At 62.6% G+C, this 455830-nt stretch carries 430 protein-coding genes, 5 tRNA genes, 1 other RNA gene and 6 pseudogenes (2 of these 442 cut by a window edge); 199 read left to right on the forward strand and 243 right to left on the reverse strand.

The genetic code is table 11. The annotated features are described in order from the left end of the window. The 3 genes in view from NO357_RS01660 to NO357_RS01670 are tightly spaced (at most 13 nt apart) and all read left to right on the forward strand, a layout consistent with a single transcriptional unit that may run on beyond the window. Positions 1-872: the 3' portion of a YicC/YloC family endoribonuclease gene (locus NO357_RS01660; RefSeq protein ID WP_306733871.1), read on the forward strand. The gene continues 19 nt to the left of window position 1, outside the view; only the last 872 of its 891 coding nucleotides appear in the window; the start codon falls outside the window, past its left edge; the stop codon is at positions 870-872. Positions 873-885: 13 nt separating this feature from the next. After that, positions 886-1530, forward strand: a complete 645-nt coding sequence (gene gmk, locus NO357_RS01665; protein WP_306733872.1) for a guanylate kinase — start codon at positions 886-888, stop codon at positions 1528-1530. Then, complete coding sequence (locus NO357_RS01670; RefSeq protein WP_306733873.1) at positions 1527-2051, forward strand: gamma carbonic anhydrase family protein; 525 nt, start codon at positions 1527-1529, stop codon at positions 2049-2051. The genes gmk and NO357_RS01670 overlap by 4 nt, the downstream gene beginning before the upstream one ends. Before the next feature lie 29 nt (positions 2052-2080). Here the strand turns inward: NO357_RS01670 and NO357_RS01675 are convergent, their stop codons facing one another. After that, entirely contained in the window at positions 2081-2485 is a 405-nt protein-coding gene (locus NO357_RS01675) for a hypothetical protein (protein WP_306733874.1), read from the reverse strand. 228 nt (positions 2486-2713) lie between these two features. Here NO357_RS01675 and NO357_RS01680 point away from each other — a divergent pair, with 228 nt between their 5' ends. From NO357_RS01680 to phoB, 7 genes are all read left to right on the forward strand, one after another. Continuing rightward, positions 2714-3772, forward strand: coding sequence for an ATP-binding protein (locus NO357_RS01680; RefSeq protein ID WP_306733875.1), 1059 nt, complete (start codon positions 2714-2716; stop codon positions 3770-3772). A gap of 141 nt (positions 3773-3913) precedes the next feature. After that, positions 3914-4954 carry a substrate-binding domain-containing protein gene (locus NO357_RS01685; RefSeq protein WP_306733876.1) on the forward strand — a complete coding sequence of 347 codons (1041 nt, stop codon included), beginning with the start codon at positions 3914-3916 and terminating at the stop codon, positions 4952-4954. Positions 4955-5014: 60 nt separating this feature from the next. After that, positions 5015-6475, forward strand: coding sequence for a phosphate ABC transporter permease subunit PstC (gene pstC, locus NO357_RS01690; RefSeq protein ID WP_306733877.1), 1461 nt, complete (start codon positions 5015-5017; stop codon positions 6473-6475). Further along, the gene (pstA, locus tag NO357_RS01695) at positions 6472-7833 is read left to right on the forward strand and encodes a phosphate ABC transporter permease PstA (RefSeq protein WP_306733878.1); all 1362 of its coding nucleotides are present in this window, start codon (positions 6472-6474) and stop codon (positions 7831-7833) included. Before pstC ends, pstA begins: the two co-directional genes overlap by 4 nt. Before the next feature lie 61 nt (positions 7834-7894). Beyond that, the gene (pstB, locus tag NO357_RS01700; protein WP_376744354.1) at positions 7895-8641 is read left to right on the forward strand and encodes a phosphate ABC transporter ATP-binding protein PstB; all 747 of its coding nucleotides are present in this window, start codon (positions 7895-7897) and stop codon (positions 8639-8641) included. A gap of 13 nt (positions 8642-8654) precedes the next feature. Next, positions 8655-9377, forward strand: a complete 723-nt coding sequence (gene phoU, locus NO357_RS01705) for a phosphate signaling complex protein PhoU (protein ID WP_306733880.1) — start codon at positions 8655-8657, stop codon at positions 9375-9377. Positions 9378-9381: 4 nt separating this feature from the next. After that, positions 9382-10071 carry a phosphate regulon transcriptional regulator PhoB gene (gene phoB / locus NO357_RS01710; RefSeq protein WP_306733881.1) on the forward strand — a complete coding sequence of 230 codons (690 nt, stop codon included), beginning with the start codon at positions 9382-9384 and terminating at the stop codon, positions 10069-10071. A 302-nt stretch (positions 10072-10373) separates the two neighbouring features. Here phoB and NO357_RS01715 read toward each other — a convergent pair whose 3' ends face one another. Next, a complete protein-coding gene (locus NO357_RS01715) occupies positions 10374-11282 on the reverse strand; it encodes a LysR substrate-binding domain-containing protein (RefSeq protein WP_306733882.1) in 909 nt (302 codons plus the stop codon). Positions 11283-11390: 108 nt separating this feature from the next. On the opposite strand from NO357_RS01715, the gene NO357_RS01720 reads away from it, so the two are divergent. Together NO357_RS01720 and NO357_RS01725 are read left to right on the forward strand one after the other, a co-directional pair. After that, the gene (locus NO357_RS01720) at positions 11391-12611 is read left to right on the forward strand and encodes an acyl-CoA dehydrogenase (protein ID WP_306733883.1); all 1221 of its coding nucleotides are present in this window, start codon (positions 11391-11393) and stop codon (positions 12609-12611) included. Positions 12612-12892: 281 nt separating this feature from the next. Then, entirely contained in the window at positions 12893-13648 is a 756-nt protein-coding gene (locus tag NO357_RS01725) for a helix-turn-helix transcriptional regulator (protein WP_306733884.1), read from the forward strand. A gap of 365 nt (positions 13649-14013) precedes the next feature. Here NO357_RS01725 and tsf read toward each other — a convergent pair whose 3' ends face one another. From tsf to NO357_RS01740, 3 genes are all read right to left on the reverse strand, one after another. Then, the gene (gene tsf, locus NO357_RS01730; protein WP_306733885.1) at positions 14014-14895 is read right to left on the reverse strand and encodes a translation elongation factor Ts; all 882 of its coding nucleotides are present in this window, start codon (positions 14893-14895) and stop codon (positions 14014-14016) included. A gap of 75 nt (positions 14896-14970) precedes the next feature. Further along, positions 14971-15777: a 30S ribosomal protein S2 gene (gene rpsB / locus NO357_RS01735; protein WP_306733886.1), complete on the reverse strand. Its 807-nt coding sequence runs from the start codon at positions 15775-15777 to the stop codon at positions 14971-14973. Between the two features lie 178 nt (positions 15778-15955). Next, positions 15956-17104, reverse strand: coding sequence for a HupE/UreJ family protein (locus NO357_RS01740; RefSeq protein ID WP_306733887.1), 1149 nt, complete (start codon positions 17102-17104; stop codon positions 15956-15958). Between NO357_RS01740 and NO357_RS01745 the strand changes: the two genes are divergently transcribed. From NO357_RS01745 to NO357_RS01765, 5 genes are all read left to right on the forward strand, one after another. Continuing rightward, positions 17085-17888, forward strand: coding sequence for a DUF4198 domain-containing protein (locus NO357_RS01745; RefSeq protein ID WP_306733888.1), 804 nt, complete (start codon positions 17085-17087; stop codon positions 17886-17888). The genes NO357_RS01740 and NO357_RS01745 overlap by 20 nt on opposite strands. Before the next feature lie 39 nt (positions 17889-17927). Then, positions 17928-18821, forward strand: coding sequence for a PfkB family carbohydrate kinase (locus NO357_RS01750; RefSeq protein WP_306733889.1), 894 nt, complete (start codon positions 17928-17930; stop codon positions 18819-18821). After that, complete coding sequence (locus NO357_RS01755; protein WP_306733890.1) at positions 18818-19729, forward strand: pseudouridine-5'-phosphate glycosidase; 912 nt, start codon at positions 18818-18820, stop codon at positions 19727-19729. Before NO357_RS01750 ends, NO357_RS01755 begins: the two co-directional genes overlap by 4 nt. Positions 19730-19819: 90 nt before the next feature. Further along, a complete protein-coding gene (locus tag NO357_RS01760; protein ID WP_306733891.1) occupies positions 19820-20287 on the forward strand; it encodes a hypothetical protein in 468 nt (155 codons plus the stop codon). Positions 20288-20392: 105 nt separating this feature from the next. Beyond that, positions 20393-21220, forward strand: coding sequence for a DUF502 domain-containing protein (locus tag NO357_RS01765; RefSeq protein WP_306733892.1), 828 nt, complete (start codon positions 20393-20395; stop codon positions 21218-21220). Here NO357_RS01765 and NO357_RS01770 read toward each other — a convergent pair. Both NO357_RS01770 and NO357_RS01775 read right to left on the reverse strand, forming a co-directional pair. Then, the gene (locus NO357_RS01770) at positions 21211-22239 is read right to left on the reverse strand and encodes a patatin-like phospholipase family protein (RefSeq protein ID WP_306733893.1); all 1029 of its coding nucleotides are present in this window, start codon (positions 22237-22239) and stop codon (positions 21211-21213) included. The two genes, NO357_RS01765 and NO357_RS01770, sit on opposite strands and share 10 nt — an antisense overlap. Then, positions 22217-22990 (reverse strand): 3-hydroxybutyrate dehydrogenase, encoded by a 774-nt coding sequence (locus NO357_RS01775; protein WP_306733894.1) that lies wholly within the window; start codon positions 22988-22990, stop codon positions 22217-22219. The genes NO357_RS01770 and NO357_RS01775 overlap by 23 nt, the downstream gene beginning before the upstream one ends. A gap of 273 nt (positions 22991-23263) precedes the next feature. Here NO357_RS01775 and NO357_RS01780 point away from each other — a divergent pair, with 273 nt between their 5' ends. Genes NO357_RS01780 through NO357_RS01790 form a run of 3 tightly spaced genes read left to right on the forward strand, consistent with a single transcriptional unit; the run spans position 23264 to position 26252 of the window. Continuing rightward, on the forward strand, positions 23264-25090 hold the full coding sequence (locus NO357_RS01780; RefSeq protein WP_306733895.1) for an extracellular solute-binding protein: 1827 nt from the start codon (positions 23264-23266) through the stop codon (positions 25088-25090). A 41-nt stretch (positions 25091-25131) separates the two neighbouring features. Continuing rightward, positions 25132-25608 carry an arsenate reductase ArsC gene (locus NO357_RS01785; RefSeq protein WP_306733896.1) on the forward strand — a complete coding sequence of 159 codons (477 nt, stop codon included), beginning with the start codon at positions 25132-25134 and terminating at the stop codon, positions 25606-25608. Further along, the gene (locus NO357_RS01790; RefSeq protein WP_306733897.1) at positions 25605-26252 is read left to right on the forward strand and encodes an aquaporin; all 648 of its coding nucleotides are present in this window, start codon (positions 25605-25607) and stop codon (positions 26250-26252) included. Before NO357_RS01785 ends, NO357_RS01790 begins: the two co-directional genes overlap by 4 nt. 42 nt (positions 26253-26294) lie before the next feature. Here NO357_RS01790 and NO357_RS01795 read toward each other — a convergent pair whose 3' ends face one another. Next, the gene (locus NO357_RS01795) at positions 26295-27134 is read right to left on the reverse strand and encodes a hypothetical protein (protein ID WP_306733898.1); all 840 of its coding nucleotides are present in this window, start codon (positions 27132-27134) and stop codon (positions 26295-26297) included. 201 nt (positions 27135-27335) lie between these two features. Here NO357_RS01795 and NO357_RS01800 point away from each other — a divergent pair, with 201 nt between their 5' ends. The 3 genes from NO357_RS01800 to NO357_RS01810 all read left to right on the forward strand — a co-directional run bounded on the left by NO357_RS01800 (position 27336) and on the right by NO357_RS01810 (position 30424). Then, a complete protein-coding gene (locus NO357_RS01800; protein WP_306733899.1) occupies positions 27336-28319 on the forward strand; it encodes an LLM class flavin-dependent oxidoreductase in 984 nt (327 codons plus the stop codon). A 153-nt stretch (positions 28320-28472) separates the two neighbouring features. After that, entirely contained in the window at positions 28473-29789 is a 1317-nt protein-coding gene (locus NO357_RS01805; protein ID WP_306733900.1) for an ATP-binding protein, read from the forward strand. Next, positions 29786-30424, forward strand: coding sequence for a response regulator (locus NO357_RS01810; RefSeq protein WP_306733901.1), 639 nt, complete (start codon positions 29786-29788; stop codon positions 30422-30424). Before NO357_RS01805 ends, NO357_RS01810 begins: the two co-directional genes overlap by 4 nt. 6 nt (positions 30425-30430) lie before the next feature. On the opposite strand, the gene NO357_RS01815 is transcribed toward NO357_RS01810, so the two are convergent. The 3 genes from NO357_RS01815 to NO357_RS01825 all read right to left on the reverse strand — a co-directional run bounded on the left by NO357_RS01815 (position 30431) and on the right by NO357_RS01825 (position 34647). Further along, positions 30431-31141, reverse strand: coding sequence for a hypothetical protein (locus NO357_RS01815; RefSeq protein ID WP_306733902.1), 711 nt, complete (start codon positions 31139-31141; stop codon positions 30431-30433). A 269-nt stretch (positions 31142-31410) separates the two neighbouring features. Further along, positions 31411-32781 carry a calcium-binding protein gene (locus NO357_RS01820; protein WP_306733903.1) on the reverse strand — a complete coding sequence of 457 codons (1371 nt, stop codon included), beginning with the start codon at positions 32779-32781 and terminating at the stop codon, positions 31411-31413. Between the two features lie 942 nt (positions 32782-33723). Continuing rightward, positions 33724-34647, reverse strand: a complete 924-nt coding sequence (locus NO357_RS01825; protein ID WP_306733904.1) for a peptidoglycan-binding domain-containing protein — start codon at positions 34645-34647, stop codon at positions 33724-33726. On the opposite strand from NO357_RS01825, the gene NO357_RS01830 reads away from it, so the two are divergent. Then, positions 34637-34906 carry a hypothetical protein gene (locus NO357_RS01830; RefSeq protein ID WP_306733905.1) on the forward strand — a complete coding sequence of 90 codons (270 nt, stop codon included), beginning with the start codon at positions 34637-34639 and terminating at the stop codon, positions 34904-34906. The genes NO357_RS01825 and NO357_RS01830 overlap by 11 nt on opposite strands. Before the next feature lie 91 nt (positions 34907-34997). Here the strand turns inward: NO357_RS01830 and NO357_RS01835 are convergent, their stop codons facing one another. Further along, positions 34998-35924 (reverse strand): hypothetical protein, encoded by a 927-nt coding sequence (locus tag NO357_RS01835; protein WP_306733906.1) that lies wholly within the window; start codon positions 35922-35924, stop codon positions 34998-35000. A 448-nt stretch (positions 35925-36372) separates the two neighbouring features. Between NO357_RS01835 and NO357_RS01840 the strand changes: the two genes are divergently transcribed. From NO357_RS01840 to NO357_RS01865, 6 genes are all read left to right on the forward strand, one after another. After that, positions 36373-37641, forward strand: a complete 1269-nt coding sequence (locus tag NO357_RS01840; RefSeq protein WP_306733907.1) for a tyrosine-type recombinase/integrase — start codon at positions 36373-36375, stop codon at positions 37639-37641. A gap of 42 nt (positions 37642-37683) precedes the next feature. Beyond that, on the forward strand, positions 37684-38013 hold the full coding sequence (locus tag NO357_RS01845; protein WP_306733908.1) for a hypothetical protein: 330 nt from the start codon (positions 37684-37686) through the stop codon (positions 38011-38013). A gap of 330 nt (positions 38014-38343) precedes the next feature. Then, positions 38344-38529 carry a helix-turn-helix transcriptional regulator gene (locus tag NO357_RS01850; protein WP_306733909.1) on the forward strand — a complete coding sequence of 62 codons (186 nt, stop codon included), beginning with the start codon at positions 38344-38346 and terminating at the stop codon, positions 38527-38529. A 423-nt stretch (positions 38530-38952) separates the two neighbouring features. After that, positions 38953-39996, forward strand: coding sequence for a bifunctional DNA primase/polymerase (locus tag NO357_RS01855; protein WP_306733910.1), 1044 nt, complete (start codon positions 38953-38955; stop codon positions 39994-39996). A gap of 512 nt (positions 39997-40508) precedes the next feature. After that, entirely contained in the window at positions 40509-41519 is a 1011-nt protein-coding gene (locus NO357_RS01860) for a hypothetical protein (RefSeq protein WP_306733911.1), read from the forward strand. A 106-nt stretch (positions 41520-41625) separates the two neighbouring features. Then, positions 41626-42150 (forward strand): terminase small subunit, encoded by a 525-nt coding sequence (locus tag NO357_RS01865; RefSeq protein WP_306733912.1) that lies wholly within the window; start codon positions 41626-41628, stop codon positions 42148-42150. 215 nt (positions 42151-42365) lie between these two features. On the opposite strand, the gene NO357_RS01870 is transcribed toward NO357_RS01865, so the two are convergent. Further along, positions 42366-42442 (reverse strand) — tRNA-Arg (locus NO357_RS01870). A gap of 93 nt (positions 42443-42535) precedes the next feature. Between NO357_RS01870 and NO357_RS01875 the strand changes: the two genes are divergently transcribed. Continuing rightward, on the forward strand, positions 42536-44029 hold the full coding sequence (locus tag NO357_RS01875; RefSeq protein ID WP_306733913.1) for a fused MFS/spermidine synthase: 1494 nt from the start codon (positions 42536-42538) through the stop codon (positions 44027-44029). A gap of 47 nt (positions 44030-44076) precedes the next feature. Here the strand turns inward: NO357_RS01875 and NO357_RS01880 are convergent, their stop codons facing one another. The 12 genes from NO357_RS01880 to iscR all read right to left on the reverse strand — a co-directional run bounded on the left by NO357_RS01880 (position 44077) and on the right by iscR (position 53911). Continuing rightward, positions 44077-44208 (reverse strand): hypothetical protein, encoded by a 132-nt coding sequence (locus tag NO357_RS01880; RefSeq protein WP_306733914.1) that lies wholly within the window; start codon positions 44206-44208, stop codon positions 44077-44079. Positions 44209-44325: 117 nt separating this feature from the next. Then, positions 44326-45546 (reverse strand): cysteine desulfurase, encoded by a 1221-nt coding sequence (locus tag NO357_RS01885; protein ID WP_306733915.1) that lies wholly within the window; start codon positions 45544-45546, stop codon positions 44326-44328. After that, complete coding sequence (locus NO357_RS01890; protein WP_306733916.1) at positions 45539-46165, reverse strand: YIP1 family protein; 627 nt, start codon at positions 46163-46165, stop codon at positions 45539-45541. Before NO357_RS01890 ends, NO357_RS01885 begins: the two co-directional genes overlap by 8 nt. Continuing rightward, complete coding sequence (locus NO357_RS01895; protein WP_306733917.1) at positions 46162-46644, reverse strand: YIP1 family protein; 483 nt, start codon at positions 46642-46644, stop codon at positions 46162-46164. The genes NO357_RS01890 and NO357_RS01895 overlap by 4 nt, the downstream gene beginning before the upstream one ends. Then, positions 46644-47960: a Fe-S cluster assembly protein SufD gene (gene sufD / locus NO357_RS01900; protein WP_306733918.1), complete on the reverse strand. Its 1317-nt coding sequence runs from the start codon at positions 47958-47960 to the stop codon at positions 46644-46646. Before sufD ends, NO357_RS01895 begins: the two co-directional genes overlap by 1 nt. Next, positions 47957-48715 carry a Fe-S cluster assembly ATPase SufC gene (sufC, locus tag NO357_RS01905; RefSeq protein ID WP_306733919.1) on the reverse strand — a complete coding sequence of 253 codons (759 nt, stop codon included), beginning with the start codon at positions 48713-48715 and terminating at the stop codon, positions 47957-47959. The genes sufD and sufC overlap by 4 nt, the downstream gene beginning before the upstream one ends. A 78-nt stretch (positions 48716-48793) precedes the next feature. Next, positions 48794-49330 (reverse strand): hypothetical protein, encoded by a 537-nt coding sequence (locus NO357_RS01910; RefSeq protein WP_306733920.1) that lies wholly within the window; start codon positions 49328-49330, stop codon positions 48794-48796. 152 nt (positions 49331-49482) lie between these two features. Beyond that, positions 49483-49797 (reverse strand): heavy metal-binding domain-containing protein, encoded by a 315-nt coding sequence (locus tag NO357_RS01915; protein ID WP_306733921.1) that lies wholly within the window; start codon positions 49795-49797, stop codon positions 49483-49485. 103 nt (positions 49798-49900) lie between these two features. Then, positions 49901-50782 carry an FkbM family methyltransferase gene (locus tag NO357_RS01920; RefSeq protein ID WP_306733922.1) on the reverse strand — a complete coding sequence of 294 codons (882 nt, stop codon included), beginning with the start codon at positions 50780-50782 and terminating at the stop codon, positions 49901-49903. Between the two features lie 22 nt (positions 50783-50804). Continuing rightward, on the reverse strand, positions 50805-52328 hold the full coding sequence (gene sufB, locus NO357_RS01925; protein ID WP_306733923.1) for a Fe-S cluster assembly protein SufB: 1524 nt from the start codon (positions 52326-52328) through the stop codon (positions 50805-50807). A gap of 25 nt (positions 52329-52353) precedes the next feature. After that, on the reverse strand, positions 52354-53397 hold the full coding sequence (locus tag NO357_RS01930; RefSeq protein ID WP_306733924.1) for a cysteine desulfurase family protein: 1044 nt from the start codon (positions 53395-53397) through the stop codon (positions 52354-52356). A gap of 52 nt (positions 53398-53449) precedes the next feature. Then, positions 53450-53911 (reverse strand): Fe-S cluster assembly transcriptional regulator IscR, encoded by a 462-nt coding sequence (gene iscR, locus NO357_RS01935; protein WP_306733925.1) that lies wholly within the window; start codon positions 53909-53911, stop codon positions 53450-53452. 185 nt (positions 53912-54096) lie between these two features. Here iscR and NO357_RS01940 point away from each other — a divergent pair, with 185 nt between their 5' ends. From NO357_RS01940 to NO357_RS01950, 3 genes are all read left to right on the forward strand, one after another. Beyond that, positions 54097-54750, forward strand: coding sequence for an alpha/beta hydrolase (locus NO357_RS01940; RefSeq protein WP_306733926.1), 654 nt, complete (start codon positions 54097-54099; stop codon positions 54748-54750). Next, positions 54750-55016, forward strand: coding sequence for a hypothetical protein (locus NO357_RS01945; protein WP_306733927.1), 267 nt, complete (start codon positions 54750-54752; stop codon positions 55014-55016). The genes NO357_RS01940 and NO357_RS01945 overlap by 1 nt, the downstream gene beginning before the upstream one ends. Positions 55017-55115: 99 nt before the next feature. Further along, complete coding sequence (locus NO357_RS01950; RefSeq protein ID WP_306733928.1) at positions 55116-55697, forward strand: HD domain-containing protein; 582 nt, start codon at positions 55116-55118, stop codon at positions 55695-55697. A gap of 45 nt (positions 55698-55742) precedes the next feature. Here the strand turns inward: NO357_RS01950 and NO357_RS01955 are convergent, their stop codons facing one another. From NO357_RS01955 to NO357_RS01965, 3 genes are read right to left on the reverse strand one after another with little or no spacing between them, the layout of a single operon-like run. Continuing rightward, entirely contained in the window at positions 55743-56333 is a 591-nt protein-coding gene (locus NO357_RS01955; RefSeq protein WP_306733929.1) for a GNAT family N-acetyltransferase, read from the reverse strand. Positions 56334-56372: 39 nt separating this feature from the next. Continuing rightward, positions 56373-59858, reverse strand: coding sequence for a transcription-repair coupling factor (mfd, locus tag NO357_RS01960; RefSeq protein WP_306733930.1), 3486 nt, complete (start codon positions 59856-59858; stop codon positions 56373-56375). Positions 59859-59862: 4 nt separating this feature from the next. Continuing rightward, on the reverse strand, positions 59863-60393 hold the full coding sequence (locus NO357_RS01965) for a component of SufBCD complex (protein WP_306733931.1): 531 nt from the start codon (positions 60391-60393) through the stop codon (positions 59863-59865). 121 nt (positions 60394-60514) lie between these two features. Here NO357_RS01965 and hemB point away from each other — a divergent pair, with 121 nt between their 5' ends. Further along, positions 60515-61510, forward strand: a complete 996-nt coding sequence (hemB, locus tag NO357_RS01970; RefSeq protein WP_306733932.1) for a porphobilinogen synthase — start codon at positions 60515-60517, stop codon at positions 61508-61510. Positions 61511-61706: 196 nt separating this feature from the next. Then, on the forward strand, positions 61707-62264 hold the full coding sequence (locus NO357_RS01975; RefSeq protein ID WP_306733933.1) for a lipid-binding SYLF domain-containing protein: 558 nt from the start codon (positions 61707-61709) through the stop codon (positions 62262-62264). Positions 62265-62505: 241 nt separating this feature from the next. Here NO357_RS01975 and NO357_RS01980 read toward each other — a convergent pair whose 3' ends face one another. Beyond that, positions 62506-62769, reverse strand: coding sequence for an usg protein (locus NO357_RS01980; protein ID WP_306733934.1), 264 nt, complete (start codon positions 62767-62769; stop codon positions 62506-62508). Between the two features lie 194 nt (positions 62770-62963). Between NO357_RS01980 and gyrA the strand changes: the two genes are divergently transcribed. Both gyrA and NO357_RS01990 read left to right on the forward strand, forming a co-directional pair. After that, positions 62964-65717, forward strand: coding sequence for a DNA gyrase subunit A (gene gyrA, locus NO357_RS01985; protein ID WP_306733935.1), 2754 nt, complete (start codon positions 62964-62966; stop codon positions 65715-65717). 160 nt (positions 65718-65877) lie between these two features. Further along, a complete protein-coding gene (locus NO357_RS01990) occupies positions 65878-66054 on the forward strand; it encodes a DUF6614 family protein (protein WP_306733936.1) in 177 nt (58 codons plus the stop codon). Between the two features lie 90 nt (positions 66055-66144). Here the strand turns inward: NO357_RS01990 and NO357_RS01995 are convergent, their stop codons facing one another. From NO357_RS01995 to NO357_RS02005, 3 genes are read right to left on the reverse strand one after another with little or no spacing between them, the layout of a single operon-like run. Then, the gene (locus NO357_RS01995; protein WP_306733937.1) at positions 66145-67620 is read right to left on the reverse strand and encodes a carboxypeptidase M32; all 1476 of its coding nucleotides are present in this window, start codon (positions 67618-67620) and stop codon (positions 66145-66147) included. A 4-nt stretch (positions 67621-67624) separates the two neighbouring features. Further along, entirely contained in the window at positions 67625-68764 is a 1140-nt protein-coding gene (gene ctaA, locus NO357_RS02000; protein WP_306733938.1) for a heme A synthase, read from the reverse strand. A 48-nt stretch (positions 68765-68812) separates the two neighbouring features. Next, positions 68813-69550, reverse strand: coding sequence for an RNA methyltransferase (locus tag NO357_RS02005; protein ID WP_306733939.1), 738 nt, complete (start codon positions 69548-69550; stop codon positions 68813-68815). A 142-nt stretch (positions 69551-69692) separates the two neighbouring features. Between NO357_RS02005 and NO357_RS02010 the strand changes: the two genes are divergently transcribed. Together NO357_RS02010 and NO357_RS02015 are read left to right on the forward strand one after the other, a co-directional pair. Then, positions 69693-70022 carry a TfoX/Sxy family protein gene (locus NO357_RS02010; RefSeq protein WP_306733940.1) on the forward strand — a complete coding sequence of 110 codons (330 nt, stop codon included), beginning with the start codon at positions 69693-69695 and terminating at the stop codon, positions 70020-70022. Between the two features lie 79 nt (positions 70023-70101). Continuing rightward, positions 70102-70725 carry a thiamine phosphate synthase gene (locus NO357_RS02015; RefSeq protein ID WP_306733941.1) on the forward strand — a complete coding sequence of 208 codons (624 nt, stop codon included), beginning with the start codon at positions 70102-70104 and terminating at the stop codon, positions 70723-70725. Positions 70726-70749: 24 nt separating this feature from the next. On the opposite strand, the gene olsA is transcribed toward NO357_RS02015, so the two are convergent. From olsA to NO357_RS02030, 3 genes are all read right to left on the reverse strand, one after another. After that, positions 70750-71580: a lyso-ornithine lipid O-acyltransferase gene (olsA, locus tag NO357_RS02020; RefSeq protein WP_306733942.1), complete on the reverse strand. Its 831-nt coding sequence runs from the start codon at positions 71578-71580 to the stop codon at positions 70750-70752. Beyond that, positions 71577-72344, reverse strand: a complete 768-nt coding sequence (olsB, locus tag NO357_RS02025; protein WP_306733943.1) for an L-ornithine N(alpha)-acyltransferase — start codon at positions 72342-72344, stop codon at positions 71577-71579. Before olsB ends, olsA begins: the two co-directional genes overlap by 4 nt. A 94-nt stretch (positions 72345-72438) precedes the next feature. Then, on the reverse strand, positions 72439-72624 hold the full coding sequence (locus NO357_RS02030) for a DUF3553 domain-containing protein (RefSeq protein WP_306733944.1): 186 nt from the start codon (positions 72622-72624) through the stop codon (positions 72439-72441). Positions 72625-72645: 21 nt separating this feature from the next. Between NO357_RS02030 and NO357_RS02035 the strand changes: the two genes are divergently transcribed. Continuing rightward, entirely contained in the window at positions 72646-73248 is a 603-nt protein-coding gene (locus tag NO357_RS02035) for a histidine phosphotransferase family protein (RefSeq protein ID WP_306733945.1), read from the forward strand. A 17-nt stretch (positions 73249-73265) separates the two neighbouring features. Here NO357_RS02035 and NO357_RS02040 read toward each other — a convergent pair whose 3' ends face one another. The 6 genes from NO357_RS02040 to NO357_RS02065 all read right to left on the reverse strand — a co-directional run bounded on the left by NO357_RS02040 (position 73266) and on the right by NO357_RS02065 (position 78418). Then, on the reverse strand, positions 73266-74531 hold the full coding sequence (locus NO357_RS02040) for a glutamate-5-semialdehyde dehydrogenase (RefSeq protein WP_306733946.1): 1266 nt from the start codon (positions 74529-74531) through the stop codon (positions 73266-73268). A 46-nt stretch (positions 74532-74577) separates the two neighbouring features. Beyond that, complete coding sequence (gene proB / locus NO357_RS02045; RefSeq protein WP_306733947.1) at positions 74578-75684, reverse strand: glutamate 5-kinase; 1107 nt, start codon at positions 75682-75684, stop codon at positions 74578-74580. Continuing rightward, on the reverse strand, positions 75672-76709 hold the full coding sequence (gene obgE / locus NO357_RS02050) for a GTPase ObgE (RefSeq protein ID WP_306733948.1): 1038 nt from the start codon (positions 76707-76709) through the stop codon (positions 75672-75674). The genes proB and obgE overlap by 13 nt, the downstream gene beginning before the upstream one ends. A gap of 31 nt (positions 76710-76740) precedes the next feature. Then, positions 76741-77280, reverse strand: a complete 540-nt coding sequence (locus NO357_RS02055; protein ID WP_306733949.1) for a GNAT family N-acetyltransferase — start codon at positions 77278-77280, stop codon at positions 76741-76743. A gap of 181 nt (positions 77281-77461) precedes the next feature. Beyond that, complete coding sequence (gene rpmA / locus NO357_RS02060) at positions 77462-77731, reverse strand: 50S ribosomal protein L27 (RefSeq protein ID WP_306733950.1); 270 nt, start codon at positions 77729-77731, stop codon at positions 77462-77464. Between the two features lie 21 nt (positions 77732-77752). Beyond that, complete coding sequence (locus NO357_RS02065; protein ID WP_306733951.1) at positions 77753-78418, reverse strand: 50S ribosomal protein L21; 666 nt, start codon at positions 78416-78418, stop codon at positions 77753-77755. 397 nt (positions 78419-78815) lie between these two features. On the opposite strand from NO357_RS02065, the gene NO357_RS02070 reads away from it, so the two are divergent. Next, entirely contained in the window at positions 78816-79235 is a 420-nt protein-coding gene (locus tag NO357_RS02070; protein WP_306733952.1) for an SET domain-containing protein, read from the forward strand. A 24-nt stretch (positions 79236-79259) separates the two neighbouring features. Here the strand turns inward: NO357_RS02070 and NO357_RS02075 are convergent, their stop codons facing one another. Both NO357_RS02075 and NO357_RS02080 read right to left on the reverse strand, forming a co-directional pair. Next, entirely contained in the window at positions 79260-80180 is a 921-nt protein-coding gene (locus tag NO357_RS02075; RefSeq protein WP_306733953.1) for a hypothetical protein, read from the reverse strand. Beyond that, positions 80177-81034: a DUF2059 domain-containing protein gene (locus tag NO357_RS02080; protein WP_306733954.1), complete on the reverse strand. Its 858-nt coding sequence runs from the start codon at positions 81032-81034 to the stop codon at positions 80177-80179. The genes NO357_RS02075 and NO357_RS02080 overlap by 4 nt, the downstream gene beginning before the upstream one ends. A gap of 121 nt (positions 81035-81155) precedes the next feature. On the opposite strand from NO357_RS02080, the gene NO357_RS02085 reads away from it, so the two are divergent. Continuing rightward, positions 81156-81245: transfer RNA gene (locus NO357_RS02085), tRNA-Ser, on the forward strand. 597 nt (positions 81246-81842) lie between these two features. Here the strand turns inward: NO357_RS02085 and NO357_RS02090 are convergent. The 6 genes from NO357_RS02090 to NO357_RS02115 all read right to left on the reverse strand — a co-directional run bounded on the left by NO357_RS02090 (position 81843) and on the right by NO357_RS02115 (position 88993). Continuing rightward, on the reverse strand, positions 81843-83732 hold the full coding sequence (locus tag NO357_RS02090; RefSeq protein WP_306733955.1) for a bifunctional sugar phosphate isomerase/epimerase/4-hydroxyphenylpyruvate dioxygenase family protein: 1890 nt from the start codon (positions 83730-83732) through the stop codon (positions 81843-81845). Between the two features lie 82 nt (positions 83733-83814). Further along, on the reverse strand, positions 83815-84753 hold the full coding sequence (aroE, locus tag NO357_RS02095; RefSeq protein ID WP_306733956.1) for a shikimate dehydrogenase: 939 nt from the start codon (positions 84751-84753) through the stop codon (positions 83815-83817). Continuing rightward, on the reverse strand, positions 84750-86264 hold the full coding sequence (locus tag NO357_RS02100; protein WP_306733957.1) for a tripartite tricarboxylate transporter permease: 1515 nt from the start codon (positions 86262-86264) through the stop codon (positions 84750-84752). Before NO357_RS02100 ends, aroE begins: the two co-directional genes overlap by 4 nt. Then, positions 86261-86836 (reverse strand): tripartite tricarboxylate transporter TctB family protein, encoded by a 576-nt coding sequence (locus NO357_RS02105; protein ID WP_306733958.1) that lies wholly within the window; start codon positions 86834-86836, stop codon positions 86261-86263. Before NO357_RS02105 ends, NO357_RS02100 begins: the two co-directional genes overlap by 4 nt. A gap of 107 nt (positions 86837-86943) precedes the next feature. Continuing rightward, positions 86944-87945, reverse strand: a complete 1002-nt coding sequence (locus NO357_RS02110; RefSeq protein ID WP_306733959.1) for a tripartite tricarboxylate transporter substrate binding protein — start codon at positions 87943-87945, stop codon at positions 86944-86946. A 121-nt stretch (positions 87946-88066) separates the two neighbouring features. Further along, positions 88067-88993 carry a LysR family transcriptional regulator gene (locus tag NO357_RS02115; RefSeq protein ID WP_306733960.1) on the reverse strand — a complete coding sequence of 309 codons (927 nt, stop codon included), beginning with the start codon at positions 88991-88993 and terminating at the stop codon, positions 88067-88069. Between the two features lie 111 nt (positions 88994-89104). Between NO357_RS02115 and NO357_RS02120 the strand changes: the two genes are divergently transcribed. Together NO357_RS02120 and NO357_RS02125 are read left to right on the forward strand one after the other, a co-directional pair. Beyond that, positions 89105-90805, forward strand: a complete 1701-nt coding sequence (locus NO357_RS02120; protein ID WP_306733961.1) for an FAD-dependent oxidoreductase — start codon at positions 89105-89107, stop codon at positions 90803-90805. Continuing rightward, positions 90802-91635: a sugar phosphate isomerase/epimerase family protein gene (locus NO357_RS02125; RefSeq protein ID WP_306733962.1), complete on the forward strand. Its 834-nt coding sequence runs from the start codon at positions 90802-90804 to the stop codon at positions 91633-91635. Before NO357_RS02120 ends, NO357_RS02125 begins: the two co-directional genes overlap by 4 nt. 268 nt (positions 91636-91903) lie before the next feature. On the opposite strand, the gene NO357_RS02130 is transcribed toward NO357_RS02125, so the two are convergent. Both NO357_RS02130 and NO357_RS02135 read right to left on the reverse strand, forming a co-directional pair. After that, positions 91904-92122: a transposase gene (locus NO357_RS02130; protein WP_376744337.1), complete on the reverse strand. Its 219-nt coding sequence runs from the start codon at positions 92120-92122 to the stop codon at positions 91904-91906. Between the two features lie 423 nt (positions 92123-92545). Continuing rightward, on the reverse strand, positions 92546-93244 hold the full coding sequence (locus NO357_RS02135) for a winged helix-turn-helix transcriptional regulator (protein ID WP_306733963.1): 699 nt from the start codon (positions 93242-93244) through the stop codon (positions 92546-92548). 151 nt (positions 93245-93395) lie between these two features. Between NO357_RS02135 and NO357_RS02140 the strand changes: the two genes are divergently transcribed. Continuing rightward, positions 93396-93575, forward strand: a complete 180-nt coding sequence (locus tag NO357_RS02140; protein ID WP_306733964.1) for a hypothetical protein — start codon at positions 93396-93398, stop codon at positions 93573-93575. Between the two features lie 862 nt (positions 93576-94437). Here the strand turns inward: NO357_RS02140 and NO357_RS02145 are convergent. Both NO357_RS02145 and NO357_RS02150 read right to left on the reverse strand, forming a co-directional pair. Continuing rightward, positions 94438-95010, reverse strand: a complete 573-nt coding sequence (locus NO357_RS02145) for a DUF4453 domain-containing protein (protein ID WP_306733965.1) — start codon at positions 95008-95010, stop codon at positions 94438-94440. 133 nt (positions 95011-95143) lie between these two features. Next, on the reverse strand, positions 95144-95638 hold the full coding sequence (locus NO357_RS02150; RefSeq protein ID WP_306733966.1) for a DUF3592 domain-containing protein: 495 nt from the start codon (positions 95636-95638) through the stop codon (positions 95144-95146). A gap of 563 nt (positions 95639-96201) precedes the next feature. Here NO357_RS02150 and NO357_RS02155 point away from each other — a divergent pair. Further along, complete coding sequence (locus NO357_RS02155) at positions 96202-98667, forward strand: VWA domain-containing protein (RefSeq protein WP_306733967.1); 2466 nt, start codon at positions 96202-96204, stop codon at positions 98665-98667. Positions 98668-99015: 348 nt separating this feature from the next. Here the strand turns inward: NO357_RS02155 and NO357_RS02160 are convergent, their stop codons facing one another. Beyond that, a complete protein-coding gene (locus NO357_RS02160) occupies positions 99016-99546 on the reverse strand; it encodes a GFA family protein (protein WP_306733968.1) in 531 nt (176 codons plus the stop codon). A 495-nt stretch (positions 99547-100041) separates the two neighbouring features. Between NO357_RS02160 and NO357_RS02165 the strand changes: the two genes are divergently transcribed. Continuing rightward, positions 100042-101316: an NADH:flavin oxidoreductase/NADH oxidase family protein gene (locus NO357_RS02165; protein ID WP_306733969.1), complete on the forward strand. Its 1275-nt coding sequence runs from the start codon at positions 100042-100044 to the stop codon at positions 101314-101316. Positions 101317-101797: 481 nt separating this feature from the next. On the opposite strand, the gene NO357_RS02170 is transcribed toward NO357_RS02165, so the two are convergent. Beyond that, entirely contained in the window at positions 101798-101968 is a 171-nt protein-coding gene (locus tag NO357_RS02170; protein ID WP_306733970.1) for a hypothetical protein, read from the reverse strand. 468 nt (positions 101969-102436) lie between these two features. Between NO357_RS02170 and NO357_RS02175 the strand changes: the two genes are divergently transcribed. After that, positions 102437-102820: a DUF4345 domain-containing protein gene (locus NO357_RS02175; RefSeq protein ID WP_306733971.1), complete on the forward strand. Its 384-nt coding sequence runs from the start codon at positions 102437-102439 to the stop codon at positions 102818-102820. Between the two features lie 433 nt (positions 102821-103253). On the opposite strand, the gene NO357_RS02180 is transcribed toward NO357_RS02175, so the two are convergent. Next, positions 103254-104687 (reverse strand): LuxR C-terminal-related transcriptional regulator, encoded by a 1434-nt coding sequence (locus tag NO357_RS02180; RefSeq protein WP_306733972.1) that lies wholly within the window; start codon positions 104685-104687, stop codon positions 103254-103256. Then, positions 104684-105490 (reverse strand): LuxR C-terminal-related transcriptional regulator, encoded by an 807-nt coding sequence (locus NO357_RS02185; protein WP_306733973.1) that lies wholly within the window; start codon positions 105488-105490, stop codon positions 104684-104686. Before NO357_RS02185 ends, NO357_RS02180 begins: the two co-directional genes overlap by 4 nt. A gap of 185 nt (positions 105491-105675) precedes the next feature. On the opposite strand from NO357_RS02185, the gene NO357_RS02190 reads away from it, so the two are divergent. The 5 genes from NO357_RS02190 (at position 105676) to NO357_RS02210 (ending at position 110873) form a co-directional block, all read left to right on the forward strand. Then, on the forward strand, positions 105676-106089 hold the full coding sequence (locus NO357_RS02190) for an ester cyclase (RefSeq protein WP_306733974.1): 414 nt from the start codon (positions 105676-105678) through the stop codon (positions 106087-106089). Beyond that, positions 106089-107261: an MFS transporter gene (locus tag NO357_RS02195; protein ID WP_306733975.1), complete on the forward strand. Its 1173-nt coding sequence runs from the start codon at positions 106089-106091 to the stop codon at positions 107259-107261. Before NO357_RS02190 ends, NO357_RS02195 begins: the two co-directional genes overlap by 1 nt. 2 nt (positions 107262-107263) lie before the next feature. Continuing rightward, positions 107264-107809 (forward strand): amino acid synthesis family protein, encoded by a 546-nt coding sequence (locus tag NO357_RS02200; RefSeq protein WP_306733976.1) that lies wholly within the window; start codon positions 107264-107266, stop codon positions 107807-107809. A gap of 175 nt (positions 107810-107984) precedes the next feature. Next, positions 107985-108617: a tyrosine-type recombinase/integrase gene (locus NO357_RS02205; protein ID WP_306733977.1), complete on the forward strand. Its 633-nt coding sequence runs from the start codon at positions 107985-107987 to the stop codon at positions 108615-108617. A gap of 450 nt (positions 108618-109067) precedes the next feature. Then, positions 109068-110873, forward strand: a complete 1806-nt coding sequence (locus tag NO357_RS02210; RefSeq protein ID WP_306733978.1) for a zinc metalloprotease — start codon at positions 109068-109070, stop codon at positions 110871-110873. A gap of 347 nt (positions 110874-111220) precedes the next feature. Here NO357_RS02210 and NO357_RS02215 read toward each other — a convergent pair whose 3' ends face one another. Beyond that, positions 111221-111448 (reverse strand): helix-turn-helix domain-containing protein, encoded by a 228-nt coding sequence (locus NO357_RS02215; RefSeq protein ID WP_306733979.1) that lies wholly within the window; start codon positions 111446-111448, stop codon positions 111221-111223. A gap of 229 nt (positions 111449-111677) precedes the next feature. Continuing rightward, positions 111678-112286: a rhodanese-like domain-containing protein gene (locus tag NO357_RS02220; RefSeq protein WP_306733980.1), complete on the reverse strand. Its 609-nt coding sequence runs from the start codon at positions 112284-112286 to the stop codon at positions 111678-111680. Positions 112287-112470: 184 nt separating this feature from the next. Between NO357_RS02220 and NO357_RS02225 the strand changes: the two genes are divergently transcribed. Next, positions 112471-113133, forward strand: coding sequence for a response regulator transcription factor (locus tag NO357_RS02225; protein ID WP_306733981.1), 663 nt, complete (start codon positions 112471-112473; stop codon positions 113131-113133). Between the two features lie 4 nt (positions 113134-113137). On the opposite strand, the gene NO357_RS02230 is transcribed toward NO357_RS02225, so the two are convergent. Continuing rightward, positions 113138-115879 (reverse strand): hybrid sensor histidine kinase/response regulator, encoded by a 2742-nt coding sequence (locus tag NO357_RS02230; protein WP_306733982.1) that lies wholly within the window; start codon positions 115877-115879, stop codon positions 113138-113140. 668 nt (positions 115880-116547) lie between these two features. On the opposite strand from NO357_RS02230, the gene NO357_RS21395 reads away from it, so the two are divergent. Together NO357_RS21395 and NO357_RS21400 are read left to right on the forward strand one after the other, a co-directional pair. Beyond that, entirely contained in the window at positions 116548-116730 is a 183-nt protein-coding gene (locus NO357_RS21395; protein ID WP_376744338.1) for an SH3 domain-containing protein, read from the forward strand. 94 nt (positions 116731-116824) lie between these two features. Continuing rightward, positions 116825-117199, forward strand: a complete 375-nt coding sequence (locus tag NO357_RS21400; protein WP_376744339.1) for a dienelactone hydrolase family protein — start codon at positions 116825-116827, stop codon at positions 117197-117199. Between the two features lie 39 nt (positions 117200-117238). On the opposite strand, the gene NO357_RS02240 is transcribed toward NO357_RS21400, so the two are convergent. Beyond that, on the reverse strand, positions 117239-117616 hold the full coding sequence (locus NO357_RS02240; protein ID WP_306733984.1) for a RidA family protein: 378 nt from the start codon (positions 117614-117616) through the stop codon (positions 117239-117241). A 127-nt stretch (positions 117617-117743) separates the two neighbouring features. Here NO357_RS02240 and sigJ point away from each other — a divergent pair, with 127 nt between their 5' ends. Together sigJ and NO357_RS02250 are read left to right on the forward strand one after the other, a co-directional pair. Further along, the gene (sigJ, locus tag NO357_RS02245) at positions 117744-118661 is read left to right on the forward strand and encodes an RNA polymerase sigma factor SigJ (protein WP_306733985.1); all 918 of its coding nucleotides are present in this window, start codon (positions 117744-117746) and stop codon (positions 118659-118661) included. A gap of 204 nt (positions 118662-118865) precedes the next feature. Beyond that, entirely contained in the window at positions 118866-119309 is a 444-nt protein-coding gene (locus NO357_RS02250) for a carboxymuconolactone decarboxylase family protein (RefSeq protein WP_306733986.1), read from the forward strand. A gap of 204 nt (positions 119310-119513) precedes the next feature. Here NO357_RS02250 and NO357_RS02255 read toward each other — a convergent pair whose 3' ends face one another. Next, positions 119514-120398 carry a LysR family transcriptional regulator gene (locus NO357_RS02255; RefSeq protein WP_306733987.1) on the reverse strand — a complete coding sequence of 295 codons (885 nt, stop codon included), beginning with the start codon at positions 120396-120398 and terminating at the stop codon, positions 119514-119516. Between the two features lie 110 nt (positions 120399-120508). On the opposite strand from NO357_RS02255, the gene NO357_RS02260 reads away from it, so the two are divergent. Both NO357_RS02260 and NO357_RS02265 read left to right on the forward strand, forming a co-directional pair. Next, positions 120509-120904, forward strand: a complete 396-nt coding sequence (locus NO357_RS02260) for a DUF6326 family protein (RefSeq protein WP_306733988.1) — start codon at positions 120509-120511, stop codon at positions 120902-120904. Between the two features lie 61 nt (positions 120905-120965). Further along, on the forward strand, positions 120966-121436 hold the full coding sequence (locus NO357_RS02265) for a class I SAM-dependent methyltransferase (RefSeq protein ID WP_306733989.1): 471 nt from the start codon (positions 120966-120968) through the stop codon (positions 121434-121436). Positions 121437-121667: 231 nt separating this feature from the next. Here the strand turns inward: NO357_RS02265 and NO357_RS21470 are convergent. Further along, positions 121668-121850 (reverse strand): annotated as a pseudogene (locus tag NO357_RS21470) (IS30 family transposase); the annotation flags it as partial. A gap of 308 nt (positions 121851-122158) precedes the next feature. Further along, the gene (locus tag NO357_RS02270) at positions 122159-123067 is read right to left on the reverse strand and encodes a DMT family transporter (RefSeq protein WP_306733990.1); all 909 of its coding nucleotides are present in this window, start codon (positions 123065-123067) and stop codon (positions 122159-122161) included. Between the two features lie 98 nt (positions 123068-123165). Here NO357_RS02270 and NO357_RS02275 point away from each other — a divergent pair, with 98 nt between their 5' ends. Next, entirely contained in the window at positions 123166-124800 is a 1635-nt protein-coding gene (locus NO357_RS02275; RefSeq protein ID WP_306733991.1) for an AMP-binding protein, read from the forward strand. 90 nt (positions 124801-124890) lie between these two features. Here the strand turns inward: NO357_RS02275 and NO357_RS02280 are convergent. Together NO357_RS02280 and NO357_RS02285 are read right to left on the reverse strand one after the other, a co-directional pair. Beyond that, positions 124891-125334, reverse strand: a pseudogene (locus NO357_RS02280) (IS30 family transposase); the annotation flags it as partial. A gap of 178 nt (positions 125335-125512) precedes the next feature. Then, positions 125513-126403, reverse strand: coding sequence for a LysR family transcriptional regulator (locus NO357_RS02285; RefSeq protein WP_306733992.1), 891 nt, complete (start codon positions 126401-126403; stop codon positions 125513-125515). 113 nt (positions 126404-126516) lie between these two features. Here NO357_RS02285 and NO357_RS02290 point away from each other — a divergent pair, with 113 nt between their 5' ends. From NO357_RS02290 to NO357_RS02300, 3 genes are all read left to right on the forward strand, one after another. After that, positions 126517-128067, forward strand: a complete 1551-nt coding sequence (locus NO357_RS02290; protein WP_306733993.1) for a proton-conducting transporter transmembrane domain-containing protein — start codon at positions 126517-126519, stop codon at positions 128065-128067. A gap of 14 nt (positions 128068-128081) precedes the next feature. After that, positions 128082-130490: a YbcC family protein gene (locus NO357_RS02295; RefSeq protein WP_306734755.1), complete on the forward strand. Its 2409-nt coding sequence runs from the start codon at positions 128082-128084 to the stop codon at positions 130488-130490. A gap of 238 nt (positions 130491-130728) precedes the next feature. Next, entirely contained in the window at positions 130729-131889 is a 1161-nt protein-coding gene (locus NO357_RS02300; RefSeq protein WP_306733994.1) for an IS30 family transposase, read from the forward strand. A gap of 114 nt (positions 131890-132003) precedes the next feature. Here the strand turns inward: NO357_RS02300 and NO357_RS02305 are convergent, their stop codons facing one another. After that, complete coding sequence (locus NO357_RS02305) at positions 132004-136452, reverse strand: S8 family serine peptidase (RefSeq protein WP_306733995.1); 4449 nt, start codon at positions 136450-136452, stop codon at positions 132004-132006. 201 nt (positions 136453-136653) lie between these two features. Here NO357_RS02305 and NO357_RS02310 point away from each other — a divergent pair, with 201 nt between their 5' ends. Further along, positions 136654-136911 carry a hypothetical protein gene (locus NO357_RS02310; protein WP_306733996.1) on the forward strand — a complete coding sequence of 86 codons (258 nt, stop codon included), beginning with the start codon at positions 136654-136656 and terminating at the stop codon, positions 136909-136911. Between the two features lie 249 nt (positions 136912-137160). Next, positions 137161-140829 carry an eCIS core domain-containing protein gene (locus NO357_RS02315; protein ID WP_306733997.1) on the forward strand — a complete coding sequence of 1223 codons (3669 nt, stop codon included), beginning with the start codon at positions 137161-137163 and terminating at the stop codon, positions 140827-140829. Positions 140830-140960: 131 nt separating this feature from the next. On the opposite strand, the gene NO357_RS02320 is transcribed toward NO357_RS02315, so the two are convergent. From NO357_RS02320 to NO357_RS02410, 19 genes are all read right to left on the reverse strand, one after another. Continuing rightward, the gene (locus tag NO357_RS02320; RefSeq protein WP_306733998.1) at positions 140961-142373 is read right to left on the reverse strand and encodes an ATP-binding protein; all 1413 of its coding nucleotides are present in this window, start codon (positions 142371-142373) and stop codon (positions 140961-140963) included. Positions 142374-142502: 129 nt separating this feature from the next. Beyond that, positions 142503-144935, reverse strand: coding sequence for a VWA domain-containing protein (locus NO357_RS02325; RefSeq protein WP_306733999.1), 2433 nt, complete (start codon positions 144933-144935; stop codon positions 142503-142505). Between the two features lie 44 nt (positions 144936-144979). After that, positions 144980-146554, reverse strand: coding sequence for a contractile injection system tape measure protein (locus NO357_RS02330; protein WP_306734000.1), 1575 nt, complete (start codon positions 146552-146554; stop codon positions 144980-144982). Positions 146555-146558: 4 nt separating this feature from the next. Beyond that, positions 146559-149984, reverse strand: coding sequence for a hypothetical protein (locus tag NO357_RS02335; RefSeq protein WP_306734001.1), 3426 nt, complete (start codon positions 149982-149984; stop codon positions 146559-146561). Between the two features lie 7 nt (positions 149985-149991). Further along, the gene (locus tag NO357_RS02340; protein WP_306734002.1) at positions 149992-151083 is read right to left on the reverse strand and encodes a tail fiber domain-containing protein; all 1092 of its coding nucleotides are present in this window, start codon (positions 151081-151083) and stop codon (positions 149992-149994) included. A gap of 33 nt (positions 151084-151116) precedes the next feature. Beyond that, positions 151117-154434 carry a baseplate J/gp47 family protein gene (locus NO357_RS02345; protein ID WP_306734003.1) on the reverse strand — a complete coding sequence of 1106 codons (3318 nt, stop codon included), beginning with the start codon at positions 154432-154434 and terminating at the stop codon, positions 151117-151119. Beyond that, a complete protein-coding gene (locus NO357_RS02350) occupies positions 154427-154831 on the reverse strand; it encodes a gp25 family contractile injection system sheath assembly initiator (RefSeq protein WP_306734004.1) in 405 nt (134 codons plus the stop codon). Before NO357_RS02350 ends, NO357_RS02345 begins: the two co-directional genes overlap by 8 nt. Before the next feature lie 3 nt (positions 154832-154834). Continuing rightward, entirely contained in the window at positions 154835-155125 is a 291-nt protein-coding gene (locus NO357_RS02355; RefSeq protein WP_306734005.1) for a PAAR domain-containing contractile injection system baseplate protein, read from the reverse strand. 19 nt (positions 155126-155144) lie between these two features. Beyond that, positions 155145-156887, reverse strand: coding sequence for a type VI secretion system tip protein VgrG (gene vgrG / locus NO357_RS02360; RefSeq protein WP_306734006.1), 1743 nt, complete (start codon positions 156885-156887; stop codon positions 155145-155147). Continuing rightward, entirely contained in the window at positions 156884-157657 is a 774-nt protein-coding gene (locus NO357_RS02365; protein ID WP_306734007.1) for a CIS tube protein, read from the reverse strand. The genes vgrG and NO357_RS02365 overlap by 4 nt, the downstream gene beginning before the upstream one ends. Beyond that, positions 157657-157824: a DUF5908 family protein gene (locus tag NO357_RS02370; RefSeq protein ID WP_306734008.1), complete on the reverse strand. Its 168-nt coding sequence runs from the start codon at positions 157822-157824 to the stop codon at positions 157657-157659. The genes NO357_RS02365 and NO357_RS02370 overlap by 1 nt, the downstream gene beginning before the upstream one ends. Before the next feature lie 24 nt (positions 157825-157848). Continuing rightward, complete coding sequence (locus tag NO357_RS02375; RefSeq protein ID WP_306734009.1) at positions 157849-158346, reverse strand: phage tail protein; 498 nt, start codon at positions 158344-158346, stop codon at positions 157849-157851. 3 nt (positions 158347-158349) lie between these two features. Further along, positions 158350-158781 (reverse strand): phage tail protein, encoded by a 432-nt coding sequence (locus tag NO357_RS02380; protein ID WP_306734010.1) that lies wholly within the window; start codon positions 158779-158781, stop codon positions 158350-158352. Between the two features lie 42 nt (positions 158782-158823). Beyond that, entirely contained in the window at positions 158824-160866 is a 2043-nt protein-coding gene (locus NO357_RS02385) for a phage tail sheath C-terminal domain-containing protein (protein WP_306734011.1), read from the reverse strand. 37 nt (positions 160867-160903) lie between these two features. Continuing rightward, complete coding sequence (locus NO357_RS02390; RefSeq protein WP_306734012.1) at positions 160904-162364, reverse strand: contractile injection system sheath protein; 1461 nt, start codon at positions 162362-162364, stop codon at positions 160904-160906. A 9-nt stretch (positions 162365-162373) separates the two neighbouring features. Further along, the gene (locus NO357_RS02395; protein WP_306734013.1) at positions 162374-163738 is read right to left on the reverse strand and encodes a hypothetical protein; all 1365 of its coding nucleotides are present in this window, start codon (positions 163736-163738) and stop codon (positions 162374-162376) included. Continuing rightward, on the reverse strand, positions 163739-164362 hold the full coding sequence (locus tag NO357_RS02400; RefSeq protein ID WP_306734014.1) for a contractile injection system cap protein: 624 nt from the start codon (positions 164360-164362) through the stop codon (positions 163739-163741). 3 nt (positions 164363-164365) lie between these two features. Further along, positions 164366-164572: a hypothetical protein gene (locus NO357_RS02405; RefSeq protein ID WP_306734015.1), complete on the reverse strand. Its 207-nt coding sequence runs from the start codon at positions 164570-164572 to the stop codon at positions 164366-164368. Between the two features lie 309 nt (positions 164573-164881). Further along, the gene (locus tag NO357_RS02410; protein ID WP_306734016.1) at positions 164882-165745 is read right to left on the reverse strand and encodes an AfsR/SARP family transcriptional regulator; all 864 of its coding nucleotides are present in this window, start codon (positions 165743-165745) and stop codon (positions 164882-164884) included. 1209 nt (positions 165746-166954) lie between these two features. Here NO357_RS02410 and NO357_RS02415 point away from each other — a divergent pair. Together NO357_RS02415 and NO357_RS02420 are read left to right on the forward strand one after the other, a co-directional pair. Continuing rightward, complete coding sequence (locus NO357_RS02415) at positions 166955-168307, forward strand: MmgE/PrpD family protein (protein ID WP_306734017.1); 1353 nt, start codon at positions 166955-166957, stop codon at positions 168305-168307. Between the two features lie 144 nt (positions 168308-168451). Then, positions 168452-168679, forward strand: a complete 228-nt coding sequence (locus NO357_RS02420; protein WP_306734018.1) for a hypothetical protein — start codon at positions 168452-168454, stop codon at positions 168677-168679. Positions 168680-168701: 22 nt separating this feature from the next. On the opposite strand, the gene ntrX is transcribed toward NO357_RS02420, so the two are convergent. From ntrX to dusB, 5 genes are all read right to left on the reverse strand, one after another. Next, complete coding sequence (ntrX, locus tag NO357_RS02425) at positions 168702-170117, reverse strand: nitrogen assimilation response regulator NtrX (protein ID WP_306734019.1); 1416 nt, start codon at positions 170115-170117, stop codon at positions 168702-168704. Between the two features lie 9 nt (positions 170118-170126). Continuing rightward, entirely contained in the window at positions 170127-172391 is a 2265-nt protein-coding gene (locus NO357_RS02430) for a sensor histidine kinase NtrY-like (RefSeq protein ID WP_306734020.1), read from the reverse strand. Between the two features lie 99 nt (positions 172392-172490). Further along, positions 172491-173855 (reverse strand): response regulator, encoded by a 1365-nt coding sequence (locus NO357_RS02435; protein ID WP_306734021.1) that lies wholly within the window; start codon positions 173853-173855, stop codon positions 172491-172493. Between the two features lie 4 nt (positions 173856-173859). Further along, positions 173860-174945 carry a two-component system sensor histidine kinase NtrB gene (locus NO357_RS02440; protein WP_376744341.1) on the reverse strand — a complete coding sequence of 362 codons (1086 nt, stop codon included), beginning with the start codon at positions 174943-174945 and terminating at the stop codon, positions 173860-173862. After that, on the reverse strand, positions 174942-175925 hold the full coding sequence (gene dusB / locus NO357_RS02445; protein WP_306734022.1) for a tRNA dihydrouridine synthase DusB: 984 nt from the start codon (positions 175923-175925) through the stop codon (positions 174942-174944). Before dusB ends, NO357_RS02440 begins: the two co-directional genes overlap by 4 nt. Before the next feature lie 168 nt (positions 175926-176093). On the opposite strand from dusB, the gene NO357_RS02450 reads away from it, so the two are divergent. The 4 genes from NO357_RS02450 to NO357_RS02465 all read left to right on the forward strand — a co-directional run bounded on the left by NO357_RS02450 (position 176094) and on the right by NO357_RS02465 (position 179631). Continuing rightward, entirely contained in the window at positions 176094-177224 is a 1131-nt protein-coding gene (locus NO357_RS02450) for a bifunctional 2-C-methyl-D-erythritol 4-phosphate cytidylyltransferase/2-C-methyl-D-erythritol 2,4-cyclodiphosphate synthase (protein ID WP_306734023.1), read from the forward strand. A gap of 90 nt (positions 177225-177314) precedes the next feature. After that, positions 177315-177815, forward strand: a complete 501-nt coding sequence (locus NO357_RS02455) for a phosphatidylglycerophosphatase A family protein (RefSeq protein WP_306734024.1) — start codon at positions 177315-177317, stop codon at positions 177813-177815. Further along, the gene (locus NO357_RS02460; RefSeq protein WP_306734025.1) at positions 177812-178279 is read left to right on the forward strand and encodes a CinA family protein; all 468 of its coding nucleotides are present in this window, start codon (positions 177812-177814) and stop codon (positions 178277-178279) included. Before NO357_RS02455 ends, NO357_RS02460 begins: the two co-directional genes overlap by 4 nt. Before the next feature lie 173 nt (positions 178280-178452). Beyond that, on the forward strand, positions 178453-179631 hold the full coding sequence (locus NO357_RS02465) for an ammonium transporter (RefSeq protein WP_306734026.1): 1179 nt from the start codon (positions 178453-178455) through the stop codon (positions 179629-179631). Between the two features lie 51 nt (positions 179632-179682). On the opposite strand, the gene NO357_RS02470 is transcribed toward NO357_RS02465, so the two are convergent. Together NO357_RS02470 and NO357_RS02475 are read right to left on the reverse strand one after the other, a co-directional pair. After that, positions 179683-180972 (reverse strand): MmgE/PrpD family protein, encoded by a 1290-nt coding sequence (locus NO357_RS02470; protein WP_306734027.1) that lies wholly within the window; start codon positions 180970-180972, stop codon positions 179683-179685. Between the two features lie 134 nt (positions 180973-181106). Beyond that, positions 181107-181556, reverse strand: a complete 450-nt coding sequence (locus NO357_RS02475; RefSeq protein ID WP_306734028.1) for a type II toxin-antitoxin system RatA family toxin — start codon at positions 181554-181556, stop codon at positions 181107-181109. A 70-nt stretch (positions 181557-181626) separates the two neighbouring features. On the opposite strand from NO357_RS02475, the gene hpt reads away from it, so the two are divergent. From hpt to NO357_RS02525, 10 genes are all read left to right on the forward strand, one after another. Then, positions 181627-182172 (forward strand): hypoxanthine phosphoribosyltransferase, encoded by a 546-nt coding sequence (gene hpt / locus NO357_RS02480; RefSeq protein WP_306734029.1) that lies wholly within the window; start codon positions 181627-181629, stop codon positions 182170-182172. 22 nt (positions 182173-182194) lie between these two features. Continuing rightward, a complete protein-coding gene (locus NO357_RS02485; protein ID WP_306734030.1) occupies positions 182195-183319 on the forward strand; it encodes a site-2 protease family protein in 1125 nt (374 codons plus the stop codon). A 94-nt stretch (positions 183320-183413) separates the two neighbouring features. Beyond that, entirely contained in the window at positions 183414-184154 is a 741-nt protein-coding gene (locus tag NO357_RS02490) for a DUF1538 domain-containing protein (protein WP_306734031.1), read from the forward strand. Continuing rightward, positions 184151-184957: a DUF1538 domain-containing protein gene (locus NO357_RS02495; protein WP_306734032.1), complete on the forward strand. Its 807-nt coding sequence runs from the start codon at positions 184151-184153 to the stop codon at positions 184955-184957. The genes NO357_RS02490 and NO357_RS02495 overlap by 4 nt, the downstream gene beginning before the upstream one ends. Further along, positions 184954-185307, forward strand: a complete 354-nt coding sequence (locus NO357_RS02500; RefSeq protein ID WP_306734033.1) for a P-II family nitrogen regulator — start codon at positions 184954-184956, stop codon at positions 185305-185307. Before NO357_RS02495 ends, NO357_RS02500 begins: the two co-directional genes overlap by 4 nt. Continuing rightward, the gene (locus tag NO357_RS02505) at positions 185307-185780 is read left to right on the forward strand and encodes a CBS domain-containing protein (protein ID WP_306734034.1); all 474 of its coding nucleotides are present in this window, start codon (positions 185307-185309) and stop codon (positions 185778-185780) included. The genes NO357_RS02500 and NO357_RS02505 overlap by 1 nt, the downstream gene beginning before the upstream one ends. A gap of 10 nt (positions 185781-185790) precedes the next feature. After that, a complete protein-coding gene (locus NO357_RS02510; protein ID WP_306734035.1) occupies positions 185791-185979 on the forward strand; it encodes a hypothetical protein in 189 nt (62 codons plus the stop codon). A gap of 176 nt (positions 185980-186155) precedes the next feature. Beyond that, positions 186156-186638, forward strand: coding sequence for a c-type cytochrome (locus NO357_RS02515; protein ID WP_306734036.1), 483 nt, complete (start codon positions 186156-186158; stop codon positions 186636-186638). Between the two features lie 56 nt (positions 186639-186694). Then, positions 186695-187585 (forward strand): cytochrome c, encoded by an 891-nt coding sequence (locus tag NO357_RS02520; RefSeq protein ID WP_306734037.1) that lies wholly within the window; start codon positions 186695-186697, stop codon positions 187583-187585. Between the two features lie 59 nt (positions 187586-187644). Beyond that, positions 187645-188535 carry a COG3904 family protein gene (locus tag NO357_RS02525; RefSeq protein WP_306734038.1) on the forward strand — a complete coding sequence of 297 codons (891 nt, stop codon included), beginning with the start codon at positions 187645-187647 and terminating at the stop codon, positions 188533-188535. On the opposite strand, the gene NO357_RS02530 is transcribed toward NO357_RS02525, so the two are convergent. Continuing rightward, positions 188517-189797 carry a tetratricopeptide repeat protein gene (locus NO357_RS02530; protein WP_306734039.1) on the reverse strand — a complete coding sequence of 427 codons (1281 nt, stop codon included), beginning with the start codon at positions 189795-189797 and terminating at the stop codon, positions 188517-188519. The two genes, NO357_RS02525 and NO357_RS02530, sit on opposite strands and share 19 nt — an antisense overlap. Positions 189798-189894: 97 nt before the next feature. After that, positions 189895-190845, reverse strand: a complete 951-nt coding sequence (lipA, locus tag NO357_RS02535) for a lipoyl synthase (RefSeq protein WP_306734040.1) — start codon at positions 190843-190845, stop codon at positions 189895-189897. Between the two features lie 192 nt (positions 190846-191037). Between lipA and NO357_RS02540 the strand changes: the two genes are divergently transcribed. Further along, positions 191038-191766, forward strand: coding sequence for a VIT1/CCC1 transporter family protein (locus tag NO357_RS02540; RefSeq protein WP_306734041.1), 729 nt, complete (start codon positions 191038-191040; stop codon positions 191764-191766). A gap of 13 nt (positions 191767-191779) precedes the next feature. Here NO357_RS02540 and NO357_RS02545 read toward each other — a convergent pair whose 3' ends face one another. Beyond that, positions 191780-192922 carry a DUF6456 domain-containing protein gene (locus NO357_RS02545; protein ID WP_306734042.1) on the reverse strand — a complete coding sequence of 381 codons (1143 nt, stop codon included), beginning with the start codon at positions 192920-192922 and terminating at the stop codon, positions 191780-191782. A 231-nt stretch (positions 192923-193153) separates the two neighbouring features. Between NO357_RS02545 and NO357_RS02550 the strand changes: the two genes are divergently transcribed. Next, positions 193154-193450 carry a DUF6477 family protein gene (locus NO357_RS02550; protein WP_306734043.1) on the forward strand — a complete coding sequence of 99 codons (297 nt, stop codon included), beginning with the start codon at positions 193154-193156 and terminating at the stop codon, positions 193448-193450. A gap of 12 nt (positions 193451-193462) precedes the next feature. On the opposite strand, the gene NO357_RS02555 is transcribed toward NO357_RS02550, so the two are convergent. Continuing rightward, on the reverse strand, positions 193463-195007 hold the full coding sequence (locus NO357_RS02555) for a trimethylamine methyltransferase family protein (protein ID WP_306734044.1): 1545 nt from the start codon (positions 195005-195007) through the stop codon (positions 193463-193465). A 306-nt stretch (positions 195008-195313) separates the two neighbouring features. Between NO357_RS02555 and NO357_RS02560 the strand changes: the two genes are divergently transcribed. The 3 genes from NO357_RS02560 (at position 195314) to NO357_RS02570 (ending at position 198933) form a co-directional block, all read left to right on the forward strand. Beyond that, complete coding sequence (locus NO357_RS02560; RefSeq protein WP_306734045.1) at positions 195314-196540, forward strand: OmpP1/FadL family transporter; 1227 nt, start codon at positions 195314-195316, stop codon at positions 196538-196540. 169 nt (positions 196541-196709) lie between these two features. After that, positions 196710-198281, forward strand: a complete 1572-nt coding sequence (gene guaA / locus NO357_RS02565) for a glutamine-hydrolyzing GMP synthase (protein WP_306734046.1) — start codon at positions 196710-196712, stop codon at positions 198279-198281. A gap of 4 nt (positions 198282-198285) precedes the next feature. Next, the gene (locus NO357_RS02570; protein ID WP_306734047.1) at positions 198286-198933 is read left to right on the forward strand and encodes a sulfotransferase family 2 domain-containing protein; all 648 of its coding nucleotides are present in this window, start codon (positions 198286-198288) and stop codon (positions 198931-198933) included. An 18-nt stretch (positions 198934-198951) separates the two neighbouring features. Here NO357_RS02570 and NO357_RS02575 read toward each other — a convergent pair whose 3' ends face one another. Beyond that, positions 198952-199884 (reverse strand): hypothetical protein, encoded by a 933-nt coding sequence (locus tag NO357_RS02575; protein ID WP_306734048.1) that lies wholly within the window; start codon positions 199882-199884, stop codon positions 198952-198954. A gap of 191 nt (positions 199885-200075) precedes the next feature. Further along, a complete protein-coding gene (locus NO357_RS02580; protein WP_306734049.1) occupies positions 200076-201692 on the reverse strand; it encodes an AMP-binding protein in 1617 nt (538 codons plus the stop codon). An 82-nt stretch (positions 201693-201774) separates the two neighbouring features. On the opposite strand from NO357_RS02580, the gene NO357_RS02585 reads away from it, so the two are divergent. The 7 genes from NO357_RS02585 to NO357_RS02615 all read left to right on the forward strand — a co-directional run bounded on the left by NO357_RS02585 (position 201775) and on the right by NO357_RS02615 (position 208019). After that, entirely contained in the window at positions 201775-202662 is an 888-nt protein-coding gene (locus NO357_RS02585) for a DMT family transporter (protein WP_306734050.1), read from the forward strand. 41 nt (positions 202663-202703) lie between these two features. Next, positions 202704-203609, forward strand: a complete 906-nt coding sequence (locus NO357_RS02590; RefSeq protein WP_306734051.1) for a DMT family transporter — start codon at positions 202704-202706, stop codon at positions 203607-203609. A gap of 52 nt (positions 203610-203661) precedes the next feature. Next, positions 203662-204522: an ATPase gene (locus tag NO357_RS02595; protein WP_306734052.1), complete on the forward strand. Its 861-nt coding sequence runs from the start codon at positions 203662-203664 to the stop codon at positions 204520-204522. A gap of 47 nt (positions 204523-204569) precedes the next feature. Further along, positions 204570-205514, forward strand: coding sequence for a homoserine O-succinyltransferase (locus tag NO357_RS02600; protein ID WP_306734053.1), 945 nt, complete (start codon positions 204570-204572; stop codon positions 205512-205514). 61 nt (positions 205515-205575) lie between these two features. Beyond that, positions 205576-206487: an alpha/beta fold hydrolase gene (locus tag NO357_RS02605; RefSeq protein WP_306734054.1), complete on the forward strand. Its 912-nt coding sequence runs from the start codon at positions 205576-205578 to the stop codon at positions 206485-206487. Positions 206488-206524: 37 nt separating this feature from the next. Next, the gene (ppk2, locus tag NO357_RS02610) at positions 206525-207400 is read left to right on the forward strand and encodes a polyphosphate kinase 2 (protein WP_306734055.1); all 876 of its coding nucleotides are present in this window, start codon (positions 206525-206527) and stop codon (positions 207398-207400) included. A gap of 1 nt (position 207401) precedes the next feature. Continuing rightward, positions 207402-208019, forward strand: coding sequence for a TetR/AcrR family transcriptional regulator (locus tag NO357_RS02615; protein ID WP_306734056.1), 618 nt, complete (start codon positions 207402-207404; stop codon positions 208017-208019). 71 nt (positions 208020-208090) lie between these two features. Here the strand turns inward: NO357_RS02615 and NO357_RS02620 are convergent, their stop codons facing one another. The 5 genes from NO357_RS02620 to rplM all read right to left on the reverse strand — a co-directional run bounded on the left by NO357_RS02620 (position 208091) and on the right by rplM (position 212875). Beyond that, complete coding sequence (locus tag NO357_RS02620) at positions 208091-208849, reverse strand: acyl-homoserine-lactone synthase (RefSeq protein ID WP_306734057.1); 759 nt, start codon at positions 208847-208849, stop codon at positions 208091-208093. A gap of 289 nt (positions 208850-209138) precedes the next feature. Beyond that, positions 209139-210416, reverse strand: coding sequence for a sensor histidine kinase (locus NO357_RS02625; RefSeq protein WP_306734058.1), 1278 nt, complete (start codon positions 210414-210416; stop codon positions 209139-209141). A 177-nt stretch (positions 210417-210593) separates the two neighbouring features. After that, a complete protein-coding gene (locus NO357_RS02630) occupies positions 210594-211649 on the reverse strand; it encodes a response regulator (RefSeq protein ID WP_306734059.1) in 1056 nt (351 codons plus the stop codon). Positions 211650-211916: 267 nt separating this feature from the next. After that, positions 211917-212408, reverse strand: a complete 492-nt coding sequence (gene rpsI, locus NO357_RS02635; RefSeq protein WP_306734060.1) for a 30S ribosomal protein S9 — start codon at positions 212406-212408, stop codon at positions 211917-211919. Positions 212409-212413: 5 nt separating this feature from the next. Beyond that, positions 212414-212875: a 50S ribosomal protein L13 gene (gene rplM / locus NO357_RS02640; RefSeq protein WP_306734061.1), complete on the reverse strand. Its 462-nt coding sequence runs from the start codon at positions 212873-212875 to the stop codon at positions 212414-212416. Positions 212876-213347: 472 nt separating this feature from the next. Between rplM and NO357_RS02645 the strand changes: the two genes are divergently transcribed. Continuing rightward, positions 213348-213644 (forward strand): hypothetical protein, encoded by a 297-nt coding sequence (locus NO357_RS02645; protein ID WP_306734062.1) that lies wholly within the window; start codon positions 213348-213350, stop codon positions 213642-213644. After that, positions 213644-213838 (forward strand): hypothetical protein, encoded by a 195-nt coding sequence (locus tag NO357_RS02650; RefSeq protein WP_306734063.1) that lies wholly within the window; start codon positions 213644-213646, stop codon positions 213836-213838. The genes NO357_RS02645 and NO357_RS02650 overlap by 1 nt, the downstream gene beginning before the upstream one ends. A gap of 1 nt (position 213839) precedes the next feature. Here the strand turns inward: NO357_RS02650 and NO357_RS02655 are convergent, their stop codons facing one another. After that, a complete protein-coding gene (locus tag NO357_RS02655) occupies positions 213840-214748 on the reverse strand; it encodes a DMT family transporter (RefSeq protein ID WP_306734064.1) in 909 nt (302 codons plus the stop codon). 168 nt (positions 214749-214916) lie between these two features. Then, positions 214917-215339 carry a PaaI family thioesterase gene (locus NO357_RS02660; RefSeq protein WP_306734065.1) on the reverse strand — a complete coding sequence of 141 codons (423 nt, stop codon included), beginning with the start codon at positions 215337-215339 and terminating at the stop codon, positions 214917-214919. A gap of 31 nt (positions 215340-215370) precedes the next feature. On the opposite strand from NO357_RS02660, the gene NO357_RS02665 reads away from it, so the two are divergent. Both NO357_RS02665 and NO357_RS02670 read left to right on the forward strand, forming a co-directional pair. Next, positions 215371-216183 (forward strand): enoyl-CoA hydratase, encoded by an 813-nt coding sequence (locus NO357_RS02665; protein WP_306734757.1) that lies wholly within the window; start codon positions 215371-215373, stop codon positions 216181-216183. Between the two features lie 22 nt (positions 216184-216205). Then, positions 216206-217063: an EamA family transporter gene (locus tag NO357_RS02670; protein WP_306734066.1), complete on the forward strand. Its 858-nt coding sequence runs from the start codon at positions 216206-216208 to the stop codon at positions 217061-217063. Here the strand turns inward: NO357_RS02670 and NO357_RS02675 are convergent. Both NO357_RS02675 and NO357_RS02680 read right to left on the reverse strand, forming a co-directional pair. After that, a complete protein-coding gene (locus tag NO357_RS02675; protein WP_306734067.1) occupies positions 217060-217836 on the reverse strand; it encodes a carbon-nitrogen hydrolase family protein in 777 nt (258 codons plus the stop codon). The genes NO357_RS02670 and NO357_RS02675 overlap by 4 nt on opposite strands. Next, on the reverse strand, positions 217833-218987 hold the full coding sequence (locus tag NO357_RS02680) for a M24 family metallopeptidase (protein WP_306734068.1): 1155 nt from the start codon (positions 218985-218987) through the stop codon (positions 217833-217835). Before NO357_RS02680 ends, NO357_RS02675 begins: the two co-directional genes overlap by 4 nt. Before the next feature lie 205 nt (positions 218988-219192). Here NO357_RS02680 and NO357_RS02685 point away from each other — a divergent pair, with 205 nt between their 5' ends. From NO357_RS02685 to gluQRS, 4 genes are read left to right on the forward strand one after another with little or no spacing between them, the layout of a single operon-like run. Then, entirely contained in the window at positions 219193-220494 is a 1302-nt protein-coding gene (locus NO357_RS02685; protein WP_306734069.1) for a cytochrome-c peroxidase, read from the forward strand. A gap of 39 nt (positions 220495-220533) precedes the next feature. Further along, on the forward strand, positions 220534-221880 hold the full coding sequence (gene trmFO / locus NO357_RS02690) for a methylenetetrahydrofolate--tRNA-(uracil(54)-C(5))-methyltransferase (FADH(2)-oxidizing) TrmFO (RefSeq protein ID WP_306734070.1): 1347 nt from the start codon (positions 220534-220536) through the stop codon (positions 221878-221880). Between the two features lie 12 nt (positions 221881-221892). Then, entirely contained in the window at positions 221893-222507 is a 615-nt protein-coding gene (locus NO357_RS02695) for a class I SAM-dependent DNA methyltransferase (RefSeq protein ID WP_306734071.1), read from the forward strand. Beyond that, entirely contained in the window at positions 222504-223379 is an 876-nt protein-coding gene (gene gluQRS, locus NO357_RS02700; RefSeq protein WP_306734072.1) for a tRNA glutamyl-Q(34) synthetase GluQRS, read from the forward strand. Before NO357_RS02695 ends, gluQRS begins: the two co-directional genes overlap by 4 nt. A 16-nt stretch (positions 223380-223395) precedes the next feature. Here gluQRS and hisI read toward each other — a convergent pair whose 3' ends face one another. Beyond that, positions 223396-223755 carry a phosphoribosyl-AMP cyclohydrolase gene (gene hisI / locus NO357_RS02705; protein ID WP_306734073.1) on the reverse strand — a complete coding sequence of 120 codons (360 nt, stop codon included), beginning with the start codon at positions 223753-223755 and terminating at the stop codon, positions 223396-223398. 80 nt (positions 223756-223835) lie between these two features. On the opposite strand from hisI, the gene NO357_RS02710 reads away from it, so the two are divergent. Further along, positions 223836-224285, forward strand: a complete 450-nt coding sequence (locus NO357_RS02710; RefSeq protein WP_306734074.1) for an iron-sulfur cluster assembly scaffold protein — start codon at positions 223836-223838, stop codon at positions 224283-224285. Positions 224286-224289: 4 nt separating this feature from the next. Here the strand turns inward: NO357_RS02710 and NO357_RS02715 are convergent, their stop codons facing one another. Then, positions 224290-225603, reverse strand: a complete 1314-nt coding sequence (locus NO357_RS02715; RefSeq protein WP_306734075.1) for an HlyC/CorC family transporter — start codon at positions 225601-225603, stop codon at positions 224290-224292. An 88-nt stretch (positions 225604-225691) separates the two neighbouring features. Between NO357_RS02715 and NO357_RS02720 the strand changes: the two genes are divergently transcribed. Then, entirely contained in the window at positions 225692-225901 is a 210-nt protein-coding gene (locus NO357_RS02720; RefSeq protein WP_306734076.1) for a hypothetical protein, read from the forward strand. Positions 225902-225997: 96 nt separating this feature from the next. Continuing rightward, positions 225998-226360 (forward strand): hypothetical protein, encoded by a 363-nt coding sequence (locus NO357_RS02725; RefSeq protein ID WP_306734077.1) that lies wholly within the window; start codon positions 225998-226000, stop codon positions 226358-226360. Here the strand turns inward: NO357_RS02725 and NO357_RS02730 are convergent. The 3 genes from NO357_RS02730 to NO357_RS02740 are packed head-to-tail and all read right to left on the reverse strand — an operon-like array spanning position 226357 to position 228987. Further along, positions 226357-227298, reverse strand: coding sequence for a site-specific tyrosine recombinase XerD (locus tag NO357_RS02730; RefSeq protein ID WP_306734078.1), 942 nt, complete (start codon positions 227296-227298; stop codon positions 226357-226359). The genes NO357_RS02725 and NO357_RS02730 overlap by 4 nt on opposite strands. 2 nt (positions 227299-227300) lie before the next feature. Further along, complete coding sequence (locus NO357_RS02735) at positions 227301-228857, reverse strand: hypothetical protein (protein ID WP_306734079.1); 1557 nt, start codon at positions 228855-228857, stop codon at positions 227301-227303. After that, positions 228838-228987 carry a hypothetical protein gene (locus tag NO357_RS02740; protein ID WP_306734080.1) on the reverse strand — a complete coding sequence of 50 codons (150 nt, stop codon included), beginning with the start codon at positions 228985-228987 and terminating at the stop codon, positions 228838-228840. The genes NO357_RS02735 and NO357_RS02740 overlap by 20 nt, the downstream gene beginning before the upstream one ends. 135 nt (positions 228988-229122) lie before the next feature. Here NO357_RS02740 and NO357_RS02745 point away from each other — a divergent pair, with 135 nt between their 5' ends. Together NO357_RS02745 and aroB are read left to right on the forward strand one after the other, a co-directional pair. Then, positions 229123-229671 carry a shikimate kinase gene (locus NO357_RS02745; protein WP_306734081.1) on the forward strand — a complete coding sequence of 183 codons (549 nt, stop codon included), beginning with the start codon at positions 229123-229125 and terminating at the stop codon, positions 229669-229671. After that, on the forward strand, positions 229671-230786 hold the full coding sequence (gene aroB, locus NO357_RS02750) for a 3-dehydroquinate synthase (protein ID WP_306734082.1): 1116 nt from the start codon (positions 229671-229673) through the stop codon (positions 230784-230786). Before NO357_RS02745 ends, aroB begins: the two co-directional genes overlap by 1 nt. Before the next feature lie 257 nt (positions 230787-231043). Here aroB and NO357_RS02755 read toward each other — a convergent pair whose 3' ends face one another. Next, entirely contained in the window at positions 231044-233464 is a 2421-nt protein-coding gene (locus tag NO357_RS02755) for a GcvT family protein (RefSeq protein WP_306734083.1), read from the reverse strand. Positions 233465-233616: 152 nt separating this feature from the next. Here NO357_RS02755 and NO357_RS02760 point away from each other — a divergent pair, with 152 nt between their 5' ends. Both NO357_RS02760 and NO357_RS02765 read left to right on the forward strand, forming a co-directional pair. After that, positions 233617-236034, forward strand: coding sequence for a GcvT family protein (locus tag NO357_RS02760; protein WP_306734084.1), 2418 nt, complete (start codon positions 233617-233619; stop codon positions 236032-236034). 9 nt (positions 236035-236043) lie between these two features. Further along, a complete protein-coding gene (locus tag NO357_RS02765) occupies positions 236044-236667 on the forward strand; it encodes a nucleotidyltransferase family protein (protein WP_306734085.1) in 624 nt (207 codons plus the stop codon). A gap of 10 nt (positions 236668-236677) precedes the next feature. On the opposite strand, the gene NO357_RS02770 is transcribed toward NO357_RS02765, so the two are convergent. From NO357_RS02770 to NO357_RS02780, 3 genes and pseudogenes are all read right to left on the reverse strand, one after another. Next, a complete protein-coding gene (locus tag NO357_RS02770) occupies positions 236678-237001 on the reverse strand; it encodes a hypothetical protein (protein ID WP_306734086.1) in 324 nt (107 codons plus the stop codon). A 314-nt stretch (positions 237002-237315) separates the two neighbouring features. Further along, a pseudogene (locus NO357_RS02775) lies at positions 237316-237948 on the reverse strand (Hint domain-containing protein); the annotation flags it as partial. A 912-nt stretch (positions 237949-238860) separates the two neighbouring features. Then, a tRNA-Leu gene (locus NO357_RS02780) sits at positions 238861-238947 on the reverse strand. Positions 238948-239132: 185 nt separating this feature from the next. On the opposite strand from NO357_RS02780, the gene NO357_RS02785 reads away from it, so the two are divergent. Together NO357_RS02785 and NO357_RS02790 are read left to right on the forward strand one after the other, a co-directional pair. Continuing rightward, entirely contained in the window at positions 239133-239711 is a 579-nt protein-coding gene (locus NO357_RS02785) for a YqaA family protein (RefSeq protein ID WP_306734087.1), read from the forward strand. Next, positions 239711-240193 (forward strand): disulfide bond formation protein B, encoded by a 483-nt coding sequence (locus NO357_RS02790; protein WP_306734088.1) that lies wholly within the window; start codon positions 239711-239713, stop codon positions 240191-240193. The genes NO357_RS02785 and NO357_RS02790 overlap by 1 nt, the downstream gene beginning before the upstream one ends. A gap of 33 nt (positions 240194-240226) precedes the next feature. On the opposite strand, the gene NO357_RS02795 is transcribed toward NO357_RS02790, so the two are convergent. After that, entirely contained in the window at positions 240227-240658 is a 432-nt protein-coding gene (locus NO357_RS02795) for an Lrp/AsnC family transcriptional regulator (protein WP_306734089.1), read from the reverse strand. Positions 240659-240771: 113 nt separating this feature from the next. Between NO357_RS02795 and rocF the strand changes: the two genes are divergently transcribed. Both rocF and ocd read left to right on the forward strand, forming a co-directional pair. After that, positions 240772-241701 carry an arginase gene (rocF, locus tag NO357_RS02800; RefSeq protein WP_306734090.1) on the forward strand — a complete coding sequence of 310 codons (930 nt, stop codon included), beginning with the start codon at positions 240772-240774 and terminating at the stop codon, positions 241699-241701. An 11-nt stretch (positions 241702-241712) separates the two neighbouring features. Continuing rightward, the gene (gene ocd / locus NO357_RS02805; RefSeq protein WP_306734091.1) at positions 241713-242774 is read left to right on the forward strand and encodes an ornithine cyclodeaminase; all 1062 of its coding nucleotides are present in this window, start codon (positions 241713-241715) and stop codon (positions 242772-242774) included. A gap of 83 nt (positions 242775-242857) precedes the next feature. Here ocd and NO357_RS02810 read toward each other — a convergent pair whose 3' ends face one another. The 3 genes from NO357_RS02810 to NO357_RS02820 all read right to left on the reverse strand — a co-directional run bounded on the left by NO357_RS02810 (position 242858) and on the right by NO357_RS02820 (position 248144). After that, positions 242858-243106 (reverse strand): EF-hand domain-containing protein, encoded by a 249-nt coding sequence (locus tag NO357_RS02810; RefSeq protein WP_306734092.1) that lies wholly within the window; start codon positions 243104-243106, stop codon positions 242858-242860. A 451-nt stretch (positions 243107-243557) separates the two neighbouring features. Then, positions 243558-244166: an ImmA/IrrE family metallo-endopeptidase gene (locus NO357_RS02815; protein ID WP_306734758.1), complete on the reverse strand. Its 609-nt coding sequence runs from the start codon at positions 244164-244166 to the stop codon at positions 243558-243560. A 267-nt stretch (positions 244167-244433) separates the two neighbouring features. After that, positions 244434-248144, reverse strand: a complete 3711-nt coding sequence (locus tag NO357_RS02820; protein ID WP_306734093.1) for a vitamin B12-dependent ribonucleotide reductase — start codon at positions 248142-248144, stop codon at positions 244434-244436. A 549-nt stretch (positions 248145-248693) separates the two neighbouring features. Here NO357_RS02820 and NO357_RS02825 point away from each other — a divergent pair. Both NO357_RS02825 and NO357_RS02830 read left to right on the forward strand, forming a co-directional pair. Next, positions 248694-249233 (forward strand): hypothetical protein, encoded by a 540-nt coding sequence (locus NO357_RS02825; RefSeq protein WP_306734094.1) that lies wholly within the window; start codon positions 248694-248696, stop codon positions 249231-249233. Positions 249234-249243: 10 nt separating this feature from the next. After that, entirely contained in the window at positions 249244-249996 is a 753-nt protein-coding gene (locus NO357_RS02830; protein WP_306734095.1) for a hypothetical protein, read from the forward strand. A gap of 101 nt (positions 249997-250097) precedes the next feature. Here NO357_RS02830 and NO357_RS02835 read toward each other — a convergent pair. From NO357_RS02835 to NO357_RS02885, 11 genes are all read right to left on the reverse strand, one after another. Next, positions 250098-250174, reverse strand: a tRNA-Pro gene (locus tag NO357_RS02835). Positions 250175-250266: 92 nt separating this feature from the next. Next, positions 250267-251256 (reverse strand): ABC transporter substrate-binding protein, encoded by a 990-nt coding sequence (locus NO357_RS02840; protein WP_306734096.1) that lies wholly within the window; start codon positions 251254-251256, stop codon positions 250267-250269. 43 nt (positions 251257-251299) lie between these two features. After that, complete coding sequence (locus tag NO357_RS02845; protein ID WP_306734097.1) at positions 251300-252142, reverse strand: ABC transporter permease; 843 nt, start codon at positions 252140-252142, stop codon at positions 251300-251302. Then, entirely contained in the window at positions 252139-253068 is a 930-nt protein-coding gene (locus NO357_RS02850; protein ID WP_306734098.1) for an ABC transporter permease, read from the reverse strand. Before NO357_RS02850 ends, NO357_RS02845 begins: the two co-directional genes overlap by 4 nt. Positions 253069-253158: 90 nt before the next feature. Next, entirely contained in the window at positions 253159-253941 is a 783-nt protein-coding gene (locus tag NO357_RS02855; protein WP_306734099.1) for an ABC transporter ATP-binding protein, read from the reverse strand. Then, the gene (locus tag NO357_RS02860) at positions 253938-254357 is read right to left on the reverse strand and encodes a VOC family protein (RefSeq protein WP_306734100.1); all 420 of its coding nucleotides are present in this window, start codon (positions 254355-254357) and stop codon (positions 253938-253940) included. Before NO357_RS02860 ends, NO357_RS02855 begins: the two co-directional genes overlap by 4 nt. Before the next feature lie 5 nt (positions 254358-254362). After that, positions 254363-255820 (reverse strand): dihydropyrimidinase, encoded by a 1458-nt coding sequence (gene hydA, locus NO357_RS02865; RefSeq protein WP_306734101.1) that lies wholly within the window; start codon positions 255818-255820, stop codon positions 254363-254365. Then, positions 255817-256140, reverse strand: a complete 324-nt coding sequence (locus NO357_RS02870; RefSeq protein WP_306734102.1) for a putative periplasmic lipoprotein — start codon at positions 256138-256140, stop codon at positions 255817-255819. Before NO357_RS02870 ends, hydA begins: the two co-directional genes overlap by 4 nt. 18 nt (positions 256141-256158) lie before the next feature. Continuing rightward, positions 256159-256521 (reverse strand): hypothetical protein, encoded by a 363-nt coding sequence (locus NO357_RS02875; RefSeq protein WP_306734103.1) that lies wholly within the window; start codon positions 256519-256521, stop codon positions 256159-256161. Between the two features lie 52 nt (positions 256522-256573). Further along, positions 256574-256855 carry a GIY-YIG nuclease family protein gene (locus NO357_RS02880; RefSeq protein ID WP_306734104.1) on the reverse strand — a complete coding sequence of 94 codons (282 nt, stop codon included), beginning with the start codon at positions 256853-256855 and terminating at the stop codon, positions 256574-256576. Between the two features lie 126 nt (positions 256856-256981). Beyond that, positions 256982-258232 (reverse strand): Zn-dependent hydrolase, encoded by a 1251-nt coding sequence (locus tag NO357_RS02885; protein ID WP_306734105.1) that lies wholly within the window; start codon positions 258230-258232, stop codon positions 256982-256984. A gap of 219 nt (positions 258233-258451) precedes the next feature. Here NO357_RS02885 and NO357_RS02890 point away from each other — a divergent pair, with 219 nt between their 5' ends. Together NO357_RS02890 and NO357_RS02895 are read left to right on the forward strand one after the other, a co-directional pair. Further along, positions 258452-259069 (forward strand): TetR family transcriptional regulator C-terminal domain-containing protein, encoded by a 618-nt coding sequence (locus NO357_RS02890; protein WP_306734106.1) that lies wholly within the window; start codon positions 258452-258454, stop codon positions 259067-259069. A gap of 89 nt (positions 259070-259158) precedes the next feature. Then, positions 259159-261087: a tetratricopeptide repeat protein gene (locus tag NO357_RS02895; protein ID WP_306734107.1), complete on the forward strand. Its 1929-nt coding sequence runs from the start codon at positions 259159-259161 to the stop codon at positions 261085-261087. 289 nt (positions 261088-261376) lie between these two features. Here the strand turns inward: NO357_RS02895 and preA are convergent, their stop codons facing one another. From preA to pobA, 8 genes are all read right to left on the reverse strand, one after another. Next, a complete protein-coding gene (gene preA, locus NO357_RS02900; protein WP_306734108.1) occupies positions 261377-262684 on the reverse strand; it encodes an NAD-dependent dihydropyrimidine dehydrogenase subunit PreA in 1308 nt (435 codons plus the stop codon). 13 nt (positions 262685-262697) lie between these two features. Continuing rightward, positions 262698-264011, reverse strand: coding sequence for an NAD(P)-dependent oxidoreductase (locus tag NO357_RS02905; protein ID WP_306734109.1), 1314 nt, complete (start codon positions 264009-264011; stop codon positions 262698-262700). A 133-nt stretch (positions 264012-264144) separates the two neighbouring features. Beyond that, the gene (locus NO357_RS02910; protein WP_306734110.1) at positions 264145-264834 is read right to left on the reverse strand and encodes an ABC transporter ATP-binding protein; all 690 of its coding nucleotides are present in this window, start codon (positions 264832-264834) and stop codon (positions 264145-264147) included. After that, positions 264831-265586 carry an ABC transporter ATP-binding protein gene (locus NO357_RS02915; protein WP_306734111.1) on the reverse strand — a complete coding sequence of 252 codons (756 nt, stop codon included), beginning with the start codon at positions 265584-265586 and terminating at the stop codon, positions 264831-264833. Before NO357_RS02915 ends, NO357_RS02910 begins: the two co-directional genes overlap by 4 nt. Next, positions 265579-266586: a branched-chain amino acid ABC transporter permease gene (locus NO357_RS02920; protein ID WP_306734759.1), complete on the reverse strand. Its 1008-nt coding sequence runs from the start codon at positions 266584-266586 to the stop codon at positions 265579-265581. Before NO357_RS02920 ends, NO357_RS02915 begins: the two co-directional genes overlap by 8 nt. A 4-nt stretch (positions 266587-266590) precedes the next feature. Beyond that, positions 266591-267508, reverse strand: a complete 918-nt coding sequence (locus NO357_RS02925; RefSeq protein ID WP_306734112.1) for a branched-chain amino acid ABC transporter permease — start codon at positions 267506-267508, stop codon at positions 266591-266593. A 98-nt stretch (positions 267509-267606) separates the two neighbouring features. Next, complete coding sequence (locus NO357_RS02930; protein ID WP_306734113.1) at positions 267607-268746, reverse strand: ABC transporter substrate-binding protein; 1140 nt, start codon at positions 268744-268746, stop codon at positions 267607-267609. A 97-nt stretch (positions 268747-268843) separates the two neighbouring features. Further along, the gene (gene pobA / locus NO357_RS02935) at positions 268844-270019 is read right to left on the reverse strand and encodes a 4-hydroxybenzoate 3-monooxygenase (RefSeq protein ID WP_306734114.1); all 1176 of its coding nucleotides are present in this window, start codon (positions 270017-270019) and stop codon (positions 268844-268846) included. A gap of 89 nt (positions 270020-270108) precedes the next feature. On the opposite strand from pobA, the gene NO357_RS02940 reads away from it, so the two are divergent. Further along, positions 270109-270966 carry a helix-turn-helix domain-containing protein gene (locus NO357_RS02940; RefSeq protein ID WP_306734115.1) on the forward strand — a complete coding sequence of 286 codons (858 nt, stop codon included), beginning with the start codon at positions 270109-270111 and terminating at the stop codon, positions 270964-270966. Here the strand turns inward: NO357_RS02940 and NO357_RS02945 are convergent. The 6 genes from NO357_RS02945 to NO357_RS02970 all read right to left on the reverse strand — a co-directional run bounded on the left by NO357_RS02945 (position 270963) and on the right by NO357_RS02970 (position 275622). After that, positions 270963-271811: a class III extradiol dioxygenase family protein gene (locus NO357_RS02945; RefSeq protein WP_306734116.1), complete on the reverse strand. Its 849-nt coding sequence runs from the start codon at positions 271809-271811 to the stop codon at positions 270963-270965. The genes NO357_RS02940 and NO357_RS02945 overlap by 4 nt on opposite strands. 11 nt (positions 271812-271822) lie before the next feature. Beyond that, positions 271823-272179: a protocatechuate 4,5-dioxygenase subunit alpha gene (locus NO357_RS02950; RefSeq protein WP_306734117.1), complete on the reverse strand. Its 357-nt coding sequence runs from the start codon at positions 272177-272179 to the stop codon at positions 271823-271825. 14 nt (positions 272180-272193) lie between these two features. Further along, on the reverse strand, positions 272194-273087 hold the full coding sequence (locus NO357_RS02955) for an amidohydrolase family protein (RefSeq protein ID WP_306734118.1): 894 nt from the start codon (positions 273085-273087) through the stop codon (positions 272194-272196). Then, on the reverse strand, positions 273084-274130 hold the full coding sequence (locus NO357_RS02960; RefSeq protein WP_306734119.1) for a 4-oxalomesaconate tautomerase: 1047 nt from the start codon (positions 274128-274130) through the stop codon (positions 273084-273086). Before NO357_RS02960 ends, NO357_RS02955 begins: the two co-directional genes overlap by 4 nt. Positions 274131-274195: 65 nt before the next feature. Then, positions 274196-274888: a 4-carboxy-4-hydroxy-2-oxoadipate aldolase/oxaloacetate decarboxylase gene (locus NO357_RS02965; RefSeq protein WP_306734120.1), complete on the reverse strand. Its 693-nt coding sequence runs from the start codon at positions 274886-274888 to the stop codon at positions 274196-274198. Next, on the reverse strand, positions 274885-275622 hold the full coding sequence (locus NO357_RS02970; RefSeq protein ID WP_306734121.1) for a PIG-L deacetylase family protein: 738 nt from the start codon (positions 275620-275622) through the stop codon (positions 274885-274887). The genes NO357_RS02965 and NO357_RS02970 overlap by 4 nt, the downstream gene beginning before the upstream one ends. 111 nt (positions 275623-275733) lie before the next feature. Between NO357_RS02970 and NO357_RS02975 the strand changes: the two genes are divergently transcribed. The 5 genes from NO357_RS02975 (at position 275734) to NO357_RS02995 (ending at position 280931) form a co-directional block, all read left to right on the forward strand. Then, on the forward strand, positions 275734-276939 hold the full coding sequence (locus NO357_RS02975; protein WP_306734122.1) for a LysR family transcriptional regulator: 1206 nt from the start codon (positions 275734-275736) through the stop codon (positions 276937-276939). A 124-nt stretch (positions 276940-277063) separates the two neighbouring features. Continuing rightward, positions 277064-277456: a protocatechuate 4,5-dioxygenase subunit alpha gene (ligA, locus tag NO357_RS02980; protein ID WP_306734123.1), complete on the forward strand. Its 393-nt coding sequence runs from the start codon at positions 277064-277066 to the stop codon at positions 277454-277456. After that, a complete protein-coding gene (locus NO357_RS02985) occupies positions 277456-278301 on the forward strand; it encodes a class III extradiol dioxygenase subunit beta (RefSeq protein ID WP_306734124.1) in 846 nt (281 codons plus the stop codon). The genes ligA and NO357_RS02985 overlap by 1 nt, the downstream gene beginning before the upstream one ends. A 21-nt stretch (positions 278302-278322) precedes the next feature. Further along, positions 278323-279264 (forward strand): Gfo/Idh/MocA family oxidoreductase, encoded by a 942-nt coding sequence (locus tag NO357_RS02990; protein WP_306734125.1) that lies wholly within the window; start codon positions 278323-278325, stop codon positions 279262-279264. 125 nt (positions 279265-279389) lie between these two features. Further along, positions 279390-280931, forward strand: coding sequence for a class I adenylate-forming enzyme family protein (locus NO357_RS02995; protein ID WP_306734126.1), 1542 nt, complete (start codon positions 279390-279392; stop codon positions 280929-280931). A 7-nt stretch (positions 280932-280938) separates the two neighbouring features. Here the strand turns inward: NO357_RS02995 and NO357_RS03000 are convergent, their stop codons facing one another. Further along, on the reverse strand, positions 280939-282276 hold the full coding sequence (locus NO357_RS03000) for an NAD(P)H-dependent oxidoreductase (protein WP_306734127.1): 1338 nt from the start codon (positions 282274-282276) through the stop codon (positions 280939-280941). A gap of 191 nt (positions 282277-282467) precedes the next feature. Here NO357_RS03000 and NO357_RS03005 point away from each other — a divergent pair, with 191 nt between their 5' ends. The 4 genes from NO357_RS03005 to NO357_RS03020 are packed head-to-tail and all read left to right on the forward strand — an operon-like array spanning position 282468 to position 286038. Further along, positions 282468-283319 carry a transketolase gene (locus tag NO357_RS03005; RefSeq protein WP_306734128.1) on the forward strand — a complete coding sequence of 284 codons (852 nt, stop codon included), beginning with the start codon at positions 282468-282470 and terminating at the stop codon, positions 283317-283319. Beyond that, positions 283316-284377 (forward strand): transketolase family protein, encoded by a 1062-nt coding sequence (locus NO357_RS03010; RefSeq protein WP_306734129.1) that lies wholly within the window; start codon positions 283316-283318, stop codon positions 284375-284377. The genes NO357_RS03005 and NO357_RS03010 overlap by 4 nt, the downstream gene beginning before the upstream one ends. After that, complete coding sequence (locus tag NO357_RS03015; RefSeq protein ID WP_306734130.1) at positions 284374-285279, forward strand: NAD(P)-dependent oxidoreductase; 906 nt, start codon at positions 284374-284376, stop codon at positions 285277-285279. The genes NO357_RS03010 and NO357_RS03015 overlap by 4 nt, the downstream gene beginning before the upstream one ends. Before the next feature lie 3 nt (positions 285280-285282). Further along, the gene (locus tag NO357_RS03020; RefSeq protein WP_306734131.1) at positions 285283-286038 is read left to right on the forward strand and encodes an SDR family NAD(P)-dependent oxidoreductase; all 756 of its coding nucleotides are present in this window, start codon (positions 285283-285285) and stop codon (positions 286036-286038) included. 314 nt (positions 286039-286352) lie between these two features. Here the strand turns inward: NO357_RS03020 and NO357_RS03025 are convergent, their stop codons facing one another. The 3 genes from NO357_RS03025 to NO357_RS03035 are packed head-to-tail and all read right to left on the reverse strand — an operon-like array spanning position 286353 to position 288849. Next, positions 286353-287321 (reverse strand): LysR substrate-binding domain-containing protein, encoded by a 969-nt coding sequence (locus NO357_RS03025; protein WP_306734132.1) that lies wholly within the window; start codon positions 287319-287321, stop codon positions 286353-286355. After that, complete coding sequence (locus tag NO357_RS03030; RefSeq protein ID WP_306734133.1) at positions 287318-288157, reverse strand: fumarylacetoacetate hydrolase family protein; 840 nt, start codon at positions 288155-288157, stop codon at positions 287318-287320. Before NO357_RS03030 ends, NO357_RS03025 begins: the two co-directional genes overlap by 4 nt. Continuing rightward, on the reverse strand, positions 288154-288849 hold the full coding sequence (locus NO357_RS03035; RefSeq protein WP_306734134.1) for a GntR family transcriptional regulator: 696 nt from the start codon (positions 288847-288849) through the stop codon (positions 288154-288156). The genes NO357_RS03030 and NO357_RS03035 overlap by 4 nt, the downstream gene beginning before the upstream one ends. 233 nt (positions 288850-289082) lie before the next feature. On the opposite strand from NO357_RS03035, the gene NO357_RS03040 reads away from it, so the two are divergent. The 10 genes from NO357_RS03040 (at position 289083) to NO357_RS03085 (ending at position 299946) form a co-directional block, all read left to right on the forward strand. Then, a complete protein-coding gene (locus NO357_RS03040; protein WP_306734135.1) occupies positions 289083-290096 on the forward strand; it encodes a TRAP transporter substrate-binding protein in 1014 nt (337 codons plus the stop codon). A 103-nt stretch (positions 290097-290199) separates the two neighbouring features. Next, positions 290200-291006 (forward strand): TRAP transporter small permease subunit, encoded by an 807-nt coding sequence (locus NO357_RS03045; RefSeq protein ID WP_306734136.1) that lies wholly within the window; start codon positions 290200-290202, stop codon positions 291004-291006. A gap of 1 nt (position 291007) precedes the next feature. Next, positions 291008-292636 carry a TRAP transporter large permease gene (locus NO357_RS03050; RefSeq protein WP_306734137.1) on the forward strand — a complete coding sequence of 543 codons (1629 nt, stop codon included), beginning with the start codon at positions 291008-291010 and terminating at the stop codon, positions 292634-292636. A gap of 79 nt (positions 292637-292715) precedes the next feature. Next, a complete protein-coding gene (locus NO357_RS03055) occupies positions 292716-293804 on the forward strand; it encodes a mandelate racemase/muconate lactonizing enzyme family protein (protein WP_306734138.1) in 1089 nt (362 codons plus the stop codon). 10 nt (positions 293805-293814) lie between these two features. Next, positions 293815-294756, forward strand: coding sequence for a phytanoyl-CoA dioxygenase family protein (locus tag NO357_RS03060; protein WP_306734139.1), 942 nt, complete (start codon positions 293815-293817; stop codon positions 294754-294756). Positions 294757-294764: 8 nt separating this feature from the next. Beyond that, positions 294765-296258: a D-arabinonate dehydratase gene (locus NO357_RS03065; protein ID WP_306734140.1), complete on the forward strand. Its 1494-nt coding sequence runs from the start codon at positions 294765-294767 to the stop codon at positions 296256-296258. Positions 296259-296328: 70 nt separating this feature from the next. Then, positions 296329-297405: a Gfo/Idh/MocA family protein gene (locus NO357_RS03070; RefSeq protein ID WP_306734141.1), complete on the forward strand. Its 1077-nt coding sequence runs from the start codon at positions 296329-296331 to the stop codon at positions 297403-297405. Between the two features lie 16 nt (positions 297406-297421). Continuing rightward, positions 297422-298315 (forward strand): NAD(P)-dependent oxidoreductase, encoded by an 894-nt coding sequence (locus NO357_RS03075; RefSeq protein WP_306734142.1) that lies wholly within the window; start codon positions 297422-297424, stop codon positions 298313-298315. Further along, positions 298312-299034: an SDR family oxidoreductase gene (locus tag NO357_RS03080; protein WP_306734143.1), complete on the forward strand. Its 723-nt coding sequence runs from the start codon at positions 298312-298314 to the stop codon at positions 299032-299034. Before NO357_RS03075 ends, NO357_RS03080 begins: the two co-directional genes overlap by 4 nt. 24 nt (positions 299035-299058) lie before the next feature. Next, positions 299059-299946 carry a DMT family transporter gene (locus tag NO357_RS03085; RefSeq protein ID WP_306734144.1) on the forward strand — a complete coding sequence of 296 codons (888 nt, stop codon included), beginning with the start codon at positions 299059-299061 and terminating at the stop codon, positions 299944-299946. A gap of 405 nt (positions 299947-300351) precedes the next feature. On the opposite strand, the gene NO357_RS03090 is transcribed toward NO357_RS03085, so the two are convergent. Next, entirely contained in the window at positions 300352-301098 is a 747-nt protein-coding gene (locus NO357_RS03090) for a hypothetical protein (protein WP_306734145.1), read from the reverse strand. Between the two features lie 253 nt (positions 301099-301351). On the opposite strand from NO357_RS03090, the gene NO357_RS03095 reads away from it, so the two are divergent. Further along, entirely contained in the window at positions 301352-302458 is a 1107-nt protein-coding gene (locus NO357_RS03095) for a fatty acid desaturase (protein ID WP_306734146.1), read from the forward strand. Continuing rightward, positions 302445-303707 (forward strand): SAM-dependent methyltransferase, encoded by a 1263-nt coding sequence (locus tag NO357_RS03100; RefSeq protein ID WP_306734147.1) that lies wholly within the window; start codon positions 302445-302447, stop codon positions 303705-303707. Before NO357_RS03095 ends, NO357_RS03100 begins: the two co-directional genes overlap by 14 nt. Positions 303708-305485: 1778 nt before the next feature. On the opposite strand, the gene NO357_RS03105 is transcribed toward NO357_RS03100, so the two are convergent. From NO357_RS03105 to NO357_RS03115, 3 genes are all read right to left on the reverse strand, one after another. Continuing rightward, positions 305486-306277: an NAD-dependent epimerase/dehydratase family protein gene (locus NO357_RS03105; protein ID WP_306734148.1), complete on the reverse strand. Its 792-nt coding sequence runs from the start codon at positions 306275-306277 to the stop codon at positions 305486-305488. 193 nt (positions 306278-306470) lie between these two features. After that, positions 306471-307208: an SDR family oxidoreductase gene (locus NO357_RS03110; RefSeq protein ID WP_306734149.1), complete on the reverse strand. Its 738-nt coding sequence runs from the start codon at positions 307206-307208 to the stop codon at positions 306471-306473. A gap of 9 nt (positions 307209-307217) precedes the next feature. Then, on the reverse strand, positions 307218-308999 hold the full coding sequence (locus NO357_RS03115; protein ID WP_306734150.1) for an IlvD/Edd family dehydratase: 1782 nt from the start codon (positions 308997-308999) through the stop codon (positions 307218-307220). Between the two features lie 130 nt (positions 309000-309129). Between NO357_RS03115 and NO357_RS03120 the strand changes: the two genes are divergently transcribed. Genes NO357_RS03120 through NO357_RS03135 form a run of 4 tightly spaced genes read left to right on the forward strand, consistent with a single transcriptional unit; the run spans position 309130 to position 311374 of the window. Beyond that, positions 309130-309612: a hypothetical protein gene (locus NO357_RS03120; protein WP_306734151.1), complete on the forward strand. Its 483-nt coding sequence runs from the start codon at positions 309130-309132 to the stop codon at positions 309610-309612. Continuing rightward, on the forward strand, positions 309609-310334 hold the full coding sequence (locus NO357_RS03125; protein WP_306734152.1) for an AzlC family ABC transporter permease: 726 nt from the start codon (positions 309609-309611) through the stop codon (positions 310332-310334). The genes NO357_RS03120 and NO357_RS03125 overlap by 4 nt, the downstream gene beginning before the upstream one ends. Then, positions 310331-310660, forward strand: coding sequence for a branched-chain amino acid transport AzlD family protein (locus NO357_RS03130; RefSeq protein ID WP_306734153.1), 330 nt, complete (start codon positions 310331-310333; stop codon positions 310658-310660). Before NO357_RS03125 ends, NO357_RS03130 begins: the two co-directional genes overlap by 4 nt. Positions 310661-310675: 15 nt before the next feature. Continuing rightward, positions 310676-311374, forward strand: a complete 699-nt coding sequence (locus NO357_RS03135) for an RraA family protein (RefSeq protein ID WP_306734154.1) — start codon at positions 310676-310678, stop codon at positions 311372-311374. A 52-nt stretch (positions 311375-311426) separates the two neighbouring features. On the opposite strand, the gene NO357_RS03140 is transcribed toward NO357_RS03135, so the two are convergent. The 4 genes from NO357_RS03140 to NO357_RS03155 form a co-directional block, all read right to left on the reverse strand. Beyond that, positions 311427-312596: a mandelate racemase/muconate lactonizing enzyme family protein gene (locus NO357_RS03140; protein WP_306734155.1), complete on the reverse strand. Its 1170-nt coding sequence runs from the start codon at positions 312594-312596 to the stop codon at positions 311427-311429. Between the two features lie 47 nt (positions 312597-312643). Further along, positions 312644-313534: a phytanoyl-CoA dioxygenase family protein gene (locus tag NO357_RS03145; RefSeq protein ID WP_306734156.1), complete on the reverse strand. Its 891-nt coding sequence runs from the start codon at positions 313532-313534 to the stop codon at positions 312644-312646. Positions 313535-313599: 65 nt separating this feature from the next. Continuing rightward, positions 313600-314523, reverse strand: coding sequence for an NAD(P)-dependent oxidoreductase (locus tag NO357_RS03150; RefSeq protein ID WP_306734157.1), 924 nt, complete (start codon positions 314521-314523; stop codon positions 313600-313602). A gap of 24 nt (positions 314524-314547) precedes the next feature. Then, a complete protein-coding gene (locus tag NO357_RS03155) occupies positions 314548-315306 on the reverse strand; it encodes an SDR family oxidoreductase (RefSeq protein ID WP_306734158.1) in 759 nt (252 codons plus the stop codon). Between the two features lie 139 nt (positions 315307-315445). Here NO357_RS03155 and NO357_RS03160 point away from each other — a divergent pair, with 139 nt between their 5' ends. From NO357_RS03160 to denD, 5 genes are all read left to right on the forward strand, one after another. Continuing rightward, positions 315446-316477 carry an L-idonate 5-dehydrogenase gene (locus tag NO357_RS03160; RefSeq protein ID WP_306734159.1) on the forward strand — a complete coding sequence of 344 codons (1032 nt, stop codon included), beginning with the start codon at positions 315446-315448 and terminating at the stop codon, positions 316475-316477. Positions 316478-316725: 248 nt separating this feature from the next. Then, a complete protein-coding gene (locus NO357_RS03165; RefSeq protein WP_306734160.1) occupies positions 316726-317877 on the forward strand; it encodes a fumarylacetoacetate hydrolase family protein in 1152 nt (383 codons plus the stop codon). 2 nt (positions 317878-317879) lie between these two features. After that, a complete protein-coding gene (locus NO357_RS03170; protein WP_306734161.1) occupies positions 317880-318722 on the forward strand; it encodes an SMP-30/gluconolactonase/LRE family protein in 843 nt (280 codons plus the stop codon). Next, a complete protein-coding gene (locus tag NO357_RS03175) occupies positions 318719-319645 on the forward strand; it encodes a sugar kinase (protein ID WP_306734162.1) in 927 nt (308 codons plus the stop codon). Before NO357_RS03170 ends, NO357_RS03175 begins: the two co-directional genes overlap by 4 nt. Further along, complete coding sequence (denD, locus tag NO357_RS03180; RefSeq protein ID WP_306734163.1) at positions 319642-320610, forward strand: D-erythronate dehydrogenase; 969 nt, start codon at positions 319642-319644, stop codon at positions 320608-320610. Before NO357_RS03175 ends, denD begins: the two co-directional genes overlap by 4 nt. Positions 320611-320681: 71 nt before the next feature. Here denD and NO357_RS03185 read toward each other — a convergent pair whose 3' ends face one another. The 9 genes from NO357_RS03185 to NO357_RS03225 all read right to left on the reverse strand — a co-directional run bounded on the left by NO357_RS03185 (position 320682) and on the right by NO357_RS03225 (position 333554). Then, positions 320682-321455 (reverse strand): HpcH/HpaI aldolase family protein, encoded by a 774-nt coding sequence (locus NO357_RS03185; RefSeq protein WP_306734164.1) that lies wholly within the window; start codon positions 321453-321455, stop codon positions 320682-320684. Between the two features lie 11 nt (positions 321456-321466). Then, positions 321467-322405, reverse strand: a complete 939-nt coding sequence (locus NO357_RS03190) for a 2-hydroxyacid dehydrogenase (RefSeq protein WP_306734165.1) — start codon at positions 322403-322405, stop codon at positions 321467-321469. 263 nt (positions 322406-322668) lie between these two features. Continuing rightward, positions 322669-324993 carry a TRAP transporter permease gene (locus NO357_RS03195; protein WP_306734166.1) on the reverse strand — a complete coding sequence of 775 codons (2325 nt, stop codon included), beginning with the start codon at positions 324991-324993 and terminating at the stop codon, positions 322669-322671. An 81-nt stretch (positions 324994-325074) separates the two neighbouring features. After that, on the reverse strand, positions 325075-326130 hold the full coding sequence (locus NO357_RS03200; protein WP_306734167.1) for a TAXI family TRAP transporter solute-binding subunit: 1056 nt from the start codon (positions 326128-326130) through the stop codon (positions 325075-325077). 53 nt (positions 326131-326183) lie between these two features. Beyond that, positions 326184-327854, reverse strand: coding sequence for a sulfatase-like hydrolase/transferase (locus tag NO357_RS03205; protein WP_306734168.1), 1671 nt, complete (start codon positions 327852-327854; stop codon positions 326184-326186). A gap of 134 nt (positions 327855-327988) precedes the next feature. Then, positions 327989-328906, reverse strand: a complete 918-nt coding sequence (locus NO357_RS03210) for a LysR substrate-binding domain-containing protein (protein ID WP_306734169.1) — start codon at positions 328904-328906, stop codon at positions 327989-327991. Between the two features lie 322 nt (positions 328907-329228). Beyond that, on the reverse strand, positions 329229-330824 hold the full coding sequence (locus NO357_RS03215) for a gamma-glutamyltransferase family protein (protein ID WP_306734170.1): 1596 nt from the start codon (positions 330822-330824) through the stop codon (positions 329229-329231). Positions 330825-330846: 22 nt separating this feature from the next. Then, positions 330847-331824 (reverse strand): 2-dehydropantoate 2-reductase, encoded by a 978-nt coding sequence (locus tag NO357_RS03220; RefSeq protein ID WP_306734171.1) that lies wholly within the window; start codon positions 331822-331824, stop codon positions 330847-330849. A 143-nt stretch (positions 331825-331967) separates the two neighbouring features. Next, positions 331968-333554 carry a gamma-glutamyltransferase family protein gene (locus NO357_RS03225; protein WP_306734172.1) on the reverse strand — a complete coding sequence of 529 codons (1587 nt, stop codon included), beginning with the start codon at positions 333552-333554 and terminating at the stop codon, positions 331968-331970. Between the two features lie 199 nt (positions 333555-333753). On the opposite strand from NO357_RS03225, the gene NO357_RS03230 reads away from it, so the two are divergent. From NO357_RS03230 to NO357_RS21405, 11 genes and pseudogenes are all read left to right on the forward strand, one after another. Further along, a complete protein-coding gene (locus tag NO357_RS03230; RefSeq protein WP_306734173.1) occupies positions 333754-334704 on the forward strand; it encodes an acetamidase/formamidase family protein in 951 nt (316 codons plus the stop codon). Positions 334705-334717: 13 nt separating this feature from the next. Beyond that, a complete protein-coding gene (locus tag NO357_RS03235; protein ID WP_306734174.1) occupies positions 334718-335683 on the forward strand; it encodes a Gfo/Idh/MocA family protein in 966 nt (321 codons plus the stop codon). A 962-nt stretch (positions 335684-336645) separates the two neighbouring features. Beyond that, positions 336646-337086, forward strand: a complete 441-nt coding sequence (locus NO357_RS03240) for a VPLPA-CTERM sorting domain-containing protein (RefSeq protein ID WP_306734175.1) — start codon at positions 336646-336648, stop codon at positions 337084-337086. Between the two features lie 682 nt (positions 337087-337768). After that, on the forward strand, positions 337769-338989 hold the full coding sequence (locus NO357_RS03245) for a thiamine pyrophosphate-dependent dehydrogenase E1 component subunit alpha (RefSeq protein WP_306734176.1): 1221 nt from the start codon (positions 337769-337771) through the stop codon (positions 338987-338989). A 31-nt stretch (positions 338990-339020) separates the two neighbouring features. Continuing rightward, the gene (locus tag NO357_RS03250; RefSeq protein ID WP_306734177.1) at positions 339021-339989 is read left to right on the forward strand and encodes an alpha-ketoacid dehydrogenase subunit beta; all 969 of its coding nucleotides are present in this window, start codon (positions 339021-339023) and stop codon (positions 339987-339989) included. After that, positions 339949-340338, forward strand: coding sequence for a type II toxin-antitoxin system MqsA family antitoxin (locus tag NO357_RS03255; RefSeq protein WP_306734178.1), 390 nt, complete (start codon positions 339949-339951; stop codon positions 340336-340338). The genes NO357_RS03250 and NO357_RS03255 overlap by 41 nt, the downstream gene beginning before the upstream one ends. Next, positions 340325-340888: a hypothetical protein gene (locus tag NO357_RS03260; RefSeq protein ID WP_306734179.1), complete on the forward strand. Its 564-nt coding sequence runs from the start codon at positions 340325-340327 to the stop codon at positions 340886-340888. Before NO357_RS03255 ends, NO357_RS03260 begins: the two co-directional genes overlap by 14 nt. A gap of 37 nt (positions 340889-340925) precedes the next feature. Beyond that, entirely contained in the window at positions 340926-341495 is a 570-nt protein-coding gene (locus tag NO357_RS03265; RefSeq protein WP_306734180.1) for a hypothetical protein, read from the forward strand. 33 nt (positions 341496-341528) lie between these two features. After that, complete coding sequence (locus NO357_RS03270; protein WP_306734181.1) at positions 341529-342959, forward strand: MBOAT family O-acyltransferase; 1431 nt, start codon at positions 341529-341531, stop codon at positions 342957-342959. A gap of 10 nt (positions 342960-342969) precedes the next feature. After that, a complete protein-coding gene (locus NO357_RS03275; protein ID WP_306734182.1) occupies positions 342970-343935 on the forward strand; it encodes a hypothetical protein in 966 nt (321 codons plus the stop codon). Positions 343936-344163: 228 nt separating this feature from the next. Further along, positions 344164-344435 (forward strand): annotated as a pseudogene (locus NO357_RS21405) (IS5/IS1182 family transposase); the annotation flags it as partial. Positions 344436-344993: 558 nt separating this feature from the next. Here NO357_RS21405 and NO357_RS03285 read toward each other — a convergent pair. The 23 genes from NO357_RS03285 to atpD form a co-directional block, all read right to left on the reverse strand. Then, a complete protein-coding gene (locus NO357_RS03285; RefSeq protein WP_306734183.1) occupies positions 344994-346367 on the reverse strand; it encodes a sigma-54-dependent transcriptional regulator in 1374 nt (457 codons plus the stop codon). Next, positions 346364-348247 (reverse strand): sensor histidine kinase, encoded by a 1884-nt coding sequence (locus NO357_RS03290; protein ID WP_306734184.1) that lies wholly within the window; start codon positions 348245-348247, stop codon positions 346364-346366. The genes NO357_RS03285 and NO357_RS03290 overlap by 4 nt, the downstream gene beginning before the upstream one ends. Then, complete coding sequence (locus tag NO357_RS03295; protein ID WP_306734185.1) at positions 348244-349011, reverse strand: 4Fe-4S dicluster domain-containing protein; 768 nt, start codon at positions 349009-349011, stop codon at positions 348244-348246. Before NO357_RS03295 ends, NO357_RS03290 begins: the two co-directional genes overlap by 4 nt. A 5-nt stretch (positions 349012-349016) precedes the next feature. Beyond that, positions 349017-349769, reverse strand: coding sequence for a TorD/DmsD family molecular chaperone (locus NO357_RS03300; RefSeq protein ID WP_306734186.1), 753 nt, complete (start codon positions 349767-349769; stop codon positions 349017-349019). Beyond that, positions 349759-350433, reverse strand: a complete 675-nt coding sequence (locus NO357_RS03305) for a 4Fe-4S dicluster domain-containing protein (RefSeq protein ID WP_306734187.1) — start codon at positions 350431-350433, stop codon at positions 349759-349761. Before NO357_RS03305 ends, NO357_RS03300 begins: the two co-directional genes overlap by 11 nt. A gap of 21 nt (positions 350434-350454) precedes the next feature. Further along, positions 350455-353013, reverse strand: coding sequence for a molybdopterin-containing oxidoreductase family protein (locus tag NO357_RS03310; protein WP_306734188.1), 2559 nt, complete (start codon positions 353011-353013; stop codon positions 350455-350457). A gap of 11 nt (positions 353014-353024) precedes the next feature. Next, entirely contained in the window at positions 353025-354035 is a 1011-nt protein-coding gene (locus NO357_RS03315) for a hypothetical protein (protein ID WP_306734189.1), read from the reverse strand. Positions 354036-354110: 75 nt separating this feature from the next. Then, complete coding sequence (locus NO357_RS03320) at positions 354111-354554, reverse strand: hypothetical protein (protein WP_306734190.1); 444 nt, start codon at positions 354552-354554, stop codon at positions 354111-354113. Positions 354555-354661: 107 nt separating this feature from the next. Next, complete coding sequence (locus NO357_RS03325; RefSeq protein WP_306734191.1) at positions 354662-355603, reverse strand: hypothetical protein; 942 nt, start codon at positions 355601-355603, stop codon at positions 354662-354664. A gap of 194 nt (positions 355604-355797) precedes the next feature. Beyond that, the gene (locus NO357_RS03330) at positions 355798-356091 is read right to left on the reverse strand and encodes a hypothetical protein (protein WP_306734192.1); all 294 of its coding nucleotides are present in this window, start codon (positions 356089-356091) and stop codon (positions 355798-355800) included. A 551-nt stretch (positions 356092-356642) separates the two neighbouring features. After that, complete coding sequence (locus NO357_RS03335; protein WP_306734193.1) at positions 356643-357350, reverse strand: IS6 family transposase; 708 nt, start codon at positions 357348-357350, stop codon at positions 356643-356645. A gap of 67 nt (positions 357351-357417) precedes the next feature. Then, positions 357418-358377 carry a 2-hydroxyacid dehydrogenase gene (locus NO357_RS03340; RefSeq protein ID WP_306734194.1) on the reverse strand — a complete coding sequence of 320 codons (960 nt, stop codon included), beginning with the start codon at positions 358375-358377 and terminating at the stop codon, positions 357418-357420. A 1-nt stretch (position 358378) separates the two neighbouring features. Beyond that, positions 358379-358576: a hypothetical protein gene (locus tag NO357_RS03345; protein ID WP_306734195.1), complete on the reverse strand. Its 198-nt coding sequence runs from the start codon at positions 358574-358576 to the stop codon at positions 358379-358381. A 15-nt stretch (positions 358577-358591) separates the two neighbouring features. Beyond that, entirely contained in the window at positions 358592-359605 is a 1014-nt protein-coding gene (locus NO357_RS03350; RefSeq protein ID WP_376744345.1) for an amidase, read from the reverse strand. A gap of 159 nt (positions 359606-359764) precedes the next feature. Further along, positions 359765-360655, reverse strand: a complete 891-nt coding sequence (locus NO357_RS03355; protein ID WP_306734196.1) for a F0F1 ATP synthase subunit gamma — start codon at positions 360653-360655, stop codon at positions 359765-359767. Further along, positions 360642-362189 (reverse strand): alternate F1F0 ATPase, F1 subunit alpha, encoded by a 1548-nt coding sequence (locus NO357_RS03360; protein ID WP_306734197.1) that lies wholly within the window; start codon positions 362187-362189, stop codon positions 360642-360644. The genes NO357_RS03355 and NO357_RS03360 overlap by 14 nt, the downstream gene beginning before the upstream one ends. Beyond that, positions 362186-362971 carry a F0F1 ATP synthase subunit B family protein gene (locus NO357_RS03365; RefSeq protein WP_306734198.1) on the reverse strand — a complete coding sequence of 262 codons (786 nt, stop codon included), beginning with the start codon at positions 362969-362971 and terminating at the stop codon, positions 362186-362188. The genes NO357_RS03360 and NO357_RS03365 overlap by 4 nt, the downstream gene beginning before the upstream one ends. A 4-nt stretch (positions 362972-362975) precedes the next feature. Continuing rightward, positions 362976-363254: a F0F1 ATP synthase subunit C gene (locus tag NO357_RS03370; protein WP_306734199.1), complete on the reverse strand. Its 279-nt coding sequence runs from the start codon at positions 363252-363254 to the stop codon at positions 362976-362978. 2 nt (positions 363255-363256) lie between these two features. Then, a complete protein-coding gene (locus NO357_RS03375) occupies positions 363257-363955 on the reverse strand; it encodes a F0F1 ATP synthase subunit A (RefSeq protein ID WP_306734200.1) in 699 nt (232 codons plus the stop codon). Between the two features lie 25 nt (positions 363956-363980). Beyond that, positions 363981-364256: an N-ATPase subunit AtpR gene (locus NO357_RS03380; RefSeq protein WP_306734201.1), complete on the reverse strand. Its 276-nt coding sequence runs from the start codon at positions 364254-364256 to the stop codon at positions 363981-363983. After that, positions 364249-364560 carry an AtpZ/AtpI family protein gene (locus NO357_RS03385; RefSeq protein WP_306734202.1) on the reverse strand — a complete coding sequence of 104 codons (312 nt, stop codon included), beginning with the start codon at positions 364558-364560 and terminating at the stop codon, positions 364249-364251. The genes NO357_RS03380 and NO357_RS03385 overlap by 8 nt, the downstream gene beginning before the upstream one ends. Beyond that, the gene (locus tag NO357_RS03390) at positions 364557-364949 is read right to left on the reverse strand and encodes a F0F1 ATP synthase subunit epsilon (RefSeq protein ID WP_306734203.1); all 393 of its coding nucleotides are present in this window, start codon (positions 364947-364949) and stop codon (positions 364557-364559) included. The genes NO357_RS03385 and NO357_RS03390 overlap by 4 nt, the downstream gene beginning before the upstream one ends. Then, positions 364939-366345, reverse strand: coding sequence for a F0F1 ATP synthase subunit beta (atpD, locus tag NO357_RS03395; RefSeq protein WP_306734204.1), 1407 nt, complete (start codon positions 366343-366345; stop codon positions 364939-364941). The genes NO357_RS03390 and atpD overlap by 11 nt, the downstream gene beginning before the upstream one ends. A 246-nt stretch (positions 366346-366591) precedes the next feature. Between atpD and NO357_RS03400 the strand changes: the two genes are divergently transcribed. Together NO357_RS03400 and NO357_RS03405 are read left to right on the forward strand one after the other, a co-directional pair. Beyond that, the gene (locus tag NO357_RS03400) at positions 366592-366921 is read left to right on the forward strand and encodes a CBS domain-containing protein (RefSeq protein WP_306734205.1); all 330 of its coding nucleotides are present in this window, start codon (positions 366592-366594) and stop codon (positions 366919-366921) included. A 465-nt stretch (positions 366922-367386) separates the two neighbouring features. Continuing rightward, on the forward strand, positions 367387-367845 hold the full coding sequence (locus NO357_RS03405) for a hypothetical protein (RefSeq protein ID WP_306734206.1): 459 nt from the start codon (positions 367387-367389) through the stop codon (positions 367843-367845). A gap of 420 nt (positions 367846-368265) precedes the next feature. Here the strand turns inward: NO357_RS03405 and NO357_RS03410 are convergent. Continuing rightward, a pseudogene (locus tag NO357_RS03410) lies at positions 368266-368973 on the reverse strand (IS6 family transposase). Positions 368974-369165: 192 nt separating this feature from the next. Between NO357_RS03410 and NO357_RS03415 the strand changes: the two are divergent. After that, positions 369166-370149: an acetamidase/formamidase family protein gene (locus tag NO357_RS03415; protein ID WP_306734207.1), complete on the forward strand. Its 984-nt coding sequence runs from the start codon at positions 369166-369168 to the stop codon at positions 370147-370149. A 46-nt stretch (positions 370150-370195) separates the two neighbouring features. Further along, the gene (locus tag NO357_RS03420) at positions 370196-370957 is read left to right on the forward strand and encodes an SDR family NAD(P)-dependent oxidoreductase (RefSeq protein WP_306734208.1); all 762 of its coding nucleotides are present in this window, start codon (positions 370196-370198) and stop codon (positions 370955-370957) included. Positions 370958-371027: 70 nt separating this feature from the next. On the opposite strand, the gene NO357_RS03425 is transcribed toward NO357_RS03420, so the two are convergent. From NO357_RS03425 to NO357_RS03500, 16 genes are all read right to left on the reverse strand, one after another. Continuing rightward, entirely contained in the window at positions 371028-372740 is a 1713-nt protein-coding gene (locus tag NO357_RS03425) for an AMP-binding protein (RefSeq protein ID WP_306734209.1), read from the reverse strand. A gap of 23 nt (positions 372741-372763) precedes the next feature. Then, complete coding sequence (locus NO357_RS03430; protein ID WP_306734210.1) at positions 372764-375154, reverse strand: amidase; 2391 nt, start codon at positions 375152-375154, stop codon at positions 372764-372766. Next, on the reverse strand, positions 375151-375879 hold the full coding sequence (locus tag NO357_RS03435) for an ATP-binding cassette domain-containing protein (RefSeq protein ID WP_306734211.1): 729 nt from the start codon (positions 375877-375879) through the stop codon (positions 375151-375153). The genes NO357_RS03430 and NO357_RS03435 overlap by 4 nt, the downstream gene beginning before the upstream one ends. Then, a complete protein-coding gene (locus tag NO357_RS03440; RefSeq protein WP_306734212.1) occupies positions 375876-376919 on the reverse strand; it encodes a branched-chain amino acid ABC transporter permease in 1044 nt (347 codons plus the stop codon). Before NO357_RS03440 ends, NO357_RS03435 begins: the two co-directional genes overlap by 4 nt. Then, entirely contained in the window at positions 376916-377785 is an 870-nt protein-coding gene (locus NO357_RS03445; RefSeq protein WP_306734213.1) for a branched-chain amino acid ABC transporter permease, read from the reverse strand. The genes NO357_RS03440 and NO357_RS03445 overlap by 4 nt, the downstream gene beginning before the upstream one ends. 56 nt (positions 377786-377841) lie before the next feature. Continuing rightward, the gene (locus tag NO357_RS03450; protein WP_137703222.1) at positions 377842-379089 is read right to left on the reverse strand and encodes an urea ABC transporter substrate-binding protein; all 1248 of its coding nucleotides are present in this window, start codon (positions 379087-379089) and stop codon (positions 377842-377844) included. Between the two features lie 57 nt (positions 379090-379146). Beyond that, positions 379147-380784: a flotillin family protein gene (locus NO357_RS03455; RefSeq protein ID WP_306734214.1), complete on the reverse strand. Its 1638-nt coding sequence runs from the start codon at positions 380782-380784 to the stop codon at positions 379147-379149. A 308-nt stretch (positions 380785-381092) separates the two neighbouring features. After that, on the reverse strand, positions 381093-381731 hold the full coding sequence (locus NO357_RS03460) for a pyroglutamyl-peptidase I (RefSeq protein WP_306734215.1): 639 nt from the start codon (positions 381729-381731) through the stop codon (positions 381093-381095). 64 nt (positions 381732-381795) lie between these two features. Continuing rightward, positions 381796-382674, reverse strand: a complete 879-nt coding sequence (locus NO357_RS03465; RefSeq protein ID WP_306734216.1) for a nitrilase family protein — start codon at positions 382672-382674, stop codon at positions 381796-381798. A 653-nt stretch (positions 382675-383327) separates the two neighbouring features. Then, a complete protein-coding gene (locus NO357_RS03470; protein WP_306734217.1) occupies positions 383328-384194 on the reverse strand; it encodes a transglutaminase family protein in 867 nt (288 codons plus the stop codon). 220 nt (positions 384195-384414) lie between these two features. Then, on the reverse strand, positions 384415-384723 hold the full coding sequence (locus tag NO357_RS03475) for a hypothetical protein (RefSeq protein ID WP_306734218.1): 309 nt from the start codon (positions 384721-384723) through the stop codon (positions 384415-384417). Positions 384724-384792: 69 nt separating this feature from the next. Next, on the reverse strand, positions 384793-385284 hold the full coding sequence (locus tag NO357_RS03480; protein WP_306734219.1) for a hypothetical protein: 492 nt from the start codon (positions 385282-385284) through the stop codon (positions 384793-384795). A gap of 117 nt (positions 385285-385401) precedes the next feature. Continuing rightward, positions 385402-386244 (reverse strand): transglutaminase-like domain-containing protein, encoded by an 843-nt coding sequence (locus NO357_RS03485; RefSeq protein WP_306734761.1) that lies wholly within the window; start codon positions 386242-386244, stop codon positions 385402-385404. 34 nt (positions 386245-386278) lie between these two features. Then, complete coding sequence (locus tag NO357_RS03490; protein ID WP_306734220.1) at positions 386279-387088, reverse strand: hypothetical protein; 810 nt, start codon at positions 387086-387088, stop codon at positions 386279-386281. Beyond that, on the reverse strand, positions 387085-387471 hold the full coding sequence (locus NO357_RS03495; protein WP_306734221.1) for a hypothetical protein: 387 nt from the start codon (positions 387469-387471) through the stop codon (positions 387085-387087). Before NO357_RS03495 ends, NO357_RS03490 begins: the two co-directional genes overlap by 4 nt. Positions 387472-387588: 117 nt before the next feature. After that, positions 387589-388797, reverse strand: a complete 1209-nt coding sequence (locus NO357_RS03500; protein ID WP_306734222.1) for a DEAD/DEAH box helicase — start codon at positions 388795-388797, stop codon at positions 387589-387591. 474 nt (positions 388798-389271) lie between these two features. Between NO357_RS03500 and NO357_RS03505 the strand changes: the two genes are divergently transcribed. The 4 genes and pseudogenes from NO357_RS03505 to NO357_RS03520 all read left to right on the forward strand — a co-directional run. Then, complete coding sequence (locus NO357_RS03505; protein WP_306734762.1) at positions 389272-389427, forward strand: cold-shock protein; 156 nt, start codon at positions 389272-389274, stop codon at positions 389425-389427. 118 nt (positions 389428-389545) lie between these two features. Next, positions 389546-390019 (forward strand): tryptophan-rich sensory protein TspO, encoded by a 474-nt coding sequence (tspO, locus tag NO357_RS03510; RefSeq protein WP_306734223.1) that lies wholly within the window; start codon positions 389546-389548, stop codon positions 390017-390019. 58 nt (positions 390020-390077) lie between these two features. Beyond that, positions 390078-390698, forward strand: coding sequence for a hypothetical protein (locus NO357_RS03515; protein ID WP_306734224.1), 621 nt, complete (start codon positions 390078-390080; stop codon positions 390696-390698). Between the two features lie 89 nt (positions 390699-390787). Further along, a pseudogene (locus tag NO357_RS03520) lies at positions 390788-391141 on the forward strand (transposase); the annotation flags it as partial. Positions 391142-391685: 544 nt separating this feature from the next. Here the strand turns inward: NO357_RS03520 and NO357_RS03525 are convergent. Further along, a complete protein-coding gene (locus tag NO357_RS03525; RefSeq protein ID WP_306734225.1) occupies positions 391686-392033 on the reverse strand; it encodes a hypothetical protein in 348 nt (115 codons plus the stop codon). Between the two features lie 316 nt (positions 392034-392349). Here NO357_RS03525 and NO357_RS03530 point away from each other — a divergent pair, with 316 nt between their 5' ends. Beyond that, complete coding sequence (locus NO357_RS03530) at positions 392350-392787, forward strand: SH3 domain-containing protein (RefSeq protein WP_306734226.1); 438 nt, start codon at positions 392350-392352, stop codon at positions 392785-392787. Positions 392788-393163: 376 nt separating this feature from the next. Here NO357_RS03530 and NO357_RS03535 read toward each other — a convergent pair whose 3' ends face one another. Both NO357_RS03535 and NO357_RS03540 read right to left on the reverse strand, forming a co-directional pair. After that, positions 393164-394486, reverse strand: a complete 1323-nt coding sequence (locus NO357_RS03535; protein WP_306734227.1) for a hypothetical protein — start codon at positions 394484-394486, stop codon at positions 393164-393166. A 685-nt stretch (positions 394487-395171) separates the two neighbouring features. Beyond that, positions 395172-395723 carry a Hint domain-containing protein gene (locus tag NO357_RS03540; protein WP_306734228.1) on the reverse strand — a complete coding sequence of 184 codons (552 nt, stop codon included), beginning with the start codon at positions 395721-395723 and terminating at the stop codon, positions 395172-395174. 365 nt (positions 395724-396088) lie between these two features. On the opposite strand from NO357_RS03540, the gene NO357_RS03545 reads away from it, so the two are divergent. Next, positions 396089-396634 (forward strand): hypothetical protein, encoded by a 546-nt coding sequence (locus NO357_RS03545; RefSeq protein ID WP_306734229.1) that lies wholly within the window; start codon positions 396089-396091, stop codon positions 396632-396634. Positions 396635-396819: 185 nt separating this feature from the next. Here the strand turns inward: NO357_RS03545 and NO357_RS03550 are convergent, their stop codons facing one another. Continuing rightward, positions 396820-397119, reverse strand: coding sequence for a hypothetical protein (locus tag NO357_RS03550; protein ID WP_306734230.1), 300 nt, complete (start codon positions 397117-397119; stop codon positions 396820-396822). A 103-nt stretch (positions 397120-397222) separates the two neighbouring features. On the opposite strand from NO357_RS03550, the gene NO357_RS03555 reads away from it, so the two are divergent. Then, complete coding sequence (locus NO357_RS03555; RefSeq protein ID WP_306734231.1) at positions 397223-398839, forward strand: winged helix-turn-helix domain-containing protein; 1617 nt, start codon at positions 397223-397225, stop codon at positions 398837-398839. A 450-nt stretch (positions 398840-399289) separates the two neighbouring features. On the opposite strand, the gene NO357_RS03560 is transcribed toward NO357_RS03555, so the two are convergent. Continuing rightward, positions 399290-400594: a four-carbon acid sugar kinase family protein gene (locus NO357_RS03560; protein ID WP_306734232.1), complete on the reverse strand. Its 1305-nt coding sequence runs from the start codon at positions 400592-400594 to the stop codon at positions 399290-399292. Further along, the gene (locus NO357_RS03565) at positions 400594-401850 is read right to left on the reverse strand and encodes a ribulose-bisphosphate carboxylase large subunit family protein (protein WP_306734233.1); all 1257 of its coding nucleotides are present in this window, start codon (positions 401848-401850) and stop codon (positions 400594-400596) included. Before NO357_RS03565 ends, NO357_RS03560 begins: the two co-directional genes overlap by 1 nt. Before the next feature lie 91 nt (positions 401851-401941). Between NO357_RS03565 and NO357_RS03570 the strand changes: the two genes are divergently transcribed. Beyond that, entirely contained in the window at positions 401942-402766 is an 825-nt protein-coding gene (locus NO357_RS03570) for a phosphogluconate dehydrogenase C-terminal domain-containing protein (RefSeq protein WP_306734234.1), read from the forward strand. 13 nt (positions 402767-402779) lie between these two features. Further along, positions 402780-403514 (forward strand): transcriptional regulator NanR, encoded by a 735-nt coding sequence (nanR, locus tag NO357_RS03575; protein WP_306734235.1) that lies wholly within the window; start codon positions 402780-402782, stop codon positions 403512-403514. 369 nt (positions 403515-403883) lie between these two features. Here the strand turns inward: nanR and NO357_RS03580 are convergent, their stop codons facing one another. From NO357_RS03580 to NO357_RS03590, 3 genes are all read right to left on the reverse strand, one after another. Further along, on the reverse strand, positions 403884-404606 hold the full coding sequence (locus NO357_RS03580) for a DUF5681 domain-containing protein (protein WP_306734236.1): 723 nt from the start codon (positions 404604-404606) through the stop codon (positions 403884-403886). Next, on the reverse strand, positions 404603-405328 hold the full coding sequence (locus tag NO357_RS03585; protein ID WP_306734237.1) for a DNA-methyltransferase: 726 nt from the start codon (positions 405326-405328) through the stop codon (positions 404603-404605). Before NO357_RS03585 ends, NO357_RS03580 begins: the two co-directional genes overlap by 4 nt. 168 nt (positions 405329-405496) lie before the next feature. Then, complete coding sequence (locus NO357_RS03590; protein WP_306734238.1) at positions 405497-405910, reverse strand: ParB/Srx family N-terminal domain-containing protein; 414 nt, start codon at positions 405908-405910, stop codon at positions 405497-405499. 392 nt (positions 405911-406302) lie between these two features. Between NO357_RS03590 and NO357_RS03595 the strand changes: the two genes are divergently transcribed. Then, entirely contained in the window at positions 406303-406719 is a 417-nt protein-coding gene (locus tag NO357_RS03595; RefSeq protein WP_306734239.1) for a DUF2924 domain-containing protein, read from the forward strand. Beyond that, complete coding sequence (locus tag NO357_RS03600; protein ID WP_306734240.1) at positions 406716-408380, forward strand: recombinase family protein; 1665 nt, start codon at positions 406716-406718, stop codon at positions 408378-408380. Before NO357_RS03595 ends, NO357_RS03600 begins: the two co-directional genes overlap by 4 nt. Before the next feature lie 377 nt (positions 408381-408757). Here the strand turns inward: NO357_RS03600 and NO357_RS03605 are convergent. The 17 genes from NO357_RS03605 to NO357_RS03685 all read right to left on the reverse strand — a co-directional run bounded on the left by NO357_RS03605 (position 408758) and on the right by NO357_RS03685 (position 424721). Then, positions 408758-408847 (reverse strand) — tRNA-Ser (locus NO357_RS03605). 107 nt (positions 408848-408954) lie between these two features. Further along, on the reverse strand, positions 408955-409557 hold the full coding sequence (locus NO357_RS03610; RefSeq protein WP_306734241.1) for a hypothetical protein: 603 nt from the start codon (positions 409555-409557) through the stop codon (positions 408955-408957). Between the two features lie 153 nt (positions 409558-409710). Further along, a complete protein-coding gene (locus NO357_RS03615; RefSeq protein ID WP_306734242.1) occupies positions 409711-410427 on the reverse strand; it encodes an alanyl-tRNA editing protein in 717 nt (238 codons plus the stop codon). Next, on the reverse strand, positions 410424-412844 hold the full coding sequence (locus NO357_RS03620) for a DUF3772 domain-containing protein (RefSeq protein WP_306734243.1): 2421 nt from the start codon (positions 412842-412844) through the stop codon (positions 410424-410426). The genes NO357_RS03615 and NO357_RS03620 overlap by 4 nt, the downstream gene beginning before the upstream one ends. Before the next feature lie 5 nt (positions 412845-412849). Beyond that, complete coding sequence (locus NO357_RS03625; RefSeq protein ID WP_306734244.1) at positions 412850-413893, reverse strand: cysteine synthase A; 1044 nt, start codon at positions 413891-413893, stop codon at positions 412850-412852. 60 nt (positions 413894-413953) lie between these two features. Then, positions 413954-415090, reverse strand: coding sequence for an NUDIX domain-containing protein (locus tag NO357_RS03630; RefSeq protein WP_306734245.1), 1137 nt, complete (start codon positions 415088-415090; stop codon positions 413954-413956). A gap of 28 nt (positions 415091-415118) precedes the next feature. Then, on the reverse strand, positions 415119-415550 hold the full coding sequence (locus NO357_RS03635; protein ID WP_306734246.1) for a TrgA family protein: 432 nt from the start codon (positions 415548-415550) through the stop codon (positions 415119-415121). 8 nt (positions 415551-415558) lie between these two features. After that, the gene (locus NO357_RS03640; RefSeq protein ID WP_306734247.1) at positions 415559-416773 is read right to left on the reverse strand and encodes an SAM-dependent methyltransferase; all 1215 of its coding nucleotides are present in this window, start codon (positions 416771-416773) and stop codon (positions 415559-415561) included. A 66-nt stretch (positions 416774-416839) separates the two neighbouring features. Next, on the reverse strand, positions 416840-418252 hold the full coding sequence (locus NO357_RS03645; RefSeq protein WP_306734248.1) for a cryptochrome/photolyase family protein: 1413 nt from the start codon (positions 418250-418252) through the stop codon (positions 416840-416842). After that, the gene (locus NO357_RS03650; RefSeq protein ID WP_306734249.1) at positions 418249-419469 is read right to left on the reverse strand and encodes an aminotransferase class V-fold PLP-dependent enzyme; all 1221 of its coding nucleotides are present in this window, start codon (positions 419467-419469) and stop codon (positions 418249-418251) included. The genes NO357_RS03645 and NO357_RS03650 overlap by 4 nt, the downstream gene beginning before the upstream one ends. 11 nt (positions 419470-419480) lie before the next feature. Further along, on the reverse strand, positions 419481-419906 hold the full coding sequence (locus NO357_RS03655; protein WP_306734250.1) for an HIT family protein: 426 nt from the start codon (positions 419904-419906) through the stop codon (positions 419481-419483). Between the two features lie 56 nt (positions 419907-419962). After that, complete coding sequence (locus tag NO357_RS03660; RefSeq protein WP_306734251.1) at positions 419963-420424, reverse strand: GNAT family N-acetyltransferase; 462 nt, start codon at positions 420422-420424, stop codon at positions 419963-419965. A gap of 190 nt (positions 420425-420614) precedes the next feature. Further along, positions 420615-421607: an acryloyl-CoA reductase gene (gene acuI, locus NO357_RS03665; protein ID WP_306734252.1), complete on the reverse strand. Its 993-nt coding sequence runs from the start codon at positions 421605-421607 to the stop codon at positions 420615-420617. A gap of 85 nt (positions 421608-421692) precedes the next feature. After that, positions 421693-422799 (reverse strand): dimethylsulfoniopropionate demethylase, encoded by a 1107-nt coding sequence (locus NO357_RS03670; protein ID WP_306734253.1) that lies wholly within the window; start codon positions 422797-422799, stop codon positions 421693-421695. Beyond that, entirely contained in the window at positions 422790-423305 is a 516-nt protein-coding gene (locus tag NO357_RS03675; protein WP_306734763.1) for a DinB family protein, read from the reverse strand. The genes NO357_RS03670 and NO357_RS03675 overlap by 10 nt, the downstream gene beginning before the upstream one ends. A gap of 30 nt (positions 423306-423335) precedes the next feature. Beyond that, positions 423336-423971, reverse strand: coding sequence for a DUF1326 domain-containing protein (locus tag NO357_RS03680; RefSeq protein ID WP_306734254.1), 636 nt, complete (start codon positions 423969-423971; stop codon positions 423336-423338). A gap of 12 nt (positions 423972-423983) precedes the next feature. After that, positions 423984-424721: a DUF2182 domain-containing protein gene (locus tag NO357_RS03685; protein WP_376744355.1), complete on the reverse strand. Its 738-nt coding sequence runs from the start codon at positions 424719-424721 to the stop codon at positions 423984-423986. Positions 424722-424836: 115 nt separating this feature from the next. Here NO357_RS03685 and NO357_RS03690 point away from each other — a divergent pair, with 115 nt between their 5' ends. The 8 genes from NO357_RS03690 (at position 424837) to NO357_RS03725 (ending at position 429428) form a co-directional block, all read left to right on the forward strand. Next, the gene (locus NO357_RS03690) at positions 424837-425571 is read left to right on the forward strand and encodes a FadR/GntR family transcriptional regulator (protein ID WP_306734257.1); all 735 of its coding nucleotides are present in this window, start codon (positions 424837-424839) and stop codon (positions 425569-425571) included. Positions 425572-425605: 34 nt separating this feature from the next. Beyond that, positions 425606-425836 (forward strand): aspartate aminotransferase, encoded by a 231-nt coding sequence (locus NO357_RS03695; RefSeq protein WP_306734258.1) that lies wholly within the window; start codon positions 425606-425608, stop codon positions 425834-425836. A gap of 127 nt (positions 425837-425963) precedes the next feature. Further along, positions 425964-426318, forward strand: a transfer-messenger RNA (tmRNA) gene (gene ssrA / locus NO357_RS03700). 104 nt (positions 426319-426422) lie between these two features. After that, complete coding sequence (locus NO357_RS03705; protein ID WP_306734259.1) at positions 426423-426881, forward strand: SspB family protein; 459 nt, start codon at positions 426423-426425, stop codon at positions 426879-426881. A 4-nt stretch (positions 426882-426885) separates the two neighbouring features. Then, on the forward strand, positions 426886-427245 hold the full coding sequence (locus tag NO357_RS03710; protein ID WP_306734260.1) for a RidA family protein: 360 nt from the start codon (positions 426886-426888) through the stop codon (positions 427243-427245). A gap of 74 nt (positions 427246-427319) precedes the next feature. Next, positions 427320-428714, forward strand: a complete 1395-nt coding sequence (fumC, locus tag NO357_RS03715; RefSeq protein ID WP_306734261.1) for a class II fumarate hydratase — start codon at positions 427320-427322, stop codon at positions 428712-428714. A 319-nt stretch (positions 428715-429033) separates the two neighbouring features. Continuing rightward, positions 429034-429210: a DUF4169 family protein gene (locus tag NO357_RS03720; protein ID WP_306734262.1), complete on the forward strand. Its 177-nt coding sequence runs from the start codon at positions 429034-429036 to the stop codon at positions 429208-429210. After that, a complete protein-coding gene (locus NO357_RS03725; protein ID WP_306734263.1) occupies positions 429207-429428 on the forward strand; it encodes a ribbon-helix-helix domain-containing protein in 222 nt (73 codons plus the stop codon). The genes NO357_RS03720 and NO357_RS03725 overlap by 4 nt, the downstream gene beginning before the upstream one ends. Before the next feature lie 45 nt (positions 429429-429473). On the opposite strand, the gene NO357_RS03730 is transcribed toward NO357_RS03725, so the two are convergent. Both NO357_RS03730 and NO357_RS03735 read right to left on the reverse strand, forming a co-directional pair. Beyond that, a complete protein-coding gene (locus NO357_RS03730; protein ID WP_306734264.1) occupies positions 429474-429869 on the reverse strand; it encodes a cell division protein ZapA in 396 nt (131 codons plus the stop codon). Then, positions 429869-430348 (reverse strand): hypothetical protein, encoded by a 480-nt coding sequence (locus NO357_RS03735; RefSeq protein ID WP_306734265.1) that lies wholly within the window; start codon positions 430346-430348, stop codon positions 429869-429871. Before NO357_RS03735 ends, NO357_RS03730 begins: the two co-directional genes overlap by 1 nt. Positions 430349-430680: 332 nt before the next feature. Here NO357_RS03735 and tkt point away from each other — a divergent pair, with 332 nt between their 5' ends. The 4 genes from tkt to NO357_RS03755 all read left to right on the forward strand — a co-directional run bounded on the left by tkt (position 430681) and on the right by NO357_RS03755 (position 436805). Further along, on the forward strand, positions 430681-432696 hold the full coding sequence (gene tkt / locus NO357_RS03740) for a transketolase (protein WP_306734266.1): 2016 nt from the start codon (positions 430681-430683) through the stop codon (positions 432694-432696). Between the two features lie 297 nt (positions 432697-432993). After that, positions 432994-433410, forward strand: a complete 417-nt coding sequence (locus NO357_RS03745; RefSeq protein ID WP_306734267.1) for a c-type cytochrome — start codon at positions 432994-432996, stop codon at positions 433408-433410. Between the two features lie 457 nt (positions 433411-433867). After that, the gene (locus NO357_RS03750) at positions 433868-435397 is read left to right on the forward strand and encodes a carbon-nitrogen hydrolase family protein (RefSeq protein WP_306734268.1); all 1530 of its coding nucleotides are present in this window, start codon (positions 433868-433870) and stop codon (positions 435395-435397) included. Positions 435398-435761: 364 nt separating this feature from the next. Further along, complete coding sequence (locus tag NO357_RS03755) at positions 435762-436805, forward strand: serine hydrolase domain-containing protein (RefSeq protein WP_306734269.1); 1044 nt, start codon at positions 435762-435764, stop codon at positions 436803-436805. A 230-nt stretch (positions 436806-437035) separates the two neighbouring features. Here NO357_RS03755 and NO357_RS03760 read toward each other — a convergent pair whose 3' ends face one another. Together NO357_RS03760 and NO357_RS03765 are read right to left on the reverse strand one after the other, a co-directional pair. Beyond that, positions 437036-438001, reverse strand: coding sequence for a DUF808 domain-containing protein (locus NO357_RS03760; protein WP_306734270.1), 966 nt, complete (start codon positions 437999-438001; stop codon positions 437036-437038). 76 nt (positions 438002-438077) lie between these two features. Continuing rightward, a complete protein-coding gene (locus tag NO357_RS03765; RefSeq protein ID WP_306734271.1) occupies positions 438078-439634 on the reverse strand; it encodes a trimethylamine methyltransferase family protein in 1557 nt (518 codons plus the stop codon). A 436-nt stretch (positions 439635-440070) separates the two neighbouring features. On the opposite strand from NO357_RS03765, the gene gap reads away from it, so the two are divergent. From gap to NO357_RS03780, 3 genes are all read left to right on the forward strand, one after another. Continuing rightward, a complete protein-coding gene (gap, locus tag NO357_RS03770) occupies positions 440071-441069 on the forward strand; it encodes a type I glyceraldehyde-3-phosphate dehydrogenase (RefSeq protein ID WP_306734272.1) in 999 nt (332 codons plus the stop codon). Positions 441070-441144: 75 nt separating this feature from the next. Beyond that, the gene (locus NO357_RS03775; protein ID WP_306734273.1) at positions 441145-441288 is read left to right on the forward strand and encodes a hypothetical protein; all 144 of its coding nucleotides are present in this window, start codon (positions 441145-441147) and stop codon (positions 441286-441288) included. A 64-nt stretch (positions 441289-441352) separates the two neighbouring features. Continuing rightward, positions 441353-441775, forward strand: coding sequence for a RidA family protein (locus tag NO357_RS03780; RefSeq protein ID WP_306734274.1), 423 nt, complete (start codon positions 441353-441355; stop codon positions 441773-441775). Positions 441776-441794: 19 nt separating this feature from the next. Here the strand turns inward: NO357_RS03780 and coaD are convergent, their stop codons facing one another. From coaD to NO357_RS03795, 3 genes are all read right to left on the reverse strand, one after another. After that, positions 441795-442289, reverse strand: coding sequence for a pantetheine-phosphate adenylyltransferase (gene coaD, locus NO357_RS03785; RefSeq protein WP_306734275.1), 495 nt, complete (start codon positions 442287-442289; stop codon positions 441795-441797). A gap of 91 nt (positions 442290-442380) precedes the next feature. Then, on the reverse strand, positions 442381-442815 hold the full coding sequence (locus NO357_RS03790) for a CBS domain-containing protein (protein ID WP_306734276.1): 435 nt from the start codon (positions 442813-442815) through the stop codon (positions 442381-442383). Positions 442816-442896: 81 nt separating this feature from the next. Continuing rightward, complete coding sequence (locus NO357_RS03795) at positions 442897-443793, reverse strand: LysR family transcriptional regulator (protein ID WP_306734764.1); 897 nt, start codon at positions 443791-443793, stop codon at positions 442897-442899. Between the two features lie 243 nt (positions 443794-444036). Between NO357_RS03795 and NO357_RS03800 the strand changes: the two genes are divergently transcribed. Continuing rightward, complete coding sequence (locus NO357_RS03800; protein WP_306734277.1) at positions 444037-445536, forward strand: CoA-acylating methylmalonate-semialdehyde dehydrogenase; 1500 nt, start codon at positions 444037-444039, stop codon at positions 445534-445536. 67 nt (positions 445537-445603) lie between these two features. On the opposite strand, the gene NO357_RS03805 is transcribed toward NO357_RS03800, so the two are convergent. Next, on the reverse strand, positions 445604-446050 hold the full coding sequence (locus NO357_RS03805) for a DsrE family protein (RefSeq protein ID WP_306734278.1): 447 nt from the start codon (positions 446048-446050) through the stop codon (positions 445604-445606). A gap of 179 nt (positions 446051-446229) precedes the next feature. Between NO357_RS03805 and NO357_RS03810 the strand changes: the two genes are divergently transcribed. From NO357_RS03810 to NO357_RS03845, 8 genes are all read left to right on the forward strand, one after another. Further along, positions 446230-447363: a carboxylate-amine ligase gene (locus NO357_RS03810; RefSeq protein ID WP_306734279.1), complete on the forward strand. Its 1134-nt coding sequence runs from the start codon at positions 446230-446232 to the stop codon at positions 447361-447363. A gap of 55 nt (positions 447364-447418) precedes the next feature. Further along, positions 447419-447745: a cupredoxin domain-containing protein gene (locus tag NO357_RS03815; protein ID WP_306734280.1), complete on the forward strand. Its 327-nt coding sequence runs from the start codon at positions 447419-447421 to the stop codon at positions 447743-447745. Between the two features lie 192 nt (positions 447746-447937). Then, positions 447938-449083, forward strand: coding sequence for an acyl-CoA dehydrogenase family protein (locus NO357_RS03820; protein ID WP_306734281.1), 1146 nt, complete (start codon positions 447938-447940; stop codon positions 449081-449083). 90 nt (positions 449084-449173) lie between these two features. Next, the gene (locus NO357_RS03825) at positions 449174-450199 is read left to right on the forward strand and encodes an enoyl-CoA hydratase/isomerase family protein (RefSeq protein ID WP_306734282.1); all 1026 of its coding nucleotides are present in this window, start codon (positions 449174-449176) and stop codon (positions 450197-450199) included. A 13-nt stretch (positions 450200-450212) separates the two neighbouring features. Further along, positions 450213-451085 carry a 3-hydroxyisobutyrate dehydrogenase gene (gene mmsB / locus NO357_RS03830; protein WP_306734283.1) on the forward strand — a complete coding sequence of 291 codons (873 nt, stop codon included), beginning with the start codon at positions 450213-450215 and terminating at the stop codon, positions 451083-451085. A gap of 103 nt (positions 451086-451188) precedes the next feature. Further along, positions 451189-451557, forward strand: a complete 369-nt coding sequence (locus NO357_RS03835; protein WP_306734284.1) for an excinuclease ABC subunit A — start codon at positions 451189-451191, stop codon at positions 451555-451557. 77 nt (positions 451558-451634) lie between these two features. Then, positions 451635-452294, forward strand: a complete 660-nt coding sequence (locus NO357_RS03840; protein WP_306734285.1) for a Crp/Fnr family transcriptional regulator — start codon at positions 451635-451637, stop codon at positions 452292-452294. A gap of 78 nt (positions 452295-452372) precedes the next feature. Beyond that, entirely contained in the window at positions 452373-452564 is a 192-nt protein-coding gene (locus tag NO357_RS03845) for a YgaP family membrane protein (protein WP_306734286.1), read from the forward strand. A gap of 21 nt (positions 452565-452585) precedes the next feature. Here NO357_RS03845 and NO357_RS03850 read toward each other — a convergent pair whose 3' ends face one another. Together NO357_RS03850 and uvrA are read right to left on the reverse strand one after the other, a co-directional pair. Beyond that, entirely contained in the window at positions 452586-453485 is a 900-nt protein-coding gene (locus tag NO357_RS03850; protein ID WP_306734287.1) for a patatin-like phospholipase family protein, read from the reverse strand. Positions 453486-453489: 4 nt separating this feature from the next. Beyond that, positions 453490-455830, reverse strand: partial view of an excinuclease ABC subunit UvrA gene (gene uvrA, locus NO357_RS03855; RefSeq protein WP_306734288.1) — the 3' portion only. 521 nt of this gene lie beyond the right edge of the window; 2341 of the gene's 2862 nt are visible here — the last part of the coding sequence; its start codon lies off the right edge, out of view; the stop codon is at positions 453490-453492.

Consider the following 455830-nt stretch of genomic DNA (forward strand, 5'->3'; position numbering starts at 1 on the left):
GCTTCGCCTCGGCCAAGGGGCAATGGGACGGGTTTTCCTGGAACTGGGAGCTGCGCTCGGTCAATTCCAAGGGGCTCGACCTGCGCCTGCGAGTGCCGGACTGGGTCACCGGGCTCGAAGCCGCGTTGCGGGGGCGTCTCGGTCAGGCGCTGACGCGCGGCGCGGTGACCCTGTCGTTGCGCCTGGCGCGCGACGAGACGGCCGGGCAACTGTCGGTCAACCCCGGCCAGCTCGACGCGGTACTCGATGCGCTGGCCCAGGTCGAAACACGGGCGCTTGAGAAGGGCATATCGCTGGCCCCGTCCCGGGCCGCTGATGTCGTCGCGCAACGCGGTGTGCTCGAAAGCGCCAGCGAGGACGCCGATACCGAGCCGCTGAAAGCCGCTCTGATGCAGGATTTCGAGCCGCTGCTGGCGGATTTCCTGACGATGCGCAAAACCGAAGGCGCCGCATTGAAGGAGTTGATCTCGGCTCAACTCGAATCGGTTGCTGCGCTCACCGGTCAGGCGGGCGAAGCCGCCGAGGCCCGCCGCGCCGATCAGGCGCAGGCACTGGCCACGGCACTGGCCCGGGTGATGGAAGGCGCCGCCGGCGCCGACGAGGCCCGCGTCGCCCAGGAGCTTGCTCTGATTGCGGTCAAGGCCGACATCACCGAAGAACTTGACCGGCTTTCCGCCCATGTCGCCGCCGCGCGCGATCTGCTCGCCGTCCGGGGGCCGGTCGGGCGCAAATTTGATTTTCTCGCCCAGGAGTTCAACCGCGAGGCCAACACGTTGTGTTCCAAGTCCGGTTCGACCGTGCTCACGGCCATCGGGCTTGAGCTGAAAGCGGTCATCGACCAGATGCGAGAGCAGATTCAGAACGTCGAATAAGGCATTGCAATAAATGAAAAACCGTCGCGGACTTCTCATCATTCTCAGCTCACCCTCCGGAGCGGGCAAATCCACATTGACCCGTCGCCTGCGCGATTGGGATCCGACGATCCGGTTTTCGGTCTCCGCCACCACCCGCAAGCCGCGGCCGGGTGAGGTTGACGGCAAGGATTACCATTTCATGTCCGAGGAAGCCTTCAAGCGCGACGTGGCCGAAGGCGACATGCTCGAACACGCCCACGTCTTCGGTAATTTCTACGGCTCGCCCCGGCGTCCGGTCGAACGCGCCATCGAGGCTGGTGAAGACGTGCTCTTTGACATCGACTGGCAGGGGGCGCAACAGATCCGCAACTCGGCGTTGGCGCCGCACACGCTGTCGATCTTCCTGTTACCGCCCTCGATCACTGAATTGCACCGCCGCCTCGTCAGCCGCGGTCAGGACAGCCCGGAGGTGATCGCCAAGCGGATGCAGAAAAGCTGGGACGAGATTTCACACTGGGGCAGTTACGACTACGTGCTGATCAACGACGATCTCGAGAAGACCGATACCGATCTCAAGGGCATCGTCACCGCCACCCGCCTGCGCCGCATCCAGCAGCCGATGCTGCTCGACCACGTGCGCCAACTGCAGGCCGAATTCGAGGAAATGCAGTCATGACCCTTTACGCTCTCGACGGCCACGCGCCGCACTGCCACGCCGACAGCTGGGTGGCGCCGGACGCCAATCTGATCGGCCAGGTCGTGCTGGAAGAGGGGGCCTCGGTCTGGTTCGGAGCGACGCTGCGCGGCGACAACGAGCCCATCGTCGTCGGCGCTGGCTCGAACGTTCAGGAAAACTGCGTCTTCCATACAGACATGGGCTTCCCGCTAAGCATTGGCAAAAACTGCACCATCGGCCACAAGGTCATGCTGCATGGGTGCACCATCGGCGATGGGTCTCTGATCGGCATGGGCGCCACCATCCTCAACGGCGCGAAAATCGGCAAGGGTTGCCTGATCGGGGCCGGGGCGCTGGTTACCGAGAAAAAGGTAATCCCCGACGGCAGCCTTGTGATGGGCGCTCCCGGCAAGGTCGTACGCGAGCTTGACGGACCGGCGCGCGCCATGCTCGAGGCGAGCGCCAAGCACTACCAGGACAATATGCGCCGTTTCCGCGACGGGCTGGTCTCACTCGACTGACCAGCGCTCCGCTCGCGGGCCGGTCCCGTTCAGGCCAGCGCTATCCCCAGACCCGGCGCCGCCATGCTTTCGTGGTAGTCTGCCACCTCGCGCGACAAGTTCGCCGGGCAATAGATGTCGAAATTGAGCCCGGGAAAAGCGCGCCGGATCTCGCGCGCCACGGCTGCCTTGTTGGGCAGCGCCGGAGCAATCGCGCGGTAACGGCCGCGAAACCCGCACCCGGTCAGGATATGCGCCACGTCATGGGCGTCATAAGCCGTGCAGAACAGCCAACTGACGACCTGGTCCGGGTCGGTCTGGCGCAACAGTTCGCGGGTCAGCTGGTTGAAATCCAGAAAAAGCGGCGTGTGGCGGCCCAGCGGCGCCGGTCCGTTCCGTCCACCGAAGCCGATGCTCACGGCAAGCGGGTCAAGTGGCAGCTCGATCGTCGTCATTTGTCTCGTTTCTCCTGTCCCTTCTCCTGCCCGGCGCACGCCTCACATGTATTCCTGCATCGGGCTCCCCAGAAACGGTAGTTTACCCTCTCCCGGGCCGGTCGCAATTCCCCTAAATACGCGACTTATGGCTGCATGGGCTTTGCGCTAGGGCCGACCGCGTTTGCCAAGACGGTCTGTCTATGCCATGCACGGCAGGTACATGACATGCCGCGGCCAGACACCTGCATGACGACCCCGACTGATCCCCGACAGGCCCTGCTCGATGCGCTGCCGATGGCGGCCTGCCAGGTTGCACCGAACCAGCGAATCGCAGCGCTCAATGCGCCGGGGCAGGCCCTTCTTGGCAGCGGCGTTGCCGGTCAGAACTACATCACCGCGTTGCGCCAGCCTGACCTGCTCGGGGCGATCGAACGTGCTGCGGCGACCCACGAGCGCCGTACCGCGCGCTATGTCTCGCGCGGCGGCGGCCAGCGCGATGTCATCTACGAGGCGAGCTGCGCTTGGCTCGGCCTGCTGGGGGTCGAGGGCGTGCTGGTGTGTTTCGAAGACCGCAGCCCGCTGGAACATGCCGGCCAGATGCGGCGCGATTTCGTCGCCAATGTCAGCCACGAACTGCGCACGCCGCTGACCTCTTTGCTGGGGTTCATCGAAACCCTGCGTGGCGCGGCCCGCGACGATCCGGCGGCGCGGGATCGTTTTCTCGATATCATGGAAGCCGAAGCGATGCGCATGGAGCGCTTGGTCCACGACCTCCTGTCGCTCAGTCGGGTCGAGGCACAGGAGCGGATGCGCCCCGACGACAGCGTCGATCTCGCCGCCATTCTGGCATCGGTCCTGTACCGTCTCGCGCCGCTGGCGGAGCAGTCGGGGATTGCCTTCGATCTGCGCTTGCCCGAGGACGATGACGCCGCCGTCATGGTGATCGGTGACGAGGACCAACTGCGGCAGCTGGTTGCCAATCTTGTCGAGAACGCCGTCAAATACGGCGGGGCAGGGGGCAAGGTGACGCTCCGGCTCTCCCGCATCGCGCGCGAGCCTGTGCTGCGCAGCCCGGCGGTCATGCTCGAGGTCATCGACTATGGCGCCGGCATCGACCCGCTGCATATCCCGCGCCTGACCGAGCGTTTCTACCGGGTCGATTCGCACCGCTCGCGCCAGGTTGGCGGCACCGGGCTGGGGCTGGCCATCGTCAAGCATATCGTCAACCGCCATCGTGGTCGGTTGCGAATCGACAGCGCCACCGGCAAGGGCAGCACCTTCACCGTCATCCTGCCGACCGCCTGACCGATCTCCGGCCTGTCAGAATGTCGCGGTGAGCGTCATGAAACTGTTACATCCCTGTCACAAAAGCATTGCCGAACGGGTCTAGCACCCGCGGCAAGGCCTCCGGCAATGGGGGCCAGTCAAAACACTCAGGAGAGATCGATGAAATCCATCAAACTCGCAACCTCGGCCGCGGCCATCGTCGCCGTGTCCGCAAGCGCCGCGATCGCCCGTGACCAGGTGCAGATCGCCGGGTCGTCGACCGTGCTGCCCTATGCCGCGATCGTTGCCGAAGCCTTTGGCGAAAACTTCGACTTCCCGACCCCCGTTGTGGAAGGCGGCGGCTCGGGCGCGGGTCGCAAGAAGCTCTGCGAAGGCGTTGGTGAAAACACCATCGACATCGCCAACTCGTCGTCGCGCATCAAGCAATCCGACATCGATCTCTGCGCCTCGAACGGTGTCACCGAAATCCAGGAAGTCCGCATCGGCTATGATGGCATCGTCTTTGCCAGCGACATCAACGGCCCGGACTACGCGTTCGAGCCGGCCGACTGGTACAACGCCCTGGCCAAGAAGGTCGCGGTCGACGGCAAGCTGGTCGACAATGCCAACAAGACCTGGGCAGACGTCAAAGACGGCTTCCCGGCACAGGACATCCTCGCCTTCATCCCCGGCACCAAGCACGGCACCCGCGAGGTTTTCGACGTCAAGGTGATCGAAGCCGGCTGTGAGGCCACCGGCGCGTTCGACCTGTTCAAGGACGCCAACGGCGGCGACAAGAAAGCCGCGGAAAAGGCCTGCACCGCGCTGCGCACCGACGGCGCGTCGGTCGACATCGACGGTGACTACACCGAGACCCTGGCCCGGATCGAGGCCAACCAGAACGCGATCGGCGTGTTTGGCCTGTCATTCTACCAGAACAACACCGACAAGCTGCGCGTCGCCACCATGGGCGGTGTCGTGCCCTCGGTGGAATCGATCGCCAGCGGCGAATACCCGGTGTCGCGCCCGCTCTATTTCTACATCAAGAACGCGCATCTCGACGTGATCCCGGGCATGCAGGAATATGTCGAGTTCTTCGTCTCCGACGACATTGCCGGCCCCGACGGCCCGCTGGCCGAATACGGCCTGGTGCCCGATCCCGAACTGGCCAAAACCCAGGAAGCGGTTGCCAACCGCACCCCGATGGGTCCATTGAACTGAGTGAAGCTGCACGGGCAGCGCCCCCGGTGCTGCCCGTTACTCTGACCGGAAGACGTCCAGATGAATGTTGGCATCCTCTCCCTGATCGTTCTGGGCTTGGCCGCACTCGGCTATGTCTTGGCCCGGCGGCGGGCGCTTGCAGTGGTTCAAGGCGATGCACGGCTGCTGCATTCCCGTACCGGCTACTACGGCCAACTGGTCTTCCTGCTGACCGCCGTGCCGGCGTTCCTGGTCATGGCCATCTGGTTGTTCCTGCAACCAATCCTGATCGAACAGCGCGTCGCCGAAAACATTCCGGGCACTGCGATTCCTGAAGGCGGAGACCTCACCCTGGTGATGAGCGACGTGCGCCGGATCGCCGGCGGCATCGACGCCATGATGGCCGACGGCAGCCTCGGCGAAGCCCAGCTGAAAGACATGCACGCCGATCAAACTGACATCCGGGCGCGCCTGGCCGGTGTCGGCATCGCCCTCGGGGCAGAGGTCTCGCCGGCTGTCTTCGAAGCCGCCAAATCCTATCGCAAGATGCAAAAGACCGGGGCGCTGGCGATGACCGTCGTCGTGCTGGGTCTCGCCCTGGGCATGATGGGGCTGGCGCTGTCGCGCATTTCCGCCACGCTGCGCGCCCGCAATCTGGCCGAAAGTTTCGTCCTGTCGCTGCTGATCGGCGCCTCGCTGGTGGCCATCGCCACCACGGCCGGCATCGTGCTGTCTCTGCTGTTCGAGACGTGGCATTTCTTCCAACTCTACCCGGCACGCGATTTCTTCTTCTCGCTCACCTGGAATCCGCAATTCCGCGGCGGGTCGGATCTCGGCTTCGCGCCGCTGATCTGGGGCACGCTCTATGTTTCGCTGGTGGCGCTGATCGTGGCGGTGCCGATCGGACTGATGATCGCGATCTACCTGGCCGAATATGCCGGCAAGCGGGTGCGCAGCCTGGCCAAACCGGCGATCGAGGTGCTGGCGGGAATCCCCACCATCGTCTACGGTCTCTTTGCCCTGATCACCGTGGGGCCCTTTATCCGCGACTGGATCGCCCAACCGACCGGTTTGGGCGACAGTTCGTCGTCGGTGCTGACCGCCGGGCTGGTGATGGGCATCATGCTCATTCCCTTCGTCAGCTCGCTTTCCGACGACATCATCAACGCCGTGCCGCAGGCCCTGCGCGACGGCTCTTACGGGCTCGGCGCCACGCAATCAGAAACCATCAAGCAGGTGATTCTGCCCGCCGCGCTGCCCGGCGTGGTGGGGGCGATCCTGCTGGCGGCATCGCGCGCCATTGGTGAGACCATGATCGTGGTCATGGGGGCAGGGGCGGCGGCCAAGATGAGCCTCAACCCGCTCGAAGCGATGACCACCGTGACGGTCAAGATCGTCAGCCAGCTGACCGGCGACACCGAGTTCGCCAGCCCCGAAACACTGGTCGCCTTCGCGCTCGGCCTGACGCTTTTCGTCTTCACGCTGGGGCTCAACGTGCTCGCGCTCTACATCGTGCGCAAATACCGGGAGCAGTATGAATGACCGACATCGCCCGAAACGGCAGTTCTGCCCCGGCGCCGGCCCGCAGAAACCGCTCGCTGCTCGAGGTCGACGACCGCACCCGACGGCGCAACGCCGCCGAAGCCCGGTTCAAGCTCATGGGCAGCATCGCCGTGATCATTGGCTTGCTGGCGCTTGTCGGGCTGCTTACGTCGATCCTCCTGAACGGGATGTCGTCTTTCCGGCAGACCTATGTGTCGCTCGAGGTCTATCTCGACCCGGCCAAGCTGGACAAGGACGGCTCGGGCAATCTCGAGAAGATCGCCAAGGTCACGACCTTCGGTTACAAGCCGCTGATCCAGAAAGCGATGGTGGCGACCGTCGCGGCGAACGGGGTCGACGACCAGGGCCTCAAGGCCAAGAAGATCGCCGACATGATCTCGCCCGAAGCCCCGGCCACGATCCGCGACTACGTCTTGGCCAATCCCGACAAAATTGGTGAAACCGTACGCTTCGACTTGCTGGCCGGCGGCCGGATCGATGGCTATTACAAGGGCCGGGTGACGATGGAGACGGCGGCGCTCGATCGCAACGTCTCGCCCGAGCAGCTGCGCATCGCCGATGCCCTGCGCGACGCCGGCGTGCTGGACACCCGCTTCAACTGGGCCTTCTTCACCGCGCCCGACGCCTCCGACACCCGCCCCGAGGCCGCGGGCCTGGGCGTCGCGATCCTCGGCTCGGCCTATATGATGCTCGTGGTACTGGTGCTGGCGCTGCCGCTTGGCGTGGCGGCGTCGATCTATCTCGAGGAATTTGCGCCGCAGAACTGGTTCACCGATCTGATCGAGGTCAACATTTCCAACCTCGCCGCCGTGCCGTCGATCGTGTTCGGCATCCTTGGCTTGGCGGTTTTCATCAACTATGCCGGGCTGCCGCAATCGGCGCCGATCGTTGGTGGGCTGGTTCTGACGCTGATGACGCTGCCGACCATCATCATCGCCACCCGCGCCGCGCTCAAGGCGGTGCCGCCCTCGATCCGCGAAGCCGCGCTCGGGGTAGGGGCCTCGAAAATGCAGACCGTGTTCCACCATGTGCTGCCGCTGGCCATGCCCGGCATCCTGACCGGCGCGATCATCGGTCTGGCCCAGGCACTTGGCGAAACCGCGCCCCTGCTGCTCATTGGCATGGTCGCCTTCGTGCGCGAATACCCCGCCGCGCCACCCGAGGGGCTGTTCGATCCCGCCTCCGCGTTACCCGTGCAGATCTACAACTGGACGACCCGCGGTGATCCCGCCTTCGTCGAGCGCGCCTCCGGCGCCATCATCGTGCTGCTGGTGTTTCTGCTAATCATGAATATTCTGGCTATCATCCTGCGCCGGCGTTTCGAGCGCCGTTGGTAAGGAGGTCCCCATGTTCGACACGCCAAAGAGAGAGGCCGCCGTGACCAAGACCGATATCAAGATGAGCGCGCGCAACTGCCAGGTCTTCTATGGCGACAACCAGGCCATCAAGGACGTCGATGTCGATATCGACGACAAGACTGTCACCGCCTTCATCGGTCCCTCGGGCTGTGGCAAGTCGACCTTCCTGCGCTGCCTCAACCGGATGAACGACACCATTCCGATCTGCCGGGTTGAAGGCACCATCACGCTCGACGGCGAAGACATCTACGATCCCAAGGTCGATCCGGTGCAGCTGCGCGCCAAGGTCGGCATGGTGTTTCAGAAACCCAACCCGTTTCCCAAGTCGATCTACGACAACATCGCCTATGGGCCCCGGATTCACGGTCTCGCCAGATCCCGCGCTGAACTCGACGACATCGTCGAGAAATCCCTGCGCCGCGGCGCCCTGTGGGACGAGGTCAAGGACCGGCTGCACGAGCCCGGCACCGGCCTGTCGGGCGGCCAGCAACAGCGGCTCTGCATCGCCCGCGCCGTGGCGACCGAACCCGAGGTTCTGCTGATGGACGAACCCTGCTCGGCGCTCGACCCGATCGCCACCGCCCAGGTCGAAGAGCTGATCGACGAGCTCAAGCAGAACTTCTCGGTCGTCATCGTCACCCACTCGATGCAGCAGGCCGCCCGGGTCAGCCAGAAAACCGCCTTCTTCCACCTCGGCAATCTGGTCGAATACGGCGAAACCGGGCAGATTTTTACCAACCCGCGCGATCCGCGCACCGAATCCTACATCACCGGCCGGATCGGCTGAACAGGGCAGGGACATGACCGAAAAACACCACCACATCGCCTCGGCCTTCGACCGCGACCTCGAAGAGGTCCAGGCCGAGATCATGAAAATGGGCGGGCTGGTCGAAAACGCCATCCTCGCCGCCGCCGACAGCCTCGAGGCCCGCGACGAGGAAATGGCCGAGAAGGTCCGCGAAAACGACCGCGCCATCGACGAGCTGGAAGAGCTGATCAACGACGAAGCCGCCCGCATCATCGCCCTGCGCGCGCCTACCGCCATCGACCTGCGGCTGGTGCTCAGCGTGCTCAAGATCTCGGCCAATCTCGAACGTATCGGCGACTATGCCAAGAACATGGCCAAACGCACCGGCATCCTGGTTCAGATGGCTCCGATCGAGGGCGCCACGGTGTCGCTGAAACGCATGGCCCGCGACGTGCAGCTGATGCTCAAGGACGCGCTCGATGCCTATATCCAGCGCGACGCCGCGCTGGCGATGGACGTGATCCATCGCGACCGCGATGTCGACCAGCTCTATAACGCGCTGTTCCGCGAATTCCTCACCTTCATGATGGAGGATCCGCGCAACATCACCCCCTGCATGCACCTGCATTTCATCGCCAAGAACACCGAGCGGATGGGGGATCACGTCACCGCCGTCGCCGAACAGGTGGTCTATCTGGTCACCGGAGAAGTGCCCGACGAAGATCGCAAAAAGCGCGACGTCACCTCGACGGATGCCAGCCTGAGCGAGGACTGATCCGATGACAGCGCGACCGCCCAGCGTGCTTCTGGTTGAGGACGAACCGGCGCAGCGCGAGGTATTGGCCTACAATCTTGAGGCCGAAGGCTTCGAGGTTCTGCGTGCCGCCGACGGGGACGAAGCGTTGATGCTGCTGGAGGAAGCCCCGCCCGACATCGTACTGCTCGACTGGATGCTGCCGAACGTCTCGGGCATCGAGGTGTGCCGCCGGATCAAATCCCGCTCCGGCACGCGCGCGATCCCGGTGATCATGATCTCGGCGCGCTCGGAAGAAGTCGACCGGGTGCGGGGCCTGGAAACCGGGGCCGACGACTACGTGATTAAACCGTATTCCGTCGCCGAGTTGATGGCGCGCGTGCGAGCCCAGTTGCGACGGGTGCGGCCGGCGTCGGTCGGCGAACGGTTGGAATATGAAGACATCCTGCTCGACGCCGAAACCCACCGCGTGACCCGGGCCGGCAAGGAACTGAAGCTCGGGCCCACTGAATTCCGCCTGCTGACGACGTTCATGGAGAAACCCGGCCGGGTGTTTTCACGCGACCAGTTGCTCGACCGGGTCTGGGGCCGCGACATCTATGTCGACACCCGCACCGTCGACGTGCATATCGGCCGTCTCCGCAAGGCTCTGATGGCGCACGGTGGATCCGATCCGTTGCGCACCATCCGCGGCACCGGCTACGCGTTGGGGTAGGGGGCAGACCAGCCTGTCACCCGTTGGATTGGGGAGTCTGCGCTCGTACGACGGGGGCCCGGTCCCCTCGCAGAGCGCATTCTGGCACACAATGCCGGAGCCAGGCGTCGGCTATGCGCAAGCTGGATTTCAGCCGGGCGGAAAACCTGCCGTCGCCGCACACCCCGTTAACCCGACCCATTTACGAAACCTTGGGCCACCGCGCGCCAGACGGGATGCCAGCCAGACTGCCAGCCAGGTTGCCAGACCGGCACTTTCCGCCGCCCCGAGGGCTTAACCATTCCGTCAGCGCATAAGCGGGATTAACGCGGCAGCATCTCGTCCTCGTTCACCTGCTCGGCCAGCCAGTCGCGGAATGCCGCCAGGGCAGGGGCCCCGCGCCGCTCCTGTGGCCAGACCAGCCAGTAGGCGCCGATGCTTTCCTCCGGCCCGTCCAGTGCCAGGTGCAGGCGCCCATCGGCCAGTTCCTGTTCAACCAGGTAATCCGGCAGCAGCCCCACACCCAACCCGTGCAGCGCGGCCTGCACGATGGTGGTGAACTGGTCATAGACCATGCCCGGCACCGGTCCGGTCTTCAGCCCCTTGGCGGCAAACCAGCGTTGCCAGATACGCGGCCGGGTCTGGAGATGCAAAAGCGGCAGTCGCAGCAGATCGTGACCGGTCTCAACGTGCCGTCCGGCCAAAAGGCCGGGGGCCGCCACCGGCACCAGCACCTCTTTCGCCAGCAACAGCTTTTCCGTTTCCGGCCAGTCTCCATCGCCAAAAGTTATTGCAGCATCAAAGGGTTGAATGTCAAAGTTGAACATCTCCATTACGGTGGTCATATTGATGGTGACTTCGGGATAGGCCTTTGAAAATTGCGGCAAGCGTGGCACCAACCAGCGCATTCCGAAGGTTGGCAGGATCGCCAGATTCAGCGCGCCGCCGCTCGGATTGGTCTGCAATTTCAACGCCGCCTGGGCTATCTTCTGCAGTCCGGCGCGGACCTCCTCGGCATAGGCCGCTCCGGCGGGCGTCAGCGCCAGGCGTTTGCCGGCGCGGTTCAGCAACGCTACCCCCAGCTGCGCTTCCAGCGCCTTCAATTGCCGCGACACCGCGCCCTGGGTCAGCGACAACTCGGCGGCCGCTGCCGTGGCGCTTCCCAGCCGCGCCACAGCTTCCAGAGCCTGCAGGGCAGAGATCGAAGGCAAGAACCGCCTTGGCGCAATCATGTATTCCGTTACCTCATGAAACTATGCGTAATTGTCGATTTATCATGCAAAATACTCAAGATAAACTATTGAAGAATTCCCAACCCACCGGACGCAGGAGCCCACAACATGCTCGACAAACCCCACCTCCGCCTCAAGGACGCGCCCGATCTCGGGCAGTTTACCTGGGACGATCCGTTCCGCTTCGATGACCAGCTCACCGAAGAGGAGCGCATGATCCGTGACAGCGCGCATGCCTACGCCCAGGAAAAGCTGCAACCGCGCGTGCTCGACGCCTTTCAGAACGAAACCACCGATCCCGAGATTTTCCGCGAAATGGGCGAGATGGGGCTTCTGGGCGTCACCACTCCCGAGGAGTATGGCGGGCTCGGGTCGGGATACGTTTCCTACGGTCTTGTGGCGCGGGAAATCGAAAGGGTAGACAGCGGGTATCGTTCGATGATGAGCGTGCAGTCCAGCCTGGTGATGTACCCGATCTACGCCTATGGCTCGGAAGAACAACGGAAAAAATACCTTCCGAAACTTGCCTCGGGCGAGTGGATCGGCTGCTTTGGCCTGACCGAGCCTGACGCCGGTTCGGATCCGGCCGGCATGAAGACCCGTGCCGAAAAAACCACCGACGGCTACCGCCTGACAGGTTCAAAGATGTGGATTTCCAACGCGCCGATCGCCGATGTGTTCGTCGTCTGGGCAAAATCCGAGGCGCATGGCGGTAAGATCCGCGGCTTTGTGCTGGAAAAAGGCATGCAAGGCCTCAGCGCACCCAAAATCCTGAACAAAATGTCTCTCAGGGCGTCGATCACCGGCGAGATCGTGATGGACGGCGTCGAGGTGGGCGAGGGGGCGTTGCTGCCCCATGTGGAAGGGCTCAAAGGCCCGTTCGGCTGCCTCAACCGTGCCCGTTACGGTATCAGTTGGGGCGCTATGGGTGCGGCCGAGGCGTGCTGGCACGGCGCGCGGCAATACGGGCTCGACCGACACCAGTTCAAGCGGCCGCTGGCGCAAACCCAGCTGTTCCAGCGCAAGCTGGCCGACATGCAGACCGAGATCGCGCTTGGCCTGCAGGCCTCGCTCCGGGTCGGACGCCTGATGGACGGGGCCAACGCTGCGCCCGAGATGATCTCTATCGTCAAGCGCAACAATGTCGGCAAGGCGCTCGACATCGCACGGATGGCGCGCGACATGCACGGCGGCAATGGTATCAGCCTCGAATTCCAGGTGATCCGCCACATGCTCAACCTTGAGACCGTGAACACCTACGAAGGCACTCATGACGTGCATGCACTGATCCTGGGCCGCGCACAAACCGGCCTGCAAGCCTTTTTCTGAGAACCCTCCACAGCAGGGGAGCGCCATCCGGCGCTCCGCTCCTGAATCCTATAAGCGCATAATCAGTATTATGGTAACTACGTTATTTGCCAAATACGGCTTGCTTTCCGAGACTTCAGTTTCAGAACCAGATTAAGAAAAATCCAACCGCACGCTCGACAGGTCCCGCTTTAAAACGTTAAAGTTAATGAACCATTTACGGAACGAAATCAGGCAATGTCTCCGGTTAACGCCCACCACCCGCTACCGGCGTGAACGGCAGACTGAAGGGGATGCCAAACATGAGTCTGGTGGAGTATCTTGACGAGATCACCAACGCCCCGTCGGTCGAGGCGCTATGGGATCAGCATGTGCGCAAGATGGCGGAATTCGGGTTCGATCGGCTGTTCTACGGCTACACCAACTTCCGCCATGGCACGTCGCTAGGAGATCCCGACGATTTCATCATCCTGACCAACCACCCGAAAGAATACACCGACTGGTTTCTGGGTGAACAGATGTATTTCCACGCACCAATGGTGAAATGGTCGCTGGAAAACGAAGGCTGGACCAGTTGGGGTATGCTGGGCGAATTGTTGGAAAACGGCGAGTTGCCGTCGAAGGCGATCGAAGTCTTTGAATTCAATAAGAAAATGCACGTTACCTGTGGTTACACGATTAGCTTCAAATCGGTGTCACCGCGCTCCAAGGGCGCGATTGCCCTGACCGGTGCCAAGGACATGAGCCAGGCCGATGTCGATGCCATCTGGGCCGAACACGGTCCCGATATCATGGTGATGAACAACGTCGCTCATCTCAAGATCCAGTCCCTGCCCTATGTCCGGCCGACCCGCGGCCTGACCAAGCGCCAGCTCGAGGCATTGCATTGGGTTGGTGACGGAAAAACCACGGCCGATATTGCCATGTTGATGGGCCTGACGCCGGCGACGGTGGAAAAACATCTGCGGCTGGCCCGCGACGTGCTGAACGTCGAAACCACCGCCCAAGCGGTGCTGAAAGCGGCGCTGCAGAATCAGATGTTCGTCGTCGAATACTGATCTCCAACCCGTTTTCTAACGCAATTACTGGGAAACAGACTGTTTTTGTCCAAAAGGTAAGGATTCCCTTACTTTTCGTAATCCCATCCCGATGGCATAGTTGAGTTGTTCCGTGAGTGGTGGCTTAAAGCCTGGGAACAAACAGGATGTAACCTTGAGATTTCAAGGCGCTGCGTTTTGTCCGGTTCAACCGGTGCTGGCCAGAGGGTTTATTCCTCGACCTGATGGCCAGCGAACATTGGGACCGCCCTTCTCATCCCCATTTGCCGGGCGGGATCAAGAAAGAAACGGCGTCGGATCTCTCCGGCGCCGTTTACCTTTTCTAAACAGGTTGTTGCGCGCGTTTATTCACGCAACGCTCAAGGTCAGCCCTGGGCCGCCTTGGCCACCTCGGCAGCAAAGTCTTCCTGCTTTTTCTCAATGCCCTCGCCGACTTCGAGCCGGACATAGCCGGTGATCTCGATGCCGCCCTCTTTCGCGGCCTGGGCCACGGTCAGATCGGGGTTGACCACGAAGGCCTGGTTGAGAAGCGTGATCTCGGCGAGGAATTTTTTCATCCGTCCTTCGATCATCTTCTCGATCACCTGCTCGGGCTTACCCGATTCCCGCGCGATGTCGATCTGCACCTGACGTTCCTTCTCGACGATGGCCGGATCCAGCGCATCCTCGTTCAGGGCCTGCGGCCGCGGATCGGCGGCGGCGACGTGCATGGCAACCTGGCGGGCGAGGCCTTCGTCATCGCCAGAGAACGCCACGAGAACGCCGATCTTACCCATGCCCGGCGCTGCTGCATTGTGGACGTAAGCCACCACGTTCTGGCCTTCGACCGCGGCCATCCGGCGCAGGGTCATGTTCTCGCCGATGGTGGCGATTGCGTCGGTGATGGCGGTTTCCACCGGCTTGCCACCCAGATCGGCCGCTTTCAGCGCCTCGATATCGGCGGTACCAAGCGCGGTCGTGGCGACATCGCCGACCAGCTTCTGAAACTGATCGTTCTTTGCCACGAAATCGGTTTCCGAGTTGAGTTCGATAGCCACGCCGCGGCCGCCCTCGACGGCAACGCCGACCAGGCCCTCGGCTGCGGTGCGGCCCGATTTCTTGGCGGCCTTCGCCAACCCCTTGGTGCGCAGCCAGTCGACCGCGGCTTCCATGTCGCCGTCGGTTTCAGTCAGCGCTTTTTTCGCGTCCATCATGCCTGCGCCGGTGCTGTCGCGCAGTTCCTTAACCATTGCTGCTGTGATCGCCATGTTCGGCTCCTCTCAACTTTTCAAAGCGGTGTGCGGGCGCGCTCTTGGCACGCCCGCATGACATTGCGGTGACCCTCAGGCCTCGGCAGACTCTTCGGCCGGCGCGGCAGCTTCCTCGGCAGGCGCCTTTTCGGCCACGGCCTCTTCCACTGGCGCTTCTTCCATGGCTCCCAGGTCGACCCCGGCAGCACCCAGTTGGGCACTCATGCCGTCGAGCGCGGCGCGGGAGGCCAGATCACAGTACAGCGCGATGGCGCGCGCGGCGTCGTCGTTGCCGGGGATGATGTAGTCAATGCCTTCGGGCTTGCAGTTGGTGTCGACAACGGCCACCACCGGGATACCCAGCTTGTTGGCCTCGGCCACGGCCAGAGCCTCTTTTTTGACGTCAATGACGAACAGCAGGTCCGGCACACCGCCCATTTCGCGGATGCCGCCAAGCGACGCCTGCAATTTGGCCTGCTCGCGCTCCATGCCAAGCCGTTCTTTCTTGGTCAGACCCTCGGCGCCGCCTGCAAGCTGTTCGTCGATCGCCTTGAGGCGGTTGATCGACTGCGACACGGTTTGCCAGTTGGTCAGGGTGCCGCCGAGCCAGCGGTGGTTCATGAAATACTGCGCCGATTTCTCGGCGGCGTCGGCGATCGGGCCCGACGCCTGTCGCTTTGTACCGACGAACAGCAGCCGGCCACCCTTGGCAACGGTTTCACGGATCGCGTTCAGCGCCGCGTCGAGCATCGGCACGGTCTGGGTCAGGTCGATGATATGGATGCCGTTGCGCGCGCCATAGATGAACTCGCCCATGCGGGGGTTCCAACGCTGCGTCTGGTGGCCAAAGTGAACGCCCGCTTCCAAGAGCTGGCGCATGGTGAACTCGGGAAGAGCCATGTCCTAGTTTCCTTTCCGGTTTACGCCTCGACACGGGATGAGAAGCCTCTGCTTCAACCGGTGGACCGTTGGGGATGTCTCCCCCAAAGGCCCGCCCATGCCTGCGGATTGAATGGCGGGCGTATAGAGGTGTTTGCCGGCATTGGCAACCCCCTGCCCGGCCCGTTATGTTGGCGGGTCAGAAAACGGTGCGCTCGAGCACCCAGAATACCCCGATCGCGGCAATCGCCAGCGACACGGGATTGGTTATACGGGCCCGGTACCAAGGCTTGTCGCGGAACCACGCGCCAACGGCGAGAAACGCCAGCGCGATCACGGTCAACTGGCCGAACTCGACGCCGACATTGAACCCCAGCAGCGCCGGAACGAATTGCGCCTCGGGCAGGCCGAATTCCTCCAGCACGCTGGCAAAGCCCAGGCCGTGCAAAAGGCCGAAGCTGAACACGATCATGGGCCGCCAGGGGTTCAGGTGATCGGTAAAGAGGTTCTCGATCGCGACATAGACGATCGAGGCGGCGATCAGCGGCTCGACGATGCTGCCCGGCACGGTCACCCAGCCGAGCGCGCCCAATGCCAGCGTCACCGTGTGGGCCGCGGTAAAGGCCGTGACCTGCCACAACAGCGGCCGCAGATGCGCCGCCAGCAGAAAAAGCCCCAAAACGAACAGGATATGATCCAGACCCTTGGGCAGGATGTGATCGAAACCGATCGGAATGTAGCCGGCAAAGACCTGCCAGCCGGTCTGGGTCGTGCCACCCGTCAACGCGAAAGAGGCACTCGTTTCCCCCCCCGCCAGTGTCGCCGTAAACGGGGTTTGGACCGTGCCCACCTGCCGTACGATCAAGGTTCCATAGCTCCTCGACCAGCCGATCGCGGCCTGCCCTGCTCCCGCCGGCAGTGGCGCAGAGAAGCGCAGAAGAGTCTGACGCACCAGCTCCGGGTCGCCCGGGTCACGGATCTCCTGGCCGTCGAATGCCATAGCCACGGCGGTGCCATCGACCCGCAGATCGACATTGGCTGCGAAAATCGGCGCGAAGACCATCAGCCGTTCAACCAGCGCCGCCGGCGGCAGCATCCGCAGCGCGTCGTAATCGGCTGCTTGCGGCGCGGCGTTGGTATCCTCGACCTCAGACAGGTCGATCCCTGCCATCACCGCCTCGAGTGTCACCTCGAAAGCCAAGTGCAGCACGCCGTCTCGGGCCTCGATCTCAACGATTGATGGGAAAACCTCGTGCGCGCGCGATTGTGACCCGCTCAGCCATAGGAAAACACTTGCCAGCAGCCCGGCAATCAGGCCCCCTGCGCCAATGACACCATTTCTTCGCATGACCCTCGTCTTCGTCCTGTTGTCGTTCGCGCGTCCGGCACTGTCGCACGAGTTTTGGATAGAAGCACAGACCTATCAAGTGCGACCCGGCGGACAAATCGAAGCGGGGCTTTACAATGGTCAATATTTCACTGGCGTCGAGATGGCCTGGTTCGAAACCCGCATCTCCCATGCCGGCTGGATGCAGGGCGCCGACAGCGGTGGGTTCGACAGCCGCAGCGGCGACCGTCCTGCGCTGAAACTACCCGCCCCCGGCCCGGGACTGGTGCAGCTTCTCTACCAGTCCACGGCGCGCAAGTTGACCTATACCGATTGGGGGAAATTCGAGAATTTCGCCGCGAGCAAGGGCAATGGCTGGGCCATAGCCCGCCATGCCGAACGCGGCCTGTTGCGCACCGGGTTCTCCGAAAGCTACACCCGCTACTGCAAGGCGTTGGTGGCCGTGGGCGACGGCGCCGGAGCCGATCGCGCAACAGGTATGGAAGTCGAACTGGTTGCACTGTCGAACCCTTACACCGAGCCGCCGCAGGCGGGTCTGCGGGTCGAGATGCGCTACAAGGGCAGGCCCCTGCCCGAGACGCAAATCGACGTGTTCGAAAAGAAAGACGATGGCCCGGCCGAGAGCTTCCACGTCATCACCGATCTGGCGGGTCGCGCAACGGTGCCGCTCAAGCCCGGCCATCGCTACCTGCTCGATTCCGTGGTTCTGCGCGAGCCTGAAACCGACGGCCCGCACGTTTGGGAAAGCCTCTGGGCTTCGCTCACCTTCGAGGTGCCGCGATAAGCCCTTGCAGCGAACCCGCACGGCGGGCAGGAAGACGCCATGGCCAAAACGCATGATATTCTTTGCATCGGGTCGGTCCTGTGGGACGTGATCGGCCGTTCCCCCAATCATATGTGGTTGGGGGTGGACGTACCGGGACGGATCGAACGCCTGCCCGGCGGCGTCGCCATGAACATAGCGATGACACTGGCGCGCTTTGGCATGCGCCCGGCGCTGCTCTCGGCCGTCGGCCGCGATGCCGAAGGCGAGGACCTGGTGCGCGCCTGCGAGGCCTTCGGTTTGGAAACCGCCTATCTCTACCGCTCCGACGATTTTCCGACCGACCGCTACGTCGCGGTCGAAGGGGCCAACGGCCTGATCGCGGCGATCGCCGATGCACATTCGCTGGAACAAGCCGGCGCAAAGATCCTGTCCCCGCTGGAGGACGGCCGGCTCGGCTCGGCGCAGACACCGTATCGCGGCCTCGTCGCGCTCGACGGCAACCTGACGCTTGAAATACTCGAAGAAATTGCCGTAAGTCCGTTGCTTTCAAAAGCGGATCTGCGTGTCGCCCCGGCCTCTCCCGGCAAGGCGGAGCGGCTCCGGCCCTTTCTTACCCATTCCCGTGCGGTGCTTTACGTCAATCGTGAGGAAGCGGGCCTGCTCTGCCAGAAAGACTTCGCGACCGCCTGTGCCGCGGCCGAGGGCCTGCTTGCCCGCGGCGCGGCGCGAACCCTGGTGACCGACGGCGCCAATCCTGTGGCCGAAGGTCACAACGGCGGCATCATCGAACTTCCCCCGCCGCAGGTGACGGTCACCCGCTTGACTGGTGCCGGCGACACGTTCATGGCCGCCCATATTGCCGAAGAGGCCCGCGGCGAGCGCGGCCTGGTCGCGCTGGAGGCCGCGCTGAAAGCGGCCGCAGACTATGTTTCACGGGAGACAGCCCGGTGATCACGACGGTGTTTTCACAGGAGGTCGAAGAGGCGCGCGATGCCGGCACACCGCTCGTGGCGCTCGAGTCGACCATCATCACTCACGGCATGCCCTGGCCGCAGAACGCCGACACCGCCCGCGCGGTCGAGGCCGAGATCCGCGACGCCGGTGCCGTGCCCGCCACCATGGCGGTGATGGCAGGCCGCCTGCATGTCGGGCTTGAACCGGAACAGCTCGACGCGCTGGCGCGGGCCGAGGGCGTCGCCAAGCTTTCTCGCGCTGACATGGCCGCCTGTCTTGCCGCCGGCGGCACCGGGGCCACCACCGTCGCCGCCACGATGATCGCGGCGCGCCTGGCCGGCATCCCCGTTTTCGCCACCGGCGGAATCGGCGGGGTGCATCGCGGCGCCGAGACCAGCTTCGATATCTCCGCCGATCTCTACGAACTGGCGCAAACCCCGGTCACTGTGGTCGCGGCCGGGGCTAAGGCCATCCTCGACCTGCCAAAAACACTCGAGCTGCTCGAAACCCTCGGCGTGCCGGTCATCTGCTATGGCCAGGACAGCTTTCCGGCCTTCTGGTCGGCCACGTCCCCCCTGCCCGCGCCGCTGCGCATGGACCATCCCGAAGAAATCGCCCGCGCCCACCTTGCCCGCGCCGCGCTCGGCCTGCCCGGCGGCCAGCTTGTCGCTAACCCGGTGCCGTCCAAGAACGAAATCCCCCGCGCTGAAATGGAACCAGTCATCGCCCGCACGCTCGATGAAGCGTCGGCCCTGGGCGTCACCGGCAAGGCCGTGACCCCCTTCCTGCTGCAGCGCATCTTTGACCTGACCGGCGGCCGGTCGCTCACCGCCAACATCGCGCTAGTCAAGAACAACGCGCGCCTCGCGGCCCGGATCGCTGCGGCGCTTTCCACCGCTTCTTGAAAGGTCTGGCTCTGCCATGCGACACCGCGCCACGCGGACCCGAGCGGGATCGACCTTATGTTATTCTAAGAGAAATAGAGGGAGAGTGCCATGAAACGGTTGTCTTTTGCCCTTGCGACCTTGGTCGTTGCGGTCCCGGCGTTGGCCCAGGATGTCACGCTGACCCCGATCCCGCTGGATGCCGCGACGCTCGATATTTCCGGCACCTGGTCTTACGATACGGTCGTGACCGGCAACACCGGTCCCTGCCCGCCAGTTCCGGCGAAGAAAGGCGAGCTCAGCATCGTCGCCAAGGACGGCGTTCCAGTGCAGGTGGACGTTTTGTCTGGCGAGCTCTGCGGCAAGCCCATGCACCTGATGGCCGGTGACATTGAATGGGGCAACCTCGTCGTGGGCAACGCCAAGACGGTCGACAACGAAGGTGGCCGCGCGTTCAATTCGATGGTGGCTTTCTTCTATTCCGACAAGAGCGCCTCGGGCCATGTCGAGTCGCAATATGTTCATCCCGGCGGCATGAGCTGTAGTTGGAGCTACCGGATCGAGCTCAAGCGCCCGTAACGCGCGCCAAGGCGGGCAAAACCCGGTCAGACACCGCGCAGGCCATTGCCGCGGGGTGAAAATGCTCCTATGTGACGGTGACCTCCTGAGGAGCTGCAACTGCGCATGACCACGCCCTTCGACGACCTCGACCCCCATCCGCGCCGACGATGGCGGCCATTTGCCGGGCTGCGGAACAACTTCCTCGCCGGGCTCGTCGTCGTCGTGCCGGTGGCCATCACGATGTGGTTGATCTGGACCTTCGTCGGCTGGATCGACAGTTGGGTGCTGCCCTTCGTGCCGACCTACTATCATCCTGATGCGCTGATCAACCGCTGGTTCGGTCAGGCCGAGTGGTTCAAGTGGATCTTCGGCGAAGAAGATGTCCACGTGAACATCCGCGGCGTCGGCGTGGTGCTGTTCCTGGTTTTCACCATTGTGGTGGGCTGGATCACCAAGGGACTGATCGGCCGCAGCTTCCTGGCCTGGGCCGAAGGCGTGGTCGACCGCATGCCGGTGGTGCGCTCGCTCTACAATGGTATCAAGCAGATCGCCGAGACGGTTTTCGCCCAGACCGAGTCGAAATTCGACAAGGCCTGCCTGTTGGAATACCCGCGCAAAGGCATCTGGGCGATCGCCTTCATCTCGACCAAGGCCAAAGGCGAGATCGCCGGTAAAATCCCGGTCGACGAAGATATCATCTCGGTCTTTCTTCCGACCACTCCGAACCCAACTTCGGGCTTCCTGTTGTTCGTGCCTCGCCACTCGGTGATCGAGCTCGAAATGAGCGTGGAAGACGCCGCCAAGCTGGTGATCTCGGCGGGCCTGGTTTACCCGAACAAGAAAGATCCCAGCCAGCCGGCGAAAGCGGGCAGCCCCAAGGCTGGCACCGATGCGGCCGCGTCCGCCCCTGTCACGCCGAGCCCTGCAGCGCCGGAAACAGATCAGCCGTAAAGCGCCGGCAGACCAACGCTGCTGCGGCGCCCAAGATCGTCACCATGCGCGGCAAGAAACGTGTCGGCCGCCGCCCGCCCCGCCGCCTTGAGCCGTGCCATCACCTCCGGCAGGGGCACGATCTTGGTCGCGACCGACAGTTCGTTCATCAGCGCATCATCGGCGATCATGTGGACGTGCACGCGCTTCATCGCACCCTCATCCACCGCCCCCTGGTCGAGCAGCCGCTGCACAAAAGCAATCGCCCGAAGCTCACGCAGCAGCGAGGAGTTGAAGCTGATCTCGTTGATCCGGTTGCGTATGTCCTGCGGCGTCTTCGGCACATCGTCACGCTCAAGCGGATTGATGTTGACGATCACGATATCGCTGGGCAGCGTCTCGTTGAACAGCGGATAGAGCGCCGGGTTGCCGGTATAACCGCCGTCCCAGTAAGCCTCGCCGTCGATCTCGACCGCTCGGAATAGGCTCGGCAGACAGGCCGAGGCCAAAAGCGAGTCGGTGGTGATGTCTTCGCCCTCGAACACCCGGATCTTGCCGGTGCGCACGTTGGTCGCGCCAACGTACAGCACCGGCCCCTCGGCGGCACAGACCCGCTCGAAATCGAACCGCTCGGCGACCCGGCGCAGCGGGTTGGCATAGAACGGCCCCGAGGCATAAGGCGATACCAGCCGCTCCCAACTCTCGGCCCAGAGATACGGCAACGACGCCTCCAGCGCGCTGGAAAACTGCCCGAGCCCCATCCATTGCGGAAAGACCGGACTGTCGATGGCGCCCATCTGGCGCCACAGCCAATCCAGGTTTTCGCGCGCGCCCTCACACCCGTCTGTCAGCCAGCCAGATTTCAGAGCCGCACCGTTCAGCGCCCCCGCCGATGTGCCGGATATGCCGGCAACCTCCAGCCCGGGCTCTTCCAGCAGCCGGTCGAGCACGCCCCAGGTAAAGGCGCCATGGGCGCCTCCACCCTGAAGCGCCAGGTTGATCCGAACGGCCGCCACCTCAGAGCGCGGTCCAACCGCCATCCACGCTGATCGTCGTACCGGTGATCTGCTCGGCCGCGTCCGAACACAGGAACACCGTGGTGCCGCCGATCTGCTCGACTGTCGCCATCTGTTTCGACGGTTGCCGCTCCAGCATCACCTCGCGAATGACCGTTTCGCGGTCCATGCCGTGGGCCTTCATCTGGTCGGGGATCTGTGCCTCGACCAGCGGGGTCAGCACGTAACCCGGGCAGATCGCATTGCAGGTGATCGGCTCTTCCGCGGTCTCCAGCGCCACGGTCTTGGTCAGTCCCACCATTCCGTGCTTGGCCGAGACATAGGCCGACTTGAAAGGCGACGCAGTCAGCCCGTGCGCCGACGAGATATTGATGATCCGCCCCCAGCCCGCGTCACGCATCATTGGCAGCGCCGCCGCGGTGGTGTGGAAGGCCGAGCTCAGGTTGAGAGCGATGATAAGGTTCCATTTGTCGATCGGGAACTCCTCGACCGGGCAGACATGCTGAATGCCGGCGTTGTTGACCAGGATATCGCAGGCGCCGGCCTTGGTGATCAGGTCGCGGCAAGCCTGCGCGTCGGACAGGTCAGCCTGGATGTAGCGCACCTCGGTGCCGAACTCGTCGCTCAGCTCGCCCGCCTGGGCCTGAGGATCGCCCTTGCCCGAAGACGAGTTCAGCACGACATTGGCCCCGGCCCGCGCCAGCTCGCGGGCAATCCCCAGCCCGATCCCCGAGGTGGACCCGGTAATGACGGCGGTCTTGCCATTGAGCGACATATCTTTCTCCCTGATCTGTTTAGCCGGAAGAAACCCTAAAAGCCCAACGGGGAGATGACGAGAGCCGATGGACTCACTGGCCAAAAAAAAACGCCGGCACGAAGCCGGCGTTAAGTTATTGAGGCAGGTTTCATACAGGCAAGAAACCTATCGAGCAGTAACTCCTTTATAAGCAATCCGACGCGCGTGTCCAAGCTAAAAGTTTGATAACGTGTGAATCCCTCGTTAGCGTATTCTTTAACAAAACAAGGGCCGAGCGGGATTGTTGCCGAAATGAGACCAGATATTTTCCGACGCGACCGGGCGCGGACCGGGCTTCTCGGGCTCCTGATCTCCACCCTTGCGCTCGCCTCTCCCGCCATGGCGGAACCGGCGCATGGGCTATCTATGTATGGCTCTCCGGCCCTGCCACAGGATTTTGTGTCCCTGCCCTACGCCAATCCGGATGCCCCCAAGGGCGGACGAATCGTGGTTGGCAATACCGGCGGCTTTGACTCGCTCAACCCGTTCATTCTCAAAGGAACCCCGCCCTGGCAACTGCGCTTTCTCGGCTATGAAAGTCTGATGGGTCGGAATTACGACGAACCCTTCGGGCTCTACGGTCTGCTCGCCGAATCGGTCGAGACCGGCCCGAATCGCGAGTGGGTCGAATTCATCCTGCGCGAAGAGGCGCGGTTTTCCGACGGAAGCCCGGTCACGCTCGAGGACGTGATCTGGTCCTACGAGACACTGGGCGAGATGGGCCACCCGCGCTACCGTCGCGGCTTCTGGACCGCCGTTGAGAAAATTGAGCCCACCGGCCCGCGCTCCTTACGTATCACCTTCAACACGCAGGACCGAGAGCTTGCCCTCATCGCCGGGCTGCGCCCGATCCTGAAAAAGGCGCAATGGGATGGCCGTGATTTCACTGAATCTGGCTTCGAGGCCCCGATCGGCACCGGGCCCTATGTTGTCGCCGATGTCGAGCCCGGCCGCTACGTTGGCCTGCACCGCAATCCCGATTACTGGGGCCGCGACCTGCCGCTGATGCAGGGTGTCGCCAATTTCGACGAGATCCGGATCGAGTTCTACGGCGACGACGCGGTATTGTTCGAAGCCTTCAAGGCCGGTGCCTTGACCGTCCTGCGCGAAAGCAATGCCGAAAAATGGGCCATGCAATACGACTTCCCCGCTGTGCAATCCGGCGAGGTTGTCAAATCCGAGATTGCCGATGGCAAGCCCTCGGGCATGACCGGCTTCGTGATGAACACCCGCCAGCCGCCGTTCGATGACTGGCGCGTGCGGCAGGCCATGCTGCTGGCCTTCAACTTCGAGTACATGAACGACACCATCACCGGCGGCCGGCAGAGCCGCATCCCATCCTATTTCTCTGGCACCGATCTCGGCCTGCGCCCCGGCCCGGCGACGGGCCGCGTCCGTGAATTGCTCGAACCCTTCGCCGGTCAACTTCTGCCCGGCACGCTCGACGGTTACACCCTGCCCGTCTCGGAGGGCTCCGAGCGCAACCGCAAGAACCTGCGCCGTGCCGTGAACCTGCTCGCACAAGCCGGCTGGACCGTGCAGGACGGCGTCATGAAGAATGCTGATGGAACACCGTTCGAGTTCGCTGTGCTGCTGCGCCAGGGCGCGCGAGAGAAGCAGGCCTTCATCAACATCTTTATCCAGGCGCTGGCCCGCATCGGCATCTCCGCCCGGATCGAGACTGTTGACAATGCACAATTCTACCAGCGGCTCGAAACCTACGATTTCGAGATGACCGACTTCCGCCGCGGCTTTTCGCTCTCACCCGGCAACGAACAGAAGCTCTACTGGGGCTCTTATGGCGTCGACACACCCGGCACCCGCAACCTGATGGGCATGGCCTCGCCCGCGGCCGAGGCGATGATCGACGCCATGCTCGCCACCGACGACACGGAAGAGTTCACTGCCGCCGTCCGCGCCCTCGACCGCATCCTCACTGCCGGACGCTACGTGATCCCAACCTACGATTTCGGCGTCGGGCGGATCGCACATTCGCGGCATTTGCGGTACCCTGACCGGGTCCCAGTCTACGGCGATGGACCATGGTTCATGCCCGATGTTTGGTGGTATGAAGACTGACCCGTCATGAAACCGTTACAGAACCATCATAGGCGAGGCCCATGAATGTTCTCGTCCTCTGCACCGGCAACTCGGCCCGATCGATCCTTCTCGAAGCGCTGCTGAACCGCCTCGGCGACGGCCGCATCACCGCCTACTCCGCCGGTTCCCAGCCCACAGGCGCGGTCCATCCGCAATCGCTCAAACTGCTTGCCTCTAAGGGTTACGACCTGTCATCGGTCCGCTCGAAAAGCTGGGACGAGTTCGCCGAGCCGGGCGCTCCGAAGATGGATGCGGTGATCACCGTCTGTGCTTCCGCTGCCGGCGAGACCTGCCCGATCTGGCCGGGTGCTCCGGTGCGCGCTCATTGGGGCGTCGACGACCCGGCCGCGACCGACGAAGCCGACTGGGACGAGGCGTTCCACGCCGCCTATGCCAGGCTCGAACGCCGCGCCCGGGCATTTCTCGATATGCCGGTCGAAGACATGGAGGCGGGCGAGCTAAAGCTGCATCTCGACCGCATCGGAGAGCTGCCATGACACAGAGAATTGCCGCTGAACTGATCGGTACTGCCTTCCTGCTCATCGGCGTGGTGGGTTCGGGCATCATGGCCGAAACCCTCTCCGACGGAAATGTCGCGCTTGCCCTTCTGGCCAATGCCATCGCCACCGGTGCGATGCTCTATTCCATTATCACCACGCTCGGCCCGGTGTCGGGAGCGCATTTCAACCCTGCCGTCACACTGGCCTTTGCGCTCCGCGGCGAACATGCCTGGAAAGACCTGACACCCTACGTGATTGCGCAGATCACCGGTGCGATCCTCGGCGTCTGGGCGGCACACGCGATGTTCGACCTGCCGATCCTGCAAACCTCCACCACGATGCACCGCACCGGCGCGGCGCAATGGTTCTCCGAGGTCATCGCCACCTTCGGCCTCTTGTTCGTGATCTTCGGCGGCATCCGCCACAAGCCCGACACCGTGCCGACCCTCGTTGCGCTCTACATCACCGGAGCCTACTGGTTCACCTCGTCGACCAGCTTTGCCAACCCGGCGGTGACCATCGCGCGCGGGCTCTCGGACACCTTTGCCGGCATCTATCCAGGACACATCGCGATGTTCGTCGTGATGCAGATCATCGCGGTTTTTTTCGGCCACGCGGTTCTTACACGGCTTTTCAGGTAATTATTCCAACGAGTCCCGGGCGTGACCCGAAACGCGAAGCGGTCACGTCCAGGTCAGCACCTTGTGCCCGACGGGGGTGATGAACCGTCCGGCGGTGATACGGTAATTCGTCGGGCTGTTCTCGACCCCGTGCAGATACGAGGCGTTCATGAAATAGAGATCCCCCCGACGGATCTTCACCCGCAGCTTCTGGAACCGGTCGGCATAGTCGATCGGATACGGATAGCCGGTCATTTCCAGCCCCATCTCCTTGCGCACCGTATCGTCGGGACAATGGTTCCAAAGCACCGTCGCGCTGCCTTCTGCATCATCGGCGATGCAGAGATTGGCAGCGATGGTGTGCGGGCCGCCGCCGATCTCGAACCCATCCTCTGCACCCTGCGCGATCTGCGCGGTGTCCTCATGCGGGTGCAGCGTCATTGCGCCATTGTCGAGCCATTTCCGCGTGGTGGCGAAATTCCCGGTGCCGCCAAGGTGCCGCGCCTGGCGATAGACCTTGCCGCGCTTCAAGAAGGCCCGTTCCAGGTCGTCGTCGAGAAACAGGTTCCCCACCGTCGTGGCATCGAGCACCGAAAACAGGTCAATGACGTGGTCGAGATGTTTCACTGTCTCGCGCACGTAGTCTTCGCCGTTGCGCTGGAACTGGGTCGAGCCGACTTGCTGGTTGCGCACCACGCCGTCCTCACCGCGGTTTGAGCCAAAGGCGGCGATGATCTCGTTGAACCGCGCCTCGAGCTTGCGGCAATCCTCCTGGCGCGCAAAGTTCCGCAGCACGATCAGGCGGACATTGTCGACCCCACCCTCTTCGATGAAACGCGCAATAGTGTCGGCATCATAATCGCCTTCGACTTCGAGAAAGTCGATCTCTGTATCATCGAACATTTTGTCCCTCAGCTGTTTTTCGTTTTGCGGGTTTTACCCGAGGCGTTTCCCCTCTACCGTGTGCGCAGCGTCACGACCACAGAAAAATCCAGTGCCTCGACACACGTGGAACCGTCTCTGCATATGTCGACCTGACAAAACAGTCGAACTCGCCTAACCTGCACCAGCCACAACAAGTTTCATCCCGAGCAGAGGTCCCCGATGATCCCGTTTTCCGTTCTCGATCTGTCCCCGATCCCAGAAGGCGGAAGCGCCGTCGATGCGCTGCGCAACAGCGCCGATCTCGCGGCTCATGCCGAGACCTGGGGCTACAAGCGCTACTGGGTGGCCGAGCATCACAACATGCCGGGAATCGCGTCTTCGGCCACCACCGTTCTGATGGGGCATATCGCCAATCACACCAAGACGATCCGCGTCGGGTCGGGCGGGATAATGCTGCCCAACCATCCCCCGTTGGTCATCGCCGAGCAGGTCGGCACGCTGGCCTCGATCCACGGGGACCGGTTCGACATCGGCGTCGGCCGTGCGCCCGGCACTGATGCCCGCACGGCTTGGGCGCTGCGCCGCGGCCGGATGGAAGAAAACATGTTCCCCGACGAGGTGATCGAACTGATCGGCTATCTCAACCCGTCCCAGCCCAATCAACCGGTGCGGGCGATCCCCGGCGAAGGCACCCAAGTGCCGATCTGGATGTTGGGAAGCTCACTTTACGGTGCCAAGCTGGCGGCGCATCTCGGCCTACCTTACGCCTTCGCCTCGCATTTCGCTCCCGACGCGCTGGAACCGGCGATCGAGACTTACCGGCAAGATTTCCAATCCGGCATCACCGACGCTCCGCGCTTCATGCTCGCCGTCAACGTCTTCGCCGCCGATACCGACGACGAGGCCCAGCGGCTAAGGACCTCGCAGCTCCAGGGCTTCATCAACCTGCGCACGGGCATGCCGGGTCCCCTGCCCCGGCCTGTCGATTCTCTCAACGGCATCGCCCCGCGCGAAGTGATCGCCACCGCCTCGGCCGCCTTGCGCGTCGCCGCGGTGGGTGCGCCCGAAACCGTGCGCGACAAGCTCGCGGCGCTGATCGAGCGCCATAAACCAGACGAGCTGATCCTGTCGGGACAGATCCACGACCATGCCGCCCGGTTGAAAAGCTTCGAGATCGCCGCTGACGTGCTGAAATCGATGTAGAGACAGACCGCTGCAGTGCGGGTTATCCGACGAAAGTCCCTATGCGCTTTTCGTATTTCGTCTAAGGTCCCGGTAATGAACCGGTCCGCCCTCCTGCGCCGTTGGCGCCGATTGTCGTTGCCCGGCCAGTTTCTTCTGGCTGGCGGGGCTGTCATGTTGGTGACCATGTTGCTGGTGGGGTCCTGGGTCTCGCGCCGGATCGAACAAGCCACTGTGCAGAACTTTGCGATCATCGCCGCCAACTATGTCGAAAGCTTCATCGCGCCCCTGACTCAGGACCTCGCCGAAGGCGACGCGCTGTCGGTGCCGGCGCAACAGGCAATGCTGGAAATCTTCCGCGACACCGCCCTCAGCGAACGGATCGTGTCCTACAAGATCTGGAAGGAAGGCGGCTTGGTCGTGCAAGCCTCGGATACCGCCCTGATCGGTCAGCGTTTCGCGCCCTCCGAAGATTTGCAGGCGGCTTGGCGCGGCGAATTCGCCGCCTCCTTCGAAGACCTCAACGACCACGAGGATGCCGGCGAAGCCGCCCTCGGGGTGCCCCTGCTCGAGGTCTATTCACCAATTCACGAGGTCTTCAGCGGCCGGGTCATCGCCGTGGCCGAGTTCTATGAACGCGCCGAACCGCTGCAGGCCGACTTGCGCGATGCCCGCCGGACCGGCTGGCTGGTTGTCGGCTCGGCATTCGTCGCCAGCGGCATACTGCTCTTTGGCATCGTCCAGGCCGGCGGCCGCACCATCCGGACCCAGCAGAAAGAGCTCAAGGCCCAACTCACCGCCTCCGAGGAACTGGCAGAGCAGAATGCCGCGCTGCGCCGCCGCGCCATTAGCGCCAACCTGCGGGCCACCGCCCAGACCGAACAGGCGATCCGCCGAGTCGGCTCCGACCTGCATGACGGCCCGGCGCAATATCTCTCGCTCGCCGCGCTGCGCCTCGAGTCGGCGCTGGCGCGGGATGCCAAGCCAGGCGCGCGTGACGAGATCCGCAATTCGCTCGAACGCGCTATGGAGGAGATCCGGTCGATTTCGCGCGGGCTTGCCCTGCCGGATCTCGAAAGTCTGGATCTGCCGACGCTCGTGCGCCGCGCGGTGTCGGACCACGAGAAACAGACCGGGATGCAGGTGCAACTGAGCTTCACCGGTTCCGAACCCGCGGCACTCGGCTACACCGAGAAACTCTGCATCTATCGCTTCCTCCAGGAAGGACTTTCGAACGCCACCCGCCATGGCAAGGTAGATCGGGCAGACATCGTAATCGACGGAGCGGCCAACGACGTGCGGGTCACGATCCACGACGCCGGTGCCGGCTTCGACCCGGCGCAGGAACCGCAATTGCGCACCGATGGCGGCCAGGGGTTGCGCGGGCTCAAGGACCGGGCCGAAAGCATCGGCGGCGCCGTCACCATCGACAGCGCCCCGGGTCGGGGCACGACACTGACACTGGTATTGACGAGCGAGGGACAGGCATGACCATCCGACTTATCGTGGCAGACGACCATCCGATTTTCCGCGAAGGCCTGGTCCAGAGCATCACCGAAACCTGTGAGTTCGATATCGTTGGCGTTGGCGGCTCGGCCGACGAGGCGGTGGCACTGGCCGCCGAGCACCGTCCCGACATCGCCCTGCTCGATCTGTCGATGCCTGGCAACGGCATCAACGCCGCACAGAAAATCGTCGAAGAAAAACTTGCCGGCCATGTTGCGATGCTGACTGTTTCGGAGGACGACACGGACGTGACAGCGGCGCTGCAGGTTGGCGCCATCGGCTACGTGCTCAAGGGCGTCTCGGCCGAAGAACTGCGCCGTATTCTCAAAGGTGTTGCCCGCGGTGAGGCGCATGTCTCGCCCGGCCTCGCCGCCCAGGTGCTGAAGATCATGCAGGCCCCGAAGAAAAAGGAAAACAACCCGATCGATGACCTGACCAAGCGTGAAGAAGACATCCTGCGCCTGGTTGCGGTCGGCCAGTCGAACCGTGAAGTGGCCGAAGCGCTGAACCTGCAGGAAAAGACCGTGAAACACTACATGACGGCAATTCTCGGCAAGCTGCACGCGCGCAACCGTGTCGAGGCCGCCCTGATAGCGCATGAGGCCTGGAACAAGTCCTGATCCGGTTTACTTACGATAACGGCCCAGCCGCTGGCGGTCATCCCGCGTGGCTTTGCGCGCCACCACCTTGCGGCCATACTGGTCGGTCATGGTATAGCGACTGCCGACGATCCGCTCGCGCCACCCGTTCGAGAACAGCACGTCAACGTCGCGCCCGCGATACGTTACCATCACCACCCGCGTGACATGTTCTGCCTGCGGCGCGGTGTTAACCGCCGATTGACTGCCGAATAAGCTGCGTATCCGCGCCACGTCCGAGCCGCGGGCCTTGCGGCGTTCCCGAACCCGCCCATCGCGGTCGACTCGCTGGAATACACCGTTTACGATCTCCTGCCGGCTGCCGTCTGAAAAAGTAACGCGCGCGCCGTTTGCCAGCTTCTCGGCACTGACGCCGTTACGGACGTCGCCACCTTTCGCCGCAACCCCACCCGAGGCGATCCCGGGACCATCGTCGTCAACATCGTTCCCGTCATCGCCTCGGTCGCCGCCGCCGCCCGGGCCCGAATTGCCACCGCCTGAGCCTGAGTTGCCCCCGTCATCTCCCCCGTCATCTCCCCCGTCGTCCCCACCGTCGTCGCCGCCTTCGCCGCCGCCGCCTCCGTCGTCTCCACCATTCTTGGCCATCGCGGAGGATGCTGACAGGGTAAACTCGGCTCCGCCCGGCAGGTCGATGTTGATATGCCAGGGAAACAATAGTGCGGCGGCTAAAATCGCCACCCGCAGACTCCCCCATGGCCTTGCGCCGCCAGACATTCTTGTTCCCCCTTCCGCCGCGGCGCGCCGCGATCTCCGCAGCACGCCACTATTTATGTTTTAACATAGTTTGCGGTTCGGCTCATCGGACGATGGTCTGGCGGTCGGCAACTGAAACCAAGAAACGGGAGGCGGTCGTTCGCTGTGTCAGCAGCCAAGCTCTCCTGAGCCAAGCAATGCAGACAATCCCGGTTTCCGGGTAACTTCTGTTTCGGCCCCGGAGTCCGGCGTCTTCAGAATATGAAGTCGCTCACGTCGAGATCGGAAAGGCTCACGCCAAGCAACGTGATCGAATTGCCGCCGCCGGTGTCGATTACCACGTCCGCGCCGACCTGGGTCATGTGGTTGTTCGAAAGATCGGTAAAGCCGGTAATCGCCGTGACATTGGACAGGTCGATCTGCTCGCCGCTGTCGAGAGCGTCAAAATCAGTCACCGCATCCGCGCCGTGCCCATCCGCGAAAACGAAGGTGTCCGAATTACCGCCGCCAGTGAGCGTGTCGTTTCCAGTGTCGCCAAAAAGCCGGTCGGCGCCGTTGCCGCCTTCGACGACATCGTGCCCTCCACCGCCGCGGACGAGATCATTGCCGTTGCCGCCATAGACCGAGTCGTTACCGTCGTTGCCATTTACCGTGTCCCAACCGCCATTTCCCCGCACGACATCGTCCTGAGCGCCGCCCCGAAGCATGTCGCGGCCGGTGCCGCCAATCACGAGGTCCTCTCCGATGCCGCCATCTGCAACGTCATCGTCGTCGCCCCCGTTAAGCGTATCGTTTCCGGCGTTGCCGTTCAGCGTGTCGTTTCCGCCATTTCCATTGACCCGGTCGTATCCACGTCCGCCACTGGCCAGGTCGTTTCCGTTGCCACCGGTAACAGTGTCGAACCCGCCCCCACCGTATAACCGATCTGACCCCATGCCGCCGTTCAACAAGTCTGCGCCCGCTTCGCCAAACAGCCGGTCGTTGCCCCTGAAACCCGAGATACTGTCGCTGCCGGTCCCGCCGAATACCGCGTCAAACCCGGAGCCGGCCGAAATCGAGTCGGCGCCGCCCTCCCCCAGGATTCTGTCGTTTCCGACGCCGCCAACAAGCGTGTCGCCAAGTCCGGAGCCCACGATGAGGTCATGTTCGGTGAGATCGATCCCGGGAATCGCTGAAAGGTCGATCGGAGCACCCTGCGAATACTGGGTGCCGGCCGGTACGTCCTCGAACGTGCTGTTTTGCAGAAAGTCTTCAACTGCCGCCGGTGTCGTCAAAGAGATAGGTGCGCCGCCGACATAGAACAGATAGACAACGCCGGGATTGGCCGCGAGTTCGAAGGTCATAACGTATGAAACGTTGCCGCCGCCCCAGGTGACCTGCTGAAACAAACTCTCCCGCGCCGGATCGGTGACGAATACACCGTCAAGCGCGATTCCATAGAAATCCGTGCCGACCGCGTCGAACTCGAAAGGCGTGGGCGTGCCGGGAACCTGCGGAGAGGTGTAGCTGTAGCTAAAAGAGCCGACGCCCGGAGCAACTGTCAGCCAAAGTGTTGACGTTGAGACGCTGGAAACTGATCCATCACTGATCGAATATTGAATCCCGTCCTGAATGTATGTGGTCATCGTTCTTGCCCATAGCTAGTCGTGCCCCCACACACGTGTGCTTATGCCTTGGCGGCGCAACTTTGGTTAGCGAAAAATTCCGATTCCACGCTTGTGGATATTTACGAAACGGGCTTGCGGTTTCCGATTCACGGCCGAAATGTCGCTTTTTCACAATGTGAAAAGTTCGATTTTCCTGTAAACGCCGACCATACTTGGCTCAGCAGGCGACGTCGGACGCGTCGAGATCACAGGGAGCAACACCCGGTCGCGGAATCGAGTTTGCATCTCGCATGCCGATCAGAACGTTGCTGCCATTGTGCAATTGCCGCGCCGGCTCCTTCTTCAATACCGCCTGCTACGTGTCGCTTCACGGGTCTCGATCAAGTTTGCTCCCATTTTGGGATTCGCTGTCCAAGTCACGTTCGGAAAGTCGCTCTTCTCCCGAAAGACGCTTGTTGCGCGGCTGCATCTACGAATTGTTTTGCGCGGAAAATTGTTACGCCGGGCACAGAAAGCGTCCATTCCGGTTCCGTGTCGAGGCTGTCACGCCGACCGTCGTGTTCGAAGGAAAGAACGTGGGAACGGTTAACTCGCCAAACCGTTCAATCCGAAGAGCCCTGAGAAACCACGTTTTCCCTGGGAACGTGAACGCATGGAACCATGTCCCCAAGCAGCGCCGGGTCGCAAGAGCCCCGAAACATCTCGAGCCGGGTGACCCCGATGGGAACCGCAGGTCATCGGACGGATTAGTGACAGCTGATCGGCCTGTTTTCAGGGCGCTGGATTTCCGCCGTTACCGGTCAACGGGCTTTTCCAACTTCGCGCACGCAACGGTTCAGCTTTTCCTCTCGGCGGTTGTCGCCTTATGCGGTGCCACACCTGCGTCACTTGGGCTCCGCACTCATCTGGCAGAGCGTCCGGTAATGCGTCGGGCACCGAGAAAGGTAATAGAGACGAAACTCAGTACCAGCGGTATTCGTAGTGACAGCGTTTGATGCCCAATATTCCGATCCGCTGGCAGACCTCAATGCGACGTCGCTTTTTCTTTTTCGGGGGATTTCTTGCGACGTATTCGGCATAGTCTGCCTCGCTTTGGGCGTTCAGGGCCAACAATTGAACCGCGCTTAGGAAACCGGTGACTGGGAAACCCTTGTCGTCCTGCCACGCGGAAATCGAATTCCTGGAATTCTGTCCGAACACGCCATCCACGCCTTTCGGATCGAACCCTAGAACAAGCAGTCTCTGCTGTATTTCCGAGCGTTGAGCGCGGGTCAGCGAAAGCTCTTGTTCGGTCTGACTGGTTGCCGGTTTGTTGACTGCGGTTGCGGCTTTGCGAAGCGCAGGATCGCGAATGTCGGGCGCCTCCGACATACGGTTGAGAGACAGAATGCCGGTGTTCGACAAAACCACCTCGAAACGGGAAGTCTTCCTTTCCGGAGGGAAAGGCTCGCATTCGTCCAGTGCACTGGCGCCTCGCAGGAAAAGCCGCCTCATATCCGCTGTCACTGCCGACTTGCCCTTATACTCCGGAATGCCGGTCAGCCGTCCCTCCCCGTCGAGACCAAAGCCGACGGAGACACGCGTGTCCGGAGAGATTTCCGGCGATCCCCCGAAGCAACCGCCCAAAGCCATCTTCAGCGATTGAACATATTGCTGGGACCGACCGGCATCAGCCTCCTCGGGCTTATCTCCTTCTTCCGACGGTATTTCATTTCCGGATCGTTTCTTCGCAACGTCGACAGCGCCTTCGGATGACGTTCCGGCATTTTTGGTGTTTGTCGCCGCGATCTCCGACGCCACCGGGCTGACCAAAATTCCAAAGGTCGCAGCCCCGAACAGAAACACGAGGGCGCCAAAAACATATGATGTCCGGTTGAAAATCACGCCTATCCTTCCTGAGATCACCCTCGCGGCCTTGCAGATCCGCACCCGGTTCAACCACTTCGCCCTGATCTTACCTGTTCGTGCGGGGAATGGCAGCTTACCGGTCATGAGAACGCCGGATCGGCTGTTAGTTGCGCATCATAACGCCGGCCGGCGTTTTCTGGGGCGCCTGGGTTTCCCGGCCAAGGTAAAAGGTTTCATCGTCGGCCTGTTGCGCCAATTGGCTGCGAAACGGCTATCCGCGCGAACAAATGGATAACCAGAGACAAGCGAAAGCCCGTTACCGGAGCCCGGGATGCCTCGGGTCCCTGGGACCTGGCGCCGAAACAGCGAACGTCCGACATCGAACCTTATTTGCTCGCCAATTCGCCATGGAATGCGGCCAGCGCCTCGTCCGACAGGGTGTCGAGACCGATGGCCGTACCGGTTTCGTCAACCGAGTCCTCTGCCTCGGCGACTGCATCTTCGGCATCTTCCGCAGCGTCCTGCGCATCGGCCAGATCGGCTTCGGCGTCTGCCAGATCGGCCTCTGCCTCAGCCAGCGCATCCTCAGACTCTGCCAGTGCGTCAGCGTCCGGCGCGTTGTCGACGGCCTCCTGAGCTGCGGTAACAGCATCCTGCGCCTCGTCGACGGCATCTTGCGCCTCTGCCACAGAGTTTTCGGCTTCGGCTTGTGCATTCTGGGCTTCAGCCAGATCATCGAGGGCTTCACTATACGAGGCGATTTGACCAACCATGCTGTTGGGTGACGCATTCGCAAATGCGGTCGCGCTGGCATGAACTGCGTTGAGGCCTTTCAATTCAGAAGAGATGGCGCCTTTCCCTGGGTTCGCAGCGCTCTTGCCCCTGGCCTGCGCGCTCTTGCCTTTTGCGGCCTTTCCCTTTGCAGATCGGCTTCCTTTGGCGGATTGGCTGGCCGACCCTTTCGCGTGCCCTCTGGCGTTTCCGACACCATGCCCGCTGCCATTGCCCGCGCCGTGACCCACGCCGTTCCCGCCGCCGTTGCCGCCGCCATTGCCGCCGCCGTTGCCGCCACCACTACCGCCGCCGTTGCCGCCACCATTCCCTTTGGCGGAAACCTCGGTCGCAATCATTGAAACGGTGGACGCGACGCCAAATCCGACAACAGTCAGGACGATGGCGGATGCCTTGAGAAACCTTCTCGAACGGTGCTTCATGCCTTCTTCCTCCGGGAAAGGTAAAGATTTTCCCCATTTCTCAGCCATGACAAAGGCCAGAATATGGCAAAACTTCTCGGTAAGCTGACCGTCGCGCATGGCGCACGCAATACCGCCCGTTGCGACGGCTGCTCGGGCTGTCGCCGAGGTCCGAATTGGATCGCAGCGGTCTGTTTGACGGTTTCTTCCAGTCAGTAGATCGCTAAGCGAGTGATCCTTTCCGAACAGGATGCAGGCATGCGCGTCAGGGGGATTGCAGGCGTTTAGAGCCTAAAGGTCGGAAGTCTCCGAAACAGTCCCCGTCTTCTCCAAGAGGATCGCATCTTGAGAGGCAAGGCCTTCCAGAAAACAGCAACCCCGTCGTTTTCCAGCACCGCAAAGAAGTTAGTGGCGGACCCAAGAGCCGCCATGCCTTGATCTGACAGCATCCTGCAAGATCCGATAATGCCCTATTATTTAGAATATTTTGGTCTGGAACTGTCCGGCATGATCCACCATATTCCCATACAATCCACGTCTATGTGGGGGATATACTGGGGGATTGAATATGGAAGCAAGAGGTGCGCGAAAGCCTGAGAAGGCGCTGACCACACGCTTCGTCGAAACCGTGAGCGCGCCGGGCAAATACTTCGATGGCCACGGGCTGTTTCTCCGCGTCCGGCCCAACGGCGGCAAGCAGTGGGTGCAGCGCATCACTATCCGCGGCAAGCGATGTGAACTTGGTCTGGGCAGCCCCCCCGCCGTGCCGTTGGCCAAGGCGCGCCAGATTTCCTTGGAGAACCGGGGCATAGCGATGCTGGGGGGCGATCCGCTTCAAGATAAGCGCGAGGCTGCCGCCGAACTGCGCTTTGAGCAAGCGGTGGAGATGTATCTGTCCGCCAAGCTGTCGGAGTTTCAGAATGAAAAGCACCGCAAACAGTGGCGCTCTACGCTGGAGACCTACGCCCTACCCGTGCTGGGTCCAAAGAAGGTCTCGGAAATCACTGTGCAGGACGTGCTGCGCGTGTTGGAGCCGATCTGGCTGACCAAGACCGAGACGGCGAAGCGGCTCCGCGGGCGAATTGAAAACGTGCTGTCATGGGCGACGGTGGCGGGCCACCGCGCGGGTGACAATCCGGCCCGGTGGAAAGGCAACCTTTCTGAGATCCTGCCGAAGCCAACCAAAGTAGCGAAGGCCGTCAATCAGCCTGCGCTGGCGCTGAGCGATGTTCCCCGCTGGTGGGTCGACCTGTCCGCCCGTGACGGCATGGGAGCTCAGGCGCTGGCGTTCCTCATGCTGACGGCTGCTCGCTCCGGCGAGGTCCGCGGCATGACCTGGGGTGAAGTCGACCTTGAGGCGGGTCTCTGGACGGTTCCCGCCCCCCGCATGAAGAACAGCCGAGAGCACCGCGTGCCCCTGTCACCGCAAGCGACGGCGCTGCTGGAGGGGCTGCCGCGCATGGCCGGGTCTCCATACGTGTTTTTTGCTCCGCGCGGCGGCATGCTGTCGGACATGAGCGTTTCCGCCGTCATGCGGCGCATGCACGAGGCGCAGGTCAAGTCGGGCGATCCGGGCTATCTGGACCCACGCAGCAAGCGCCCAGTGGTGCCGCACGGGCTCCGCTCGACATTCCGGCAATGGGCGGCGGAGCGTGGCTATCCTCGCGACATGGCAGAAATTGCGCTGGCGCACTGGATCGGCTCCGAGGTGGAGCGCGCCTATCAGCGTGCCGATATGCTGGAGCGGCGGCGCGACATGATGGTGGCGTGGGCGGCGTTCTTGCGTGGCGAGGAATCCGAGGGCGTTGTGGCGCTTTTTTCAGGAGCCGAAGCATGAAATCGGCAAAAAAGGTCGGTATTTGGTCCGGGAGTGTATTCCATGCAATCAGATAACGTCACGGCTGCCAGAGATTGGGCAAATGGATACGTGCAAAACCTTGCTCCACAATTGGATGATCTGCTCGGTCCCGCAAGCTGGTACAAACGAGAACACATGCAGGAAGCGTTGGGGATATCGGAAGAAAACGGCGTTTACACCGTTCCGTTTGTTGCCGCCCACGCACTGCGCGAACAGGCACAAACTGACAAGGCTGCGCACAGTCTAGCCAGCCGCATCGTCGAGCAAAACCGGTCTCGAAGCGCGTCTATTCCCGAGCCGCTCGAGGATATCGCAAGTGGTCGACTGCCTCGACCGAAAAAAGAGGAATGACTGGTGCAGAACACGGCGTGCGAGACCTGATTTTCAAGGTTATGGCGGTAACGCTGCAGAAGGAATTTGACCTTCCGCTTGGGCGGAACGACGAGAAGACAGGCTCCGGAGAACGCATCTCTGCGTGCGAGATCATTCACGATGCCTTTCGGGGGATTGGGCGGCATGTGCCCGACGACCGATCTATCGAAAAAGCGATCCGGAGATGTTCGTAACCACCGTAGCAGTCGCCCCATGAATTTTGTCCCATGAACCTGTGTAAGTCGCCGTTGATGATTTCCACCAGGCGCCACGGAAATCCCGCTGTGGCCAGATTACAAAGGAAATCACATGGCCGACACTCTGCTACGGCGTCCCGAGGTAGAAGCCCGCACCGGGTTGTCCCGCTCGACGCTTTACGTTTGGATGAAACGAGGGGAGTTCCCCCAGCCGGTGAGGCTTGGCGCCCGCCTCGTGGCGTGGCGCGAGAGCGATGTCACGGCGTGGCTGGAAAGCCGCGAAATCCGGGTGGCTTGAGATGGGCGGCCCGAACGAAGCGACCCGGAACCTGCACAAACAGGAACCGGGCCGGGGATGTCGTATCAGGGATGAACTTAACGACCTAAAAAAAGTAACAGCGCCCCCGGAAAAAAGCCAGACCCGAGAGACCTCGGATGATTATGCGAAAGTTGTTGTGCAGCTGTGCCCCCGCCACCGGGTGATCGTCTGCAAAGATGGAATCCAGTGGGTTTTGCAAAAACGGGACGGTGAGAGGGCCGGCCGGCCGCGATGGACCGGCCTCAGCTACCACCTGACCCGAGACAGCCTCATCCGAGCCTGCCGGCGGTTGTGTGGGCCCTGCGACCCGTTGGCTTTGCAACGGCTGTCAGAGCTGCCCGAAAAGTTTCCGGTGAAATCATGAGGGCTGCGTCAGCTGAACCAGTTCCCCGCGACGAAATCTTGGCCGAGATTTCGCGCCTGTACGAACACGGGTTTTCGCTCATTCCTCTCGGCGGTGTTGACGGCAAGAACCCCGTGGTCAAGTTCGGGAATCGCAATCGCCTGCCCGTAGACATGGTCTTGGAAAAGGTCCGAACCGGTAAAGCAACAGGCTACGGCATCCGGTTAGGCGGACTGCTGGTTCTCGACATCGACTCGACCGATCCTGCCATCGTGCGGCAACTGGAACAGCACTTCGGCGAGACACCCGTCAAGACCCGGACACCCAGTGGCGGAATGCACCTGCTTTATCGGTACGACGGCACAGGCGCTATCAACCTCAAGAAAGAGGGATTGCCCGTGGATGTGAAGTTCGGGCGAAATCAGTACGTGGTCGGCGCGCAATCTCGACGCCCTGATGGGGCGACATACATGCCGGTCGGAGTCCAGTTAGAGTGGGCCGCCCTGCCTTTTATCCAACTCGACGATGCTGATGTTTTCCCGAGCAGCCCGAGTGTCGAGCCACAACAGTTGACCATTCCGAACCGTGTGCCAGTTGGGCATCGCCACTACCATCTGCTTTCTGTGGGCAGAAACCTCGTTACCGAGGTTGGATCAAGTGATGAACTCATTCAGCGGCTCAAGCATGAGCGAGACACCCGATGTGCCGTGCCTGAATCGAAATCAGATCAAGAAATCGAGAAGTTGGCTGACTGGTGGTGGCAAAACCGCTGCGGCAACAGAATTTACACGGGACGAAACAGCGAGTTCCGGGTGTCCCGTATTGCGCTCGACCTCCTGCAAGGCAACGCCGACGCGGAACACCTGTATGTCAGGCTCATCAGTGCTCATGGCCACACCCCCGGAAAAAAATTCGCCATAAACCACGCGGCCATGAAGGAAGCCGGGCTTACTGACCTCAGCCGAGACAGATTCCATCGGGCACGGGACAAGCTTGTTGAGGTTGGCCTTCTCGAAAAAGCTGAGAACCACGTTGGCGGAAAACGGATGCGGCAATACAGGCTCCTAAGACCGCTGCCTTCTCCAAATGATTTGCCCGAATAAACCCTGCTGGGAAGGGGGGAAAGGGTCTATTAACTTACATATGTTGACGGGATTCCGTCTTTACGGCTTCAGGGCGGCTTGTCCCTATTGGTAAAGTATCCAGTCTCGACCCTGGCACTCGAAAAAACCGCCGGCCGGGAGCCTCCCGCGCCGCTGAGGTGGTGAACCCCTGCGTAGATCGTTGCGCGGCTGGGCCGGCGCTTTCAGGCGCTCAGACGGCCTTCCGGTGCGCCGTTTGGGTAGCCGTAGGCAGATACGCAGACGGGGTACCTTCGGTAATCCGACAGACCGGGACCGTACGCCCGGGGCACCCCCCTATTCCCGGCGCGCCTCAGGCTTGCACTGCACAGTATTTGGCGCGTTCAGATGCTGTTCTGGGCAATCCATCTTTGCTACCAGATGCGGCATCACGAACCTGCGCCACTTCGGCGGCCGCTTGTCGAATGTATTTTTTTTTTGCATGCTCGCCGCATATGGAAAAATAGATCTAAGAAGACGATGGAGCGGAAGGGATGCTGGCGTCACTGCGAATCATTGCCGGTTTTTTCTTTTGGCTCTCAATCCCCGCAGGGTCACTGCACGCGGCCGACTTTCGCAAGGAGTGCTTGGCCTCTTATTGCGATGTCTTGCTCTATGGAGCCATCCAAGAGGGCGACGCAAAGAAGTTCAGGGATTTCGTTTCCGGCATCGTTCGGCATGACCAGCTCGTCAACAAGCTGTTACTGATGTCGCCCGGGGGACTGGTCGATGAGGCGATTAGTATTGGACGCATTGTTCGCAAAGGTCTGATCGAAACGTGGGCCCCGCATCCCGTGCTTTATTTCCCATTTGATGTCAGCGGACTTACAGACGCTCAGATACGGGCCCGCTGTGTCGTCGATGAATGCTATTGGGTTATGTATTTTGAAGCACATAGGTTTGGCGGGCCCTATACCAATTCGGCAGAGGCATCGGCCAGTAAGTTCAGCAATTACAGTGAAGTCAAAGGAGCATTTGTCGACGAAAACACGATATGCGCCTCTGCATGCGCGTTGATTGCTCTTGCCGGAGTTGACAGAAGAGGGATGATCGGTCTTCACCACATTTCTATTCGTTCCAACGATCTCGACTATTTCGACCTTGAGCGTCGACTAACCGGCGGGACTTCTATATTAGAGGAATACCTTCGTGAAATGCGTATACCGCAAGCGGTTATCGACAGGGTGTTTTCGACGGGTTCTGGCAGCATTGACGGGTTATGGCTGGGTCGGGATTTACCCGGAAAGGATTCGATATTTCTAGAGTTTTTAAACAGCAAATGCACGCCATTTACAGATGAAGAGTACTCGCGCCTAACCGACCTCGAATTTCTCAGGGACTTTGGCTTTTTCCTGGATGACAACGGCAACCTGGTTTCCCGTAAATTCACGCGCACGGATAACGAGCAACTTGCCAGCCTAGAGACGCGAAAAGATGAGTGGCATTCATGCACTTTTGACGTCAAAACAGAAGCTCGAAAAAAAGCCCAAGCGAGGCTCAGATAGCGCTTCAGCGTCAACCGTAAAGCGGCGTTCCGTGAAGACGTAGATACGGTGAGGTCGCCGAATATGAGCCCACAAGGCAAAGAAGTTATAGCGCATCAGAAATCTGATGTATGATGCCACCATGACCGAGTGGAACGAAGCGACGGGAACTACTACCGCCTGCAAGGCATCTGCCCCGGTCTGGTCGGGCCTGACGGAAAAGCAGGAACGCTTCGCGCTCCGAGTCTCCGAGGGTATGAACTTCAGTGCCGCGTACCGCGAGAGCTACGACACGTCGGGTATGTCACAGCCGTCGGTGTGGCGAGAGGCCCATCGTTTGAGCCGAAACGACAAGGTTGCCATGCGCATCGCCGAACTGGTTGCCGTCCGGGAAGAAGAAGAACACCTTCAGTCCCGTATACGGGCCTACAGGGTAACTGCCCATCTGGAAGAAATGATGCGAACCGCCAAATCTGAGTCGGCGCGGCTTCGGGCAGCCGAACTTCTCGGCAAAACCGTTGGATTGTTTATCGACAAGACCGAGGTCAAAGACGCACGTGAACCAACGATTGCTGAACTCGAGGAAAAGCTGAAGAAGCGGCTGAAGTCCCTGAAACCCGTGAATCCGATGGAAGGGCACCCCAAGGATTAGAGAGAAAACAGGGGGTTTTCCGGCTTTTCTCGGTATGGAGGGGGGGAGGCCAATCAAAGTTCGCGTTCGAAAAGGTCTTCAGGAAATAGAAAACCAGTCTGTTAGCATCCAGCACGTTCCGGAGCGATCCAGGTCCATGTGGGGGACCAACTGGGGGGCACCAGATCAAAAAACAGGAAATTCTGATGGATTTTCAGCACATTAGAATAAGTATATGGCGGACCCAAGAGGATTCGAACCTCTGGCCTCTGCCTTCGGAGGGCAGCGCTCTATCCAGCTGAGCTATGGGTCCGGCTCCCGCGCTCTATAGCTGCCTCGCCGACGTCCCGCAATCATCAATTCGCTTTTCGCTGGACTTCGCCGGCCACCGTCGGAAGATGGCGCCATGCGCGATGTCCATGCCCCGCTCTGGCTGCTGATCCTTCTGCAGGGCGCCGTCTCGGCGGCGTCTCTGGTGGTCGAAATCGTGGCCGGTCGGACGCTGGCACCTTATGTCGGGATGTCACTTTATACTTGGACCTCGGTCATCGCCGTGGTCCTGGCGGGGTTTTCGCTGGGCCACTGGATCGGCGGGCGGTTGGCCGAACGTCGCGCCGTCTCGGCGCTCGCGGCCACCGGCTGGGCCTTGATCGCTGCGGCCCTGACCACCGCGCTGGCGCTCGCCGCCCTGCAGGCGCTCGCGGGTCCCGTACTGGCCGCGATCGGTCACCCGATCTGGGGCATTGCGGCGCTGGCAACGCTGGTGTTTTTCCTGCCCTCGACCTTTGCCGGCATCCCCGCGCCGGTGCTGGCCAAGGTTGCGGTCGACACCCAGACCAGGCCCGGTCAGGCGCTCGGTGCGATCTTCGCTGCCGGCGCCATCGGCGCTATCGCAGGAACGCTGCTGGCTGGTTTCCTGTTCATCTCCTGGCTCGGCTCGGCCCTGACCCTGGCCTGCGTGACAGTGACCTACCTGCTGGCGGCACTGGTCAGTTTCCGCCTCGCCGGCACGCCGCTGGCGCCGCCGCTTCTGGCTGCGCTCGTCGCCCTCGGTCTGGCGGGAGCCGCTCTCGCTGCCCCGGCGCCTTGCACGGTGGAAAGTCGCTATTTCTGCCTGCGCTCTGTCGATGTCTCGGCCAATCCCGATCAGCCCGCCCGGCTAATGGTAATCGACCACCTCGCCCACGGCATCTCGGCCCGCGATGCGCCGCTGGTGCAGTTCACCGAACACGCCGCCATGCTTGATGCGCTGGCCCGGCTGCGCGCTCCGCGCCCGGACTTCACCAGTTTCTTCATCGGCGGCGGCTCCTATTCGATTCCCCGCGCCTTTCACCTGCGCGGCACCGGCGCCCGAGTCGTGGCCGAAATCGACCCGGCGGTCACGGCGATGGCGGTGCGCGATTTCTGGTTTGATCCGACCACCGCCACGATCCTGCACATGGACGCGCGCCGTGCCCTGCGCGAGCGGCCCGACCGCTATGACGTGATCGTCGGCGACGCCTTCACCGATGTCGCCGTTCCCGCCCACCTGGTCACACGCGAGTTTTTCCAACTGGCGCAATCGCGCCTGACCCCGGACGGCACCTTCCTGATGAACGTGATTGACTACGAAGGCCGCCTGTACGCGCTGGCCTCGGTCGTGCGCACGGCGCGCGCGGTCTTTCCATCGGTCGAGGTCTGGACCAACACCACCGCGCCCGAACCCGGCGGACGCGTGGTGTTCGTCATCGCCGCCGGGGCGGAACGTAGCCCGGCCTCGCGCGTTACCGTCCCAGCGCCGGACCGCACCACTTTCGGGGCGATGGACCCAGGTTGGATCGCCGATCTTTCAGAAAAAGCCGGAATAACCCTGACCGATGACTTCGCGCCAATCGACAGGTTAATAGGACGGCCGGACTAGTCGTCCGGCCGTCCTGTGAGGTAAGACTGTTCCCGGCTGTTGCCGGATCAGTTCACTTGGTTACCGTACTTGTCGTAGACCGGTTCCGGCTCCACCATCACCACGGGCTCATCCTGCTGACCGCAGGACGCGAGGATCGATACGCCGACGAGGAAGAGGGCAGCTTTGAAAAATTTCATGATTGAGCTCCGTATTTTGCAGATGCAACAAGCTTAACGTCGGTTGCGACGCGAGTCGATTGTTCAAATGCAACGCTGGGCAATTTCCTGCCCGCTGGTGCCGATTTAACGCGGTCGTCAGCCGAAAAGCTGGTGCGCCAGCTCCAGCGCCTCGATCAGCGTGTCGACCTCCTCGCGCGTGTTGTAGAGTCCGAAGCTCGCCCTGCAGGTCGCGGTCACGCCGAACTGTTCCATCAGCGGCCCGGCACAATGGTGCCCGGCGCGCACGGCCACGCCCTTCTTGTCGAGGATGGTCGAGAGGTCATGGGCATGCGCGGCCCCTTCCATGGTGAACGAAAAGATCGCCGCCTTGCCCGGCGCCGTGCCCTGCAGCCCCAGCCAGTTCAGCCCCTTGAGCCGCTCGCCGGCATAGGCCGCAAGTTCCGCCTCATGCGCGGCAATCTTGTCCATCCCCAGATCCATCAGGTACTCCAGGGCCACGCCCATCCCGATCTGCTGCACGATTCCCGGCGTACCGGCCTCGAACTTCATTGGCGGATCGTTGTAGATCACCTCGTCGCGGCTGACTTCCTTGATCATGTCGCCGCCACCGAGAAAGGGCCGCATCTCGTCCATCCGCTCCTTGCGGATGTAGATCGCACCCGAGCCCGACGGCCCGTAAAGCTTGTGTCCGGTGATGGGATAGAAATCGCAGCCCAAGTCCTCGACATCGACCGGCATATGCACCGCTCCCTGGCTGCCGTCGACCAGCACCGGCACGCCCTTTGCACGCGCCGCATGGCAGATCGTCTTTACGTCAACAACGGTGCCCAACACGTTGGAAACATGGGTGATCGCTACCAGCTTTGTCTTCGGTCCCACAGCGTCGATCACGGCCTGCGGGTCAAGCGCTCCGGTCGCGTCACAGTCGACCCATTTCAGCACCACGCCAAGCCGCTCGCGCAGGAAATGCCAGGGCACGATATTGGCGTGATGCTCCATCACGCTGAGAACGATCTCGTCGCCGGCCTGCATCCGCGGCGCGGCCCAGGCATAGGATACCAGGTTGATCCCTTCGGTGGTGCCGGAGGTGAAAACGATTTCGTTCTCGTCCGCCGCGCCCAGGAACTTCGCCACGATCCCGCGCACCGCCTCGTATTTCTCGGTGGCCAGGTTGGAAAGGTAGTGCAGCCCACGGTGCACGTTGGAATATTCTTGGGAGTAGGCCCGTGTCACCGCTTCGATGACGCATTTCGGCTTTTGGGCCGAAGCGCCATTATCGAGATAAACCAAAGGCTTGCCATTCACTTCTCGCGAAAGGATGGGAAAATCAGCGCGGATCTTCTCAACGTCATACATTTCCCATTCCTCCTTCTGCGCCCGCGCCCAACAGGACCAGGACAACAACCATGATTGCGAACAGCATCGCTGGCCCTAACAGCAGCGTGCCCACCGCCTTGAGCGGATTGCCGAAGCCATGAACCCGGTCGACGAAGGCAACCAGGATCCACAGGCCAAGAAGACTGATGGCGAATTCAATGAGCCCCGCCAAAGGCGCCGAGACCAGCGCCAGCAACAGAATCAGCACCATCGCGGAGGTCTGCAGCACCTGAAGCCAAAGGAACACCGCCGCCATGTCGTGCAACTCGCCCTCTCCGCCCAGAAGCCGCCCGGCCCAGTGCAGGATGTTGATCGCCAGCACGATCGAGCCGGCGAAAAGGACGGCCAAAAGCGCCGGCCGCGCCACGAAGCGCGCCATCCGTTGCTGGAAGGCCAGAACCTCAGGATCCGGCGATGGCATCGGCGGGAAGACCTGCCACGACAGCCAGATGGACAGCGCCATCAGGGCCGCCACCAGAACGACCATGCTCCACAGCATCGCATGAGACAGGTTGCGGCGCAGCGCCATGATCTTCTCCGCCGCCTGTTTCGGATCGAAAATCGTCAATTTAACAAGAGCTTGCCAGTCGACCGTCATGTTGACCTCCGGGCTTCGGCCAGCCCTGACATCCAGAACCACAGAAAGGTGAAACACCACAGCACCCCGACCACTGTCAGGCCCGGCCCCGATCCCGCGAACCCGGCCATCAACCCCCAAAGCAGGATCAGCGGCCCCGAGGCCAGGAGCGCCCAGAACAGCGCCATCCGCGCTGCAAAAGGCTCCCCCGTCCCGCCGGTCGCCCGCAGTAGCCAGTGGCTGAGCAGCGCCAGGGTATAGAACACCAGCGGCATGATCAGCAGCCACGCCATCAGCGTGCCGCCCAATTTCATGGTCAGATCGCCGCCTGTCAGATGCGACTCGCGCGCCAAACGCGGCCATTGCGCCACGAACACCACGGCGCAGCCCGCCATCAGGATGGCGAGCGCCCGGTCCTCGCGCGGACCGGCCGCGATGATTCGGCGAATCACCCGGCGCGGCCCGCGATAGGTGGCCACGATATCGGTGACCACCGACATCAGCCGCGGCGATGCCGCTTCAGCCAGCCCTCCAGCCGGCCGACGATCTCCTCGGCCAGCCGCGGATCCTCGATCTCGTCCACCGCCTCCGCCAGGAAGGCCAGCGTCAGCAGGTCGGTCGCGTCATTCGTCGGCACCCCGCGCGAGCGCAGATAGAACAGCGCTTCCTCGTCGATCGCGCCCGAGGTAGAGCCGTGCGAACAGGCAACGTCATCGGCATAGATCTCAAGCTCCGGCTTGGCCAGGAACTGGCTGTCCTCGTCCAGAAGCAGCGATTGCGACTTCTGATAGCCGTCGGTCTTCTGCGCGCCCGGCTGAACCAGGATCTTGCCCTGGAACACGCCGGTCGCACCGTTGCGCAGCACCTTCTTGAACACCTGCCGGCTTTCGCAGGCTTCGGCGTCGTGGGTGACGAAGACCGTATCGTCGTGATGGAACGCACCGTCGCCCAGGCAGGCGCCGGCAACATGGGCCACCGCCTCGTCGCCGGTGAATTCGACAACGCATTCATTGCGCGTCAGCACGCCGTTGACCGTCAACGTGAAGCTCTTGAAGGTGCTCTCCTTACCCAGCCGCGCGAAGATATGGGTCGCCGCCCGGCGCTCGTGATCGCGGCCCTGGGCCCGGACATGATGGAAGCCCGCACCATCAGCGACGTCGACCTCAAGCACCTTGTTGAACCGCGCCGCCGCCGGGCCGTTCTCCAGCAGTGTCAGGTCGGCGCCCGGCTCCAGCTTGATCACGTGGTGCAGCACCGCATCCGAGCTATCGGAACCATGCCGATAGATCAGGCTCACCGGTTTCTCGGCCCGGCCCGTCACCCGGATCAGCACGCCATCGCTGGCCAGCGCGGTATTGAGCGTCGCCAGGGGGCGTTCCACCGGGTTCTGGCCGCGCGCTTCCAGCACGCCGTAAAGCTCCTTGCCCCAGTGGATATCAGCCGCGCCGGCCTCGGCCAGCCGCTCGACCTCAACCCCTGCCAGTTCCAGCGGATCGGACTCGTCGGCCGAAAACACCCCGTCGACAAAGACGATCTTCACCCGGTCGATGCCATCGAACACCGGCGTTTCCTCTGGATCGAACACCCCGGCCTTGGGCGCCTCGGCCTGGGTCAGCGTGTCTGGACGGGTGTATTTCCAGTACTCGTCCCGCCGTCCCGGCAGGCCCATCTGGCGCAGCCGGGCCAGCGCGTCCTCGCGCGCCGCTGTGATCCAGGCGCCGCCCGCCGGCAGCGCCACCCCTTCCAGCCGTTCGGCCGTCGCCGACAGCTTGGCCTCTTTCAGCTGTGCGCGTCTCGACTGGGCCGGGGCACTCATGCCGCCACCTCGGCTAGAATGTCGGCATAGCCGTTGTTCTCAACTTCCAGCGCCAGTTCCGGCCCGCCGGTCTTGACGATCCGGCCATCGGCCATGATGTGCACGACGTCGGGTTTGATGTGATCCAGAAGTCGCTGATAGTGGGTGATCACCAGAAAGCCCCGATCCGCCGAACGCAGCGCGTTCACGCCCTCGGCCACCAGTTTCATCGCGTCCACGTCGAGCCCCGAGTCGGTCTCGTCGAGAATGCACATCTTCGGCTCCAGCATCGCCATCTGCAAGATCTCGTTGCGCTTCTTCTCGCCGCCCGAAAAGCCCACGTTGACCGGACGCTTGAGCATGTCGGCGTCGATCTTAAGCGTCTTGGCCTTTTCGCGGATCACCTTGAGGAAATCGGTGGCGCTCATCTCTTCCTGTCCGCGGGCCTTGCGCTGCGCGTTCACCGCGGTGCGCAGGAAGGTCATGTTGCCGACACCGGGGATTTCCACCGGATACTGGAAGGCCAGGAACAGGCCGATTGCCGCCCGTTCTTCGGGTTCCATCTCCAGCAGATCCTCGCCATCCAGCGTCGCGCTGCCGGCGGTCACCTCATAGCCGTCCCGGCCAGAAAGCACATAGGACAAGGTCGACTTGCCCGAGCCGTTGGGACCCATGATCGCGTGCACCTTGCCCGGCTCGACCGTCAGGTCGACACCCTTGAGGATCTGCTTGTCCTCGTCTTCCAGTTTGACTTTCAAACCCTTGATTTCCAACATGTCGCGTTTCCTTTCATATGCACGCGCCGACGCGGCCGCCTTGCGGCGGCCTCGCGGCAGGTTGTTCTGTTTCGGGTGTTATCCCAGCGAAAGCTGGCTGAGCGGAATCGAGGTTCCGCGGAAATACAGCGTGCCGGGCCGTGTCTGCGCCCGCACTTCCTCGACCCAGCCGGTCGAGAAGACCTGCGCCCAGGGTTCGGGCGCGATGTGCACGAGGTTGTGTGACATGCTTATGCCTGCGGCCAGCCCGGCCAGGCAGAGCAAGAGGTGCGTCTTGGCGTTGAGATTGAAGAACAGCTTTGCGAACAGCACCATCAGCAGCGCGACCACCGATTGCGCCGCCAGGATGTAGTCGGGGTCTGAAAACTCTTCCGGGATCTCGCCGATTCGAAAGGTCAGGTACTGTGCCAGAACGAAGGACAGCGCTCCCACGGTCAGCGCCAGCGGCAGCTTCAGAAACCAGGCTGCGATCCCCGGGCCACGGCGCGGATTGTGCACCTGCAGCCGGGCATGCCGCCGATCGGCGTTGAACACCTCGGCCACGCCGCCGCCCCGCGTCTCGATGCGCGCGACGCGTGCAGCGAATTCCGCTTTGCCCTGCGTCGTCCAAGCCATCGGTATCACCCGTTCCCGAATATTGTCCCCTTGAAAAGCTTAGGATCGAAAAAAGGCAATCCCGCGGCGAAAGCGCGGAAAAAAACGCATAATACCCGACTGGGAGACTGCCCGTTGAAGATAATGGGAGATTGCAGGTCATCGTCGGTGTCTCAGTCTACCACCACCGCCGTGCCGCTGGCCGAAACCATCAGCATCGACTGGCCGACCACCTCATAGTCGAGATCGACCCCGACCACGGCATTCGCGCCCAATGCGCGGGCCTTGTCTTCCAACTCGCGCAGTGCCGTCTGGCGGCCGTCCTCGAGCTTGGATTCATAGGCGCCTGACCGGCCACCGACGATATCGGTGATCGACGCAAAGACATCGCGCACCACGTTGGCGCCCATGATCGCCTCGCCAACGACAATGCCGCGGTAATCCCGGATGGTATTGCCTTCGATATTGGGGGTTGTGGTCACGATCATGCGTTGTCCTCCTCAGGGTTCGGCACCAGCACGAAATTGGCGTAATTCCGATAATGTCGGACCAGGGCGCGCTGGTCGTTTGGTTTGGGAGCCGTCCGGCGTTTCATATCCGCCCCTTTCCCACCTGTTGCGCCAGCAGAGCGCCATAGCGTTGTGCCGCCACCGCCGCAATCTCGCCCCGGGCCGCCAAAGCATCCACCGCCGCCGCCGCGAGATCGTAGCTGGCGAATACTGCGTCAGCGAGAATGGCGAGGTGCTTGAGCGCCTCGCTCTTCATTTCGCGGAATCCCATGAGGTCGCGCACGAAAACGGCATCGCCGTCCAGAAGCTGGCTGCGCGCCGCCGGCCCATGCATCGTCCGACCCAGCGGGCTGCGCAGTTTTAACTGCTTGAAAAACAGGAACTTGTGCAGATGATAGCCGGTCTTGCGCAGCTCGGCCATTTGCTCATCCAGAAGCGGCTGGTCGCGGTAGACCGGCACCGCCGCCACTTCTGTGATCACCGTCAGGGCGCCCCCGAGCACCCGCTTGCCGTGCCGGAACACGTCGCGCTCGCCGCCCTGAATGTCGATCTTGATCAGGTCGGGTTGCGGCATGTCGATCCCGTCGAGCCGTTCGGTCTCGATCTCGATCCGCTCAACCACATTAAGATCACGCTCGAAGTGACGGGTAAATGGAGTAAATTCTGGATTCGGCTCCAGCAGAGACGTAAACCCGTCGGTGGCGCAGACAGACAATGTCGCCTTGCCACCCTGCCCGACCGCGGCATTGACGTAATGTTCGGTTTCGCCGGCCGTTGCGACCAGCCTGTCGAAGGCCGGTTTCTGCGGTTCGAACCCCCAAAGCTCGCAGCCGCCGATCCGCAACAGCGCCCCATAGGGCGGATCATCCAGCGGGTTGGCGCCGATATCGACCACACGTGTGCGCCGCTCGGGGCGCAATGCCTCAAGCAGATGCTCCACTCGTGACTGGTCGAATCCGGCCATCCTCGCGTCCTCTGGGTCGGCGTCAGCCGACCGAGCCTTCCAGCGAAATCGCCACCAGCTGCTGCGCCTCCATGGCAAACTCCATCGGCAGCGCCTGCAGTACCTCCTTGGCGAAACCGTTGACGATCAGCGCCACCGCCTCTTCTTCGTCCATGCCCCGCTGGCGACAATAGAACATCTGCTCGTCGTCCACCTTCGAGGTCGTCGCCTCGTGCTCGACGCGCGAGGAATTGTTCTTGACCTCGATATAAGGCACCGTGTGTGCGCCGCATCTATCGCCGATCAGAAGGCTGTCGCACTGGGTATAGTTTCGGCTTGCCTTCGCCTTGGGGTGCATGCTCACGAGCCCGCGATAGGTGTTCTGCGCCACACCCGCCGAGATCCCCTTCGAGACGATCCGCGATTTGGTGTTCTTGCCCAGATGCACCATCTTGGTGCCGGTGTCGGCCTGCTGATGGTTGTTGGCGATCGCAATCGAATAGAACTCGCCCTGGCTATCATCGCCGCGCAGGATGCAGCTGGGATATTTCCACGTCACGGCAGAGCCGGTTTCCACCTGCGTCCACATCACCTTGGAACGATCTCCGCGGCAATCAGCCCGCTTGGTGACGAAGTTATAGATCCCGCCCTTGCCGTTCTCGTCCCCGGGGAACCAGTTCTGCACGGTCGAATACTTCACCTCGGCATCTTCCTCGACGATGATCTCGACCACCGCGGCATGCAGTTGCGCCACGTCGCGCTGCGGCGCCGTGCAGCCCTCGAGATAGGACACGTAGGAGCCCTTGTCGGCGATGATCAAAGTGCGCTCGAACTGGCCAGTATTCTCGGCGTTGATCCGGAAATAGGTGCTCAACTCCATCGGGCAGCGCACACCCGGCGGCACGTAGACGAACGACCCGTCGGAAAACACCGCGCTGTTCAGCGTGGCATAGAAATTGTCCGACTGCGGCACGACCGACCCAAGGTATTTCTTCACCAGTTCGGGATGATCCTTGATCGCCTCGCTGATCGAACAGAAGATCACGCCCGCCTTTTCCAACTCGTCCTTGAAGGTGGTGCCCACCGAGACCGAATCGAAAACCGCGTCCACCGCCACCTTGCGGCCCTCCGCCGGTGCGGCCTCGGCCCCTTCGACCCCGGCCAGGATCATCTGTTCCTTCAGCGGAATGCCCAGCTTTTCATAGGTCGCCAGCAGTTTCGGGTCGACCTCGTCCAGCGATTTCGGCTTGGTCTCCATGCTTTTTGGGCGGGCATAGTAATATTGGTCTTGGAAGTCGATTTCCGGATAGTTGACCATTGCCCAGGTCGGCTCTTCCATCTGCAGCCAGCGCTCGAATGCCTGAAGCCGCCATTCGGTCATCCACGCGGGCTCTTCGTTCTTTTCCGAGATCAGCCGCACGATATCGGGTGACACACCCTTGGGGGCATATTCCATCTCGATCTCGGTTTCCCAGCCGTACTTGTATTTCTCGCCCAGAGAGCGGACGGCCTCGACCGTTTCCTCCTCGACGCCTTCCTTCACCTGTACGTCATCTGCGCCAGCCATATCTCAACCTTTCGTCCTTTTCGCTTCACGCCGCTTTCGCGCGAAATCTCTTGTAAGCCGCGCCCCACGCCTCAGCGAAACGCTCGACTTCTTGTTTCGTCGTCTCCAGCCCCAGCGACACGCGGATCGCGCTTTTCGCCGTTGCCTCGTCATATCCCATCGCCGTCAGAACCCGGCTCGGCCGCACCTTGCCGCTGGAACAGGCCGACCCGGCACTGATGGCAACTCCAGCCAGGTCCATCTGCATCACCTGCGTCTCGCCCTTCCAGCCCGGAACGGCAAAACACGAGGTGTTCGGCAACCGCGGCACAGATTTCCCGACAAAAATAGTCTCTTTTGCCAGAGCCGCAATAGATGATTCTAGAATATTTCTAAATTCCTCGGTCTCGGTCCAGCGGCCTTCCGCCACATCCCGCACGGCCGCCTCGGCGGCCGCGCCGAACCCAGCGATGCCGATCACGTTCTCGGTGCCGGCGCGCCTGCCCATCTCCTGGCCGCCGCCCTTCAGCACCGGGTCCAGATCCAGCCCGCGCCGCAGCACCAGCGCGCCGACACCTTTCGGCCCGCCCAGCTTGTGCGCCGACACGACTCCCATCAAAGCGCCGGATGCCAGAAAATCCACCGGCACCTTGCCGAACGCCTGCGTCATGTCGCTGACCGCCAGCGCCTCCGGCAGGGTTTGCAGCACCCCGGTCTCGGAATTGGCAAGTTGCAGCGTACTGCTGTCCGGCGCCGCGATTGTTACGAAGCCGTTTGCATCGACCGGCAGACTGTCGTCGACCCAGGCTGCCACCGCGTCATGCTCCACCGCCGCACCGTGCAGGCCGCGCCCGCGCAACGCCAACGCCGCCGCTTCCGTCGCGCTCGACGTGAAGACGATCTCCGCTCCCTCGCCCCCAAGCGCCCGAGCGACCTGCTCCCGTGCCGCCTCGACCAGCGCCTTCGCCGCACGGCCCTCGGCATGCACCGAGGACGGGTTACCCACCACGTCCATCGCCGCAATCATAGCCGCGCGGGCTTCGGGCCTCAGCGGCGCCGTCGCGTTGTGATCGAGATACACCCGGCCCATGTCAGCGCCGACGCCTCCAATTCATCTTTCCGAAAACACGCAAACCCCGCCCTCAGTCTTCATCAACAACCGAGAAAATGCCGGGCACCGCCGGACACGGGGCGAGTTCGTTCTCGATCACGTCCGATAGCCGCGCCTGGTGCAGGAAGACATAGACATGCGCTGAAAGCCCCTCCCACAGACGGTTGGTCAGCGACTGCGCCCGGCTGCCGGAAGAGCCGCCGCTTGCGCCCGCCCCTTTGTGCATTGCGTCCACGGTCTCGTCGACTGCGGCCAGCACATCCACCACGCGGATGTCGTTCGGGCTCTTGGCCAGCCGGTACCCGCCACCGGGCCCGCGCACCGATTCCACCAGACCGGCGCGGCGCAGCTTGACGAACAGTTGCTCGAGATAGGGCAGCGAGATGTCCTCGCGTTTCGAAACTTCGCCCAGAGTCACCAACGTGCCATCGGGCTGCAGCGCTATATCTGCCAGCGCCACCATCGCGTACCGTCCCTTGGTGCTGAGTTTCATGCCCCTCCCTCGCGCAACCGCCCCAATCGCTTGGGTATTTATTGACCTTGTGCAGGCACTACACTATCTCGGACAAACTTGCCTGCGCCGCCCCCGGCCAGAGGCGTAATTTAGAAATGTTCTAAGGTGTCTGAGGGATTTCGTCAAGAATATCCCGGACCCACCCGAGGAGAAGAAGTCAGTCCATGCCCGAGGTGATTTTTCCCGGACCCGAAGGCCGCCTCGAAGGCCGCTACCATCCGCAACGCGAGAAAGACGCGCCGATTGCCATCGTGCTGCACCCGCATCCGCAGTTCGGCGGCACGATGAACAACAAGGTGGTCTACAACCTGCACTACGCGTTCTACAACATGGGCTTCACCGTGTTGCGCTTCAATTTCCGCGGGGTCGGGCGCTCTCAGGGCGAATACGACCAGGGCGTGGGTGAACTCAGCGATGCCGCCTCGGCGCTCGACTACCTGCAGTCGATGAATCAGAATTCCAAGCATTGCTGGGTCGCGGGGTTCTCCTTCGGGGCCTGGATCGGCATGCAGCTGCTGATGCGGAGGCCCGAGATCACCGGCTTCGTTTCGGTCAGTCCGCCCGCCAACATGTACGACTTTTCCTTCCTCGCCCCCTGCCCGTCTTCGGGCCTGATCATCAACGGCACCGCCGACCGGGTGGCGCCGCCGGCCGACACCACGGCTCTGGTCAACAAGCTGCACGAGCAGAAGGGTATCACCATCACCCATGTCGAGGTCGAAGGCGCCGGGCATTTCTTCGAAAACGACCACATGGAAACGCTGACCGGAACGGTCACCGACTACGTCAAACGCCGCCTGACGGAGACCACACGCTGATGGCCGGCACCGCCGATAAGATCGCCTCCGACCTCGCCGACAAAACCGTCGCGATCATGGAGAAAACCGGCGAAGATCGGCTGCATTACGAGGTGGCCAAGGTGCTCGGCGCCTCCTCGCAAACGCTGGAAGAGGCCTACCTGACCGAGGTCCGCGTGCGGCTGGCGGGCAAGGCGGCCAACGAATTCCTCAAAGAAAAGGTGAAAACCATCGCCGAGTCGCTGAAATCCGGCAAGGCCCCGAAGGTGTCGAAGCCCAAGGCTTGATCGGCGAAGCCGCAGTTCGGGCAGCCATCGCACCACCTGCTCTGGCGCGCGCCCATTCTCTGCCACCGAATTCACCTGACTGACCGGAGTCTGTCACCCGTGACCGAACGCCTTGATGCGCAAATGTCCTTCCTCACCGAGGCCTGCCGGCTCAAATCCATCACCCGAGGCACGACGCTGTGCGACGGTTCGCGCTACGAAAACTCGGGCGAGCATTCCTGGCACATCGCGCTTTACGCCCTCACCCTGGCCGAACACGCGCCCGACGACGTCGACATCCATCGGGTGATCAGTATGCTGCTCCTGCACGACCTGGTGGAAATCGACGCCGGCGACGCCCCCGTTTTCGGCGATCACGACCCGACCGAGATTGCGGCCAAAGAACAGGCTGCGGCGGACCGCATCTTCGGCCTGCTTCCGCTCGATCAGGCCACGCGTTTCCGGGCCCTGTGGGACGAGTTCGAGGCCAACGCAACGCCGGACGCGCAATTCGCCAAATCGCTCGACCGGTTCCAGCCGCCCAACCAGAATCTCGCCTCGGGCGGCGGCTCTTGGGTCACCTACAGGGCCACCTACGAGCGGTTCGAATCCCGCGTCGGCTCGAAAATTGCCCGCGGCGCGCCTACCTTGTGGGCTTGGCTCAAACCCCGCGCCGTGGACTGGTTCAAAACCAACCGATAACCCTCGGATTTTTCTATAAATACCCGATCTCTGGCGACTCGAGGGTCAACGCAGCAAAGGCACCTGCGGCGCGGCATTTTCGGGCAGCAGCCCCCTGAGCCGGGGGTCTTCAGCGATTTCGATCTCACGGGCGAAGGGCGTGAACCCCGAGCGGAGATAAAACTCCAGCGCCGCCGGGTGATCCAAACTACAGGTATGCACCCAAACCCGGTCGACGCCGTCGCGCCAGGCGCGCCGGATCGCCCGGTTCATCAGCCAGCGACCGGAACCACCCCCGACATACCCCGGCGCCAGCCCGAAATACGCCAGTTCGCATTCGGTTGGAGTGCGGAAATCGAGTTCCAGCAGCCCCGCCTCCTCCGAGCCGTCGCGTACCGCATACACCTCGACCTTCGGATCGGCCAAGATCGCCGCCAAGTCGGCATCGGTCATCTCCAGCCGCCCGAACCACAGGTAATCCGCCCCGACTGTCCGGAACAATCTCCGATACCAGTCCGGATCCGGCCGCTCGACCCGCTCCAGCGCCAGCGAAACCTTCGCCTCCGGCCTCGGCGCCGGCCGCGCTCGCATCTCCAGATGCGTCACGACCGCAGCGATATGGCCCTTCGGCACCCGATGAAACCCCGCGTCCAGCATATCTATCCCCTTGCGAGACGGCCCGTCAGCGCCGGCGAGCTACCCCGACTTGCGTTTCTCTTCTTCCGCCACCTTGGCCGCCAGGTCGCGCGCGATGGCAAACGCGCCCTTGATCTTGTCAGACTCTTTTTTCCAGTCGCGTCGCACCACGATCTTGTTGTCTTTCACCTTGGCCAGCCCGCGTTGGTCCTGGATAAACTCGACCAGCCCCTGTGGCGAGGCGAACTTGTCGTTGTGGAACTGGATCGTCGCGCCCTTCGGTCCGCCATCCAGCTTGGCGATTCCGGCGCGCTTGCACATTTCCTTGATCCGCACGATCAACAGCAGCGTGTTGACCTCGCGCGGCAGCTTGCCGAACCGGTCGATCAGCTCGGCGGCAAAGCCTTCCAGTTCAACTTTACTGTGCAAGCCACTGAGACGACGATACAAACCCAGGCGCACATCGAGGTCGGGCACGAAAGTGTCCGGGATCAGAACCGGCACGCCCAGATTGATCTGCGGCGCCCATTGTTCGTCCGTCTCTGTCAGCCCCTCGAGCTCGCCGGCGCGGATCTTGGCAATCGCCTCCTCCAGCATCTGCTGATAGAGCTCATAGCCCACATCGCGCATCTGCCCCGACTGCTCCTCGCCCAGAAGGTTGCCTGCGCCGCGGATATCGAGGTCCTGGCTGGCCAGCGTGAATCCGGCACCCAAGGTGTCGAGCGAGCCCAGCACCTTCAGCCGCTTTTCTGCCGCCGGCGTCAGACGCGCCCGCGGTTTCGTCGTGAGATAAGCATAAGCCCTGGTTTTCGAGCGGCCGACTCGCCCGCGAATCTGATAGAGCTGGGCCAAACCGAACATGTCGGCGCGGTGTACCACCATCGTGTTCGCCGTCGGGATATCGAGGCCGGACTCGACAATCGTCGTCGCCAGCAGCACGTCGTACTTACCGTCATAGAACGCATTCATCCGGTCATCCAGCTCGCCCGCGGCCATCTGGCCATGCGCGGTCACGAAGCTCACCTCCGGCACCTGCTCGCGTAGGAACTCCTCGATCTCCGGCAGGTCGGCGATCCGCGGCACGACGTAGAAACTCTGTCCGCCGCGGTAGTGTTCGCGCAGCAGCGCCTCACGAATCGTCACCGCGTCGAATTCACTGACATAGGTGCGGATCGCCAGCCGGTCGATCGGCGGCGTGCCGATGATCGACAGATCCCGCACCCCGCTCAGACTCAACTGCAAGGTCCGCGGAATCGGCGTTGCCGTCAGGGTCAGCACGTGCACGTCCGATTTGAGCTGTTTCAGCCGTTCCTTGTGGCTCACGCCGAAATGCTGCTCCTCGTCGACGATCAGAAGACCCAGCTCCTTGAAGCGGATATTCTTGGCCAGAAGCGCATGGGTGCCGACCACGATATCGACCGTGCCATTGGCCAGCCCCTCACGCGTCAACGATGCGTCGCGCACCTTCACAAACCGCGATAAGGTCCTGACTTGTAGTGGAAACCCCCGGAACCGATCGGCAAAACTCTTGTAGTGCTGGCGCGCCAGCAGCGTGGTCGGTGCAATCACCGCCACCTGAACGCCCGACATCGCGGCGACAAAGGCGGCCCGCATGGCCACTTCGGTCTTGCCGAAACCGACATCGCCGCACACCAGCCGGTCCATCGGCCGCCCTGCGGTCAGATCCACCAGGACATCCTCGATCGCCTTCAGCTGATCGTCGGTCTCCTCGTAGGGGAAGCGCGCCGCGAACTCCTCCCAGGCGTGATGCTGCGGCTCCAGCACCGGCGCTTTGCGCAGTTCGCGTTCGGCCGCCACCCGGATCAGGCGATCGGCCATCTCGCGGATACGTTCCTTGAGCTTGGCTTTCTTGGCCTGCCATGCGCCCCCACCAAGTTTGTCGAGCAGCCCCTCCTCGTGGCCGTATTTGCTCAGCAGCTCGATATTCTCGACCGGCAGGTAAAGCTTGGCGGACTCGGCATATTCAAGCGCCAGGCATTCATGTGCCGCGCCAGCGGCGGTGATCACCTCCAACCCCTGATACCGGCCGATGCCGTGATCGACGTGCACCACCAGATCACCCGGGCTGAGGGCGTTGGCTTCGGTCAGGAAATTCTCTGCCCGCCGTTTCTTGCGGGGACTGCGGATCAGCCGGTCGCCCAGCACATCCTGTTCGGCGATCACCGTCAACTGCCGTCCGGCTTTTTCGCCGTCCGCCGTCAGGGGCGCCACAAACCCCGCTTCCAGCGCCCAAACCGCCAGGTGCAGCCCGTGTTTGCCGACGCCGCCCATGTCCCGGACGGTGACGGCTCCGATCAGCCCCTCGTCCTCCAACAGCCCCTCGATCCGCTCCCGCGCGCCCTCGGAATAAGTCGCGAGCAGCACTGGCCCCTCTGCCATCCGTGCTTCAATATGATCTTTCAGCGCACTGAAAAGATTTACGTTCTCGATCTTTCGTTCCGGTGCGAAATTGCGACCGATGCGGCCGCCGGCATCCGCGACCTGCGGTCCGGAGGCCTGCGGCAGGGAATGGAACTGCACCATCCGCCGCCCGGCCACCGCTTTCTCCCAGGCGGCATCGTCGAGATAGAGCTGCTCCGCCGGTACGGGCTTGTAGACCGTATCCATCCGGCCCTTGTCCTCCAGCGCCAGCCGGCGGGTCTCGTACTGGTCGGCGATGCTTTCCCACCGTGCCAGCCGTTGCGGCGTCAGCGCTTCGTCAAGCGTGATCGCCGCCCGTGGCAGATAGTCGAGGATCGTCTCGAGGCGCTCATGGAAAAACGGCAGCCAATGTTCGACCCCGGCATGCTTGCGACCGGCGCTGACGGCTTCGTACAACGGATCGTCCGTCCCCGCGGCGCCGAACTCGATGCGATAATTCTGCCGGAACCGCAGCACTGCCGCCTCGTCGAGAATCACCTCCGACACCGGCGCCAGTTCGACCTTGTCGAGTTGCTCGGTCGTCCGCTGGCTCACCGGATCGAATCGCCGTGCCCCGTCCAGCACGTCGCCGAAAAGATCGAGCCGCACCGGCCCGGCCTCGCCCGGCGGGTAGATGTCGATGATGCCGCCGCGGATCGCATAGTCGCCCGGCTCCATCACCGTCGGCGCCTGAGAAAACCCCATCCGCACCAGGAAGGCGCGCAGCGCGTCCTCGTCGATCCGCCTCCCCACCTCGGCGACAAAGGCGGCATCCCGCAGCACCGCCCGCGCCGGCACATATTGCGTCGCGGCATTCAGCGAGGTCAACAGAACGAACTGTTTCGGCACTGCTTCCGAGGCCAGCGCCGCCAGCGTTGCCATCCGCGCCGCGGATATGTCGGCATGCGGGCTCACCCGATCGTAAGGCAGGCAATCCCAGCCCGGGAACCGCACCACCGGCATGTCCGGCGCGAAAAACCGCAGCGCGGCCTCCATCGCCGCCATGCGCTTGTCGTCACGGGCCACATGCACCACCGCGCCGGCCTTGGCCACCTCGTCGAGCACCAGCCGCGCGTCGAATCCCTCGGGCGCCCCGCCCAGCGTTATGTGCCCTGCCGTGGCCATGCCTTCAGCCCGGCCCGAACGGCCCGAGATTGAGATTCTGGAACATGCCCCACAGGGCCGTGACAAAGATCGAAACCATGCCGATCGCCTGGGTGAAGATCCGATGCTTCAGAAGCCGCCGGTAAAGCGCATCGCCGGTTTCCTGCCGCCCGCGGATCAGCCGCGCGGTGTTGAGGCTCAGCGCCCCCACCAGCGATAACGGGAACAGCAGCAGGAACACCGCCTGGCCGAATTCGAAGGCATAGAAAAAGCCCAGGCCGCCCAGAACCGTCAGGAAGAAGCAGACGAACCCCAGGATCCATAACCCCGACACCCGCGCGATATAGAGAAGCCGGTTGGTATAGATCCGCACCAGATCCTCGAGATCGGTCGCGAACTGCCCGCCTTCGCGCCGCGCCCGCACTACCATGTCCCAGGGAACGCCCAGCACCCAGTGCGAGGCGGTCGACCACACCACCGCCAGCGCGATCCAGAACCAAAGGTTCGAAAAGCTGCGCATGTCGATCAGCGTGAAAACGGATTCGTACCAGTCCAAGGCCACTCTTCCTCAGTTCGTCGCCCGCTCTAATAACCGCGGTTTGCGGCAATTCCTACCCTTGAAGGCAAGGCCGCTTCCATGCCATCCCAAAACGGTCAAATCAAGGAGGAGATCGCCCATGCGCCCGGTTTCGGCCCCGTTCCCACTCACCCGTCTGCGCCGTACCCGCCAATCCGCGGCGATCCGAGCTCTGGTTCAGGAAAACGACCTTTCGGTCAGCGATCTGATCTGGCCGGTTTTCATTTGTGACGGCGACGGCGTCGAGCAGGACGTCCCCTCCATGCCCGGCGTTAAACGCCGCTCGGTCGACCGCGTCGCCGAGGCCGCGAAAGAAGCCCAGAATCTCGGCATCCCGGCGATCTGCCTGTTTCCCTATACCGATCCGTCGCTCAAGACCCAGGATTGCGCCGAAGCCTGGAACCCGGAAAACCTGTCGAACCGGGCCACCCGCGCCATCAAGACGGCCGCGCCCGACATCGCCATCATGTCCGACGTGGCGCTCGACCCCTACAATGCGCTCGGCCATGACGGGTTCGTCGTGAACGGCGAAATCGTCAATGACGAAACCGTCGAGGCGCTGGTCAAGCAGGCGCTCAGCCAGGCCGAGGCCGGGGTCGACATCATCGGCCCCTCCGACATGATGGACGGCCGTATCGGCGCGATCCGCGACGCGCTGGAAGACAAGGGCTTCACCAACACCATGATCCTGTCTTATGCCGCGAAGTATGCATCAGCTTTTTACGGCCCGTTCCGCGATGCGGTCGGCGCATCCGGCGCGCTCAAGGGCGACAAGAAAAGTTACCAGATGAACCCGGCCAATACCGACGAGGCGTTGCGCCTGATCGAGCGTGACCTGCGCGAAGGCGCCGACATGGTGATGGTCAAGCCGGGCATGCCTTATCTCGACATCTGCCGCCGGGTGAAAGACACCTTCGGCGCGCCGACCTTCGCCTATCAGGTCTCGGGCGAATACGCGATGATCATGGCCGCCGCCCAGAACGGCTGGATCGACGGCGACAAGGCGATGATCGAGTCGCTGATGTGCTTCAAGCGGGCGGGTTGCGACGGCATCCTGACGTATTTCGCCCCCGCCGTCGCGCGGGCTCTCGCCTGACGTTAACGGAATCTGAGGACATCGCGCAGAGCCTGCCACTTTTGGACGCGTGTCGCCTCGGAATGCGGCTCGCACGCACCTTTTCGCCCATGTCCTCATGGCCTAGTGACAGCCACGACTGCGCACTTTATACTGCGCTCAAGACCGGAAAACCGGCTTATGAGCAGTCAGGCAAAAGAGACAGGCGGATACACCTATGACAATCTTTACCCGGCGCGGTTTCGCGCTCTCGATGATGGCCACCGGCGGGCTAGCGGCCTGCGGCAACGGCGTCGGCTCCGATGGCGGGCCGCGGATCGACGCGCGCGTCAACAAGACGCTCGACTATCTCTACACGACCTATCCCGCCACGCAGGAGCTGGCGCAGAAATCCCACGGTATGCTGGTGATGCCGCTGGTGACCGAGGCCGGGTTCGGCTTCGGTGGCGGCTATGGCCGCGGCGCGCTGCGTGTCGACGGCGTGACGGTGGATTACTACTCGGCCACCAAGGGCAGTTTCGGCCTCCAGATCGGGGCACAGCAATATGCCCACGTTTTGTTTTTCATGACCGACGAGGCACTGCTGCGCTTCCGCCGCTCGCAAGGCTGGGCCGCCGGGGCAGATGTCGAATACGTCTTCAAGGACCAGGGGCAAAACATTCGCGCCGAAACCACCACCTCGACCGCCCCGGTGATCGCGGTGATCTTCGGACAGGCCGGCGCGCTTGTCGGCGCCACGCTCGAAGGCGTGAAATACACCCGCATCATTCCCTGATCCTCCGGTCCTGTGATCGTCACCTCACGCCCCGGACTTGATCCGGGGCCTCGCCCCTGCGCCACCAACACGTGGGTAGGCGAGCTATCCTTGTTCTGCCAGCGCACGCTGCGTTAACCCGTTTGCTGTCCAAAACTTTCCCCACCGCGCGCCAGATAGGATGCCAGCCAGAGTGCCAGCCAGCCCGCCATACCCGCGGTTTCGCGCCCTCGCGCGGCATTAACCACCCGGAACAGTGGGCTTAATGAAGTCTGAACTCACCTACCACGTTGCGCCATTCCCCCGGTGCGACCAGTTTGCGGTGGGTGAACTGGACCGAATGCAGCGGCCCATCGATTTCGCGATGCCAGAACTCAATGAAATCAAACAGTTTCGGATGATCCGGCGCCAGATCGTAGTCCTGCCAGACGAAGCTGTTGAGGACGTGAATGTGATCCGGCATGTGATAGAAGAACTCCGCCGTTGTCAGCCCGTACCCTTTCAGCAGCATCTCGGATTCCGTCATCTTTCATTTCTCCTGTTCGACCTCGTGAAGAAATCATGCCACGGACAAATTAATTTACAACAAAAACAGTGTATTAGCAGCATGTCCCGGTGGCTGCCAATGATCCCGCGCATGCGCCATTGCGCCCCATATGCTGGCTCTGATATAGTTTTTCTTACTAGATATTGAGTGCATGCAGCGGACAGGCCGACCACGTGAGCGATACGCCCGAACCCCCTGAAAACGAAGACGAAATGGCAACCGAACGCCCGCCTTACGATGGTCCGACCATCTCCATCACCGAGGAGATGAAATCGAGCTATCTCGACTATGCCATGTCGGTGATCGTCTCGCGTGCCATTCCCGATCTGCGCGACGGGCTGAAACCGGTGCATCGCCGCATCCTCTATGCGATGCACGAAACCAACAACGCCCACGACAAGCCCTACCGCAAATCGGCCCGCCCGGTCGGCGATGTGATGGGGAAATATCACCCCCACGGCGACTCGGCGATCTACGACGCGCTGGTGCGGATGGCGCAGGATTTCTCGATGTCGCTGCCGCTTCTCGACGGCCAGGGCAATTTCGGCTCGATGGACGGCGATAACCCCGCCGCCATGCGCTATACCGAGGTCCGCATGGACAAGCCGGCGGCCTATCTGCTGGCGGATATCGACAAGGAAACCGTCGATTTTCAGGACAATTACGACGGCAAGGACCGTGAACCCACTGTCCTGCCGGCACGTTTCCCCAACATGCTGGTCAACGGCGCCGGAGGTATTGCCGTCGGCATGGCGACCAACATTCCGCCGCATAATTTGGGCGAGGTGGTCGACGCCTGCCTGGCACTGATCGACGACCCCGATCTGTCCAGCGAGCAACTGATCGAATACGTCCCCGGCCCCGATTTCCCGACCGGTGGCATCATGCTGGGCCGCTCCGGCGCCCGCAAGGCCTATCTCGAAGGCCGTGGCAGCGTCATCATCCGGGCCCGCACGCGGGTGGAAGAAATTCGCAAGGATCGCTATGCCATCATCGTCGACGAGATCCCGTACCAGGTGAACAAGGCCTCGATGATCGAAAAGATCGCCGAACAGGTTCGCGACAAGAAGATCGAAGGCGTCGCCCACGTCCAGGACGAATCCGACCGCAACGGCGTCCGCGTGGTGGTCGAACTCAAACGCGACGCCACGGCCGAGGTGGTGCTGAATCAACTCTACCGCTTCACACCGATGCAGACCTCGTTCGGCTGCAATATGCTGGCGTTGAATGGCGGCCGGCCCGAAACCCTGACGCTTAGAAATTTCCTGACTTATTTCATAGACTTCCGCGAGGAAGTTGTGGCGCGTCGCACCGCTTTCGAACTCAGAAAAGCGCGCGAACGCAGCCACATCTTGTGTGGCCTCGCTGTCGCTGTAAGCAATGTCGACGAGGTGGTCGCCACGATCCGCAGCTCGGCCGACGCGGCCGAGGCGCGGCAAAAGTTGATGGAGCGCCGCTGGCCTGCCGCCGACATCGCCGGCTACATCAGGCTGATCGACGACCCGACCCACACGATGAACGAGGACGGCACTTATAACCTGTCCGAGACCCAGGCCCGCGCCATTCTGGAATTGCGCCTCCAGCGCCTGACCCAGATCGGCGTCAAGGAAGTTACCGACGAACTGGAAGAACTGGCCGGTAAGATCAAGGAATATCTGGATATTCTGTCGTCGCGCGAGCGCATCATGGGGATCATCGGTGATGAACTGCGCGAGGTCAGAGAGCTCTTCGCCGTACCCCGCCGCACCGAAATCGTCGACTGGTCCGGCGACATGGATGACGAGGACCTGATCGAACGCGAGGACATGGTCGTCACCGTCACGGCCGGCGGCTATATCAAGCGCACGGCCCTGGCCGATTTCCGCGCCCAGAAACGCGGCGGCAAGGGGCTCGCGGGCATGGCGACCAAGGAAGAGGACGTGGTCACCACCCTCTTTGTCGCCAACACCCACACGCAGCTTCTGTTCTTCTCCACAGACGGCATGGTCTACAAGCTTAAAACCTGGCGCCTGCCGTTGGGCGGTCGTACCGCAAAGGGCAAAGCGATCGTCAACATCCTTCCGATTCCCCAGGGCGTCAGCGTGGCCGCGATCATGCCCGTAGACGTGCCCGAGGAAGACTGGAATGACCTGCAGATCGTCTTCGCCACCAGCGCCGGTGATGTCCGGCGCAACCGGCTGAGTGATTTCACAAACGTGAAATCCAACGGCAAGATTGCCATGAAGCTGCCTGAGGATGGCTCCGTAAGTTTGGTAAATGCAAGGATTTGTTCCGAAGAGGACGATGTGATCCTGGTCACGAATTCGGGTCGCGCTATTCGCTTCCCGACCACGGATGTCAGGGTTTTTGCCGGCCGCAGTTCGACTGGCGTGCGTGGCATCCGGCTCTCAGACAAGGACCACGTCGTTTCGATGGCCGTGATCCGCCATTTCAAAGCCACCCCGGAAGAGCGTGCGGCCTATCTCAAGATGCGCCGCGCCATGGCCGGCCTCGCCGATGATGCCGAGATCGAAGATGAAGAGGCCGCCCCCGGCGAGCTGTCACAGGAGCGCTATGCCGCGATGTCAGCGGTCGAGAACCTGATCCTGACCATCACCGCGCAAGGCTCGGGCAAGCTCTCGTCCTCACACGACTACCCGGTCCGCGGCCGCGGCGGCATGGGGGTGATGGCAATGGACAAGGCAATGCGCGGCGGCGAGATCGTGGCCGCCTTCCCCGTCGAGATGGACGATCAGATCATGCTCGCTACGTCGAAGGGCCAATCGATCCGTGTGCCGGTTGATGGTATTTCCTTCCGGTCGCGCTCGGCCGGCGGCGTCCGGGTGTTTGACACCGGCCGCGGCGAAGAGGTCGTCTCGGTCGCCTGGATCGCTGACAAGGGCGCCGAGGACGACCCGGAAGACGCTGGCACGGAACCCGAAACCTGATCGGCTCGGCCGGTTAACCCGGTCGTAGGTTTTCTCAGCGACAATCCGTTGCGGCTGGTTCGCAACGGGATAATTCGAATTACCCACACGATCGATCTGAAAGACGACGCCAAGGCACTGGTCTTCGCCCTAAGGAGGAGCGCCTTCAGAAACCCGCGGGGTGGTCCTCGACCGGCAGTTGTTGCAGTGCCAACCCGGTTTTGCCGACACACCGTATCGTGACGTCCTGCTGGAAATCGCGGTGAAGGATCTCGCAAAACTCCACAAGGCGTTCCGCGTCTCGGGCCAGGAGGACGAAACCGTCAGTACGTATCGTCGCAACCTCCATACCCCCTGATCCACACGGCCGAATCCGCGCTCTACCGTTCCTTCTCCGCCTCCGAACGGATGGAGCGGATGGGGCTGCTGTGAACTGTCCCCACCGACCTCATATCTCGTACAGCGCTTCGAACTTCGCCTCGATGTAATCGAGTAGCGGCTTTTCCGACGGCGCGGCGCCGCTGGCCCGCTCGATCACCTGCCGGGGACGATAGAGGCCACCATGGCGCTGGACGTTTTGTTTCAGCCAGTCCGTCGCCGACGCCAGATCGCCCTTGGCCAGTTGCGAATCGAGTTCCGGCACCGCCTGGCGAAGGGCTTCGTGCAGGCAACCGGCATAAACGTTTCCCAGGGAGTATGTCGGAAAATACCCGAACAAGCCCACCGACCAGTGCACATCCTGCAGGCACCCGTTCGAGGGCTTGTTGACCGCATAGCCGAAATCCGCCTTGAACCGATCGTTCCACGCCGCTTGCAGATCGACCACCTCGAGATCGCCCGCGATCATCGCCCGCTCCAGATCGAAGCGCAACATGACGTGCAGGTTATACTGCACCTCGTCGGCCTCGGTGCGGATAAAACCCCGGTGCAGCCGGTTCACCGCGGCATAAAACACGTCTTCCGTGGCGACACCAAAGTCACCGAATGCATCTTTCATCTGCCCAAACAGCCAGCCGGTGAAGGCGCGCGAGCGACCGAGCTGGTTTTCGTAGATCCGGCTCTGGCTTTCATGTACCCCCATCGACACGCCGCTACCCAACGGCGTGAAGCCATAATCCTGGTCGATATTTTGCTCATAACAGGCGTGTCCCACCTCGTGAATTGTCGAATAGAGGCAGTTGAAAGGGTCGGCTCTGCTGGTCCGCGTGGTGATGCGCACGTCATTATGCGCCCCGCTTGAGAACGGATGCACCGCCTTGTCGATCCGGCCACGTTGCATGTCGTAGCCGAAGGTCTTCGCCAGCTTGCGCGCCAGCTTCATCTGCGCCTGTTCGTCGAAATCCCCCGAAAGTCCCTGTGGCGCTGGCTTGCCCAAGGCCGCCGCTCGCACAGCCACCAGCCGCGGCCGCATCGCGTCGAACATCGTCTGCAGATCCGCCGCCTTCGCCTCTGGCTCGTAGTCGTCCAGGAGCGCGTCATAGATATCACCGCCATCGGCCAGAGCTGCCCCTTCCTCGCGCTTCAGCCGCACGATTTCTTCGAGCAGCGGCAGAAAGCGGTCGACATCTTCGTCAGCTCGCGCTTCGGCCCAGTGGCCTTGGGCCCGACTGGTCAGATGCGCGAGCCGCGTCGCCAGGTCCTCTGGCACCCGTTGCATCCGCTCATAGCTTCGCCGGATATGGCGCAGATTGGCCTGCCCGACCTCGTCCAGATCACTGTTGTGAATCGCCGCCAGCCACTCACCGATCCTCGGGTCGGTGCGCCTTGCATGAAGCACCGCCTGCATTGCCGCGCTTTCATCGGCCCGTTGATGCGCCGCGCCACGAGGCATCACTGTTTCCTGGTCCCAGCCCAACCGGCCCGCTACCTGCGCCAGCGCCCCGGTCTGGCGCTCGAAAGCCATCAATTCCTCGTATGCGGACATCGGCCTACCCCCTGATTGACTGTTTCGCCGGATATTGCGCCGCGAACCGGGCCCGGATAATCAGCACCCAGACCGCCACCGCTCCCAGCTGGTGCAAGATCGCGACCTGCCACGGCGCCGCCGTGATGACGGTGTAGATTCCAAGTCCGATCTGGATCGCCACGGCTATCGCGGCCGCGGCGAAGGCGACTTGCGTCGCCCGGTTGGCGCTCTGCCGCCCCTTGAGCCAGGCCAGAATCGTGAAGGCCGCCAGCAGGTACCCTACCACCCGGTGAATGAACTGCACCAACCCCGGGTTCTCAAAGAAATTGCTCCACCAGGGCTCCAGCATGAACGGCCCCGGCGGGATTACCTGTCCCCCCATCAAAGGCCAGTCGGTATAGCTTCGGCCGGCGTCGATCCCGGCCACCAGCGCGCCCAGCAGGATCTGCAGAAACGCGAAGTGCATCCAACCGGTGCCGAGCGAGAACAACCGCGTCTCGCGCAGACGACGCGCCTGCATCAGGTCGCGTTCCTCGCGCCCGAGGCTGAGGACAAACCAGGTGATGAAGCCGAGGATCACGAAGGCGAGCCCCAGATGCGTGGCCAGCCGGTAACTGGCGACGTCGGTCATCGAGCCGGTAAGCCCACTCGCCACCATCCACCAACCAATCGCTCCCTGCAGCCCGCCTAGCGCGCCGATCAGGACAAGCCGCCCGGTCCAGCCCGGCGGAATCCGCTTGGTCAGCCAGAACACCAGCAGCCCCAAAGCCCAGACCAGGCCGATCACGCGACCCAGCTGGCGATGCCCCCATTCCCACCAGTAGATGACCTTGAAATCCTCGAGTTGCATCCACTGGTTCTGGATCTGGAACTCCGGAATCACCTGGTATTTTGCGAACTCCGCCTGCCAGGCCGCCTCGCTCATCGGCGGCAACGCCCCGGTCAGCGGACGCCACTCGGTGATCGACAATCCGCTGTCCGTCAGGCGGGTCAGCCCGCCGACCGCGATCATGATCACCACCAGCGCGAACAACACCGTCAGCCAGCCCCGCACCGCGCCACGCGCACCGCGCCGACCGGCGTCGATCATCCCGGCCTGCGGGGTAGCTCGGACCTTTGTCTCCTCGCCTACCTCTTCGAAAATCGAGCGCTTCTCCGCCATTCGCCGCCTCCTTGTTCTGGGGAAATCTATGCCGGACAGGCACGGCCTTCAACGGCTCTTCCAGCGCACCATCTGCCGCATGATCCCGTGCAGCATCTGCACATCCGCCCGCGTCAGCCGCATCCGGCTCCAGAGGTTGCGCAAGTTCACCTTCATGCCCGCCGCCTTGTCTTCCGGAAAAAAGAAACCGGCTGCCTCCAGCCTCTCCTCGTAGTGCGCCGCAAGAGCCTCGATCTCCCGCCCCGTCGCCCAATCGCCCCTGGGGTCGTCTTCGAAATGCACCACGGTGCCGCTGTTGCGCATCCACTCGTAGGCCGTCAGCAGCACGCATTGTCCGAGGTTGAGCGAGGGAAACGCCGGGTTCACCGGTACCGAAATGATCGTGTTGGCGCGTGCTATGTCGTCGTTTTCCAGCCCGGCCCGTTCGGGGCCGAAAAGCACCGCCACTTTCTCACCGGCCGCGATACGTTTCGCGGCCTCCGCCATGCCGTGTTCCGGACTCAACACTGGTTTGGTCAGTTCCCGCGGTCGCGCGGTCGTGGCATAGACAAACGTACAGTCCGACAATGCCCCGGCCAGATCATCGTAGAGCCCCGCCTCGTCCAGAAGCCGGCCGGCACCGCTCGCCATCGCCACGGCGCGTTCGCTGGGCCAGCCGTCGCGGGGCGCCACCACCCGCATCCGGTCGAGTCCGAAATTCCACATCGCCCGGGCGGCGGCACCGATGTTCTCGCCCATCTGCGGACGCACCAATACAAAGGCGGGCTGGGGTGTTGCAGTCGGCATCTCTTCCCTCCAGGTTCCCGCGCCGGATAACCGACCCGCTGGCTGCGGAAAAGCCCCGGACCGTCTTTCTTGGCAAAAATACTCATAGGACCGGCTGGACGCCCACGCTACGCTGACTGAAACGGACAGAAGGGTCCACAACATGGCATACGACGAAGCCCTGGCACAGCTCCTGCGCGCCGATCTTTGCCATTTCGACGGCGTACGTGAAAAGAAGATGTTCGGCGGCCTCTGCTTTCTGCGCCATGGCCATATGATCTGCGGTGTGCATGCCGGCGGTGCCATGTTCCGCGTCGGCAAAGCGCGTGAAGCCGCCGCTCGCGCCATCTCGGGTGCCGGCCCGATGCAATTCACCGGTCGGCCGATGGGCGGCCTGATCGAGGTTACGGACGACGCCATGGCCGACGACGTCCGCCGCGGTCGATGGCTGGCGATGGCCATCGAAAATGCCGCGTCCTTGCCCCCCAAGTAAACACGGGCCAAGGAACCCCTTGGCCTTGCGCGCTTTTCCGCGCTATAGCAGCATGACGACCAATCTCAGGAGCCGCGCCATGGCCGCGCCCGAACAGCCCCAGCTTTACCTGATCACCCCGCCCGAATTCGAACTGTTCCACTTCCCCGAAACGCTGGCGAAAGTGCTCGATTGTGTCGAGTTTGCCTGTGTCCGACTGGCGCTTTCGAGCCATGATGAGGACACCCTATGCCGCACGGCGGACGCGGTACGCGAGGTGACCATCGCCCGCGACATCGCGTTGGTGATCGAACGCCACATCCTGCTGGTCGAGCGGCTCGGGCTCGACGGCGTGCACCTGCCCGACGGCCCGCGCTCGGTGCGCAAGGCACGCAAGGAACTGGGTCGGGACGCCATCGTCGGCACTTTCTGCGGCGCCTCGCGTCACGACGGCCTGACGGCCGGCGAAGCCGGTTGCGATTACGTCAGCTTCGGCCCGATCGGCGACACGCCACTCGGTGACGGCACCGTGGCCGAGCGCGACCTGTTCGCCTGGTGGAGCGAAATGATCGAGGTACCGGTCGTCGCCGAAGGCGCACTCGACACCGAGCTTGTCGAGAGCCTTGCCCCGGTGACCGATTTCTTCGGGATCGGCGACGAGATATGGCTCGCCGACGATCCCGTCATGGCCTTGAAAGAGCTGATCGCGCCGCTCAGGGTATAAGCCGAGTATGCCATCCGCCGTCGGCTATTCGTCCCGCAGTTCGGCGGGAAACCCGCTCCGCACCGCCGCCTCCGCCGCTAGCGCCAGCGCTTTGCGATCGGTGAAGTCGTCGACTTTGAGCGGCGGGTGATAGATCACCGTGACCGAGCCCTGGCGCCATGCTGCCAGCACCTGCAAGAGGTGCGGCCCGAACTCCATGTCGCCCCACCAGCCATAGAACCGCTGGTCCGCAGCGACGGGCGCGCGATAGACCAGTGTCACCGGTTGAATATACATCTCATGCACCAGATGTGGCGTAAAGAACGCCTGAAAAAGCGTTGGTTTAAATGATAAAACCCGGCGTCCGTCGGTTGAGGTTCCCTCCGGGAAGAAGAGCAGCTTGTGGCCCGCCAGCAACCGATCTTCGAAAATCTGTTGCTGCGCCTTGGCTTCACGCGGGTTGCGGTTGATGAAAACCGTCCCCGTCGCCCGGGCTAGCCATCCGATACCGGGCCAGTCGGCAACTTCCGATTTTGAAACGAAATAGACCCTTTTGCGGGCATTCAGCGCGAAAATGTCGAGCCAACCAACATGGTTCGATACAACCGCTCCAGGTTGTTGCATCCTCTGCCCTTCGACATGATAGCGGATGCCCAGTATGAAGAAAGCGGTGGCGCAGACGAATTGCACGATCCACGGCGTCCAGGGGCGATGCAGTCCATGAAGCGGCCGTTCGACAAGTCGCACCAGCAGCAAGAGACCCAGGCAACCAAAGGTCACCGTACCGAGGATCAGCCCGCGCAAACTCACCAAAACCCAGCCCAGCGGCCGGATCGGCACGTGCGGCGGCTCGATATCCGGGGTCCAGAGGGTCATGCCCGGTCCTTCCGGACATAGATACCGCGCCGTTTTGCGTTCATCCGTGCGGTGTCCATGATCAGGCAGATATCGGTGGTGTTGAACGCGTGGTCGATGAACGCCCCCTCGCCCACCACGCCGCCCAGCCGAAGATAGGCCTTGATCAGTGCCGGCACCTTCAACATCGCCGCCCGACGGTCCAGCGCCGCTTCCGGCACCAGGTCCATGCGTTGGAAGTCCTTAGAGCGCACCCGCAACGCCTCGGGCGCCAGGTGCCTGTGGTGCAGCAGGGTCAAAGGTTGCGCCAGCGACATCACGTCGGTGCCGTGGAAGCTCGCCACACCGAACAGCAACTCGATGCCATGGTCCTCGACATAGCCGGCGAGGCCATTCCACAAATGATACATCGCCGCGCCGCCGCGGTAGTCGGGCAGAAGGCAAGATCGCCCCAACTCCAGCAGTCGTCGACCCGAGGCTCTGAGCGGGGTCAGGTCGTATTCGCTTTCGGAATAAAAGCGACCAGCGGCAGCTGCGTTTTCCTCGCGCATCAGGCGATAAACGCCGACCACGTGTTCCAGCGCTGTGGTACCGCGGTTGTGGTCGATCAGAATCATGTGATCGCTGACCGCGTCGAAGGCGTCTCGCTCGAGCCTCTCGGCGTGATCGACCATCTCACCGCCGCCGCCCAGTTCCTCGACGAAGACGTGATAGCGCAACCGCTGCGCCGCCCGCAGGTCCTGCTCGCTCTCTGCCAGCCTCACTTCGAATTGTGGCTCTGCCATGTGCCCGATGTTCTGGATTGCGGTGGGCGCGGTTTTAGGCCGCCGCGGCGCAAGGGGCAAGACAGGTTAATTTTCGTTAACCTTTTGAAAACTTTCAGGCGTCATCAAAGACGGGTAACAGGGCGATCCGTGCCCCGTCGATGACAACCTTGCCGGCTTCGGGGAAATTCACAGTGATTTTGCCACCCACGTTCGACTGCACTTGCCCTTTGCCCCAATCGGGACGGTCGGGGTGGCGCACGAACATCCCAGGTGCAAGTATCGCGTTGAGTTCGTTCATTATCCCTCCACGGAGTGACGCATGATCCAGTATACCCTGAACGTCGCCTCGCTGGTAGGCTCGCGCATCTGTCACGACCTGATCAGCCCGGTCGGCGCTATCAATAACGGCCTCGAGCTCATTTCCATGGGCGGCCCGCTGGAAACGCCCGAGTTGCAGCTGATCTCGGACAGCGTTATGAACGCCATGGCGCGAATCAAGTTCTTCCGAATCGCCTTCGGGTCATCGGCAGGCGAACAGTTACTGGGTGCCCCCGAGATCGCCAAGATCGCCCACGACGCCTTCGCCTCGGGCCGCCACCAGGCCGACTGGCACGCCCACGGCGACATTTCCCGTGCCGAGCTACAGGCGGTATTCCTCGCAATGCTGTGTATCGAGATTGCCCTGCCGCGCGGCGGCACCATCGCGGTCACGCGCCAAGCCGGGATGGTTCGGATCACTGGCAGTGGTCCGCGTGTCGCCTGCGATCCGGCGCTCTGGGTTCCGCTCGCCGGGGCTGCCACGCCCGCTGCCGATATCCGCCCGGCGCATGTACAATTCGCCCTGCTGCCGTTGGCGCTGGCCAGCCTCGGCCGCACGCTCACGGTCTCGGAAACGCCGGAACAGATCGACATCGCGTTCTGAGCGCGCCGCGTGCGACGTCAGGCCCGCACCGTACCGTTGCCCTCGACAATGTATTTGAAGCTTGTCAGCTGTGCCGCGCCAACCGGCCCCCGCGCGTGCATCTTACCAGTGGCGATACCAATTTCGGCCCCCATGCCGAATTCACCGCCATCGGCAAACTGGGTCGAGGCATTCCGCATAAGGATAGCACTGTCGAGCCGCTCAAAGAACCGCGCGGCGGTGGCGTCATCCTCCGTGATAATACAGTCGGTATGGTTCGAGCCGTAGCGGCGGATATGGGTAATGGCCTCGTCGACGCCGGCCACCATCTTGGCGGCTATGTCCATGTCAAGGTATTCCCGGCCCCAGTCGTCGTCCGTCGCCGGCATCGTGCCTTCGATCTTCTGAAGCGCCTCGTCCGCATGGACCCGCACACCGGCGTCAATCAACGCCCTGATCACGCCTTGCCCGATTGTATCAACGATGCTTTCATGCACCAGCAGGCACTCGGCGGCACCGCAGATCCCGGTCCGGCGGGTCTTTGCGTTCAGCACCACGTTCAGCGCCTTTACCGGGTCGGCGGCAGCATCGAGATAAACATGCACGATGCCTTCGAGGTGAGCGAAAACCGGCACCCGTGCCTCGCGTTGGACCAGCCCGACCAGCCCTTTGCCTCCGCGCGGCACGATCACATCGATGAATTCGGTCATCGTCAGCATTTCCGAAACCGCAGCCCGGTCGCGCGTCGGCACCAGTTGGATCGTGTCTTCCGGCAGGTCTGCGGCCTTCAACCCGTCGACCAGGCAGGCATGAATTGCCATGCTGGAATGAAAGCTCTCCGATCCGCCGCGCAGGATCACCGCGTTGCCGGCCTTAAGGCAGAGTGCACCGGCGTCCGCGGTGACGTTGGGGCGGCTCTCATAGATCACCCCGATCACCCCCAGCGGGGTTCGCACCCGCTTGATATGCAGACCGCTAGGCCGGTCCCATTCCGCCATCACCTCGCCCACCGGATCGGGAAAATCGGCCACCGTGCGCAAGCCTTCGACCATGCCCTCGATGCGCGCTTCGTCCAGCATCAGCCGGTCCATCATCGCCGAGCTCAGCCCCTTTTCGCGGCTATAGTCGAGGTCTTTCGCGTTGGCCACGATGATCTCGTCGCGCCGCGCCCAGGCGGCATCGGCCGCCGCATGTAACGCCTCGGTCTTGGTCTCGGCACTGGCAAAAGCCAGTTGACCCGCCGCCGCGCGGGCCTTTGCGCCCATGTCCTGCATCAGCGCGTGAATATCGGCTGCATCCTTCATTGTCTCGCCCTTTCCTTTGCGCCCGCCCGTTCTAACCGAACGGCCCCTACAGCGCCATGTCGTCGCGGTGGATCAGCGCCGCCCGGCCCGGGTAGCCGAGAACCGCCTCAATCTCCTCGCTGCGTCGCCCGCGGATCTTCCCGGCCTCGGCCGAGTCATAGCGGCACAGCCCCTGGCCAATCTTGTGGCCAAGCGCGTCGAGGATCTCGACCGGATCACCGCGCCCGAAGGTGCCGGTGATCAGCGATACTCCGGCCGGCAGAAGCGACGTGCCGCGCCGCAGCGCGCGCGCGGCTCCGTCGTCGACCGTCAGCGCTCCCTTAGGTTTCATCGAAGCGATCCAGCGCTTGCGGGCGACATGCGGATCGCCTTGCGCAAGAAACCAAGTGGCCGGCGCGCCATTATCAAGCGCTTTCAGTGGGTTGCGCGGCACACCTTCAGTGATCGCCATGGCGCAACCGGCCGCTGTCGCGGTCTTGCCCGCCATCAGCTTGGTCTTCATACCGCCCTTGCTGAGTCCGGACCCGGCATCGCCGGCCATGGCCTCGATCTCGGGCGTGATCCGCTCGATCACGTCAAACCGGCGCGCCGCCGGGTCCTCGGCTGGGTTGGCCGAATAGAACCCATCCACGTCGCTGAGTAAGATCAACATGTCGGCCTCGACCGTGACCGCCACTTGCGCCGCTAACCGATCGTTGTCGCCGTAGCGGATCTCATCGGTGGCAACCGTATCGTTCTCGTTGACAATCGGAACCACGCCCAGCCGGATCAGTTGTTCCATCGTGGCGCGCGAATTGAGATAGCGCCGCCGATCGGCCGAATCCTCCAGCGTGACCAACACTTGCCCAGTGGTGATTCCATGCGGCTGCAGCGCCTCTTCATAAGCCCGCGCCAGACGGATCTGCCCCACAGCCGCCGCCGCCTGCGCCTGTTCCAGTGCCAGTTCCGTGGCCGGCAGCCGCAACACCCGGCGTCCCAGGGCGATGGAGCCCGACGATACCAGCACTACGTCCTTGCCCATATCTTTGAGCCAGGCCACATCCTCGGCCAGCCCCGTCAGCCAATCGGCCCGCAAGCCGCCGCTCGCCTTGTCGACCAGCAGGGCCGAGCCAATCTTGATGACCAGCCGCTTAGCCTCTCTCAGGGATGCCACGGCTCGGCCTCCTGCCGGACCTCGCGATAGCGTAGCCGGTCTTCCTCGATCTCGGCGCGAAGCGCCCGCAACACCTCGGTTAACCCCTCGCGCGAGACCCCCGACATCATCAACACCGGTCCACCAACCTCGGCGGTGAGCGCCGCCCGGGCTTCGTCCCGCTGATCGGCGTCCAGCGCGTCGATCTTGTTGAGTGCCGTCACTCGCGGCTTGTCGGCCAGGTGTCCGCCATAGGCTTCGAGTTCGCGGATGATGGTGCGGTAATCCTCGGCAATAGTCTCCGATGTGCCGTCGACCAGATGCAGCAGCACCGAGCAGCGCTCGACATGGCCGAGGAAGCGGTCGCCGATCCCCTTGCCCTCATGAGCGCCCGCGATCAGGCCTGGAATATCTGCAATGACGAACTCCACCCCGTCGACACCGACGACGCCCAGGTTTGGGTGCAACGTGGTGAACGGGTAATCGGCGATTTTCGGTCGCGCGTTTGACGTCGCGGCCAGGAAGGTCGACTTTCCGGCATTGGGCAAGCCCAGAAGACCGACATCGGCAATCAGCTTCAGCCGCAGCCACAGCGTCCGCTCCACGCCTGGCTGACCAGCATTGGCCCGGCGCGGCGCCTGGTTGGTCGAGGTCTTGAAATGCAGGTTACCGAAGCCGCCATTACCGCCCTTGGCGAGCAGGACACGCTGGCCTACTTCGGTGAGATCGGCAATCACCGTTTCCTCGTCCTCGTCGAGGATCTCGGTCCCCACCGGCACCCGCAGCACGATGTCGTCACCATCCTTGCCGGTGCGCTGACGACCCATGCCGCCCTGCCCGTTCTTTGCAAAGAAATGCTGTTGATAGCGGAAATCGATCAGTGTGTTGAGCCCGTCCACCGCTTCGGCCCAGACATCGCCGCCGCGGCCGCCATCGCCACCGTCTGGCCCGCCATATTCGATGTATTTTTCGCGGCGGAAACTGATGCAACCGTTGCCGCCAGATCCGGAGCGGATGTGGACCTTTGCGAGATCAAGAAATTTCATATCATCCTCTTACTCAAAGGCCCATTCCGGCTCAACTGAGTTTAAGACTGTAGGTCCAAGTGGGCACGTTCGCCCCGCGGGCCACGGAATAGGTCTCGGCATCGCCGAGGTATTGGAACCCCTGGTTGGTCAGCACCCGGGCCGAAGCGGGGTTATCCTGGAACACGCTGGCAAAAATCGTGTCGCTGCCCAGCGGATTGGCCGTGATGACCACCGCCACAGCCTCTTGCGCGATGCCGCTGTTCCAGAAGGCAGGCGCCACCCAATAACCCACTTCCGTCTGTTTCCGCCCGAGACGCTTGAGCCCCAGCACGCCCATCAGTTCATGTCCACCACTTCGGGTGCTGTCCATCGCCCACACGTCCTCGACGCGGTCATCCGATTGCGACCGGCGAATGAAGTCTTCGGTCATGCCCGGCGGCAACGGGTGTGGGATGACAGCGGTCTGCCGCGCCACCCGTTCGTCGCCAGCGTAAAGCTCGATGAGGCCCATATCCGACATCCTCAGCGGACGCAGGTCGAACCGCTCAGTCTCGATCACTGGCTGGTTTATTACTTTCTCGAAAATCATGCGTATGTTTCCTCCGCAACGCGCGTGGTGCGCGCTGCCCTGACTTACAACTTTTCCGGGGCCCTCTTGCAGTCGCGCCGCTTCACTTTCCGGTGTCGCGGACGGCCTCCCTCCCGAAACGAGGAAGGGGACCGGCCTTGTTTGCCGATCCCCTCCGTAGTCCTGAAACCTTAAGGTCGGCTTACTCTGCGGCCTCGGCTGCTGGGAGCACCGAAATGAAGGTGCGGCCCTTGAGGCCTTTGTGAAACTTCACGTTGCCGTCGACGGTGGCGAAGATGGTGTGATCCTTGCCCATGCCGACGCCTTCGCCCGGCCACATCTTGGTGCCGCGCTGACGCAGGATGATGTTGCCGGGAATGACGTTTTCACCACCATATTTCTTCACGCCAAGACGGCGTCCGGCAGAATCGCGGCCGTTGCGGGAGCTACCGCCTGCTTTCTTGTGTGCCATATCGCTTCTCCTTTGTCCGTCTTACTTGGCCAGTTTCTTGGCCTGTTCAACCCAGCCTTCGCGCTCGATACGGCCCTTGAAGCTGAGTTTTTCGTCCATCGCCGCGATGTCGTCCGCTGACCACGCCGCGATCTGGGCGAAAGTGGTGACACCGGCTTCGTGCAGTTTCTTCTCCAACGCCGGGCCCACGCCCGAAAGCTGTTTCAGATCGTCGGCACCGGCCTCGGGTTTGGCGGCCTTCTTCGGTGCGGCTTTCTTTTCCTCCGGCTTCGGCGCGGCTTTCTTTGCCGGCTTCTTGGCTTCTGTCGCGGCCACGGCCACGGCGGCGACCGAACCTGCGCCCACGGCAGCCTTCACGCCGCTCTTGTCACCGCCGGATGCCAAGATCTCGGTGATCTTGAGCATGGTCAGCTGCTGGCGGTGGCCCTTGGTGCGCTTCGATGAGTGCTTGCGGCGGCGACGCACGAAATGGATGACCTTGTCACCCTTGATCTGGTCCACCACCTCGGCCTGCACGGCCGCGCCTTCAACGAACGGAGCCCCGACGACAACCTTGTCGCCACCGAGCATCAGCACTTCGTTGAACTGAACTTTTTCGCCTGCGTCTGCGGCCAGCTTTTCAACCGTGAGCGTGTCGCCCGATTGAACCTTGTATTGCTTTCCGCCGGTTTTCATCACCGCGAACATATCGCATTTCCTTTTTTTCCGCGTCCTGTGGCTCCGGCTTGCCGGCATTTCCGGGGCGTGCCCCGCCTCGAACGGCGCGCCCGTGCGGGCGTCATTGAATCACAAACCCGGGCAAGAGGTCCTGCCCGGTTGCGCGCTTATCTTCAATCGCGGCGCCCCTGTCAAGGGCGAAACCCGGGCGGCCACGCCTGGGGGGTGACCCGGTCAGCAGGGACCGGCCAGCAGGTTCGGCGCGCAGGCCCCGATCACGTTTTCGTTTCATCGCCGAAACCCGCTTGTGGGAATCGCCCGGCTGGCCTTTGGATTTGCCTGCGCTGTCCGTCCGGCGCGCGAAGCCCGGCTTCGCTCCCGACATGGCTGCCTCGGACGGCTCCAGCCCCGAAAAAGGAATATGCGCATGATGATGGTGCGCTGTTGTCTTAGTTCCTCTTCGATCGAGGGGCTCGGCGTTTTCGCTACCAAGGCTATCAGTAAAGGCACGTTGGTCTGGCTCTACGATCCGCGGTTCGACGTCAGCTATTTCCGCGATGAGGTCGAAATGGCGCCGGCGCATTTCCGCGAATTCCTCGAACGTTACACCTACGAGCACCCGACCGACTCCGACCGGGTCGTGCTCGATTGCGACGAGGGACGTTTCATGAACCATGCCGAAACCCCGAATGTGGATCTGTCCGACCCGGCCCGCGGCATCGCCACGCGCGGCATTCGGGCGGGCGAAGAGTTGACCTGCGATTACGGCCAGTTCACTCTCGGGGCCGTGGCCTTCCAACCGTCGCGCCATCAGGTCGGCAACCAGTTCCAGCTCGTCGCGGAATAGAGCCTGCGGGCAAACGGGCGGGGATCACAGATCCTCGCCCTGCATCTGCACCGCTGCGGCGAGCCCGAGCGCATAGCTGAGATCGGCATACATCCGGTCGAACCCGGCAAACAGCCCGCGATTGAGCGCCCGCCCGGCGGGCGTTTTTGACAACGCGACATACGCCTCTATGTCGCCATCCGACAATGGCGCGTAGGCCATCAGCAGATAGGCCATCAACCACTCGGTGGTATCGACCCTGATCTCGTCCTCCTGAGCCCAGACCTCGGCCAACATCTCGTCCTCGCTGACCGTCCAACCGCCGCCATCGGCCAATCCGCGATAGAACCGGTAATTTGAGGTCAGCGCCCCGGCAACGTTGAAGTCCACCAAGTCGTTTTCGTCGACATAGGCTTGCAGCAGCTCCAACCGGCGCGCCGTCGCGGCATCGGTCTCGGCCGCGCCCTCAGCCTCGGCCAGAGCAGTGCGCGCGGCCTCTTCCGTCGCCGGGTCGAGAAACGCTTCCCGGGCCAAAATTTCCTGACGCACGATCTGTCGGCCTCGCTCCGAGGCGAAGAAGACGTTCAGCTCCGCCAATTGTTCATCGGCGATCTCGCCTTTCAGTCCTGTCATGACAGCGGTCAGCATCTTGTCGCGATCATAGATACGCGCCACCACAGCCTGCCAGCTGCCGCCGCCATCAGCAAGAAATTCGGCACCGATCTCGTCACCGTAGCGGACACCTTCTATGCGCATCACTTCTAGCAACTCCGGCACCGCGATTGCCTCGGAAAGCCGCCGCCACTCCGTCGCCTGCCCCTCGACGCCCAACTCTGTCTCGGCCCGAACCGCACCGCGCTCGGGCAACACTCCGGACGCAACCGACATGCAAACCGCCGCCAACAGCGTCAGAATGCCGGTCATGCCGTGCCAGTGCGGCGCCCGACGCCGGGCGGCAGCGATCACAGTTCCTCACCCCGCGTCATCCCGGCCATACGAACCGCGAGGGCCTCGAACCGGTTGGCCATGATCTCCCATTGGATCGCGTTCATCAGGTCATAGACCTGCTGCATGCGCTCATCTTCCAGTGCCGCGGCATACGTTTCGATCTCTTCCGTTGAAAAATCACGATAGGTCCAGGCCGAATTCGCCATGGCCGAAGCCTGCATCGACTCCCGCATCTTGTCCTCATCCTGGCTCAGAAGCTCGCGCAACTCGTTTTCATCGAAGGTCCGCCCGATCACGCCGGCCTGCCCCGCGGCCATCAGAAAGCGCAACTGAATCTCCTGCACGGCCCGCACCGCCAGCCCGGCACCGTCGATGGCATCGTTCATCCGCTTGATCTGCGCCAGGCGCTCGGGATCGGTCTCGGTAATCTCGGCCAACAGTCGCTCGCCTTCGGCCCGCTTGGGCTCATCCTCGGCCATGTGGCTCGCGTTTTCCACCTCGACCAGCCGCAGTCCCAGCGGCGTGGCATAGAACGCGGCGGCATGATTCAGCAACGCGTCGTTGAGAGTCTTTTCCAGGATGTCGACGGCCATCCCTCGCATGAGCGTCGAATCGAACACCTCTTCCGCGGCGCTTTTCCACTGATAGCCGAACTCTTTTGCCCGCATCCCCAGCATCATCGGTGCGTCCTCGGCCGCCAGCGCGATCGAATCTAGCGCCACGTCGAACCCGGTCACCTGCAGAAACGCCACGAGCTTATCGCGGTCCGCCGCCCGCGCCGGCAGGGTCAATCCCAACACCAGAGCCAGAAAGGCCATGGCTATTACCCGGCCGGATGCATTGACTGTGGCTCTGAAAGCCCTCTGTTGCATATGCGTCTCCCTGCTCAGATGCGCCTAGGCTGAAATCTAAGCCTTTTGCGCGCCAAAACAATGTAAAACGGTCCTTGCATGGGGGGGCAAAGCCGATTAAACGAAGCGCTCAGACCCCCGCGGAGAGGTGCCGGAGTGGTCGAACGGGGCGGTCTCGAAAACCGTTGTGGGTTCACGCCCACCCAGGGTTCGAATCCCTGTCTCTCCGCCACTAACTCCCCAGCAATATGCTGTTTTATTTCAATTTTTTCGCACCTAGCGAATTCCAATCCCCCACTCTGTCCCCCACATGAACGCGTCCACCCAGAGTTCCAACGCTTATTGCGAGCCAATCTGCCCGAATGCGATTTACCAAGGCGCAGGCCAAGTCACCCGTGCTTGAAGCGCTCAGACCGCCGGTGGAAAGCGATCAAGGGGTCGCAGGTGGGTTGAGTCTCATGACGGCGCAGAACGAGTCTGCCGGAGATCATATCCGCTGTGCCAGCGCCTGTGCAGCGAGGATGAAGAATAGATCAAAGATTAACGGGGGGCTTTGGAAATCAACTCGTCCCTAACCCCACCCCGGGGGTACACCCCCTTTTTGACGGTGTGCCTCGTATAGGTACAGCATGGTATTTTCCACAAACAAACACCATTGAATTTCACGCCGTCCTTTTGGTGTTGACCACCAACGGCTCCAAAGCCGTCCTTATTGCAGGCTGCTGCGAAAGCCCGGAATGAGCCCTTAGTTACTGATTACGGCACGTCGAACGTCCGCATTTCTGGCCCCTCGCAAGCCAATTGGGATAGCTGGAATCATGTTTGCACGCTATCGCCTTGGCATCCCCTTTGGCCGCATATGTCGCTTCTGTGCGGCGATCCGGAACGGGGCGTTCGGGGCACCGTAGCCGTCATAGTCATCGACCCGTTGCACGATCTCGAAGAACAGACCACCTTGAAACGGTTTGCTGTAGAACTGGTAGAAGGACCCTCGTTCGTCTTCATCGTAGAGGATGTTCAGTGCCTTCAATTCGTCGAGCTGGGGAGTGTCCAAAGCAAATCGTGCCCGAAGGTCGTGGTAGTAGTTTTCCGTCATTGGCAGGGGCCGAAAGCCCAGTACCGCCATTTGGCGGGCGGTGCTGAAAATGTCGTCCGTGGAGAAGGCGACGTGTTGGACCGCACCGCCGAAACTGTCGGCCAGGAAGCTGCCCGCCAGGGTGCGGTGGGTCTCGGCCCCGTTCAGGGTAATCCGGGCGGCTCCGTTACGGGCCTTGATCGCCTGGCTGCGGACCAGACCGTCCGGATCGATGACATCGACCATGGGGGTGCGGTGCATGTCGAAGATCGACGTGTAAAACAGCGACCAGCTTAGCATCTCATCGTAGTTCATCGTCTCGGCCACGTGATCCACACGGCTGAGACCGGCATCGCCATGGGACTGGGCACTTGTGCCCCGGAACTCCACCGACCAGACATCGACCAGACCACTTGCCTCATCAATGAAATGCAGGACGCTGCCGCCGACGCTGCGAATAGCCGGGATTTCCAACTCTCCGGGTCCGACGGACTGATTAAAGGGTGAGGCCCCCAGAGCGATAGCCCGTTCGCTTGTGGCGGTGGCATCTTCGACCATGAGCCCGATGTCACAGACCGACGTTCCGTGCATGGTGTAGGCGGAACTGGCGAACCCAGTGGTTTCCTGGTTCAGGATGATCCGGATATCGCCCTGTTGCCATAGCGCGACCTTCTTGGAGACGTGGTCACCTGCATGGGTGAACCCCATCGACGAGAGCATTGCGGCCAGAGCTTTAGCATCATCGCCGCGGGTGGTGAATTCGATGAACTCGATACCATCGACGCGCACCCGTTCCGGCATCTGCGGCAGGTCAATTGAAATGTCGGGCTCGGCCCTACGAACATCGTCCATCACCGAAATCAGAGACCGGTATCCATCCCGGGCCAGACTCTCGGGTCGCCCGCCCCGGAACTGGTCGTTGAATATCTCCAGACTGATTGGACCGTCGTAGCCCGTGGCGACAACAGCCTGCATGAAATCTTGCACCGGCAGGTCGCCCTCTCCGGGCATGTTTCGGAAGTGCCGGGACCAGTAGAGCAGGTCCATGTCGATGAGCGGTGCATCGGCCAGTTGGACAAAGAATATCTTGTCGCCGGGGATGCGACGGATGGTGTTGGGGTCGATCTTGCGGGCCAGCGTATGGAAGCTGTCAAGGATCAGACCGATGTTCGGGTGGTCGGCCCGCCGCACAATCTCCCAGGCATCGCGATGGTCGTTCACGTGCCGTCCCCACGCCAGAGCTTCGTAGCCGACCCGCAGGCCCCGGTCTGCGGCGATGGCCCCCAGTTCGGCTAAATCGTCCGCTGCCCGGTCAATGCCGCCCAATGCGCTAGGGTGGACGGACGAGCAGACCAGCATCAGGTCGGTGCCGAGTTCGCTCATCGTGTCGAACTTGTATTTCGCCCGGTCGAAGGCCCGATCTCTGGCCTCGCCAGTCAGACCTTCGAAGTCCCGGAAAGGCTGGAACAGGGTGATCTCAAGCCCGTGGTCACGGACAATCTGACCGATGTCTTTCGGGGTACCTTCATCCGCGATGAAGTCCTGCTCGAAAATCTCGATGCCGTCGAAACCGACCTTGGCGATGGCTTCGAGTTTTTCCCGGAGGTTTCCGGAGATCGATACTGTCGCAATGGAAGTCTTCATGGGGCGATACCCTCTGTTGACGATGGGCCGTCAGACGGCCCCTCTGCGAAAATCATCCTGGGCCTCGAACCGTAGACGGCCATCACGGGTCTGCTCTCGACCGAAGGGTGGCACGGGCGATGGTCAGGTCCATCTTCTGCCCGGTCCACATTTCGAAGGCAGGAGCCGCCTGGAAGAGTTGCATACCCATGCCCGATACGATCTTGCACCCTCGTGCACTCGCCTCTTTCAACAGGCGGGTCATCTCCGGGACATAGACAAGATCGCAAACCACGAGCTCGGGCCGTAGTAGGTCGAGGCCGGGCAGAGCCGTCTGATCGATGGTGGCCTTCATCCCGATTGGCGTTCCATTGACCAGGATATCAGCGGTCGCCATCTGCTCTTTCAACAGTCTTTCATCGTCCAGATCGTGCAAGGCGAAAGTGCAATCGAGGCGGTCGTTCAGACGTGAAATCCGCTCCTCGGCAGCGTCGAAGAACGGGTCTTTCCGGTTGAAAATGGTGATACGGCGAACACCGTCGAGCGCAGCCTGGACCGCGACCGAAACCGCAGCCGCTCCAGCACCCAGAATGACCATGTGCCCGCCCGCATATTCCACACCAGCCTCGGCCAGAGACAGCATAAAACCCTCACCATCCGTGACATGGCCAGTCAGAACCCCGTCGTCATTCACGACAACATTGACGGCCCCGGCAAGCTCCGCCGCTGGCGTGAGACGGTCGAGATGGGGTATCACCGTCCGCTTGATCGGCATGGTGATGTTTGCGCCCCTCAGGTTCAAAAGGCGAATGGCCTTAACCGCGTTTTCGGCGTCTTCCTCTTTTACATCGAATGCCAGATACGCGAAGTCGAACCCCATCGCTTCAAAGCAGGTATTGTGCATCGTCGGCGAGTGGCTGTGAGATACCGGCGAGCCGAACAGACCGATCAACCGGGTTTTGCCGCTGATGCGGGAGGGTGTGAGTCCGGCTCCTTCGCCTGGCAATTCTTGATGATCTTTCACTGCGGCCTCCTGCGTCATTTGGCATTCTCTTTCCGCCCGAAAACTCGGGCCTTGGCCCAGGTCCAGAGAGGTGTCTGGGACACGAAGATCAGGATCACACCGAGGAAGAGGATGAGCGATAACGGGCTGGTCACGATGCTCTCGAAGAACCTGCCCAGGTCTTCGCGTTCGGTGATGATCGCCCGCCGCCAGTTGTCATCGAGCAGGCGCGATAGGATCACGCCCAGGATCACTGGGCCGAGCGGATAGCCATAATGACGCATGAAATAGCCGAAGATGCCAAAGCCCAGCATCCAGTAGACATCGGTGATCGAGTTGTTGACAGCGTAGGCCCCAACGATGCTGAGCAGCATGATCAGCGGGATCAGGACCGAACGGGGCATCTCGACGATCTTTGTGAAAAGCCGGATGCCGGTCAGGCCGAAGAACAGCATGAAGAAGTTCGCCATGACCAGGCAACCGACGATGAACCAGAACATGTCCGGCTGGTCGATCATCAGCATCGGTCCCGGGTTCAGGCCGTGAATAAACAGCGCCCCGATCATGATTGCGGTGACCGCATCGCCCGGAATGCCGAGCGTCATCATCGGGATAAAAGCCCCACCGACAGCGGAGTTATTGGCGGTCTCGGGGGCGACCAGGCCCTCCATGGCCCCATCTCCGAATTCCCGCTCTGGGTTCTTGGTGACACGCTTGGCGTGGTCATAGGCCATGAGGGCCGCGATATCGCCACCAGTGCCGGGAAGGGCCCCGATCACCACACCGATGGATGAGGTCTGCAAGGAAAGCGGAAGGTGTTTCTTGACCGTGGCCAGTGAAGGGACGATACGTTTGATCTTCTGTCGCACCGCATCTTTGTCCACGTGGTGCAACTGCAGAAGCGCCTCGGAAACCCCGAACATACCGATCATCACGGCGATGAAGGAAATACCGCCTTCCAGAAGCTGGAAATCGAAGGTGAACCGTTCGGCGAAAGTCAGCGGGTCACGGCCGACGGCACCAATGGCAATCCCCAAGGCACCGGCGAAGATGCCTTTGAGCAGGCTGCCTTGGCTGAGCGAGCCGACAAGCAGGATGCCGAGGATCGCCAGGAGCATGTAGTCCCGTGGCTGGAACCGCAGGGCGAAGTCCGAGACCAGCGGAGCGGCGAGGGCCAACACACCGATACCGATGAAACCACCAATGAAGGACATGACCGTGGTCACGCCGATGGCGGTTCCAGCCTCGCCCCGTTTGGCCATCGGATAACCGTCCAGAGCAGTCGCAATGGCCGAGGGCGCACCTGGGATATTCAGGAGGATCGCCGTGCGGGAGCCGCCGTAAACCCCGCCCATGTAGATGCCGATCATCAGGGCAATCGCCGGATACACATCCCAAGAGAAAGTGAAGGAGATCAGGATCGACACCGCCATGGTGACGGAGAGCCCGGGGATTGCTCCGACATAAACCCCAGCAAGAGTCCCGAGACCGACCAGCAGAAGAAGTTGCGGTTGGGTGAAAACCGTCAGGAAATCCATCAATGCAGTCATGACGCACCTCCGGACATCAGGCCCCGGAAGAATTGGATCACCTCGGCCTCAGGCACGATCCCGGACGGCATCAGAACAGTGAAGACGATCCGGAAGATGAGCCAGATCAGAAGCAGACTGAAGAGCGATACCGAAAGCGTCCAGACCCATCCTCGCCGGGCCAGGAGCTTGATAGCGATGACCAGGAACAGAGCGGATGTGGGCAGGAAACCGAGAGGTTTCAGCAAAACACCGTAGAGGACCAGGAAGGCAGCAAAGAGCATGACTGTCACGGGCAGGATGTCACGCAGGATGGTCTCGGTCTGGTCAAGCGGCAGGCGGGCGGTGTTGACCAGGACCAACAAGGCCGAGATGACCATGACGCTCGTGGTGGCCAGAGGAATGGATCGGGGGGAGGACAAGCCGTTGGGGCCAAAGGGGTTCTCGATCCCCCAAGCATTCCATACCAGATAGGCACTGGCCAGGACCATGACGGCGGCAAAGACCATCTCGCCTGGGCGACGCTTGTCTGGCTCTCCGCCCGGCGTTGCGTCAGATGTCCCGTCGTGATGCTCCGGATCGATGCGTTCCATTGGCTTGCTCTCCACAAAGCTGAATAGAAGGAAAAAGGCGTCGCACAGCCTGTTCGGTCATGCGACGCCCTTGGGTGTGACGGGACCAAACAGTCCCGTCTGGGAGATTACTCGCCCGGACGTGCGATACCGAAGTCCGCAGGCGACGCTTTGCTGAGGCCAGCGTCGTGCAGGAGCCAGGCCGTGCCCTGCTGCCATTTCGACAGGAACGCACTGGCCTCGTCACCCGAGATACCCATCAGGGTGAAGCCACGGCCTTCCATCAGGTCGATGAATTCCTGGTTCTTGGCACCTTCGGCATAGGCTGCGCCCAGCTTGGCGACAACATCATCCGGAGTGCCCTTGGGGGTGAAGACACCGAAGAACGGACCCCAGGGCAGGTAGGTGTTGTAACCGGCATTGGCGGCGGTCACGGCCTCGATGCCCGGAAGGTGCTTGTTCTCGGCGGTGTCGAAGACAGTCAGGGCCTTCATGTTGCCCGCACGGATACCTTCGATGGCGGCACCCAGAACGGCGGGCATCACGTCGATGGCACCACCTTGCAGGCCGGTCAGGGCCGGGCCATCGCCGTCATAGGGAACGCTGATCACGTCAAGTTCACCTTCGACCGCGCCGATCATGGCGTTGACGACCGACGGAAGTCCGCCGGGGCCGGTCGAGCCGAAACGAACCGTGCCGGGGTTGGCTTTGATGTGAGCGATCATCTCGCCATAGGTGTTGAAGGGCGCGTCGTTGTTGGCCACCAGCATCGGGGTGCCACGGGCCAGGATGTTGATCGGGATGAATTCGTTATAGTCCTTGTCGCCAAGACCCATGACTTTGTAGAGCATCGGGTTCTCGGCACCCATCAAAAGGGTGTAACCGTCAGCCGCCGAACCGGCGACGTGGTTCAGGGCGATGGCCCCAACCGCACCGGTCATGTTCTGCATGACGACTGTACCGCCCAGTGCCTTTTCGGCATGAGGCGTGACCGAGCGCATCACAGTGTCAGTAGAGCCACCGGCCCCCCACTGGATGATGCCTTGGATTTCTTTTTCGGGGTATTCGGCAACAGCCATGGTTGCCGAGAGTGCAAGCGCACCAACTGCGCTGATCAGCATTCGCTTCATGATGTCCTCCCATTGGGTCGCGAATAGATTTCACCGGGTCAGCCCGGTAGACGACATGGGGACAATCTCTAACGGGTGAAGTAACGTCAAATACAGATTTTTCACTCACATTAACTTGAAGTTAATTCGAGCGTCGGAACCAGGGGCCGTCTTCGACGGCTTTTGTGAGTTCACGGCGAAACTGACTGATCGTGAATTCCGCAAAGCCGGATAGGACGCGGCCCTTCTTCTTCGCAACGAAAGTCGAGATGCCTACGTCGTCGGAAAACGGTTTGCGCACCACACCCGGCATATAGACCTCGGCCACCGAGAACTCGTCGATCAGGGCGACACCCATGCCGTGTCTGACCAGACTGACAACCGTCTGTGCGAACCGCCCCCGCATCGAATGCTTTGGCTCCACCCCAGCGTCCCTGAACGGTTGTGCCAAAAGCCTTCCATAAGGATCATTGGGGTCAACGCCAATAAGGTCTTCCTCCACCAAGTCCTGAGTTGAGACAGAATCCTTGTTTGCAAGGGCATGGCCATCAGGCAGGATGACAACCAGACGGCCCTGGGCGATCTTCTCGTTTTCGATGGCCGCGTTCTGAACTTCCGTGCTCATGATCACAAACTCGCCACGTTCCAGAAGCAGGTAGTCCACCGTTTCCTCGATCTTGAGGATGTTCAGGTCGATGAACAGGTCGGGATAACGCGACCGCACCCGCTGCAACGCCCTGGCCGCAATGAACTGTGCAATCGATGGAGCCGAGGCAAAGGAAAGACCAACATCTTCGCCGCGTTGCAGGTCGTTGACCGCCGCCTGTAGGTTCTCGACGTTCTTGTAGACCTCGCCCACCTGGTCGAAGACCTTGCTGGCTTCAATCGACGGGATGAACAACCCGGCCTTGCGTTCAAAGAGGCGGATGCCGAGCGACTCCTCTGTATGTTTCACAAGCCTGCTGATCCCGGGGGCAGACACGTTCAACTGCTCTGCCGCACCACTGATCGTACCGGTCATCATGACGGCCCGCACAACTTCGATCTGTCTGAGTGTCAGTTCCGCCATGAAGCCCTCCCTGGAGTGAGATTAACATTAGGTTACGACATCACAAGAATAAACATTTGACGTTATGCGGGCCTGGCGAAATTTTGGGGTGACTAATACACGGGGAGTCCCTTGAGCCAATCACCAGAAACCCACGAAAGCTGCGATCTGCTGGTTGCCGGGTCTGGAGCGTCCGGCCTGGCCGCAGCAGTGACTGCTGCCCACATTGGTCTGAAAGTGATCGTCGCCGAGAAGGCGGATGTTCTGGGGGGCACGACGGCCTTGTCGGGCGGGTGGATATGGGCACCGTGCAATCCGGTGGCCAAGGCGCATGGTATCAATGAAGACCCAGAGGCACCACGTCGCTATCTCGAAGCTGTCCTCGGCAACAACTTCAATCCCGAACTCGTCGATGCCTTTCTGGCGGCGGCCCCTGAAATGGTCGGGTTCTTCGAGCAGAACACGGTCCTTCGTTTCGACCCAGGGTTGCACATACCCGACACCTACGGACACCAGCCCGGCGCGGGCACCGGCGGTCGATCCGTTATCGCCAAACCATATGACGGTCGCGATTTGGGGCGGGATATCAAACTGCTTCGACGACCGCTTCGGGAAACCAGTTTCTGGGGCATGACAATCCAGGCGGGGCCAGACCTGAAAGCCTTCATGACGGCGACCCGATCCCTGTCATCGGCCTTCTATGTGGCCCGCAGGCTCGGGTGGCATGTCCTCGATCTTGCGTTTCAGGGGCGCGGCATGCAGCTTCGCAACGGCAACGCCCTCGTTGCCCGCCTTGTTCGGTCCGCCATGGATGCCGGTGTCGAGTTTCGCCCCAGCCACGAGATCATTGATTTGGTGAGTGGACCGGATGGGGTCGCCGGTGCCGTCCTGAAAGACCGGCAAGGGGCTGTGTCAATCGACACCAGGCACGGCGTCATCCTCGCCAGCGGCGGATTTGCCAGCGATCCGGTGCGACGGGGCAAGAAGTTCCCATTCCCCGACATTCATCAGACGCTTGCTGTGCCGGAAGTGACCGGCGACGGAATGCTGTTGGGCGAGAAATCTGGCGGGTCCCAGTCAAGCTCTCTGGCCTCACCCGGCTCATGGTGCCCGGTCTCCGAAGTAACCTGGCCCGACGGATCGAAGGGTGTCTTCCCCCACATCATCGAACGCGGAAAACCCGGCGTCATCGGAGTTCTTCGCAGCGGGTCCCGGTTCTGCAATGAGGGCTTGGGGTACCATGATTACGTCAACGCCCTGATCGCGGCGACACCGGAAGGCGGAACGCCTGAGTCCTGGCTGATCTGCGATCATCGGTTCATCCGCAGATATGGGCTCGGCATCGTTCGCCCGGCCCCGGTTCCTCTTCGTCCCTGGTTGAAATCGGGCTACCTGAAGTCAGGCACGACCATCGCCGGTTTGGCCGAGATGTGTGGGATCGACCAGGACGGGCTGGACCAGACAATCGCAAGATACAACGCGGACGCCGAGCGTGGCGAGGACACCGAATTCGGGCGTGGAACCACGCCCTATATGAGGCTGCAAGGCGACCCTGATATCGGCCGCAACCCCTGCATGGCCCCCATCGCGAAGCCCCCATTCTATGCGGTGAAGGTCATTCCCGGTAGTTTCGGCACCTTCGCGGGGCTCCGCACCGACGGCTCTGCCCGAGTTTTGGATGATGCCAACCAACCGATTCCCGGCCTCTATGCGGTCGGCAACGACATGGCCAGCGTCATGGGCGGGCACTATCCGGCAGGCGGAATCAACCTTGGGCCCGCCCTCACCTTCGGGTTCATCGCCGGTCGCCATGCTGCGGGACAAGCACCATGACCCGTTTGCTTTCCCTCGCTCATCTGACGGCCATCGACCTGTCGCCGCCCGACCTGATCCACGAGGCTGCAAGAGCGGGCTTCGACGCGGCGGGGTTGCGTCTGATCCGAGTGACCGACACCAGCCCCGGCTATCCCCTGATGCGAAATCCGAAGCTGATGAAGGAAACCAAGGCCGCAATTCGGGAAACCGGGCTCCTCGTCCACGACATCGAGTTCGTCAAGATCGAACCGAACACCGACATTGACGCCCTCCTACCTTTCCTCGACGCCGGGGCCGAACTCGGTGCCCGAGAGGTCATCACCGCCCCATACGACCCCGACTTGTCACGATTGGCTGACCGGCTGGCCGCTTTGGACGAAAGGGCGAGAGATCGCGGTCTTGGTGTATCGCTGGAGTTCTTCCCCTGGACGGTCGTCCCTGACCTTGAGGCAGCATTGTCGGTGGTGACCGAGGCCGGACCGAATATCGGCATTCTGGTTGATTCTCTCCACTTCGACCGATCCTCCAGTTCACACCGGCTACTTGCTGACCTCCCGAGAGATCGGCTGCGCTTCGCCCACCTTTGCGACGCCCCTGTCTCCCCGCCATACTCGTCCGAGGACTTGCTCTTTGCAGGTCGTGACGAGCGCCTTCCCCCGGGGGAGGGCCAGATCGACCTCGTTTCATTCCTGAGTTTACTCCCGCGTGACCTTCCTCTGGGCTTGGAAGTGCCGATGACCAGGCGCACCAAAGAGGAAGGGAACCGGGCCGTTATCCAAGCCGCGTTTGCTGGTGCGAAGCACGTTCTTTCCGACTTGTCCGAAAAAGCTCACGATCTTCGTGAATGAATGAGATCATGAGAATAACCCCTTGCTTCATTGGGATCTTCGCGGTTTCCTGGAGCCCCCCCTACGGAACCCAATCTTTCCTAAAGCGGACTTCCGCTAAATGACGGGAAAGTCCCGCTTTTCTGACCTTAATGCCAAACGCGGCGAACGTCCGGTTCTTGCTGGTGCCTGAAGTGAAGGCATGATCGCGGCTTTATGTGTCAGGTTTTCTGACGTAATATGTCGGCATGGTCGAGAGAATTGATAACACGGCAGGATTCACCGCTGGTCAGGTATCCGCCCCTGTCTGGTCCGGCCTGACCGAAAAGCAGGAACTGTTTGCCCTCCGGGTCTCTGGTGCATCGCGCCATCGCAGACCATTGCGGATGACATGGATGATACCACTGAGAACCTTGCGGTCGTCAGACCTAGCAACGCCGCGTGGTTTCGGGAACAAATGCTTGAGGCGGTTTATGTGCTCTTGGTCGAGCCAGAATAGATGCGACATGGACGATCCTCCTGTCGCCCTTGAATCATGACGGCGTCGCCGATGGAAACGACCGACTGATGTTCGCTCAGTGTGGAGAACCCGTCATCCGACAAAAACCGTCAGATGACGGCAGAGAGCCCTTTCCGGAAGTGGCCCAGCCGGGGTCTTCGCAGATGCGGCATGAGCCCGACTGAACCTGACAGCTGCATCGCAGAAGGAATATAGGTCATTCGTGACCAGCGCAGCAATATCTCTGCCCCCGAAGTCCGCTTTGCGGACGAAGCAGCCATTCGTTGCGCCTGCGCCAAGGGCGGCTTTTGGGTCGACGGTCAAAACGGTCGCCTTGGCAGGCGGCGGACGCGTGTGAGCTTTGACGCATTCTGCTTGTGGCGCAGAGCAGACGTGTCTCTGAATGGCCCGTCTTTCTGATATGGTGCCCAGTCACAATTGCCAGATTTCGCTCGGGTCTTCCTTTGTGCGATGATACAACCATCGGTCCATGGTACGGGCCAAAAGGGCATCGCCGCTCAGAAACAGTCGCCCTTCATCCAGTTCCCGGGAGATTGTTGTTCGGCTCAGGAGGATTGCCGACAGTGAAACCCGATCCGTTTCGACGTACAGATCAACGTCGAGGCCCGGAATGGTCGTGCAAATCTCTGTCGCCGCGCCCGGCCGGATGAGCGCCCAGTAGGTGTCGTAGGCCAGTCCGGGATCGGAAAAACGAAACTGAATGACCACCTGCCGCTTTGGCAACTCATCCGTGTGGATGAGGTTGCGCATTTTCCACATCAAATTGGACACGTCAGTGTCAGCCAGCGCCGTCCTTGCTTCGATATTGCACTGCGCCCATGCCGCAAGGGCATCGAGCGCCGGTTCAAGATCGATCGCGCGCTGGGTCCGGATGTAGTCCACTTGACCGGTTGCAGGGTCTTCTATTCTCTCGATCAATCCATGCCCTTCGAGTTCCTTCAGTCGCTTTGACAGCAGCGCCGGAGAAATACTGCCAACGCTTCGTCTGATCTCGTTGAACTTGGTCGAGCCGCCCCACATCTCGGAGAGGATCGGAATGGTCCAACGCGGCTCCAAGACTTCGCAAGCGTGCGTAATCGCGCACAGAATTCCATATGGCTTGATTTTCACGGGATGTCTCCTTTCCCGTCAATGCTACAGTGCCAATGCCAATGCGATCCAGTTCACAATCTGTATCAGGGACGCTTCACAACCTGCACTACCCGGCACTCCGGCGTTTGCGTCAGTGTCAGTCCAAAGCCTGATGGAGAAGGACGAACCGATGCAGGACCCACATTTCATTGCTCACAAGACCTACCTGAAAGACTTGGAAGCTGCGGCAAGCTCAACCCATTTGCTCAGCCAGAGGGTTGGCAAAAACACTCCTCTGCTGAACAACAAGACAGCGGTCGTGCTCACTGTTTTCCTGGTGTGCGCCACGGTGCTTCCGTTCGCGATATGATCAGCACGCGGGTCTGTCCGCGCACCAAAGAGCGGACATAAGTACGCAGTGCAGCATCGCGTGAATTGGGCTCTTGGCCGCCGTTCGCTGCAGTCATTTCGAATGACCGCTGAGCGGACAAAGCCGCCCTCCGCATGTTTCTGCTGAATGTCCGGAGACGGCCCATACCGATGTTTTCGGTGGTGCCGCCCGCGGGTTCCGCACCGCCTTGGTAACCGATCACGGTTTGTTTTCCGGTCGCGATGCGATGCTTCATATCAAGCAAACCGACATTGTGCCTCACTATATCGCTCCAGCAGTTTGACCTTTTCCTAAGCCAGATATTCGTTTTCGCCTCGTCGACCGCTTGTCTAAAATACCTTTGTCAAAGCTGCGCGTGCAGCGAAAGTCCGGTTCTCCCGCCGTTCGTGCCGTTTGCTGCAGAGCTGTCTCCAATGACCAAGAAGGGCTCGTTCCGGACCTTCGCTGCAGACTGCACGGAGGTCTGGTAGGCGGACTTTGCTGCCGTTCGTATCGATCACACAGCCAAGGGCAGCAGCGCAACCAAAGCCACAAACACTGCAAAGGTTGCTGCCGCCTTTGGGATCTGAGCTGCCGTTCGCTGCGACCGGGTGAATCGACCGCTGTGCGGTGCAAAGCGTTTCTTGCTTCATGTGCTTATTTACCCGATCCCTCCGAGAGTCAGGCCTATTCGTAGGTCCATAGTTCCTGGTCGTATCTTTCCCATGTTCCATCTGGCCGTTCTCTACTCTCGAAATTGTAGGGGAACTGATTCCAAAGAACGACTTCGTTGGTTGGCGAGTTTAGAAGATAGGTCCGATTTGTTGTTTCCACCAAAAGGACCGCGTGATCGCCCCTTGGGTCAGCCAGCCCAGTTCCGGCAGCTTTTCTCGTTGGTCGAAAGACCCAGCCATCCTGCACTCTTGAACCTCGGCGAGTCGGGCGACCAAACAGTCACAAAGAGCCACGGATCATTGTCGGCCGTCCAATGCCCGTAGAGGACATTGTCGCCCGGCTCGATCCAGCCGACGATTGCGGATGCGGAATCCCGGCCGGAATGGAGAGACGTAACCGGCTCAAGCCAGCCGATGCAGCCGCTCTCGTATTCGTCCGCGACGGGCAGGTCGCGAAGGTTCCAACGGATCGCAATGTCCGGCAGATCCAGATTCCGTCGCTTGGTGTCGACTACGCAGCCGAGGGCACTCTCTCGTGCTCGGATGTCTTCAACCTGACGCCTTGCTTGCGCATTCAGGCTCACCTGCTCTCCTATACAACCACTGTTGTCGAACACTGACTGGCCCAATGGTGTGCGAAAACAGTAGCCGGCCCGATCCATGATCTGGTTCCTGGTGAACCATAGGTCGTCACAGACATCGGCTGATGCCGGCGTTGAAGCAGCGAGCAGCAGGGCAGATAAAAGTCGACGCATCATCATACATGCATGACAACAGCTTGCCGGAACGTCAATTGGGTTGAAGAGCCAGGCTACTTTCCAATTGGGAACAAGCCGGAGGTTGTTTCACGACCTAACCGGCTGGCATTATATTTTGCGACCGGTACTACGCCCGCTAGTCGAAATCGGACATTTCGAGCCCACCGTCGCTGTCGCCGGCGTTCCGAAGAAAACGAACGACTATAAATCCCAGGCCTATGAGGAGTACACCGACGGCAACGAAGACGATTGGAAGCAAATAAACAGACCAGAACCCACTCACACGAACAGTCTGCGGATCGTCCGGATTATAAAGAATCTGAACCCTTGCGCCGATCGGATAATCGTACGACGAGGATGCCGCAACGGTCTTAGCATTGCGCTTGACGCCATCTACGGCGGAGTATTCGAAAGTTGGCCGATAAGTAACCGACTCTGAACCGGTTTCGGAATCAAAGCTGCGGTCGATCTCGATGTCGACGACGGTCCCGGTTGTCGTCACTGCGACAGCAGCGAACTGCGTGGCCTGGTACAGCATGAAAACCCCGATCACCGTGAACAAAAGGCCGAAACCCGCCAGGCTGCTACCGACTATAGCGATCGTCTTTGTCTTGGAGCCCGAATTGCTCATGCTGAGTCCCCCATTATGCAAAGTGAAGGAAAAGTATTGCTGGTAGACACGGGTAATCAAGCCATGTCTTGACTTTCCTTGCTTTGCCAGACGTGTGAAATCGATAATCGGCAATTTTGCGGGTTTGGGTCAACACGACAAAACAAAATTCTGGAAAACAGGATCTAGCTTCAGGTCCGCTTCGGGCTCGATCCGGCCGTTCGCTGCGGCTGTGCGGCAGCGACCCTGCCAACCAGACCGGCATCAACGCCGTTCACGGCCCATACCTGCCAATCACCGCCTGTCTGGTCGCTGCAGCGCAGCTTCCCCGAACCGGACGTTCACATGAAGAATCAGCATTTGCCCAGGGCGAACGACCGCAACGCGGGACGTAGCGGTCGTTCGGACCTACATGGTCGCGCGATTTTTTCGGACGTTGAAAAAGGGCGCTAGAGTGTGGTTCACTAAGTGTTATTCGACGCATTTTTCGGAAGGGGCCCGCCATGCGGTGGAGATATTTTCTAGCCACTGTGATTTCAGCAGTATTCGTTTCAACTTCGTCCGTCAGGGCCAGTGAAAACGTCATGGTCGTTTTCGACGGCTCAAATTCCATGTGGGGCCAGATCGACGGAAAGGCCAAAATCGAAATTGCCCGCGAGGTGATGGACAAACTGCTTGGTGAGTGGGTTGATGATCGAAATGTGGGCCTGATGGCCTACGGACACAGGCGTCGCGGCGACTGCGGTGACATCGAGGTTTTAGTGGCGCCGGGCCTCGGCGCGCTGCAGAGCATTCTGGACCAGGTGAACTCCATCTCGCCAACCGGGAAAACGCCATTGACGGATGCCGTCGAGCAGGCCGCGCAGGCGCTTTCCTATACCGATCAACCGGCAACGGTTGTTCTAATTTCCGATGGCCTAGAAAGCTGCGACCGTGACCCATGCGCGTTGGCGGCGGCGCTGGAGAAGAGCGGCGTTGCTTTCACCGCACATGTCGTTGGCTTCGGGCTCGGCAGCGACGATGACGTCAGTTCGCTGGCCTGTATCGCGGAAAACACCGGCGGCGAGTATATCACTGCCACCAATGCTGAAGAGCTTAGCAAAGCATTTGACGTGGTCGGCGCAGCCGTTGCCGAAGCGGCGCCGAAACCCGAGCCTGAACCCGAACCGCAACCAGACGTGCCATCCGTGGCCGTGACCGGGCCGGAGACCGCCGTCGGCGGATCGGAGATCACGGTAACCTGGGATCCGACCATCGAAGAGGGCGACTATATCAACATCGTCCCCGTCGGCTCGGACCCCGACGTATTCGGGCCCTATACCCGCATTGGCAATTCGACAGAGGTCAAATTGTCGGTTCTCGGCGAGCAAGGTCTCTATGAAATCCGCTATGTACACGGGACCAGCAAAAAGGTTCTTGGACAATCTGATCTCGAAATCACCAGGCCGGAAGTGGAGCTTTCGGCTGTCGATGTCGTGGAAACCGGCGCATCGTTCGAGGTCTCCTGGACACCGACAATCAATCGCAGAGACTATGTCTCGATCGTCCCCTTGGGCGCGGATGCGGGCGAGTTCGGGAATTACCTGACGGTCAGAAAAGAATCCGAAGGCGACCTGCGTGCACCGGCCGACCCGGGACTCTACGAGATCAGGTACATCCTGAATGTCGACAAACGCACCGTTGCCTCGCGTCAGATCGAGGTCAGCGATCCTCAGGTGACCTTGCAGATACCTGACGCTGCACAAACCGGCGCGTCCTTCGATGTCAGCTGGGCGGGAACCGTCAACAGCCAAGACTATATCACGATTGTCCCCCTGGGGGCCGACGAAGGGGAATTCGGTAAATACTTCGTCGTCCGTGACAAGTCCGAAGGCGAACTTAAGGCTCCGGCCGAGGCCGGGATGTACGAGGTACGCTACGTGCTTCGTGAGGGGAAAAAGACCTTGGCCAGTGAAACGATGGAGGTCACGACACCATCGGTTAAGGTTTCCGGTCCGGCCTCGGTGATCACCGGTGCGAAGTTTGATGTGTCCTGGACCGGTACCGTCAGCCCGCAAGACTACATGGCCATTGTGCCCGCCGACTCAGATGAGGGTGAGTTTGGAAACTACATTGTTGTTCGCGACAAAGGAACCGGAACGCTCACAGCGCCGGCAGATCCGGGCCTCTACGAGTTGCGCTATATCCTTCGCGAAGGGCAAAAAACGATCGCCAGCGCGAACATCGAAGTAACAGAGCCCGAGGTGACCATCACCGCGCCTGAAACCGCTCTGGCGGGTGGCAAGTTCGAGGTTTCCTGGACCGGCGCCATCAGTCCCAATGACTATATCAATATCGTGCCCATGGGCACCGACGAAGGCGAATTCGGCAACTATTTCGTGGTTAGGTCCAACAGCAAGGGCGATTTGCAGGCCCCCGCCGACACCGGGCTCTATGAAATCCGGTATGTTCTGCGAGAGGGAACGAAAACCATTGCAACAACAATGGTTGAGATTGTCGAACCCGAAGTCTCTGTTTCCGCCCCAAGTGAAGTTCGCGCCGGCGCGGAATTGCGGGTCACTTGGACGGGTACAGTCAGCACGTCCGACTATATCAACTTCGTGTCCGCGGGGACGCCCGACGACGAATTCGGCACGTACAAACAGGTCGGGGACAAGTCGAAATACGACATCACCGTCCCAGACGAAACCGGCCTCTACGAGGTCCGTTATGTGCTGCGGGAGGGGTCTCGTGTTCTGGCACGGGCGACGGTCGAGGTTCTGGCCAAAGACGCGCAGCTGAGCACCGGCGCAGCCATCGATGCGCCCGAATCCGCGGCGGCCGGATCGACGATTAAGGTGGGTTGGACAATCGACAACGCCAGTGCTGATCAGCGCATCACCGTGGCGCGTGGCGAGCAGGCGATTTTCACCTGGATTTCAGCGAAAAAGATCTCCGGCGACCCGCCGATGGAAATCACAATGCCAGATGAGCCTGGAGTCTACGAGATACGAATTCTCGACCTTGCGAACAAGGAGGTCCTGGCACGCAAGGCGATCCGCTTGGAATAGGTCGGCCGCTCAAATCAGCCCCATGGCGCACGTGTTGTGACTACCCAACCGGTTGACCACCCTGACAGAACTAAAAGCGACTGATGATGCAGGGCTATTCAAGGCCGGGTTCGGGCTCGAAGCCGCCGTACGCTGTGACAGGTGCTGATGGCCGCTACGCGGACAAACCGCCGCGTAGAATTGACCCGCCGATCTGATAGACCGACGGGCCGGACATATCGAAATTGTCCGCTCACGGACACCTCTTGCTAGTCCAACAAAATGTAAACCATGTGACCGTTTTCTGGATCATCAGTGACCTTCTTGAGAAGGCCCACTCTGCGTACCAAGCTGCCGCTACGTTGCGCGTCACTCGGCGGTTCGCCTCAGGTGCCGCCAAGGCTTTTCTATACCCGCCGCAGCATCCAGTGCATCCAAACGTCGAAGGCTTTCCGGTGACCAGGTTGCATCCACGTCATAGAAGACTTCCGAGGACTTGTCCTTGGGTGGCAGAATAACCCAGTCCTGTTTTGCTGACGTAAAGATATGCACGTCAGGCGGCATCAGGTTCGGGCGATCCAGCGACCCAACGCGTATTAACCTGATACGATCTTTTAGTCCGCCCATATAGTAGTTACTCCAAACTGCTACCCGACAATTCGGACAACGAGCTATGGTCTGCCCCTTGCCGCTTGGAGACGGGACGGTGATTTCTTTGACCTCTCCAGATGTGAGTTCCACGCGATCTGCTTCTATTAAGGCATTTACAGCAAATGCGCTTCCGCTTTGGCGCTGACACCAACTGCAATGGCAGCAGTGAACGATCATCGGTTCGGAAATTACCTGATAACGCACGTGGCCACAGGTGCAGCCGCCTTCACATGTCTCGTATTGTTCCACTGACTCTCCCCCCGCAATTGTCATTTCCAAGCGGTTACACCCTCGGCGGTCCAGGGCGGTGTGTCCACCGGACTTTGGGTGAAATCCCATTGACCGCTCTGGGCTCCTAGCGGTCATGCGGCGATGCAGAGGAATCCTTGAAATCGTCTAGGGTGCCAACGTCGATCACGGCCTAAACGGGCCGTTCACGGCCTTCCCGGTCGCTGCAGCGCAGCTTCCCCAAACCGGACCTTCGCGGGCCGATGCGGGATTTGCCCAGGGCAAACGACCGCTACACGGAACGAAGCTGCCATCGGCGTGGCAGCTGCCGACATCAGTTTCCAGTCAGTTTCGTGGCTGATTGGGGTTACAGGCGATTTTTGCAGAGATTTGGACCAAGGTACCTAATCCGGGCGAGGCAACTGCAAGCTGTAGGCGAAATCGATAGCCACTTGCTCGTTTGTACCGGAAAATACCATCATAGCACGGCATCAATCTGGTGGAGTTACAGAGCCAATGAACAATTCCGTGCTCGCTACATCGGTGGCGCTTCCATGCGGCACAACGCTGCCCAACCGGATTGCCAGAAGTGCCATGACCGAGGCGCTGGCGGATAGATACGACAACCCGACCGAGGCGCTTTGCCGTCTCTACCGGAGATGGTCCAATGGCGGTTATTCGCTTCAGCTAACAGGCAATGTAATGGTCGACCGGCGCTTCCTGGAGCGACCTGGCAATGTTGTCGTCGAGGATGAGCGAGCCTTCGACTCTTTGCGTAGTTGGGTGGATGCAGCCAAATCCGGAGGCAGTCAGGTGTGGATGCAAATCAGCCATCCAGGACGGCAGTGCCCGATGGTCGTCAACGCTCACCCGCTGTCCCCATCTGAAGAAAAGCTCAGAATTCTAGGTTTCTATGGCCGCCCCCGGGCAATGACGCCTGATGACATAGAGGAGGCCATCAACCGTTATGCGAAAACCGCAGTCATCGCCCGGAAAGCGGGTTTTGACGGCGTCCAGATTCATGGCGCTCACGGTTATCTCATTAGCCAGTTCCTATCGCCTTTGACAAATCGCCGCACCGATGAATGGGGTGGCTCACTGGAAAATCGCGCTCGCTTCTTGCGGCGGGTCTATGCGGCTATGCGTGAGGCGGTCGGACCCGATTACCCCGTCGCCGTTAAATTGAACTCAGCAGATTTCCAGAAAGGTGGGTTCTCACTTGGAGACTGCGCGCGGGTGGCGCGTTGGCTGGAAGCAGACGGAATTGACCTGATTGAACTTTCTGGCGGAACCTATGAACAGATGAGTATGTTCAGGGGTCCGGTTGAGGATCAGCGTGAGAGCACCAGGCGTAGAGAAGCCTATTTCATGGAATATGCCCGTGAGGTACGAGCCGCAGTACGCATTCCGATCATGGTCACAGGTGGATTCCGCAGCAGCGAAGCAATGGAACGCGCCATCAGTGAGGACGGGATCGACATGGTCGGGATCGCGCGACCGACCTGTGTTCAGCCAGATGCGGCTTCGCGATTGCTTAAAGGGGATGTAGCGCGGATTGGGATAGATGAGGCCGGGCTAGCTATGGGGAAGGGTCGACTCGGGCTCAACACGAACAACTGGCTTGTCAACCTGGTCAATACTGTGTCGCGGGTCGAGTACCACTGTTGGCAAATGACCCGAATGTCACGCGGCGAAGAACCTCAGACACATGGCCGCGCAAATGCACTGGGATATTTCTTATGGTACCTCGGAAGAACGACTTTTCTAGCTATTCGACGGAGGATCCCATGATCGAGAGGCTGAAGAGAAAATCAGTTCTTAGATTGATCTTTATGCTCACCATTGGAGTCAGTCGAGATGCGATGACTCACTGGTGAGCAATCTTTTACCTGAAGCTCGGAATGGCCCTCAGCGGCCAAGTGAATCAGGGTATGCTTTGGGCCGTTTGTGCTGGTTCTGCCTTAGCCCAAGAAAACTGATTTCTCCGCGTAGCTCAGATCTTTTTCTACTGCAGGGATTGACCGCCAGGAGCCCAGTGCGACGATTGGTGTCCGCTTCCGATTACCCATCTATGGATGCAGCGGTAGTGTGTCTCTCCAACAGAGTTTCGGCGGACATCAGAGTGGTGAAAACAGCTGGCAAAACTGTGATCGCCCAGAGTTGAGGTGATAGCCCCCAATGCACGAAGGTCAGGCTTCCTGCAACAATCACGGCAAAAGCAACGTGAACCGTAGCTCTGTCAACAAGTCCGATTAGATTAGCCGATCGCCCATTAAGCCAAATGGGTAATAGCAGAAGACAACACGCTGGCATGAGCAGAAGCACGGAAAACAGGTGAGTCTTTAGCAAGAAAAACGCTGACCAAAGCGTCGAACTGCTCCCTATATTCGCCGGTATCATTAGAACAAAGAAAACTGTCATCAGGACTGTTGTAATCATCCATGCAAAAATGGCTGCCGCTAGCACAAAGACCAGTGAATTAACAGAAACGCGCAAACCAACCATGCCGTCGCCTCCTGAATGCCTTTGCAGGGTACTACAAATCGACGCTTCCTCCAAATCCGATGCCGGCACTTCGACGCAACAATTAGAAATACTGCCTGACTGGAAACCGCTAGATGCAGCCTGAAGCTACAGGCCGCCTAATTTGGAACCCAGCTGGACGGATTCACTCAAGATCTTGTCAAATGCGCATTCGGCAGGGTGAAACATGGTTCTTGCCACAAACGCCCTGATCACGATTTTCTCCTGCGTAGGAACCTTAACAGCTGCTAGGAGGGCTAAGTATGCTTTCGCTGCAGTTGCGCCTATGAACGCTTTTGTCTTGGGGACCGAAACCGTTCGTGTTCGCCTCGGCTATCGGTTAGATTCCGAGAATGCACGGGACAAACCGGCGACATGGAGGGACTAAATGCGGCGTAGATTACAAATCGTAATGGGGGTGCTCAGCGTCGTGCCTTTAGCCTTCGGCCTCATGAACACCGTCGGCGGCGCCGGGCTCCTCGTGCCACAAGATGCCGTAACTGCAGCGATGGACAGCCAGTTCCGTTTTCAGTCAGCCTGGTATCTAGCGCTGGCAGTCATAATTTGGTGGATGATCCCGCAGGTCGAGCGGCAGACGGCGTTGTTTCGCATCATTGTCGCGTTCCTGTTTATAGGAGGGCTGGCACGCGTATGGTCAGCGACAACCTTGGGAATGCCACCGGGCGACATGTTCGCGGGGATGGTGCTAGAACTGTGCTTGCCTATCTTGATCCCTTGGCAGGCGCGTGTTGCCCGCGAAGCCGCCAGCTAAAGCATGGCAGGGCTGATGCCCTCAACTGCTCAAATGATCGATGACGGTCTCGATCCTGAGGACAAGGCCTTTGCTCATCGAACAAGGTGTTCTGTCCGCCGTTTCTCGAATACGAACCCGTGGTCAAAATCGAATTTGATGTTGTCACTTCAATACTGATACCGAATCTGCCATTAACCCTGATTGAAACATGTGGCATTTTAGGGTTTTTAACCATCATACGGTAGTGCAGAATCTGCCCGGGATTCGCCTGGCAAACCAGCGATGCGAACGGCCCAAAGCCGTCCTCTACAGGTTGGTCTGGATGCCGCCGTCGCAGCCCGCATTGCCGACATTCGCTGCACTTGCTCGATCTCAACGGTGGTAGATATCCCGACCGCGGACAAAGGGCGCTTTCGCGGCAACCGCTCCCAAGACTGTTTTCGCGAGCTTGCTATCGCCTAGTATAACCAGCTTCGCGCAATCGTTCGCGCAGTTCGGTCATTTTGTTAGGATCTTTCAGAGGAATACGCTCAAGATCCTGAATGCAGATGTCAGGCAATACATCCCGACAGGCATTGACAGCCAGGGCAGCTTGTTCGTGCTGTTCAAGCGCAACGTGGCTGGCGGCCAAAACGAAATGTGCGAAGAACCAGCGAGGCATGCGGTGAATCGCGCGCTCGGCCCATTCGATGGCGCTCTGGTATCGTCCGGCCATGTAATTTGCCAGGGCGAGGCCAGAAAAGCGGAAGAAGATACTCGGGTCCAGCGGGTTTGAGCGGATCGCGATTTGCTGGTTTTCAATGGCTTCTTCCGAACGCCCCAAAATGCCCAGTAAAGTGCCGAGACTTCCATAAGCCAGAGAACAATTAGGGTTCAGGTCAACGGCGCGCTCCAAAGCCGCCAGCGACTCGTCATATTTGAGCAGCCCCCAACAACTGATCCCCAAAGCCCAATGCGCATACTCATTGCGATCGTCCAGCTGGATGGCGCGGCGCGCCAGCGCATAGGCCGCTTCCATCGGCGGTCTTACATCGGGAACAAACCCCATGATTGCGATGTGGTGGTTGATCAGAGACAAGATCATGTTTGCCTCTGCGCTTTCGGGGTCAAGAGCCAATGCCCGCTCCAGCAGGGTCTTGGCATATGCATAACTTTTGGGATTGAAATCATACAGCAGATGCCAGGACCGCATTGTTAGCTCCCAAACCGTCAGATCGGGGCGAGACGCGCGTTCGACGGGTTCCTGAATTGTGCTTAGGTGGACGGTTGTCTGAATCGAGGCCACCACATTTCGGGTGATCTCATCCTGAAGATCGAACACATCCTCAAGCCGCCCATCATAGCGTTCCGACCAGACGTGCCCACCAGTCGCGCCATCGATCAACTGTGCCGTGACGCGTACCCTGTCACCCGACCGCCTGACACTCCCCTCCAGAACAAAACGGACGCCAAGTTCCTCGGCCACGCGCCGGACGTCGACGCTGGATCCCTTGAAAGTAAAGGTCGTGTTGCGTGCGATGATGAAGAGCCAGGGCGAGCGAGACAAGGCCGTTATGATATCGTCACTGATGCCGTCCGAGAAGTATTCCTGTTCAGGGTCTCCCGACATGTTTTCAAAAGCCAGCACGGCGATAGAGGGCTTTTCCGGGCGTGCCGGAGTTTCTCTGGCCCACAAGAGCTGTGCGGGAGAGAGCGCGTCGCGTAGTTCCAGTTTCGAGGATACGCCCAGTTTTCGATAGATCGTCGCCAGGTGCGTGCGCACAGTGGAGGGGGCAAGGCACAGCCGGTCAGCGATCTGCTGATAGTTTTCGCCGCGTGCGTAGTCTTCGGCGATCTGACGTTCGCGGTTGCTGAGGTCGCTTGCGTTCGATGGTTCCTGGGTCACGGGCCGGCCTCTTGAATGGCTCTGATCATACGTGCGTTTTCGAGGGCAATCACACTTTGGGCCGCGAACATCTGGGCAAGCCGGGTGGTGTCTTCGGAAAATGGCCGCACGGTTTGCCGGTAAAGGGCGAAGGCGCCGACGAGTTCGTTCCCAGCAAGCATCGGAATAGCTACAAACGACCGTGCTCCGCCTAGATCGGCGGTGGCATGGCGCAATGGATCGTCGCTCTTGTATACGTCCTCGGATTTAACGTCGAAGATATTGATCACCTCGCGTTGCGCATCCATGCGACCAAGGCCGGTACGGGGGCTGACCGTGAACCAGCCCTGATCGTCAAACCAGGTTTTGAAAGCCGGCGGAATCCCAAGGGTGAAGGTCGCGTGAAATTTCCTGTTCTGTCCGTATTCGAACATGACACCAAATTCTGCATCACAGAGTTCAAGCGCATAGGACAGGATTGACGGCAGCACGGCGTCCAGGTCACCCCTCGTCGTGCTGATAATCCTCAACACCTCGCTGAGTGCTTTTTCACGACTGATCGCTTCTTCGAGGCTCAGCGCCAGTTCTGAAATCACCGAGGTCATTTCGGACTGGCTCCGGGACTGAGGGGGCTCGCCATTCAAGCGCGTTGCCAGTTCCTGTTTCGAGGACACTTCCAGCTTTCGATAAATGGTCGCCAGATGAGTGCGCACCGTCGATGGTGCTATACACAATGTATCGGCAATCTTTTGATAGGTTGCTCCCGCGGAATAGGATTGCGCGATTTGCAATTCCCTTGGAGTAAGATCGACCGGTGATGACATGCTTGATGCCCCCTGAAATTCCCTAGGTTTCAGTGTGGGTACCGCTGGCGCAACAAGCAATCCTACAAATGCTGTAGTCAAAATACTGCACGAGGAACGCCGGTTTTACCGCATCTGCACGATTCCGGGCATCCGCGCCACTGGCCTAGGCTGATCCCCATAACTTAATCATGGAGGATACCAGGATGTCACAAATTGAAACCGCGCAGACCTTTTTCGAAGCCTGTGAAACCGGCAAGGGCTGGGACGGCTGCAAGTCCTGGTGCCACGAAGGGGCTACGTTTTCCTGCCAGGCGGATGCCCTGGCCGACACGACGACACTCGCCGCCTATGCAGACTGGATGAAGGGACTTTTGACGCCTGTTCCGGATGGTCATTACGAGCTGACCGCCTTTGCGGCTGACGAGACACGCGGAAAAGTTGTCGCCGCGGCGAGGTTTCACGGAACCCAGACTGGCGACGGGGGTCCGGTGGCGCCGACAGGCAATTCGGTTATGTCCGACTACGCCTATGTCATCCAGTTCGACGGCGACAAGATTTGCCACATGACCAAGATCTGGAACGACGTGCAGGCGCTGCGCGGGCTGGGGTGGGCGTGATGCGCTGGCGCATACTTGCTCTGCTGTTTCTGGCCCGCGTCGGACTTGGGGTTCAGTTTCAGACAGTGGCGTCCGTGGGCGACGACCTGGTCGTCGCCTTCGGGCTCGATTATGTGGGTATCGGTTTCCTCATTGGGCTGTTCATGGCGCCTGGTCTGTTTCTGGCGATGCCTGCCGGGTATTGGGGCCGCTTCGTTTCAGATCGCATCATGGTCGTGTTTGGATTGGGTGCGCTGGCTTTGGGTGGGACCGTGTCATCCCTTGCGACGGAAAGCTGGACCATCGGGCTGGGCCGTGTCGTAGCCGGGGCCGGTTTCTTGTTCTCGACACTTTATTTCACGAAAATGGTCGCGGACTGGTTTGAAGGCCGTGAAATTGCTACCGCCATGAGCGTTCTGGTGATGAGTTGGCCCTTCGGGATTGCGATGGGCCAGGTCGGTCATGCCTGGCTTGCGCATGCCCATGGCTGGCAGGTCCCGTTTCAGGTGGCTTCTGTCTATTGCCTGGTCGCGGCGCTTGGGGTTTTTCTGTTTTATCGGCCACCGCATGAATTGCCGCATGCAACAATCGGTTCGAGCGCGGTCATGACGGCTCAGGAATGGCGCTTGATTTTCTGCGCCGCTGCCGCCTGGGGCACGTTCAATGCCGCCTATGTCACGTATCTGTCCTTTGGGCCAAAGGTTCTTGAAGGCCTTGGACAATCCGCTATCGCCGCCGCTGGTATCATCAGTATTGGAAGCTGGATCATGATTTTCTCGGGCGCCTTGTGCGGGCAGATTGTGGACCGCTTCGGTGGGCGGAACACCGTCTTGGCCATCTGCATGGGCGGAGCGGTCGCAGCGCTTTTGTTGCTTGGCCTGCCCGGGGCCGGCTTTGGCGCAAGCCTGTTGTTCGGCCTTATCGGCATGGCACCTGCAGGGGTGATCATGGCAATGGCAGGCCAAGCCTTGCGTCCACAGGTACGGGCCTTTGGAATGGGCATCTTCTTCACCGTGTACTATGCGATCATGTTGGTCACCCCACCGGTCGCGGGTGCGATCCTGGATGCCTCAGGCAATGCTCAGGGGCCCATATGGCTTGCCATCATCTTGTTCGCTTCAGTGATCCCGCTTGCGCTGGCATTCCAATATTTCAAGACCGCGCCATTTTGGGGTTTCGAAAGGAAAGTCTGATCATGGATATTCGAAAAACCGTTTTCACCAGGGAAATCATTGCTTCTGATGAAATGGGCAATCCCTGTGAACCGATCACGCGTGTCGCCGCGATGGCGGTCGTGAGAAACCCATTTGCCGGGATCGATCAACAAGACCTGTCGTGGCTGTTCAATGTCGGAGCGCGGCTTGGTCAATCTTTGGCACCCGAGCTTGTAGAGATGTTGGGTGGACAGCCCGTTTGCAACGGCAAGGCCGCACTCATTGGGTCTTCTGGCGCGATGGAGCATGGCGCGGCGGTGCTGCACCCCGCACTCGGCAAACCCGTGCGTGCAGCCGTGGGCGGCGGCAAGGCTCTTATGCCATCCAACCACAAGGTCGGGGCTTTGGGGGGCTGCATCGATCTGCCGCTGGGGCACAAGGACGAGCCCTGGTCGTTCGATTACATCGACACGATGACCATCTGGGTTCCTGACGCGCCTCGTGCTGACGAAATTGTGCTTTGCACCGGGATGTCGGACGGAACCCGTGCGTATCCAAGAGTTGGAAGCGGCCCAAGCGCGACTTAGAAAAGCGATTTCGGTTGATGCAGATCGCGCGACTGCCGTCATTCTTGATGTGCTCAGCATCGCGCACTTTGCGCTCTCACCCGACCTTCTACGCACGCGCACATGTGCATGCTAAGCTGAGGTGCCAACGTCTGGTTGGCGCTGTGGTGGATCGAGGCGGATGAGAGGAACCATCATGACCATTGCAAACTTACCTGCCATTCGAGCCTGCCGCCCTGCTTGGAACAAGGGCGGCGTTGTCGGCCAAAAACGCCCGCTGATGCCGAAACATGTCTGGGCCATCCGCGTGCGGCTAGAAATCGCCAAGAGCCATCGTGATCTAGCTCTGTTCAACCTTGCCATCGACAGCAAGCTTCGCGGTTGCGATCTGGTGAAACTGAAAGTCGCGGACATCTACGCCTCGGGTCAGGTCAAGGAACGGGCTTCGATTGTCCAAAGCAAGACCCAGCGACCCGTGCGGTTTGAGATCACCGAGGGCACACGCAAATCAATTCTGCGATGGATGGAGGAGCCGCTGATGGTTGGTTCGGAATACCTGTGGCCCGGTCGGTTTCACGAACGGCTGCATATTTCGACCCGGCAATATGCGCGGCTTGTCCGTGAATGGGTCAAATCTATCGGGCTCGATCCCACATCTTTCGGAACCCATTCTATGAGACGAACCAAGGTTGCACACATTTATCGCAAAACCGGCAACCTGCGTGCGGTTCAACTATTACTCGGCCATACGAAGATGGATAGCACCGTTCGATACCTTGGCGTCGAACTCGAAGATGCGTTGGCGATCTCAGAAGCCGTTGAAATCTAAAGACATGGGCCGTCTTCGCGGACGGCCCATACCTGCCGTTCACGGCCTCCCTGGTCGCTGCAGCGCATTCCCTAAACCGGACCTTCATGCGACCATGCAGCATTTACTCAGAGCAAACGACCACAACGCGGACGAAGCGGGCCTTCAAGTTAAGCGCCAGAATGCATCAGCGGGTTTCTCTGGTCGGGAAACAGCCTTCCGCCTAAACCCGTGGGTTTCAAGAAACCAAGCGTACAAGGCCAACTCAAATACCTAAGCCGGTTTCATGCGTATCATGATCAGGGGGGCCCCACGGCGCAGTCTGCAATCATATGACTCACCTTCTTAATTATGTTATGCTAACACAAATTGGGTAAATGGTCTTGCACCATCCAATGCGCCTTTTTGCTTTGTCGGGCGCCCTGCCTGACTGCCGATTTAGGTAAGTTTTGTTTCAAGGAATTTCAGCACATGAATTTTCGATCCCTTACGATCTTAACTTTACTCACCTGCGCTGCTCCAATTTCGTCCGCCCTTGCGGCTCCTGACGCGCCGCGCGAGGTCACAGCGACGGTTTCCCACAAAACCGGTGGACCCTTCTTTCTGATCTGGCGTGGCGATGAAGAAACCGGCTTCTATCGGGTTGAGAAAAAGCGACATGGCAGCGATGACGCCTCTTGGGTGTCCGTCGGCGAAACCGATATGCCGCACTGGATTTTTGACAAGGAACCCTTTGGCCGACAACAGTACCGGATTCAAGGCTGCCTGGATCAATATTCATGCAGCGACTGGGTCTATAGCTCCGAGATCGAAATCTCATCACAGAACCAGTCTTACCCGGTGGCCGAAGGCACGCAATGCGGCCACGCACACCCGCCGACAGAGCTTGCACAGAAATGGGCCCAGTATTTTCAGAAGAGAATGGAATATGCTTCCACGTTGGTGCCCGACGAAGAAGACAGATCACCCGACATTGATCCAAAACGGCTGTTGCTGGACAAGTGGAAATTTGCCGAGATGACCGACGCGCCTAACCACAGCATCGCTGCCGGCCCATTTACAGATGCAGATGGGGATTGCCTGTTGGATGCCAACGATCCTGATCCGTTTGATTCAGACAGCGACGATGACGGTTGGTTTGATGGCCCCTGCAATGCCCGCATCAACCTCGTGTTGACCGGCGTGAAAGCAGAGGACGAAACCGAGGATACTGGAAAAGACGAATTCTATCTAATTGTCGACAAGGCCCGCTTTCCAAATCGGTCGAGTTCCAACGGCTATTGGAGCCTTGATGACGGAGATACGAGAGAAACCGAGATCATTGTTGCAAGTCGAACCCGGGGATTCCTTAGAAACCAGTCACTCGCACAAGTATCTGTGTTCGGCATGGAAGACGACGTTGACCCTTTCGGAGATTGGCAGGCGGATGACACTCTGTTTTCACATGATCTCAACCTGGATGATTTCGACGATGGTCAGTCGTTCACGCTGACGCAATCGGGAAATGATTTCAAGTACGTGCTGACTTTCCGGGTGGATGTGGAGCCCTTTGCGGATCCTGATGTCCAGGACGCTACCGCTGATCGGGATGGCGACGGCGTCTCAGATGAAGATGAGGCCGAGATTGCCCGGGTCTTTGGCGGGGTCGCTGATCCGTTTCGAAAGGACATTGTCGTGGAGGTGGACAACTTTCGAAGCGGCCGCACCTACATCGATGCGATGCGCCAGGTTCACACGGCCTTTGCCCGCAAAGGGGTGGCGCTTTACACCCTTCAGACCCAGCTCGATCGCGACACCTGCCTCAGCCGGGCAGAAGTCAGGGATCACTACAACAACAGCTTTGATTTTGCGCCGCTCAGAGGTGTCCGCTACGCGATGCTGGCAAATGGCATTTACAATGATCGCTCAGGGGTTGCGCTTGGTAGATCCTTTGTCAGTTCCAAGCCAACGGTCCGGTTTGGACTTGAGCGGGCCATGGCTGGGACATTCATGCACGAGTTGGGCCATACGCTGGGGCTGCGGCAGAGCGACTTTCACCTGATCGACAAGTTCTCGCTGGTCAACCTGGACTACCAAAGCTCCATGACCTATTTCTTCCAGCCGCTGCTTGTCAGGTTTTCGTCGAATGGTGGTGGGTTCACCGACAATTTCGACGATTGGGAGCATATCTCGGTTGATACATCTCCCAACCCGCAGTCGGGAAATCAGTCGCGATTCACGCTCTCGACAACGGGGTTTGGTAATCTGATGCAGACGGGATCTGACGTCTGCCAGTAGAGCCAGCCTGAACCGCGAAATAGACGGCGAAGGCGGCGCTGATTGCAGAAAAAATGGCGGGTTTCGGCCCAAACCTGCCGCTCACGGGCTCGCTTGTCGCTGCAGCGCAGGTTCCACTAACCGGACGTTTATGTTACGACGCAGCATTTGCTCAGTGCAAACGACCGCAAAGCGGACGTAGCTGCCGTTCGCTGCTGCGCGGCGTTGATAGACCGGCTGTACGACCGTTGTGCGGACAAACCTGTTTTTTGTCTCGGGTGCACATGCCGAGGGAGACCCATGACCGCTCTGGAGGCTGTCTAGCCAACAGGTCACAGCGCCAGGAACATGGAAATCAAACAAGTGACTTATTCGCCAACAATGTCAGACAGCGAACAATCCAACCGATCACAAAGCCGTGGCAGTTCTTCCGCGTAAAGCCGCAACCTTCCCAATTCGATCTGGTTGATCCGGGTCGACGAGGAATGTCCCAGCGCCGCGGCCAAGTCACCTTGGGTGAGACCGTTTTCCAGTCTGAGGCGTCTGAGGCGCTTGCCAATTTCGACCCGCGTTCGCTGCATGTCTAAATCAAACATGGGAAGGCGCCGCCGAATATCGTGCTTAGCTTTCCGCAGCGCGCAGTGTCATGTACGGCCAAGCAGGAATTAAACGCTAAGTGTTTAGGGGTGTTGAACACGCCAAGCAGCCTCAGTCATGTCTGGATCGGTTGCAGAGAAGGTTAACCGAGGCAGCAACGCAGGCCCCTTCCAAATTGCCGCGCCCGGTCGCGCCCGTACAGGTCGGCGGGCGCGTGCGATGCGTTGGTCAGTAGGCCTGCTCATTGCGGATCTTGTACGTCCAGGCCAGCTTCGCGTTCTTCCAGCCGTTCACACTCCGCACACCATTGGGGTCCTTGTCGCCCTCAAAGCCGTCCACGACCGAATAGACGGACGTGTATCCGAGTTGACCAAGCAGATCGGCAGCGCGCGCACTGCGGCTTCCCGAACGGCACATCAGGATGATCGGTGCCTCTTTCGACAAGCCACGCTCCTGCAAGAAGCCCGCGACCTCGTGATCGAAGTTGGAATTCACCTCCATCTTGTATGTGCCCTTCTCGGCGTCGAACTCCCAGAATTCATCCATCACCATGTAAGGAATATTCTTGTCGACCTCCGCCGCGATGCCCACGAAAGACACCTCGGCACGGGTGCGGATGTCGATCAGGACCGCATCATCGTTTTGCGCCAGAAAGTCCGAGGCCTCTTGCGCGGTCAGGTACAGGTTCAATGCGCTACGTTTCTTTTCAGGCACGGTGGCCGGGTCCACGGCCGAAACGAATTTTACGGTACTTTCTGCTACAACGGCCGAAGGCACCAAGACCAGGCCAACGGCAAAAGCGACATACAGGCCGCGACACTTATCAATGATTGTCATTTGAAAATCCTCCGCTCACTCTGGGCGTATCCAAACGCGTGAACCCGAGGGGGCCTTTCGCGCAAGTTGACGTTACGTGAAGGATATTGCTTGCTTTTAGCATAGTTGTTGCACGAATGTTAAATCGTGTTTCATGCTGGGGGGAGGCAACGTGGCACAGGGCGCAAACGCCGACAGAGTTCTCGTGATCGAAGACGATCTCTTTGTGCAGGGATTGATGAGTTCGCTGCTTGAGAGCGAAGGGTTTGCAACAGCGCGCGCTGGAACCGCGATGCAAGCTCTGGCCGAACTCGAACGTGTTTCCATCTCCGCCATTCTGCTGGATCTTGGGTTGCCGGACGAAGAGGGTCTTGCGCTGCTCCGAAAGCTGCGCCTGCGTACGGCAGCGCCGGTCATTGTTGTTACGGCCTCCGAAGGCATCGATGAACGTCTTGCCGCGCTGGAACTCGGGGCCGATGACTTTGTCGTCAAACCGGTTGAGCCACGTGAACTTATCCTGCGTCTGAAGCACGCGATCAGCGGGTCGGCTCAGTCAGAGAAAACCAGATTTGAGGCAGCGGGCTGGTGTCTTGATCTTGCAAGCCGCGTTTTGCGCGACCCCGAGGGGACCAGTGTCGAGCTGCGCCGTGCGGAATTCAATCTTCTTGCTGCGCTGTTCCGGGCGCGGGGACGCGTTCTGACGCGGGATGAGCTTCTGGACGCGATCTCGACCGGGCCCGAGGCGCCTACCGAACGCACCGTGGACGTTCTGGTTAGCCGGATCCGCAAAAAGACAGGCGCCTTGGGAACCGGATTAATCGTGACAGTCACCGGGGTGGGCTACACGTTACGCCCGTTCTCGCCGTAGAGTTTCAAGTCAACCGTGCGCTGCCGGTTTCGCCGCGGTGGGCCATATGGTCATCAATCTCGGCCCGCGCGCGATCGAGATCTGCGCTGAGCGCGGCCAGATCGATCGTCGTCCCTTTGCCTGATCGGAGCAAAGCCGACCGAGTTTCGAGAGTCTTGCCCAGACGTAGTAGCCCAACCGTGGATAAAGCGCCCGCCAGTTTGTGCAGCCCGACGGCCATGGCGGTCTGATTGCCGGACTGGAGCGCGCCGGCAAGCCGTTCAAGCTCAGCCTCGACCGTTTGGTTAAACTCGGCAATCAGTTGCCGGGTGTGCGCTGCCCCAAGCATCTGGACATATCCTTCGAGATAAGACGGCTCGAAATGCGCAATCTGCGCCTCATCGGCCTGTTCGTCAGCCCGCTGAAGGTCCAGAACACCGAGAATCCCGCGATGCAATGTCTCGCCGCTCACCGGTTTGGCAAGAAGCAGGTCAAACCCGATCGAGGCGCTTTCCATTCTCAGGTCATCGTCATAGGCGGCCGTCAGGCCGATCAGCCGGGCCTTGTCCTTGCGGCGGCGTAAGCGGCGTCCCAATTGCAGACCGTCCATGTCAGGCATGTAAATATCGGTGACAATGGCATCGAACTGATGGGCAGAGGCACGCTCGAGCGCCACCGTACCAGACTCCGCAGTTTCAACCACATGCCCGTAGTGCGTGAGCAACTCTCTGACAACGTCCCGGTTGAGTGGCACGTCGTCCACGACAAGAATGTGCAAGGACTCGCTCGTACCATATTGGTCCGAAGACCGCGCCACTTCCGTGGTCTCTAGCGCCGGGGCGGTAGCACTATGCAGGTCCAAAGAGAAATAGAACCGACTGCCCGCGCCCTGCCGGCTTTCCACCTCAAGGTTTCCGCCCATAGCATGCACCAACTCGTGGCTGATCGACAGGCCCAGACCCGTACCCTCGGACGCTCCGCGCCCTGCATTTGAAAGCTGAACGAAGGGCTTGAAAAGGCGCTCCTTGTCCTGCTCCGCGATGCCAATGCCCGTATCTGCCACCGAGAACGTAATGCGCGCCTTGCCGGCGTCCGCGCTTTCGCTTTTCAACACAACCTCGACGCGGCCTTTGTCGGTGAATTTCACAGCATTGCTGACCAGATTGAGGAGAACCTGCCGTAGCCGTGCTTCATCGGCCTCGACATATTCAGGCACGTTGCCTTCAGTTCTGAAGACAAGATCCAACCCCTTGTCGGCAGCCCTCGCGGACATCAGATTGCACATACTCCGCGTCACATCCACGAGTGCCACTCGGGACAGTTTCAGTTCATCCTTTCCGGCCTCTGATTTCGCCAGCTGCAATACGTCGTTCAGCAAGGACAGCAACGCGTTGCCCGCATGTTTGAGATTGTTCACATGGTCCCGCTGAGCGCGGTCGAGCCGCGTGCGTCCGAGCAATTCCACCGTGCCCATGATCCCGTTCAGCGGTGTTCGAACCTCATGACTGAGCATGGCGAGGAACGTGGATTTCTCACGCCCTTCCTGGATCGCGCGCTCCCGCTCGCCTCGGAGTTGGCGCACCCTGTCGGCAAGAGCAAGCGACAGGATGAGCATTTCGAGAAGAACGGACGAGTTGATCGCGGCGCCCGAGGGCGGTCTTTCCAGATACCCCATCATGGCAATCATCGCGATGAGCGTCATCGCGACCATCGGCGTCCATCCGATAAGAATGAACAGCGATTGCCGGACACCGCGAAAAATGCCGATCAATGACGCTGCCAGCACGAGGAAGGGCACCAGTGCGTAGGTGATCATCCATAGCTCGGCCATGACCAGATAGCCTGCAAACGGGGTGGCGATCACCAAGGCAATCAGGAAGGCAAGGCAGCCCAGCATCAGCCAGGACAGAACCGGACTCCAGTCCCGGACCCGCAGGAACCGCCAGACGAATGCGATCCCGAAAATCTCGATTGCAAACCCGGCGAAGACCGTGATCCACGGGTGTGCGGTCCAGCCCAGCAGCGTCGCGGCAAAGCCGTAGCTGTTGAAGAAAAACAGGAAATAGCTCAACCCGTGCGCCGAGTAGAGAAAGTAATCGAATTCCCGCAAGGCCACGCCCAGAAACAGGTTGTAGAGAACCAGAAAGATCATCCCCCCCATCAGGGAGTAGACAATGAAATGCCGGTTAACGCGGGGGGTATTCAGCGCATAGTCCGGACCGGCCTTGATCGAATAGTTGATCAGACTGCGTGATTGCACACGAAGCGCAAGCGTCCGCTCTTCATCCGGCGGCAGTGAAAAAGTCAGCACATGGCTCCCCATACTCTTGACTACCCTCGGGTCGGAAACCTGCCTCAAAAGGCCAGCCTTCACGTGCTGCTCGACGACGCCATCTTTCAAAACGTATAGATCGATGTAATCAGAGCGCGCAGCGAAGACCTCCACCCACCAGCTGGGCACATCGCCGGGGTTAGTGACTTTCTCGACAAGCCAATAGGCATTTCCGCCAGCGGCAACCCGCTGTCGAGGCTGATCTGCGAGCGCTTCGGCTTCCGCGAGCGCCTCCTCCAATGTTAACGTCCCGTCGCGATCCAGCACGATCGTGCCTTCGTAGAAGATGTCCCGCACCTCTGCGGTTTCCAGGGCGGCCGCTGTCGTTGCGCACATCAAGGCGAGCAAGACGATGGCTACACGTCTGACACAATGCATGAGATCATATCCCCCCAGATACACGAGAACTTTGACGCTCTCAGGGAAAACGGTCAATCTTCTCTATTGCTATAACTGCATCGGAATACGCAGCCGCCCGGCTATATAGAGGTGCCGCACCTCAATATTTGCCGTTTCGGCCTAACGGGCGCCTTTCGCCTCAGCTGCGAACAAATGAAACGTCATCTAGTCTGCCAAGTGCTCAAACTGCCGCTCGCTGCATAGCAGCAGCCTATGACGAATTTTACGTCTCCTTTGGGCTCTAAGCCGTCATACGGTAATGCGGAATCTGCCCGGGATTCGCTTGGCAAACCAGCGATACGAACGGCCCGTAGCGGTCATTGAGCTGAACGCAAGCACGCTGGGCTGTGTTCCACCAATGCTGCCGTTCGGGTTGGTTGCTAAAACAGTTGCGACCAACTCCCTCCTCGAAAGAAGTTGCCGAGATGACTTGTCCGCGCAAATTCCTCAACCCACGGTGGCAGCATAGCACAATGGGGTATTCTCAGATGAGTCTCCGTAGGTGGGCTTTGGTTTTCGGTGTTGCTTGGGTCGGCTTGGCAACCATAGACACAGACGAGGCTGACAAAACACGAGCAAGGCCTGCCGCACCTTCTACGGTTCCTGCACCAAGAGTTACTTTTAAGCCTATCGAACAGATAGCAGCTCCAAGGGCCGTCCCGAAGCCTGAGATGCGCAGAACTCTCTATGTAACTGGATAGGTTGTGAATGTCCGAAGTGGCCCCAGTACCGCCTACAATAAATTGTTTCAGTTGCGCAAAGGTCAAGCCGTCAAGGAACTCGAGACTCGCGACGGCTGGACAAAACTGTCTTCAAATAACCACTCGGGATGTCCTTGCCATCGACGCGCGCAAGCATGGCGATCGCATCACGTCTACGGATTATGAGGACCCGGGTGTCTATCTTCAGTCGGGTTACCTGGACGCTGCGGGCAAGTTCGCGGCGGAAACCGCTATCGACGTGCGCAGCGCGATAGACGCCTTGGACCAGATCGAAGGCATCGATGCAAACAAGATTGGCGTTGCCGGCTTCTCTCTCGGCGCCATCGTTGGATATCTGGCGACGGCCGTGGACCCAAGGGTCGACGCGGGGCTCTTCATCGGGATGCCACTTCTGCCGATCACAGAGGGCGAGGCCGCTTCGTTCACATCTCCTTTTGCCTACGCTGAGGGTTTTGGCGAACGGAAGGTGGCGCTCGTGGCAGGCACCGAGGACCAGATGTACAGCCGCGAAGGGGTCGATGCCCTAGTTGCTCAGATGCCTCCCGGCACCCAGACATACTGGATCGAGAGCGGTCATGATTTTCCCGACGACACGGCGGGAATCTCGGTCGCGTTTTTCAAAGATGCGTTCTGAAAATGCGAGATGGGCTGGCCGGATTCGGCCAGCCCATGTTCAACGTTGCGCCGTCGCTTCGATTTCGATCAGCATTCGAGGATCGACCAGATCGCAGATGACCATCGTCGCGGCGGGGCGTATATCTCTGAAAATCTTGCCGACTTCTTCGAATACAACGGGAACGTGGGCACGATCTGTTACGTAGTAGTTGACCCTGACGACCTGCTCCAAGGTGAACCCACCTTCGCGAAGTGCCTCGGAAATCGTTTGAAGGCAGTTTCGGGTCTGAGTCACAACACAATCCGGCATTTTCATTTCTTCGTAATTGTATCCTGTGGTTCCCGCGATATGTGCAAAGTCCCCATGGATGACTGCCCGGGAATATCCGGCAGTCTGCTCCATTGGCGATCCCGTCGAGATGAGCTTTCGTTTCATGTCCGCCTCTCCTCTGTTGTGCATGGACGTCCGGGAGACGAGTTTAACAGGGGTCGTGTGACCCGTGAGTGTCACATTCGGTTGCCCTGTTTCGTCGATACGTCATGGACCAGAAGCGGAAGCGTTTATGAAACTTTCTGCGGAAAACGAATTCGAGGCCATGCGGCCAACGCTGATGGGCATCGCCTATCGCTTGCTCGGCACGCGCAATGACGCCGAAGATGCGGTGCAAGACGTGTTCATCCGGTGGTACGAACAGCAGGCTTCGGCGAATCCAGTCGATAATCCACAGGCCTGGCTGACAAAGGTCTGTACCAACCGTTGTCTCGACATCCTCAAGTCTGCACATCACAAGCGCATGACCTATGTTGGCCCATGGCTGCCCGAACCCCTTCAAACGGAAATGGTGGGTTCGACCGAGGAAACGGCTGAGCGCGGCAACTCGCTTGATTACGCCTTCATGGTTGTTCTGGAAAGGTTGTCACCGAAAGAACGGGCGGCTTATCTGCTAAGAGAGATCTTCGATCGCGACTATGGTGAAGTCGCCGATATCCTGGCGATCAGCGAGGTCAACTGCCGCAAAATCGTGTCGCGCGCGCGGCGGCGGGTGAGCGATGGTTCCGTGCGCGTGGAAAACTCGGCCACGATGCAAAAAGCCTTGTTGGTGGCGTTCAGGAAGGCTCTTCACACGGGCGACACAAGGTCATTTGCCAATATGCTGAGCCGCTCGATCGAGTTGCATGCAGATGGTGGCGGCAAGGTTGTTGCCGCACAGGACGTGCTGCGGGGCGATAAGTTGATTGTCAATTTCGTCCGGCATGGCCTGTACCACGCGTGGCGTAGGCTTGACCTGATCGAGGTACAGGTCAACGGCGGGCCCGGTCTCCTGTTGCGACGGGGCGAAGAAATCGTCGGCTGCGTGACTTGTGAAATCGACGGCGATAACCATGCGGACCGCCTGTTCATTCTGCGAAATCCAGAGAAGCTGGCCCAGCTCGGCATGAGATCACGGGTCGATCTCATGAAGGGTGAGATATCGTTCTAGCGGGTATCAGACCTGAATGGTCTCGCTTGGGGTATTGGCCAGGGATTTCGTGCACGCCGTTTCTCTTCCGGGCCTGGCACGATGCGTCAGAGCCCAGTTCAAACCATGAGGCTGAAATCGAGATTGAACAAAGATGCCATGGCGTCACAAACCACCGACGACGTTCGTTGGACCTTCACTGAACACAAGCGAAGGAAAACCAAAATGGACCAAATTGCCTTGGACAAGAAACCCATCAACCTGCTGCAACACGCATCTGGCGCACTTCCTGCCTTGCAAGAGGTGGAAAACTGGATTGCGAATTCCAGCCTGGACCGGGACTTCGTACACCTCCTGAAACTACGTGCATCCCAAATGAATGAATGTGCCTACTGCGTGAAAATGCACACGCGCGACGCACGCGACGCTGGCGAAAAGGACGAACGTCTCGATCATCTGGTGATTTGGCGTTATTCGCCGCAGTTTTCCGACGCCGAAAAGGCCGCGCTGGCATGGATGGAGGCAATGACCTCACTCAAGCCGGCAATGGACTATGGATCCCTGCGCGGTGAGCTGCGCAGGCACTACGACGATGCTGCTATCGCCGCGCTCACATTGGTCGGGAGCATGATCAACCTTTGGAACCGGGTGCAGGTCTCAAACCACTGACCGGAGCGGAACGCTGGGCTCTCGGGCTGGGGCTTTTGCTTGACTGTTTGATCAATGAATGCCCCAGCCCACTTTTCGGTGGAAAATCCGAGTGTGGTTTCATGTGTCCAGCCTGATGTGCGGTACGCTGACGGATCTGTGTACTCTAGAGTATCCAGTCGAGCCGACAACAACATGCTACGCGTGTCTGTCTGAACGTCGAGCTCAAAGCAGGTTTTCAGCCAACAGATCGAAGACCACACGTATGCGGCGGCTGGTGTGCAATTCACGGTGCGTGACAAGCCATACAGGGATTGGCATAGGGTCGAGTTCGGGCAAAACCGGCACCAGATCCGGCATCTGAATGGCGGTTTCGGATTCGAAAACGCCGATGCCAAGCCCTTCGCGCACCATGGCTAAATAGGCGGTACCGTTGGCGCAGGAGTATTTGAAGTTCTTTTCTGTCAGGGGTAACCCGCGCGCTTTCAACGCCGAAAGCATGGGTTCTGCACCGCCGAAACCGATGATGTCCGCCTGGGCCATGTCGGCCGCAGCTACGGGCTGCCCATGTGACTGCAAGTATTCACGCGAAGCATAGAATTGCGCGGACAACTCGCCGATCTTCCTGCACACGAGGTCAGGTTGATCAGGTCGCACATGCCGGATCGAAATATCTGCTTCGCGGTGTAACAGGTCGTGCACCTCGTTGGATGTGACGATGTTGATGGTGACGCCGGGCGCTTGTGCTTTCAGCAGCCGTAGAACACGCGGCAGGTGATAGGTTGCCATGACATCGGTGGTCGTGATGATGACTTGCCCCTCTATGTCCTGAGACTGACCAGTTGCGGCCAACGCAGCAAGATTTGCCGCCGCTCCCATCGCCTTGAAATGTTTGAGCACTTCGAGGCCCGCCTGGGTCAGTTCCAGCCTGCGGCCAATGCGTTCAAACAACATGACGCCCAGATCTGTTTCCAGTCCAGACACCTGCCTGCTCAGGGTGGGTTGACGCTGTCCAAGCTTGCGGGCGGCCCCCGACAGCGAGCCCTCCTCGGCAGTGGCAAGGAAGGCCCTCGCCTGGTTCCAATCGAACGATTTGGGGCCCTGCTTCATCGTTACGCGTATATACGAAAGACGAATTTAGGCAATATTCATCGAATTACTCATATGTCATTGCGCCTGCAACGAAGCATTTCACGCTTTCTGAAAGGAGACGATCACAAATGTGGAACCAAGAATTCAACAGATACACGCTGCTTTCATCGCTTTGGGTGTTCGTGATGATCAACTTCTTCGCTCGCGGCCTGCACGAGTTGGGTCGGCCGGGGATGATCGAGCAGATCATGTCGGGCGAGGTCAATGGCGTCGTCGTCACCGAAGGGCTGATGCTGTTTGCCGGCGTGACGTTCGAAATCCCGATCCTGATGGTGGTTCTATCCCTCGTCGTTCGTCGTGGACTGAATCGTTGTCTGACCTTCTTCGCGGTGCCCGCAACCATCGTCATGATCGTGATGGAGAACCTCAATCCGGATCTCGACAACATCTTCTTCATGACCATGCAGATCGGGGCCCTTCTCGTGGCCTTCCGGGTTGCCTGGAAATGGAACGAAGCCGCCTGATTATTCGGTCTTCAGCCGTCAACCGCCACCGTTTCCCATTGGAATTTGAAAGCAGGTCAGCATGTCTACCCGAAAACCCAGCAACAGGTTCTGGAACCGGATCGCGAATTTCTACGCCAGGCAACCCATCGCGGACCCGGCGTCTTACAAACGAAAGCTGGAAATCACCGCCCGGTTCCTACGCCCGGACGTGCGCCTTCTGGAATTCGGATGCGGCACTGGCGGGACGGCTCTGCATCACGCCGCCTATGTGAAAGAGATCCACGCCATCGACTTTGCCTCGCGCATGATCGAGATTGCCAAGCAAAACCAGCAGGCCGCCGGGGTCGCGAACGTCAGCTTCATGGTTGGTGATCTGCACGACTTTGCCCCCGGACAGATGCGTTATGACGGCGTGCTTGCCATGAGCCTTCTGCATCTGGTCGGCGACAGAGATGCGGCGCTGGCACGGGTTCGAGATCAGCTCCACCCCGGCGGCCTGTTTGTCAGCAGCACAAAGTGCATTGGCGACGACGGGCGGCTGTCCGGTTGAGACACCCGCATCGGCGTGGCGCTGGGCCTCTTCCCTATGGTGCGTGTCTGTCTGACGTCAGCACCAATGGGACAGTTTAGGCTGATTTGATAAGAGAGGGTTTCTGGCTCATCGTAACCACCAAGGAGTGAAGATGAGACAGAAACCCGGAACCAAGCAGAGCCACGGCGCAGTGATGTATGATCAAGCGACGGATAGTTTCCCCTTCACAACCATCGTCGTGCGCCAAAAGAGGCGGGATCCGGTGCGCGCAGGTGGGCGAATGCCACCAGTCAGAGCCGGATGTGGAAAGATCGACGAAGATGCTCGATCAAACCTGCGCCCAGTTGAACTCAGCGACGCCCCGCGTTGCCACCGGTCCCACATCTCTGGTTTCTGTTTGTCCGTATAAAAGATCCTCGTACGGTACTTCATGTCTCAACACTCCAGCTTTCAGAAAAGACTAAAGTGTTGCGACCACTCGTTGAATCCGCACCCGCAGAGCTGACGTTGAGGTTTTGTCACGACCGGAAAGCCTGACCAGAGCTGTTAGATGACCGCTCGGAGTCCATCGCTGCCGTTTAAACAATATGCAGCGCAGGACAGTTCCGAGGTTTTTTGCTTGAGCCAGGTCAACGCCTACAGTGAAACTCAACGTGTCTGGATGATCTGACTGGAGCTTCTCCAAAATGATTTGGTTCTTCTCCTTCGGGCTCATTGCCGACATCCACGCTCCCGTGTAGTCACCGCGACCGCAGCGCAATGATCACCCCGGCCAGCACGACCAGCCCGATCCCGAACAGTTGCAGCGCGCCCAAGGTCTGACCGAACAGAAGGAAGGCAAATCCCGGCCCGAACACCATGATCGAATACTCGAACACCGTGACATAGCTCGCCTCGCCGATCTGATAGGCCCGGATCAGGCAAAACACCCCAACAAACGAGCCCAGCACCTGGGCCGCCATGTAGGGCCAGATCTCTCCGTCGGGCGGCCACACCCAGCCGCGAGTCAGGAACCCCTCAGCCCCGGCCGCGGCCTCGGTCCCGGCAAACCCCAGCCCGGCCATCGCCAGCAGCCCGATCATACCCTGCATCACGAAGGTCATGGCCAGCATCACCAGCGTGCTCTCCTCTGCGCACCACAACCGCGTCACGATATTGCCCAGCGCATATAGCACCGCACCGCAGACCGGCAGCAGCATCGCCTGCGAAAACCCGGCCCCGCCAGGTTGCAGCACCATCAGCACCCCAGCGAAGCCGATCCCGACCGCCAGTACGCGCCACATTCCGATGCTCTGCCTGAGAAAGGCGACCGTGATCAGCAGGACGAAAATCGGCGCAGTGAACAGCCCCGCCAGCGCCTCGCCCAGGGTGACGAAGGCCAGCGCCCCGAAATAGAACACCATGCCACCCGCCAGCAGAAAGCCCCGCGCCGCCACTTTCGGCCAGCTTTTCGCCCTGAGCTCCCCGACACCGATCCACGCCCCGAACACCAGCAACGGCAGCGAACAGACCATCCGCAGAAACAGAAACTGCCAGACACTGATATGTCGCGCCAACTGGCTGACGAAATTGTCGACGAACCCGATCACCACCATGCCCGCCAGCATGTAGAGTGCCGCCGCCATCGGTCGCGTTCCCGGCTGCCGCATAATGTGTCCGTCCCTTCCGCTTGCGTCTTCCAAAGCCTTTCGACAATTCATAGTCTGTCCCGAAACCGACATCGCCGCAGAATCAAGGGGGAAATCCAATGGGCTGGCTCAAAGACGAAACCGGACTGGAAAAGAATTCCGCAAACTACACCCCGCTGACGCCGCTGACCCACCTGAACCGCGCCAAGGATCTCTTTCCCCACGAACTCGCCGTGGTCTATGGCAGCCAGCACCGCAAGACCTACGCCGAATACCACGACCGCGTCACCCGCCTCGCTTCGGAACTGGCGAATATGGGCGTGAAGCCCGGCGACGTGGTCGCTACCATCATTCCTAACCTGCCCGCCCATGCCGAGGCGCATTTCGGCGTGCCCGCTTGCGGCGCCATCCTGAACGCTATCAACACCCGCCTCGATGTCGGTACGGTGGCTTATATCCTCGGCCACGGCGAGGCCAAGGTCGTGCTGGTCGATACCGGCCACCTGGCGCTGGCCAAGGATGCCGTCGCCCAGATGGACGGCCCGGCGCCGACGATCATCGAGGTCGCCGACCCCTCCGCCGGCCTGGACGCCACCGGCGAATTCCGGGAATACGAGGATCTGCTGGCGTCAGGCGACCCCGACTTCCAATGGATCATGCCGCAGGACGAATGGGAAAGTATCGCGCTCAACTATACCTCGGGCACCACCGGGCGGCCCAAGGGCGTGGTCTATCACCACCGTGGCGCGCTCTTGAACACCTATGGCCAGACCGTCAGCTGGCGCATGACGCTGCGGCCGCGTTACCTGACCATCGTGCCGCTGTTTCACTGCAACGGCTGGTGCCACACCTGGATGATGCCGCTTCTGGGCGGTACCGTGGTCTGCTGCCGCGACATCACGGCAAGGAACATCTACGACGCCATCGCCGACGAAGGCGTGACCCATTTCGGCGGCGCCCCGATCGTGCTGAATTCGATCGTCAACGCCCGCGACGAGGACCGCCGCGCCTTCGACCATATCGTCGAGGTCTTCACCGCCGGCGCGCCGCCCCCTGCCGCCACCCTGCGCGCGATCGAACCGTTGGGCTTCAACGTCACCCAAGTCTACGGTCTCACCGAAACCTACGGTCCCGCCACTGAATGCATGTGGAAGCCGGAATGGGACGGGCTCGAGGACGAGCAACGCTACGAGATCAAGGCCCGCACCGGTGTGCTGATGCCAATGATCGACGAGAACACCGTGATGGACCCCGAAAGCATGAAACAGGTGCCGATGGACAGCCAGACCCAGGGTGAGATCATGTATCGCGGCAACGGCGTGATGAAAGGCTATTTCAAGAACCCCGAAGCCACGACCGAGGCCTTCCGCGGTGGCTATTTCCACACCGGCGATCTCGCGGTGCAACACCCCGACACTTATATGAAAATCCTCGACCGCTCGAAAGACATCATCATCTCGGGCGGAGAAAACGTCAGTTCCGTCGAGGTCGAAGGCGTGCTGATGATGCACCCCGCCGTGTCACTCTGTGCCGTGGTGGCCAAGCCCGACGAGAAATGGGGCGAAGTGCCCTGCGCCTTTATCGAGCTCAAGGACGGCGCCGAGGCTACTGCGGAAGAAATCATCGCTTTCACCCGCTCGAAACTGGCCGGGTTCAAGACTCCGAAACAGGTGATCTTCCACGAACTGCCCAAAACCTCGACCGGCAAGATCCAGAAATTCGAGCTGCGCAAGGAGGTTTCGGGTTCAGGATAAGACGGGCGCACCGAAACTCCCGGGTTTTCAGGCGAAAGTTGAACGCCTCTTCATTTGCGAGGTCTCACTGGCTGCTCTGCGGGTGCGGATTCAATGGATCGCCGCAACACACTGGTCAAACCTTTCTGCAGGGGTTTGGTGTTGCATGGTCTTTCTCGGTGGTTCGTTGAGTTGTCTCGCGACTGCGCTGAGCTTGGCCTGACTGAAGGTCGTCATATCCAGACCTCTGGGAAAGCACTGGCGCAGAAGCCGGTTCGTGTTCTCGTGACTGCGGCGTTGCCACGGCGACTGCGGATCGCAGAAGTAGACGTCGATCTTGGTCGCCATAGTGAACGTCACATGGTCGGTCATCTCTGAGCCACGATCCCAAGTCAGTGATCGGTACAGCTCTTTGGGCAGCTTGCTGGCCTGTCTGATCAGTGCCGTGATGACGCTTTGCGTGTCCTTGTTCGCACCCTTGGCCAGCATCACGAAGCGGGACTGCCGTTCGACCAGCGTGGCGATGTAGCTGTTGTTTGCCCCGACGATCAGGTCATTCGATCTGATCGCAGCGCGCGGCTGCTCTGAGCCCGTTGCGAACATGCTCCAATCTCCAATTTTGCAGATGCAGCAATCTTGTCGACAAAGCCAAAGCAAGAGAATTTCCCGGTCGCAGCAAGTCAAACAGCCTTTGGTAGCTCGGCAGTATGCGGATTGCACGCATGTTTGCACTTCAAGACAAAAATGCGGAACCGGTACTTCGTTCGAGAAGATCCTGCACCAAGGGGTTCGGGAACCGGCGCCGAAGCGTGATGGCGAAAAAGGTTTCCTTGATCAGAGGGTGCTCTTTGGCTTCCTTGAGCCGACCGGAGTTCAATTCGTCCTTCACGACGATCGGTGCTACAAGCGCAAGCCCGATATCCTCTCGTGCCAAAAGACGCATCATGGCCATGTCGTCCACCTCAGCGGCGATTTGCGGGCGCACGGATAAACGGCTGGCCATGGCGTCGAAAGCTGTGCGCACGCTGCTGTCGGTCGTGGGCAGAATAAAGGGCTGGTCGAGGAGAAGTTCCCTGATCGGACGGTCCGGATCGAGCCGCTCAGGGGTTCCAACGATGCTGACGTCCTGCTCCCCAATCTGGTGCGTTTCGTATGGTGTCAGACTGTCGTCTGGTGGCGGTCGGTTCATAAGCACCAGGTCGAGATTGAGGGTTCCCAATCCCTCAAGCAATTCAGTCGGACTACCCGAGCGCAGGATCACCTCAACATCCATGCGTGACAGAATCGGTCTGAGAAACCCGATCTGAAAGTTGCGCGACAGGGTTGCGAGCGCGCCCACGCGCAACGCCTTGCGGCTTTGAACGGTACCCGTCAGGGTGGCGACAAGTTCCTGGCCGGTCGAGAAAATCGCATCCGCGTGGTCCAACGCAATACGTCCGGCCTCGGTCAGATGAAGCTGCCGCCCACGCCGTTCGAAAAGAGCATGGCCAAGACGTTCTTCCAATTGCTTGATCTGAACCGACAAGGCCGACTGTGACAGGTTCAACCGCTGTGCCGTGCGCGTCAGGTTCCCGTCATGCGCAACGGCCCAAAAATATCGGAGGTGATGATAGTTCAATGGCATTTCGTTCTATTTATTAGAACGATAACTCAAGAACAATGAATTTTTATTGCAAGAGGTTCTATCCTAACAGGTTTCCAAAGGTCTTTGGCCGCGAAAACTGAAGGATCCCGATCATGGCTTATCTCTTTTTGCCCCTTGTCAGTCCACTCGTCCTGCTGGTGGCGGCACTTCATGCGGCGCGACATCCAGGGAAACGTCCCGGACTGGTGCCGAAATTGACCGAGGCGGCCGCATTCGCTGCCTTCGCGATCGCGGCGGTGGCTGCAACGCTACTTGTGGTTAAAGGCCCCGGCACATCGGCAATGATCGGGCTGTACGGCGTTGGCCTGTCCGTGCGGCTCGACGCAGTGAGCGCGGTGATGCTGGTTCTGGTCAGCTTCATCGGCTGGATCGTGCTGCGCTATTCGAAGACCTACATGGATGGAGAGACCCGGCAGGGCGCATTCACAAGCTGGATGTCCGCGACGCTGGCCGCGGTCTTGCTCATCGTGATGTCTGGTAATCTCTTTCAGCTTTTCGCGGCCTGGACGCTCACCAGCGTGTCACTGAACCGGCTGCTCCTTTTCTACCCTGAACGCGCAACGGCGCGCCGCGCCGCCCGCAAGAAAGCCATTGTCGCGCGGCTGAGCGAAGGCGCTCTGGCCGGTGCTGTCATCCTGTTGATCGCCACGACTGGGACCAGCGACATCGAAACCATCCTTGCGACGATCGAAGCCAACTGGCTGACAATGGTGGCGGCCCTGCTGATCGCCGTCTCGGCGGTGTTGGCATCGGCGCAATTCCCGGTACATGGCTGGTTGACCGAAGTGATGGAGGCCCCAACACCGGTATCCGCCCTTCTGCATGCGGGTGTTATCAATGCGGGCGGGTTCCTCTTGATCCGGTTCGCGGACGTGATGCTTCTGGCTCCGGGGGTCATGGCGCTCCTCGTCATGCTCGGCGGTTTCACTGCGCTGTTCGGTGGTCTGGTGATGCTGACCCAGCCGGCGGTCAAGACGTCGCTGGCATGGTCGACCGTCGCGCAGATGGCCTTCATGGTCATGCAATGCGGCCTGGCGCTGTTCCCGCTGGCCCTGCTGCATATCGTGGCGCACTCGCTGTACAAGGCGCACGCTTTCCTCAGTTCCGGTGAGGCCGTGCGCAATGTCGCGGCGATCCGCCGCCCCGGACCGATTGCAGCGCCGAGTGCTCGCAACGTCTTGCAGGCCTTTGCCATTGCCATCGTGATCTACGGTCTCGTCGGCACCATTCTGGGGTTTGATGGGAAATCGATCCAAGCCATAGCTTTGGGCGTGATCCTGATCTTTGGCGTTGCCTACCTGCTGGCGCAGGGCTTTGCCGATGCAGCGCCGCGCGCGTTGATGCGACGCACTGTAATCTATGCCTTGGTGACTTCGGTGAGCTATTTTGCCCTTCAGGTCGTCGCGCAGTCTCTCACCGCCGGTAGCCTGCCCCCGACCCCGAGCCCGGGTCCCCTGGAGTGGGCTCTCATCATCCTTGCGCTTTTGAGCTTTGGTTTTGTCGCTGTGGCTCAGGCGACATTCCCACTGTGGGCATCGCACCCGGCTGCAGCCGGACTCCGCGTTCACCTGACCAACGGTCTCTATGCCAATGCAATCTTCGACAAGCTTCTGGACGGATGGTCCAAGCGTTCGGTAGCCTGAAAGGAACAAACCTCATGTTTGCAAAACTCGAGTCCTACCCCGCCGCCCTGTTGGAACTTGTCGCCGAGGCCAACAATGCCGCCAAGGCGATCCCGCCGCTTTTTCCACTTTCTGCGAATGTTGCGGTGAACCCGTTCCTGGGCCAGACAGGTGAAACCCTGGCGGTCACCGCTGCGCGTCTGGCGCGGGTAGGAGGCGCCCGGATTACACCTTCGCGCGCGCACTGGGCCAGCAAACTGGACGCAGGTGAAATCGCCGAAATGGATCTGCTGGATGCATTGACTGCGGTCGAAGGGCGTTTCAATGTGCTGAGCCTGCAGGACATCAAAGCCGCTCTGGAGAATGACGCACCCGAGCCCAAAGCCCTTCCCACCGTGGCTGAGTTGGCGGCGGACGTTTCGGGCGTTGACTGGCCGGGGCTGATCGAAGACCGCATTGGAGCATGGGCAGCCAGTCATTTTGACCAGGGACAAGCTCTCTGGCAGCAGGCCAACACCGGCGGGCCCTTCAGCGCCTGGCGGGATTTCGCCTCGCGCGATCTGACGCCCGAGATCCAAGGCCTGAAGGGCTTTTGTGCCTTTGTCGCTGAAACCAACCGGTCGCATTGGCGCGCCATAGGCCGCGCTTCGGAAAGGCTCGGAGTGACCACCGGTGCCGCGACGACCGCGTTCCACCGTTGGCTGATGACGCTGGGTGGATGGGCCCAATACGGGCGCTATCTTTTGTGGCAGGCAGAACTTGATGGCGAACAGGAAAGCACCGTGACCGAGCTTCTGGCTGTCCGCATGGTGTTCGACGAAGCGCTGTTCGAACTCTATGAAGACCAGATCGCGGCGCGTTGGGCAGAGGCTATCGCGGCCCACCAGACCCCTGTCACCCCGTCAAGGGACCTTGTCATCGACACGGTGCTCCAGGACGCGGCAGAAAGGGCACAACAGCGTGTTCTGGCCGACAAACTGCTTCAGGGCAAACCGCGCAGGGCCCCAGGCCGTCCGGATGTGCAGGCGGCCTTCTGTATCGACGTTCGTTCCGAAGTCTTCCGTCGCGCACTGGAAGCGCAGGACGAAAACATCGAGACTATCGGTTTTGCCGGGTTCTTCGGGCTGGCCAGCGCGCACAAGGCCGCCGGCTCGGATGTGACCGAACAACGCGGCCCGGTGCTCCTGCAACCCGGCGTGACATCACAGGCGGCCGAACCCAGGAAGGCCGACCTCGACCGCCGCTACACCGCACGGGCCAAGCGGGCCTGGGGCCGGTTCAAGCTGGCAGCTGTCTCGTCTTTCGCCTTTGTGGAGGCCACAGGACCGCTCTACGCAGGGAAACTGGTTCGGGATTCGCTGGGTCTTGGCGGCAAGGCCACGGCAGAACCTGCGCCTGGGATAGACCCGGCGATCGACCTGGAAACGCGTGTTGGACTTGCGAAGTCAGTGCTGACGGCCATGTCGCTTACGGACAATTTTGCACGGATCGTATTGCTAACCGGTCACGGCGCCGACGTAACCAACAATCCGCACGAAAGCGCGTTGCACTGTGGCGCCTGTGGCGGTTACGCGGGGGACGTGAACGCCCGGCTTCTGGCGGGCCTGTTGAATGATCGTGACGTGCAGCTTGGGTTGCGTGAAGACGGGATCGAGATCCCTTCGGATACGGTGTTCCTGCCCGCGATGCACCATACAACGACCGACAAGGTGACCCTCTTCGACCGGGATTTGCCGCATGGCGTAGCAACGGGCGGGCTCACACAGCTGAAAAAGTGGCTGGCCGCAGCCGGGAGCCTCGCCCGTGCAGAGCGTACGCAACGTCTGCCGCGCGCGGCTGGAGCAGCGACCGTGCCACACCGGGCACGGGACTGGGCCGAAACACGCCCCGAATGGGGGCTGGCTGGATGCCGTGTCTTTATCGCCGCGCCGCGCCACCGCACGGACGGTGCGGACCTGTCCGGGCAGGTATTCCTGCACAACTACGACTGGCGTCGCGATGACGGGTTCGGCGTTCTTGAATTGATCATGACCGCCCCCGTGGTCGTCGCCAGCTGGATCAGCCTGCAGTATTACGGCTCGACCGTGGTGCCGACCCTGTTCGGCGGCGGCAACAAGCTGCTGCATAATGTGGTGGGTGGCATCGGCGTTCTAGAGGGCAACAACGGCGCCCCGCGCCCGGGTTTGCCGTGGCAATCAGTCCACGACGGCAGCGGGTTCCAACACGATCCGCTGCGCTTGTCCGTGATCGTCGAAGCCCCGCGCGAGGCAATGTCCGAGATTCTCACGCGCCATCCCGGTGTGTGCGAGCTTTTCGATAACGGTTGGCTTCACCTGATCGCCATGGATGACGAAGGCAAGCTGGCCTGGCGTTATCACGGAAATCTGAAATGGACACGATTCAAAGATCAATCCGATGTCACGCGCGCAATAGCAGCGGAATAGTCCATCTTTCCGCCCGCGTGGATATGACTTTGGGGGCAACTCCATTCTGCTTCAAACAGAAATGGCGTCGCCCCGTTTTGCTCCCCATCGGTAATTCAAGTGACCCGCGACGCTACCGACACAGAGATGCGCCAGCGCAACAGGCTTCTCTGCACGTGTATAAGTCAGCTCTGCGGGTGCGGATTCAACGGGTGGTCGCAACACTTTAGTCTTTTTTTGAAAGCTGGAGTGTTGAGACATGAAGTACCGTACGAGGACCTTTAATACGGACAAACAGAAACCAGATATGTGGGATCGGTGGCAACGCGGGGCGTCGCTGAGTTCAACTGGGCGCAGGTTTGATCGAGCATCTTCGTCGATCTTTCCACATCCGGCTCTGACTGGTGGCATTCATCCACCTGCGCGCCCCAGATCCCGCCTGGCACTGAGTTTGGAGGCGCGCGAAGAAATCTCCCGGGGGTTGGCAACCGGAGGTTCAATGGGTTCAATTGCTTTCGATCTCCAACGTGCCCCAGCGACCTTCAGCCGGGAAGGTCGCAGGAACGGTGGGCGCGAGGCCTATCGTGCAGCGCAGTCCGACCAACGCGCCGGGGACTGCGCAAGACGGCCCGAAGCCTGTAAGCTCTCTTTCAACGAACCCTTGTGCGCGTTCATCGCGCGAAAGCTGCGGCGGAAGTGGTCGCCGCAGCAGATTGCGGGAAGGCTGATGCCCAGGCACCCCGACGAAGAGCAAGAGCGGGTGAGCCACGAAACGATCTGTCGCAGTCTTTATGTGCAGGCCCGCGGGGTTCTGAAGAAAGAACTGCAGCAATGCCTGTGCAGCCCCCGAGCGATCCGGCGCTCACGACATGCGACCCAGAAGGGGTTGAAATTGCGCAGGATCAAGGACGCCATTCCAATCAGCGAGCGCCCGCCAGAGATCGAAGATCGCGCCGTGCCAGGCCATTGGGCAGGTGACCTGATCGTCGGGGCAAACAGCAGCTACATCGCCACGCTGGTCGAACGGCAGTCCCGCTTCGTGATGCTGGCCAAGGGTGCGAACAAGGACACGCAAAGCGTCATCACGGCACTGGTCAAACAGGCCAGCAAGTTGCCCAAAGGGCTTTACCGATCACTGACTTGGGATCGTGGCTCAGAGATGACCGACCATGTGACGATCACCATGGCGACCAAGATCGACGTCTACTTTTGCGATCCGCCGTCGCCGTGGCAACGCCGCAGTCACGAGAACACGAACCGGCTTCTGCGCCAGTGCTTTCCAAGAGGTCTGGATATGACGACCTTCAGCCAGGCCAGGCTCAGCGCAGTCGCGAGACAACTCAACGAACCACCGAGAAAGACCATGCAACACCAAACCCCTGCAGAGAGGTTTGACCAGTGTGTTGCGGCGATCCATTGAATCCACAGGGACGAAACCGTCGTTCGTCCCAGTCGCTGCCAGCGACCGCTCAACGGGACGGAGTAGAGGCGCGAGCGCGAGCGCGCCGGAACCCCGGCGGGCGCGATACTCGCGTCACCGCCGCCGGACGAGATCGCTCAACTCACCGCGGAAAAGGGTTACGTTCGCAACTTCCACAGCGACCGCCGGATCACTGCCTGCCGGGATTACCGTTTCGCCAATGTAGCGGCCATTACCCAGGTCCTTCAAACCCTTAAGTGGCTTTCCGTCCAGGAGGATGCGGATAGCATCCGAGTAGTCCGGTCCCATGAAGTTGCCGTAGCGATCGACCGGGGTCACCGCCAAAGTTACGTTCAATCGGCGGCCGAATCCGCGGACCTCCGCGAACAGGTCGGAGGCGCGTGCATCGGCCGGACCTACGCGCAGGGCGCGACTCAGCGTCTCGACACGTGTGAATTTACCAATGCTTTCCGCCGCGCCCTCGAACAGGAACTCGATCTTGTAGGCGCCCGCGACCTTGGTTTCCGGGTATTCCGCGGCAAAGGAACCGTTGCCCAGATCCCTGAGATCGACAAAATCGACCACAGGTCGGATTTCCTCGAGGAATTCGCGATCGAGGAGCAGACGTTCAAGCTTGACCTGACCGAGTGTCGCACCAGGCTCGTGCTTGATGTCGAGCTGTTGCGGCATTTCGAACTTGGACAGAAGCGTCCCGATACTCACGGGCGGGCGATGGACGCGTGCCGTCACTTTCGCGTCGCCTTTTATCGGGCGGCCGCCTTGTGACAAGCGGGCCTGCAAAAGCAGAGGCAAGCCGACGGTTCCAGTCTTGGTCTCGATCGACGCATTAATGTCGAGCTCGGGTTCCTCGGAAATTGCGGCGGCCTCATAACGCGAGCCTTCTTCGCCGCGGATACTGAGTGTCCAGACCCCCTCGATCTGGATACCCGCTCCGTCAAGGCGCGGCTTGTCGAAAATGTAGATCGTGTAGAAGTCGCCCTTGATCACCTCCGCGTCGGCTGTCAGTTCCTTGTTGTCCTTGATCACCTCGGCCTGGAGTTGCCGCCCGCGCTGCCAACTGAGCTTGAGCACGACCTGGCGTGATGAGGCGTTGACCACGAAATCCTCGGTTTGCGAGCGCTCGCGCAATCTACCGGTGGCGTAACGGATTAGCTGCGGGCTGCCGTTGCGCAAGACGTTGACCAGTTCCTCGACGAAAAAGCGGCGCAGGTCGTCGTCCGGTGCGGTGGTCAGCTTGGAAACACCGTCAGTTTCGCTCGCGATGTCGCTGAGCATCTCGACAAACGGTGGCGTGGCGCCGATGCCGATCGTGTTGACGGTGATCCCGAGTCCCGAGTCGAGCCGCGTGGGCGGGACCGTGGGTGGGACGTTGCTGTCGATCCGCCCCGGTTCATCGGCGATTTCAAGATGGAACGCGCCGGGGGGCGGGCTGTCGTCGACGTTGACCACCATCGGATTGCGGTTCTGCATGCCGTCGGTGAACAACACGATGCCACGCGGGCGCGCTGGATCAGTCAGCCGGTTGATCGCGTTTTGCACGCCGCCGCCCATAGCCGTGAAACCTCGGTCGGACTGGGCGTTCACGTCGGCGATGATCGCCGCGGAATGCGTCAAAACGTCAAGCAGAACGTCGCCGCCGACGGAGAACTCGCTGATGTTGGAGTCGAAATACGCGACGCCGAGATTGTCGCCGGGCACGGCGACGGCGGTCCAGAGCTGCGTGAAGATCTCGACCGCCTCCTGCAGAACCTGCAGTTTGGTGTCGCATCCCGCCGGGCAGGCGGGCTGGCCCATCGATCCAGACATATCGAGCACGAGCATCGCGTCGACAGGATCACGGTCCACCAGAATACCGCCTGCCAGTGTGGCGATGGCGAAGGGCTGCGGGCCCTGAGGCGCGTTTGGTGCGTCGACGGTGATCGTGTAGGTCCCGAGCTCGACATCCGCGACGGCCTGGCGGACACGTTCGACGTTGTTGTTCATGTCGACCGCCGCGCCGCCATTGGGAAAGAGCGTCGTGCCGCTTGGCGTCGTCACGGTGAGATTGAGCTGATTGACGATGCCCGCACCTGGATAATCATGGTAGACCATCGTGATCGAAAGCGGCACCGAATTGTCGGTCACGTCGAGCTCGTAACTGAGGGAATCCCCGGTGTTCAGCCCGGCAAGTTCGTCCACATGGTCAAAGACCTGCGGCGCGGTCGGCAGAACCGATCCGGCCACATCCGCGTGGCCCCAGCCGGTCGCGTTGTTCGGGCCCGCGGCGTATTCCTGCGTCGCGCCGACCCCGTATTGCCCCGGCGCATTATCCGCCGCGCCGTTGAGCAGCGTCGCGCGCAGCAGTGCGGCGGACACGTAAGGAATGCCCAACTCTTCGGTGAAATACTCGCGGACCAGAGCCGCCGAGCCGGCAGCCAGCGGGGCGGACATGCTGGTGCCGTTCGACATCAGATAGGCCGTGTCGATGGCATCGCCGCGCGTCGACAGGCCGAAATCAGAGGTCAACGCTGTCAGGAACGCGCCTTCGACGACCTGTACGTCATCAAGCCAGACACCGTCGCCGACATCGCCATCATTGTCAGTCAAGAGGCGGAACCGGACCACGAAATTCGCGGAATTGGAGAACGGGCCTAAACCGACCTTCAGAAGCTCCCAATCGGTCTGAAGGCCGGTATACTCGATCGTGCTGCTCCAGGTCGCGCCGCCATCTGCGGAGACCTGAAAACTGAAGACGTCGCCATCGCCCAGATCGAGGCGCATCCAGAAGCGCAGCGCTTCGGGGATGAGAGTCCCGCCGCTCAGATCGATCGTCGGTGAGGTGAGCGTGATGTTCTGCCCCTGGGCATGATCGCCTGCGGGGCTGTCGGTCCAAGAGGTTGTGCCGGAATGGGCCGATGCCGCCGATTGCGTCCAAGTGCCGGTGGCCGTCCAGCCACCAACGCCACCTTCCATGTCGTCCTCGAAGACGAAGGTGTTCGGCGGTGCGCTGGATCGGATCGACGTGACCAGCGTGCCGGGGGCCACGATGTCGGGCTTGATGCGGCCGTCATCCGTTGGACCTCGGCTCGAAAAGGCGGCCAGCCCGGTGGTGTCGTCGGCCTCCTGATCGAAATTGATCACGTCGCCGTAAGAGTCCGAATAGGTCTCGAGGATCGTCGGGCGGTTGTTTTCGCTGGCGCCGACGGTCAGCGCATTCTTGGCCACGGCCGGATGGCCGATGGAATCCGCATCAACGATGCTATCGCCGTTTGTGTCCCGCCCGCGATTGCCGGCGGAAAACAAGATGAGCAAGTCCGGATTGTCCCAGACGAACTGGTCGAGCTGCTCTTCACGCGTGGTGTAGGCGCCGGGATTGGAACTGCCGCTCCAGCTGTTGGTGTGGATCCGCGCACCGGCGTCGTAGGCTTCCTGAAAGAAATCTTCCAGGTCGCCGGGGATCCCGTAAAGGCCATATCCGTCACAGTTCGTACCAGGGAAATCGCCCCATTGCTCGGTTGCCTGAAAGACCAGCTGCGCTTCGGGCGCGACCCCGGCATAAAGCCCGCCGGACACCGTGCCATCACCGAGCGCAGACCCCGCGACATGCGTGCCATGGCCGCTGTTGAGTCCGGCCGCACCGTCATCCGCGCCGACATTCACCGGAACACCGCAGCTGAAAAAGAGATTGCGCACCGGTTGGCTCAGAATGCTGACGATCCGGCCTTCGACATCGTCGTGCATCGTGGCATTGTCGACCCCGGTATCGAGGCCGGAATCCCCGACCGCGATGATCTGGTTCGTCCCGCGCAGGTTTTCAGGCGCGCTCCACGCCCCCGGAACGCCGATGACCGGTCGAGCGAGATCGTTGTCGAGCGTGAACTCCATCGCATCCTCGATCCACAGGATGCCGTCGATCTGTGCGAGGCTCGGCAGGTTCTCTGGCGCCACGGCGACCTGGAGCGAGGATGGCTTGTCGTCGCCCCGCGCACTGAAGAGCACGGTCCCGCCGAATTCCTGCACCGCTTCGGCGATCTGGCCCAGATCCTCGCCCTGGAAGACCTGAACCGATAGCCCGAGTCGCGCGGTCTCCTCGTCCGGCTGGACGCGGAAGGCCGGGTGCACAGGATCGATTTCGACCTCAGGTTCCGGCAATAGGCGGTCTTCGGCGGCGCGGAGGGCGAGATCCGTGGAGATGCGGAAGGCCGGCTGATAGATATTGACGAATGCCACTACCTCGAGCGCGGCCACCTCCTCGACCCGGTCGGGGGGAATGCGCGAAATGAAGGTCGATGGCCGGGTGAACGTCAGAAGCTCCGCCCCCGCCGCTTCGACGCGGCGCTTGGCGTCTTCGGTGATCGGGTCCGTGAACTGCACGAAGTAATAGTTCGACTCCGCCGGAGCCCGATCGAATGCCCGGAAGTCTGACGCCAAGGCATCGGAAGAGCCGTCGGGGTTGATTGTGTAGCCACGCCACTGGATGGCCTCCTGCGCGAGCAACGGAGACGCAAAAAGCAGGGTCAGTGCGGCAATCGAGATGATGCGGAGCGGTGAAAGTGACGTCATGTTACAATCCTCGTGTCTAAGAACAGGCACTTGCCTGGAATGCGCAAAGCGCAAAGGAGTCGAGTTTCGACTTTTTCAAACCGTTCACTGCGTACCGCGCGCGTAGCCGACCGATCGGCCGTACTCGCAGCCTGATTGCCCCCAACCTGGGCGGGCCAGCGGCAAAATCCATTCATTGAAGTCAATTTCAGCATAGTCGCGATGACCTTCATCGACAACAACCAGGACGTGTGTTGGCGGGTTTCTGCCGGCTCGTTGCTCCAAAAGTGTACATCTCAAGCACACGCAACGAGACAGCTAGTTCAGAGTCCGGCCTTCTTCTTTTCAGGGGCCACAAGCAGTGCGGTGCGTTTTCAGGTGCGTGCCATCGATCATCAGCGCGGTCGTCTCGCCGCCCTAATCCGCAAGTTCGAGCAGCATCCGGGCGAAAATGCCCTTGTCGCTCCAGCGCCGGATTGAACGCGGCCCGTTGCGATTGCTGCATCCAGCACAGACCATGGGGGCCACACACGTCACACAGTGAACCGTTCAGATCGCGCATCTGTAACGGATAGCGGGGAATTGCGGAAATTGCTTCGAGGGCAGGTGACGGTTTCTGACTTGATGGGCGGTTTTACGCGACCCAGGGCTTTGGGATTCGGGGTTTTTCTGCTATAGTTTTCGAATATTTGGGCTCCGGCCCCGAAACGATTTTGAAAGGTGTTTGTCGTGCCCGAGGTATCGCAAAAAATCGCCCGGAAATCCGGCGCGCGCGCAGGTACGGCACGGCCTTTCTTCTCCACCACCAAATCGGTTCAGCGCGCCTGCGCAGGCTGTTCCGAAGGCAGCTTTTTCACCGCACCCAAGATCCAGCGCGAAACGCAGGACGGCGGCGGCCAGGACCTGGAAATCCAGTCGGAAGAGCCGGTATCGGTCCAGCCCCAGCTCGAAATCGGCGCCGTCAATGACCCACTTGAGACCGAAGCCGACAGGGCGGCCGATCAGGTGGTACGCCGGATGCCGGTCGCCACGGCTGGGCAATCCGACGAAGGTACGATCCAACCCAAGCGCGACGACGAAGACCTTGTCCGGCCCAAGGCCGCGGCGGACGGGTCCGGTCCGGCCAATCCCGAGCTTGCCGCTGGCATCACCCGGGCGCAGGGTTCGGGTGCGCAGTTGGCGCCCGACGTGCGCGGCGCGATGGAGGACAGTTTCGGCCTCGATCTGTCGCCGGTGCGCGTCCATACCGGCCCGTCATCGGCGCGGATGAACGACAGCATCGGCGCGCGCGCATTCACCTATGGCACCGACATCCATTTCAACAGCGGCGAATTCAATCCTTCCAGCCGCGAAGGCACCCGGCTCCTGGCGCATGAAATGGCACATGTTGTGCAGCAGACCCGCGGCCTGAAACGCAAACCCAAGGCCCAGCACGGAACCGTCCGACGCGCCGCCAAAGGCAAGATCATCCGCCGTGCCACCCGGGTGTTGGGTCCGGTCGGCGGCTTTCCCTCGGGCACGTTGATCCACGGCGCCACGCTACCGAAATTCCTGAAGAAAAACGTCGCCGCGCCAATGGCCGTGCTCAATCCCGACTTGACCATCGAACCCAAGGTCCCCGGCGGCAACAAGCGGGGCGGCGGAACCGACCTGGCCTCTTACGGCTACCCAGATTTCTACGTCGGCAAGTCGCTGGTCGGCGTCAAGCTCACCGATAGCGGCGACTTCGAGGACATCAACCAGACTAAGAAGACCAAGGCCCGCGGCCCGACCGCGCCGGAGAACTCCGGTGACGCGATGGGGGCGATGGGCGACGCACCGCAGAAGGTCGGCCTCGGCGATCTCAAGCCGGGTTTTTCCGGCGAGATGTTCCTCGGCAGCGACCAGATCAGCAACTACGTCAAGGGCATCAAGGGCACCGCTGCCGCGGTCAACGCCTATCAGAATACCCATGGTCATTCGCCGCGCTGGTCCTTCGTGCCGGTCAAGAACAACCCGTCCGCCGATACCAAGATCAAGATCCCCGACAAACTCAAACGGCCCGACTCGACCAGCGGCGTCAGCCGCGGCCCGCTTGCGGTCTGGGATTTCTCGACCGGACGCGCCAAATATCCGCGCCCGACCGGGATGAGCGGCAGCCTGGTCATCTATCACAGCGAAGTCGACGGCATCTACGCCTATGAATGGATGCCCGATCAGACGTCGCTATCGGGAACTCATGTCGATCCGGTCGTCGAAGAGGTGCTGAACCGGCTCAGGACGGATGTGATGCCACGGATCACCGGGCGTCAGAAGAAAAAGACCGCCTCGCCCAAGCGCAAGCCGGGCGCCCGCGCCGTCCCGGCCGTTCGCCGCGGCCCGGCCGCCACGGTCCGGCGCGCTCCGGCGCGGCCCTTCGTCCGGCGCAACATCAAAGATCCCGCCAAGTTCGACAGATCCGGCTGGACACGGGACTATGGCAGTTGGAAGAAACGCGCCGGCGAAGCGCTCGGCCCCAAAGGCAAGGAAAAAGACGCGCTTTACGACGCGCTGCACGGCATGCGCCGCCGCGGCGGTTATCCCGGTACCATCCCGAAACATGTGCGCGAAACCGGCAAGGCCTACAAGTCGATCCGCCACTGGCATTCGCATGGCTCGAAATACGCCTGGTTCCGCGAGAAGTTCGGCAAGGTCTTCGTCCGCATCCAGGGGTTCGTCGAGAAGGTGAAGAGAAAATTCGCCGGCTTGCGCAAAAGCGGCGGCGCGGCATTCGGAAGCTGGGCCAAGGCGGCGGCCAAGGCGATCATGAAGGTGGTCAAGCTGTACGCCAGCTGGGCGCTCGACCAGATCGCCGACAAGCTCGTAGGCTCGTTGCAGAAGGGCATTTCCGACATCGCCGCGCATATCGTCGATGCGGTCCTGCCCGACGATGCGAAAAGCGCGGTCGAGGTCATCCGGGATAAGCGCAAACAGATCAACGGACTGATCTCGGGGGCGCAGAAAACGCTCGAGGACTCGATTTTTGGCGACGCGATGAAATTCGTTCAGAATTTCGCCGCGTTCGAGAAGGTCGTCGACGGAATCTCTACAATCATCGGCGTGGTCGAATGGGGCATCCGCATCGCCGCCTGCGCGGCGCCGCCGCTGATCGGCTGCCTTTGGAACCTGGCGATGTCGGCCCTGCAATGGGCGTTCTCGAAGATCATGGATACTTGCTGGTTCCAGAAGAAGGTGTTCGGCTGGTTCAAGCAGATGCGCAACCACGATCTCGTCAAACCGTTCTACGATTTCCCCACCAATGCGGCGACAACCGTGGTCGAAAAGGCCAATGCGCTCATCCCGCTGCCCGAAGGATTCCCGCCGGTCTTCGCCAAGGTCGAGGGGATTCAGGGCCAGGAGGTTGACTGTGCCGGCGGTGGCGGCGGCGAGGGTGGCGGCATACCCCTTACTCCCGAGCAGAAGGCGCTGATGGATCTGTCGACCAGGCTCGAAAGCCAGGAAAAGGGCAAGTTCGAAGCGCTGGTCAAAATGCTGGCCGCCCGCGCGCCGGATCATGCGACCGAGCTCGACGCGAACCGCATCGCCAAGCTCGCCGATCTGGCGAAAGATCTGACCATCGCGCGGATGGAAAAGATCGCCAAGGGAGACATGTCGGATGTCTCGGTCCCGGTCGAGGAATTCCTCAAGAGCCTCTCCACCCCCACCGAGGGCGACAAGAAGCGCCGCAAGACGCGCAAGATCGACTATGAGAAGGCGCAGAAGAACAACAAGCTGTTCAAGGATTCGATCGGCTGGAAACCCAAGACCTTCGCCCGCGACGGCATCGACCCCGGCTCGAAAGAGTTTGCCGACACCGTCTACGACGTCCAGGAAGCGCTCGGCATCAAGGCCGACGGCATGGCCGGACCGAACACCACCAAGGCGCATTACGACCGCCAGGGGCTGAAGAAGGACGGCGCCTATCGCAACGCGGTGGCCGAAATCGAAGCGGCGCGGATCGCCAGGGAGAACGTCAAGGCGATCGAAAAGGCCAAGGCCGAACCGTTCCCGGCAAATACCCAGTTGGTGAAGGACCTGAAAGGGCTCGGCTGGCCGACAGGCACCGACACCCGCGAATGGTATCCCACGGTCGACGGCCGCAAACTCATTGCCATCATCACCAGCGACGGCAAGCGGATCGGCGGCTACTACAAGACCGCTAATATCAGAGTTAAGGAAAAGAAGCGGGACGTGATCGTCGAGATTTCAGACTTCTACGCGCTCGACGCCATCGCGGAAGCCGACGTGTTCTCGGTCGGAAAGTCCTCGCTCGCCGAAGAGAAGCTGATCATCATCGAAAGCTACCGGTTCGACAAGGCCGTCCCCGCCAATTCGTTCGTCAAGGTCGCCAACCTGTGGTTCATGGCCGCCGTCAACTAAAGCCCCGCCGGTTTTGACGGAAACACGACCGTTTGGCGTAAGGAGCTGAAATTGCCGGTTCCGAGTATGCCGGCCCGGCGTGTCTCCCGCCTGCCCCCTCCCCTCCGGGCCAGAAGAAAATCTGGGATCCGTCAGAGGCTGCGGCCGTCCTTGGCCAGTTCGCGGCGCACACCTTCCTCCAGATCGGCGCCGCGCAGAACCGCCTCCTCGTCGCGCATCGCGGCGCGCAACGCGGCGTGGCGCACCGCGTTGATGATGCTGCCGCCACTCAGTTCCGCCCGCTCGGCTAGCACCGCCAGCCGATATCCCGGCTCCAGCGGAACCGACGCCGGCAACGCCTTGCGCCAAAGCGCGAGCCGCTCGTCGGCCCGCGGCATCGGGAAACTGATCACGTGCTCGAACCGCCGGGCGAAGGCCTGATCGACATTTCCGTCCAGGTTCGACGCCAAAATCGCCAACCCGTCGAAAATCTCGATCCTTTGCAGCAGGAACGATATTTCCTGGTTGGCATAGCGATCGCGGGCTTCCTTGACCGAACTGCGTTTGCCGAACAGCGAATCCGCCTCGTCGAAGAAAAGCAACCAGCCTTTGCGCTCGGCCTTGTCGAAGATCGCCGCCAGGTTCTTCTCAGTCTCGCCGATATACTTCGACACCACCATCGCCAAATCGATGCGCAGCACCGGCTGCTCGCAGGCTTGGCCAATCAGCGCGGCTGTCAGGGTCTTGCCGGTGCCCGGAGGGCCGATGAACAGCGCCCGGCAACCGGGTCGAAGCTGCGCGCGTAGGCCCCATTCGTCAAGCAGCCGTCGCGAGTACCGCGTCCAGGCCATCAATTCCTCGACCTGCCGCAAAGTGGTCGTGGGCAGAACCAGATCGCGCCAACTCAACGCGGTTTCCAGCGGCCGGGCGGGAAACTGCGACGACAATTGCGGCACCAGGTGGTGCCCGGCCAACAGCAATTCGGCAGTGTCAGGCGCCAGCATCAGTCGCCCGCTCATCGGCGGCTCGCCGGCTTCGGGTGGGTCCAGCCGCAGCAGGCCTTCGCGCATCAGCCGCCCTTCGCCCAGAAGATAGCCCTGCCAGGTCAGCCGCGCCCCGATTTCGGGTCCGGCCAGCAGGCACAACGCTGTGTCGCCAGTGGGCATCATGCCGCGATGCTGGCGCCCCCGGGTGCCGCCAAGCGCCTCCAACTCGAATCCCCCCGCACCGGCGCCGGCCACGGCGCGATCGAAAAGATCAGGCCGCAGCAATGGCACTGCGGCGATGACAAAAAGCGTGGTTTCGACCGGCGAAAGGCCGTACTCGCGCACCAGTTTCGGGAAATGCGCCTCGTCAGAACGACCTGGTAGCGGGGGCGGCGCCGGAATTTCGCCCGTGGCATCGGAGTTTGTAAGGGTCACGACCCGCGCCGCAGTCAGCGCCGCGACATAGGCGAGCCAGCGTTCGAGTGCGACTTCGTTGCGGTGGGCCGCCTCTTCCTTGGGCTCACCGTCCCGGGAGGGGTAGGCTTGCCAGCCTGGTTCGGACCGCGCTGTCGCAGCCATGTCGCCCCCTTCATTTCCGGCAGTGTCGCCTGTCGACTGAACGATATATTCCGGCTGGTCCATACGCGGTGCTGCCTTTTTGTGTTCGGGCGCCCGCACCCCTGCCGGGATGCGGGTCGCGTTGTCGGGTTACGGCGTGCTTGGGCGCAGCACCCGCATCAGGATCCACAGCAGGATGAACAACAGCAGGATCAGCAGCAGCCAGCCCCACCAGGGCAGGTTCTGCAGGATCTGTACGATGCTCCTTCCCGGCCCCTTGCCCCAGCCGGCGGGGCCTTCATAGACGGTCTCGCCGCCCAAGCTCACCTTGATCGGCGTATCCGCCGCGGCGCCGGCCAGCACGAATTCATAACGCCCGTCCTGCAGATCGCGCGCCGAATCCAGCGTCGCCCCGTCGAAGCTGAAACCGCGCACCTGTCCCGGCCCGATCAGCTTGCCGCCGGGCCGGCGGAATTTGGCGTTCAGCACCAACCCATCTCCTTCGAACTTCGAAGCAAGCTCGGATGCGGCCAGGTCGATCTCGTCCCAGGTGGCATAGACCGTCTCGTACCAGTGGCGCTGGATCCGACCGTAAAGCCCCGCATTCTCGCCGGCCACGTCATAGACCAGGTGCACCGCGCCCACCGTGTCGGGCAGTACGAAGTCACCGGTATAACGGCCGCCGCCCTGATGGGTCATTGCCACCGCGTTGGGCGACAACGCCAACGCCGCCAAGAACCCAGGGTCCGTCGCCGTCAGTTGGTCGTATTTCTGCACCCCGGCATTCGGCGTGCCGTCATTGCCGACCGATGCGGTGTCGATCGGGTCTCCGGCCGACAGAAGCTCGCCCATGTCGGCGCCGGGCAAAAAGGCGCGCACCACGACTTGGGCATCCTCGATTGGCAGGTTGATCCAGTCGAGCTGCACCGACACTTCGACCGGGTCGTTGACTTTGCGAACGTTGGTACCGACATCGCTGGTCGCATCGAAACGTCGATCCTCGGCATAGGCGTAAAGCCGGAACGGCGTGCTGGGTTTCACCCCGCTGTTCTGCGGCGCGGTGATCGTCACGGTGTATTCGCCATCCAGATCGCGCGGCGCGGTGCCATCCACCAACCGCGGGGCTACCAGCGTCAGCACATCCGAGAAATTGCCGTAGATTCGGGGCTGGAACTGGCTTGTGACGTCGGCGCCGTCGCGGCTGATCGTGATACCCCCGGCCAGCATCGCCAGATTGGGCGTCTCGAAACGCTGGCCCAGCGCGAAGGACAGTGCCACAGCGTCGACCTGGCGGTTGACAACGAAGGCATCAAGCTCATTCGGTTGCGCCGGATCAGGCTGCAGAGTACCGCCGTATTTGGCGATAAGCTGTGGGCTGTTGTCCTCTAGCGCCGCCCCGATCGAGTCGCTGAACACGCCGCCGATATCGGTGGGCACCGGCGTCGGTCCGTTGAAGGCGGCGCCGTTGTCGGTCACGAAATGGGTGCCCCGGTTGTTGGCCGCCAGGTTGGCCAACGTCGCAAGGTAATCGCCGCTCGGACTGCCGACCCCCATGGTGATGATCTTGTGCCCCTCGGTCGCCGGGCAATTCGGCGGGTTGATGTCCGAGGCCGGGTTCTCGAAGCCGCAGCCGTCAAGCGCGACCTCCGGATCGACGTTCTGCTCGCCATCGGTGAACAGCACCACGACCCGCGGCCGCGAGGCGTTGTTGGCCTTGGCAATTCCGTCCTGCAGGCCCTGCCCCATCGCGGTTGCGCCACCCGGGCCGGTACCGGCCAGAACGCCGACTATACCGGCAAACTGGGGCGTCGGATTGCCCGACCCATCCAAGATGTCGAACATCGCGGTCGTGGGCGGCGTCGCGACGCTGCTGTCGAAGAAGGTCAGACCCAGGCGGCTGCCCAATGGGGCCGGCGCCCCGGCGGCATCCTCGATGAACGGAAGGAAGGCCGTCACCCCGGTGCGAAGCGCATCCCAGCGGGTGCCGCTTCCCGAGGCCGAGGACATGCTGCCCGACTTGTCCAGTGCGAAGACCAGGTCGAACGCCTTTTTCGGCGCCAGTAACTCGATCTGGTAAAACATCTGGCAGGTTTCGAACCCGCCGCCGTCCCGGGTCGCCGTCAGCGAAAACAGCGCCACGCCTTCCGTCGCCGTCACCGGTGCGGTCACCGTCACCGGTTGGGCCGAACTCACCGAAACCAAGTCCGTCGCCCCGGCCGGAAGGGCAATCTCCAACCCGTTGTCGCAGGAATAGCCGGTCACGAATGTCCCTGCGGTCGAAGCCGTGCAGGACACGGTCGAAGGCGCGTTCGGGTCAAAGCTCACTTCCCAGAAAACCGGTTCTCCGGCTGGGTTGGTCAGCGCCAGGATGTTCTCGTTCAGCGCCGTTCCCGAGTCAAACGTGCCGGTTACGGTGCTGGTTGGCACACAGGCCGGCGATCCGGGGTCGTTGAGGTTGAGATCGGCAAGCTGGCCGCTGGCCGCGCTGGCCCAGAAGGCGAACGCCGCAGCCGCGGCGGCGCCGCTGGCCATTTTTCGGGCCGGGTATGCGGCGGGTCGGGTCCGGGTCGATCTTTGTTCCATGGTCAGCCTCACTTTCTTCCTTCTCTGTCATTTCGCGCCGCTCGTCAGTCGAGCCAACGCACGTGAATCGGAGCGCCCATCCAGGGCAGGACAACCGTGCCGAAACCCCAGGGCAGCCCGGCCAGCAGAACGTCTTGAGCCCGAGTTTCGACCTGCAGCGACCAGCCCGCATCGACCGTGCGCAAAAGCCCGTCACGTTCGAGGAACTGCGCCCGCAGCCAGTCCGAACTAGCCGAGCGTAGCGCGGCCCAATGGCTCAGAACGGCCGCCAGCATCGCCTCAGCGGCGGCGATCGCCTCAGCCGCCGGCGGATCGGGCAGCAAGGCCTCGTCCTCGGGAACGCCAGCAAGAAGCCGGGCCAAGGTCAGGCGAGCTTCGTCGGCCTCGGCGTCGCCAAGGCCGACATGTCCCAACAGCCGAGCGGCCTTATGGCGCGCTTCGCCTTCGGCCAGGCACCCGTCGGATGCATATCTGGCACGCTCGAACAGCTCCGGTAGGAAAGGATGAAGCAAAACAAGCCCTGCCGCTTCGACCGCGATGGCCTCGCCGGCGCCGGGTTGCGCCGGCGCCGGGGATCCAACCGCAGCCAGCGTCGCTACGGCCGCCTCCGGAGGCGTTCCCGGCGGCGTAGCCGCACCTGGCGCGCGTGCTTGCAGCGGCTGTGCCGCCGGGGCGCCTTCGGTTCCGGCAGATTTTTCGTTCCCGGCCCGACCGGCATCGGCTCCCGGTCCCGAATGTGAATTCCCGGTCTGTCCGGAAACCGCCTCGGCCACATCCTGCAGCGATTGCTGCCAGTTGCGAGGCAGGTTGGCGGCCGCTTCGCGCAGAATGGCGGAGATCGCCCCGGCGGAATTGCTCATTGCGGCAACCTCGGCGATCGCACGACAGACGGTAAGGCGCAGCGCCTCGGTACTGGCGGGTCCCTTTTCGGCGAAACCCGGGTGCCATACGGCCCGTAGCATGGCATCGCGCGATGCCCCGTTTGCGGTCCGTGCACAGGCCGCCGCCAGCTCCGGCAGAACTTGTGATGCCTCGTCCCGCCACCGCGCCTCGGGAAGCAGGCGCGCCAATTCCGCGGCCGGCATCGACCTGATCAACCGCGAGAACGCCGCCCCTCGCCGCGCAGCATTTTTTGCAAGCGCGGCTGCCGCAGCCGGCGCAAGCGCCGCAAACTCGATCCCGAACCAATCCGGCAGCGCCGGGTCGATTTCGGACCACCACGGCAGTCGCCCAATCTCCAGATAGGCGGCCAGTGCCTCGGCCCGTGTTTCTGCGGCGGTCAAATCGCGTGCGCCCGCCGCACGGGCGCGCGGGCCTTCCGCATTGCCCGCGTCTTCCTGCGGTTCGGCAACGTCATGGCAGCGCTGTAGCCCGTCCTGCACCGCTACCCGCAGCCGCGCCAGGAATTCCTCGGTCCAACCCTCGCCCGCCATGATCCCCAGATCGATCTCGAGCCGGTCAAGACGCAAGACACGGTCCCTCCCGATCCGGTCGAAAACCTCTGCCAGCGCCGCCGCGCCGCGACCTTTGGCCAGATCGCCAATCACCGCCTGGACTTCGCGCGCGCCTGCCTCGGTTGCGGTGGAAACTTCCAGAGTTTGGCGCAGGATCCGATGCATCTGCCTATCCCCTCAGCAAGGCGTTCAGACTGGCGATCAGCGCCGCACGCGCGTTGGTCGCGCTCTGCACCGATGCGCCCGGCAACAGTTCCGTCACCAGCCAAGCGAAATGGCGCTGCTCGAAGACCTCGAAACTTTCCTGTGCGGCAATGCTACCGGGCGCGCGCCGATCAACCCAGCGGATTTCCGGCACGATATGCGCCGGGCAGCTTTGCCGGATCATGCGCAGTGCATGCGCCCGGAATTCCGGGTCGCGGAACCGGTGCGGCCGGGCCGGAATGCGCGGTGCATCGACCAAACCAAAATCGCGGGCGTAACCCGAAGGCAGCACGAACACGATGCGATGCGAATAGGGATCGCTCAGCACTCCGCCATCGCCGTCCGGCACCTGTACGAAGGGATCGGTGTTGGTACGCGGCCGCAGCAGCAGCGTCTCCACCATGTGATAGCCTTCGCCGCCATAGTGGTCATAGATCAGTGACACGAGTTCGGCCTGCGCCGCCTCGGCGGCAGCGCGGGTGCCGAAACTACCAGTCTGGGCCAAAGGCTGGCCGCCGGTATCACTCAGAACCCCCACGAAACTGCCGGTTACAGGCTCCTCGACGTGCCAGTTCCAAGGATCAAGTGCGACGGCCAGCGCCTGTTCAATCCCCTGCTGGGCGTTGGCTACCGCTGTCGCCTCAACCGGATCGACAAATGGCACGGCGGCGCTCAGCAGCACCTGCCCTGCCGGCCCGGAATTGGCTCGCAGCTGCCATATCTTGGCGAAAGGCGGCAGCGCTGCGGCGTCGACTATCTCGAACCGGTCCGTCAGCGGACCCGCCAGACGGCGCCGCGCCCGGCTGGTCAGCCCGATCTGGTGATCGATCCGGCGTTCCATCGCCGTGCGGCTGTCGCGCAGGATGCGATCGGCAAAGCGCTGGCGCAGTGCACTGGCGGCGGTGTTGGCGGCGGCTAGCGAATTGAAGCCTATCGGCGACCGTGCGATCACAGGATCGGCCGCGTCCTGCCCGCTGCGCAGCACATAGCGGCGATTGCCCGGGCCACCGCCGAAATCCTGCGCTCCCCAAAACCCCGCGCGGCCGGTCAGGCGCAGCGCCTCACGCGCCCGCGTCACCGCTTCGCCGCGCGTGGGATAGGCCGCCGGCCCTTCCAATACCGGAACGCTGTCCTGCATCATGCTCCAGCTGTATTGCCCGGCATCGCCTGATACGGTGATCAGCCCGGGATCCCATTGCGACGGGTCGCCATAGGCCATCAGCCGCAGCGCATGCAGCCGTGGCAACTCGGCCAGGTATTCGGACTTGCCGCGCAGTAGCGCCGCATTCGTGGCCCGACGGCGCTCGGCGATGCGGGCCGGCAAGGTCGCGGGCGGCACATCCGCCGCCAACAACGCCTTTTGCGCCCAGCGGTGCAACTCCTGGCCCCAGGCGGTCATATCCTCGCCATGTCGCGCAAGTAGATGGTCCAGCATTCGGTTGCGGCGACCCAGCGCGATGTCCGGCTCATCGGTGACCCCGGCCAGCGCCCCCGCATAGCTGTTTTCGGGGTCTGCGATGAACCCGTCCCAAGGTTGACCGGCATCGTGACGCACGATCGCTTCCATGTCCTCGATCTGCAGCAGCGCATCGGAAGTGAAATAGCTGCGCTGCTCGTCCGCCGACGGTGAAAACAGTCGATTGACGCTGGCCAGTTGCTCGCTTGCGTCAGCCAGCACCTGCTCCATCAGCGTCAGATATGCCCGCAGCTGCCGCGCCGCCTGCCGCCTGGCCGTACCGGCAGACGCCGGCAACCCGGCCTCGGTCACACCGTAGATCGCCGGCAGATCGTACTGGAACGGGTAATAGTCGCCCACATCCGCCGCAACGCCGCGCGGTGCAGCCGGCTCGGGGTCGTGTTCTGCCAAACGCGCAGTCGCCTCGGCCTCGGCGACCCGGGCCTCGAACAACACCGCTACGCGCGTCAGGTCGAATTCGACCTCCACGTCGTCCCGAACGAACTGAATTCGGCATTTCGGCACACTCAACCGTGGCTTGTGCCGCGCCACGTCGATCAGTTGCAGACAGGCCTTGGCCCCCGAGGTCACCACGCTGTTGTTGATGAAATTCGACAACGAAAGCTCGGTCACTGCAACGATGTCGCGGCCGAGTGGGTTGTCAGGACCGGCGTTCTCTGCCGAGGCGAGGCCGCGCCGCATGACAAGATTGAGAATATCGGAAAGGAAAATGCGCCCGTCGCGCACCAGCGGCTCGCCCGGAGGATCGGCCAGCACCCCGTGCAGTAGAAGCGGGCCGTCGAAAATGTCGCTGCTGGTCCGGCCAGCTGCTCGCTGCTGCGCTGCTTCCTCGAAGCGCAGGGGCGGCGACAATCCTTCGTCGATAGCAAACAGGATATCGGCCAGCATTTCTTCCAGCCCGGTGGTGGCCGCCACTTCGATCCGGGCGTTGACGGCAATTTCCTGTACCCGCGAAACCGCGATGGTCACCTGCGCTTCGGTCAAGTTGCGCCTTGTGGCCAGGTCGTGCTCCACGGCGCGCGCGGCGGCGGCAGCCTGCGCTACGCGCTGAAGAAACAGACGGAACAGCCCGCCTGCGGCCAGACTTTCCACAACCGTTCTTGCCGCGGCCAGGATCGGCGGCAGTGCCAGCGCCTGCAACTCAGGTCCGCTGGTCAGGCGCAAGACCGCCCATGTCTCGATCGCGCCTGGCCCCGTCGGTCGCGTGAACGCCACCTTCGCCCGGCCGTAATAGGACACGCTGTCCTCAAGCTTGCGCCACGGCGAGGCCGGGTCCAGCATTGCCACCGCGTTCAGCACCGCCGACCCAGCAAGAAAGGGCTCGGCCTCGGGCTCGTCCCAGTTGGGCAGCGCGATCTCGAACCCGATCGGATTGCCGGCCACCTGGACCTGGAATGCATATGTGTTGGAGTTCAGCACCGGATTTCGGAACGACAACATCACGTCGTAAAGCCCGCTCGGCGTGATCCGTTCGCCGGATCCCAGAGCCGGCGGGGCATAGCCAAAGGGCGGAACTTGTCCCGGCAGCGCGTAATAGGCCAGGCTGTCGGAGACGCCAGTATCGATCCGCGCATCGCGCAGCAGGTAGTTGTCAAGCAGCTGGCGGCGCAGATCCTCGGTCGTGACCGGCGCATTGGGCAGCACGGCCGAAGCCGGCAGTAGCGCGGCCGCGGCGCGGCTGGCACCGCTGGCCAGGAGATCAGCCATGTCGAGATCAAGCTTCAGCCCAAGCTCGGTCATGGCATAGCAGAACGCCTCCATGACTGTGATGCCGGGATCGTGATGGTTATGGTCGGTCCAAGTTCCGGCGGCCAGCGTCCGGACACGCTCCATCGCGGTCTCGCGCAGGCGTTCGAAATCCTGCGCCGCGCGGGCCGGCCGCCCGCGGGGGATGAAGGGGGCGCCGTCCGCCATCGCCGCCTCAGCCCGCCGCCGGGGCCTGCGGCACCGTCCGCGTCTCAGTGTCGCCGGTCTCCAGCGCCTCGACCCGCTCGGCCAATTCCTTCACCGCGTTGACCAGCGCATAGATCAGCGCGTCGGCGTTATAGATCCGCATGTCCGGCACCTCGTGCGCCGCGCCCTCACCATTGGCCGGCATCCGGCTGACGGTTTCGGGGATCACCGTTTCCATCTCCTGGGCGATCACGCCGATGCCGGGCTCGCCGCGCGCGGTGCCGGCCTGCCCGTTCCAGCGGAACCGCACCGGCCGCACCTGGCGCACCGCTTCCAGCCCGGTGGTATAGTCGCGCACATCCTCCTTCAGCCGCGCATCCGACAGCGAATCCCAGCTGGTGCCGCCCTGCGACTTGCCGGCCCGCCCCGACACTTGGAAGACATGGCTGGCGGTCGCTCCCGGAAGCGGCTGGGTCGTTCCCACCAGCACCGAGCCGGCCGAGGTGATGGCGAGCCGCGTGTTGGTGCTGACCCCACCCTGGGTGAAGAACATTGCGACATTGGTGGGCGTATTGAAATTGACCTCGCCGGTCGGGCGCTGGCGGATCGCGAAATCGGTGTTCGAGGCGCGCGATCGGTGTGAGAAATGGGCCGCCGGCGTCTGTGCACCGGTGCCCTGGTGGATCACCGCCTCGCCGAAACGCGCCTGCCGCGTCGTGCCGGTATTCGCGCCAAGATCCACTTCGAAACCGAAGGTCGGCGGGTTGCCGGCGAAACTCGTGCCGATTCCGACATTGCCGCCACCGGTAAAGGCGGCGTCACCGGTTGGCAACAACGCGAATGCGCCGCCGCCCCCGCCGGTGCCGACATCGACGAAATTCGCCCCGTCATGCACCTGAAGCGCCGCGCCGTTGAACCGCAGCGTTCCTGCGGTTCCGTCGTTGCTCGCGCCGATCCGCAGCCCGGAATTGATCACCAGCGTGCCCTGCACGGCATCAACCGACAGCCCGTCATCCTGCTTGGCCAGGAAACTGTCGAAAACATCGGCGAAATCGCTGCCCGAAGGGCGCTCGCCGTCCTGGAACTCCTGTTTGAGGTGGACCCTTGTGCGTTCGGCCATTGGTGTTGCCTCCTTTTGGCAGGTTGGCGCCGGTCAGCTGGCGGCGGACTGGAAATCCAGGCCGACGATCATCTGGCCGATACTCAGTTGGGTGACCCCGGTGCATGTTTCGCTGCCGGGGAAGACGGGTTCGATAAAATGTTGCGGATGCGAGACGAGGACCGCCCGCGCCCGGGCGCTGGCCGCGGTCTGAACCGGGCGGCCGACGATGAAATCCTCGCCGATGGTCATGGCTGACAGGGCCGGTTCGGGGTCGCTGCCGACGACGAAATCCAGTCCCACCTCCATGTTGCCGATTCCGTCGCGGGGCGGGCCGTCGAAAGCATGGTAGACATCGAACCGGGTGACATAGTCGACATAGTCCCGATCCTCGACGAATTTCAGCAGTTCCGAACGATAGATCCGGGTGCCGAAAACGATGTCGCGCCCCTCCTCGAAGGCCCAGGGCGACAGAAATCGTTGGATATCCCCGTTCAGTTGCTCGGAATAGAAACCCGGATCGCGGCCCGGGCGGAAGGCAATGCCGGCGTCTACGCGGACCCGTTCGTAAACCGGGTGCACCACCTGGATATCGGCAAAGGGCGAGGCGATGCCATCAGTGATAAAATCGCGAATCTCCTGCATCAGCGTCTCGCCCGCCCGCGGCTCCAGCGGGTTGGCGGATTGCGAGGCGCGCAGGTTCGGTACGATGACGATCGAAAGCACACCCGGGGCGGCGTCGTTTTCGGCAGTGCTGTGCGGCAGTGCGCGCGCCTTGAACACACCGGGAAACCGCTCCAGCACCCGGCGCTCGAAATCCCAAGGCGTCACCGCCCGGTTGCGATGGCGCAGCCGTTCGGCATTGCGCTCGAAGTAACCGGCATCCGCTTCGACACCGCGCCCGCCGAAGGAAGGCTGCGGCTGGCGAACCGCCTTGATTCCCAACCGTCGCTTCGACAGGCGCGTGATGGTCCCGGCAGCAAGACCCTCGGTAAGGTGTTCGGAAAAATCGGCAAGCGCACTGCCTTCGGGCGGAGCGAATGCCGCCGTCGCCGCCGGCGCATCCACCGCGGCGGTGCGTGCCGCAACCCCTGGTGGCGCCTGCAAAACCACGCGCAGCCACGTCATCCCGGCCGGCATCAACGTGCTGTCCTGCACCGCGTCGTGGCCCACCGCGACGGCAACGACGCCGGGCGTCTGGAAACCCCGGGTCTCATCGGCCACCAGCGCCGAAGCCGGCAACTCGACCCAGCCTTCGGCACCGAGATAAGACCAAGCCAATTCTTCCGGCCCGGGTGGCGCCGCGATCCCGGCCGTGCCTTCCTGAAGCTGGAACAGGAACGACGCAGTGCCGGGGGGCGTGAACCCTTCTAGTCCCAGATGCAGCACCGCCGCCTCGGGCGGGGCATCGGCGAGCCGCGCAAGTGCCCCGCCGCCCCCGGCCTCTGTGTATCCGAATACGCCGATGGTGAAAAACGAGCCCGCCGCCTGGGTATCACCCGGCGCGAATTGCGAATGCGAGCCGTATCCCAGCCGGAGCTCTGACAGCATCGGCGTCCAGGGTTCGTTGGGCAGAACCGGCTCGGGCCCGGCACCGGGCGCCTCGGAGTCGTATTGTGCCAGAGCAATCGCCGCCTTGGCATAGCGGCGGGCAAAGGCGTCTTGGCCGAAAGCCTCGAACGGCACGTCCTGGGCATAGGTCACGCCGCCATTGGCGATATCTTCATTGCGCGGACCGGTCAGGCGCAGCCGCAGAAACCCGCGCTTGATGCCCGTCCCGTAGCGGTCGGCCTCGGCCAGGTCTGGCGCCGGCTCGTAAGCCCGCCCGGCATAGGCATTGTCGAAGGCCGCCGCGCCGAAGCTGATGCCTTGGCTTTCACCCTGTGGCGCGAACAACTGCAGCACCCCAACCGGCCCGGTTAGGCGATGGTCCCACGATCGTCGGTCAAGCATGTCGACCACCGCGGTGAAGCTTGGCCGGAACACGCTGGCCAGCACCGAGTCAGTCCAGTCGAAATATCCGGCGTAATGCGACAGCAAGTCCTGGGGCATTCCATCCCAAGTGAAATCGACCGACAGCCGATCCAACCTCTTGGCGAAGATTTCCTGTGCGCCGACATAGAAATTGGCCCCAATCCGCGGCCGCTGTGTGAAAAGCGGCATCGGCTTGGCCGGGTCCAGCGTACGCTCATCGTTCTGCACCACCAAGTCGGTCAACCCGTCAGCCTCGACCGCAATCTGCACATCCGTGACTGCCAGCCCGTTCCACAGTCGCGCGTGACCGCTAGGCGACTTAACCAGACATCGCAGCACCGGCGCCGCCCGATCGGGCCGCGGTGCAGGCGCTGTTTCATCGACGTGTAGCGCCGGATCGAAGTCTACGACCGCAGGGGCCTCGACCGGCAGCGCTGCGGTCAGGTTCAGCACCGGGTCCGGGCCGGAGACATCTAATTCCGCGGAAAACTCTTCCGGCACCAGCCAGCCCTCGGCCCCAGAAAATTCCAGCGTCACGAATGGCGTCAACGTCAGACCAGGCGGTGGCGCGGCCGACTCGACTTGCGCCAGCGTCAGTGTCACCGCGATCTGCCTTTCGCCCTCTGCCAGCCGCAGCACCGGGTCGGCCAGTGCAAAACCGGGGTCGACCTCGGTCATGCCTTCGGCGGCGGCCTCTGGCCCAAAAGGATCGGCACCGAACGTGGCGAACCCCGCCCCGCCTGGCGCCTCGGCCCGGAACAGCCGCAACCGCCCCTGCGGGTCTTCGGCCGTCAGACTGCGCGCCACCTGCCCGACCAGCGCCGGGGAAATCACCGTCTCGCGTTCCAGCGCATAGCGCAGCGGACGTCCCTGCGCATCGGTTCCTGCCTCGAAACTGGTCCCGGATTCGAGCAACACCCGATCGGCCCCGGGTGCCATCTCGAAGACCAGATGCACCTGGTCGGGCACCGCCGCGGCGCGGTCCAGCTTCAGAATACCCTCGTACCAATGCGTCAGGTGCCGCGCTGGTAGTCGGTCGAACTCGTCGCGAATATGACCGTAGGCGGCGAAAAATGCGAACAGCAGTGCCAGTTGCGGCGGCAGATCATCGCGCCCGGCCGCCAGCGCCTCCAGCGCTGCGGTGTTCAGAAGCTCCCCGGCACCGTCGCGCAGCGGATCGAACAGCGGTGCCCAATCGCCTGCCGCCTGCCCCGACTCGGTGTGAAAACGCAGCTCGGCGGCCAGCGCCGCCACGTTGGCGAACAACTCGCCAAGGTTGCGCTCGTCCGGCCGGACATAGTCGGGCTCCAGCGCCGGCGGCGTACGCTGCAGGCGGTTGGTTCCCCCCGCCCTCAGCAGCGCGCCATAGCGATCAAGAAGACCGGCGGCGTCAAGCATTCGTCGCCTCCTCGAGATAGAAGGGCAGCACCAGGTTGTTTCGGGTATTGGTGGCGCGAACCGTGTAGTCGAGCCGCATCTCGATCACCCCTTCCATGCTCGCCAGCCGCTCGAACCGCACCGTGTCCAACTTGATCCGAGGCTCGAAAAAAAGCACTGCGCCTTCGATCTCGCGCCGCAGGACCGCCGCCATAGTTGTCGACAAAGGCTCGAATACCAGCGTGTCGCGGCGCCAACCGAAGGTCGGTCGCATGACCCGCTCGCCCAGTGTCGTGTGCAAAAGCAGAAGCAGGCTCTGACGGATGTCCTCCTCCCCCTCGACCATGGCAAGGCTTCGCCCCTGGTCATGGAAAACCGGGGGAAAGCTCCAGCCGCGTCCGAGAAAGCTTCTGTCCATGGCTCAGCCTCCGATCAACACTGTGAACTCGCCGGCGACGATGGACCCGCCATGCGCCGTGCTGTCACCCATCCGCGCCGCCGGCATGCCGCCGATCAGCACCGTGCCGCTTCCCATGATCACCGTGTCGGGCGGGCCGGAACAGCTCAGCATGTCGCCCATACGCAGAGCCGGCATGCCGCCGATCAGCACGGTCGGCTCACCGGGCGGAAGAGCCGGACCGCCGACATGCGGCACCGTTCCGGTGACCATCGGGCAGACATGCATGTCTCCGGCCCTTGCTGCTGCTGACATTTGCGCCCTCCTTCCGCGCTTAGTTAATCTTCACCAGGGATCCCGAAACCTCGACCATCCCGCTTGACGTCACCGCCGCCGAGGCCGAACCCTCGGCTTTCAGTTCTGCATTGGCGGCCAACCCGATATTCGTGCCCTCGATCTCTACGTCACCGCTCGCCGCGATGATCACCCCACCGGCGCTGTCAAACGTGATCCCGTCGCTGGTTAGAGCAATCGAATTGCCGTTCTGGTCAGCCAGCAGGATGCCACCATCGCTGTCCGACAGCGTCACCGAATTGCCCGCCGGCGTCTCCACGATCACTGCGCCGTTCTCATCGTCGAAAACCAGCCGCAGTTTGGTGCGCGAGACGTAACCCTTGAGATGGTTTTCGGCACTCGGTTCCTCTGGAGGAGCCTGGGCCGAGGAATGCAGCGCGCCCAAGATGACCGGGAAGGCGGGATCGTCGTTGAAGAAGCCCACCACCACCTCGTCATCGACCTCGGGGCGGAAGAACGTGCCGCGCTCGGCACCGGCATCGAGCGTCGCCAGCCGCGCCCAGACGCCTTCGCCATCGGGCGCCGAAACCGGCAGGCGTATCCGCACGCGATGCTCTCCGCCCGGGTCGTCGGCGATCGCGGTCACCACGCCGACCTGCAAACCCGAAACCGCCGGGCTAAGCGCCGAAGCCGGCGGCGCGCTGATCGCGAAACGTTCGGCATGGGTGCGGGGGTCGGCGCCGAATTCCACATCCAGCGTCCAAGTATTGCCTGAAATCGCGTGCCGCAGCCCGGTTACCAGAACACCGCCGTTGAACCGTGCCCCCACCCCCGAAAGCTGCAGCGTCTGGCCCAGCATGATCGGCGCGAAACCCTGGAACCGCACGCGCCCGCGGGCACCGGCAATCCGGCTGCGTCGCAGCGCCCCGTCAGCCCATGCTTGCAGCGCATCGGCCATTAGCGCCCCGCCATGCCAGACCTCTTCGCCAGTGCGGCCGGTGGCGCCGATCATATCCGCATCGTTCTGGTCGCCCGTAAGGATCCAACCCGGATCGGCCGCCTCGCTTTCGCCAGCCGCCTGTGCCGCCGGATCCCACGCCCGCGCCACGATTCCGCCAGTCTGACTGCGGGCGTCGAACTCGGCATCCAGCTCGATCAGGTTGGCGCCGAACAGCGCCTCGGCAACCGGCGCATCAGGGTCGAGTTCGGGAATGAAACTGCGCAGCGTACCATCCTCGACGGCCATGAATTGGCCATTAGCGTCCAGCCGCGCCATGACGAAATCCCAGTCCGTCGCTTGGTACTGGAACAGTTGTGGGTGGGTTACCTCGGTGGCAGCCAGATCGGCGCCGATGCCGTATTCGCCCAGGATTTCGGCAATCACGTCGCTGTCGGTCATCTCCTCGAACAACCGGTTGCGGCGGCTCAGCGTCATCTTCGACGCGACGTCGCGGCACTCGACCTCGAGCCAGCTCGAACAGTCGCGCACGCCCAGCCGTTGCCTTAGCACCACGCCGCTGAAGATCGGCACCACCTCGCCGTGGTAACCGGCCTCCACCGTTATCTCCTGTCCGGCCGCGAAAAGCGCGCTGGCGCTGGCGGCGAAATCCGCCGTCGCCGGATCGCCGTCATCTATCTGCAAACGCGCGAACGGAATGCGGTTAACGCTGCGTTGCACCTCGAGTGCGGCCAGGCGCACCCAACCGGGCAGAGCCGTACCGCCGGTGGTGACGGTGACTGAAGTTACGTCGGTGTTCTGGGTGATCGGCAGCAGGCGTGTCATACGCCGCCCTCCGTCTCGCCCATCCGCGGCAGTTCCAGTCGGGTCCCCGCCGCCGGACGGCGGAAATTGACCAGCCTGTTGTGCCGCGCGACACTGATGTAATGCCGCGGATCACCATAAATCTCATGCGACAGAAGCGGCAGGCTGTCGCTTTCCCGCAGCGTCCGGACATGGGTCAGATCGGGCGAACTCTTGGCCTCGCGCAACTCGCGTTCCATCTCCGTTATCGACTCGCGGAAGGCGCAGGTCGCCATCGCCCGCAGCGGCGTACCATCTGGCTGGAACAGCTTGAAATCGTAACTCAGCGAGGTTAGCGCGCCGTCGAAGGTGAAGCTGCCCCAGAACAGCATGACCTTGCGTGGCCGGTGCACCTCGCCGTCGAAGTCATAGACAACATGGTTGAACTTGGCGATCTCGTCAGCGACGACATATTCATCCTGGTCGCTCAGCGCCGACTCGATGGCGCCGGCAATCGGGATGCCGGTCAGTGCGCCGGGCGGCGGCGGCACCACGCCGGTGCCGTCGAACACGAAAGTGAAATTTACACTGCGCGCCGGCGCGCGGTTGAACACGGCCTCGCTGCCTGACGCCCCCTGCGCCGCCTTCGAAGAGTAGTCGATGGTCTGGTCCAGGCTATACGAGGCCGGGTTGATCTGCACCACATAGGCGTCTTCGGGCGCGTCTGACAACTGTGGCACTTCCTCGATCTCGCGCGTCGGTTTGTAGGCGCGAACCGTCATTTTTTCCAGCTTGCCCTGCTCGAACAGCATCAACGTTCCTCCCGGTCGACCAAGATGCGCGCCAACTCGTCGGGACCGAAGCCCGACCCGCAGCCGCAATCCTTCTTGTTATCGCCCCCGCCGCGGTGTGACGGCGAGACCGTACGGTCGGGATCGACCCGGGCTTTGATGACCAGTTCACGGATTTCTATGGGCATTCCCGGCCTCCTCTTGCGCCGACCTCAGACCGACACGCTCACTGACCCGCTGATCGCCCCGGCGGCATCCAGCGCCGCGCTGACCGGGTCGGCATAGGTGAAATACTGATAGCTCAGCACCAACGTTTCGATGACGATCTCGGACTGCATCGCATCGAAGGACGACATTTCCAGTTGCTTCGGCACCGCGCCCACCACATACCAGTTCCAGATCGGCAGGTGCTTTTCGTTCAGCAGGGAAATCAAAAGGTTCGCCGGTTTGAAGCTGAACTCCTCGAGCGCCTTACGTGCCCAATAGCTGACCCCTGAGCCCAGCGGCGCACCGCGTCTCAGCGTTAGGTCGCCATAGTTGAGCCGGGTCGGAAGCTGATGTGTGAACCGGTTTTCCCCGCCTTCCGACACGCTTTCGAACTCGGTCGAAACCGACAGCCCCGACACCTCCTTGAAGCGGATATCGGACGGAAACTGCGGCAGTTCGAACACGACCGAGAAGTGAAAAGCGGCGGGCGGCGGGGCAAACATGGCTCAGGCGTGCTCCATCGTCAGACCCTCGTGGGCCAGCTCCAGCGTCTCCACCGCGACCTCGTTGCCGGTCGAGTTCAGATCGGTCGAGGTAACCTTGGTCGGCCAGGCGTTCTTCACTTTCCACACCACCACCGGGTCGTGCTCTTCGTTCAGCAAGCTGATTGTAATGTCGCGTCGGTCGATGGTGTTCAGCGCCACCGTGTTCCACCAGTCATAGAACTCGTTGTCGCCGGCAAAGATGCCGCGCTTGAGCGTGATCTGGCTCTGGGTCTGCATGCCCGGCATCTGCAACTTGACATATTCCGGTGAAACGCCATCCCGGTATTCGATTTTCTCGGTTGAAACCTCCAAACCGGAAACTTCGGTGAAGCCGATCTTGGTGCCGCCCCAGTCGACCTGGAAGTGAAACTTGGGGATCGGATATTCTGCCATGACTGTCTCCTTTGTCCGCAGGCAAGGCTTTGGCGCAAGCCCTTATGTTTCCTGCATTTTGTGTGAAAATTTCAGGATGATGAACTCGGCCGGTCGCACTACGGCCATGCCGATTTCGACGATCATGCGACCTTCGAGAATGTCCTCGGCGGTCATCGTTTCGCCCAGCCCGACCTTGACGAAAAAGGCTTGCCCGGTGGTGGCGCCCATCAGCGCCCCCTGCCGCCATTGGATGGTCAGAAAATTCTCGATCATCGCCTTCACACGCACCCAGGTCGCGGCGACATTGGGCTCAAACGTGAAAGGTTCGCTCGCCTTTCGAATTGACTCCTCGGCCATGTTGAAGAACCGACGGACATTAATGTAGCGCCATTCGTTGTCGTTGCCGGCCAGCGTGCGCGCGCCCCAGACCAGCGTGCCCTTGCCGGTAAAGGCGCGGATCGCGTTGACCGACTTGCCGGTGCTGGTCACGTTCAGCCGGCCCTGCATCGCGTCATTGACCTTCACCGCCGGGCCGATCACCTCGTTCAGCGCGACATTGGCCGGCGCAACCCACACACCCTGATTGCGGTCCTTCATGGCATAGATCCCGGCAATCGTGCCGCTCGGTGGTTGCAGTGACATCTCGTGGATCACCCGATCCCGCGCCGCGCGCATTACCGAATGCCCCGCGAACAGCCGTGTCTCGCCCCCCCGCGAAAGGAAATCCGCCGCGTCAAACACCGCCGTCACTGCCGCGCTCAGCCGGTCGAAATGCGACCGCAGACCGGCGGCTGCATTCAAGGCGCTTTCGATGTTGTCCGCCCCGGCATAGTTCGCCGGATCGACCGGAACGGCACCGGTATTGGCCACCGATATCCAGGTAGTGCCGTCCAGCGCGGCGTAATCCGTGGCGACGTTGGGTTCGGTGCGCCCGGCGGCGACCAAGGTGCGAACGGTGGCGTTCTTCTCCCAGCCGATCAGCCCATCAATTGCCGCCTGCACCTGGCTGTCGGTAGAAAGTGACGTCACCGCCAGGTTGATTTCGGCCGCCAGCCCGGCGGCACCGGCTTGCAACGTCTGTAGCCCCATTGTTATCGCGCGGGCCAGGATCACCAGGTTGCCGAACCGCGGCCGCACATCCGTAACGTTGGTCGACGGCGCCGCCTCGATATCGGCCAGAAGCGCGTTGAAATGCGTTGCCATCTCGCGGAAATTGCGTCGCCCCAGCGTGATCGGAGCGTTGGTCCAGCCGCTCACGTCGACCGCCGCGACCACGGCATCGACACCAGCATCCGCTGCGCGCATCGCGGTCAACAAGTCCTGCTCGTCCTGGCCCAGCAAGGCGTCGATTACCGCATCGGCGATTGCGGCATCAGCCGGGGTGCGGAACCGCAGGTCACGGAAATGCACCTCGGCCTCGTAGATCGTGCGCAGCCACGGGTAATATGCCGCGCCATAACGCAGGTTCTCGGTGCCCGCTTCAGAGCGGAAAATCGCCGCCGGATCGGTGCCGACGGCTGGCGCCGCATTGCCGCTGCGCAGATCCATAATGGTGAAACGGTCCTGCAGGTCGCCGCATTGCGCAAGCGCCGCCTTGTGCAGGCTGCCCTGCTGCACGTCGCTCAGGATTACCGCATCCGGGAACAGGATCAATGTCGGCGCATCGATGCCGCGCAACGCCTCGACCCCACCCTGAAGCCCGGTTGTGCTGGTGCCCAGCGACACCTGCGCCGGATAGGTGCCGACCGACACAACGAAGCAGGGTCCGCCACCATTGGCGAAATATTGCCGGAGCGCGGTGAACATGTAGTACCGCCGCGCGGCCAGCGTGTCGTCCAGGGGCGTAACCGCGCCGATGGCGTTACCGGCCGCGGTATCGAGTTGCACATTCCACGCCGCGGGGCGGAAGCCGCCGCCGAAACGGGCTTCGAAATCAAGAAGCGAGGAGATCCGCGTCGGCACGCGGTTGAGCGACCCGCCATCCGCGCCGGTGGCGCGCTCGGTATAGCCCACGAAAGCAGGAACGGCGGTTTCCACCGGCACCACCGATGGGGGGAAAACGCTGATCTCTTCGATAAAGACACCGGGTGTCGTATAGTTCATTTTGGGACCTCCTGACTGGTCCGGGCACTCGCGGCCCTCATGCGGTTGGCAGGATGTGCGAGAAGCGCAGCACGATGAATTCGGCCGGACGGACCACGGCCATGCCAATCTCGACGTTCAGCCGTCCTTCCAGCACGTCCTGGGCGGTCATGGTCGTGCCCAAACCGACACGGACGAAAAACGCCTCGCCCGGGGTTGCCCCGGCCAGCGCGCCGTCGCGCCACTGGTTGGTGAGGAAATTCTCGATCATGCCTTTCACCCGGGCCTGGGTCGCAGCATTGTTCGGCGCAAAAACAAAAGGATAAGATGCTTTTTTGCAGCTTTCCTCGACCATATTGAAGAACCGCCTGACACTGATGTAGCGCCATTCGTTCGAGTTTCCGTCCAGCGTACGTGCACCCCAGACCATCGTGCCGCGACCGGTGAATTCGCGGATCGCATTGACCGACTTGCCGGTCGAGTGCACGTTCATATGGTCGTTCAGCGCCTTATCGATCTTGACCGTCAGGTCGCGCACCCCGGTCAGGCTCACGTTGCCGGGCGCCTTGAACACGCCGCGGGTGCGATCGACCGTGGCATAGGCACCGGCGATCGCCGGTCCCGGTGGCAGCGTGACCGAGAATGCATCGAGCGAAGCACGAATCCGGCCGTATAGCGCCGGGTTGGCATTGGCGCCCTCGCGCAGTTCGGCCAGCGTGCGCCCATTGGCGGGGCTCGGCGGCGGCTGAATCTCGCCGCTATCGTCGCGGAAGGCACCCTGAGACACGGTGATCGTCGACTCGTCCCAGGGCCAACCGATCGTCGTGCGGATTTGCGGGTGATAGACTGCGCCATATTTCAGGTTCGACGTGCCAATACCGTTACGGAACTCGTCGATTTCGCCCTGCCCCGGCTGATCGCCGCCCAGGATGTCGCCAATCAGGAACCGGTCGCCCAGATCGGCGCATTGCTTCAGCGCCGTGCTCAGTACGGTGTGGTAAAGTGCCCGGTTGGTGGCGTTGACCGGTGTCATCATCGACAGGTCTGGCATGACGATCAGGGTCGGTTCATCCTCCAGCGCAAGTGCTGCCAGCCCGGCGGTGTGGGTATCGGCGATCTCGCTCGCATTGCGCGCCGAATGATCCCCAAGCGACACGACGTAACAGTCGCCGCCGCCATTCATGTAGAAATGCCGCAGCGCGTGGTTTAGCGTGAAGCTGGCCGCCGTTGCCACCGTGCCGCCCATGCCGCGCGGATCGCCAACACCCGAAGCCGGAACCCCGTCGGCATCCACCGCTACCTCGAACCCGCCGATCGACGGCGCGGCGCCGAATAGCAGTTCGAATTCCAGCAGGCTGGTAATCCTCCGCGGCTGGTTGACCAAGGGCTCGCCGCGGTATTGGGTATTGCGTGTATAGCCCAGAAAGGCCGGCACTGCCGTCTCCACCGGCACCACCGACGGAGGGAATTTCGTGATTTCTTCGACATAGACGCCTGGGGTTCGGTACGTTTCGGCCATGGGTCTCGCTCAGCTAAAGGGTGGAAGGTTGGAAAGATGGACGTCGGCGAACCATTCGCCGGCCTCCTTGCTCAGGCCCGACGGATCGGCGCGCGCCAGAAAGATGCGTTCGTCGATGCCAGCGGTGGCAGGGTCGTCCTGGCGCAGAAGCGTGCCCGCGCCGATCCGGGTCAGGGCCCGCATATCGGTCCCAAGAAGAATGTTCGCATCGGTCGTGTCGGCAACAACCTCGGCGCCGGCGCCGACCGGCTGAGGTGCCGCGAAACGATAGCGCAGCCGGGCAGCCGCATTGGCAAAGCGCAACTCGTAGCGCGGCGAACGGATCAGTCCGGTATTGTCCAGAAGCGCAAAGTCGCCAACGCCTGGGCCGATCTCGATCACGCCCAGCCAGCGGGCGGAGAACGCCGCCGCATCGAGATAGAAATCAAGCCCCAGCGCCGGCAAAGCCGCGCCTGTGCCGTCATGCACATCCAGCCGGTATCTCCCCGGCGGCAGGTCGCCCAGCGCCACCGGCAGCCGGACCAGCGGGTCGGTGTCCTCGAAGCTGCGGCGCCGCAGAACCGGGCCGCCGCCGGGCCGCCGCACCCGGACTTCAAGCCGTGTCGCCGCCGCTGCACCGACATCGATCTCGAAGTTCGGCGGGCGCAACACAACCTGATCCGCGCCGGTCGCGTACTGGTTGGCGACGGGACCCAGATCGGCCCAGTCGGCGGCGTTGCCGAGATTGGCGCCCGGCGCGTTCTGCAGCGCCCGGAACAGGTGATCGCCGCTCATCACCACCGCTCCCACCGCGTAGCTTTCGGCTGGGTCGTGTGTAGCGGTCGGGCGCCGCTGCCAGTCCGCCGCCAATGGCAGCGCCGACGGCCCGGTATCGCGCCGTGCCTGGAACAGCCGTGTGTCAGCGCCTAGATATTCGGCACGCAACTCACCGGCTTGCCAAACCCGCACGGGGTCATGCGCCGGCACCTGCCGGCTCAGATGTAACTCACCACCGCGTGCATTGCCGCTGGCGTTGCCGAACACGTGAAATCCAACGCCCAAGCCCGCCGTATAGGCGGTAAAGCTCGGATCGGTGACCTCAAGTGCGAAACGCAGCAGATCGCTGCCAGCCATCGGCCGGCGTGGCGCCGTACTTCCCCGTGCAAGCTCTACACCCAGCCTAGCGCCTTCAGCCGTTGTCTTGAACAGCAGCCCACGACCGGCCATCAGCCGACGGGTTTCGGCGGTAGGCGCGATCCGCATCCATTTTGCCGCGGGCCGAGCCCGGCGCAGCCGCATCTGCGTGTCTTCCGGCAGCGCCTCGTGCAGCACGGCGTCCGAATTCAGCCAGTAGTCGTGCCGCAATCGCAGGTCGAAAAGCACGCCGAACGCCATTCAGCCGCCCTCCCGCGCCAGCGACGCCTGGGTGTCGTGCAGATGCAGAGGGATATCCAAAATCTCTCCACCGCCGCGCGCCGGTCGATCCTCGGACAGCCCAACCAGCCGCGCGCGATATGCCAGGAATGGCAACCCCTTGCCGCCCAGTGCACCCCAGATGAAAGAGGTCTCTTCCAGTGACACGGTGACCAGTTCGAGTGTCACCTTCAGTTCCGTCCCCGGCGCCAGCGCCGGCAACGCCCCGGGGTAAAGCCCCGGATCGAAGCGCCGCTGCGACTGAAAAAAAGCCGCCACCTGTCCAATCCGCGTCAGGGCGGTTCCGTAGTTGGAAAAATTGGCCGAAAAGACCAGGAAAAGGTTCAGGTGAACCGGTCGATTGCGTACCACCACCCCACCGCTTTCGACAAAGGCAGTCGGCCCGTTTTTCAGTGCGCCTTCTTCCTCGACATTCAGAAGCGTCAGCAGAATCTTGTTGTCCAGTCCCGACGTGCCGTTGCCCCCGTCGATCTGGGCCGGGCTACCTGGTACCGCTATGTCGGCGCTGCCTACCACGTTGCCCTCGCGGGCGTGCAGGTACTGGTTCAGCCCGAACAGCAATAGCGTGGCGGTTTCGGAAATCATCGGTTACTCGCCCCGCTCGTCGTCTTCGGGAAAACCCGGCGCAAGTTCGTGCAAGGCCCGCCCCAGCCCTGCCAGTGAACGGAAATGGCGCAATGCGCCGGATTCCACGCAGCGGGCGCTGCCACGCCAGAGCGGTGGGCCCGGCTGCTCGCGATGCTCGCACCAAAGGGTGACCACATAGACCTCTGCGTCAAAGGTTTCATCTTCCATCGCCCCGAATGACCTGTGCGTGGTTTGCACTCAGAGTGACGGGGCGCCGTCACCGGCCGGTCACGGCCTCGTCACAGAAGCGTCACGGGCGAAAAAATCCGGCCGGACTTCGCCGGTTATTTCGCGCTGCCCGAGTTACCGGGGATCTGTGGGGTCAAGTGGATCTCGGAACCGCCGCACGCTCGGCGGCTTCCGGCTTGGGGCCATCATGCGCACCCCGCGCGGACAACGGGTTCTGGGCGCCAGGTCTTGCCTGGGTGCCATGGCCATCGAAGCGCACTTCGGACCGACCCCGTCAGTGCTTTGAAGTTAATGTGTGACCGGGCGGTCATCCCGCTCGGAAATCCGCGCAGCAAGATCGGCATGCGACAGCGCCAGTTCCTGAAGCGCCGCCTCGACCCGGCGCAGCGCCCGGTCAAGCTCGGCATCGGCCGAACAGGAATGCGTCTTCGGCGCTGCCAATGCCTCCCGCGTCGCAATCTCCGCCCTGAGCGCGCGAGTCTCCGGCATCGGCGCAATGCCCAGTTCCTCGGCGATAATCCGGGTGCAGAATTCGTATTGCCGCAGCGCCTGAACTCTCTGGCCAAGTTTCAGATACAGCCGGATAACTTCTCGATGCACCGATTCGCGCAGCGGGTCACGGTCGAGAATGCGCCGCCCGTAGATCAGCGCTCGTTCGTATTCGCCGGCATCGCGGGTCGCGACCATCAGCGCGAAAAGCGCCCGCGACCGCGCCGCGTTCAGCCGTTCGCGCTCCAGGATGACCCAATCGTCGTAATAGCCTTCCAGAAGCTCGCCCTCCAACCCGGCCACCCCGGAATCCAGCGCCGCAAAGGCATCCGGACAGCGCGAGATATCGCCGCGGCGTGCATGCGCTCGCTGGAACGCGACTGCATCGCACCGGATATCGGCCGACCAGTTCAGCCCGATCTCGCCCGCCGTCGCCGTCAGGAACCGACCGCGATCGGCGCGGCCGGGTTCGATCGCCCGGCGCAACCGCCACAGTGCGGTCTTGAGCGCACCGCGTGCCCGCTCGGGCGGCGCATCGCTCCACAATTGTGCAGCCAGTTTCTCGCGCGCATGCGGGCAAGCGTTGTTCAGTGCGAGAAATCCCAGAAGACGGACCTCGGAACGGGTGGTGGGGCTCGTCCAGCCGGTTCCATGAAGCGACACGGCCGGCGCCCCGAAAAGGCGGATGTTCAATGCAACCATGGACCTGCAATCTCAGGTAAAAAAAGCATGACAAGTCGCAAAACGCGATCACGTGTAAATATGACCCTGACTACCATGTATGGGCGAACCGCGCAACGCGCGCACCGGTCCTGTCCCGGGGGTTGGCGGGTCTCCGCCCGTGCTACGTTCTACTCCTTCCCGCAAGGCAGCGCCGGCGCGCGCACCCGAACCCGAAGGTTCCGTCGGTGACTGCGAAACTTTTGGCGAAGGTGCCCTTTTCACGTTTTTGCTCGCGGCAACGCAGCAGCGATCGCTTCTCGACGCACGACCAGTCCGCATCGCGCGTCACCCGTCGCGCTGGAACGAGACCTTGTGCCGGTGGCGCGCACTTCGCGGGTCGCATCAACCCGGTGCATTCTCTGCCCGACAAGTTTATCAACCCGCCGCAGCTTCGTGACAATTTCCTCCGGCCTGTGCCTCTTCATAGCCCCCCTGATCCTCCGTTTTCCTGAACATATCGGCGGACCCCTTCAGTTGGGGAGGATGAATTATCCACTCGGCTGACCGTCGTTGATGGCCTTCATGCAGGCGCTCATGGCCATGTCCGACCACCCGCCAAAAAGACGTCTGCGCAAGCACGGTCGCCTTCTCCTGGGCTGAATCGCCCGAAGAGAACCTAGCGGTAACGCGCCAAGCACGCCCTATCAGTTCAGCGGCCGCGGCCACGCAGCGAAAACGTGAGCCCGCCTGGGTCACCGGCACCGTCAGGATATCTGGGCACAAGCTGCCGATTGCCGGTACCCCCAGAAACCTTCCTGTTGTCGGAAGAGGTTTCCCTGAACCTGGAAGGCAAATTCCCTGTTGCTAAAAAGAACAGAGAACTGAGCCCTAAGGCATTGTTCCCGCCTCCATACTCAGGGACCAATTCCCGGGATCGGGCCGATATCGCGTCGAAACCGGCGGATCTCCTGAAAATTCCCTGCAACCAGGGAGTTCAAGGTCGAGACCGGTTCGCTCAAGACTGCCTGCACCGAGATGAACTGCTCGATCTGGTCGCAGGCCAAGCTTCCGGCCAGCAGGGTCCGTCGCGCCGATACCGATGGTGCCCGCGGTGTAAACCGACCGGCTTTTGTCGCTTCCCGGCAAGCGCTGGCGCTTCCCCCGACGCTCAATGGCGGCACCCGTTCCACCGCTGGAAAGGCCGGTTACATGAGCTTCGCCCCGATCGCCGATTTCGTTCTCGGCGCTCCCGATATCCCCGACAGCGCCTATGACATGGCTGCCACTCTGCTCATCGACACCATTGGAATCACCGCTGCAGCAGCCGGGCTCGACGCCGGGCAGATCGCCCGCGACCACGCGGCAGCCTTCCACGCCGCTGGAGCGCCCGAGCACGCCGCGCCCATGCTGTTCGATGGCCGCCCGGTCTCGATCCCCGGGGCAGCCTTTGCCGCCGCGACCCAGACCGACAATCTCGACGGCCACGACGGGCTCAACGCCACCAAGGGCCATATCGGCTGCGCCGTGGTGCCGGCGCTGTTCGCCTTTGCCGCCCAACGCCCCGACCTCTCGGCCCGCGAAGCCCTGACGGCAATGATCCTCGCCTACGAGATCTCGGCCCGTGCTGCGATCACTCTGCATGCGACCGTCAGCGACTACCACACCTCCGGCGCCTGGAACGCGCTCGGGGTCGCCGCACTGGGGGCGCGGCTCCTGGAACTCACCTCGGACCAACTCCGCCAGGCGCTCGGCATCGCCGAGTACCACGGGCCACGGTCGCAGATGATGCGCGAGATTGCCCATCCCACCATGCTGCACGACGGATCCGGTATGGGCGCGCTGGTCGGCTCGATGGCAGCGCTGCTGGCGCAGCAAGGCTTCACCGGCGCGCCGGCGATCACCGTTGACAGCGCCGAAGCGGTCCCGTTCTGGGCCGACCTGGGCACCGACTGGACCATCAAGAAAAACTACATCAAGCCCTACCCGATCTGCCGCTGGGCCCATGGCGCGCTCGAAGCGCTGGAGCAGATCCGGCGCCGGCAGAACTTTACCGCCGACGACGTGACCGCGATCGATGTCGCCACCTTCGCTCAGTCTGCCGCGCTCTATCCCGGCCTGCCGGAAACCACCGGTCAGGCGCAATATGCCCTGCCCTTCCCCTTGGCGGTGCTGATGGTGCATGGCGCCATAGGTCCCGATCACATTTCGGGCCCCGGCTTGCGCGACCCACAGGTCGCGGCATTACTACCGCGCATCACCGTGCGTGAGGAACCGCGCCATTCCGCCCGCTTTCCCGCCGGGCGCTGGTCGGATGTCACCGTCACGCTGCGCGATGGCACGCGGCTGGACTCGGGTGACACCAACGCCCGCGGCGGCCCCGAAGCCCCGCTGACACTCGACGAAATCGCGACCAAGTTCCGCACGATGACCGTCGGGCTTAGCCCCACCCGCACCGAGGCACTCTGGACGATGCGGGCTCGCCTGCTTGATCCCGGCACGGCTTTCGCGGACCTGGCCGCGCTCAGCCTCGACCCGCCGGAAACCGCGTCGCCACCGGGCTAAGCCTCGGTCAGGCCGCCGCATTTCCGCCGCGATTGATGCGAAATTTCCTCGAAATTGTTTCCATTTTGCGCACAAGGCGCCGCATTTCCCGCCAATCCTGCGTCCAGGCAACCAAGACGACCACCGCGCAAGGACTGTTTAACGATGACAAATGTTACCCCGACCGCAAGGGACCGGAACGGCGCACGCCACGCGCGCCTGTTCGAACTGATCCGGCAGAACAACATCGCCGCGCAGCACGGTCAGAACCAATCGCTGTCGGCCCCCGCGGCCCCACAGCACACGATCCGGCAATTCGCCCAGGCCGCCCGCACATCGCTGCTGCCCGAAGAGCAACAGGCATTGGGTATCTCCGCCAGCTTCGGCCGCTGAGTACTCTTCTCCAACGCGCCCGTTAGCCTGCGCTTTCCCGCGCCGCTTCGTCCACCGTAGCGATCCGGGCGCCGGCCTTGTTAGTCGTCACCACCCCCAGCGATTTCAGCTTTCGGTGCAGCGCCGAACGCTCCATGCCAACGAACTGCGCCGTGCGGCTGATATTGCCGCCGAACCGGTTGATCTGGGTCAGCAGGTACTCCCGCTCGAATGCCTCGCGTGCCTCGCGCAGCGGCAGTGTTGCCAGCACCCCCGACAGGATCACGCGCCCGCTGTCGCTGGTTTTTTCCTCTTCCGACGGCAACTCGCGCGCCTCGATCTCGCCGGTGCCGTCCCCCAGGATCAGCAGCCGTTCGATCATGTTTCTGAGTTGGCGCACATTGCCCGGCCAAGTCATGGTCTGCATCAGCGCCACCGCTTCGTCGCTCAAGGGCCGCAGCGGCAGACCCTGGCTGCGGTTGAATTCGCCAATGAAATACTCGGCCAGAAGCGGGATATCCTCGCGTCGCTCTTCCAGGCTCGGAACCGAAACCGGCACCACATTGAGCCGGTGATACAGCTCCTCGCGGAACCGGCCGGCCTCGATCTCGGCCATCAGGTCCCGGCTGGTCGAGGAGATCACCCGCAGATCGACTCGAACCTTGTCGGCACCGCCCGATCGCAGAAATTGCTGGTCGACCAGCACGCGGAGAATCTTGCTCTGCGTGCCCATGGGCATGTCGGCGACCTCGTCGAAATAGATCACGCCACCATGAGCCTCTTCCAGCAGGCCGGGCTCAATGCCGCGTTCTGGGCCTTCGCGCCCAAACAGCACCTCTTCCATCCGGTCAGGCTCGATCGAGGCGCACCCGACCACCACGAAGGGCCCCTCCTTGCGGTTCGACTGAGCATGAATATAACGCGCGGCGATTTCCTTACCGACGCCCGACGGTCCCGACAACATCACCCGCCCGTTCGATTTCGTCACCTTATCGAGCTGACTTATCATGGCGCGATAGGCGGCACTGGCGCCGATCATCTCGGCGCTGACCGTTTCCTTGCGCTTCAGTTGGGTGTTTTCCCGGCGCAGGCGCGAGGTTTCCATCGCGCGGCGGATCACCACAAGAAGCTGGTCGATGTTGAACGGCTTCTCGATGAAGTCGTAGGCCCCCTGCTTGATTGCCGCGACGGCGATCTCGATATTGCCATGGCCGGAAATGATCACCACCGGCACGTCCGGGAAATCGCGCTTGGTCGCTTTCAGGATATCGATCCCGTCCATCTTGCTGTCCTTCAGCCAGATGTCGAGGATCAGCAGCGCCGGCGGGTCCTCGGCGATGGCCGCCATCGCATCGTCGGAATTTCCGGCCAGCCGCGTGGCATAGCCTTCGTCTTCGAGGATATCGGAAATCAGTTCCCGGATGTCGCGTTCGTCATCAACAATCAGAATGTCGCTCATGGTCCTGTCTCACACCGCTTGTTTTTCTCTGTCCAAATCAATTTGCTCAGCCGGAGACACCGGCAGCCGGATCACCGCCATGGCGCCGACATGGGCACCGTCCGCAAAGGCCGGTGCGTTTTCGAGGGCAAGGCTGCCGCCATGCTCCTCGATAATCTTCTTCACGATCGGCAGGCCGAGGCCGGTGCCCTTGTCGCGTGTGGTTACGTAAGGCTCGAACAACCGGGCCCGGTCTTCCGGCAGCCCGATGCCGTTGTCGGCAATGGTAATCACCGCATGGCCATCCTCGCGCACCGTCTCTACCCGGATTTCGGGGCGGTAATCCGCATCCGGCCCGTGGGTTTCGCGCCAGGTCTCGGTGGCCTCGCCGGCATTCTTGATCAGATTGGTCAGCGCTTGGCTGATCATCGTGGCATCGAACTCGCCCTGCAACACATCCTCGGCCAGGTCCGACGTGATCATCACCTCCGGCTGCCCCGACTGCTGCAACACCACCGCGTCGTTGACCAGCTTGGTCAGGCTCTCATGCCGCCGGTCCGGTTCGGGCATTCGGGCGAATTTGGAAAACTCGTCGACGATCCGGCGCAGATCATTGGTCTGTCGCACGATCACGTCGGTAAGCTCGGCAAGGCTCTGCGCCTCGGCTTCTTCCAGGTGGCGCGAGAATTTGCGCTTGATACGTTCCGAGCTCAGCTGAATCGGCGTCAGCGGATTCTTGATCTCATGGGCGATGCGCCGAGCCACATCCCCCCAGGCGGCCATCCGCTGGGCGCTGACCAGGTCGGTCACGTCGTCGAAGGCCACGACGTAACCTTCCAACTCGCCGGCCTCGCCTTCGCGCGTGGCCATCCGTACCAGCAGGTTCTCCAGTCGGCCACCCCGCGTCACCCGCACTTCGCCCTGCACCACCCGCTGCGGTCCCGCCCGCAGGCTGTCGAACAGGGCGGCAAATTCCGGCACCGCCACGCTCAGAGCAATCTGCGACTGGTGTTCGCGCCAGTCGAGCAGCCGTTCGGCCGAGCGGTTGACGAATGTGACCCGGCCCTCCGAGTCCACGCCAACGACACCCGACGTCACCGAGCTCAGCACCGAATCGAACAGCCGTCGACGTCGCTCGATCTGCTCGGTGTTGGACAACAGCGCATCGCGTTGACCCTTCAATTGCCGTGTCATCTGGTTGAAATACCGCCCCAACATGGCGATTTCGTCGTCACCGTCTTCCTCGATCACTTGCACGTCGAGATCACCGGCGCCGACCTGCTGGGCGGCGCCGGCCAGCCGCCCAACCGGCCGTGACAGCCGTTCGGCAAACCATAGGCCCAGCCAGATCGCCGCCAGGATCAGGATCACCGCGAAACCGAGATAGAGCAGCCCGAACTCGAACAGCACCCGCCCGCGTTCGGCTTCAAGCTGCTGGTACAGCCGCACCGTTTCCTGGGTTTCGTCCAGCAGCTTGAGGATCTTGCCGTCGACCTCGCGACTGACATAGACCAGCCGGTCGGGAAAATTCTCCAACGGCACGATGGCCCGGAACTCGTTGTTGTCCCAGTCCGGGATCATCGCGATACCTGCCTCGCGCGCCTCGGCGATCTGCTCGGTCGACGGTTTCTCGAAGTCGAACAGGTACGAGCGTTTGCCCCGCGCCCTGAGTTCCCCGGTGCCGTCGATGGCATAGGCTTCACGCATCTCCGGCTGGAAGCGCTGCTGGCCCAGTGTCAGCACCTCGCGCACTTCCGGGTCCTGCATGAAAGGTGTGGCGGTGCGCGCCAGGTCGATCATCCGGGCAAGCGACCGCGCACTGTCATCCAGCGACGACCGGTGCTCGGCCTCATAGGCTCGCGCCGCCGAAAACGACGAGCCCACCACCGAGCGCACCCGCTCCGAGAACCAGCCCTCGAGCCCGATATTCAGCATCAATACGGCAAAGATCGCCACGATCACCGTCGGGATCAGCGCCATGATCACGAAAACCCCGGTCAGCCGCATGTGCAGACGCGACCCTGCCGACCGGGCCCGGCGGGCGATGATCATCCGCGCCACCCGGCTCATCACCAGCGCGGCGACGATCACCACATAGACGAGATCGGCCAGAATCACCAACCGCAATGGCGTCGAGCTTGCGCCCTGCTGGATCTGCAACAGGATCAGTGAGGTCGCCAGCACCAGCACTGGCGCCAGACTCACCAGACCCCACGTTGCCAGCGTCTGCGCGCGCCGCAGACGCCGCAGACGCACAAGCCTGTTCCACCAGCCTGATTGTGCCCGGGATGCCACCCGCTGCCCTCTTGATCTTGTGACGCCCGCGCGCCCACACCGCTTATTTTGTGGCTTGTTCCGGCGTTGAGGCGCCGATGCCACTCTTCTGTTGCGGTTTTACATCAATTTGCGGCGGCGTGTCACGCGAATATCCAGATCGGTGATCTTCTTGCGCAAAGTATTGCGATTGATGCCGAGCAGGTCGGCGCATTTCGCCTGGTTGCCGCCGGTTGCATCCAGCGCAATCTCGATTAACGGCAACTCCACCTCGCGCAGGATGCGGGCATAGAGCCCCGGCGGCGGCAGCATGTTGCCGTGCAGGTCGAAATAGCGCCGAAGGTGCCGCGCCACGCTGGCCGACAGCTTGTCACCGTCGGAAATCCCCAGCACCGGCTCGTTGCCCGGTTGGTTGCCCAGCACCGCCTCGACCTCCGACCGCGCGATCTCGTCGGCCCGCGCCGTCAACCCCAGTCGCCGCACCGCGTTCTCAAGTTGCCGCACATTCCCGGGCCAACTGTATTTGCGCATCAAGGCTATCGCGTCCTCGGAAAAGAAACGTTTCGGCGCCCCCTCGCGCTCGGATTTGGCCAGGAAATGCTCGGCCAGAAGCGGAATGTCATCGACCCGCTCGCGCAGGGACGGCACGTGCAGTGCTGCCCCGTCGAGCCGGTAATAGAGATCTTGACGTAACCTGCCATCCTCCATCGCCTGGGCCAGATCGCCCTGGCTGGTGGCCATGAACCGCGGCACGTGTTCGCCGGGATTGTCAATCATGCGTACAATCCGCGCTTGAAGATCCGGATCTATATCGCTGATTTCATCAACTAAAACCGTTCCCCCCTTGGCCCGTGCCAGAACCCGGGCCGGGCCTTCGAGATCCTGCAGATCCGCCCCCGTCACGGTCACGAAGGGCAGCGTGCGGCGGTCCGAGAAATCGTGGATCGCACGGGCGATCAGGGACTTGCCAGTGCCGCTTTCGCCCGAGATCATCACCGCCATGTCGGTGTTCATCACCCGCGCCACCAGCCGATAGAGCGCCTGCATCGCCGGTGTCCGCCCCACCAGGGGCAGTTCGTCGGGCCGCTCGTTATCCTCGTTCCGCGGTCCCGGCGCGCGGCGGCGGTTCTCCAGCGCCCGCGCGGTTCGTTTCATCAGGTCCGGCAGATCGAACGGCTTCGGCAAATAGTCATAGGCCTCGGCTTCAGCCGCCTGAATCGCGGTCATGATCGTGTTCTGCGCCGAAATCACGATCACCGGCAGGTCAGGTCGGTCCTGCTGGATCTTCGGCAGCATCTCCAGCCCGTTTCCGTCCGGCATCATGACGTCGCTGATCACCACGTCGCCCTTACCCTCGCCCACCCATCGCATCAACGTGGTCAGCGATGAGGTCGCGTGCACCTTGCACCCGGCCCGCGTCAACGCCTGGGTCAGAACGGTGCGGATCGTGCGATCATCGTCGGCAACAAGTACGGTGCCATCCATAGGCTCACTCCTTTTTGTCCTTTGCGGCCAGCGGCAGGGAAATGCGGAAAACCGTGCGGCCCGGCACGGATTTCACAGAGACCCAGCCTTCATGGTCGGATATGATCTTGGCCGTCAGCGCCAGCCCCAGACCGGTGCCGTTCTCGCGCCCCGACACGAACGGGTCGAACACATCCGCGGCAATCTCCGGTGGAAGGCCCGGGCCGTCGTCGATGATCTCGATCTGAAGCGGCAGGCTTTCGGATCGACCATCGGACCTGCGCAGACGGAAAGAGTGTTCATAGAACGTGTGCAGGGTGATCGTGCCGCCGTCCTTGCCTGCCGCCTCGGCGGCGTTTTTCAGCAGGTTCTGCATCACCTGCAGCAACTGATCCTGGTCGCCCCAGGCCAACGGCAGGGACGGATCATAGTCCTCGCGGATCGTCATGTGGGCGCCAAAGCCCAGCAGCGCCGAACGCCGCGCCCGATCGAGGACATCGTGGACATTGACCGGCCGGAAATCCGGCTGCGACAGGTTGCCGAACTGCTCCACCTGCTCGAGCAGCTTCACGATCCGCCGGCTTTCGTTGACGATTAAGTCAGTTAGCTCAAGGTCTTCCGGTCCGAGGCTCATGCTCAGAAGCTGGGCAGCGCCGGTGATTCCGGCCAGCGGGTTCTTGATCTCATGGGCCAGCATCTCGGCCATGCCGATGGCCGACTTGGCTGCAGATTTCACCGAATGCGACTGTGTCATCCGTCCAGCCAGTTCGCGCGGCGAGATCAGGAACAGCATCTGCCCCGGACGCCCTTGCACCGGCGCGATCTGCAAGTTGCAATGGAGCGGCGCCCGTTCACCCGTGCCGACGTCGACATCATTGACGAAAAGCGGTGTCGTGTTGGTTCGCGCGCGCTCGAACGCCTCCTCCAGCGGCGCATCAATGGTCAGCCTGTCCCAGACCGGTTGCCCCCGCATCGCCTTGACCGAGGACAGCATGAAGCCTTCCGCCGCCGGGTTGATATCGACGATCACGTCGTCTGCATCAACGAGGATCGCCGGCACCGGCAACGAAGCCCAGATCGAATCCTCCATCGGGATGTCCTCCGCCCTCATGCCGCCACCTGTTCGGTATCAAGGATCGCCTGCGGGATCAGCGCCAGCACGCGCCGCGGCTCGCGGCAGGTCAGCAACTCGCGCCGCAGCCCGGGCGGCGTGCCGGCCTCGTCCATGTACCAGCCCAGATGCTTGCGCCCGACCCGATTGCCCAGATCCGCCCCGTAGAAGCTCAACATCGCCTCGTAATGCTCTGTAATCATGTCAACAAGTTCTTTCCCTTTTGGGATCTCCGGGGCCGGCGTGCCATAGAGCTCATGCGCCACCTGCGCCAGCAACCACGGCCGTCCCTGCGCCCCCCGCCCGATCATCACGCCGGCCGCGTCCGAATCAGCCAGCGCATCGCGGGCCTCACCCGCCGAGCGAATGTCGCCATTGGCGATCACCGGCACCTGAACCGCCTCGGTGACCGCCCGGATCGCCGTCCAGTCAGCGCGCCCCTTGTAGAACTGGCATCGCGTTCGCCCGTGAACGACGATCCGCCGCACGCCCGCTGCTTCAGCCCGCCGGGCCAGTTCCGGCGCGTTCAGGGTGGTGTCGTCCCAGCCGAGGCGCGTTTTCAGCGTCACCGGCACACGCACCGCCTCGGCGACCGCCTCGATCAGGCGCAGAGCGTGATCGAGATCGCGCATCAGGGCCGAGCCCGACATGCCCCCCGTCACCTTCTTGGCCGGGCAACCCATGTTGATGTCTATCACCGTCGCCCCCATCGCTTCGACCATCCGCGCGGCCTCGGCCATCGGACCCGGCGCGCACCCGGCGATCTGCACTGCGCTGTTTTCGATCCCGGCGCCCAACTCAGCCTTTTCCCGCGTGCCCGGCCGCGCGGTCAGGAATTCGCCGCTGGCAATCATCTCCGACACCACCAGCCCCGCCCCGAACCGGCTCACCAGGCTACGGAACGGCAGGTCGGTGATCCCCGCCAACGGCGCCAGCGCCACCGGTGGATCCAGGATCAACTCATTCGGAGACTCGGTCAAAGCGCTTAATCCTTGTGCATATCGGATGACCTAGGCCGCGCCGGCCCAATTCACAACAAAACAACGCCGAAAAAGTGGCCATCCGCGGCAATCTGCCCATTTATTAAGCACATACTCGGAATGTCTGCACAATTGCTCTCCTCCGGCTCAGGCCGTAAGTAGTGGCTGATGACCACCGCCATTCTCATAGTCGCAGCCGGGCGCGGCACCCGCGCGGGCCCCGGCGCACCGAAACAGTGGCGCCCGCTGGCTGGCCGCCGGGTGATCGACTGGACACTCGATGCCTTCCTTTCGACCCCAGGTATCGGCCCGGTAATGGTGGCCCTGCATGCCGAGGACATTGCCGGCTTCGTCGCACCTAAAGGAGTGTTGACCTGCACAGGCGGCGCCACCCGCGCCGCCTCGGTCCGCGCCGGGCTCGAAGCGCTGGCGCCTCTGACCCCGGACAAGGTGCTGATCCACGATGTCGCCCGGCCCTGCCTGTCGCAGTCGGTGATCGCGGCTGTGGTCGCCGCGCTCGACCAGGCCCCCGGCGCCGCGCCCGCCCTGCCCGTAACCGACGCGCTCTGGCGCGGCGTGGACGGTCGTGTCTCCGGCAGCGCCAACCGTGAGGGCCTGTTTCGAGCCCAAACGCCACAGGGCTTCCGCTTCGATGCCATCCTCGCGGCGCACCGCTCCCATGTCGGCGAGGCCGCCGACGATGTCGAAGTCGCCCGTGCTGCGGGGCTTGAGGTTGTGATCGTTCCGGGGCATGAGGACAATCTCAAGATCACCCATGCGCCCGATTTCGCCCGGGCCGAACAGATTCTACGAGGGACCATGGATATCCGCCTCGGCAACGGTTTCGACGTCCACGCCTTCGGTCCCGGCGACCATGTGATGCTCTGCGGTGTCGCGGTGCCACACGACCGTGGGCTCAAGGGCCATTCCGACGCCGATGTCGGCATGCATGCGGTGACCGACGCGCTCTACGGCGCGCTGGCGCAGGGCGATATCGGCCGCCACTTCCCGCCTTCCGACCCGCAATGGAAAGGTGCCGCAAGCCACATCTTCCTCGCCCATGCCACCGCGCTCGCCGGTGACCAAGGCTTCACCGTTTCCAACGTCGACGTCACGCTGATCTGCGAACGCCCCAAGATCGGCCCCCTTGCCACCGCCATGCAGGCCCGCATCGCCGAAATCCTCGCTCTCGACCCCGCCCGCGTGTCGGTCAAGGCCACCACCACGGAGCGACTGGGCTTCACCGGCCGCGAAGAAGGCATCGCCGCCCTTGCCACCGCCACCCTCATCAGACCATGATCCAGCTCTTCATCTGACCCCAGACTATCCCAGGGAGGGGCCAGGAGCTGGCCCCGCGCACCCGCCCCCGCCACGTATCGGACCGCAACCATGACCCGCCTCATCGCCACCTTCTTCTACACCGGATATCTCAAACCTCTCTCCGGGACCTGGGGCTCGGCCGCCGCGGTTGTTGCCGCCTTCCTGCTCTATCTTCTCGGCGGCTGGCTGCTGGTCGCCATCCTGATCCCGATCGCATTCGTCGCCGGGCTCTGGGCGACGGCGCGCGAAACCGCGGGCAAGGACAACCACGATCCGTCCGAGATTGTCATCGACGAGGTCGCCGGCCAGTGGATCGCGCTTCTGCCGGTGCTGATCGGCGCCAGCCATGCCGGCTATACCGGTCCCGATGCGCTGGCGCTCTGGCCGGGTTGGGTCACCGCCTTCCTTGCCTTCCGCTTCTTCGACATCCTCAAACCCGGGCCGATCGGCTGGGCCGACCGCCAGAAAGGTCCGATTGGCGTCATGCTCGACGATATCCTCGCCGGCATAGCCGCGGCGTTGGTCGTGGGGGTTTTCGCCTACGCGGCACATGGCTATCCTGGGGCATGACTGCTGCACATGTTCTCGAACAGGCCCGCAAGCACGGGGTGATGATCGCCACCGCCGAAAGCTGCACCGGCGGCATGGTCGCTGCCGCGCTCACCGACGTCGCCGGGTCTTCGGACGTGTTCGAGCGCGGCTTCGTCACCTATTCCAACGCCGCCAAACAGGAGATGCTGGGCGTATCCCGCACCACGCTCGAGCGCTGCGGCGCGGTCTCCGAAGAGGTCGCCCGAGAAATGGCCGACGGCGCGCTCGCCCGTGGCCATGCCCAACTCGCCGTCGCCATCACCGGCATCGCCGGCCCCGGCGGCTCCGAGCGCAAACCCGAGGGCCGGGTCTGCTTCGGGCTCGCTTTCGAGGGCCGGGTAACCGACACCGAAACGCAGGAGTTCGGCCCTCGCGGCCGCGACTGGGTGCGCAAGGCCGCTCGTGACCACGCGCTCTTCCTGCTGCTTTCCGCCCTGCCTTGATCGATCCGGTTTTCGCCCGGTTTGCGGGCACCACCCGGCGAATCGCGCCAAAAAAACAGTCGTTTTGCAAACCGGCGGGTTTTTCACCGTCCCGGCGCCGCTTGCCTCTTTTTTCCGCGCCGCCGTTCCGCTTTGAAGCCACAAAACCAACAACACGCGGAAGGGATTTTCACATGGTTGGAGCGGATACCGCCTGGATCATCGTCGCCACGGCGCTGGTGCTGTTCATGTCACTGCCGGGCCTGGCGCTGTTCTACGGCGGGCTGGTGCGGGCGCGCAATGTGCTCAGCGTTTTCATGCATGTCTACGCCATTGCCTGCCTGATGAGTGTTTTGTGGCTGGCCCTGGGCTACTCCATAGCCTTCGGCGACGGCAACGCCTGGTGGGGCGGACTTGGCAAGGCTTTCCTGTCTGGAATCGACGCTGACACAGTGAGCGGTACGCTACCCGAGGTCCTGTTCTTCGCCTTCCAGATGACCTTCGCAATCATCACCCCCGCGCTGATCGCCGGCGCCTATGTCGAGCGCATCGGATTCGGCTTCGTGCTGCTTTTCTCGGCATTGTGGATGCTGATCTGTTACGCCCCGGTGACCCATTGGATATGGGGCGGCGGCTTCCTCGCCGATGGCGGCATCTTCGGTGAAACCGGCGTCAAGGATTTCGCCGGCGGCATCGTCGTGCACGAAACCGCGGGCCTCGCCGCGCTGGTGATCGCCGTTTTCCTCGGACCGCGTCGCAACCGTACCACCCCGCCGCACAATCCCGGATTCGTGATGATCGGGGCGGCGATGCTTTGGGTCGGCTGGTTTGGCTTCAACGGCGGCTCGCAACTTGCCGCCGATGGCGGCGCGGCGATGGCGCTGACCGTCACCCACATCTCGGCGGCCACCGCCTCGCTCTCCTGGGCGCTGTGGGAAAAGATCAAGTACGGCAAGGCCTCGCTCGTGGGCCTCGTCACCGGCACCATTGCCGGGCTGGCCTCGATCACGCCCGCGAGCGGTTTCGTCGGTCCCGTCGAAGCGCTGATCATCGGCGCCGTCGCCGGTATCCTCTGCCAGGAGGCGGTGAGCCTCATCCGCATGAAGCTCGGTATCGATGACACGCTCGACGTCTTCGCGGTGCACGGGGTTGGCGGTATCTTCGGCACCATCATGATCGCCGTCTTCGGGGCCGGCAATTGGGCGGCCCAGCTCGGCAGCCTGGTTATTGTCGGGATCTTCACCCTGGTGGTTACGACGGTGCTGGTCAAAGTGGTTGGCCTCATCACCCCGCTGCGGGTCGATGCCGAGACCGAGACCAACGGCCTCGATCTCTCGGTGCACGGCGAACGCGCCTACGAGTTCAACTCCTGAATCCGGATCGGCGGAACAGACCGGAGAGCGGGCCCCAACCGGGGCCCGTTCTTATTTGCCAAGTTCGGCCGCGATCTCGGCGGGCGCGGCCTGCCCCTCGACCAGCGCGGCCACCCGCGCGGCCCGGGCCAGGCCCAGAAGTGAAGCCGCCTTGGCGCCGATCTTCGCCCGGCGCGCCTCCAGCGGCAGCGGCGCATCGAGGTCATGAAAGGCGCGCAGGATCGCACCCGAGGCCAGCTCGACTTCCAGCCGTGCCTGCCCCTCACCCACATCCTCCGCGGCGCTGACCGCCACCCTCCGGCGCAACGCCACCAAATCCGGTTCGGCGCAAAGCGCATCGGAATAACTCTCCAGCCGCGCCGTGTCGCGGCCGAGAAAGTGCATCGGCAGCACCGTGGCATAGGAAAACTTCGCCCCCAGCCCGGTCTGCGGTGCCGGCTGATTGCAGACGCTCATCCAGCGCGGATGGGTCTCGACCCGGATCGCTGCGATCTCGTTCGGCGTCACGTCGAGCGTCGCGGCCGCTTCCAGCACCGCGTGCAGACCGTGGCAGCAGGCATGGAACTTGTGACTCACGGTTTCAAATCTCCAGATCTCGCCCAACCCCGCCAAGGCCGCGTCGTTGCCCTCGCCATGATGTGTCGGTCCCAGTCCCAACGGCCCCTCCAGCGCCTCCAGCCGCGCCTCCATGCCCAGCCGCGCCAGCAGCGCCGCCTCGACACCGTTGGCTGCGGACAGCCCGGCGTTGAACGGTTTGGCCATGGTACCGAACTGCGACTTGAGCCCGCTCGCCCGCGTCGCCACCAGCCCCAATGCGGTACGCATCTGCGCAAAATCCAGCCGCATCAGCCGTCCGGCGGCCACGGTCGCTCCCACCGCGCCGGCGGTTGCAGTCTGGTGAAAGCCGACCTGGTAGTGGCTGCGGCCCAGCCATTCGCCCGCCCGAATCGAGGCTTCCATGCCGATCAGACCTGCTTCCTGCAGCGCCGCGCCGTCCGCGCCGACGTGCTCGGCCACCGCCAGCGCCGCCGGGATCACCCCGACCGAAGGGTGACCGATATGCGCGAAATGCGTGTCGTCATAGTCGAGCGCATGCGAAATGGTGCCATTGACCAGCGCCGCCATCCGCGCCGGCGCCCGCCCGCCGCCGATCAGCGTCGCCTGCTCCGCGCCGCCCTCCTCGGCGGCAAAGGTCCGCAGCACGTCGGCAACCGGCTCGCCCGCCCCGGCGATCCCCACCGCCATCCAGTCGATCAGCGACAGCTGCGCCACCGCCCCAACCTCATCCGGTGCGTCGCACCCGGCCAGCGCGAACTCCGCCAATGTCTCAGATATGCCCATCCCGGCCTCCCGTTGAGTTGCCGAACAGTATCACTCGCGATCCGAGATGAAACGATCCAGCCTCTTCATCTGACCAGAAATATCCCGGGGGTGTGGGGGCAGCGCCCCCACGCACGCCGCCGCCTGCACGCCGCTCAGCCGTAAAGCGCCTGCGCCCGCTCCTCGAAGGCCCGCACGATGCGCATCATCGCGTCGTTGAACACCAGCCCGATCGCCTTCTGCAGCACGAAGTTGCGGAACTCGAAATCGACGAAGAACTTGACCTCGCAGGCCCCGTCATCGACGTCGCGAAACGCCCAGGTCGAGCGCATGTATTTGAACGGCCCATCGAGATATTCCGTCTCGATCCGCTCGTCGTCGCGGTAAAGTCGCACCCGCGACCCGAAGCGCTCGCGGAACACCTTGAAGGAAATCACCAGGTCGGCCAGCATCTCGTCGCCACCGTCCGCCATCGGCGTTACCGATCGCACCCGCGCCGCGGCGCACCATGGCAGAAACTGCGGATAGGCCGCCACATCGGCCACCAGATCGTACATCTGCCGGGCGTGATAGGGCAGGACGCGGGTTTCCGAATGGGTCGGCATGTCGCTCCATTTGATCCGTGACAGGCGCGCCCCATGTCGTATGCTGGGCGCGCGGATTCAAGGGGAAATCATGCCACACCGACCCTATGTCATCGACGAGATGATTTCGGCCAAGGCCATCGCCGCCCGGATCGAGGCGCTGGCCCGCGAAATCCGGGCGGAATTTTTCGACACCGACAAGCTGGTCGTGGTCGGCCTGCTGCGCGGCTCCTTCGTCTTCATCGCCGACCTGGTACGCGAGCTCGACATGCCGGTCGAAGTCGATTTTCTCGAGGCCTCGTCCTACGGCGACGCGACGGAATCGAGCCGCGAGGTTCGCATCCTCAAGGACATCCGTGGCCAGATCGAAGGTCGCGACGTGCTGGTGGTGGAAGATATCGTGGACACCGGCTTTACACTCGAACATGTCCTGCACGTGCTCGAAAGCCGCGGCCCGCGCAAACTGCGCACCATCGCCCTACTCGACAAACCCTCGCGCCGCGAGGCCGATATCCGGGCCGACTGGGTCGGGTTCGAAATCCCGGATGCTTTCGTCGTCGGCTATGGCATCGACTTCGCCCAACGCAATCGCAACCTGCCCTATATCGGCAAGGTGCGCTTCACCGGCGAAACCTGACCCCGGTGAACGGAGACCGCCCATGCTGACCAACCGTTTCGAACTGTTCTCCATCCTGGGCTTCCGCGTCAGCCTCGACCTCAGCTGGGTGTTTCTCGCGGTGCTGGTGACCTGGTCGCTGGCGACCGGCTATTTCCCGCAGGCCGTCCCCGGTGTCGATCCCGCTGCGGCCTGGTGGCTCGGTGCGGTCGGCGCCCTGGGGCTCTTTGCCTCGATCATCCTTCACGAGTTGTCGCATTCCTACGTGGCACGCCAGTTCGGCATTCCCATCCATGGGATCACGCTCTTCATCTTCGGCGGCGTGGCGGAAATGGAGGACGAACCGCCGAGCGCCCGGTCGGAATTCTACATGGCAATCGCCGGACCGATCATGAGCTACGTTCTGGCCGGCCTGTTCTACTTGCTGGCCGTGCTGCTCGCGTCGCAACACCTGATGAGCGCGCTGTTCGGCTATCTTGCCTTGATCAACGCCGTGCTTGCCACCTTCAATCTGGTGCCCGCCTTCCCGCTCGACGGCGGCCGCGTGTTCCGCGCCGCGATGTGGTGGTGGACCGGTGATTATGTGCGCGCCACTCGCACCGGCGCCACACTGGGCCGGCTGTTCGGCATCTTCCTGATCGCCTATGGCGTGATGAACCTGATCGCGGGTTTCTCCGTCATCGGCATCTGGCAGGCGCTGCTCGGGCTTTTCATCGTCGCCGCCTCGCGCTCGTCCGAGATGCAGCTCACCCTCAAGACCGGGCTCGAAAAGGTCACGGTCGGCCAGATCATGGTGCGCGATCTGGTCTCGATTCCGGCCGACATGCCGCTCGACGCGGTGGTCGAGGAATATTTCTACCGTCACCACCACAAGGCCTTCCCGGTGCTGCGCGACGGCACGCTGCTGGGGTGCATCCGGATCGAGGATGTCGGCCGCATCCCGCGCGAGGATCGGGCGCAGGCGACCGCGGTTTCTGTGATCGACGACGGCCGCCCCGTGGGCATGGTCACACCACAAACGCCGGTGATCGACGCGCTGAAAGAGATGAACCTGCGCCAGAGCAGCCGCCTGCTGGTCACCGAGAACGGCCGACTGCGGGGCATGTTGACCATGCGCGACATCATGAATTTCCTTACCATCCGCAAGGAACTGCGCGACATCCCCTGACCGGCTCGATGGCGGGAGATATGGCTATTTGCCACACGGTTGCTACAGTATAGCTGTGCAACGGTCCGCGCAGGACCAGTATGAATGACGGACCATGAGCAGTTCCGCCAAGGACATGATTCGACTGCTGGGCGAAACCGCCCGCGATCTCGCTCCGATCCTGGTGATCGTCGGGTTCTTTCAGCTTGTCGTCCTGCGCCAGCCGGTCGACAACCTCGGTCAGATCGCGGCCGGGTTCGTCTTCGTGCTGCTCGGGCTTGCGATTTTCATCCGCGGGCTGGAAATGGCGCTGTTCCCCCTCGGCGAAGCGCTGGCCGACGCGTTGGCGCAGCGCGGGTCTCTGACCCTGCTCATTCTCTTCGCCTTCGGGCTCGGGTTCGGGACAACCGTCGCCGAACCGGCGCTGATCGCAGTCGGTGAGGAAGCGACCGAAGTGATGGCCGTGGCCGGGGTCATCGCCGATGACGAGTCCACGCTGGCGCGCACCGCCACCTCGCTGCGCTATACCGTGGCGGTCTCGGTCGGCTCGTCGCTGGTGCTGGGCGTCTTCCGTATCCTCAAGGGCTGGCCGATCCAGTGGCTGATCATCGGCGGATACATCGTCGTGGTGGCGTTGACCACCATCGCGCCGGCAGAGATCGTCGGTATTGCCTATGATTCCGGCGGCGTCACCACCTCGACCATCACCGTGCCGCTGGTGACTGCGCTCGGTGTCGGCCTTGCGTCGGTCATCAAGGGGCGCAACCCGATGGTTGACGGCTTCGGCCTGATCGCCTTCGCCTCTCTGATGCCGATCATCTTCGTGCTGCTCTTCGGCTTGGTGATCGCGGCATGACGCTCTGGTCCGACATATCCGAGCTGTCCTGGAGCTTCGTCGGCGTCCTGCGCGACGTCGCGCCGATCGTCGTGGTGATGTTCGTTTTCCAACTCGTCATCCTGCGCCGCAAAATCCCGCACCTGCGCCAGGTTCTGTTCGGCTTGCTCTACGTCGTGCTCGGCCTCGCCTTCTTTCTTTTCGGTCTGGAACGGGCGCTGTTCCCGCTGGGGCGCGAAATGGCCGCTCAGCTCACCGATCCTACCTTCGTCGGCATCGCCGAAGGCGACACCGTCAACTGGCTGGCCTACTACTGGGTCTACACCTTCGCCTTCGCCATCGGCTTTGCCACCACCATCGCCGAGCCGTCGCTGATCGCCGTGGCGCTGAAGGCGCAGGAGGTCTCGGGCGGCGGCGTCAAGGCCTTCGGGCTGCGCCTTGCGGTGGCGCTCGGCGTGGCGCTCAGCCTGGCCGTCGGCACCTTCCGCATCGTCACCGGCACGCCGCTCTATCTCTACATGATCGCGGGCTACATCATCGTGGTGATCCAGACGCTGGCCGCCCCGCGGATGATCGTGCCTCTGGCCTACGATTCCGGCGGCGTCACCACCTCGACCGTCACCGTGCCGCTGGTCGCCGCACTTGGCCTCGGCCTTGCCGGGTCGGTGCCCGGCCGTTCGCCACTGCTCGACGGTTTCGGCTTGATTGCCCTGGCCTCGCTCTTTCCCATGATCACCGTCATGGGCTATGCCCAGATCAGCGGCTGGCTTGCCCGCCGCGCCGCTGCCCGGGCCTCCGCCCCGCCGCAAGGAGACACTTCATGAAGTTCAAGCTGATCATCGTGCTGACCCAGGACGAGCTTACCGACACCGCGATCGAGGCGGCCCGCGCCCATGGCGCCACCGGCTCGACCGTGATCACCTCGGCCCGTGGCGAAGGGCTGAAACCGGCCAAGACCTTCCTCGGTCTGTCCGTTGCCGGCCAGCGTGACATGATCCTGTTTCTGGTCGAGGAGCACCACAGCCGCCAGATCCTGGAATCCATCGCCGCCGCCTGCGGGTTCGAGGAAAACCCCGGCGCCGGCGTTGCTTTCCAGATCGACATCGAGGACGCGATCGGACTCAAGACCCAGATCGACGCGATTCGCGAAGAAATCAGCAAGGAGGACCTGTGATGCCCGGTTCCGACACCCCCCCTGTTGCCGCCCCTCACCAAGCCGCAGACCAGCCCTTGATCAAGGTCGAAGACGTGATGCAGACCGAACTGCACATGATCAGCGGTCTTGCCTCGGCGCGCGAAGCGGTGAACCGGATGAAGGCACTCGGCGTCAGCGCGCTGATCATCGAGCGCCGCCATGACGGCGACGAATACGGCTTCGTTTCGGTCGACAAGATCGCGGCGCGGGTCGTCGCGCCGAACAAGTCGCTCGACCGCACCTCGGTCTACGAAATCATGGACAAGCCCACCCTTACGCTGAACCCGCATATGGCGGTGAAATATGCCATCCGCCTGCTCGCCCGGCTCGATCATCGCCGGGCGCTGGTGGTCGACGAGAACGGCGCCCGCGGGCTGGTGACGCTGCGCGACCTGATCCATTGCTATGCCACACAGGCCGAACTGCCGGCCGCCACGCCCGACCAGGATTGATCGGCGCGCCATGATCAACCTGCGCCATTTCCTGCGCATGTCGCGCTGGGCGCGACGCCCGCCGCCGGCCTGGCGGATCAAGCTGGTGCTGACCGTGATCGTCCTGGCGCTTCTGATCGCAGGTGTCGAACGTTTCATCGGCTGGCCTGACGTTCTCACCCTCGATCCGAAGCAGCCGCGCCGCCTTCCGACGAACTGATCCTCGACGCAACGAAAACACATCTGTCAACGGACCTTGGTCCGAAAATCGCGTCACAAACCTGCGATCAGCTGTGCATCGCCGAACATCTGCCCTGCGCGAACGTCTTGTAGGCGGGCGGCCAGCGCCCGGTATACTGGCGAGCAATAGACCATCGACAATCAGGGAGATCATCGATGAAAAAGACTGTTACCGCCCTCGCCGCGCTGTTCCTGGCCGGCACCGTTACCAGCCCGGCCATCGCCGAAAGCCACATGGACCCGGCCGTTGAGGCCGCGATCAAGGCGCGCAAGGCCCAGATGCAACTCTACGCCTTCAATATCGGTTTACTCGGCGGCATGGCAAAAGACGCGATTCCCTATGATGCCGACGCCGCGTCCAAGGCGGCGGCGAACCTGGCCGCGCTTTCGAAGCTCGACCAGTCGCGCCTGTGGCCGCAAGGCTCGGACAATTCAGCGCTCGGCGAAGCCACCGCCGCCCTGCCCGCGATCTGGGCAGAGGGCAGCGACATCATGGCCAAGGGCATGGCCTTCGTCGAGGCTTCGGCGGCGATGGAACAGGCCGCTGGCGGCGGGCTCGATTCGCTCAAGGCGGCAATCGGTCCACTCGGCGCCAGCTGTGGCGGCTGCCACAAGGCCTACCGTCAGCCGAAAGACTGATCCCTATCGCAGGGGCTCCGGGCGGCGGCGTGTCCGTCGCCCGGAGGTCGTAAACAATGATCCGCAAAGTCCTCTCTTTCCTGCCTTTTCTCGCCGTCGCCGGGCTGGCTCTGTTCTGGTGGCTGACGGTCCCCGGTCGGATTGACAGCGCTCGGCTCGGCGGGCTTGCGGGCGACCCCGCCCGCGGCGAACAGGTATTCTGGGCCGCCGGATGCGCGTCCTGCCATGCGGCACCGGAGTCTCAGGGCGAGGCCCGTATGGTCCTGGCTGGCGGCATGGCCTTCCCCTCACCGTTTGGAACCTTCTACGCCCCCAATATCTCGCCCGACCCCGACCGCGGCATCGGCGGCTGGACGGTGGCAGACCTCGCCAACGCGATGCTGCACGGCACCTCGCCCGAGGGTGCACACTACTACCCCGCTTTCCCTTACACCTCCTATGCTAGGGCCGAGTTACAGGACATCGCCGACCTGCACGCCTTCCTCGCCACCCTGCCCGCCTCGGAAACGACCAGCCGGGCGCATGATGTCAGCTTTCCGTTCAACATCCGCCGCAGCCTTGGCGGCTGGAAGCTGCTGTTCTCCCGCCCTGCCTGGGTGACGGAAGCCACAAGCCCCGAGATCACACGCGGCCGCTATCTCGTTGAGGCACTCGGCCACTGCGGCGAATGCCACACCCCGCGCAATACCCTGGGCGGGCTCGACTACACCCGCTGGCTGCAAGGCGCCCCCACGGCCGACGGCAAGGGTCGCACCCCGGCCATTACGCCGGACAAGCTCGACTGGTCCGCCAATGACATCGCCGCCTATCTCGCTACCGGTTTCACCCCCGAATATGACGTCGCCGGCGGTCACATGACCGAGGTGGTGCAGAACCTCGCCCACCTGCCCGAAACCGATCTCAAGGCCATTGCCGCCTACCTCAAAACCCTGCCCGGCGGTGGCTAAACCGGGGTGGTGCCGCTTTTCCGGCTTTTCCGCGTGACGAATCCCGGTAAGTTCCGAGCATGCTGATCCGCCTGCGCCACTTTCTGACTCATCACTGGCATGGCCGTGTAGCGCTACTGCCCACTCTGCTGATTACCCTGCTCGGCCTGCGCCTCGTCCTGTCCTGGTCCAGCCGGTTGAAACCGCCTGACTGGCCGCTCGCGGTTTTCGTCCTGCTCACGGCGCTCAGCATGCTTTTACTGGTCTGGCAGGTGGTCGGCAGCCTGCGCGCCATCCGGCGCAGCGAAGGTGGTGGCTTGGCGCTGACCACCGGTGGCGCCGCGCTGGTCGTCGCGGTGATCCTGTTCCTCTCAGCCGAACTCGACGGCTATGCCTCGCGCGCCGCCGATGCCGCCGGTCTGCCGCCCGTGATGCCGCTGCCGGTCCGCGACGGCACTCTCGAGCTCACGGGTCCGCTCGATTGGCCGCTCTATGCCCGGTTCTGCACCACGCTCCATCGCCACCCGGACCTCGACAGGGTCGCGCTGACCAGCGACGGCGGACTGGTGCCCGTGGCCCGGGCCATGGCCGCACGGATCACCGAGACCGGGCTCGACACCCGCGCCACCGGGCTCTGTGCTTCGGCCTGTACGCTGGTGTTCATGGCCGGCACGACCCGCAGCCTCGGGCCCGAAGGCGAACTGGGCTTCCACGGCTACGCCCTGCGCCGCACCGACCCTTTACAGACCACAGCCGAGGAAGAGGCCCGTGACCGTGCCTGGCTTGTCGCCCGCGGCGTCGATCCGGGTTTCGTCACCCGCGCCTTCGCCACCGGCCCCGACAGGCTGTGGCGTCCCGATACCGCGACGCTGCGCGAGGCCGGCGTGCTGCGCGACGCGCTGCCCGATCGGGATCCCGGCTCAGACGGCCCCGAGTGCGGTCCGATCCCTGATCAGGCTGCCAGCCCCTGAACCGCGCCCGAACTGTCGGTCAGCGGTCGCCGCAGCGACAGCAGCCGGCGCGCCTCGTCCGCCTTGCCCTGTCGGATCAGCGCGTGCAGCAACGTGTACTCCAGCAGATCTCGCTGCGCCCGGCTGCCGCCCAGCCGGGCGTGATCGGCCATCACCGGGATCAGTTCCGCCTCCGCCCCCGCCCAGTCCTGCACCGCAATCGCCCGAAAGGCACGCGCGCAGGGGGCCACCTGATCGGCAGCGGGCCCCTTCGCCCCCTCGACGATCCGCATCAGAGGTTCATCCTGACCGGCCATCGCATGCGCCAGCGCAGCATGGATATCGGCAAAACCCAGCCCCGGTCTGGGAAAGGCGCCAGCCGCATAGTCCGACAACTGCACCCACCGCTCGGGCGCGATCTCGACGCCGGTCAGCCCCGCCCGGTAATAAAGCGAGGCGAGGTCAGTGAGAATGTTCAGCGCCGGACTCTGCGAGCGTTCGGGCTGCAGATCGCGGTCGACGATCTGCCACATCCGCGCATCATCGCCGGACAGGACCGACCAAAGCGCGCAATGCCACGAGTTGTGGCAATGCATCATGCCGCTGCGGTCATACCCGGTCATCCAGTCGCTGAGATAGGCGAGCCCGTCCCCCGTCTGGCCAGCCTCGTAATAGAGATGCGCCCGGATATGGCTGCCATGCGCCGACCGCGGTCGCAGGGCCAGCGCTGTCTCGATCGAGCTTTCCGCCGGTCCCAGTTGCCCGGCCTCCATCTGCGCGAAGGCCAGTTGGCCCAGAAACCAGCCGTCCTGCCCATAGGCCGGCGCCAGCATCTCGGCCAGCGCCAGGTGCTCGGCCTCGCGCCCCGGCTGGCCGGAAAACCCGATCAATGAGAACACCCCGAGACAGCTCTGCGCCACCAGGGCATCGCGCGGAAACTCCAGCAGATGCGCCCGCACCGCGGTGTACCCCTCGCGAACGCGGCTGTTGATCAGGTGATCGAATATTTCGAGATGAGCCAGCGCCTGTCCGGTCAACCCCGCGCCCTTTGCCATCGCCTCGGCCATCAGCGCCTTGGCTTCTCCCATCCGGGCATAGACCTGCGCATTGCGCGCCTTTGCGGCATAAGCCAGCGCAAACTCCGGGTCTGCGGCGATGGCCCGGTCGAAGGCGTCATCGACCCCCGCCAGCGCTTCGAGATAGGCGGTCAGCCCCTCGACATAAGCGTCGCGCGCCGCCGGGCTCTGGGTGTGGAGCGGGTTGTCGTACTGATCGGTGAGCATCGCAGTTTCTCCCTGCATCGGGTAGCATGATGGCCCACCCTACGGACGAAACGCGGTTTCGCAAAGCGAGGTGCACCCGGCAGGGCACGACGAGCGTTCAGAGCTGTCCGAGCTTTTTCAGCCGCGCGTCCCTGAGCCGCGCGAAATCCTCGCCGGCGTGATAGCTCGACCGCGTCAACGGCGTCGCCGACACCATCAGGAAACCCTTACCATAGGCGGCTTTCTCATAAGCCTTGAACTCATCGGGATGCACGAAGCGATCCACCGCGTGATGTTTCGGCGTCGGTTGCAGATATTGCCCGATGGTCAGGAAATCGACATCCGCCGCGCGCATGTCGTCCATGACCTGCCGCACCGACTGGCCGTCTTCGCCCAGCCCCACCATGATGCCCGACTTGGTGAACATCGCCGGGTCCAGCTCCTTGACCCGCTGCAACAGCCGAAGCGAATGGAAATACCGCGCCCCCGGCCGCACGCTGGGATAAAGCCCCGGCACGGTTTCTAGGTTGTGGTTGAAGACGTCCGGTCTTGCTTCAACAACGACCTCCAAGACTTTGTTATCGCACTTCAAAAAATCCGGCGTCAGGATCTCGATGGTGGTTTCGGGGCTCTGATGCCGCACCGCGCGGATGGTCTGGGCAAAATGCTCCGCCCCGCCATCCTCGAGATCATCGCGGTCAACACTGGTGATCACTACGTGGGACAGCCCCAAAGTCTTCACCGCGTGCGCCACCCGCCCCGGCTCGAAGGCATCCAGCGCATCCGGCCGACCGGTGGCCACGTTGCAGAAGCTGCAGCCGCGGGTGCAGATCTCGCCCATGATCATCATCGTGGCATGGCCCTGGCTCCAGCACTCGCCCGCGTTCGGGCAGCCGGCCTCCTCGCAGACCGTGACCAGCTTGTTTTCCCGCATGATCCGGTGGGTTTCGGCATAGCCCTTGCCGCTCGGGGCTTTCACCCGGATCCACGCAGGTTTTTTCGGCTGCGTCTTGTCGGGGCGGTGGGCTTTCTCCGGATGGCGGCTTTCAGGCAGTTTCAGGTCGCGCATGCGTTTCAGGATCCTTTTACGTCCGGCCCCTTATATAGGCCCCTGCGCCCCACTGTCACGGTCAAAGCCGATTGGCCGCTATGCACAGGTGACATGACACGCGTGCCCGATTTGGGCGTTTTTCTTGCCATTGGACGCTGGCTCGGGCAGGCAGGACCCGGGCCGGGGCAAATTGCAGACAGGAACGCCGGAATGGATTGGGAAAAACACCGCCGCGAAGTCCACGCGCTGGGCCGCACCCAGGAATTCCTGAAACAGATCACCTATGGCGGCAATGACGGCATCGTCACCACCTTCGCCATCGTCGCCGGGTTCGCCGGCGCCGCGGCCGAGGGTCTGGCCCAGATCGGGCCGCTCGCGGTGCTGGTTTTCGGCCTGGCCAACCTCTTTGCCGATGCGGTCAGCATGGGATTGGGCGAGTTCCTCTCGACCCGGTCGGCGCATGACCTGTTTCACTCCCGGCGGGCTGGCGAGCTGCGCGAGATTGCCAACAACCCGGCACAGGAACGCGCCGAGTTGATCTTGATCCTGCGCGACCGTGGCCTGCCGGCGCCGGATGCCGAGGCCGCGGCAGAGATCATCGCCCGCAACCCGGCAATGATGGCCGATCTGATGATGACCTACGAGTTCGGCATGATGCACCCTTCGGGAGACAATCCCGCCGTCAACGGCCTCGTCACCTTTCTCAGCTTCGTTGCCTTCGGCACAGTGCCGCTGGTGCCTTATTTCCTGTTGCCGGCTGCCGATCCGGCAACCTTCCAACTGTCGCTCGTCGCAACCGGCGCGGCGCTGGTGGCGCTCGGAGTGCTGCGCTGGAACGCCACCGGCGAACGCCCCGCCCGCTGCATCGGTGAAACCGTCAGCGTCGGCGCGATTTGCGCAGCGGTGGCCTTCGTGGTCGGCTGGATCGTTGGCGGCTGAACCTGCCGCAACCCTAGCCGATCAGCCCGGCGCCGGCGCCCAACCCGTCGTAATGCCGCTTCAACCGCTGCAGCGCGATCCGCAACACGATCTTGCCTGACCGCGCGCTCCAGCCCATGCGCTTTTCGGTCGATTCCAGCCCTTCGAGATAGCAGCAGCAGCGTAACGCCACGTCTCCGAGTCCGGGCCCGAGGTCAAGCAACGCCGCTGCCACACGGTCGCGCGCCGCCTTCGACCCGCCCAGCGCGTCACCCGGGCCGAACCCCTCGTCCACCCCGCCAGTTAAGAACCGCTCCCAATTCTGACCGGTGCGCGGCCCCATCTGCGCCAGTTCGAAATCCTCGCGTAACCGTTCACCTGCCGCCACCAGGTCAGGGTTCAGGAATGGCTGTCCGTCCCGGTCCTTGCGCCGCGCCAACGCGGTCAGGGGCGATTCTCCGAAATGATACCGCGGCCGGATCTTGCCCTTGCCGCCGGTGTCCGGCGCTTCTTCAAGCCCGCCATGCTGGGCCAGAAACGGGGCCTGCGCCTCGGCAAAGCCCTGCGCGGCGTTCTCCGCTTCGGCCAGCATTCGGCTCACCGCAGCGCGGCCAACCTGGGTGATGCGATAGCGCGCGATGCGGCCGGGCTGGGCACAGGCAATCCAGTCCTTCAGCGCCAGCGCCTGCGCCACAGCCCGGTCGACCACCGCCGTGCGCGTCGTCTGGCCATTGGCGTCGTCGCGCACCACCACCGCCTTGTCCATTTCCGAGGCTACCGCCAGCACCGCGCCCGGCTCGGTCAGCCGCCGCAACACACGGCGGGCCTCGCGCTCCAGCGTTTCGTCGTCAGGAGAGTCGCCATCCGCTCCGTGCTCGGGTCCGGGCCCGCCTTGCCGTTCACTCATGTCGTCTGGCTCCTTCTTGTTTCCCGGCAGGTCGGTTGCGCGGATCAACCGCCCCAGCCGCCGTAGCGCTTCATCGATCAGAAAATCGTCTCGCAAATTCTCGAACCGGCGCACCTGGCGCAGAACGGTTGACGGATGACAGGTCGCTCGCCGCGCCAGCGCGCGGATCGAGACGCCGCGCTCCGTATGCACGAGATACCGCCAGACCGGCGCGGGAACCCAGCCGGGCAAACCCGGTGCCACGCCTTCAAACAGCCCCACCTGACCCATTCGGCCGCTTGTCGCCTCCTTTGTTATCCACAGGTTTATCCACAGATTCTCTGCAACCTAAACGTGTAATCGTTACCCCAAGGTTAATATTCGCGGACCCCGGCAGAATGGTTTCGAAAAAATAAACAAACCTGAACGCAGCGTTCGCTTTCGCCCCTGCGGACGCAACACCCGCCCGTCCCGTGGCATTGCTCGCCTCGACCGCAACCGCCACGACCGAGAGGTGACGACATGACCGACCTTATCACGATGCTCGACCGGCTCCGCCGCCCACGCCTGCTGATCCAGGCTGCCCGCGCCGGCTGCGACGATTATCGCCGTGACACGCATCTGCGCCGGCTGCTCGGTCCCGGCCGAGTACCGAAAAGCGGCGAAGCGCTGATTCGCCTGATCGAAATCGAAGACATGCTCAACGGCCAGCGTCGCAGCGGCGACGCCGGTTATTCACTGGTCACGCATGTCGATGTCCTGATCGCAATGATGGGCGAAGCGCGGCTGGCGCGCGCCGTCAGCCGGCCCGCGCCCTGATCGTCCACGACTTCAGAGAAAGGCGTCGGGTTCAGCCGCTTTCTTGCCGGTAACATACTCCTCCAGCGCCCCGGCGATACCAGGATCGAGCAGCGGCTGCTGATAGGTTGCCAGCATTTTTTCGACCTTGGCCGCCGCCAGCGCCTGGGTATCGCGCGCGCCTTCTTCCTCCCAGGTCTCGAACGGCTTGTAGTCAAGCAGGTCCGATTTCCAGAACGCCGTCTTGAAATGCGCCTGGGTATGGGCGCAGCCGAGATAGTGCCCGCCGGGGCCGACCTCGCGGATCGCGTCCATCGCCTGCGCATCATCGCTGACGCTGATCCCCTCGGCCAACCGGTGCAGGACACCCAGCTGATCCGCATCCATGACGAATTTTTCGAAGCTCGCCACCAGACCACCTTCCAGCCAGCCGCAGGCGTGCAGCATGAAGTTGACGCCGCTCAGCAGCCCCATGTTCAGGCTGTTGGCGGTCTCGTAAGCCGCCTGCGCATCGGGCAGCTTCGAGCCGCAGAACGACCCGGCCGAGCGGAACGGCAGCCCCAGCCGCCGCGCCAGCTGACCGGCACCATAGGTCACCAGCGACGCTTCCGGGGTGCCGAAGGTGGGCGCACCCGAATTCATGTCGATCGAGCTGACGAAGGCGCCCATGATCACCGGCGCGCCGGGCCGCACCAGCTGCGAATAGGCGATCCCGGCCAGCACCTCGGCCAACACCTGGGTCAGCGTGCCGGCGACAGAAACCGGCGCCATCGCACCGCCGACGATGAAGGGCGAAATGATGCAGGCCTGGTTCGCCGCGGCATAGACCTCCAGCGCGCCCATCATCACATCATCGAAGGTCAGCGGCGAGTTGATGTTGATCAGCGAGGTCATCACCGTGTTCTGCTGAACGAATTCCCTGCCGAACAGAATCTCACACATCTCGACGCTGTCGCGGGCGCGGGAGGGGTCGGTGACCGAGCCCATGAACGGCTTGTCGCTCAGCGTCATATGGGCATGCAGCATGTCGAGATGGCGCTTGTTCACCGCCACGTCGGTCGGCTCGCACACCGTGCCGCCGGAATGGTGCAGCCATTTCGACATGTAGCCTAGTTTCACGAACTTGCGGAAATCCTCCATCGTGGCATAGCGGCGCCCGCCGGCGGCGTCGCGCACGAACGGCGGGCCGTAGACCGGCGCCAGCACCAGGTTGCGCCCACCGATCTCGACCGAGCGCTCCGGGTTGCGGGCATGCTGGGTGAAACGCGAGGGCGCCGTCGCACACAGCTGACGCGCCAGCCCGCGCGGGATATGCACCCGCTCACCGCGAACATCGGCCCCGGCCTGTTTCCACCGCTCCAGCGCGCCCGGGTTGTTGACGAAACCGACCCCGATTTCTTCCAGAACGGTGTCGGCATTCTGCTCGATGATCTCCATCGCCTCCGCGTTCATTACCTCGAGATCGGGAATGTTGCGGGTGATGAAGCGGGCCGTCTCAAAGGAAACCGCCCCGCGCTCGGCGCGTCGCGCCGCGCCTCCCCCCGACCTTGCCCGTCGCCGTGTCGTCGTTTCACTCATCGCTGGACCAACCCCTTAGTCGCTGTTGCTGGTGGACACCTGACTTCGTTCTAGGCCAAGCCGCCGGCGCAGCTTGCGCGTTTTGCGGCCTCCGGGGGGAAAAACCGACATCTTGCGCCGCGCAGCCATGTCGGGGGATGCCGTGCGCCTGTTGCCCACCTGCCGCAGTCCCTGCCCCCGCTGTGCATAAGCCCGGTTTACATTTGGTTATTTGTATCTAAGAATTTTTTCACTTTGGCCCCAAGCCCGCGCAAACCAATCGGCGGGGCCCGCATGTGGGGTTCCGGCCCCTTCGGAGGAGACAGTATGAATACCTATCAAAAGCCCTTTCTCGGTGCATCTCTCGCCGCCGGTCTTGCGCTCGCCGCCGCACCGGCCATGGCGACCACCGGCTACTTCTCGAACGGCACCAGCGTCCAGTCCAAGGGGATGGCGGGCGCAGGCGTGTCGATCGGGACCGGCGTTATGGGCGCGGCGAGCAACCCCGCCTTCGGACTGAAATATCCCAACCAGGTGGATGCCTGTCTGGCGGCGTTCATGCCGTCGCGCTCGGTCACCATCACCGGTTTCGGCACGTTCCAGAGCGACAACGAGTTCTTCCCGGTGCCCTGCATCGGCGGCAACTTCCAGCTCGGCAATGGCAGCACGCTGGGCGTTCTGGTCTACGGCAACGGCGGCATGAACACCGACTACCCGATCAACTTCTTCGGCGGCGTCGGCCCGCTCGGCGTGAATCTCGAACAGCTGTTCGTTCAGGTCAACTACGCCACCGAGGTCGGCAACGGCGTCACGCTGGGCTTCGCCCCGATCGTCGCCGCGCAGCGCTTCTCAGCCACCGGGCTTCAGGCCTTCGACGCGCCCGGATTCACCACCGCAGTCGGATCGGTCACCGATAACGGCGATGACTGGTCGGTCGGTTTCGGCGCCCAGATCGGTGTGCTGATCGAAGCCAGCCCGAACCTGACCTTCGGCGCCTCGGTCCGTTCCAAGATCAAGATGGACCCGTTCGAAAGTTACGCTGGCCTCTTCGCCGATGCCGGTGATTTCGACATCCCGGCGAGCGCCACGATCGGCATGACCTTCATGCCGCCGTCGAACTCGGCCCTGAAGATCACCGCCGAATGGCAGCGTATCTTCTATTCCGGCGTCGGCGCGATCGGCAATTCCTCGACCACGCCGCTGCCGCTCGGCTCGCCCGGCGGCCCGGGCTTCGGCTGGAAGGACATGGACGTGTTCCGTCTCGCCGCGGAATACGAGGTCAACTCGCAGTGGACGGTGCGTGGCGGTGTCTCGTACAACACCGAATTCGCCGCCCCGATCGAAGCCACCTTCAACGCGCTCGCCCCGGCAACGCCGCAGCTGCACGCCTCGATCGGCGGCACCTACCGGATCAACAACCGGCGCGAAATCCACATGTCCTACACCCATGCCTTCGACAACGACCTCTCGGGGCCGTTCCTGTTCGCTCCCACCACGATCTCCGAGCAGATGAGCCAGCACGAGATCGCTGTCGGCATGACCTGGAAATGGTAAGCGTCTGAACCGGACCTGATCCAATTGTGCGCGGCCCTTTCGGGCCGCGCTCTTTTTTGTCTCGTCTTCGGCCATCCGGCCTCATCCTCAGGGCCTCCGGCGGGGATATTTGCGGTCAGATGAAGCAACGGCGCTTGCGCCGGTTGCGGCCTTGTCATAATCCCGGGCCATGAGCACACATGACCGCCTTCTGATCATCGACTTCGGCTCTCAGGTGACCCAGCTGATCGCCCGGCGCCTGCGCGAGCTGAACGTCTACTGCGAAATCCACCCCTACCAGAACGTCACCGACGCCTTCCTCGCGGATTTCGCGCCCAAGGCGGTGATCTTCTCGGGCGGCCCCGACAGTGTCACCCGCGACGGGTCTCCGCGCCCGCCGCAAAGCGTCTACACCATGGGCGTGCCGATCCTTGGCATCTGCTACGGTCAGCAGGTGATGATGCAGGATCTTGGCGGCCGCGTCGAAGGCGGCAAGATCTCGGGCGGCGGCGGCACCGCCGAGTTCGGCCGTGCTTATGTCGAACCCAAGGGCCGGCACGACGACCTGCTGTTCGGCTGGTTCCTCGACGGACGCGAGCAGGTCTGGATGAGCCACGGCGATCACGTCAGCAAACTCGCACCGGGCTTCGAGGTCTACGGCACCTCGCCCAACGCGCCCTTCGCCATCACCGGCAATCCGGCGCGGCATTTCTACGCCGTGCAGTTCCACCCCGAGGTGCACCACACCCCGAACGGAAAGACGCTTTACGAAAATTTTGTCCGCCTCGCCGGGTTCACCGGCGACTGGACCATGGGCGCCTACCGCGAAGAAGCGATCCAGAAGATCCGCGATCAGGTCGGCAACGCCCACGTGATCTGTGGCCTCTCCGGCGGTGTCGACAGCTCGGTCACCGCAATCCTGCTGCACGAGGCGATCGGCGATCAGCTCACCTGTGTCTTCGTCGACCACGGCCTGCTGCGCCAGAACGAGGCCGAAGAAGTGGTCAGCATGTTTCGCGACCACTACAACATCAAGCTGATCCACGCTGACGAGCGCGAGCTGTTCCTGGGTGAGCTTGACGGCGTAACCGACCCGGAGGTCAAAAGAAAAACCATCGGCCGCCTGTTCATCGACGTGTTCCAGAATTATGCCAACCAGATCGAGGATGCCGAGTTCCTCGCCCAGGGCACCCTCTACCCGGACGTGATCGAAAGCGTGTCCTTTTCCGGCGGCCCCTCGGTCACCATCAAGTCGCACCACAATGTCGGCGGCCTGCCCGAAAAGATGGGCCTAAAGCTGGTCGAACCCCTGCGCGAGCTGTTCAAGGACGAGGTCCGCGCTTTGGGCCACGAACTGGGCCTGCCGGCGTCGTTCATCGGCCGCCATCCCTTCCCTGGCCCCGGCCTCGCCATCCGCTGCCCGGGCGAGATCACAAGGGAAAAGCTGGAGATCCTGCGCCAGGCCGATGCCGTCTATATCGACCAGATCCGCCGCCACGGGCTTTATGACGAGATCTGGCAGGCCTTCGTCGCCATCCTGCCGGTGCGTACCGTCGGCGTCATGGGCGACGGCCGCACCTACGACTATGCCTGTGCGCTGCGCGCGGTGACATCGGTCGACGGCATGACCGCCGACTACTATCCCTTCTCCCACGACTTCCTCGGCGAAACCGCCACCCGCATCATCAACGAGGTGCAGGGCATCAACCGGGTGACCTACGACATCACCTCGAAACCCCCTGGCACCATCGAGTGGGAATGATCCCTTGGCCCGGTCGCAGGACCCGATAGACCGCAGGTCGCTCGACGCTTTCGGACCCGACAAGCGCGCCTTTCTCCTCGACCAGCGTGATCACGGCACGGTCTGCTTCATCCACGTCAACAAATGCGGCGGCTCCAGCATAGAGGCCGCGCTCGGGATCCCGAAAATCCACGACACCGCGCAGCAGCGCATCGCCAAGATCGGCCGCCCGGCCTGGGACCGGATCTGGAGCTTCGCCACCACCCGCCACCCCTATGCCCGGGTCTGCTCGCTCTATCAGTTCCGCTTGAAACGCAACATATCGGATATCGCCAGCGACGGCATCGGGCTCGAAGAATGGGTCCGCCGCGCCATCGGCGACAAGGAGCCGCGGTTCTACAACATTCCCCTGATGTTCGCCCCCTGCACCGCTTGGCTCACCGGTGATCACGGCGACATCCTGGTCGACGCGGTTTTCGACATTTCCGAGATCGCCCGCCACTGGCCCGAGATCGCGCGGCGCGCCGGTGTCACCTCCCGGCTCGATTGGCACAATACCACCGGCCGCTACGATGCCGGCTCGGCCGCGACCGAACTCGGTCTTGCTGCGCGCCGCCTCGTCGACACCCATTTCGCCGCGGATTTCGAGCGCTTCGGCTATCGCCCCGCCTGAGGGCGACGCTGCCTGTGATCAAGTCTGACGACCAGCCTTGCGGGACTTCGCGATTTCCTCGGATACCGACCGCGCCAGCACCCGCAGCTGGTCTTCGGAAAAGACGTAACTGCCGCCGGCCGAACCGGCATCTGCCGGCGGCTCCAGCCGGATCGCTTCGCCCGCGGGCAGCCGCCGGTTGATGCGAGCGATGGCGTCACGGTTCCGCTCGATCAGCAGGTTGCAGGTTTCGGAATCGAGTGGAGGCCGCTCGCCCCGGATCTCGGGCAGCGCATTGCACAGCGCATCCGAGATAAACCGCGCCGTCGGAAAGGCCGCATATTCATTGAACAGCCGCTGCAACGCCAGTTCGGCGCGGGTCAGCGAGCGATTGACTGCCCCATCGACCCGTTGCGCCTGGTCAAGCAACCGCGCCGCCTCGGCCCCAAGGATGCGATGGGCAAAATCCATTTCGATCGGCCCGTCGAGCCGGCTGTAGTTCGTCAGTTCCAGCGCGATCCCGGCTTCCTCCAGCCGGTCGATCACGCGCGCCAGGACGCGGAAGATCTTGTGCCGCTCGGCATAGGCCCGCGGGCTGTCGGTGCCGCGCCCGCGCTTGATCAGCTGACCATAGGCCGACAGAAAATGATCGAACAGGTCGCGGGTATAGCAGATGATCTTCACCTGCCCGCCGATCCCGGCCAGCCGCTCAAGGAACTCCGGCCGGTTCACCACATCGCGGCAAAACTTTTCCGACGAGAACAACACCATCCCGGCCGGCCGCTGCTCCAACCGATAGAAACTGTCATAGTTGCCGCTGGTGATCCTGCCTTCCCGCGCCGCGGCGAACGAGTCGTGCCAGGGATACTCGATGCCAAAGGCGCGCAGCAGCTCGGCATTCAGCGCCAGGAAGGACTGGATCGCCGAACTGCCGGTCTTGCCGTGTCCGATGTGAACGATCGTCTGCGCCATGCCCCGCTCCACGCTGCCGCTGCGCGACCCATGCTAGTCCGGACGGGGCCGGTGTCCAGCCTCGTGTCCGGCACCGTACACCACGTTAATGTGCCCGCTTACCGACTCCTTGCGCCACCGCGCGCCAGACAAGGTGCCAGCCAGCCCGCCAGCCGGGCTGCCATACCGGCGTTTTTCACCGTGCGGTGCCATTAACCCCGTTTTTTGAGCGATCGAAGATCCAGAATGCCGGGCCTCTCCCGAGGGTCCTCGCCGGCGGCGAACAGCTTGTGCTTCACCACTTTCTGGGTACCGGTCACCGGCAGCGCGTCGACGAAAAGGATCCAGCCGGGAACCTTGAAATAAGACAGCTTTTCAGCTGCTTGCCGGACGATGCTCTGCCCGGTTTCACAATCTGCCGGGACCCCGTCCGCCAGCACGATGCAGGCCAGCACCTCCTCCTCGCGGATCTCGTCCAGCGCCGCCACGCACGCCACGTTGACCACCCGGTCATCACTCAACAGTACATTCTCCACCTCGGCCGCCGCGATGTTTTCGCCAGCCCTGCGAATAATGTTCTTCTTGCGGTCGATGAAATAGAGAATGTCGTCCTCGTCCATCACCACCGTATCGCCAGTATGAAACCAGCCGCCGGCCCAGGCTTCCTCCGTGGCCTCGGGCTTGTTGAGATACCCGGCGAAGAACCCCCGGCGCGGGGTTGCCGCGGAATGCCTCAGCACCATTTCGCCCGGTGTGCCCGGCGGCACCTCGCGGCCGGCATCGTCCCACACCTGCACCTCCAGCGCCCCCGGATCGCCATCCGCCCGGCCGAAAGCCCGGGTGTCGGGCTGGCGCGGTTCCCGCCACATCACGATCACCCGGCACATCTCGGTCATGCCCCACAGCTCGATCAGCGGGATGCCGAAATGCTCCTCGAAGGCGACATGCAGCGCCGGTTCCACCCCGGCCCCGATCCCCGCCCGCAGATCACCCAACTGTTCCGGCCCTGCCGTCCGGTCGGCCATCAACACCGAGATCACCACGCCGAGGTAGTGGAAAATCGTGGCCCGCGTCTCCCGAATGTCGCGCCACCAGGTCGTGGCGCTGAACCGCTCGGGTTGAATCAGCGCTGCCCCGGACATCATCACGCCAAGAAAGGTAACCACGCCCGCATTGATATGAAAGGCAGGTAACGGATTGAAAACCCGATCCTTTTCACCGAGCGACACCGGCGGCCCTATGCGCGGATAGGCAGCACCCACCATCAGCTCATAGGCGTGGGTCAGAATACAGCCCTTGGGCCGGCCGGTGGTGCCCGAGGTGTAAAGCAAGCTGGCCTCGCTTTCGGGCCCGATCTTGCCGCCCGGAGCAGCAGTGGGCGCCGACGGCAGGTCTTCCAACATCGTCTCGAACCGGGCAAAGACAGCCCCGGTCCCCGCCTCGGCCAGCCCGGCCTGCATCAACTCCGCCCGCGGCGCATCGGCAATCGCCAGCACCGCGGCACTGTCCTGCAACAGATAGGCCAGTTCGCCGGCGCGGTAATCGGGGTTCACCGGCACGCAGGACAGTCCCAGCCGGTTCAACGCCAGCTTGACGATATAGTGCTCCGGGCCAGTGCCCAGCAGCACCGCCGCCCGCTGCCCCGGACCATAGCCGGCCCGATCCAGTGCAGCCGCATATTTCTCTACCTTTTCCATGACTTGCCGATAGGTCAACGCCAGTATTGGCGCTCCGTCCCGGCGCGGGGTGACCAGGAAGTCGTGCTCGGGCCAGCGCGCGGCCGCGGCGCGGAACACCTGGTCGATCACCTGGTCTTCGATCGCGATCATCGCCTCCTCCCTTCGCCATGGACAACGCCCGCAAATACCCTAGAGATAGGCGCATGATCAGCACAAGCCCCCAGGCCCGGCAATGAGCGCCGCCCCCCAGACTGCCCCGCTCCAGGCCGCCCTGTGGATGAGCGGAGCGATCCTGTCGTTTTCGTCAATGGCGGTGGCCGGGCGCGAGCTGTCATCGGATCTCGATACGTTCGAGATCATGATGTATCGCAGTTTCATCGGCATCGTGATCGTGCTTGGCGTCGCGACGTTCCGGGGCCGCCTGGGCGACATTCACGTTCGAAACCTGCGCCTCCACGGCACCCGGAATCTCGCTCATTTCGCCGGGCAGAACCTGTGGTTTTTCGCCGTCACCGTGATCCCGCTGGCACAGGTCTTCGCGCTGGAATTCACCTCACCCATCTGGGTGTTGTTGCTGTCGCCGCTGATCCTTGGGGAACGCCTCACCCCGGTGCGGGCGCTGGCGGCACTGATCGGCTTCGCCGGCATCCTGATCGTCGCGCGCCCCAACCCCGAGAGCCTCAGTATCGGCATCATCGCCGCTGCCACCTCCGCCATCTGTTTCGCTCTGACCACGCTGTTCACCAAGAAGCTGACCCGGACCGAGCCCGTGACCTCGATCCTGTTCTTCCTGACGGTGATGCAGGCCGTCTTCGGGCTGCTCTGTGCCGGATACGATTTCGATATTGCCGTGCCCGAGGTCTCTGCCCTGCCCTTCATTTTTGTCGTCGGGCTCGGTGGCCTGCTGGCGCATTTCTGCATCGCCAAGGCGCTGTCGCTGGCGCCGGCCACCGTGGTCATGCCGGTCGATTTCATCCGCCTGCCAGTGATCGCCGTGGTCGGCATGGCGCTATATGCCGAACCGCTCGACGCCTTCGTCTTCCTCGGCGCAGCCGTGATCTTTGCTGGCAACTACCTGAATATATGGACGGAGACCCGTTCGGCACGGGAACCCGCATGACCCGGGTCGCCGTTCCCCGCCGGTCACGCTAGATCCACGGCATGGCTCCACAAAAAACCCTTTCGCCGCTCGCCTGGACGTTGCTTCTGACCCTCGCTGCGATCTGGGGCGGCATCTTTCCCGCTGCCAAGGTCGTGCTGGTCGAGGTCGGCCCGGTCACCATCGTGGCCCAACGCACCTTCTGGGCAGCATTGATTCTGTGGGCGATTGTCGCCTGGCGCGGCCAGCCTCTGCCCGCCAAGCCCCGCGTCTGGATCGGTTTCGCCGTGATGGGACTGATCAATAACGTGCTTCCGTTCTCGCTGATCTTCTGGGGCCAACAGCATATCGAAGCCGGGCTGGCCGCAATCCTCAACGGCTCCACCGCGATTTTCGGCGTGCTCGTGGCGGCAATCTTCTTTGCCGACGAACGCTTCACCCGACGCAAGGCAGCGGGCGTCACGCTCGGGTTTCTCGGGGTCGCCACGGCGATGGGGCTCGAACATCTGCGCCAATTCGACCTGCGCTCACTCGCCCAGCTTGCCCTGCTGGGTGCCGCCATGAGCTACGCGTTGGCCGGGGTCTGGGCGCGCAAGATGCTACACGATGTGCCCTCCGATGTCTCTGCCGCCGGGATGCTCAGCTTTGCCGCGCTGTTCGCCTGGGCCGGGGCCTGGACGCTGGAAGGCCCGCCCAGCCTGAACTACAGCTTCATCACCCTTGCCCTTCTCACCTATATTGCCATCCCCGGCACGGCCATTGCCTTCATGCTGTACTATCGCGTGCTGGCATTGGCCGGGGCCGCGAACCTGCTCCTGGTCACGCTTCTGGTTGCCCCCTGCGCCATCGTGATCAGCAGCCTGAGCCTCGGCGAAAGCCTGCCGTTCCACGTCCTGGCCGGCTTTGGGCTGATCGCGGCCGGGCTCGCGGTGATCGATGGGCGGATCGTCAAGCGCTTAAAGATTTGACCGCGCGGCACCGCCGTTTTACCAAGCGACAAACGGTTTTCGAGGGCGCTCAATGCTTTACCCCACTGCAGATGACTGGCGCGCCGCGCCCAACAAGCGCGTTCTGCTGTTCGCCATGTCGGGGCTGGGTAAGACCCACGTCTCGAATATGCTGCGCGACAGCGGCGACTGGTACCACTATTCCATCGATTACCGCATCGGCACCCGGTACATGGGCGAATACATTTCCGACAACGCCAAGCGCGAAGCGCTGAAGAACCCGTTTCTGCGTGATCTCCTGTTGTCGGATTCGATCTACATCGGCTCGAACATCACCTTCGACAATCTCTCGCCGGTCTCCACCTATCTCGGTAAGCCGGGCGACCCGACCAAGGGTGGCCTGCCCTACGCCGAATATACCCGCCGCCAGGCCCAGTTCCGCGAGGCGGAAATCGCCGCGCTGCTCGACACCCCGCATTTCATCGACCGGGCCGAACACCTCTATGGCTATCCACATTTCGTCTGCGACACAGGCGGATCGATCTGCGAATGGGTCGATCCCGAGAATCCGGAAGACGCAATTCTGAAAACCCTTTCGCAGGCCACGCTGATGGTGTGGATCAGAGGCTCCGACACCCATACCGAAGAGCTGATCCGTCGCTTCGACCGCGCCCCGAAACCGATGGCCTATCAGCCCGAGTTTCTTGACGCGCAATGGCAGGCTTATCTGGCCGAAGCGGGCTGCCGTGCAGACGAGGTCGACCCGGACGCCTTCATTCGCTACACCTACGCTTCGGCACTTGCCCACCGCCAGCCGCGTTATGAAGCCATGGCCAGGAACTGGGGTGTCACGGTGACGGCCGAGGACGTGGCACAGGTCGGAACGGCAGCAGATTTCGAAGACATGATCGCAAAGGCCCTTGAGACGCGCTGAGCTTCCGCCCATCTAAACCCGAACCCCGTGAAAGAGGATTCCGGCCTATGCCCATCAAGCTTCCCTCCTCGCTTCCCGCCTTCGACGTGCTGACGCGCGAGGGCGTGCAGGTGATGGACGAGGACCAGGCCGCCCGGCAGGATATCCGGCCGCTCAGGATCGGGCTGCTCAACCTGATGCCCAAGAAGATCCAGACCGAGAACCAGTTCGCCCGGCTGATCGGCGCCACGCCCCTGCAGATCGAGCTCAGCCTGATCCGCATGACCGAGCACAAGACCCGCAACACCGCCGCCAAACACATGGCCGAGTTCTACCGCCCCTTCTCGGACGTGAAAGAAACCGGCGAAAAGTTCGACGGTCTCATCATCACCGGCGCTCCGATCGAGCATTTGCCCTATCAGGACGTGACCTATTGGGACGAAATCCGCGAGGTGTTCGATTGGACGCAGAGCAACGTGCATTCCACCTTCGGCGTCTGCTGGGGCGGCATGGCGATGCTCAACCATTTCTATGGGCTGCCCAAACACATGCTGCCACATAAGGCCTTCGGGTGTTTCCGTCATCAGAACATTTCGCCCGGCTCATCTTATCTGCGCGGCTTCTCGGATGATTTTGTCATTCCCGTAAGCCGCTGGACCGAAGTGCGCCAGGACGAGATCGACGACATCCCCGAGCTTTCCACCCTGCTGGGCAGCGAGGAGGTCGGTCCCTGCTTGCTCGAGGACCCCAAGCACCGGGCGCTCTATATCTTCAACCATTTCGAATATGACAGCGATACGCTCAAGCAGGAATACGACCGCGACGTCACGGCAGGATCCGAGATCATCCTGCCGATCAACTATTTCCCGGATGACGACCCAAGCCTGACGCCGCGCAACCGCTGGCGCAGCCACGCGCATCTGCTATACGGCAACTGGATTTCCGAGATTTACGAGACGACGCCCTACGACATCTCGAAAATCGGGATCGAAAGCACCGACCTGCGGGGCTGAGATGGCACTCGGCTGGGCATTGGCTGGTCTAGGCGCCGCCGGGGCGACAGGTGTTGTCCGGATGCGCGCGCGCCGGCACGAGGCCCGGGCCGAGGCCGCCTTCCCACCCGAGGGCGACGTGATCACGGTTGGCGGCCACCGCGTGCACGGGGTGGTGATGGGCGACAGCGGCCCGGATGTCATTCTGATCCATGGCGCATCGGGCAACGCCCGCGATTTCACCCATTCGCTCGCGCCCAAGCTGGCCGAGTCTTTCCGGGTTTTCGTATTCGATCGTCCCGGCCTTGGCTACACCGACAGGATCAATCGAACCGGCGCCTCGATCGTGCAACAGGCCGAGCTGCTGTCGGACGCCGCCGCCCAGCTCGGCGCGCGTAAACCCATCGTCCTTGGCCAGTCCTATGGCGGCGCGGTGGCACTGGCCTGGGCGGTTCACCGGCCGAACCAGGTCGCGGCGCTGGTCCTGCTCGCCGCTGCGTCCCAGCCATGGACCACCGGGCTCGGTTGGTACTACACTCTGCTGTCGCACCGGTTGCTCGGGCCTTTGATCATCCCGCTGCTTACCGCCTTCGTGAAAGACGCGCGGGTATCGCGCGAACTCGATGCGATCTTCGCGCCTCAGTCGCCGCCGCCGGGCTATGGCGACCATATCGGAGCCGGTCTGACCCTGCGCCGCGCCAGCCTGCGCGCCAACGCCTTGCAGCGCGCAAATCTTCTGGCCGAGATCACCACCCTCCAACAGCGCTATGCCGAGATATCGCTACCGGTCGAAAGCCTACACGGTACTGCCGACACCACCGTGGGCCTGCGCATCCATGCCGAGCCGCTGGCCGAACAGGTCGCAGGCAACCGCCTGAGCCGGCTGGAAGGGATCGGCCACATGCCACAACATGTCGCCCAGCCCGAGGTCGCGGCCGCCGTCCGTCGCGCAGCGCAACGCGCCGGGCTTTTGCCCACCGGCGAAATCCGTTAAGCCTTTTAACATCATTGTCCCCGGAAGGATGTCAGACATGAGCACCGAGTTACCCTTCGACGGCGCGATTGGCCGGTTTTTCGAAGACGATGCCCCCGATTCCATCCGCAACGCGATCCGCCGCGCCGAAAAAGGCGACATCCTCGACCCGAGCTATCCACATTCCGAACGCATGCCGCGCAAGGCCTATGAAAAGGACATGGCAAAGCTACAGATCGAACTGGTCAAACTTCAGGCCTGGGCCAAGCAAACCGGCGCCCGCATCGCCGTCGTGTTCGAAGGCCGCGATGCCGCCGGCAAGGGTGGCACGATCAAACGCTTTCGCGAAAATCTGAACCCGCGCGGCGCCCGTGTCGTGGCGCTGTCAAAGCCGACCGAAACCGAGGCCACCCAATGGTATTTCCAGCGCTACGTCGATCACCTTCCCGCCGGCGGCGAAATCGTGTTCTATGATCGCTCCTGGTACAATCGTGGCGTCGTCGAAAAGGTCTTCGGGTTCTGCACCGACGACCAGCGCGAACATTTCTTCGCCCAAGTGGGCGATTTCGAGCGCATGCTTGTCGACGAGGGCATTTTTCTCTTCAAGCTCTGGCTCAATGTCGGCCGAGCGGAGCAATTGAACCGTTTTCTCAAGCGCGAAAGCGACCCGCTGAAGCAGTGGAAACTCAGCTGGATCGATGTCGAGGGTCTGAAAAAATGGGACGACTACACCGCCGCCATCAGTGAGACCTTCGACCGCTCAGACAGCGATCACGCGCCTTGGACGGTGATCCGCTCGGATGACAAGCGGCGCGCCAGGTTGGCCGCAATCCGCACCGTTCTGAGCAGCATTCCTTATGCACGCAAGAATGAAAAAGCCATCGGTCAGATCGACGATACAATCTGCGGCGGCCCCGGCATCTGGGCCGCATGACATGCCCAAGCGCGGCTACCATCACGGAAACCTCAGACAGGCGCTGGTCGACGCCGCGCTGATGCTGATCGAAGCCAAAGGCCCGACCGGTTTCACCCTGTCTGAAGCTGCGAAACAAGCCGGCGTCACACCAGCCGCCGTCTATCGCCATTTCGAAGGCCGCGAAGATCTTATCGCCGAGGCCGCGCGGCAGGGATACGAGATATTCGCCGATGTGATGAAATATGCCTACGACAAAGGACAGCCTTCGGCGCTCGCCGCATTCGAGGCGACCGGCCGCGCTTATCTCGCCTTCGCCCGGAAATATCCTGGACATTATATCGCGATGTTCGAGAGCGGAATATCCGTTAACCGCACGCCGGATCTCGCCGCCGTCTCGGCGCGGGCCCGCGGTGTGCTGGAGAAGGCCGCAGCAGATCTTTCGGAGCACATCTCGCCGGACAAGCGCCCACCGGCAGCCATGTTCTCAGCCCATATCTGGGCGATGTCACATGGCGTGGTGGAACTGTTCGCGCGCACCGCTCCCGGATCGCAAAGCCCATTTTCCCCCGAAGACCTGCTCGAGACCGGCATCGGCATCTATTTGCGCGGACTGGGTTTGATCAAACCCGACGACTAGTTGTGGAACCCGAGCCCGCGGCCAGACGTGGAGTCCGGAGCCGCAGGAAAACCCCACCGGCGGAGCACTTTCTATTGAATGCTATAGCGCGTGTTGAACAGGATGGCCTGGTTTAGCGTCCCGTCGATACGAAACCGAGGCCCCACCGGCACCGCGTTGAGATCCAAGCGACGCAGCCAGCGGGCATAAATTTTCGGTACGATCCCGATTATGCTGCTGCCGCCAGATTCCTTGACCGTGTCGATCATCTTGTTGACCAGAATCTTTTGTATCGCCGGGCGGCGCGCGGCGCCTACCGCGTCGGTGATGAAAACCCGGGTCGCCTCCCACACCGTTGGATCGACCGGTGCGTCAAAGAACAGCACGTCGCGCGGCAGTCCGTTGAGCAGTCCGAGTTGGGCATCGCGCAGCATGTAACTGTGTAAACCGACCTGTGCGGTCGTCGGGCTGAGGCGAATCCCGGCGAGCACTTCGCCATATTCATGCACCACCACCATACGACAAAACGGCGTGTCGTACTGGTCGAACTCCATGCCGTCGGCGCAAGGCAGGTTCCAGCCCAGCTGATCGATAAACACCCTCTTGCGGGTTTTCATGAAATTCACATAGAGCTCGCCGTAGCGATGCATGGAGGCAAACGACATCGTGGTCGTCTTCACCGACCGGTTTTTTTCAGCGACGGTCGCAAAGTCCGGCCGGGTCCGCCGTTTTACCCTGATCTGTTCCCCACCGGTCGTTCCGCCGGTCGTCTCTGGCAGACGGCTCGGCAGCAATTCCGGAAAAACCAAACTCGCACGCGACTCCGAGGGGGGAACGCGCTGGTGTTTCATGTCGCACCCTGGTTGTATCTAGTTTTCATCCCAGAACCAATAACAGGGTCCTTTGCCTAATTGTCCACGTATTTTTGCCAAAATTATTGCATAATCTTAGAATTGCCCCCTGCCTTGGCCGATCTGCAACACTTACGTTGAGTCATAGATGGTTACTGCACAACGCTCATGCGTCGGCATGTGAGCGCAATGTGCGCTTTGAATACGGTTTCTTTCTCCGCAGTGACGCAGTTGGACCGTGAACGGTTGGAAACCGCCTTCGCCAGATTACCGGTTGAGTTGAATCGGATTATTCCGCTGCGAGAGCATTGCGACCGGTTTCGGGACTGGTCTCATCAGGCTCAACGAGCGGCTGCAGGCCGGGATTGTACTCCTTCAGCACGATGAAGAATGTCGATCCCTTGCCGAGTTCGCTCACATAGTCGATCTCGCCATGGTGGCGGTCGATGATTTGCTTCGAAATACTCATACCCAGGCCCGAGCCGCCGCTCCGACGCTGGTCTGAGGAGTCGATTTGCGTAAAGTAGCCGAACACCTTGTCATGTGCACCGTCAGGAATGCCGATGCCATGGTCGCGCACGCAGATCTTCACCCCTTCCCCGCACCGTTCCGACCAGACCTCAACCAGTTTGCGGTCGCCTGAGAATTTCACCGCATTGGAGATCAGGTTGGTTAAAACCTGAATAAGACGCCGCTCGTCGCCGAAAATCTTGGCATTCGTCACCGTGTCGATCAGTTCGAGGCGCACGTTATGTTTTTCCGCGAAACCGCTATTGGCGTCGACCGATTCCTGTAGCAGCGTCGCCACGTCGACCGGCACGAAGTCGCTGAAGCCGCGATCGGACTCCATCCGCTGAACGTCCAGCACGTCGTTGATCAGCCGTTCCAGCCGCTCACTGTTGCGGCCTGCGATATCGAGGAGCTTGGCGTACCCTTCAGGCACGTCGCCCAGGGCGCCGGTATTGATCAGGTCGATTGATCCCTTGATAGAGGTCAGCGGCGTGCGCAGTTCGTGGCTTACTGTCGAGACGAAACGTGACTTGACTTGGTAAGCTTCCAGCGTCTTGCTGTGCTCGGATTCGATCTGGCGCAGGTGCCGCAGGTTACGGCGATACATCGCCAGAAAGACCCGGCTGATGTCGATAATGAAATACATCACGAAGATCACGGTGAAAAAGTTCAGCCAGATCTGATCGTTCAGCGGCGGGGCGAAACGTACCACATCGATCAGTGCAACTGCGACGAAGGCGGTGCCGTAGATGATCTCTCGGATCACCAGAGCGGCGAGGATCTGGTGGTTGTTCATCGCCGCGAAAAGGGCCGCTGCCAGCAGGAAGAACAACGGCGGGAAGTGCCCGGTGCCTTCCTGAAGGATCGCAAAGTTGAACACGAATGAGCTGATCGCCAGAGCGCTCAGCGCGGTGCTCAGCATGATCAACTGCAACGCGTGCCGGATATCCGGCTGCGTCTCGGTCTGCCATCTATCGACCAGTCGAGCGATCCGGAAATCAAAAAACTCCGCCGCGATAACCGACAGATAGCAGAGAACCGCGACCTCGGTGTCCAAGTAGAAAACCGTCAGCAGGAAGACCGCCAGAAAGATCCCCTGCCGCTGCCAGAACAGATCACGGATCGCCGAAACGTAGTCTTCGATCTGTTCCCGGCGGGTGGCGAGAAACCGACGTTTCAACTGGACTATGTTCATACCGCGCCCTCCGGTCGGATATCCGCCTGCTGCGGCGACCTAGAACCCGCGCAGAACCGAAGACAGAAGCGTCCGGTAAGATCGGGTGTCGTTTGCCGCCGGCCCGGCAGCAACGGCCTTTCTCATCTCGGAACTCGGCGCCTGATCCCCTGCCACGGTCTCCGCAGCGGCCGTATCGCGCGCTTCAACCTTGGTGATTGCGTCGTTCATGAGGACACACGCCGAGGCCGTGTCGTTCTGCTTCAGTTCGGCATGTGGACTGACCACGATCTTCGGGCGCGTCTTCTTTTCACCGTGGGTGTCGATTTCGGAGTTGAGAAAGGTCTCGATCGTTTCGGTATCCGAGAGGCGGTTGCCGTACTCGACACAGAGGAAGATCCCTTGTCCACGATAGGAAACCAGGCTGCCCATCTTTTCGGTCACTTCCGACAGCAACAGGGCTACGTTACGCATACAGGCGTGAAATTCCTCGCTGCTGAGCGCGCGGTGCAGGTAGTAGCCATTTGAGACTTTGACCGCGAAGGCGCTGGTCTGTGGGGCACGGGAACTGGCCATTTGGCGCACGTAGTTGTCGAAGCGGTCGGTGTCTAGGAAACGGTTGAATTCGGTGAAATCCAGCTTGGCGTCGAACTTAATCCGCTCTGACCGCGCCCGACCGACCAGCGGGGCAAGCTCTCCGCCTTCGGCCGCGGCACGTTTGGTCTCGCTGGCGCGGAACGCATTGGCGATGCGGTTGCGCAGGTCCTCGAAATTGAAGGGCTTGGTGACATAGTCTGTCGCGCCGGCCAGGAAGGCTTTCTCAACGTAGTCCATTTGCGACATCGCTGTCAGCATGATCACGGGCGTATCACGATAGCCTGCGGTGCTGCGGATCCGGGCGCAAACATCCACCCCATTCATCTCGGGCATCTGAATGTCGAGCAGCACCAGGTCGAACCGTGGACGTCCCTCGCCCATCAGCTTCAGCGCCTCTTGCCCCGAACTTGCGGTCGAAACGTCGTGTCCGCCCAGGGCGACCAGGGCGGTCGAGAGCAGTTCAAGAATACTGGGCTCGTCATCGACGACGAGCACGCGTGTCGCTTTCGTTTCCGTCATTGCCTACCCCACAAGGATTTTTTGTTATTCAGGGAGGGAACTCACTACCTCGGTTACCTTTACAATCGGCCTCAGAGATAATCCGACAATGTGGCGAAATATTGCTCCAAAAGGGGTTTTGTCGAAGTTTCGCTGGGTATCCAGCCACCCCCTTGCGACGCTTTGCGGTGTAGTTCGAGGCTCGGAAAATACGCCTGCCAGCTGGACCGCAGCAAAAACAAGAAGGCCGCCCGAAGGCGGCCTCCATAATCCGACATCCAGTTGAAGTCAGCGTTTCGAGAACTGGAAGCTCCGGCGTGCCTTACGTTTACCGTACTTCTTCCGTTCCACCACGCGGCTGTCGCGGGTCAGGAAACCGGCCGCTTTCAAAGCGCTGCGCAGGCTCGGATCGTAAAGCTGAAGCGCTTTCGAAATACCGTGCTTGACCGCACCGGCCTGGCCGCTAAGGCCGCCGCCCTTGACGGTGGCCATCACGTCGAACTGGTCGGCCACGCCGGCCACGTCGAACGGCTGGCGCAGGATCATCTGCAGCACCGGACGCGCAAAATACTTGTCCATCTCCTTGCCATTGACGGAAACCTTACCGGAGCCCGGCTTGATCCAGACGCGGGCCACCGCATCCTTGCGCTTGCCGGTGGCATAGGACCGGCCCAGCTCGTCGCGCACGGGTTCACGCGGGGTTTCGACCTCGGCCACGGGCGCCTCGGTACCTTCTGCCACCTGGCCCAGCTCTTCGAGCGAGTTCACTTGATCGGTCATCTCTCTCAGCTCCGCGTGTTTTTCTTGTTCATGGATTTGACATCCAGCACTTCGGGGTTCTGAGCCTCGTGCGGATGCTCGGCGCCGGCATAGACGCGCAGGTTGGTCATTTGCCTGCGCGACAGACGATTGCCCGGCAACATGCGCTTTACGGCCTGCATCACAAGCCGCTCGGGGTGTGCGCCCTCGAGGATCTGGCCGGCAGTGCGGCTTTTGATGCCGCCGGGATAACCGGTATGCCAGTAATGCACCTTGTCAGTGCGCTTCTTGCCGGTCATCTGCACCTTGTCAGCATTGATGACGATCACGTTGTCGCCCATGTCCATGTGCGGGGTGAAGCTCGGCTTGTGCTTGCCACGCAGGCGCGTGGCCACGATCGACGCAAGACGGCCCAGAACAACGCCTTCGGCGTCGATCAGGATCCATTTCTTGTCGATGTCTGCAGGGGTTGCAGAGAAGGTTTTCATGTCAAACCTCGGAAATCGAAGGGTTACGGTTCATCGCTTTCGCGGGATGGACGGGTTATAGCGGGTGCAGAAACGCAGTCAAGCGCATTGTGTTGGAATTTATACAGCAAAAACAATGTTTTAAAATTACGGTATTATTTTACCCCACAAGTTTCTTTGGCCGGGCCAGGCGGCGACCAACACTGCGGCAAGTAACCAGTGATATGCGTCAAAGTACTGTCGCGTTGCGGATCACATTGGAAACCAAATTGAGCTGGAAAGAGAAGAAGAAGCAATGAGACACGTTGTGACTCTCGCCACGGTGGTTGTTGCGCTTTGTCTCGCGGCACTTCCCACCGCAACCGCAGCGTAGTCCCAGAGGATTTTTGATGACAGGGATGTTTTTGGATCAGTCAAGTTCCGCCGCCTACTCGACCAGGCCAGGATCACAACCAACGAAACCCGCGAGGAAACCTACGAACGTGTCGGCCACATGCCCGGCCAGCAATATCGCCATCTCGTCGACAACTCCGACAGACGCGCCTTCTTCGATGCTCTGGTCGAGTTTCTGGAGCACAGTTCCGTGGCCATCTACACCAAGACCAAACTGTTCCGCGCTCGAGACTGTCATATGAACGAGGCATTCCGGCGCGGGCTGCTCGGCGCATCCGACGAGCTCGGATACATGCCGATCTTTTCTATTTTTTCGTCCGAAGAAATGCTTCTGCCCCCTCCCAACGCCACCCTGTCAGGCGGTCGTTTCCGCATCGACGAGAATCGCCCGAACTGATGTCACTTGCAGCCAGGGCGGGCCTCGGCGAACCGGGCCACATTACCGGATATGCCACCGAGAACGCCAAGGGCGACCAACCTGCGAAAAGATGGGAACTGTCTGGCAACGAGTGGTTCTTCCGCACCCTGCCCGGCGCCCGCCATCAGTTGATCTGGAGCTCAACCATTTCGGCGGGCTGGTCGATTTCGTAGACTAGCGCCCCGTTCGTCCTTCTCGCCACATGATCAGGCCCCCGGCTCCCACAATCAGCAACACGCCGGGGAAAAGGGTTGCTACCGGTGCTTCGCCAAAGAAAAACCAACCGAACACAAAAGCACTGAGAATACCGAAATATCCGAATGGCGCCAGGATCGACGGCGCGGCGCTGCGATAGGCAAGCATCATGAAAAGGACGCCGGTGCCTCCGAGGATCCCCATGGCGAAAATCAGTCCGACATCGGCTGGGCTCTGTAGCTGGGTGAATTCGGTCGTGAAGGCTGCCAGGATGATCGCCCCCACTGCAGCAGCGGCCGAGGAATAGAGATACAACAGGCCGTTCGACACGTCCGGCCCGAAGAAACGGACCGTCACCATCGAAAACGCGTAGCAGAACGCCGCTCCCACCGGGAATAGCGCCGCCACGGTGAAGGCGTCCGAACCGGGCCGCAGGATCCAAACCACACCGACAAATCCCAGAAGCAGCGCCCCGATACGCCACGGCCCGACCCGTTCTCCCAGGAGGATGACCGACAAGAGCACGACGAAAAGCGCATTGGTCTGCCCGAGCGTCGCCACGGTTGCCAGTTCCAGTCGCGACAAGGCAGTGTAAAAGAACAGCTGCGCCAACGCCACGGCAAATCCCCGTCCAATGGCCAACGGCCAGTTTTCGATCTTCAGCGACGAGCCCCGCAGACGCAGTTCACCCGTCCAGATCAAGAGAGCCAGGCTCGGCACGAGTCCAAGCACGTTGCGGTAGGCCGAGAGTTCCGGCGGCGCGTAACGTGCCGACAACATCCGGACCAGAAGGCTCATCATGTCAAAGCAGAGGATCGCAAGCAGGAGCAACCCGATAGCCTTGAGCGCCCGGTTCAACTCGCTTCGGTTGTCGGCCTGAGTCTCCACGCGGTCCGCCCTCCTATCGTCATCAAACCGGATTGGCTCGTGACGACAAGACATGGGCCCGTCTTTCCCGGCTTCGCGACGCAACGGCATCGTTTCGCAGAGGCGATGGTTTCCGACCCACGCGACACTACGGGATTGACAACAGGCTGGCGCCCCGCCACGACCGGTTCATGCCCTTGGTGGGATCGAATAGGTCAGCGACGCCCGCGCCACCGGCGTCGCGGCGCCTTCCGACCGGATCAGAACGTCACCGACTGCCAATACCCGGCCGAGTTTCAGAAGCCGGCATGACGCGATCAGGTCGCGGTCGGCTTCGGGTTTGCGCATGAAGTCGATCGAACAGTTGGTCGTGACCGCCAGCGCCTGCCGCCCGATCATCGCCAGCACGATCATGTAGACCGCACAATCGGCCAACGCGAACATGCTCGGCCCCGACACCGTACTGCCGGGCCGAAGATGCCGCTCGGCCACCTTGAGCCGCAGGTCGATCTTCATGTCCTCAAGTCGATCGATGGCGAAATCTCCGGCGACCTGCGGGAAAACCTCCTCGAGGAAACCCAACAACTCGTCGGCCTGCATCTGTAACGGCATAGCTTCCCTCCGCGCGCATTGCGGCTTAAAACTGTCGCCAAAGGCACGGGAGAACAAGATGACTTTGCTGGAACGTCACGACACCAATGCAATCGCGCGGCTTCACCTCAACGATCCGGGCAAACTCAATGCGCTTTCCGACGAGATGCTCGCCGCGTTGCAGGCGCAGTTCAACGCGCTGAAACAGGACCGCGACATCCGGGCAGTGGTGATCTCCGGCGAAGGCAAGGCCTTCTGCGCCGGCCACGATCTCAAACAGATGCAGCAAGGCCGCCAGGCCCCCGACGGCGGCAAGGCCTATTTCAAGGACCTTTTCGAGCGCTGCGGCCGGATGATGATGACGATCCGAGAATTGCCGCAGCCGGTGATTGCAATGCCGCACGGAATCGCCACCGCCGCGGGCTGTCAGCTCGTCGCTTCCTGCGACATGGCGGTCGCCGCCGAAGGCACTCGTTTCGGCGTCAACGGCGTTAATATCGGGCTTTTCTGCTCGACACCGATGGTGGCGCTGAGCCGCAACGTCCACGCAAAGCAGGCCTTCGAGATGCTCACCACCGGCGAGTTCATCGACGCCGCCCGCGCCCGCGAGATCGGGCTGGTCAACCGGGTCGCGCCGGCCGACCAACTGGAAGCTGAAACCCTGAAGCTGGCCGAAACCGTCGCGTCGAAACTCTCGGCGGCCGTCAAGGTCGGCAAACAGGCCTTCTACGACCAGATCGGTCTGCCTCTTGACCAAGCCTATGCCTATACCGGCGCAGTGATGGTCGAAAACATGCTGTGGCGCGATACAGACGAAGGCATCGCGGCCTTCATCGAGAAACGGCCGCCGGACTGGCAGCAGTGATCCATCGCGGCGGTCACGCCGAATGACGCTTTTCGGCTTTTCCCTCGTCCTATTTGCCGCCATTTGCCACGCGACGTGGAATTTTCTCGTCAAGCGGATCAGCGCCGGACCCGAACTCGTCTTTCTGTTTTCGGCCATGTCGACGCTCGTCTACCTGCCGCTTGCGGTCTGGTACGGCCGGGAGATCACCGGATTCTCGCAGGTGCAGTTTCTCTTTCTCTTCGGCACCGCGCTTCTGCACACCGGTTATTTCGTCATGCTGCAAACCGGCTATCGCCACGGCGACCTGTCGTTGGTCTATCCAACCGCCCGGTCCACTGGTCCTTTGCTGTCCGTCAGTTTCGCTGTTTTGGTACTGGGCGAAGTTGCGTCATGGCAGGCCATTGCCGGCGGGGTTCTGATCGTCTTCGGCGTGCTGATGCTAGGCGGCGGCTTGAAGGCCCGAAAGGGAGACGGAACGCTGAAATCACTGGGCTTCGGGCTGATCGTCGGGTGCTTCATTGGCGCCTATACGGTATGGGATGCCTATGCCGTCGCTCAGTTGATGATCGCGCCCGTGCTGATGGACTGGTTTTCAAATCTCGGCCGCACGCTGATCATGACTCCGGTGGCGATGCGGCGTCGTGCGGCGTTGCGGCTGTTGTGGCAAAACCACTGGCATGAAGCGTTGCTCGTCGGCATCATCTCGCCGCTGGCTTATATTCTCGTGCTCTACGCTATGACCTTTACGCCGGTGCTTTACGTGGCGCCCCTTCGTGAAACCTCCGTACTCCTCGCGGTGTTGCTCGGCGCGTGGCTGCTGCGCGAGGGAGATCTGCGCCGGCGGTTAAACTGGGCCGCGGTGATCGTCGCCGGTGTGGCCCTGCTGGCTACTGGCTAGAACCGCAGAGTCGCGTGATCCCGCAGGTAAGGCAGCCGGTCCCGGGCCTTTCTGACCCGAGCCGGATCGATTTCGGCCAGCAACACCTCTTCTTTGCGCCCTGCGCGCGCCAGCTCTTCACCATCGGGCGCGGCAATAAAGCTTTCGCCGAGAAAAGCCAGCCCGCCCTCGTCGCCGCAATGATTGGCGTAGGCCAAGTAAACGCCGTTCTCGTAGGCGCGACTGGGCACCATGGTGCGCGCGACCCACGCCCATTGTGCCCCGAGCGCGGTTGGGACCAGGATCAGGTCCGCCCCAAGGGCGGCAACGTGCCGCGCCGGTTCGACAAACTCGATGTCGTAGCAGATCAGCGAGGCAATCCGAAGGCCGTTCAACTCGAACAGCGCACAACCTTCGCCGGCCGAAAAGTTGTCCCGTTCCGCGCCCGGCGGAATTGCCAGCTTGCGCTGATGCAGAAGGCGCCTGCCATTCGGGCCATAGCATTGCACCGCATTGAAAATGCGACCGGCAGCGGCTTCGGCAAAGCCGCAATGCACTGCAATTGCGTGGCGCTCTGCAAGGTTCGACAAGGCTGACGCGATCGCCCCGTCGGCTGGCTCCGCCCGTGCCCGGACCGCGTGGCCGATATTGTAGCCGATGGCAAAGAGTTCGGGGCACAACACGAGATCGGCCTTGCCGGCAAGGCCGCCGAGCCGCGCATCAAGCCAGGTCAGTCGCGCGGTCCCGTCGCCGAGATCGCCGGGCGTCTGCAGAACGGCCAGCCGCAGGCTCATCCAGCAACCATCACTTCGCGCGGGTAGCTCGTCAGGAAGTCGAAACCGGTCTCGGTCACCACAACCGAGTCCCCGATCCGACCCGCCGTCTGTCCGTCGACCGAGATGCCTCCGTCGACGGCAAAGGTCATGCCCGGTTGCAGCACCGTCCGATCGCCCTCCTTCAATTCGGGCGCCTCGAGATAGGCCACGCCGATCGACCTTCCGGTGCGATATCCGGTCTCGTAGCCGCGTTCGCGATAGACCTCGTTTGCAGCAGCCGCCACCTCCTGCGCCTCGACCTCGGGCCGGATCGCCGCCAACGCCGCGGCTTGGGCATCGATTGCCGCCTGTTGCACCCGGGCGTTCTTGTCGCTCACTGTGCCGACATGGAACATCCGGTCGAAGCCCAGCTTGTATTGCTTGAACTGCGCCATGTTGCAGAAACAAAAATAAACCGGATCGCCGTGGTCGTAGGCTTTCACCGAGGCGCGGCGGTGCACCATTGAAGTGTCGCGACCGCTCTGCACGATTTGCAGATTGTGGATCATCGGGCTGACGAAACGCTCCCAGCCCTTCGCGGTCAGGAAACCCGCCGCCGCTCGGGTGCCGGCATCGATCACCGCCAGCGCGCTTTCCCATTCCTGCGCGCCTTCGCGCAACGAGCCGTGCGCCGCCCGCATCATCGCACCCGCAATCTGCCCGGCCTGACGCATCACCTCGATCTCGAGCGGTGACTTGATCATCCGCTGCGCGCCCAGCAGCGGGCCGATATCGAACAGCGCCATGCCCGGCCAGCGCTCGTCCAGCATGTTGCGGACCACCGCGGGAATCGAGGCCTTTTCCACCCAAAGCGCGCCCGGCACTTCGCCCAGAGCCTCGCCCAGCACCCGCGGCCAGCCGCGCTGGCCGAAATCTTCCCAGACCCGAACGTCCTCGATCCAGGTCATATCCGAAACCATTTCCGCTTCCATCAGCGGCGTGATCACTAAGGGCGCGCCATCTTTTTCGAGCAAGAGCATCGTCGGGCGTCCGAACTCGATTCCCAGATACCCCCAGAACCCGGCCAGATAGGCAATTGAGCTTTCATCGGTGAAGAGCGCACGGTCGATGCCAGCTTCGCGCATCCTCGCCTGCAACATCTCCGTGCGCCGCCTTGCTTCCTCTAGCATGAGGTCCCCCCAATCTTCGCTTCCCCATCTTTTCGATCTTGAAGCGAAAAAAACCGGCAAACCGCGACAGGATTGTCCCGTTTCCGGCACGCGGCAATGGATCGTTTCCAGAATGGTGCCCGATTTTTTCCACATTTGCCCCTATTTTGCCGCAATTGGCTTTGCTAGGTTAAAGTTAACGAACCAGGAGATCTTGGTTTCCGTCATGCTCAAGTGGGTCACCGCCGGCATTCTGTCTCTCCAGGCCGCTGTCTCTCAGGCCGCCGACCTTCCGAACCCGGTGACCCACTCGGACTTTCCCTCCGATCCGATGTCGACCGTCCTTCTGGGGCGCGATCTGTTTTTCGACCCGATCCTGTCAGGCAACCGCAACATTGCCTGCGCCACCTGTCATCACAACACCCTGATTTCGGGCGACGTCGACCGCGACCTCGGGTCGACGCGCCGGGGACAGGCCGACAATGTCGCCAAAGCCCTCAAACACCGCAATGTTCCGGCGTTGTTCAATCTTGGGGCCACGGAGTTCGTCACGTTGTCTCATGACGGCCGTGTTTCGCGCGACCCCTCCGCGCGCATGGGTTTTGCCATGCCGGACGGTGCGACATTGGAACGCCCCGTTCCCAATGCGCTGGCAGCGCAAGCTATGATGGCTCTGACCAATCCCGACGAAATGGCCGGCAGCCTAGGTGAAAACGTAATTGCCGAGTTGGTGGCCCGCGGCAAGATCCGCGGCCTAAACGGCGCTTGGCAGAAGATCACTGAAAGGGTTGAGGCGATCCCGACCTATCGCCGTCGTTTCGACATGTTGACTGGGCCGCACGAGCCCCTACACGTAACCGATATTGCCAAGGCGCTTGCGGCCTACACGGCTTACGAGTTTCGCGCCACCGACAGCCCGTTTGACGCCTATCTCTCGGACCGTCCCCATGCCCTGACCCCACCGCAGAAACGCGGGCTCGATCTGTTCTACGGCAAGGCCGGATGTTCAACCTGTCATGCTGGGCCGTTTCAGACCGATCACGACTTTCACGCCATTGGCACGCCGCAGGTTGGTTCCGGCAAGGGGCATGGCGAGCCTCTGTCGGATCATGGCCGCGCCGCGGTCACCGGTGAGACGGTCGACCTCTATCGTTTTCGCACGCCATCGCTTCGCAATGTCGCGCTGACCGCGCCCTATGGTCATTCCGGAGCCTACGCGACGCTTGAGGCGGTGGTTCGTCACCATCTCGGTCCGGGCCGCACGCTCTTGGCCTACGACCTGTCCGCCATGACCCTACCGGGGCTCAATAGCACCGCGCCGCCGACGGCGCCAATACCGGGCGCGGACGAGATCACCCGCATCGCCGAAGCCGTGGAGCATGCCCCCGTAGCGCTGAGTGATGCCGACGTCGACGACCTGCTGGCCTTTCTGCATGCCCTCACCGACCCGTATGCCGCCATTGGCCGACTTGGGGCACCGGCGCAGGTGCCGTCCGGCTTGCCGACCTCCAGGCTGGTGCTGCACTAGGCCTTTCCAATCGCCCCGGCATCCCCTACATCCGCCCCCATGGAAACGTTGCATATCATCGGCGGCGGGCTGGCGGGCTCAGAAGCGGCGTGGCAGGCCGCGAAAATGGGCATCAACGTGGTGATCCACGAAATGCGGCCCACTGTGGGCACCTTCGCCCACAAAACCGGCAACCTTGCGGAAATGGTCTGTTCGAATTCTTTCCGCTCGGATGACAGCGAACAGAACGCCGTCGGTCTGCTGCACTGGGAGATGCGCGCGGCCGGCGGCCTGATCATGGAAATGGCGGATGCCCACCGTCTTCCCGCCGGCGGTGCACTGGCCGTCGACCGTGACCCGTTCGCCGCGGCGGTGACCGCCCGGCTGACCGAGCATCCGAATGTGTCCCTCCAACCGGGCGAAATGACCGTTTTGCCCGACAGCGGCCATTGGATCATTGCCACGGGTCCGCTCACGTCCACGGCGCTCGGTGCTGCGATCCAGGCCGAAACCGGCGCCGACCGGCTCGCGTTTTTCGATGCCATTGCCCCAATCGTCTATACCGACAGCATCGACATGTCGGTGACCTGGGCGCAAAGTCGCTACGACAAAGGCGACACCGAGGAGGAACGCAAGGCATATCTCAATTGCCCGATGACCAAGGCCCAGTACGAGGCCTTCATCGACGCGCTCCTGGAAGCTGAAAAGACCGAGTTCCATGATGGCGAAACCGCCACTTATTTCGATGGCTGCCTGCCGATCGAGGTCATGGCCGAACGCGGTCGTGAGACCCTGCGCCATGGACCGATGAAGCCGGTTGGGCTGACCAATGCACACAACCCGTCCGAGAAGCCTTATGCCGTCGTCCAGCTCCGGCGGGACAATGCGTTGGGCACGCTCTACAATATTGTCGGCTTCCAGACAAAAATGAAGTATGGCGCGCAATCAACTGTTTTCAGGATGATTCCCGGGCTTGAAAACGCGTCTTTCGCACGACTTGGCGGAATTCACCGCAACACATTCATAAACTCCCCCACGTTGCTGGACGACCGGATGCGACTGCGCTCGCGCCCGAATATCCGCTTTGCCGGACAGGTGACCGGTGTTGAGGGTTATGTCGAATCTGCGGCCATGGGCCTGCTGGCCGGACGCATGGCCGCCGCCGAGATCCTCGGACGCGATCTCGCGCCTCCGCCGCCGGAAACCGCGACCGGCGCCCTGATCACCCACATCACCGGCGGGGCCGAGGCAAAGACATTCCAGCCGATGAACGTAAATTTTGGCCTGTTCCCGCCGGTCGAGGGGCTGCGCGGCGGCCGCCGTGGCCGCAAGGATCGCTACAAGGCCTATACCGACCGGGCCAAGACGTTCTGGCGCGAGTGGCTGGACGCCCAAGGCGCTTCCTGACACACTCGCGACATGGCAGAGAAATTTCTCGAAAAGACCTATGGCTGTGAAACGCCCGACGCCACCCGCGCTCACTACGACAGGTGGGCGGCGACCTATGACGCGGAAATAGCCGAAAACGGCTATGCCACCCCGGCGCGCTGTGCTGGCGCATTGGCCCGACAGCTGAACGACAAGAGTGCTCCGATCCTCGATTTCGGCTGTGGGACTGGGCTTTCGGGCGTGGCGCTGGCGGCGCAGGGCTTCACCTGTATCGACGGCATCGACCCGGCGGCCGGTATGCTGGCTGAGGCCGAGAAACGCGGGCTCTATCGAAAACTGATCCATATCGATCCGGGGTCCGACCTCCCCGGCGCACCCGGCAGCTATGCCGCGATTGCAGCCATCGGGGTCATTGGGGTCGGCGCTGCGCCGCCCGAGGTGATGGACCAGATCGCCGCCGCGCTCGCGCCGGGCGGGCTGCTGGTGTTTTCCTTCAACGATCACGCGTTGGAAGACTCCGATTGCGCCGCCAAACGCGATGCCCTGCTGGCCAACGGCACGATGCGCAAACTGGAGGAAAGCTATGGCGACCACCTCCCCGGTATAGGACTGAACTCTAGCGTCTACGTATTTGAAAAACTGTGACTTTCCGGACCCGTTTCGCCCCATCTCCCACCGGCCCGCTGCATCTCGGCCATGCCTATTCCGGCCTTTTTGCCTTTGATCTCGCGCAGCGCGCCGGTGGCGCGTTCCTGCTGCGGATCGATGATATTGATGCCTCTCGTTCTCGTCCGGAATGGGAGGCACAGATCTACGACGACCTGACCTGGCTCGGTCTGACCTGGCCGAAACCGGTGCGGCGCCAATCCGAGCATTTGCCCGCCTATCGCGCGGCGCTTTCGTATCTCTGGGCGCGCGGCCTGCTCTATCCCTGCAGCTGCAGTCGCCGCGATATCGCCGCCGCCGCCTCGGCCCCACAGGAAGACAGCCCGCCGATCGGACCGGACGGAATCGTTTATCCCGGCACGTGCCGCCCGTCGCATCCGCCCGAGGGCACCCTGCCGGAAACGGTACTGCGTCTCGATATGCGCCGGGCACTCGGCACCCTGCAGGCCCAGGCCCTGCGCCCGCTGCTGGGGTTTAAAGAAGACGGCGCCGGGCCGGAAGGCCAAACCGGGCAGATCCGGCTCGACCCCGAAGCGTTGGTCGAAACTATCGGCGACGTGGTGCTGGCGCGCGGCGGCATGGGAGGCTCTTATCACCTGTCTGTGGTGGTGGACGATGCGGTGCAACGCATCACGCACGTGATCCGCGGACGCGACCTCTTCGGCGCCACAGCCATTCACGTGGTGCTGCAGCGCCTGCTTGAGCTGCCGACACCCATCTATCACCACCACCGGCTCATCCGCGACGAGACCGGCAAACGGCTAGCCAAGCGTGACGATGCTCGGGCCATCGCGAAATACCGCGCCGACGGCTTAACCCCACGGCAAATTCGGGAAATGGTAGGGCTGTGACGCAGCAAGAGGGGTTTCAGACCTCCGGCGACATGATCTGAATCTCGTCACCGTCACGGATCGCCGTGTAGAAACAACTGCGCCGATTAGTATGGCAGGCCGGCCCGGACTGGCGCACCAGCACCAGCAGGCAATCGCGGTCGCAATCGACTCGCAACTCGATCAATTCCTGAACATGTCCGCTGGTCTCGCCCTTGACCCAGAAGGCCTGGCGCGAGCGCGACCAGTAGGTTACCCGCCCGGTTTCGAGCGAACGCCGTACGGCCTCGGCATTCATCCAGGCCAGCATCAGCACCTCGCCAGTGTCGGCCTCCTGCGCGATTGCCGGGATCAGGCCCTGGTCGTTATAGGTTAGGCTACTTTCGTCGAACTGCATCCCGCGCCCCCTTTGCATCCCGGCGTTCGCAGTCTATCTATGCCATGTCGCAGCGCGAGGGAAAGCCCGGGGAGACAGCGATGAGCGAGAACGACCTGATCAAGCTCTATTCCGGGCGTATTCTGGCATTGGCCGCCGATATCCCGCACCTTGATCGTCTTTCCGACCCGGATGCCACGGTGAAACGCCGCGCCCCGCTTTGTGGATCGACCGTCACCGTCGACATCAAACTCGCAGATGGACAAATTTCAGAATACGGGCAGGACGTGAAAGCCTGTGCACTCGGCCAGGCCGCAGCCAGCATCGTCGGCGCCAACATCATCGGCTGCAGCAAGGCGCAGGTCGAGGCGACGCGCGACGCCCTGCGCGAAATGTTGAAATCTGACGGCCCGACACCGCCCGCACCGTTCGAAGAGCTTGAAGTTCTGCGACCGGCCCGTGACTACAAGAACCGCCACGCCTCGATCATGCTGACACTCGAGGCCATCGCGGAAGCTTGGGAAAACGCCGAGAAATCCGCCTGCGCCTGATCGCTCAGCGCTGCAGTGGGCGGATCTTCAGCCGGGCAATGCGGTTGTCCTTGCGCGACAGCACCTCGAAGCGGAAACCGTGGAAGGAAAAAACCTGGCCGGCGGTTGGGATCATCTGCGCCTCGTGAATGACGAGCCCGGCTACGGTGTTGGCGTGTTCGTCCGACAAGGCCCAGTCGGTGGCGCGGTTGAGGTCGCGGATGGTCATTGCCCCGTCGACTATGAAATGTCCATCTTCCGTCTTGCGCACCGGGTGTTCGGCATCGGGGTCGAACTCGTCGGTGATCTCGCCCACGATTTCTTCCAGGATATCCTCGAGCGTGATCAGCCCCTGGAGCGAGCCGTATTCGTCCACCACCAGCGCGAAATGGGTACGGCGGCGCAGGAACTGGCGCATCTGGTCGTCGAGCGTCGTGGTCTCGGGCACGAAATAGGGCTTCATCGCCACGTCCGCGATCTTAAAATCGGTCAAACCGTTGGGCGACGGCGCCGGACCGAACATCAGCTTGTGCATGGCGCGCAGTAGATCCTTGGCATGGACCACACCAATGATGTTGTCGGGGTCGTCGCGAAAGACGGGCAGGCGTGTATGGCTGCTTTCCAGGCATTGCGACAGGATCGCCTCCGGGTCGGTATCGGCGTCCAGCATCTCGATCCCGGAGCGGTGCAACATGATTTCTTCCACCGTACGCTCGGAGAGATCGAGCGCGCCGAGGATGCGGTCACGGTCTTCCTTTTGCACCACACCTTCCGAATGGCCCAGCTGAAGGGCACCGGCGATTTCCTCGCGAACGGCAAGAATATGGCTGTCCGGATCGGTTTGAACCCCGAAAACCCGAAGCATACCGCGCACGAACCATCGCACCGCGCTGACCACCGGAGCGAAGAGCAACACCACCAGTTGGATCGGACGCGAGACCAGAGCGGCTGCGGCCTCGGCGTTGGTAATGGCGTATGTCTTGGGCAGCACCTCGGCGAAAATCAGAACGAGAAACGTCATCACCAGCGTGGCCAGAGCCACCCCGCTTTCGCCGAAAAGGCGTGAGAACAGTGCCGTCGCAAGCGACGCCGCCAGAATATTGACCAGGTTGTTGCCCAAGAGAACCGACCCGATCAGCCGCTCGTTGTCCTCGGTGATTTTCAGCGCCCGGGCGGCGCCGCGCTCGCCCTTGTCGGCGCGGGTTCGAAGCTTGCCACGAGACGCTGCGGTCAGGGCGGTTTCCGACCCGGAAAAGAAACCGGAAAGGATTAGAAGGAAGAGGATCGCACCGGATGTGATCCAAAAGGCGCTGTCGAGGAGCGCAGGGGAAGGTTCCATTTCGGCCGTTTCGGTGGTTATTTCTTTGAAAGGTTATGGGCGTCCCTGCGGCAGTATTCAAGGGGCGCAGCAATCATGAGGGGCGGCGATGCTGCGCGTCGACCACGGTCTGGACCTGGGCGAACTTGGGGGACCGATTCTGGTCTTCGGCGGTCCCTATTCCAAACTCCAGGCGATCCGGGCGATGCGGTTCGAGGCCGCACGGTGCGCTATCCCGTTGGGGAATTGCCTGTGCACGGGGGATGTCGTCACCTATTGCGCCGACCCTGCCGAAACGGTGGCCAAGATCCGCGACTAGGGCTGTGTCGCGCTGGCCGGCAATTGCGAAAAGCAACTCGCAGCTGGCGCTGCCGATTGCGGCTGTGGCTTCGACGCCGGCTTGGTCTGCGATCTGATGTCCGCAGGTTGGCATGCACAGGCCGATGCCGAAATCGGTGCCGAAGACCACGCATGGATGCGCGCCCTACCCAAGTGGCTCAGCTTTCGCCATCGCGTCACGGCGTGCCTTGCCTGTCACGGCGGTTTCTCGGAGATCGACCGGTTCCTGTGGCCGATCTCGGCAGACGATGGCGCCCGGAAAACCCGGTTTGCCCTGCTCGAGTCCGACGGAACCGTCGCCTTTCACAAGCTCTGCTATGAGTGGCAGGACGCCCAGGCCGCGATGCAGATCAAGGGTCTCGCGCAGGGCTATCACACGGCGCTGGAAACAGGCCGTTGGCCCTCCCGAGACATCCTGCCCCCGGCGTTACGTCACTAGCCCTTGTCGGCCTTGCCTTTCGCCAGCGGGTGATGTTCCAGCACCAGCTCGCGCAGGCGTTCGTCCAGCACATGCGTGTAGATCTCGGTCGTGGCCACGTCGGCGTGGCCGAGCATGATCTGGATCGAGCGCAGATCGGCCCCGCCGGCCAGAAGATGAGTCGCAAAGGCATGGCGCAAGGTGTGCGGCGTGACTTTGGCCGGGCTGATGCCGGCTTCAACGGCCAGGTCCTTGATTAGCAGATAGAAGCGATGCCGCGTCAGATGGCCGGACTTGCCGGTCGAGGGGAAGAGAAAGCGCGACGAGGGCCGCCCCTTTTTCCGCACAGCCTCTTCGGTCCGGTCTCGCTCGCCCAGCCAGTCGGCCAGCGCGGCCCGAGCCGGCGGCGACAGCGGCACCAGGCGTTCCTTGCCGCCCTTGCCCAGCACGAGCAGCATACGCGGGTCGCCGCGCGCGGCCATGACCGGCAGTGATACCAGTTCGCTCACTCGCATGCCGGTGGCGTATAGCAGCTGCATCAGACAATGGTTTCGCAAGCGCTCGGCCGGGTTACGACCGTGGCGCTCGGCCGCGGCCAGCAGTCGGTCGACCTCGTCGTGGCTCAGCGTTTTGGGAAGGCGTTTCGCGCGGCCCGGCCCGCGGATCTCGATTGCCGGATTGTCTTCCCGAAGCCCTTCCTCGAAGGCGAACCTATAAAGCTGCTTGATCGCCGACAGCCGACGCGCCCGGGTGGACTGCGCCAGTCCCAAAGCGTCGCAATGCACCAGGTAGGCTTCGATATCCGGGCGCGCCGCCCTGTCCGGCGACAGCCCTCGCCCGGCCAGCCAGGTGGTGAAATCCTGCAGGTCACGACCATAGGCCAACAGTGTGTTCTCGGCCGCGCCCAACTCGGCCGCCTGAACCTCGAGAAAGGCCGAAATCCAGGTGTCGGAGGTCATGCTCAGTTTCCCTGACCCAAAAGCATCAACTGCAAGCCGGCCCGCCGCGCGGTATCTTCGAGGCCGATCACGCGAAACCCGCGTAAGGCATGTTCGATATCGGTCAAGTTGCCTTCGACGCCGCTCGAGAACAGCTCCATCGCGCGCAGAATCGCCTCGCCCAGCCGGCTCTGGTCGAGCAGCGGCACCAGCGGTTGCGGCACGTTCGGATCCGCAAAGGCGCGGGCGATGGTGCGGGCCAACGGGTCACGCGTCACGGCCTCCTGCGGTGCGCCGCGGGCCAGCGCGGCCAGGAAGCGCTCTTCGTCATTCTCAAGGGTCATTCGCCCCGCGATCGATTCATAGTCCGGCGACAAAAGGCCGATGGTCAGGGCCAAACGGTGCGCCTTGCCGGTCAGCGGCAACCTTGCGAGGCCACGGCCATAGAAGCGCGCAAACGGCACTTCTAGATGGGCCGCCTGCATTGCAGTCCAGGCCGCTGGCAAAGTCCGCGCGACGGCTCCGGGGTCGCCCGATTGCATTGCCGTATCGAACCTCTGCAGCGCCTCGACCCGATCCCATATGCCACCCGAAGCGGCCGGATGCCGCGCGGTGTAGACATCGATCAGGCGGTTTTCCGACAACGCTCCGGTGCGGCTCAGCCGTTCGGCCGCCTCGAGTTCGGCCTTCCAGCCCACCGTGTCACGCAGATCGGCCATGGCATAGGCCCGCGGCAACGACGCCGTGGGCAGCGGCGTGCCGGCGGCTTCAAAGAGCCGGAAAACGAGCGGCGAAACTTCGGCCGGCGGGGCAATCTCGATCCCCTCTTCTATCAGTTCCGGGTCGATGAACAGGCTGACGAGTTGCTCCTCAACCGGCGGCATCAACTTTAGAGCTCGCGCCGTATCCAGCATCAGAGCCGCCGCGGCCCAGTCACCGCCCCGCGCCTGGCAGAAGATACGGATAGCCGTGTCCGTGCTCAGAAAAGGGCTTTTGTTCAAGGCATTACAGGCTGTCTCTTCCGTCCCGGACAGCAGCGAAAGATCGAACCATAGGGCGAACAACCCTGGCGTATTCGGCCCGGCCCTCTCGATTAGCGCCTGGGCCGGTTCGATCGCGCCCAGTTCCATCAGCTTCATCACCCTGGCAGAAAGCATCAGGTGTCCGCCGCGCGCATCCCCCGGCGGCTCGGCCTCGGCAAGCAGCAGCGTGTACAGCAGCGACTGCATCGCCGGCAGCCCGAGCACATCCTGCCGCCCGAGCGCCCGCGCCAAATCGGCGCTGCGGCTTGCCTGCCAGAGCGACGGCGGCAGCCCGGTGACACTGGCCGGAAGCAGGCCGACCGCATCGCGCCCGGCCGCGCCGAGCGGCGCCACTGTAACATCCGGGCTCAACGCGCTCTCGGTCACCGGCGGCTCGGGCGCACCGGGCGCCGAGGGTGGCGCCACGCGGGTTGTCACGGGCAGGGGATTGTTCAGCCATTCGATAGCCGAGAGAGGTTGCTGCGCGGCGCCGGGCCCGGGCAGGAATCCGCCTGAAAGACAGGCGGCAGTCAGGGCTTTACGTAGCGTCGAGCTCAATGGTCTTACGAATCTCCTGAACTGGCGGCGAAAAATCCGCTCCGAAAAATGGTCCGATATAGGCATAGGCAACCAACGCGATCATCGCAAGAATTGCCAGAAAAAACAGCCATTTGATGATCCGCCCCATGGTTCCCTGCCCGTGTTCTTCCCCTTTTGGAGCAACTTATAACTGGCCTTTTCGGCAAGATCACGTCATTCAGACGCGAAGTAGGCAAATTGGCATGGGAACGCCGAGGTTCCGCGGCGGCGACGCACGGCAGGTATGGGCTGGAAGATCAAAAAGACGATCGTGCTGGTCGGAATGATGGGCGCCGGCAAGACCGCTGTCGGAAAGGCGCTTGCCGCCCGGCTTGGCGTACCGTTCCTCGACTCCGATGCCGAGTTGATGGCCGCCGCCAACATGACCATCGCCGAGATTTTCGAGCGCTACGGTGAGCCGTTCTTCCGCGCCAAGGAAAGCGAGGTTCTGCGCCGCCTTCTCGAAGGCGCGCAGAAAGGCGTGCTTTCCACCGGAGGCGGCACCTTTCTGTCCGAGCCGAACCGACAGATGATTCACGACAAGGGCGTGTCCGTTTGTTTGCAGGCCGATCTCGACCTGCTGTGGAACCGGGTCAAGCACAAGAATACCCGGCCGCTGCTGCGCACGGCGAACCCGCGCGGGACTCTGGCTGAACTTTTCGCCAGACGCGCGCCGATCTACGCGCTGGCCGATCTCTCGGTCGCGGCCAGCCCGGACTACTCAATCGAGGACATGACCGACAAGGTGATCGAGGCGCTGCGATCGCGGCCGGACGTGCTGGAGGAGACGTGATGAGAGAGGTTGTGCATGTAGGCCTCGGCGCGCGGGCCTATGACATCGAGATTGGTCCCGGGCTTCTGGCTGAAGCCGGGCGGCTGATCGGCCCCCTGCTCAGGCGCCCTATGGTGGCCGTCATTGCTGATGAACGGGTGGCGGATCTGCACCTCGGCAGCCTGCGGGAAGGGCTTGAAAAACAAGGAATTTCACTGGTGTCGATGACCCTTCCATCAGGTGAATCCACCAAGAGCTGGCCGCATTTCACGCGCACGGTGGAATGGCTCCTGGAACAGAAGATCGAGCGTGACGACATGGTCGTCGCTCTGGGCGGTGGGGTGATCGGCGATCTTGTGGGTTTTGCTGCAGCGGTGTTGCGGCGCGGGGTGCGCTTCGTGCAAGTGCCGACAACGCTTCTGGCACAGGTCGACAGCTCGGTCGGCGGCAAGACCGGGATCAATTCGGTCAAGGGCAAGAACCTGATCGGCGCCTTCCACCAGCCCAGCCTGGTTCTAGCCGATACGGAGGTTCTGAGCACGCTGAGCGAACGTGACTTCCTTGCAGGCTACGGTGAGGTTGTCAAATATGGCCTCCTTGGAGATTCGATTTTTTTTCAATGGCTTGAACGAAACGGTTCACGTATCGCGTCCGGCGAAATGGCGGCCCGCATCGCCGCCGTGAAACGCTCCTGCGAGATGAAGGCCGAAATCGTGGCGCGCGACGAGACCGAACAAGGCGAGCGGGCGTTACTCAATCTAGGCCATACCTTTTGCCATTCCCTTGAAGCAGCGACCGATTATTCCGACCGGCTCCTGCATGGTGAGGGCGTGGCCATCGGCTGTGCGCTGGCCTTCGAGGTCTCGGCCCGGATGGGCCTGTGCGCCCAGGAAGACCCAAGCCGCGTGCGCGCTCACCTGCGCGACATGAAGATGAAGGTTGATCTTGCTGATATTCCAGGTGATTTGCCGAACGCTGATGCTCTGATCTCGCTTATGATGCAGGACAAAAAAGTGCGCGATGGACGGATCAACTTCATCATGGCGCGTGGCATCGGCGAGGCCTTCGTCACCCCGGATGTCGACCTCGATCTGGTGCGCACGGTCCTGGGCGACGCGCTGGCGGCAAAAAGTTAATCCCACCGAACGGTCGATTGCGCCGGTATGGCAGCCTGGCTGGCACGCTGGCTGGCGCCCCGTATTGCGAGCAAAAGCCTCGGGAATTAACGACTCCTTGAGTAAATGCTGCGTTCGCACCCTGCCCCGGGAACTCCGGCGGGTTGGGAGACGTGCCCGCCGGGGCCTGCGCTCTCTCGGGATCCCTCTTGCCGAACAACCTTGCAGGCACCGGACCTGAGCGCGATCAAACCTGCCGGCGCCGGCATACCGAGGTCTCAGGCGCGCAGACGCTCGCCTTTCGGATCGAACGGCGGTTCGGCCAGGATACGGGCGCGGTGCGGGCGTCCGAGGATCATCACCTCGACCGCTTCGCCCGGTTCGGCGTTTTTCACGTAACCCAGGGCCAGGCTCGTCCCAACGGAATAGCCGTAAGCGCCGGAGGTGACCTTGCCGATACCGACACCGCCCTTGAAGATCGGCTCACCGCCGGTGGCATCGGCATTCGACGCCGTGACATCCCCCTCGTCAATCGCCAGCAGCACCAGGGTTTCACGCGCCGGTTTCGCCATGACCTCGGCAGCGGCGCGTTTGTGCAGAAAATCCTTCTGCATCTTCACCAGCCGGTCGAGTCCGACCTCCTGCGGCCAGTATTCCGGGGAGTATTCCCGGCTCCAAGATCCATAGCCCTTCTCGATCCGCAAAGACATAAGCGCCCGCGATCCCACCGGCACCGCGCCAAATTCGCGTCCCGCCTCGATCAGCGCCTGATAAAGCCGCTGCTGATCCTCGGTGGCGCAATGCAGTTCCCATCCAAGATCGCCGGTGAACGACACCCGAAGCGCAATGCACTCCACCCCCGCCAGCTCGATCCTTTTCGAGCGCATGAAAGGGAAATCCTCGGTCGCCAGAGAGGTATTGGTCAGGCGCTGCAACATCTCGCGCGAGCGCGGACCAGCGACGTTGAAGCCGCAAACCGCCTCGGTCATCGGCTCGAATGTCGTGCCCGCCGGCAGCGGCACCATGTCGTAGAACCGCTTCTGGTAACGCTCGGCCATGCCGGAGCTGACGATCCAGAACTCGTCTTCAGCCAACCGCGTAACGGTGGCATCGCCGGCAATGCCGCCACGCTTGCCGATCAGCGGCGTCAGGCAGGACCGGCCCACCGTCTTGGGCATGGTGTTGGCGAAGACGGCGTTCAACCAGTCCTCGGCCCCTGCCCCCTTGACCCGGTACTTGGCGAAGTTCGAGATGTCGATGATGCCGGCGGCGGCGCGCAGGGCGCGGCATTCCTCGCCCACCGGCCCCCACCAGTTCTGCCGGGTGAAGCCATTGGTATCCCCGGTGCCGGGCTCGCCGGCGAACCACAGCGGGTGTTCCCAGCCGTAGTTGAGCCCCATGACAGCGCCCATGTCTTTTTGCATCTCGTAAACCGGTCGGGTGCGCACCGGGCGGCCGGCCTCGCGTTCCTCGCCCGGGAAATGGATGCTGAAACGGTGGGCATACTGATTTTCGACCCGCGCCTTGGTGAATTCTTTCGTGGCCCAACTGCCGAAACGGGTGACGTCCCAGACGAACATGTCCATCGTGGTTTCGCCCTCGACGATCCATTCGGCGGCGAGCTTGCCCATACCCCCGGACTGGGAGAAGCCGGGAATGATACCGTTGCAGCAGAAGTAGTTCTTCCGTTCCGGCACCGGACCGAACAGCACGTTGGAATCCGGCGACCAGATCATCGGCCCGTTGATCACCCGCTTGATGCCGGCCTCGCCGACCGCCGGAACGCGGTCGATGGCGCGCATCATGTTGTCCTCGATACGTTCGAGGTCGTCGGCGAAGAGCTCGTGACCGAAACCCTGCGGTGTGCCGTCTTCGGCCCAGAACCGCATGTCGCGCTCGTAGGCGCCGACCAGCAGGCCAAGCCCTTCCTGGCGCAGGTAATATTCACCGTCGCGGTCGGCCACCGACGGCAGGCGGCGGTCGAGCGCGGCGATGGCGGGGATGGTTTCGGTGACGAAATACTGGTGTTCGGTCGGCATCAGCGGCAGGGTGAGGCCCGCCATCGCCGCCACCTCGCGGCCCCAGAGCCCGGCGGCGTTGATCACCCAATCCGCCCTGATATCGCCTTTGGGGGTGCGCACGATCCAGCTGCCATCGGGTTGCTGTTCGGTCCCGGTGACGGGGGTAAACCGCAGGATCTCGGCGCCGTTCTGGCGCGCGCCCAAGGCATAGGCGTTGGTCACGCCCGAGGGATCGACATTGCCGCCGTCGGGTTCGTACATGATGCAGCGGATCCCGTCGAAATCGACCAGCGGATGCAGGCGTTCGGCCTCGTCCCGGTCGATCTGGTAGAAGTTCATGCCATAGAGTTTCGCCTTGGCAGCCTGGAGCATGAGCTGGTGCTCGCGGTCTTCGGTCTGGGCGAGGTAAAGCGAGCCGGGCTGGAACACGCCGCAGGACTGGCCGGTTTCCTGTTCCAGTTCCTTGTAGAGGTTCATCGTGTAGTGCTGCAGACGGGTGATGTTGGTGTTGTCGTGCAGCCCGTGGATGTTGGCGGCCGCGTGCCAGGTGGACCCGGAGGTCAACTCGTCGCGTTCCAGAAGGACGATATCGGTCCAGCCCAGCTTGGTCAGATGATACAGGATCGAGCAGCCGATCAATCCTCCGCCGATCACAACGGCTTGGGCATGGGTGCGCATGGCAAACCTCTTCGAATGCGAGTCTTCGACCAGACTGGCCCGCTCTTCAAGCCGCTGATTGCCCGAATGCGACGTCTGCGGTCGCTGCGTGACATGAAAGGGCGAATGCGCCAAGGTCTGGTGGCCGCGAGAAAAACACGGGAGGGCTGGCAATGAAAACCACTGCACGGGTTGTGGTGATCGGCGGCGGGGTGGTCGGGTGTTCGGTGCTCTATCACCTGACCAAGCTGGGCTGGTCGGACGTGATGCTGGTGGAACGCTCGGACCTGACCAGCGGCTCCACCTGGCACGCCGCGGGCGGCTTTCACACCCTTAACGGCGACACCAACATGGCGGCGCTGCAGGGCTACACCATCCGGCTTTACAAGGAGTTGGAGGAGATCACCGGCATGTCCTGCGGGCTGCACCATGTCGGCGGCGTGACGCTGGCCGACAACCGCGACCGGATGGACATGCTTTTGGCCGAGCGCGCCAAGCACCGCTACATGGGGCTGGAAACCGAGATCGTGGGGCCGGAGGAGATCAGGACGATCGCGCCGGTCACCAATGTCGAGGGCGTGATCGGGGCGCTCTATGATCCGCTGGACGGGCATCTCGATCCGTCAGGCACGACCCATGCCTATGCCAAGGCGGCGCGAATGGGCGGCGCCACGATCGAAACCCACTGCATGGTCAAGGAAACCAACCAGCGGGCCGACGGGTCGTGGGACGTGGTGACTGACAAGGGCACCATCCGTGCCGAGCATGTGGTCAACGCGGGTGGGCTTTGGGCGCGCGAGGTCGGCGCCATGGCGGGGGTGTATTTCCCGCTGCACCCGATGGAGCATCAGTACCTGGTGACCGAAGAGATCCCCGAGATCGCCGAGATCGTCGATGCGGGCGGCGAACACCCGCATGTGATGGACCCGGCCGGCGAAAGCTATCTGCGGCAGGAAGGACGCGGGCTGTGTATCGGGTTCTACGAACAGCCCTGCCGTCCCTGGGCCATCGATGGCACACCCTGGTCATTCGGCCACGAGCTGCTGCCCGATGATTTCGACAAGATCGAAAACTCGATCGCGTTTGCCTACAAACGCTTCCCGGTGCTCGAGCGCGCAGGAGTCAAAACGGTGATCCACGGCCCCTTTACTTTTGCGCCTGACGGGAACCCGCTGGTCGGACCGGTGCCGGGGATGCGCAACTACTGGTCGGCCTGCGCGGTGATGGCGGGGTTCAGCCAGGGCGGCGGTGTCGGGCTGATGCTGGCGCAATGGATGATCGAAGGCGAGACCGAGCGCGACACTTTCGCCATGGACTGCGCCCGGTTCGGCGACTGGATCACGCCGGGTTTTACAAGGCCCAAGGTCATCGAGAATTACCAGAAGCGGTTTTCCGTCAGTTACCCCAACGAGGAACTGCCCGCGGCCCGACCGTTCCGGCAGACGCCGATGTACGACGTGTTCGACCAGATGGGCGCGGTCTGGGGCGCGCAATACGGGCTGGAGGTTCCCAACTACTTCGCCGAGGCCGACGAGCCGCACTACGAAACCCCGACCTTCCGTCGCTCGAACGCCTGGGAGGCGACCCGGCGCGAGGTGAAGGCCGTCCGCCAAAGCGTTGGAATCAATGAGGTTCACAATTTCGGCAAGTATCTGGTCACAGGTCCCAATGCCCACTCCTGGCTTGATCGGATCATGGCCGGGCGCATCCCCGCGCCGGGGCGCGTGTCGCTGACCCCGATGCTGAGCGAAAAAGGACGGCTGATCGGCGATTTCACCGTCTCCTGTCTCTCCGACGAGGCCTATCAGCTCACGGCGTCTTACGGCGCGCAGGCCTATCACATGCGCTGGTTCGAAAAGCATGGCGCCGACGGAGTCCGGGTCGAGAACATTTCCGACCGGCTCAACGGGTTCCAGATTGCCGGCCCGAAGGCGCGCGACGTGCTGCAGGCCTGCACCCGCACCGACATCTCGGGGATGCGGTTCATGGATCTGCGGCAGCTCACCGTCGGCATGGTCGACTGTCTGGTGCAGCGGGTCTCTTACACCGGCGACCTCGGGTATGAGATCTATTGCGACCCGATCGCACAGCGCAGCCTTTGGGACACCCTGTGGCAGGCCGGGCAGCCACACGGTATGAAACCATTCGGTATGCGGGCGATGATGTCGCTCCGGCTCGACAAGTTTTTCGGCTCCTGGCTGCGCGAGTTTTCGCCCGACTACACTCCCGGGGAAACCGGGCTGGATCGCTTTATCTCCTGGTCGAAAGATATTGAATTCATTGGGCGAAAAGCCGCCGAAGACGAGCGCTCCAGAGGCCCGTCCCGCAAGCTGATCGCCTTCGAAGTCGATGCCGGCGACGCCGATGTCGTCGCCTATGAACCGATCTGGCTTGACGGTGAGGTGATCGGGTTCTGCACCTCGGGCGGGTATTCGCACCATGGCGACAAGAGCATCGCCCTGGGCCTGGTGCCGAAAGACGCCGCCGGCGAGGGGCTGGAGGTCGAGATCGAAATCCTCGGGCAGATGCGGCCGGCCCGGCGGATCTCAACACCGCTCTTCGATGCTGACGGGGCCCGGATGCGCGGTTAGGCTGCGCTTATGACGACGGTTTTGATCCTAATTCCAGCCGCCGGCGCCGCGCGCCGGATGCGCGGGCGCGACAAGCTCTTGGAAGACATCGACGGCGAGCCGGCGCTGGTTCGTCAGGTGCGGCGGGCGCTGGCTACCGGTGCGCGGGTTTATGTGCCGCTGTCGCAGGAGCATCCGCAGAGGGCGGCGGCGTTGGCTCCGATCGGGTCTCCGGCGCTGCTCTCCGAGACGATTGACGGCCGCGACGGCATGTCGGTCTCGATCCGGGCCGCAGCACGACTGGCGCAATCCGACAACGGAGACGCCGCCGTCGATGGGCTGATGATTCTGCCGGCTGACATGCCCGAACTTGAAACCGACGATCTTAAGGCGGTGATCGCCTCTTTCACGCAGTCGCCGGACCGCATTCATCGCGGTGCAACGGCCGATGGCCGCCCCGGCCATCCGGTGATCTTCCCACGCCGGCTGTTTCCGGCGCTCGACGCACTTACCGGGGACGAAGGCGCCCGCTCGGTTCTGACCGGGCAAGACGTGTGCCTGGTCGCTCTTCCGGAAAACCATGCTCTGACCGATCTCGACACGCCCGAGGAATGGGCGGCCTGGAGCGCTGCGCGGTGTCCCGGGTCTGGCTGAATTTTGACCGTCAGGCGACCGAGGTCATCGCGATGACGTTGTCTTGGTGCGGCACGGGCTTCATGCAGGCCGGCAGGATGATTTCGTCCACGCCCTGAAAGACGATGCTGTCGGCGCCATCCGTGATTAAACCACTGTTCTCGCCGGTCCAGACGATATCGACCGGGTCCGACAAGCGGGACAGGTCGATCTTGCGATAGACCGGGCCGCAGGGCCCGCCGATAATCATGTCTTCGCCGATCCCGAGCCGGCTCGGCACGACCACGAAAACCCGGTCGACGTCCTGCGGCGCGGTGACCGTGACGTCGGCGTTGATGAAACTACTCGCACTCATTTTTGTCTTACCTTTTCTCACACTGCCCCCGCCTGTCATGCGCGGGCACCCATTACCACGAGGTCACGCTGTCAGGCCGGTGTGGCGAAAATCGGGTAAACTTGAGGGGTTTTTCTGCCAGAGCACTGCCAAATCGCTCCGGCACAACGAAAACGGGAAGGGACCTAAGCCCCTTCCCGACACCCGGGCACGGGTTTGGAAATGCCCGGGTGTGCTGCATATAGAATCAACCAAAAAGGCGGGACCTCAGACCATACCTGGCCCCTGCCCCGTGTTTCCGACAGCCTCTCGTTTCGGAAGCCGCATGTCCGGTGTCAGAGGACCAGCAGGCGTGCCTCATGCTTTTTCAACGAGCGGCGCGCCGCGGTGTAGTTCTCGACTCCTTCCTCAGTCTCAAGATCGGGAAACACTTCGAAAATCTTGCTGCGCTGCGCCTGACCCAAGCCGTTCAGCACGCCGGGTCCGGGCTGAAAGCTCTCGGTCCAGGCACCGTTCGAAAGCACAACCTCGTGGCGGTCGAACATGAAATGCAGGTAGGTGACTCCCAGCGTGCCGATTTCGTCCACCCCTGGCAGATCGGTCAGGTACTTGGCCGCGACCAGCACTTCCCGGTCCTCGAAGTAGAGTTGCACCGTGTCGCCGGTGATCAACAGCCGGTGCTGCGGGCTGACCATCATGTCGAACTCGGGCAGATTGTGGCCGAGACTGCCTTTCTGGATCAGGATCGGGCGCAGATGCGGCGCGCGGGCCAGTTCGAAACCCGTTGCCGTGTGCGAGCCGATCCAGCGGATCTCCTGGATACCGTTGTCGCGGGTGATGATCTGGTCGCCCGGCTTCAGATCTTCCACCGGGCGCTCGCCTGTCGGCGTGGCAATGGCAGAGCCGGGGGTGAAGCAGGGAACGGTCTGCGCGATATCCGCGGTGCCGAGCGTGCCGGTCACGTCGCCCGCATCCACCGGCTGCGGGCGTCCCGAACCGGTGCCGCCTGTTTCGAAAAGCCTGCAGTGCAGACCGAGATCAGCCATCATCAGACCCTTTCCATCACCCCCGAAGCCGCTGCAAGCCCCGGGCCTCCGGCCGCGTGCCCGTGTCTGCGGCGGACGCGCAGTCTCGCTTCAGCCTGCGACTCACGAGAAAACTTTGAAAAGGCGGGCGACGATCCGGCACGCGGGGCGCCCGTTTGACGGCTTCAGCGCCAGCCTCGGTTGGTGACCGACCCGGGCCCACGCTCCTTTTCGCATCTCCCCGATGCATCACATTTCAACGGCCGCCCCATGGCCATCAGACATGCCCCCCAGTCGGGCACGTTCATTCATACGGCCACATTTCTTCCCGACAAACCGGGTTTTTGACCAAAAGAAGGCAGCACGGCCCCCCTTTCCGCGCGCGACTGCCCTGATTTCGCCCCATTTCGTGGCCCCAACCAGGCAATTGTTTCCAATCCCGAGTGCCGGTTGTCCCGTCTCCAAGGCTTGTTTATCAGCCCTGCCCCCGACAGCTGCCGGCTGTTTCGCGACACCCCGACGGCAGCGATTGTTTCCGCTTTGAAAACAGTGACGATGGACGGCCTCACGACGAAAAACGGCGAAACCGTGGTGATTTCTGGTCAAGTATTGACCCCGGATTGGACCCCAATCCGCCAGAACATCGCGAATTGGCCACAAATTGCGGCGGGCAGCGTTAAACCGCGCCCGAATCAACCCATTGAAATCCCCTATAGTTCCCGGCCGCCCCGCACCGCACCGCACCCGTTGCCCCGGCCCTCACGGCGGTGTCGCGGGACACCGCGCGCGCCGTAGCGCGACCGGGAACGCGCGGGGCCGGCCGCGGTCGGCACCGCGGGTGGCGGTTTGTGTTGGTGGTACCCAAGGTCGGACTCGAACCGACAAGGCCGTTAAGCCGGGGGATTTTGAATCCCCTGTGTCTACCAATTCCACCACTTGGGCATCTGGCTTGGTTCCCCTCATTTAGCGTGCGCGGGCGGCCGGGAAAAGGGCAAAATACCACCCGGAGGCAAAGCCCCGTCGCGCCGGTGCCGGGCTTTTTTTTGGTTCAGGCCGAAGCGCCTTGTGTTATAGGGGCCGCAGGAACAGGCACGGGGCGAACCGCGCGAAACGAGGCAGACCGGGCAATGCTGCGCAGGCTTTACGACTGGACGATGCGACTGGCGGATCACCCGCACGCGATGTGGGCGCTGGCTGTCGTGGCCTTCATTGAAAGCTCGGTGTTCCCGATCCCGCCCGACGTGATCATGATCCCGATGATCCTGGCGAGACCGCACCGGGCCTGGGCCATCGCCGGCGTCGCGCTCGCGGCGTCGGTGATCGGCGGGCTTCTGGGCTATGCCATCGGCGCGCTGGCCTATGAACAGCTTGGCCAGCCGATCCTGGAAAGCATGGGCAAGGCCGACGCGATGGAGAGCTTCAACGCCAAATTCAACGATTTCGGTTTCTGGGCCGTGCTGACTGCCGGGATGACGCCCTTTCCCTACAAGGTCATCACCATCATGTCGGGTTGGACCGGCCTGCCGCTTGGCACCTTCATCGCCACGTCGATCCTTGCCCGTGGCCTGCGGTTCTTTATCGTTGCCGCGCTGCTGTGGAAATACGGCGCACCCATTCGTGACTTCATCGAACGCCGACTGGGCTTTATGTTCATCCTGTTCGTGGCGCTACTGGTCGCTGGCTTTTACGTCGTGAGGTACTTGTGATGCTGAAAAGATTGATGTCCCGGCCCAATCTGATCCTGCTGGCCGCCGGCGGCTCGGCGGCGATGATGATCGGCGCGCTGCTGTTCCAGTACGTCGGAGACATGGCGCCCTGCAAGTTGTGCTATTGGCAGCGTTACCCGCATGTCGCGGCGATTGGCATCGGGGTGATCGCCTTGATGGTGCCGGGGCGGCTGTTCCCTCTGCTCGGGGCCCTGGCGGCACTGACCACGGCCGGAATCGGCGTCTACCATACAGGGATCGAGCGCGCCTGGTGGCCGGGACCGGAAAGCTGCACCGGCAGCGGCGGCGGGCTGGGTGGCCTGTCGGGTACCGATCTTCTGAGCACCGCCGCGCCCACGGGCCTGGTGCTGTGCGACGAGGTCGCCTGGGAGATGTTCGGCCTCAGCATGGCAAGCTGGAACGCCGCGGCCTCGTTCGGCTTTGCCTGCCTGTGGCTGATGGCCGCCCGCAGCCGGGTGTGACCGGAACCAGCACCAACGACAGTCCGGTCGATCTCAGCGCCGCGCGGTCTTGCGGGTGCTGAGCAGAAGCGAGGTTTCCGAGGTGGCCACCCCGTCGAAGCGGCGGATCCGGGCGAGAATGTCGTCGAATTCCTCGAGCGTGGCGGTGCCAATTTCGGCAATCACATCCCAGCGACCGTTGGTGGTATGCGTCGCCCGCACCGCCGGCAAACCGTTCAGCTGGCGGATGATCCGGTCGGCGCCGCGGCCCTCGACCCCGATCATCATCAGCCCGCGCACCGGATCGGCCTGCGCGTCGGCCTTGAGCACCACCGAAAAGCCCAGCACCTCGCCGCTTGCCAGCAACCGCTCGATACGCGAACGCACCGTGGTGCGCGACACGCCGAGATACCCGGCGAGATCGGACAGCGACGCGCGCGCATCGTGGCGCAAGGCAGAGATGAGTTTCTGATCCGTCCCATCCATTTCGGCATATTCCAATTCCGTTTCGCCAATATACTTAGCTATTTGGCCAAAATGACCGCTGGCAGGCAAGCCATTTCGGCAGGATTCTGCCCCAAATGCAAGGAACAGGACCTATGGACAAACGGGCGATTCAGCTGATCGGCGTGCCGATGGACGCGGGCAAACGGCGACGGGGTTGCCTCATGGGGCCGGATGCCTATCGCACGGCGGGCATCGCCGAGACCTTCGCTTCCCTCGGCCACCAGGTCCGCGATATCGGCAATCTCGCCCCCGACGGCGTGGCACCGCTGCCGGCTCCGGCGCATGTCCACGCGGCCGAGGAAACCCTCGGCTGGACCCGCGCCATCGCGGCTGCGGCGAAGGCCGCCTGCGCCACCGGCGCGCTGCCGGTCTTTCTCGGCGGCGATCACGCGCTGTCGCTGGGCAGCGTCTCGGGCGTGGCGGCGCACGCGGCCCGGCAGGGGCGCCCGCAATTCCTGCTCTGGCTCGATGCCCATGCCGATTTCCACTCGGTCCACACCACCGAGAGCGGCCACCTGCATGGCACGCCGGTGGCCTATGTCACCGGCCAGCCCGGGTTCGACGGATTCCCGGCCCTGACCGCACCGGTCGCCGAGGAAAATGTCTGCCTGCTGGGTCTGCGCTCGGTCGACGGGCCCGAGCGCGAGCGGCTGCGCGCCAGCCGCATCCACTGCCATGACATGCGCGCAATCGATGAAACCGGAATCGTGCCGCTGCTGGAGGGTTTTCTCGACCGCGTTGCCGCCGCCGGCGGCGCGCTGCATGTCTCGCTCGATGTCGATTTTCTCGACCCCGGGATCGCGCCGGCGGTGGGCACCACGGTGCCGGGCGGCGCCACCTTCCGCGAGGCGCACCTGGTGATGGAGATGATCCATGACAGCGAAATGATAACCTCGCTCGATCTTGTCGAACTCAACCCCTTTCTCGACGAGCGTGGCCGCACGGCGCAACTGATGGTCGACCTGGCCGCGTCGGCCCTCGGCCGCCAGGTGTTCGACCGCCCGACCCGGGCCTTCGGATAAGGACACACGCTGTGACCCTCCCTGCCCCTTCGGACAAGGCGCTGGTGCCGTTCGTTTCGGTCGACCACATGATGAAGCTGGTACACCATGTCGGGATCGATGACATGCTACGCGGGTTGGCCGATTATATCGAAACCGATTTCCGCCGCTGGGAGCTGTTCGACAAGACGCCGCGGGTGGCGAGCCATTCCGAGGTCGGCGTGATCGAACTGATGCCGACCTCGGATGGCGAAGCCTATGGCTTCAAATATGTCAACGGCCATCCCAAGAACACGTCCGAGGGCCTGCAGACCGTGACCGCGTTCGGGCTGCTGGCCGACGTGTATACCGGCTATCCTGTGCTGCTGACCGAGATGACGTTCCTGACCGCGCTGAGAACCGCGGCCATGTCGGCGCTGGCGGCGAAATACCTGGCGCCGGAAGGGGCAGAAGCCATGGCGATGATCGGCAACGGCGCCCAGTCGGAGTTTCAGTCGCTCGCCATGAAGGCGGTGATCGGGCTGGACGAGGTGCGGCTCTATGACACTGACCCCGGGGCCACGGCCAAGGCCGCGCACAACCTTTCGAATAAGGGGTTGCGGGTGGTCGCCTGCCGCAGCGCCGAAGAAAGCATCGAAGGCGCACAGATCATCACCACCTGCACTGCCGACAAGCAGAATGCCAGGATCCTGACCGACAACATGGTTGGCAGCGGCGTGCACATCAACGCCATCGGCGGCGATTGCCCGGGCAAGACCGAGCTGGCACCGGACATCCTGCTGCGCTCGGACATCTTCGTTGAATACCCCGAACAAACCCGGATCGAGGGCGAGCTTCAGCAGATGGCCCCGGATCATCCTGTGACAGAGCTGTGGCAGGTGATCACCGGCCGGGCGCCGGGCCGACGCGACGCCCGCCAGATCACGCTGTTCGACAGTGTCGGTTTTGCCATCGAGGACTTCAGCGCCCTGCGCTTCGTCCGCGACCGGATCGCCGGCACCGGGTTGTTCCAGCCGCTGGACATGCTGGCCGATCCCGATGACCCGCGCGACCTGTTCGGCATGCTGATGCGCGCGGCACCGCACCCCGTCTGAAAACGCAATGCGGCCCCCGGCGCTTGGGGTCACCGGGGGCCGCAAACGGGAGTGGCGCGGCCGGGTTTCAGGGCCGCCCCGACTTACCCGTCCGTGGGCAGCTGACCCGAGGTCTGGGCCGCCTGCATCTCGTCGGCGTCGAGCGCGCCGTCGCCATCGATATCCATCGCCGAGAACGCCTCGGCTGTGACATCCGGGTAAACGGCCTGCACTTCTTCGATGGTGATCAGCCCGTCGCCATTGGCGTCGGTTTCGGACGCGGTGGCGGTCATCGCCAGCACCGGAGTGATCAGAAGGCTGAGCGCCGCGACACTTGCAAGCGATTTGGTCATTGTCCTTGTCTCCTTTTTGGAACCGAAAGCAGCGTGGCTTTCACCCGTGATGAAGCCGCAATCCGCACGCCCTGGAAACACCGTCCCCGGCCCGCCCCGGTTTCGCGCGCCGCTCCGCCGGAAACTCGAGTCGCCTCAGGCGGGAGATGGCCGGGCAAAATTCTGCCAAACGGTTTTGGCGGGAAAGCTCCTGCGGCCCGGGCGGTTTTCGGCGAGGAGCAGCCGGAAAAACGCCGGCCAGGGGCAACGGCGGGAATTGGCCGGCAGTGCGAATCCCTGTCGCGCAGAAAAAAAGGGGGGGCCGCTGGCCCCCCTCTGAGTTTCGCCGTTCAGGCTCACTCTTTGATTTACCGCCCGGTTTTTGCCTGCGGCCTGAACGTCGTCAGGGGCGAGCGCACCCGCCCCGTGTGATGATGGGCAAGGGCACGTCGTCCGCCCCCACCCTGTTCTTTCACGCCGCTTGATGCTGCGCGGCCCTTCCAGACAGGCTACCTTTTGCTTGTCCGTTGTTATGTATTTCCTCTACGCGCCGCCGCATGGCATCAAACGACACTTGGAAGTCTCGGGCGAGAGTACGGATTTGTCCCACTCGATAGCTGGCGTTTTTACGGATCAAGTGCTCAGGCATAAGCAAACACGTAGCGAAGGCGTTTGCCTCCAATTCAAGCCGCCTGTTTTGACCTCTAGTATCGGTTGACCTGTACGAGTTTCCGCGCAGTGGTAGAAATGGCACAACTTCTCCGTAGTCTTCACAATCCTCAACCGGTACGAAATCAGGTTCATTTCGATGCAACACATAATGCGCAATCTCATGAGCGACACTTAAGCGTCTTCTTTCAAAGCTTTGCCTAGCATTCACAACTATCCGGAAACCTGATTTGCTACCACAGTTCGGCGACTTTATGAGCACTGCCGAGACGTCGTCAGGAAGTTCTTCCTCATCGATTCTAAGACCTAATCTCATTGCCAGTTCATGGATATGTTGACCGGCAGACGAAGCAAATGATCTCAAATGCTTGCGATCTGCTTCGTCAATACGATTGTCGCTCTTGAAGTGCACCAAGTTTGACATTTCCCTACCCCACATCCTTTTCTCGCTTTGAGACCCGGCTATGAACCTCGGAACGCGCCAAGTCGATCGCACGCAGCGTCTCCTCCGCGTCCAAAAGCTCCTGATGCCTTTTCCGTGTCAGGAGGACATACGGGGAGCGCCGCTGAATGGCTCGGCACAAGCGATCCCACAGCAGATCAGACACCAAGCTAACCAGCTTGTCCCTGACCCAAACCGCTGGCAACAATAAGATCAAAACCCAATCGGACCAAGTCATTAGCTGCACCCCGAGGTTGCGCCGCAGGTGTTGCATTTCATGCAGGTGCCGTTGCGCACCAGGGTGTAGTTGCCGCAATCGCCACAGGCCTCGCCTTCGTAGCCCTGCATCTTGGCCTTGGTGCGAGCGTCCATCGCGACGGTGCCCGAGGCCATGGCGGTGGTCGAGCTGGCGCTCATCGCCACGGTGCTGCCGCCCGCGGCAAGGCTGCCGGTGGCCGCCTCGGCCGTCTCGGGCACCAACGTCTGCAACGCGTGTTGCGGATCAGTGGTGTCCAGGGCGGTGGCGCCGAGCGCCTGGCCGCCGTTCAGCACCACCAGCTCCTGCGGCAGCCGCTTGCGCAGATAGCCGGTCGAGCTGATCTGCTTGAGCACCTCGAGCGAGCGGTTGGCGGCGGTTTCCGACATCTCGGTGATGTTGGAGACCCCTTCCTCTTCGCCGCGGCCGAGATCGTCGAAGGACGCGCCTTCGGGCTTCACATGCGCCAGATCGGTGCGGTCGAGATAGCTCACCGCCAGTTCGCGGAAGATATAGTCGAGGATCGAGGTGGCGTTCTTGATGCTGTCATTGCCCTGCACCATGCCCGCCGGTTCGAACTTGGTGAAGGTGAAGGCATCGACGAACTCTTCCAGCGGCACGCCGTACTGGAGCCCGACCGAGACGGCGATGGCGAAGTTGTTCATCATCGCCCGGAAGCCGGCGCCCTCTTTGTGCATGTCTATGAAGATCTCGCCCAGCGAGCCGTCTTCGTATTCGCCGGTGCGCAGATACACCTTGTGACCGCCGACGATCGCTTTCTGGGTATAGCCCTTGCGACGCTCGGGCATCTTCTCGCGGTGCGATTTGACGATTTCCTTGACGACGACCTTCTCGATCACCTTCTCGGCCAGAACTTTGGCCTTTTCCTGGGCCGAGCCGGTTTCGAGAACCTCGGCCGCCTCCTCGTCATCTTCGACCAGGGCCGCGGCCAGCGGCTGGCTCAGTTTCGAGCCGTCGCGATAGAGCGCGTTGGCCTTGATCCCGAGCGACCAGCTGAGCTCGTAGGCTTTCTGGCAGTCCTCGATGGTGGCGTAATTCGGCATGTTGATGGTTTTCGAGATCGCGCCCGAGATGAAGCTCTGTGCCGCCGCCATCATGGTGATGTGGCTCTCGGTCGACAGGAACCGCTTGCCCTTCTTGCCGCAGGGGTTGGCGCAGTCGAAGATCGTGTAGTGCTCGGTCTTGAGATGCGGCGCGCCCTCCAGCGTCATGGTCCCGCAGACATGGTCGTTGGCGGCCTCGATATCGGCGCGGGCATAGCCCAGGTGCCGCAGCATGTCGAAGGTCGGGTCGTTCAGTTTTTCGGCTGGAATGCCCAGCACCTTGGTGCAGAACGCCTCGCCCAGGGTCCACTGGTTGAACACGAAGCGGATGTCGAAGGCCGAGTCCAGCGCCGCCTCGATCTTGTCGAGCTCGGCCGGGCCGAAACCGTGACCGATGAGCGAGGTGTGGTTGATTCCGGGCGCATTGCCGAGCGTGCCGTGACCGACCGCGTAGGAAATGATCTCTTCGATCTGGGCGCTGCCGTAGCCGAGTTTTTCCAGCGCCGCCGGCACCGAGCGGTTGATGATCTTGAAATAGCCGCCGCCGGCCAGCTTCTTGAACTTCACCAGCGCGAAGTCGGGCTCGATGCCGGTGGTATCGCAGTCCATCACCAGCCCGATGGTGCCGGTGGGGGCAATCACGCTGACCTGCGCATTGCGGTAGCCATGCTGTTCACCCAACCGCAGCGCCTCGTCCCAAACCGCCATCGACAGATCCACCAGGCGCGGATCGGGGCAGTTGCTGTGGTCGAGCGGCACCGGTTTGACGGCCAGGTTCTCGTAACCCTCGGTGGCGCCGTAGGCGGCGTTGCGATGGTTGCGGATCACCCGCAGCATGTGGTCGCGGTTGCGGGCATAGCCGTCGAAGGCCCCCTGTTCACCGGCCATCTCGGCCGACGTTGCATAGGCGACACCGGTCATGATCGCGGTCAGCGCGCCGCCCAGTGCGCGGCCCTCGTCGCTGTCGTAGCCCAGACCCATGTTCATCAGCAGACCGCCGATATTGGCATAGCCCAGGCCGAGGGTGCGGAAGTCATAGGAGAGCTGGGCGATTTCCTTGGACGGGAACTGCGCCATCAGCACCGAGATTTCCAACGTGATGGTCCACAGGCGCGTCACGTGCATGTAGTCCTCGGCCTGGAACTCACCGTCCTTGAGGAAGGTCAGCAGGTTCATCGACGCCAGGTTGCAGGCGGTGTCGTCGAGGAACATGTATTCCGAGCACGGGTTCGAGCCGCGGATCTGGCCGTCTTCCGGGCAGGTGTGCCAGGCGTTGATGGTGTCGTGATACTGGATGCCGGGATCGGCGCAGGCCCAGGCGGCGTGGCCGACCTGCTCCCACAGATCGCGGGCCTTGATGGTCTTGGCCACGCTGCCGTCGGTGCGGCGGATCAGTTCCCAGTCATCGTCGTTTTCGACCGCCTTGAGAAAGGCGTCGGTCACCCGGATTGAGTTGTTGGAGTTTTGTCCGGAGACCGACGCATAGGCTTCACTGTCCCAGTCAGTATCGTAGGTGGGGAACTCGATGCTGCCATAGCCCTGTTTGGCGTAGTCGAGCACGCGTTTGACATAGGTCTCGGGGATTGCGACTTTTTTGGCTTCGCGGATTGCCGTCTTCAGCGAGTCGTTCTTGTTGGGGTCGACCGCGTCTTCCAGCGCGCCGTCCCATGTGCTGATCGCCGCGAAGATGCCGTTGAGCTTTTCTTCGTGCATCTTCGATCCGGCCACGATCGAGGCGACCTTCTGCTCTTCCTTGACCTTCCAGTTGATGTATTCCTCGATGTCCGGGTGGTCGGCATCGACGATCACCATCTTGGCTGCCCGACGGGTCGTCCCGCCCGATTTGATGGCGCCGGCGGCGCGGTCGCCGATCTTGAGAAAGCCCATCAGCCCCGACGACTTGCCGCCGCCCGACAACGGCTCGTCGGCCGCGCGCAGCGAGCTGAAGTTGGTGCCGGTACCGGACCCGTATTTGAACAGGCGAGCCTCGCGCACCCAGAGATCCATGATGCCGCCGTCACCGACGAGATCGTCGGCCACCGACTGGATAAAGCAGGCATGCGGTTGCGGATGCTCATAGGCTGAACTCGACCGCGTCAGCGTCTTGGTCTCGGCATCGACATAGTAGTGGCCCTGGCTCGGCCCGTCGATGCCATAAGCCCAGTGCAGGCCTGTGTTGAACCATTGCGGCGAGTTCGGCGCCGCCCGCTGCGTCGCCAGCATGAAGCGCATCTCGTCGTAATAGGCCCGGGCATCGTGTTCGGTTGAAAAATAGCCACCTTTCCAGCCCCAGTAGGCCCAGGCGCCGGCGAGACGGTCGAACACCTGCTTCGACGAGGTTTCGCCACCGGTTTCGACCTCGCCGTTATCGGGGACGGACCGCCAAAGGAACTCGGGCACGCCCTTTTCCTTGACCTTCTTCAGCTTCGCCGGCACGCCCGCCTTGCGGAAATATTTCTGGGCAATCACGTCCGATGCCACCTGGCTCCAGCTTGCCGGCACCTCGACCTGTTCAAGCTTGAACACCACCGTCCCGTCGGGATTGCGAATCTCCGACGTCGTGGTCACAAAGTCCAGTTCTGCGTATGCGTCCTGACCTGCCTTAGTAAATTTTCTCTCGATTTTCATCGCTGCCCCATGATCCCAGCTTTTGACTTCCCCAAACAAAAACGACCGCCGTTCCAGCCGTACGAGCGCCGGAAGCAAGGGGGCAGGATCGGGCAAAAATCAGCCGGTCGCGACAGCCGCATTCGGGCATCGCATCATACTGCCAGCGTTGAGCGCCGGCTTTTTGTTGGCGTTTGTTTTTCCCTGCCTGTCCCCCGGGACCACTATATGTTGTGGCCCAACCAACCGGCTCGCACAATCTGCCGTGGCCGACCATAGAAGGTCAATTTCTTTTTTTCGAAAATTTCGGGATTTTAATGTTGACCGTGCCCTGTTCACAATTCCCCGTGCCGGGTCGGGTGATTCATTGCGATGTCTGGCGAGGCCAGCTTCACCCGGCTTGACCTTGTGGATGGATCGCGAAACAGTAGACATTCGGCTGGGTTATTGGAATGAGCCCAGCGCCCGTGATCGCGGGCAAGCTGAACCGGCATCCGGCGCCATGCCGCTCGGGCAGCGATCAGAAATTTTTCCGGACCACCTGCCGGACTGTCATCAAAGAGACACAGAATGTGCGCCAAGCGACTCTCGGACCTGCGAATCTCGAGCCTCTTCCGGGCCGCAGTGATCACCTTGAGCGGTTTTCTGGCGGCCTGTGACGCGCCGCACAAGGCCACGCCCGCAGAGCCGGACAGCTCTCCTGTGGTGACCTCGGCCTATTTTGCGGAAGACCCGGCCATACTGATCGACGCCGCGCGTTCGGCGTGCCGCAACCCGGGCGAGACCTTCGTGCAGCCCCGACCGGGCGTGACGCAATGCCGTCTGCTGTTGAACCCCGAAGCCACCGCGGCGGTGATTCTCCAGTTCGACGGGGCGATCCGCGATCTGCCACAACTGGTGGTCAGCATGGCCTCGGCCCGGGCCGGAGACGGGTTTGTCGTCACCGGCTGTGCGTTCCTGCGGGTCCCCCGCAAGGACGGCAGCGTCGCCCGCATCGCGCCGGTCGACCGGGCCGTTGAGACGAAGCTGAACGACATGCTGCGTGCCGTCGGCGGCAAACCCGTGCGCGAGGTGCCGGCAGACGTGACCGACCGGTGTTTCAGTCTGTAACGGGGTCATCATGCGCCACGATCCGCTGAAAGCGCTCATTCACATACCGAAGACCGCCGGGACCAGCATGAACGCCCAGCTCGCCGCTCATGGCGGACGCGGGCGCAAGCATATCGAACAGCTGGCAGGGCACCCGTGGAGGCTGGCGCGTCTTGCGGCGCGGGCCGACTGGGTATCGGGCCATCTGCCTCTGCGCGATATGCAGGCGCAGCTCGGGGCCGTGACTGATCGTCCGCTCGAAATCTATGCCTTTGTGCGCGATCCGATCGCTCAGGTCGCCTCGCATTACAACTGGTGGTATGTGGTCTGGCACCGCGGACCGCTGAGCTGGTGGCGGCAGGCCGCGCCGTTCCGGGCGCTGTCGCGGCGCATCCGGGCCGCCGACCCGACCGATCCGGATCAGGTGATCGCCATCCTGCGCGACAACGCGCCGCTCTTTCTGAACATGCAGGCCGACTATCTTCTGGGCACCCGCACGGCGATGGACCCGGCCGCCATCCGGGCAGCGCTGACCCGATTGGCCTTTGTCGGCCTCAACGACGACCTACCAGCATTGTGCGCGGCCATGGGACTGCCAGCCCCGAAACAAACGCCACGGCGCAACGTGAGTCCCTATTACTTCGACAAACGGGTGTTTTGGGAAGGCCCGGTGCGGGACTTCCTTGAAGACGCCCACGCCGGAGATATCGCGCTTTTCCAAGCGGTGCAGCGGATGCGGGGCAAGGATCGAGCAGCGCCCGCAGATCGACCGAAGCCGCGGTGATCGACGTGTCCCCAGGCGGGCAACGGGTGAACCGACTGCGGACAAACGGGGCTTTCCTCTGCCGGTCAACGCAATGCGCGCGGCGCGGCCGCACGCTTGCTTGGTCGGGGCGGCGAGATTCGAACTCACGACCCCCTGTACCCAAAACAGGTGCGCTACCAGACTGCGCCACGCCCCGAACCGCCGGTGTGTGTAATCGGGTGCCCTGCCCTTGTCCACGAAAAACGGCCCCGGAATTCACCGGGGCCGTCTTTTTTTGAACCAACGCGCTCAGTTCAGTGCGGCATCGGTGATCTCATGCGTCCAGGCGCCTTCGGGCTCCTTGGTGATCACCGGGTCCGAGCCGCCCGACAGAAGGCTTTGCACCGTGCGTTCGTAATCGGCGGGATCGAGCGCGCCGTTGGAACCGGCCGTCAGCTTGGCGATCTCGCCCATCATCCGCTTCTGGTGTTTCTCGGTCTGGGCGCCGGTGGCGTCGTTGTCGAGCACGATCATCGCCGCCTCGTCGGGGTTGTCCTCGGCGTATTTCCAGCCCTTCATCGAGGCCCGCACGAAACGCACCATCTTGTCCTTGAAGGCGGCATCTTCGAGGTTCGCGCCCAGCACGTACATGCCGTCCTCGAGCGTGGCGACGCCCTGGTCCTCGTATTTGAACACCACCAGTTCTTCCGGCGTCAGCCCGGCGTCGATGATCTGCCAGTATTCGTTATAGGTCATGGTCGAGACGCAATCGGCCTGGCCGTTGAGGATCGGATCGACGTTGAAGCCCTGCTTCAGCACGGTGACGCCATCGGCGCCGCCATCGGTCGAGAGCCCCAGCTTGCTCATCCAGCTGAGGAACGGGTATTCGTTGCCGAAGAACCAGACGCCCAGCGTCTTGCCCTTGAAATCGGCGGGGCTGGAAATCCCGCTGTCCTTGCGGCAGGTCAGCATCATGCCCGAGCTTTTGAACGGCTGGGCGATGTTGACCAGATCGAGCCCCTTCTCGCGGCTGGCCAGCGCCGAAGGCATCCAGTCGAGCACCACGTCAGCCCCGCCCCCGGCGATCACCTGCGCGGGGGCGATATCCGGGCCGCCGGGTTTGATGGTGACGTTCAGACCCTCTTCCTCGTAGAAGCCTTTGTCAGCCGCCACGTAGTATCCGGCGAACTGGGCCTGCGTGACCCATTTCAGTTGCAGTGTCACATCGTCGGCCGCCTGGGCCATTGTGGCGCCGAAGGCCATCGCCCCGGCAAGCGCCGCGCCTAACATTTGTTTCATTGGTCTCACTCCTTGTTGGTTTTGGTTTAGTTTATTGAAAGTCTCATCCCCGCCGTTGCGACGGGTGCCAGAAGGTCACCCATCTTTCCGCCAGCGCCACCGCGCCGTAAAACGCCGAGCCGACAATCGCGGCGACGGCGATTTCCGACCATACCATATCGAGCGCAAGCCGTCCGACCTCGGTTGAGATACGAAAGCCCATGCCCTTGATCGGCGAGCCGAAAAATTCGGCAACGATAGCGCCGATCAGTGCAAGCGTTGTGCAGATCTTGAGCCCGTTGAAGATGAACGGCATCGCCGCCGGCAGGCGCAGTTTCATCAGGCCCTGCCAGTAAGAGGCGGCATAGGTGCGCATCAGGTCGCGCTGCATCGCCTCGGAGGCCTGCAGCCCCTCGACGGTGTTCACCAGCATCGGGAAGAATACCATGACCACCACCACCGCCGCTTTCGAGTGCCAGTCGAACCCGAACCACATCACCAGGATCGGCGCCATGCCGACAATCGGAAGCGCGGCGACGAAATTGCCCACCGGCAGAAGGCCGCGCTGCAAAAACGGCGAGCGGTCGACGGCAATCGCCACCAGAACCGCCGCGCCGCAGCCGATGACATAGCCCGACAGAGCGCCTTTGAAGAAGGTCTGGACAAGATCGGTCCAGAGCGTGGGAATTTCGCCGGCGAAAGTCGTGGCAATCGCCGAGGGTGCGGGCAGCAGCACCGGGTTGATGCCGAAGCCGCGCACCATGCCTTCCCACAGGACAAGCACCGTGATGCCAAAGAGCGTAGGCACGAAAAGCCGCACCCAACGATCGCTGCTTGGCGACAGCCGGGCGTTGACCGCCCAGGCCAGAATCCAGAAAACCAGCGATCCGATCACCCAGCCATTCATCGCTGAAACCCCATGCGCCTGAGCGTCATGCCCTGCGCCAAGCCGATGGCCCAGACCAGTACCGCGGCCAGCGTGGCCGCGCCAAGAAGCGCCGACCAAATCTGCACCGTCTGGCCGTAATAACTGCCGGCCAGCAGCCGCGCGCCGAGGCCGCCATCCTGGCTGAGCGACAGTTCGGCCACCACCGCGCCGATCAGCGAGGCGGCAACACCGACCTTGAGCGAGGCGAAGAGATAAGGCGCGGAACTGGGAAGCCGCAGTTTCCAGAAGGTCTGGGCGCGGCTGGCGCTCCAGGTTTTCATCTGGTCCATCTGCATCGCGTCCGGCGAGCGCAGCCCCTTGACCATACCGACCACCACCGGGAAGAAGCTGAGATACATCGAGATCACGCCCTTGGCGATCAGGTCATCGACGCTGAGCGAGGCCAGCACCACCACGATCATCGGCGCAATCGCGAGGATCGGCACGGTCTGGCTGGCGATGATCCAGGGCATCACGCTCATGTCCATGGCGCGGCTATGCACGATGCTGACGGCCAACACGATTCCCAGAAGCGTCCCGAAGGCAAAGCCAAGAAGCGTCGCGCTCAGCGTGATCCAGCCATGCAGGATCAGCGAGCGCTTGGAAAACGCCCGGCCGCGTTCGACCATGCCCCAGGTGGTCTTCCACAACTCGGCGCCGACCTGGTGCGGCGCCGGCAGCTGCGGCCGGTCCTGTTCGTAAACCGTACGCCACAGGCCCGGGTTTTTCACAGCAAGCGCAATCCTGCCCATCTTGCGCCGCTCGGGCGCCTCGGCCGGTGTCACCTCCTGCCCCGCCCGCTGCGCCTGAATCGCCGCCTCGTGGATGTTCATCGGCACGCAGGCCGCGTACCACAGGCCAATGAGGGCGGCGATGACGGTGAGGATCGAGAGCGCCGATTTCATGCCTTGCCCCCCGCGCCCCGGGCTTGACCCGGGGCCTCCGCGACCCGCCGCCAGAGGTCCCGGGTCAAGCCCGGGACGGGATTTGCCCGCTCAATCGTCATAGGCATGCCCGGCCCTCAACCCCTCGCGAACGCGGTGGGCAATTTCGAGGAATTCCGGCGTGTCACGGATATCGAGCGGCCGCTCGCGCGGCAGGGTGTTTTCGATCACATCGGTGATCCGGCCCGGCCGCGGGCTCATCACCACGATGCGGGTCGACAGATACACCGCCTCGGGGATCGAATGGGTGACGAAGCCGATGGTCTTGTGGGTCTTGTCCCACAGCTCCAACAGTTGCTCGTTGAGATGGTCGCGCACGATCTCGTCAAGCGCGCCGAAGGGTTCGTCCATCAGCAGGATATCGGCGTCGAACGCCAAGGCGCGGGCGATGCTGGCGCGTTGCTGCATGCCGCCCGACAACTGCCAGGGGAATTTCTTGCCGAAGCCGCGCAGATCGACGAGGTCGAGCACCCGGTCGATGTGATCCTTCCACTCGGATTTCGGAAAGCCCATGATCTCCAGCGGCAGCTGGATGTTGCCCCGGATCGTGCGCCACGGGTAAAGCCCGGCATGCTGGAAGACATAACCGTAAGCCCTTGCCTTCCTTGCCTCTTCCGGGCTCATGCCATTGACAGAGACAGCGCCGCCGGTGGGTTGCTCCAAGGCGGCCACGACCCGCAGAAAGGTCGTCTTGCCACAGCCCGACGGGCCGATGAAGCTGACGAAATCGCCCTTCATGATGTCGAGCGAGACGTCTTTCAGTGCGTGCACCGGGCCATCGTTGGTCTGAAAGGTCAGGTCCAGGTTTTCGGCCTTGATGACGGGTTCGCTCACACTGCAAGCCCCCACAGTTTCGGTTCGGCGAACTCGATTGAATTGCCGGCGGGGTCACGAACATAGACCGAACGGGCGCCGTTGGGCCAACGGAAATCGGCCTCGATCTCTATGCCCGCGCCGACCAAGGTTTCCACCATTTTTTCAATATCCTCCGCATCCATGGCAAAGCACAGATGCCCGGGCCCGTCGGCGCCGTGCGGCGGCACTGGCAACGGGTCTCCGGGCGCCGGGGGCTTGCGCGTCTCGACCGCCACGAAGAGCAGCACGATAGTGTTCCCCGCGCGATAGAAGATGTTGCGCGGTTCGTGGCGGCGCACCTCTTCGAGGCCCAGAACGCCGCCATAAAAGGCCGCCGCGGCCTCGAGATCGTCGACATAGAGCGCGGCTTCGAGCACGTTGTTGATGGCGGGCATGGCGCTTACACCCCCGTGGCCGGAATGCCGGTGCGCACCACCGGCTGCGGCGCGGTGAGGTCCTTCCACTGGGACAGCGCCCGGTTCACCGTGGCGTTGGGTTCGCGGGCGACGAACTGGCCGTGGCCCTCCTGGGTGCGGATCTCGCCATCGTGGACAGCGACATGGCCGCGCGACAGAGTGAAGCGCGGCAAGCCCTTCACCTTGTGGCCCTCGAAAACGTTGTAGTCGATTGCCGATTGCTGGCTTCCGGCGGTGATGGTCTTCTCCTTTGCCGGGTCCCAGACCACGATATCGGCGTCGGCGCCAACCAGGATTGCACCCTTTTTCGGATAGCAATTCAATATCTTGGCGATGTTTGTTGAAGTCACCGCAACAAACTCGTTCATCGTCAGCCGCCCGGTGGCGACGCCGTTGGTCCAGAGCATCGGCATCCGGTCCTCAAGCCCGCCGGTGCCATTCGGAATCTTGGTGAAATCGCCGACGCCATAGCGTTTCTGCTCGGTGGTAAAGGCACAGTGATCGGTCGCCACCACGGACAGCGACCCGCTTTGCAGCCCGGCCCACAGGCTGTCTTGGTGCTGCTTGTTGCGGAAGGGCGGGCTCATCACCCGGCGGGCGGCGTGGTCCCAATCCTTGTTGAAATACTCACTCTCATCCAGCGTTAGGTGCTGGATCAGCGGCTCGCCCCAGACCCGCTTGCCCTGCATCCGGGCGCGGCGGATGGCCTCGTGGCTGTCCTCGCAGGAGACATGCACAACATAAAGCGGCGCGCCGGCCATGTCGGCGATCATGATGGCGCGGTTGGTGGCCTCGCCCTCGACCTGCGGCGGGCGGGAATAGGCATGCGCCTCGGGGCCGGTATTGCCTTCGCGCAGGAGGCGGGCGGAAAGCTCGGCCACCACATCGCCGTTCTCGGCATGGACCATCGGGGTCGCGCCGAGCTCGGCCAGGCGCAGGAAGCTGGCATAGAGCTCGTCATCGTTGACCATCAGCGCGCCCTTGTAGGCCAGGAAGTGCTTAAACGTATTGATTCCGCGCTCTTGCACAACGGCCTTCATGTCGTCGAAAACCTGTTCGCCCCACCATGTCACCGCCATGTGGAAGCTGTAATCGCAATTGGCCCGGGTCGATTTGTTGTCCCAGCGTTTCAGCGCGTCGAGCAGGCTTTCGCCCTGGTTGGGCAGCGCGAAATCGACCACCATCGTGGTGCCGCCGGCGAGACCGGCGCGGGTACCGGATTCGAAGTCGTCGGAGCTGTAGGTGCCCATGAACGGCATTTCCAGATGGGTATGCGGGTCGATGCCGCCGGGCATCACGTAGCAGCCGGTGGCGTCAAGCTCGGTGTCGCCTTTCAGTCCTGGGCCTATCTCGGTGATCACGCCGCCTTCGATCAGGACGTCGGCCGGATAGGTCAGGTCGGCGGTCACGACGGTGCCGTTCTTGATGACTGTGGTGCTCATGTGTTTTCTCCCCGTTTGGTCTGGCGCTGCGGTTTTTCAACGCACAGCGGTGCATTGGTGATCCCGGCCTTGCGCATCTCGGGCGTGACGAGCGGATGACGCGCGCCGTATTGCAGGTAATAGTAGCAGGGCCCGGGCCGGTCCGGATCGTATCGCGCGATCATGTCGTCCACCGTCACCCCTGGCGGCAGTGCGGCGATGATCTCATCCGATGGCATATGATCAAGCTTTTCCCAGCGCTGCCCTTGCACCTGTTGCGTCGGAGGAGCGGAACAGGCCGTGAGTAGAGCGGCGATGAGAAGGAACGGTATGTGTTTCATGTCGTCCTGTGCAGTTGATCAATGGATGCTTCCGAACACACTGATGGCATCGCCGTGCACGCCGATATCGACGGGGCCGAACCTGCTTTCGACGGCGAGCGAGAACACTTTGGCCCACGGGATGTAGAGCACCCGGTAGGCTCCGGTCGAGCGGGTGACCGCCCAGCAGGTCGCGGTCATGCCGCCGGAGAACAGGGTCTCGACCTCTTCCGGTTCGATCAGCGCCTCGCGGAATTCCTTGAGCAGCAGCCGGTGCCAGTCGGGCGGCATCGGCACAACCTGCCCGACGCTGCGCAGGTTGCCGGCATCGGGGTCGTAATCGTGCAGTTCGCTGGCGATGCGATGTTTGATTTCCGAGGCGCGCGGCGCTGTCACGTCCATCACCGCACCTCCCCCGCGTCCCGGGCTTGACCCGGGACCTCTGCCGCAAAGATCAGTGCAACAGATGCGTAAGATCCCGCCAATCGGGATTGAACTCGGCAATCAACCGGTTCTTCCACGCCCTGCGCCAGCGCTTGATACTGCGCTCGCGCCGCAACGAGGTTTCGAACTCCTCGTGTTCCTCGAACCAGACCAGCGTCCTGATCTTGTATTTCGCGGTATGTTCGGAAAGCCCGGCGCGATGCACTTCGACGCGCGATCGGATATTTATCGATCGCCCGGTGTAAAGTGCGCCCCCGGGGCGCGATGCCAGGATGTAGACCCAATGCGACATCCCCCAGACTTGATGCACTAAGGTTAACACAACGTGAAGCCCGCCCCGGGCTTGACCCGGGGCCTCTGTGCGTGTCGAGCAAGAGGTCCCGGGTCAAGCCCGGGACGGGTGATTCCTGTGGCGACCTCACTCCACGATCCCCGCCGTTTCCACCACCGCATGCATCAGCACATCGGCGCCGGCGGTGGCCCAGTCCCTGGATATCTCCTCGGCCTCGTTGTGGCTGAGGCCATCAACGCAGGGGCACATTACCATCGCGGTAGGCGCGACCTGGTTGATCCAGCAGGCGTCGTGACCGGCGCCGGAGATCAGGTTCATGTGGCTGTATCCCAGCCGCTCGGCGGCGTTGCGCACCGCCGTCACGCAGCCGCTATCGAACGTCACCGGGTCGAAGCCGCCGACCTTCTCCATCTCCAGATCCAGCCCCATGTCGCGGCAGATCTCTTCCGCCGCCGCCTTCAAACGTGCCTCCATGTCGAGGATCACGGCATGTTCGGGCGAGCGGAAATCGACGGTGAACACCACCTTGCCCGGGATCACGTTGCGCGAATTGGGAAAGACGTCGATGTGGCCCGCCGCGCCCACCGCGTGGGGGGCATGGGACCAGGCGATCTCGTCGACCTTTTCGAGGATGCGCGCCATGCCGAGCCCGGCATTGCGGCGCATCGGCATCGGGGTCGAGCCGGTATGGGCATCCTTGCCGGTGACGGTGATCTGGGTCCAGCTGAGCCCCTGGCCGTGGGTGACAACGCCGATATCCTTGCCTTCGGCTTCGAGAATGGGACCCTGCTCGATGTGAAGTTCGAACATCGCGTGCATCTTTCGGGCGCCAACCGGCTCATCGCCTTCCCAGCCGATCCGCTTGAGCTCGTCGCCGAACCGCTTTCCGTCCGCATCGACCCGGTCCTTGGCCCAATTCTCGGTATGGATGCCGGCAAACACGCCCGAAGAAAGCATTGCGGGGGCATAGCGGGTGCCCTCCTCGTTGGTCCAGTTGACCACGACGATCGGGTGTTTGGTCTTGATGTTCAGGTCATTCAGCGTGCGGACAATCTCGAGCCCCCCGAGCACGCCCAGCACGCCATCATACTTGCCTCCCGTCGGCTGGGTGTCGAGATGCGAGCCGACATAGACCGGCAGGGCATCTGGGTCGGTACCTTCCCGCCGGGCGAACATGTTGCCCATGGTGTCGAGCCCCATCGTGCACCCCGCGGCCTCGCACCAGCGCTGGAAAAGCGCCCGGCCTTCGCCGTCTTCGTCGGTCAGCGTCTGGCGGTTGTTGCCGCCGGCCACGCCGGGGCCGATCTTTGCCATTTCCATCAGACTGTCCCAGAGGCGGTCGCCGTTGATTTTCAGGTTCTCTCCCGGGGCTGGCATGGCGCTTGTCCTTCCTGTTGCATGATCGGCGCAGATGCGGGACCGCTGATCCGCTGCCCCGTCGCGCTTATTTTGACCAACTGGTAAAACCCACGCTAACATGGGTTTACAGGCAGTCAAGAACTTCGCATGATTGCCTCCCGCGAACAAAGGAAAACCATCTTGGCACGGCACGATCTGGTCAATCCTTGATCAATTCAGCCCGGCGCGGAGTAAGCGATGCAGCAACCGGCGCGCACAACGACCCGGATCCAACGCAAGAACACCGCCGTCATTCTCGAGGCGGCACTCGAGGTGTTTTCCGCTCACGGCTTCCGCGGCGCGACGGTCGACCAGATCGCTCAGGCCGCCGGGCTGTCGAAGCCCAATCTGCTCTATTATTTCCCGTCGAAAGAGGCGATCCATACCGCTCTGCTCGACGGGCTGATGGAAACCTGGCTCGATCCGTTGCGCGCACTCGACGAGGATGGCGATCCGTTGGCGGAAATCCTCGGCTATGTCCGCCGCAAGCTTGAAATGAGCCGCGACTACCCACGCGAAAGCCGGCTGTTCGCCAACGAGATCATCCAGGGCGCGCCCCGGATCGGACCGGCGCTTTCCGGCGAGTTGAAACAGCTCGTCGACGAGAAGGCCGAGATCATTCACCGCTGGATCGCCGACGGAAAGATCGCCCCGGTGAACCCGCATCACCTGATCTTTTCGATCTGGGCTCTGACCCAGCACTACGCCGATTTCGATGTGCAGGTGCACGCGGTGTTGGGTGGGCCGGAAATCGACCCCTACCCCGAGGCCGGCGCCTATCTCGACACCTTGTTCACCCGGATGTTGACCCCCTGACCGGTTGCCGTTGACCACCCGGAAATGCCTTGCCCGCATCACGGTGCCGCGCGTAGGCTGGCGACAGGTTCTTTTTGCGGAAACGCATTATGCGACAGGTTATTGTATCTCTCTTGCTTATGGCTGGATTTTCTCTGCCCGGCACCGGTACCGCGCAATCCGTTGACCCGTTGGCAAACTGGGGGCTTCGCGCCACCCGGGGCGCGGCCGCGGGCTATGTCGATGATACGGCCTGCGCCGAATGCCATGCCGACAAGGCGGAAAGCTATGCCGAGATGGGCATGGCAAAGAGCTTCTACCGCCCCTCCAGCGCGCCGGTGATCGAGAATTTCGCGCTGCCGCCTTTCCATCATGCCCCGTCCGGGCGCCACTACCAGATGCGGCGCGACGGCGACGGCCTGATCTTCCGGCGCTGGCGCCAGGCCCCGGACGGCAGCGTGGTCGATGTGTTCGAACGCCGGGTCGACTGGATCCTGGGCTCGGGACACCACGTGCGGACCTATCTCTATCAGACCGCCGACGGCGCTCTGTTCGAACTGCCGCTCGCCTGGTATGCGCAGGGTGGCTATTGGGAGATGAACCCGGGGTTCGAATTCGAAAACCAGCAGGGCGTGCTGCGCCAGGTGCCACGGCGATGCATGGTGTGCCACAATGCCCTGCCCGAGGTGCCCGTGGGCAGCGACCGGGTCGGAATGCCGGATCTCTTCCCGCACGATCTGCCGCAGGGGCTCGGCTGCCAGCGCTGCCACGGTCCCGGTGCCGCCCATGTCCGGCGCGCGATCGCCGGCGAGGCCAACACCGACCTGCTGCGCGCGCTGATCGTCAATCCGGGCAAACTGCCGCGCGACCGGCTGTATTCGATCTGCTACGGCTGCCACATGCAGCCCACGGTGGCCGTGAACGCCCCGCTGCGTGGCGGTCGCGGGATCTATTCCTTCCGGCCCGGACAGGACGGCAACGCCTACCTCACCCATATCGACATCACCGATGCGACCCGCGCCGAGGACGCACGCTTCGAGATCAACCACCACCCCTACCGCCTCGAACAAAGCGCCTGTTTCCAGCAGAGCGGTGGCCAGCTCGGCTGCCTCGACTGCCACGATCCCCACGTGAAGATCAAACCGGAAGAGCGCGCGGCGCATTACCGCAAGGCCTGCCTGAGCTGCCACGAGACGGATGCCAGCGGGCTGCCGGTCCAGACCAGCGGCCGGCCGCATCCGGCCATGTCGCAGACCGACGATTGTACCGCCTGTCACATGCCGGAGCGCCGCACCCAGGATGTTATCCACGTCACCATGACCGATCATCGCATCAGCCGTGACCCCGGCGATCTGGCGGAGCTGACCGCGCCGGTCGCCAAGATCCCGGCCGAGGTGACGGCTGTGCGGCTTCTGCGCGAAGGCGTTCTGTCGGATGACGAGAAGGTCATCCAGCAGGTGTTGGCGATCTTCTCACATACCGGGCGGCGGGCCGATTACGCGGCCGACGCGCTGGCGCGGGTGCTGGAGCGCAGCGACTGGCCGCATGCCGGACCCTGGCTGGAGCTGGCCAAGTCGCGGCAGGTGCTGGAGTATTACGACAAGGCGCTTGCCGCCGCAGACGCCGCGCTTGCCCGCGACCCGGCCAACCCCGACGCCCTGGGCACCCGCGCCCTGGCCCTGATCAAGCTCGGGCGCCTCGACCAGGCGCTGGCAGCGCTTGATCGCACGCTCGAGATCGCGCCGGATTTCGCCAAGCACCGCTTCAACCGCGCGGTGACGCTGTTGCTGATGGGCCAGCAAGAGGCGGCGCTGGCCGAGGCCCGCCGGATTGTCGCGCGACGCGACAACCACTGGGCCGCCTGGCGCATGATCGGCGAGATTGGCGCGGCCCGGGGCGACGATGCCGCCGCCATCGCGGCCTATCTCGAGGCCCTGGCCATCGAGCCGCGCGCGCCGCGCGTGCGGGACAAGCTGATCGGGATACTGAAAGCCACCGGCCAGCCGGAAGAAGCCGCCCGTCACGGTTTGCCCGAATAGAAACGCCATCGAAGGACCGGACAGCGGGTTCAGGCGGGTGCGGGAATTTGCGCTGCCGGCACTTGCTCTGGCGGGTATGATCCAAGGTTTCGCACTGGCATGGACGACCCAGTCACGCCGCCGAGCGATGCGCGGCTCAGTGCTCGGTGTCCTTCAGGCCAGAACCACTCTGCCATGGCCGCAAACGTCACACCGGCCAGTTCCGTCACTTTCAATGATACCATACCGACCCGCACCAGTATCGCTGGATCGTCCTGTGGCGACTCGACCCATGCCGCAGTGCCCGCGCTCACTCAGCGGCACAGCCCGATCCGGGATTGTTCGGATGCGTCGTCCAGTTGGCGTAGTCGTCGGTTACCGTCCGGCCGGTGCGCGGGTCGACCGATCCGGCCGCCATCCGCTCCATGGTGATGCAATCCTCGACAGGGCAAACATTGATGCACAGGTTGCAGGCCACGCATTCGGAATCGTTGACCTCGAACACGCGTCCCGGCTTCATCCAGATCGCCTGGTGGCTGGTATCCTCGCAGGCGGCGAAACAGCGGCCGCATTTGATGCATTTGTCCTGGTCGATCTTCGCCTTGGTGACGTAATTGAGGTTGAGGAACTGCCAGTCGGTGACGTTGGGCACGGCCTGCCCCACGAACTCGGACGTGCTGGCATAACCTTTCTTGCCCATCCAGTCGCCGAGCCCCGAGATCATCTCCTGCACCACCTTGAAACCATAGGTCATGGCGGCGGTGCAGACCTGGACGTTGCCGGCCCCGAGCGCCATGAACTCGGCCGCGTCGCGCCATGTCGTGACACCGCCGATGCCGGAAATCGGCAAACCCTTGCATTCGGGATCGCGGGCGATCTCGGCCACCATGTTGAGCGCGATCGGCTTCACCGCCGGTCCGCACATGCCACCATGGCTGCCCTTACCGTCAATCGACGGCTCGGGGCTGAACGAGTCCAGATCGACCGAGGTGATCGAACTCACGGTGTTGATCAGGCTGACCGCATCGGCGCCGCCCTTGTGGGCGGCCCGCGCCGGATAGCGGATGTCGGTGATGTTGGGCGTCAGTTTGACGATCACCGGCTTGTCGTAGTTCTGTTTGCACCAGCGGGTGACCATCTCGATATATTCCGGCACCTGGCCCACGGCACTGCCCATGCCGCGCTCGCTCATACCGTGCGGGCAGCCGAAATTGAGCTCGATGCCGTCGGCGCCGGTTTCGGCCACGCGCGGCAGGATCGCGCGCCACGCTTCCTCGGTGCAGGGCACCATCAACGACACGATCACCGCGCGGTCGGGGTAATCGGCCTTCACCCGGGCGATTTCTTCCAGGTTGGTCTCCAACGGCCGGTCGGTGATCAGCTCGATGTTATTGAGCGCCAGCAGCCGCCGGTCTGCCCCCCAGACCGCGCCGTAGCGCGGCCCGTTGACATTGACGATCGGCGGGCCATCCTCGCCCAGGGTCTTCCAGACCACGCCGCCCCAGCCGGCCTCGAAGGCGCGGCGGACGTTGTATTCCTTGTCGGTGGGCGGCGCCGAGGCCAGCCAGAACGGGTTGGGGCTCTTGATCCCCAGGAAATCTGTCGTGAGATCTGTCATATTTCTGCCCTCCTCAGCCTACCAGGCTGGCATGAATATCTTCGGCCGCATCGCGGCCCTCGGCGACCGCCGTCACGGTCAGGTCGTCACCGCCAGAGGCGCAGTCGCCCCCGGCCCAGACACCGGCCCGCGAGGTGCGGCCGGCCCCGGTGACGATGATCTTTCCGCCTTCGATGGTCAGCGCACCAGGCGCGCCCTCAAGCTTCTGCCCGATGGCCATCAGCACCTGGTCGGCCGCCAGGCGCAGGGTCTCGCCGCTGCCATCGGTATAAGCCAGTTCGACCTCCGCGACCGCGCCGTCACCAAAGAATCCGGCCGGCTGCACGCCGGTCAGGATCGTCACGCCCTTCTCGGCGGCCAGATCCTGCTCGAAACGGCTCGCCTTCATTGCCTCACGGCCCCGGCGATAGGCGATGGTGACGTGCTCGGCTCCCAGAAGCTTGGCCTGCACCGCGGCGTCGATGGCGGTCATCCCGCCACCGATCACCACGACGTTGCGCCCGACCGCAAGGGAGGAGAGGTCTTCGGCCTGGCGCAGACGTCCAATGAATCCCACCGCATCTTCGACCCCGGCAAGCTCGGAGCCGGGCAAGCCGAGCGCATTGACGCCGGCAAGGCCCATCCCGAGGAACACCGCGTTATATTGGGTGTGCAACGCATCCAGGCTCATGTCGCGGCCCAGGGCCTGACCGTGCCGCAGCTCGATCCCGCCAATCGCGACGAGCCAGTCGATTTCGGCCCGGGCAAAACCGCCGGTGCTTTTGTAGGCGGCGATTCCAAACTCGTTGAGACCACCGGGTTTTTCCCGCGCATCGAACACCACCACGTCATGCCCATGCATCGCGAGGCGGTGGGCGCAGGCCAGACCAGCCGGACCCGCGCCCACAACGGCCACCGACTTGCCAGTGGGCGCCGCACGGGAGAACGGCTGCGGCCCCTGGGCCATCGCGGTATCGGTGGCAAAGCGCTGCAACCGCCCAATCTCGACCGGTTTGCCCTCGGCGGTCTCGCGCACGCAGACCTCTTCGCACAGCGTCTCGGTCGGGCAGACCCGGGCGCACATGCCGCCCAGGATGTTCTGGCTCAGGATCGTCGCCGCCGCCGCCAGCGGCGTTTCGGTCGCGATCTGGCGGATGAAGAGCGGAATGTCGATCGCGGTCGGACAGGCCTCCATGCAGGGCGCGTCGTGACAGAAATAGCAGCGGTCGGCCGCGACACGCGCCTCGTGCGCATCCAGCGGCGGATGCAGGTCGGCGAAGTTCCGCGCCAGCGTGTCGGACGCCAGCCGACCCGCCACGATGCCCGGTGTTCGCGGGGAATGCGCCATGGCAAAAAATCTCCCTGTTCTTCCTAGATACAGGGTGACACAGATTCATTTTTTATCAATTGGTAAATTTTTTGCTGACAGCGCGCCGCGCCCACGAACTACGAAATGCTCAATTTTTCTGAAAAAATTCGCGTCACACGCCCAGGAAACGATCACGGGTCAGTTGGTCCAGGTCGGCAAACTTGCCTTGCCATACGGTTTTGCCGCGTTCGAGAATCACGCCCCGGTCGGCCACCAGGCCGAGCTCTTTCAGCGACTTGTCCACCACCAGGATCGCAAGACCGGTTTCGCGCTTGAGCCGCGAAATCGCAGCCCAAATCTCGGCCCGGATCACCGGCGCCAGCCCCTCGGTCGCCTCGTCGAGGATCAGCAGCCGTGGATTGGTCATCAGGGCGCGGCCGATCGCCAGCATCTGCTGCTCGCCGCCCGACAGCGAGGACGCCATCTGGCCCTGCCGCTCCTCCAGCCGCGGGAACAGTTCCGCGACCTTCGCCAGCGTCCAGTCCCCAGGCCGTGCCGCCGCCACTAGGTTTTCCCGCACCGTCAGATTGGGAAAACAGCGCCGCCCCTCCGGCACCAGCCCCAGCCCCGCCCGGGCGGCACGGTGCGATGGCCAGCGGGCGATGTCCTGTCCATCAAAGGCCAGCGCCCCGCCGCGGTGCTTGAGCATCCGGCAGACCACCTTGATCGTGGTGGTTTTGCCCATGCCATTGCGGCCCATCAGCGCCACCACCTCGCCCGGTTCGACATGCAGGCTGACATCGAACAGGGCCTGGCTGGGACCGTAGAAGGCCGACACATGATCGAGGCGCAGAAGGCTCATGCCGCGTCCTCCTCGCCGAGATAGGCCTCGCGCACCTCGGCGTTGGCCCGGATCTCGTCGGGCGTGCCGGTGGCGATGATGCGGCCATAAACCAGCACGGAAATCCGGTCCGCCAGCTGGAAAACCGCGTCCATATCGTGCTCGACCAGCAGGATCGGCGCCCGGCTTTTGAGCCGCTGCAGCAGCGGCACCAACTGGGCCGAGCCCTCGGCGCCAAGGCCCGCCATCGGCTCGTCCATCAGAAAGACATGCGGCTGGAGCGTCAGCGCGACCGCCACCTCGAGTTGGCGGCGCTGGCCATGGCTGAGATCGGCGACGCGGAACTTCGCATACTCTTCGAGGCCGACCTCGCGCAGCGCCTGCATGGCGACCTCGGTCAGATCGCGATCCTTCATCACCCGGGCGAACAGGCCCAACGGCTTCTGCCGTGCCCCGAGCGCCCCCAGAACGGCGTTCTGAAGCACCGAATCTTCCATCGCCAGCGAAGAGATCTGGAACGTCCGCCCAAGACCGGCGCGTGCACGCGCCACGGTGTCGAGCGCCGTCACGTCGCGTCCCTCGAGATGCACCCTGCCCCGGTCCGGCTGCAGACTGCCCGCGATCTGTGCAATCAGCGTGGTCTTGCCCGCCCCGTTGGGACCGATCAGCGCGTGGATCTCGCCCGGGACCAGGTCCAGCGACACGTCGTCGGAGGCTTTCAGCGCCCCGAAGCTCTTGGAGATGCCTTCGATCTTCAGAACGGGCTCAGCCATGGCCGCCCCCCTCGCCCGCGCTGTCACGCCGTGCCTGCCCCGCGATCAGCCCGATCAGCCCGCCCCGGGCGAACAGCACCACGATCAACAGCAGCAAGCCCAGCCAGATATGCCAGTAGTCGCTCATGCCGCCCAGCACTTCCTCGAGGATGATGAAAAGCGCCGCCCCGGCCACCGGCCCGAACAGGCGCGCCACACCGCCGAGGATGACGAAGACCATGATCTCGCCGCTGGTCTGCCAGGAAAACATCGCCGGGCTGACGAAACGGTTGAGGTCGGCATAGAGGGCGCCGGCAAGCCCGGTGATCGCGCCCGAGATCACGAAAGCGGCGAGCCGCAACCGGTAGGGCTCGATGCCGACCGCGCGGACGCGGGCCTCGTTCTGGCGCGCCGCGTTGAGCGCCAGGCCGAAACCCGACCGTGCGATGCGGGCAACGACGACGAGCGCCAGCATCAGCGCCGCAAAGCACAGACCGAAGAACTGGATCGGCACCAACGTGTTGAGGCCGGGGAAACGGTCGCGGACATAGATCGACAACCCGTCCTCGCCGCCATAGGCCGGCCAGGAGATGGTGAAGTAATAGAACATCTGCCCGAAAGCGAGGGTGATCATGATGAAATAGACGCCCGAGGTGCGCAGGCTCAGCGCCCCGGTCAGCAGCGCCACCAGCGCCGAAGCGACGATCGCCACCAGCCAGATGACCGGCATGAACTGGGTGCCCTCGATCACCACCGGCCATTCGAACAGCGGCGTGTAACTTTGTGCGTGGCTTGCCAGGATCCCCGCCGCGTAGCCGCCGATGCCAAAGAACATGGCGTGCCCGAGGCTGACCAGGCCGCCGAGCCCGAGCGCCAGGTTCAGCCCGACGCCGGCCAAGGCAAGGATGGCGACGCGGGTCGAGAGCGTGACGATATAGGGCTCGTCCGAAAAATGCGCCCAGAGCGGCACCAGCAGCAGGCCAAAGACCAGCGCGGTATTGATGAGACCTTCGCGGGAAATCATCTCAGGCGCTCCCGTAAAGCCCGGTGGGCTTGAACAGCAGCACGCCCGCCATCAGGATGTAGATCGACATCGACGCCAGCGCCGCGCCCACGGCCGTGGCGCTCGACGGGTCCATGAAGGTGCCGAAAGCGACCGGCAGCAGCACCCGGCCCAGCGTGTCGGTCAGCCCGACCAGCAGCGCGCCGACGAAGGCCCCCTTGATCGAACCGATACCGCCAATGACGATGGTGACGAAGGCCAGGATCAACACCGGCTCGCCCATCCCCACCTGCACCGACTGGATCGCGCCCACCAGCGCGCCGGCGAACCCGGCCAGTGCCGCACCAAGCGCGAACACGGCCGTGTAGAGCACCGAGATGTTGACGCCAAGCGCGCCGATCATTTCGCGGTCGCTCTCGCCGGCGCGGATCCGCATGCCGATGCGGGTCTTGGAAATCAGCAGGAACAAAATGACGGCGACCGCGAGGCCGATCCCGATGATCGCCAGGCGATACGCCGGATAAGATATGCCTCCCGGGAGGCTGACCGCCCCCGACAGCGCCGCCGGCACGTCGAGATACAGCGGGAAGGAGCCGAAAACCCACCGCGTACTTTCGGAAAAGATCAGGATCAGCGCGAAGGTCGCCAGCACCTGATCGAGATGATCCCGGTCGTAGAGTCGACGGATCACGAGCACCTCGACCAGAACGCCCGCGATCGCCGCGGCAGCCAGTGACGCGGCAAGCGCCAGTGCGAACGATCCGGTGGCGGCTGCGACGCCGGCGGCGGCAAATGCTCCGACCATGTACAGTGAGCCATGCGCGAGGTTGATCAGCCCCATCACGCCGAAAATCAGCGTCAGCCCCGCCGACATCAGAAACAGCATCACGCCGAATTGCAGCCCGTTCAGCAGCTGCTCGATGAGGAGTATGAGAGACATATCGGTTCGCGAAAACACAGCCCCGGACCTGCTCCGGGACCTCTTTCACGAACGCGAAGAGATCCCGGATCGCCATCCGGGGCCGCGATGGTTTCAGCTTACATCTTGCAGTCGGCAGCGTAGGCGTCGGTGTGCTCGGTCGCCGCGGTGCCGATGATCTTGTTGGTCACCACGTCCCCTTCCTTGACGACCTCACGCATGTAGATGGTCTGGATCGGGTGATGGTTGGGGCCGAACTTGAAATCGCCGCGGGTCGAGGCGAATTCGGCCGCTTCCAGCGCGGCGCGGAAGCCATCGGCATCCTTGACGTCAGCCTTGCCCATTGCCGAGATCAACAGCAGGGCGGTGTCGAAGCCCTGGCTGGCGTAAAGCGACGGCAGTCGGCCATATTCGGCCTGGAAGCTTTCGACGAACGCCTTGTTGGCCGCGTTGTCGAGATCTTTCGACCAGTGCGAGGTGTTCTTGACACCAAGCGCCGCTTCCCCGATGGCGCCGAGGATGCCCTGATCGAACGAGAATGCCGGGCCCATGACCGGCTTGTCAGCGCCCGAACCGGCATATTGCTTCATGAAGGAAATCCCCATGCCGCCCGGCAGGAAGTAGTAAACCAGATCGGCGTCGGCAGCCTTGATCTGGGCGATCTCGGCGGCATAGTCGGTTTGCCCGAGCTTGGTGTAGACTTCAGCGGCCACATCGCCTTTGAAGAACCGCTTGAAACCCGCGATCATGTCCTTGCCGGCGGGATAGTTCGGCGCCATCAGGAACACCTTGCCGATGCCGTTCTCCGACGCCCAGGCGCCCGCGGCCTCGTTGAAGGCATCGTTCTGCCAGCTGACGTTGAAATAGTTCTTGTGGCAGCCCTTCCCAGCCAGCGCCGAGGGGCCGGCGTTCGGCGACAAATAGAACTTGCCCTGCGCCGTCACTGCCGGCACCACCGCCATCGCCAGGTTCGACCAGATGATGCCGGTCAGAACGTCGACCTTCTCCTGCTGCACCAGCTTGTCGGCCAGTTGAACGGCGATGTCGGGTTTGCGCTGATCGTCTTCGATCACCACTTCGATATCGGCGCGGCCGGACTGCTTGACCGCCAGCATGAAGCCGTCGCGCACGTCGATGCCAAGGCCTGCACCACCGCCTGACAGCGTGGTGATCATCCCCACTTTCACGCCCTCGGCATAGGCGGCCCCCATGGTAAATGCCGCGGCGCAGGTGGCCGCCAACAATGCTTTGAGTTTCATCTCTTTCCTCCCGTTGGTCAGGATGCTTACGATCCCGTCGCGGCCCAGAGTTTCGTGCCCCGGGCCGGTTGTCAACATTTGGCAGGAAATTTGCGCCTCAGAACGGCAGACCGGTATAGTTCTCGGCCAACGAACTTTGCGCCGCGTCGGACGAGAACAGGTATTCCAGTTCAATCTCCTGAAGGCGTTTGTCGTAGTCGAGGCTATCGGGATAGGTGTGCAGCATGTTGGTCATCCACCACGAGAACCGCTGCGCCTTCCACACCCGTGCAAGCGCCTTTTTCGAATAATTCTCAATACCTTCGTCGTCACCTTTGAGGTAATAATCGGCCAACGCGTGGTAGAGGTAGTAGATGTCCGAGGCCGCCGAGTTCAGCCCGCGCGCACCGGTCGGCGGCACGATATGGGCGGCATCGCCGGCCAGGAACAGATTGCCATAGCGCATCGGCTCGGCGACGAAAGAGCGCAACGGCGCGATCGACTTCTCGATCGACGGACCGGTTTGCATCCGCTCGGCAACCTCCGCCGGCAGACGCCGTTTCAGTTCGACCCAGAAATCTTCGTCCGACCAGTCCTCGACGCTGTCGGTCAGCGGTACCTGGATGTAATATCGGCTCAGCACCTGGCTGCGCAGCGAACACAGCGCAAAGCCCCTGTCATGACGGGCGTAGATCAATTCGTCGTTCACCGGCTTGGTTCGGCTCAGCACGCCCAGCCAGCCGAACGGATAGACCTTCTCGTATTCGCGCAACACATCCGCAGGGATCGATTTCCGCGAGGGGCCGTGGAAGCCGTCGGCGCCGATAATGTAGTCGCAGTCGATACGGATGATCTCGTCGCCGTCGCGATAGGTAACAAAGGGCGGCGTGTCGGCCTTGATGTCATGCAGTTTCACGTCTTCGACATTGTGGATGACCTTGCCGTTCATCCGGTCGCGCGCCTCGTAGAGATCGCGGGTCAACTCGGTCTGGCCATAGACCATCACCGAATTGCCGCCCGAGAACTTGTGCAGATCGACCCGGGTCATCGCGCCATTGTTCGAGATGAAAAAGCCCTCATGGATCTCGCCTTCGGCATCCATCCGGTCGCCGCATTGCGCCTCGCGCATCAGGTCGGCGAACCCGTGCTCGAGCACCCCGGCGCGGATCCGGCCGAGCACATATTCGCGCGAGTGCTTTTCCAGCACGATGGTGTCGATGCCCTTGAGATGGAGAAGCTGGCTCAGCATCAGACCGGACGGGCCGCCCCCGATGATACAGACTTGCGTTTCCATGGCATATCCTCCTCGCATTTCGGTAAATCTGCCACGCCAGTCGCCGGAAACGAATGGACCGGCGCGTCCAATACTTGTATGATTCGAACATGATGGAAGGCGCCTCGCATATCCAGACCTTCGCACTCTTCGGCGACGACAGCGAATTGCCGGACGTGGTCCATGTCGAAACCATCGAGGCGCGGTCGCGTCTGCACGACTGGGAGTTCACTCCCCATCGCCACGGCAACCTGCACCAGGTTCTGTTGCTGCAATCCGGTGGCGGAGAGGCTACGCTGGACGGCCGCGCGCTGCCACTGAGCGACATGAAGATCATCAACGTCCCCATTGGTATCGTTCACGGTTATCGGTTCGATGAGGGCACGCGCGGGCATGTGGTGACGCTGGCCGCCGAAGTCTTCGACGGCTCGTTGCGCCCGTCCGAGGGACTGGCCGGGATTCTCGCCCGCCCGGCCCTGATCGACGCGCCGGAACCAATCGCCGAAACGATCCGCCGGATCGAGGCCGCCTTCATCTCGCGCAGCTTCGGCCGCGCCCAGATCCTGCGCTCGCTGTCAGGTCTGCTGCTTGGACAGATCGCGCAAGCGATGATGGAAACGGACGATCTTGCGGGTCCGGCCGCGACGCCCCCGCTTCTGGCGCGGTTCGACCACCTGATCGAGCAGCATTACCGCAGCGCGTGGAGCGTGTCCGACTATGCCCGCGCGCTTGCCGTAACCCCGACCCATCTCAGCCGGATCAGCCGCGCGGCCACCGGCCGGCCGGCGTCGAAACGGATCGAGGAACGCCTGATCCGCGAGGCCCGGCGCAACCTCGTCTACACCAACCTGCCGGTGTCGACGATCGCCTACGAACTGGGGTTCGACGACCCGGCCTATTTCAGCCGGGTCTTTTCACGGGCAACGGGCTTGAGCCCCCGGGCCTTTCGGGAACGGGCAGCCGCCTAAGCCGCGCATTCCAACAGAAGCGTGCCGGCGGCGGTGTTCGAGATCGGAATGTGATAGTTGCGGGTGATTTCGGTCACGTCGTCACCCAACGCCCCGCGCATCATCATCCACATCAGGAACTCGGTGCCCTGGGCGCCGGCTTTTTCGACCAGTTCCAGACGGCTGATCTTGGTCAGCTCGTCCGGATTATGGACAATGTTATCAAGACAGTACTGGTCGAACTCCTTGTTGATGAAGCCCGCCCGCTGACCGTCGAGCTGATGGCTCAACCCGCCGGTGCCCAGCACCACGATCTTGGCGTCCTCCGGGAAACTGAGCAGCGCCTTTCTCAGCGCCCGTCCGAAGGCCAGCGCCCGCTTCAGCGTCGGGATCGGGTGCTGCACCGTGTTGGCCGAGATCGGCACGGTGCGCGGCATGTCGGGATGATGCGGCGCGCCGGGCCAGAACAGCTGCATCGGCACCACGAAGCCGTGATCGACCGCCAGTTCCTGGCACGAGGTGATGTCGAACTCGTCCGCCACCATGCTCTCGATGATGTGCCAGCTCAGCTCGGGCGCGCCGGGGAACGGATCGAGCGACGGCAGGCCCCAGCCCTCGTCCTCGTTGCGGTATTCATGCGCCGCGCCGATGGCGAAGGTCGGCATCTGGTCAAGAAAGAAGCCCAACCCGTGGTCGTTGTAGATGTTGATGCAATAGTCGGGCTTGTGCTCGGCGATCCAGGCGTGAACCTTGGGATATCCGTCGAAGAACGGCTTCCAGTACGGGTCGTCGTAAAGCTCGTTCTGGATCGCGTTGCCGACAGCGGGAATATGCGAGGTGGTGATGCCGCCAAGAATTTTTGCCATTTTACAGCTCCTTACGCCTGGCTCTTGAGGAATTTTTTGAACTCCTCGGTGGTGCGGCCGGTCTGCATCCCGCCGACATCCTGCACCGAAAGCTTGAAAATGCCCGCGAGCTTGGCGAGGTAGTAGATGTTGCCGCCGGCTTCGATCATCGCCAGGATGTCGCTGTCACGGATCGCCTGCTTCTGCTGCTCGTTGAGGCCGTATTTCTCCATCCAGGCCTCGGGATCGGCCTTGAAGGCCTCGCGGTTCTCGGCCTTGTTGAACTCATAGCACATCTTGTTCAGCGCATAGCCTTTCATCGCCTGCTTACCGTCGAAGATCGTGGTGCCGGGGATGTCGATGTGAACGTCGAAACCGGGTTGGTCCATGGGTTTTCCCTCTCTCAGCGCGCCCAGTAGAGGCGCATCGGGTTGTCGACCAACAGCTTTTGCTGCTGCTCGGCCGTTCGCGCGATTTTCGGAATGAAATCGACCAGCTGCCCGTCGTCAGGCATGTGAGATTTCATGTTCGGATGCGGCCAGTCGGTACCCCAGAGCACGCGGTCGGGGAAACGTTCAACGACCGCCTGCGCGTAAGGCACCACGTCTTCATAGTCCGGCGGCCCCTCGACCGACAGCCGCTCCGGGCAGGTCACCTTCGACCAGATGTTGTCGTTGCGGGCCATCAGATCGAGAAAGCGCTGGAAATCAGGATGATCCACGCCTTTGCTCACGTCAGGCCGCCCCATGTGGTCGACCACGATCACGGTCGGCAGGCGTTCGAGGAACGGCACCAGTTCCGCCAGGTCTGCGGCCTCGAAATAGACCACGATATGCCAGCCCAGCGGCTTGATTTTCTCGGCAATCGACAGGAACACCTCTTTTGGCGTGGCATCGACCAGCCGCTTGACGAAGTTGAACCTCACCCCGCGCACGCCGGCGGCATCCATGTCGCGAAGCTCGGCCTCGGTGATATCGGGGCCCACGCTGGCGATCCCCCGCGCCAGATCCCCGGCCGTCCGGCAGGCATCGACCATGGCGCCGTTGTCCTTGCCGTGGCAGGTTGCCTGCACGATCACATTGCGCGAGAACCCGAGGAAATCGCGCAGCGCGAACAGCTTGTCCTTGCCGGCGTTGCAGGGCGTGTATTTCCGCTCGGGCGCAAACGGGAACGCGGGGCTCGGCCCGAAGACATGGCAATGGGCATCCACCGCGCCGTCCGGCAATCGGAATCTCGGCTTCGACGGGCTCTGGTGAAACACCAGCCAATCGGCATCCATCACCTGTTTCTCGCTCATCCGAACACCTCTCCATCCATCAGTTTCCGCGCGGTGCGCAGGATCGCCGCGCTCTCCACCGCACCCTGTGCGCCCAGCGTCGCCACCACCGTCATCTCACCGCTGGGATGTTCCACCGACAGGGCGCGCTCGCGCCCCGCGCCGCGCCGCGCAAGATCAAAGGCCACCGAGCCCGGAACCAGACAGGCAGTGGCAACCGACACCGCACCCAGAACCCCGATCGCCTTGTGGCAGCGATGCGGAATGAAGCTGCGGGTGGCAATCGCGCCGCCGTCCCGCGGCGCACTCACCAGCGTCATCTTCGGCACCGATTTCTCGGCCACGTTCCCCAGGTTCATCAGCGGCCCGCAGGCCAGCCGGATCGCCTCCAGCTTGGCGCGCAAGGCCTCGTTCGCCTCCAGCGCGTCCGGCGTCTCGTCGCCGGACATCCCCATATCCGCCGCCCGCAACACCACCACCGGCATGCCGTTGTCGATCATCGTGACCGCGACGCCGGCCACCGTGTCGCTGGCTTTGCCGGTCGGCAACAGTGCGCCGCACGAACTTCCGGCGGTGTCATTGAATGCGATCGGCACCGCCGCCGCCGTCCCTGGCACCCCGTCGATCCTTGCCGGCCCGGTATAGGTCACGGCCCCTCCCGGCGTCTGCACCCGGGCCACCGCCACCTGGCCGGTGTTCTCCATGAAGATCGTCACCGGCGTCTCCCCGGCCCGCGCCGCAACCAGCCCGCGTTCGATGGCGAACGGGCCGACCCCGGCCAGGACGTTGCCGCAATTCTGCGCGTCGGTCACGATCGGCCGGTCAACAAAGACCTGCAGGAACAGGTAGTCCACATCGATTCCCGGTCGCTCCGAGCGTTTCACCACCGCCACTTTCGAGGTCAACGGATCGCCGCCGCCCATGCCATCGATCTGTCGCGGATCGGGGCTGCCCATGACCCGCAGCAGGAACGCGTCGTGGTCTTCGGGCAGGTCGTCGGCCAGGAAATACCCGGCCTTGGAGGTCCCCCCCCGCATCCACATGCATCGCACGCCGGCGGACATCTCCGTCTCCTTCCTCTTTCCTCAAGTATCCCGGGGGTCCGGGGGCAGCGCCCCCGATCCCGCACTCAGAGGTATTTCAACCCCTTCTCCGCCAGCCGGCCGCGCATGTCATAGATGTCGAGCCCCAGTTCACCGGCTTCGAACCGGGCCCGCTTGTCACCCTCGTTGGCCTCACGCGCCCGCGCTTTTTCCAGCACCTCTGTCGCGTCCTCGCGTCGCACCACGACAACGCCGTCATCGTCGGCGACGATGATGTCGCCGGGATTTGCCAATTCCTGCCCACAGACCACCGGGACATTGACCGCCCCCAGCGTCTCTTTCACCGTACCTTGCGCGCAGATTGCCTTGGACCAGACCGGAAAGCCCATCTCGGTCAGGTCGCGCACATCGCGCACGCCGGCGTCGATCACCAGCCCGCGGCAGCCGCGCGCCATGGCGCTGGTCGCCAGAAGGTCGCCGAAATACCCGGCATCCGACGGCGAGGTGGTGCCCAGCACCATGATGTCGCCTTCCTGCAGCTGTTCGATACAGACATGGATCATCCAGTTGTCCGCCGGCGGCGCCAGGATCGTCACTGCACTCCCCGCCACCCGCGCGCCCGAATAGATCGGCCGCATATAGGATGCCAACAGTCCCTTGCGGCCCTGCGCCTCGTGCACCGTGGCAACACCGCAGGCCGCGAGACCGTCGATCACCGCCTGATCGGCGCGTTCCACCTGCGTGACAACCACGCCCGTCTGTCCCGGCTGAATACTCATTTCAGTTCGTCCACCGTGCGGGGGAAGATCGTCTCGAAGCCTTCGGCGTATTCCGCCTTGCGGCCGCCGGCCATTCCACCCGAATTGCGGCGGAAATGGTTGGCGCGGTTCTCGGCCACGTTCTTGTAGAAGCTCCACAAATGCTCCTGGCCCTGCATGCACTGGATCGCCGCCCATTTCTTGTCCCACACCGGCGTGATGTCGAGGAACACGCTCGGCTTCCAGCCCATTTGCTCGGTCTGGTGCGGTTCGAACAAGTAGAGCTGCGGCGCGCCCAACACCTTTTGCCCCGGATTGTGGCCCCAGGCCTGGGCAATCATCCGGGTTTCCAGCGCGAACTGGGTCGTGTTCATGTGATCGGTGTTATAGGGGTCCCATTTCGAATGGCTCATCATCCAGTTCGGCTGGACCTCGCGGATCACGTCGACCATGCGGTCCTGCGTCTCTCTGCCGAGGTCGAGCGGGTAGTCGCCCACGTCGAAAAACCGGATGTCGTGCACCCCCAAAGCCTGTGCCGCGTTCTCCGCCTCGCGCTTGCGCTCGGACTTGACCTTGTCCAGCGTCATGCCGTCCTGCTTCCACAGCTTGGCGCTTTCGCCGCGCTCGCCGAAGCTCAGGCAGACCACGGTGACGTTGTAACCCAGTTCCTGGTGCAGGGCGATGGCGCCGCCCCCGCGCCAGACGAAATCGGCGGAATGGGCGGAAATGACCAGGGCGGTTTTGCTGTCGGACATGGCATGGGCTCCCAGAATCTTTCTTACCGCCAGCTTGCCGCAGGCCCGCGCGATTGCCTATTTCGAATTCGGCCTCTAAGATAAGTTTTTTCTATAACGGCGATGTCAGCCATGCTCGACTTCCCCAATATCCGGCATATGCGTGTGTTTCTCGAGACCGCCCGGACCGGGTCGGTTTCGATGGCCGCCGACCGCTGCGCCCTGTCCCAGCCCGCCGCAACGCAGGCCATCAAGCGGCTGGAACACGGGCTTGGCGCCGAGCTCCTGGTCCGCCGGACCCGCAGTTTCGCGCTGACCCGCTGCGGCGGGCTGTTCGCCGCCCGTGTCGAGGCGGCGCTGACCCACCTGCACAACGGCGCCAAGGCCGCCATGCGCGGCGCCGACAGGGCCCGCGCGCCGTTTGACCGGATGGTCACCGCCGCACAGCTCAGAACGTTGATCGCGGTGGCGGGCAGCGGCAGTTTCACCGTCGCCGCCCTGAAGCTCGGCCTGTCGCAACCCACCGTCCACCGCGCCGCGCGGGGACTGGAAGAGGCCGCCGGCGTGCCGTTCTTCCGCGCCACGGCCTCGGGTGTCGAGCTGACCCAGGCGGCACAGGCCTTCGTACTGGGCGCCAAGCTCGCCCTGGCGGAAATCCGGCAGGGCGTCGAGGAGATCACCCGCGAGATGGGCGAAGAGCGCTCGCAGTTCGTGCTTGGCAGCCTGCCACTGGCCCGCACCGCCATCGTGCCCAAGGCGACCCACGCCATGATCGCCGGAAGCCCCGGGGTGCAGGTCCGGGTGGTCGACGGTCGCTATGACGATCTGCTGCGAAGCCTTCGCGAAGGCGACATCGATTGCATGATCGGCGCCCTGCGCGACCCGCCACCGGCCGATGACATCGTGCAGGAGCGGCTGTTCGATGACGCGCTTGCCATCGTTGCCCATCCCTCGCATCCACTGGCCGGGCTCACCGGTCTCACACTGGAAGACACGCTCGCCTATCCCTGGATCGCACCACCGAAATCAGCACCGGCGGGGCAATACCTGTTCGAAACCCTGCGCATCCAGGACCGCCCGGAAACCCCGGTCCGGGTGGTGTCGTCCTCGCTCGTTTTGCTGCGCGGGCTTCTGGCCGAGGGGCCCTATGTCTCGATCATCTCGCGCCACCAGATCGCGGTCGAGGAACGCGCCGGCCTGATCACGCCGCTGGATATCGCGCTGACAGGCGACCGCCGCCCCATTGGCCTGACCACCCGCGCCGGCTGGCGCCCGACCGAAACCCAGGACCGCTTCCTCGACCACCTGCGCGCCTTCGCCCGAAGCGAAACCGCTTGATTTCGCGGCCATAGCTTTTTTCAATACCGGAGAAGCGGAAGTGATTGGGCGCTTAGCCTGCACAAATGGTACCCAATCAGGGCCTCTTTCAGGCCACGCGCGCAGAACAGGACGGAGGAGAGACATGACCGACAAACCCTACGAGGACATCCCCGGCACGTTCGTTTTCGATGCCGACCGCGGGCGCGAGGGCTATCACCTCAACCAGTTCTGCATCTCGATGCGGCTGCAGAAGAACCGTGATGCGTTCAATGCCGATGAAGAGGCCTATCTCGATCAATACCCGATGACGCCGGACCAGCGCGAAGCGGTGCTCAAGCGCGACTGGAACCGGATGCTCGAGCTTGGCGGCAACATCTACTACACCTCCAAGCTTGCCGCCAATGACGGCATCAATTTCCAGGAACTCGCCGGCATCATGACCGGCATGGGCCGCGAGGCCTATCGCGACATGATGCTGCATGGCGGCCGGCCGATCGAAGGCAACCGCTACAAGAAAGAATGGGGAGAAGACTGATGGCCAAACTCGTTGCTGGCGTGGGCTGTTCCCACGTGCCCGCCATCGGCGTGGCGATGGACACTCACATCACTGACCAGCCCTATTGGGCGCCGATGTTCGCGGGCTTCGAGAAGTCGAAACAGTGGATCAAAGAGGTCAACCCCGATGTCGTCTTCCTAGTCTATAACGACCATTGCACCGCCTTCGATGCGTCCTGCATCCCGACCTTCGCGCTGGGCTGCGCCGCCGAGTTCCAGCCCGCCGACGAAGGCTGGGGCCCGCGACCAGTGCCGGTGGTGAAGAATCACCAGAAAATGGCCTCGCATATCGCCCAGTCGCTGATTCTCGACGAGTTCGACATCACCATCATGAACGAGATGGAGGTCGACCACGGCCTGACTGTGCCCTTGAGCCTGATGTATGGCGAGGTCGAGGCATGGCCGGCGCTGGTGATTCCGCTGGCGGTCAACGTGGTGCAATACCCTGCCCCCACCGGCAACCGCTGCTACAACCTCGGCAAGGCGGTCCGCCGCGCCATCGAGAGCTTCGACGAAGACCTCAAGGTGGTGATCTTCGGCACCGGCGGCATGAGCCACCAACTGCAATACAAGCGCGCCGGGCTGATCAACCCCGAATGGGACAAGGCCTTCCTCGACCGCCTGACCTCCGACCCGGTGGGCCTGGCGCAGATGCCGCATGTCGACTATCTGCGCGAGGCCGGCAGCGAGGGGGTCGAGATGGTCATGTGGCACGTCATGCGCGGCGCGCTTGACGACGAGGTCACAGAGATCCACCGCCATTACCACGTGCCCGCCTCGAACACGGCCGTGGGCCACATCATTCTCGAGAACAAGGCGGCCTGAGCCGCGAACAGGAGGAACACCATGCGAATCTGTGTCGCCGGCGCCTATGGCGCCTTTGGCATCAAACATCTCGACGCACTGGCCGCGATCGACGGGGTCGAGGTCACCTCGGTGATGGGGCCGACCAAGGACAAGATCGAGGCGCTGGCCGCAGAACGCGGCATCGGCCACGCTGCCACCACGCTCGAGGAATGCCTGGCACAAGACAATGTCGACGCGGTGATCCTCGCCACCCCCACGCAGCTGCATGCCGAACAGGCCATTGCCTGCATGAAGGCGGGCAAGCCGGTACTGGTGGAAATTCCCATGGCCGACAGCCTGGCGGATTCGGAAGAAATCGTCCGGGTACAGAAGGAAACCGGTGTCTTGGCCATGGCCGGCCAGGTGCGGCGCTTCAACCCCAGCCACCAATGGATTCACAACAAAATCGCCGCCGGCGAGCTGAAGGTCCAGCAGATGGACGTGCAGACCTATTTCTTCCGTCGCTCGAACATGAATGCCAAGGGCGAGCCGCGCTCGTGGACCGACCATCTGCTCTGGCACCACGCCTGCCACACGGTCGACCTGTTCCAGTACCAGACCGGCGAGACCGTGTCCGAGGCGTTCGGGCTCGAAGGTCCGCATCACCCCGAACTGGGTATCGCCATGGATATGTCGATCGGTATGAAGACGCCGTCGGGCGCGCTCTGCACCCTGTCTTTGTCTTTCAACAACGACGGGCCGCTCGGCACCTTCTTCCGCTACATCTGCGACAACGGCACCTATATCGCCCGCTACGACGACCTGTTCGATGGCTACGACAAACCGATCGACCTCAGCAATGTCGCCGTGTCGAACAACGGCATCGAGCTGATCGACCGTGAGTTCATCTCGGCCATCAAGGAAGAGCGCGAACCCAACGGCTCGGTCCGCCAGGTGCTGGAAGCGATGCGCACGCTCGACAAGATCGAGAAGTGTTTCTGATGTTGGACGTGGGTTAGCAGTCGCCCCAAGTAAACAATAAAAGCGCCGTGGCCGGGAAATGCCGCGGCGTTTTTCTTGCGGGACCGCCCGCAGGCGGGAAACCTGCCGGCGAAAGGAGGCCCGCCATGACATCCGATTTTCCCCGCCTGCGTGCGCCGGAGGGCGACCAGTATACCGCGCTCGATTTCGGCACGGCCTTCTACGACGCCATCGCCCGCGACCCCGGAAAACTGGCGGTCGTCGACGAGGCCCATGCCTGGGACTGGGCGACGTTCGGCGCGCTGGCCAAGCGGGTGGCAGGCACGTTGACCGCACAGGGGCATGGACGCGGTGCCCGGGTGGCGGTTCTGGCGCGGAACTCGGCCGAGTATCTGGCGCTTTACGCCGGTATCCTCTGTGCCGGCGCCTGCGTGGTGCCGCTGCCGGTCTCGGCGACATCGCAGGTCCTGCGCGGGATGCTCACCGATTGCGGCGCCGCGCTTCTCTTTGCCGACTCCGCCAATGCCGGCCTAGCGGCCGGGCTCGGAGCACCAGAAGTGGTCACGCTCGAGGATCTGCCGGTCTGGGCCGACGCCGACCCGCAACCCGACCCGACCGCGCCCGACCCGGACGATTTCTTCGACCTGATCTATTCCTCGGGCACCACCGGCACCCCCAAGGGGATCATCCACGACCACCGCTTTCGCGCCCGGCAGCTGATGCGGATGCCACGCTTCGGACTCGACGAAAACGCCCGGCTCCTGGTGTCGACCCCGCTGTATTCCAACACCACGCTGGTCGCGGCGCTGCCGGTGATGGCCAAGGGCGGCACCCTCGTGTCGATGGCGAAATTCGATGTCACCCGCTTCCTCGAGCTTTCGGAAAAGCACCGTATCACCAATGCCATGCTGGTGCCGGTGCAGTACATGCGGATCATGGCGGCACCCGACTTCGACCGTTACGATCTTTCGAGTTATCGCGCCAAGACCTCGACCTCGGCCCCTCTTCCGGCGCCGCTCATCCGCGATATCCTCGCCCGCTGGCCCGGAGAGCTTTACGAGATCTACGGCATGACCGAAGGCGGTCTGTCGACGGTGCTCGACGCCCGCGCCCAGCCCGACAAGCTCGATACCGTCGGCAAGCCCGCCGAGGGCTGCGAACTCAGGGTGATCGATGAGGCCGGCACCGAATTGCCAGCCGGCGCGTTCGGCGAGATCGTCGGCCGCGGCGGGCCGATGATGCAGGGCTATCTTCACGCCCCCGAAAAGACGCTGGAGGCTACCTGGACAAGCCCCGAGGGGATTGATTTCATCCGCACCGGCGACATGGGCCGGGTCGACGAGGACGGCTTCCTGCATCTTCTGGATCGCAAGAAGGACATGATCATCTCGGGCGGCTTCAACATCTATGCCGCCGATCTCGAACGGGTGCTGCGCGACCATCCGGCGGTGGCGGATGTGGCGGTGATCGCGGTGCCGTCGCCGCAATGGGGCGAAACCCCGCTGGGCCTGGTGGTCAGGCGCCCCGGCGACCTCACCGGCGCCGAAGAGATCCTTGACTGGGCCAATGCCCGGCTCGGAAAGACACAACGCCTGTCGGCGGTCGAGTTCCGCACGGACCTGCCGCGCAGCGCCATCGGAAAGATCGAAAAACGTGTTCTGCGCGCGCCCTACTGGGAAGAGCGCTGATCCCGGGTCAGTCCAGATACGCGGCCAATGCACGGCGCATCTCGTGGACATCCAGATCGTCGCAGATCTCGACATCGTCAAGCGTGATGACCTGGTCGCGCGCCACCGCCCGTTTCAACGTCACGTTATGCGCCAGCCCGATTGGCAGCGCCGCCATCGCCGCCGAGGCCCGCGCCGGGATCGCTTTGGCCCAGACCTTGAAGCCGCCTTCGCCGTCGAGAACGTCGCCGGCAGCGAAATCGCCCTTGGCCGTGGCCACCGCGTCACCGCGCCAGCGGGTCGATGACCCGGTGGCCTCGCCGCGCAGGCAGGCCGAAAGCACCGAAACGCTAGTCTCAAGCCCGATCAGGTGAAACGGTCGCCACATTGAGCCGTACCAGCCGGACTCATCGGTCAGCAGCCCGTATTGCTGGAAACAGGCGCGGGTATAGGCATCCGGGGCGCGGAAGGTCACGAACATGCCGTACTGGATGTTGTTCAACACCACCCGGCCGTCTGGCTCGCGGCTGGCGGCAATGTCCACCAGCCCGGCCCGGGGCAGTTGCCCGCCGTCGCTTTCCGGCTTGAACACCTGCGCCAGGTCCTGCAGCCCGGCAGGATGGAAGGCCAGACCGTCCCCGGGGCAGTCGAGCCCGGTGGCATTGGCGACCGCCGCCATCTCGATGGCCGCCTTGGTGCCATCGGTGAAGGAATTGTACATTTTCGGATTGAAATCGCCCGCCGCGACCTCTTCCTCGCTCCATCCGAAAAAGCTCCAGACCGTGTCCGGTGTCGAATACCGGTAGGGCGGCGCGAAGTTCATCCCCTTGCCCGCAGCGACGAGTTCGAACCCGCAGGCCCCCACCCAGTCGACCAGCTCGCAGATCGCCGCCGGCTGATCGCCATAGGCCATGGAATACACCACCCCCATCTCGCGCGCCCGGGCGGCAATCAGCGGGCCGCAGAGCACGTCGGCCTCGACATTCACCATCACCACGTGCTGACCGGCCTCGATCGCCGCCAGCGCATGGCGGATGCCGGCGATGGGATGGCCGGTGGCCTCTATAATGCAGTCGATCCCCTCGAAGCCCAGCAGATCAGCGGCGTTTTCGGTCACATAGGTCGTGCCCGCGTCCATCGCCTGCGACAACGACCCGGCAGAAAAGCGTTCCGCCTGCCAATGCACGCGTGACAGGGCCTCACGCGCCTTGCCGACATCCAGATCGGCGATGCCGACGATATGATAGCCCGGAATGTGCTTGGCCTGGGCCAGGATCATCGAGCCGAACTTGCCCGCCCCGATCAGGCCGACCCGCACCGGCTTGCCCGCCGCCGTCCGCACGGCCAGCATGGATGACAAATTCATCGCGCCGTCCCTCCGTTGATCAATCTCTCCGAAGCAATACTAAGACCTGCCGCTGCACCCACCATGCATTTCTTCTTGGCTAAGATTAAGTTGGGCTTAATACTAGTTTAAGAATTCATCGTTGCACTTCCGCCGGCCCGGTGCTGTCCTGCCACCAGCTGACCCGCCCACTCCATGCGACAGGTGCCACCATGCCGCCCGATAAGCCGACCGCTGCCTCGAACGTCTCTCTGACCCGCCGTGCCTGGGCAATCCGGCGCAATGCGCTCCTGATGGGCGAGGTTCAGGGCCAGGGCTATATCGGCCAGGCGCTCGGCGTCGCGGATGTGCTGGCCGTGACCCATTTCCACGCGCTGACCTACCGCCCCGGCGATCCGGAGTGGGAAGGCCGCGACCGGTTCTATCTGTCGATCGGCCATTACGCCATCGCGCTCTATTCGGCGATGATCGAGGCCGGCCTCCTGCCCGAGGACGAGCTCGAGACCTACGGCATGGACGATTCGCGCCTGCCGATGTCGGGCATGGCCGCCTATACGCCCGGGATGGAGATCACCGGCGGCAGCCTCGGCCACGGGCTCGGCATCGCCGTGGGCGCGGCGCTCGGGCTGAAACGCAAGGGCAACCCCGCCTTCGTCTACAACATGATGTCCGATGGCGAACTTGGCGAAGGCTCGACCTGGGAGGCGGTGATGTCCGCCGTCCAGTGGCAGCTCGACAACCTGGTCTGCGTCGTCGATTTCAACAACCAGCAGGCCGACGGGCCGACCACACAGGCGCTGGCCACCGGGACCGAGGCCCCGAAATGGGAGGCCTTCGGCTGGCACGCGCAGGAAGTCGATGGCAACGATCTTGACGCGCTGGTGCAGGCCTTCGACACGGCCCGGGCCCTGCCCGATCCCCGGCCGCGGGTGATCATCTGCCACACCAGGATGTGCAAAGGTGTGCCGTTTCTCGAAGACCGCGAGATCACCCATTTCATCCGCGTCGAGCCCGACGAATGGGCCAAGGCGCGCGCCATTCTCGACGCCGAGGTGCCCACATGACGCAAGAACTCATCCCGCCGCATTCTCGCCGTGGATCGAAATACGCCGCCCGCACGGTGCCGGTCTCCGAGACCGGCGAGCGGCTGACCACCTCGGCCATGATCGCCTCGCTCGATGCCGAAGGCCGCGCCACTGTCGCGGCGCCGTTCGGCCACGCGCTGGTCGATCTGGCGAAGTTCCGGGACGACATCGTCGGCCTGACCGCCGACCTGTCAAAATACACAGATTTGCACGTTTTCGCAAAAGCTTACCCCGAGAAATTCTACCAGATGGGCATGGCTGAACAGGTCATGATCTCGGCGGCCGCCGGGCTCGCCCGCGAGGGTTTCACCCCCTTCGCCACCACCTATGCCGTCTTCGCCTCGCGCCGCGCCTATGATTTCATCTGCATGGCGATTGCCGAGGAAAACCTCCCCGTCAAGATCGTCTGCGCCCTCCCGGGCCTCACCACCGGCTATGGCCCGTCGCACCAGGCCACCGAAGACCTCGCCATCATGCGCGGCATGCCCAACCTGACGGTGATCGACCCCTGCGACGCGATCGACATCGACCAGGCGACACGCGCTATCGCCGACCACCCCGGCCCGGTCTACATGCGCCTGCTGCGCGGGGCGGTGCCGAAAGTGCTGGACGCTTACGATTACCGGTTCGAAATCGGCAAGGCGCGGCTGCTGCGCGACGGTGGCGACGTGCTGTTCGTCTCCTCCGGGTTCATGACCATGCGCGCGCTCGATGCGGCCGAGAACCTGGCACAGGAAGGCATCTCCTGCGCCGTGTTGCATTCGCCCACGATCAAGCCGCTCGACGCCACCACCATCACGGCCGAGGCCGCGAAAGGCGGACGCCTCGTGGTGACCGCCGAGAACCATTCGATCACCGGCGGCCTGGGCGAGGCCGTGGCAGGTGCGCTGATGCGTGCAGGCGTCCACACGCCGTTCCGCCAGATTGCCCTGCCCGACGAGTTCCTCGACGCCGGCGCCCTGCCGACGCTGCATGATCAATACGGGCTCAGCGTCGCGGCAGTGACGGCGTCGGTCAAATCCTGGCTCGCCGCATGAGCGGCCCGAGCACGGCGATCATCGGCCTCGGCGCCATGGGGATGGGGATGGCCCGCAACATCCTCGCCGCCGGTCTACCGCTCAAAGGTTACGACCTGTCAGGTCCGGCCCGTGACCGCTTTGCCGGGCTCGGCGGCAGCGCCTGCGACAGCGCGGCCGGGGCAGCGGACGGCTGCGATCTGCTGATCCTGATGGTGGTCAACGCCGTCCAGGCCCGCGCCGCGCTGTTCGACACCGGCGCCGCTGCCGCGCTGGCCCCCGGCGCCACGGTCATGCTGTCGTCCACGGTTGCCCCGGCCGATGCCCGGGCTTTGGCCGCCGACCTCGCCGCGACCGGCGTGACACTGCTCGACGCCCCGGTCTCGGGTGGCCAGGTCGGAGCCGAGGCCGGAACGCTGACCGTCATGGCCGCGGGCGCGGCCGCCGCCTTCGACCGTGCCGCCCCGGTACTCGAGGCGATCGCGAAAACCGTCCACCGGCTGGGCGACACCCCCGGGCTCGGCGCCACCTACAAGACCGTGCACCAGCTTGCCGCCGGGGTGCACCTGGTCGCCGCGGCCGAGGTGGTCGCGCTCGGCACCCGCGCCGGCTGCGATCCCGAAACCCTGTTGTCGATCATCTCGGGGGCAGCGGGCCAAAGCTGGATGTTCGACGACCGCGCCCCGCGGATGATCATGGACGACCCGCCGGTGACCTCGACGGTCGAGATCTTCCTCAAGGATCTCGGCCTGGTGCTCGAAACCGGCCGCGACACAGCCACGCCGCTGCCGCTGGCCGCGGCCGCCTATCAGATGCTCACCGCCGCTGGCGGGCTGGGCCACGGCCAGGCCGACGACAGCGCGGTGATCCGCGCCTACCAGGCCCTGACCGGCACCGGCCCCGCGACCACAGGAAAGGACTGACCCATGGGACTTCTTGACGGCAAAACCGCCATCATCACCGGCGCCGCTTCGCCGCGCGGCCTGGGCAAGGCCAGCGCCAGGCTGTTCGCAGAGCATGGCGCCCGTGTCGCGATCCTCGATCTCGACGCCGCGCAGTCCGAAGCCGCCGCGGCGGATCTTCCCGGCGCGGGCCATATCGGTCTCGCCTGCGATGTCACCGACAAATGGGCCTGCATCGACACCGTCGCGGCGGTGCTCGACGCCTTCGGACAGGTCGACATCCTGATCAACAACGCCGGCATCACCCAGCCGCTCAAGGTCATGGAGATCGAACCCGGCAACTACGACGCGGTGCTCGACGTCAACCTTCGCGGCACGCTCTACATGAGCCAGGCGCTGATCCCGCACCTGCGCGAACGCAACACCGGCGCCATCGTCAACATGTCGTCGGTCTCGGCCCAACGCGGTGGCGGCATCTTCGGCGGGCCGCATTACTCGGCGGCCAAGGCAGGTATTCTGGGGCTGACCAAGGCAATGGCACGCGAACTCGCGCCCGATGGCATCCGGGTCAACGCAATCTGCCCCGGCTTCATCGCCACCGACATCACCGCTGGCAAGCTGACCCCCGAGATGAAGGTGACGATCCTCGACGGCATCCCGATGGGCCGCGCCGGCGAAGCCTCGGACGTGGCCGGCTGCGCTCTGTTCCTGGCCTCGGATCTGTCGGCCTATGTCACCGGCTCCGAGGTCGACGTGAACGGCGGCTCGCTGATCCACTGAACCTGAGTGGACAGAATGCCCGTCGCCCCCTGGTTACAACGGTTCTTCATTTGACCGCGTCGGAGACCCTGTAGACCGGCGTCTTCTGACCTGGAGCAAACCTTCGAGCACGAGCCGGGCCAGCGGCGGACCGTGGGCTGTCGCGGCGACGGTTGAGTTGCGCGCTTGATGCTTGCCAAGCACGTCCTGCCTTGAAAGCCAGGCGCTTCGCTCGCAAAAGCGGCAGACCGCCGGAACGGTCCGCCGCTGGCCCGGCGGCCTTCGGCCTTGATTCCGGGCCGGAAATAACCAACGGCGTGAAAACCCGCCCCGGATCACGCGCCAGAAAGTTCGCCTTCGGCATCGATCTCCTCGACCCGCAGCCCGTGCTGCGCCACGATCCGCACCACCGCGGCCTGGTGCTCCGCCACCTGTTGGTCGATCCAGGCGAGGAACAGCTTGACCGCCCGCCGGTTCAGATAACGTGGCGGACACAGCGCCCAGTAGGCCGGAAAACTCAGCACCGGCCGCTCGGGCGTCACCGGCACCAGCCGCCCCGCGGCCACGTCGCGCGCTGCCAGCGCCAGCGATTCCAATACGATGCCCGCCCCGTCGAGCGCCAGTTGCAGCGCCATGGTCGAGCGATCCATGAGGACGGACTTTCTGTTCGCTTCGGTCTCCAATCCATTGCGAAACAACCAGAAATCCCACTTGCACAAGGCCCGCGCGCTGTCGATCAGCCGCGCCCCGTCAAGCCGCGCCGCGCCCTCGCCCGCCAACCCGGACAGATACCCCGGGCTGGCCAGCGGCAGCACCTGGTCCTGCACCACCGGCGCCATGTGAAACCCGCTCCAGGCCCCGGTGCCAGAACGGATATCGAGGTCCATGATCTCGGCCTCGAAATCCGTGGGGTCCGGCGCGGCGTCGACCCGCAGGTCCCAGTCGGGATGACGGGCGACGAAATCCGACAGCCGCGGCCCCAGCCAGCGCACCCCGAAACTGGGCGTCACCCGCAGGTTCAGCCGCCGGTTCTCGCGGGTCTTGCCCAGCCCCTGCTGGGCCGCCCGCAGCATCCGCAATGCCGTGCCCGACGCCTGGAAAAGCTGCTCACCCTCGAGCGTCAGGCTCAGTTGCCGCCCGCCCCGGCGGAACAGCTTTACCCCCAGCTGCTGTTCCAGCAGCTTGATCTGCTGACTGACAGCCGAGGGCGACACTGACAGCTCTTCGGCCGCACGGGTCACCGTGCCACGCCGTGCCACGGTTTCGAAGTAGAGATAGGCGTTGAGATTTGGCTGCCGCGTCACGCCGCCGCCACGGCCTCCTGCCGCTGCTTGCCCAGCCCCTCGACTTCGAGTTCCATCACATCGCCGGGACGCAGAAAGCGTTGCGGGCTCATCCCCATGCCGACGCCCGACGGCGTGCCGGTGGCGATGACATCGCCCGGCTGCAGCTTCATGAAGCGGCTCATGTAGGAGACGATTTCGGCCACCGAGAAGATCATGTCGTCGGTGTTCGAGTCCTGCACCACGTCGCCGTTCAGCGACAGCCAGAGCCGCAACGTCTGCGGATCGCCGACCTCGTCGGCGGTGACCAGCCAGGGCCCGGTCGGCCCGAATGACGGCGCCGACTTGCCCTTGATCCACTGTCCGCCCTTCTCGATCTGGAATTCGCGCTCGCTGACATCATTGATCGTGCAATAGCCCGCGACGCAATCCAGCGCCTCCGCCTCGCTGACATAAAGCGCCTCGCGCCCGATCACCACGCCCAGTTCGACCTCCCAATCCGATTTCTGCGACCCGCGCGGAATGATCACCGGGTCATCGGGGCCCGACAGCGCCGAGGATGCCTTGGAAAAGATGATCGGCTCCTTCGGCACGTCCATGCCGGATTCCGCGGCATGCTTGGCATAGTTGAGCCCGATGCAGAAAAAGTTCGGCACCGTGCCGACACACGGTCCGATCCGCCCCGGGGCGTCGACAACCGGCAGGCTGGCGATGTCGATGTCGCGCAGGCTGTCCAGCCGCTCCAGCGATACGCCGCGCCCGGCGAAATCCGGGCCTGACAGCGCCCGCACCCGGCCCTCGCCATCGAGAATGCCCGGTTGTTCCTGCCCCGCGGGACCATAACGTAGTAGTTTCATGTCGTGTCTCCTGTTTTCGCCTCGACCGGGTCGGCGTCGCCGGCTTCGGCCTCGGCTTCGATCACCCCGCGGATGTCCTCTGCCAGATGCCAGAGGTGATTGTCGATAGCCGCCCGCGAGGCCGAAATGTCGCGGGCCTTCAATGCCTCGACGATCCGCATGTGCTCGTTGACCACACGCTCGCGGTTGCGTCGCTGCGACGCCGCGAGATAACGCGCGCGCCACAGCCGCTGCAGATAGGAGCAGTGCGTCTCTGCCAGCGCCTTGTTGTGCGACGCCGCCGCGATGGCTGTGTGGAAGGACATGTCGATCTCGAACATGTCCAACGGATCGGTGGTGTCGAAATGGGCCGCCATGTGATCAACGATGCCCTCGATCTTTGCCACGTCTTTTTCGGTGGCGTGCTTGCAGGCCAGTTCGGCCGACAGCTTCTCCAGCGCGATCAGGACCTCGGCCTGGTCCGAGACCTGCTTGAAGCTCGGCCGCGCGACGATCGGGCTGCGGGACGGGCGCAGGATCACCAGACCCTCCTTGGCGAGGCTCCGAATCGCTTCGCGCATCGGCGTGCGGCTGACCCCAAGTTCGGCGGCGTTGTCACGTTCCTTGATCGAGGCCCCGGGCGCCAGACGGCCACGCAGGATATCCCTGCGAAGCTGCTTGGCGATCTGTTCTGCCAGAATGGGTTCCGCCATCAGGGCCTTCTTCCTTCAACGCGCGCAAAGCGCCGCAGTCCGGGGACCGCCCCTGCTCGGACCGGCAATGGATCCCGGCGCATCCCGGTGTCGAAATTTGGTATACCAAAATCTGTTGATTGTCGACACGGCATTCGCTAGCGTCATTCGAGATGGTATACCATCTTCCGGCGCATGCGAACCGCAGCGCCTGACTGAAACGGCGGCATGGAGGGCCGCCAAGGGAGGAAAACATGACACTCAAATCGCTTCTGATGGCCACCGCCGCCACCGCGCTTGTCGCCGGGGCCGCCACCGCCGAGCCGGTGACGCTGCGGGTGCAGTCCCACTATGCGACGGAACACCCGACCGGCAAGATGCTGGCCCAATGGGCCGATGACGTGCAGACCATGTCTGGCGGCGACATCACCGTCGAGATGTTCTACTCGTCGTCGGTCGTGGCCACGACCGAAACTTTCGACGCCGCGATCAACGGCATTCTCGACTGCGACGCCACCGGCGGCGCCTACCAGACCGGCAAGAACCCGGCGTTTCAGTTCGTCGGCGACATCATGGGCGGCTATGACACCCCGTGGCAGCAGTATTCGTGGCTCTATTACGGCGACGGTTATGCCGCCGCGCAGGAGCTTTACAACGCCCAGAATATGCAGCTGATCGGCTGGTCGATCTATGGCCAGGAATCGCTCTCCTCTTCCAAGCCAATTCGCGGCTTCGAGGACCTCAAGGGCTGGAAGTTCCGTTCGCCGCCGGGCATGGAAACCGAGATCTTCGAGAAGCTGGGCGCCTCGCCCATCGTGATGGACTTCACCGAGATTTTCACCGCGCTTGAAACCGGTATCATCGACGGCGCCGATGCCTCGGGGCTGAACAACAATGTCGGCCTTGGTCTTTACGACATCGTCAAGCACGCCACCTATCCCGGCTTCCACTCGATGCCGTCGGACCATCTGGCGTGCAACCTGGATATCTGGAACGGCCTGACCGACCAGCAGCGCCGCATCATCGACACCGCGTGGCAGAAACTGTCTTTCCACGTCGCTCTGTCGAACGAAAAGCTCAATGCCGAAGCCGCAGCCAAGCTGCAGGCCGAAGGCGTCACGCTGTATGACTGGTCGACCGAAGACCGCGCCACCTTCCGCAAGGCCGCCCAGGCCGCGTGGGACGACTGGGGCACCCGGTCGCCGGAAGCCGGCAAGATCCTGGCCAGCCACAAGGCCTACCTGAAGCAACTCGGCCTGATCCAATAAGGCATGGGCCGGTTTTGGCTTTGACCTGAAAACATAAATGAGCCCCCGCGCGGGGGCTCATACTTGCCGGTAGAAATGGTCCAGAATCGTGGGGAGGACGGGCGTGGAACAGGAAAGCCTTTGGCTGGGGCGGATGCGCGGGCCGGTTCGCATGGCGATGCTGGCCTTTATCGGTGCTGCCGCCCTGCTTTATGCATGGTTGGTTCTGAACCAGATTTTCGTCGAAGATGCGCTGGCCATGCACGAGATGATCCGGCCCTCAGGCCGCCCGATCGTCTGGGCGATGCTGGGCACGCTCTTGGGCGCGATCGTCTTTGCGGCGCTTTATCTTTCCGATTTCCAGGGCGCGATCGAGCCCGAACCGCACGGATTTTTCGACATCCTCTCGCTCGTCACGTCGCGGGCAGCGATGATCATGATCGCGCTGGTCGTGCTCGTGATGTTCTACGAAGTGGTCTCGCGCTATGTGTTTTCGCGCCCGACCTTGTGGGCCAACGAACTGTCGCTGTGGATCGCGGCCTTCGTGTTTCTGTTCGCCGGGCAATACGCCATGCAGCAGCGCAGCCATATCCGCATCTACGTGATCTATGACATCATGCCACGCTGGATGCAGAAGACGTCCGATGTGCTGTCGCTTCTTCTGATCGTCGGGTTCACCTTTGCGCTGGTCTGGGGCAATTATGCCGACGCCGAGCGGCGGATGCTGCGGATGGAGACCTTCGGCACCGCCTGGGACCCGCCCATTCCAGGCATCGTCAAACCGGCGATCCTGATCATCATCGTGCTGGTCTGCATCCAGGCCATTTCGAACCTGATCGCCGACTGGAACAAATCCCCCGAACATCACTCACCCCTCGACGAGATCGACGAGACCGAGATCGAAAATATCAAAAAAACCCTGGGGGACTGAGATGGAATTCCTTGAACTGTTCTCCTGGATGAAGGTCGGCGATGTCGCCACGCTCAGCCTCATCCTTCTCATCGGCATGTTCGCGCTTCTGGCCATCGGCATGCCGCTGGGCTTCGCCTCGGCCTTTCTGGCGGTGGCCGTGATCGTGATGAAGTTCGGACCCGAGATCTCCTTTGGCCGGTTCGGGTCCGGCCCGATGTCGATCCTGGCGCAGGCGGTCTATCGACAGATGACCAACTATGTCCTGATCTCGGTGCCGCTCTTTATCTTCATGGCCTCGTTGCTGGAACGCTCCGGCATCGCGCGCGACATGTACAACTCGCTCAACCGGTGGCTTTCGCGCACCCGCGGCGGCATTGCCATCGTCACCTCGATCATGGCGGTAATCATGGCCGCGATGTCGGGCATCATCGGCGGCGAGGTGGTTCTGCTGGGCCTGATCGCCCTGCCGCAGATGCTGCGGCTGGGCTATAACCAGAACCTGGCGATCGGCACGATCTGTGCCTCGGGATCGTTGGGCACCATGATCCCGCCGTCGATCGTGCTGATCTTCTACGGGCTGGTCACCGAGACCTCGATCAAGTCGCTGTTTACCGCGTCCTTCCTGCCGGGCTTCATGCTGGCGTCGTTCTTCATCATCTACATCGTCATCCGCACCAACCTGAACCCGTCGCTGGCGCCACTGCCGGAAGACAACCCGGACGACCCCAAGGGGATGACCAAATTCCTGTTGTTCCTGGCGTTTCTGGCAAAGCTGGCCATGTGGGTCAGCCTGGCCTTTATCGGGTTGTTCGCATTGATCTCGCTGGTGCGCGGCGGGCAACTCAATGACGACGGCGTGGTGGTCTGGCGCGATATGCTGGATCGCGGCACCGACCTCGCGATTGTGGCCGCCGTTGGCTTTCTGCTCGGCCAGTTCGTGCTGGGCCGCGACCGCACCGCCCAGGGCTGGGAGATGGGCAAGGGCCTGGTTGCGCCGATCATCGTGGTCGGCGTGGTTCTGGGGTCGATCTATGGCGGCATCACCGGCATCACCGAGGCGGCGGCCATGGGCGTGATCGCGGTGTTCACGATCGGCCTGATCCGCCGCGAGATGACCTTCGAGATCGTCTGGGACAGCCTGATGCGGACGCTCAGATCCACCGGAACGATCATCTGGGTGACGATCGGCGCGGCCTCGCTTGCCGCGGCCTATACGCTGGCGGGGGGGCCGACCTACGTGGCCAACATGATCGTCGCTGCTGAACTGCCCACCATGGGCATCATCCTGGTGATGATGGTGATCTTCCTGATCATGGGGATGTTCATGGACTGGGTCGGCATCGTGCTGCTGATCATGCCGGTGTTCCTGCCGATCGTGCTGAAACTTCCGGTCGAGGAAATCGGCGTGCTGGGCCATCTTGAACCCAAGCATGTGGCGATCTGGTTCGGCGTGGTGTTCTGTATGAACATGCAGGTCAGCTTCCTCAGCCCACCCTTCGGCCCCGCCGCCTTCTATCTCAAGTCGGTGGCACCGCCGCATATCACGCTCACCGCGATCTTCCGGGGCTTCCTGCCCTTCATCGTGCTGCAGCTGATGGCATTGTCGGTGCTGCTGATCTGGCCGCCGATCGTCACGATATTCCTGTGACCCGAACCGCGGCGGCAAACTTCGATCTTTCAGGGGCGGCTCAGCCCGCCGCTGATTTCGATCCAACTGGAGAGCACGCATGACGCTGCGCATCGACCGTCTCCAGGCCGACCATTACCTGTTGCCCCTGCCGCGCGTGCTCGAGGACAGCATGCACGGGGCGATGTCCGGGTTCGAGGTCGTCACTGCCCGGGTCACCGACAGCGACGGCGCCGAAGGCGTGGGGTATACCTTCACCTGCGGCGTGAACGGCGGCGCCATTGCCGATATCTTGGGTCGGGAAATGCCACCGCGCGTCGAAGGCCGCGACCCGTCGCTGATCGAGGCGATCTGGAAAGACCTGTGGTGGGCCTTTCACTACGGCGGCCGCGGCGGCCCGACGGTGCTTGCCCTGTCCGCGCTCGACATGGCGTTGTGGGATCTCAAGGCCAAGCGCGCCAACCTGCCCCTGTGGCGCCTGCTCGGTGGCTACGATCCCAAGGTGCCGTGCTACGCCGGCGGTATCGACCTCGACCTGTCACCGCAGGAACTGGTCGAACAGACGCATCATAACCTCGCCCGCGGCCACCGCGCCATCAAGATGAAGGTCGGCCGCGACAGGCTTTCGGAGGATGTCGCCAAGCTGGCTGCCCTGCGCGAGGCCTTCGGCGCCGACATGCCGCTGATGGCCGACGCCAACATGAAATACACGGTTGATCAGGCGATCCGCGCGGCCCGCGCCTTCCGCGAGTTCGATCTGGTCTGGTTCGAAGAACCGATCCCGCCGGATGATCCCCTCGGTCACCGGCGGGTCCTGGCCGAGGGCGGCATTCCCGTCGCCTCCGGCGAGAACCTCCGGTCACTCTGGGACTTCCGGCTGGCAATCGAGAACGGCGTGACCTTCCCCGAACCGGATGTGACCAATTGCGGCGGCATCACCCCGTTCATGAAGATCGCCCGGCTAGCCGAAGCCTTCCACCTGCCGGTCACCAGCCACGGCGCCCACGACATCACCGTGCAGCTGTTGGCCGCCTGCCCCAACCGCTCCTATCTCGAAGCCCATGGTTTCGGGTTGGAGGCCTATGTCGAACACCCCCTCGTCATCGCAAACGGCCAGGCGATCGCGCCCGATCGCCCCGGCCACGGCGTCGCCTTCGACTGGGATAAACTGGAACCCCTTCGCGCCTGAGACACCGGACATGCTGACCAAAGCCCAGATCGACGCGTTCAACGAAACCGGCGTCCTCGTCGTGCCCGACGTGCTGCCGCCCGCGGTGCTCACCGCGGTCCGGGCCGAATACCAAGCCCTGCTCGACGGCCTCTATGCCGACTGGCATGCGCAGGGCCTTGTCCCCGCCGCCGACGGTCTCGATTTCTTCGACAAGCTGCTTGTCAGCTACAAGGCCGGCCTCGACTGGTTCCAGCCGATGGATATTTCGCTGCCGGGAGATCAGATCACCCGTGACACCCCGTTCCACTTCGGCCCCGCCGTCTTCGACATGATCACCTGCCGGCGGCTTCTGGACATGGTCGAAGACCTGATCGGCCCAGAGATCACCTCGAACCCGATTCAGCACGTGCGGCTGAAACCGCCGTTGCCAGACCTGCGCGCCGGCGAGATCCGCGCCCATATCGGCGGCACCGACTGGCATCAGGACAAGGCCGTCGCGCATGAAGACGGCGACAACACCCGGATGGTCACCGTCTGGCTCGCCATCACCGACGCGACGGTCGAAAACGGCTGCCTGCAGGTCATCCCCGGCAAACCGCAGATGTATCCGCATTGCCCCAAGACCCAGACCGGCATTGCCGATGGTTTCATCGACCCCGCGCAAGCGACCCCCCTGCCGGTCAAGGCCGGTGGCGCGGTGCTCTTCCACCCGCTCACCCCGCACGCCTCGCTCGACAACCTCTCCGAGCGGTTCCGCTGGTCCTTCGACATCCGCTTCAACGTCACCGGTCAGCCCACTGGCCGCGCCCATTTCCCCAGTTTCGTTGCACGTTCGCGCGCGCGTCCGGATACCGAGTTGCATGACTGGCAAGAATGGCGCGATATGTGGGTTGCGGCACGCGCCCGGCTCTCGGGGCAACCGCACATCCCGATCCACCGCTGGAGCGCTGACAGCCCGGCTTGCGCCTGAGGAACCCAATGAACACCGTTCGCCTGTCCGACGCCGACAACGTCGTCACCGCCACTACCCAGTTGTCCCCCGGCGACGATGGCGCCACCGAGATCATCCCCCGGGGCCACAAGCTGGCAACGCAGACCGTCGCCAAGGGCGAACCGGTGCTGAAATACGCCCAGGTGATCGGCTATGCGGCCGAGGACATCGCCCCCGGTCAACATGTCCACACCCACAATCTCGACTTCCGCAACGTCGACACCGATTACGAGTACTCAACCAACCTGCGTCCCGCCGTCGCTGCCACCACACAGGACACCTTCCAGGGCTATCGCCGCGAAAGCGGCAGGGCCGGCACCCGCAACTTCATTGCCGTGCTGACCTCGGTCAACTGCTCGGCCACCGCTGCCCAGATGATCGCGGCACATTTCACCCCCGAACGCCTCGCCCCCTACCCCAACGTGGACGGTGTCGCCGCCTTCACACACGGCACCGGATGCGGCATGGCGGGTCAGGGCAGTGAAGGCTTCGAGGCCCTGCAACGGGTGATGTGGGGTTATGCCCGTCACCCCAATGTCGGCGGCGTGCTGATGGCCGGCCTCGGCTGCGAAATGAACCAGATCGACTGGCTGGTCGAAGCCTATGGCCTCACGCCCGGCCCATTGTTCCAGACCATGAACATTCAGGACGTGGGCGGGTTGGCCAAGACCATCGAGCTGGGCATCCGGAAGATCGAGGCGATGCTGCCGCTGGTCAACAACGTGACCCGCGAACCCTGCCCCGCCTCCGAGCTGATGGTCGCCCTGCAGTGCGGCGGCTCGGATGCGTGGTCGGGCATCACCGCCAACCCCGCCGTGGGCCACGCCTGCGACCTGCTGGTGGCCCAAGGCGGCACCGGCGTGCTGGCCGAAACCCCCGAGATCTACGGCGCCGAACACCTGCTCACCGCCCGGGCCATCGACCGCGATACCGGCGAAAAGCTGGTGTCCCTGATCCGCTGGTGGGAGGATTACACCGCCCGCAACCGCGGCTCGATGGACAACAACCCCTCGCCCGGCAACAAGAAGGGCGGGCTGACGACGATCCTCGAAAAATCCCTCGGCGCCGCCGCCAAGGGCGGCACCACGCCGCTGACCGGAGTTTACAGATATGCCGAACCGGTGACCGCCAAGGGCTTCACCTTCATGGACACGCCGGGATATGACCCGGCCAGCGTCACCGGCCAGATCGCCGGTGGCTGCAACCTTGTCTGCTTCACCACCGGGCGCGGCTCGGCGTTCGGCTCGAAACCGGCTCCGACCATGAAGGTCGCCACCAACACCGAGATGTATCGGCGCCTGACCCCGGACATGGACATCAACGCCGGCCGGATCCTGACCGACGGTGCCAGCGTCGAGGAGGTCGGCCGCGAGATCTACGACATGTGGCTCCGCATGGCCTCGGGCGAACAGTCGAAATCCGAGGCCCAGGGGCTCGGTGATCATGAATTCGTCCCGTGGCAGATCGGAGCGGTGATGTGAGCAACTCCACCCCGGCCAGTCACCGCAGCAAGGAAAACCCTGCCCCCTTGCCCGGCCCGGAGCGCCAACCGTGACCGCCCCCCTGCCCGTGGCCATCATTGGCGCCGGCTCGATAGGCATGCGTCACGTCGAGGTCGCGCTGGCCTGTCCCGCGACCGAGATCGCCGCCGTGGTCGAGCCCGACGAGGCCTTGCGCCACCGGCTGGCGCAACAGGGCCTGCCCGTCGTTGCCAGCCTCGACGATGTGCCCGGCGATACCCGCGCCGCCGTCGTCGCCACGCCGACCCCGGATCACCACGCCTCGACCCTGGCCTGCCTCGACCGCGGCTGGCCGGTGATCGTCGAGAAACCCATCGCCGCGACGCTGGACGCAGCCCGGGACCTCGTGGCGACCGCCGACCGGCTCGGTCTTCCGCTGGTCACCGGCCATCACCGCCGCTGCCACCCGTTTGCGCCGGCCGCCCGAGCGGCGCTCACCGAGATCGGCGATCTGGTCGGCGTCCAGGGGTTCTGGTCCCTGCGTAAGCACGACAGCTACTATGACGCGCCCTGGCGCCGTGTGCCTGGTGCCGGTCCGCTGATGACCAATCTCAGCCACGAGATCGACCTGCTGTGCTTTCTCGTCGGCGACATCGACGAAGTTACCGCACTTGCCTCCTCCGCCCGTCGTGGCCTGGTCATCGAGGACACCGCCGCGCTCTCCTTCCGCTTCGCCAACGGCGCCCTTGGCTCGTTCCTGATTTCCGATGCCGGCGCCTCGCCCTGGGCATTCGAGGCGGCCACCGCCGAAAACCCCGCCATCGCCGCCTCGGATCAGGACTACGTTCGCTTCACCGGCACCTCCGGCGCACTGGAATTTCCCTCGCTCACTCTCTGGACCCGCTCCGGACCCGGCGAGATCGAGTGGTCGAAACCGCTCGCCCGTCGCCCCGGCCCGGCCTTCGCCCGGGTCGACCCGCTGCACGAACAGATTAGCCGCTTCGCCACCGTTGTGGCGGGCGCCGAGGACTCCGTGCTTTGCACCGCCGCGGAGGGTGTCAAAGCGCTTGAAATGACGCTGGCGACCGCGCTTTCGGCACATTCCGGGCGGCCGGTGAAAGCCGGCGAGGTGCCCGGCGATTTTTCCGGCGATTTTTCCGGCGCGTAACACGAAAGGAGACATCATGACCAAGCAGAAAATCGGCTTCATCGGCCTCGGGCTCATGGGCCGCGCCATGGTGGAATGCCTGCAACAGGCCGGCCACGCCCTCGTCGTGCTCGGCCACAGCGACCGCACCGGCATCGACGCGGCGCTCTCCCGCGGCGGCACCGAGGCGCCGAACGCCCGCACCCTGACCCAGCAATCGGACGTGGTCATGCTCTGCGTCGGCACCTCCGATCAGGTCGAATCCCGGATCTATGGCGCGGACGGCGTGCTCGCCGGTGTCAAACCCGGCCAGATCGTGATCGACTTCGGCACCTCGCTGCCTGCCTCGACGAAAAAGATCGGCGCCGACCTCGCCGGAAAGGGCGCGACCTATCTCGACGCCCCGCTCGGTCGCACCCCGGCCCATGCCCGCGATGGCCAGCTCAACATCATGGCCGCCGGCGACAAGCAGGCCTACGACGCGGTCAAACCGCTGCTCGACACGCTTGGCGAAAACGTCTTCCATCTCGGCGCCCTGGGCAACGGCCACACCATCAAGCTGATTAACAACTACTATGCCATGACCACCGCCTGCGCGATGGCAGAGGCCTTTGCCCTGGCCGATTCCGCGGGCATCGAACGACAGGCGCTCTACGATGTCATGGCCGCCGGGCCCAACCATTCCGGCATGATGGATTTCATCAAGAACTATGCCACCGATGGCCAGATCGACCTTGCCTTTTCCGTCGACAATGCGTCCAAGGATGTCGGTTATTACCGTCAGATGGCGGTCGACCTCGGGCTCACAAGCCGGATGTCCGGGGCCGCCGATGCCACCTTGCGTGAAGCAATTGCCGGCGGCGACGGCGGGCTGATGGTTCCGGAAATGGTCGACTGGATGGCCCAGCATCTCGGGAGTGAAAAGACATGAGATTGCAGGGAAAACGCGCCTTCGTCACCGCCGCCGGCCAGGGCATCGGCCGCGCCGCGGCCGAGGCGCTTGCCCGCGAAGGCGCCCATGTCGTCGCCACCGACCTGAACCGGGACCTGCTCTCGGACATCGCCACCGCCGACCATTTTGCCCTGGACGTTCTGGACAAAGCCGCCCTCATGCAAGCCGTCGCCGAGGCCGCGCCCGACATCCTGGTCAACTGCGCCGGCGTCGTCCATGCCGGCACCGTCGAGCAGGCCTCCGACGACGAATTCGACTTCGCCATGAATCTCAACGTCCGTGCGCAGGTCCATGCCATCCAGGCCGCGCTGCCGGGCATGCTCGATCGTGGCCGCGGGTCCATCGTCAACATCGCCTCGGTGGCGTCGTCGCTGATGGGGGTGCCGAACCGCTTCATCTATTCCACCTCCAAGGCCGCGGTGATCGGGCTCACCAAATCGGTCGCGCGCGACTACGTCACCCGCGACATCACCTGCAACTGCATCGCACCGGGTACGGTCGACAGCCCCTCCCTGCACGACCGGCTGCGGGCCACCGGCGACTATGACAAGGCGATGGTCGAATTCGTCGCCCGCCAACCGATGGGCCGGCTCGGCACCGCACAGGAAATCGCCGATCTCGTGGTCTACCTCGCCAGTGACGAAAGCCGCTACATGACCGGCCAGTGCGTCACCATCGACGGCGGCATGACGCTCTGAGGTCCGGGTGAAGGCGCGGCCGAGGTGAAGGGCGTCCAGCCCCGCGAAGAGCGCACCGCCACCGGCGTGCTGCTGATGGCCCTCGCGGTGGTGTTCTTCACCTGCATCGACACCTCGGCCAAGTGGCTGATCCTCGCCGGGCTGCCGCCGCTGCAGGTGGTTTTCACCCGCTATGCCGGCCACCTGCTTTACGCGCTGGTTTTCTACCTGCCGCAGGAGGGCGTGTCGGCCCTGCGCTCGCGCAGCCCGAAACGTCAGTTGCTGCGGTCGCTGTTCCTGATGGGCTCGACCATCCTCAATTTCATGGCGCTGAGCTATCTGCCGATCACGGTGACCACCACCATCGCCTTCGCCGGGCCCATCGTGGTGACCCTGCTGGCCATCCCGATCCTCGGCGAGCAGGTGGGGATGCGCCGTATCGTCGCCGTCTGCGTCGGCTTCAGCGGCGTGCTGGTGGTGACCCAGCCCTGGGGGGCGCAATGGCACCCGGCGATGTTCTTCTCGCTCGGCGCGCTGGTCGTCGCCTCGCTCTACTTCATCATGACGCGGATGCTGGCGGGCGTGGAATCGAACGCCACCCAGCAGATCTGGTCCTCGGCGCTGGCCACCGCGGCGCTGCTGCCCTTCGTGATCCGCGGCTGGGTCTGGCCCGAGGGGCCGCATCAATGGGCGGTCTTCGCCGCGATCGGGTTTTTCGGGCTCACCGGTCACGTGCTCGCCACCACCGCCCACCGGCTGGCCGATGCCTCGATCCTGGCACCGCTGATCTATACCCAGATCTTCCTCGCGGCGCTGGCCGGCATTCTGGTCTTCGCCACCTGGCCGACGATCTGGACCCTCGGCGGCGGCGCCATCATCATCGCCTCGGGGCTCTATATCTGGCACCGTGAGCGCCAGGTGAAGGGTGGTTGAGCCGGGATATCACCGAGTTGCAACAACCCGGACGGTTCCGTGAGCCAACACAGGCTTCGGTCGGTTTCTGTTGGTAGGCGGCCAATACCTGCCGCTCACGGCCTCGCTGGTCGCTGCCGCGCGGCTTCCCCGAACCGAATGTTCATGTGACGACGCAGCATTTATCCAGGGCGAACGACCGCAACGCGGACGACATGCCATTGCCGACAACAGGCCGAATGTCTGCTGTCCTACAAAATTGTCTCGACACTTGGTTTAACGCTCGTAGACCTGTCTGCATTTGAAGGCCTCTATAAGTGCGACACTCGTTTTCGAGACCAACCGACGGTGCTCGGTGAACTTGTGTCCGCGGAAAATTGCCTTTCTAGAACCACAGCACTTTGACACGATCACACCGCAGGTTGGTCAGAGAGGTCGGCGTGAGATCTCGCGCGCGCGGCCGATGATCGCCCGGTCGGCTCGCCCCTTGACCAGCCAGCTGAGCGAAAAGGCCCAGACGCCCAGGGTCTCGAACCAGAACACGAGCTGGTAGTCGATCACGAAGGTCTTCTGCGCCGGCGTACCGATCTTACGGAAAGAGGCGGAGATAATCGTGGCCACCGTGCCGGCTATGATGATCCAGAAGCAAGCGATGTAGATGCGCCGACGCGCCGGCTTGGCCGTTCGTGCGAATTTGAAGCGGCAGAGGTAGGCCATACTGAGCAGGAAGCACAGCGCCGCGACGTGATGGGTGATGTCGCAGAGCCAGACGCCGAACACGTGCTGGGCCAGCGCCTGCGGCTCCATCGAGGTGTTGAGCGTGCCGCGATTGGGCACGAAGGCGGCCACCAGCGCCGAAATTCCGGCAACCGTGGTCACCAGATCGTCGGAAAACCGCTCCCTTTCGTCGCGCCGGAACCCGGTGTAGCAGATCAGGAAAACGCCGATCGCGGTCAGGGTGCCGACGAAGATGTCGCGCAGGATGGTGTGGTAATAATCGCTGATCGACGGCTCGGCTTTGCCGAAGACGAAACCCACGGCCAGGAGCAGGAAGGGCATCGAAAACCCCAAATAGCCCAGCGCGCGGCGCACCCGGTAAAAGTTGTCGACGATCTCTTCCCGCGCAGCCAGGTAGTGCCCGGCGGAATATTCGGTTGCCTGGTCGTCGCTCATGATGTGCCTCCCGCTTGTTGCCCCCCGGCCGGCGCCCGGGGCTGATGCCGGAACGCTAAGCGCTTGTTAAGCGGGCGATCAAGGACGAATCCCGGCCAGCGGAGAGGAACAGGTGCGTGCGCTTACGCGCCAAGCCTGAATTTTCGACTTGCGACCCGGCATCGTGCGCATCAAAGGCAAAAAAACCTCGATACAACATTGATTTTCGGTCCAAAGCGACTCTAGCCTACGTTATTAGACCAGGAGTTTTCACGTGGCATTTCGAGACCCGATTTCAGACCCGAACGCCAATTCTCAGCCGACGGCTGATGCCCCTGAGCGTCAAAGCAACGAGTCGATCCGCCCGCTGACCGTGCCCTTCGTTCGGCCGAGCAATGCGTTGGGCGCAGCGCATCTGGGCCTGTCTCTGGCGATGTGGGTTGCCTCAATCGTTCTGGGGGCGGTGTTCTATCCTAGCCCGGTGGCGCTGGCCGCCTCGGCGGTGCTGTTCTTTTCGGCCACGTCGCGGCTGTTCGCGGTGCAGCACGACAACGGGCACATGAGTTACTTCACAAGCCGGCGGGCCAATACCTGGGTCGGCGTTCTGCTGGGGGCGTTCACTGCGCATCCGTTCCACACGATGCGATATAACCACAACCGCCATCACGCCTATATCGGCAACCTGGACGAGATGGAATCGCACGAGGTCAAGACCATGACGGTAGCGGAATGGCAGAAGGCCGGCACCTGGGCGCGGATTGGCTACCGGCTCTATCGCTCGCCTTTGGCAATCTGCCTTGTCGGGCCGATCGCGATCATCCTGATCCGCTATCGTTTTCCCAAGAACGCGATGAAGGTCGGGCTGTGGGACAGCGCGGTGCAGAACGTCCTGATGGCGTCGCTGTGGGGCTCGGTCTACCTGATCGGCGGCTGGCCCGCCTTCGCGACACTTCTGATCGGCGCGATCTTCGCGGTCTGTTTCGCCACCCTGATCATCTATTCCGGCCACAATCACGAGAAGACATACTGGAACCGTGCCGGCGACGTGGATTTCCAGGAGGCGTCGCTGCAAGGGGCTTCGGTGCTCGACCTCGGGCCGGTCTTCGACTTCATGATCTTCAATTTCTCCTATCACGACCTGCATCACCTGAATTCGAAGGTGCCTTGTTATAGGCTGCGGGAATGCCACAAGGCGCTGGAACACCTGATCGCGCCTACGCGACTTGGCTGGCGTGAGCTGGTGGGCACCTTGCGCTGGAACCTCTGGGACGAGGACAAGGGCCGCATGGTGCCGTTCAGCGCGGCCGATCCGGTGTTCGCGTGGCCCGCCGGGACCCGGCGGGATGTGCAGGGGGGCGGGCGGCGCGATGTCGCTGGCTGACAGGGAACAGTCCGAGGCGCGGGGCCTCGCGGGCCTGGCGGCGCGGGGGTCTGCCGCGTTGCTGCGCCGGATCACCGCGGGCACCGAGGTTGCGGTCGGCGGCGATGCCACGGGGCACAATTCGAAGCCCTTCGAGATCAGCGTTCCACCGCTGGGCGCGGTCTTGCGCATCGCGCTCGACCCGGAATACTGGGTTCCCGCCAGCTTTGTGCGCGGCGAATGGGAGATGCGACGCGGCGATCTGGGCGATTTCGCCACCTACATGCTGGACCGCAAGAAAGGCCGCATGACCCGGCGGTTCTCGACCCGGCAGCGCCGTGGCCTGACAGCGAACCATTTCCTCAAGCATTGGCTGCGGCCGCTGACCTACACCCGTTCGGTGCGCCGGCATTACGACATAGACCCGCGGGTCTATGAATACATCCTCGACCCCGAGATGCTCTATACCGCGGCGTTTTTCGACGGCACCGACGACCTGGCGACCGCGCAGCAGATCAAGATGGCGCGGGCGGTTGAGCGGCTGCAACTGCCCGAGAGCGCCCGGGTTCTGGAGATTGGTATGGGCTGGGGCGGGTTCGCGCGCCATCTGGTGCGCAATCATCCGGGCGCCTCGGTCTGCGGGCTGACGATTTCAACCGAACAGCTCGACTGGGCGACTGCGCATGATGCCAAGGCTCTCTCGCGCGCAGAACTGGCCCGGACGCGGCCTCTGCTTGAGGATTTCCGCGATCACCGGCCCGAGGAGCCTTATGACGGGATCGTGTCCTTCGGCCTGTTCGAACATGTCGGGCAGAGGCTCTATGCCGATTTCTTCCGGCGCTGCCACGACATGCTGAAACCGGGCGGGCGGATGCTGGTGCATACCATCGTCAAGAACCGCTCGAACTCGCCCACAAACCGCTGGATCGACACCCATATCTTTCCGGGCGGCTATATCCCTTCGGTGGCCGAAGCGACGCGGGGTGCCGAGGCGGCCGAGCTGAACCTGACCGCGGTGCATCTGCACGGGCCGGAGAACTATGCTGAAACCTGCCGGCAGTGGCGGCGGAACCTGATAGCGAACCGCGACCCGCTGCTGAGGCTTTACCGCGATGATATCGGGCTGAGCGAACAGGAAGCGTTGGAGGCTTTTCGGACCTGGGAGATTTACCTGGCCGGGGCCGAGGCCGGGTTCCGCGTCAAGCGCCGCCCGATGCAGACCGCGCAGCTGGTGTTCCAGCGGCCCACTTCCGACAATAGATGCCCTTGACCGTTCGTGGGCTCGCAGTGCTACGTTCGGCCGATGATGGCAGCTTAACAGAATATTGCCCCGTTCATCATCAGTGCTGCGACTTGAAGTGAGGGCTCGAAGCTGCCATCCGATGGTTTCGGTCGGGAATCTCGGGGCGGAACGTCCGCTTTCAGGAATCGCGATTGTTGCCTTCGCACCCGCAGAGAAAGTCCGCTTACCGCCCAAACCCCCGTTCTGCCTGGCCGCAGCGAATGTCAGGTTTGAGCCCAACCTACCCAATTGTGGATAACGCAGTATTCACCACACAGGGGGGAAGGCGGTCTTTCGCCGCAGTCGCGAGCCAACCTGACCACGATGATCAAAGCCGACATTCAGATGGCGCTGAGATAGGATTCATTCTGTCCTGCCGCAAGTCTGCTTCGAGCCCTATTGCGAAATTCGGTTTGAGCGCAGCACCTGACATGAAAGGGAGGCAAAAGAAATAGGGGTGACGTAGCTATGCGAACCGAAAACCCACGGCGGCTGACAATCGCCATCAAAGACAGTGAATTGTCCTATCGAGATATTACCATCTCCGGATAGTCATTTTTTTAGTTTTTAGGGCCGAATCCACGACTTCATGCAACCACCATGCCGACAAGCTATTTCGGCGGTTTGAATCAGCCCCAACGTACCTGTGTTCGACGCTTTGCAATGTATCCGAGGGACAAAAGAGCAGCCAACAACATCGGCAGCCCGGCGGGCAGCGGGACATCTGGGACCAATTCAGCGGTCACGTAGTGGAAATCGGAGGTAGGATACAGAGAAAGGCCGCACAAGTCCCCTTGGATGGTGTGCGAGTAGCATGAGGTAACAAACGTACTGCCAGAACTGGCCAGACCGTATGCAAACATCGGCGTCAAGTATCCAAAGACGCCTAGGCTATTACCCACGGCATCTCGAAAGTCAGCTGCCAAAGCGCTATCACCCCACCAAGTCTGGGATTGAAGCGTTGTGCCAAGAGCATTGTAGTTGCCGTAGATCGTTGTGACCTCCCAATCGGACCCGCCCACGCTTACCGTCACTGCCTTAGCGGTGGCCGCGGGTAGCAAAAAGGTAACAACGCAAAGCAGAGCGTATATCCAACGCAGCATTGGAAACCTCCAAAATTAGAAGACAACAAATTCTATACTGAAGGAATTCAATACCCTAGTCAAACGTAAACAACCCGAACCCAATTTCAAACTGCTTTGGTCATGGAGGCGAGCCCCCACCCGGATTCATGTAATGATAGAATCTTGAGCCGGTGAGCGGGATGATTTTTTAGGGCGCAACGTCGTTCTTGTCCGCATCTTCCCAGCCTTGCTTTGGCGCAGGGACTCAGGGCATCGGAAGCGGCGGCGGATCGGTTCTGTCAATGATCGACTCGGCGAAGTTCGCTGCGCTGGCAAATCCTTAGTGCTGCAGGCACGAAGGTCGTTGATTACCTGCTGCAATCGGACTTGCCGCGTGTGCAAGAGTCCGGAAAGTCCGCATTGCGACCGGCTGCCCTGAGCAAATGCCGCATCGTCCCACGAAGGTCTGGTTTGGGGAAGCTGCGCTGCAGCGACCGGGAAGGCCGTGAACGGCTGGTGTTGGCCGAGAGCGCCAGTTGGCACGATTGGGCCGAAAGTCGGGAAAGTCCCGCAAAGCAGACCTTGGTGCTGAGCGTGGCGAACGGCTGCAATCCGCCCATCGGGTCGAGTGCTGCAAGAGCGACCAAGGTCCGGATCGGATTTAACATCCGACCTTGCAGGCAAACGCCCAAACAGCCGCACTCAGTCGTCGAAATGCCCGGCCTTGGCGAAGCCGCCGCCCTGATACTTGATCGCCGGATCGTCCACCTCCACCGCCGGCTCGTCCGGATGCTCGCCTGCCCATTGCCGCGAGCTGTCCTGCGGTTGCCAGCCGAGATAGGCCACCTTGGAATTGTCCCACCACAACTCGTCATTGGCGGACACGCCATAGACCACCGGGCAGCCCAGCCGCGGCACCTTCAGCACCCGGTCGATCAGCCGCAGCATGTCGCGGGCGCTCATCCAGGTCGCCATCATCCGCCGGTCCTTGGGCTTCTCGAAGCATGACCCGATCCGCACCCGCGCGCCCTCGATGCCGAATTTCTTCCAGTAGTACAGTGCCAGCCCTTCGCCATAGACCTTGGACACGCCGTAAAGCGAATCCGGCAGCACCGGCGCTTCGGCATCGAGCCGGGTTTCGCGGGTATGGAAGCCGATGGCGTGGTTGGAACTGGCGAAAAGGATGCGTTTCACCCCAGCCTTACGCGCCGCGTCGTAGAGATTGTAGGTGCCGATCACGTTGACGCTGTGGATCAGCTCTGCCGTGTTCTCCGTTGAAATACCGCCGAAATTCAGGATCGCGTCGCAGCCGTCAACCAGCCCGTGCATCGCCTCTGCGTCGCACATGTCGGCGATGACCCAGTCCTCGCCCTCAGCGCGGCCATTCTCCGGTTCGGCGATGTCGCTCAGCCGCATCTCGACGCCCAACTCGTGCAGCATCGGCCGGAGCAGCGTCCCAATTCCGCCCGAGGCCCCCGTCATCAGAACTTTCATCGTCTCGTCTCCTCACGCCCGGCGGCTCATCGCACGCCGCGTTAACCCGACCCTTGCCGGAACCTTGAACCACCGCGCGCCAGCCAGGGTGCCAGCCGGCTTGCCAGCCAGGCTGCCATACCTGCAAGCACCGGCCTCCGGAAGCCGTTAACCATTTGGCGCGGTGGCGCAGAGAATACTTAAGAAGGAGGCGTCAACCTCTTCCGATAAAAGGCATATTTGTCGCCATCACGGTCATGAACTGGACATTGGCATCCAGCGGCAGCGAGGCCATGTGCAGCACCGACGAGGCCACATGCGCCACATCCATCACCGGCTCCACCTTGATCTCGCCATCCGCCTGCGGCATGCCGGTGGTCATTTTCGCCGCCATGTCGGTCAATGCATTGCCGATGTCGATCTGGCCACACGCGATGGAATAGGGCCGCCCGTCGAGCGAGATCGACCGCGTCAACCCGGTGATCGCGTGTTTCGAAGCGGTATAGGCGGCAGACCCCCAGCGCGGCACGTAAGCCGAGACCGAGCCGTTATTGATGATCCGCCCGCCCTGAGGCTCCTGCCGGCGCATGATGCCAAAGGCCACCTTGGCACAGATGAAACTGCCCGTCAGGTTAACGTCGATCACCTCGCGCCACTTGCCGACGTCGATCTCGTCGATGGTGGTCGACAGGAGCGACACCCCGGCATTGTTGAAGATCGCGTCGAGATGCCCCCAGGCCCCCATCGCCCGATCAAACGCGCCTTCCACGGCTGTCTCTTGCGTCACGTCGCATTCCAGCACCAGCGCGTTTTCGTGGTCCGCCGCCACCTCTTCCAATGCCGCCCCGTTGCGTCCCACCAGCCCGACCCGCCAGCCGGCATCGAGAAAGGTTTCGGCGGTAACCTTGCCGATGCCCCGGCCAGCGCCGGTGATGATAATCGATTTGCTCATGTGCCGCCCTCAGTGGTTGTCCCGCGGAATAGTCCGGGCAACTTTCTGATAGGCCGTTGCAAGTTCCAGACAGCCACCGTCAGACAGTTGCCCGACATGGGTACGATAGATTTCCTGCCAGGGGGTTTGGTTGACCAGTTCCGGCGGTTCCCAGGCCGCGATCCGCGCGTCCCACTCGTCTTCCGGCACCAGTGCGTTCATGGTCGAACTGTTGAGATCGAGCCGCACCCTGTCGCCGGTTTGCAGATAGGCGAGCCCCCCGCCGACCACCGATTCCGGTGAGGCGTTAAGAATCGACGGACTTTCCGAAGTGCCCGACTGGCGTCCATCACCTACGGTGGGTAAGTGGTTGATTCCTTGGCGAATAATTGAATCCGGCGGCAACATGTTCACGACCTCGGCGCTGCCGGGATAGCCGACGCATCCGACGCCGCGGATGAAGAGGATGGTCTTTTCGTCAATTTTCAGGTCCGGGTCGTTGACCCGGTCGTGATAATCCTCGGGGCCTTCGAACACCACGGCGCGCGCCTCGAACATACCCTCGTTGCCGGGCTCGCTGAGGAAGCGCTTGCGGAAATCGTCCGAGATCACGCTGGTCTTCATCAGTGCGCTGTCGAACAGGTTGCCCGACAGTACTTTGAAACCTGCATTCGCGCGCAACGGCTTGTCATAGGTCGTGATCACGTCTCGATCCAGGCTTTCGCAACCGGCCAGGTTCGCCCCCATCTCGTTGCCGGTCGCGGTCATCGACTCGGTGTGGATACGGCCGGCCTTCACCAACTCGCCCATCACCGCCGGCACGCCGCCGGCGCGGAAGAAACCTTCGCCGAGGTATTCCCCGGCTGGCTGCATGTTCACCATCAGCGGCACGTCGAAGCCGATGGTTTCCCAATCCTTCACATTCAGTTCGACTCCGATATGTCGCGCCACCGCCTGGAGATGTGGCGGCGCATTCGTCGAGCCCCCAATGGCCGCGTTGACAACGATAGCGTTTTCAAAGGCTTGCCGGGTCATGATGTCCGACGGCTTGAGGTCTTCATAGACCATTTTGACGATCCGCTTGCCGGTCTCGTAGGCCATCGCCATGCGTTCTCGGAACGGTGCCGGGATCGCCGAATTGCCGGTGAGCGACATACCCAGGGCCTCGGCCATGGCGTTCATGGTCGAGGCTGTGCCCATGGTGTTGCAGTGGCCCAGAGACGGCGCCGAGGAACAAACCCGCGCCATGAATTCCTCGTAGTCGATCTTACCTTCCGCCAGCAGCCGCCGGCTCTCCCACACGATCATGCCCGACCCGGCGCGCTTGCCTTGCCACCAGCCATCGAGCATCGGCCCGCCATTCAAGGCGATCGCCGGGATGTCCACCGTCGCCGCCCCCATCAGCATCGCCGGCGTGGTCTTGTCGCACCCGGTCGTCAGCACCACGCCGTCGATCGGATAGCCATGCAGCACCTCCACAAGGCTCAAGTAGGCCAGATTGCGGTCCAGCGCCGCTGTCGGGCGCTTGCCGGTTTCCTGGATCGGGTGAACCGGGAATTCCATCGGGATCCCGCCCGCCTCGCGAATACCCGCCTTGATCCGGTCCATCAGGAAAACATGGATCTTGTTGCAGGGTGCAAGGTCCGAGCCGGTATTGGCGATGCCGATGATCGGACGCTCCGACTGCAATTCTTCGCGGGTAAAACTCTGGTTCTGATAACGTTCTACATAGAGCGCCGTCATGCCCGGGTTGTTGGGATTGTCGAACCATTCCTGCGAGCGAAATCGCTTATTGGCGCGTGTATCCGACATGTTTTCCCTCCCGGATGGCCCGATCGACACAGACCCGAAAACTGGGGCTGTTGGCTTAGCTTCCTCAAATGGTATACCAAATGCAAGTGCAAAGATGCATCCCTCGGGATGCCTGGAAAGGACACTCCGGATGACCGTCAAACGCGTCTTGACCGCCACCGTTTTCTGCCTTGGGCAAGCAACCGTCCCGGTTTTGGCCGGTGTCGATTTGACTGCGGCCGAGACCTGCATGGCGCAGCAGATCGCGTCCGGCCAGAACCCGGCTCTCTGCCTCGACACCGCTCATGCCGATTGCCTGCTGTCCCCGGCGGATGCACCGGCGGTGGCGACGTTGTGCTTCACCGAAGCGCGCAAGGCCTGGGACGCCGGGATCGCCGCCGAAATGGCGCGCATTCGCGACAACGCGCCCGAAAAGATTGCCGCGATCGCCGCGATCGAGGTGAAATATGACCTACTAACGGGCCTGACCCAGTGCGACCGCATGGAAGAACTGGCCAAGGTCGCCTCGGAAGAACCTGCCGACAGCATCCAGCGGCAGAAGGCCCGCTGCACGGCGTCCTCGGCCGGGCTGGCCTATCTTCGGCTCCGATACCGCGGCAGCGACATCGAATGACCACGACCGCCATGACCCGGGCCCAGGCCTTCTGGCGCGGTTATCTCGACTGTGCCCCCTTCATCCTCATCGTGGTGCCCTATTCTATGCTGTTCGGCGTGGTTGCCCGCGATGCCGGACTCGACGTTCTTCAGACCATGTCGATGTCTGTGTTGGTGATCGCCGGCGCCTCGCAATTCACGGCACTGGCCCTTCTGCAGGATCAGGCGCCGGTCTTCATCGCGCTCCTGGCCGCACTGGCGGTCAACCTGCGCATGGCGATGTATTCCGCCGCCCTGGTGCCACATGTCGGCCACGCCCGGCTGGGGACGCGGGTGTTGATGTCTTACCTGATGGTCGATCAGGCCTTCGCCGTGGCGGTCAAGACCTATGAAGAACAGCCCGGGATGAGCCCCGCAGCCAAGGTTGCCTATTACTTCGGTTGCATGGTACTGATCTGTCCCTTCTGGTACGGGTGCACCCTTCTGGGCGCCTTGCTGGGCCGGGCGATCCCCGAAAGCTATGCGCTCGATTTCGCCGTACCGGTCTGTTTCATTGCGTTGACCGCACCGCTCTTGCGATCACTGCCGCATGTCTTTGCCGCACTGATCTCGTCGCTGGCTGCGATCGCCTTCGCCTGGCTGCCTTGGTCGCTGGGCCTGATCGTGGCCGCTCTGATCGCGATGACGGCCGGCGCCCAGGCCGAGCTCTGGCTGCGCCGCCGGCAGGAGAGCCGGTCATGATCGACAACACCGCCTTCTGGACCCTGACGGTGCTTCTCGGACTCGGCACCTTCCTGATCCGGTTTTCGTTTCTGGGGTTGTTCGGCCGCCGCAGCCTGCCCGATTGGGCGCTTTTGCATCTGCGTTATACTGGCGTCGCCGTCTTTCCCGCTCTGGTGACGCCGCTGGTGCTCTGGCCCGAGGCCACGGGTGGCACGCCCGATCCGACGCGCATTCTCGCGGCGTTGGCCGCGTTCCTGATCGGTCTCAGGGGATCAGTAGTCGGGGCCATTATCGCCGGGATGGGCACACTGTATGTTCTGCAATACCTTTCGCAATTCGTCTGACACGAGGAGACTGCCATGATCGAAGAACCCCCCATGCTGCAAATCCGGGCCGAGATCCAGCGCCCCAGCGCGATCCAGATCGCCGCCTTCAAAGGGGTCCCCACAGGCTTTGTCTGCGATGCGATGGAGGGCCAGGGCGCGCTGGCCTCGGAAATCAACCACCTGGGCGTTGGGCGCGATCTGCCGACCCATGCCGTGGGGCCCGCATTGGTGGCCGACAACGGTCCGGCCGAGATCCTCGCCACAATGGGGGCGCTACACGTGGCACAAAAGGGCGACGTCATCGTCTCGGCCGTGCATGGCCACCGCAACTGCTCGGCTGCCGGTGACCAGTTTTGCGGTATGATGAAGAACAAGGGCGTCGCCGGTTTCGTCACCGATGGCGAGGTTCGCGATTATGACGGCATCGTCGACGCCGGGCTGCCGGTCTGGTGTACCGGGCTCAGCCCCAACTCACCCTATTCAAACGGCCCCGGCAAGGTCGGGTTCGGCGCGGTCGTGGGCGGGGTCCAGATCAACAGCGGCGACCTGATCGTGGCCGACCGTAACGGCGTCGTGGTGGTGCCGTTTGCCCGGATCGACGCGGTGATCGCCCTGCTCGAAGAGGTCAAGGCACTGGAAGCTGGCCTCGAGGAAAAGGTCAAATCCGGTTTCTGCGATATGGCTGCGATCGACGCGATGCTGGCCGACGGCCGCGCAGTGACCAGCGACTGAGCAAGGGCCGACCTTTTACCTCTACGAATTCACCCTGCGCGCAGGCGTGCCGCTACGAGTCAACCTCGTAGCGGGCGATTAACTCGCGGTCGGGTTCCACCCCGATCCCCGGCGCCTCTGGCACAGCGACGTATCCCTCCTGCGACGCGACCTGAGCCTGGATATCGAGCGGCCTGGTCAACAGCTCGTCGCGGAAGATGTTCGGGGTGGTGTCGAATTCCAATAGCGGCTCGCCCGGGTTCAAGCCGCCCGGAAGCGGCGGCATCGCTGCCAACAGGTGCAGATTCGTCGCCACCGCTACGGCCGATCCCCAGACATGATTCACCACAGGCGTGAAATGCGCGTGGCACAGTGCCAAAACCCGCTGATATTCGCTGATTCCACCAAGCGCACAGACCTCGGGCTGGGCGATGTCGAGACCGCGGGTTTCGAGAAGCTGACGCCAGCCCCAGCGATTGAACTCGGCTTCGCCTCCCGCGATGTTCACCCTCAGCCCTGCCCGAAGTTCGTGATAGCCGTCGAGGTCTTCAGGCGCGATCGGTTCCTCGAACCAATAGGCCCCCAGCTCTTCCAACGCATGGCCCAGGTAAAAGGCGTCGGAAGTGGTGTAGCAATGGTTGGCATCGACCATGAAGTCGAAATCTTCGCCGACCCCGCGGCGCACGGCCTCGCACAGCTTTACGTCCGCCTGCACCCCAAGGCCGACCTTCATCTTGGTCGCGGCAAACCCCATGTCACGGATCGCCGCCGCTTCATCAGCGAAGCGCGCAACATGGTCGGCCAGGCTCTCGCGCTTGAGCATCATGCCATACCCATACGCCCGAACACGGTGGCGATGGGCCCCGCCCAGCATCCGGTAGAGTGGCAGACCCGCCACCTTACCGGCAATGTCCCACATCGCAATGTCCACGCCTGACAGCGCCTGCAGAGGCATGCCCTTCTGGCCATGATCACGCAGGAGGTTATAGACCTTGTGCCATATCATATCGCGATCAAGCGGATCGAGGCCCTCGATCATCGGCGCGATTACCTTCTCCACGATCGCCTTGTTGGCAAGCGCCACGTTGCCGGGCCCGAAACATTCTCCCCAACCGGTGATGCCTTCGTCTGTCGTCACCTCGACCAGATGCGCGGTGCGCCGGGTATAGAATTGCTGCGAATAGCCCAGCTCCTCGGGCATGTCCGTCTGCAGAACGTGGCTGCGAAGTGTGACGATCTTCATCTCATCCTCCTGCAATCGGCAGCCTTCCCGGGCGGGCTTGCCGCGGATCAGGCAAATGCGCTTTTGGCGCCGGCGCTTTCCTGGGTCTTGAAGATCGAGCCGGTGTCCGGCGCGGGAGGTAACGGCATCCGCACCGGCACGTTCTCCAGCCGCGGTTCGAGGCAAGGCGTGCCGGTGATCATCCTCTCCTGCAGGTCCGCCCAAAACGCGCATTGGCCCAGCGCGTGGATATAGGAGGACGCGCCCAGAATCGGCCAGGCATCGGCGGCGGCGCATTCGTAAAACAGAATCAATCGATTGCGATCGCTCAGGTTCGGGGCCGAGCCGTGCAAGACACGAGCGTGATGCACCGTCATACTGCCCGCCTTGCCGGTCAGGGTCACCGCCTTCGCAGGCTCGAAAAGGGGGTCGTCAGGGTCGATCGCACCGGCAAAATAGCCATTGGCCTGATGGCTTAAAACCGGCCCCTTGTGGGTGCCGGGTATCACCATTAGCGGGCCGTTGTCCTCAGTCACATCCTCAAGCATCAACCCGAAGGCCAGAAGGCTGTCATTGGTCGCCGGGTAGAAAGCCCAGTCCTGGTGCCATTCCACCGCCCTGCCCCCGCCCGGTGCCTTGGTGTTAAGCTTGGAGGTGATCAGGTTGGTGTCAGGACCCAGCAAGCCGGTCAGGACATCCGTCATAAGCGAGTTTTTCAGCACCTCCCAGAAATAGGGGTGCTGCCTGTGCGGCAGCTTGATCCGGGTCAGCCGTGGCTTTTCGGCCGAATGCCCGGCGTCGAGATCATAGGTGCCATCGCTCTCGGTCACGGCGCGCGAGGCGTCGATCAGCCGATAGGTGATCTCGCGCAGCCCGGCGAGTTGATCCGCCGTCACCGCATCCTCGATCATGAGATAGCCGTTCTCGTCGTAGAACGATTTCTGCTCGGCCGTCACCATGCGTCATCCTCCCATTGCAGCAAGACCGCCGTCGGGATGGCCGCGCCGGCGGCCGACGGTCTTCCTCAGCCCGACTCGCCCCGTTTCACCGCCTCGGCCAGGTCGACGCCGTTCAGCGCCGCGATGTGATCGGCCATCGTCGGTACATAGTCGCCTCCCTTGCCCACCGCCTCGGCCTGGCCGAAGTAATTCTTCACCGCCGCACCCATCAAGTTCATCACACCGGCCGCGGTGGCCATGTTGGCGACATAGCGCACGTCCTTCGAGGCATTTTCGATAGTGAACTTGTGCGCATTGGGATCCCGCCCGACGGCATAGGCCATGAACGTGTCGAAGAAGCCGCAGCCCATCCGGCTGGGACCCATCACGTCGCGCACCGTCTGCGGAGACAACCCCGATTTGACCGCCATGCTCAGCGCCTCGGAATAGATCGCTGCATAGGACATGCCCATGAAGTTCATGATCAATTTCATCTTGTGACCCGATCCCACAGGCCCGAGATGGTTGACCGATCCGGCCCAGCAATCGATCACCGGCTGGACGACTGCAAAATGCTCGTCGCTGGCGCCGACCATGGCGTCCAACATGCCTTCCTCGGCCTCCTTCGGCGTCCGCCCGAGCGGCGCGTCGACCATGTGCACCTCTCTGCCTGCCATCTCTTCAGCCAGCGCCATGGTCGAGGTCGGATCGGCGGTGGTGGTATCGATCACGATCAGGCCGTCGCGTGCACCGGCGAGAATACCGTCGGGACCGCGGATCGTGGCTTCCACCAAGGTCGAATTCGGCAGGCAGAGATGGATGATGTCGCAGCGTCCGGCCATGTCCTTCGGGGTGGCGGCTTCGCTGGCTCCCATTCCCAAGAGACTCTCAACCGGCGTGCGGTTGCGATGTCCCATGACGACCAGATCGTAACCACCCTTGAGGATGTTCTTGGCCATTCCATGCCCCATGAGGCCGACGCCGATGAAGCCGATGACAGGCTTTTCCATGTAGTTTTCCTTTCCCGTACAGTTTCAGACGCAGGCGGTCATGCCGCCGTCGACGAAGAGTGTATGCCCGTTCACGAAACTGGCGGCGTCCGATGCCAGGAACACCGCTGCGCCCTGCAACTCGTCCACCCGTCCCCACCGGCCCTGCGGCGTGCGCTGCTCCAGCCATGCGGTGAACGCCGGGTCGGCCACCAGCGCCGCCGTCAGTTCGGTTTCGAAATAGCCCGGCGCGATGGCGTTGCAGTTAAGCCCGTGCCGGGCCCAGTCGGTCGCCATACCCTTGGTGAGATTGGCAATCGCCCCTTTCGAGGCGGCATAAGGCGCGATCCCGGGTCGCGACAGCGCGGTCTGAACGCTGGCGATATTGATGATCTTGCCGCGGCCGCGCGCGATCATGTGGCGGGCGCAGGCCTGCCCGACATGGAAGGCGGAATAGACGTTGGTGCGCATGATCCGGTCGAATTCTTCAACCGGGAAATCCTCGAGCGGCGACCGGAACGTCATGCCGGCATTGTTGATCAGGATGTCGATGGGCCGGGTAACTTCGTAGCCGTCAACCGCGGTCCGCACCGCCTCGGCATCGGTCACGTCGAAGGGCAGCACATCGACCTTTGCACCGGTCGCGCGCAGCGCTTCGGCCGCCGCGTTCAGTGCACCAAGGCTGCGTGCATTGAGTACGACCCGCGCACCGGCCGCCGCCAATCCTTCCGCCAGCGCGTATCCGATCCCCTTGGACGAGCCCGTAATCAACGCAACCCGCCCTGACAGCCCGAAATCCGGCATGACATCTCCCTCTCGCGGGGCAGCGTGCTGCCCGCACTGGCGATTGCCATTGCGCAGGGGCCACCCTCTCTGCAAAAAATGGTATACCATTTATGGCTCGAATCAAGCCGCCAATTCCGGGACCAAGGGGACCCCCGCCATGCAAGCTCTCTATGCCCACGCCGCGCGCGATCTCCGGCTCGGCCCGGCCGAGGTGGCCGAACCCGGCCCGGGCGACGTGCGCATCAAGCTGGCGCGCGGCGGTATCTGTGGCTCGGACCTGCACTATTTCAACCATGGCGGATTCGGCACGGTGCGCCTGCGTGAGCCGATGATCCTGGGGCACGAAGTATCAGGCCATGTTCTGACTTGCGGTCCGGGTGTCGAGGGGCTCGAACCGGGCGATCTGGTTGCCGTTTCGCCATCGCGGCCCTGCGGCATCTGCGAGGAATGCCTGCGAGGGCTGCCGAACCAGTGCCTCAACATGCGGTTCTACGGCTCGGCCATGCCCTTCCCGCACATTCAGGGCGCATTTCGAGAAGAACTCGTGGCCCAGGCGGTGCAATGCGTGCCGGCGACTGGCCTATCCGCAGCCGAGGCGGCCATGGCCGAGCCGCTGGCCGTGGCCCTGCACGCCGTGGCACGGGCGGGCACCGTGCTGGGCAAAAGGGTGCTGGTCACCGGTTGCGGCCCGATTGGGGTGCTTGTGATCCTCGCCGCCCGACGCGCCGGCGCCGCTGAGATCATCGCCACCGACATCGCCGCTCCGGCCCTTGAGCGCGCTGCGGCGGCGGGCGCAGATCATGTCCTCAACACTGCCAATGTGCCCGACGGGCTCTCCCCTTTTTCGACCGGCAAGGGCGCGCTTGACGTGCTGTTCGAATGCTCGGGCGCCGAAGCCGCACTGGTGCAGGCAATCCCGGCTTTGAGGCCCCGGGCCACCATCGTGCAACTCGGGCTTTCCGGCGACATGACGCTGCCGATGATGCAAATCACCGCCAAGGAACTGGCACTGACGGGATCGTTCCGGTTCCACGAGGAGTTCGCCCAGGCCGTTGCCTTCATGCAGAAAGACCTGATCGACGTGAAACCGCTGATCACCCACAGTTTTTCCCTCGCCGATTACCAAGCTGCTTTCGCCATGGCCAATGACCGTACGGCCGCGATGAAAGTTCAGCTGGAACTGTCTTGATGCCCGGCGACTGTCCGGTTCCCGGGACCGGCAAACCCGACCCGACGGGTCCCCGGATCTTGATGCCCGTCTCAATTCGGAACCTGGCCTGCTCGGGCCGCACCCGGATCCGAGGCCAGGAAAAACCGGTGAAGCCCGCAGACCTCGCACCAAGGCTTGTCTGCAGGCGGACGATCACGGCAGAGTTCGATCCGAGAAACATACTTCTCCCAACCAAGCTGCCGCGGCCTGCACAGGAAGGATAACCCATGCTCCCCTTGTCCAACGCCCACCCCGAGGCCGCGATTGTCGGTCGTATCTGGCGCCCGGGGCTGGGCCCCTGCCTGGTGGCGATCCGCGACGAACGGGCGATCGACATCACGTCGCCCATCTTGCCGACGATGCGCGATCTCCTGGAACACGACAACCCCGCTGCGACCCTGCGCGGTGCGCCGGGCGAGGATATCGGCGCGCTGACGGACCTTGTTGCGGCGTCACATGAGGCACCAGGCGATGACGATCTACGCCTGCTGGCCCCTTGCGACCTCCAGGCGATCAAGGCCTGTGGCGTCACCTTCGCCGCCTCGATGGTCGAGCGGGTGATCGAGGAACAGGCCGCCGGCGATCCAGCCCGGGCCGAGGCGATCCGCGGCCGCGTGGGCAGCCATGTCGGCGACAGCCTGTCGGGGCTTAAACCCGGCTCACCGCAGGCCATCAAGGTCAAGGAGGTGCTGCAGGCCGAGGGACTCTGGTCGCAGTATCTCGAAGTCGGGATCGGCCCCGATGCCGAGGTCTTCACCAAGGCCCAGCCGATGTCGGCGGTGGGCTGGGGCGCGGTGGTAGGGCTGCATCCGGTGTCGAAATGGAACAACCCCGAGCCCGAGATCGTACTCGCCGTGACATCCCGTGGCGAGATCGTCGGCGCCACTTTGGGTAACGACGTCAACCTGCGTGATGTCGAGGGCCGCTCGGCGCTGCTTCTTGGCAAGGCCAAGGACAATAACGCGTCCTGCGCCATTGGCCCCTTCCTGCGGCTCTTCGATGGCACCTATTCACTCGACGATGTCCGCGGCGCCGAGTTGGCCCTCGAGGTGATCGGCGACGACGGTTTCACCCTCGAGGGCCATTCCTCGATGGCAGAGATAAGCCGCGACCCGGCCGATCTCGTGGCTCAGACCATTGGCCGGCACCATCAGTATCCCGATGGCTTCTTCCTGTTCTGCGGCACCATGTTCGCCCCAGTGAAAGACCGTGACGGCCCGGGACAGGGCTTCACCCATCATATCGGAGACGAGGTTTCGATCTCCGAGCCCGCCCTGGGGACGCTGCGCAACAAGGTACAGCTGTCCACCGATTGCCCGGAATGGACTTTCGGCACGGCAGCACTGATGCGCAACCTTGCCCGCCGAGGGCTGCTGTGAGGGTGCAGGTGTTCGACTCGACGCCCTGCGATCTGGGCGAAGGCCCTCTCTGGCATCCGAGGCGGAACCAGTTGTTCTGGTTCGACATCAACGCCCATCGCCTCCACACCCGTAGCGACGAAGGTATCCGGATGTGGCAATTCGCCGAATTTGTCTCTGCGGCGGGCTGGGTTTCGGACACCGAGTTGCTCGTCGCCTCGGAAACCGCGCTGCTGCGGTTCGACATAGAAACCGGGGCGCACAGTTGCCTCTGCCCTTTAGAGGCAGACAACGCAACGACCCGCTCGAACGACGGCCGCGCCGACCCGCAAGGCGGCTTCTGGATCAGCACCATGGGCAAGGAGAAGGAAAAAGAGGCCGGGGCGATCTATCGTCTCTACAAAGGTGAACTGAAGCAACTGTTCCCCGCCATCACCATCCCCAATGCGATCTGCTTTGCCCCCGACGGCACGTGCGCCTATTTCGCCGATACCCCGAGGGGCAAGATCTGGCGCCAGCCACTCGACACGCACGGCTGGCCAGACGGGGCGCCGCAGCTGTTGCTCGACCTACCTGCCGGCAGTCACCGCCCCGACGGGGCCGTTGTCGATGCCGGCGGCGATCTGTGGATCGCACATTACGGCCACGGCAAGGTGACCCGCCACGCCCCCGACGGCACCGAAAAAGCGACCTTTGCGCTGCCCGCGTCGCGCACCACCTGCCCGGCTTTCGGCGGTACCGACCTCACCACACTCTATGTCACCACCGCACGTCAGCAGATGGTCGCACCGACCGAAGCCGATGGCTGCACCTACGCGCTGGAAACCGACACTTTTGGCCAGCCGGAACACCGGGTGATCCTGTGACCGAAAAGCGTTTCCTCTCCATTGGCGAATGCATGATCGAGCTGGCGCAGACCGGTCCCGACACCTACCGCCGCGGTTTTGCTGGCGACACGTTCAACACCGCCTGGTATGCCCGCCATCTGCTGCCCGGCGACTGGCATGTCGGCTACTTCTCGGCTGTCGGGGAAGACGCGGTGTCGGATGAGATGGGCGCCTTCATCACCGCCGCCGGGATCGAGACCGACGCATTGCGACGCGTGCCTGACCGCACCGTCGGCCTCTACATGATCTCGGTCGAGGCCGGCGAACGCAGCTTCTCCTACTGGCGCAGCCAGTCCGCCGCCCGGCTGCTGGCCGAGGATGAAGCCTGGCTCAGTTCCCACATCGCCCGGGCCTCGGCCCTTCACTTCTCGGGCATCACCCTGGCCATCCTGCCGCCCGAGCACCGCGACCGCCTCTGCGCCGCGCTGACCGCTGCCCGTGACCGCGGCGCGATGGTCAGCTTCGACACCAACCTTCGCCCCCGGCTGTGGGAAAGCAGCGATGCGATGAAAGCGGGCCTGATGCAGGGCGCCGCAGCCGCGAACCTCGTCCTGCCAAGTTTCGACGAGGAAGCCGGGTTGTTCGGCGACGCGACGCCCCAAGCCACGACAGAGCGCTATCTCTCAGGTGGTGCAACCACGGTCGTGGTCAAGAACGGCGCCGCGCCAATCACCCTAACCTCGCCTGAAACCGGGTTGTTCACCCTGTCCCCCACACCGGTCCGCGACGTCGTCGACAGCACTGCCGCGGGTGACAGCTTCGCGGCGGCGCTCGTTGCGGGCCTTGTCACCGGCGCGCCTCTGCGCGAGGCTGCCGGTGCCGCGATGCGGCTGGCCGCCCGTGTCATCCGCCACCCCGGGGCGCTTGTTCCGGGCATCTTCACCACAGGAGACCTGCAATGAATGTTCTCATCATCGGCGGCGGCGGTGTCGTCGGGCAGAAACTGGCCGGATTGTTGGCCCGGACCGGCTCGCTCAGGGGACAACCCATCGGCCACCTCACCCTGGCCGATCTCAACGACCCTGCGCCGGTCGCAGACGCCCCGTTCCCGGTAACCTGCACCCGCTGTGACATCGCCGACCCGGTGTCGGTCGCCACCTGCGTGACAGAAGAGGTTCAGGTCATCTATCTTCTCGCCGCCATCGTCTCGGCCCATGCCGAAGAGGATTTCGACGCCGGCATGCGGATCAACCTGATGGGCAGCTTGAACGTCCTCGAACGGGCCCGCGCGCTAGGTACCAAACCCGTCGTCGTTTTCACCTCCTCGATCGCCGTCTACGGCGGCGAGGTGCCCGACCCGATCCTGGACCATACCTATCTCAATCCGCAGACATCCTACGGCACGCAAAAGGCGATCGGTGAACTCCTGATCAATGACTATTCCCGGAAAGGCTTCATCGACGGCCGTGGCTTCCGCCTGCCGACGATCTCGGTCCGACCTGGCAAGCCCAACCGTGCGGCATCGAGCTTCATGTCATCGATCCTGCGCGAACCGCTAAACGGTCAAGAGGCGATTTGCCCGGTGGACGAAGATTTCCCCCACTATTACCTCTCGCCCCGAAAATGCGTGGAAAACCTGATGAAGGGCGCCGAAATTCCAGCGGAAGAACTGGGACAGAACCGCTGCATGATGATGCCGGGAAGGATGTGGACGATCCGCCAGGTGATCGATGCGATGACCGCCGTCGCCGGGCCGGAACCGGCGAAGCTGATCCGCTGGGAGGCGCAGCCTGAGATCCAGCGCATCGTCAAGGGCTGGCGCTTCGACCTGCGGCCCGAGAAATCGCTGAAACTAGGACTAACCGCAGACGCTAGCTTCGAGGACAACATCCGCTACTACCTCGAAGATGACAAACCGGTAGGCTGAGTCGGGTGAACTCCTCTTTCATCGGGACGGGCTATCGAAGAAAGTCGGAACGGCCGCCCGCCCGGTCCACCTCAACTTTTCCAGCCCTTGCAGATGTCCAGACGATGCAAAGCGCTGCGCCGGAGTAGCCCCATGTCGACATCGACGGCCGTAAAGACACAACCGGCCTCGACGACCTTTTCCAGCAGGTCCTGATTGGGCGACAGGAAACCCGCCGGCTTGCCGGCCGCCCGGATGCGGCGCATGCAGGACAGGATCGCCTCCTGCACCTCGGGGTGAAAAATGTCGCCCGGATGGCCGAGGCTTGCGGCCAGGTCGGCCGGCCCGATGAAGATTCCGTCGATCCCGGGCACCGCAGCGATCTCTTCCAGCCGGTCCATCGCCGCCCGGGTTTCGACCTGTACGATCAGACAGATCTCGTCGCGTGCCCTGGCAAAATAATCCGGCACGGCGCCAAAGCGGCTCGACCGCGACCCGGTACTGACCCCGCGGATGCCCTCCGGTGGATAGGTGACCGATGCGGCCGCCAGTTGCGCCTCCTCCACCGTCTGTACGTAGGGCACCAGGATGTTCTGCGCGCCCACATCGAGAAGCCGCTTGATTTCGGCGACGTCGAGGCTGCTCGGCCGCACCATCGCCGCGGTCGGACTGCCGTTCAACGCCTGCAGCTTGACCAGCACATCGGATTCGGAATTCGGCGAATGTTCGCAATCGATCAGGATCCAGTCAAACCCGCAGTCTCCCAGCATCTCGGTCACCGCGCTGTCGCGAATGGCGTGCCAGATCCCGATCTGCTGTCGCCCCGCCGCAATGGCGCGCTTGAAGGCGTTGGTTTTCATGTCCATGGCACATACCCTCAGTTCACTGGCGTGATCAGCGCCCGGCCATCGTGAAAGGCCGCGACGTTGTCGCGCTGCAGCTGGCCCATTGCAGCCCGCGTTTCGACCGTGCCCGACCCCTGATGCGGCTGGATCACCACATTTTCCAGCGCATAGAAGCGCGGATCGATATTCGGTTCGTTCAGAAAGACGTCGAGTCCGGCCCCCGCGATCCGGCCGTCTTCCAGCGCGTCGAGCAACGCCGGTTCATCCACGGTGGAACCGCGCGATATATTAACGAGAATGCCGCGGGGGCCGAGCGCGTCGATGACCTTTCTTGAGACGAATTTCTCGGTTTCGGCCCCGCCAACCAGGGCCACGATCAGGTAATCGGCCACCGCCGCCAGTGAGACCGGATCGGCATGCCAGGTCCAGCCCGGCGTGTCCTTTTCGGCGCGGGCGAAATAGTGGATCTCCATCTTGAACGCGGCCAGCCGATCGGCGATCTCGCGGCCGATCCGGCCGAGGCCAACGATCCCTGCCCGGCCGCCCGAGATCTTGCGGTTGAGCCGGTATGGCCCCGTCTGCGCCCAACTGCCAGAGCGGGCCCAGGCCGACGCCTGCTCCATTTCTCGACCCACCATGATCAGCATGGCCACCGCCAGATCAGCGACATCGTCATTCAGCACGCCCGGGGTATTGGTCACTTTCAAACCGCGGGCATCCGCCGCCGCGACATCGATGGCGTCGTAGCCGACCCCGTAATTCGCGATCAGACCAAGGTTGGGCAGCAGGTCCATCTCGGCTCCGCCGAAGGCGGCATGTCCCATGAAGGCCGCCGCCGTGACCTCTGCCCGGCGCGCTGCTTCAAGTCCGGAAATCTCGGCCGGGCTGGACAGGAACACCGGATCGAATGACGTCTGCAGCGCGGCGCGATCAGCCTCGCCGTAAGGCCCTATCGCCAGCGTTTTCGTCATGATCGTCTCCTCCCCCGCGACAAATGGTATACCATTCCGCACGATGCTTTGGCGGGCTGCCCCTGTCAACCGGATCCCCGACACCCCGCGCCCACGCAGACCGGCACGACCGGGCGCGCGGTCGGGCTCAATCTCGGTGTCCGAAAAACTCCGGGCGCCGCGTTGGCTCAACGCTGTTCCTGAGGCACGAACGGTTTACGGGAAAGAAGAGTGTTGCGCGGCGCGGGTGATCGCGAAACAGAAAAGCAACCGGACGTCCGACCTCAAGCCGGTTGGGCAACACCCGATCGCCGATGGAAAGCAATCACCGCGACCGTCGCCACAATCGCGGCGCCGAACACATAAGGCGAATTGATCAACACGAGCACGGCCAGGACAAGCCGTAAAATGGCCTCGCCACGACTCATGTTCCGCGTTTCGAACCTGGCCAGTACGCTCGCCAGCAGATAGAGAGCCAGCACGACCCGCGCGAAGACCGCCAGCAGATGCAATGGGTGAACCTTGCCGTCGAGCCCGTCGAGATAGCGCCCACCGCCGGCAATCGGGTTGAGTTGGGCCTGCTCGATCAAAAGAAGCTCGGGGTAGAATGCAAAGATAAAGGGGATCACGAACATCACGACCCCGGCACGCACCGCGGCGAATCCGGTCTTCATCGGGTCGGACTTGGTGATCGACGCGGCGGCGAAAGCGGCAATCGCCACCGGCGGGGTGATCGCCGACGCCACGGCGAAATAGAAGACGAACATATGCGCGGTGAAGGTGGCAATCCCAAGCCCGACCAGCATCGGCCCCATCAGAAGTGCCACGTTGATATAAGCCGGGACGGTCGGCATGCCCATGCCCAGAATGATTGCCATCAGCATCGTCGCCAAGAGCGCTAGCATCAGGAAGACCGGATTATCCCCGATTGCCACACCGGAGCCACGCAACCAGCCGATGATATCCACCGCGATGTAGTTGGAAAGACCGGTGAAGTTGAGGCAGAAGTCAATCACCGACACCGCCAGGAACATCAGGTAGAGCCGGCTGACCAGCAGCCCGGCATCCGCCAGCGCCACGACAATCCGGCTTGGCTGGCGGCGGATGTCGCGGTCGAGGAAAAACAGTCCGATCAGAAGCGCCGTCGCCCACCACCCGGCCGAGCCGGCGTCACCGGCCGAGTTCTGTATCAGCTCAAGCAGCCAGGGCAGGTTCTCGGCCCGGCAACCCGCATCGGTAAAGATCCGCGTCACGCCCCAGAGTTCGGCCAACGGGCCGCAGCCGACGGCTTCCTTCGGGGTCAGCAACAACACCAGGATAAGCAGGATCGGGGCGAAGATCATCAGCAGGTGCAGCCGATCTTCACCGGTGAGCCGCATGTCCTCGGTCACCTCGCCCACCGCTTCGATCCCCTGCTTGCGCGCCTGGAACACAACCGTCAGGAACAGGCAGCCGAAATAGGCCAGCGCAGGCAACGTGGCGGCAACGATCACCTCGCGATACGGCACCACCGTCATCGCCGCCAGCACGAAGGCCGCAACGCCCATCACCGGCGGCATGATCTGCCCGCCCGAACTGGCCGCAGCCTCGATCCCACCGGCGAAAGTGCGGCTGAAGCCGCGTTTCAGCATCATCGGAATGGTCAACACCCCGGTCGACAGCACGTTGACCACCGGTCCGCCCGAAATGGTGCCGAACATCGCCGAGCTGACAATCGCGGCATGCGCCGGTCCGCCGCGCAGGCGACGCGTCCACAAGAAAGCCACCTTGATCAAGGCCCGGCCGCCGGCTGAAACCCCGAACAGCGCGCCCAGCACAATATAGGGAAAGACGGTGTTCATCAGGATACCCATGAAGCGTCCCAGCAGTCCCTGGGCATTGTTGACCAGGATGTCCTGCATATTCGGACGGCCATCGATCAGCTGACGCGGTTCCCCGCCCAGCTTGGTGACCAGATACTTGTTCATGTCGTCGGCGCCGAAGGCATACCAGATCAACACGGTCACGAGCGTATAGGCCGCGATCAGAATAGCCACGGCGACCAGTGGAAACCCCCAGACCCGCACATTGTAGGTCAGGAAAACCGCAACCGCGAAGGCCACCAGCGCGAATATCCACAGGCCCAGGGTGTTGATACAGGACGGGTCATCCACGGTCGTCGGTGGCGGCAGCCCCATGGATTCGCTGAATTCGATCTCTTCCTGAAGCGCCTTTGCGATCAGTTCCGCCCGTTCGCCGGTGAACTGGTCGATCAGGCAAACGCTGTCAATCTCGATCAGATAACCCAGCGCGAGCGCTGCAGCCATAACCACCAGCGCGATGTCCATGACGAGCCCCAGGGCGTGTTTCATCCGGCCGCGGTCGCGATAGAGTTTCGCCATCGACTGGTCGAGTGCCACGGCGCACATCATGATGAAGAACGACAGCGGCGCGAGGTATTCGTAACTGAACCGGCGGATCGCAACGCCATCCCCGAACAAGCGTTCAACGGTTTCGTCGAGTCCCGGGATCGACGGCATGGTGTTCAACAATCCGATGACGACCAGCACAAACCCGAGGACAAGCGAAAATCGGGTCAGAACGCCGGTTTGCCGGGGACTTTCGGTCATCTTTTCTCACTCTGCGCGGACACCGGGTGAATAGGGAACGGCGCCGGGCAAACGTTGGTGCGGATGCCCGGCGCTCGGCGATCAGTCCTTGGCGCAGTCCGGCACGGTATAGCCTGCTTCTTCCCAGGCGGTGACAGCACCGGGGTGGTATTTAACCGGGTTCGCGCCACAGAAACCGGATTTCGCCGGGTCGAGCTCGGCCAGTCCGACGTTTTTCATGTAGGGTGTCTTGGCCTGCAGCGCGCCGAGCGTTTTGATGTATTCGGCCACGAGCGCCTTGGCGGTGTCAAAAGGCATATCCTTGTGCACCACGTCGGTGAAAGCGGTGCCCATGCCGCGGAAAGTCGCGTCTTCTGACACAAGCCGGATTCCCTTGCCGTCTTCATAGCCCATATCCTCCCATTTCACGACGATAGGCACGTTGCCTGGGGCCTTGAAGATCTTTTGATAGGCCTCGCTTTCGAATACGTCTTTCGGGGTCGAAATCATGGCCACGGCGCCGGCGGCCTGCATGGTGGTCGCGCGCGCCGAAGGGAAGGTCAGCGGGAAGACGAAGGCGTCCATCGAACCGTCGACCAGCAGCGTCGGCAGTTGACCCCAGTTGGCCTGGTGGCCGGTGTAGTCTTCGCCATCCTTCAGGCCGGCGGCCAGAAAGATTGCCTGCCGCGCGTTGACCAGCGCGGCACCGCGGGGCGGACCGTTCCAGACGTTCTTGCCACTGAGGTCGTCCCAGCTGTCGATGCCTTCGCTTTCCAGTGCCAGAAGACCGTAGGCCCCGGCATTGTAGGGATAGAGCGCGCGCAGGTTGGCGGCCAGCGCGGCACCGTCCTCGCCCAGCTTGGAATAGGGGCCGCGGCCCTTGTCCAGAAGAAAGCCCAGGATCAGTGGCATCGCGGCGATGTCGGTGCGGCCTTCGGCGACGTTCTTGACCGAATTGGTCAGCGTCTGACCTTCCTGCACCTGCAGATTGGCGATGCCCGCGGCGCTGGCGACCTCGGCCAGGTGCAGCACTGAGACATGCGGACTGTTGCCAGGGCTCGAGGTTTCGGCAGTCAGATTGGCCTGGGCGCTGGCGCTGCCAGCGGCAAGAGCGCCGGCAAGGCAAAGCCCGGCAAGGCCGTTGGTGAGATATTTCATGAATGTCCTCCCTTGGTTTCCAGTTGTCCGGGGCCCCTCCTACCCCGAATGGCTCAGCCGTCCGGTCCCCGCTTCATATCGGGTGCCTTGCGACCGCGATAACGCACTGTGAGTTCCAGCGGCGTATCGTTCTCATCATAGACGCCGATCACCACGCCGCGGCGGCGGGTCTTGGTGCGCATCTCCATCAGTTGGGCTTCGCTGCGCGTGGTCCGCTGAGACGGCCGTCGCGCCCATTCGAAAAGCCTTGCATACATCGCGTCGATCACCGTTTCATGCTCGGCGCTGTCACCGAGATCGGTCAATTCCTGCGGATCGGTTTCCAAGTCAAACAGCATTGGGCGGTGCCCGCCTTCGAAATGGATGAGCTTCCAGCGTTTGTCAGCGACCATGAACATGACTGCGTCGCGCACCGCGATGTCGTTCAGATGAGCCACCGGCGTGGCCGAGAAATCGTATTCGCAGATCACGTAGTCACGCCGGGTCTCGCCGGCCTTCCCGTGCAGGATCGGCAGCAGACTTTCGCCTTCGAGGATATGATAGGCGGGTTCGCCGCCGGCGATCTCGACAAAGGTGGGCGCGAAATCGATGCATTCGACCAACGCGTCGCTGACCATGCCACGGGTGGCGTCGGCCTCGGGTGAGGGGTCGTAGATGATGAGCGGCACCTTGGTCGACGTGTCGTGGAAGAAGGTCTTTTCCCCCATCCAGTGATCGCCCAGGAAATCACCGTGATCCGAGGTCAGCACGATCATGGTATCTTCCATGCGGCCGGTGTCTTCGAGCCACTTGAACAAGCGGCCCATCTGATCGTCGGCCTGCTTTATCAGGCCCATGTAGGCCGGGATCACGGCGTTACGCACATCCTGGCGCGAGAAGGTTTCGCCGACCTTGGTATCCATGAACGCTTTGAAGATCGGGTGGGCAGTCTGGCGTTCACCATCCGACCTGATCACCGGCTGGACATGTTCGGGGCCGTACATCGAGGCATAAGGCTCGGGCACGATATAGGGCCAGTGCGGCTTAATATAGCTCAGATGCATGCACCAGGGGCCGGCATGGCCCTTGATGAAGTCGATGCCGCGGCCGGTGAGATAAGGAGTTTCACTGTCGGGCTCGTGGATATTGGCCGCCTCGGCCGAATTCTTCAGGAACCAGCCCGACAGCACGTTGCCGTCGGCGTCGAGACCGGAATTCGCGAAATCGTGCCAGGGATTGTCGCTTTCGTAACCCTTGGTCTTAAGCCATTTGTTGTACTCCTTGGCGCCGTCCGGGTCATAGGAGCCGTCGGGGCCCTCCGGCAACATGCCGTCGTCGCGTTCGAACACGTCGAAGCCACATTCCGAGACCCGCGCGCCGATCACCGAGTCCGGCTCCAGCCCCAACCGGGCCATGCCCTCGGCATCGGCCCGCATGTGGGTCTTGCCGACGAGATAGCAGTCCATTCCGGCCTTGCGCAGGTGGTCGCCCATGGTCAGCTCGCCCACTTTCAGGGGAATGCCGTTCCAGCTGGCCCCATGCGAATGCACGTAGCGTCCGGTATAGGTGCTCATTCGCGAGCTGCCGCAGATCGGCGACTGAATGTAACAGCCGGTGAAACGCACACCCTTTTCGGCCAACCGGTCGATATTCGGCGTATGCAGATGTTTGTGGCCATAACAGCTGAGGTAATCCCAGCGCAGTTGATCGAACATAATGAACAGGATATTTTTAGGCTTGGCCATGAGTCATTCCCGCGCTGGCGTGTTATTCAGCCGATTCCGCTCGAAATACACGACAACCTCCCTAGGTTTCTTCAGTCTATCGCCATGCACGGGCGAAGAAAAATAGCATTTCTCAATGCGTCATAACAAAAAGGTTATGACAAAGACTGACTTTGCACTTCGTCCCGGATCATCTGCACCAGAAGTTGTGCCGGTGCGCTCAGCGCCTTGCCACCCGGCGTGGTGATCCCGACCGCCCCGACAAGATCGCCCTGACCGAAATCAAGCCGTACAACCTGCCCGGCGTCCAGTTCGCGGCGCATCGCACCGAGCGGCTGGCACACCACGGCCTCGCTTTCCATCATGTAGTTGCGCGCGAACTCGAACGAGATCGTTTCAATCAGGTTGGTGAACCGGTTCAACCCGTGCGCAATCAGGAACCGGTCCAACTCGGTCCGGATGATCGTGCCCTGGATCGGCATGACGACCTGAAAGGCATCGATGTCGTGAACGGAGAGCGCCTCCCGGTCCGCCAGCGGATGGCCGGTTCGGGCGAAAAACACCAACGGCTCGTTGAACAGATGCTCGAAGTTCATTCCCTCCATATGTTCCGCCGCCAGCAAGCGGCCAAACCCGAAGTCGACCCGGCCCTCCCGCAGGTATTCCTGCAATCCCCCGCCGATCGTCGCGAGGAAGGTTACGTCCACGTCCGGAAAATGGGTTTTGAACCGCTGTACCGCACCCGGCATGATCATGCGCACCACATTTGGCAGTACGTAGGCTACGACACGCCGTCCGGTGGCTTGGCCGCGCAGAACCTCGAACCCGCGGTCGATCTGCCCGACCCCGTTCGACACATAGCTCAGAAGCGTGCGCCCGGCTTCGTTGAGCGACAGCCCCGAAGCACTGCGATCGAAAAGCGGCGCCCCGATCTCCTGCTCGAGCTCGCGCAGCGACCGCGACACGCTGGGCTGGACTGTCCCCAGCGCCTCCGCCGCGCGGGTGACTGTTCCCAGCCGCGCAACGGCGAGAAAACAGCGGATGTGGCGCATTCTGATCCGGCCTAGCGTCATGTCGGCCTCCTTCCAGCGGTCGCAATTGATGTTGCCGCCGCGGCGTCATCTGTGCAAGCGCTGGCCGACGCTCTGACGGTCCGGGCGACGCCGATCCGCCATGCAACCCCGAGAAACGTATCCGGTCCCGACCGAGGCCGGCAACAACGTGACGCCACCACGCGCACGCCCGACAAAATAAGCTTCGCCATCGGCAGCGCTGTATCGATTTTAGGTAACGGCCGGATCTCAGGAGACAACAACCATGCCGCCTCGATCGGGCTCTCTTGCGGGCAAGGCCGCACGTCTGCCCTCGCAACCCCTGGCCAAAACCGCTGGCGGCTTAGAACCCCACCGCCATCCCATCCTTGCGCGGATCGGACCCGGCGGCATAGCCGCCGCCTTCCAGGCGATGGATCAACTGCGCGCCACCGAAACCAAAGGCCGTATCGGGTTCTTCAAGTTGCAACGCATGACCCAGCGCCGCCAGCGCCTCCAGCGTCTCCGCGGGCAGCGTGGTTTCAGCGGCCACGCCCAGCCCCTCCGTGACCCGCCAGCGCGGCGCATCCACGGCCATCTGCACGTCCTGATCCCACAGCTGTGTGCGCAGCACCATCTGCAGATGCCCCTGCGCCTGCATCGGTCCGCCCATCACGCCCAGGCTCATGCGCGCTCCTTCCGGTCCCATCAGGAAGCCGGGGATGATCGTGTGGAAGGGCTGTTTTCGCGGACCGACACGGTTCGGGCTGCCGGGATCGAGCGAGAACCCCCAGCCACGGTTCTGCAGATGAATGCCGGTGCCGGGCACCACTACACCCGAACCGAACCCGGCGTAGTTCGACTGGATGAACGACACCATCATACCTGAGGCATCTGCGGCGGTCAGATAGACCGTGCCGCCCCGTTTCGGCGCGCCGGCTCCGAAATCCTGGGCCCGGTCCGGGTCGATCAAGCGAGCCCGCCCGGCCAGGTAACCATCATCCAGCAGATCGTCGGCCGTCACTGCCGTCATATGGCCGGGATCTGCAACATAAGCCTCGGCATCGCGCAGCGCCAGTTTCATCGCCTCGATCTGCAGGTGAAACGCCCGCGGATCGTCGGGGGCAAGATCGCGAATTCCGGTATGCGACAGGAGTCCCAAAGCCATCAACGCCGCGATGCCCTGCCCGTTGGGCGGGATCTCGTGTAGCGTTACGTCGTCGAACCCTTTCGAGATCGTGCCGCACCAGTCGGCCCGGTGGCCGGCCAGGTCGTCCAGGCCCATCGCGGCACCATGCACCTTCGCCGCGGCCGCGATCGCCTCGGACAGTTCTCCTTCGTAGAAGTCCTTCCCTCCCGTTTCGGCGATCAACCGCAGGCTTCGCGCCAGATCAGGGTTGGCGAACCTCTCTCCCGCCGCAGGCGCACGGCCTCCGGGCGCGAAGGTTTCGGCAAACCCCGGTTGCTCCGACAAATACCCCACCCCGCGCGCCCAGCCCTGCGCGATCTTCGGGCTCACCGGAAAGCCGTGCTCGGCATAGCCGATGGCCGGTTCGAACAGCGTCGCAAAAGGCAATTTGCCGAAGCGTTCGGAAATCGCGACCCAGCCCGACACCGCACCGGGCACTGTGACGCTCTCCCAGCCCAGCATCGGCATGCTGTCTCGCCCCGCGAACCGTTCCGGGGTCCATCCGGCCGGTGACCGCCCCGAGGCGTTGAGTCCATGCACCGCCTCGCCGTCCCACAGGATAGCGAAGGCATCGGCGCCGACACTGTTGCCAGTGGGCTCCACCACCGTCAATGTGACCGCCGCCGCGATGGCGGCATCGGCTGCGTTACCGCCCCGGGCCAGCATCGCGAGCCCGGCCTGTGCCGCCAGCGGCTGCGATGTGGCGACAATGTTGTCCGCCAAAACCGCCGAACGTCGCGACGGATACGGGTTTGAGCTACAGAGCTGCATTGCTTGGTCCCTTCCCGGATATTCAGTAGAGTCCGGCCATTTTGGCCCGCAGCCGGATCAGTGCCAGCACGGTGTCTATGGTGGGCGTCGGGGTTTCCGTCAATAGCCCCAGCTCTTGCACGGCGGTAACCAGGGCGTCGATCTCCATTGGTCGGCCTGCATCCAGATCCTGCCACATCGAGGTGCGGTGTGCTCCGACCGCCGCGCCACCATCGATCCGTCGGTCCACGTCGACCGGGAACTTGACTCCCAGTTTTTCGGCGATTTCCTGCGCCTCGACCATCATGCCGCGCGCCACGGCCCGGGTGCCGGGATCGGTACAGAGCACATCAAGCGTCGCGTGGGTGAGCGCCGAGATCGGGTTGAATGACAGGTTGCCCCACAGTTTCACCCAGATCTCGTCGCGGATCCGCGGCCGCACCGGCGCGCGCAGCCCGGCGGCGGAAAGCGCCTTCGACAGCGCCAGCGCCCGCTCGGACTTCTCGCCCGAGGGCTCACCCAGCGAAAACCGGTTGCCTTCGATATGCTTGATGACGCCTGGTTCGACGACCTCGGCGGCCGGATAGACGACGCAGCCCAACACCCGGTCGGGGCCGACTCCGTTCCACTGGACATCACCGGGATCGACCGTGGCGACACGGGTACCTTCGAACGGGCCGTCGAGCTTGTGGAAATACCACCACGGCACACCGTTCACACAGCTTACGATGGTGGTGTCTTCACCGATGAGTGGTTGTATCTTGTCGACCACTTGCGGCACCGAATGTGCCTTGAGCGTGACAATCACGTAGTCCTGCGGTCCAAGTTGGTCTGGATCGTCGGACGCGGTCACCGCCACATTGACCCGATTGCCGCTCTGTTCGATCAAGGTCAGGCCATTCTCCTGCATCGCCTTAAGATGCGGACCGCGAGCGACAAGGCTGACAGCGGCGCCGACCTGCACCAGCTTCACGGCCATGTAGCCGCCGATGGCCCCTGCCCCGAAAACGCAGATTTTCATGCCGGCTTCCCCCATAGACGATTACTCAGCAACGCCCGAACCGGCGCGCCGATTGCCGGAGGCTCGGCTGGATATCCGGCGATCAGACCAGATTTGATTCGGCTCATCCTTTAGCCCTCGGTCCCAGACCCTCCGATCCGGTTTCAGACAGCATAGCCGAGACCGTCCGAGCGCGGATCGCTCGCCGCCTCGAGTCGTCCGTCAGGGTGGCGGACGATAGCCCCGGCATGGCCCATCAGACTGGAGAAGGCGGGAGTGAGTTCCACCTCGTGCCCCGCGGCCCGCAACCCCTCGACCAGCGCCGGATCGAACGACTCCTCCAGCTTGAGGCTGGTGGTGTTGTCACCCCAGGTCTTGCCCAGAAGCCAGCGCGGTGCGCTCACCGCCTGCTGCAGCGGCATCCCGAACTGGACATGACGCGTGAAGACCGCCGCCTGGGTCTGCGGTTGGCCTTCACCGCCCATCGTGCCATAGGCCATGACGCGCCCGTCATCGAGCACCGCCAGCGCCGGGTTCAATGTGTGGAAGGGCCGCCGGCCCGGGGCAAGCCGGTTGGGCCCTTCGGAAAGCGAGAACCCGGCACCGCGGTTCTGGAACACCACCCCGGTCTCGGGGCATGTGAGGCCGCTGCCGAACTCCCAGAAAACGCTCTGGATGAAACTGACGACGGTGCCGTCACGATCCGCCGCCCCCATCCAGATCGTATCACCCTGTTTGGCCACGTGCGGCCAGGGCAGTGCAGTCTTGCGGTCGATCGCCGCGGCCATACGGTCAAACTCAGTGTCGGTCAGGAAGTCCTGCGCCGGCGCCCGCATCGCGTTCGGATCCCCCAGTTCGGCATTGCGGATGATAAACGCCTGCTTGGTCGCCTCGACGAGCCCATGAAGGTGGTCAAAGCCTTCGCCCTCGGTCACGCCGAGCCGGTCGAAGACGCCGAGGATGGCAAGAGCCGACATGCCCTGGGTCGGTGGCCCCATGTTGAAAAGCTGTCCGTGCGACGTGGTCACAGTCAACGGCAGTTGCAGTTCGGCGACATAGGAGTCGAAATCCGCCAGCCGCAAAGGGCTGCCCTGCTGCTCCAGAAAACGTGCGTGGGCGCGGGCGACATCGCCCCGGTAAAAGCTCTCGGGACCGTTCGCAGCGATCGTCGCCAGCGTGTCGCCCAACGCGTCCTGCTTGAGGATCGTGCCCGGCACGGGGGCCGCGCCCCGGGCAAGATAGATATCGGCAAAGCCCGGCACGTCCCGAAGCCCGTCGATCTTCTCCGCCGTGGTCACTGACTGGTTGCGTGTCACCGCCACGCCGTCCTTGGCCAGAGCTATGGCCGGGCCGAGCAGATCGGCCAAGGGCATGCGACGGGTCGCATCGACCAATTCCAGCGCCGCCTGCCAGCCGGACACCGTGCCCGGCACGGTCAGAGCTGCCAAAGCGCCGCGCGCCGGGATCGACGTCGCGTAGCCTTGCTTCGCATACCAGTCCGGCGTTGCCAGCCCCGCAGCCGGCCCGCAAGCCGAAATCGCCACTGGCGCCTGGTCTTTGCGATGGATCAGCCAGAACCCATCGCCGCCGATCCCGTTCATATGCGGATAGACCACCGCGATCGTGGCGGCGGCGGCCACCATCGCCTCGATGGCGCTCCCCCCTGCATCGAGAACGTCTGCGCCGACCTTCGTGGCGACCCGATGCGGCGCCGTGAAGCCGCCTCTCAGGCCCAAAGCTGTTTCAATCATTCTTCTTCTACCGGCGCTGCACCCAGCGGGTGGACCGCACGGCCCCTCTCCCCGAATTTTGACGCAACAAAGCTGCTTTTCCAGCGAATGACAAGCTAAGTTCCGTGACGTTACGCCCCCGCCAAACGGGCCGAGATTGCACCCCGGCGATGGCTGGCCTAGCCTTTACCTCAAGTCCGCGCCGACCGGAGATATCCTAATGCCTACCACTGTAACAGCCAGCCCCGAAACCTGTGCCTGGGGCTATCTCGACGCCAGCCTTGCGCCGGTGGCAGAAATCGACAGCGGCGCCGAGATCGTTATCGAAACCGTGTCGGGCGGCCCCGATCACCTGCCGCCCACCGGAGGCGGGTTTCATGTCCCACCGGAGCTTTTCGACATTCACGCCCGCTCCGAACGCATGCTGCCGGGCCATATCCTGACCGGCCCAGTCGCCGTGCGCGGCGCGGCGCCCGGCGGCGTGCTCGCCGTCGAGATCCTCGACATTGCCTTGCGCCAGGACTGGGGCTGGAACTTGATCCGGCCGCTGGCCGGCACCCTGCCGGAAGACTTCCAGACTGGCCGCGTCGAGACGATCCCGCTCGACCTCGACGCAAACGTCGCCCGGCTGTCCTGGGGGCTCACCTTGCCGCTGCGGCCCTTTTTCGGGGTGATGGGCGTTGCTCCGCCGCCGAACTGGGGGCGCATCTCGTCGATCCAGCCGCGCGCCCATGGCGGCAATATTGACAACAAAGAACTGGTCGCGGGCACAACGCTTTACCTGCCGATCTTCAATCAAGGCGCTCTGTTTTCCTGCGGCGACGGACATGCGGCCCAGGGCGACGGCGAGGTCTGCGTCACCGCCATCGAAACCGCACTCACCGGTCACTTCCGCTTGAGTTTGCGCGACGATCTTGACCTTTCTTTCCCGCGGGCCGAGACACCGACGCATCTCATCACCATGGGGATGCACGAGGACCTTGACCGTTGCGTTGAAATGGCCCTACGCGACATGATCGGCTGGATCACCGCCCGCGCCGGGATCAGTCGGGAAGATGCCTACATGCTGTGTTCGCTGGCTGGCGATCTGCGGATTACCCAGACGGTCAACGGCAACAAAGGCGTACACATGATGATGGAAACCGCGCTTCTGGACGGAACGGCGCAGTAAGGGAGATGTGAACATGGCCGTGAAAACAGCGATCATCGGGCTGGGCATCATGGGCGGGCGCATGGTGCAAAGGATGGCGGCACATGACGGCTATGTCCCTGTCGCACTTTGGGATCCGGACCCGCAGGCCTGCACCGAGGCGCAGGCGCTCGCGCCTACGGCGGTCATCGCCCCGGGTGCCGATGCGGCCATCGCTGCTGCGGATCTGGTCTATCTCGCCTGCCCGCCGGTTCCGCGCAAAGCCTATGCACTGGCGGCCGCCGCTGCGGGCAAGGCGGTTTTTCTGGAAAAGCCGCTTGGGGTCGATGTCGCCGAAAGCCAGGACCTCGTGGCACGGCTGTCCGGCTTCGGCGTGCCGGCCGCCGTCAATTTCACCCAGGCCGCAGGAGCCGCGATGACTGGCGTCAGCGACGCGGCGCGCAGCGGTGCGCTCGGTACCGTTGTTGGAGCCGACATCGTGGTGACCTACGGAGCCTGGCCGCGCGCCTGGCAGAAGGCCGCCGACTGGCTGCGGTTTCGCGCCGAAGGCGGCATGACGCGCGAGGTGATCTCGCATTTCCTGTTCTTCTCCGAGCGCATTCTCGGCCCGCTGTCGGTTGTCTGGGCCCGGCCCTTCTATCCCGACGATCCGGCACTATGCGAAACCCATCTGCTGGCTCGGCTCGAAGCCGCGGACGGCCGGCCTGTGACGATCATGGCCAGCGTCGGCGGTGCCCAGCCCGACCGCCAGGAGTTGACCATCAAAGGCAGCGCCGCCAGCCGCCGCATCACCGATTTCTATGTCGACGCGATCTCGGATGGCGGTCCCTTCACCGAATTTGGTCCGCGCCCCGACGATCCGCGAGTGGCCAGCCTTAACGCCCAACTCGACGATCTGCTGTTGTGCATGGCAGGAAAAGCCCACCGCCTGGCGACGCCCGAAGAAGCACTACGCGTGCAGATATTGGTGGAAACCATGCTCGCGACCCCGGCGGGTTAAGTCTGCTTCCCGCCCCGACGCGTGAAATGTGCTGTCAGACGCATGCGAACCGGCCTCGGCCGGGACAGTAGCACTGACCGATATGCCGCGCAGAGTCCACGCCACTTGGCTAGAGCGACTGTACGGTTTTGCTTGAGGTGGTCTCGTGTGGAGAGACCGCGATCCTGGTTGAAGTGCTTAAAGACAGAAGATTGGACGGCGACGAATTTCCGTCAACGCCGCATTCCCTTGAAGCGCTGCAACGCCCGTGAGCGTTCAAATGAGTTATGTTGTGGCGGAACGGAAATCTTCCTAACTAAATGCGTTACTTCTTGTTTAAGAGTTTTTGTTTTCTAAAGAAATCTACCAATAGCACAAAAAGTACAACTCAGTACTGCCCCTGTTTCGAAATCCTGCACTTATGTAACGCCGCTTCCGGCCCAGACCCGCCGTTGGCGTTCAGTCCGTGCGCCGCGGTACAGCTTTCGCATTCCTCCCGTTCGTGCATCCTGCAGCATTTTCGTCACGGCAATGACGGCTGAGCGGACCAAACAGGTGGGGCTGATCAGCCTTGCCTACCGCGCAACCGACACCAGAAATCGCTATCAACTCACCCGCCAGTCTCCCAGACATTGGTTCGGCGCGGCCAAGAGGCGTGATCGTGCGCAAAGTGGCGTCAAGATCAGTGAGATGGCGTTCAACTTGGGGAACGTCGGTAGAAAAGAGACTGGATACAGTGAGTAAACCATAGGTTGCGTGCCAAATTTTTATGCAATCCGGCACGCTCACCGAAAGCTTAAGTCCCTGATTAGAAACAGTGTCCTGCCCTTTGCCACGACATCTGACGCGATACAAAAGACGCTCAGGCTTCGCCACTTGTCGAAATGTTCTTGATTCAGAAACGATTGTTTCCTTGACAGGTTGTCGCGAAACAGAGACGCTTGTTATGGTAGATTTTGTATCTCCGGGGGGGGGACAAGCTAATGAAAATCCGAAATTTGGTGCTTTGCGCAGTTGCTTTGGTTGTGCCGGTGAGTGCGTCGGCGGCCACGCTGCAGCTTGATGCAACTATCAAGCCTGGAATTACTGATGTCACTGACTTTTCAATCGTGTTTGACGACAATGATGGGAACGGTTTGCTCAGCATCGGTGAAATTCTGAGCTTTTCGGGCGTCACTTTTAACTTTGCCAGTGTAAGCTTCGATACAGTCACAGCTGTCGCGGATGTGTCGGGTTATACCGTTGGAGCCTTTTCGGGATCATGGTGGGGTTGGAGTCAGAGTTCTGGTACCACCACTGGTAGCTCAAACCCCAATCAATGGTCTTACACAATCTCTGCAGTTCCCATTCCTGCAACATTTCCATTGTTGGCCGTGGGGATCGGTGCATTGGGCTGGATGCGGAGGCGCCGTAAGGCCAGCTGACGGAAGGTTCCGGCTGTTGGTTCATCTGGCTTCCCCCATGGAGGTTGTTGGTCCTCGCGTTTAGCCTTTTGAATGTTTGGCCTGGGCTCAACAGCGGTTGGCCCGGGCGGTGCCCAATAAGGGCCTGTGCTTCGGGCTCAAAGCCATCATTCACCTGCGGTCGCACGCCCTCCCAAATGCTCTTCTGCCGTCGCCGCCAACGCCTGGCTGTCAGCCTTGAGCGCATCGACATGCAACAGCGCGTCCCAGAGCAGGAAGCCAAGGCCGCGCGCATCTGGGCCGGAAACATCGACGGCGACGGCCGCAAAAGCGTGGCTCGACGCAGCGCAATGCCATATCGGTTGTGAACGGGTATCAACCGCACGGGACAAGCATGTAGCTATCTGTTTCCTTTGCACAATCATCTGCGGATGACTGCAGTAAGCCCGCCGGTTTTCGCAGCGACGTGGTCGCGTATTTAGGCTTTAGGCGGCAATCCGCCGAACTCCAGCCCTGCTCAACGTGAACTGATCTGGATCAAGGCAGCCCCTCGACAACCGGATACCTTTTAAATTGTATTCAAAGAGTTGACCGAATTCCCAATTCGGGAGGTGTTTTTCACCGCCAAATCAGGACTGCCATCAATGCTGTGCCTGATCCATTTCTTATGGCTGGCTACGTTTTCACCACGGGAGGAGAAATGATGAATTATGAAGTGAATCCAAAGGTTGGGTCGTCCGAACAGGACGACGAATTGGTATCGGAATCCAGGCGCGGGTTCCTGAAACTAGCGGCGGTTACGGGAGCCGTGGCGACCGTTTCCGGGCGGCGGGTCCTGGCCAATGGCGATATCGGCTACTACGCCAAGGATCTGTCCGACGACAAGCTCATCGAGATGTACCGGACGATCCTGAAGATCCGGTGGCACGAGCGCACTCAGGCCGACCAGATGCTGACCAATCCAGACTATCGCGGCTACAACCACTTCTATGCGGGGCAGGAAGCCGTGGCGACCGGTGTCTGCGCGACGCTTCGCAACGATGGGCCATTTGAGCAGATCGACCTGGTTTATTCCTCGCACCGGCCATCGGGTCACGCCATCGCGAAGGGCGTGGACATTCCCAAGATGTGCGCGGAAAACGATTTCAGGGCGACCGGGCTGAACGGCGGATACGCGGCCGAGATGCACCTGTCTGATCCCGCGGTCGGGTTTATCGGCGCCGACGGGATGATCGGGCCGGCACCGGTGATCGCCTCGGGCTCGGCGTTCGCTTTCCGGGCGCGCGGATCGGACCAGGTGGCGGTGGTGTTCGCCGGCGATGGCAACTATGCCGCGCCACATTTCCATTCGACGCTGAACAACGCCAAGCTGCTGGATCTGCCGCTGATCTATGTCTGTGAAAACAACCTCTACCACCAGTATGCACACTATTCCTATTCCTGCCCGCATACTGATATCGCCGATGCTGCCGCGGCTTACGGCATCCCGGCGCGGGTGGTGGATGGTCAGGACGTCCTGCAAGTCTACAACGCCGCGAAAGAAGCGGTGGACCGGGCCCGTGCCGGCGGCGGTCCAAGCTTCATCGAGGCCAAGACCTATCGCTACTACAACCATTGGGGCGCTCCGGGCGCCAAGGCCGGGGAACTGGGCGCTTTCGGATATGATCCGCTTGCGATCACCTCGTTCCGCCCCGAACGCGAGGTTCGGGCCTGGATGCAACGCGATCCTGTCGATATCGCGCGGAATATCCTGGTGAACTGGGGCGTGCTGGATGAACCACGGGCGCTGGAGATGGAGGCCGAGATCAAAGCAGAGATAGAGACTGCCTTCGCCTGGGCCAGTGAACAGCCGCTTTGCTCGCCCGAGGACGGATTGAAGCACGTCTTCGCAGAAGGCACCGTTGCCGCCCGCCAATTCGGCTGAGGCGCAGGCCCCCAATTGAAAGGAAAGACAGATGGCACAGAAGAGCTGGATGTACTCGGTCCTGGAGGCCGTGCAGTACGAAATGCGTGAAGATCCGGCGATGACATGGATCTTCGAATTGACCCCGCCGGTGGCGTCGAACCCCGGCAAGCCAGTCATCAACCTCGAGACCGAGTTCGGCCGGAAACGCGTTGTGAATACCGGCATCGACGAGAACTGGATGGCCTCGGCCGTGCTGGGCGCCGGCCTCGCCGGATCGCGGTCGGCGACGTACATCCCCTATCAGGGCGCGCTTATCCCGTTCGAGGTGATCCAGAACGTTGCAGGCAAACTGCGGCACATGACCGGCGGCAAGGCATCGATGCCGGTGGTTTGGATCATCGAGATGACCGGCCAGACGCCGGGTTTCGCCGGGCAGCATTCCTGTTACGAGGAGGACACTTATTACGCCCATATTCCCGGTGTGCGCACGGTCATCCCGTCGACGCCCTACGATGCCAAGGGCATGATGGTGTCGGCGCTCCGGTCGCCGGATCCGGTCGTGTACCTCTATCCTGCAGGTCTGCGCACGCTGACCGAAGAGGTGCCGGACGAGCAGTACGAAGTGCCGCTTGACAAGGCTGCGGTCCGGCAAGAGGGCAGCGATCTCACGATCGTCAGTTCCGGTGGGGGCATGCCCGGGGTTCTGGAAGCTGCCGAGGTTCTGACCGGCGAAGGCATGAGCGTCGAGGTGATCGACCTGCGTGTTCTCAAGGAAATGGACACTGAAACACTGGTGAATTCGGTCGCCAAGACCAAACGCCTGCTGACGGTCGACCAGTCCTACTACACGCTCTGTCCCGGTGCGGAAGTGATTGCGCGGGTTGCCGAAAACGTCGATGGGGCACGCTACAAGCGCGTTGCCTTCCCCGACGCGCCGCCGCCGGCTTCGCCCGAGATGTTCCTGTGGATGCGTCCGAATGCCGAACATATCGCAGCAGCGGCCCGTGCCCTTGTCTGAGCGCGATCCGCAAACCAAACCGCAGGAGCCGCACGCGGCTTCTGCTACCCGGACGGCCGCAGAGCAGGCCGGGTGTGCAGCGTGTTCCGGCGGCGCTTTGGCCCGCCAGGACATAAAAACCGCGTTCTGGGAAGGCGAGCGGCTTATTGTCGTCGATGACATCCCGGCACTGGTCTGCCAAAACTGCGGCGAGCAGTACTACGAGGACCAGACCGCGATGCAGCTTGATCTTATGCGCGGCGCCGGCTTCTCGGCAGACAAAGCGACGCGTACGATGACGGTGCCGGTCTTTACCTTCACCGCGACAGGGTCCGGCCACACGGCGGAGAGAAAAGATGGGCAAGACTAGACGCTACATTCCGATCCTCGGCGTTCCGGCGATACTGGTGGCGGTTTCTGGAGTGCTGGCGCAAGGTGACCAGTTCGACTTCATGCCGCCAGGCGGTCGCGGGGCGCTGCTCGACCTTCTCGGCCAGGTCGACGCCGAAACGCTGGCCGAGGTTGCCGCGTGGGACAAGAGCGCCGAGGACTGGCAAGCTTGGGCCCTGCTGCAGGAAAGCGAACTGGACGAAAAGGCAATCGTTACCTTCGCGGGCTATGCCGAGCTAAACCTGCCTGTCAGCGAGGACGTCCTGCAAGCCCTCGCCGAGAGCGGCGATGCCGCGCTGCTGCCCCAAGATGGAAAGGACTTGGCGATTGCGCAATGCCAATACTGTCATTCGCTGTTCTCAGGCTATCTGATGCATGATCGCGACGAAATCGGCTGGAAAAGCACGTTCAAGTCACCGTTCCACCTGGAGATCCCGATGACCGAGGTCGAGCGGGACACCTTTGCCCGCTATTCCGCTATCAACATGCCCCTGCGTTTCGACGATGTCCCGCCGGAGTTGCGGTTCTGATAGTCCCTGAGCGCCGCTCGATCGGGAGGAAAAGAAGATGAAAAGGCTGATCGTTCTGAGCATTGCGATGTCCGCGCTGTTTTTTTTCTCCGTCCTTGGTCCGGCAAACGGACAGGGCGACGATGATATCTTTGACTTCATCCCCGCAGGCGGGCGGACCCTGCTGGAAACGATCCGCGAAGAAGGCCTGCAACCGGACCTGGCCGCCAGCATCGCTGAATCCGGCGGCGATCCCGCCACTTGGCGCGCGACGCTCGATGCAGCGAAATCAGGGTCTCTGGCTCTTGGCGCGCTGGACGACTGGCAGACCGACACGCTCGCTCACTACCTGGCGGCGAACGCGCCGCTTGATCCGGGCGGCGAGCTGCCGCGGGACGGGCGCGACATGGCGTTGGAGCTTTGCCAGTCCTGCCACATCATCACGGTCGTCATCACCCAGGACAGGACGCGCGAAGCCTGGCTTCGCACCCAGAATTCGCCCAGCCATGTCGAGGTCAAGACCACCGCAGCCGAACGCGAGGCGCTGGCCGACTATCTTGTCATCAATGCCGGGATCCCGATCGACCTCGTGCCGCCCGCCCTGCGTGCCGGGGGTGCGTCTTACTGATCCCGGCCAGCGAGTGGCGACAGGAGGCGACCGATGCTGTTCACATCGCTTGAATTCCTGCTGTTCCTACCGCTGGCGGTCTTGCTCTTCTGGACCCTTCCGGCACGGTTCCGGCTTTGGTGGCTGATGCTGGCAAGCCTGGTCTTCTATGGCAGTTTCGGACTTGAGAACCTGAGCTATCTTGCCGTCGTTGCGGTGTTGACGCTTGCGGCGGGCGAGGCCATGGCGCGGGCGCGAACGGTTCGGGCCAGGCGGCTGGCATTGACGCTGGGTCTCTTCTCCGTCATCGGCCTGCTCGTCTTGCTGAAATTCTACGATGCGGTGGCCGAGGCAATGCCCGGCCTTCCCACGCTCGGCCTTTCGTCGCCCGCAGGGTTGTCCTTCTACACCTTCATGGCCGCGAGCCTGCTGATCGACCGCTATCGCGTGGCCGACGCAAGGCCACATGTGTTCCGGGATACGCTCTACCTCGCGTGGTTCCCGAAAATCCTCGCTGGCCCGATCACGCGGACGGGGGATTTCCTGTCAGAACTCCAGCGCAACAGATCCGCCCACATCGTCCTGTTCACATTGGGTGTGCAACTGATCCTCTGGGGGCTCGTCAAGAAGGTTGTGGTCGCCGACAACCTCGCCCCCTTCGTCGACCGAACCTATGCGATCCCTGCCTATGCGGTGCCGATGGAATTGATCATCGCGACCTATTTCTTCGCCTTTCAGATCTATTGCGATTTCTCCGGCTACACCGACATCGCCCGCGGTGTGTCGTTCCTGTTCGGGATTCGGTTGGCCGAAAATTTCCGCCGCCCGTACTTCGCCCGCTCGATGGCCGATTTCTGGTCAGGCCGCTGGCACATTTCGCTGGCACGTTGGTTCCGCGACTATCTCTACATTCCGCTCGGCGGTAACCGGAAGGGGTGCATACGGCTCTATCTCAATATCATGGTCGTCTTTCTGATCAGCGGGCTTTGGCACGCAGGGCTCGGCTATGGCGTCGGTTGGGGATTTGTGATCTGGGGCGCACTGAACGGCGCCTATCTGTGGGGCGAGCGGGCGATCTCCCCGGTCGGAGACGCGCTCCGCCGTCGAGTCACGGGCCGCGTTACACGTATCGTCGGGCGGGTCGGTGCATCACTCCTCGTCTTTCACCTGATACTGATCAGCTGGGTCTTTTTCCGCGCCGGGTCGCTCGGCGATGGTTGGACAGTACTGACGCGGGTCTGGGCCGCATTGCCAGAGGTGCCTGCTCTGCTTCTTCGCTATCCTTTTACGGCCGAACACGTCTTCCTTGCCAGCTTGATCCTGGGCCTTCTCGTCATCGAGCTGTTCGATGAACGGCGCCCGGTATGGCGCCGCCTGGCCCGCCTGCCGCGGCCGGTCCGGTGGAGTGCCGTTTATGCCTGCCTCTTCCTGCTTCTGTTGCTGGGCCGGTGGCAGAGCGAAACCTTCGTTTACATGCAATTCTGAGCACCCCGTCATGGACACATCCCTTCGCCCCGCCACCAAAACACCAGTCAGATCGCTGCTGGCTTTTGCAGGCGTGTTTCTTGTCCTCTACGTCTTCGCCGTCGTAATCGCCGAGCGCAGTGTGGGGCGGGCCGGGACAGAGACCGCGTTTCAAAAATTACTCGCCGCGCGGGGGGCGCGGGTGGATTGGCTGGTCCTCGGGGCCTCGCATGCGCTTCCGCTCGACTACGGTGACGTGCCCGCGCGATTGCAGCAGGATACCGGCCAATCGATGATGGTTCTTGCCGAAACAGGGGCGGGCCCACTCTACAACCGCTTTGTTCTCGAACAGGCGCTCCTCGATCTTGATGTGAAACACCTGGTCTACGTGATCGATTCCTTTGCCTTCGGTGACGAGGAATGGAACCAGGCCCGGATCAGCGACCGCGCGCTCTTGCGCCAGACTCCGCTGCGCCTTTCCACGGCGCGTATCCTGGCGGACCTGTCGTTTCGCTATGAGGCGGGGCTGAAGGGCTTGCTCGACTACCTGACCGGGTTCTCCAAACTCAACCCAGTCAACAGATTTCCGCAGGAGGGCTGGCGCGGCGCCGCAAATTTCGATCGCCGCTTCCGTCCTTCGCGCCATGCGGTGGCGGCGCGTATCTCTTACCTGTACCCTGAAGGCGCACTCCGTGCGGATATCGTCGAATACTATCTGGACACCCTCGATAGGCTCTTTGATTTGGCAATCGCGGAAGGTGTCAAGGTAATGGTCATCAAACTGCCGGTGCCGAACGCCTTCCTGGACGCCTTGCCAGATGAGGCCGGGTTCGACGCGTCTCTGCGCGCACGACTGAACTCTCGCGGCATCCCGCTGCATGATCTGAGCCAGGTGCTTCGGGATCCGGCTCTCTATTTCGATACAGATCACCTGAATAGGGACGGCGTCGAAACGCTCTACCGCGACCATCTCCGCGACCTCATTGCGCCGGAATAGACCGGTCATATCGGTCGAGCACAGGCAGTCGGCACTAGGAACCTTAACATTGGGGGGGACCTGACATGCCGCCAATCACGGACGTGCGCGATCCGGGGCCGATCGACACCACCTGTGGCAGCGCTGGGCCGTTCACGCGAGCGGTTCGGTCTGCTTTGGGCTTGTTCGGTTGAAAACCTCGTGCTCGATTGACGCCCAACTCGCTGATTCAATTTCCGCATTGAGCGGGAACCGAACAGAGAGGTGACTGGTAAAGTCACGGCCCACTAACGGGCATTGAAATGCGTCTGCCAAGCGTGCCTGTCCAAAGCCAAATGTTGCCCAAACGCGGACGCCCGCAAGTCGCCCGCGACATCGCCAAGACCCGACAGTATGACATCGCGATGAAGCTCCGGAAGAAAGTCGAGATGCTCTTCGCGCACCTCAAACACATTCTCGGCTTGGGGCGCCTCCGATCATGCGGTCCATGCGGCGCAAACGACGAACTCGTCCTCGCCGCAGGCGTTCTCCCAAGGCATGGTGACGCACCCACACCCGGTTAATCCCATAGTCGAAATTGCTCTTTCCTGAAACCTGTCTGGGCGTGTTCAAAAAGGCCACCTCAGCTCGGCAATCCGAACATAGCCGGCTTGCATGTCAAGTGTTGGGAAACTTTGTGCATTGCCGAACAACGCGAGCCGAAGCCAGCTCCGCAGAATTCGCACCGACAGCATGAATTCGCTGCACGGGCAAATGGCCGGTTGGTCCCGCTCAATAGTCATAGGCCTGACACAAACGCTGCGACGTCCTTCGAAGGTCCGTTTCGGGGAAGCTGCGCCGCAGCGATCGAGCAGGTAGTCAACGGCAAGTTTGGGCCGGGAGCAACGCCAGCGAGTGTCTTGGCCGACGGCTCGTGGCCGCATGACCGGTCAGAGCCCAAGGCACCGGATGCTGCGAATTGGCGGAGTGACAGTCATTCGGCCTTTTTCAGTCATGGGGGTCTGGTGTGGCCGTGAAACTGCCGACGTCGAAAAAACCTGGTCAGGTCGCGTTTCGGTCCAACGGTTAGCCCGTGGCGGCTAAGTGGCGTCAGAAGTAAGTCGCGAAATCAATCGGTACGTATTGCGCTCACTGATACCGAGAATCTTTGCGACTTTTCTCCGGTTTCCGTTGTGCCGCTCCAATAGAAATCGCAAATACGCCGTGCGCAGATGCTCCAATGTCGGTTCTTCCGAAAACAGAAGAGCCACCTCGTCTCCCTCCAATCCCTTCGCGTCGCTCGACATCCCCGCGCCGAACGATACGTGCTGCGGAACGATAAGCTCTGAGGCGCCGGAAACGATCACACCGCGTTCAATTGCATTTCGCAATTCCCGGACATTGCCGGGCCAATCATACCCAATCAGCGCATCCAGGGTTTCCGGTGCCAGCGTTTTGTCGGCCCCGCGCTGGAAGCTGCGGCTGTCCAGAAAGTGCTGCGCAAGCATGATCACATCCCTGCCACGGTCGCGTAGGGCAGGCACCACGATTCGGAAAGCGCTCAGCCGAAAATAGAGCTCGGAGCGAAAGTGTCCCTCCTCGACCAGATCGTGAAGATTGTGGCTTGTCCCCAGGAGTATCCGCACATTGGTCGAAACGTCTTCGGCCCCGCCTAAGCGCCGGAATTTGCCGGTTTCGAGAACGCGCAGAATGCGGCTTTGCATCGCCTGGGACACCTCGGCGATGTCGCTGAGAAAAACTGTTCCCTGATCAGCGAATTCAAACATGCCTTGCCGCTTGCTTTCTGCGCCCGGGAAAGCGCCCTGTTCGTGGCCGAAAAGCTCTGACATCAGGCTGTTTTCCTGGTTTGGATCACAGTCGATCGGAACGAAACGGCCAGCGGCGCGATCGCTGGCCTCGTGGATCGAGCGGGCAACCAATTCCTTCCCGGTGCCGGATTCGCCCTCGATCAGGACCGTGGGGCCGGCGGCGGAGTAAAGCTCGATCAAATGCCGCATCTCGGCCATGTTCGGGCTGTCGCCAACCAAAGCACTGCCCGCCGCCCGCCGCGCCTGCGACTGCCAATAAGCGACGTCGCGCTTCAACTCGGCGGTCTCGAAGGCGCGTTCCACTGCCAGTTCCAGCACGTCGTAACCAACCGGCTTGACCAGATAGTCACTGGCGCCGGTTCGCACCGCCTTCACCGCCTGATCTACGGCGCCGTACGCGGTCATCGTGATCACCGGCGCGCGTGGAAGGACTTCGATCATCAAATCAAGACCGTTGCAGTCAGGAAGGCGCAGATCGAGTAGGACCAGGTCAGGCGTGGCACTCTCGAGAAACGCCCGCGCATCCTGGCCGGTCAAAACCGAGGCAACGTTGAATCCCAGTTTCTCCAGCTGGTTCACCAACAGCTTGTTCAGGCTTTGATCGTCCTCGACGAGAAGGATTTTCTTGGGCGTGGTCTTGTTCATGCAGAGCCCTCACCAGCATTCGGCAAATCGACTGTGAAACGGGTTCCAACGCCAACCTGTGACGTGAATGTGAGGCTGCCGCCAAGGTGTTTGACGATTGACGAACAAATGGCAAGTCCCAAACCCCGGCCACGGCTACCATCGGCCCGTCTTGTCCAGAACGGAAGCAATATCTTAGCTTGGTCGCGCCTCGATATACCCACCCCGGTATCGATCACCTCAAGTCGAACCCGCTCGTCTTCTGCGCGGCACACGAACCGGAGTTCGCCACCACTTGGCATCGCATGAATGGCGTTGAGCGCCAGGTTGAAAACCAGGTTTCGGATATCGCTGTCGCGGGCCAGAACCCTGGGGCGCCCGTCAATAGTCTTGACGATTGCCACACCTGCCTGCTTGGCCTCAAAGTTCAGCAACGAAGCCGTATCATGAATGACCGGCGCCATATCGACCAGCTCCTGTTCGCCCTGCGGCAAGGCCGAAAGGCGCAACAGGCTTTCGGTGATCGATTGGCAATTGCCGATCTCAGTTTCCGCAATCTGCACTAGTTGCTTCATTTCCTCTGAAAGAGTGTCTTGGGATTTAAGCGATTTTAGGACCAGGCTGATCGACGACAGCGGATTGTGCACCTCATGCGCAATTCCGGCCGCCAGACTGCCCATTTCCGCCAACCGCTGCTTTTGCGAAATCGATAGGTCGCTTTCCATGTCGCGGATGGATTCGACGACGCAACGCTGATCGCGACCGTCAATCCGCAAGGTCACGGCGGCGGCCGAAATTTCAACGGACAGGTCCGTCCCTTCAGCATCGACGTGGGTGTGCCCGCACGTCAATCCCGACTGCCCCTGCCGCAAAACCTGCTCGACGGGACAACACACCAGCGTCGGCACGCAAGGCCGATCTCGCTTGTGGCTGGAGGCATAGCACAATTGCCCCTCGATAGTTTCGGCATCTGCCCCGATTTGCCTGCAATAGGCATTGTTGGCCATGACAATCTGGAAATCTTGGTCGATCACACGCACGCCGTCAGGGATGGCGTCGATCAGGGTTTGCAGGGCCACCTGCGCCGTGCGCAAGTCTTCGACGTTAGTTTCCAGCCGGGTGGCCATTTCGTCGAACCCGGCGCCCAACTGCGCCAGTTCGTCGGCGCCGTCGGCCCCGGTCCGGACACTCAGATCGCCGGCAGCCAATGCCCTTGTCGTCGCGGCCAGCCGGTTGAGCCGCGTCAGGATCAGCCGGTAGATCGCCAACCAAAGCCCCGCCTCGAGAAACACCAGCACCGCGATCCCCAAACCGGCAAGCATCAAGGCCCCGCGCCACACGAAGTCACCCACGTTCGACGCGTCATAATCCACGATCAGAAGCCCGTTGATCGGATGCTCCAACGCAGCACCGTGGCATTCCTTGCAGCGCGGCTTGTTGCGGACCGGGTTGATGCTGCGCAGCACCTGTTCGCCTGTGTCGAGCTCCCTGAACCCAGCCTGGCGCTCTCCGGTACGGCGGGCCCGGGAGAAGGCGTCGTCGCTCAGGGTTTTGAACACCTGGTCGGGATAGGATGAAAACCGAATTTCACCCTGCGGGTTGGCAATCATCACACCGGTCACATTGTCCTGTGCCCCCAAGCGGGCGACGATATCCTGAAGCCCTTCGAGATCGCGCTTGATCATCGCGTTTTCCAAGGCGGACTGCAAAAGCAGGTTCACATTCATCGACGCCTGTTCCTGCACCCGCAGGATCGAGGATTTGTATTGCTGGGTCACCACCAAAAGAAAGATGCCTGAGGCGACCAGGATCAGCAGCGCGGCAACCACTGCGAGTTGCCGCTGCAGGCTGCCCCTGATCCAGTGCCGCACCCCGCACCACCGTGCGACTTCTTCGTTCATGGAAGAACCTGAAACAGTTTCCGGTGAACGTTGTTATTTTCGCAAATGTGGCATTGACCGGTGCGCCGGCCCCCGCGTTCGGGCGCATGCACATTCACCCCGCAGGCCGTGCAGGTCCAGCTGACCAAAGGAATATCGTCTGGTTTTTTCGCCATCGCCTCGAGTCTGATTGCAGAAAAAGAACAAACATCTCCGCACACCCCACAAGCATCGCATGTCGAAGGCGCAGACGTATAACGGCTCGCTCCGGTCTCGTCCTTGATCTGGGTCAGTGCGTCGTGTGGGCAGACCCGCAAACAGGCATCGCAACCGGTACAGCGCTCCGGATCGATCACTGGGACAGAGGCAAAAATCACCCCGTCGCCATCGGCCGCCATCGCCTGCAATCTGGCGAGCGCACCACCTTCAGGGGGCTCGCCTCTATCCGGTTGAAGCCCGAGCATGGCGCGACGCCCGCCAACCATGTGTTGCTCGTCCAGTATCGCCTGCGCCTTGCGCGCCAGTTTCGTGCCACCAGCCGCGGTCCGCACGTGTAGTCGCCCCATTCCGCGTGCCGCCAGCAAGGCATTGAACCGGTGCAGATCGTCGGGCAGGCCACCGCCCTCGCTGTTCTCAATCACAACGACATCGTGAACCCCCCGCAGATACGCGTCGGCCAGCACCTCGAACAGGTCGATCTGCGACCGGGCACCGCCATTCGGCGCGGTTTGGCCTAGAACAAGCGCACCGTCACGTATCGCAAGACCAGAACGCCCAATCCCCATGGGTGTCACCAGCTTTCCGCAACACCCGGCACATAGGGCTCCGGTTCGGGCGTGAATTTGCGGCTTGTGTCGAGATCGGCAATCTCACGCACGTCGCGCGGCAAACCGGTGATCGCCTCTAGTTCCGAGCGCAGATCGTCGAGATAGGCAAGTGTCAATTGCATGACCGCCGCATAGAGCGGTTGTCTCACCCGGTCGGATGCCCGGCGACAGAATTCCGGCAGCCAGGCAAGCACATGCAGGTCAAGAAAGCGCGCCGCATCCATGGCGGCGACGCCCTGCCCCATGCTACAGAGAAATGACACGAACTGCAGTTCATGCACCAGATGGTCGTCCGCCCGCACCCGCCAGTCGGGGACGCTGATCCCGTAATGCTCGTACCAGTCGCGCACCTCGAACATCGGCATCTGCCGTTCCAGCTTGTCTTCGGTCAGCCAGACCGACCCGCTGGGCGACACGCGATAGCCGTGCGTCAGGTAGAGATCGGCAAATTCAGCGGCGAGATCATCCAGCGTGGACTCATCCGGCGCCGCACCAATGTCATCGAGCGCGCCCGAGAGCGCCTGAACCGCCTGTCGGCTGGCGTCGGTTCCAGCCACGTCGCGCAGGCCCGCGGCCACGTCATGCCGCCGCAACGCCGCCAGAAGGTCGCGGTCCAACTCACGGTCGTGAAACCGGATCAGAACATCCAGCCCCTCGGCCAGGTGGCGAAGACGCGCCGCCTCTACTGTGCTGATCTGCGGCGCCTCATTCACCATCTTCGGGCACTCCTTTTAAGTGTGGAACGAAACGGATTGAGGGGTTGGTCAATTCCGGATCGGCCATCGACTTGACCTGCCGCACCACCGTCTCATTCGGTCCAACCGCCTTGGTGTCATAGCTGCCATCGGCAATCTGGTCGATCGGCCCGACATCCAGCACCCGCATCATACAGGCAGCCACGCAATAGGGTTTGCGCCCGGCTTCCTGCTCGTCGATGCACATGTTGCACTTCGACACGATATTCTGCTCGGGGTCGTATTGCGGCGCGCCAAAGGGGCACGCGGCTTCGCATTTGCGGCAGCCAATGCAGAGCGTCGAGTCGATATCGACGATGCCGTTCTCGTTGCTCTTCCAGATCGCTCCGGTCGGGCAGGCAGGCAGGCAGGCCGGTTCGGCGCAGTGGTTGCATGACATGTTGATCTTGAACGCAAACACATTGGGATAGGTGCCACCTTCGATATACTGCACCCGCCGGAACCGGGGCCCGGGCGCCAGACCATTCTTGTCCTTGCAGGCCATTTCACAGGCCCGGCAGCCGATGCAATCGACGTTGTTGTGAATGAAACCCATCTGCATGTCCGGCACCACCGGCACATACGGCTCACGCTTCATCCGCTCGACGTTTTCCTTGATCCGTTCCTTATCGACTTGGTTGGCCATGTCTCGAACTCCTCGCGCCGATCACAGATCACGGCGGAACACATGGCTCCGCGCGGTTGAAAGTTGGTCCCATCCCGGGCGGTGGCTCATGTCTGATTTCCGGATATTGCACAGCACCGTGTTATAGGCGAAGGCCCCGGCCGGAGATGGATTGTCATCGGTAAGAAAGTCCGGGTTGCCCGCCCGATCGACCCCGTTTTCATCCAGGTCCATCCAGGCGCCTTCGTGCAGCACCACTACACCGGGCATGCACCGCTCGGTCACATAGACCGGGGTCACCACCTTGCCGCGATCGTTCCAAGCCTCGATGATGTCGCCGGTCTGGATGCCCAGTTTGCGGGCATCCGACGCGTTCATCGTGGTTTCCTGGCTGAAGGTTTCACGCAACCACGGGATGTTGTTGAAGATCGAGTGCGTCCGCCACCTTGGATGCGGGCTGATCATGTGGAACGGAAACTTCTCGGTCAGCGGGTGATTGAGACTCTCCCACGGTTCGATCCATTTCGGAATGGCCGGGATATGATAGCCATATTGGGTGCGGGTCCAGTCCGGCGTCTGCGCCAGCGTGGTCGAGAAGATCTCGATCCGCCCCGAGGGCGTGTTGAACGGCACCCCGTGTTCGATCTGATCGCGGAAGGCCACGTGTGGCTCGGGCAGAACGAACTTGTAAACCCCGCGCTTCTTGAATTCTTCCCAGCTCCACGTAACGCCCTGGTGGCTTTGAACATTGTGCCACCAGTCGACCAGATATGCCTCGTCGACCCAATCGGGGTTGTTGAAGTAATCCCGGTTGGCCTTGGGATTGTAGGCAGGGCCAAAACCCAACCGGTAGGCCAGTTCGGTGAACACCTGGAAGTCGGATTTGCTCTCACCCATCGGCTCGATCGCCTTGGGCCGGTGGATATAGTAATGCCCTTTGTACCAGGGCAGGGCCACATCGTGCCGCTCAAAGTGCGTGGCAATCGGCAACAGGTAGTCGGCCCAGATGCCGGTGGGCGTGATGGTGCTGTCCATGCACACCAGCAGGCTCTCGCCCTCGCCGTAGCTGTCGAGCTTGCGAATGGCTGCGATTTCCTTGTTGATATTCGTCAGCTGGTTGAACCAGTCCGAGCCTTGCCAAAATATCCCCCGAATGTTGGGGATCACCCCGTCGAGATGATCGTTGCGCGGCCAAAGCCCGGCCTCTTCGCGGCTGACATTGGGATAGTTGAGCACGATGTGAGCCCAACGGTCGGATTTGATCGAGGCGTACCAGACGTTGGAAAACTCGTCATAAGGATAGGCCACGGCCTCGGCGTGCCAGGCCTTGCCGACCCCCTCGGCACAGCCGCCCAGAACACCGATATTGCCGGTCATCGCCTGCAGCGCCGCCGCCATGCGGTTGTATTGCTCGCCATAGGCGTTGCGCCCTGGCGCCCAGCTTGCCTTCAGTGCCGCCGGTTTGGTGGTGGCATACATCTCGGCCAATTTCTTGATGTCGTCAGCCGAAACGCCGCAAATCTCGGCGGCCCATTCGGGAGTTTTCGGAACGCCGTCGCTGCGCCCCGAAATATAGTCCTGGAAGCTTTCCTGCCCCTGCGCCCAGGCCGGCATCGTACCGGGGTCCATGCCCTGGGTGAAGCGGTTGATGAAGTCCTGATCGTGCCAGCCGTTGTCCCAAATGTGATAGGCCATCCCGGCCATCATCGCGGCGTCGGTGTTGGGCCGGATCGGGATCCACCAAGCGTCATAGGCGGAGGCCGAGTCGGTATACTGCGGATCGACCAGCACGAATTTACAGCCGCGCTGTTTGGCCATGCGCATGTAATAGAAGGTGTTGCCGCCGTGGAAGGTATAGGCCGGGTTCCAGCCCCACATGATGATCAGCTTGGAATGCGCGAACGCGTCATCCTCGTTGCCGTCCTCGATGGTGCCGAACGTCGTACGAGAGGAAAAGGTCGTGCCCTGGTAGGACGGCACCGACCAGGACGACGTCCGGCAACCGAACAAGCCCAGGAACCTCCCAAGCAATCCTTCGATCTGGTCGGATTTGTGCAGCACGCCATAGGACGCCCCGGCATAGCTCTGATCGACAATCGCCGTGGGACCATAGGTGTCTTTCAAATGCACCATGCGCTGCGATATTTCGGTCAACGCCTGATCCCAACTGACGCGCTTGAACTTGCCTTCGCCGCGCTTGCCGACCCGTTTCATCGGGTAAAGCAGCCGTTCGGGCGAATAAAGTCGTAACCGGTATGACCGTCCGCGCAGGCAGGCGCGCAGCTGTGGCTTTTCCTCGGTGTCGGTGCCATACGCATCGCCCTGATAGGCACCGTTATCCGTGGACAGGCGCACGATCACGTCACCCTTCTTGTGCGCCACCAGCATGTGGCGCGAGCCGCAGTTGTGGGCACAACTGGTGACGACCGTTTCAAGCTCATCGTCGGTGGGATAGGGTTCGTATGCGAATGCCTTGGCCTCTTCCGCTCCTGCCCCCAGCACCAGCCCGGCGGTGGCTGTGGCAGCAGTGGTTTTCAGGAAGGCGCGGCGCGATTGGCTTTGCGGCGTGTCGACGGCCTCGGGCCGGTCATGAATGGTCATCTTCGCGCTCCTTATTCTGATGCCGGCAAGGCGTATTCGGGATCGGATTCGGTTGGGCGGCCTACTGCCCATTCCGGGATCTCGTCATCGTAAAGCTCAGGCCAGGTATGGCGCGGATAGGGATAGGAAATCCGGTACCACGACCGGCCACCGTGGCAGCCGTAGCAGGTGTCGGATGAGCTTTCTCGAGCAATCCGCTCGATGTTCTCGGCGTTGAGATAACTCACCCCGTGCCGCACCGTGCGGAAGGTCTCGGCGTGACAGCTCAGGCAGCCGTTGGGTGCTTCGGGGTATTCCCAATCCGCGCGCACCTCGTGCCAGGGCCCGTCGAGCCCCATGATCTCGGGCTCGGGAAAGGCACCGTGACAGCGCAGGCAGGTTTCAGATGGGTTGACCATCTTGCGCAGCGTGAACTCGGGGCTCGTTCCGGCGCTAAGCGCAGCGCGAGTTGGCACCATATCGGGGCTCTCCTCGCGCGGGTCGTTGCCCTTGTGGCAAAAATTGCACTCCAGGTTCATCACTTCCTTGGCGAATTCGCTTTCAAGGTGACGATAGTGAAAGCTTTCCTGATCCCCGGCATAGGTATCAAGCGTCTGATACCAGGCCAGTGTCGCGGTGATCGGCACCCCGGCGGGGGCGCTTTGCCGCGGTTTGCGGGTCAGGATCTCCTGGTGACAGACCAGGCACTCCTCGTTGCTGGCATCGGCCGCTGCGGGAGGGAAATGCAGCGGGTGATAGCGCGCCCGCTCGTAATCCAGCGTTGCCGCCAGCGAGCTGAGCGCCATGACCCGCTTGTCGATCTCGACCTGTTCCTCGTCCGTGCGCTCGGTCGGATTGGCATAGGTCACGCCCTCGGGATAGGGCACCGGTTCGATCTCAACAGCGTCCCCTTCGGCCGCCATGGCGGGCGTGCCTTTCAGCGGGCTGATCGCCGTCAGACCTCCAATTGCCAGCCCCAGGACCATAGCGCCCCATGGCGAATATCTGCGCGGCACTTTCGAAGACCATTCCATGAGTTTCATCTGCCAAATTCCATTCTCGATTCTGCGCAGGCCGTGCTGTTACAGCTCCGGACCTGAGTACTGGTGTTCAAATCCCTATCTGTGGGTCCATTGCAGGCAGGTGCGCCCGCTGGTCCCGTCACTGCTTTCGGTCGTCTCCCAATGCGTGCAGACCCAATTCGCGGTTGGCGCCTCGGTTGGCGGGTTTTCGGCCACCGGAGCGGTTGTGGTGCCCGGTGTCTCCGGCGCGGCGGCCTCATCAGCGGCCGGCTCGGGCACCGTTGGCGTGCCGGTCACAGGCGCCGTCTCAGTGGTCTCGGTGGTGTCATCAGCGGCGGGTGCAGGCTCGGCCGTGTCGGTGCCTTCAGAGGCGTCGGCGGGCTGCGTCTCGCTGGTTTGCGTGTCTGTCGCCGGGGCGCTGGTTGTTTGCGGGTCCGCTGTTTGTGTCTGGGTCGGGTCCGGGCGCCCGATCCAGACAACAGCCAAGATTACGATGATGGCCGCGACCGCAACGATGTTCAAAACCATACTGCGTGGCATGATCCGACGCTTTCCTTGATGTCAGGGGAGTGAGAGGGCGGCGTACCGCCCTCTCGGGGTTTCGATCTGATCCGGGTGGATCAGTTGGCTTCGGTATTGGGCCGGGCTCAGTTGCTCGACATACCCGACATGCCACCCATGCCGGACATACCGCCCATGCCGGACATGCCTGACATACCGCCCATACCAGACATGCCGCTCATGCCGCCCATACCAGACATGCCGCTCATGCCGCCCATACCCGACATGCCACCCATGCCGGTCGGCGGGTTCCAGGTGCCGGACATGCCGCCCATGCCGCCCATACCCGACATGCCACCCATGCCGCTCATGCCGTGCATGCGGCCATAGCCGAACGGGCCGCCCATCGGACGCAGGACTGCGGTGTACTGGGTGCAGGTCCAGCCGGATGCAGCAGCGTGGCCGCCCATACCGGACATACCGCCCATGCCGGACATTCCCGACATGCCGCCCATACCGGACATGCCGGACATTCCGCCCATGCCGGACATTCCAGACATGCCACCCATGCCGCTCATGCCGCCCATACCGGACATGCCGGACATTCCGCCCATGCCGGACATTCCAGACATGCCACCCATGCCGCTCATGCCACCCATGCCGGACATTCCGTCCATACCGGACATGCCGCCCATGCCGGACATTCCCGACATGCCGCCCATGCCGGACATTCCAGACATGCCACCCATGCCACCCATGCCGGACATTCCGTCCATACCGGACATGCCGCCCATGCCGGACATGCCGCCCATGCCGGACATTCCCGACATACCGCCCATGCCCATCATGCCGCCGCGGGCCGTTTTGGTCCATTGGGTGCAGACCCAGCCGCCGCCATGACCGCCATAGCCAGCCATGCCGCTCATACCGGACATGCCACCCATGCCGGACATGCCGCCCATGCCGGACATACCCGACATACCGCCCATGCCACCCATACCGGACATACCGCCCATGCCGGACATTCCCGACATGCCACCCATGCCTCCCATGCCGGACATTCCGTCCATGCCACTCATCCCCGACATGCCGCTTTGCTGAGCATTCGCGACCGCCGGAAGGGCAAGAACAGACGCCGAGCACAGGGCAGCTGCTAATGTGTGCCGAAATCTCTTCGTCATAAGTCTTTCCTCCTTGGTTAGTGCCAGCCGCGTTTTTTGAAAGGGAAACTTGCGCTGGCTCTTCATATCGATGCGGGCGCAAGACGCGCCCGTATCGAATCTCAGTGCCAGCCCCTGATGTCGTAGGGGCCGGTCATTCCGGGTTTGATAAACGGGTTGAACCATCCGCCTTGGTCTTCAAGAAACCGCAGGCTGTAGGGGTAAGGCTTCGAGACTCCGCTAAGCGCGCGGGCATACCATGCCCCGCCCTTGTCATAGTTTTCGACAACAGGTGCGTTTGCGGGCCGTTCGGAAGGCTGGGTTCCGGCGACGAAAACGCCTTGCTCATCGGCATAGACCGGACCAGTCAAAAAAGTGAGAACCACACCTAAACCGACCCGTTGAAACCGCCGCATGGCGTTCTTCCCTCCAAAACAGTTGTCTTTGTGCGGCCCCGAAGCAGACGTGGGATCCCCCTCTCAGGACACGCCCGGATGATAGCTCTCACCGGCAAAGAAATCACAATTTTTTGTTTATTTTGAGGTAGTTGCAATCTGTTCGCTTGGGCTGGAGTCTGCCATTCTGGCAAGCTCCACCCGCAAAGCGGCAAAAACCCAGTGAAATTCGCGGGGCCCACCTGACAATCTGGCAATCCGCGCATGACTCTCCGTCATGCGCCCTATTGTCGCGCGGCTGCGGCAAGCGGATTTCACGTGCAATTCGATACGGTCACGGCGCGGTCAAGGCCATAACTACCGCTCTCGGCGACCGGCTCGGCGTCTCGAAAAGCTGATGCATTCAAGGCAAGCGCATTTGGAAGAAAAAGCTTGGCTCACTTTTTTGGGGCGCATAGCTTCATGGCAGACAATTCGCAAAGCCTGTAACACGTTGCCCGCACACATATACCGCCAGATGATGCTGTCAGAAGAATTCGAACTCGTCTCTTCTAGGACAGTAGCGCTGTCCCTTATGCCGCACAGAGACCGCGCCACTCTGCCAGAGCAACGGTTCGGTTTTGCTTGAAGTGATCTCGCGTAGAGAGGTTGCGGCCCTGGTTGAAGTGGTTGAAAACGGAAAAGTGGACGGCAGCGAATTTCTGCAGGCTTCGCATGCGGCGGAAGCGCTGCATCGCCCGTTCACGTCGTCCGAATGGCAGATGCGAGTTCTCAACTCTGTTGTTGAGCCAGCGACCGCACGATTGCAGATGGCCGCACCCCATTTCGCGAAGCGCGGCTTTGAAAGAAGGAAAGCGATCGGAGACTAGCACCTCGGGCTGGCCGTGTCGCCGCATCAATTTTCTCAACATTTTCGATGCAGCGCGCTTGTTGCGCCGTTTCGTGACGACACTTTCCAGCACCTCACCTTCGTGATCAACGGCCCGCCAGAGATAGTGCTGCTCGCCGTTGACCTTCACGAAGACCTCGTCGACATGCCATTGCCATCGTGAGAAGGCGCGCAGCTGCTGAACACGCCGCCGGCGGATCTCGGAGGCAAACATCGGCCCGAACCGGTTCCTCCAGAACCGGATGGTCTCGTGGCTCACGTCAATGCCGCGCTCGTTCAGCAGGTCTTCGACGTTTCTAAGAGACAACGGGAACCGGGCATATAGCATCACCGCAATGCGGATGATCTCAGGGCTCGTTTTGAAAAACTTGAATGGGGAGCGCTTGGTCATTCCGGGAGGTTACGAACGCCCCCTGCCCGTCTCAAGCCGAGTTAATCTGACATGACCTCCCCTTTGACTACAACGCATCGCGCGGGCGTTGCCCTGCGAAGAATCTGTCCAGATTGTCCAATGCGCGAAAACCCATGGCGTCGCGGGTCGAGACCGTCGCGCTGCCGATATGCGGCAGCATGAAGACGTTGTCATAGGTCGCCAAGGCCGGGTTGCCGCCGGGTTCGTCGGCAAAACAATCAAGTCCCGCTCCGGCCAGTTTACCGGAGCTGAGCGCCGCGCAAAGCGCGGTCTCGTCCACCAGCGCGCCACGAGCCGTGTTCACCATCACGGCGCCATCGGGCAGCATGGCGAAACGTTCGGCATTCATCAGGCCTGCGGTTTCGGCGGTTGCAGGACAATGCAGCGACAGGAAATCGGCAATGCCGAGCAAAGCCTCAATCGTGCCGTGATAGGTCGCACCAAGCTCAAGTTCGGGGTCAAGGCGGGCGCGGTTGTAGTAGTGGATCTCCATATCGAAACCGCGCGCCTTGGCGGCAAAGGCGCGGCCCACCCGGCCCATGCCGATGATCCCGAGTCGAGCTCCTGTGACTTGCTTGCCAACCATGAAGGCCGGGCTCCAACTGTCCCAAGAACCGGAGCGCACAAGCCGGTCACCTTCGACAGCGCGGCGGGCAGCGCCCAGCATCAGCAGCATGGCGATTTCCGCGGTCGCATCGTTCAGAACGTCGGGCGTGTTGGTCACAACAATGCCGCGTGCGTTGAGAGCCGGCAGGTCGCAGTGATCGACGCCCACCGAATGGTTGGCGATGATTTTCAGGCGCGGGTCCAGCCGCGCAGCGACGTCGGTTGAAAAATGCTCGGAATGGCAGGGAATGATGGCATCGACCCTTGAACTCATCGCGACAATATCGTCAGCGCTGCTTAACCGGTCTTCCCAGTTGATGATGCAATCGTAGTCGCGCTGCGCACGTTCGAGCGTGGCGTCGGACAGGCGTCGCGTGATCCAGACCGTGGGACGGGCCATCTCAATCGTCCTTCCGGATGCTTTCCTCCCAAAGGTCGTATAGCGCCAGCAGGATCACGAAAATTGCGATGACCATGAAGGGAAATCCGCCCCAGAACCCGGCGAAGCCGGTTGATATGGAATGCGACAAGCCGATGACGAAGGTCATCATCAGTCCGGTTCCGATGACGGCGACAACGATCGTGACTAGGCGGGACATGCTGAAGCTCCTTTTTCAGGCGTTGGTCGCAAGGGTGGTCTGTACCCAGTTGGCGGTGCGCAGCAGCCGATCGTCTTCTTCCGCCGCGCCGATCAGCTGCACGCCGACCGGCAGCCCGTTTTCCCCCACCAGAAGCGGGAGCGAGATCGCGGGAAGACCGGCGAGCGTCCAGATCGTGCAGAAGATCGGGTCACCGGTGCTACCGCCAATCAAAGGGGCCTCGCCCGTTGCGCTGGGGGCGAGGATGGCATCGAAATCGTTGAAATGATCTGCAAAGAACGCCTGGGCCGAGGTTTTCACGGCAAGGGCATCTTCATACTCGGCCTTGCTGATCTGGCGGCCACGTTCGATCACCGGCTGCAGGGTCGAACTCAGCTTGTCCCAATGCGCCTCTATGACGTCGGCCAGATGTTGGCAGAACTCGTACTCGTGGATCGTCGCCTGTACTGCGATCAGTGCATCGAGCTGAGGTGCCGTTGGAAAGCGTTCGACACGGGCGCCCAGGGCGTCCATCACGGCCTCTATCCCCTCGTGCGCATCCCGGTCCAGTCGGTCGTTGAAGGACAACTCGAACCAAGCGATGTCGGGCTCTATCGGCACCGCCGCCCGGGCACCGGCCAGCATCGGCGGGCGCGGGCGGGCAAAGCTGGCAGGGTCGGAGGGGTCAAAGCTGCCTACGGTTTCGACCAGCAGGGCGACATCGTCCAGCGTTCGTCCGAAACAACCGACTTGGTCGAGAGAAACCGAGGTTTGCAGAATGCCGCTGCGCGAGATTACACCGCGGGTCGGCTTGAACCCGTAGGTGCCGCAGAAAGAGGCAGGGCGGATCACCGAACCGTTTGTCTGCGTGCCAATGGCCAGCGGCACATGATACGCCGCGACGGCGGCGGCGGAACCGCTGGACGAACCACCCGGCGAGCGACCGGCATCGTGCGGGTTTGCGGTATCGGTGGGGTGCACGAAGGCCAGTTCGGTCGTCTTGGTTTTGCCCATGATGACCGCGCCAGCTTCGCGCAGGCGGTTGCCCACGTTGCACTCGCGCCTTGTCGTGCTGAAGTGTGAATTCGGGATTGTTTAGCTCATATCGGCAAAAGGCACCCGGGGGCTGGTGGTCGGATCGCTTGATAAAACTCTGGACTATCGGCACTGACACTCAGTTGGCCCGCAGCTTGAACTGTCAGTGTTTTCTCATTCCTGTTGCGGCATGGCTTCGTATCCGGCCACGATATCTAGCAGTTCCGAGGTTATCGCTTCCTGCCGCTTGCTACGGTGGCGGGTAGCGAGCGCATCAAGCGTTTCGTTAATATTGCGTTCGGCCGCCTGCATAGCGGCAAGGCGGAGCCCGTGTTCGCTTGCCAGCGACTCCGCGATTGCCCAGTATATCCTCAAATAGACCTGTTCCCGCAAGAGGGCGGGCAGAAGCTCATCAGCTGGCATCCGGGAAAAGGGCAGGCCGCGTGAGGGCCATGGCGCTGCGAGAAGGGCGTCGATCTCGTCTCGGGTCGTCGGCAATAACCTCTGGCCGCAAGGGATTACCTTAGCTCCTTCCAGGCGGCGGTTATGGCAGATATCCACTACGAGGCCCGTCTCGTTCTTCCGCCAATCATCAAGCACTAGGAGCACCCGGCGCGCGACCCCCGCCAGCCCGCCCACGGTGCCCGGAAGATCGACGAGCCGGTCGGGGTCTTGCCCGAGTGTTGCGAGACTCAGCGCGCCGCGCTGTCCGACTGCCAGAAGACGCGATACCGTGTTGGGCTTTTCGGTCCGTGAAAAGTAAGTCTCTTTGGCAAAACGGGCTATGATTTCATTGAAATTGCCACAAAGACCACGGTCGGACCCGACAAAGATCAACACCCGCTTTGCATCGGCTCCGCCGATGGGATTTGCACCGCGCTGCTCTGACCGTGGAAGGACCGCCTGCAAACCCAGTTCCACCGTGCGCTGATAGATCTCGAGTGCGTCGCACGCTTTTTCGAACTGGCGGATGCTGACTGAGGCGAGGGTCTTCATCACCCGAACGATGTCGCCGATCTCTTCTGTCGTGTCGAGCCGCGCGGCGAGGCTTTCAACCGTTTCCATCGCCAGCTGCCCTCCAGGAATCGAGCCGGCCGGAAATTGCTCCGGACCAGAGATCGAGATCTTCTGCGCTCAAGGCTTGACCCTCTTCGATGGCATTCGCCAGATCAGGGAAGTCCTCTTCCAGCCCCTCCAGCAAAAAAGCCTCGGCGCTCGCGACATCCTCCGGCGGGATCTGGTCCAGAAGTCCCTGCGTCGCGGCCAGCATCGCGGCGATCTGCTGCGTCACGGACAGAGGGGTGCGCTCTTTCTGGCGCAACACCTGGCGCACCCGGCGACCGCGCCTGAGCTTGACGCGCGTGTCTTCGTCGAGCCGCGTGCCGAACCGCGCAAAAGTCTCCAGCTCTTCGAACTGTGAATGCGCCAGCCGAAGATCGCCGGCGATGGCGCGGTAAGCAGGTAGCTGCGCCTTACCGCCCACACGGCTGACCGATTTTCCGATGTTGATGGCGGGCAGGTGTCCCTTTTCGAACAGATCGGGCGAAAGGTAGATCTGACCGTCGGTGATCGAAATCAGGTTGGTTGGAATATATGCGGAAAGGTTTTGCGCCTGCGTCTCAATAATCGGCAGCGCGGTCAGCGATCCCCCGCCATGCTCGTCGCGCAACTGCGCTGCGCGCTCAAGTAGCCGGGAATGGATGTAGAAAACGTCGCCGGGATAGGCTTCGCGTCCCGGCGGTCGGCGCAGGAGCAGCGACAATTCGCGATAGGCGCGTGCGTGGCTGGTCAGGTCGTCGAAAACAATGACAACGTCGCGCCCTTGTTCCATGAAATGCTCCGCCATCGCGGTCGCGGCATAAGGTGCGATGAATTCGAGTCCTGGAACGTCGTCAGCGCCGGCGACCACGGTGATGGTACGGTCGATTGCACCATGTTCGCGCAGCGCGCGGATCACGCGCACCACCGCCGAGGCGCGCTGGCCGATCGCGCAATAAACCGCGATGACGCCGGTGTCTTTCTGGTTCAGGATCGCGTCCAGGGCGATCGAGGTCTTGCCGGTCTGCCGATCGCCAACGATCAGTTGCCGCTGACCACGGCCGACCGGTATGGCGGCATCGATGGCCTTGATGCCGGTCTGAAGCGGCGTGGCGACCGGTGCGCGATGCATGATCATCGGCGCGGGGCGTTCAATGGGCAGGCGGACAGCGGCGCTCACCGGCCCCATGCCATCCAGCGGCAGGCCCAGCGGGTTGACGACACGGCTCAGAAGTTCGGGTCCGACGGGCACGTCGAGTACCCGGCGCATGCGGGCGACGCGGTCTCCCGTGCGCACGCGCGAGCTGTCGCCAAGCAGAACGATGCCGCTCTTGATTTCGTTCAGGCTGAACGCGTATCCCACGACGCCACTTTCGAAGCGCACGAGTTCATCGATGCCAAGATCGGTGAAACCACGCACTTGCGCCACGCCATCGCCGACACTGGTGACATGGGCGATCTCGGCGATCATTATGTCGGGTTTGGTCTGATCAAGCGACCTGCCAAGCGCGGTGAAGAGCCTGTCGGCAGCGTTGGAAAGCAAAGTCGCGTGGGCCGTCATGCCTCTCCCTCCACAGCCGGGCCTGTCATTGCCTCCAGCGTATCAATAAACGCGTCATCAAGACGATCGAGCCAAACCGCCGCCGACCATTCGACAAGTTGTTCGGCGATCGTCAGTCTGACCCCGAACACCATATCTTCGCGCTCCCGGTACGTAACCTCAATCTCCTTCGAGATCAGGTTGTGCAAGGCTCTGGTGACGTTTCCGCGCGTCGGTCCGTGCAACGGCACCGAGCTCTCGATCAGGGCCTCCGTACTGCGTGTCTCAGCCAAGCGGCGGAGCCGTTTCAGGGCCTCGTCATCGAGGTTCTCAAGTTTTTCAACAAACCGGTCGGCCAGTTGCGGCCCCAGGTCCGCCCCTGTGAATTCGTTCAGGACGGCGCGGGTCGTCTGCTGTATGTGCTGTCCGGCGCGCTGGCTCAATTCGCGCACGAAATCGTCGCGCCCGGCAGCGACCTCTTGTTTCCAGGCGTGCTGGTGGGCCTTCGATTTTTCCTGCAGGTCGTGCTCCAGCTCTTCGCGGAGCGCCTCGACCTCGCCTCGCACCTCGTTCAGCATGTCCTCGCGCCGCGTGTCAAACTCGCGGTGCTTCTCGCGCAGGCGGTCGGCCTCGGCCTCGGCCGCTTCGCGCGTCTGCCGGGCCTCGTCCAGCCGCGCCTCGATTCCCTCTTCCCGTGCCTGCATGGCCCGTGTCACCGGGCCATAGAGGAACCGGTTCAAAAGCCAGACCAGAACGAGGAAATTGGCGATCTGGGCCGCGACAGTCAGCCAGTCGATCTGCACGTGGTCACCCCCCCGCCGCGGTGGCCGCAGTTTCCACGAAGGGATTGGCGAAGATCAGGATCATCGCCACGACGAAGCAGTAAATGGCAGTGGACTCGATCATTGCCAGACTGACGAATAGCGTGCGCGTTATGGTGGGCGCGATATCAGGCTGCTGCGCTATCGAGGCGAGTGCCTGGCTTGCAGCGCGCCCTTCGGCCAGCGCGGGCGCGATCGAGCCGATCGTGATCGTCAGCCCGGCCATGATGATCGATGCGATTTCGATCCAGGTGGAAGCGTCCATGGCTAGTTTTCCTTTTCGTTGTTGGCGGAAGCGCTGGTGCGCGTGCGTGTGGCCGAGGCGATATAGACCATCGCGAGGACGGCGAAGATATAGGCCTGGATCAACCCGGTCAGCAGGCCCAGCAATTGCAGCAGGATCGGAAAGAAAAAAGGAGCGACGCCAATCATGATGGCGACGATCACCGTGCCGCTCATGACATTGCCGTAAAGGCGTACCGCCAGCGCCAGCGTGCGCGAGATTTCCGCGATAATGTTGAAGGGAAGCATGATCACGGAGGGCCGGATATACCGGCGCAGATAGAGCAGCAGTCCCTGCTCCGCGATCCCAAAGACGGGCACGGCGATCAGAACGCAGACGGCCAGTGCGGTCGTCGTGGAAAGCGAGCCTGTAGGCGGCCGGTAGCCGGGCACGACCGCGAGCAGGTTCGCGCAGGCGATGTAGAGGAAAAGCGTTCCGATGAACGGGAGATATCGCCCTGGCGTGTCGCTTCCCATAGCGCCGATCTGGTCGCTGATGGTGGTCACGATCACCTCCAGCATGATCTGCCAGCGCGATGGCGTTTCGTCGTGCCTGAGCCGGGCGGTGATCGCCCAGGACCCAAAAACGAGCAGAGCCATCACGACCCAGGTGAAGCCGATGGTGGCGTTGACGCCTGCGCCAGCGATCTCGAAGAGGATCCACTGATCGGTGCTGATATCCAAGGTCCTACTCCTCTGTAATTCTGGCTCAGACGAGGCGCGAGGCCAGCAGGCGGGCCAAGGCGACACCAAGCATCGCCGCCAAGATGCCGGACAGGCCGGTCCCCATCCAGACCAGCCCCGCCAGCGTGCCGATCACGACCGTCAAGCGCAGGATCAGCGCCAAGACGAACCGCCAGCCCGACCCGCCGCCCGAGAGATGCCGGACCGAGCTCCAGAGCAGCGCGAAGTAGAGCGTTCCGGCACCGAAACCGGCGGCAAGGGCGGGAACGAGGCTCACGGCATGTTCGAGCCCCTCACTCATCCCCACTCTCTTTGCTGATCCAGTACCAGGCATTGAAGCAGCCAAGCGTCACGCCGGCGAGAAGACCGATGAGGGTCCAGGACCGTTCAGTTTCGGCCTGTGCGTCGATCCAGAGCCCGAGCGCGGTGCCCGCGAGCGTCGGAATGGCAACCGACCAGCCGACAAGCCCAAACATGCCCAACCCGTAGAACGGATTACGCGCGCGGCGCTTCTTCGCCGCCAGCTTGCGCTTGGCCCGTCGACTGATCTCTTCGTTGCTATCAGTCCGTGCGGCCCCGGTCTTGTGGAAGTTTTCTTGGGTCATGGGTAGTCCAATTCAAGCTTCTGGAAGTGGCGCACCATGCCCGCTTCGAGCCGGGCCAGAGCCGAGCGGGCCTGCCGCTCCTCCTCGTCCTGGGTCTTGAAGTCTTCGACCACGCGCTGTGCGAGATCCTCCAGCCGGTCACTCAGCACCGCACCGAGAACCGAGACCAATACCTCGCTGCCGCATTTCACCAACGTGCCGGAGTTTATCCCAACATAGCCTTCGCGGCCGTCCTCCGTCTCGTAGGTTAGAATGCCGGGAACCAGCAGAGTGACGAAATCCGCGTGGCGCGGCAGCATCCCGAACGCGCCGTTGGGCGCGTCGGCCACGATGCGTGTGGCCTCGATGTCCAGGATCACCTCGACCGGTGTGATAACCTCAAGCCGCATCGTGCTGCCTCGTTTTGGTGCCATTCCCGATTTCCTGCACCGATCCGATCATGTAGAAATCGCCCTCGGGCCGATCAGAGAATTCTCCTGAAAGGATCCTTTCACACGAGGTCAACGTCTCATCCAAAGGCACGAGGCGCCCATCATGCCCGGTGAAGCGTTCTGTAGTGAAGAAGGGCTGTGTTAGGAAACGCTCAAGTCGCCGCGCCGTGGCCACGGTGGCGCGGTCGGTTTCAGACAGTTCATCTATTCCCAGCATCGCGATGATATCCTTCATGTTTTCGTACTCGGCAAGAACCCGGCGCGTTTCGCTGGCGATCCGGTGATGCCGCTCGCCCACGCCCGAAGGTGTGAGCAGGGCCGAGAAGGATTTTAGCGGGTCGACGGCCGGGTAAAGCCCCTGCGAGGCACGCTTGCGCGAGAGCGCGATCGAGGCGGAAAGATGCGAAAACGTATGGGTGGCAGCCGGATCGGTAAAATCGTCGGCCGGCACATAGACCGCCTGAATCGAGGTCATCGATCCGGAGGCCGTTGAGCAGATCCGCTCTTCAAGTCCCGCCAGTTCGGTGGCCAGCGACGGCTGATACCCCACCCTGCTGGGCATCCGGCCCATCAGCCCCGACACCTCAGAGCCGGCCTGGACGAAACGGTAGATATTGTCGATCAGCACCAGAACGTCACGGCTCATCGCATCGCGGAAATACTCCGCCATGGTCAGCGCGGCGTGACCCACGCGAAACCGGACGCCCGGCGTTTCGTTCATCTGGCCGAACACCATGACCACACGGTCGAGCACGCCCGCATCGCGCATCTCGCGGTAAAGCTCCTCGGCCTCGCGTGAGCGTTCGCCGATGCCACAGAACAGGCTGACGCCCTCGTATTCGGCGACCATGTTGTGAATGAACTCGGTGATCAGAACCGTCTTGCCGACGCCGGCGCCGCCGAAAAGCCCGGCCTTGCCGCCGCGTTCGATCGGGCTCAGCAGGTCGACGGCCTTGATGCCGGTCTCGAACACCTCCGCCTCGACGCGGCGCTCGGACAGGGGGACAGGATGGCCGAAGATCGGCCGGTGCTGCCCGGAAAAGAGCGGGCCTTCGCCGTCGATGGCGTTTCCGTAGATATCGACCATGCGCCCCAGAAGCGCCCGGCCCACCGGGACCTGAAGCGGTGCGCCGGTATCGTGCACGCTCATGCCGAGGCAAAGCTCGCTTGTGGGGTTGAAGACGATACCGCGGACGATACCCGGATACGGAAAATTGGTGGCCTCAATCACGATCCCGTCGTCGTGGCCGGCAAGCAACCGGGTCCCCGCCTTGGGCACGCGGTCGTGGAACCGGATATCGACCACCGTTCCCTCAATCGAGATGATATGACCGATCCGCCCTTCCGAAGCCATCCCAACACTCCTAACCCGGCCTCCGTTTGGCCTTCCGTCTGCCGTGAAAGGCAACTCTAGTCACATCGGCAACTCTACAATTGCAGGAGTTGCACACAACGCGATCGATTGCGGTCAATAGATTCGTTGACCGGGGCACGGTTTGCCGGCAGTTAAAGACGCCTTGCGAAACAAGGAATAAGGGTTAACCGGTTTCCGCACAACTCCTGCCCCGCCGGCAAGACGAAAAGCAAGCATGGCTGCGCCATGATGGTCAATGAACTTATGAATACTGTTATGGTTTCCGTGTCGCCGGACACGCCGGTCCGCGACGTTGCCAGGTTGATGGCAGAGAACAACATTGGCATCCTTCCGGTATGCGACGAGGGGCACATTGTCGGATTGGTTACCGACCAGGACATTGTAACGCGGTGTGTTTCTCGGGATGATGCGGCCATTAATAATTGCGCGGTAAGGGACATACTGACCGCAGACATTGTTTGCAGCCATGACCGGCAGGATATCCAAAAGGTCGCCGAAATCGTGGTCGATCTCCAGCTGCGCAGGTTGCCAGTGCTGGATGACAACGCTGGATGACAACGATCATCTTGTCGGGATGGTCACGCTGGGTGGCATCGCCCGGCACGGGTCCGAACACCTTGCCGGCGAAACCTTGGGCGAGATCGTGGAAGAGAGATGAAATACGGGCGGCTGCGGACAACCCGTAGGAAAAACTTGGTTTGGAGGAAAGATGAAATCGACCCGTGCAACCTGGGTCGTCGTTGCCGATGGCGGGAACGGTAATGTCAGATTAACCGCGTCCGGCCAACCTCCCCCGCCCTCTCACTTCTAAAGAGGATGCAAAAAGCTGTTCTGCAAAGGAAAAGACCTTTCAGAGCGATGCCACGCGGAAGAAACAAGCTAAGGCAGGCTATCACGCCGGTTTAATCTGACAAGACCTGCGCACGACCCGATTTGCACCGCAGCGATGCCATCCAGGGAAAGGCGCGACGCCTCGCCAGTCGGCTCTCAGAGGGCGCGCCAGATCTTCTGCAGAAAATCTTGGACGATGGGCAGATTGAGAAGCACAGCATTGTTTTGAGGCTGAAAGCGGATGGTCTGGCCGACGCACTAGGAATTCAACCCGATGAGATTGACCACGCGGTTCTGGCGATCGAGGCTCCCTTCGAACTGCGCAGACGGGGTGTAGAGGGAAAGATCATTGTCGGCGACCGCGAGCCCCAACCCGACCGCACCCTTCTGCGGGCCCTGTCTCAAGCGCATGCTTGGACAGCCGAGTTGCGCAACGGAAAGCCGCTGAGTGAAATTGCCGCCGCGACCACGCACTCGGAATCCTACATTCGGACCCGATCGCAGCTGGCGTTCCTGTCGCCCGCGATCCAGAGCGCAATCCTCGAGGGGCGCCAGCCGACGAACCTGACCCTCGAACGGATTATTCGAAAACCGGTGCCCCTCGACTGGAACGCACAGGCGGGATTGTACGGGTTTGAGGACGGATAGCGGCATCCCTGATCTGGGTGTGGCGTTCCCTGTTCTCGCGGAAAAGTTCCCTGATAATCGCGAAAATGTTCCCTGTTATTTTGCGCAGGGAATTCTTGCGCAACTCACTGATAAAGCGCGCAGATTCAGGGCGAAAAATCGCTCAGAATGCCAAAATCTGAAGAATTTCCCTGTTAATTCCCTGTTAGCAGGGAATTTTGACCCTAACCGAAGCGCGTGATGGTGCCTTCGGAGACGTTACGAGGAAACCGCACCTGCTCACAGGATTACGGTCGTCTCTCTGGCAGATGGCATAGCCCAAGCGCCCGGAAAAACGGGGGAAAACAGGAAAAGACAGACTGTGCTGACAGAGATAGGGGTAGGTGGCGGTGCTGTCAGACGAATTCGAACTCGTCTCAGCCAGGACAGTAGGGCTGTCCCTTATGCCGCGCAGAGACCACGCCACTCGGCCAGAGCGGCGGTACGGTTCTGTTTGAAATGATCTCGGCTTGAGAGGCTGCGGTCCTGGTTGAAGTGGTTGGAAACAGAAGAATGCACGGCGGCGAATTTCTGCAAACTTCGCATTCGGCGTAAGCGCTGCATCGCCCGCTCGCTTCGTCGGAATGGTAAGTGCGAGTTCTCAACGCGGTTGTTCAGCCAGCGACCACATGCCTGCAGATCGTCACATCCAAGTTCACGAAGCGCGGCCCGATAAGATGGAAACCTGTCTGTGACCCGAATTTCGGGCTGACCATAGCGCCGCATCAATTTTCTGAGCATTTTCAATGCAGCGCGTTTGTTTCTTCGCTTTGTGACAACGCTCTAAAGCACCTCGCCTTCGTGATCGACGGCCCGCCAAAGGTAGTTGCGCTCGCCGTTGATCTTCACGAAAACCTCGTCGACATGCCATTGCCATCGGGAAAAGGCATGCAGCTGCTGAACACGCCGCCGCCGGATCTCCGACGCAAACATTGGACCGAACCTGTTGCACCAGAACCGGATGATTTCATGGCTCACATCGATGCCGTGTTCGTGCAGCAGGTCCTCGACATTGCGCAGAGACAGCGGGAACCGGACATACAGCATCACCGCCAGGCGAATGATCTCGGGGCTGGTTTTGAAGTACTTAAATGGGCCGCGTACAGTCATCTTGAAAGGATACGAAAGCCCCCCGGCCGCCTCAAGACGAGTTAATCTGAGAAGACCCTACCCCAACCGAAGGCGTATCGAGCGCGTCACCCCGTGAATGACAACCAGAGGCGGGAGACCACCCGACAGGCCACTTGCCAAGTACCCGAGATGCTCTAGTCTGATGGCATGAGACAAAAGGGAGGTTTCCCGATGACATGGCTCGACTCCTCTGTCATGGGCCGGCGCGGCGTCGCGCAATGCCGGGAAGGACAGCACCATCACCTCACCGAGGCGATGCAGGGCGAATACCACTACGTCTACGGCCCCTATGCAGACCCGGTGATGACCATCGCCCCCGGCGACGTGGTCGCGGTCGAAACGCTCGATGCCTTCGGCGGCGCGGTCAAGACCGAGGATGATCTGCCGTCGAAGGTGCTGAACATGCCCTTCGTGAACCCGCAGAACGGGCCCATCGCGGTCGAGGGTGCCCGGAAGGGCGACGTTCTCGCGGTCCATGTCAGAAGCCTTCTGCCCCGCGGTCCGCAACCGGCCGGCACCACGGCCCTGATCCCCGATTTCGGCGGGCTGGTGGCCTCGGGCCTGACGCATCTGAACGCGCCGATCGCCGAGCGGGTCAAGAAGATGGATGTCACGCCCGACGGGATCCGCTTCTCGGACCGGATCACCCTCCCCTACGAACCCTTCGTCGGCACCATGGGCGTCAGCCCCGAAATCGAGGCAATCTCGTCTCTCGTGCCCGATTTTTACGGCGGCAACATGGACCTGCCCGATGTGGCCCCGGGTGCCGTGATCTATTTCCCCGTCCAGCGGGACCAGGGCTTCTTCTACATCGGCGATTGCCACGGCCGCCAGGGAGATGGTGAGCTTTGCGGCGTCGCGGTCGAGATCCCGGCCACGGTGACCGTCCAGATCGACCTGATCAAGGATTGGGCTATCCCCGGCGTGAGGCTGGAAACCGAGGAGTTCATCATGGCCGTCGGGTCGGCCCGGCCGATGGAGGACGCGGCGCGCATGGCATACCGTGACCTCGTCCGCTGGATGATCGAGGATCACGGTTTCGAGGAAACCGAAGCCTACTTCCTCGCCACCCAGGCCGGCAGCATGCGCGTCGGCAACATGGTCGATCCGAAATACACGCTGGGCGCATCGATGCTGAAACAATACCTGCGCTGATCCGACGTCGGATCGGTCGCGCGGACAGAACGGGAGAACGTGCAAGATGGACCTGGGATTGAAAGGTCTGCGAGTCCTTGTCACCGGCGGCACAAAGGGCATCGGCCGGAAATGCGCCGACATCTTCGCCGACGAGGGCGCCGCCGTCTCGGTATGCGCCCGCGACGCGGCCCACGTGACCGCCACGGTGGAAGCCCTCAAGCAGAAGGGGGTTCCCGCCTTTGGCCGCGCCGTGAACGTTGCGAATGCCCATTCGCTGAAATCCTGGGTTCAGGACAGCGCCGCCGCGCTCGGCGGGATCGACATTGTCGTGGCAAACGTCTCCGCGCTTGCCGTCGCCGATGACGAGACCGCCTGGCAGGCCGGGTTCGAAACGGACATGATGCATTCCGTCCGGCTCGTGAACGCCTCGATGCCCTGGCTGGAAAAGTCACAGGCTGCGTCCATCACCCTGATTTCCTCGGTCTCAGGGCGCGAGATCGACTTCACCGGCCCGGCCTACGGTGCCTTCAAGGCCGCCCTGGTGCATTACGCCCAGGGCCTGGCGATGAAACTCGCCCCGATTGGCATCCGTGCCAACACCGTTTCGCCCGGAAACACTTTTTTCGAGGGGGGCATCTGGCAATCGATCGAACAGAACAACCCCGATCTATTCAGGGATGCCCTTGCGATGAACCCGATGAAGCGCATGGCCGGCCCCGACGAGATCGCGCGCGGCGTGGTCTTCCTCGCGTCACCGGCCTCGAGCTTCACGAGCGGCACGAACCTCGTCATCGACGGCGCCCTAACCAAGGGCGTCCAGCTCTGACGCGACCGACCCTCGCCCGGGGGCGCTCCACCTGTCGGTTATCACCCTGTCCCAGGTGGGCCGGCGGCAATCAGGAGGACAGTCCCAGCTCCTCGATCATCTGGTCGCGCATGACGAATTTCTGCGGCTTTCCGGTGACCGTCATCGGCATCTCCGTCACGAAACGGATGTAGCGCGGGACCTTGTAATGCGCGATCTTGCCCCGGCACCAGTCCCGCAGGCCGTCTTCCGCCATCTGCGCCCCCGGGCGCAGGATGACCCAGGCCGCGACCTCTTCGCCGTATTTCGGATCAGGCAGGCCAAAGACCTGCGCCTGCGAGATGTCGGGGTGGCCCACCAGGAACTCCTCGATCTCGGCCGGATAGACGTTCTCGCCCCCGCGGATCAGCATATCCTTCAGGCGCCCGGTGATCCGGCAATAGCCCTCGGTATCGATGGTGGCCAGATCGCCGGTGTGCATCCAGCCGCTCCGGATCGCCTCCGCGGTGCGCTGCGGATCGTCCCAATACCCCTTCATCACAAGATAGCCGCGCGTCAGCAACTCGCCCTTCTGGCCGACAGGCAGGGTCCGGCCCTTGCCGTCCACCACCTTGCACTCGGCATGGGGCTGAATGCGCCCCACCGTCGATACGCGCCGCTCCACGGGATCATCTACCGCCGACTGGAACGAGATCGGGCTCGTTTCGGTCATACCGTAGCCGATCGTGATCTGCCGGCAATTCATCCGTTGCATGACCCGGCGCATTAACGGCTCCGGGCAAGGGGCGCCCGCCATGATCCCGGTCCGCAGGCTGCGCAGGTCGAACCGGTCAAACTCGGGGTGATCCAGCATCGCCTGAAACATCGTCGGCACGCCGTGAACCGCGGCGCAGCCCTCGGCATCGATCGCCGCCAGGGTGTCGCGCGCATCGAAGGCCTCTCCCGGGATGACCATGGCCGCGCCATAGGCGCAGGCCGCAAGGTTGCCCAGGACCATGCCGAAACAATGGTAGAACGGCACCGGAATGCACAGGCCTTCCCCCGGTCTCAGCCGCATGGCCCGAGCCGTCGAGATCGCGTTGTTCACGATGTTCCGGTGACTCAGCGTTGCCCCCTTCGGGGCGCCCGTCGTGCCGCTGGTGAACTGGATGTTGATCGCGTCATCCGGGTCGAGGCTCGCGCCGATCGCATCAAGGCGCGCCCGAAGCGCGGGGCCGCCCTTGGCCATCACCGCATCGAAGGACAAAGCGCCGGCCCGCGGCTCCGGCCCCAGCTGGACCACCGACCCGAGCCGCGGCAAACGCGCCGCCCGCAGCCGCCCGGGCGGGCAGGTGTCCAGCTCCGGCGCCAGCTCGGCCAGCATGGCCATGTAGTTCGACGACTTGAATTGCGGCGCCACGATGAGACAAGACACGCCGGCCTTGTTCAGCGCGTATTCCAGCTCCGAGCTGCGATAGGCCGGGTTGATGTTCACCAGGATCGCACCGATCCGCGCGGTCGCGAACTGCGCCAAAAGCCATTCCGGACGGTTGGGCGACCAGATGCCCACCCTGTCGCCCTTGTAGACCCCGATCGCCAGGAGCCCCGCCGCAAGACGGTCGACCAGCCGCGCGAACTCGGCATAGGTCCAGCGGTCGCCGGTCTGGCGAAAGACCGCCGCCGTTCGCGACGCGTTCCGCCGCACGACCTCGGACAGGAAGGCCGGGATCGTGGCCTCGATCAAAGGACGGTCGGTCGCCCCCGCCACATGCGAAAGGCCGTTTGCGGGGCGAATGCCCGGTCTGGAGATCACCCGTGCCGACATCGCGTCGCTGGTCCTTTCCGGCCTTACATGTTGCGCCAGTCACCGGCCTGTTCGAAGGCGCCCGCCGCGCGGTAGATCGTGCTTTCCTCGTAGCGCCGTCCCACAAGCTGCAGGCCCACGGGCAACCCGTCGGACATCCCGCACGGGATCGACATTGCCGGGTGGCCGGTCACGTCGAACGGTGAGGTATTGGGCAGCATCTCAAAGGCGCGCTGCGTCCAAAGCGCCAGCGAACTGTCCGGCGGCGGCAGCGGCGTCGCCTTCATCGGGGTCGTCGGCATCAGCAGCAGGTCATAGGAGGCCAGCACGTTATTGTACTCCTCGCGCAGCTTCCGCGCGAGGTTCTGCGCCTTGGCGTAATAACGGCCGCGCGTGTGCTTCAGGTGATACTGCCCCACGAACATCGAGATCTTCAGCGTGTCCGACAACTCGTCGGCCCGCGACCGCCAGTTGGAATGATAGTCCAGAAGCGAGGTGGTATAGAGCCCTTCCCAACCGGTGCCGAACCCGTTTCCGATCATCATCTGGTTGGTCAGGCCTTCCAGCCCGATGGGCGTCCAGATCGCCGGTCCGTACAGGTGCCAGGGGATCGAGATCTCGTCCACCGTGGCACCCAGGCTGCGGAACAGATCCGCCCCGGCGCGCACCTTCGCATCGACATCGGGTTCCGACTGTTCGTGTCCGAACCCTTCCTTGACCACGCCGATCCGCAACCCCGAGGCCCCGCGGTTGACCGACGCCGTATAACGGTCGGTGTGCACGTCGTACTGGCGCGGGTCGAGGCCGTCGGCCCCGGCAATCACCTCGAGCATCAGGGCGTTGTCCATTACGGTCTGCGTCATCGGCCCGGCATGGTCGATCGTGTTCTCGATCGGCATGATCCCGGAATAGGGCACGAGGCCATGGGTGGGCTTCATCCCGTAGACCCCGCAGAACGAGGCCGGCATCCGGATCGAGCCGCCCTGGTCGCCGCCGATCGCCATGTCGACCAGCCCCGCCCCGACAAGCGCCCCTGACCCCGACGACGACCCCCCCGCCGAATAGCCCGGCTTGTGCGGGTTGTGCACGGCCCCCGTCGCGTTGGTGTGGCTGCCGCCCGAAAGGCAGAAATACTCGCAATGCGCCTTGCCCATGATCGTCGCGCCGGCATCCAGAAGGCGCGTGACGATGGTGGCATCGATATCGGGGGTGTAGCCCTTCAGGGTCGACGCCCCGTTCATCATCGGCACGCCCGCCAGGCACACGTTGTCCTTCAGCGCGACCGTCCGCCCAAGCAACGGCCCGCGCGGCGCGCCCTTGATCTCGGTCTTCACATACCACGCGTTCATCGGGTTTTCCTCGGGTGTCGGACGATAGCCCGAGGTGCGCGGGTATAGGACCGGGGGCAGGTAGTCGGGCAGCGAATCCACCACGTCATAAGCATCCAGCGTGCCCTGCATGACATCGAGAAATTCCTGGATCCGCTCGTCCGACATGTGCATGCCCAGTTCGGCGACAATATCTTTCATCTGCGAATGCGTGGGGCGCTGGACGGTCATGTAGGACATCCTTTCTTGCAACGATGCCGGAGCGGCGGATCTTTCGGCCGGGGTGCCCAGGCCGGGTCTGCTTGCCGCGGTGTTAGCCCGGGTCTCTTTGGGGGCCTTGTCGGCCTGAAGCGCCGACAAGGCGCCCGAGGCCGGTTTCGCGGTCTGGGCGCTGCCCGCACCGAGACCAGTGAATTCCTCGATCAGGGCCGGGTCCGCCGCGTCCGAACCCGAGACCTCGCCCATGATGCTGCCCTTCTGGATCAGAAGGATCCTGTCGGACAGGGCGGTGATGAAATCGAGGCTCTGCTCCACCAGCACGATGCTCAGGCCTTCGCGGCGGTTCAGCTCCTTCAGCAGGTCGATGATCTCGTCGATGATCGAGGGCTGGATGCCTTCGGTCGGTTCATCTAGAAGCACGAGATCCGGGTCGGAGACCAGGCACCGCGCCAGCGCCAGCAATTGCTGTTCGCCGCCCGAAAGCGCACCGCCATCGCGCTCCAGAAGCCGTTCGAGGCGCGGGAAATCGGCCAACACCCGATCAATCGCATCGTCTTCATCAAGGTCATGCGCGGCAATGCCCATCCGCAGATTGTCCCGGACGCTCAGGTTGGGAAAGATCCCCCTGCCCTGCGGAACATAGCCGATGCCAAGCTGCGCGCGCCCCGAGGACCGCAGCCGCCCGATATCCTGGCCGTCGAACAGAACGGTACCGCCCGAGGCCGGGATGATGCCCATCAACGCCTTCAGAAGCGTAGATTTCCCCATGCCGTTATGGCCTAGGATCCCCAGGATCTCGCCATCCTCGACCGAAAGGTCGATGCCATGCAGGACGGGCACGCGGCCATAGCCTGCCCTCATGCCCGATACTTGCAGAAGCGCGCTCATGCCCTGTGCCCCAGATAGACTTCGCGGGCACGCGGATCGGCCGAAATCGCTTCCATCGTGTCCTGCATCAGGATGCGACCCTCGTGAAACAGCGTGACCGTGCGCGAGATCATGCGGATGAACTGCATGTCATGCTCCACAACGATCAGGGCCGATGTCTTGTTGATCTCTTCGATCAGCTCCACGGTCCTGTAGGTTTCCTCGTGGGTCATGCCCGCGGCCGGCTCGTCGAGCAGCACTAGCCACGGCTCGGCGGCCACGACCATGCCCAGCTCGACCCATTGGCGCTGTCCGTGAGCCAGTTGCCCGACGAGCGTGCGGCGGATATCGCCCAACCTCAGGCGCTCGATCGTTGCGGCAGTCAGGCTGCGGGCACGAGAATCCCCGTGCCAGCGCCTGGCCGAGAGCCAGATGTTCTCTTCCACCGTCAGCCCGTCGAAGACGTTGGGCACCTGCGTCTTGATGCCGACACCGAGGCTCGCGACCTCGAACGGCTCCGCCGCGGTCATCTCCTGGCCGCGGATGATCACGTCGCCCGAGGTCGGGGTCAGCTGCCCGGTCAGGCACTTGAAGAAGGTCGACTTGCCGGCACCGTTCGGGCCGATCAGGCAGCGCAGCTCGCGATCGAACAAGGTGAAATCCACCTGGTCGACCGCCCGCACGCCGCCGAAATGCATGCAAAGGTCGCGGGTCTCGACAACCACCTCTCCGCGTTGGCGTGTCATCGCGCGTCCTCCGCCCTGCCGCGGCGGCGCCGGCGCGACCGCACGGGTCTCTTCCGGCGGCGGCGGTTCACCCAGTCGATCACGGTCGGCGCCACCCCCTTGGGAACCAGCAGCACGAAGACGATCAGGATGACCCCGAGAACCAGGTTGTTGTTAAGAACGCTCTGCCCGCCCAGCGCCGAGGTCAGGTAGAACAGCGCGAAGGTCGCCCCGATCGGCCCGATCAATGTCCCGCGCCCGCCGACGATCACCCAGATGATCGTCAGCGCCGCATTGTAGAGGTTGAAGACATCTGGCGTGATCCGCCCCACCCCATTGCAGAACATCACGCCGCCGACCGCCGCGATCCCGGCGCCGATGGTGAAGATGCCCAGCTTGTAGAGACGCACGTCGTACCCCAGCAATTCCGAGCGCAACTCGTTCTCGCGGATCGAGACGCAGACGCGCCCGAACTTGGTGTTCACCAGCCAGCCGACAAAGACGTAGCACAGGATGAGCGCCGCCATCGCGACATAGAACACCTGTTCAGGAAACAGGAAGGTGCGGGCATCCCAGGGCAGGTTGATCGGCGGAGACGACACCCCGTTGAACCCGCCGAGAAGCGCCTTGCCGATCTTGTACTCGGGGCCCGACGTGCGCCGGATCAGCGAAAAGAAGATCAGCGTCACGGTCAGCGTGATCACCCCCAGGTAGACGTCCGAGACGCGACCGAAGAAGATGAAATACCCCAGCGCCGCGGCAAAGGCCGATGTCAGGAGCACCGCGATTAGGATGGCCCAGGTGGACCCACCGATATTGATCGCCGAGATCGTGTAGACATAGGCCCCCAGCCCGAAAAAGGCGACCTGCCCGAAACACAGGATCCCGCCATACCCCCAGATCAGCGCAAGGCTGAGCGCCAGGATCGCAAGCGCGATCGCGGTGGTGAGATTGATAATGGTGAACAGCTGCAGCACATGCGGCGCCGCGAACATGAACACGATGCCCAGCAGGGCATAGACCAGCGTCGGGCGCATCTGGCGAAGCATGGCGCTGCTCATAGCGATTTCCGGAAGAAGCGGCCGGTGATCCCGCGCGGCATGAGCCGCAACAGGATGATCGCGGCAAGAAGAAGCGCGATCTCGCCAAAGGTCGAGCCCGCGATGAACGAGAAGATGCCGTTGATCCCTCCCAGGAGGATGGACCCGACTGTGGTGCCGGCGAGTATCGACGCCCCGCCCGAGATCACGGTGATGAAGGCCTTGGCGATGTAGGTCGCCCCGATGGTCGGCAGAACACCCGTCATCGGCGCCAGAAGCCCCCCGGCAAGCCCCGAGACCGCGGCGCCGAGACCGAAGGTGATCATGTAGATCCGGCTGGTCGACACGCCCAGCGACGAGGCCATCTCGGCATTCTGCATGGTGCCACGGGCCAGCAGCCCTAGCTTGGTGTACCGCAGCGTCAGCCAGACCGCGACCAGCAGTGCGATCGTGATCAGGATGAGGAAAAGCTCGTAGCCCGACGCGGAATACGCGCCGATCCGCACCGCGCCCAGCGGCGGCGAAACGGTTGTCGCGGTCGAGGCGCCGAAGATCGACGTCACGATCCCTACCAGTAACAGCGACAGCCCCCAGGTGGCCAGCAACGTGTCCACCATTCGGCCATAGAGCCACCGGATCAGCAGGCGCTCGACGATCACCCCGATGATCCCCACGACGAGAGGCGCCAGGATCAGCATCGAGACCCAAATGTTGATACCCATGTTCGTGGCCACTACGACGGTATAGCCGCCCAGCATCAGGAACTCGCCATGGGCAAGGTTGATCACACGCATCATCCCGAAGATGATAGCGAGTCCGAGACTGATCAGCGCCAGGTTGGCGATGACATAGATCAGCTGGAAAAGGACGGCGACGACGAGGTCCAAGAAAGGCGCTCCGAGGAAAGCTGGGGGTCCAGCCCGAAAGCTGGACCCGAGGTCGGTTACTCGATCCCGGCCGCGGCCAGGCCGTTTTCGAACAGGAAGGTGGACTGATCGGGATTGGCGACCAGGTCACATACCAGTTGCGTATCCGCCGGCGGCTGGTCCGTAAAGGATTCCACGATGTTCCAGGTCTGGTCCTTCAGTTCGCTGATGTAGACGTTCATGTTGCAGTGGTTCGTCTGGGCATCGATCGTCACCGCCCCGGACGGACCGTTGTAGGTCAGCCCCGAGCGCAGCGCCTCGATCACCGGATCACGGTCCGGGGTGCCGGCCATCTTGACCGCTTCGGCCCAGAGCATCGCGCCCTCGTAGGACCGGACCGCCAGTTCGTTCATGACCGGACGATCGGCGCCCAGCCGCGCTTCGAGACGCTGCAGGAACTCCGTGTTGACGGCGTTGTCCGCGCCTTCGAAATACGAGTAGGAGGCTATGATACCGTCGCCTTCTTCGGCCGAGATCAGCTTCTGTTCGTTGCCGACGCCGAAGGTGGTCGAGGCGATCGGGATCTCCTTCATCATGCCGGCCGCCGCGTACTGGCGGTAGAACGACACATGCGCGCCGCCGACCAGGGCCGAGATGACGAAATCGGGCTTCGCGGTCTGGATCTTGTTGATGGTCGGGCCGAAATTGGTCACGTCCAGCGGGAAGAACTCCACGTCCAGCGTCTCTCCACCGTTCTCCGCCACGAACTTTTGCATCCACTGCGCGGTGATCTGTCCATAGTTGTAGTCGGCCGCGACGATGTAGACCTTCTTGCCCCACTTGTTCATCGCGTAGGGCACCACCTTGGCCACCGTCTGCGCCGGGGTCGAGCCGGTGCAGAAGCAGTTGTAGTCGCAGACGCCTCCCTCGTACTGGGTGTTGTAGAAATAGAGCGTCTTGAAGCGCGCCAGCGTAGGGCGGATTGCTTCGCGGCTGGCCGAGGTGATACCCGCATGCACCGTGTGAGCCCGGTCGCCCGCCGCGGCCTGGGTGGCATATTGCGTGTAGAACTGGATCGTCGACTGTGCGTCGTACAGCTTCAGCTCGACCTCGCGGCCCAGAAGGCCACCGGCGGCGTTGATGTCGTCAATCGCCATCTTGGTAGTCTCGGCCATGGGCGCGCCATAGATGTCCAGCCCCCCCGAAAGGTCGAGGATCGACGCGAAAATGATCTTGTCGCTGCCTTGTGCACGGCCGATGATCGGGGCCGACGACAAGGCCAGTGCCGAGGACCCGGCCAGAAAACTCCTACGCGAAAAAGTCATGTCTTTTCTCCTGTTGGGTTAGGTACTTCGCGGATCGCGCATCGCGCATTGATCGCTTCAGTCCTTGGTTTCAGACGTTGAGCCGTCCGTTTCTTCCTTGCGGGTCTCCCCGCGACTTCTGCGATCCAGCTGCGAGGTCACGCCGCGCACGCCGTCGCCGATATTCATCCCCACTTCCTCGCCCAGTCGCTGGACCGCGGGAAGCTGCAACGCCATGGACAAGACGCCATCGACCAGCTGGTTGACGGTGCTGCCATCGCCCCCGCCCGCTCCATCGCCAGTCGCGCCACCGCCCCGGCCGACGCCGGTGATGTGGTTGATGCGGATGCTTTCGATCTTCTCGGCGGGTTTCAGCATGCGTTCCACCACCTCGGGCAGGGTCTTGATGCGGGCCTCGTCCAGTTTCATCGACATCAGGTCCGCGCTTTGCGCGTTCTCGGCCTCGATCACCGCCGCGCGGCCCTGGGCCTCTGCCAACAGCTTGGCCTTCTGCGCCTCGGCCCGTTCGAGCATCGCCTTCGCCTCGGCCTCGGCCATCGCCAGGATCGTGCCCACCTCCGATTTCACGCGGGTATCGTCCACCTCGGCCTGTTCGGTCGCCCGGATAAGGGCAAGAACCTTGTCGCGGTCCGCGGCTGCCTGCTCGCGGATCGTGCGCACCTTCTCCTCGGCCTCCGCCCCGGCGGCGGTGGCGGCAATCGCCTCGGCCTCGGCATGGGCTTCCTCGACCCGCTTGGCCGCCAGGCGCACGGTGTTCTCGGTCTTGGCCAGCGCCGTGGCCAGCTCGGCCGCCAGGCTCTGTTCCCGCAATTCCCGGTCCTTCTGGATCTCGGTCAGCCGCACCTCGCGTTCGCGCGCGATCCGCGCCGCCTCGCGCCGCTTTTCCGACGTCGCCTGCTCTTCCGCCGTCTCCGCCATCGAGCGCGACCGCGCGATCTCGATCTCGCGCTGCTGGGTGATCATGGCTTCCTCTTCCTCGCGGGAAATGGTCAGCTTGCGCTTGGTCGCATCCAGCTGGCTCTGGCGCACCGCGACCTCGGCATCGGATTCAATGACGGCACGCTCCTTCTTGTTCACCGCGATGATTTCGGCAAGTCGCCGCATCCCCAAGGCGTTGAAGGCGTTGTTTTCATCCAGGGCGTGAAACGGCGTTTGGTCGATCCGGGTCAGGGACACCGATTCCAGCAAGAGACCGTTCTGAGCCAGGTTGTCAGCCAGTACCTCCGACACCTCGCGTGCGAAACCGGCCCGGTTATCCTGCAACTCGTCCATGGTATAGCGGGCCGCCACCGATAGCATCGCGTCGACCAACTTGCCTTCCAGGGTTTCAGCCAGATCGGCCGAGCGGAACGATTTGCCCGCCAAGGCCTGCGCAGCGGTAGCAACGCCTTCGTCAGTCGCGCGGACGCGAACATAGAATTCTGCACCCACATCGACGCGCAAGCGATCCTTGGTGATGATGGATTTCGGACCTAGCCGCTCGATCTCTAGCTTGGTGGTCCGCATGTTCACTTCGGCAACCTTGTGCAGGAACGGCAGCGCAATGCAGCCCCCATCGAGTACCACCCGCTGGCCGCCGGCCCCTGTCCGAACCAAGCTGATTTCCCGTGTTGCCTTGCGGTAATACCGGTTCAGAAACAGAATGATCAGGATCGCTGCGACAACAATAACGACGAGAGTCACAAACACCGCCATCACGTCCACCCCCTTGTCTTCAAATGGAGCGCGCGGCAGCACACACCCCGACTGGACCTATCGAAACTCGCCACAACAATTTTTTATCTCTGCAAGATGACCCAGCGTAAGCGTCGAGTCGAAAACCTGTCAACTGAGTTGATCAAACGACGTGCGGTCACGGCCAAAGCAAGAGGTTCGCAAAGAACGAAAAAACCTTTTTTCGCCTGATATTTAGGCGCGAATGCGCGTGACGGCTCCAATTCGTTCATTCCGCGAATACCGTAGCGTCGCCCCCGACCCTCGGGTCCGCACCGCAGCGTGCGGCGTCAGGCGGCGTCCAGCCCGACACGCAGGGCCTCGACCATGTCATCGAGGCACATCGAGGCCACGTCGGCGCGCTGGTGCATCTCGAGCCGGCCGTCCTCTGCCACCTGGTCCAACATCTCGGCCACCTGGCGCGGCAGGTATGGCAGGTGAACGAAACCCGCGGTGGTGTCGGGATGCCGCTGCGCGCAATGATGCAGGGCGATGTAGAGCGTCGCGTTGCACAGATAGGTCCCCGCGCTGCCGGACTGGCGACAGGGCAGCCCCACGGCTCGAATGGCCGTTTGCATAGCATCGGCACGCAGGGTCGAAAGATAGCCGTCCGGTCCGTTCTCGACCACCCTGCCGTTCTGGCGATGCCCGGCGTTGTCCGGCAATTCGAACCAAGACCAGTTCGCCGCCATACGCTCGATGCGGATCATCGGCTCCCCTGGCCAGAGCCCTAGCGAAACGACTTTCCTCGGGCGCAGGTCATCGATCAACTCGGGCAGCACGCGGCCGACCCGGCGGAACTCGACCGGCAGGCTGTAGCCTTTAACCGCCATGCTGCCGATCCGCATTCCCTCGAGCGCCTGCGCTACCAATTCCGAGGGATTGGCGCTGCGTCCGGCGTAGCTCTGGAATCCCGTGACCAGTATCATATCCGTTTTCCTCATCCAGTGGGCCGCGCGGTCTGCCTTGGTGTCGTCGCAACCGGGCGCACCGCTAGAACCATCCCCGCTTCGCGCCGGAACCTAGCATCTCACCGTAGACGTCTGTGCGTCGGTCCCGAAGCACCTGGTTGAAATCGTTCCAATTGCGCTCGCGCCGCGCATCCGCGACGTTGAGATCGGCATAGAGGATCTCCTCCTCCGTCGCGCTGGCCGGGCCTGCAACCGGCCAGCCGGCATGATTCGTGATCAGGCTCTGGCCGATAAATGGCTGCCCGCGTTCCGTTCCCACCCGGTCCGCCGCCGCCACGAAGACCGAGTTGGCATGCGACGCGCCCATCACCAGAATGTTTGCCATCGCGTCGCGCTCCAGGTCCTGCTCCGGCATCGGCACCCAGTTTGTCGGGATGCACACGATATCCGCCCCCTGCAAGGCGCACAGCCGAAAGCTCTCGGGAAACCAAGCATCATAGCAGATCATCATGCCGATTCGTCCGATCGGGGTGTGGAACACCGGGAACCCCAAGTTGCCGGGCTCGAAGAACAGGTTTTCCTCGTTCCAGAGATGGTTCTTTCGAAACGTGCCTATATGGCCATGTGGCCCGATCAGGACTGCCGCGTTGTAAAGGGCATCGCCCTCGCGTTCCGACAGGCCCGCGACGAGCCAAATACCCCGACGCACCGCAACCTCGGCCCAAGCATCGCAGGTCGGCCCGTCGGGCACTGTCTCGGCCAAGGAAAAGGCTTCCTCGCGGGTTTCGAAGACATAGCCGCTGTTGGCCAGTTCGGGCAGCACAACCAGATGGGCGCCATTGTCCGCCGCAGTCTCGATCCGTTCAACGCTGCGACGGATGTTTCGCGCTTTTTCTCCGATGACGGGCTCCATCTGGACACAGGCGACACGAACCAAGGCTTCGTTACGTTGCTTTTCCATCCTCTTCCTCTTTCGCGCGGGTGATGTCAGATTAACCGCATCTGGCCAAACTTCCCTACCCTCTCACTTGATAAGAGGACGCAAAAAGCTGTTCTGTAAAGGAAAAGACCTTTCAGAGCGGCGCCACGCAGAAGAAACAAGCTCAAGTAGCCTAACAAACCGATTTTAGCTAACAAGACCGCTGAAACATCCAAGCCCTATCGGCAAGGTTTTTTTCCAAAGTAGTCAGCCGCCCCCGCCGCCCCTAGCAGGACCAGCGCAACGATCAGGGCGAATACCCGAAAAGCAGTTGGCAGTACGCAACCCTTTGTTACGAGGTCATGCTACCTGATCTGCGCCGGGGGGGCATCCACCCCATCTGCTTAGCGGTCATTCTAAGCGACCACAGCGAACAGCGGCTGTGAGCCCATAGGAGACCTCTTAATCTTTCGCTGCGCGCGCTCGCAGCACAAAAATCGCCGCATGTGCACAAGCCTCATCGCTGCCATGCGGCGGTATGACCGGCCATCGATGCGCCGCGCAGCGAAGATGGAGTTTGCAATTTGCGGGTCCCGGACAAACTGACAATCCGCTGCGTTTGAGCGGGAAAGACATGTGGTGCACGAGGCAGAACCTATTCCACGTTGCACGCGATGACACACTTGCAACGGCTCTCAGGATTGCCTCACATCCACACTAACCTCCATCGAAAAAAGGTCGGCGGATCTTCCATGGAAGCTGCCGGATACCGGGGCAACCTGCTCGATCCTGCGCGCCACGGCGACAGGAATGAGGTTGGTGGAGCCAACCGATCTGTTGGTCGGGTCGAACGATATCCAGCCGGCCCCGGGAACGAACGCCTCGACCCAGGCATGCGTTGAGCCAGCATCTGCGGAGCCGATTTCGCCTCCGGACGGATTGAAAAGGTATCCTGAAACGATCCTCGCGCCGAAGCCAAGCGTCCGGACCGCTTCGGCGAAGAGAACTGCGAAATCGCGACACGAGCCCCACCCCCGGTCGAGGGTTTCCAGCGGTCCTTGTGTGCCCTCGGTCTCTCGGCTTTGGTACGAAATCTGAGCGGTGACACCATTGCTGATGTCCTTCAGAAGGGAAAGCGTGTCGGTCGGCCGTCCCATGACGAATGCTTCGACCCAATGGGGTAGCCGTCCCGCATTGTCGGCATATTGTGGCTTGACCAAATTCCCGAGGTCGGTCCGGTCATCGACTGTGTAGGGAAACGGATAAGACGCGGCGTAGGCGGCGATCGGGAAGACCGGCCACATGGGGGCGCGCAGGTCCACCTGCACGGTCGACCGGATCGAAAGCGACTCTGCCATCGCGTCGAACTGTGCCGTCGCGATCGCGTTGCCGGCCACGTCGTGAGACCAGTCGATGCGCGCTTCGGGACTGATCTCCAGATCGAAGGACGTGAGGCTGAGATCCGGGGTTTCCCGCGGACGCAACATCAGCCGATGCGGCCCGAGCGAAACCTCGGTGCGATACCGATAGCTAGTCTCGTGGGTGATCGTGACGGATGGCATCGGCGCGCCTACGACAAAGGACCGCCGGAACGGCGGCGCCCGTGTCCACCACCCTCGGAGATCGCCGCGCGCCAGACGGAAGAAGCCTTGCAGCGCGAACATACACGCTCACCGAACCCCTCGCTCCAGAAGGGTGACCGGCACTTCAGGCAGACGCGCTCGGCGGCTATGTCGGCCGCTGCGCTCACAATCTGGACTTCCGCATACGCTGATTTCATCGTCACTTGCGCTCCTCACGCTTCCGCAGCCGCTCCATGTCTCCAATGGCCCGCCTGATCAGTTTCTGAATTCGTTCATCGCAGGCCGCCGGTGTCGCCGCATATTGTTCGAGAAGGAACCGCCACTTCTCCATCACTTGTACCCATGTCCGCGCCGGTTCCGCAAACATCTGGTCTTCGAGGCTACCGAGATGCGGTTGCGCCGAGGGCACCAAACACGGGGCGTCGTTCGCAGGTCGCCGCCGCATCTCCGTCTCAAGTCGACCGGCCACAGTCCTGCGACCGTCAAGATCGATCAGGTCAACCGTCATTGGCTGCTCCCAAAGCCTCACCACGGCCCGCTTGCGGCCGGACGTGATGGCTTATTGCGGACCCGCAAGTCATTCTCCGATGCCCGGGCGCCCGCTTCCAGTGCGCGGTCCGGTATCTCCCGTCTCAGTCCATTTGCGGGGCGGAGCGACGCTGCGCGTTTCGCCTGCGCTTTCCTGGCTGGCTCGGGACCGAACCGAATAGAGGTCACGGAGCTCGACCTCGTTCACCCCGTCTGCCTGCATGACAAGACGGATCATCGGGTCGGCCAGCATCTCTTCAAGGAAGTAATCCGTCAAAGCCTTTCCGGTGAGCTTGTCTTTGGCCACTGCGCTCTCCAGTTCGGCGAGCGGCACGATGAGCGTTCGGCCGAGCCCGGGGTGCGAGGCGAGCGGATGGAGGTGGACGAGAACGGACGACATCCAGGTGCCTGGTTCGATCCAATCCACGGGCTCGAGCAACTGGGTCTCGATCTCGTATTCGCCGGGTGGTAGGGTCTCGTTGAAACTCGGAAGCTGGAATGGGCGGAGAAATACGGCGGTCGTTTTGATCAAGGCGGTCATCTCAATTCTCCTCAATGGTTTCAGACTGGGAACGAGCTCATACACAGGCGGACCAACCATCCCGCCGGCGAGCCGAGGACGGACAGACCGGCAAGAACCGGCGTGACACGCGCGGCGCTAGCTTCGGGAACCGGACGGCGCCTCGGCAGGATCGTCCCTGGCATCCCATGTCCAGACGTCGAATTGCGTCAGTGTATTTGGCCCGAATGTCTGCGTCAGAGGCACATCGGCGGCGTCCCGACCGCGCGCGATCAGAATCCGCCCCATGCGCGGGCTGTTGTTTCTTGGATCGAAGACCCACCAGCGACCGCCCAGAAAGACCTCCATCCAGGCCGCGAAATCGTCAGGTGGATGGGGCGTCGGTTGACCGAACTCGCTCAGGTAGCCCGTGCAGTAACGCGCCGGGATGTTCATGCAGCGGCAGAGGGCGATGGCGAGATGGGCGAAGTCCCGGCAGACGCCCTGCCCTCCGGCCAGCGTTTCGGACGCTGTGCGGGTTGCGCTCGCCTGCATGTAGTCGAACGAAACGGCTGAATGCACGAAGTCGCATATCGCTTGCACGCGCGCCCAGCCCAGCGGTGTGGTCTCGAAGCGCCGCCAAGCCTCCTCCGACAAAAGATCGGTATCGCAGTAACGACTGCCGAGAAGATAAACCAAGGTCTCAAAAGGCAGGTCCTGAACGGCGTGCTGTGCGGCCTCGGGCGCCGTCGGATCAGGCCGCCCGGTGTCGCGGAATATCCCGTCGGTGGACAGGGTGAAGTCCCCCGCCGGGGCCACCATCCGCGTGCACCAGTTGCCGAAGCCGTCGCGATAGCTTTCCAATGGAACGCTCGGTTGCGTGACGAGATAGTCGGCGCGCTCCAGATCGCCGAAGCGCGAATAGTGCACGTTCAGCATGGCTATGACGGGTGTCGGCTGGGTCAGCCGGTAGCTAAGGCGATAGCCGATCCGCATACGTATGCCGGCCGTCTCGGCCGAGCGCGAACTGGGGGCATTATTGTCCAAGAACGCACGCCCCGTCAGAAAGCTGAAAGCTGCGGTCGCAGCGCCAGCGGTTTCCGGATCGGTCGAGATGGGCGTTCACAGGCAGGTCCATTGCGACGCAGGCGTTGTCTACCGCCGCAAAGCCCCGTTCGCACCGCCATCCCGGACCGTAGGCATCTTGATCCAGAAAGGCGTTTGCCGGAAGCGCCACGGGATCACAGCGGCCATCGAACTCAAAGAAGCCCCTCTCGCAAGCCCATTCAGCACCATAGCCGGCATTGGTGAGGTAGCCGTTTTCGGGCACCGCAATCGGAACGCAGGCATCGGTCAAGGCTGTGAAGCCGCGTTCGCATGCCCAGCCGGAACCGGACGGATCATCGGTAAGGTAGGCGTTTTCCGGAAGGTCGATTGGCACGCATGTCTCTCGATCCTGTCGATATCCACGATCACATTGCCAGTCGAAGCCCGACGATTGAAGGAAGGCATTCTCAGGCATGGATATCGCCTCGCAGACCGCCCCGCCCACTTCTTCGTAGCCTCGCTTGCACGACCAGCCTGAGCCATAAGACCGACCCGTTGCATAGGCGTTCTCGGGGATGTCGAGGGCAACACACTCTTCGCCATCGACGCGATAGCCAAGCGTACAGTCCCAACCACCGCCATAATTGCGCGCCTCTGCATTCTCTGGCACAGGTCCGGTGCCGTCCTGCGCCAGAACCGGAAACGCCAGAAAGGCGATCAAGCCGACCATGCCGAAGACCGCAAGGCGGTGGCCACGGTACAGGGATTTCGGACCTGTCCAGGAGATGAGGCCGCTCATCCCTCGTCCGCCGATATTTCGGGTTGCTCGGGCAACGCATCGACATCGAGCGATGCCAGACAGGACTGCACAATGTCACGGTCTGGCGCCTCGGCGCCGGGTACGGTCGCCCAGCCGGCGTCCATCAGGGCATCCCGGCGCTGGAAAGTCGATGCGTCCCGAATTGTCGCAAGCTTCGCGGTGCGGTCGGGGTCGGTCCGGGCCATGTCGAGGCAGACCGGCACCATGGCCGCAACGACATCGTCATGGGCCATCGCCATCGCCCTGTCTTTTGCTGTTCCGCCGGTCACCCAGCCGCCCCAGGTGAAGCCGACGATGCCGACAAATGCGGCGCCGATCACCGCGCCATAGAGGCCGGGTTTGATCCATTCGGGAGTGTTCATGAGATTTCCTCCTGCGGAGAAAGCGCCGCCTCGCTGTGAAAAAATGTCCGGGTCGCAGTCAGCTGCCGGCACAGCGCCGTCTTCTGCGTCAGGCTCGAAGGCGCCTGCGGCGAGCGGTCAGGCGGCCATCCGTTCCGGGCGTCGCGAAGACGATCGGCGGCGCCGACGCCGCCCTGTCTTCGCTTTCGCTGCGTCTCCGATCCCTTCCCAGGCGCGCCCTCCGGCAATGTCGACGCGCCTGCCGAGTACCTTCTCGATGGCCTTGAGTTCCGACATTTCGTCGGCGGCGCAGAACGCGACCGCGCGTCCTTCACGTCCGGCACGGGCGGTGCGCCCGATCCGGTGCACATAGTTTTCCGGCACGTTCGGCAGATCGTAATTGTAGACATGGCCCACACCGGGGATGTCGATCCCGCGGGCCGCGACATCCGTCGCGACGAGGACGCGCACCGAACCGTCCTTGAAAGCGGCGATGGCCCGGTCGCGCTGACCCTGGCTCTTGTTGCCGTGGATCGAGGTGGCCGCGAAGCCGGCCCGGTCGAGGCGCTTCATGAGCCGCTCGGCGCCATGCTTGGTGCGCGAGAAGACCAGCGCGCGGTCGTCCCGGTGCCCGTCCAACAACGCGATCAAAAGATCCTGCTTCTGGTCCTTCGCGACGAAATGCACGCTGTGGGTGACCTTGTCGGCAACCTTGCCCGGCGGCGACACCTCGACGCGGATCGGCTTGTCGAGGTAGTGCCCGGACAACTCCGCCATTGCCTTCGGCATCGTGGCCGAGAACATCATGGTTTGACGGTTCGTGCCCAACATCGGCGCGATGCGGCGCAATGCGTGGACGAAACCAATGTCGAGCATCTGGTCCGCCTCGTCGAGGACGAGAAACCTTGTCTTGCTGAGATCGACGGCCCGGCGATCCATCAGGTCGATCAACCGGCCCGGCGTGGCGACGAGGATGTCGGTACCACGGGCGAGCCTCGACGCCTGCGCGTTGATCGACTTACCGCCCACGACGAGCGTGATGCGGAGATCGGCTGTCAGCCCCTGAAGGCTCTGGACGATCTGATTGGCCAGTTCTCGCGTTGGCGCAAGAATGAGCCCGCGAGCCGATTTCGGCGCGGCCTTTTCCTGAGCTTTGGAAAGCGCCACGACCAGCGGAATGCCGAAGGCTGCGGTCTTGCCGGTCCCGGTCTGGGCGATGCCCAGAATGTCGCGGCCTTGCAGTGCCTGCGGGATCGCCTGTTCCTGGATAGGGGTCGGTTGAGTCAGCCCCAGGGCGTCGAGCCGAGAGACCATGCGAGCATTGAGCCCGAGTTCATTGAAAGTCATGTCATTCCTTGACCGAACCTTGCGTTCGGTCGGTCGGGGTGCACCCAGGGCGAACACTCCGGCACCGCATTGTGCCCGGAGCCGCTTTGGGCGGCGTCCCCCTTCGTGATGTGGGAAAACGATGCGTCACGGCCGGGGGCGGAGTGAACCCGCCTGCTCACGCGGCAGAACGGCAACGCAACACTGAAGTGGGGACTTACGACAGCTTTGTCAATGGCTGCCACAAGTCGTTGCCGCATGGGCGCGACAATCCCACTCAATCTGCTTGCTCTTGTTTTCTGAACCTAAAAGTCCCATTTCAACCCGGTAACGTGATACTCTGCGAACCTCTGCTCCCGTTCATCCGGCTTCAGTCGATCTCTCAGTCTGACTTTGCCGGGCTGCCGTACTCTGCGGGCAGCAGTAGAACAGGAGACAACGGTTATGGCCAATGGCACCGTGAAATTTTTCAATACCCAATAAGGCTTCGGCTTCATCGAGACAGAGACGGGCGGAAAGGACGTTTTCGTCCACATATCCGCCATCGAACGCGCCGGCCTGACAGGCCTATCGGACGCCCAGAAAGTGACATTCGACGTGGAAACCGGCCGTGACGGCCGCGAAAGCGCGACAAATCTAGAACTGGCGTGAACGGGTTCGGGCCGTGGGCACGTCCTGCGTCAACGGCCCCAATATCGTACCGGCCCGATTTGTTTCGGGTCGGTGTCAATGCTCACCAGCGCGCAGCTGACCCACGCGGGAAGCGGCAATGGACGTCGAAGGCATGAACTGGTTTGTGTTCGGGGCCTGTCTTTCGGCGTGTGCCGCGGCGGCTGTCTCTGGCATGCTGTTCAAGCCCGGCGCATGGTATGCTGGCCTGTCCAAACCGTGGTGGACGCCATCGAACTGGATGTTTCCCGTCGTATGGGCGGTTCTTTACGTGACCATGTCTGTCGCCGCAGCTCGCGTTGCGGCTCTGCCCGACGGCGCGGTCCTTTTAGCCCTCTGGGCAACCCAGATCGCCTTCAACACGTTGTGGTCAGGTGTCTTTTTCGGGTTAAGGGATATAAGAACGGCCCTGATCGTCATGGCTGTACTCTGGTTATCTGTCATGGTCACTACGGCCTTTTTCTGGCAGGCTGATGTGATCGCAGGGGCACTGTTTTCGGGCTATCTGTCGTGGATCACAGTGGCATTGGCACTGAATTTCTCCGTCAGGTCACAAAACGCGCGGACTGCCTGACATGGCGTTGCAGCCCCGACAGGCTTCGTCCCGCTCATCATTTCCAAGGAGACCAAGAATGCCGAAGGCCAAACGATCTGCTGAGAAGCCAGCAGAAACCCACGCCATCCATCTTAGCGAACACAGCCGTTACCAGATCAAGTCCGGGCGGCTTTCAGGTGAATACGTCGCCAGGGCCTTTCCGAAACCGCCGACAAACGCGCGCGGAATGATCGCAGAAGCCCGAGGCGCGACGGAAGAGGCCGCTATCGCCGCCTTGCACGACCTAATCGATGCGAGAGAAGTTCGCAGAGCAGACGATCGACGGGCCGATCCGACAACAGGTGTAGCTGTTCCCAGCACCGACGAATTTGTCGAAGCTGTTGCACAAGTCGCCCTATCGCGCCCACAACGCGCCATGCTGACCGCCCTTGCTTTGGCCGACGATGAAGGGTTGTCGGCGGTGCGTGTTGCAAGCGCCGCGGGCTACAAATCGAACGCTTCGGCCAATCGCGCACTGGCATCGGCCGGGCTGTTGATCGCCAGTTACCTTTCACTCGAAGTAACTCCTGACGCGGCCGCCAGCGCCCACGATGGAATTTTGTTTCTTGGTTACCGAGGCAGGCAGAGAAACGATGAAGACCCGGGAAACTGGATCCTTCACGCGGAGCTGCGCGAAGCGGTTAGGTCTGCCGGATGAAAGATCTCGCCCGAACGCCCGTTTCGATACGTGCGGGGCATACGACAAGGCTCTTAGGTCGACGCGGTGCATCCAGACGTTTCAGTCGGGTCACCGCCTCGGCCGTCGCCGCGACCATCGGGTCGGGCCGCCAGTTCCGAAGTGGGCGCGAGTTCGCCGCTTGGCTGGGGCTCACGCCACGCAACCATTCCAGTGGTGGCAAGGAACGATTGGGCAAGATCACGAAGATGGGTGACAGGTACCTGCGCCAACTCATCGTGGTCGGCATGACATCCCGCGTTCGGCAGGTTGCCAATCATCCGGAGCGGGCCGACCCATGGCTGGCAGACTTCCTGCAGCGAAAGCCCGCGCGTCTCGCAACGGTCGCCATGGCGAACAAGACGGCGCGGATCATGTGGGCGGTGCTGACGAAGAACGAACCCTATCGGCCGCACACCGCTTGAGAGAAAAAGAAACAACGAGATAGCAAGACCAACGATGTGATGGTGTACCCTTCAGCCGCAACGATCAGGACACTCCGCCGAATGTCCCGGGCGTCATTGCCCGCAAAGCAGTAAGGAACCTGATCTGCGAATCCCATCAGAGCCAGCGGTCACGACCGCGCAAACAGGCCCCTCTCATTGATTACTTTGCAATCAATTGCCGGCAGCGGGACACAAGACCGCTTCTGAAAAGGTGCACACAATCTCATTTAGCTCTTGCTATGCGGGCGCCATCCACACAGGTCGTTCGCTGAATCATTTGTATGCTGCGCTGCAACTCGCCAAAGCGGTCATTGAAAAGCGGTCATTGACTTGTTCTGCATGATTTTGGCGCGGCCAGAGGTCTGCAACGCGGACTTATTCCGACTTTAGCCAGATTGGCTTCGACTAACGTGATCGGCCACTCCGGGACCAAGGTGCACGCATGGCGTCGGGCAAAACGCGCAGACACGATACTTTTAGTGGGTCTACCGTGCATGTCGATTTCGGGTGACGGCAACTCCCGCTATTTCAGTTCAACGCCTTTGTTCCACGGCATCATGACCAGGACTCGCGCAATACCACACCGGTCAAAGAACACGACGAGCAGCATGCCGACGAACAACAGGATGTAGAACCACCCCATAAACGGCAGCATTGCGACCAACATGAACAGGAGCCACACCTCCCGGACCTGGACCGGGAAACTTGTCAAGCTCCCGTCGCGAAAAACGAAGTACAACAAGTTCGCAGCACTAGCCGCGAGCGCCACAGTATATCCCCAAGCGTAACCGGCGAGCCCCAAACCAATGGTGAGACCGATCACGGCCCAAAACCACCAATCGATTTCTTGGTATTTGATTGAGAATTGCATTCTGACCTCCATTTCTTGAGGCTTCCCCCTTCCTAGTGGATACTATTACCAAACACGCTGGGATCGCATTGATTGAGGTCAACGGCCCATACCAGCGACTCTGGGGACACAAACGTCGAGGAATGATGAAACATGAAGCTGGCAAGCTTTGCTTTGACTGCGGAACAAAGGAGTGGAGCTCAAGTAGTCCGTTCAGCCAGGACTGATGTCAGATGTTTGGGACGAACGAGACGATACTTTTCTTTTGTAAATTTCGCCCATCTCCCAACATAAGCTCGAAGTTTCGGGAGTTTTCTAATGCCGAGGATGAAACGAAATGCGAATTTTGCTTCTCGCAGTTATGGCCGCGTTGGCTGTCCTGTCTTCCGCGCGAGAGGACACTGTCTCTTGTGACGAGGTTCTTGCCTACATTGTCGATGGCGACCCGGTTGATGTTCGGGTCGAGCCGTCTGAAGTTGCGGGAATTATCGCCGTTATTGAAGAAAGCGGCAATGAGTTCGGCACAACGGTTCAGATAACGGGAAGCGATGGTGAGTGGATTAGGGTCACCAGGGCCGATACCCCTGACGACACTACCTTCGACGGCGTCGGTTGGGTCCACAACTCACATCTCAGAACCGAGATTCAGCCGAGCGGGCAGGATAGCACCCCCTTGTTTGAAACCCCCAGTGCCGAGGCACCGGTGGTACGTCTGCTTCGCCATTCCGAGATACACAAGGCTCGAAAATCACCGGCGTTTCTCGCATGCCATTGACGATGGGTGAAAGTGCGGATCGACGATTTGCATGGATGGCTGGCGCCAGGAAGCCACTGTGGGTTGGCCTGGACGACGTGCCCATAAGGGTTCGGCAGTCAAGGGGGCTCACTTCGGGCTGAAGCCGGAGCTGCCACGCGGCAGTTCAGCTCCCTTGCCTCAAGGAAAACCGGCGCGACCGACGTGGTCGGCCCAAACCTGCCGTTCACGGTCTTCCCGGTCGCTGCAGCGCAGCTTCCCCTAACCGGACGTTCACGTGACGACGCAGCATTTATCCAAGGCGAACGACCGCAACGCGGACAAACTTGCCGTTCGCTGCGGTTGCACGATCTGCCATTTGAAGCGCCGTTTCTATGAAGTTGCAGCGAACTTCCGGTCATTCTCCCGAAAAATTCGTTTCTAACGCCGTAAGGCGGGCCTCAAGCTCTGAAATACGCCCCACCTCGGCTTCCAAAAGCTCGATCCGGGCGGTCTTGCCGGCATCCCGCGCTTCTAACTCGGCAATGTAGATATGAGCATGTTCGAGTTCGTTGAGCATGCGGCCCAACTTGTCGGTCACGTTGATCGGCGCATTCTCGATGGTCGGACCGACATTCGGCAGGAAACCGAGCGAGAACATCGCTTCGGCATGTTCGGCAATCGACGGCAGGTCAAAGTCCTCGGAGAAGACAATGTCGCAGCCGCCGCCGCAGGTGGTGCCTCCGGTGGTCAAGCTGCCGGTCAGCGTCGCATCGCCGTTTGGCTTGATCTCGAACAGCTTGGTCTTGGCCGAGCTGGCGCTGTCGACCGCACCTTGTTTGAGGATGAAATTCGTCCCCGCGCCGAAGGACCACTCGCCGCCGGTACTGGTATTGGCCATCGCGATCTCGGGCCGACCGTTGTTTTTCAGTGTCAAGAGGTTTCGGGGCAATTGCGTGCCGTTGGCCTCTTCGACCAGGAGGCTGGCAGAGCCATCGTTGCGCCGAACATGCAAGGAGGAACTGATATTGCCGTTGATCCCGATAGCGACGTCACCGTCCGGGTCGATATACAGCGATCCGGAGGGCGCGCCGGGTTTGATCCGGAAGGGAAGGCCTGACGAAACCGTGTTGTCGCGGACAAAAAAGCTCTGTTCGTTGCCGCCGATATCCCAGGATTGGGCTGCGAAAGTGCCGGAACCGTCCTGTTCGAGCCGAATGGTCGGCGAGTCGCCCGTCGCGACGTGGATGTCCGTAATCGGGGTCATTGTGCCAAGGCCCAATTCACCGCTGGAGTCGAGCACCAGGGCGTTATCGCGTGCGCCGGCGTCAAGCCTGAGAAGCACGTTGCCCGAGGTGGCGTCTTCGACGGCGAAATACGATTTTCCACCGGTCGACACGGCCGTTGAGTCGTTGAACACGAGGCGCCAGTCATTGTTGGGAAAAGTGGAGCTGCTGGAATCATCGGCATGGAGGCGGATATTGGCGGTTTTCATCCGGATAACGTCGGTTCCGTAGGTTTCGGTATCCGCACAGTTGAACCCCACGCATAGCGCGCTGCGGATGGTTGTGTTCGAGTTGATGACATTTTGCGATTGAGCCGGGCTGGCCAGGAGCAGACTCGCGCTGGCTGCAAGCAAGCCATGTCTCGCGCCCCTGCCAGCTTGCGTAGAAGGTTTTCGGCTCGCTGTAGACGCATGAGTGATCCTGAAACTATGGGCAGGAAATGGGAAAACGGCCATGACAAAACTCCCTTCAAAGCGTAGATCACTTCCGGTTCGGTTCGGAAGTTGGGTAAACGTTTTAGGGGGAGAATATCCTAATTTGGCGCAAGCCGTCTATGTTGGCCGTAGTAGCCGTTGGTTTCTCTGCGAGTGCCCCAGTAGATTTCGGACGGTCCGGATCGGGCTCGATCCGGCCGTTCGCTGCGGCTGTGCGGCAGCCACCCTGCCAACCAGACCGGCATCAACGCCGTTCACGGCCCTTAAGAGACATCCACCGGCATGCCTGTCGCCGCAGTGCAGCTTCACCAGAGCGGCCATTCACCGATGGTGCAGCATCCTCATCACGGTAATGACGGCAGTGAGGACGAAGCCGCCGTTCAGAATTAACCCGCCGATCTGAACGACCGACGGGCCAGAAACGCTGAAATCGTCCACTCACGGACACTTCTTGGTAGTCTAACGATGTGCAAGCCACGTGGCCGTTCTGGGATTAATCAGTGACCTTCTCGTGAAGATCCACTCTGCCGGACAAAGTGTTCGATCGTGAGTTCGAGAGCGTTGATGTGAAGGGCAACTAATTGAATCGCACTCATTCTGGCGTTACGCGGACTAGATTATCTCTTCTTGCCTTTGTGCAGAACGCGCCCTTCGGCCATTCACTGTTCGACTTTGCTGGTGGCCATGTAACCCGTCGACAAAACCACTAGGGGGACACTCTGCACCAAGTCCCTTCAACGCATACAAAATCCTCATCGCCGCAATGAAAAAGAAAATAGGAAACGAAGGCATGCGCAGCGCGGCGTACGCCATGCCGACCCAAAAGTTCACGTGCAAGAACAGAGCCGGAGCCAACCAGGTTTGAGTTATGCGGCAGCATGATATCTTGAGCCGGAGAGAGTAGAAAACTGGCTTCGGGTGACTTGGCACCTAGGGCATTTTGAGCAATTTCTACAGGTTGCGCATTTGGAAAAGACTTCAGGAAATCTTCTTCCAGGTGCAGTTCGTCTGTCCATTCAACCTTCTTAAAGGCCCCAGACTTTGTTTTGACGCGATCACCTTTGCGCAAGCCCATGATCGGTAGGTTCCCAAAGTTCGTCACAACGCGCGCGCGGCCATGAAAACCGGACAAGGTCCACTCTTTTTCTATCGGGGCAGACGGATCGGGCTCCGGGGAAAGACGTGGCGGGTTAAAATCCGACAATTCGTTCCTGGCCATGAAATCCTGAACGTCAAACTGGAAGGTGTCTTCGGCCATGTCTTTTCCCGCGGCGAATGCACATTTGGGAATGCAGACGCCACCTTTTTGTTATTTTCCAGACTATTGGTCTACAGCTTGTTTTTGGCATGAATTTGAACAAATGTCGGCAGTTCAAAGGTTCTGATCGGCGCAGTTGAGGCGCGGGTTGCGCTTTGGCAAAGGGCTCGTTCCGGACCTTCGCTGCAGACTGCACGGAGGTCTGGTAGGCGGGACAAAGTGACCTTTCGCTGCGGTCGCGCCAATGGCCGCTTTGGACAAGCGACATCATTCAGAAATATTTGAGCTTCAGCACCCGGAGACCTGTCTAGCAAACTTCGAGGAGGACAGTTAGTCTGCAAACATGTGACTATTGGAGATAGAAATTGCGTGTACTGACTATTGCCATTTGCATAATCCTCACGCTACCGGGTTGTTCTCCAAACCACGAAGCAGATGCAAAACTCGCAGGAGGTGCAACTGCAACAATGTCGGTAAGGGCAATGCTTGGCATTCACAGCGATTGGCATAGAAAGTTCACCATAGGCGACGGTCGAGCTAGCGTATCAATCGACTTATTTGAAGATACAGGATGGTGGCGAGGCTCTAACTTATATCTTCACTCTTCGGGCACTTATGTTGTCCATGAGGGACAAAATGGATGCTTTGGCTTCACTCTTGAACCCGTTTCATTTGATGTTCGCACCTCGATTTCGTGCGTCAAAGTGCCCGGCAATGCTCTTTCGCTTTCGGATGAAGGTCCCGCACTGAATGGGTATCCAGCGTCGAATTACTATGTCGATCTGTTCTACATTGGCAGGTTCGTGGAGGCTGGCCGCATACCTGAGTTGCGAGAAACCCGAGCCGAAGCACCAATTGTCTTCCAAACATACGAGCAACACGCCGAGCCAGAACTTCCTGAAATCCTTTGATCGGACATTCGTGGACGATGCAGCATTAGTTACTTCGGGCTCCGCGCTGCCGTTCGTTGTACTGGTGACGAACGTCTGCAGTGCGGGACGAAGCAGACATGTGAGTTTGTCGATCTGGGTCGTGGCAGCTCACATCAGGGCTGGCAGACTCCACCGGGTAACTCGTTTCGCCCGCCAGGCTTTTATCACTCGGTCGTTGCAAGCACGTCAGCACCTTGTGGGGAGCAATCTTCCACGAAGGTCCATTCGGGCTTGGCGTTTTCTTCGAGGATCAAGTCGATCACCCGTGCATACCGAGCACCATACTGCTGCAGCATCGTCACTTGCGCGGCAGTATCAGCGGGTAGTTCGACCTGTTCTCCGTTTACGTTCACTAAGGTGATCGTCGGGCAGTTCTTGGGGGCTGCCTGTAAGTCACTTATGCCGACTGTCACCGATAGCGCGAAAGTGGCGACAAACGCTGTGGATTTTGCAATACTTGTCATCGTGTCCTCCATTGGTTGAGTTTGAAGCGCCCTTTGAGGGCGAGCGCCTTCCTCCAGTGGGGCCTCAAAGCGACAGCGAAAGTCACGAAAGCGGCCACGAAAAATGCCGAAATCGGATCAAATTATTGATATTGAAGGTTTTCGTTTTCATCAGCGACCACTTGAGCTGCATGACCCTGACGGGAATTTGGTGTCCTTGCGCCCGCAATCGCTCCGCGTTTTGTCGGTTCTGAGCGAACAGGCCGGGGAGCTCGTCTCGAAGGACAGCCTTATGGAACGGGTCTGGGCGGACACCCACGTGACCGACGACAGCCTCGTCCAGTGCATCTCGGAGATCCGGAAAGCACTTGGTCCGGAGGCGGGTGCTCTCCTGCGCACTGTGCCGAAACAGGGCTACCGCCTAGATGTGTCGCTCGCGCGGCCACGTCGCCCGTCGCTGCTCACGACAGTCCGGATCGCCGTTCTGGCCATCTTAGCTGCTCTCGCGCTTTCGGCGCTATTGCTCACGCCTCGCCAGCAGGCCGCATCGGAGGTCCAGTCGATCGCCGTTCTGCCTTTCGAGAACCTCAGCGGCATTGCCGGGCAGGCCTACTATTCCAACGGCCTCGCCGAGGAGCTCATCGTAAATCTCTCGAGGATCGCCGATCTTAGGGTCGTGTCGCGCGCAGCGTCCTTCTCGGTCGCGCAGAGTGCGAGCGATCCGCGACAGGTCGCCCGGGAATTGCGAGTGTCCTACCTTGTGGACGGTAGTGTGCGCCGCGAGGGTCAGACCCTACGGATCACGGCAGCGCTAATCGACGGCGCGAACGGCGAAAACATCTGGGCTGACAGCTATGCGGGGGCCGAAGCGGATGTGTTCGATTTCCACGAGACGGTCCTCTCCGAACTCGTGCGTGTGTTGTCGGTCCGTCTGTCCCAGCAAGAGCGTGAACGCCTGGGAGTTCGGGGCACGCGCGATGTCGATGCCTTTGACAATTACCTTCGGGGCAAAGAGCTGGCCGGCTTCCTGACCGCGAGCCAAAATGAACAAGCGGAAGAGGCCTTTGCCGAGGCCATCCGACGTGACCCAGATTATGCCGCAGCCCACGCGCAACTTTCGATCGTACTCAGCATGCGAGCCGAGTACGGCTGGACAAGCGATGTGACGAACACCTTGGCGAGGGCGGTGCTGCATGCGGAACGGGCGGTGGCCCTGTCACCCGATCTGCCCTTTGCTCATTTCGCGCTTGGACGGCTTTTGTCCCGAGGTTTCATCGCGGACCTTGCAGGGGCCAGCGCCGAGTTCGAGCGGGCCATCGAACTCGACCCAAACTACACGGACGCTTACGCTTTTTACGCGATCGTGCAGGTGGCCAATGGACAGGCAGAGGATGGGCTGAACACCATGGCGGAAGCTTTCGCGCGCAATCCCGTTCCCCCGTATTGGTACTATATGCCGCTTGGACTGGCCAACTTCTACCTCGGCGACTACGAAGCAGCAGAGGCTGCGCTAACTGAACTCCTCCAGCGCAACCCGAGACTCCAGAATGCCCTGCGGATCCTGATCGCAACATATGGTCATATGGGACGGCTGGACGACGCCGAGTGGCTGGTCATGGAATACGAGGCCTTGGGCGTCCCCGCCACGATCACCGACATCATGCAGGTGATCAACATCGAACACCCTCCCTACCGAGAGGCGGTCATTGACGGGCTGAGGCTTGCCGGCCTGCCGGAATAGGAGGTCCAAGTCGGTGCCATATACTGAAACATGGTCGCTGGGCTGTTCTGGTTTGGGCTCCTAGCGGTCATGCGGCGATGCAGAGGAATCCTTGAAATCGTCTAAGGGGCCAACGTCGAGCACGGCCCATTGCGGACCTACGACTTGCCCATAAGATGCTGCGGTGCGGCCCGTTAAAGCGGCCGTTAGCTGCAGGTGCACGATCTGGACCTCGCTGGAGGTCTGGAGAGCGGACTGAGCGGCCATTGACGACCCCGCTCTGAACGGCTTCTTTCAGCAACCAGTCGAACAATGAGTGCTGACATCACATATCTCATGGTTTTGGTCATTACGGGGGCTGCCCGGGCGTCCCGATGCCAAAACATCTGTTTCGGTCCATTCGTCGGCTTTTGACTTTCGACCGGGTCCACCCAAAAAGCGCTTGGGGTGCGAGCTGCGCAGGTTGCCAAGTTACAATCCATCGCGAAGATTGACGAAATATTCGTCGGAGCCGACTTGCCCGCCCTTTAGTGCGATTTCGAAGGTGGACTGGCCGTCTCGGTGCGCGACGCAGACAGGAGAGCCGGGCGTGTCCGGCAAGGGCCGTCTGAGCGTGAGTGCAAAGGTGTCGAGCGCCGAGAGTGCATGGCTGGACGTGTCCCCGCCCGCCACGCCAACCCGATCGATCGGGTGTGCATCCATCAGGTTTTGAAGTAGCCTGCCAAGTGCGCGACCGACCTTGTCATTTGATGCTGCCGGTTGCGCTTCGGCGGGTGCCCCAAGCGCGGTGTAGAGAATTGGGCTATGGCCGAGTCGGATTGCGGCGTCGGCTTGCGTGAACGCTTTTTCCATCGCGTCTTCGGCACCTTGACCATGGGCCAGTGCCTTGTAATCGACGGCCACGCCTACAAAGCCGTTCCGCAAGGCCGTCTGTATTTGCCGCTCTGTTGTCGGCGAGCAACTGCCTGAGACAATAGCGATCACGTCCTTGCGGTCGAGGACCGGTATATCAGTCGCCGGATCGACAATGCCTGCATCCCGCCAGGCCTCGAGAAGCGCGTATTCGACACCGGAAGACCCCACCACGTACGACCCGGTTTCCGACAATGCGTCTTCGATCAGGGCGCCCGCGCGCGCCTGCGACGCGTCGTCGTAGACATCGATGATTGAAATGCGGTCCCCCGCGGCACGACCATTGCGCAGGGCTTCGAGGTCTGAAACACCGAGGGCCGCATCCGGGTCGATACCGCCCACCTGCATCGTTGTCTGGTCTGACAGATGGCGTCGAAGGTCAGCCTCGGCCATGGGGGTGGCTGGGTGACGGCTCATAACCGGGTGTCGGTCGATGCGGTACACTTTGTCCTGATAGCTGGCGAAAAGCGTCCCGAATAGTGTGTAGCGCCGAAGTTCGGGCGCGCCGATGACGACATTCAGGAATGTCTGGCCGAACACCGCCATGCCGAGTTCTGCGGCGCGGCCAATCGACCCGATGTTCGGGGCGCTGTCAAAGGTCGAACAGACCTTGTAGTGGCAGTGGCGCGCTTCAAGGGATTTCAGCCACTCAAAGGCTGCGGGAAGATGTGCATCCATCCATTCGGGCGATCGGCTGCGGCTTTCACCGGCCAGGCCAACGGCTCGAACATCAGAGAACTGGGCCAACTGTGCGTCGGTCGGGATTCGGGTGAATAGGACCGTGGGAATGCCGTTTCCGGACAGTGCCTCCAATACGTCTGTGGAGCCGGTGAAATCATCGCCGTAGTAACTGAGTTCAAGCATCAGCCGACACGCCCGCCGAATGTTTCCAGGGCCTTGGCCAATGCCGGATGATCCTGCGCGTAGTCGCCCAGGGACTGGCCACTCGCGACGGCATCTGCCGCTTGTCGCATGCTCTCGACCCCGCCCGCAACGCCGCCGGGATGACCCATGATGCCGCCGCCTGCACAGATCAGGAAGTCCTGCGATCCCGCTGCGGCGATGCTGCCCGGCAATTGCAGGGCTGTTTGCCCGGATGAAAAAACCGGCATGGCCTCAAGCCCCTGTCCATTTTCGAAAAGCGGCGACAGAACGGCGCGGGCAGAGGCCTGAACGCTGTCATCCGGTTCGGAAAACTTGTTGCTGAGCCCGTTGACATGCAGGTGATCCGCCCCGGCCAGCCGCCAGAATTTTTGCCAGGCGACATAGCTGATCCCGATGTCCGGTGACCTTGAATACAAGCCCCAACCGGCCCGGTGCGCGTGGATCGGCAAATCGCTGTGTCGGCGCAATGCCAGCATTCCCGCCAGCCCGACACAATGCATCGAAACCATGATGCAAGTACCGCCCGCGTCCCGAACGATGTCGTGTCCGCGTTTCATTTCGTCAATGTCGCCGGTGATGTTGAAGGCAACCATGGCCTTCTTTCCGGTCCTGTCCGCGTCGCGGTTCACCACCCGCATCACGGCTTGGACCCGTTCTTCAAGCGGGCAGGCTGGCCCGTTGGCCTGCAATTCGTCGTCCTTGATGAAGTCGATGCCGCCCCGGACCAGATCCGCCACAAGATCGGCAGTTTGGGTCGGGTTCAGACCGACGCTCGGCTTAATGATCGTGCCGATCATTGGACCCGTGTCCACTCCGGTCAGCGCCCGTGTCCCGGCCACCCCGAATGCAGGTCCGGGGTTCGCGGTGGCAAACGCATCGGGGAATGTCACATCCAAAAGCCTGAGCGCAGACACCTCGGCAAGTTCGAAAAGATTGCCCGCAACCGTCGCCAGAAGGTTTGGAAGCGAGGGACCCATGGTTTCAATCGGCCAGGACAGCCTGATGCGGCCACGTTCAAAGCGGTCGCTGTCGAGCCGGCAGGGAAGCGACGGTGTTTTGCGCACGTCCTCGACCACTATCTGCTCCACCGTCGCGCCCGAGCGGGATCGCAGATCGTCAGTCTCGTTCGGCAAGCGCACAAACGTTCCCGAGGATTGCTCACCCGCAATCGTCGCTGCGGCCCGTTCCAGAGAAACCGGGCTTTCCAGTTCGTAATCTGCAAATATACGTGTCATCTCTCGGCCCTTTGGCGACTTATTAACTTGTCATACAAGTTGATAACGTGATAACTGGACAAGATCAATATGTCTATGGCGGAGTCAAATCATGAAAATCGCACTCATTGGTGCAGGCGGCAAAATGGGCGTTCGCCTTTCCCTCAATCTCGCGAAGTCAGACTACGAGGTCGCTCATGTCGAGGTCAGCGATGCCGGGCAGGCACGCCTGAAAGAGGCCGTGGGCGCAGACTGCGTGCCAATGGCACAAGCGCTCGACGGCTCTTCCGCCGTGATCCTGGCAGTGCCGGATACGCTGATCGGCAAGGTGTGTGCCGGGTTGATCGATGACCTGGATCCGGGAACCATCGTGGTGATCCTGGATGCGGCGGCGCCCGCTGCCGGTCATTTGCCCGAACGTGCGGATATCACCTATTTCGTCACCCATCCCTGCCATCCGCCGATCTTCAACGACGAAACCGATCCGGACGCCCGGAAAGATTACTTCGGCGGGATTGCGGCGCGTCAGTCGATCGTCAGCGCCCTGATGCAAGGGCCGGAAGAGCATTATGAAGTGGGTGAAACGATCGCCAAGACAATCTATCAACCGATCTTGCGGTCTCACCGGGTCACCGTCGAGCAGATGGCACTGTTGGAACCCGGGCTGTCCGAAACTGTGTGTGCGACGCTGCTTGTCGCGATGAAAGACGCTTTGGATGAAGTTGTTCGGCGGGGTATTGATAAGACGGCTGCCCGCGATTTCCTCTTAGGTCATATGACGATCCTGGGGGCGGTGATCATGGAGGAAATCGACGGCGTCTTCTCGGATGCTTGCAACAAGGCGATCACCAATGGTTATCCACGTATCCTGAAAGACGATTGGCTCAAGGTCTTCGAGCCCGACGAAATCGAAGAGAGCATTCGCCGCATCACTTGAGAAAGGCTGTCAGATGGATAATTCCACGCACCATGCGGACGGGCGCGGCAAGATCACGCGTCAACGTTTGTCCGATCAGGTTCTCGAGCGATTGCAGGAGAGAATCGCGTCGGGTGTGTTTCGCCCGGGCTCAAAGATGCCATCGGAACGTGAACTGATGGACGAGTTCGGCGTCGGTCGACCGGCGGTGCGCGAGGCCATGCAACGGTTGCACGACGCTGGCCTGATATCGGTCGCGCAGGGCGGTCGGGCGCGTGTCAACGAGATTGAAGCAACCACCGCGGTGCGCAGCATGGATTTCGTGGCCCAGCTCTTGCTGTCGGACTCTGCCGAATATCTCGAGCATCTCAAAAAAGCGCGCATCATGTTCGAGGGCGGGATGGTTGATATTGCTGCACGGCAGGCAAACACCGACGATATCATGGCGCTTCGCAAGCTTGTTGAAATTCAGCGCGCCAAGTTGGCCGAGGGCCGCGCACAGGACTACATTTATGCGGATATCGATTTTCATCGCCAGATTGCAGAGATCTCAGGCAACCCAATCTATGTCGCATTGAGCGAAGCAATGCTGAACTGGCTGTCGACCTTTCATGTCCACCTTCTGAGATGGACAGGAAACGAAGACGCCACCCTGCGCGAACATCTTGAAATCGTCGACGCGATTGAGGCTGGCGCACCGGAAGACGCAAAGAAAATTATGCAGGCACATCTGGAAAGATCAGCCAGCCTTTACAGCCATTCAGTATAGTGGAGCGGGTCAATCAGGACATATTGAGTGGCTCCACTTCTGGGTGGTTGAATCCAACCGGCCTGCACCGGCTTTTGCAGAGCAAGCGACGGAGTTGACCGTCGAAGTCGTAGGTTCTCGTGCGAACTTTTGTAGTATCTACATGACGTTCAGAACACTGCCATCCTGCGTTCTTCAACTTATTAAATGCCGCCATTCGCAACTTGCGCAGCATCAGGTAGGGAGGGCTCAAAGCGATCATGCGGCAGCGCAGAATGAAACCCGGCTTCGGCGCGGTCTGAATGTCTGTATCGGCCTTGCGACCTGATCGGCTCGCACTCGCAGCGAATTCACACTTCCCGCACAAACTAGACGTTCGCGAGGCCCCGCTCACTGTTCCATTTCTGTTTTAGGAGACAGCCTGTTGATCAGCGCGATCAGGTTGAGCTTATCATCCCATTCCCTCTCCAGCTTGCGAAGCTCCTTTGGATCAGACGTGTTTTCCCTGGCTGCATTGATATCCCGAAGATCCTCAATGAGAAGGTGCTTGTTCGCAACCAGGTCATCGAACTCGGCCTTCTCCTCCTTCGTCATGGGCCCAATAATGTGCGCGGTCCCCTTGTCGAAGTCGATCTCGACATGGTCCGGATGTGGGATCGGCTCCGGCAGGTCGGTACTCCCGAGCGCTTCTCGCCGACGCAACTCCTTGTCCCATTCGACCTTGTAACCAATGGCGGTATCCAGCCACTGGTCGTTCAACACCTTCCGCGAGCTCTCTGTGCCGGCAAGCATCTCCGCGAAGAGCCGCTGCGCGCGGTGCTGGCCCTTCGCCGCATTCACCGCGATCGAGCGGACGACAGCCTGTGCCATTGGCAAAGTTACGTTGCGGTCCCCATCACGCACGGCAATCCCCCGATAGGCTTCGTCCAGGATGATATCCTTCAGACGCTCTTCGTGAAGACCCGGGCGCTTGTTCTTCGCGCCCTTCGGCCGGCCACGGGGATTGCCTGACTGACCGGGCTTGAACTGGGAGGACTTCGGTGGTTTGGCATACCCCACGTCATACCCCGGTCGGGCGGTCAAAGACGTGCCGGTCTCGCGTTTCTTGCTCATTCCGCCGCCTCCAATTTCGCATTGGTTGGCGGCGTCCAGCCACAGACCAACTGTTCGGCATCGTCCTTTGCCCAGGCCTCCCAACGGGCGAGAATGCGATCGCAATAGATCGGATCAAGCTCGGCAAGACGCGCATGGCGCCCGGTCTTTTCCGCCGCAATCAACGTCGAGCCCGATCCGCCGAAGAGGTCGAGCACGATCTCCCCGCGACCCGACACATCCTTGATGGCATCCGCGATCATCTGCACGGGCTTCACGGTGGGATGCATCGCAAGCTCGTCCATCCGCCCGGCCCGCATCGTGTTGACGCCTTTATGTTGCCAGACATTGGTGCGATAGCGTCCGTGCTGGCCCAGCTCAAAGCTGTTCACATGCCCGGCCGCGCCAACCTTGAAGGCGAAGATCAGTTCGTGGCGCGAGCGGTAGAACGTGCCCATCCCACCATTGTCCTTCACCCAGATGATCAGGTTCTTGAGCTCGGAATAGACGCCCTGCCCGGCCGCCAGCATCTCTGCTATGTGCCGCCAGTCCATGCACAGGAAGTGGATGGCGCCGTCGACACTGTGATCGGCCATGTTCCGGAACGCGGTCCTGAGGAAGTCGGTGAACTCACCCGAGCTCATCTCTCCCGATGCCATCGCAAACTCGCGGTGCTGTACCCTGCCGGAGTTGCCGACGTGACCGTCGATGGGCACGTTATAGGGCGGGTCCGAGAAGACCATGCGTGCCTTCTCTCCTGACATAAGCGTGTTCACCACGTCAGAATCGAGTGCGTTGCCGCAGATCAGGCGATGCTCGCCAAGTTGCCAGAGATCACCTTCCCGGCACCGCTGCGGCGCGTTGACGATGACAACCTCATCACCCGGGTTCCCCGGTTCTTCCGGCGCCGCCTATTCCAGACAGAGATCGATCTCTGCGACGGAGAACCCCGTGACCCCGATATCAAAGTCGAGGTCGGGGCTTTCGAGAAGCGCCCCCAGTTCTGCCGCCAGAATGTCTTCATCCCAGCCGGCATTCAGCGCCAGCTTGTTGTCCGCCAGCACATATGCCCGTTTTTCCGTCTTGCTCATATGCTCGAACCGCAGACATGGCACCGTCGCCATTCCCAGCAACTGCGCCGCCGCGACGCGGCCATGCCCGGCCAGGATCCGGTTGGCACGGTCGATCAAAACAGGGTTCGTGAAGCCGAACCTCTCGATGCTGTCCGCGATCTGCCTCAGCTGTTTCTTCGAATGGGTCCGCGCGTTCCGGCTCCATGGAACAAGGTCGTCCGGAGCTATCTGTTCGATCGTGTTGTCAGCCATCATTCTGCCTTTCGCCTGAGCGTCCAACGGGACGCATTTTCGGGTTCAGTTGCGCCTGATGGCGCTAAGAGTTTGATGAGGGGAACCCGCTATCCTGGCGGAGGGCGGACGCTCAGACTGACAGTCTGGACGCCACTGCCTCGCGGCAGGGAACGGTCCTCTCTGGTCAGTCCATCTTCGAAGCGACGGGCCTGGCGGCGAGTCGCTAAAATTAAAACATACCACGAACATATCTCCATGGGAAGTGTGTTATGTGCAATTCACCACAACATATCGTGCGGACTGGACTTCCGCCCGCATGAGAGCGTTCCTGTCACCATGCCCGCACTGCACGTCGGGCTTTCTCCGGTACCGAGGCAGCGCACCGCCGCCTCCAGCCACTGGAGAGACACATGCCCAAATCACCCCCGATCGAGGACTTCGAGACGATGGACCGTGCAGCCCTGAAGGCTTCTTGGGCGGCGATCGAGGGAACTCCGGTCCCCAAGGGATTGAGCCAGCCGTTCCTGAGGCGGTTCCTGGCCTTCGACCTGCAGGCGCGCCGTTACGGCGGATTGCCGAAGGAGTTCGAGGCACGCCTGTGGATGGCAGCCGGTAACAAGAACAGGTCGAAGACCTCGTCCCTCCGCCCGGGCGGCCGCCTCATACGGGAGTGGAACGGCAAGACCCATGTGGTCGATGTGACAGAGGACGGGTTCCTCTGGAACGGGCAGTGTCACCGCTCGCTCTCCGCCATCGCACGCAAGATCACCGGCGCCCGTTGGTCTGGACCGCGCTTCTTTGGCCTGAACCGAAAGACCAACGCATGAGCAATACCCGGATCCGCTGTGCAATCTATACCCGGAAGTCTTCCGACGAAGGGCTCGACCAGGATTTCAACTCGCTCGATGCCCAGCACGAAGCCTGCGCCGCCTACATTGCCAGCCAGAAGCATGAAGGATGGAAGCTCCTGCCCGCGCGCTATGATGACGGCGGTGTCTCGGGCGGTACACTGGAGCGCCCTGCCCTGCGGAGGCTCATGGCCGATATCGATGCGGGTCGCATCGACATGGTGGTGGTCTACAAGATCGATCGTCTGACACGGTCGCTGGTGGATTTTGCCAAGCTGGTAGAACACCTGGAAGCAGCGAGTTGTTCCTTCGTCTCGGTCACCCAGGCCTTCAACACCTCCTCCTCCATGGGCCGGTTGACGCTGAACGTGCTGTTGTCCTTCGCCCAGTTCGAACGCGAAGTCACGGCCGAGCGGATCCGCGACAAGATCGCAGCCTCCAAGAAGAAGGGGCTCTGGATGGGTGGTCTTGCGCCGCTTGGATATGATCCCCATCCTGACCGCACCCGCCGCGAGCTGGTGGTGAACGAAGCGGAGGCGCAGGTGGTGCATCAGCTGTTCGAACTCTACCTCGCGCAGGGATGTCTCAACGCCACCGCCAGGGAAGCCGCGCGCCTCGGTCTTCGATCAAAGCACCGGGTCTTCGCCAGTGGACGGGAACAGGGGGGCGGCCCGTTCAGTCGCGGCCAAATCCACAAGATCCTCACCAACCCGGTCTATCGTGGGATGATCCGCCACAAGGACAAGACGTTCCCCGGCACCCATCCCGCGATCATCGATGAGGACCTCTGGAACAGGGTGCAGGCAAGACTGGAATCGGCCAGCACCCGCCGGCGTAGAGGTAGGACACCCGGAGCAACAAAGAGCCCCACCCCCCTCAAGGGGCTGTTTCGGGACGAGACCGGCGATCTTCTCACGCCCACGCACACCACGCGAGGGGCGCGTCGCCATCGTTACTACGTCTCCCACCGTCTTATTGCGGGTGGCGCCGATCCCGCTGGCTGGCGGCTGCCTGCTGCAGCCTTCGAGGCGGCGGTTGCCCGCATCGTGGCGGACCACCTGGAGGTATGCGCTTCCCGGCACGCTGTCGTTGTGACGGATGACACTGCGGGAGCAATGCGCGTCACCGCATTGGCCAGAACTCTGGTAGCTACGATCCGGTCAGAAGGGATCGGAACCGCTGTCGGGTTCATCGCCACCGGACACATCGCGCGTGGTGCCATCGAAGTCGGCCTTGAACCTAAATCTCTTGGCCAGGCACTGGGGTACGCTGCCGGCACCTTGAACCCGGACCTTCTCTCCATATCAGCCCCGTTCACCTGCCGCCGCCGCGGGGCCGAGATGAGGATCATCGCCGGTGAGACAAAGCCGAAGCCGGATGCGACCCTCATACGCACGCTCGCCAACGCCCACCGCTGGGCAGCCACCCTTCGCTCTGGAACACCCCTTGGCGAGATCGCCCGCCGCGAAGGTCATTCAGAGTCCTACATCCGCACCCGCGCGCCGCTGGCCTTCCTCGCGCCGAAGATCCAGGTGGCGATCCTCGAGGGAACCCTGCCGCCTGAGATCACAACCAAACGCCTGATCGCACGACCGCTGCCTCTCGATTGGGGTGAGCAGGAACGTCTCGTCGGGATGTGACGCGGGTACAGAGCTGGTCCCTGTTGAGTGGGAGTGGTTCCCTGTTTGTGGCGAACGGTTTCCCTGATAGGTGCGGAAAAATTCCCTGTTCATTCGGAACAGGGAAATCGCTTCTAACCCACTGGGAAAGTTTAGTGTTTCAGGGGCAAACTGGCCGAATTCACCCTCGGAAAACCACATTTCCCTGTAAATTCCCTGTTTCCACGGAAAACCCGAGAAAACCGAACCCCGCCAAACGCCAAAAAGAGACGGCGGGTAGAAATCGTAAGATCGCGCCGCAAAAGGTGCGTCTACGCAAGGCCAACGCCCCGCTAACCCGCGGAAACACGGCAGAAATTACCGAGGAAAAGGAATGAACAGGAAGAGACCGGGGTCGGTGGCGGAGCGGAAGGGATTCGAACCCTCGAGACGGTTTCCCGCCTACACACTTTCCAGGCGTGCGCCTTCGACCACTCGGCCACCGCTCCGCCGCCGGGTTTATCCAATAACGCGGGGGCGCCGCAAGAGGGAATGGCGCGAATTCAATGACACGCGCCCTATCTCGTGACCGAGCGGGCGGCGCAGGTCACCGGTGTCACTCCAGCCGCACCAGGTACTTGAAAATCATGTTCTGGGGCCGATCCACGACGTAGCCGTCTTCGACCGGTGTCACAAACATGTCGATCACCTTCTCGGTGTCGCGGCAATTGAACCCATAACTGCCGCAGTCCACTTTGCATAAGGGGTTGGAATAGGTCAGGCTGAACCGCAACGATGGCTCTCCGGCGAGGATCACGACTTTACCGCGCAACTTGTGAATCACGATGCTGCCCGACACCTTGCAGGCGCCGCAGGTATAAGAATAGTCGATTTCTTGCGACGGGGTTTCGGGCATGGCGAAAACATCTTCGAGCCAGGGGTCCGTCGGGTCCTCCGGCAGAGGCAACACCCGGGGCGGCTGGTCCTTGACGTCCTCAATGTCGTAGAGCCCCTTGATCCGATTGCCTTCGATCACGAACGGCACCTCGGTGGAAAACGGCTCGGAGGTGCCACAATTCGGCAGCGCCGGAATGCGCCAGCTGTAGACAGCGCGAAGATACCCTTTTCGGCCCGACTCTTCGGTGAATGCGGGTGTGCCGAACCCTGAAAAGGCCAGCAAAAGGCCTAGCCCGGCAGATATCGCAAATCGTCTGTTCATCATCCTGTCCTCCCGTCCGGACGTTCCGTGGCAGAGACGTCCCGTGGCAGACATGACGGCCAGCGTCCAGCCCGTCTCAGAAATCTGTCCGTCCAAACGGCGGCGTGCAAGAGTTCAGGACCGTGTGTCGCAGAGCTTTGGGCGGGAACGCGCTCAGTCGAGGTGGATGTGCACCCGGCGATTCTGTCTGCCCTTGTTCTCGACCTTGCCAAGGCGTACCCGGCCGATTTCGGCGGTGCGCGCCACGTGGGTGCCGCCGCAGGGTTGCAGGTCAATCTGATCATCGCCCTGCCCGATGCTGACAAGCCGCACTCGGCCCGCGCCGCGCGGTGGCTGCACCGACATGGTTTTCACCAACCCGGGATTGGCCTCCAGTTCCGCATCGGTGATCCAGCTCTCGGACACCAAAAGGTCCCAATCGATGAGTTTGTTCAGCGCATCTTCCACGGCCTGACGGTCTTCGGGCGGATCGGGCATAGCGAAATCGAGCCGGCCCTTTTCCGCTCCGATCTGCCCACCGGTCACCGGCAGGGGCAGCACGACTGACAGAAGATGCAGCGCGGTGTGCACCCGCATGTGGCGGTGACGGCGGTCCCAGTCGATCTCCTGACGCACCACCGTGCCAACAGGCGGCAACGCCAGCGGCTGGGACGGGACCAGCACGATTTCGTCGCCCTGCCCCTTGACCGTGGTGGCTATCTCCAGCGCCCCGCCCTCCCATTCGATCCTGCCGCTATCGCCCGGCTGACCGCCGCCCGTGGGATAGAAGACCGACGCGTCGATCACGATCCCGCCCTCCGGCGTGTGGCCCGTCACCGTAGCCATCGCCCGGCGCAGATAGGCGTCGTCGCGAAACAGCATCCTGCTCACCGCTCGCCTCCCTCGCTATCGCTCTCGCCTGCGGCGAAGTCGCTCTCGCTCAATTGGCCGGTCCCAATCCCCGTCGGCGTCTCCGCCTTGGCCGCGCCCGGTTTCGGAGTCACCCCGGCGGTCAACGCCTCGGGATTGCGCAACCAGATGTCGCGCTGCGCGAACGGGATCTCGATATCCTCTTCGATAAAGCGCCGGGCGATCTCGTGGTTCATGTCCGATTTCACGCTCAGCACCCAGTTGACGTCGCGCAGGATGGCACGGATCTCGAAGTCGAGCGAGTCAGCGCCAAACCCCTGAAACACGACATTGGGCGGCGGATGCATCAGCACCATAGGGTGCGCCTCGGCGATCTCGCGCAGGATCGCCTCGACCTTGCGGGTGTCGGTGCCATAGGCCACGCCGACCGGCACGATGACCCGGCCGACCGTGTTGCCACGGGTGAAGTTGGTCACCCTGCCACTGACCAGATCCGCGTTGGGCACAATCACGTCGGTCCGATCAAAGGTCTCGATCCGGGTCGAACGCACGCTGATGTCGCGCACATATCCCATCTCTCCACCAACTTCGATCCAGTCGCCCTCGGAAATCGGCCGTTCGATCAGCAGGATGATGCCCGAGACGAAGTTCGACACGATGTTCTGCAGGCCGAAACCGATCCCGACCGACAACGCACCGGCAACGATGGCGAGCGAGGACAGGTCGATGCCCGCGGTTGTGATGGCGACCAACGCGGCAAGGAAGATGCCGACATATCCCACCCCCGAGACGAGCGCGTTTTGCGCACCGGAGTCCATCTTGGTTTTCGGCAGAACCGTGTTTTTCAGCGCGCCCTGCAGCAGCCGCGTAATCGTGTAACCAATGACGAAGACCAGTGCGAAGGTCAGAAAGTCTCCGGGCGTGATCGTCGATTCGCCGATCCGGAGTCCCTCCATCGCGCGCAGGCGCAGATCGTCGAGTTGGGTCTCGCTGACGCCCCAGATCAGCGCGAACTGTGGCGCCGCGAGCAAGATCAACCCCATCCCGGCCAGCACCGGCACCAGCCCTTCGCGGGCTTCCTCGCGGCGCCGGAGCAGCACGTAGAGCTCGGCGAGCAACCGCTGCACAACAAGCAAGAAAGCCAGCAGCAAGAGCGATTCCATCAGCGCGAATGTCGCCCGCTGCGACGCCCGGAAATACCCGGCCGCGGCCAGCAGCGGCGCGACAAAGGCCATCGCGTTCAGCCCTTGCCCCAACAGCCAGAACAGCCGGTCTGAATAGCTCAGCGCTTCATCGTGTCCCTCGGCCTCTTGCTGTTTGGTGCGCGCATTCGCCCGCAGCAGCGTCCCCAACCGCCAGATCAGAACGCCCCCGAAGACGATCAAGGGGAAGAACACCGCCGCCCGGGCTTCCTGTGACCAGGAATCGTATCGCGCGAACGCCCGTAGAATCTCGTTCGCTGCGAGCACAAGTCCCACCAGTCCCGTGACCACCCGTCCCTCGCGAAGCTTTTCGGGCGCAAGATGCATCGTGTGCGGCACGGTCACGACCTTTGGAAAGACTCGAACGCCAAGCCACATCGCGATCAGGATCGCGGCGCCGGCATTCAGTGTCGCAGCTAAAAGCGGGTCAATCCTGAGACCGATCAGCCCGGTCGCATAGCCTGCCTGCACGATTGCATAGAGCCCGACCAACGGCACCGCGACCTGGCCCAGGGAAAGTGCGAACCCGGCAAGCCAGCGCGCCGGTGTCGTCCCGCCGGACTGAACCCGCAAGGTCAGCGTCTGTACCCAGCGCCGCCCAAGAAGCAAAAGAACCAGCCCGATCGAAACCAGAAACAGGATCGTCGGTAGGCTATCCTGGAATTCCGCCCTCTGGTTGGGGTTGCGCCAGGCATTGGCCAGCTCGGAACGCGTGCTGAGCAAGGATTGCACCAAGGACGACCAGCCGCGCGCCCATAGTGCAGGGTTGAGCGGACTCGGCCCGCGCTCGAGCAGTGCCTCGGTTTCGCGTTCCCGCAGGATGTCATCGATGGCGAAAATCAGAGTCGTCGCCCTTGAGTAAGCCACCTCGGCGGTTTTGCCTGGCGCCGTCAACTCCGCCAATCGCGTATTCAACTGCTGCCGTTGGGTTGCGATATCCTCGGGTTCGCTTCCTTCTTCCGGTGGCGGTCCCAAAGCCTTGATCTGCGCCTCGACCGATTGAATGGTCTTGGCGTTCAGTGATTGTGCTTCGGTAAAGCGCGTCCGCCACTTGGCCAGCTCGGCCCGCAACCCCCGCATCGCGGTGTCCGAAGCCCGACCGGCCTCAATCGCCTCTTCAGCCCGCTGGGCGGTTCGGGCCCAGCTTTCGTAATCGGTAGCTGTCAGCGTCTGCGCTGACAGGCTCGACACCGCCATCCCGAAGGCCAGAAAGACCCAGAAAACGAATGCACGCATCACGATCAGGAGTCCTCGAACACCGTTGGTAGCTCACGCGGCTCTCGGTCCATCCAGTCCGGCACAGGCAAGTTTTTCTCCTTGAGAAAGGCCGGGTTGAACAACTTGGACTGATAGCGGGTTCCATAATCACAGAGCACCGTCACGATGGTGTGGCCCGGGCCCATCTCGTGCGCCATCCGCACCGCGCCGGCAACATTGATTCCCGACGAGCCGCCCAGGCACAGCCCCTCTTCCGCCAGCAGGTCGAAGACATATGGAAGCGCGTCCTCGTCCGGGATCTGGTAGGCATAATCTGGGGTAAAGCCTTCGAGATTCTTGGTGATCCGCACCTGGCCGATACCTTCTGCAATGGACGAACCCTCCATCGCAATCTCGCCAGTGGTGTAGTAGCTGTAGAGGCCAGCCCCCATCGGATCGGCAAGGCCGATTTTCACCCCCTTGGGCTGCAGCGCCATGCCGACACCGGCGAACGTGCCGCCCGAGCCCACGGCGCAGATGAAGCCATCCACCTTGCCGCCGGTCTGTTCCCAGATTTCCGGCCCGGTGCCGTCGATATGGGCCTGCCGGTTGGCGACGTTGTCGAACTGGTTGGCCCAGACAACGCCCTCATTGGTGTCCCGCGCCAGCGCTTCGGCAAGGCGGCGTGAATAATGCACGAAATTGTTGGGATTGCGATACGGCGCCGCGGGCACTTCGACCAGCTCGGCGCCGGCCAGCCGCAGCATGTCCTTCTTTTCCTGGCTCTGGGTGTCGGGGATCACGATCACCGTCTTGAACCCCATCGACGCGCCGACCAGCGCCAGCCCGATACCAGTGTTGCCCGCCGTGCCTTCGACGATGGTGCCGCCGGGCTTGAGCGCGCCGCGCGCTACCGCGTCTCGGATGATCCACAGCGCGGCGCGATCCTTGACCGATTGGCCCGGGTTCAGGAATTCGGCCTTGCCGAGGATGGTGCAGCCGGTCGCGTCGCTGACCTTGCGCAGCTTGATCAGCGGCGTGTTGCCGACGGCCTGGGCAAGATCGGCAGCGAATTGGGCGGTGGTCATCGGCAGCATCCTTCGGCGCGTTTTCAGCCCTTCCACGTGTAGGCGCTCGATCGGGGGAACTCAAGCGCCCGCCGCCGCCCTCAGCCGATCACGTTCGCGTGCCAGCCACAGAAGCGACACAATCAGCGGGCCGTTGTTGGCCTCGCCGGTCTCGATCAGTCGCATCGCCGCGGCAAAGTCGAGGATATGACTGCGGATATCCTCGTGCTCGTCCTCCGCCCCGCCCAGCCGCGCAGCTTCATCGGGCAGATCGGCAAAGCCGACAAAGGCATGCAGCACCTCAGAGGAATAGCCTGGCGTGCTGTAATACCGGGCGATCCGCTCCAGCCCCTTCAGACGCAGCCCGGTCTCTTCCTCGGCCTCGCGATAGCAGCAGGTTTCGGCGTCCTCGCCACCGTCGATCCGCCCGGCAATCGGCTCCAGCTGCCAGGGGTGTCTGTCGCCGCGTCCGAACGGCCCCATGCGGAACTGCTCGACCAGCAACACCCGGTCGCGCACCGGATCGTAGGGCAACACCGTCGCGGCGTCGGCGGCAACGAAGACCTCGCGCTCCAACCGCGCACTCATCTCCCCGTCGAACTGGGTATGGCGAAATCCAACGGTTTTGAGCAGAAAGTACCCGATATGGCTGGACGTTTCGGTTTCGACCTCGACCTCGCCCAGCCCCAGGCCGCTCCGCACGTCACAAGGGGTCTCCTCGCGCTCGGCCATCAGCGCAGCCGCGGCGCGAGCCCGGATCATGCGAAACCGTGCCGCCGCCTCGACGTCGCTCAGCCTCCCGAAGTAACTCATCAGTTCGCTCGCCGCGTGGCGGGTCAACGGCCAGTGCGCGCGCACCCAATCCTCGAGCGAAAACGGCCCGTCCGCTTGCCACAGGCCCGGGCGTGGAAAGTAGACTCGTGCCGCCACTTCTGTATCGCCGACTGCAACGGTCACATCCCGCAACTCATAGCCGAAGCTCAGTTCGTAGAAATCGAGCCGTTCCAGTACCGTGCCCGACAGGTTTCGCAACAACAGCCCGTCGGTCCGACCGCCCGGCGCCGCCTCGATCAGCGGAAAATCCTCTCCCGCGGCCCGGCTTACCCGGTACCCGGCAAGTTCCGCCGGCTCGGGCGCCAGCGCCTCCACCTCCCGACCGGCCACCAGCGCCAGCAGACCAGGGTGCCTCAGCGTCCCATAGAGAAAAACGTTTACCATTATTTCTCAGCAGCTTGCGCGTCGATCTTCACGACCACCGACGATCGACATATTCCGCAATCACGCCCGACAACATGCCGCCTAGCACCAGCGTCGCGACAATATGCGGATACGCCAGATTGGCGGCGTACTCGATCCCCAGCTTAAAGATCGACACGATCGCCTCGACCGGGCCGTCAAATCGCCGTGCCAGAGCCAACGCCAGCATCTCGTTGAAGGCATGCGCGAAAAGCACCCAGAACAACGCGGCGGCCATGCCGGTGAAGCCGATCCCCATCGCGGTGACGTAGTCGACCCGCAACCGCCGACCAACGACGAACCACCCCACCAGAAGACCGATCAACGCGTTGAAGGGTTGGAAATTGCCCCACTCCTCGCGCTCCGGCATCACCTCGATCACCATGCCGGAAACCACCCAGGCCAGAATGGCGTAACACACCGCCGCTGCGAGTTTCGACATTGTCGGCATCAGGTCGTTCCCGGATTGCTCACCGTTATCTGCACTACATCGCAGTTACCCCCATGGAACGAGGCGGCGCAAGAGGTCAGGTAGAAATTCCACATCCGACGGAAGCGTTCGTCGAAGCCCATGGCACTGATCCGGTCCCAGTGATCGTTGAAACTTTCGTGCCAGCGCCGCAGCGTCTGAGAGTAGCTCTCACCAAACCCGCGCATCTTCTCGACGGCCAGTCCCGCCTTCACCACCTCGGCCTGCAACGCCGTCTTCGATGGCAGCATACCGCCGGGGAAGATGTATTTCTGGATGAAATCCACGCCTTTGCGATAGACCTCGAACCGCCGCTCGTCGATGGTGATGATCTGCAGCGCCGCCTTGGCATCAGGCTTCAGGCAGTCGCGCACCTTCTGAAAATACACCGGCCAGTATTTCTCGCCGACAGCCTCGAACATCTCGATGCTGGCGATACCATCGAAGCGCCCCGTTTCGTCACGGTAATCCTGCATTTTCAGGTCGACGCGATCTGAAAGCCCTGCTTTTTCAATGCGTTCCCGAGCAAACTTCAACTGTTCTTCGCTGATCGTCAGCCCTGTGACCCGCAGCCCCCGCTCGCCGGCAGCATATTCGGCGAACCCGCCCCAGCCGCAACCGATCTCAAGCACGTGGTCGCCGGGCGCCAGCCCCATCTGGTCGACAAGGGCAGCATATTTCGCGGTCTGCGCCGCCGCCAGGCTCTCCTGCCCGGTCTCGAACAGGGCACTGGAATAGGTCATCGTCTCGTCCAGCCACAGCGCGTAGAATTCGTTGCCGAGATCGTAGTGGTACGAGATGTTTTCCCGCGCTTGTTCTTTGGTGTTCGAATTCATCCAATGCCGGAAGCGTTCGATTGCGCGCAGGATGCCCTGGCCGGGAAAACCGCGGTAAAGCTCCTCGTTGCCGGAATTCAGCAGGTCTAGGAAGGCTTGCAGGTCCGGCGTGCTCCAGTCGCCTTCGAGATAGGCGTCGCATAACCCAAGTTCGCCCTCGCGAATGAGCCGCGTAAACACGTCGCTGCTGTGGATCTCTACCTCCGCCACCCGGCCCGGCGTCCTGCCTTCCGCCCGGAATCGCCGGCCATCCGGTAGTACGAAATCCAGCCGTCCTACCGGCATCCGCGCCGCGATGTCGAACACATTCGCGAAATACCGCGGCAGGCCCTGCTGGCCCTCTGTCGACGTCAGAACCATCTCCCCATCCCTCATCACGTTTCCGATGAGGCTAGGCCGGTGCCGCGTTTACCGCAAGAATTTCCTTTACTGCCCTGATTTCAGGCGCTCATACGCCGCCAGCGCCCGTGTCCGCCCCTCGGCCAGCGACACGATCGGCGCCGGGCGCGGATCGTCCGGGGCCAGCCCCCAGCGTTCCGGCACCGCCTCGAAGAACTGCAGCGCCGTCCGCGGCGGGCTGGCTTGTCCCTCGGCAAGCCAGCGGCGGCGATAGACGCCATCAGGGTCGAACTTCTCAGCCTGGGTATCGGGATTGAAGACCCGGAAATAAGGGGCCGCGTCGGGCCCCGAGCCCGCGACCCATTGCCAGCCCATCGCGTTGTTCGCCGGATCCCAGTCGGTCAGGCAGTCGGCAAACCAGTCGAGCCCCACCTTCCAGTGCACCAGCATGTGCTTGGTCAGGTAAGAGGCCACGATCATCCGGGTGCGGTTGTGCATCCTTCCGGTCACGTACATCTCACGCATCGCCGCATCGACGAAATCCACCCCGGTGCGGCCCTGCTTCCAGGCCAGCACGTCATCGCTACCAGGATCGGTTTGCCAACCGAATTCGTCCCAGCCGTCGCGCCAGTTGTCGCTCAGAAGATGCGGCGTGTGATACATTAGGTGATAGGCGAAGTCGCGCCAGATCAGCTGACGCAAGAACCCTTCGGCGCCTTTCGAGCCCTCTTCCACGCGCCGCCGTGCCGCCTCCCAGGCCTGTCGTGGCGACAACTCGCCAAGCGCGAGATAGTCTGACAGCCGCGAGGTGCCATCCCCGGCCACATCGTTGCGACCTTCGCCATAGCGCTCGAGCCCCGCCTCGACAAAACCCGCCAGCCGGTCCTGCGCCGCGGCTTCGCCCGGCGCGTGATGACCGGCGACGATATCGCGTCCCCGGCGCATCGCCCGGCTCAGCTGCCAGTCGGACAGCGCCTCGCGGTCCGGCCAGCGCTCCGGCGCCGCTATTTGCCCGGGCTCCGACAAGCTCGCGCCGGGATCGCGATCCCGCACCGCCTTCCAGAACGGCGTATAGACCTTGTAGAAGCTGCCACTGCCGGTCTCGACCGTCCAGGGCTCGTTCAGCAGGTGCCCGGGATGGCTCTCCGCCGAGACGTCCTTCGCCTTGAGGGCGGTCTTGATTTTTTTGTCGCGGTCAATTGCCTGCGGGTCATAGAGCCGGTGCCAATGCACCGCCCGCGCGCCTGTTTCCGCGACAAGCCCATCAAGCACCTCCAGCGCAGGACCCGCACGCAGAATCAAACGGCTGCCCCTTTGTTCCAGCGCCGCGGCCAGTTTTTCCAGCCCGACCTCCAGACGCCATTTCGCCGCCGCGCCCAACGCGTCGACCCGTGCGTCGCGGATGAAGACCGGCACCACCGGCCCCGCGGCACAGGCCGCTGCCAGCGCCCGGTTGTCGCTCAGCCGCAAATCGCGGCGAAACCAGAGGATGGATGTCAAAGCTCTGTCTCGAGCGCGTCGATCAGCTGCTGCACTTCGGCCTCCGTCGTGTAATGCGTGAAACTCATACGCAAAACACCCTTCGCCGGATCAACCTTCATCGCCTCCAGCGCCCGAACGGCGTAGAAGTCACCGCCGCCGGCCATGACGCCGTGCCCGGCAAGTCGCGCTGCGACCGCCTCGCCCGGCTCGTCAAGTTCGATCGCCACCGTCGGTGCCCGCGCGTCCGCATCAGCGGGTCCAAGCAGCCGCACCGAATTTTTCGCCTTGAGATAGTCCAGCAACGGCTGCAACAGCCGGGTTTCATGCGTCCGCATCAGGTCATGCACCGCCGCCGTCCGCGCCGCCGCATTTCCGGCAATGCCATGATGCCCGGCCAGCAGATCGACGTAATCCGCCATGCCCGCGCAGGCCGCCACCTGGGCATGATCCGGTCCCGCCGGGGTAAACCGCTTGTAAAGCGTGCCGGCGTTGAAAAAGTGCCCCTGGTTCGGCAGTTGCTCGCCCAGGGCGCGGCGGATCACCATGATCCCCTGGTGCGGCCCGTAGGTCTTGTAGGATGAGAACAAATAGATATCCGGTCCCAGCTCGCCCACATTCGGGAACCCGTGCGGCGCATAAGAGACGCCATCGACACAGACGAAGGCACCGGCGGCGTGGGCCATGGCAGTGATCTCGGTCACCGGGTTCACCTCTCCCACCACGTTCGAGCAATGCGGGAAGCAGACCAGCCGCACGGTTTCGTCCAGCAACTGTTCAAGACGCGCAGGTTCGAGATGCCCGGTCTCAGGGTCAATCTTCCATTCCCTGATCTCGACGCCGTCCTCTGCCAGCCGTCGCCAGGGCCCGGAATTGGCCTCATGGTCCTGGTCGGTGACCACGATCGCCTCGCCTGGCGACAGCCACTGGCGGAACGCCTGCGCCAGCACATAGGTGTTCTGCGTCGTCGACGGCCCAAAGCTCAACTCGTCCGTCTCCACCCCGAGCATCGCCGCCAGGCGCGCGCGCGCTTCGTCCATCTCTTCGCCGCCAAGCCGGCTCGCCTCGTAGGGCGCATAAGGCTGTACCTTGCGTTCGCGATAAAATCGCGTCAGCCGATCAATGACGAAACGCGACGTGTACGACCCGCCAGCGTTTTCGAAGAACGCCTGACCCTGAAGGATCGGCACCTCAAAGGCGGGAAACTGCGCCCGCACGAAATCGACGTCAAGCACCATGCTCTGTCCCCTTAAACGCCAGCGGCCAGCACCGCCCGGATCTTATCGGCATGGAGTTTCAGCACGTCGAAATCCGCCATCGTTCCCGGCGGCCGCAACCTCGCACCTTCATGCCGGGGCAGCACGTGGAAATGCAGGTGAAACACCTCCTGCCCGCCCGCCGCCTCGCTGAACTGCTGCAGCGTCACACCCTCGGCGCCAAAGGCCTTCATCACCGCGCGGGCCATCTTCTGCACCGTTACCATGCAGGCCGCCATCTGCTCGGGCGAAGCATCCAGGATATTGCGGCACGGCGTCTTCGGGACCACCAGGCAGTGGCCGTCAGCGCGCGGCATGATGTCCATGAAGACATAGGTATCCACATCCTCGTAAAGCTTCTCGCTCGGGACCTCGCCGCGCAGGATCTTGGCGAAGATGTTGTCGGTGTCATAACTCATCGGCTGGCCCTTCCAGAATCACGTGCCTGGCGAAACCTTATCGCTCGCGCCGGGTGTTAGCGAGCCTCGACCGGCAGGACAAACCGCACCCCTTCGACCGTCACCTGCTGGAAGCTCAGCCCCAGATAGAATCGCTGCGCGCGGATATTGCCGGGTTCGGTGCCCACCATCACCACGCTGCAGGCTTCGTCCCTGGCCCAGTCCCTGGCCACGTCGACCAGCGCTGTGCCCACCCCCTGCCCGCGCCGGTCCTCCACGACAAAGAGATGATGCAGGTCGATGCCGCGCTTGCCGAACTGCATCTGCACCCGCCGCGTGCAGGCGACATACCCCACCAACCGCCCCTGCGCCTCGGCCACCCATACTCGGACCCAAGGATGGTTGCTCAGGATGTCGCGCCTGCGCAGGTCCTCGCTGGTCGCCGCCGCGTCGCCGTGATGCGCGGCCTGCGCGCCCACCATGGCGCCCAGCGCAGCGAGGTCGCGTTCTTGCGCCAGTCGGATGATAGTTGTTGTCATGGTCTCTTGTCTCGCGTTCAGGCCACGCGAGGCTCGAGAAACGAAAAAGACCGCCCGCGGCGGTCTTCCTTCCTGCACAGATGTCTGGCCCGCCCGTATTGTGCGAACGGGGCGAAATACCTGGCGTTATTTGCGCAAGTCGTCACGGTCGGTACTATGGCGGCACCGCCCGCATCTGTCGATCGCCGCGTCAGGCGTTGACGTCGACCACGACCCGGCCCTTGACCTGGCCCTTGAGGATATCGGCGCCGAGCTTTGGCAGATCGGCCAACACCGCCGGCTGGATCATCGCCTCGAGTTTGTCCATTGGCAGATCCGACGCAATTCGTTGCCACGCCCGCACCCGGTTGTCATAGGGTTGCATGACCGAGTCGATCCCCAACAGGTTGACGCCGCGCAGCAGGAACGGAACCACGGTCGCCGGCAACGCCGCGCCGCCCGCCAGCCCCACCGCGGCAACCGAGCAGCCATATTTCATCTGCCCCAGGACCCGCGCCAGCATGGCGCCGCCCACGGCATCGACGCACCCGGCCCAGGACTCGCTTTCCAGCGGCCGCTTGGTGGTCTCGTTGATCTCCTCGCGCGGCACGATCTGTGTCGCTCCCAGTCCGCGCAGATACGCCTCGGTTTCCGGTCGTCCAGTCACGGCCGCCACCTCGTAGCCAAGGTTCGCCAGGATCGCCGTGGCCACTGAGCCAACACCACCGGCCGCCCCGGTCACCAGAACCGGCCCGTGATGCTTCTCCAGCCCGTGATCTTCCAACGCCATCACCGCCAGCATCGCAGTGAACCCGGCGGTGCCCACGGCCATCGCCGCCCGCGTATCGAGCCCTCCTGGCAGCGGCACCAGCCAGTCACCTTTGACCCGTGCCTTCTGCGCGTAGCCGCCCCAGTGCGCCTCGCCCACACGCCAACCGGTCAGAACCACCTTGTCTCCCGGCTTGTAGCGGTCGTCCGAGCTCGCCTCGACCGTGCCGGCGAAATCGATCCCCGGCACATGCGGGTACTTGCGCACCAGCCCGCCACCCGGCCCGATGCACAGCCCATCCTTGTAGTTCACCGTGGAATACTCCACCGCCACCGTCACCTCGGCTTCGGGCAGGTCGTCCAAACCGATTTCTTCGACCGCAGCGCTCGTCTTACCGCTGTCCTCGTCCTTGCGAACCACCAATGCGTTGAACATCACTTCCATCCTTTCCGGCGAGGCCTTCCCCCGCTTCATCTGACTGAAATCTCGGGAGTGCGGGGACTGGCCCCCGCACCCTGACTTAGTTCCAGAACCCTTCCTTGACCAGCGCATCGCGGCGCGATCCGTCGGGCAGTTCCACAGCCAGTTCGGTGCCCGGGTTCCAATGGGTCATGCGCACCATTCCGATCGCCACGTTGGTTTGGAAGTCCGGCGACCATGTCGCCGACGAAACCCGCCCCACCACCTGCTCCCCGGCCCGGATCTGCCAGAGCTGGTCGCAAGCCGGCACCGCGGGCCCATCGATCTCGATCGAGCGGATCTGGCGCACCGGACCTTCCTGTGCCACCCGCAGCAATGCGTCCCGGCCGACGCATCCGATCGCCGTGTGGGTATTGCAGAACCGCCCCAGCCCGCATTCGTGCGGCGTGTTTTCATCGGTCATGTCGTTGCCATAACTCAGCAGGCCGCTCTCGATCCTTTCGATCAGGTTGGGACAGCCGGCCCGGACATCCAGGTCGCGACCGGCCTCCATCAACACGTTCCACAGCGGCATGCCGATCTCGCTGCCCTCGACGTAAATCTCGAACCCGCCCTGCTTGGAATAGCCCGAGCGCGCAATCGCCAGCTGATGGCCGAGGAACTCGAACATCCCGAACCGGAAAAAGCGGATGTCGCGCACCTTGTCCCCGAACACCGCCGCCATCAGATCATCCGATTTCGGCCCCTGCACGGCCAGCGGGCTCACATCCGGCTCATCGACCAACACGTCAAGGCGGAACCCATAAGCCAGCCCCTTCACCCAATAGAGCAGATCGCTATCGGCGATCGAAACCCACCAGCGGTCCTCGGCCAGCTTCACCGCCACCGGGTCGTTCAGCATGCCTCCGGTCTCGTCAACAATGGGCACGTAATAGCACTGGCCCGGCAGCATGCCGCGCAGGTCGCGCGGCGTCAGCATCTGCATCAGCCGCCCCGCATCCGGTCCGCGTAGCTCGACCTGGCGTTCACAGGCCACGTCCCAGACCTGCACCGCTCGTTTTAAATGGTGGTAGTCGTCCTCGATGCTGTGGAACACAGTCGGCAGCAGCATGTGATTGTAGACGGTATAGCCTTTGACACCGGCGGCCTCGACACCCTCGGAAAACGGCGTGCGCCGCAGGCGCCGCGATAGTGAAATCAGAGCCATGGTCCCTCCTCGGACATGAAAGCCAGGTCGGATGTCCAGCCCTCTGCCCCCGCCGCCGTGGCCATGGCGTGCAACTGGCCTCGGTGGTGGGTCTGATGATTGAACATATGCGTGATGCAAAGCGCCATCGGCCTCGCAACCTCCGCGCCGACCGCGCCGGAATACCAGCGCAGATCGCCCGCCAAATCGACCGCCCTCAAACTTTCCGCCCAGTGCAGGATGCGCGCGTCGATCCGGAACCGCGCCACCGCCCATTCCGACAAGCTCGGCATCAGGTCGGTGCTCTCGGGGATTCCACCGGCGGGCTTTTCGCCGCCATCGAACCGCGCCATCCACGTTGCGTCGCCCCAGAGCAGATGGTTGAGCGTGCCCAGAATCGACCCGAAAAACGCGCCGCGGTCTTCGGTCAGCGCGGCGCTCGGCAATGGCTCGACCGCCACCTTCATCTGCCGGTTCTGCCAGGCATTGTAGCGCGCCATGGTCAAAACGTATTCCGGCGAGATCATCACCATCGCTTCGCTCCTCAGCGCTCCGGATCAGCGCGGTCCGTGCCAGTCGATCTGGCAGATTTCGGCGCTGCGGCCGTCGAAATCCCAGACCCGGCCATAGGCCCTGAGCTTGCCTTTCTGCGCCGAGGCGACGGTGATGTCGGGGCCCATCCAATACTCGGTATTGGTGATCACCAGGTCCTTGTCGGCGTCCTTGCCCTGGACCGGTGTCACGACGCCCTGGATCTTGCGGCCCACGGTGATGTGACGGGTCTTGCCTTCGGTCTCATAGCTGACCGGTTGGCGCTCATGACCCAGGATCTCGCCGACCAGGATCTGGAACAGCCCGGTCGTGCCCTTGGCCGCGCCGCTGAAGATATTGACCAGGGCCTCATACTGGTCCTCGGTCGAGCGGTCGTCGATGAACAGCGCCACCTTCCAGTTGCCGCGCCCCATCATGCCGGGGATTTCGATCATCAGACCGATGTTCAGCCCACTCAGGTCGAGATCGCCATATCCACCGCTGTCGATCCGCACGCCGCCCCAGGTCTGGCAATGGCCTTCGGTGGGCGGATGCTTGCCCAGAGACACCACGCACGGACAGAACACCGTGCAGTTACAGTTGAGAATAAGCTCGCCCTTGATCGTCCAGGGTACCGTGCCGATTTCGCCATCCAAAGCCATGTCGCGTCCTCCTCAGAATGCAGTGATTGCCATGACGCCCGCCGCCGCAAGCAAAACGACGCCCAGCGGTTTCGTCAGCCAACGCCCGATATCAGGCAGTTTCTCCAGCGCCATCAGGAGCATCGCCAGCCCCATGAAGGCAATGTTCATCACGCCGCCAACGAAAGCCAGCAGCATCAGCGCCCAGCAGCAGCCAAGACAGACCAGGCCCAGCCGCAATCCGTTTCTCCACGGGCCTTCGTCCCAGTGTTCCATGAAAAACATCAGCGGCATCCGGCATTTCGACAGGCAGGCCTCCTTCAACGGGCTGAACTGATAGAGCCCGGCCAGCGCCAGAAGCCCGGCCGACAGGGTCAGCGACAGGCTGTCGCCGAAGACGCTGACCAGTCCAGCGCGGAAGAGCCCCATCTGAACCCCCGCCGCGATCACGGAAAAGCCCAGCCAGACCGCCATGTAGCCGCCGACGAGATACGAAAACCGCGCGCCTGGCGCGGCGCGCGACAGGTCGTCATAAGTGGCGAAAGCCGGCAGCGCTGTCGGGGCCATCATCGCGGCCGACATCAGCGTCCACATCAGGGCGATCCGCGCGAACCCGGCGGCATCGGGCGTCACCGTGCACAACTCGGTCCAGAACTCCGACCCGTAAAACCTCGAGGCCGCCCGCAAATCATCGGGCAGCGCCATGGCATAAAGCGCCCCCCAAGCCGCCAGGATCACGGCAAACAGCGCCAGCCAATGCACCCCGCGCATGGACCCGATACGTTGCACCAGTGCCGACATAGGCACGCTCCCCTTGGCGACTCAGCCATCTCGTGCTTAATGTCAGACAATTGCCGCGACGGCGCAAGCGAGAAATGTCTGACAATTGAAAATCGACCCCACCAGCTCTGTCGACCTCTCGGCCCAGATCGCCAAGGCGATCCGCGATGCGATCGTCTCTGGCGCGCTCATTGTCGATGAGCGCCTGCCATCCGAGGCCGAACTGGCCGAACAGTTCGATGTCTCCCGCCCCACCGTGCGCGAAGCCCTGAAACGGCTGGCGGCGCAATCGCTCATTCGCACCCAGCGCGGCGCGTCCGGCGGCGCCTTTGTCAACCGGCTCAGTTTCCGCGATGCCTATCCCCAGCAGATCACCACCTCGACCCTGCTGCTCAGCATGAACGCCGTCAGTTTCGAAACCGCCTGCGAGGCCCGCTATGCGCTCGAACGCGCCTGCGCCCCGCTCTCGGCACAGCGCCGCACGCCCGATCAGCTTGCCACCATGCGCGCCGAGGTCCACCGCCAGGGCCAGCCGGGCCTTTCCGACGAAAGCTTCTGCGACAGCGATGTCGCCTTTCACCGCGCCCTGGTCGACGGGGCGGGTAACCCGGTGCTGTCGTACCAACTCGCCGGTGCGGTCGAAGCGATGCAGCCCTTGATGAACATGATCACCTTCACGGCGCGGTCGCGGGCCGAAATCATCAAGCTGCATACTGCAATCGCCGACGCCCTCGACGCCCGCGACGCGGGCGCCGTCGAAGCGGCTCTGACCGAACTTGAGAGGTACACCCAAAGCCTCGCCCGCGACGTAATGGAAAAACGGGCGAAGAAACGCGGTTAACCGGCGGTTAACCACGATACGCGACACATACTGCATGATCAGACCCGATTCCGCACTCGCTCCCGAAACGTGGCTCCATGGTGTTCTGTCGTCGAAATCGGTGGCAGATGGCCATGTCATACGCCGCAAGATCCGAGATATCGAACGTTTCGTCGGCATGGATCGCTTCCTCGAAGAGATTCGTCTTCGCGGGTTTCGCGCGATTGAAAACCGCGGATATGTCATCGTGATCTGCAATCAGGCCCCAATCCGGCGTCTCGTCTGATCGCCCGATTTCCGAAGCGGAAATCGTTTCTTAATTCGACGCGAATTCAAATCTCCCCCGGCCTTGAGGACCCGCTTCGGTTTCCGCGTCGGAAACCGGACCGAAATCCGCGTCGGATTTCGAACTGCCCCTTCCCAAACCCGCGCCGCGCCCCTATATTTCCCCTGTCCCCTTGGGGACTATGGACATAAACGCGCTCGTAATAAGCGGATCGGACCCGGGGGCGGTACCCGGCGGCTCCACCAAAAATCCCCGTCGTTGGAGGGTTCATGGGGCCGAAATAGGATCGACGAACGTGTAAAGGGGTTTGCTTTGTCCCGGTGAGGTACCACCGTTATCGGTCCGAAAAGCATAATTGCCAACGACAATCGTGCTCCGGTCGCTCTCGCCGCTTAATGCGGTGCGAAAAGCCGAAATCTAAGCCCTGAGGCCTAGCCGCCTCAGGCGGGGTTCGCAGGCGCCTGGCAACAGAAGCCTGCACTTTCCTCCCGTTTCTTGCCACCCTGCAGCAAATTTCGACCGGGCACTTCCCTCCGCGCGCGAATCCCTTATGGTGACTCCAGACGCCAACCGGGAACCATCGAAGATGTCGCGCAGCATCGATTACGGCAGCCTCATGCACCGCGCCATGCGCGGCCTCATCCAGGAGGTGCTGCACTCTGTTTCAGAGCATGGCCTGCCCGGCGCGCATCATTTCTTCATCACCTTCGACACCACCCACCCCGATGCCCGGCTCGCCGACTGGCTGCGCGACCGTTATCCGGACGAGATGACGGTGGTGATGCAGCACTGGTTCGACGGGCTCGACGTCGGCGATGACGGCTTCGCGGTGACGCTCAATTTCGGCGACGATCCCGAACCGCTCTACATCCCCTACGACGCGATCAAGACCTTCGTCGACCCGTCCGTCGAATTCGGCCTGCGCTTCGAAACCCATGAAGAGGAAGACGACGACGGCGATGATCCCGATCCCGGGCCCGACGGACCGGAAGACGAGGCTCATCACGACGCCGAGATCGTCCGCCTCGACAGCTTCCGGAAATAGCGCCGTGACTGCCAAGATCACCCGGTTTCACGGCAATAATCGCGGCCGCTGCCGGGCCGTGGTTCATGGTGGGCTGGTCTATGCTGTGGCAACCGACACCAAGGGCGGCCAGGGACTCGAAGCCCAGACGCGCAACACCCTGGCGACGATCGAGGCGCTTCTCGACGAAACCGGCAGCGCCAAGTCGCGGCTGGTGCAAGCCACCGTCTATCTGCGCGACATGGCGGATAAACCGGCTATGGACGCGATCTGGTGCGATTGGATCGGCCCGCCCGAGAACTGGCCGCAACGCGCCTGCGTCGGCGCCGATCTCGCCGGCGGCGACCTGATCGAGGTGGTGGTGACCGCCGCCCTGCGCGACTGACACCAGCCCATCATTGATCTCCGCGCCATCCGCCGCCATGCTCGGAACACCACAGGCAGCAGACAGGGCAAACCATGGCCGGCACCCGCACTGAAACCGACACCTTCGGCCCCATAGAGGTGCCGAGCGACCGCTACTGGGGGGCGCAAACCCAGCGCTCGATCCACAACTTCGCGATCGGCTGGGAACGTCAGCCGGCGGCCGTGATCCATGCCCTCGGCCTGATCAAACGCGCCTGCGCCGAAGAAAACATGGCCCATGGGCGCCTCGCCCCCGCGCTCGGCCAGGCCATCGCCTCCGCCGCGCAGGAGGTGGCCGACGGCCAGCTCGACGATCATTTCCCGCTGGTTGTCTGGCAGACCGGGTCAGGCACCCAATCCAACATGAACGCCAACGAAGTGATCGCCAACCGCGCCATCGAGAAGCTGGGCGGGACCATCGGCAGCAAGGACCCCGTTCACCCCAACGATCATGTCAACATGGGTCAGAGCTCGAACGACACCTTTCCTACGGCAATGCATGTCGCCACCGCCCTGACCGCGCATCACTTGTTGCTGCCCGCGCTCGCCCGGATGCTGGCGGCCCTCGACGCCAAGGCGCAGGCCTTCGCCCCTATCGTCAAGATCGGCCGGACCCATACCCAGGACGCAACCCCGCTGACCCTCGGCCAGGAGTTTTCCGGCTATGCCCATCAATTGCGTATGGGAATCGGCCGCATCCGCGCCGCGCTCGATGGCATTCACGAGCTGGCTCAGGGCGGCACCGCGGTCGGCACCGGCCTTAACGCGCCGCCCGGCTGGGGCGCAGCCATCGCGGCGCGGCTGGCCGATCTCACCGGCCTGCCCTTCACCACCGCCCCCAACAAGTTCGAGGCGCTGGCCGCACATGACGCCATGGTCTCTTTTTCCGGGGCGCTTCGCACGGTGGCCGCGTCGCTCTTCAAGATCGCCAACGACATCCGCTTTCTCGGCTCCGGCCCACGCTCGGGTCTGGGCGAATTGATCCTGCCGGAAAACGAACCCGGGTCATCGATCATGCCCGGCAAGGTCAATCCGACCCAGTGCGAGGCGCTGACCCAGGTCTGCATCCACGTCATCGGCAACGACACCGCCGTCGGTTTCGCCGGCTCCCAGGGCCATTTCGAGCTCAACGTCTTCAAGCCGATGATCGTCTATAACGTGCTGCAGTCCCTGCAACTTCTGGCCGACGCGTCCCAGGCCTTCTCCGACAACCTGCTCGACGGGCTTCAGGCCAATGAGACGCGCATCGCCGAGTTGATGCAGCAAAGCCTGATGCTGGTCACCGCGCTGGCGCCGGAAATCGGTTACGAAAACGCTGCTAGAATCGCCAAGTCGGCGCATGCCAACGGCACCACGCTGCGCGAGGAGGCTCTGGCGCTCGGTCTCGTCGACGCGGACACCTTCGACCGTCTGGTGCGACCCGAGACCATGATCGGGCCGCACGACTGACGACGCGCGCCGACCACGCAACCATCACGCTTTGCACCCTCCGCCCAGACGCTGCCTGAGGCGAGGCCGCGCGCCATCCCGAACGCCCCCAGCCCCGACGCCGGCTGGCGCCCTGCCGCTGGCAACGGTCCCGATCCGGTGGCGCGGCATAACACAGCGCCTAGGGCGAAGGCTCCGAAGTTCATGGGGAATAATCCCTTCAAGAGGGCTGCTAACGACCGGCGTCGACATCTGGCGCGTTGTCCCGGAGCTGCAAGACCTGATAAAGGCCTTAACCCGCCCCCTTTCCAGCGGCAGCGCGGCGTGGCATGTTCATGCCATGGCCGACATCGTCAACCTCAACCGCGCACGCAAACAAAAGGCTCGCCTTCAAAAAAAGGCGCAGGCCGATGAAAACGCGGTGAAATTCGGGCGCAACAAGGCGCAGAAATCGCTCGACAAAGCCCGTGCCGAGAAAGCCAGCCGCGATCTCGACGGCAAGAAGCGCGACGAATGAACCGTCCCGTCAAACATTCGCTCACGCTGCGCGGCCACCGGACCTCGGTGTCTCTGGAAGAGGACTTCTGGCAGGCCTTCCGCGCAATCGCCCGCGACCGCGGCCAGCCGATCAACGCGCTGGCTGCCGAGATCGACGAAGCCCGCGATTTCGACACCGGCCTCGCCTCGGCCATTCGGCTGTTCGTTCTACGGCATTACCGCGACGGCCACGGCTAAGCCGGGTCCAGTCGCGCAAACACACGGGCTCGGGGCAAGCAGCCCCTAGCCGGCGATTTTCTCTTCCACTTCCGCCGCCAGGGACTCGGCCCGCGCGGCCAGTTCAGCGAGGCTCTCGGTCACGCTTTCGGGCACCACCGGCACCTCGATCCGTTCCGGGTCCGGAGCCGGTGCACTCTTCAAGCGGTCGAGCTCGCTCTCCATGTCCGCCATCTTGTGCTTGAGATCGCGCAGCCGGTCTTCGACGCCGGCCGTCTTGTCGGCCAGCATCAGCCCCGCCATAAGCAGCATCCGGGCTTCAGGCAAACGCCCGATCTGGCTGGTCAGCGCCGAGGCCTCCTTGTCGAGCAGCGCCGCGGCCGCCTGCAGGTAGTGCTCTTCGCCTTCTTGGCAGGCCACCTCGAAACTGCGGCCACCGATATTGATTTCCACTTCCGGCATCACGCGTCCTCCCCGGCCTTGAGCAGATGATCCAGCGATTGCAGCACCGCCTGGGTCTCGGCGGCATCCGCTGCCCGCGCAGCGCGCAGCGCTTCAAGCTCGGCCAGCATCGCCTTGTTGATCAGGTGCGGCTCGCCCACGCCCTGTTCGTTGGCCTCGCGCAGAGCACTGTTCGCGGCCCGCAACTGGTCGTTGGCCTTGCGCAGACGCTGCAACTCGCCATCCAGACGCTCCAGCATCTCGGCCTGCTCGGTGGCCCGGGTCTCCAGTTCGGCCAGCTGGTCGTCCTGTTTCTCGTGCAGCGCCTTGATCCGCTCCTCGAGCTGGGCCGACGCCAGCTTTTCGTCTTCGAGTTCCGCCTTGACCCGCTCCAGCTCATCCGCCTCGCCCCCACCATCGGACGACAGACCGTCGAGGCCTTTCGCAATCCGGTCCAGCGCAGCAGTGATCCGGCCTTCCAATTCCTCTACCTGGCTCATGCCTCTTTCCTCTGTCTCCGCGCATTGGCTGCGCCTGTCGCACCCGGGTCCGTGCGGACCGTCCGTGCATCGGGCAGACGGCAACCCGGCCACCCATCCGGCTTGGCGGGTCCGCGTGGTGCCTGTCTCTCCCCTGCGCGAATCAATCCCGTCTTGCCGGACAGGTTCAAGTTTAAAGCCTTTCGCCTTGTTTCCAAACAAGGAAACCCCGGCACGGCAGTATCCGGCCCGGGCCGGCATCTGCCCCCGCGCGTTTTCGCGCATTTGCGGCCCCGTCACGGGCTGATAAGCAGAGGCTCAAGGTCACTCCAGCAAAGGACTTCGACACGCATATGGACATCGCCGCCCTTCGTGCCGCCCACCCCGATCACTGGATGCGCGCCGCCGCCATCCGCACGCTGACGCTCGATGCCGTGCACGCGGCCAATTCGGGCCATTCCGGTATGCCGATGGGCATGGCCGATGTCGCCACGGTGCTGTTCTCGAAACACCTGAAGTTCCACGCCGCCGCCCCCGACTGGCCCGACCGCGACCGCTTCGTGCTCTCGGCCGGGCACGGTTCGATGCTGCTCTATTCGCTGCTCTATCTCACCGGCACGCCCGAGATGACGCTCGACCAGATCAAAAATTTCCGTCAGTGGGGCGCGATCACCGCCGGCCACCCCGAATATGGCCACGCGCCCGGGGTCGAGGCCACCGGCGGCCCGCTCGGTCAAGGCATCGCCATGTCGGTGGGTTTCGCCATGGCCGAAGAGATCCAGCGCGCCCGGTTCGGGCGCAAGCTGGTCGATCACCACACCTATGTCATCGCCGGCGACGGCTGCCTGATGGAAGGGGTCAGCCAGGAGGCGATCACCCTCGCCGGCCGCCACCAGTTGGGTAAGCTGATCGTCTTCTGGGACAACAACAACATCACCATCGACGGCACGGTCGAGCTCAGCGACCGCACCGACCAGATCACCCGTTTCGCTTCCGCCGGCTGGCACGTGCAGGAAATCGACGGCCACGATCCTGTTGAAATCGACGCCGCGATCGCAGCCGCCAAGAATTCGCCGCAGCCCTCGATGATCGCCTGCAAGACCCATATCGGTCTCGGCCACGCGGCGCAGGACACCTCCAAGGCCCATGGCGCGCTCACCGACGCCGGCCAGCTCCAGGCCGCCAAGGATGCCTATGGCTGGACCACCGGACCGTTCGAGATCCCGGACGACATCAAGTCGTGGTGGGAGGAAGTCGGCGCCCGTGGCGTCGCCGAACACGAAGCCTGGAAAGCCCGGCTTGCCGACCACAGCGACCGCCGCCAAGCCGAGTTCGCACGCATCTACGCCCGCGAGGTGCCGAAATCGCTTGCCGGCCGGGTCCGCGCCCTGAAGAAACAGATTTCGGAGGAAGCGCCCAAGGTAGCAACCCGCAAGAGCTCGGAAATGACGCTCGAGGTCATCAACCCGATCATGCCAGAAACCGTCGGCGGCTCGGCCGATCTGACCGGCTCGAACAACACCAGGACCGGTGATCTGGGCATGTTCGACGTGGACAACCGCAAGGGCCGCTACATCTATTACGGCATCCGCGAACACGCCATGGCGGCGGCGATGAACGGCATGGCACTGCATGGCGGCGTACGCCCCTATGGCGGCACCTTCTTCGTCTTCACCGACTATGCCCGACCGGCGATGCGCATGGCGTCGCTGATGGAGATCCCCACGGTCTTCGTCATGACCCACGATTCCATCGGCGTCGGCGAAGACGGTCCCACCCACCAGCCAGTCGAACATCTCGCGATCTGTCGGGCCACGCCTAACACCCTGACCTTCCGCCCCTGCGACACCGTCGAGACCGCCGAGGCCTGGGAACTGGCCCTCGGCGCGCAGACAACGCCCTCCGTGCTGGCACTGACCCGCCAGGGCCTGCCGACGCTCCGAACCGAGCACAAGACGAAAAACCTCGTGGCGCAAGGCGCCTACGTTCTGGCCGAGGCCGAGGGCAAGCGTCAGGCGATCCTTCTCGCCACCGGCTCCGAGGTCTCGGTCGCCATGGCCGCACGCGATCTGCTGCAAGCCGACGGCATCGGCACCCGCGTCGTCTCGATGCCCTGCTGGGAACTGTTCGAACAGCAGGACGAACGCTACCGCAAGCGCGTTCTGCCCGGCGGCGCCGTCCGCGTCGGCATCGAGGCCGGGTCGCGCCTGGGCTGGGACCGCTGGCTCTGCGGCGAGCGCGGCCGCGAAGCCAAGTCCGGCTTCGTCGGCATGTCGAGCTTCGGCGCCTCGGCCCCGGCCGAGACTCTGTTCGAGAAATTCGGCATCACGGCAGAAGCAGTGGCGGAAAAGGTCAAATCGCTGCTCTGACCACTCGCGTCGCATTCTGCATTGCTCCCATCTCGGCCTTGACCTTCGAGTGGGGGCAATTACCGCTTCGAGCCCAATGCTGACCTGCCTTCTTCGGCGAGATTGGACCTTCTGTTGTCTCGTGTCGGCGACCGTATGTCAGATTTGGAAAGCAACCTTTTGGCTTGAACTCGCGCTTGACGCAGATCAATGCGGTCGCGCAACCTGATACCATATGGAACAAAGGACGCATTCAATGGTCCTATTGATACAGATGGGTTCGAGACACAAAGCAACACAAACTCAGGGAGGTTACTCATGAAACTTAAGAACGCACTGACTTCTGCGGCCATCTTTCTTTCGGCAAGTGCAGTTCAAGCGGAAGACTCCGCGATTGTGTTGGGCAAATCGGCTTACGGCGCATTCTGCGCAGTATGTCACGGCGAAGATGGCAAAGGTGGCGGTCAGGTTGGTGAACTGTTTCAAGTCAAGCCACCCAGCTTGACGAAACTCTCTGAACGTGCCGGTGGGCGGTTTCCATTTCCGGATGTTTATCATGTGATTATTCTAGGGATGGAAGCTCCTGGTCACGGAACTTCGGAAATGCCTGTTTGGGGCGATTATTTCATGGCCGACGCTTTGGAAGACCGTGGCGTGAGCAAGACTGACGCCCTCTACATCGCCTCGGGCCGCGCTCTTTCGTTGGTTTATTATCTCGAGTCGATTCAAGACTAGAGCCAAGCGATCAACACATGGTCGTTAACCGAATGCACAGAACCGACCCCAGCAACTGAATGCTGGGGTCCAATTTTCTTTTAGGTCACCAGTAGCAGCAATCAGTGGCGGAAAAGGTCAAGTCGCTGCTCTGATCCCGCCGCTCCGCGCAACAGCAATCCCAGCGCGTTTCCGGAGCTAGCGGACTGACATGGTACAGCGCACGGGCTTGAAACCGACCCGTGCGCCGTGACCCGACCGGAGCGCACGCGCTGCAAATACCTTAAAGACCCGGCCTAATCCCCCGCGGCGATACCGAAGCCTCCCCGGTTGACACACATCAATGCAATTTTGGCGCCAAGTGGTAATTGTGCCTGCCGCAGACGTTTCGTCAGTCCCTGCATTTTCGGGGCGAGTCGATTTTGGCTCCCGCAAGTACCCGGGAACCGCCAATCGCATTCGGGGGCACCAGATTCCAATGGAACACCAATCAAACCGCAACGCCAGCTTCGCAGAAGCGGCACTCCTTTTCTTTCTCGGCTTCGGCCTGTTCATGTTCTGCCGCCGCAGTGACTTTCTCCCGATGATCCCGGAAATGATCATCGTCGCACCAATCCTCATCCTGCGGTTCAGCCGCGTGCTGCCAGCCGGCCGGGCGATCCTGCTGACGATTCTCGGGTTCATCCTGGCCTTCAACGTCTCCCTGTGGGGGATTTTCGACATGGGCGACCCGGTTCTCAGCCTGGCGTTCAACGTCATCCGCTCGACGATCATCGCGCTTTACTATGCCCTGCCCTTTGTCATCGACCGGCTGCTCACGCCACGGCTTGGCAACCGGTTCGTCACCACGCTGATCTTCCCCGCCGCGATGACCGCGTCGATGTTCCTGTCGTCGATGCCGCCGCCGATCGACGGCACCGCAGCCAAAAACGTCTTTGCCACCGCGCCCCTGCCGCTCTTGCAGATCTACGCGCTCGCCGGTCTCTGGGGCTTCGTGTTCTTCTGGTCCTGGCTTGCGGCCTGCGTCAACCATGCCTGGGCGCACGGTTTCCGGCTCCGGCCGACCGTCACGGCGGCCGTCGCCTTTGCCGTGGTCGCGGGCGCGCTCTTCACCTGGGGCAGCCTGCGCATCATGACCGCGCCCGAGGTGCCGACGGTCAAGGTGGCCGCAGTCGTGACCCCGGCCGAGGAAGGCGGGCCGGAGTCGATGGTCCAGGTTTTCGAAGACCGGATGACCTCGCCCTATGAACCGACGATGGCGCAAATCCGCGCGATGACCGCCGAGGCCGCCGCCAACGGCGCGGAAATCGTCGCCTTCAACGAATTCGCCATCGTCGTGACCGAAGCCAACCACGAAGCCGCCCGCGCCGAGTTCGCGAAGATCGCCGCCGAAAACGGCGTCTGGCTCGCCCTGCCTTATGGCTGGGTGCCGGAAACCGGCAAGGGCGCGAACCGCCACCTCCTGATCGACGACACCGGCGCGGTGCGGGCCGACTACCAGAAACGCTTCCTGCTCGGGTTCGGCGATTTCGGCGAAAACGCGGTGTTCAAGAAGGGCGCCGAGATCATCCAGACCGCCGACAGCCCTTACGGCCGCATCGCCCTGTCGATCTGCCGCGACATGAGCTTCCCGGACTTCGCGCGCCAGGCCGGCCGTGCCGGGGCCGACATCATGCTGACCGGCTCGCACGAGTTTCCCAAGGGCATCACGCTGAACGATCCGCACCGCTCGATCGAAAACGGCTTCACCCATATCCGCCCGACCTATGACGGCATCACTTACGCGATGGACGCCTATGGCAGGGTGCTGAACCGGATGCAGCTGGAAACCGGCGCGCCCGGGATCATGTATGCGGACGTGCCGACGCAAGGTGCGCGCACCCTCTATGCCCGTTTGGGCGACTGGCTGGGATGGCTGTCGATGGCCCTGGTCGTTGTCTTTGCCGCCGGTGCCGTGCTGTTCGGGCGCAGGGTGGGCCCGTCAGCCACTGGCCACTCGGTTGCGTAACACGGGTGTCCGCACCCTTCACTCGATGGCCGGGCGGAAATTCACGCCCGGCCCTTGAACACCGCCTGCCATAGCGGCGCAATCACCCGCGTGCCCAGCGGGATCAGCACCACCCCCACGGCCAACCCGAAAATAGCATCCATCAACGCCGTCATCCCCCATTTCAGCTTTGACCAGCAAATGGTGGCAACGACCGCTTCGGGCCTTCTGCCGAACTTGCCGCCGGTTGCGCGAAAAAACGGCATTTGACGAAGGCAAGGATATCGTCCGCGCGCGGCGGCCGTGATGGCGTGAGCATTGACCTTGTCCATGGCTGGGCCAAGGATGAGGTACCTTGGTTTCAACGCCGCGGGGATATGGACTAATGGTCGATCTCGCACGCGAGGCCCTGTCGCCCGACGTGAAAGCGCGGCTCGACGGCATGGTAAGGACTCTGGCCGCGCGCCGCGGAACGCGGCACGCGATCATCGCCATTGGCCGCTCAGATGGTTCGCCGCTCTGGATCGGGGCCGCCGGTGCGGCGGACGAGGCGGGCACGCCGATGACGGCGGACATGCCATTCTTTCTGGCCAGCGTGACCAAGCTCTACATTACCACGGCAGTCCTGCGGCTGGTCGAGCAGGGTCGTGTGTCGCTTGACGCCCCTATGGCAGCGTACCTGCCGGCCGCGTTGGTAGCCGGGCTTCACATGCGCAAAGGGGTGGACCGGACCGACCGGATCACGGTCCGGCATCTGCTGGGCCACGCGACCGGGCTTTCGGAATACCTGGTGATCCGGCCCCCCGGAGGAGCCTCGCTCCTCGACATGGTGGCCGCGGGCGAAGACGGAACATGGGGCATAAAGGAGATCACCGACCTGATCCGGGACCACGGCAGGCCCGAGTTCCCGCCCCGCCCCTTCGACGGGCGGCGTCACACGATCAGGTATTCGGACACGAATTTCCAGCTGCTCATCGCCATCATTCAGACCGTGACGAACGGGCCGCTACAGAACGCGTTCAACGACCTGATCTTCCAGCCTCTCGGCCTTGAACACACCTTCCTTCCCGGCACCCCGGCGGCTGCGGCCGCCTCGCCCGCCCCGGCGGCGGTATGGATGGGAGATCGGCGTCTGGACCTGCTCACCGGGGCCCTGACGTCCTTCAATGACCTGTTCGCCACCGCCCGCGACACGCTTCGGTTTATGGCCGCGCTGGTGAACGGCGCGGCGTTCGAGGATGCGGCGACCGCGCGACTGCTGACAGCCCACTGGAACCCGCTGGGTTTCTCGCTCAGCCTGCGGCCCGTGGGCCCCGGATGGCCCATGGAGTACGGGCTCGGGATGATACGATTCCGGATGCCGCGGCTGCTGACGCCCTTCCGGCCCATGCCCGAAGTCATTGGCCACACCGGCGTCACGGGCTCCTAGCTTTTCCACTGCCCCGATCTGGACGTGATCACCGCAGGGACCGTGGACCAGACCACGGCGGCAGCGGTGCCATACCGGTTGGTGCCTCGTCTGCTCGAGTTACTCCGGGAAGCCTGACCCGAACGCGCGCCACCGACAGACGGTGACGGCTGGCTTCGCGCCCGTGCTGCTTGCGGTGCCGACCGGACCACCGAAATCCGCCACCCGCCGGAAGGTCCGCAAAACAACCCTCACGCCCGGCCCTTGAACACCGCCCCCCAAACCGGCCCGATCACCCGCGTGCCCAGCGGGATCAGCACCACCCCCACGGCCAACCCGAAAATAGCATCCATCAACGCCGTCATCCCCCATTTCAGGGCCGCGAGATACGGACCGCTGATCCCGTGCAATGCTGCCTCGACGGTGTGATGAATGAAATCATAAGGCCCATGCACCCCCATCTCGTGCAGCCCGTGCAGGATGATCGAGCCGCCGACCCACAGCATCGCCGCCGTGCCGATCACCATCAGCGTGGCCAGGAACCCCGGCATGCCGGCGACGATCCGGCACCCCAGCCAACGGGTCAGGCCAAGCCGGCCCTTGCGCCCCATCAACAGCCCGAGGTCGTCCATCTTCACGATCACCGCCACGCTGCCGTAAACCGCGACCGTGATCGCCACCGCCACCACCGCCAGCGTCGCCGCCTCCATCCAGAAGCCGCTGGCCGGGATCGCCGCCAGCGTGATGGTCATGATCTCGGCCGACAGGATGAAATCGGTCTTGATCGCGCCCGCAACCTTTTCCTCTTCCAGATGCGCCGGGTCGCCCACCGAATGTTCGGCCGCGTCATAGACATGCTCGTGCGGGAACAGCTTGTGCCAGACCTTCTCGGCCCCCTCGAAACACAGATACGCCCCGCCCAGCATCAACAGCGGCGGAATCAGCCACGGCGCAAAGGCCGAGAGCAGCAGCCCCAGGGGCAACAGGATCAGCAGCTTGTTCTTGATCGAGCCCAGCGCGATGCGGCCGACGATCGGCAGCTCGCGGCTGGCGTCGAACCCCTGGACATAGGCCGGCGTCACCGCCGCATCGTCGATCACCGCGCCGGCCGCCTTGGCGCCGGCCTTGGCGGCCTGCCCGGCAATGTCATCCACCGAGGCCGCTGCCACCTTGGCAATCGCAGCCACGTCATCGAGAAGCGCCAGTAACCCGCTCATGTCTCACCCTATTCTTCGTTTCAGAACACATTATCTCACCGACGCGGGAATGAGTAGGCCGGGCATCGGCCCGGCGTCAGATCACCTCCATCTTGCCCGACGTCGCCTCCAGCACCACCTTTTCCCCGGCCTTGACCACCTCGGCAATCTCGTGCTGCTGATCCGCCGACAAATAACCCTTCTCCGGCGCCGCCGCGATCAGGGCCAGCGCCCGTTCCCGCGCTGCCTCAAACGCCGTCCGACGGCCGGATTTCTCGTAATCATCCCGGCCCTGGCGCAGGAACACCTCCGGCACGTGCTGGTCCCGGCACAGTGCCAGCGTCTGCGCGCTGTCGAGGAAGTGTCCCCCGACTCGAACCGCCAACACCTCGTCGAAATTCATCGCCTCGGCACTCACCTCCGGCGGCGTCAACTGTTTGCGGATCATCGACCCGATCTCGTTGTCCAATACCGCCTGGACCGGCGAAAACACCGTCGCGGTCTCCAGCTGGCCGACCCCGCCAAGAATATCTGCCCCGGCCAGCGCCACCGCCTGCCCCAGCAGCGCCCGCTCGGCCATCGACTGGCCGTCGACATCCGGCGTGTCCGAGCCCGCGCCATAGGTATGCGCGACCAGACCGAACCCCTCTTTCATCAGTTGGATCGCCATTGCCGCCGTCTGGATGCTTTCCGGACAGGACTGCAGCGCCGACCCGGTGGCCATGTCGAGCGTGAACATCAGCGGCGTCGCGATCACCGGCGTGCCGGGGCTCAGCACATGCGCCAGCACCACCATCGCCACGATCTCGCTTGCGGCCATCAGCACCATCCCGGCCGCTGTCAGCGGCGCCGAGCCGCCGGCCGACGGCAGTGAACAGGCATGCAGCGGTATCCCCCAGCGCCCGGCCTGGACGATGCACTCGGTGTCCATGTACTTGAACTCGAGCGGTGTGAAGGAACAGGTGATGCAGCTGGCGATGGGGCGCGCCCGCAACTTCGCCTCGCCGCCCGCCGCAATCGCGGCGATCCGCATCAGGAACTCGACGTTCTCCTTGCCGTAGGGCTGGATCCAGTTGTGCTTGGTGGTGCGGTTCACCATCTCGCCCAGGGCATGAATGTCGGCACAGACCTCCGGCACCCCGTGTACGAACGGGTGCGCCACGAACCCGACCTGGTCCAATCCCTCGGCCACCGCGCCGATCGCGCGCGCCGCGCCCAGGTCCATGTTGCGATAAGAGGCATCGCGCGGATCGACAAACCCGTGCGCCCCGGTCCCGGTCCGCATCACGAACTGCCCGTCGCCGCGTGGCAGAACCATGTCCTTTAGCGGATCTTTACCACAGAGCGTCACCGTCTTCGGGGTTTCGCGCAACGCCTCCTCGACCAGTGCTCTCGGCAGGCGCAGCCGGTTCGCACCGCCGCCGTCCCGCGCGCCGGCCCTGCGCAAGGCCGCCTTGGCAACCGGGTGGATCACGACCACACCGTAACTCTCCAGAAGCTCCAGCGCCCTGTCGCGCAGCTCGGCCACCTGCCCCTCGGTCAGCGAACGCGCCCGCGTCCGCCCCGTCCGCGGCGACAGGTGAAATGCATCCGCCACGCGCGGCCCTTCGCGTTTCACCCCCCGCCCGCGTCGTTTCGACTTTTTTTCGTCCATGACATCCTCCCTTGCGATCCAGAAAGATGGCACACACCGTTTAAAGTGTCGCACGGAAAAGCTGCCTTGGCAGTTTGACCTGCGGCACACGCAACATCGGAATGTCGCGCCGCGCTTCCCACGCCTTCACCGGGGCGAAGCCGCGTAAAACGCTTAGCTCACTGCGGGCCCACTTGAGCGCCCCGACGCTAATCGCGCACCTCCACCCACGTCAACAGAAATGGCTGCCTGCTTCTTTCGTTTGGCAAATACCTCGGGGGTGTGGGGGCAGAGCCCCCGCCCGGTCTCCTGATCAGGCACAGGTCCGCGCCGATGTTAGCGCAACCCCGTTGAAGTTACCGCTAACGCCCTGAAAAACCACGGCTCCGCCCCTTTCCGCCCCGCTTGATCTCCTCTAGGACACGCCTCAATTCCAGTTCTTTCGAAGGAGCATCCCATGACCATCAAGGTTGGAATCAACGGGTTCGGCCGCATCGGCCGCTGCACGCTCAGCCACATCGCTGCCAGCGGCCACGACGATATCGAGGTGATCAAGCTCAACGCCACCGGGCCTCTGGAAACGGCGGCGCATCTGATCAAATACGACAGCGTGCATGGCCGCTTCCCCGGCCCGGTCAGCATCGGCGACGGCACCCTGAACCTCGGCCGCGGCGACATCCAGATGTTCTCGACCTACGATCTCGACGAGCTTGACTGGTCGGGCTGCGACGTGGTGCTGGAATGCACCGGCAAGTTCAACGACGGCACCAAGGCCGACGTGCACATCCGCAACGGCGCGAAAAAGGTACTGCTGTCGGCGCCGGGCAAGAATGTCGACAAGACCATCGTCTACGGCGTCAATCATGACCGGCTCACCGCCGGCGACGTCATGATCTCGAACGGGTCGTGCACCACCAATTGCCTGGCGCCGGTGGCCAAGGTGCTCAACGATGCGGTCGGCATCGAAGCCGGCATCATGACCACGATCCATTCCTATACCGGCGACCAGCCGACACTCGACCGCCGCCACAAGGATCTCTACCGCGCCCGCGCCGCGGCGATGTCGATGATCCCGACCTCGACCGGCGCCGCCAAGGCCCTGGGCGAGGTGCTGCCCGAGCTGGCGGGCAAGCTCGACGGCTCGGCGATCCGCGTGCCCACCCCCAATGTCAGCGCCGTCGACCTGACCTTCACCGCCTCCAGGGATGTCACCGAAGCTGAGATAAACGCCATCATGGAAGCCGCCGCCGCCGGCCCGATGAAGGGCGTGCTGGGGTTTGAGCCCTCGCCGCTGGTCTCGACCGATTTCAACCATACCGAGGAAAGCTCGATCTTCGCCCCGGCCCAGACCAAGGTGATCGGCGGCCGGCTGGTGCGGGTGCTGGCCTGGTATGACAACGAATGGGGCTTTTCCTGCCGCATGGCCGATGTCGCCGTGGCGATGGGCCGGCTCTGAGCGCACGCGGTTTCTTGCGCGACGCGGCCTGTCGGGGCATAACCCCGCCAGGCCGCGACGTTTTCAGGAGACCCCATGACCAACCAGATCGCCATCGGGCTGGGGCTCTTCATCCTCGCCCTAGTGGGACTCGACTATTTCTTATTCGACTGGTCGAACCTGATGTTCCTGCTCAAGAAACTGGCCGACCTGATCGAATATCTCGCCTTCTGGCGCTGAGCGCGCGCCCTCCGGGCCCCGCAAACGGGCGGCCGCATCGTCCACAGCAACCGAAACGAACGCCATGTCGCACCGCCTGAACATCAACCCGCCCAGCCTCTGGCCGTCGCGCGGCTATCCGATGCACCATGCCGTCGTCGAACCCGAGGGACGCCGCGTTCATCTCACCGGTCAGGTCGCGTGGGATGCGCAAGGCCGCGTCATCGGCGCCGACGATGCCGAGGCCCAAACCCATGCCGCCCTCGACAATATCGAACGCATCCTTGCCGCGCTCGGCGGGACGCTCGACGATGTCGTTTCCCTGACCACCTTTTTCACCCACGACGGCGACCGGCAGGCGATTTCGCGCGCCCGCCAGGCCCGGCTCAAGCCCGATTTCGGCCCGGCCGCGACCGGCGTTCGCGTTGCGGGATTGTGGTCCCCGGATCTGCTGGTCGAACTGACGGCCATCGCGGTCATCCCGCCAGAGCGGTTCAAGACCCCCTGAACCGAAACCGCCGCCGGGGTCAGCGCCCCAGCTTGGTCAGCAGCCGGTCGTTGACCGCGGGCGGCACGAATTTCGACACGTCGCCGCCCAGCCGGGCGATTTCCTTGACCAGTTTCGAAGCGATCGCCTGGCGCCGGGCATCGGCCATCAGGAACACCGTCTCGACGCTGTCGTCCAGCGCCCGGTTCATGCCGACCATCTGGAACTCGTATTCGAAATCGGCCACCGCGCGCAGCCCGCGGATGATCAACTGCGCGCCGACGTCATGGGCACAGTCGATCAGCAGGTTCTCGAACGGATGCACCACGCAGATAATCCCGGTGTCCGACGACAGCGCCTGGCATTCGGCCTCCAGCATCGCGACCCGTTCCTCGAGCGAAAACAGCGGCCCCTTGTCGCGATTGATCGCCACCCCGATCACCAGCTTGTCGACAAGGGCCGTGGCGCGGCGGATGATATCGGTGTGACCATAGGTCATCGGATCAAATGTGCCCGGGTATAGGCCGACGCGCATGCGCTTTCCCCCGTTTTCTGCGAGTGCGTAAATTGCCAGGCTGCAATGCTGTATCACGCAGCGAAATGCAAGCCGAAGTCCGTGGCTGGGCTCAATGCCCCATGATCATGCCTTCCAGCGCGTCCTTCTCCATCGCCAGTTCGTCGATCCGCGCCTTGACCACATCCCCGATGGTGACAATGCCCACGAGTTCGTCGCCCTCGACCACCGGCATGTGCCGGAACCGCCCGTTGGTCATCCGCTCCAACACCGAGTCCGCCGTTTCCGACTTGCTGCAGCTTACCGGGTTGCGGGTCATCATCTGCTCGACCTTCTCGTCCAGGCAGACCGCGCCGCGCAGCGCCAGGCTGCGCACGATGTCGCGCTCAGAAATGATGCCGACCACCGATGTGCCGTCCTCCGACACCACCAGACCGCCGATGCGCCGCTCGGCCAGGATCTGCGCCGCCTCGGCCACCGAGGTGCCCGGCGCCACGGTGATCACGCGGGCATCGCCCTTGGATTTCAAGATCTGGTGCACGAGCATCGGCCATCCTCCCGTAATTGCGGCGCTTTCCCGAATTCAACCGTCCCCCGGATGCGGCATTCTGTCAAGTCGGGCGTTGCCTCAGCTCAGCCGCTCCAGCCGCGCCACCTCGCGCCGAACCCCGTCGCTCAGCAGCGCCGCGAACCGGTTCAGCCGCTCGATCCGCCGGTCGTCCTCGTGCCGCACCAGAAAAAAGCTGCGGGTCAGGCTGAACTGGTCGGTCAGCACTTTCTTCACCCCGGTCACCGCCGGCAGGGCGAAATCATGCACCACGCCGACGCCGCCGCCCTGGCGGATCCAGTTGATCTGCACGCTGACCGAATTGCTGGCCAGCGCCACCCGCTCGAAGGCGCGGTCATGCAGGTAATCCAGCTCCTTGTCGAAGATCATGTCGGGGATGTAGCCGACGATCCGATGGCCCTTGAGATCGCGCATCGAACCCAGCGGCCCGTGCCGGCGCAGATAATCGGTCGAGGCCGCCAGATGCAGCTTGTAATCGGTCAGCTTGCTGACGATCAGCCGCCCGGTTTCGGGCCGGCTGACCATGATCGCCATGTCGGCCTCGCGTTTCGACAGGTTGAACACCCGCGGCAGCGCCACGATCTGGATCTCCAGATCGGGGTTCGCCGCGGCGATCTCGGAACAGACCTGCGGCAGCAGGAAATTGGCGCTACCATCGGGCGCGCCCAGCCGGACCTGCCCGCTCAGCGGCCCGCCCTGCCCGGCCATCTCGCTGCTTGCCGCCTCCATCGCGGCTTCCGCCCGCGCCGCATGCGGGATCAGCCGCTGGCCCTCTGAGGTCGGCACGTATCCGGTGGGCGACTTGGAAAATAGCGGCACGCCCATCGCCGCCTCCAGCCGCGCCACCCGGCGGCCCACCGTCGCCGGGTCGAGTTTCAGTCGCTGGCCCGCGCCGCTGAGCGATTCCGCCCGCGCCACCGCCAGGAACACCTTCAGATCATCCCAGTGCGGCTCCATGGTCCCTCCCGCCGGTGCCGTTTTCCGTCGCGGAAAACGGTTCGGAAAACGACGCGTTTTCCGGCGCTGCCCGTCACCGCCACCGCCGGATTCCGCCTCGGAATTCGAACCGGAATTCGCGTCGAATTCCGGCAGGCGCAGCGGTATGTCCTGCATTTTCGCAAAACACCCTTTGAAACCTTGCCCCTTTTCCCGGTAATTCCGCAAGACTATTCTGGCCGGGAAACCCGAGGAGGATATCCCATGCAAGAGCTGACCCATTACATCAACGGCGAACACGTCAAAGGCACGTCCGGCCGCTTCGCCGACGTGATGAACCCGCATACCGGCGAGGTTCAAGCCAAGGTCCCGCTGGCCAACAACGCCGAGCTGGAACAGGCCGTCGCCCATGCCCAGGCCGCCCAGCCCGCCTGGGGCGCCACCAACCCGCAGCGCCGCGCGCGCGTGCTGATGAAATTCGTCGATCTTCTCAACCGCGACATGGACAAGCTGGCCGAGGTGCTGTCGCGCGAACACGGGAAAACCGTCCCCGACGCCAAGGGTGACATCCAGCGCGGTCTCGAGGTGGTGGAATACTGCATCGGTGCGCCGCAGATGCTGAAAGGCGAATACACCGACAGCGCCGGTCCGGGCATCGACATGTATTCGATGCGCCAGCCCTTGGGCGTCACCGCCGGCATCACGCCGTTCAACTTCCCGGCGATGATCCCGATGTGGATGTTCGCCCCGGCACTGGCCTGCGGCAACGCCTTCATCCTCAAGCCTTCCGAACGCGACCCCTCGGTGCCCTTGATGCTGGCCGAACTGGCCGAAGAGGCGGGCCTGCCCAAGGGCCTTCTCCAGGTCGTCAATGGCGACAAGGAAGCGGTCGACGCCATCCTCTACAACCAGACCATCCAATCCATCGGCTTCGTCGGCTCGACCCCGATCGCCGAATACATCTATGGCACCGGCTGCTCCCAGGGCAAACGGGTGCAATGCTTCGGCGGCGCCAAGAACCACATGATCGTGATGCCCGATGCCGACATGGACCAGGCCGCCGATGCGCTGATCGGGGCCGGTTACGGCGCCGCCGGCGAACGCTGCATGGCGATCTCGGTCGCCGTGCCGGTGGGCGATGAGACCGCCGACCGGCTGATCGAGAAGCTGGTGCCGCGGATCGAGAAGCTGAAGGTCGGCCCCTACACCGATGGCGACGATGTCGATTACGGCCCGGTCGTGACCGCCGCCGCCAAGGCCAATATCGAACGGCTGGTGCAGTCCGGCGTCGATCAAGGCGCGAAACTGGTGGTCGATGGCCGCGGCTTCTCGCTTCAGGGCTATGAAGACGGCTTCTTCGTCGGCCCGCATCTCTTCGATCACGTCACGCCCGACATGGACATCTACAAGACCGAGATCTTCGGACCGGTACTGTCCACCGTCCGTGCCGGTTCCTACGAAGAGGCGCTGAAGCTGGCAATGGACCACGAATACGGCAACGGCACCGCGATCTTCACCCGAGACGGCGACACCGCCCGCGACTTCGCCAACCGCATCAACATCGGCATGGTCGGGATCAACGTGCCGATCCCGGTACCGCTGGCCTATCACACTTTCGGCGGCTGGAAGAAATCGGTGTTCGGTGACCTCAACCAGCACGGGCCGGACGCATTCAAGTTCTACACCCGCACCAAGACGGTCACCTCGCGCTGGCCCAGCGGGCTCAAGGAAGGCGGCGAGTTCCACTTCAAAGCGATGGACTAACTACTTGTGCAAAAAAGAAAAAGCCCTGGCCTTGGCGCCGGGGCTTTAAACTTTTCTTCACCTCGCTTCACCAACTCAGCGTCTGCATTCCGTCGCGGAACAGCCAGCTTTCCACCAGCTTCCAGTTCCCCATCTCTACGCCGTCGATATAGTCCGCCTCTGTCAGCCCCGCAGCGGCCGAGCAGGCCTGGCACATGATCACGGTGCCACCATCGGCGATGAACGCCGCCAGCATGTCCTGAACGCTGACGCCTTTGTCTTTCATCAGCCCGTGCACATGGCTCGGACGTTTCTTGTCGGCCAGATAGACCGCCCGTACGTTCAGCCAGATCGCCGTGGGATGACCGTTTTTCAGCGACTTCTGGTGCGCGAACATGATCGCCTTGGCGGCAGACCAGGTGTCGTCGGTGGTCAGGTTGACGAACAACCCGCGCTTGTCATCCTCGGCCGTGGCCGACTGGGGCGCCAATACAAGGACGAGGATCATCAGCATACCGCCAAACATTTGTTTCATCGAGGATCTCCTAAGTTGCGTCTGCGCGTTCCAACCAATTGATATTCCGCCCATCGCACCGGTCTCAAGCCATACCTTCCAGCGCAGGAAGGTTTTAGTGTCGCACCCACTCGTCGCTTGATCTCCCGGCCGCAACCTGCTGAACTCAACCGACCGGCACAGCTTGGGAGAAGGCGCAGATGTCAGGCACCGAACCCGATTTCACCATCGGCATCGAAGAGGAATACTTGCTGGTCGACCTCGACAGCCTGTCGCTCGCCCCGGCACCGCAGGAACTGATGGACCGCTGCGCCGAAGCGCTCGGCGGCCAGTTCGCCCCCGAATTCCTGGAATGCCAGGTCGAGATCGGCTCCAAGGTCTGTCAGAATGTGGGCGAGGCGCGCGAGGATCTCAAGCGCCTGCGCTCGACGGTGGCCCGCATCGCCGGCGAGTTCAACCTCGCGCCGATCGCCGCCTCCTGCCATCCGTTCTCCAACTGGCGCGACCAGCACCACACCCGCAAGGAACGCTACGATGGCCTGCGCGACGACCTGGCGCAGGTGGTGCGGCGACTGCTGATCTGCGGCAACCACGTGCATGTCGGCCTGCCTGATGACGATCTGCGCATCGACATCATGAACCAGCTCAGCTACTTCCTGCCTCACCTGCTCGCGCTCAGCTGTTCCTCGCCGTTCTGGCAAGGTGAAGACACCGGCCTAAACTGTTACCGTTTAACGGTTTTCGACAACCTCCCGCGCACCGGCCTGCCGCCGAAGCTCGACAGCTGGGGCGAATACGAACGCTCCGTCGCCATCCTGATCGATCTCGGGCTGATCGAGGACAGCAGCAAGATCTGGTGGGATCTGCGCCCCTCGCATCGGTTCCCGACACTGGAATCGCGCATCCTCGATGTCTCGCCCCGGCTGGAAACCACGCTGACCCTTGCCGCGCTGACCCAGGCGCTGATCCGGATGCTGTGGCGGCTGCGGCAAAAGAACCAGCGCTGGCGGCTCTACGACAATTTCCTGATCGCAGAAAACCGCTGGCGTGCCCAGCGTTACGGCATCAACCAGGGTCCGATCGATTTCGGCTCGCGCGAGATCATCCCCTATGCTCAGGCAATCAACGAAATCCTGGCGCTTGTCCACCACGACGCCGAGGCCCTGGGCTGCCTCGCCGAGGTCGAACATGCCCGCTCGATCCTCGACACCGGCACCTCGTCGGACCGCCAGCGCGCGGTTTTCGAAGACGCCCTCGAGGCCGAGTATTCCCGCGAGGAAGCTCTCAAACGCGTCGTCCACCATCTGGTCGAGGAATTCCACGCCGATTTGTGATCCGGCTCAACCCGGTCGCCGTAACCTTATGTACCAACGGAACGGAGAACGGACGATGACCACGATCAGCCGCCGCAAAGCCACTGCCCTCCTCGCCATCGCGCCATTGTCGCTGGCCACCAAAGCCGTGGCTGCCACGCACAACGTAGGTATTCGCGACATGCTGTATCAACCGGCCACGATTACCATCGCAGCCGGCGACTCGGTCATTTGGACCAATGACGATGGCGTCGAACACACCGCGACCGGGGTTCGCAACGACTGGGAGACCGGCAGCCTGAGCCGCGGCGACTCGAACGGAATCACCTTCCCCTATCCGGGTGAATATTCCTACTACTGCCGCTGGCATCCGAGTATGCGCGGTACCGTGATCGTGACCTGACACGGATTTGCCGAAACGTCCGACGCCGAAGGACTCCCGGGGCGCCGTCGCCCTCACACGAAGGGCTGACTAACGATCACCGCGCGCTCCGGTCGCGCGACGATGGCGTCTCGGCTCTTCAATGCCATGCAAAACTTCTGTAAGAATTCAGAATTAAACACGCGTTCAATTCATCTTGCGGAGGAGCCAGACATGGATTTTGCCCTGAGTGAGGAGCAGACCCTCATCTTCGACATGGCCAGGGGCTTCGGCGAAGAACACATCGCGCCGCACGCCATGGACTGGGAAGCCGCCGGCACCATCCCCAAGGATCTCTGGCCACGCGTCGCCGAACTGGGCCTGGGCGGCATCTATGTCTCCGAGGAATATGGCGGCTCCGGTCTCTCGCGGCTCGACGCCACGCTGGTCTTCGAGGCGCTGGCCATGTCCTGCCCTGCCGTGGGGTCGTTTCTCTCGATCCACAACATGTGCGGCGGCATGATCGACAAGTTCGGCTCGGACGAGACCAAGCAGAAATGGCTGCCCGATCTGTGCTCGATGCAAAAGGTGTTCTCCTACTGCCTGACCGAGCCCGGCTCGGGTTCCGACGCCGCCGCCCTGAAAACCCGTGCCGAGCGAACCAACGAAGGCTATACCCTGAACGGCACCAAGGCCTTCATCTCGGGCGGCAGCTATTCCGACGCCTATGTCACCATGGTCCGCACCGGCGAAGACGGGCCGAAGGGCATTTCCACGGTGGTGGTGGAAGACGGTGCGGACGGTCTCAGCTTCGGCGCATTGGAAAAGAAAATGGGCTGGCTGGCCCAACCCACCGCGCAGGTGCAGTTCGACGACTGCAAGGTGCCCGCTGACAACCTGATCGGCGAAGAAGGCAAAGGATTCACCTACGCCATGGCCGGGCTTGATGGCGGCCGCCTCAACATCGCCGCCAGCGCGCTCGGCGGCGCGCAGGCCGCGCTGGACAAAACCATGGCCTACATGGCCGAGCGCAAGGCCTTCGGCAAACCGATCAACCAGTTCCAGGCGCTGCAATTCAAGCTGGCCGAGTTCGAAACCAAACTGCAATCCTCGCGCACCTTCCTGCGACAAGCCGCGTGGAAACTGGACAACAAGGCGCACGATGCCACCAAGTTCTGCGCCATGGCCAAGCTGATGGTCACCGACGCGGCCTTCGAGGTTGCCAATGGCTGCCTGCAGCTGCATGGCGGCTACGGCTATCTCGCCGACTACGGCATCGAGAAAATCGTCCGCGACCTGCGCGTCCACCAGATCCTGGAAGGCACCAACGAGATCATGCGCCTGATCATCTCGCGCCAGATGATCGCGGACGCGGCGTGATGCGACGCGCCCAACGGAGGGATGCGCCCGCCTGGGAGCGGGCGGGCGCATCCCGGTTCGCAAGCGAACCGGACAAAAGGGGGCAATCGAGTGACTGACATCTCCGTCCGTAACATCGGCCGCGCCGGCCGCATTACGCTCCAGCGCCCCAAGGCGCTGAACGCGGTGACTTACGAGATGGTCAAAGCGATCACCTCGGCCCTCGCGCAATGGCGTGATCATCCCGAGGTCACGCTGATCGTCATCGATGCCGAGGGCGACAAGGCCTTCTCCGCCGGCGGCGACATCGCCGACCTATACGCCACCGGTACTGCCGGAAACTTCGAGTTCGGCCAGACCTTCTGGCGTGACGAATACCGGATGAACGCCAAGCTCGCCGAATACCCCAAGCCGATCGTCAGCTTCCTGCAGGGCTTCACCATGGGCGGCGGCATGGGGGTGGGCTGCCACGGCTCCCACCGTATCGTCGGCGAAACCTCCCAGATCGCCATGCCCGAGTGCGGCATCGGGTTGGTGCCGGATGTCGGTGGCTCGATGATCCTCGCCCATGCCCCCGGCCATCTCGGCGCTTACTTGGGCACCACCGGCGCCCGCATGGGGCCCGCCGACGCAATCCTCGCGGGCTTTGCCGACCGCTTCATTCCGCAAGACCATTGGCCCGACCTCATCGCGGCGCTGCAGGACAACGGCGATCCTGCGGTGCTCAACACCGCCAGCGAGACCGCGCCACAAGGCCGCATCAGCGACCTGCGCACCCAGATCGACGCGTATTTCTCAGCCCCCGACCTGCGCGGCGTGATTGCAGCTCTGCAAGCGTCCGACAGCGACTTCGCTGCCGAAACCCTCAAAGCCCTGCTGCGCGCCTCCCCGCTGTCGGCGGCCTGCACCCTCGAAATGATGCGCCGCCTGCGCCAAGCCACCATTCGCGAGGCGCTCACCCTGGAGTACCGCTTCACCTACCGCGCCATGGAACACGGCGATTTCCTCGAAGGCATCCGCGCCGCGATCATCGACAAGGATCGCAGTCCCAACTGGCGCCACGACCCGATGCGCTTGCCAGCGGACGCCGTCACGACCATGCTGGCGCCATTGGGCGACCACGAACTGACTTTCTGAGGGAGAGAGAAAGATGAACATCGGATTTATCGGACTGGGCAACATGGGCGGGCCGATGGCCGCCAACCTCGCCGCCGCCGGGCACAACGTCACCGGATTCGACACCGCCCAGATCAGCGTCGAGGGCGTCGACATGGCCGCCTCCGCCGCCGCGGCCGCCGCCGATCAGGACGTGGTTATCACCATGCTGCCCAACGGCCAGATCCTGCGCGCAGTCGCCGACGAAATCATCCCGGCGATGAAACACGGTGCCGCCTTCATCGATTGCTCGACCGTCGATGTTGAAAGCGCCCGCGCCGTCGCCGAACAGGCCGTGGCCGCCCGGCTGCTGCCGGTCGATGCACCGGTATCGGGTGGCGTCGGCGGGGCCCAGGCCGGCACGCTCACCTTCATGGCCGGCGGTTCCGAGGCCGCCTTCACCAAGGCGCAGCCGCTGTTCGAGATCATGGGCCAGAAGGCCGTCCATTGCGGCGACTCGGGCGCCGGCCAGGCTGCCAAGATCTGCAACAACATGATTCTCGGCATCACCATGATCGGCACCTGCGAGGCCTTCGCGCTGGCCGACAAGCTCGGCCTCGACCGGCAAAAGATGTTCGACGTGGTTTCCACCTCGTCAGGCTACAGCTGGTCGATGAACGCCTATTGCCCCGCGCCCGGTGTCGGGCCGCAAAGCCCCGCCGACAACGGCTACAAGCCCGGCTTCGCCGCCGAGCTGATGCTTAAGGATCTGCGCCTCAGCCAGCAGGCCGCCGAAGCCGCCGATGCCGACACGCCGCTCGGCCTGGCCGCCACCAAGCTCTACGAGCAGTTTGTCGAGGCCGAGGACGGGCTGGGCAAGGACTTCTCGGCCATGCTGCCGCGCTTCGAGAAACGCCACCGCGGATAAGCCGCGCGCCAAGCCCCGGCGGAACTTTGCCGGGGGTTTTCTGGTCGCATCGTATTTCCCCTGTCCCGGGCCTATCTTCCGGTCAAACGGAAAGGAGCCCGATATGCGATATGCTCGACCTGTCGTGCTGGCACTGAGCCTCGCCGCCCTTGCAACCGCGGCCACGGCCGGCAACGGCCCCGGCAAACCCGGGGCCCACAAAGGCCCCGGCCCCAAGGCCGCCCTGCCTTGCCCGCCGGGCCTGGCCAAGAAGAACCCGCCCTGCGTGCCGCCAGGGCAAGCCCGACACCAGTACCGCTACCGGGTCGGCGAACGGATCAACAGCGGCTACGTCATTCTGGGCGATCCGTGGCGCTATGACCTCGATCCGAACCAGACCTATTACCGCGTCGGCGATTACCTTTACCGGGTCAACCGCGACACCCGAGAGGTGCTCGATTTCCTCGGTGCCGCGGCGGCCCTGCTCGACTGATCGCAGCGCCCGACCTTGTATGGGGCGGCAGACCCGGTAATCTGACTGCATTTCGCAGACGGACGATATCGCTTCGCATGACCTGGCTCGAAACCGCGCCCGCGCTTGACGCGCTTGAACCTCGCGCCCGCGCCCAAATGGGCGCGCTGAAGCCGGTGAACCTGCCCGCAGGGGCCGTGCTGTTCCACCCCGGCGACTCGGTCAAGGGCTACGCGATCGTGCTCACCGGCCGGGTTGACGTCTCGCTCACCGGCACCACGGGCCGGGAAATGCTGCTCTATTCCGTGGTGCCCGGCCAAAGCTGCATCCAGTCCACCCTCGGCCTGCTGGGCGGCGGCGACTACACCGCCGAGGCCGTGACCCAGGGCGAAACCGAGCTCGTCCTGCTGCCGCGTGCGCTGTTTCTCGATCTGGTCGACAGTTCTCCGGCGTTCCGTGCCGTGGTCTTTCGCGCCTTTGCCGACCGCATGCAGAACATGATGCAACTGGTTGAAAAAGTGGCTTTCCAGCGCGTCGAGTGCCGTCTGGCCGACCAACTTCTCACACTTACCGAGGCCGCCGACGGCCCGATCCGGATCACCCAGGCCGAACTGGCGACCAAGGTTGGCACCGCCCGCGAAGTGATCTCGCGCCGGCTCGACGCCTGGGCGCGGCGCGGGGTGGTTCAAACTGGCCGCGGGACCATCACGATCACAGACGCACAGGCCCTGCGCGAGATTGCACAAGACGTAATGTGACCCAGTCACAGACACCCGGCCCGGCGATTTGATACTGTTCTGTCAGTGTTTCGAACCGGACGAAAAAAGGAGACTGAAATGACCAAGAATGTCGGCGGACTCGACCGTATCCTTCGCATCGTAATCGGCGCGCTGCTGATCGTCGGCGCGCTCATGGGCTATGGCTGGTGGATGTGGATCGGCATCGTGCCGCTGGCCACCGGCCTGATCGGCTGGTGCCCGCCCTACGCGCTTTTGGGAATCAACACCTGCGCGATGAAGAAGAACTGACGCTCTGTCGGCGGGCCGGTGCTATCTGGCCCGCTCCACCACCTCGCGAATGTCATCGGCGCGGTCGCGCACCATGCGCCGGCCCTCGTCGATCGCTTCGCCGGCACGGTGCAATTCCAGCACCGTCATCGTATTCATCAGATCCGCGTCGAGCAGGATATGCGGCGGATCGGCAGCTTGGCGCGCCTGGCGCATGAAATCGGTCATGATGTCGATTGCGGTCGAAACCACGTCGACATAGTTCGGCGGCATCGCCTCGGATTTCTTGTCCACCAGGTAAGACCGCACGGGGTCCGGCAGGTATTTGGTCAGCCCCGGATCGTCGAGAAAATCCCAGATCCCCCCGCTCCGCTCCTTTTCGCGCCACAGATCGTGGCCAGGCTTGGCGTTCGGGTTGACGGCAATCGTCCGGTCCGCCCCCAGGGCGCGGCAGGCCGAACACGGCACCGGATTGGTCACCCCGCCGTCCAGCAGCCACTTGCCGTCCTTGCGCGCCGGGCTGAACACGCCCGGGATGGAAATCGACCCGCGGATCGCCCGGAACAGGTCGCCGTCCTGAATCCAGACCTCGCGTCCGCTGGCCATGTCCGTGGCCACCACGATCAGTGGCCTTTTCAGCGCGTTGAAACGCTCGGGCACGTCAAGATCACGCAGCACGTCGCGGATCGCCGCCCCCTGCACCAATCCCCCGCCCGCCAGGCGCAAATCGACATAGGTCAGAAACTTCTGCAGGCTCAGTGATCGCGCCCAGTCTTCCAGCGCGTCCAGCCGGTCGGCCGCCCAGGCTGCGCCCACCAATGCCCCCATCGAACAACCGGCCACGACATCGGGCGCGATGCCCATGTCCCGCAGCTCCTGCAGCACGCCGATGTGGCACCAGCCGCGGGCCCCGCCCGAGCCAAGCGCCAACCCGAGCCGCACCGCCCTACTCCGCCGCCGTGCGCCGGGCGGCGGTCAGCATCGGACCGAGATACCGCCCGGTGTGGCTGCGCTCGACCCGGGCCACCTGTTCCGGTGTGCCGACAGCCACGATCTCGCCGCCGCCATCGCCACCCTCGGGGCCGATATCGATGATGTGGTCGGCGGTCTTGATCACGTCGAGATTGTGCTCGATCACCACCACCGTATTGCCCTGCTCGACCAGTTCGTGCAGCACCTCCAACAGCTTGCGCACATCCTCGAAATGCAACCCGGTCGTCGGCTCGTCGAGAATATAGAGCGTCCGTCCCGTCGAGCGTTTCGCCAACTCTTTACTCAGCTTCACCCGCTGCGCCTCGCCACCCGAAAGCGTCGTCGCCTGCTGGCCGACCTTGATGTAATCGAGGCCGACCCGGTGCAGCGCCTCCATCTTGTCGCGAATGCTCGGCACCGCCTTGAAGAACTCCCGCGCCTCCTCAACCGTCATGTCCAGAACTTCGGCGATGCTCTTTCCCTTAAACTTGATTTCCAGCGTCTCGCGGTTGTAGCGCGCGCCCTTGCAGGTCTCGCAGGTTACGTAAACGTCGGGCAGGAAATGCATCTCGATCTTGATCACCCCGTCGCCCTGGCAGGCCTCGCAGCGCCCGCCCTTGACGTTGAAGCTGAACCTGCCCGGCTTGTAGCCCCGCGCCTTGGCCTCGGGCAGCCCGGCGAACCAGTCGCGGATCGGCGTGAACGCGCCGGTATAGGTGGCGGGGTTCGACCGCGGCGTCCGCCCGATCGGCCGCTGGTCGATGTCGATCACCTTGTCGAGATGCTCCAATCCCTTGATCGTCTCGCATGGGCTTGGTGTCTGGCGGGCGTTGTTCAGCCGCATCGACGCGGTCTTGAACAGTGTCTCGATCGTCAGGGTCGATTTACCCCCGCCCGACACGCCGGTGACGCAGACGAACTTGCCCAGTGGAAACTCGGCGGTGACCTCTTTCAGGTTGTTGCCGGTGGCCTTGACCACCGTCACCGCCTTGCCGTTGCCCTTGCGTCGCACCGCCGGCACCGCGATCTCGCGCGTTCCCGACAGGTATTGCCCGGTCAGGCTGGCCGGATCCTTGGCGACAACGTCAGGCGTGCCCTGCGCCACCACCCGGCCGCCATGCACCCCGGCGCCGGGGCCGATGTCGAACACGTAGTCGGCTTCGCGAATCGCCTCCTCGTCGTGCTCGACCACGATCACCGTGTTGCCCTGGTCGCGCAGGTTTTTCAGCGTATCCAGAAGTCGCGAATTATCGCGCTGGTGCAGTCCGATCGAGGGCTCGTCGAGCACGTAGAGCACGCCGGTCAGCCCGCTGCCGATCTGGCTGGCCAGCCGGATGCGCTGGCTTTCCCCGCCCGACAGGGTGCCACTTGAACGGCTGAGCGTCAGGTATTCCAATCCCACGTTATTCAGGAATCCCAGCCGCTCGCGGATCTCCTTCAGAATCGCCGCCGCAATCTCGTTATTCTGTTTCGACAAGTGGTTTGGCGCGTCCTCGATCCACTTGAGCGCCTCACGGATCGACATCTGCACCACCTGGCCCACGTGCAGCCCGCCGATCTTCACCGCCAGCGCCTCGTCGCGCAGCCGGAACCCACCACAAGCACCGCAGGGCCGGTTGTTCTGATAGCGCTCGAATTCCTCGCGGATCCAGCTCGAATCGGTCTCACGATAGCGCCGCTCCATGTTCGGAATGACGCCCTCGAACACCCGCGTCACCTGATAGACGCGCCCGCCCTCGTCATAGCGGAACTGGATTTCCTCGTCCCCCGAGCCATAGAGGAAGACCTGCTGCACATGCGCCGGCAGGTCCTTCCACGCGGTATTGCGGTCGAACTCGTAATGCTTGGCCAAGGCCTCGATGGTCTGAAGGAAATAGGGCGACTTGCCCTTGCGCCACGGCGCCAGCGCCCCGTCATAGATTTTCAGGGTCGCATCCGGCACCACCAGCCGTTCGTCGAAAAACAGCTCCACCCCCAGCCCGTCGCATTCCGGGCAGGCGCCGAACGGCGCGTTGAAGGAAAACAGCCGTGGCTCGATTTCGGGGATAGTGAAGCCGCTGACCGGGCAGGCAAAATTCTCGCTGAACGTGATCCGCTCCGGGTCTCCCTCCGACGGCGCGGTTTCCAGCACCGCGATCCCATCTGCCAGGTCGAGCGCCGTGCGCAAACTGTCGGCCAGCCGTGTCTCCATCCCCTCGCGCACCACGATCCGGTCGACCACCACATCGATATCGTGGCGGAACTTCTTGTCCAGCACCGGCGGCTCGTCGAGTTCGTAAAACGCCCCGTCCACCTTGACCCGCTGGAACCCCTGC

It is taken from the genome of Marimonas arenosa, assembly GCF_030848945.1.
GTDB lineage: Bacteria > Pseudomonadota > Alphaproteobacteria > Rhodobacterales > Rhodobacteraceae > Marimonas > Marimonas arenosa.

Excerpts from the sequence above, each read along its gene's own strand:
- NO357_RS03745 (WP_306734267.1), top strand. The coding sequence starts at position 432,994 with ATGAAACTTAAGAACGCACTGACTTCTGCGGCCATCTTTCTTTCGGCA.
- NO357_RS03275 (WP_306734182.1), top strand. The coding sequence starts at position 342,970 with ATGGACACATCCCTTCGCCCCGCCACCAAAACACCAGTCAGATCGCTG.
- NO357_RS03210 (WP_306734169.1), bottom strand. The coding sequence starts at position 328,906 with ATGACGCTAGGCCGGATCAGAATGCGCCACATCCGCTGTTTTCTCGCC.
- NO357_RS02450 (WP_306734023.1), top strand. The coding sequence starts at position 176,094 with ATGACCACCGCCATTCTCATAGTCGCAGCCGGGCGCGGCACCCGCGCG.
- denD (WP_306734163.1), top strand. The coding sequence starts at position 319,642 with ATGAATGTTCTCATCATCGGCGGCGGCGGTGTCGTCGGGCAGAAACTG.
- NO357_RS03775 (WP_306734273.1), top strand. The coding sequence starts at position 441,145 with ATGACCAACCAGATCGCCATCGGGCTGGGGCTCTTCATCCTCGCCCTA.
- NO357_RS01915 (WP_306733921.1), bottom strand. The coding sequence starts at position 49,797 with ATGATCGTGACCACAACCCCCAATATCGAAGGCAATACCATCCGGGAT.
- NO357_RS03220 (WP_306734171.1), bottom strand. The coding sequence starts at position 331,824 with ATGAAAATCTGCGTTTTCGGGGCAGGGGCCATCGGCGGCTACATGGCC.
- NO357_RS03630 (WP_306734245.1), bottom strand. The coding sequence starts at position 415,090 with ATGGTAAACGTTTTTCTCTATGGGACGCTGAGGCACCCTGGTCTGCTG.
- NO357_RS03650 (WP_306734249.1), bottom strand. The coding sequence starts at position 419,469 with ATGGTGCTTGACGTCGATTTCGTGCGGGCGCAGTTTCCCGCCTTTGAG.
- NO357_RS01995 (WP_306733937.1), bottom strand. The coding sequence starts at position 67,620 with ATGTCCGCATACGAGGAATTGATGGCTTTCGAGCGCCAGACCGGGGCG.
- olsB (WP_306733943.1), bottom strand. The coding sequence starts at position 72,344 with ATGGCAGAGCCACAATTCGAAGTGAGGCTGGCAGAGAGCGAGCAGGAC.
- NO357_RS03835 (WP_306734284.1), top strand. The coding sequence starts at position 451,189 with ATGCGATATGCTCGACCTGTCGTGCTGGCACTGAGCCTCGCCGCCCTT.
- NO357_RS03555 (WP_306734231.1), top strand. The coding sequence starts at position 397,223 with ATGCCGAAATCGGATCAAATTATTGATATTGAAGGTTTTCGTTTTCAT.
- NO357_RS03820 (WP_306734281.1), top strand. The coding sequence starts at position 447,938 with ATGGATTTTGCCCTGAGTGAGGAGCAGACCCTCATCTTCGACATGGCC.
- NO357_RS01930 (WP_306733924.1), bottom strand. The coding sequence starts at position 53,397 with ATGGGCCGGGTGTATCTCGATCACAACGCGACGGCGCCGCTGAGGCCC.
- NO357_RS02830 (WP_306734095.1), top strand. The coding sequence starts at position 249,244 with ATGCGCCACGATCCGCTGAAAGCGCTCATTCACATACCGAAGACCGCC.
- NO357_RS02325 (WP_306733999.1), bottom strand. The coding sequence starts at position 144,935 with ATGGAACAAAGATCGACCCGGACCCGACCCGCCGCATACCCGGCCCGA.
- NO357_RS02595 (WP_306734052.1), top strand. The coding sequence starts at position 203,662 with ATGCTTTACCCCACTGCAGATGACTGGCGCGCCGCGCCCAACAAGCGC.
- NO357_RS01865 (WP_306733912.1), top strand. The coding sequence starts at position 41,626 with ATGTATGATGCCACCATGACCGAGTGGAACGAAGCGACGGGAACTACT.
- NO357_RS02110 (WP_306733959.1), bottom strand. The coding sequence starts at position 87,945 with ATGAAGCGAATGCTGATCAGCGCAGTTGGTGCGCTTGCACTCTCGGCA.
- NO357_RS02200 (WP_306733976.1), top strand. The coding sequence starts at position 107,264 with ATGGATATTCGAAAAACCGTTTTCACCAGGGAAATCATTGCTTCTGAT.
- NO357_RS02205 (WP_306733977.1), top strand. The coding sequence starts at position 107,985 with ATGACCATTGCAAACTTACCTGCCATTCGAGCCTGCCGCCCTGCTTGG.
- NO357_RS01750 (WP_306733889.1), top strand. The coding sequence starts at position 17,928 with ATGGCCAAAACGCATGATATTCTTTGCATCGGGTCGGTCCTGTGGGAC.
- NO357_RS02460 (WP_306734025.1), top strand. The coding sequence starts at position 177,812 with ATGACTGCTGCACATGTTCTCGAACAGGCCCGCAAGCACGGGGTGATG.
- NO357_RS03240 (WP_306734175.1), top strand. The coding sequence starts at position 336,646 with ATGAAAATCCGAAATTTGGTGCTTTGCGCAGTTGCTTTGGTTGTGCCG.
- NO357_RS01780 (WP_306733895.1), top strand. The coding sequence starts at position 23,264 with ATGAGACCAGATATTTTCCGACGCGACCGGGCGCGGACCGGGCTTCTC.
- NO357_RS03005 (WP_306734128.1), top strand. The coding sequence starts at position 282,468 with ATGCCGCCCGATAAGCCGACCGCTGCCTCGAACGTCTCTCTGACCCGC.
- NO357_RS02585 (WP_306734050.1), top strand. The coding sequence starts at position 201,775 with ATGAGCGCCGCCCCCCAGACTGCCCCGCTCCAGGCCGCCCTGTGGATG.
- NO357_RS01785 (WP_306733896.1), top strand. The coding sequence starts at position 25,132 with ATGAATGTTCTCGTCCTCTGCACCGGCAACTCGGCCCGATCGATCCTT.
- NO357_RS03550 (WP_306734230.1), bottom strand. The coding sequence starts at position 397,119 with ATGACAAGTATTGCAAAATCCACAGCGTTTGTCGCCACTTTCGCGCTA.
- NO357_RS03050 (WP_306734137.1), top strand. The coding sequence starts at position 291,008 with ATGGAATTCCTTGAACTGTTCTCCTGGATGAAGGTCGGCGATGTCGCC.
- NO357_RS02880 (WP_306734104.1), bottom strand. The coding sequence starts at position 256,855 with ATGTCGCATTGGGTCTACATCCTGGCATCGCGCCCCGGGGGCGCACTT.
- NO357_RS02825 (WP_306734094.1), top strand. The coding sequence starts at position 248,694 with ATGTGCGCCAAGCGACTCTCGGACCTGCGAATCTCGAGCCTCTTCCGG.
- NO357_RS03620 (WP_306734243.1), bottom strand. The coding sequence starts at position 412,844 with ATGCGTGCATTCGTTTTCTGGGTCTTTCTGGCCTTCGGGATGGCGGTG.
- olsA (WP_306733942.1), bottom strand. The coding sequence starts at position 71,580 with ATGACCCTCTGGACCCCGGATATCGAGCCGCCGCACGTGCCGATCCGG.
- NO357_RS03610 (WP_306734241.1), bottom strand. The coding sequence starts at position 409,557 with ATGAACAGACGATTTGCGATATCTGCCGGGCTAGGCCTTTTGCTGGCC.
- NO357_RS02620 (WP_306734057.1), bottom strand. The coding sequence starts at position 208,849 with ATGAAACACCAGCGCGTTCCCCCCTCGGAGTCGCGTGCGAGTTTGGTT.
- ntrX (WP_306734019.1), bottom strand. The coding sequence starts at position 170,117 with ATGAGCGACATTCTGATTGTTGATGACGAACGCGACATCCGGGAACTG.
- NO357_RS03285 (WP_306734183.1), bottom strand. The coding sequence starts at position 346,367 with ATGAACAAGACCACGCCCAAGAAAATCCTTCTCGTCGAGGACGATCAA.
- NO357_RS01945 (WP_306733927.1), top strand. The coding sequence starts at position 54,750 with ATGGCCGGCACCGCCGATAAGATCGCCTCCGACCTCGCCGACAAAACC.
- NO357_RS02150 (WP_306733966.1), bottom strand. The coding sequence starts at position 95,638 with ATGAGCAATTCGGGCTCCAAGACAAAGACGATCGCTATAGTCGGTAGC.
- NO357_RS03790 (WP_306734276.1), bottom strand. The coding sequence starts at position 442,815 with ATGCTCGTGCACCAGATCTTGAAATCCAAGGGCGATGCCCGCGTGATC.
- NO357_RS02600 (WP_306734053.1), top strand. The coding sequence starts at position 204,570 with ATGCCCATCAAGCTTCCCTCCTCGCTTCCCGCCTTCGACGTGCTGACG.
- NO357_RS01790 (WP_306733897.1), top strand. The coding sequence starts at position 25,605 with ATGACACAGAGAATTGCCGCTGAACTGATCGGTACTGCCTTCCTGCTC.
- NO357_RS02355 (WP_306734005.1), bottom strand. The coding sequence starts at position 155,125 with ATGTCAGCAGCAGCAAGGGCCGGAGACATGCATGTCTGCCCGATGGTC.
- NO357_RS01920 (WP_306733922.1), bottom strand. The coding sequence starts at position 50,782 with ATGGCCGGATTCGACCAGTCACGAGTGGAGCATCTGCTTGAGGCATTG.
- NO357_RS02415 (WP_306734017.1), top strand. The coding sequence starts at position 166,955 with ATGAGCTTCGCCCCGATCGCCGATTTCGTTCTCGGCGCTCCCGATATC.
- NO357_RS03735 (WP_306734265.1), bottom strand. The coding sequence starts at position 430,348 with ATGAGCCAGGTAGAGGAATTGGAAGGCCGGATCACTGCTGCGCTGGAC.
- NO357_RS03415 (WP_306734207.1), top strand. The coding sequence starts at position 369,166 with ATGACATGGCTCGACTCCTCTGTCATGGGCCGGCGCGGCGTCGCGCAA.
- NO357_RS02345 (WP_306734003.1), bottom strand. The coding sequence starts at position 154,434 with ATGCTTGACGCCGCCGGTCTTCTTGATCGCTATGGCGCGCTGCTGAGG.
- NO357_RS02785 (WP_306734087.1), top strand. The coding sequence starts at position 239,133 with ATGCTGCGCAGGCTTTACGACTGGACGATGCGACTGGCGGATCACCCG.
- NO357_RS01885 (WP_306733915.1), bottom strand. The coding sequence starts at position 45,546 with ATGTATGACGTTGAGAAGATCCGCGCTGATTTTCCCATCCTTTCGCGA.
- NO357_RS02925 (WP_306734112.1), bottom strand. The coding sequence starts at position 267,508 with ATGTCTCTCATACTCCTCATCGAGCAGCTGCTGAACGGGCTGCAATTC.
- NO357_RS02240 (WP_306733984.1), bottom strand. The coding sequence starts at position 117,616 with ATGAAACGAAAGCTCATCTCGACGGGATCGCCAATGGAGCAGACTGCC.
- NO357_RS02170 (WP_306733970.1), bottom strand. The coding sequence starts at position 101,968 with ATGGATGATTACAACAGTCCTGATGACAGTTTTCTTTGTTCTAATGAT.
- NO357_RS03805 (WP_306734278.1), bottom strand. The coding sequence starts at position 446,050 with ATGAAACAAATGTTTGGCGGTATGCTGATGATCCTCGTCCTTGTATTG.
- NO357_RS03595 (WP_306734239.1), top strand. The coding sequence starts at position 406,303 with ATGCCCAAATCACCCCCGATCGAGGACTTCGAGACGATGGACCGTGCA.
- NO357_RS02035 (WP_306733945.1), top strand. The coding sequence starts at position 72,646 with ATGATCCAGTATACCCTGAACGTCGCCTCGCTGGTAGGCTCGCGCATC.
- NO357_RS02165 (WP_306733969.1), top strand. The coding sequence starts at position 100,042 with ATGAACAATTCCGTGCTCGCTACATCGGTGGCGCTTCCATGCGGCACA.
- NO357_RS03065 (WP_306734140.1), top strand. The coding sequence starts at position 294,765 with ATGAACACCGTTCGCCTGTCCGACGCCGACAACGTCGTCACCGCCACT.
- NO357_RS02960 (WP_306734119.1), bottom strand. The coding sequence starts at position 274,130 with ATGTCCGCCGGCGTGCGATGCATGTGGATGCGGGGGGGGACCTCCAAG.
- NO357_RS02065 (WP_306733951.1), bottom strand. The coding sequence starts at position 78,418 with ATGTTCGCGGTGATGAAAACCGGCGGAAAGCAATACAAGGTTCAATCG.
- NO357_RS02210 (WP_306733978.1), top strand. The coding sequence starts at position 109,068 with ATGAATTTTCGATCCCTTACGATCTTAACTTTACTCACCTGCGCTGCT.
- NO357_RS03190 (WP_306734165.1), bottom strand. The coding sequence starts at position 322,405 with ATGACGAAAACGCTGGCGATAGGGCCTTACGGCGAGGCTGATCGCGCC.
- NO357_RS03420 (WP_306734208.1), top strand. The coding sequence starts at position 370,196 with ATGGACCTGGGATTGAAAGGTCTGCGAGTCCTTGTCACCGGCGGCACA.
- NO357_RS02420 (WP_306734018.1), top strand. The coding sequence starts at position 168,452 with ATGACAAATGTTACCCCGACCGCAAGGGACCGGAACGGCGCACGCCAC.
- NO357_RS03055 (WP_306734138.1), top strand. The coding sequence starts at position 292,716 with ATGACGCTGCGCATCGACCGTCTCCAGGCCGACCATTACCTGTTGCCC.
- NO357_RS02015 (WP_306733941.1), top strand. The coding sequence starts at position 70,102 with ATGGCCGCGCCCGAACAGCCCCAGCTTTACCTGATCACCCCGCCCGAA.
- NO357_RS02090 (WP_306733955.1), bottom strand. The coding sequence starts at position 83,732 with ATGAAGACTTCCATTGCGACAGTATCGATCTCCGGAAACCTCCGGGAA.
- NO357_RS03705 (WP_306734259.1), top strand. The coding sequence starts at position 426,423 with ATGTCGCGCAGCATCGATTACGGCAGCCTCATGCACCGCGCCATGCGC.
- NO357_RS03750 (WP_306734268.1), top strand. The coding sequence starts at position 433,868 with ATGGAACACCAATCAAACCGCAACGCCAGCTTCGCAGAAGCGGCACTC.
- NO357_RS02275 (WP_306733991.1), top strand. The coding sequence starts at position 123,166 with ATGGGCTGGCTCAAAGACGAAACCGGACTGGAAAAGAATTCCGCAAAC.
- sufD (WP_306733918.1), bottom strand. The coding sequence starts at position 47,960 with ATGAGTGCCCCGGCCCAGTCGAGACGCGCACAGCTGAAAGAGGCCAAG.
- NO357_RS03270 (WP_306734181.1), top strand. The coding sequence starts at position 341,529 with ATGCTGTTCACATCGCTTGAATTCCTGCTGTTCCTACCGCTGGCGGTC.
- NO357_RS02845 (WP_306734097.1), bottom strand. The coding sequence starts at position 252,142 with ATGAATGGCTGGGTGATCGGATCGCTGGTTTTCTGGATTCTGGCCTGG.
- pstA (WP_306733878.1), top strand. The coding sequence starts at position 6,472 with ATGACCGACATCGCCCGAAACGGCAGTTCTGCCCCGGCGCCGGCCCGC.
- NO357_RS03480 (WP_306734219.1), bottom strand. The coding sequence starts at position 385,284 with ATGACCGCCTTGATCAAAACGACCGCCGTATTTCTCCGCCCATTCCAG.
- NO357_RS03670 (WP_306734253.1), bottom strand. The coding sequence starts at position 422,799 with ATGGCTCTGATTTCACTATCGCGGCGCCTGCGGCGCACGCCGTTTTCC.
- NO357_RS03560 (WP_306734232.1), bottom strand. The coding sequence starts at position 400,594 with ATGCTTGAACTCAGTTACTACGGCGATGATTTCACCGGCTCCACAGAC.
- NO357_RS02675 (WP_306734067.1), bottom strand. The coding sequence starts at position 217,836 with ATGAGCCTGCGGCTGGCCGTTCTGCAGACGCCCGGCGATCTCGGCGAC.
- NO357_RS02475 (WP_306734028.1), bottom strand. The coding sequence starts at position 181,556 with ATGCCGACCCATTCGGAAACCCGCGTCCTGCCCTATCACGCCCGGCAG.
- NO357_RS02715 (WP_306734075.1), bottom strand. The coding sequence starts at position 225,603 with ATGGAACCTTCCCCTGCGCTCCTCGACAGCGCCTTTTGGATCACATCC.
- NO357_RS02975 (WP_306734122.1), top strand. The coding sequence starts at position 275,734 with ATGCTCGACTTCCCCAATATCCGGCATATGCGTGTGTTTCTCGAGACC.
- NO357_RS02840 (WP_306734096.1), bottom strand. The coding sequence starts at position 251,256 with ATGAAACAAATGTTAGGCGCGGCGCTTGCCGGGGCGATGGCCTTCGGC.
- NO357_RS03810 (WP_306734279.1), top strand. The coding sequence starts at position 446,230 with ATGTCAGGCACCGAACCCGATTTCACCATCGGCATCGAAGAGGAATAC.
- obgE (WP_306733948.1), bottom strand. The coding sequence starts at position 76,709 with ATGAAATTTCTTGATCTCGCAAAGGTCCACATCCGCTCCGGATCTGGC.
- NO357_RS02755 (WP_306734083.1), bottom strand. The coding sequence starts at position 233,464 with ATGCGCACCCATGCCCAAGCCGTTGTGATCGGCGGAGGATTGATCGGC.
- NO357_RS02875 (WP_306734103.1), bottom strand. The coding sequence starts at position 256,521 with ATGGACGTGACAGCGCCGCGCGCCTCGGAAATCAAACATCGCATCGCC.
- NO357_RS03490 (WP_306734220.1), bottom strand. The coding sequence starts at position 387,088 with ATGAGCGGCCTCATCTCCTGGACAGGTCCGAAATCCCTGTACCGTGGC.
- NO357_RS03725 (WP_306734263.1), top strand. The coding sequence starts at position 429,207 with ATGAACCGTCCCGTCAAACATTCGCTCACGCTGCGCGGCCACCGGACC.
- gmk (WP_306733872.1), top strand. The coding sequence starts at position 886 with ATGAAAAACCGTCGCGGACTTCTCATCATTCTCAGCTCACCCTCCGGA.
- NO357_RS03125 (WP_306734152.1), top strand. The coding sequence starts at position 309,609 with ATGACCACGACCGCCATGACCCGGGCCCAGGCCTTCTGGCGCGGTTAT.
- iscR (WP_306733925.1), bottom strand. The coding sequence starts at position 53,911 with ATGAAACTCAGCACCAAGGGACGGTACGCGATGGTGGCGCTGGCAGAT.
- NO357_RS03195 (WP_306734166.1), bottom strand. The coding sequence starts at position 324,993 with ATGACCGAAAGTCCCCGGCAAACCGGCGTTCTGACCCGATTTTCGCTT.
- NO357_RS01860 (WP_306733911.1), top strand. The coding sequence starts at position 40,509 with ATGCTGGCGTCACTGCGAATCATTGCCGGTTTTTTCTTTTGGCTCTCA.
- NO357_RS03135 (WP_306734154.1), top strand. The coding sequence starts at position 310,676 with ATGATCGAAGAACCCCCCATGCTGCAAATCCGGGCCGAGATCCAGCGC.
- NO357_RS03305 (WP_306734187.1), bottom strand. The coding sequence starts at position 350,433 with ATGGCCAACCAAGTCGATAAGGAACGGATCAAGGAAAACGTCGAGCGG.
- NO357_RS03120 (WP_306734151.1), top strand. The coding sequence starts at position 309,130 with ATGACCGTCAAACGCGTCTTGACCGCCACCGTTTTCTGCCTTGGGCAA.
- NO357_RS03590 (WP_306734238.1), bottom strand. The coding sequence starts at position 405,910 with ATGGCTGACAACACGATCGAACAGATAGCTCCGGACGACCTTGTTCCA.
- NO357_RS02630 (WP_306734059.1), bottom strand. The coding sequence starts at position 211,649 with ATGACGGAAACGAAAGCGACACGCGTGCTCGTCGTCGATGACGAGCCC.
- NO357_RS03660 (WP_306734251.1), bottom strand. The coding sequence starts at position 420,424 with ATGACAACAACTATCATCCGACTGGCGCAAGAACGCGACCTCGCTGCG.
- NO357_RS03115 (WP_306734150.1), bottom strand. The coding sequence starts at position 308,999 with ATGTCGGATACACGCGCCAATAAGCGATTTCGCTCGCAGGAATGGTTC.
- NO357_RS02745 (WP_306734081.1), top strand. The coding sequence starts at position 229,123 with ATGGGCTGGAAGATCAAAAAGACGATCGTGCTGGTCGGAATGATGGGC.
- NO357_RS02040 (WP_306733946.1), bottom strand. The coding sequence starts at position 74,531 with ATGAAGGATGCAGCCGATATTCACGCGCTGATGCAGGACATGGGCGCA.
- mmsB (WP_306734283.1), top strand. The coding sequence starts at position 450,213 with ATGAACATCGGATTTATCGGACTGGGCAACATGGGCGGGCCGATGGCC.
- NO357_RS03205 (WP_306734168.1), bottom strand. The coding sequence starts at position 327,854 with ATGGCCAAGCCTAAAAATATCCTGTTCATTATGTTCGATCAACTGCGC.
- NO357_RS02560 (WP_306734045.1), top strand. The coding sequence starts at position 195,314 with ATGAATACCTATCAAAAGCCCTTTCTCGGTGCATCTCTCGCCGCCGGT.
- NO357_RS01740 (WP_306733887.1), bottom strand. The coding sequence starts at position 17,104 with ATGCGAAGAAATGGTGTCATTGGCGCAGGGGGCCTGATTGCCGGGCTG.
- NO357_RS03440 (WP_306734212.1), bottom strand. The coding sequence starts at position 376,919 with ATGAGCAGCGCCATGCTTCGCCAGATGCGCCCGACGCTGGTCTATGCC.
- NO357_RS03495 (WP_306734221.1), bottom strand. The coding sequence starts at position 387,471 with ATGAACACTCCCGAATGGATCAAACCCGGCCTCTATGGCGCGGTGATC.
- NO357_RS02520 (WP_306734037.1), top strand. The coding sequence starts at position 186,695 with ATGATCCGCAAAGTCCTCTCTTTCCTGCCTTTTCTCGCCGTCGCCGGG.
- NO357_RS02950 (WP_306734117.1), bottom strand. The coding sequence starts at position 272,179 with ATGGACCAACCCGGTTTCGACGTTCACATCGACATCCCCGGCACCACG.
- NO357_RS03460 (WP_306734215.1), bottom strand. The coding sequence starts at position 381,731 with ATGATACTGGTCACGGGATTCCAGAGCTACGCCGGACGCAGCGCCAAT.
- NO357_RS03530 (WP_306734226.1), top strand. The coding sequence starts at position 392,350 with ATGCGAATTTTGCTTCTCGCAGTTATGGCCGCGTTGGCTGTCCTGTCT.
- NO357_RS03565 (WP_306734233.1), bottom strand. The coding sequence starts at position 401,850 with ATGACACGTATATTTGCAGATTACGAACTGGAAAGCCCGGTTTCTCTG.
- NO357_RS03695 (WP_306734258.1), top strand. The coding sequence starts at position 425,606 with ATGATCAGACCCGATTCCGCACTCGCTCCCGAAACGTGGCTCCATGGT.
- NO357_RS03140 (WP_306734155.1), bottom strand. The coding sequence starts at position 312,596 with ATGAAGATCGTCACACTTCGCAGCCACGTTCTGCAGACGGACATGCCC.
- NO357_RS03075 (WP_306734142.1), top strand. The coding sequence starts at position 297,422 with ATGACCAAGCAGAAAATCGGCTTCATCGGCCTCGGGCTCATGGGCCGC.
- ligA (WP_306734123.1), top strand. The coding sequence starts at position 277,064 with ATGACCGACAAACCCTACGAGGACATCCCCGGCACGTTCGTTTTCGAT.
- NO357_RS02185 (WP_306733973.1), bottom strand. The coding sequence starts at position 105,490 with ATGTCATCACCGGTCGATCTTACTCCAAGGGAATTGCAAATCGCGCAA.
- NO357_RS02605 (WP_306734054.1), top strand. The coding sequence starts at position 205,576 with ATGCGCGCGCGCCGGCACGAGGCCCGGGCCGAGGCCGCCTTCCCACCC.
- NO357_RS02820 (WP_306734093.1), bottom strand. The coding sequence starts at position 248,144 with ATGAAAATCGAGAGAAAATTTACTAAGGCAGGTCAGGACGCATACGCA.
- NO357_RS03145 (WP_306734156.1), bottom strand. The coding sequence starts at position 313,534 with ATGGTGACGGCCGAGCAGAAATCGTTCTACGACGAGAACGGCTATCTC.
- NO357_RS02265 (WP_306733989.1), top strand. The coding sequence starts at position 120,966 with ATGTCTACCCGAAAACCCAGCAACAGGTTCTGGAACCGGATCGCGAAT.
- NO357_RS02790 (WP_306734088.1), top strand. The coding sequence starts at position 239,711 with ATGCTGAAAAGATTGATGTCCCGGCCCAATCTGATCCTGCTGGCCGCC.
- NO357_RS03110 (WP_306734149.1), bottom strand. The coding sequence starts at position 307,208 with ATGAGCAAATCGATTATCATCACCGGCGCTGGCCGGGGCATCGGCAAG.
- NO357_RS03450 (WP_137703222.1), bottom strand. The coding sequence starts at position 379,089 with ATGACTTTTTCGCGTAGGAGTTTTCTGGCCGGGTCCTCGGCACTGGCC.
- NO357_RS02995 (WP_306734126.1), top strand. The coding sequence starts at position 279,390 with ATGACATCCGATTTTCCCCGCCTGCGTGCGCCGGAGGGCGACCAGTAT.
- NO357_RS03225 (WP_306734172.1), bottom strand. The coding sequence starts at position 333,554 with ATGATTGAAACAGCTTTGGGCCTGAGAGGCGGCTTCACGGCGCCGCAT.
- NO357_RS02760 (WP_306734084.1), top strand. The coding sequence starts at position 233,617 with ATGAAAACCACTGCACGGGTTGTGGTGATCGGCGGCGGGGTGGTCGGG.
- NO357_RS01820 (WP_306733903.1), bottom strand. The coding sequence starts at position 32,781 with ATGACCACATACATTCAGGACGGGATTCAATATTCGATCAGTGATGGA.
- NO357_RS02580 (WP_306734049.1), bottom strand. The coding sequence starts at position 201,692 with ATGATCGCGATCGAAGACCAGGTGATCGACCAGGTGTTCCGCGCCGCG.
- NO357_RS03090 (WP_306734145.1), bottom strand. The coding sequence starts at position 301,098 with ATGAGCGACGACCAGGCAACCGAATATTCCGCCGGGCACTACCTGGCT.
- ctaA (WP_306733938.1), bottom strand. The coding sequence starts at position 68,764 with ATGGCGGAGAAGCGCTCGATTTTCGAAGAGGTAGGCGAGGAGACAAAG.
- NO357_RS02710 (WP_306734074.1), top strand. The coding sequence starts at position 223,836 with ATGAGCGAGAACGACCTGATCAAGCTCTATTCCGGGCGTATTCTGGCA.
- NO357_RS02140 (WP_306733964.1), top strand. The coding sequence starts at position 93,396 with ATGCAGGACCCACATTTCATTGCTCACAAGACCTACCTGAAAGACTTG.
- NO357_RS02100 (WP_306733957.1), bottom strand. The coding sequence starts at position 86,264 with ATGACTGCATTGATGGATTTCCTGACGGTTTTCACCCAACCGCAACTT.
- pstC (WP_306733877.1), top strand. The coding sequence starts at position 5,015 with ATGAATGTTGGCATCCTCTCCCTGATCGTTCTGGGCTTGGCCGCACTC.
- NO357_RS02540 (WP_306734041.1), top strand. The coding sequence starts at position 191,038 with ATGGATTGGGAAAAACACCGCCGCGAAGTCCACGCGCTGGGCCGCACC.
- NO357_RS01810 (WP_306733901.1), top strand. The coding sequence starts at position 29,786 with ATGACCATCCGACTTATCGTGGCAGACGACCATCCGATTTTCCGCGAA.
- nanR (WP_306734235.1), top strand. The coding sequence starts at position 402,780 with ATGGATAATTCCACGCACCATGCGGACGGGCGCGGCAAGATCACGCGT.
- NO357_RS03295 (WP_306734185.1), bottom strand. The coding sequence starts at position 349,011 with ATGGGGATTGGGCGTTCTGGTCTTGCGATACGTGACGGTGCGCTTGTT.
- NO357_RS01675 (WP_306733874.1), bottom strand. The coding sequence starts at position 2,485 with ATGACGACGATCGAGCTGCCACTTGACCCGCTTGCCGTGAGCATCGGC.
- NO357_RS03585 (WP_306734237.1), bottom strand. The coding sequence starts at position 405,328 with ATGGTCTTCTCGGACCCGCCCTATAACGTGCCCATCGACGGTCACGTC.
- hydA (WP_306734101.1), bottom strand. The coding sequence starts at position 255,820 with ATGAGCACCACAGTCATCAAGAACGGCACCGTCGTGACCGCCGACCTG.
- NO357_RS03315 (WP_306734189.1), bottom strand. The coding sequence starts at position 354,035 with ATGAAACTCATGGAATGGTCTTCGAAAGTGCCGCGCAGATATTCGCCA.
- phoU (WP_306733880.1), top strand. The coding sequence starts at position 8,655 with ATGACCGAAAAACACCACCACATCGCCTCGGCCTTCGACCGCGACCTC.
- NO357_RS01845 (WP_306733908.1), top strand. The coding sequence starts at position 37,684 with ATGCAATCAGATAACGTCACGGCTGCCAGAGATTGGGCAAATGGATAC.
- NO357_RS01895 (WP_306733917.1), bottom strand. The coding sequence starts at position 46,644 with ATGTCGGTGGTCACCGATATCGTGGCCACCTATCGCGGGCCGCGCCGG.
- NO357_RS02125 (WP_306733962.1), top strand. The coding sequence starts at position 90,802 with ATGACCCGTTTGCTTTCCCTCGCTCATCTGACGGCCATCGACCTGTCG.
- NO357_RS03325 (WP_306734191.1), bottom strand. The coding sequence starts at position 355,603 with ATGTCGGGGATGAGTGGCATGGACGGAATGTCCGGCATGGGAGGCATG.
- NO357_RS02515 (WP_306734036.1), top strand. The coding sequence starts at position 186,156 with ATGAAAAAGACTGTTACCGCCCTCGCCGCGCTGTTCCTGGCCGGCACC.
- NO357_RS02860 (WP_306734100.1), bottom strand. The coding sequence starts at position 254,357 with ATGCCCGCCATCAACAACGTGCTCGAAGCCGCGCTCTATGTCGACGAT.
- NO357_RS02695 (WP_306734071.1), top strand. The coding sequence starts at position 221,893 with ATGGCAGAGAAATTTCTCGAAAAGACCTATGGCTGTGAAACGCCCGAC.
- NO357_RS03535 (WP_306734227.1), bottom strand. The coding sequence starts at position 394,486 with ATGGCCGTTTTCCCATTTCCTGCCCATAGTTTCAGGATCACTCATGCG.
- atpD (WP_306734204.1), bottom strand. The coding sequence starts at position 366,345 with ATGGCTTCGGAAGGGCGGATCGGTCATATCATCTCGATTGAGGGAACG.
- NO357_RS03035 (WP_306734134.1), bottom strand. The coding sequence starts at position 288,849 with ATGGCGGAACCCATTCTGGCAGAACAGATCGCCAAGCAGCTTCGCAGG.
- NO357_RS02795 (WP_306734089.1), bottom strand. The coding sequence starts at position 240,658 with ATGGATGGGACGGATCAGAAACTCATCTCTGCCTTGCGCCACGATGCG.
- sufB (WP_306733923.1), bottom strand. The coding sequence starts at position 52,328 with ATGGCTGGCGCAGATGACGTACAGGTGAAGGAAGGCGTCGAGGAGGAA.
- NO357_RS02305 (WP_306733995.1), bottom strand. The coding sequence starts at position 136,452 with ATGACGTCACTTTCACCGCTCCGCATCATCTCGATTGCCGCACTGACC.
- hpt (WP_306734029.1), top strand. The coding sequence starts at position 181,627 with ATGCCACACCGACCCTATGTCATCGACGAGATGATTTCGGCCAAGGCC.
- NO357_RS03255 (WP_306734178.1), top strand. The coding sequence starts at position 339,949 with ATGCCGAACATATCGCAGCAGCGGCCCGTGCCCTTGTCTGAGCGCGAT.
- NO357_RS02385 (WP_306734011.1), bottom strand. The coding sequence starts at position 160,866 with ATGAACTATACGACACCCGGTGTCTTTATCGAAGAGATCAGCGTTTTC.
- NO357_RS01890 (WP_306733916.1), bottom strand. The coding sequence starts at position 46,165 with ATGACGGTCGACTGGCAAGCTCTTGTTAAATTGACGATTTTCGATCCG.
- NO357_RS02765 (WP_306734085.1), top strand. The coding sequence starts at position 236,044 with ATGACGACGGTTTTGATCCTAATTCCAGCCGCCGGCGCCGCGCGCCGG.
- NO357_RS01975 (WP_306733933.1), top strand. The coding sequence starts at position 61,707 with ATGACAATCTTTACCCGGCGCGGTTTCGCGCTCTCGATGATGGCCACC.
- NO357_RS03080 (WP_306734143.1), top strand. The coding sequence starts at position 298,312 with ATGAGATTGCAGGGAAAACGCGCCTTCGTCACCGCCGCCGGCCAGGGC.
- NO357_RS03160 (WP_306734159.1), top strand. The coding sequence starts at position 315,446 with ATGCAAGCTCTCTATGCCCACGCCGCGCGCGATCTCCGGCTCGGCCCG.
- rpsI (WP_306734060.1), bottom strand. The coding sequence starts at position 212,408 with ATGACCGATCAAGTGAACTCGCTCGAAGAGCTGGGCCAGGTGGCAGAA.
- NO357_RS02220 (WP_306733980.1), bottom strand. The coding sequence starts at position 112,286 with ATGACAATCATTGATAAGTGTCGCGGCCTGTATGTCGCTTTTGCCGTT.
- lipA (WP_306734040.1), bottom strand. The coding sequence starts at position 190,845 with ATGCGCGACCTGAAACTGCCTGAAAGCCGCCATCCGGAGAAAGCCCAC.
- tkt (WP_306734266.1), top strand. The coding sequence starts at position 430,681 with ATGGACATCGCCGCCCTTCGTGCCGCCCACCCCGATCACTGGATGCGC.
- NO357_RS02850 (WP_306734098.1), bottom strand. The coding sequence starts at position 253,068 with ATGAAATCGGCGCTCTCGATCCTCACCGTCATCGCCGCCCTCATTGGC.
- NO357_RS02320 (WP_306733998.1), bottom strand. The coding sequence starts at position 142,373 with ATGGCTGCGACAGCGCGGTCCGAACCAGGCTGGCAAGCCTACCCCTCC.
- NO357_RS02510 (WP_306734035.1), top strand. The coding sequence starts at position 185,791 with ATGATCAACCTGCGCCATTTCCTGCGCATGTCGCGCTGGGCGCGACGC.
- NO357_RS02490 (WP_306734031.1), top strand. The coding sequence starts at position 183,414 with ATGAGCAGTTCCGCCAAGGACATGATTCGACTGCTGGGCGAAACCGCC.
- NO357_RS03105 (WP_306734148.1), bottom strand. The coding sequence starts at position 306,277 with ATGAAAGTTCTGATGACGGGGGCCTCGGGCGGAATTGGGACGCTGCTC.
- mfd (WP_306733930.1), bottom strand. The coding sequence starts at position 59,858 with ATGGCCACGGCAGGGCACATAACGCTGGGCGGGGCGCCCGAGGGATTC.
- NO357_RS02285 (WP_306733992.1), bottom strand. The coding sequence starts at position 126,403 with ATGCCATTGAACTATCATCACCTCCGATATTTTTGGGCCGTTGCGCAT.
- NO357_RS01840 (WP_306733907.1), top strand. The coding sequence starts at position 36,373 with ATGGAAGCAAGAGGTGCGCGAAAGCCTGAGAAGGCGCTGACCACACGC.
- NO357_RS02145 (WP_306733965.1), bottom strand. The coding sequence starts at position 95,010 with ATGATGATGCGTCGACTTTTATCTGCCCTGCTGCTCGCTGCTTCAACG.
- NO357_RS03015 (WP_306734130.1), top strand. The coding sequence starts at position 284,374 with ATGAGCGGCCCGAGCACGGCGATCATCGGCCTCGGCGCCATGGGGATG.
- NO357_RS01775 (WP_306733894.1), bottom strand. The coding sequence starts at position 22,990 with ATGTCGCTCAATGGCAAGACCGCCGTCATTACCGGGTCCACCTCGGGG.
- NO357_RS01715 (WP_306733882.1), bottom strand. The coding sequence starts at position 11,282 with ATGATTGCGCCAAGGCGGTTCTTGCCTTCGATCTCTGCCCTGCAGGCT.
- NO357_RS03475 (WP_306734218.1), bottom strand. The coding sequence starts at position 384,723 with ATGACGGTTGACCTGATCGATCTTGACGGTCGCAGGACTGTGGCCGGT.
- NO357_RS03845 (WP_306734286.1), top strand. The coding sequence starts at position 452,373 with ATGACCAAGAATGTCGGCGGACTCGACCGTATCCTTCGCATCGTAATC.
- NO357_RS02115 (WP_306733960.1), bottom strand. The coding sequence starts at position 88,993 with ATGGCGGAACTGACACTCAGACAGATCGAAGTTGTGCGGGCCGTCATG.
- NO357_RS03060 (WP_306734139.1), top strand. The coding sequence starts at position 293,815 with ATGCTGACCAAAGCCCAGATCGACGCGTTCAACGAAACCGGCGTCCTC.
- NO357_RS03525 (WP_306734225.1), bottom strand. The coding sequence starts at position 392,033 with ATGCAATTCTCAATCAAATACCAAGAAATCGATTGGTGGTTTTGGGCC.
- NO357_RS03500 (WP_306734222.1), bottom strand. The coding sequence starts at position 388,797 with ATGACTTTCAATGAACTCGGGCTCAATGCTCGCATGGTCTCTCGGCTC.
- NO357_RS01745 (WP_306733888.1), top strand. The coding sequence starts at position 17,085 with ATGACACCATTTCTTCGCATGACCCTCGTCTTCGTCCTGTTGTCGTTC.
- NO357_RS02870 (WP_306734102.1), bottom strand. The coding sequence starts at position 256,140 with ATGAAACACATACCGTTCCTTCTCATCGCCGCTCTACTCACGGCCTGT.
- NO357_RS03010 (WP_306734129.1), top strand. The coding sequence starts at position 283,316 with ATGACGCAAGAACTCATCCCGCCGCATTCTCGCCGTGGATCGAAATAC.
- NO357_RS01725 (WP_306733884.1), top strand. The coding sequence starts at position 12,893 with ATGAGTCTGGTGGAGTATCTTGACGAGATCACCAACGCCCCGTCGGTC.
- NO357_RS03230 (WP_306734173.1), top strand. The coding sequence starts at position 333,754 with ATGCCTACCACTGTAACAGCCAGCCCCGAAACCTGTGCCTGGGGCTAT.
- rocF (WP_306734090.1), top strand. The coding sequence starts at position 240,772 with ATGGACAAACGGGCGATTCAGCTGATCGGCGTGCCGATGGACGCGGGC.
- NO357_RS02720 (WP_306734076.1), top strand. The coding sequence starts at position 225,692 with ATGCTGCGCGTCGACCACGGTCTGGACCTGGGCGAACTTGGGGGACCG.
- NO357_RS03340 (WP_306734194.1), bottom strand. The coding sequence starts at position 358,377 with ATGGCCCGTCCCACGGTCTGGATCACGCGACGCCTGTCCGACGCCACG.
- NO357_RS02005 (WP_306733939.1), bottom strand. The coding sequence starts at position 69,550 with ATGCCGACTGCAACACCCCAGCCCGCCTTTGTATTGGTGCGTCCGCAG.
- NO357_RS02905 (WP_306734109.1), bottom strand. The coding sequence starts at position 264,011 with ATGGCGCATTCCCCGCGAACACCGGGCATCGTGGCGGGTCGGCTGGCG.
- NO357_RS02730 (WP_306734078.1), bottom strand. The coding sequence starts at position 227,298 with ATGACCTCCGACACCTGGATTTCGGCCTTTCTCGAGGTTCAGGCGGCC.
- NO357_RS01850 (WP_306733909.1), top strand. The coding sequence starts at position 38,344 with ATGGCCGACACTCTGCTACGGCGTCCCGAGGTAGAAGCCCGCACCGGG.
- NO357_RS03635 (WP_306734246.1), bottom strand. The coding sequence starts at position 415,550 with ATGTCGAAACTCGCAGCGGCGGTGTGTTACGCCATTCTGGCCTGGGTG.
- NO357_RS02970 (WP_306734121.1), bottom strand. The coding sequence starts at position 275,622 with ATGTCCGACAGCAAAACCGCCCTGGTCATTTCCGCCCATTCCGCCGAT.
- NO357_RS03345 (WP_306734195.1), bottom strand. The coding sequence starts at position 358,576 with ATGTCCCGCCTAGTCACGATCGTTGTCGCCGTCATCGGAACCGGACTG.
- NO357_RS02055 (WP_306733949.1), bottom strand. The coding sequence starts at position 77,280 with ATGATTTTCGAGAAAGTAATAAACCAGCCAGTGATCGAGACTGAGCGG.
- NO357_RS02985 (WP_306734124.1), top strand. The coding sequence starts at position 277,456 with ATGGCCAAACTCGTTGCTGGCGTGGGCTGTTCCCACGTGCCCGCCATC.
- NO357_RS03320 (WP_306734190.1), bottom strand. The coding sequence starts at position 354,554 with ATGCCACGCAGTATGGTTTTGAACATCGTTGCGGTCGCGGCCATCATC.
- NO357_RS03385 (WP_306734202.1), bottom strand. The coding sequence starts at position 364,560 with ATGACCCAAGAAAACTTCCACAAGACCGGGGCCGCACGGACTGATAGC.
- NO357_RS03165 (WP_306734160.1), top strand. The coding sequence starts at position 316,726 with ATGCTCCCCTTGTCCAACGCCCACCCCGAGGCCGCGATTGTCGGTCGT.
- NO357_RS03755 (WP_306734269.1), top strand. The coding sequence starts at position 435,762 with ATGGTCGATCTCGCACGCGAGGCCCTGTCGCCCGACGTGAAAGCGCGG.
- NO357_RS03515 (WP_306734224.1), top strand. The coding sequence starts at position 390,078 with ATGCCGAAGGCCAAACGATCTGCTGAGAAGCCAGCAGAAACCCACGCC.
- NO357_RS03580 (WP_306734236.1), bottom strand. The coding sequence starts at position 404,606 with ATGAGCAAGAAACGCGAGACCGGCACGTCTTTGACCGCCCGACCGGGG.
- tsf (WP_306733885.1), bottom strand. The coding sequence starts at position 14,895 with ATGGCGATCACAGCAGCAATGGTTAAGGAACTGCGCGACAGCACCGGC.
- NO357_RS03370 (WP_306734199.1), bottom strand. The coding sequence starts at position 363,254 with ATGGACGCTTCCACCTGGATCGAAATCGCATCGATCATCATGGCCGGG.
- NO357_RS01770 (WP_306733893.1), bottom strand. The coding sequence starts at position 22,239 with ATGGCGGTTGGACCGCGCTCTGAGGTGGCGGCCGTTCGGATCAACCTG.
- NO357_RS02505 (WP_306734034.1), top strand. The coding sequence starts at position 185,307 with ATGCCCGGTTCCGACACCCCCCCTGTTGCCGCCCCTCACCAAGCCGCA.
- sufC (WP_306733919.1), bottom strand. The coding sequence starts at position 48,715 with ATGTTGGAAATCAAGGGTTTGAAAGTCAAACTGGAAGACGAGGACAAG.
- NO357_RS01680 (WP_306733875.1), top strand. The coding sequence starts at position 2,714 with ATGACGACCCCGACTGATCCCCGACAGGCCCTGCTCGATGCGCTGCCG.
- NO357_RS01880 (WP_306733914.1), bottom strand. The coding sequence starts at position 44,208 with ATGAAATTTTTCAAAGCTGCCCTCTTCCTCGTCGGCGTATCGATCCTC.
- NO357_RS03155 (WP_306734158.1), bottom strand. The coding sequence starts at position 315,306 with ATGCCGGATTTCGGGCTGTCAGGGCGGGTTGCGTTGATTACGGGCTCG.
- NO357_RS03815 (WP_306734280.1), top strand. The coding sequence starts at position 447,419 with ATGACCACGATCAGCCGCCGCAAAGCCACTGCCCTCCTCGCCATCGCG.
- NO357_RS02990 (WP_306734125.1), top strand. The coding sequence starts at position 278,323 with ATGCGAATCTGTGTCGCCGGCGCCTATGGCGCCTTTGGCATCAAACAT.
- NO357_RS02945 (WP_306734116.1), bottom strand. The coding sequence starts at position 271,811 with ATGGCAAAAATTCTTGGCGGCATCACCACCTCGCATATTCCCGCTGTC.
- NO357_RS01875 (WP_306733913.1), top strand. The coding sequence starts at position 42,536 with ATGCGCGATGTCCATGCCCCGCTCTGGCTGCTGATCCTTCTGCAGGGC.
- NO357_RS02965 (WP_306734120.1), bottom strand. The coding sequence starts at position 274,888 with ATGAGTATTCAGCCGGGACAGACGGGCGTGGTTGTCACGCAGGTGGAA.
- NO357_RS02660 (WP_306734065.1), bottom strand. The coding sequence starts at position 215,339 with ATGCCGTTACAGATGCAGGCCGACGAGTTGTTGGGTTTCCTCGAGGAG.
- NO357_RS03640 (WP_306734247.1), bottom strand. The coding sequence starts at position 416,773 with ATGGTTCTGACGTCGACAGAGGGCCAGCAGGGCCTGCCGCGGTATTTC.
- rplM (WP_306734061.1), bottom strand. The coding sequence starts at position 212,875 with ATGAAAACCTTCTCTGCAACCCCTGCAGACATCGACAAGAAATGGATC.
- NO357_RS03840 (WP_306734285.1), top strand. The coding sequence starts at position 451,635 with ATGACCTGGCTCGAAACCGCGCCCGCGCTTGACGCGCTTGAACCTCGC.
- NO357_RS02530 (WP_306734039.1), bottom strand. The coding sequence starts at position 189,797 with ATGCTCACCGATCAGTACGACAACCCGCTCCACACCCAGAGCCCGGCG.
- NO357_RS03000 (WP_306734127.1), bottom strand. The coding sequence starts at position 282,276 with ATGAATTTGTCATCCATGCTGGCCGTGCGGACGGCGGCGGGCAAGCCG.
- NO357_RS03400 (WP_306734205.1), top strand. The coding sequence starts at position 366,592 with ATGATGGTCAATGAACTTATGAATACTGTTATGGTTTCCGTGTCGCCG.
- NO357_RS01720 (WP_306733883.1), top strand. The coding sequence starts at position 11,391 with ATGCTCGACAAACCCCACCTCCGCCTCAAGGACGCGCCCGATCTCGGG.
- NO357_RS02550 (WP_306734043.1), top strand. The coding sequence starts at position 193,154 with ATGACCGACCTTATCACGATGCTCGACCGGCTCCGCCGCCCACGCCTG.
- NO357_RS01765 (WP_306733892.1), top strand. The coding sequence starts at position 20,393 with ATGACCACGCCCTTCGACGACCTCGACCCCCATCCGCGCCGACGATGG.
- NO357_RS02955 (WP_306734118.1), bottom strand. The coding sequence starts at position 273,087 with ATGAGCGAGAAACAGGTGATGGATGCCGATTGGCTGGTGTTTCACCAG.
- NO357_RS02010 (WP_306733940.1), top strand. The coding sequence starts at position 69,693 with ATGGCATACGACGAAGCCCTGGCACAGCTCCTGCGCGCCGATCTTTGC.
- NO357_RS03360 (WP_306734197.1), bottom strand. The coding sequence starts at position 362,189 with ATGACGGCCCACGCGACTTTGCTTTCCAACGCTGCCGACAGGCTCTTC.
- NO357_RS02270 (WP_306733990.1), bottom strand. The coding sequence starts at position 123,067 with ATGCGGCAGCCGGGAACGCGACCGATGGCGGCGGCACTCTACATGCTG.
- NO357_RS03730 (WP_306734264.1), bottom strand. The coding sequence starts at position 429,869 with ATGCCGGAAGTGGAAATCAATATCGGTGGCCGCAGTTTCGAGGTGGCC.
- NO357_RS02375 (WP_306734009.1), bottom strand. The coding sequence starts at position 158,346 with ATGTTTGCCCCGCCGCCCGCCGCTTTTCACTTCTCGGTCGTGTTCGAA.
- NO357_RS02405 (WP_306734015.1), bottom strand. The coding sequence starts at position 164,572 with ATGGAAGATGAAACCTTTGACGCAGAGGTCTATGTGGTCACCCTTTGG.
- NO357_RS02440 (WP_376744341.1), bottom strand. The coding sequence starts at position 174,945 with ATGAGGGCGGAGGACATCCCGATGGAGGATTCGATCTGGGCTTCGTTG.
- NO357_RS03680 (WP_306734254.1), bottom strand. The coding sequence starts at position 423,971 with ATGGCTTTGGATGGCGAAATCGGCACGGTACCCTGGACGATCAAGGGC.
- NO357_RS03795 (WP_306734764.1), bottom strand. The coding sequence starts at position 443,793 with ATGGAGCCGCACTGGGATGATCTGAAGGTGTTCCTGGCGGTGGCGCGG.
- NO357_RS02615 (WP_306734056.1), top strand. The coding sequence starts at position 207,402 with ATGCCCAAGCGCGGCTACCATCACGGAAACCTCAGACAGGCGCTGGTC.
- NO357_RS02930 (WP_306734113.1), bottom strand. The coding sequence starts at position 268,746 with ATGAAACTCAAAGCATTGTTGGCGGCCACCTGCGCCGCGGCATTTACC.
- NO357_RS02070 (WP_306733952.1), top strand. The coding sequence starts at position 78,816 with ATGATGATGGTGCGCTGTTGTCTTAGTTCCTCTTCGATCGAGGGGCTC.
- NO357_RS03655 (WP_306734250.1), bottom strand. The coding sequence starts at position 419,906 with ATGAGTTATGACACCGACAACATCTTCGCCAAGATCCTGCGCGGCGAG.
- NO357_RS03540 (WP_306734228.1), bottom strand. The coding sequence starts at position 395,723 with ATGGCCGAAGACACCTTCCAGTTTGACGTTCAGGATTTCATGGCCAGG.
- NO357_RS02810 (WP_306734092.1), bottom strand. The coding sequence starts at position 243,106 with ATGACCAAATCGCTTGCAAGTGTCGCGGCGCTCAGCCTTCTGATCACT.
- hisI (WP_306734073.1), bottom strand. The coding sequence starts at position 223,755 with ATGCAGTTCGACGAAAGTAGCCTAACCTATAACGACCAGGGCCTGATC.
- NO357_RS03130 (WP_306734153.1), top strand. The coding sequence starts at position 310,331 with ATGATCGACAACACCGCCTTCTGGACCCTGACGGTGCTTCTCGGACTC.
- NO357_RS01670 (WP_306733873.1), top strand. The coding sequence starts at position 1,527 with ATGACCCTTTACGCTCTCGACGGCCACGCGCCGCACTGCCACGCCGAC.
- NO357_RS03200 (WP_306734167.1), bottom strand. The coding sequence starts at position 326,130 with ATGAAATATCTCACCAACGGCCTTGCCGGGCTTTGCCTTGCCGGCGCT.
- NO357_RS02890 (WP_306734106.1), top strand. The coding sequence starts at position 258,452 with ATGCAGCAACCGGCGCGCACAACGACCCGGATCCAACGCAAGAACACC.
- NO357_RS02895 (WP_306734107.1), top strand. The coding sequence starts at position 259,159 with ATGCGACAGGTTATTGTATCTCTCTTGCTTATGGCTGGATTTTCTCTG.
- NO357_RS03780 (WP_306734274.1), top strand. The coding sequence starts at position 441,353 with ATGTCGCACCGCCTGAACATCAACCCGCCCAGCCTCTGGCCGTCGCGC.
- NO357_RS01910 (WP_306733920.1), bottom strand. The coding sequence starts at position 49,330 with ATGGCTTGGACGACGCAGGGCAAAGCGGAATTCGCTGCACGCGTCGCG.
- NO357_RS02680 (WP_306734068.1), bottom strand. The coding sequence starts at position 218,987 with ATGCTAGAGGAAGCAAGGCGGCGCACGGAGATGTTGCAGGCGAGGATG.
- NO357_RS01760 (WP_306733891.1), top strand. The coding sequence starts at position 19,820 with ATGAAACGGTTGTCTTTTGCCCTTGCGACCTTGGTCGTTGCGGTCCCG.
- NO357_RS03765 (WP_306734271.1), bottom strand. The coding sequence starts at position 439,634 with ATGGACGAAAAAAAGTCGAAACGACGCGGGCGGGGGGTGAAACGCGAA.
- gap (WP_306734272.1), top strand. The coding sequence starts at position 440,071 with ATGACCATCAAGGTTGGAATCAACGGGTTCGGCCGCATCGGCCGCTGC.
- NO357_RS02370 (WP_306734008.1), bottom strand. The coding sequence starts at position 157,824 with ATGCCCATAGAAATCCGTGAACTGGTCATCAAAGCCCGGGTCGATCCC.
- NO357_RS02915 (WP_306734111.1), bottom strand. The coding sequence starts at position 265,586 with ATGGCTGAGCCCGTTCTGAAGATCGAAGGCATCTCCAAGAGCTTCGGG.
- NO357_RS01835 (WP_306733906.1), bottom strand. The coding sequence starts at position 35,924 with ATGCGCGACGGTCAGCTTACCGAGAAGTTTTGCCATATTCTGGCCTTT.
- NO357_RS03465 (WP_306734216.1), bottom strand. The coding sequence starts at position 382,674 with ATGGAAAAGCAACGTAACGAAGCCTTGGTTCGTGTCGCCTGTGTCCAG.
- tspO (WP_306734223.1), top strand. The coding sequence starts at position 389,546 with ATGGACGTCGAAGGCATGAACTGGTTTGTGTTCGGGGCCTGTCTTTCG.
- NO357_RS03760 (WP_306734270.1), bottom strand. The coding sequence starts at position 438,001 with ATGAGCGGGTTACTGGCGCTTCTCGATGACGTGGCTGCGATTGCCAAG.
- hemB (WP_306733932.1), top strand. The coding sequence starts at position 60,515 with ATGCGCCCGGTTTCGGCCCCGTTCCCACTCACCCGTCTGCGCCGTACC.
- NO357_RS03250 (WP_306734177.1), top strand. The coding sequence starts at position 339,021 with ATGGCACAGAAGAGCTGGATGTACTCGGTCCTGGAGGCCGTGCAGTAC.
- fumC (WP_306734261.1), top strand. The coding sequence starts at position 427,320 with ATGGCCGGCACCCGCACTGAAACCGACACCTTCGGCCCCATAGAGGTG.
- NO357_RS02575 (WP_306734048.1), bottom strand. The coding sequence starts at position 199,884 with ATGGCGCAGACGATCGTTCACATCGGACACGGCAAGACCGGCAGTTCG.
- NO357_RS02215 (WP_306733979.1), bottom strand. The coding sequence starts at position 111,448 with ATGTTTGATTTAGACATGCAGCGAACGCGGGTCGAAATTGGCAAGCGC.
- NO357_RS03265 (WP_306734180.1), top strand. The coding sequence starts at position 340,926 with ATGAAAAGGCTGATCGTTCTGAGCATTGCGATGTCCGCGCTGTTTTTT.
- NO357_RS01955 (WP_306733929.1), bottom strand. The coding sequence starts at position 56,333 with ATGCTGGACGCGGGGTTTCATCGGGTGCCGAAGGGCCATATCGCTGCG.
- NO357_RS02330 (WP_306734000.1), bottom strand. The coding sequence starts at position 146,554 with ATGCATCGGATCCTGCGCCAAACTCTGGAAGTTTCCACCGCAACCGAG.
- NO357_RS03355 (WP_306734196.1), bottom strand. The coding sequence starts at position 360,655 with ATGGAAACGGTTGAAAGCCTCGCCGCGCGGCTCGACACGACAGAAGAG.
- NO357_RS02030 (WP_306733944.1), bottom strand. The coding sequence starts at position 72,624 with ATGAACGAACTCAACGCGATACTTGCACCTGGGATGTTCGTGCGCCAC.
- NO357_RS03310 (WP_306734188.1), bottom strand. The coding sequence starts at position 353,013 with ATGACCATTCATGACCGGCCCGAGGCCGTCGACACGCCGCAAAGCCAA.
- NO357_RS02190 (WP_306733974.1), top strand. The coding sequence starts at position 105,676 with ATGTCACAAATTGAAACCGCGCAGACCTTTTTCGAAGCCTGTGAAACC.
- NO357_RS03215 (WP_306734170.1), bottom strand. The coding sequence starts at position 330,824 with ATGCAGCTCTGTAGCTCAAACCCGTATCCGTCGCGACGTTCGGCGGTT.
- trmFO (WP_306734070.1), top strand. The coding sequence starts at position 220,534 with ATGGAAACGTTGCATATCATCGGCGGCGGGCTGGCGGGCTCAGAAGCG.
- NO357_RS02080 (WP_306733954.1), bottom strand. The coding sequence starts at position 81,034 with ATGCAACAGAGGGCTTTCAGAGCCACAGTCAATGCATCCGGCCGGGTA.
- coaD (WP_306734275.1), bottom strand. The coding sequence starts at position 442,289 with ATGCGCGTCGGCCTATACCCGGGCACATTTGATCCGATGACCTATGGT.
- NO357_RS02300 (WP_306733994.1), top strand. The coding sequence starts at position 130,729 with ATGAAGTACCGTACGAGGACCTTTAATACGGACAAACAGAAACCAGAT.
- NO357_RS02740 (WP_306734080.1), bottom strand. The coding sequence starts at position 228,987 with ATGGGGCGGATCATCAAATGGCTGTTTTTTCTGGCAATTCTTGCGATG.
- NO357_RS02255 (WP_306733987.1), bottom strand. The coding sequence starts at position 120,398 with ATGAAGCAGGGCCCCAAATCGTTCGATTGGAACCAGGCGAGGGCCTTC.
- NO357_RS02310 (WP_306733996.1), top strand. The coding sequence starts at position 136,654 with ATGACCTTCATCGACAACAACCAGGACGTGTGTTGGCGGGTTTCTGCC.
- NO357_RS03330 (WP_306734192.1), bottom strand. The coding sequence starts at position 356,091 with ATGCGGCGGTTTCAACGGGTCGGTTTAGGTGTGGTTCTCACTTTTTTG.
- NO357_RS02725 (WP_306734077.1), top strand. The coding sequence starts at position 225,998 with ATGTCCGCAGGTTGGCATGCACAGGCCGATGCCGAAATCGGTGCCGAA.
- NO357_RS03390 (WP_306734203.1), bottom strand. The coding sequence starts at position 364,949 with ATGCGGCTTGAGGTTATCACACCGGTCGAGGTGATCCTGGACATCGAG.
- NO357_RS03685 (WP_376744355.1), bottom strand. The coding sequence starts at position 424,721 with ATGCGCGGGGTGCATTGGCTGGCGCTGTTTGCCGTGATCCTGGCGGCT.
- NO357_RS03720 (WP_306734262.1), top strand. The coding sequence starts at position 429,034 with ATGGCCGACATCGTCAACCTCAACCGCGCACGCAAACAAAAGGCTCGC.
- NO357_RS02645 (WP_306734062.1), top strand. The coding sequence starts at position 213,348 with ATGCCCGGCCAGCAATATCGCCATCTCGTCGACAACTCCGACAGACGC.
- NO357_RS03600 (WP_306734240.1), top strand. The coding sequence starts at position 406,716 with ATGAGCAATACCCGGATCCGCTGTGCAATCTATACCCGGAAGTCTTCC.
- NO357_RS02380 (WP_306734010.1), bottom strand. The coding sequence starts at position 158,781 with ATGGCAGAATATCCGATCCCCAAGTTTCACTTCCAGGTCGACTGGGGC.
- NO357_RS02290 (WP_306733993.1), top strand. The coding sequence starts at position 126,517 with ATGGCTTATCTCTTTTTGCCCCTTGTCAGTCCACTCGTCCTGCTGGTG.
- NO357_RS03300 (WP_306734186.1), bottom strand. The coding sequence starts at position 349,769 with ATGGTGAATGAGGCGCCGCAGATCAGCACAGTAGAGGCGGCGCGTCTT.
- NO357_RS01805 (WP_306733900.1), top strand. The coding sequence starts at position 28,473 with ATGTTGGTGACCATGTTGCTGGTGGGGTCCTGGGTCTCGCGCCGGATC.
- NO357_RS02390 (WP_306734012.1), bottom strand. The coding sequence starts at position 162,364 with ATGGCCGAAACGTACCGAACCCCAGGCGTCTATGTCGAAGAAATCACG.
- NO357_RS03235 (WP_306734174.1), top strand. The coding sequence starts at position 334,718 with ATGGCCGTGAAAACAGCGATCATCGGGCTGGGCATCATGGGCGGGCGC.
- NO357_RS02650 (WP_306734063.1), top strand. The coding sequence starts at position 213,644 with ATGTCACTTGCAGCCAGGGCGGGCCTCGGCGAACCGGGCCACATTACC.
- NO357_RS01685 (WP_306733876.1), top strand. The coding sequence starts at position 3,914 with ATGAAATCCATCAAACTCGCAACCTCGGCCGCGGCCATCGTCGCCGTG.
- NO357_RS02130 (WP_376744337.1), bottom strand. The coding sequence starts at position 92,122 with ATGTCGCATCTATTCTGGCTCGACCAAGAGCACATAAACCGCCTCAAG.
- NO357_RS02940 (WP_306734115.1), top strand. The coding sequence starts at position 270,109 with ATGATGGAAGGCGCCTCGCATATCCAGACCTTCGCACTCTTCGGCGAC.
- NO357_RS03260 (WP_306734179.1), top strand. The coding sequence starts at position 340,325 with ATGGGCAAGACTAGACGCTACATTCCGATCCTCGGCGTTCCGGCGATA.
- NO357_RS03020 (WP_306734131.1), top strand. The coding sequence starts at position 285,283 with ATGGGACTTCTTGACGGCAAAACCGCCATCATCACCGGCGCCGCTTCG.
- NO357_RS02525 (WP_306734038.1), top strand. The coding sequence starts at position 187,645 with ATGCTGATCCGCCTGCGCCACTTTCTGACTCATCACTGGCATGGCCGT.
- NO357_RS02155 (WP_306733967.1), top strand. The coding sequence starts at position 96,202 with ATGGTCGTTTTCGACGGCTCAAATTCCATGTGGGGCCAGATCGACGGA.
- NO357_RS02395 (WP_306734013.1), bottom strand. The coding sequence starts at position 163,738 with ATGGCGTTCGGCGTGCTTTTCGACCTGCGATTGCGGCACGACTACTGG.
- ppk2 (WP_306734055.1), top strand. The coding sequence starts at position 206,525 with ATGAGCACCGAGTTACCCTTCGACGGCGCGATTGGCCGGTTTTTCGAA.
- aroB (WP_306734082.1), top strand. The coding sequence starts at position 229,671 with ATGAGAGAGGTTGTGCATGTAGGCCTCGGCGCGCGGGCCTATGACATC.
- NO357_RS02545 (WP_306734042.1), bottom strand. The coding sequence starts at position 192,922 with ATGGGTCAGGTGGGGCTGTTTGAAGGCGTGGCACCGGGTTTGCCCGGC.
- NO357_RS02195 (WP_306733975.1), top strand. The coding sequence starts at position 106,089 with ATGCGCTGGCGCATACTTGCTCTGCTGTTTCTGGCCCGCGTCGGACTT.
- NO357_RS01800 (WP_306733899.1), top strand. The coding sequence starts at position 27,336 with ATGATCCCGTTTTCCGTTCTCGATCTGTCCCCGATCCCAGAAGGCGGA.
- pobA (WP_306734114.1), bottom strand. The coding sequence starts at position 270,019 with ATGGAAACGCAAGTCTGTATCATCGGGGGCGGCCCGTCCGGTCTGATG.
- NO357_RS02670 (WP_306734066.1), top strand. The coding sequence starts at position 216,206 with ATGACGCTTTTCGGCTTTTCCCTCGTCCTATTTGCCGCCATTTGCCAC.
- NO357_RS02495 (WP_306734032.1), top strand. The coding sequence starts at position 184,151 with ATGACGCTCTGGTCCGACATATCCGAGCTGTCCTGGAGCTTCGTCGGC.
- NO357_RS03455 (WP_306734214.1), bottom strand. The coding sequence starts at position 380,784 with ATGGCGGTGTTTGTGACTCTCGTCGTTATTGTTGTCGCAGCGATCCTG.
- NO357_RS02335 (WP_306734001.1), bottom strand. The coding sequence starts at position 149,984 with ATGGCGGACGGCGCCCCCTTCATCCCCCGCGGGCGGCCGGCCCGCGCG.
- NO357_RS03625 (WP_306734244.1), bottom strand. The coding sequence starts at position 413,893 with ATGACCACCGCCCAATTCGCTGCCGATCTTGCCCAGGCCGTCGGCAAC.
- NO357_RS03185 (WP_306734164.1), bottom strand. The coding sequence starts at position 321,455 with ATGGACATGAAAACCAACGCCTTCAAGCGCGCCATTGCGGCGGGGCGA.
- rpmA (WP_306733950.1), bottom strand. The coding sequence starts at position 77,731 with ATGGCACACAAGAAAGCAGGCGGTAGCTCCCGCAACGGCCGCGATTCT.
- aroE (WP_306733956.1), bottom strand. The coding sequence starts at position 84,753 with ATGACGCAGGAGGCCGCAGTGAAAGATCATCAAGAATTGCCAGGCGAA.
- NO357_RS03380 (WP_306734201.1), bottom strand. The coding sequence starts at position 364,256 with ATGAGTGAGGGGCTCGAACATGCCGTGAGCCTCGTTCCCGCCCTTGCC.
- preA (WP_306734108.1), bottom strand. The coding sequence starts at position 262,684 with ATGACAGATCTCACGACAGATTTCCTGGGGATCAAGAGCCCCAACCCG.
- NO357_RS03290 (WP_306734184.1), bottom strand. The coding sequence starts at position 348,247 with ATGAACGAAGAAGTCGCACGGTGGTGCGGGGTGCGGCACTGGATCAGG.
- NO357_RS03430 (WP_306734210.1), bottom strand. The coding sequence starts at position 375,154 with ATGAGCGCGCTTCTGCAAGTATCGGGCATGAGGGCAGGCTATGGCCGC.
- NO357_RS02910 (WP_306734110.1), bottom strand. The coding sequence starts at position 264,834 with ATGAGCCTTCTGCGCCTCGATCATGTGTCGGCCTTCTACGGTCCCAGC.
- NO357_RS01795 (WP_306733898.1), bottom strand. The coding sequence starts at position 27,134 with ATGTTCGATGATACAGAGATCGACTTTCTCGAAGTCGAAGGCGATTAT.
- acuI (WP_306734252.1), bottom strand. The coding sequence starts at position 421,607 with ATGTTCAACGCATTGGTGGTTCGCAAGGACGAGGACAGCGGTAAGACG.
- NO357_RS02400 (WP_306734014.1), bottom strand. The coding sequence starts at position 164,362 with ATGATTTCCGAAACCGCCACGCTATTGCTGTTCGGGCTGAACCAGTAC.
- NO357_RS02500 (WP_306734033.1), top strand. The coding sequence starts at position 184,954 with ATGAAGTTCAAGCTGATCATCGTGCTGACCCAGGACGAGCTTACCGAC.
- pstB (WP_376744354.1), top strand. The coding sequence starts at position 7,895 with ATGAGCGCGCGCAACTGCCAGGTCTTCTATGGCGACAACCAGGCCATC.
- NO357_RS02365 (WP_306734007.1), bottom strand. The coding sequence starts at position 157,657 with ATGCTGTTCGAGCAGGGCAAGCTGGAAAAAATGACGGTTCGCGCCTAC.
- NO357_RS02470 (WP_306734027.1), bottom strand. The coding sequence starts at position 180,972 with ATGGGCATATCTGAGACATTGGCGGAGTTCGCGCTGGCCGGGTGCGAC.
- NO357_RS03435 (WP_306734211.1), bottom strand. The coding sequence starts at position 375,879 with ATGACACGCCAACGCGGAGAGGTGGTTGTCGAGACCCGCGACCTTTGC.
- NO357_RS02295 (WP_306734755.1), top strand. The coding sequence starts at position 128,082 with ATGTTTGCAAAACTCGAGTCCTACCCCGCCGCCCTGTTGGAACTTGTC.
- NO357_RS02350 (WP_306734004.1), bottom strand. The coding sequence starts at position 154,831 with ATGGACAGAAGCTTTCTCGGACGCGGCTGGAGCTTTCCCCCGGTTTTC.
- NO357_RS02260 (WP_306733988.1), top strand. The coding sequence starts at position 120,509 with ATGTGGAACCAAGAATTCAACAGATACACGCTGCTTTCATCGCTTTGG.
- NO357_RS02175 (WP_306733971.1), top strand. The coding sequence starts at position 102,437 with ATGCGGCGTAGATTACAAATCGTAATGGGGGTGCTCAGCGTCGTGCCT.
- vgrG (WP_306734006.1), bottom strand. The coding sequence starts at position 156,887 with ATGACACGCCTGCTGCCGATCACCCAGAACACCGACGTAACTTCAGTC.
- NO357_RS02555 (WP_306734044.1), bottom strand. The coding sequence starts at position 195,007 with ATGAGTGAAACGACGACACGGCGACGGGCAAGGTCGGGGGGAGGCGCG.
- guaA (WP_306734046.1), top strand. The coding sequence starts at position 196,710 with ATGAGCACACATGACCGCCTTCTGATCATCGACTTCGGCTCTCAGGTG.
- NO357_RS02885 (WP_306734105.1), bottom strand. The coding sequence starts at position 258,232 with ATGCCAGCCCCGGGAGAGAACCTGAAAATCAACGGCGACCGCCTCTGG.
- NO357_RS03425 (WP_306734209.1), bottom strand. The coding sequence starts at position 372,740 with ATGTCGGCACGGGTGATCTCCAGACCGGGCATTCGCCCCGCAAACGGC.
- NO357_RS03675 (WP_306734763.1), bottom strand. The coding sequence starts at position 423,305 with ATGATCTCGCCGGAATACGTTTTGACCATGGCGCGCTACAATGCCTGG.
- NO357_RS03335 (WP_306734193.1), bottom strand. The coding sequence starts at position 357,350 with ATGACCAAGCGCTCCCCATTCAAGTTTTTCAAAACGAGCCCTGAGATC.
- phoB (WP_306733881.1), top strand. The coding sequence starts at position 9,382 with ATGACAGCGCGACCGCCCAGCGTGCTTCTGGTTGAGGACGAACCGGCG.
- NO357_RS02770 (WP_306734086.1), bottom strand. The coding sequence starts at position 237,001 with ATGAGTGCGAGTAGTTTCATCAACGCCGACGTCACGGTCACCGCGCCG.
- NO357_RS03150 (WP_306734157.1), bottom strand. The coding sequence starts at position 314,523 with ATGGAAAAGCCTGTCATCGGCTTCATCGGCGTCGGCCTCATGGGGCAT.
- sigJ (WP_306733985.1), top strand. The coding sequence starts at position 117,744 with ATGAAACTTTCTGCGGAAAACGAATTCGAGGCCATGCGGCCAACGCTG.
- NO357_RS02250 (WP_306733986.1), top strand. The coding sequence starts at position 118,866 with ATGGACCAAATTGCCTTGGACAAGAAACCCATCAACCTGCTGCAACAC.
- NO357_RS03040 (WP_306734135.1), top strand. The coding sequence starts at position 289,083 with ATGACACTCAAATCGCTTCTGATGGCCACCGCCGCCACCGCGCTTGTC.
- NO357_RS02455 (WP_306734024.1), top strand. The coding sequence starts at position 177,315 with ATGACCCGCCTCATCGCCACCTTCTTCTACACCGGATATCTCAAACCT.
- NO357_RS02340 (WP_306734002.1), bottom strand. The coding sequence starts at position 151,083 with ATGGCCGAACGCACAAGGGTCCACCTCAAACAGGAGTTCCAGGACGGC.
- NO357_RS03245 (WP_306734176.1), top strand. The coding sequence starts at position 337,769 with ATGAATTATGAAGTGAATCCAAAGGTTGGGTCGTCCGAACAGGACGAC.
- NO357_RS02485 (WP_306734030.1), top strand. The coding sequence starts at position 182,195 with ATGCTGACCAACCGTTTCGAACTGTTCTCCATCCTGGGCTTCCGCGTC.
- NO357_RS03030 (WP_306734133.1), bottom strand. The coding sequence starts at position 288,157 with ATGAAACTACTACGTTATGGTCCCGCGGGGCAGGAACAACCGGGCATT.
- NO357_RS01940 (WP_306733926.1), top strand. The coding sequence starts at position 54,097 with ATGCCCGAGGTGATTTTTCCCGGACCCGAAGGCCGCCTCGAAGGCCGC.
- NO357_RS02685 (WP_306734069.1), top strand. The coding sequence starts at position 219,193 with ATGCTCAAGTGGGTCACCGCCGGCATTCTGTCTCTCCAGGCCGCTGTC.
- NO357_RS03470 (WP_306734217.1), bottom strand. The coding sequence starts at position 384,194 with ATGCCATCCGTCACGATCACCCACGAGACTAGCTATCGGTATCGCACC.
- NO357_RS01980 (WP_306733934.1), bottom strand. The coding sequence starts at position 62,769 with ATGACGGAATCCGAGATGCTGCTGAAAGGGTACGGGCTGACAACGGCG.
- NO357_RS03800 (WP_306734277.1), top strand. The coding sequence starts at position 444,037 with ATGCAAGAGCTGACCCATTACATCAACGGCGAACACGTCAAAGGCACG.
- NO357_RS03570 (WP_306734234.1), top strand. The coding sequence starts at position 401,942 with ATGAAAATCGCACTCATTGGTGCAGGCGGCAAAATGGGCGTTCGCCTT.
- rpsB (WP_306733886.1), bottom strand. The coding sequence starts at position 15,777 with ATGGCTCTTCCCGAGTTCACCATGCGCCAGCTCTTGGAAGCGGGCGTT.
- NO357_RS02435 (WP_306734021.1), bottom strand. The coding sequence starts at position 173,855 with ATGGATGGCACCGTACTTGTTGCCGACGATGATCGCACGATCCGCACC.
- NO357_RS02590 (WP_306734051.1), top strand. The coding sequence starts at position 202,704 with ATGGCTCCACAAAAAACCCTTTCGCCGCTCGCCTGGACGTTGCTTCTG.
- NO357_RS03100 (WP_306734147.1), top strand. The coding sequence starts at position 302,445 with ATGTCGCTGGCTGACAGGGAACAGTCCGAGGCGCGGGGCCTCGCGGGC.
- NO357_RS02105 (WP_306733958.1), bottom strand. The coding sequence starts at position 86,836 with ATGGAACGCATCGATCCGGAGCATCACGACGGGACATCTGACGCAACG.
- NO357_RS02465 (WP_306734026.1), top strand. The coding sequence starts at position 178,453 with ATGGTTGGAGCGGATACCGCCTGGATCATCGTCGCCACGGCGCTGGTG.